332 protein-coding genes, 2 tRNA genes, 7 pseudogenes and 1 riboswitch (1 of these 342 running past the window's edge) are annotated in these 361820 nt (G+C 65.5%); of the genes and pseudogenes, 212 read left to right on the plus strand and 129 right to left on the minus strand.

Annotated elements, in window-relative coordinates:
* The 10 genes from FAZ69_RS11115 to FAZ69_RS11160 form a co-directional block, all read left to right on the plus strand.
* Positions 1-1227, plus strand: the 3' portion of a protein-coding gene (locus FAZ69_RS11115) for a multicopper oxidase family protein (RefSeq protein WP_136894268.1). 429 nt of this gene lie to the left of the window's left edge; 1227 of the gene's 1656 nt are visible here — the last part of the coding sequence; its start codon lies off the left edge, out of view; its stop codon occupies positions 1225-1227.
* A 17-nt stretch (positions 1228-1244) separates the two neighbouring features.
* A complete protein-coding gene (locus tag FAZ69_RS11120) occupies positions 1245-9725 on the plus strand; it encodes an Ig-like domain-containing protein (protein WP_136894270.1) in 8481 nt (2826 codons plus the stop codon).
* On the plus strand, positions 9722-10216 hold the full coding sequence (locus FAZ69_RS11125; RefSeq protein ID WP_136894272.1) for a hypothetical protein: 495 nt from the start codon (positions 9722-9724) through the stop codon (positions 10214-10216). Before FAZ69_RS11120 ends, FAZ69_RS11125 begins: the two co-directional genes overlap by 4 nt.
* A gap of 63 nt (positions 10217-10279) precedes the next feature.
* Complete coding sequence (locus FAZ69_RS11130; protein WP_136894274.1) at positions 10280-11098, plus strand: LolA-like protein; 819 nt, start codon at positions 10280-10282, stop codon at positions 11096-11098.
* 27 nt (positions 11099-11125) lie between these two features.
* The gene (locus FAZ69_RS11135) at positions 11126-11962 is read left to right on the plus strand and encodes a LolA-like protein (RefSeq protein WP_136894276.1); all 837 of its coding nucleotides are present in this window, start codon (positions 11126-11128) and stop codon (positions 11960-11962) included.
* On the plus strand, positions 11959-13662 hold the full coding sequence (locus FAZ69_RS11140; protein ID WP_136894277.1) for a c-type cytochrome: 1704 nt from the start codon (positions 11959-11961) through the stop codon (positions 13660-13662). The genes FAZ69_RS11135 and FAZ69_RS11140 overlap by 4 nt, the downstream gene beginning before the upstream one ends.
* Positions 13663-14379: 717 nt before the next feature.
* Complete coding sequence (locus tag FAZ69_RS11145; protein ID WP_136894279.1) at positions 14380-15768, plus strand: cytochrome C; 1389 nt, start codon at positions 14380-14382, stop codon at positions 15766-15768.
* A gap of 156 nt (positions 15769-15924) precedes the next feature.
* The gene (locus FAZ69_RS11150; RefSeq protein WP_136894281.1) at positions 15925-16596 is read left to right on the plus strand and encodes a c-type cytochrome; all 672 of its coding nucleotides are present in this window, start codon (positions 15925-15927) and stop codon (positions 16594-16596) included.
* Between the two features lie 152 nt (positions 16597-16748).
* Positions 16749-17972 carry a c-type cytochrome biogenesis protein CcsB gene (gene ccsB, locus FAZ69_RS11155; protein ID WP_136894283.1) on the plus strand — a complete coding sequence of 408 codons (1224 nt, stop codon included), beginning with the start codon at positions 16749-16751 and terminating at the stop codon, positions 17970-17972.
* Positions 17973-18107: 135 nt separating this feature from the next.
* Positions 18108-18617 (plus strand): DUF1269 domain-containing protein, encoded by a 510-nt coding sequence (locus FAZ69_RS11160; RefSeq protein WP_136894285.1) that lies wholly within the window; start codon positions 18108-18110, stop codon positions 18615-18617.
* 121 nt (positions 18618-18738) lie between these two features.
* On the opposite strand, the gene FAZ69_RS11165 is transcribed toward FAZ69_RS11160, so the two are convergent.
* Positions 18739-19371, minus strand: a complete 633-nt coding sequence (locus tag FAZ69_RS11165; RefSeq protein WP_136894287.1) for a lytic transglycosylase domain-containing protein — start codon at positions 19369-19371, stop codon at positions 18739-18741.
* 354 nt (positions 19372-19725) lie between these two features.
* On the opposite strand from FAZ69_RS11165, the gene FAZ69_RS33230 reads away from it, so the two are divergent.
* Positions 19726-19866 carry a hypothetical protein gene (locus tag FAZ69_RS33230; RefSeq protein WP_169708607.1) on the plus strand — a complete coding sequence of 47 codons (141 nt, stop codon included), beginning with the start codon at positions 19726-19728 and terminating at the stop codon, positions 19864-19866.
* A 58-nt stretch (positions 19867-19924) separates the two neighbouring features.
* Positions 19925-20710: a response regulator gene (locus FAZ69_RS11170; protein WP_240702187.1), complete on the plus strand. Its 786-nt coding sequence runs from the start codon at positions 19925-19927 to the stop codon at positions 20708-20710.
* A gap of 15 nt (positions 20711-20725) precedes the next feature.
* Here FAZ69_RS11170 and FAZ69_RS11175 read toward each other — a convergent pair whose 3' ends face one another.
* Positions 20726-21859: a sensor histidine kinase gene (locus FAZ69_RS11175; RefSeq protein ID WP_136894289.1), complete on the minus strand. Its 1134-nt coding sequence runs from the start codon at positions 21857-21859 to the stop codon at positions 20726-20728.
* Between the two features lie 261 nt (positions 21860-22120).
* On the opposite strand from FAZ69_RS11175, the gene FAZ69_RS11180 reads away from it, so the two are divergent.
* From FAZ69_RS11180 to FAZ69_RS11240, 13 genes are all read left to right on the plus strand, one after another.
* Positions 22121-22801 (plus strand): SCO family protein, encoded by a 681-nt coding sequence (locus tag FAZ69_RS11180; RefSeq protein WP_136894291.1) that lies wholly within the window; start codon positions 22121-22123, stop codon positions 22799-22801.
* Between the two features lie 30 nt (positions 22802-22831).
* Positions 22832-23506, plus strand: a complete 675-nt coding sequence (locus FAZ69_RS11185; protein WP_136894293.1) for a response regulator — start codon at positions 22832-22834, stop codon at positions 23504-23506.
* A 183-nt stretch (positions 23507-23689) separates the two neighbouring features.
* Positions 23690-24139: a type II secretion system major pseudopilin GspG gene (gene gspG / locus FAZ69_RS11190; protein ID WP_136894944.1), complete on the plus strand. Its 450-nt coding sequence runs from the start codon at positions 23690-23692 to the stop codon at positions 24137-24139.
* Between the two features lie 55 nt (positions 24140-24194).
* Positions 24195-25397: a type II secretion system F family protein gene (locus FAZ69_RS11195; protein WP_136894294.1), complete on the plus strand. Its 1203-nt coding sequence runs from the start codon at positions 24195-24197 to the stop codon at positions 25395-25397.
* A gap of 18 nt (positions 25398-25415) precedes the next feature.
* Positions 25416-27137: a GspE/PulE family protein gene (locus FAZ69_RS11200; RefSeq protein ID WP_136894296.1), complete on the plus strand. Its 1722-nt coding sequence runs from the start codon at positions 25416-25418 to the stop codon at positions 27135-27137.
* Positions 27118-28008, plus strand: a complete 891-nt coding sequence (locus FAZ69_RS11205; protein ID WP_136894298.1) for a hypothetical protein — start codon at positions 27118-27120, stop codon at positions 28006-28008. Before FAZ69_RS11200 ends, FAZ69_RS11205 begins: the two co-directional genes overlap by 20 nt.
* A complete protein-coding gene (locus FAZ69_RS11210; protein ID WP_136894300.1) occupies positions 28005-28535 on the plus strand; it encodes a hypothetical protein in 531 nt (176 codons plus the stop codon). The genes FAZ69_RS11205 and FAZ69_RS11210 overlap by 4 nt, the downstream gene beginning before the upstream one ends.
* Entirely contained in the window at positions 28532-29098 is a 567-nt protein-coding gene (locus FAZ69_RS11215) for a hypothetical protein (RefSeq protein WP_136894302.1), read from the plus strand. The genes FAZ69_RS11210 and FAZ69_RS11215 overlap by 4 nt, the downstream gene beginning before the upstream one ends.
* On the plus strand, positions 29095-29697 hold the full coding sequence (locus tag FAZ69_RS11220) for a hypothetical protein (protein ID WP_136894304.1): 603 nt from the start codon (positions 29095-29097) through the stop codon (positions 29695-29697). The genes FAZ69_RS11215 and FAZ69_RS11220 overlap by 4 nt, the downstream gene beginning before the upstream one ends.
* On the plus strand, positions 29698-31995 hold the full coding sequence (locus tag FAZ69_RS11225; RefSeq protein ID WP_136894306.1) for a type IV pilus secretin PilQ: 2298 nt from the start codon (positions 29698-29700) through the stop codon (positions 31993-31995).
* Between the two features lie 15 nt (positions 31996-32010).
* The gene (locus tag FAZ69_RS11230) at positions 32011-32541 is read left to right on the plus strand and encodes a type II secretion system protein (RefSeq protein ID WP_136894308.1); all 531 of its coding nucleotides are present in this window, start codon (positions 32011-32013) and stop codon (positions 32539-32541) included.
* A 9-nt stretch (positions 32542-32550) separates the two neighbouring features.
* The gene (locus FAZ69_RS11235) at positions 32551-32940 is read left to right on the plus strand and encodes a type IV pilin protein (protein WP_136894310.1); all 390 of its coding nucleotides are present in this window, start codon (positions 32551-32553) and stop codon (positions 32938-32940) included.
* Positions 32937-33569 carry a type II secretion system GspH family protein gene (locus FAZ69_RS11240; protein ID WP_240702188.1) on the plus strand — a complete coding sequence of 211 codons (633 nt, stop codon included), beginning with the start codon at positions 32937-32939 and terminating at the stop codon, positions 33567-33569. Before FAZ69_RS11235 ends, FAZ69_RS11240 begins: the two co-directional genes overlap by 4 nt.
* 44 nt (positions 33570-33613) lie before the next feature.
* Here FAZ69_RS11240 and FAZ69_RS11245 read toward each other — a convergent pair whose 3' ends face one another.
* Positions 33614-34138, minus strand: a complete 525-nt coding sequence (locus FAZ69_RS11245; protein ID WP_136894311.1) for a hypothetical protein — start codon at positions 34136-34138, stop codon at positions 33614-33616.
* Between the two features lie 152 nt (positions 34139-34290).
* Between FAZ69_RS11245 and FAZ69_RS11250 the strand changes: the two genes are divergently transcribed.
* Positions 34291-35553 carry an EAL and HDOD domain-containing protein gene (locus FAZ69_RS11250; protein ID WP_136894312.1) on the plus strand — a complete coding sequence of 421 codons (1263 nt, stop codon included), beginning with the start codon at positions 34291-34293 and terminating at the stop codon, positions 35551-35553.
* 38 nt (positions 35554-35591) lie between these two features.
* On the opposite strand, the gene FAZ69_RS11255 is transcribed toward FAZ69_RS11250, so the two are convergent.
* The 3 genes from FAZ69_RS11255 to FAZ69_RS11265 all read right to left on the minus strand — a co-directional run bounded on the left by FAZ69_RS11255 (position 35592) and on the right by FAZ69_RS11265 (position 37812).
* Positions 35592-36869 carry an RNA polymerase sigma factor gene (locus FAZ69_RS11255; protein WP_136894948.1) on the minus strand — a complete coding sequence of 426 codons (1278 nt, stop codon included), beginning with the start codon at positions 36867-36869 and terminating at the stop codon, positions 35592-35594.
* 16 nt (positions 36870-36885) lie between these two features.
* The gene (locus FAZ69_RS11260; protein WP_136894314.1) at positions 36886-37305 is read right to left on the minus strand and encodes a YciI family protein; all 420 of its coding nucleotides are present in this window, start codon (positions 37303-37305) and stop codon (positions 36886-36888) included.
* Positions 37306-37458: 153 nt separating this feature from the next.
* Positions 37459-37812 carry a YciI family protein gene (locus FAZ69_RS11265; RefSeq protein ID WP_136894316.1) on the minus strand — a complete coding sequence of 118 codons (354 nt, stop codon included), beginning with the start codon at positions 37810-37812 and terminating at the stop codon, positions 37459-37461.
* A 274-nt stretch (positions 37813-38086) separates the two neighbouring features.
* Here FAZ69_RS11265 and FAZ69_RS33235 point away from each other — a divergent pair, with 274 nt between their 5' ends.
* The 4 genes from FAZ69_RS33235 to FAZ69_RS11280 are packed head-to-tail and all read left to right on the plus strand — an operon-like array spanning position 38087 to position 39945.
* Positions 38087-38263, plus strand: a complete 177-nt coding sequence (locus tag FAZ69_RS33235) for a hypothetical protein (protein ID WP_169708609.1) — start codon at positions 38087-38089, stop codon at positions 38261-38263.
* Between the two features lie 15 nt (positions 38264-38278).
* Positions 38279-38476 carry a DUF6726 family protein gene (locus FAZ69_RS11270; RefSeq protein WP_136894319.1) on the plus strand — a complete coding sequence of 66 codons (198 nt, stop codon included), beginning with the start codon at positions 38279-38281 and terminating at the stop codon, positions 38474-38476.
* A gap of 4 nt (positions 38477-38480) precedes the next feature.
* Positions 38481-39215: a hypothetical protein gene (locus FAZ69_RS11275; RefSeq protein ID WP_136894320.1), complete on the plus strand. Its 735-nt coding sequence runs from the start codon at positions 38481-38483 to the stop codon at positions 39213-39215.
* Between the two features lie 52 nt (positions 39216-39267).
* Positions 39268-39945: a flagellar basal body L-ring protein FlgH gene (locus tag FAZ69_RS11280; protein WP_136894323.1), complete on the plus strand. Its 678-nt coding sequence runs from the start codon at positions 39268-39270 to the stop codon at positions 39943-39945.
* A 90-nt stretch (positions 39946-40035) separates the two neighbouring features.
* On the opposite strand, the gene FAZ69_RS11285 is transcribed toward FAZ69_RS11280, so the two are convergent.
* From FAZ69_RS11285 to FAZ69_RS11295, 3 genes are all read right to left on the minus strand, one after another.
* Complete coding sequence (locus tag FAZ69_RS11285; RefSeq protein WP_136894325.1) at positions 40036-40815, minus strand: response regulator; 780 nt, start codon at positions 40813-40815, stop codon at positions 40036-40038.
* A 102-nt stretch (positions 40816-40917) separates the two neighbouring features.
* Positions 40918-41535, minus strand: coding sequence for a hypothetical protein (locus FAZ69_RS11290; RefSeq protein ID WP_240702189.1), 618 nt, complete (start codon positions 41533-41535; stop codon positions 40918-40920).
* Between the two features lie 46 nt (positions 41536-41581).
* Positions 41582-42076 carry a hypothetical protein gene (locus tag FAZ69_RS11295; protein WP_136894327.1) on the minus strand — a complete coding sequence of 165 codons (495 nt, stop codon included), beginning with the start codon at positions 42074-42076 and terminating at the stop codon, positions 41582-41584.
* A 286-nt stretch (positions 42077-42362) separates the two neighbouring features.
* Here FAZ69_RS11295 and FAZ69_RS11300 point away from each other — a divergent pair, with 286 nt between their 5' ends.
* From FAZ69_RS11300 to FAZ69_RS11305, 3 genes are all read left to right on the plus strand, one after another.
* The gene (locus FAZ69_RS11300) at positions 42363-42764 is read left to right on the plus strand and encodes a hypothetical protein (protein ID WP_136894329.1); all 402 of its coding nucleotides are present in this window, start codon (positions 42363-42365) and stop codon (positions 42762-42764) included.
* A 167-nt stretch (positions 42765-42931) separates the two neighbouring features.
* Positions 42932-43066 carry a hypothetical protein gene (locus FAZ69_RS34195; protein ID WP_255451527.1) on the plus strand — a complete coding sequence of 45 codons (135 nt, stop codon included), beginning with the start codon at positions 42932-42934 and terminating at the stop codon, positions 43064-43066.
* 133 nt (positions 43067-43199) lie between these two features.
* Positions 43200-44747 (plus strand): tetratricopeptide repeat protein, encoded by a 1548-nt coding sequence (locus FAZ69_RS11305; RefSeq protein ID WP_136894331.1) that lies wholly within the window; start codon positions 43200-43202, stop codon positions 44745-44747.
* Between the two features lie 55 nt (positions 44748-44802).
* Here the strand turns inward: FAZ69_RS11305 and FAZ69_RS11310 are convergent, their stop codons facing one another.
* The 6 genes from FAZ69_RS11310 to argS form a co-directional block, all read right to left on the minus strand.
* Positions 44803-46416, minus strand: coding sequence for an ABC transporter substrate-binding protein (locus FAZ69_RS11310; protein ID WP_136894333.1), 1614 nt, complete (start codon positions 46414-46416; stop codon positions 44803-44805).
* Positions 46417-46664: 248 nt separating this feature from the next.
* Positions 46665-47486 carry a helical backbone metal receptor gene (locus FAZ69_RS11315; RefSeq protein WP_136894334.1) on the minus strand — a complete coding sequence of 274 codons (822 nt, stop codon included), beginning with the start codon at positions 47484-47486 and terminating at the stop codon, positions 46665-46667.
* Between the two features lie 4 nt (positions 47487-47490).
* Positions 47491-48276 (minus strand): SDR family oxidoreductase, encoded by a 786-nt coding sequence (locus FAZ69_RS11320; RefSeq protein ID WP_136894336.1) that lies wholly within the window; start codon positions 48274-48276, stop codon positions 47491-47493.
* Between the two features lie 19 nt (positions 48277-48295).
* A complete protein-coding gene (locus tag FAZ69_RS11325) occupies positions 48296-48934 on the minus strand; it encodes a thiol:disulfide interchange protein DsbA/DsbL (RefSeq protein ID WP_136894338.1) in 639 nt (212 codons plus the stop codon).
* A gap of 154 nt (positions 48935-49088) precedes the next feature.
* Positions 49089-49922, minus strand: coding sequence for an SPOR domain-containing protein (locus FAZ69_RS11330; RefSeq protein ID WP_169708610.1), 834 nt, complete (start codon positions 49920-49922; stop codon positions 49089-49091).
* A 61-nt stretch (positions 49923-49983) separates the two neighbouring features.
* Positions 49984-51768: an arginine--tRNA ligase gene (gene argS, locus FAZ69_RS11335; protein ID WP_136894342.1), complete on the minus strand. Its 1785-nt coding sequence runs from the start codon at positions 51766-51768 to the stop codon at positions 49984-49986.
* A 338-nt stretch (positions 51769-52106) separates the two neighbouring features.
* On the opposite strand from argS, the gene FAZ69_RS11340 reads away from it, so the two are divergent.
* Positions 52107-52433, plus strand: coding sequence for a DUF1840 domain-containing protein (locus FAZ69_RS11340; protein ID WP_136894344.1), 327 nt, complete (start codon positions 52107-52109; stop codon positions 52431-52433).
* 169 nt (positions 52434-52602) lie between these two features.
* Here the strand turns inward: FAZ69_RS11340 and FAZ69_RS11345 are convergent, their stop codons facing one another.
* From FAZ69_RS11345 to FAZ69_RS11370, 6 genes are all read right to left on the minus strand, one after another.
* Positions 52603-52806: an acid-shock protein gene (locus FAZ69_RS11345; protein WP_136894346.1), complete on the minus strand. Its 204-nt coding sequence runs from the start codon at positions 52804-52806 to the stop codon at positions 52603-52605.
* A gap of 201 nt (positions 52807-53007) precedes the next feature.
* Complete coding sequence (gene metH / locus FAZ69_RS11350) at positions 53008-55743, minus strand: methionine synthase (protein ID WP_255451531.1); 2736 nt, start codon at positions 55741-55743, stop codon at positions 53008-53010.
* Between the two features lie 52 nt (positions 55744-55795).
* The gene (locus tag FAZ69_RS11355) at positions 55796-56872 is read right to left on the minus strand and encodes a homocysteine S-methyltransferase family protein (protein WP_136894350.1); all 1077 of its coding nucleotides are present in this window, start codon (positions 56870-56872) and stop codon (positions 55796-55798) included.
* Between the two features lie 208 nt (positions 56873-57080).
* The gene (locus tag FAZ69_RS11360) at positions 57081-57338 is read right to left on the minus strand and encodes a BTH_I0359 family protein (RefSeq protein WP_136894352.1); all 258 of its coding nucleotides are present in this window, start codon (positions 57336-57338) and stop codon (positions 57081-57083) included.
* Between the two features lie 228 nt (positions 57339-57566).
* The gene (locus FAZ69_RS11365) at positions 57567-58754 is read right to left on the minus strand and encodes a DUF3108 domain-containing protein (protein WP_136894354.1); all 1188 of its coding nucleotides are present in this window, start codon (positions 58752-58754) and stop codon (positions 57567-57569) included.
* Positions 58755-58955: 201 nt separating this feature from the next.
* On the minus strand, positions 58956-59846 hold the full coding sequence (locus FAZ69_RS11370) for an IclR family transcriptional regulator (RefSeq protein ID WP_439654761.1): 891 nt from the start codon (positions 59844-59846) through the stop codon (positions 58956-58958).
* A gap of 84 nt (positions 59847-59930) precedes the next feature.
* On the opposite strand from FAZ69_RS11370, the gene FAZ69_RS11375 reads away from it, so the two are divergent.
* The 7 genes from FAZ69_RS11375 (at position 59931) to rfaE2 (ending at position 67360) form a co-directional block, all read left to right on the plus strand.
* Entirely contained in the window at positions 59931-60923 is a 993-nt protein-coding gene (locus tag FAZ69_RS11375) for a fumarylacetoacetate hydrolase family protein (RefSeq protein WP_136894358.1), read from the plus strand.
* A 191-nt stretch (positions 60924-61114) separates the two neighbouring features.
* Entirely contained in the window at positions 61115-62296 is a 1182-nt protein-coding gene (locus tag FAZ69_RS11380; RefSeq protein WP_136894360.1) for an ABC transporter substrate-binding protein, read from the plus strand.
* A gap of 182 nt (positions 62297-62478) precedes the next feature.
* Complete coding sequence (locus tag FAZ69_RS11385; RefSeq protein ID WP_136894362.1) at positions 62479-63306, plus strand: enoyl-CoA hydratase/isomerase family protein; 828 nt, start codon at positions 62479-62481, stop codon at positions 63304-63306.
* Between the two features lie 61 nt (positions 63307-63367).
* Positions 63368-64186, plus strand: coding sequence for a PhaM family polyhydroxyalkanoate granule multifunctional regulatory protein (locus FAZ69_RS11390; RefSeq protein ID WP_136894364.1), 819 nt, complete (start codon positions 63368-63370; stop codon positions 64184-64186).
* Between the two features lie 58 nt (positions 64187-64244).
* Complete coding sequence (locus FAZ69_RS11395) at positions 64245-65486, plus strand: patatin-like phospholipase family protein (protein ID WP_136894366.1); 1242 nt, start codon at positions 64245-64247, stop codon at positions 65484-65486.
* A 414-nt stretch (positions 65487-65900) separates the two neighbouring features.
* Positions 65901-66776, plus strand: coding sequence for a ferritin family protein (locus FAZ69_RS11400; RefSeq protein WP_136894368.1), 876 nt, complete (start codon positions 65901-65903; stop codon positions 66774-66776).
* A 98-nt stretch (positions 66777-66874) separates the two neighbouring features.
* Complete coding sequence (rfaE2, locus tag FAZ69_RS11405) at positions 66875-67360, plus strand: D-glycero-beta-D-manno-heptose 1-phosphate adenylyltransferase (RefSeq protein ID WP_136894370.1); 486 nt, start codon at positions 66875-66877, stop codon at positions 67358-67360.
* A gap of 68 nt (positions 67361-67428) precedes the next feature.
* Here rfaE2 and FAZ69_RS11410 read toward each other — a convergent pair whose 3' ends face one another.
* From FAZ69_RS11410 to FAZ69_RS11420, 3 genes are read right to left on the minus strand one after another with little or no spacing between them, the layout of a single operon-like run.
* Positions 67429-67668, minus strand: a complete 240-nt coding sequence (locus FAZ69_RS11410) for a hypothetical protein (protein WP_136894372.1) — start codon at positions 67666-67668, stop codon at positions 67429-67431.
* 46 nt (positions 67669-67714) lie between these two features.
* A complete protein-coding gene (locus tag FAZ69_RS11415) occupies positions 67715-68557 on the minus strand; it encodes a type III pantothenate kinase (protein WP_136894374.1) in 843 nt (280 codons plus the stop codon).
* The gene (locus FAZ69_RS11420; protein ID WP_136894376.1) at positions 68558-69469 is read right to left on the minus strand and encodes a biotin--[acetyl-CoA-carboxylase] ligase; all 912 of its coding nucleotides are present in this window, start codon (positions 69467-69469) and stop codon (positions 68558-68560) included. It abuts the gene before it with no gap.
* Between the two features lie 96 nt (positions 69470-69565).
* Here FAZ69_RS11420 and FAZ69_RS11425 point away from each other — a divergent pair, with 96 nt between their 5' ends.
* The 9 genes from FAZ69_RS11425 to FAZ69_RS11465 all read left to right on the plus strand — a co-directional run bounded on the left by FAZ69_RS11425 (position 69566) and on the right by FAZ69_RS11465 (position 77280).
* Complete coding sequence (locus FAZ69_RS11425; protein WP_136894378.1) at positions 69566-70699, plus strand: MlaE family ABC transporter permease; 1134 nt, start codon at positions 69566-69568, stop codon at positions 70697-70699.
* Positions 70696-71574 (plus strand): ABC transporter ATP-binding protein, encoded by an 879-nt coding sequence (locus FAZ69_RS11430; protein ID WP_136894380.1) that lies wholly within the window; start codon positions 70696-70698, stop codon positions 71572-71574. The genes FAZ69_RS11425 and FAZ69_RS11430 overlap by 4 nt, the downstream gene beginning before the upstream one ends.
* Before the next feature lie 102 nt (positions 71575-71676).
* The gene (locus tag FAZ69_RS11435; protein ID WP_136894382.1) at positions 71677-72639 is read left to right on the plus strand and encodes an MlaD family protein; all 963 of its coding nucleotides are present in this window, start codon (positions 71677-71679) and stop codon (positions 72637-72639) included.
* Positions 72640-72673: 34 nt separating this feature from the next.
* Complete coding sequence (locus FAZ69_RS11440; RefSeq protein ID WP_136894385.1) at positions 72674-73315, plus strand: ABC-type transport auxiliary lipoprotein family protein; 642 nt, start codon at positions 72674-72676, stop codon at positions 73313-73315.
* Positions 73316-73456: 141 nt separating this feature from the next.
* On the plus strand, positions 73457-73780 hold the full coding sequence (locus tag FAZ69_RS11445; protein ID WP_136894387.1) for a (2Fe-2S) ferredoxin domain-containing protein: 324 nt from the start codon (positions 73457-73459) through the stop codon (positions 73778-73780).
* 42 nt (positions 73781-73822) lie between these two features.
* Positions 73823-74467, plus strand: a complete 645-nt coding sequence (locus FAZ69_RS11450) for an alpha/beta hydrolase (protein WP_136894389.1) — start codon at positions 73823-73825, stop codon at positions 74465-74467.
* 332 nt (positions 74468-74799) lie between these two features.
* Positions 74800-76026: a D-alanyl-D-alanine carboxypeptidase family protein gene (locus tag FAZ69_RS11455; RefSeq protein ID WP_136894391.1), complete on the plus strand. Its 1227-nt coding sequence runs from the start codon at positions 74800-74802 to the stop codon at positions 76024-76026.
* A gap of 14 nt (positions 76027-76040) precedes the next feature.
* Entirely contained in the window at positions 76041-76940 is a 900-nt protein-coding gene (locus FAZ69_RS11460) for a D-amino acid aminotransferase (RefSeq protein ID WP_136894393.1), read from the plus strand.
* 70 nt (positions 76941-77010) lie between these two features.
* Positions 77011-77280, plus strand: coding sequence for a DUF493 family protein (locus tag FAZ69_RS11465; protein ID WP_136894395.1), 270 nt, complete (start codon positions 77011-77013; stop codon positions 77278-77280).
* Between the two features lie 22 nt (positions 77281-77302).
* Here the strand turns inward: FAZ69_RS11465 and FAZ69_RS11470 are convergent, their stop codons facing one another.
* Positions 77303-78262, minus strand: coding sequence for a transcriptional regulator GcvA (locus FAZ69_RS11470; protein ID WP_136894396.1), 960 nt, complete (start codon positions 78260-78262; stop codon positions 77303-77305).
* A gap of 101 nt (positions 78263-78363) precedes the next feature.
* On the opposite strand from FAZ69_RS11470, the gene FAZ69_RS11475 reads away from it, so the two are divergent.
* The 3 genes and pseudogenes from FAZ69_RS11475 (at position 78364) to lipA (ending at position 80588) form a co-directional block, all read left to right on the plus strand.
* Positions 78364-78690, plus strand: a complete 327-nt coding sequence (locus tag FAZ69_RS11475) for a DUF2917 domain-containing protein (protein ID WP_136894398.1) — start codon at positions 78364-78366, stop codon at positions 78688-78690.
* A 73-nt stretch (positions 78691-78763) separates the two neighbouring features.
* Positions 78764-79483: pseudogene (gene lipB / locus FAZ69_RS11480) on the plus strand (lipoyl(octanoyl) transferase LipB); the annotation flags it as partial.
* Between the two features lie 109 nt (positions 79484-79592).
* On the plus strand, positions 79593-80588 hold the full coding sequence (lipA, locus tag FAZ69_RS11485) for a lipoyl synthase (protein ID WP_136894402.1): 996 nt from the start codon (positions 79593-79595) through the stop codon (positions 80586-80588).
* A 107-nt stretch (positions 80589-80695) separates the two neighbouring features.
* Here the strand turns inward: lipA and FAZ69_RS11490 are convergent, their stop codons facing one another.
* Positions 80696-82522: a methyl-accepting chemotaxis protein gene (locus tag FAZ69_RS11490; RefSeq protein WP_136894404.1), complete on the minus strand. Its 1827-nt coding sequence runs from the start codon at positions 82520-82522 to the stop codon at positions 80696-80698.
* Positions 82523-82755: 233 nt separating this feature from the next.
* On the opposite strand from FAZ69_RS11490, the gene tauA reads away from it, so the two are divergent.
* The 6 genes from tauA to FAZ69_RS11520 all read left to right on the plus strand — a co-directional run bounded on the left by tauA (position 82756) and on the right by FAZ69_RS11520 (position 90660).
* Positions 82756-83772, plus strand: coding sequence for a taurine ABC transporter substrate-binding protein (tauA, locus tag FAZ69_RS11495; RefSeq protein ID WP_136894406.1), 1017 nt, complete (start codon positions 82756-82758; stop codon positions 83770-83772).
* 50 nt (positions 83773-83822) lie between these two features.
* Positions 83823-84620 carry a taurine ABC transporter ATP-binding protein gene (locus FAZ69_RS11500; protein ID WP_136894408.1) on the plus strand — a complete coding sequence of 266 codons (798 nt, stop codon included), beginning with the start codon at positions 83823-83825 and terminating at the stop codon, positions 84618-84620.
* Positions 84617-85498 carry an ABC transporter permease subunit gene (locus FAZ69_RS11505; protein ID WP_136894411.1) on the plus strand — a complete coding sequence of 294 codons (882 nt, stop codon included), beginning with the start codon at positions 84617-84619 and terminating at the stop codon, positions 85496-85498. The genes FAZ69_RS11500 and FAZ69_RS11505 overlap by 4 nt, the downstream gene beginning before the upstream one ends.
* 383 nt (positions 85499-85881) lie before the next feature.
* Entirely contained in the window at positions 85882-87162 is a 1281-nt protein-coding gene (locus FAZ69_RS11510; RefSeq protein WP_136894413.1) for a dicarboxylate/amino acid:cation symporter, read from the plus strand.
* An 80-nt stretch (positions 87163-87242) separates the two neighbouring features.
* Positions 87243-89213, plus strand: a complete 1971-nt coding sequence (locus FAZ69_RS11515) for a sensor histidine kinase (protein ID WP_136894415.1) — start codon at positions 87243-87245, stop codon at positions 89211-89213.
* A 40-nt stretch (positions 89214-89253) separates the two neighbouring features.
* Complete coding sequence (locus FAZ69_RS11520; RefSeq protein WP_136894952.1) at positions 89254-90660, plus strand: sigma-54-dependent transcriptional regulator; 1407 nt, start codon at positions 89254-89256, stop codon at positions 90658-90660.
* Between the two features lie 113 nt (positions 90661-90773).
* On the opposite strand, the gene FAZ69_RS11525 is transcribed toward FAZ69_RS11520, so the two are convergent.
* Both FAZ69_RS11525 and FAZ69_RS11530 read right to left on the minus strand, forming a co-directional pair.
* Positions 90774-91301, minus strand: a complete 528-nt coding sequence (locus FAZ69_RS11525; RefSeq protein ID WP_136894417.1) for a peroxiredoxin family protein — start codon at positions 91299-91301, stop codon at positions 90774-90776.
* 231 nt (positions 91302-91532) lie between these two features.
* The gene (locus tag FAZ69_RS11530) at positions 91533-91982 is read right to left on the minus strand and encodes a hypothetical protein (RefSeq protein WP_136894419.1); all 450 of its coding nucleotides are present in this window, start codon (positions 91980-91982) and stop codon (positions 91533-91535) included.
* Between the two features lie 277 nt (positions 91983-92259).
* Between FAZ69_RS11530 and FAZ69_RS11535 the strand changes: the two genes are divergently transcribed.
* Positions 92260-92862, plus strand: coding sequence for a hypothetical protein (locus tag FAZ69_RS11535; RefSeq protein WP_439654762.1), 603 nt, complete (start codon positions 92260-92262; stop codon positions 92860-92862).
* Positions 92863-93220: 358 nt separating this feature from the next.
* Here FAZ69_RS11535 and FAZ69_RS11540 read toward each other — a convergent pair whose 3' ends face one another.
* Positions 93221-94774 (minus strand): YifB family Mg chelatase-like AAA ATPase, encoded by a 1554-nt coding sequence (locus FAZ69_RS11540; protein ID WP_136894421.1) that lies wholly within the window; start codon positions 94772-94774, stop codon positions 93221-93223.
* A 98-nt stretch (positions 94775-94872) separates the two neighbouring features.
* Positions 94873-95127, minus strand: coding sequence for an accessory factor UbiK family protein (locus FAZ69_RS11545; protein ID WP_136894423.1), 255 nt, complete (start codon positions 95125-95127; stop codon positions 94873-94875).
* A 419-nt stretch (positions 95128-95546) separates the two neighbouring features.
* Between FAZ69_RS11545 and FAZ69_RS11550 the strand changes: the two genes are divergently transcribed.
* The 7 genes from FAZ69_RS11550 to ptsP (FAZ69_RS11580) all read left to right on the plus strand — a co-directional run bounded on the left by FAZ69_RS11550 (position 95547) and on the right by ptsP (FAZ69_RS11580) (position 103198).
* Positions 95547-95885, plus strand: coding sequence for a P-II family nitrogen regulator (locus FAZ69_RS11550; protein WP_136894425.1), 339 nt, complete (start codon positions 95547-95549; stop codon positions 95883-95885).
* Between the two features lie 30 nt (positions 95886-95915).
* Entirely contained in the window at positions 95916-97421 is a 1506-nt protein-coding gene (locus FAZ69_RS11555; protein ID WP_136894427.1) for an ammonium transporter, read from the plus strand.
* A gap of 272 nt (positions 97422-97693) precedes the next feature.
* On the plus strand, positions 97694-98983 hold the full coding sequence (gshA, locus tag FAZ69_RS11560) for a glutamate--cysteine ligase (RefSeq protein WP_136894429.1): 1290 nt from the start codon (positions 97694-97696) through the stop codon (positions 98981-98983).
* Between the two features lie 93 nt (positions 98984-99076).
* The gene (gene gshB / locus FAZ69_RS11565; protein WP_136894431.1) at positions 99077-100033 is read left to right on the plus strand and encodes a glutathione synthase; all 957 of its coding nucleotides are present in this window, start codon (positions 99077-99079) and stop codon (positions 100031-100033) included.
* A gap of 313 nt (positions 100034-100346) precedes the next feature.
* Positions 100347-100865, plus strand: a complete 519-nt coding sequence (locus tag FAZ69_RS11570; protein WP_136894433.1) for a PTS sugar transporter subunit IIA — start codon at positions 100347-100349, stop codon at positions 100863-100865.
* Positions 100866-100914: 49 nt separating this feature from the next.
* Positions 100915-101184: an HPr family phosphocarrier protein gene (locus FAZ69_RS11575; RefSeq protein WP_136894435.1), complete on the plus strand. Its 270-nt coding sequence runs from the start codon at positions 100915-100917 to the stop codon at positions 101182-101184.
* A 256-nt stretch (positions 101185-101440) separates the two neighbouring features.
* Complete coding sequence (gene ptsP, locus FAZ69_RS11580) at positions 101441-103198, plus strand: phosphoenolpyruvate--protein phosphotransferase (protein ID WP_136894437.1); 1758 nt, start codon at positions 101441-101443, stop codon at positions 103196-103198.
* Between the two features lie 96 nt (positions 103199-103294).
* Here ptsP (FAZ69_RS11580) and FAZ69_RS11585 read toward each other — a convergent pair whose 3' ends face one another.
* From FAZ69_RS11585 to gpmA, 3 genes are all read right to left on the minus strand, one after another.
* Entirely contained in the window at positions 103295-104053 is a 759-nt protein-coding gene (locus tag FAZ69_RS11585) for a HesA/MoeB/ThiF family protein (RefSeq protein ID WP_136894439.1), read from the minus strand.
* Positions 104054-104195: 142 nt separating this feature from the next.
* Positions 104196-105773 carry a S41 family peptidase gene (locus FAZ69_RS11590; protein ID WP_136894441.1) on the minus strand — a complete coding sequence of 526 codons (1578 nt, stop codon included), beginning with the start codon at positions 105771-105773 and terminating at the stop codon, positions 104196-104198.
* Positions 105774-106064: 291 nt separating this feature from the next.
* Complete coding sequence (gene gpmA / locus FAZ69_RS11595) at positions 106065-106811, minus strand: 2,3-diphosphoglycerate-dependent phosphoglycerate mutase (protein WP_136894443.1); 747 nt, start codon at positions 106809-106811, stop codon at positions 106065-106067.
* A 146-nt stretch (positions 106812-106957) separates the two neighbouring features.
* Here gpmA and FAZ69_RS11600 point away from each other — a divergent pair, with 146 nt between their 5' ends.
* The 5 genes from FAZ69_RS11600 to FAZ69_RS11620 all read left to right on the plus strand — a co-directional run bounded on the left by FAZ69_RS11600 (position 106958) and on the right by FAZ69_RS11620 (position 109993).
* Entirely contained in the window at positions 106958-107383 is a 426-nt protein-coding gene (locus FAZ69_RS11600; RefSeq protein WP_136894445.1) for a rhodanese-like domain-containing protein, read from the plus strand.
* Positions 107380-107640 carry a glutaredoxin 3 gene (gene grxC / locus FAZ69_RS11605; protein WP_136894447.1) on the plus strand — a complete coding sequence of 87 codons (261 nt, stop codon included), beginning with the start codon at positions 107380-107382 and terminating at the stop codon, positions 107638-107640. The genes FAZ69_RS11600 and grxC overlap by 4 nt, the downstream gene beginning before the upstream one ends.
* A 223-nt stretch (positions 107641-107863) precedes the next feature.
* The gene (secB, locus tag FAZ69_RS11610; protein WP_136894449.1) at positions 107864-108340 is read left to right on the plus strand and encodes a protein-export chaperone SecB; all 477 of its coding nucleotides are present in this window, start codon (positions 107864-107866) and stop codon (positions 108338-108340) included.
* A gap of 21 nt (positions 108341-108361) precedes the next feature.
* Positions 108362-109360, plus strand: a complete 999-nt coding sequence (locus tag FAZ69_RS11615; protein ID WP_136894452.1) for an NAD(P)H-dependent glycerol-3-phosphate dehydrogenase — start codon at positions 108362-108364, stop codon at positions 109358-109360.
* Between the two features lie 105 nt (positions 109361-109465).
* Complete coding sequence (locus tag FAZ69_RS11620; RefSeq protein ID WP_136894454.1) at positions 109466-109993, plus strand: O-acetyl-ADP-ribose deacetylase; 528 nt, start codon at positions 109466-109468, stop codon at positions 109991-109993.
* On the opposite strand, the gene trmL is transcribed toward FAZ69_RS11620, so the two are convergent.
* Both trmL and FAZ69_RS11630 read right to left on the minus strand, forming a co-directional pair.
* On the minus strand, positions 109994-110464 hold the full coding sequence (trmL, locus tag FAZ69_RS11625; protein ID WP_136894456.1) for a tRNA (uridine(34)/cytosine(34)/5-carboxymethylaminomethyluridine(34)-2'-O)-methyltransferase TrmL: 471 nt from the start codon (positions 110462-110464) through the stop codon (positions 109994-109996).
* Positions 110465-110482: 18 nt separating this feature from the next.
* Entirely contained in the window at positions 110483-111298 is an 816-nt protein-coding gene (locus tag FAZ69_RS11630; protein ID WP_136894458.1) for a ComF family protein, read from the minus strand.
* Between the two features lie 82 nt (positions 111299-111380).
* Here FAZ69_RS11630 and FAZ69_RS11635 point away from each other — a divergent pair, with 82 nt between their 5' ends.
* The 8 genes and pseudogenes from FAZ69_RS11635 to FAZ69_RS11665 all read left to right on the plus strand — a co-directional run bounded on the left by FAZ69_RS11635 (position 111381) and on the right by FAZ69_RS11665 (position 118198).
* On the plus strand, positions 111381-112358 hold the full coding sequence (locus FAZ69_RS11635; RefSeq protein WP_136894460.1) for a methyltransferase domain-containing protein: 978 nt from the start codon (positions 111381-111383) through the stop codon (positions 112356-112358).
* A gap of 234 nt (positions 112359-112592) precedes the next feature.
* A complete protein-coding gene (locus FAZ69_RS11640) occupies positions 112593-113072 on the plus strand; it encodes a DUF2244 domain-containing protein (protein WP_136894462.1) in 480 nt (159 codons plus the stop codon).
* Positions 113073-113155: 83 nt separating this feature from the next.
* A pseudogene (coxB, locus tag FAZ69_RS11645) lies at positions 113156-114421 on the plus strand (cytochrome c oxidase subunit II); the annotation flags it as partial.
* 59 nt (positions 114422-114480) lie between these two features.
* Complete coding sequence (gene ctaD / locus FAZ69_RS11650; protein ID WP_136894466.1) at positions 114481-116097, plus strand: cytochrome c oxidase subunit I; 1617 nt, start codon at positions 114481-114483, stop codon at positions 116095-116097.
* A 93-nt stretch (positions 116098-116190) separates the two neighbouring features.
* Positions 116191-116325 carry a cytochrome oxidase small assembly protein gene (locus tag FAZ69_RS33845; RefSeq protein WP_240702191.1) on the plus strand — a complete coding sequence of 45 codons (135 nt, stop codon included), beginning with the start codon at positions 116191-116193 and terminating at the stop codon, positions 116323-116325.
* 43 nt (positions 116326-116368) lie between these two features.
* Positions 116369-117001: a cytochrome c oxidase assembly protein gene (locus FAZ69_RS11655; protein WP_136894468.1), complete on the plus strand. Its 633-nt coding sequence runs from the start codon at positions 116369-116371 to the stop codon at positions 116999-117001.
* Complete coding sequence (locus FAZ69_RS11660; RefSeq protein ID WP_136894470.1) at positions 116998-117207, plus strand: DUF2970 domain-containing protein; 210 nt, start codon at positions 116998-117000, stop codon at positions 117205-117207. The genes FAZ69_RS11655 and FAZ69_RS11660 overlap by 4 nt, the downstream gene beginning before the upstream one ends.
* 133 nt (positions 117208-117340) lie before the next feature.
* A complete protein-coding gene (locus FAZ69_RS11665; protein WP_136894472.1) occupies positions 117341-118198 on the plus strand; it encodes a cytochrome c oxidase subunit 3 in 858 nt (285 codons plus the stop codon).
* A 162-nt stretch (positions 118199-118360) separates the two neighbouring features.
* Here FAZ69_RS11665 and FAZ69_RS11670 read toward each other — a convergent pair whose 3' ends face one another.
* Entirely contained in the window at positions 118361-118573 is a 213-nt protein-coding gene (locus tag FAZ69_RS11670; RefSeq protein WP_136894474.1) for a twin transmembrane helix small protein, read from the minus strand.
* Positions 118574-118660: 87 nt separating this feature from the next.
* On the opposite strand from FAZ69_RS11670, the gene FAZ69_RS11675 reads away from it, so the two are divergent.
* The 7 genes from FAZ69_RS11675 (at position 118661) to FAZ69_RS11705 (ending at position 125971) form a co-directional block, all read left to right on the plus strand.
* Positions 118661-119422 (plus strand): SURF1 family protein, encoded by a 762-nt coding sequence (locus FAZ69_RS11675; RefSeq protein ID WP_136894476.1) that lies wholly within the window; start codon positions 118661-118663, stop codon positions 119420-119422.
* A gap of 67 nt (positions 119423-119489) precedes the next feature.
* Positions 119490-120143 (plus strand): SCO family protein, encoded by a 654-nt coding sequence (locus FAZ69_RS11680; RefSeq protein WP_136894956.1) that lies wholly within the window; start codon positions 119490-119492, stop codon positions 120141-120143.
* A gap of 49 nt (positions 120144-120192) precedes the next feature.
* On the plus strand, positions 120193-121314 hold the full coding sequence (locus tag FAZ69_RS11685) for a COX15/CtaA family protein (protein WP_136894478.1): 1122 nt from the start codon (positions 120193-120195) through the stop codon (positions 121312-121314).
* 5 nt (positions 121315-121319) lie between these two features.
* The gene (cyoE, locus tag FAZ69_RS11690; RefSeq protein ID WP_136894480.1) at positions 121320-122222 is read left to right on the plus strand and encodes a heme o synthase; all 903 of its coding nucleotides are present in this window, start codon (positions 121320-121322) and stop codon (positions 122220-122222) included.
* Between the two features lie 7 nt (positions 122223-122229).
* Entirely contained in the window at positions 122230-122844 is a 615-nt protein-coding gene (locus FAZ69_RS11695; protein WP_136894482.1) for an SCO family protein, read from the plus strand.
* A gap of 233 nt (positions 122845-123077) precedes the next feature.
* The gene (locus FAZ69_RS11700) at positions 123078-124913 is read left to right on the plus strand and encodes a methyl-accepting chemotaxis protein (protein ID WP_136894484.1); all 1836 of its coding nucleotides are present in this window, start codon (positions 123078-123080) and stop codon (positions 124911-124913) included.
* 245 nt (positions 124914-125158) lie between these two features.
* The gene (locus tag FAZ69_RS11705) at positions 125159-125971 is read left to right on the plus strand and encodes a MetQ/NlpA family ABC transporter substrate-binding protein (protein WP_136894486.1); all 813 of its coding nucleotides are present in this window, start codon (positions 125159-125161) and stop codon (positions 125969-125971) included.
* A 119-nt stretch (positions 125972-126090) separates the two neighbouring features.
* Here FAZ69_RS11705 and FAZ69_RS11710 read toward each other — a convergent pair whose 3' ends face one another.
* Entirely contained in the window at positions 126091-127020 is a 930-nt protein-coding gene (locus FAZ69_RS11710; protein WP_136894488.1) for a bifunctional helix-turn-helix transcriptional regulator/GNAT family N-acetyltransferase, read from the minus strand.
* Between the two features lie 531 nt (positions 127021-127551).
* Here FAZ69_RS11710 and nagA point away from each other — a divergent pair.
* The 4 genes from nagA (at position 127552) to nagE (ending at position 134211) form a co-directional block, all read left to right on the plus strand.
* Positions 127552-128655, plus strand: a complete 1104-nt coding sequence (nagA, locus tag FAZ69_RS11715; protein ID WP_136894490.1) for an N-acetylglucosamine-6-phosphate deacetylase — start codon at positions 127552-127554, stop codon at positions 128653-128655.
* On the plus strand, positions 128648-129655 hold the full coding sequence (locus FAZ69_RS11720) for an SIS domain-containing protein (RefSeq protein ID WP_136894958.1): 1008 nt from the start codon (positions 128648-128650) through the stop codon (positions 129653-129655). The genes nagA and FAZ69_RS11720 overlap by 8 nt, the downstream gene beginning before the upstream one ends.
* A 13-nt stretch (positions 129656-129668) precedes the next feature.
* On the plus strand, positions 129669-132254 hold the full coding sequence (ptsP, locus tag FAZ69_RS11725) for a phosphoenolpyruvate--protein phosphotransferase (RefSeq protein ID WP_136894492.1): 2586 nt from the start codon (positions 129669-129671) through the stop codon (positions 132252-132254).
* Positions 132255-132429: 175 nt separating this feature from the next.
* Complete coding sequence (gene nagE / locus FAZ69_RS11730) at positions 132430-134211, plus strand: N-acetylglucosamine-specific PTS transporter subunit IIBC (RefSeq protein ID WP_136894493.1); 1782 nt, start codon at positions 132430-132432, stop codon at positions 134209-134211.
* 286 nt (positions 134212-134497) lie between these two features.
* Here the strand turns inward: nagE and cydX are convergent, their stop codons facing one another.
* The 5 genes from cydX to rpoH form a co-directional block, all read right to left on the minus strand.
* Complete coding sequence (gene cydX, locus FAZ69_RS11735; protein WP_136894495.1) at positions 134498-134614, minus strand: cytochrome bd-I oxidase subunit CydX; 117 nt, start codon at positions 134612-134614, stop codon at positions 134498-134500.
* Between the two features lie 98 nt (positions 134615-134712).
* Positions 134713-135849 (minus strand): cytochrome d ubiquinol oxidase subunit II, encoded by a 1137-nt coding sequence (cydB, locus tag FAZ69_RS11740; protein WP_136894497.1) that lies wholly within the window; start codon positions 135847-135849, stop codon positions 134713-134715.
* A 61-nt stretch (positions 135850-135910) separates the two neighbouring features.
* The gene (locus tag FAZ69_RS11745) at positions 135911-137506 is read right to left on the minus strand and encodes a cytochrome ubiquinol oxidase subunit I (protein ID WP_136894499.1); all 1596 of its coding nucleotides are present in this window, start codon (positions 137504-137506) and stop codon (positions 135911-135913) included.
* Complete coding sequence (gene cydP, locus FAZ69_RS11750) at positions 137493-137774, minus strand: cytochrome oxidase putative small subunit CydP (RefSeq protein ID WP_136894501.1); 282 nt, start codon at positions 137772-137774, stop codon at positions 137493-137495. The genes FAZ69_RS11745 and cydP overlap by 14 nt, the downstream gene beginning before the upstream one ends.
* A gap of 430 nt (positions 137775-138204) precedes the next feature.
* Positions 138205-139140 (minus strand): RNA polymerase sigma factor RpoH, encoded by a 936-nt coding sequence (gene rpoH / locus FAZ69_RS11755; protein ID WP_136894503.1) that lies wholly within the window; start codon positions 139138-139140, stop codon positions 138205-138207.
* A gap of 365 nt (positions 139141-139505) precedes the next feature.
* Between rpoH and FAZ69_RS11760 the strand changes: the two genes are divergently transcribed.
* Complete coding sequence (locus FAZ69_RS11760) at positions 139506-140069, plus strand: acyloxyacyl hydrolase (RefSeq protein ID WP_136894505.1); 564 nt, start codon at positions 139506-139508, stop codon at positions 140067-140069.
* A 45-nt stretch (positions 140070-140114) separates the two neighbouring features.
* Positions 140115-140498 (plus strand): nuclear transport factor 2 family protein, encoded by a 384-nt coding sequence (locus FAZ69_RS11765; protein WP_136894507.1) that lies wholly within the window; start codon positions 140115-140117, stop codon positions 140496-140498.
* A gap of 182 nt (positions 140499-140680) precedes the next feature.
* Here FAZ69_RS11765 and leuA read toward each other — a convergent pair whose 3' ends face one another.
* Both leuA and ybiB read right to left on the minus strand, forming a co-directional pair.
* Positions 140681-142336, minus strand: coding sequence for a 2-isopropylmalate synthase (leuA, locus tag FAZ69_RS11770; RefSeq protein ID WP_136894509.1), 1656 nt, complete (start codon positions 142334-142336; stop codon positions 140681-140683).
* Positions 142337-142727: 391 nt separating this feature from the next.
* Positions 142728-143699, minus strand: a complete 972-nt coding sequence (ybiB, locus tag FAZ69_RS11775) for a DNA-binding protein YbiB (protein ID WP_136894511.1) — start codon at positions 143697-143699, stop codon at positions 142728-142730.
* Positions 143700-143985: 286 nt separating this feature from the next.
* Here ybiB and FAZ69_RS11780 point away from each other — a divergent pair, with 286 nt between their 5' ends.
* Together FAZ69_RS11780 and maiA are read left to right on the plus strand one after the other, a co-directional pair.
* On the plus strand, positions 143986-144696 hold the full coding sequence (locus FAZ69_RS11780) for a fumarylacetoacetate hydrolase family protein (protein WP_136894513.1): 711 nt from the start codon (positions 143986-143988) through the stop codon (positions 144694-144696).
* Positions 144697-144811: 115 nt separating this feature from the next.
* Positions 144812-145456: a maleylacetoacetate isomerase gene (maiA, locus tag FAZ69_RS11785; RefSeq protein ID WP_136894515.1), complete on the plus strand. Its 645-nt coding sequence runs from the start codon at positions 144812-144814 to the stop codon at positions 145454-145456.
* Positions 145457-145565: 109 nt separating this feature from the next.
* Here maiA and ftsY read toward each other — a convergent pair whose 3' ends face one another.
* Positions 145566-146711, minus strand: coding sequence for a signal recognition particle-docking protein FtsY (gene ftsY, locus FAZ69_RS11790; RefSeq protein WP_136894517.1), 1146 nt, complete (start codon positions 146709-146711; stop codon positions 145566-145568).
* Positions 146712-146963: 252 nt separating this feature from the next.
* Here ftsY and rsmD point away from each other — a divergent pair, with 252 nt between their 5' ends.
* From rsmD to FAZ69_RS11805, 3 genes are all read left to right on the plus strand, one after another.
* The gene (rsmD, locus tag FAZ69_RS11795) at positions 146964-147578 is read left to right on the plus strand and encodes a 16S rRNA (guanine(966)-N(2))-methyltransferase RsmD (RefSeq protein ID WP_136894519.1); all 615 of its coding nucleotides are present in this window, start codon (positions 146964-146966) and stop codon (positions 147576-147578) included.
* Positions 147579-147704: 126 nt separating this feature from the next.
* Positions 147705-148211 (plus strand): pantetheine-phosphate adenylyltransferase, encoded by a 507-nt coding sequence (gene coaD, locus FAZ69_RS11800; protein WP_136894521.1) that lies wholly within the window; start codon positions 147705-147707, stop codon positions 148209-148211.
* An 82-nt stretch (positions 148212-148293) separates the two neighbouring features.
* Positions 148294-148551 (plus strand): YfhL family 4Fe-4S dicluster ferredoxin, encoded by a 258-nt coding sequence (locus FAZ69_RS11805; RefSeq protein ID WP_136894523.1) that lies wholly within the window; start codon positions 148294-148296, stop codon positions 148549-148551.
* A gap of 99 nt (positions 148552-148650) precedes the next feature.
* Here the strand turns inward: FAZ69_RS11805 and hisC are convergent, their stop codons facing one another.
* From hisC to FAZ69_RS11850, 8 genes are all read right to left on the minus strand, one after another.
* Complete coding sequence (hisC, locus tag FAZ69_RS11810; RefSeq protein WP_136894525.1) at positions 148651-149718, minus strand: histidinol-phosphate transaminase; 1068 nt, start codon at positions 149716-149718, stop codon at positions 148651-148653.
* A gap of 59 nt (positions 149719-149777) precedes the next feature.
* Positions 149778-150380, minus strand: a complete 603-nt coding sequence (gene pth / locus FAZ69_RS11815) for an aminoacyl-tRNA hydrolase (RefSeq protein WP_136894527.1) — start codon at positions 150378-150380, stop codon at positions 149778-149780.
* A 130-nt stretch (positions 150381-150510) separates the two neighbouring features.
* Positions 150511-151128: a 50S ribosomal protein L25/general stress protein Ctc gene (locus tag FAZ69_RS11825; RefSeq protein ID WP_136894529.1), complete on the minus strand. Its 618-nt coding sequence runs from the start codon at positions 151126-151128 to the stop codon at positions 150511-150513.
* A 172-nt stretch (positions 151129-151300) separates the two neighbouring features.
* A complete protein-coding gene (locus tag FAZ69_RS11830; protein WP_136894962.1) occupies positions 151301-152257 on the minus strand; it encodes a ribose-phosphate pyrophosphokinase in 957 nt (318 codons plus the stop codon).
* A gap of 42 nt (positions 152258-152299) precedes the next feature.
* A tRNA-Gln gene (locus FAZ69_RS11835) sits at positions 152300-152376 on the minus strand.
* Positions 152377-152428: 52 nt separating this feature from the next.
* Entirely contained in the window at positions 152429-153310 is an 882-nt protein-coding gene (gene ispE, locus FAZ69_RS11840; RefSeq protein ID WP_136894531.1) for a 4-(cytidine 5'-diphospho)-2-C-methyl-D-erythritol kinase, read from the minus strand.
* 89 nt (positions 153311-153399) lie between these two features.
* Positions 153400-154032, minus strand: coding sequence for a lipoprotein insertase outer membrane protein LolB (lolB, locus tag FAZ69_RS11845; protein ID WP_136894533.1), 633 nt, complete (start codon positions 154030-154032; stop codon positions 153400-153402).
* On the minus strand, positions 154032-155891 hold the full coding sequence (locus tag FAZ69_RS11850; protein WP_136894535.1) for a tetratricopeptide repeat protein: 1860 nt from the start codon (positions 155889-155891) through the stop codon (positions 154032-154034). The genes lolB and FAZ69_RS11850 overlap by 1 nt, the downstream gene beginning before the upstream one ends.
* 87 nt (positions 155892-155978) lie before the next feature.
* On the opposite strand from FAZ69_RS11850, the gene mutM reads away from it, so the two are divergent.
* Together mutM and mutY are read left to right on the plus strand one after the other, a co-directional pair.
* Positions 155979-156809, plus strand: coding sequence for a bifunctional DNA-formamidopyrimidine glycosylase/DNA-(apurinic or apyrimidinic site) lyase (mutM, locus tag FAZ69_RS11855; RefSeq protein WP_136894537.1), 831 nt, complete (start codon positions 155979-155981; stop codon positions 156807-156809).
* A 23-nt stretch (positions 156810-156832) separates the two neighbouring features.
* Positions 156833-157933, plus strand: coding sequence for an A/G-specific adenine glycosylase (gene mutY, locus FAZ69_RS11860; protein ID WP_136894539.1), 1101 nt, complete (start codon positions 156833-156835; stop codon positions 157931-157933).
* Between the two features lie 32 nt (positions 157934-157965).
* Here mutY and FAZ69_RS11865 read toward each other — a convergent pair whose 3' ends face one another.
* The 11 genes from FAZ69_RS11865 to kdsD form a co-directional block, all read right to left on the minus strand.
* Positions 157966-158601 (minus strand): LON peptidase substrate-binding domain-containing protein, encoded by a 636-nt coding sequence (locus tag FAZ69_RS11865; protein WP_136894541.1) that lies wholly within the window; start codon positions 158599-158601, stop codon positions 157966-157968.
* A gap of 37 nt (positions 158602-158638) precedes the next feature.
* Entirely contained in the window at positions 158639-159532 is an 894-nt protein-coding gene (gene rapZ, locus FAZ69_RS11870; RefSeq protein WP_136894543.1) for an RNase adapter RapZ, read from the minus strand.
* A gap of 140 nt (positions 159533-159672) precedes the next feature.
* On the minus strand, positions 159673-160641 hold the full coding sequence (gene hprK, locus FAZ69_RS11875) for an HPr(Ser) kinase/phosphatase (protein WP_136894545.1): 969 nt from the start codon (positions 160639-160641) through the stop codon (positions 159673-159675).
* 111 nt (positions 160642-160752) lie between these two features.
* Positions 160753-161265, minus strand: a complete 513-nt coding sequence (ptsN, locus tag FAZ69_RS11880) for a PTS IIA-like nitrogen regulatory protein PtsN (RefSeq protein ID WP_136894547.1) — start codon at positions 161263-161265, stop codon at positions 160753-160755.
* Between the two features lie 234 nt (positions 161266-161499).
* Positions 161500-161859 carry a ribosome hibernation-promoting factor, HPF/YfiA family gene (hpf, locus tag FAZ69_RS11885; RefSeq protein WP_136894549.1) on the minus strand — a complete coding sequence of 120 codons (360 nt, stop codon included), beginning with the start codon at positions 161857-161859 and terminating at the stop codon, positions 161500-161502.
* A gap of 169 nt (positions 161860-162028) precedes the next feature.
* A complete protein-coding gene (locus FAZ69_RS11890) occupies positions 162029-163540 on the minus strand; it encodes an RNA polymerase factor sigma-54 (RefSeq protein WP_136894964.1) in 1512 nt (503 codons plus the stop codon).
* Positions 163541-163730: 190 nt separating this feature from the next.
* Positions 163731-164528, minus strand: a complete 798-nt coding sequence (gene lptB / locus FAZ69_RS11895; RefSeq protein WP_136894966.1) for an LPS export ABC transporter ATP-binding protein — start codon at positions 164526-164528, stop codon at positions 163731-163733.
* A gap of 5 nt (positions 164529-164533) precedes the next feature.
* Positions 164534-165214: a lipopolysaccharide transport periplasmic protein LptA gene (gene lptA / locus FAZ69_RS11900; RefSeq protein ID WP_136894551.1), complete on the minus strand. Its 681-nt coding sequence runs from the start codon at positions 165212-165214 to the stop codon at positions 164534-164536.
* Between the two features lie 29 nt (positions 165215-165243).
* Positions 165244-165840 (minus strand): LPS export ABC transporter periplasmic protein LptC, encoded by a 597-nt coding sequence (lptC, locus tag FAZ69_RS11905; RefSeq protein WP_136894553.1) that lies wholly within the window; start codon positions 165838-165840, stop codon positions 165244-165246.
* Positions 165837-166382, minus strand: a complete 546-nt coding sequence (locus tag FAZ69_RS11910) for a KdsC family phosphatase (protein ID WP_136894555.1) — start codon at positions 166380-166382, stop codon at positions 165837-165839. The genes lptC and FAZ69_RS11910 overlap by 4 nt, the downstream gene beginning before the upstream one ends.
* Before the next feature lies 1 nt (position 166383).
* Positions 166384-167367, minus strand: coding sequence for an arabinose 5-phosphate isomerase KdsD (gene kdsD / locus FAZ69_RS11915; RefSeq protein WP_136894557.1), 984 nt, complete (start codon positions 167365-167367; stop codon positions 166384-166386).
* Positions 167368-167504: 137 nt separating this feature from the next.
* Between kdsD and FAZ69_RS11920 the strand changes: the two genes are divergently transcribed.
* The 5 genes from FAZ69_RS11920 to purU all read left to right on the plus strand — a co-directional run bounded on the left by FAZ69_RS11920 (position 167505) and on the right by purU (position 172666).
* A complete protein-coding gene (locus FAZ69_RS11920; RefSeq protein ID WP_136894968.1) occupies positions 167505-169502 on the plus strand; it encodes a monovalent cation:proton antiporter family protein in 1998 nt (665 codons plus the stop codon).
* 124 nt (positions 169503-169626) lie between these two features.
* Positions 169627-170193, plus strand: coding sequence for an adenine phosphoribosyltransferase (locus tag FAZ69_RS11925; protein ID WP_136894559.1), 567 nt, complete (start codon positions 169627-169629; stop codon positions 170191-170193).
* A 35-nt stretch (positions 170194-170228) separates the two neighbouring features.
* Positions 170229-170843 (plus strand): LysE family translocator, encoded by a 615-nt coding sequence (locus FAZ69_RS11930; protein WP_136894561.1) that lies wholly within the window; start codon positions 170229-170231, stop codon positions 170841-170843.
* 17 nt (positions 170844-170860) lie between these two features.
* Complete coding sequence (locus tag FAZ69_RS11935; protein WP_136894563.1) at positions 170861-171706, plus strand: NUDIX hydrolase; 846 nt, start codon at positions 170861-170863, stop codon at positions 171704-171706.
* 90 nt (positions 171707-171796) lie between these two features.
* Complete coding sequence (gene purU, locus FAZ69_RS11940; RefSeq protein WP_136894565.1) at positions 171797-172666, plus strand: formyltetrahydrofolate deformylase; 870 nt, start codon at positions 171797-171799, stop codon at positions 172664-172666.
* An 87-nt stretch (positions 172667-172753) separates the two neighbouring features.
* On the opposite strand, the gene FAZ69_RS11945 is transcribed toward purU, so the two are convergent.
* Both FAZ69_RS11945 and uvrA read right to left on the minus strand, forming a co-directional pair.
* Complete coding sequence (locus FAZ69_RS11945) at positions 172754-173839, minus strand: AI-2E family transporter (protein WP_136894567.1); 1086 nt, start codon at positions 173837-173839, stop codon at positions 172754-172756.
* 59 nt (positions 173840-173898) lie between these two features.
* On the minus strand, positions 173899-176760 hold the full coding sequence (uvrA, locus tag FAZ69_RS11950; protein WP_136894569.1) for an excinuclease ABC subunit UvrA: 2862 nt from the start codon (positions 176758-176760) through the stop codon (positions 173899-173901).
* A 124-nt stretch (positions 176761-176884) separates the two neighbouring features.
* Here uvrA and FAZ69_RS11955 point away from each other — a divergent pair, with 124 nt between their 5' ends.
* From FAZ69_RS11955 to FAZ69_RS12005, 11 genes are all read left to right on the plus strand, one after another.
* Entirely contained in the window at positions 176885-178072 is a 1188-nt protein-coding gene (locus tag FAZ69_RS11955) for an MFS transporter (protein WP_136894571.1), read from the plus strand.
* Positions 178073-178185: 113 nt separating this feature from the next.
* Entirely contained in the window at positions 178186-178707 is a 522-nt protein-coding gene (locus FAZ69_RS11960) for a single-stranded DNA-binding protein (protein WP_136894573.1), read from the plus strand.
* Positions 178708-178900: 193 nt separating this feature from the next.
* Positions 178901-179479, plus strand: a complete 579-nt coding sequence (locus FAZ69_RS11965) for a transglycosylase SLT domain-containing protein (RefSeq protein WP_136894575.1) — start codon at positions 178901-178903, stop codon at positions 179477-179479.
* A gap of 201 nt (positions 179480-179680) precedes the next feature.
* Positions 179681-180319, plus strand: a complete 639-nt coding sequence (locus FAZ69_RS11970; RefSeq protein ID WP_240702192.1) for a response regulator — start codon at positions 179681-179683, stop codon at positions 180317-180319.
* Positions 180320-180481: 162 nt separating this feature from the next.
* The gene (locus FAZ69_RS11975; RefSeq protein ID WP_136894577.1) at positions 180482-181162 is read left to right on the plus strand and encodes a response regulator; all 681 of its coding nucleotides are present in this window, start codon (positions 180482-180484) and stop codon (positions 181160-181162) included.
* A 129-nt stretch (positions 181163-181291) separates the two neighbouring features.
* Positions 181292-181936, plus strand: coding sequence for a response regulator (locus tag FAZ69_RS11980; protein ID WP_136894579.1), 645 nt, complete (start codon positions 181292-181294; stop codon positions 181934-181936).
* Positions 181937-182121: 185 nt separating this feature from the next.
* Positions 182122-182874 (plus strand): aquaporin Z, encoded by a 753-nt coding sequence (gene aqpZ / locus FAZ69_RS11985; RefSeq protein WP_136894581.1) that lies wholly within the window; start codon positions 182122-182124, stop codon positions 182872-182874.
* A gap of 121 nt (positions 182875-182995) precedes the next feature.
* On the plus strand, positions 182996-187336 hold the full coding sequence (locus FAZ69_RS11990) for an ATP-binding protein (protein WP_136894583.1): 4341 nt from the start codon (positions 182996-182998) through the stop codon (positions 187334-187336).
* A gap of 133 nt (positions 187337-187469) precedes the next feature.
* Complete coding sequence (locus tag FAZ69_RS11995; RefSeq protein WP_136894585.1) at positions 187470-187862, plus strand: surface-adhesin E family protein; 393 nt, start codon at positions 187470-187472, stop codon at positions 187860-187862.
* A gap of 261 nt (positions 187863-188123) precedes the next feature.
* Positions 188124-188558 (plus strand): CHRD domain-containing protein, encoded by a 435-nt coding sequence (locus FAZ69_RS12000; RefSeq protein ID WP_136894587.1) that lies wholly within the window; start codon positions 188124-188126, stop codon positions 188556-188558.
* A 156-nt stretch (positions 188559-188714) separates the two neighbouring features.
* Positions 188715-189677, plus strand: coding sequence for an alpha/beta hydrolase (locus FAZ69_RS12005; protein WP_136894589.1), 963 nt, complete (start codon positions 188715-188717; stop codon positions 189675-189677).
* Here FAZ69_RS12005 and FAZ69_RS12010 read toward each other — a convergent pair.
* Positions 189647-190492, minus strand: a complete 846-nt coding sequence (locus tag FAZ69_RS12010; RefSeq protein WP_136894591.1) for an EcsC family protein — start codon at positions 190490-190492, stop codon at positions 189647-189649. The genes FAZ69_RS12005 and FAZ69_RS12010 overlap by 31 nt on opposite strands.
* A gap of 132 nt (positions 190493-190624) precedes the next feature.
* Here FAZ69_RS12010 and FAZ69_RS12015 point away from each other — a divergent pair, with 132 nt between their 5' ends.
* Both FAZ69_RS12015 and FAZ69_RS12020 read left to right on the plus strand, forming a co-directional pair.
* On the plus strand, positions 190625-192220 hold the full coding sequence (locus tag FAZ69_RS12015; RefSeq protein ID WP_136894593.1) for an MDR family MFS transporter: 1596 nt from the start codon (positions 190625-190627) through the stop codon (positions 192218-192220).
* Positions 192221-192270: 50 nt separating this feature from the next.
* On the plus strand, positions 192271-192729 hold the full coding sequence (locus FAZ69_RS12020; RefSeq protein WP_136894595.1) for a MarR family winged helix-turn-helix transcriptional regulator: 459 nt from the start codon (positions 192271-192273) through the stop codon (positions 192727-192729).
* 20 nt (positions 192730-192749) lie between these two features.
* On the opposite strand, the gene FAZ69_RS12025 is transcribed toward FAZ69_RS12020, so the two are convergent.
* Positions 192750-194027 carry an amino acid deaminase gene (locus FAZ69_RS12025; protein ID WP_136894972.1) on the minus strand — a complete coding sequence of 426 codons (1278 nt, stop codon included), beginning with the start codon at positions 194025-194027 and terminating at the stop codon, positions 192750-192752.
* 120 nt (positions 194028-194147) lie between these two features.
* Between FAZ69_RS12025 and FAZ69_RS12030 the strand changes: the two genes are divergently transcribed.
* The 4 genes from FAZ69_RS12030 (at position 194148) to FAZ69_RS12045 (ending at position 198034) form a co-directional block, all read left to right on the plus strand.
* On the plus strand, positions 194148-195044 hold the full coding sequence (locus FAZ69_RS12030) for a MurR/RpiR family transcriptional regulator (protein ID WP_136894597.1): 897 nt from the start codon (positions 194148-194150) through the stop codon (positions 195042-195044).
* 3 nt (positions 195045-195047) lie between these two features.
* Positions 195048-196529 carry an N-acyl-D-amino-acid deacylase family protein gene (locus FAZ69_RS12035; protein WP_136894599.1) on the plus strand — a complete coding sequence of 494 codons (1482 nt, stop codon included), beginning with the start codon at positions 195048-195050 and terminating at the stop codon, positions 196527-196529.
* 101 nt (positions 196530-196630) lie between these two features.
* Positions 196631-197023, plus strand: a complete 393-nt coding sequence (locus FAZ69_RS12040) for a RidA family protein (RefSeq protein WP_136894601.1) — start codon at positions 196631-196633, stop codon at positions 197021-197023.
* Positions 197024-197143: 120 nt separating this feature from the next.
* A complete protein-coding gene (locus FAZ69_RS12045; protein WP_169708612.1) occupies positions 197144-198034 on the plus strand; it encodes an LAPAL motif-containing putative phage structural protein in 891 nt (296 codons plus the stop codon).
* Between the two features lie 47 nt (positions 198035-198081).
* On the opposite strand, the gene queF is transcribed toward FAZ69_RS12045, so the two are convergent.
* From queF to ilvA, 3 genes are read right to left on the minus strand one after another with little or no spacing between them, the layout of a single operon-like run.
* Positions 198082-198909 (minus strand): NADPH-dependent 7-cyano-7-deazaguanine reductase QueF, encoded by an 828-nt coding sequence (gene queF / locus FAZ69_RS12050; RefSeq protein WP_136894603.1) that lies wholly within the window; start codon positions 198907-198909, stop codon positions 198082-198084.
* Positions 198906-199811, minus strand: coding sequence for a 5'-nucleotidase (locus FAZ69_RS12055; protein WP_136894605.1), 906 nt, complete (start codon positions 199809-199811; stop codon positions 198906-198908). Before FAZ69_RS12055 ends, queF begins: the two co-directional genes overlap by 4 nt.
* Positions 199812-199829: 18 nt before the next feature.
* Positions 199830-201368, minus strand: a complete 1539-nt coding sequence (ilvA, locus tag FAZ69_RS12060) for a threonine ammonia-lyase, biosynthetic (protein ID WP_439654766.1) — start codon at positions 201366-201368, stop codon at positions 199830-199832.
* Positions 201369-201898: 530 nt separating this feature from the next.
* On the opposite strand from ilvA, the gene FAZ69_RS12065 reads away from it, so the two are divergent.
* From FAZ69_RS12065 to FAZ69_RS12150, 19 genes and pseudogenes are all read left to right on the plus strand, one after another.
* On the plus strand, positions 201899-205948 hold the full coding sequence (locus tag FAZ69_RS12065; protein WP_136894609.1) for a DUF3683 domain-containing protein: 4050 nt from the start codon (positions 201899-201901) through the stop codon (positions 205946-205948).
* A gap of 37 nt (positions 205949-205985) precedes the next feature.
* Positions 205986-206414, plus strand: coding sequence for an HIT family protein (locus tag FAZ69_RS12070; protein WP_136894611.1), 429 nt, complete (start codon positions 205986-205988; stop codon positions 206412-206414).
* Between the two features lie 69 nt (positions 206415-206483).
* Entirely contained in the window at positions 206484-206897 is a 414-nt protein-coding gene (locus tag FAZ69_RS12075) for a gamma-butyrobetaine hydroxylase family protein (protein ID WP_136894615.1), read from the plus strand.
* Positions 206898-206967: 70 nt separating this feature from the next.
* Complete coding sequence (gene ubiE / locus FAZ69_RS12080) at positions 206968-207699, plus strand: bifunctional demethylmenaquinone methyltransferase/2-methoxy-6-polyprenyl-1,4-benzoquinol methylase UbiE (protein ID WP_136894617.1); 732 nt, start codon at positions 206968-206970, stop codon at positions 207697-207699.
* Positions 207700-207735: 36 nt separating this feature from the next.
* The gene (locus tag FAZ69_RS12085; protein WP_136894619.1) at positions 207736-208746 is read left to right on the plus strand and encodes a Tim44 domain-containing protein; all 1011 of its coding nucleotides are present in this window, start codon (positions 207736-207738) and stop codon (positions 208744-208746) included.
* A 108-nt stretch (positions 208747-208854) separates the two neighbouring features.
* On the plus strand, positions 208855-209502 hold the full coding sequence (locus FAZ69_RS12090) for a ubiquinone biosynthesis accessory factor UbiJ (RefSeq protein ID WP_136894621.1): 648 nt from the start codon (positions 208855-208857) through the stop codon (positions 209500-209502).
* A 15-nt stretch (positions 209503-209517) separates the two neighbouring features.
* A complete protein-coding gene (gene ubiB, locus FAZ69_RS12095) occupies positions 209518-211095 on the plus strand; it encodes a ubiquinone biosynthesis regulatory protein kinase UbiB (protein ID WP_136894623.1) in 1578 nt (525 codons plus the stop codon).
* 36 nt (positions 211096-211131) lie between these two features.
* Positions 211132-211776, plus strand: coding sequence for a class I SAM-dependent methyltransferase (locus FAZ69_RS12100; RefSeq protein WP_136894625.1), 645 nt, complete (start codon positions 211132-211134; stop codon positions 211774-211776).
* Positions 211777-211935: 159 nt separating this feature from the next.
* Entirely contained in the window at positions 211936-212304 is a 369-nt protein-coding gene (locus FAZ69_RS12105; RefSeq protein WP_136894627.1) for an FmdB family zinc ribbon protein, read from the plus strand.
* A 103-nt stretch (positions 212305-212407) separates the two neighbouring features.
* Positions 212408-213058 (plus strand): DUF502 domain-containing protein, encoded by a 651-nt coding sequence (locus FAZ69_RS12110; RefSeq protein ID WP_136894628.1) that lies wholly within the window; start codon positions 212408-212410, stop codon positions 213056-213058.
* A 61-nt stretch (positions 213059-213119) separates the two neighbouring features.
* Complete coding sequence (aspS, locus tag FAZ69_RS12115) at positions 213120-214922, plus strand: aspartate--tRNA ligase (RefSeq protein WP_136894630.1); 1803 nt, start codon at positions 213120-213122, stop codon at positions 214920-214922.
* Between the two features lie 207 nt (positions 214923-215129).
* A complete protein-coding gene (gene nudB, locus FAZ69_RS12120) occupies positions 215130-215606 on the plus strand; it encodes a dihydroneopterin triphosphate diphosphatase (protein WP_136894632.1) in 477 nt (158 codons plus the stop codon).
* Positions 215603-216200, plus strand: a pseudogene (locus tag FAZ69_RS34555) (phospholipase D-like domain-containing protein); the annotation flags it as partial. The gene nudB and the pseudogene FAZ69_RS34555, both read left to right, overlap by 4 nt.
* A 101-nt stretch (positions 216201-216301) precedes the next feature.
* Positions 216302-216898 (plus strand): annotated as a pseudogene (locus FAZ69_RS34560) (phospholipase D-like domain-containing protein); the annotation flags it as partial.
* A gap of 250 nt (positions 216899-217148) precedes the next feature.
* Positions 217149-217748: a TetR/AcrR family transcriptional regulator gene (locus FAZ69_RS12130; protein ID WP_136894636.1), complete on the plus strand. Its 600-nt coding sequence runs from the start codon at positions 217149-217151 to the stop codon at positions 217746-217748.
* A 55-nt stretch (positions 217749-217803) separates the two neighbouring features.
* On the plus strand, positions 217804-219591 hold the full coding sequence (locus FAZ69_RS12135; protein ID WP_136894638.1) for an acyl-CoA dehydrogenase C-terminal domain-containing protein: 1788 nt from the start codon (positions 217804-217806) through the stop codon (positions 219589-219591).
* 130 nt (positions 219592-219721) lie between these two features.
* Positions 219722-222154: a 3-hydroxyacyl-CoA dehydrogenase/enoyl-CoA hydratase family protein gene (locus FAZ69_RS12140; RefSeq protein WP_136894640.1), complete on the plus strand. Its 2433-nt coding sequence runs from the start codon at positions 219722-219724 to the stop codon at positions 222152-222154.
* Positions 222155-222188: 34 nt separating this feature from the next.
* On the plus strand, positions 222189-223388 hold the full coding sequence (locus FAZ69_RS12145) for an acetyl-CoA C-acyltransferase (protein ID WP_136894642.1): 1200 nt from the start codon (positions 222189-222191) through the stop codon (positions 223386-223388).
* A gap of 739 nt (positions 223389-224127) precedes the next feature.
* On the plus strand, positions 224128-224892 hold the full coding sequence (locus tag FAZ69_RS12150) for an enoyl-CoA hydratase (RefSeq protein WP_136894644.1): 765 nt from the start codon (positions 224128-224130) through the stop codon (positions 224890-224892).
* Positions 224893-224916: 24 nt separating this feature from the next.
* Here FAZ69_RS12150 and fdhD read toward each other — a convergent pair whose 3' ends face one another.
* A complete protein-coding gene (fdhD, locus tag FAZ69_RS12155) occupies positions 224917-225738 on the minus strand; it encodes a formate dehydrogenase accessory sulfurtransferase FdhD (RefSeq protein ID WP_136894646.1) in 822 nt (273 codons plus the stop codon).
* Between the two features lie 202 nt (positions 225739-225940).
* Between fdhD and FAZ69_RS12160 the strand changes: the two genes are divergently transcribed.
* Positions 225941-226417, plus strand: coding sequence for a nitrate reductase associated protein (locus FAZ69_RS12160; protein WP_136894648.1), 477 nt, complete (start codon positions 225941-225943; stop codon positions 226415-226417).
* A gap of 97 nt (positions 226418-226514) precedes the next feature.
* Here the strand turns inward: FAZ69_RS12160 and FAZ69_RS33240 are convergent, their stop codons facing one another.
* Positions 226515-226652 (minus strand): hypothetical protein, encoded by a 138-nt coding sequence (locus tag FAZ69_RS33240; protein WP_169708613.1) that lies wholly within the window; start codon positions 226650-226652, stop codon positions 226515-226517.
* Here FAZ69_RS33240 and FAZ69_RS12165 point away from each other — a divergent pair.
* Positions 226651-229767 carry a sensor domain-containing protein gene (locus FAZ69_RS12165; RefSeq protein WP_136894650.1) on the plus strand — a complete coding sequence of 1039 codons (3117 nt, stop codon included), beginning with the start codon at positions 226651-226653 and terminating at the stop codon, positions 229765-229767. The genes FAZ69_RS33240 and FAZ69_RS12165 overlap by 2 nt on opposite strands.
* A gap of 82 nt (positions 229768-229849) precedes the next feature.
* Here FAZ69_RS12165 and FAZ69_RS12170 read toward each other — a convergent pair whose 3' ends face one another.
* Positions 229850-230245 carry an acyl-CoA thioesterase gene (locus tag FAZ69_RS12170; RefSeq protein ID WP_136894652.1) on the minus strand — a complete coding sequence of 132 codons (396 nt, stop codon included), beginning with the start codon at positions 230243-230245 and terminating at the stop codon, positions 229850-229852.
* Positions 230246-230384: 139 nt separating this feature from the next.
* Here FAZ69_RS12170 and FAZ69_RS12175 point away from each other — a divergent pair, with 139 nt between their 5' ends.
* The gene (locus tag FAZ69_RS12175; protein ID WP_136894654.1) at positions 230385-232283 is read left to right on the plus strand and encodes an ABCB family ABC transporter ATP-binding protein/permease; all 1899 of its coding nucleotides are present in this window, start codon (positions 230385-230387) and stop codon (positions 232281-232283) included.
* 7 nt (positions 232284-232290) lie between these two features.
* Here FAZ69_RS12175 and murU read toward each other — a convergent pair whose 3' ends face one another.
* Together murU and FAZ69_RS12185 are read right to left on the minus strand one after the other, a co-directional pair.
* Entirely contained in the window at positions 232291-233013 is a 723-nt protein-coding gene (murU, locus tag FAZ69_RS12180) for an N-acetylmuramate alpha-1-phosphate uridylyltransferase MurU (RefSeq protein WP_136894656.1), read from the minus strand.
* Positions 233014-233016: 3 nt separating this feature from the next.
* Positions 233017-234051: an aminoglycoside phosphotransferase family protein gene (locus tag FAZ69_RS12185; RefSeq protein ID WP_136894657.1), complete on the minus strand. Its 1035-nt coding sequence runs from the start codon at positions 234049-234051 to the stop codon at positions 233017-233019.
* A gap of 332 nt (positions 234052-234383) precedes the next feature.
* Between FAZ69_RS12185 and FAZ69_RS12195 the strand changes: the two genes are divergently transcribed.
* The 4 genes from FAZ69_RS12195 (at position 234384) to rsmA (ending at position 240081) form a co-directional block, all read left to right on the plus strand.
* A complete protein-coding gene (locus FAZ69_RS12195) occupies positions 234384-236741 on the plus strand; it encodes an LPS-assembly protein LptD (RefSeq protein WP_136894661.1) in 2358 nt (785 codons plus the stop codon).
* Between the two features lie 63 nt (positions 236742-236804).
* Entirely contained in the window at positions 236805-238187 is a 1383-nt protein-coding gene (locus FAZ69_RS12200) for a peptidylprolyl isomerase (protein WP_240702193.1), read from the plus strand.
* Positions 238188-238191: 4 nt separating this feature from the next.
* A complete protein-coding gene (gene pdxA / locus FAZ69_RS12205; protein ID WP_136894664.1) occupies positions 238192-239187 on the plus strand; it encodes a 4-hydroxythreonine-4-phosphate dehydrogenase PdxA in 996 nt (331 codons plus the stop codon).
* 72 nt (positions 239188-239259) lie between these two features.
* Positions 239260-240081: a 16S rRNA (adenine(1518)-N(6)/adenine(1519)-N(6))-dimethyltransferase RsmA gene (gene rsmA / locus FAZ69_RS12210; RefSeq protein WP_136894666.1), complete on the plus strand. Its 822-nt coding sequence runs from the start codon at positions 239260-239262 to the stop codon at positions 240079-240081.
* 13 nt (positions 240082-240094) lie between these two features.
* On the opposite strand, the gene FAZ69_RS12215 is transcribed toward rsmA, so the two are convergent.
* Entirely contained in the window at positions 240095-241027 is a 933-nt protein-coding gene (locus FAZ69_RS12215) for a DMT family transporter (RefSeq protein ID WP_136894668.1), read from the minus strand.
* A gap of 158 nt (positions 241028-241185) precedes the next feature.
* Here FAZ69_RS12215 and gloA point away from each other — a divergent pair, with 158 nt between their 5' ends.
* Positions 241186-241572, plus strand: a complete 387-nt coding sequence (gene gloA, locus FAZ69_RS12220) for a lactoylglutathione lyase (RefSeq protein ID WP_136894670.1) — start codon at positions 241186-241188, stop codon at positions 241570-241572.
* Between the two features lie 21 nt (positions 241573-241593).
* Here gloA and FAZ69_RS12225 read toward each other — a convergent pair whose 3' ends face one another.
* From FAZ69_RS12225 to FAZ69_RS12255, 7 genes are all read right to left on the minus strand, one after another.
* A complete protein-coding gene (locus tag FAZ69_RS12225) occupies positions 241594-242460 on the minus strand; it encodes a M48 family metallopeptidase (protein ID WP_136894672.1) in 867 nt (288 codons plus the stop codon).
* A 45-nt stretch (positions 242461-242505) separates the two neighbouring features.
* The gene (locus tag FAZ69_RS12230) at positions 242506-243264 is read right to left on the minus strand and encodes a lysophospholipid acyltransferase family protein (protein ID WP_136894674.1); all 759 of its coding nucleotides are present in this window, start codon (positions 243262-243264) and stop codon (positions 242506-242508) included.
* A gap of 39 nt (positions 243265-243303) precedes the next feature.
* Positions 243304-243867: a D-glycero-beta-D-manno-heptose 1,7-bisphosphate 7-phosphatase gene (gene gmhB / locus FAZ69_RS12235; RefSeq protein WP_136894676.1), complete on the minus strand. Its 564-nt coding sequence runs from the start codon at positions 243865-243867 to the stop codon at positions 243304-243306.
* Positions 243868-243877: 10 nt separating this feature from the next.
* A complete protein-coding gene (gene glyS / locus FAZ69_RS12240) occupies positions 243878-246052 on the minus strand; it encodes a glycine--tRNA ligase subunit beta (protein WP_136894678.1) in 2175 nt (724 codons plus the stop codon).
* Positions 246053-246067: 15 nt separating this feature from the next.
* Positions 246068-247075, minus strand: coding sequence for a glycine--tRNA ligase subunit alpha (gene glyQ / locus FAZ69_RS12245; protein ID WP_136894680.1), 1008 nt, complete (start codon positions 247073-247075; stop codon positions 246068-246070).
* A 173-nt stretch (positions 247076-247248) separates the two neighbouring features.
* Complete coding sequence (gene lnt, locus FAZ69_RS12250) at positions 247249-248979, minus strand: apolipoprotein N-acyltransferase (RefSeq protein ID WP_136894682.1); 1731 nt, start codon at positions 248977-248979, stop codon at positions 247249-247251.
* A 28-nt stretch (positions 248980-249007) separates the two neighbouring features.
* Positions 249008-249901 (minus strand): CorC family transporter, encoded by an 894-nt coding sequence (locus tag FAZ69_RS12255; RefSeq protein ID WP_136894684.1) that lies wholly within the window; start codon positions 249899-249901, stop codon positions 249008-249010.
* Positions 249902-250122: 221 nt separating this feature from the next.
* Here FAZ69_RS12255 and FAZ69_RS12260 point away from each other — a divergent pair, with 221 nt between their 5' ends.
* On the plus strand, positions 250123-250731 hold the full coding sequence (locus FAZ69_RS12260; protein ID WP_136894686.1) for a DUF4337 domain-containing protein: 609 nt from the start codon (positions 250123-250125) through the stop codon (positions 250729-250731).
* Positions 250732-250773: 42 nt separating this feature from the next.
* Here FAZ69_RS12260 and FAZ69_RS12265 read toward each other — a convergent pair whose 3' ends face one another.
* The 5 genes from FAZ69_RS12265 to FAZ69_RS12285 form a co-directional block, all read right to left on the minus strand.
* On the minus strand, positions 250774-251430 hold the full coding sequence (locus tag FAZ69_RS12265) for a gamma-glutamylcyclotransferase (RefSeq protein WP_240702194.1): 657 nt from the start codon (positions 251428-251430) through the stop codon (positions 250774-250776).
* Between the two features lie 34 nt (positions 251431-251464).
* Positions 251465-251938: an rRNA maturation RNase YbeY gene (ybeY, locus tag FAZ69_RS12270; RefSeq protein WP_136894690.1), complete on the minus strand. Its 474-nt coding sequence runs from the start codon at positions 251936-251938 to the stop codon at positions 251465-251467.
* Positions 251939-251975: 37 nt separating this feature from the next.
* Complete coding sequence (locus FAZ69_RS12275; RefSeq protein ID WP_136894692.1) at positions 251976-253046, minus strand: PhoH family protein; 1071 nt, start codon at positions 253044-253046, stop codon at positions 251976-251978.
* Positions 253047-253079: 33 nt separating this feature from the next.
* Positions 253080-254450 carry a tRNA (N6-isopentenyl adenosine(37)-C2)-methylthiotransferase MiaB gene (gene miaB / locus FAZ69_RS12280; protein ID WP_136894694.1) on the minus strand — a complete coding sequence of 457 codons (1371 nt, stop codon included), beginning with the start codon at positions 254448-254450 and terminating at the stop codon, positions 253080-253082.
* A 105-nt stretch (positions 254451-254555) separates the two neighbouring features.
* Positions 254556-255524 (minus strand): LysR family transcriptional regulator, encoded by a 969-nt coding sequence (locus tag FAZ69_RS12285; protein ID WP_136894695.1) that lies wholly within the window; start codon positions 255522-255524, stop codon positions 254556-254558.
* A 120-nt stretch (positions 255525-255644) separates the two neighbouring features.
* On the opposite strand from FAZ69_RS12285, the gene FAZ69_RS12290 reads away from it, so the two are divergent.
* From FAZ69_RS12290 to ribB, 3 genes are all read left to right on the plus strand, one after another.
* Positions 255645-256817 carry an MFS transporter gene (locus FAZ69_RS12290; protein ID WP_136894697.1) on the plus strand — a complete coding sequence of 391 codons (1173 nt, stop codon included), beginning with the start codon at positions 255645-255647 and terminating at the stop codon, positions 256815-256817.
* Positions 256818-256985: 168 nt separating this feature from the next.
* Positions 256986-257654, plus strand: coding sequence for a helix-turn-helix domain-containing protein (locus FAZ69_RS12295; protein WP_136894699.1), 669 nt, complete (start codon positions 256986-256988; stop codon positions 257652-257654).
* A 100-nt stretch (positions 257655-257754) separates the two neighbouring features.
* Positions 257755-257933: riboswitch (FMN riboswitch) on the plus strand.
* A 122-nt stretch (positions 257934-258055) separates the two neighbouring features.
* On the plus strand, positions 258056-258769 hold the full coding sequence (ribB, locus tag FAZ69_RS12300) for a 3,4-dihydroxy-2-butanone-4-phosphate synthase (protein WP_136894701.1): 714 nt from the start codon (positions 258056-258058) through the stop codon (positions 258767-258769).
* 51 nt (positions 258770-258820) lie between these two features.
* Here the strand turns inward: ribB and FAZ69_RS12305 are convergent, their stop codons facing one another.
* From FAZ69_RS12305 to glpD, 4 genes are all read right to left on the minus strand, one after another.
* Positions 258821-259507: an HAD family hydrolase gene (locus FAZ69_RS12305; RefSeq protein WP_136894703.1), complete on the minus strand. Its 687-nt coding sequence runs from the start codon at positions 259505-259507 to the stop codon at positions 258821-258823.
* Between the two features lie 158 nt (positions 259508-259665).
* Positions 259666-260373: an MIP/aquaporin family protein gene (locus tag FAZ69_RS12310; protein WP_136894705.1), complete on the minus strand. Its 708-nt coding sequence runs from the start codon at positions 260371-260373 to the stop codon at positions 259666-259668.
* Positions 260374-260495: 122 nt separating this feature from the next.
* Positions 260496-261995 (minus strand): glycerol kinase GlpK, encoded by a 1500-nt coding sequence (glpK, locus tag FAZ69_RS12315; protein WP_136894707.1) that lies wholly within the window; start codon positions 261993-261995, stop codon positions 260496-260498.
* A 152-nt stretch (positions 261996-262147) separates the two neighbouring features.
* Positions 262148-263731, minus strand: coding sequence for a glycerol-3-phosphate dehydrogenase (gene glpD, locus FAZ69_RS12320; RefSeq protein WP_136894709.1), 1584 nt, complete (start codon positions 263729-263731; stop codon positions 262148-262150).
* A gap of 166 nt (positions 263732-263897) precedes the next feature.
* Here glpD and FAZ69_RS12325 point away from each other — a divergent pair, with 166 nt between their 5' ends.
* Positions 263898-264269 (plus strand): hypothetical protein, encoded by a 372-nt coding sequence (locus tag FAZ69_RS12325; RefSeq protein WP_136894711.1) that lies wholly within the window; start codon positions 263898-263900, stop codon positions 264267-264269.
* A 164-nt stretch (positions 264270-264433) separates the two neighbouring features.
* On the opposite strand, the gene FAZ69_RS12330 is transcribed toward FAZ69_RS12325, so the two are convergent.
* Together FAZ69_RS12330 and FAZ69_RS12335 are read right to left on the minus strand one after the other, a co-directional pair.
* Positions 264434-264631, minus strand: coding sequence for a hypothetical protein (locus FAZ69_RS12330; RefSeq protein WP_169708614.1), 198 nt, complete (start codon positions 264629-264631; stop codon positions 264434-264436).
* 393 nt (positions 264632-265024) lie between these two features.
* Positions 265025-265804: a DeoR/GlpR family DNA-binding transcription regulator gene (locus tag FAZ69_RS12335; RefSeq protein ID WP_169708615.1), complete on the minus strand. Its 780-nt coding sequence runs from the start codon at positions 265802-265804 to the stop codon at positions 265025-265027.
* Positions 265805-266048: 244 nt separating this feature from the next.
* On the opposite strand from FAZ69_RS12335, the gene FAZ69_RS12340 reads away from it, so the two are divergent.
* The 3 genes from FAZ69_RS12340 to FAZ69_RS12350 all read left to right on the plus strand — a co-directional run bounded on the left by FAZ69_RS12340 (position 266049) and on the right by FAZ69_RS12350 (position 269405).
* A complete protein-coding gene (locus FAZ69_RS12340; protein ID WP_136894713.1) occupies positions 266049-267689 on the plus strand; it encodes a gamma-glutamyltransferase family protein in 1641 nt (546 codons plus the stop codon).
* A 251-nt stretch (positions 267690-267940) separates the two neighbouring features.
* Entirely contained in the window at positions 267941-268768 is an 828-nt protein-coding gene (locus FAZ69_RS12345; protein ID WP_136894715.1) for a ferritin-like domain-containing protein, read from the plus strand.
* A 106-nt stretch (positions 268769-268874) separates the two neighbouring features.
* Positions 268875-269405 (plus strand): hypothetical protein, encoded by a 531-nt coding sequence (locus FAZ69_RS12350; protein ID WP_136894717.1) that lies wholly within the window; start codon positions 268875-268877, stop codon positions 269403-269405.
* A 20-nt stretch (positions 269406-269425) separates the two neighbouring features.
* Here FAZ69_RS12350 and FAZ69_RS12355 read toward each other — a convergent pair whose 3' ends face one another.
* The 5 genes from FAZ69_RS12355 to FAZ69_RS12375 all read right to left on the minus strand — a co-directional run bounded on the left by FAZ69_RS12355 (position 269426) and on the right by FAZ69_RS12375 (position 274575).
* Positions 269426-271054: a DEAD/DEAH box helicase gene (locus tag FAZ69_RS12355; protein ID WP_136894719.1), complete on the minus strand. Its 1629-nt coding sequence runs from the start codon at positions 271052-271054 to the stop codon at positions 269426-269428.
* Between the two features lie 193 nt (positions 271055-271247).
* Positions 271248-271868: a PAQR family membrane homeostasis protein TrhA gene (trhA, locus tag FAZ69_RS12360; protein ID WP_136894721.1), complete on the minus strand. Its 621-nt coding sequence runs from the start codon at positions 271866-271868 to the stop codon at positions 271248-271250.
* 140 nt (positions 271869-272008) lie between these two features.
* On the minus strand, positions 272009-273307 hold the full coding sequence (locus tag FAZ69_RS12365; RefSeq protein ID WP_136894723.1) for a c-type cytochrome: 1299 nt from the start codon (positions 273305-273307) through the stop codon (positions 272009-272011).
* Between the two features lie 21 nt (positions 273308-273328).
* Positions 273329-274063: a c-type cytochrome gene (locus FAZ69_RS12370; protein WP_136894725.1), complete on the minus strand. Its 735-nt coding sequence runs from the start codon at positions 274061-274063 to the stop codon at positions 273329-273331.
* A 245-nt stretch (positions 274064-274308) separates the two neighbouring features.
* A complete protein-coding gene (locus FAZ69_RS12375) occupies positions 274309-274575 on the minus strand; it encodes a BufA1 family periplasmic bufferin-type metallophore (protein ID WP_136894727.1) in 267 nt (88 codons plus the stop codon).
* 419 nt (positions 274576-274994) lie between these two features.
* Here FAZ69_RS12375 and FAZ69_RS12380 point away from each other — a divergent pair, with 419 nt between their 5' ends.
* Positions 274995-275927, plus strand: a complete 933-nt coding sequence (locus tag FAZ69_RS12380; protein WP_136894729.1) for a CopD family protein — start codon at positions 274995-274997, stop codon at positions 275925-275927.
* Positions 275928-275985: 58 nt separating this feature from the next.
* Here FAZ69_RS12380 and FAZ69_RS12385 read toward each other — a convergent pair whose 3' ends face one another.
* Together FAZ69_RS12385 and dgoD are read right to left on the minus strand one after the other, a co-directional pair.
* The gene (locus tag FAZ69_RS12385) at positions 275986-276288 is read right to left on the minus strand and encodes a hypothetical protein (protein ID WP_136894731.1); all 303 of its coding nucleotides are present in this window, start codon (positions 276286-276288) and stop codon (positions 275986-275988) included.
* 211 nt (positions 276289-276499) lie between these two features.
* Entirely contained in the window at positions 276500-277648 is a 1149-nt protein-coding gene (dgoD, locus tag FAZ69_RS12390; protein ID WP_136894733.1) for a galactonate dehydratase, read from the minus strand.
* Positions 277649-277822: 174 nt separating this feature from the next.
* Between dgoD and FAZ69_RS12395 the strand changes: the two genes are divergently transcribed.
* From FAZ69_RS12395 to FAZ69_RS12460, 14 genes are all read left to right on the plus strand, one after another.
* On the plus strand, positions 277823-278503 hold the full coding sequence (locus FAZ69_RS12395) for a FadR/GntR family transcriptional regulator (RefSeq protein ID WP_240702207.1): 681 nt from the start codon (positions 277823-277825) through the stop codon (positions 278501-278503).
* A gap of 88 nt (positions 278504-278591) precedes the next feature.
* Entirely contained in the window at positions 278592-279188 is a 597-nt protein-coding gene (locus FAZ69_RS12400) for a class I SAM-dependent methyltransferase (protein ID WP_136894736.1), read from the plus strand.
* A gap of 174 nt (positions 279189-279362) precedes the next feature.
* The gene (locus FAZ69_RS12405) at positions 279363-279584 is read left to right on the plus strand and encodes a hypothetical protein (RefSeq protein WP_136894738.1); all 222 of its coding nucleotides are present in this window, start codon (positions 279363-279365) and stop codon (positions 279582-279584) included.
* Between the two features lie 478 nt (positions 279585-280062).
* The gene (locus tag FAZ69_RS12410) at positions 280063-282225 is read left to right on the plus strand and encodes a TonB-dependent siderophore receptor (RefSeq protein ID WP_240702195.1); all 2163 of its coding nucleotides are present in this window, start codon (positions 280063-280065) and stop codon (positions 282223-282225) included.
* Positions 282226-282367: 142 nt separating this feature from the next.
* The gene (locus FAZ69_RS12415) at positions 282368-283438 is read left to right on the plus strand and encodes a TauD/TfdA family dioxygenase (RefSeq protein WP_169708616.1); all 1071 of its coding nucleotides are present in this window, start codon (positions 282368-282370) and stop codon (positions 283436-283438) included.
* A 22-nt stretch (positions 283439-283460) separates the two neighbouring features.
* Complete coding sequence (locus FAZ69_RS12420; protein WP_136894744.1) at positions 283461-284489, plus strand: ornithine cyclodeaminase family protein; 1029 nt, start codon at positions 283461-283463, stop codon at positions 284487-284489.
* Complete coding sequence (locus FAZ69_RS12425) at positions 284483-285868, plus strand: alanine racemase (protein ID WP_136894746.1); 1386 nt, start codon at positions 284483-284485, stop codon at positions 285866-285868. Before FAZ69_RS12420 ends, FAZ69_RS12425 begins: the two co-directional genes overlap by 7 nt.
* A gap of 2 nt (positions 285869-285870) precedes the next feature.
* On the plus strand, positions 285871-286908 hold the full coding sequence (locus FAZ69_RS12430) for a cysteine synthase family protein (RefSeq protein ID WP_240702196.1): 1038 nt from the start codon (positions 285871-285873) through the stop codon (positions 286906-286908).
* A complete protein-coding gene (locus FAZ69_RS12435; RefSeq protein WP_136894748.1) occupies positions 286905-288281 on the plus strand; it encodes an MATE family efflux transporter in 1377 nt (458 codons plus the stop codon). The genes FAZ69_RS12430 and FAZ69_RS12435 overlap by 4 nt, the downstream gene beginning before the upstream one ends.
* On the plus strand, positions 288278-289366 hold the full coding sequence (locus tag FAZ69_RS12440; RefSeq protein ID WP_240702197.1) for a FecCD family ABC transporter permease: 1089 nt from the start codon (positions 288278-288280) through the stop codon (positions 289364-289366). Before FAZ69_RS12435 ends, FAZ69_RS12440 begins: the two co-directional genes overlap by 4 nt.
* Positions 289363-290430 carry a FecCD family ABC transporter permease gene (locus tag FAZ69_RS12445; protein ID WP_136894750.1) on the plus strand — a complete coding sequence of 356 codons (1068 nt, stop codon included), beginning with the start codon at positions 289363-289365 and terminating at the stop codon, positions 290428-290430. Before FAZ69_RS12440 ends, FAZ69_RS12445 begins: the two co-directional genes overlap by 4 nt.
* Positions 290427-291332, plus strand: coding sequence for an ABC transporter ATP-binding protein (locus tag FAZ69_RS12450; RefSeq protein WP_136894752.1), 906 nt, complete (start codon positions 290427-290429; stop codon positions 291330-291332). Before FAZ69_RS12445 ends, FAZ69_RS12450 begins: the two co-directional genes overlap by 4 nt.
* Positions 291325-292305 carry an ABC transporter substrate-binding protein gene (locus tag FAZ69_RS12455; RefSeq protein WP_136894754.1) on the plus strand — a complete coding sequence of 327 codons (981 nt, stop codon included), beginning with the start codon at positions 291325-291327 and terminating at the stop codon, positions 292303-292305. Before FAZ69_RS12450 ends, FAZ69_RS12455 begins: the two co-directional genes overlap by 8 nt.
* A gap of 35 nt (positions 292306-292340) precedes the next feature.
* Positions 292341-292748 (plus strand): ParB N-terminal domain-containing protein, encoded by a 408-nt coding sequence (locus FAZ69_RS12460; protein WP_136894756.1) that lies wholly within the window; start codon positions 292341-292343, stop codon positions 292746-292748.
* A 70-nt stretch (positions 292749-292818) separates the two neighbouring features.
* Here FAZ69_RS12460 and FAZ69_RS12465 read toward each other — a convergent pair whose 3' ends face one another.
* Positions 292819-293346, minus strand: coding sequence for an Lrp/AsnC family transcriptional regulator (locus tag FAZ69_RS12465; protein ID WP_136894758.1), 528 nt, complete (start codon positions 293344-293346; stop codon positions 292819-292821).
* A 152-nt stretch (positions 293347-293498) separates the two neighbouring features.
* On the opposite strand from FAZ69_RS12465, the gene mdeB reads away from it, so the two are divergent.
* The 6 genes from mdeB (at position 293499) to FAZ69_RS12500 (ending at position 300102) form a co-directional block, all read left to right on the plus strand.
* Entirely contained in the window at positions 293499-296219 is a 2721-nt protein-coding gene (gene mdeB, locus FAZ69_RS12470) for an alpha-ketoglutarate dehydrogenase (RefSeq protein ID WP_136894760.1), read from the plus strand.
* Positions 296220-296656: 437 nt separating this feature from the next.
* Positions 296657-297958, plus strand: coding sequence for a hypothetical protein (locus FAZ69_RS12475; protein WP_136894762.1), 1302 nt, complete (start codon positions 296657-296659; stop codon positions 297956-297958).
* A gap of 3 nt (positions 297959-297961) precedes the next feature.
* On the plus strand, positions 297962-298297 hold the full coding sequence (locus tag FAZ69_RS12480) for a DUF2384 domain-containing protein (RefSeq protein ID WP_136894764.1): 336 nt from the start codon (positions 297962-297964) through the stop codon (positions 298295-298297).
* Positions 298298-298311: 14 nt separating this feature from the next.
* Positions 298312-298854, plus strand: coding sequence for an RES family NAD+ phosphorylase (locus FAZ69_RS12485; protein ID WP_136894766.1), 543 nt, complete (start codon positions 298312-298314; stop codon positions 298852-298854).
* Between the two features lie 149 nt (positions 298855-299003).
* Positions 299004-299222, plus strand: a complete 219-nt coding sequence (locus FAZ69_RS12490; protein WP_136894768.1) for a hypothetical protein — start codon at positions 299004-299006, stop codon at positions 299220-299222.
* Positions 299223-299505: 283 nt separating this feature from the next.
* Positions 299506-300102, plus strand: a complete 597-nt coding sequence (locus FAZ69_RS12500; protein WP_136894770.1) for a hypothetical protein — start codon at positions 299506-299508, stop codon at positions 300100-300102.
* 375 nt (positions 300103-300477) lie between these two features.
* Here the strand turns inward: FAZ69_RS12500 and FAZ69_RS12505 are convergent, their stop codons facing one another.
* From FAZ69_RS12505 to FAZ69_RS12530, 5 genes are all read right to left on the minus strand, one after another.
* Positions 300478-301170, minus strand: a complete 693-nt coding sequence (locus tag FAZ69_RS12505) for a hypothetical protein (RefSeq protein WP_136894772.1) — start codon at positions 301168-301170, stop codon at positions 300478-300480.
* A 305-nt stretch (positions 301171-301475) separates the two neighbouring features.
* Positions 301476-301552 (minus strand) — tRNA-Met (locus FAZ69_RS12515).
* 82 nt (positions 301553-301634) lie between these two features.
* Positions 301635-303293: an MFS transporter gene (locus FAZ69_RS12520; RefSeq protein ID WP_136894774.1), complete on the minus strand. Its 1659-nt coding sequence runs from the start codon at positions 303291-303293 to the stop codon at positions 301635-301637.
* A gap of 227 nt (positions 303294-303520) precedes the next feature.
* A complete protein-coding gene (locus FAZ69_RS12525; RefSeq protein ID WP_136894776.1) occupies positions 303521-305161 on the minus strand; it encodes a sensor histidine kinase in 1641 nt (546 codons plus the stop codon).
* A 9-nt stretch (positions 305162-305170) separates the two neighbouring features.
* Complete coding sequence (locus FAZ69_RS12530; protein ID WP_240702198.1) at positions 305171-305908, minus strand: response regulator transcription factor; 738 nt, start codon at positions 305906-305908, stop codon at positions 305171-305173.
* Positions 305909-306160: 252 nt separating this feature from the next.
* Here FAZ69_RS12530 and recA point away from each other — a divergent pair, with 252 nt between their 5' ends.
* The 8 genes from recA to FAZ69_RS12570 all read left to right on the plus strand — a co-directional run bounded on the left by recA (position 306161) and on the right by FAZ69_RS12570 (position 314561).
* A complete protein-coding gene (gene recA / locus FAZ69_RS12535; RefSeq protein WP_136894778.1) occupies positions 306161-307234 on the plus strand; it encodes a recombinase RecA in 1074 nt (357 codons plus the stop codon).
* Between the two features lie 10 nt (positions 307235-307244).
* On the plus strand, positions 307245-308009 hold the full coding sequence (gene recX / locus FAZ69_RS12540; protein WP_439654767.1) for a recombination regulator RecX: 765 nt from the start codon (positions 307245-307247) through the stop codon (positions 308007-308009).
* Between the two features lie 136 nt (positions 308010-308145).
* On the plus strand, positions 308146-308823 hold the full coding sequence (locus FAZ69_RS12545) for a DUF2889 domain-containing protein (RefSeq protein ID WP_136894781.1): 678 nt from the start codon (positions 308146-308148) through the stop codon (positions 308821-308823).
* Between the two features lie 34 nt (positions 308824-308857).
* On the plus strand, positions 308858-310039 hold the full coding sequence (sucC, locus tag FAZ69_RS12550) for an ADP-forming succinate--CoA ligase subunit beta (RefSeq protein ID WP_369407742.1): 1182 nt from the start codon (positions 308858-308860) through the stop codon (positions 310037-310039).
* A 27-nt stretch (positions 310040-310066) separates the two neighbouring features.
* A complete protein-coding gene (sucD, locus tag FAZ69_RS12555; RefSeq protein ID WP_136894786.1) occupies positions 310067-310948 on the plus strand; it encodes a succinate--CoA ligase subunit alpha in 882 nt (293 codons plus the stop codon).
* A gap of 204 nt (positions 310949-311152) precedes the next feature.
* The gene (locus tag FAZ69_RS12560) at positions 311153-311890 is read left to right on the plus strand and encodes a TerC family protein (protein WP_136894788.1); all 738 of its coding nucleotides are present in this window, start codon (positions 311153-311155) and stop codon (positions 311888-311890) included.
* A gap of 112 nt (positions 311891-312002) precedes the next feature.
* Entirely contained in the window at positions 312003-312620 is a 618-nt protein-coding gene (locus FAZ69_RS12565) for a pilin (protein WP_136894790.1), read from the plus strand.
* A gap of 153 nt (positions 312621-312773) precedes the next feature.
* The gene (locus tag FAZ69_RS12570; protein ID WP_136894792.1) at positions 312774-314561 is read left to right on the plus strand and encodes a Wzy polymerase domain-containing protein; all 1788 of its coding nucleotides are present in this window, start codon (positions 312774-312776) and stop codon (positions 314559-314561) included.
* Positions 314562-314681: 120 nt separating this feature from the next.
* Here the strand turns inward: FAZ69_RS12570 and FAZ69_RS12575 are convergent, their stop codons facing one another.
* Both FAZ69_RS12575 and FAZ69_RS12580 read right to left on the minus strand, forming a co-directional pair.
* Positions 314682-316073: a cytochrome c peroxidase gene (locus FAZ69_RS12575; protein ID WP_136894794.1), complete on the minus strand. Its 1392-nt coding sequence runs from the start codon at positions 316071-316073 to the stop codon at positions 314682-314684.
* A 257-nt stretch (positions 316074-316330) separates the two neighbouring features.
* Positions 316331-316600 (minus strand): hypothetical protein, encoded by a 270-nt coding sequence (locus FAZ69_RS12580; protein ID WP_136894796.1) that lies wholly within the window; start codon positions 316598-316600, stop codon positions 316331-316333.
* 275 nt (positions 316601-316875) lie between these two features.
* Between FAZ69_RS12580 and FAZ69_RS12585 the strand changes: the two genes are divergently transcribed.
* A complete protein-coding gene (locus FAZ69_RS12585; protein ID WP_136894798.1) occupies positions 316876-317178 on the plus strand; it encodes a hypothetical protein in 303 nt (100 codons plus the stop codon).
* 167 nt (positions 317179-317345) lie between these two features.
* On the opposite strand, the pseudogene moaC (FAZ69_RS34450) reads toward FAZ69_RS12585, so the two are convergent.
* Positions 317346-317456: pseudogene (moaC, locus tag FAZ69_RS34450) on the minus strand (cyclic pyranopterin monophosphate synthase MoaC); the annotation flags it as partial.
* Between the two features lie 388 nt (positions 317457-317844).
* On the opposite strand from moaC (FAZ69_RS34450), the gene FAZ69_RS12595 reads away from it, so the two are divergent.
* The 4 genes from FAZ69_RS12595 (at position 317845) to FAZ69_RS12610 (ending at position 320978) form a co-directional block, all read left to right on the plus strand.
* On the plus strand, positions 317845-318657 hold the full coding sequence (locus tag FAZ69_RS12595; protein ID WP_136894800.1) for a lysozyme inhibitor LprI family protein: 813 nt from the start codon (positions 317845-317847) through the stop codon (positions 318655-318657).
* 111 nt (positions 318658-318768) lie between these two features.
* The gene (locus FAZ69_RS12600; protein WP_136894802.1) at positions 318769-319257 is read left to right on the plus strand and encodes a YbjN domain-containing protein; all 489 of its coding nucleotides are present in this window, start codon (positions 318769-318771) and stop codon (positions 319255-319257) included.
* A gap of 89 nt (positions 319258-319346) precedes the next feature.
* Positions 319347-320225, plus strand: a complete 879-nt coding sequence (locus FAZ69_RS12605) for a hypothetical protein (RefSeq protein WP_136894804.1) — start codon at positions 319347-319349, stop codon at positions 320223-320225.
* A 12-nt stretch (positions 320226-320237) separates the two neighbouring features.
* Entirely contained in the window at positions 320238-320978 is a 741-nt protein-coding gene (locus FAZ69_RS12610; RefSeq protein ID WP_136894806.1) for a hypothetical protein, read from the plus strand.
* 3 nt (positions 320979-320981) lie between these two features.
* Here FAZ69_RS12610 and FAZ69_RS12615 read toward each other — a convergent pair whose 3' ends face one another.
* From FAZ69_RS12615 to FAZ69_RS12655, 9 genes and pseudogenes are all read right to left on the minus strand, one after another.
* Positions 320982-321584 (minus strand): DUF1780 domain-containing protein, encoded by a 603-nt coding sequence (locus tag FAZ69_RS12615; RefSeq protein WP_136894808.1) that lies wholly within the window; start codon positions 321582-321584, stop codon positions 320982-320984.
* Between the two features lie 108 nt (positions 321585-321692).
* Positions 321693-322675 (minus strand): annotated as a pseudogene (locus tag FAZ69_RS12620) (tyrosine-type recombinase/integrase).
* A gap of 140 nt (positions 322676-322815) precedes the next feature.
* Positions 322816-323295 (minus strand): cyclic pyranopterin monophosphate synthase MoaC, encoded by a 480-nt coding sequence (moaC, locus tag FAZ69_RS12625; RefSeq protein ID WP_136894809.1) that lies wholly within the window; start codon positions 323293-323295, stop codon positions 322816-322818.
* Positions 323296-323451: 156 nt separating this feature from the next.
* A complete protein-coding gene (locus tag FAZ69_RS12630) occupies positions 323452-324048 on the minus strand; it encodes a DUF2946 family protein (protein WP_136894811.1) in 597 nt (198 codons plus the stop codon).
* Positions 324041-325093, minus strand: a complete 1053-nt coding sequence (locus tag FAZ69_RS12635; RefSeq protein WP_136894813.1) for a YheT family hydrolase — start codon at positions 325091-325093, stop codon at positions 324041-324043. Before FAZ69_RS12635 ends, FAZ69_RS12630 begins: the two co-directional genes overlap by 8 nt.
* 48 nt (positions 325094-325141) lie before the next feature.
* Positions 325142-325594 (minus strand): nuclear transport factor 2 family protein, encoded by a 453-nt coding sequence (locus FAZ69_RS12640; protein WP_136894815.1) that lies wholly within the window; start codon positions 325592-325594, stop codon positions 325142-325144.
* 198 nt (positions 325595-325792) lie between these two features.
* Positions 325793-326827: a lipopolysaccharide heptosyltransferase II gene (gene waaF, locus FAZ69_RS12645; RefSeq protein ID WP_136894817.1), complete on the minus strand. Its 1035-nt coding sequence runs from the start codon at positions 326825-326827 to the stop codon at positions 325793-325795.
* 209 nt (positions 326828-327036) lie between these two features.
* Complete coding sequence (locus tag FAZ69_RS12650) at positions 327037-327231, minus strand: zinc-finger domain-containing protein (protein ID WP_136894819.1); 195 nt, start codon at positions 327229-327231, stop codon at positions 327037-327039.
* 61 nt (positions 327232-327292) lie between these two features.
* Positions 327293-328213, minus strand: a complete 921-nt coding sequence (locus FAZ69_RS12655; protein ID WP_136894821.1) for a branched-chain amino acid transaminase — start codon at positions 328211-328213, stop codon at positions 327293-327295.
* 200 nt (positions 328214-328413) lie between these two features.
* On the opposite strand from FAZ69_RS12655, the gene FAZ69_RS12660 reads away from it, so the two are divergent.
* The 9 genes from FAZ69_RS12660 (at position 328414) to FAZ69_RS12700 (ending at position 337935) form a co-directional block, all read left to right on the plus strand.
* Complete coding sequence (locus FAZ69_RS12660) at positions 328414-329196, plus strand: AzlC family ABC transporter permease (RefSeq protein WP_136894823.1); 783 nt, start codon at positions 328414-328416, stop codon at positions 329194-329196.
* Positions 329193-329513 carry an AzlD domain-containing protein gene (locus FAZ69_RS12665; RefSeq protein ID WP_136894825.1) on the plus strand — a complete coding sequence of 107 codons (321 nt, stop codon included), beginning with the start codon at positions 329193-329195 and terminating at the stop codon, positions 329511-329513. Before FAZ69_RS12660 ends, FAZ69_RS12665 begins: the two co-directional genes overlap by 4 nt.
* Positions 329514-329723: 210 nt before the next feature.
* Positions 329724-330917: a phosphoglycerate kinase gene (locus FAZ69_RS12670; protein WP_136894827.1), complete on the plus strand. Its 1194-nt coding sequence runs from the start codon at positions 329724-329726 to the stop codon at positions 330915-330917.
* Between the two features lie 351 nt (positions 330918-331268).
* Entirely contained in the window at positions 331269-332768 is a 1500-nt protein-coding gene (gene pyk / locus FAZ69_RS12675; RefSeq protein ID WP_439654768.1) for a pyruvate kinase, read from the plus strand.
* 187 nt (positions 332769-332955) lie between these two features.
* Positions 332956-334020 (plus strand): class II fructose-bisphosphate aldolase, encoded by a 1065-nt coding sequence (gene fba / locus FAZ69_RS12680; RefSeq protein ID WP_136894831.1) that lies wholly within the window; start codon positions 332956-332958, stop codon positions 334018-334020.
* Between the two features lie 195 nt (positions 334021-334215).
* Positions 334216-335106: a phosphoribosylaminoimidazolesuccinocarboxamide synthase gene (locus FAZ69_RS12685; RefSeq protein WP_136894833.1), complete on the plus strand. Its 891-nt coding sequence runs from the start codon at positions 334216-334218 to the stop codon at positions 335104-335106.
* Between the two features lie 17 nt (positions 335107-335123).
* Positions 335124-335645 carry a 5-(carboxyamino)imidazole ribonucleotide mutase gene (gene purE, locus FAZ69_RS12690; RefSeq protein ID WP_136894835.1) on the plus strand — a complete coding sequence of 174 codons (522 nt, stop codon included), beginning with the start codon at positions 335124-335126 and terminating at the stop codon, positions 335643-335645.
* Between the two features lie 12 nt (positions 335646-335657).
* Positions 335658-336878 (plus strand): 5-(carboxyamino)imidazole ribonucleotide synthase, encoded by a 1221-nt coding sequence (locus tag FAZ69_RS12695; RefSeq protein ID WP_136894837.1) that lies wholly within the window; start codon positions 335658-335660, stop codon positions 336876-336878.
* 16 nt (positions 336879-336894) lie between these two features.
* Positions 336895-337935 (plus strand): L-threonylcarbamoyladenylate synthase, encoded by a 1041-nt coding sequence (locus FAZ69_RS12700; RefSeq protein WP_136894839.1) that lies wholly within the window; start codon positions 336895-336897, stop codon positions 337933-337935.
* A gap of 199 nt (positions 337936-338134) precedes the next feature.
* Here FAZ69_RS12700 and FAZ69_RS12705 read toward each other — a convergent pair whose 3' ends face one another.
* The 3 genes and pseudogenes from FAZ69_RS12705 to dacB form a co-directional block, all read right to left on the minus strand.
* A complete protein-coding gene (locus FAZ69_RS12705) occupies positions 338135-339334 on the minus strand; it encodes an SGNH/GDSL hydrolase family protein (RefSeq protein ID WP_136894841.1) in 1200 nt (399 codons plus the stop codon).
* A gap of 173 nt (positions 339335-339507) precedes the next feature.
* Positions 339508-339871: pseudogene (locus tag FAZ69_RS12710) on the minus strand (sterol desaturase family protein); the annotation flags it as partial.
* Between the two features lie 275 nt (positions 339872-340146).
* Positions 340147-341754 carry a D-alanyl-D-alanine carboxypeptidase/D-alanyl-D-alanine endopeptidase gene (gene dacB, locus FAZ69_RS12715; protein ID WP_136894843.1) on the minus strand — a complete coding sequence of 536 codons (1608 nt, stop codon included), beginning with the start codon at positions 341752-341754 and terminating at the stop codon, positions 340147-340149.
* A 189-nt stretch (positions 341755-341943) separates the two neighbouring features.
* Between dacB and FAZ69_RS12720 the strand changes: the two genes are divergently transcribed.
* From FAZ69_RS12720 to FAZ69_RS12745, 6 genes are all read left to right on the plus strand, one after another.
* Positions 341944-342606, plus strand: a complete 663-nt coding sequence (locus FAZ69_RS12720) for a response regulator (RefSeq protein WP_136894845.1) — start codon at positions 341944-341946, stop codon at positions 342604-342606.
* Between the two features lie 13 nt (positions 342607-342619).
* On the plus strand, positions 342620-343918 hold the full coding sequence (locus FAZ69_RS12725) for an ATP-binding protein (RefSeq protein WP_136894847.1): 1299 nt from the start codon (positions 342620-342622) through the stop codon (positions 343916-343918).
* Positions 343919-344060: 142 nt separating this feature from the next.
* Positions 344061-345554, plus strand: a complete 1494-nt coding sequence (locus FAZ69_RS12730; RefSeq protein WP_136894849.1) for a DegQ family serine endoprotease — start codon at positions 344061-344063, stop codon at positions 345552-345554.
* Positions 345555-345699: 145 nt separating this feature from the next.
* A complete protein-coding gene (locus tag FAZ69_RS12735; RefSeq protein WP_136894851.1) occupies positions 345700-346188 on the plus strand; it encodes a carboxypeptidase regulatory-like domain-containing protein in 489 nt (162 codons plus the stop codon).
* A 204-nt stretch (positions 346189-346392) separates the two neighbouring features.
* A complete protein-coding gene (locus FAZ69_RS12740; protein ID WP_136894853.1) occupies positions 346393-346752 on the plus strand; it encodes a DUF427 domain-containing protein in 360 nt (119 codons plus the stop codon).
* Positions 346753-346785: 33 nt separating this feature from the next.
* Positions 346786-347532, plus strand: a complete 747-nt coding sequence (locus tag FAZ69_RS12745; RefSeq protein ID WP_136894855.1) for an SRPBCC family protein — start codon at positions 346786-346788, stop codon at positions 347530-347532.
* 37 nt (positions 347533-347569) lie between these two features.
* On the opposite strand, the gene FAZ69_RS12750 is transcribed toward FAZ69_RS12745, so the two are convergent.
* A complete protein-coding gene (locus FAZ69_RS12750; RefSeq protein WP_136894857.1) occupies positions 347570-348556 on the minus strand; it encodes a GlxA family transcriptional regulator in 987 nt (328 codons plus the stop codon).
* 153 nt (positions 348557-348709) lie between these two features.
* Here FAZ69_RS12750 and FAZ69_RS12755 point away from each other — a divergent pair, with 153 nt between their 5' ends.
* On the plus strand, positions 348710-349372 hold the full coding sequence (locus tag FAZ69_RS12755) for a cysteine hydrolase family protein (RefSeq protein WP_136894859.1): 663 nt from the start codon (positions 348710-348712) through the stop codon (positions 349370-349372).
* Here the strand turns inward: FAZ69_RS12755 and FAZ69_RS12760 are convergent.
* Complete coding sequence (locus tag FAZ69_RS12760) at positions 349369-350013, minus strand: TetR family transcriptional regulator (RefSeq protein WP_136894861.1); 645 nt, start codon at positions 350011-350013, stop codon at positions 349369-349371. The two genes, FAZ69_RS12755 and FAZ69_RS12760, sit on opposite strands and share 4 nt — an antisense overlap.
* 409 nt (positions 350014-350422) lie before the next feature.
* On the opposite strand from FAZ69_RS12760, the gene FAZ69_RS12765 reads away from it, so the two are divergent.
* From FAZ69_RS12765 to FAZ69_RS12775, 3 genes are all read left to right on the plus strand, one after another.
* Positions 350423-351637, plus strand: a complete 1215-nt coding sequence (locus FAZ69_RS12765) for an efflux RND transporter periplasmic adaptor subunit (RefSeq protein WP_136894863.1) — start codon at positions 350423-350425, stop codon at positions 351635-351637.
* A 15-nt stretch (positions 351638-351652) separates the two neighbouring features.
* The gene (locus FAZ69_RS12770) at positions 351653-354856 is read left to right on the plus strand and encodes an efflux RND transporter permease subunit (RefSeq protein WP_136894865.1); all 3204 of its coding nucleotides are present in this window, start codon (positions 351653-351655) and stop codon (positions 354854-354856) included.
* 85 nt (positions 354857-354941) lie between these two features.
* Positions 354942-356471: an efflux transporter outer membrane subunit gene (locus tag FAZ69_RS12775; protein ID WP_136894986.1), complete on the plus strand. Its 1530-nt coding sequence runs from the start codon at positions 354942-354944 to the stop codon at positions 356469-356471.
* Positions 356472-356581: 110 nt separating this feature from the next.
* Here FAZ69_RS12775 and FAZ69_RS12780 read toward each other — a convergent pair whose 3' ends face one another.
* From FAZ69_RS12780 to FAZ69_RS12795, 4 genes are all read right to left on the minus strand, one after another.
* Entirely contained in the window at positions 356582-357016 is a 435-nt protein-coding gene (locus FAZ69_RS12780) for a hypothetical protein (RefSeq protein ID WP_136894866.1), read from the minus strand.
* Positions 357013-357528 (minus strand): lysozyme, encoded by a 516-nt coding sequence (locus FAZ69_RS12785; RefSeq protein WP_136894868.1) that lies wholly within the window; start codon positions 357526-357528, stop codon positions 357013-357015. The genes FAZ69_RS12780 and FAZ69_RS12785 overlap by 4 nt, the downstream gene beginning before the upstream one ends.
* Before the next feature lies 1 nt (position 357529).
* On the minus strand, positions 357530-358012 hold the full coding sequence (locus FAZ69_RS12790; RefSeq protein ID WP_136894870.1) for an Hcp family type VI secretion system effector: 483 nt from the start codon (positions 358010-358012) through the stop codon (positions 357530-357532).
* Between the two features lie 268 nt (positions 358013-358280).
* Positions 358281-359699, minus strand: coding sequence for a nucleobase:cation symporter-2 family protein (locus FAZ69_RS12795; RefSeq protein ID WP_169708620.1), 1419 nt, complete (start codon positions 359697-359699; stop codon positions 358281-358283).
* 407 nt (positions 359700-360106) lie between these two features.
* Here FAZ69_RS12795 and FAZ69_RS12800 point away from each other — a divergent pair, with 407 nt between their 5' ends.
* Both FAZ69_RS12800 and FAZ69_RS12805 read left to right on the plus strand, forming a co-directional pair.
* Positions 360107-361531 (plus strand): xylulokinase, encoded by a 1425-nt coding sequence (locus FAZ69_RS12800; protein ID WP_136894872.1) that lies wholly within the window; start codon positions 360107-360109, stop codon positions 361529-361531.
* An 87-nt stretch (positions 361532-361618) separates the two neighbouring features.
* On the plus strand, positions 361619-361820 hold a 202-nt coding region (locus FAZ69_RS12805), incomplete at its 3' end, for an alcohol dehydrogenase catalytic domain-containing protein (RefSeq protein WP_169708621.1).

A 361820-nucleotide genomic window follows, 5' to 3' on the forward strand; every position in this document is an offset into this window, starting at 1 on the left:
ACCTGCACCGCATCCGCCAGCAATGGCGTGCCGGGACTGCTGGTGCAGGAGGCGCCGCACGGCGGGACGGTCACGTACACGTTCGTCGCATCGACGCCGGGCACGCACACGTACTACAGCGGCACGCAGGGCGATCTGCAGATCGAGATGGGGCTCTACGGCGCGATCATCGTGCTGCCGAATACGTCGGTCAACACGGCGGGCTGCATGGCGCTCCCGGATTCGGGCCGGCCCTTCGGCCAGCACGATTTCCGCAACGCGCCGGCGGCCTTCGACAACAGCGCGGCCTGTTACGATCGTGAGTATCTATTTCAGTTTTCCGAAATGGATCCGCGCATCCATCAGCAGGCGGAGCAACAGGTCGGGGCGAATACGTCGTGCACGAAGCCGAACGGCTGCATGACCGTCGAGACCGAGCCTTATCACCCGGCGTATTTCATGGTCAACGGCCGCTCGATGCCGGACGACATGGATCCGAACTACGCGCCGCAGTACCCGCACCAGCCGTATAACGGCAACCCGCACATGCATCCCGGCGAACTGGTGCTGTTGCGGATCATCGGCACGGGCCGCTGGCAGCATCCGTTCCACGAGCACGGCAATCACGTGCGTGTGCTCGCGCGCGACGGCAACTTGCTGCTGAGCCCGGTGGACCCGGCGAACCCGGCGAAGCCGCAGTTGCCGGCCGGTCCGCTGCTGTTCACGACGACCACGACGCCGGGCCTCACGATGGACGGGATCTTCTACTGGACCGGCAGGGGCTTGAACTGGGACGTCTACGCACACTACCCGGGCGACGGCAGCGTCTGCGTCCCGGATGCGAACGGCTACTACACGACGGCCTCGAATCCTCCGGCCCCGCGCAATGCGCCGAACTACTACGAGTGGTGCCAGGACCACGGCAAGGCGCTCGAGAAGGCGCCGTTCGGCAAGGTCGCCAGTGGCGGACCGGTCACGCTGCCGGATTCGCACGTCCTGACGAACGGCTCCTGGTATGGCGGCAGTCCGTATCTCGGACCGGATGCGACGACGCGAGCCACGTCCCCGACGGGAACGTCGCCGCCGACCAGCACGAACCTGAACCCGGCGGCAACCGAAGCAGGCTTCGCGTTCATGTGGCACTCGCATAACGAGCGCGAGATTACGACGAACAACATCTTCCCTGGCGGAATGATGATGATGATGCTCGTCGATCCCCCGGTATTTCCGATCGACGAATCCAATTAGAGGTGGGGAGAAACGCGATGAGATCCACCAAGCTCACAGCGACGTTCCTTGGTCTGTTCAAGGCGGGGGTCGCAGCATCCATGTTGCTGACGGCCGGCGAGGCATGTTTTGCTCAGGCGGTCGTCAATCTGACGGCGAAGGCCTCCACGGCGATGTTGCCGGACGGACAGTCCGTGCCGATGTGGGGCTACACCTGCACGCCGGCTGCCGTCGCGACGGTGCCGGCCGCGAACGCCACCTGTGCGGCGGCGAATCCGGGGGCCGGCGCGAACTGGTCGCCGGTGGTGATTACCGCGCCGGCGGGGCAGCTGCAGATCAACCTGACGAACAACCTGCCGGCCCCGGTGCCGACTTCGCTCGTCATCGTGGGGCAGCTGGGTGGTGGGCTGGGGAGCGCGCCGACGACCGTGGCGAGTCCGCCGCACCCGACGCAAACCGCCACGACCTGGCCGATTGTCTCGTCTTCCACGGCCACCGGGACGGCGTACTCGTCGCCGCCCGCGGCATTCACGCCGCCCGCGCAAGGGCCGCGCATCCAGTCGTTCGGGACCGAGGTGGCGCCGAGCACCGATCCGACGTCGCATACGACGCTCACCTGGCCGAACCTCAAGCCCGGCACCTATCTGCTCGAGTCGGGCACGCACCCGTCGATCCAGGGGCCGATGGGTCTCTACGGCGTGCTGGTCGTGAAGAGCCCGAGCGTGCCCAGCTCGACCTGCGCGTCGACGAATCAGGCCTATCCGGGTACGGCAACCTGCTATGACGCCGACGTGCCGCTCGTGATGGGCGAGATCGATCCCGTGCAGAACGCGGCGGTCGCCGCGGCCGTCGCGACCAAAGGCTTCAGCGAAACCGCGGCGTGGTCGGGTCAGCCGGGCGGGTGTGGCAATTCGAAGTCCCTATCGTTCGGCACCTGCTATCCGCCGGTGGTGAACTACGATCCGCGCTATTACCTGATCAACGGCGTCGCCTTCGATCGCACGAACCCGAACGCGTCGGCATTCCCGCCGAGCGCGAACGTGCCGGCGTCGACCGGACAGGTCCTCGTGCGCCTCGTGAACGCCGGCCTGCGCATGCATATTCCCGCGGTGGTCGGCGCGCAAACGGGCAATCCGTCGGTTCCCGGGTTCTCGCTCGTCGCCGAGGACGGCAACGCGCTGCCCGGCAACCCGCGCATCCAGAACTCCGTGTTCATGGCCGCCGGCAAGACGTACGACGTGATGGTGAACGCGCCGGCCGCCGGGGCTTTGCCCGTGTACGACCGCCAGCTGAGCCTGTCGACCAACAACCAGCGCGACGGCGGGATGCAAGGCTACATCGCGGTCAACAATGCACAGCCGTCGGCGACCGCCGGCATCGGCGAAACGCCGACGGCCGCGGGCGCGAACTACTACTTCGTGCCGGGCACGACCTTGACCGTGTCGGACCCGGCCAAGGGCGTGATCGCGAACACCTCGGGCGTATACGGCGTGAAGGTCCAGACGAACCCTGCCAACGGCACGCTCACGCTGAACACGGACGGCACGTTCACGTATCTGTCGAGCAGCGGGACGAACGACAGCTTCGTCTATCAGTCGACGAACGGCGCTCCGCCGGTGACCGCGACGGTGACGCTGACCGCGTGCACGACGAGCAACAAATGCCTGTCGACGCCGACCGCGGGTAGTGCCAGCTTCGCGAGCAACATTGCGTCGCGCGTGCAGATCGGCGCGCCCGGCGTGCTCGCGAGCGCCAACGATCCTGCCGGGCTGCCGCTCACTGCGCAAATCGTTGCGTCGAGCGCGGCGAACGGGACCGTGACGCTGAATCCGGACGGCTCGTTCACCGCGTCGCCGGCGACTCCGCCGCTCGCCACGAGCGGTCAGGCTGCGCAGTCGATGACGTTCCAGTACACCGTCACCAATACGCAGAACCAGACGAGCAAGCCCGGCACCGTGACCGTGACCTTCAATCCCGGCAGCGGCCTCCAGATCAACGTGATGGATGCGCCGAGCATGGCGCCGGACGCCACGGCGCCCAACAAGAACGTTCAGCTCACCGACTATCGCTGGATCATCGAGGAAGACCGCACGATGCAGATCGATGTGGCCTGCCAGGTGAACTCGGCGACGTCGCGGCCGGCGACCTGCCCGCCGCTGCCGGTCCCGACGCTCGGCACGAACTTCCATACGAGCTACATGCCGGTGGTCGCCTCGGGCTGCGTGGGGGTCGTCGCGTGCGAATCCGGGCAGACCGTGTACGACCCGGCGACCAACTCGCACCTGCCGACCGTCTGCGACGTCGGCAACGGCGCGTGCCGCACGGGTACGAACGTGTCGCAACAGGCTCCGGTCGATCCGAAGTACGTGGCGCTCGATCCGACCAAGCACTACTACATCTCGATCCTGCCAGGCGACGCCGGCAACACGTTCTCGAACGGCGGCGGCAATGCGCCCAGCGGCGCGAATCGCCAGTTCAGCATCGCGCTCGACTGCCCGTCGGGTCCGAGCGGCAAGGATTTCGCGCCGGGCACCGGCTTGTGCGGGCACACGATGGGCGGCGCGCCGATCACGCCCGCGCAGATCGCGGCCGCGCAGGCAGGACAGACCGCTGCCGGACAAGCGGGGCAGGTCAACGTGCTGCTGACGGAAACGCCGTATCCGACCGCGAAGCTCTCGGTGTTCGTCTTCGAGGACGATGCGCCGCTCAACGGCGAAGTGGATGTCAGCGGCGGATCCGACGGTTTCGGCACGGCGCGCGAGCCCGGCCTCGGCGGCTTCGAGATCAAGCTCTGGGACGATGCCGGCGGCACGGGCGATGCGACCGGGCAGATGACCTACGACATGTTCAACATGCCGCTGTCGAATTCGCTGCAGGGAACCATCGACCCGATCTCGGGGCTCAATGCCTGCCCGATCTCGGCGTCGACCGACGGCCTGATCGGCATGATTCCGACCTGCCCGAAATACGAGTCGGACGGCAAGACGCTGTCGCCGCTCGTCGGTCAGGCCGTGATTGCCAACCTGATGCCGGGCCGGTACGGCGTGGTCGCGACGCCGGCAGCCGACAGAATCGGACGTGGGGAGGAATGGCTGCAGACCAACACGCTCGACGGCGAGAAGGGCCACGATGCGTTCATCAAGGCCGGCGGGCCGGCGTACTTCCAGGAATTCGGACCGGCGGGCTATCACGTTTCGATCGGCTTCGCGAATCCGGCGATCATCAATGCGCGCAGGACCAATGCCAGCAAGACGGGGCTGTGCGACACGGGTCCGTGCGCGAACTCGGTCAAGGGCCACGTGACGAACCTGCACTACAGCCGTCCGCCCAACGAGAACCTGTATAGCAGCGGGACGCGCGATTCGCTGGCCTTCACGCAATGCTACGTGAGCGTCGGCGACCCGGACGGAGAGGATTACGGCTTTACCAAGTGCGACAACAAGGGCAACTTCGAAATCGACGGCCTGCCCAGCGGCACGACGCGCATCACGATCTTCGATCAATGGAACGACCAGATCGTCGATGGGCTCGCGAAGGCGGTCCAGCTTCCGGATGCCAAGGGAAACACGATGGTCGACGTCGGAGAGATTTCGGTGCTCCAGTGGCAGACGAATCTCTATACGCGGACCTTCATCGACCTTCACGGTGACGGCGTCTCGCATCCGGACGACCCGGGCATCGCGCTGGCGTCGGTCAACATGCGGTTCCGCGACGGGAGCTACTCGAACTTCAACGCCACGGACGGGAACGGCTATGCGCCGTACAACGAAGTGTTCCCGCTGTTCAACTGGTATGTGGTGGACGACGACATGACGCGCTTCAAGCCGACCGGCACGCACGTGGTCTATGACGCGGGCGGCCCGGTCGACGGCACCGGCGCGCCGGGCAGCGGGAATTCGACCATTGCCAAGTACTTCGCCAACACGGCCGAAACCGTGCCGCTTCCTTCGAACCTGCAGGTGCCGGGTGCGCGGTATTGCGCGGATGCGGACTGCACGTCGACGGGCAGCGGTTCGACCGGCAGAGTCGACCCGCCCTGGGTGACTTCGGAGGCGTGGCAGGGCTTTTCCGGTCAGAACTCGTTCATCGAATTCGGCAAGACGCCGTTTGCGACGGGCGAGAACGGCGGGATCCGCGGCGAGGTCATCTACGCATCGACGCGGCCGTTCGACGACCCGACGCTGCTCATCCATACGAAGTGGACGCCTGACGTGCCGAACGTCACGGTGAACCTGTATCAGGAAGGCACGGCCATGGACGGCACCACGAACCTGACGCTCGTGGACACGACCAAGACGTCGAGCTGGGACGACTGGGCGCAGGGCTTCCGTGCCGACGGCGCGACGCCGAACATGAACTGTCCGGGACAGGATCCGAACGACCCGTACTTCTTCACGCTGAAGAACAGCACGAACTGGCTCGATCCGACGCATCGTCAGCTGCCTGCGAACGCCCAGTTCAAGTGCTACGACGGCATGCACTCGTTCAACCAGATCCAGCCCGCGCCTTACGACGGGATGTACAAGTTCCCGAGCGTGACGGCGACGGATACGAGCGGCAAGCCGGTCGCGTCGAACTGCACGATCTGCGTCGGGAAGAATCCCGTCGACGGCACGCCGATGCTGCCCCCCGGCAAGTACGTGGTCGAGATCATCGTGCCGCCGGGCTACGAGCTGGTGAAGGAGGAGGACAAGAACATCCTGATCGGCGACAACTACATCGCGCCCGTGACGCAGCAGTTCGGCGGGATCGGCAACGTCTTCATCATTCCCGACCAGGCTGCGGTGAACTCGAGCTACAACGCGAACAACGCGCAGAACATGACCACGGACCTCGGCTCCTCGCCGCACGCCGAAGGCGACACCGGCAGCGTCGAGCGGTTCTGGCCGTGCGCCGGCGAACTGCGCATCGTGCCGGACTACATGAGCATCTTCCCCGGATCGAAGGAGGTCGCACCGTTCGCGGGCGCGTCGCGCCATCTGTGCGACCGCAAGGAGGTGCAGCTCACGGACCAGGATTCGGTGCTCGCGAAGTTCTGGATCTACAGCTCGACGCACGTCGCCGCGCACTACACGGGCTTCATGCTCGACGACTTCTCGTCGGAGTTCGATCCGTATTCGCCGCAATTCGGCGAGAAGTTCGCGGTGCCGAACGTGCCGGTTTCGTTCAAGGATTACACCGGCAACGAAATCTCGCGCACGTATTCGGATCAATGGGGCATCTACAACGGGCTGACTTTCTCGACATGGCAGGTCAATCCTCCGAACCCGACCGGCTATGCGCCGACGATGATGGTCGCGTGCATGAACGACCCGGGTCCGATTCCCGATCCGAAGAACCCCGGCAAGACGATGAACGATCCACTTTACAACCCGGCGTATAGCCAGTTCTGTTACGAGATTCCGTTCATGCCTGGACAGACGCAATACATGGACACGCCGGTGGTGCCGGTGCAGGCATTCGCCGACGGGTACAACCAGCCCGACTGCGCGTATCCGGACGCGACGCCCGCGATCTCGAGCGTGACCGGCGATGCGATCGGCACGGGTGCGGGCCCGTGGGTCAGCGCGCCCGGCAAGCAGCTGACGATCAACGCGCTCGGCGACCAGCAGGTCTCGAACAACGCGTACACGGGACCGAGCCAGAGCACGGCGCCGTTCAACCAGAAGTTCATTACGCGCCACTATGGCTTCGGCGCTCAGCAGGGAACGGGATCGGTGACGATCGCGGGCGTCAATGCGCACGTCGTGTCCTGGAGCGACCAGAAGATCGTCGTCACCGCGCCCGACCTGAGCATCCCGACGCTGCCGTCGCTGACGGTGCCCTCGACCTGCACGATCAAGCAGATGGGCGCACCCGCGACGCAGTGCGGCGAGCTCGTGATCACGTCCGGCAACGGCAAGCGGTCGATCGACACGGTCACCGTCACGATCGGCGGCAATCCGCCGGCCTACGTGAATGGCGAGAACGGCGCGAACAACGCGATCCAGAGCGCGATCGACAACGCGAAGGCGGGCGACCTGATCGTCGTCGGGCCGGGAATGTACACCGAAATGCTGGTGATGTGGAAGCCGGTCCGGCTGCAAGGCGTCGGCGCGCCGTCGGTGACGGTCAACGCGAACACGCATCCGTCGGGCAAGCTCGATCCGTGGCGCAGGCTGGTTTCGTGCCTGTTCGGCACTTCGCTGGACGGCGGAGCAGTTTCGCCCACTTACGACCCGACGAAGCCGATCTCGCCGACCAACAACCCGTACGATCCGTCCGGCACCTATCAGTGCCCGGCGACGATGCTGGGTCACGCGGATCCGATACCGTTCGAGCCGACTGTCGGTTGGGACAGCAACCAGAACGGCAACCTCGGCGAATTGCTGATGGAGCCCTCGCTGCTGGGCGCGTATGAAGGCGCGGGCATTACGGTTCTCGCCAAGGGCGTGCAGCCGAGCACGAACTGCACCGCGAACGGCGTCTGCACGCTGCTCACCAACAAGGATTGCACGACGGACCCGAACAACCCGAACTACAGCAACTTCCTGTGCAATCCGTCGCGCGTCGACGGGATCACGTTCACCAACAGCTCGCAAGGCGGCGGTGGAGTCTTCCTGCACGGCTGGAACCATTACACGGAGGTGTCGAACAACCGGGTGACGGGTAACGCCGGCACGCTCACGGGCGGCATCACGGTCGGCCAGGTGGAGGTTCCGGACGGGACCATCGCCGCGGACGGCGTGACGCAGCTGCCGTTCCTGTACAACACGTACGTCAACATCCATAACAACGCGGTCACGGCCAACGCGTCGTATGGCGACGAAATCAATTCGACCACGCCAGCGTCGTCCGGCGGCGTGACCTTCTGCTCGGGCGCCGACTACTACCGCTTCAACTACAACTGGGTGTGCGGCAACTTCAGCGGCGGCGACGGCGGAGGCGTCGCGCACTTCGGGTTCAGCTACAACGGCGACCTGTCGCACAACGTGGTGTTGTTCAACCAGAGCAATAACCCGACGCTGCCGACGTACGGCGGCGGCATCATCGCCCAGGGGGTGCCTCCTGACGGCACGTACTGCGAGAACTCGACTGTCGACGTCGATTGCGCGCCTCAGCTTTCCGACGGCGTCGGCCCGGATCTCGTGATCGACGGCAACCTGATCATCGGCAACACCGCGGAAAGCGGGAAGGGCGGCGGTCTGCGGCTGCAGAACGTCAACGGCACGGACGTGCAGCGCAACCTCACCAACCCGGAGAAGTGGTATCAGGTTCGCGTGATCAACAACATCATCGCGGACAACGTGGCCGGCTGGTCGGGCGGCGGCGTGTCGCTGCAGGATGCGGTGCGGGTGAAGTTCATCAACAACACGGTGATCGCGAACGATGCGACGGCTTCCGCAGGCGTGCTGTTCAATACGCCGGCGGCTTCGCAGTCGAACGTCCTGCCGCCGGGATGCACGAGCAGCCCGAACAGCGCGGAAACGACGTGCACCGGCTACATCGCGACCTCGACGAATCAGCCGGCCGGCTTGGAGACTGCGACCCATTCGCAGAACCTCATGAACGCGTTCACGCCGCCTGCGAACTTCCACGGGCAAATCACGTGTCCGGTGGGCGAGCCGAACTGCATGAAGTTCTCGAACCCGGTGCTGACCAACAACGTGTTCTGGCAAAACCGCTCGTTCTACATCTCGGTGAGTTCGCAGCCGAATCCGAACATACCCGGCGTGCAGAACGCGGTGACGTTGAACCCGGACCTGAACCAGAAGGGGCACCCGACTGGCTTCTGCGCGACGGGCGGCCAGAATCCGCCGGTCTACTGGGACATCGGCGCGTACGGCGACACCGGGCCTGCCAGTCCGCAAGCGGGGATGAAGATGAACCCGACGCACTCGATCATGACCAGCACCACGGGCTATAGCGCGACCAACCTCGCGGCGAACCCGCGGACGGTCGGCCAGTACTGCAACGGCTCGCGCGTGCCGCCGGAAGCCGGCGGAAACGGCTTTGCCGTGCCGCCCGGAATCGCCGATGCGGTCATCCCGAACCCGCTGTTCGGCCTGCTGCCGACGGCGACCCCCGACGAAGGCAACCAGTGGATCAACATGTCGTACGGACCGCTGTCGCTGTTCAACGCGGCGCTTGCGTCAGGCCAGCCTGGCTACAACGTGATGATGGGCAACTACTCGATCACGAGCGGGTCGCCGGCGATCGGCGCGGCCACGGGGAACGGTGCGCCGAATCACGACATCTTCGGCACGCCGCGGCCGCAAGCCAGAGGATTCGACATCGGCGCGGTCCAGTTCGTGCAGCCCGGCTTGCCCGGTTTGTTCGGCAGCGCTCAGATCGACCCGCTCGCGTTGGGGAGCCAGCCGTCCGGTCTCGCCGGCCTCCTTCCGCAGAACCTCCGCGGATTCGCGGGCTTGCTCGGTGGCGGGGCGCAGTTGCCGGCAGGCGTGCTGTTGCAGGCCCCGGTGCAGACGCCGAACCCGGCACCGGTGACGCCCGCGCCGATCACGGGGGCGCTGCCATGAAACGTTCGACGTCTCGTACAGCATCGGCGCTGCTGCTCGCGGGCAGTGCCTGCCTCGTCGCGGTCCGGCCTCAGCCGGCCGCGGCCGGGCAGGCCGCGCCGGCCGCTCAGGCTCACTCGCCGTACCAGCCCGTGAGCCTGCCGCGGCACGCGAAGGCCTATTACCAGTCGGCGAAAGGCATCAGCGACCTGCACGTGCGCAGCACCGCGTCGGGCAACCTGATTCGCTTCAGCTACCGGGTGACCGATCCGCAGCGGGCGCGACCGCTCGCCGACACGAAGGCGCCCGCGTATCTGTACGGGCAATCCAGCCACGCGGTGCTCGTGATTCCGGTGATGGACCAGATCGGCGCGCTGCGGCAGACCGGTCACCTGGAGGCGGGACAGGAGTACTGGATGGTGTTTTCCAACAAGGGCGAGCCGATCAAGCGCGGCGAACGGGTCAGCATCCAGATCGATTCGCTCCATATCGACGGGCTGGTGGTCGAGTAATCGCTCACTGGCGCATCCGGCCGCACGTTGGCGACAGGCGGCCTTTCAACGGGGAGTCAAGTCATGAACCGGTTTCTTTTCAAGTCGATTGCGGCGGCCTGCGCCGCCGCCTTTCTGGCGTGCGGCCAGACCGCGTTCGCGGCATCGGCGGCGGGGAATGCTCAAGCGCCGTCGGCATCGCATCTGAGCGCGGCGCAGATCGTCGAGCGCAATGTCGCGGCCCGCGGGGGGCTGCAGGCGTGGCGAGCGGTCTCGTCGATGAAGATGACGGGAGAGCTCGATGCAGGCGGCACGAAGAATGTCAGGCTGCCGTTCACGCTGACGCTGAAGCGTCCGCACAAGAGCCGGCTCGAGATTCAATTCGAGCAGCAGACTGCGCTGCAGGTGTACGACGGCTCGCAAGGCTGGACCGTCAGGCCGTACCTCGGACGCAATGAAGTCGACCCGTATACGCCGGCGCAGCTCAAGTCCGCCGCGGCGTCGGCCGAGCTCGACGGCCCGCTGATCGACTACGCGAACAAGGGCACGACGGTCCAGGCGCTCGGCACCGAGATGGTGGAAGGACACCGCGCGTACGTGCTGAAGCTGACGGCGAAGGATGGCTCGGAGCGCCGCCTATGGGTCGATGCGTCGAGCTTTCTCGAACTGAAAATCGACGGCGAGCAGCGCGTGCTCGACGGCAGGACGCACAGCGTCGCCGTCTTCTATCGCGATTACAAGAAGGAGAACGGCCTTGTCATCCCGCATACGCTCGAGACCGTCGTGAGCGGCGTCAAGCCGACGCGCAAGATTGCGATCGATCACGTCGCGGTGAACGAGCCGGCCGACGATGCGATGTTCGGCAAGCCGCCGCTCAGCATCGCCAAGGTGACGAGCCACTAGCCGGACATTCGTGTGGGGGCGAAGGCCATGGAACGAATCCGATCGTGGGTGCTCGCCGGCTGCGTGATGGCGGCCTTGTGCGCGTGCCAGCAACTACCGGGGCAGAGTCTGAGCGCGGACCAGATCATCGAGAAGAACACCGCGGCGAGGGGCGGGCTCGACGCATGGCGCAAGATCCAGACGATGGTCTGGTCCGGCCATGTGGATAGTGCGAACGCCCCTGTGCGGGATATGCCGTTCATCCTCGCGATGAAACGCCCGAACAAGACGCGCTTCGAGATCACCGTGTTCAACCAGAAGGCGCTGCGCGTATTCGACGGCCACGAAGGCTGGAGGCTGGGCGGGAGCGGGGCGGGCAGCCCGAGCCTGCGGCCGTACTCGGGGGACGAGCTGACGTCCGCGCGCGACGAGCAGGTGATCGACGGGCCGCTGATCGACCATGAGGCAAAGGGCGTCGGCGTGACGCTGGACGGCGTCGAACAGGTGGGCGGACACGACGCCTACCGGCTCACGCTCAAGCTGCCTTCCGGCGCGATCCGCCATGTGTGGATCGACGGTCGAACGTTTCTGGACGTGAAGTACGACCGCGAGGTGCATGGGCCGCGCGGCCCGGTCACCGTGGAGGTGATCTATAGCGACTACAAGAGCATCGACGGACTGCAGATACCGCTCAAGATCGAAAGCGGTGCGGCGGCGTCGCCGAAGAAGGACACGCTGATCATCGAGAAGGTGTCGCTGAATCCGCCGCTCGACGATGCGATCTTCGCCAGGCCCGCATCGCCGGGGCGGCGCCGTTCGGTTGCGATCGATGCCGATGCGTTCCCGGCGCAGCCGGCCGCAAGCCCGCCGACGCCACAGCCATGAACGCCAACCGGGAGCGGCTGCGAGCCCTCGCGGGAGCACGCTCGCCTGCGGCACGCATGTTCGTGCGGTGCATGCTGCTGGCCGCGCTGATCGTGCCTGCCGGCGAGGCGAGCTGCGGGGAGGGGAGCGCGGGGGCGTCCGTCACGCCGGCGGACGCGGGCGCGGCGATCTACCAGCGCGGCATCCTGGGTTCGGGCGAACCGCTCGTGGCGGTGCATGAAGGCGGCGTGCGCCTGCAAGGCGCCGGCGCCGCGTGCATCAATTGCCATCGGCACAGCGGTCTGGGCTCGAAGGAAGGCAATAGCACCATCCCGCCGATCACGTGGCGCTACCTGGTCCATCCACGCGCGCAAACCGCCGAGGATCTCGACATACCCTACGTTCCCGGCATGCACACCGATCGCGAACCGTACACGGAGGAAACACTCGCGCGAGCCGTGCGCGAAGGAGTCAACTCCGAAGGCCAGCCGCTCAGCAGCCTGATGCCGCAGTACGCGCTCAACGATGCCGATATGACCGCGCTGATCGGCTATCTGCAGCGCCTCGATCAGCGCAAGCCGTCGGGCGTGACGGACACGGTGCTGCATTTCGCGACGATCATCACGCCGGATGCGGACCCGGTGAAGCGGGCCGGCATGCTCGACGTTCTGCAGCACTACTTCGCGGACAAGAATGCGTTTCCGCTCGGCGCGACCCCGCCGCTGCGCTCGACGCGAAAGATGATGTTCATGGTCAATCGCCGCTGGGAACTGCATGTGTGGGAACTCAAGGGGGCGCCCGACACATGGCATGAGCAGCTGAGGCAGTATCTGGCGCGGCAGCCGGTGCTGGCCGTGGTGTCGGGACTGGGCGGCAGGAACTGGGCGCCCGTGCACGATTTCTGTGAAGAGGAGGCCGTGCCGTGTCTCTTTCCGAACGTCGAGGTTCCGGTCGAAACGGATCACGATTTCTATTCGGTGTACTTCTCGAAGGGCGTGTTGCTCGAGTCGGATCTGATCGCGAAGCGCATTCTCGACGAAGCCGGTGCGAGGACGGCGCCGAAAGCGGTGAAAAGGGTCTGGCAGGTCTATCGCACGGGCGACAACGGCGAGCGGGGCGCACAGGCGCTCGCTGCCGCGCTGAAAGGGCATGGCATCGCGGTGTCGAATCATGCGCTCGCACCCGGTGACGGCATCGCTCACGTATTGCATCGGATGCCGCGCGAGGATGTGCTCGTGCTGTGGCTGCGTGCGCCCGACATCGCGGCGCTCGGCCATGCGCCGCCGGCTTCGGACACGGTCTTCATGTCGGGGCTCCTCGGCGGGCTCGACAACACGCCGTTGCCGGCGAGCTGGCGCGGCGTCACGCGAATCGCCTATCCGTTCGACTTGCCAGAGGGGCGGCGCGTGCGCGTCGACTATGCGTTCGGCTGGTTCACGATCCGGCAGATTCCGATGGTCGCGCCGCAGGTCCAGGCGGACACGTATCTCGCGTGCGGCCTGCTCGCCGAAACGCTCAGCCACCTGGTCGACGCATTCGTGCGCGAATACCTCGTCGAGCGCATTCAGGACATGCTCGAACGCCGCATCCTGACCGGCTACTATCCGCGCCTGACGCTGGCGCCCGGGCAGCGCTTCGCGTCGAAGGGCGGCTATATCGTCCGGTTCGCCGGGCCGGATCGCATGAAGCTCGTTGCCGACGGGGACTGGATTGTCCCTTGAGGCTTTTAGCATTCGGCTTTCGTGGAACTTGTTTTCGCGGCGGTCCGTATAGTCCGTCCCTCCCCGGGACCGGGGTCACTTTGGTCTTGCCCAAAGTAACCAAAGGCGTGTCCTAGGCGGACGGCCTGGCCCGGAAGCACTCAGTCCTGTTGGCGGTAGCGGTCTGAGGGCTACCGTTGTCGCCCGCCGTTCGTCCCGTTAGCAAGAGGCACGGAATGACGCTGCGCCGAAACAAAAAGAAGGCGTCGATTTGGCGGCGCCCTATGGCGCAGATGACAAGCCTCTTCGGCCTTTCCTAACCGCTGACACTGATTTGATTCGTATGGGCTTGATTCCGTGCCGCGTGCTGACGGGACGTACGGCGCGCGGTAACAGGCGCCCACAGAACGCTATCCCCTATAGCACTGAGTGCCTCCGGGCCAGGCCGTCTGCCTAAGACACGCCTTTGGTTACTTTGGGCAAGACCAAAGTGACCCCGGTCCCGGGGAGGGACGGACTATACGGACCGGCGCGAAAACAGGTTTTACGAAAACCAGAAAAGCCAGAAAAGCCAGAAAAGCCAGAACGACCGGTGTAGAGATCGGGTAGAGATCAGACCGCGATAAGAGGGGAGTGCCCCATGCCGGTTCCGATCGGCCCTCTACACAATGAAGTCATCGCGCGACGTTCGAATGTCGCGTCGCAAAGTGGCGGCATACGGCGTAAGGGGAAACAGCCATGACAAACATCCTTGTCGGCCATGGCAAACGTCATGACTGGCTTCGTCGCGGCTGGACGGTCGCGCTAGCGACGCTGGCATTGCTGCAGGTGTCGGTCGCGCAGGCGCTGCCGATCTTCGCGCGGCAGACCGGACAAAGCTGCGTGGCGTGTCACGCGGGCGGGCAATTCCCGGAACTCACGCCGTATGGGCGGATGTTCAAGCTGAACGGCTATACGCTCGGTGAACGCACGGTTCCGATCGCCGCGATGGCGATCGGCGATCTGAGCAAGACGAGGTTCAACAGCGACGCCAACGGCAATCCCATCAATACCAAGGATGGCCTTCCGATGTTCGACTTTGCGAGCATCTTCCTCGCCGGAAAGATTACCGACAAGATCGGCGGCTTCGCGCAGTTCACCTACATCAACTACGATCACCAGGACCCCGACGGCCGATGGAAAGGCCACTGGACGTCGGACAATACCGACTTCCGCTTCGTCGACCGGATCATGACCGACGCGAACGATCTCATCGTGGGCGCGACGGTGCACAACAATCCGACCGTGCAGGACGTCTTCAACACCGCGCCGGCATGGGGCTACCCGTACATTTCGTCGACGATCAGCCCGGTTGCCAAGATCCCGAACCTGCCGCTCATCGAAGGCGGGAGCCTCGCGACGCAGGCCGTCGGCACGGGCGCCTACCTGTACTGGAACAAGCTGGTGTACGCGGAGCTGACCGCATACAGTACGGCCGACGGCATCTGGTCGTTCCTGAGCCACGGGAATACGGAGGGGAATCCGGTCCACCCGCAGATCTATCTGCGCGGCTACAACCCGTATGCACGCGTCGCCTTGACGCACGACTGGGGACCTCATAGCGTGATGGTTGGCGCGTTCGGGTTCAACGTCAATCTCTATCCGAACGACTCGAGCAATTTTCCGATCTTCGGCACGGGGGCGACGCGCTATCGCGATTACGGCCTCGACGCGCAGTACGAGTACCTGCTGGAACCGCACACGATCACCGCGCAAGCGCGCTATGTGCGGGAAAACATCCATGATCCGAACAATTTCGTGCTGGGCGACAACACAGACGCGGATCTCAACTCACTACGCCTGAAGGCGTCGTACGTGTACCAGAACAAGTACGGCGTCAGCTTCTCGTTCTTCAATACGACGGGCACTCCGGACAGCGTGCACTACTCGGCCAGCGCGAACTTCCATCCGAATACCCAGGGCTGGATGCCCGAAATATTCTGGATGCCGGACCAGCGCGTTCGCGTCGGCATCCAGTACACGTTCTTCACCAAGTTCCTCGGCGCGTCGACCAACTACGACGGCAACGGGCGCAACGCGAGGGACAACGACACGCTGTTTCTTTATCTATGGGTCGCCTCATGGTGACGTCCCGTCGGGCGTTTCCCGTTCGCCTGGGAGGCTGGAACACGCGTAACGGGAGGCTGTCGCGCATATCGCGTCGCGTGTCGATGCGAATGCGCACCGTCGCCGGACGGAATCGATTCAGGGTGTGGAAAAAATTGCGGCAAGGAGGTTCGTGACATGAACAAAGTGGCCCATATCGTCTCGCTTGCGATGTTGCTGGCCGGGTCGGCTTGTCACGACCTGGAGCGGTCGCGGCAAGTCGACAACCCGGCCGTGTCGGGCAAGACCATCGCGTTGCAGGTGTGCTCGAACTGCCATGGCGCGACCGGCGTTTCGGTGTCGCCGACGTTTCCGAAGCTGGCCGGACAGCGCAAGGAGTACCTCGTCGATCAACTGACGGACTTCAAGAATCACGCGCGTTCCGATCCGAATGCGAAGCGGTTCATGTGGGGCTTCACGCATCTGACCGATGCGCAGATCGACGAGCTCGCAACGTATTTTTCAAGTCAGCAAGTGGTCCTCGGCGACCCCGACGATCTCGCGCTCATCAACGCGGGCAAGGCGATTTTCATGTCGGGCCTGCCGGACAAGGGCGTCGCGGCGTGCATCGGGTGTCACGGCCAGCATGGCGAGGGGTTGAGCCAGTTTCCTCGCCTCGCCGGTCAGCATGCGGACTACGTGATGAAGCAGCTCGAGGTCTTCCGCGAAACCGACTCACGGCCCCGCGGTGCGGTCATGAAGGCAGTGTGCGCGAACATGTCGGAGCAGGACATGCGCGCCGTCGCGGCATACGTTGAAGCGTTTCCGCAGGAGGCCGAGGCATCGGCCAGCCCGCCGGTCGATCAATGACCAGGCGGCAATGACCGGGCGCGGCCTGCCGCATGTGCCGCAGGCCGCGCGGGCGGACCGGCGCAGGCGACGATCTTTCGGTGTTCCGTCTCCCCCGGGGCGGGGCACTGTTTTTTATTCCGGCCGTACGCGGTTCCATCTCGGTGAAGATCATGAAAGTCATTCAATCCTCTCATGACGGCGCGGCGCCTGCGGTCAGGCCACTGCATCGGCGACGGGCCGCGCCGCGCGCGGATCGCGTATGCGCACCGGACGACGAGCGCCCGTTCCCGCTGCGTCTCGACGCATTCGACTGGCTGTTCGCGCTCGCGATGGTCGCCGGTGCGGGGTTTGCGCTGTCGCGCTACCACGGCTTCATGAACTACTACGACAAGCTGGTGCTGGTGTGCTCGGTGCCCGCGTTCGTGGTGCTCGGATGGCGCTGGAAGCCGGCGCGCCTGCTGATTGCGGGCATCGCGGTGCTGTCGCTGTTCGCGATCCAGATCTATCAAGGCGATCTGTCGCGCGCCGATTCGGCCTTCTTCCTGAAGTATTTCCTCTCGAGCCAGTCGGCCATTCTCTGGATGAGCGCGCTGTTCGTGCTCGCCACGCTGTTCTACTGGATCGGCACGCTGTCGCGTTCGCCGTCGGGCGGCGCGATCGGCTCCAAGCTCACCTGGGCGGCGGTGCTGATGGGCTTCACGGGCCTGATGGTGCGCTGGTACGAGTCTTACCTGATCGGCGCGGACGTCGGGCATATCCCCATCTCGAACCTCTACGAAGTGTTCGTGCTGTTCAGCCTCATCACGGCGCTCTTCTATCTGTACTACGAGCAGCACTACAACACGCGCGCGCTCGGCGCATTCGTGCTGCTGATCATCAGCGCGGCGGTCGGCTTCCTGATGTGGTATTCGATCTCGCGCGACGCGCAGCAGATCCAGCCGCTCGTGCCGGCGCTGCAAAGCTGGTGGATGAAGATCCACGTGCCGGCGAACTTCATCGGCTACGGCAGCTTCGCGCTGTCGGCGATGGTCGGGGTGGCGTACCTGATGAAGGAGCGGGGCGTGCTGGCGGATCGCCTGCCCGGGCTCGACGTGCTCGACGACGTGATGTACAAGTCGATCGCGGTCGGCTTCGCCTTCTTCACGATCGCGACGATTCTCGGCGCGCTGTGGGCGGCCGAGGCCTGGGGCGGCTACTGGAGCTGGGACCCGAAGGAGACCTGGGCGCTGATCGTCTGGCTGAACTACGCAGCGTGGCTGCACATGCGCCTGATGAAGGGGCTGCGCGGCGCGGTCGCCGCGTGGTGGGCGCTGACGGGGTTGCTGGTGACGACCTTCGCGTTCCTCGGCGTCAACATGTTCCTGTCCGGGCTGCACAGCTACGGGAAACTTTGAGGCGAACGCATGGTTATCTACCGTTTTCTACCCATGCACTTCGGCGAGTGTTCCTACTTCAAGCGGGTTGCGCGCTGGAGAAGAATGTCATCAACGACATCGATGCATTCCTGACGCACGGTAGGGGTGGTAGCCATGAGACGCGTATATTTTCTGTTGCCGACGCCGCAATGCGCGCAGTCGATCGTGACCGAGCTTCTGTTGCAACGAATCGAGTGGCGGCATATCCATGTCGTGGCGAACCACAACGTTGTGCTCGATGGCTTGCCGGCGGCGACGCTTGCGCAGCGGAGCGATCTGCTTCCGTCACTTGCTCGAGGCACGGCGGTCGGTTGCGCGACCGGGATGCTGATGGGGCTGATCGCGCTGGTCTTTCCGCCGGAAGGCCTGCCGATCGCCGGCGGCGCCGTCGTGACGATCACGTTGTCCGGCGCCGGCATGGGCGCGTGGGCGGCGTCGATGATCGGCGTCGACGTGCCGAATACGCGCTTGAAGCGTTTCGAAGAAGGGATCGGACGCGGCGAGCTGCTGATGATGATCGATATTCCGAAGGACCGCGTCCACGAGATCGAGGACCTGATCAAGCTTCACCATGCGGAGGCGCACCTCGAAGGGGAGGATCCGACCATTCCCGCATTTCCTTGAGCCGTCAGACGGCCGGAACGGATCGTTACGCGTTGCCGAGCGTCACCTCTTCGTGACGCGCGGCAACGCTTTCGTGCGCGGCGTCCGCCGCGTCGCGACGCGTGGTGGACAGGGTGAATCGTCAACTCGCAGCGAGGAGCTGCTTGTAACGCGCCAGGACGCGCGGGACGTACTGGCGCGTCTGCGGAAACGACGGAATGCGATAGCCGGCGCGAATCACGGCGTTTTCACCGGCGTTATACGCGGCAAGCGTCAGCTCGACGTTCTCCTTGAACAGGTCGAGAAGGAATCGCAGATACTGCGCGCCGGCCAGCACGTTGTCGCGTGGATTGAGCATGTCTCCGCGCGAAAAGCGCCGCGCGGTGTCAGGCATCAACTGCATGAGTCCGAGCGCGCCTTTGTCCGACACCGCCTTCGGGTTGTATCCCGATTCGACGTCGATCACCGCGCGAAGGAGTTCAGGCCGAACGCGAAACGCGCGGCTCGCTTCGTCGATCACGTCCGCGAACGAGGACAGCATGGTGTCGCCGGCCGCCGTCGAAGCGGTGCGCTTCGTGCCGGCCCCGGCGGGCGCATCGCCTGCGACGATCACTTTCAAGCCGGCCTTGCCGGGCTCGTTCGTCAGGACGATTACGCCATTGCTCGCAACTGTGCCGAATATTTGCGCGCTCGCGACGCACGGCCACGCCGAGCCAAGCCCCACGCATGCGGCAACGATTGCGTTTCCCAATCGGGATGAAGGGCGTTGGTGCATCTTCCAGGTCTCCTGCACCTGGATTGTTGTCGATGAGAAATCGGATCGGCAATGGGGCACCCCCCTACACTTTGACGCGCGAAACGTCCGCTTCGACGTGGTGTCCAAAAACGTTACATTCGTTGCGGGCCGTAATGGGCTGTAAACGATATGGATTCGCGATGCGCGCGACGCGTCGTTGGTTTCTTCTAATTATGGCGTCGCCGCAGCCAAATCATTTCCATCCCTCCTGAAAGAAGGGAAGTATTCCCGCTATCCGTAGTCGCACTGACGCACCGGGGAAGGCCACCCCGATTCAATTCTGAAACATTCCGGACGGACCCGGTCGATTCCGGGCGGTCGTGCCGAGCCCACATGCTGGACGCTGTTGGCTTTCGGGGCAGTGGCGCGAACCTTGCAGAAGCGAACCGCATAGCAGTCGGTTGTCTGGAAATTGAATTTATTAATCTGGACTGGGAAAACACCCAGCGAGAGTTTCCGGAACTGCGGAAATGACGTATCCACACGGAACGCATCGCCGCGACCGGGGGGTTGGCAACCGGGAGTGGAAGTCGTGAATACCAAATATCGCGTTGTAATTGCGGAGGACCATGATCTGCTCAGAAATGGTCTGCGGTCGATGCTGTGCGCGCAAGGGGATTACGAGGTCGTCGGCGAAGCGAAGGATGGCAAGGAGGCGTGTCACCATGCGATGACGCTCACCCCCGATCTGATGCTGATGGATCTGTCGATGCGCGGCATGAACGGCATCGATGCGAGCGCAACGATCAAGCGGCGATCGCCGAACGTGCGGATCGTTGCGCTCACGGTTCATCAAAGCGAGGAGTATGTGCGGGAAGCGCTGCGTGCGGGCGTCGACGGCTACGTGCTCAAGGACGTCTCGTTCGACGAGCTCCTGCTCGCGATGCGAACGGTCATGCAGGGGAAGAAGCATCTGAGCGCAGACGTGTACGGGTACATGGTCGACTCGTTCGTGACCGGCCGCGAAATGCCTGCGCCGAGGAAGGCCTGGGACATCCTGACGGCTCGCGAGCGCAGCGTGTTGAAGCTGATTGCCGAAGGGCGCACCAACAGGCAGGTGGGTCAATACCTGAATCTGAGCCCGAAGACGATCGAGAAATATCGTGCGAGCATGATGCACAAGCTCCATATCGCGAACCTGACGGAGCTGGTGCTCGTCGCGATGAACATGGGCCTGTTGACCACGCTCGCGGCGAAATGCGCGGAGCCGAATGCGGACGCCGTGCCCACGCACTCGGTCAACAACGGCGATCAGGCGGTAACCGCCGGCGTGCGTGCGCAATTGCACGAATATCCGCTCGGCGAGGCGAAGGGCTGAGAGCGGTCGCGCGCGTCAGAGCGACCAGGTTGCCGAGACGAGCGTGCCCGCCGTGGCCGACGACTGGATCGAAAACGTGCCGCCATGCGACTCGACGCGGTGCTGCATGCCGATCAGGCCGAGCCCGGTCGTGTGCGCGTCTTCCGTCGTGAGCGGGCGGTTCTCGTAGCCGATGCCGTTGTCCTGGATCGTCAGCAGCAGGCCGTCCGCGCCGTGTCGCAAGCCGAGCCGGATTTCGGTGGCCTGCGCATGCTTGACGACGTTGTTGAACGCCTCCTGCGCGACCCTGAACATGTCCGCCTTCAGATGCTCCGGCACGTCGTCGTCGTCGACGTCGCAATTGAACTCGACCGACAGCGTATCCATGTCGCGCTCGATGCGCCGGCACAGCGAAGCCAATGCCGCGGGCAGGCCGAGCTTGTCGAGCATCGGCGGCCGCAGTTCACCGCATATCTGCCGCACGTCGCCGATCGTTTCGCGGATTCGGAAAACGGTTGCATCGAGCAGATTCGCCGCTTCGTCGATCTCGCCGCGACGAATGCGCATGAGTGCGTCCTCGTTCATCAGCTTGATGAGCGTCAATGCCTGGCCGAGACCATCGTGCAGTTCCGCGGCAAGCCGATGACGCTCCTTCTGCTGACCCATCATCAGGTAGGTCTGGCACGTGCGCTCGCTCGCGTCGAGCGCCTCGGCCGCGTCGCGCGGTCCGGGCTCGAAGACCAGCGGTTCTTCGAACAGCGTCAGCAATAGGCTGACGCCCGTTTGCCTGGCGGGAAGCGATTGCTGATGCAGCACGAGCTGCGCGGGATGCCCCGTCCGCCCGCTGAGCATCGCGCTGAACGAATGAAGCTGACTGGCGGCGCTTCTGGACAATTCGTCTGCCAACTCTGCGTGAGCGTCGTCGGGCGCCATGTCGGTGAGATGCTTGCCGACGAGATCGGCGCTCGAATATCCCAACAGCGCCGCGGCACTGCGATTCGCCGATACGAAGGTTCCGTCGAGTGTGAGGACGGCAAGTGCTGCTCCGCGCGCATCGGTGACGATGCCGGCGCCGCGATCGCTCGGATGGACCGCGCCGCGCAGCTTGCGCATCGCATCGATCAGATCGATCAGCCTTATCTGCGGCCCTCCTGGCTGGCGTTCAATCATGGGAGCCCCCGATGCGTGGTCTTCAGGAAACCGTAAGGTCGCTGCCATTTTAGGCCGCGATCAACGCACGCCGCAACCGGGGGAGTGCGGGGTCGTAGTGTGGGGACTTCCCCGCAGCACACTGCGGGTATCCCATCGAGCGGACATACCCTACCGGCCTTTGGGGGGCGTCATCCGATGACGCTCGCGGACAAATTCAAGACACTGCAAGTGCGAGGCGCAGAGACCGTCGCGGCTTCGCTTGTCGCCAGGGAGACCGATATGAAAGGGATTGCCAAATCGACGATGGGTGCATTCGTGCTCGCGGGAGCCGCGCTGGCGACGACTGCCGTGTGGTGCGCGCCTGTCGAAAGCGCCACCGAGAGCGCTACCGGGAACGCCACGGAGAACGCCACCGAGAACGCCACCAAAGACGCCGACATGCACATGCATCACCATGTCATGCCGGGCACGACGCACTCGATGGTCGAGTACACGCTGCCGCCGGTCGAACTCGTGCGGGACGACGGCAAGACGGTGTCGCTGGTCAGTGAGGTGGACGACGGCCGGCCGGTGATCCTGACATTCATCTACACCACCTGCACGACCATCTGCCCGATGATCAGCCAGACGCTCGAGCGGCTGCAAAGCGAGCTGGGCCCGGACCGCGACAAGGTGCACATCGTGTCGATCTCGATCGATCCGGAAGAGGACACGCCCGCACGGCTCAAAGCCTACGCGGCGAAGTTCGAACCCGGTCCCGAGTGGCAGCACTACACCGGCACGGTCGAGGCGAGCATCGCAGCGCAGCGCGCGTTCAATGCCTATCGCGGCGACAAGATGAATCACACGCCGGTGACGTTCCTGCGTGCCGCGCCCGGCAAGCCGTGGATGCGCATCGACGGCTTCGCGACGCCGTCGGAGCTGCTCGCCGCTTATCACGACGTCGTCGTTTCCAACTAGACGCAAGACCTCCGGCAAGGAGCGGCGAAATTGGACAAGAAGTATCGCGTACTGATCGTCGAGGACCAGCATCTGTTGCGCATGGGCCTTTGCCGCATGGTTTCCGAGCTGGACGACTACTGCATCGCCGGAGAGGCGAGCGGTGGGATCGATGCCTGCCGCCTCGCCGCACAGACGCTGCCCGACCTGGTCCTGATGGATCTGTCGATGCCGGGCGGCAGCGGCTTCGAGGCGATCACAGCAATCAAGCGCGGTGCGCCGCATACGCGGATCATCGTCCTCACCGTTCACCGCAGCGAAGACCACGTGAGGGAGTCGTTCGCCTCCGGTGCGGACGGATACGTGGTCAAGGACTCGTCGTTCGCCGACCTGGTCCGCGAGATGCGTTTCGTGATGCAGGGCAAGTGCGTGGTCGGTCTCGACGCGTACCGGGCCCGCGCGGGCCTGCGCGGGCTGCGCGAGGAGAGCGCGCACAAGGCGCGGCTATGGAATGCGCTGACGAGCCGCGAACGTACGGTGCTGCGTCTCGTCGTCGAAGGGCACACGAGCCGGCAGGTCGGCGAGTGCCTGAAGCTCAGCCCGAAAACGATTGAAAAGCATCGCGCGAACCTGATGCGCAAGCTCGGCATCAACAATCTGACCGGCCTCGTGCACTTCGCGATCGACATCGGCGTGCTCGCGCTGAGCGACAACGACCGTGTGTGAAAACCCTCCATAAACGGACCGCGCAACTGGGGGGGCTTTACCCATGTCAATGGACGGCGCTCCCTACTTCCGGCTCGTATCGACCTGAACAAGAATGCATTCAAGGGCTTCAGCGGCGCTGAAGCGGTAGGTCGACAGAAGGAGGGGGCCGTGCGCGACGAATCGTCCTCGATCCAGCCCGGCATGCCGGGACATCCGCGGTGTTGTGCCGGGCTCGTTTCCCGCGCGCGCGCAAGCCGCGGCTTCACGTTGCTCGAGCTGCTCGTCGTGATGGTCATCATCGGGCTGCTGGCGGGTCTCGTCGCGCCTCGGTATTTCGATCAGGTCGGCAAGTCGAACGTGAAGATCGCGCGTGCGCAGATCGTGTCGCTCGGCCAGGCGCTCGATCAATACCGGCTCGATGTCGGTGCCTATCCGACGAGCGAAGAAGGTCTGGATGCACTCGTGAACAAGCCGCAGAACGAGCCGCACTGGAGCGGCCCCTACCTGCAGAAGGCGGTTCCCGTGGATCCGTGGGACCGTCCGTATCAGTATCGCTCGCCGGGCGAGCACGGCGACTACGACCTCTATACCCTCGGCAAGGACGGTCGCGGCGGCGGCACCGGCGAGAACGTGACGATCTCGTCGTGGTAGGGACGTGTGGCGCGGCGGCCGCGCCTGGGGTGAGTGGTCTGCAAGGAGAGTCGACGTGAAGTTCATGCTGCGTGTCTTCGATACGAATGGCTCGGTCCAGACGCTTTGCATCGACAGCGATTCGTCGGCGACTGCGGCAGCGCTCGCGCGCTCGCGCGGCCTTCGCGTCGTGTCGGTGACCGCGGACGCCCGGCGGCAGCGGCGCGGCGCGAGCCGGATCGGGATGCCGGGCGCGCGGTTCAACGTCGAGCTTTTCGCGCGCGAGCTCGCGGCGCTGCTCGATGCGGGCGTGGGCGTCGTCGACGCGCTGCGCACGCTCGGCGGCAACGAGCGGCGCGAAGCCTCCGCGCAGGTGTATCGCGATCTGCTGCGGCAACTGGAAGAGGGGCAGTCGCTGTCCGCGGCGCTCGAGCACGCGAGCCACATCTTTCCGCCGGTGCTGGTGGCGTGCGTGAAAGCGAGCGAGCAGACCGGCGGTCTCGCCGATAGCCTGACCCGCTACTCGCGCAATAGCGCGACGCTCCACGAGCTGCGCGGGCGCGTGGTGTCGGCGGCGATCTATCCGACGGTCCTGCTGTTCGTCGGCGCGGCCGTCGTGCTGTTCCTGCTCGGTTTCGTCGTGCCGAGGTTCGCGACGCTCCTCGAACACAGCGGACGCGAACTGCCGCTGATGTCGCGAATGCTGATGGCGTGGGGCGGCATGGTGCACGCGCACGGCGGCGAGCTGTGCATCGGCCTCGCGGTGCTGGCCGTGTCGACCGGCATCGCGTTGCGCCGTCCGGCGCTGCGGATCTGGATCGCCGATCGCCTGCTGGCATTGCCCGGCATCGGACAACACTTCCGCGTGTTCCGCCAGTCGCAGTTCTATCGCACGGCCGCGATGCTGGTCGATGGCGGCATTCCGGCCGTTCGCGCATTCGATCTCGCACGCGGCCTGGTCGGCGGCGCGGACCGCATCGCGCTCGCGAGCGCGCTGCAGCAGGTGCGCAACGGCGCGCGGATCTCCGATGCGTTCCAGCAGGCCGGACTTGCGAATGCGATTGCATATCGCTTGCTGACGGTCGCCGAGAAGACCGGCGGTCTGGGGCCCGTGCTCGATCGGATCGCCGCGTTCCAGGAAGCACAGGTGTCGCGCACGATCGACCTGATCTCGCGGCTGATCGAGCCCGCGATGATGATCGTGATCGGCGTGGTGATCGGCGGAATCGTCGTGCTGATGTACATGCCGATCTTCGAAATCGCGTCGAGCATTCAGTAAACCGTCTTGGGGAAGCGCGTGGATACCGTCACCACAACACCGGAAAACCTCCCCGACGCGCGCGCCGAACTTCGCGACGTCCTGCGCGCGCTCGGCGAGCGGCACGGTTCCGGCATTCGCGCGCTCGAGGAGCTGATGGCGCAGACGTCGCTCGGTGCGGACGAGATGCGCTCGCAGCTCGCCGCGCAATTCCGGATGAAGCCGATCGGGATGCGCGAGCTGAACCGGCTCGAACCGGATTTCGACGTGGTGTCGTTCGTCGAGGCCACGACGCGCCTGTGCGTGTGTTTTCGCGATCCCGACGGCGGCAACGCGCTGCTGTTCGCGATCGCCGATCCACTCGATGCACGCACGCGCGGCTGGGTCGAGCATCGGATGCGTTCGCGGCCCACGGTGCCGTACGGCTGGGCGCTTGCGAGCGCAGGGGACCTCAACGCCTACCTGACCGTGCGCGAGAAGGACGTCCGCGCGATGGACTCGCTCGCGTTCGACGATCCGATCCAGAGCACGGCCGATCCTGCGTCGCTCGCGCTGACGCTGCAGGGCATCAGCAGTGACGACAGTCCGGTGGTGCGGCTGCTCAATTCGACGATCTACGATGCGCTCAAGATGCTCGCGAGCGACATCCATCTCGAATGCCGGGCGAACGGGTTGATGATCAAGTGCCGTGTCGACGGCGTGCTCGCCGTGGTGGGCCGCGTCGAAGGGCGTGACGTCGCGGACCAGGTGCTGTCGCGCGTGAAGGTGATCTCCGAGCTCGATATCGCGGAGCGCCGCGTGCCGCAGGACGGGCGCTTCAAGGCGCTTTACGCGGGGCGCGAGATCGATTTCCGCGTGTCGATCATGCCGAACCAGTTCGGCGAGGACGCGGTGCTGCGGATTCTCGACCGCTATCAGCTTTCTCAGGCCGCGGGCGGCCTGACGCTCGAGGCGCTGGGATTCCAGCCGGGCGATACGCGCTTCATGCGCTCGATCGCGTCGATGCCGTACGGGATGCTGCTCGTGACGGGTCCGACCGGCAGCGGCAAGACCACGACGCTTTACGCGATTCTCACCGAAATCAACAACGGCCTGGAGAAGATCGTGACGATCGAGGATCCGGTCGAGTATCAACTGGGCGAAATCCTGCAGATTCCGGTCAACGAAGCGAAGGGCCTGACGTTTGCGCGCGGACTGCGGTCGATTCTGCGGCACGACCCGGACAAGATCATGGTCGGCGAGATCCGCGATCCGGAAACCGCACAGATCGCCGTACAGGCCGCGCTGACCGGTCACCAGGTGTTCACGACCGTCCACGCGAACAACGTGTTCGACGTGATCGGCCGCTTCACGAACATGGAGGTCGATCCCTACAGCTTCGTTTCCGCGCTCAACGGCGTGGTCGCGCAACGGCTGCTGCGTCAGTGCTGCACGGATTGCCTGATCGAGGACAAGGTCGACGCGGATGCGCTCGTCCGCTCGGGCATCGACCCGGACACGGCCGGCAGCTATCTGTTTCGCCGCGGCGCCGGCTGTGCGACGTGCCGCGGCAGCGGATATCGCGGACGGCGTGCGATCGCGGAGGCGTTGCGCATGAACGACGAGCTGAGGCAGCTGCTGTCGGAGCGCGCGCCGCTCGGGCACATCAAGGAGGCGGCGATGCGCTATGGGATGAAGACGCTGCGCTCGGCGGCGATCGAGCTGGTCCGGCGCGGCGAGACGACACTCGAGGAGATCAATCGTGTCACGATGGTCGAATAGCCCGGTTGCGATCGGAGTCGGTGCGAGCGAGATCGTCGTCGGGATCCGCGCGCCCGCGCTGTGGCGTCCGCGCAAGCACTTGCCCGCCGCCGATCCGGTCAGCGTCGCCATTCCCGCTGAGCAGTTCGGCACCGAGCCGGGCGTGCTCGATGCGCTGCGCGCCGCGCTTGCCGCCACGCCCGGCGCCGATGCCGCCGAAGCGCAAGAGAGGGGGAGGACGCCGTCGAAGCGCAGCGCGCACATCGTGCTCGGCGATTTCTGGTGCAACCACGCGATATTGCGCGGCGACTTCCGCACGCTGCGCATGCGCGAACTCGAAGAGATCGCGCTTGCCCATTTCTCGGACATGTACGGGATCGCCGGCGAATCGCTGGCCGTGCGCTATTGCGTGCAGCATGGCGGCCGCGCGCTCTTTGCGAGCGCGATGTCGCGCACGCTGTGTCAAGGCATGCATGACGTGAGCGCATCCGGCGATGTCCGCATCCGCAGCTTGAGACTGTGTCTTCCGGAGATGCTGAATCGCATTGCGCCGGAGACCGACGGCGATGCGCTGCTGCTGTTCGTCGCCGACGAGTTGATGCAGGCGGTCATGATCGAGGGCAGCGGCTGGGCTGCTTACGACGCGCAGCGCCTCTTTCCCGGCGATGCAGGCGACGCGTCGCGGCTTGCCGAATTCGCCGAGCATCTGTTCGAACGTTCGGCGACGCGCTCGGGCGTCAAGCGCGAGGACTGCAAGATCTATCTGTACGGGATCGACACCGACCCCGCGCCGTTCGAAGCGCGTTTCGCGGCCGCGATACGTCCGGTAGGGCCGGCGCAGCCGGCGATCGACGGTTCGCCCGCGCATCGGTTGATGGAGTATGCGCAATGATGCAGATCCCCGATATCGACTTCTGCCGGCGCCGTGTTCGCACCGAGACGAGCGGCATGATCCTGCTGTGCGCCGCCGCGCTGCTGCTGATCGCATGCGGCGGGCGGCTGTGGCATGCATACGCGGAGAACGATCGCGCGCAGGCGCAAGCGGAGGCCGTCCAGCATCGGACGCTCGCGCAGCGGCACGCCGTGAAGCCGCCGCCGACCCCGGCCGCCAGGCTCGCGGAAAAGCAGAGCCAGTCGATCCTGCGCGAACTGACCGTGCCGTGGCAGGACCTCTTTTCGATCGTCGAGGACTATCCGGACCATGACGTCGCGCTGATCGGCATCGACCAGAACCCGGCACAGGGCCAGATTCGCATCACGGCCGAAGCGAAGAATCTCGACGAGATGATCGCGTACCTGAAGTATTTGCAGTCGAGCGTGCTGCTGCGCGAAGCGGTGCTCAACGCTCACCTCGTCGAGAACAACGTGCCGGGAAAACCGGTGCGTTTCCTGATCACGGCCGTCTGGAGGAAGTCATGAAAGCGGATCGGCTACGGGACCTGCTGCTCACGCTGAGATTCGAGTTGCAGCGCTCGTTCGGTCTGCCGGGACTCGTCGGCATGCTGATGATCGGCGCGGCGGCAATCATGGTTGCCACGATCTCCAGCGTGGAATCCGATACCCGCGCGATGCAGGATCCCGCGGGGCTCTTGCGGGCGATGCGCAGCCACCGTCCGGTCGACGAGCGCAGCGCGGCGGCGGACGCGGTGGCGCTCGAGGCGTTGCCCGACCTGTTCCCGCGCTTCTCGCAAAGCGCCGACGACATCGCGTCGATCTTCGCGCGGGCGCGCGACAGCAATCTGACGCTCGGGTCGGCCGAGTACGCGGTGACGACCGAATCGGGCGCGCGCTTCGCGCGCTATCAGGTGATGCTGCCCGTCAAGGATCAGTACGGCGCAATCCGGCATTTTCTCGCGTCGGTGCTCAACAGCGTGCCGAACGCGGCGCTGCAGGAGATCCACGTCGAGCGTCCCGCAGTGGGCAGCAACATCCTCGACGCGCGCGTGCGATTCGAGCTCATCTATCGGAGCGCCCAGCCATGAATGCCGCCGCCATCAAACTTGCTCCGCTCAGGCGCGTCGCGCTGGCGTTGTGTTGCATCGTCGTCGCCGGTGTCGGGTATCGCATGCTGATTGCGGCGACACGGGAGCCGGCGCCGGTCGCGGCGTTCGACGGCCTGCATCGCGACAGCGCGCGTGCGAAGCCGGCCGCCGCGCATCGCGCGCTGCCGTCGCAGGCGGTCGCGCACGCTGCGCCTGCGTCGGCCAGCACGGCAGCAGCGGCGACGCCGCGCGCGAGGCTCGCAGCGTTGCGCGCGCCGGTGTCCGTCGAAGCGGCGAACGATCCGTTCACCGCGTCGTCATGGCTGCCGCCGCCGCCCGTCGAGCCGCCGCCGCCCGAAAAGCGTGCGGCTCCGCCAGCGGCGCCTCCGGTGCCTTTCGCCTACGTCGGCGAACTGGACGCCAAGGCGGAGAAGCCGCAGGTGTTTCTCAGCAACGGCGATCAGTTGCTGATCGTTTCGCCGGGCGACGTGATCGATAGCCAATATCGTGTCGAGTCCGTTTCGGAGTCGGACGTGGTGCTCACCTATCTGCCGCTGAACCAGATGCAGGTGGTATCCATTCCAAGGGAAGGAAAGTAGATGAAAACCTCACGCACACGGGGTGCGCGCCGCAACGGGGATAGCGGCCCATCGACACGCCTCTCGCCTGTCATCCCGTTCGATCCCTGCCGCCCGCCGGCAAGCCGGATCACGACGAAACGCGCGCTGGCGATCGCCGCGGCGGTGCTCGCGTGCGGCGGCTGCGCGCACGTGCCGAACCTTCACGACGATCCGACCAATGCGCAGGTGAAGATCGACGCGATGCACGACCGCGACGCCCAAGTCAACCAGCTCCTCGATAGCGCCGACAAGCTTCGTCAGGACAACCAGTTCGACGACGCGGCCCGATCCGTCTACATGGCGACCGAGCTCGATCCGGCCAGCGAGCGCGCACGCAGGATCGGCGCGATGATCGAGCAGGACCGCAAGCATCTGGCGATCCTGCAGGAAGCCGATCGAATGATGAAGCGCGGCTCGTATGCGCAGGCGGCCGATCGCGTGCACCGCGTGCTGGTCGAGGACCCGGCCAATGCGATGGCGTTGCGGATGCAGAAGGAGCTCGACGAAAAGCGCCGCCTGCAGCACACGGAACGGGACGACAAGCTCGCCGCCTCGTCGATCATGCGCACGCCGGTGTCGCTGCAGTTCCGCGACGCGAACGTGCGGATGGTGTTCGAAGCGCTGTCGCGCACGTCGGGACTGAACGTCATTTTCGACCGGGACGTGCGCGCCGACCTGAAGACGACGATCTTCGTGCAGAATGCGTCGCTGCAGGACACGGTCGACATGATCCTGATGCAGAACCAGCTCGACAAGAAGCAGATGAACGCGAACACGCTGTTCATCTACCCGGCGACCCCCGCGAAGGAGCTCGAATACCAGGAGCTCAAGGTGCGCACGTTCCAGTTGTCGAACGTCGACGCGAAGCAGGTCCAGTCGCTGCTGAAGAGCCTGCTGAAAGTGAAGGAAGTCGTGATCGACGAGCGCGCGAACACCGTGACCATCCGCGGCACGCCGGACACCATCAAGGTTGCCGAAGAAATGATCGCCGCGCAGGACCTGCCGGAGCCGGAAGTGATGCTCGAAGTCCAGGTGCTGGAGGTGTCGCACGAGCGGATGACGCAGCTCGGCATCGACTGGCCCAACTCGTTCACGGTGTCGACGCCGAGCACGGCCGATACGTGGGGCGCGCTGCACCATTTGCCGGTCAATGCGCTGAATGTCAGCAACCTGTCCGCGACCGCGGACTTCAAGCTCACGGATACCGATGCGAACCTGCTCGCGAGCCCGCGCATCCGCACCCGCAACAAGGAGAAGGCGCGCATCATGATCGGCGACAAGGTGCCGGTGATTTCGAGCTCGAGCACGCCGAGCACGAGCGGCCCGTCGTTCACGCAGATGATCCAGTACCTCGACGTCGGCATCAAGCTCGAGGTGGAGCCGCAGGTCTATCGCGACGGCGACGTCGGCATCAAGCTGAATCTCGAGGTCAGCAACATCACCAATACGATCTCGAGCAGCAATTCGCAGGGCCTGAGCTCGCTCGCCTATCAGATCGGCACGCGCAGCGCGTCGACGAACCTGCGCCTGCGAGACGGCGAAACACAGATCCTCGGCGGGCTGATCTCGGACCAGGACCGCCAGAACGCGAACAAGGTGCCGGGCCTCGGACAGTTGCCGCTGCTCGGCCGCCTGTTCTCGGATCACGGAGGCGACCACACGAAGACCGAGATCGTGCTGCAGATCACGCCGCACATCGTTCGTCCGCAGATCGCGGCGGATGCGGATACGCAGGAAGTGTGGTCAGGCACCGACGTCAACGTGCACGCCGACCAGCTGCGGCTCGATCCGGTGGCGCTGAACGCGGAAGCTCCCGGAGCACCGGCCGAGGCCGCGACGCCCAAGGTGAAACCGGTTCCCGGCCTCGTGGGCGGCGGCACGACGGGCGGCGGCGCGTCGCCAGCATTGGGCGCGGCGGCGAGCCGCGCGCAGCCGTCGCCGGAGAACGGCGCGTTCGGGCAGATGCCCGCCGCGCCTCGCACGACGCCGCCGCCTGAACCGTACGGCGGGCGTTTCTCGAGACAGCAGCCGGCGCTGCCCGCACCCGCAGAGGGGGCGGCGCCGGCCCAGGGTGCGGCGCCCGCGGGCGGCGCGCCGCAGGCGGCGGAACAGACAGGCAACGAAGCGCAGCCGGGCCTGGGCGCCACCGCGCCGCCGCAGCCGGCCGCGCCGGCCGAGGCGCCGGCTGCGGCCGCACCGCCGCCCGCTACGCTCCAGATGCCCGCGGGCGACATCCCGAGCGAAAACCCGCTGCACTCGATTCAGAACGGGTACTGAAACGTGGCTGCCAGGATGAACACGATGCGTATCGGCGGCACAGGCCGGCTCGGTCAGCGTGGTTTCACGCTGATCGAGATGGTGATCACGCTTGCGCTCGTGGGCATACTCGCGCTCGCGATCATGCCGTTTTCCGAACTGATCGTGCAGCGTCAGAAGGAGCAGGAGCTGAGCGCCGCGTTGCGCGAGATCCGCATCGCGCTCGACGCGTACAAGGACGCGAGCGATGCGGGGCAGATCGAAAAGGAGGCGGAGGCGTCCGGCTATCCGCCGTCGCTGACCGTGCTCGTGACGGGCGTGAAGAACGCCAGGGATCCCAAGGGCGGCCTGTTGATGTTCCTGCGCCGCGTGCCGCGCGATCCGTTCTTCGCGGGCGACCCGGATACGCCTGCCGAGGAGACCTGGAACGCGCGGGCGTACGGCACGCCGCCGGAACAGGCGGCCGGCGGGTCGTCCTGGAGCGGGGACGTCGGCAAGGACGTGTTCGACGTGTCGTCGAAATCCGATCGCGTCGGCATCAATGGCATTCCGTACAAACAATGGTGACGGTGCATCATGAAAACCGCTCGCATGCGCAGGTTTCGCGGATTCACGCTGATCGAACTCGTGGTCGTGATGGCCATCATCGGCCTGCTTTTGTCGCTGGCGGTGCCGCGTTACATGCACAGCATCGAACGCGGGAAGGAGCAGGTCCGGCAGCAGAACGTCGCGGTGATGCGCAACGCGATCGATCAATATTACGGCGACAACGGTCAGTATCCCGAGACGCTCGACGAACTGGTCGCGAAGCATTACTTGCGCGCGGTCCCGCTCGATCCGGTGAACGGCGACGACAAATGGGCGGTGATCGCCTCGCCTGACGAGAGCAAGCCGGGCGTCTACGACGTGGCGCCGGCGAGCAGTCCGCAGGGTGCGCCGCCGAACCGGGCGGGAGCGGCCAGATGAGCCATCCCGATTGCGCGGCGTGCGGCGTCGTGCACGCGAACGCGCGCGCGATGCGGCGCCGCTCGCGTGCGAAGCGCCAGAGCGGGCTCGTCCTGCTGGCGCTGTTGATCGCGCTGATGCTGATGTCGATCGCGCTGGCCGGCGCGCTGGACGTCTGGTCGCTGCAACGGCGGCGCGAGGAGGAAAAGCAACTGCTGTTCGCCGGCGACCAGTACCGGCGGGCGATCGTGCGGTACTACGGCCTGGCTCGCGCCTATCCGGAATCCGTCGACGATCTGCTGGACGACACCCGCTTTCCCAAGCCGATGCATCATTTGCGTCGCGTGTATCCGGATCCGCTTACCGGACAAAACGATTGGATCTCCCTTTGGCTGGGCGATCGTTTTTATGGCGTCTACAGCAGTTCGGATCAGGCCACCGTCAAGCGCGCGGGATTTCCGCGGCAATACGCGGATTTCGAGGGAGAGGAGACATACGGGAAGTGGAAGTTCATTTACCTGGCGCCTGGCCTGAGCGTTCCGGCCAGCGATGCGGCGCCGGCCGCGCTCGATAAGCCGGCCAGCGCTCCGAACCTGTCCGGGTTCGCGGGCGGGTATCTCCCGGGGCAACTGTCGTCCGGCTTGCGTTGACGTGTTATTGCTTGCGGCGCTTTGAATGAGACGCTCAGCGCACCTCAAGCAAGGATCGAAATCAGCCCCCCCACCGTCAACACCGCCCCCAGCCATTTCCCCGCGCTATAAAACCCATCCGAGTCATGCGCCTGCTGATTCGGATGTTCGAGCCCGAGCGTGCCGTAGACGAACGACTTGATGGGCGACGCCGAGTCGCCGGTATTGCTGGCGTCGGCGTTGCCGCTCGCGCTGTCGGGCCTGTCCCCGCCGTTGGAATCGGCGCTGGTGTTCGTGCTCGTATTGGCGTTGGAGCCCGGATCGCTGCCGGCGCCGGTGTTCGCGCCGCCGGACTGGGCCGTGGCCGCCGCGCCCGCCACCGCATCGGCCGACGCCGCCGCCACCCCCTTCGGCGACAAGCTCACGCGCGTGCTCTCGGTCGGTGCTGGCGTATCGGCGGGCTGCTGCTGCGCGATCCGAACGCCGGTGCCGCGATCCGCCGCCGCCGGCTGGGCGGCGTTGCCCTTCGCGCCCCCGGCGGTGTGATCCAGCGCAGGGTAGTATGCAGTGCTCGCGTTGTTGATCTGCATGCCGGCTCCTTTCGGTTTCGTGACGTCGAGTGACAATTTTCATCGGCCAGGTAGTCGAGCATATAACGCCGTAAGGCTCAGCAAGGACTTTTTGCTCAAGGGATCGTGCACCTTATCCGTAATCGTGTCAGGACATTCTCACCCCGAGCACCATGAACGACCCCGCAGCGTTGTCTTTGATCGCCCTGACCTCCTATCTCGGCCGTCAGCCCATCCTGAATCGACAAGGATCGCTTGTCGCCTACGAGCTGCTGTTCCGCTCGCTCTCGGAGAAGGAGGTGCGCGACGTCGATCCGACGCGCGCAACCGCCGACGTCGTGATCGGCGCGCTCTGCGAGCAGGGCGTCGATCGCGCGCTTGGCGGCCACGTCGGGTTCGTCAATGCCGGGCGCGACTGGCTGATGAGCGACATGCTCAATGTCCTGCCGCCCAGGCAGTTCGTGATCGAGATCCTCGAGACGGTCGAGTTCGACGAGCGTCTGGCCGAGCGCGTCGGCGCGCTGAAGGAGGCCGGCTATCGCTTTGCGGTCGACGACGTCGGCGAAGACACGCAATGGCGCGGCGGCGTTTTCGAGGACGCGGACTTCATCAAGGTCGACGTGCAGCTCTGGGAGCCGAACGCGCTCGTGCGTTTCGTGACGGCGATGCACTGCGCGGGCAAGCGCGTCGTCGCGGAGAAGGTCGAGACGCCCGCGCAGTACTTCACGACTTTCCAGGCGGGCTGCGACTACTTCCAGGGCTTCTATTTCGCGCATCCGCAGGTGCTCGCCACGCGCAAGATTCCGCCGCAGCGGCAAAGTCTCGTGAAGCTGATGATGATGCTGAACATGGAGCCGTCGCTCGCGGACCTCGAAGAGGAGGTCAAGCGCAATCCGACGCTCACGATGCACTTGCTGCGCTTCGTGAACTCGGCGTCGCTCGGGAGGACGACCCCCATCGCTTCGGTGCGCGAGGCGATCGCCATCGTCGGCATGTCGTGGCTCAACCGCTGGGCGCTGCTCACGCTCTATGCGGACGGCGGCACGACCTCGCGTGCGTCGAACGCGCTCGTGCAACTGGTCGGCACGCGGGCGCGCTTCATGGAGCTCGCGGCCAAGCGCATGCGTCCGGGCGACGACGATTTCTCGGACGCGGCGTTCATGACGGGCATGTTCTCGCTGCTGCACTTCGTGCTCGAGCGCAGCGTGGCCGATCTCGCCGACGAGCTGCACGTCGCGCAGCCGGTGGCCGAGGCGCTGCAGGGAGGCCCGGGCGAGCTGCAGGCATTGCTGCGTTGCGCGCAGGCGATCGAGACGCCCGAGGACGAAGCCGAGCTCGCGCATGCCTGCGGCGAGCTGGCGCCGCTCAATCCGGCATTGGTGCGGCTGCTCTTTGCCGCCGCCGGGAACTGGATGGCGGAGTACGCGGCGTTCTAGGGCCTGTTATTAGTGTGAACAGGCCCTGGGCGCCGCGGCTACTTACTCGCCGCCTGCCGCGCCCGCGCGAGCAGCAGCTCGCGCTCTCTCGTATTGCGCGTCATCGCGGCGGCGCGCTCGAACTCGGCTCGGGCCTCGCCGGTCCGTCCGAGCTTCGCGAGCAGGTCGCCGCGCACGCTCGGCAGCCAGTGATAGTTCGCGAGCGTCGGCTCGGCGGTGAGCGCATCGACGACTTCGAGCCCTGCCTCGGGACCGAACGCCATGCCGAGCGCGACGGCCCGGTTCAGCTCGACGACGGGCGACGGGCTGATCTGCGCGAGCGCGTCGTAGAGCGCGACGATCTGCACCCAATCGGTTTCCTCGGCGCTGCGGGCGCGCGCGTGGCAGGCCGCGAGCGCCGCTTGCAATGCGTATGGCCCGAGCGCTCCGCCGAGCGTGCGCGCGCGTTCGAGCGCGGCGAGCCCGCGGCGGATCAGCAGCCAGTCCCAGCGCGAGCGGTCCTGGTCGGCGAGCAGCACGGGCTGGCCGTTGGCGTCGACGCGCGCATGCGTGCGCGACGCCTGGATCTCCATCAGCGCAACGAGGCCATGCACTTCGCTCTCGCCGGGCGTGAGCCCGGCGAGGATGCGGCCGACGCGCAGCGCCTCGTCGCAGAGCGCGGGGCGCATCCAGTCGTCGCCGGCGGTGGCCGCGTAGCCTTCGTTGAAGACCAGGTAGATCACCTCGAGCACCGACGCGAGCCGCGCCGCACGCGCGTCTTTCTGCGGCACCTCGAACGGCACGCCCGCCGCGCGCAGCGTGCGCTTCGCGCGCACGATCCGCTGCGCGATGGTCGGCTCGGGCACCAGGAACGCGCGTGCGATCTCGTCCGTCGTCAGGCCGCCGATGAGGCGCAGCGTGAGCGCCACGCGCGCATCGGTCGAAAGCACCGGGTGGCAGGCGGTGAAGATGAGCCGCAGCAGGTCGTCACCGATGTCGTCGGCGCGCGCCGCGTCGAGCGAGTCGACGAAGTCGGGCACGATGTGCGTCTCGAGCGCGTCGAGCTCGCGGCCGAGCTCTTCATGCTTGCGCGCATGCAGCGCGTCGAGCCGCAGCTTGTCGAGCGCGCGGTTCTTGGCCGTCGACATCAGCCAGGCGCCCGGGTTGTCCGGCACGCCTTCTTGCGGCCAATGCTCGAGCGCGGCGACGAACGCGTCCTGCGCGATCTCTTCGGCGAGGCCCACGTCGCGCACCACGCGCGCCACGTGCGCGATCACGCGCGACGATTCGATCCGCCAGACCGCTTCGATCGCTTTTTGCGTCGACGCCAGCGTCACGGTGAACTCCGGTGCGTCATGCGTCGCGGCGCGACGCTTCGAGATCGCGGAAGCGCTCGACCGCATCGTTCGGCTCGAAGTCTTCGAGCTCGAAGAGCTGCCGCACCTCGATCTCGCCATCGGCCATCTCGCCGAACGGCGCCGGGAAGCGCCGCGTCCATTCCAGCGCTTCTTCGCGCGAGCGCACCTGGATCAGCGTATAGCCGGCGATCAGCTCCTTCGTTTCGGTGAACGGGCCGTCGACGACGGTGCGCTTGCCGCCCGAATAGCGGATGCGCCAGCCCTTCGAGCTCGGCTGCAGGCCCGTGGCGTCGAGCAGCACGCCGGCCTTGGCCAGTTCCTCGTGATAGGCCGCCATCGCGGCGATCAGCGATTCTTCCGGCATCGCGCCGGATTCGCTCGTCGGCGTGGCCTTCACCATGATCATGAATCGCATTGCAGTTCTCCTTTGAATAAAAGCGGGTGAGAAGGGCGGGATCGCGCTTCTGCCTGTACGACGAACCATGCGCGCGCGGATCGACATTTGCGCATGCGAGTCAGGGTAAACCCCTGTGTCGTGCGCAGCCCGCGCGGGCCTCGCCCCATCCCTTCATTCGTAGCAAGGCGCGACCTTGCGGACTTCGATGGTGCACCACTTCGCGGCCGGGCATTCCGCCGCGATCGCGATGGCTTCGTCGAGGCTCTTGCAGTCGAGCAGGAAAAAGCCGCCGACCATCTCCTTGGCCTCGGCGAACGGCCCATCGACGAGCCGGGGCTCGCCGCCGCGCACCTGCACGCGCACGGCTTTGTCGGTCGACGCGAGCGATTCGACCGCGCGCAGCACGCCGCGCGCCTTGAGGCTTTCCGCGAAACGCACCATCGCGTCGTAGGCGGCGCGCCCGTCTTCGAGAGGGCGTTGGGCGCGCTGGTCTGCGGGCTCGACGATCAGCAGCAAGTAGGACATGACGTCTCCGGTCGGGTGGGCGGCGGCACCTTACGCCAGGCGCCGGCGGAACCGTCTCAGGATAGTGCACGAGCGCGGCCTCTGCCATCGGCCTGCGCCGCGTGCCGTTCGCGGCGCGCATCGCGCGGTTTCCGCCGCTTGCGGAAAGACTTCGTGCATTCCGGTAACACCTCGTAAGAGCTGTCGAAAAGCGCTCGTTTCTTGCGCCATCGTGCGCGTGCGCGCGGCGGGATCATTCATTCTGTCCCAACCGCAATCCCAAGCGAGAGCTCCGATGAACATCAACGGCAACATCAGCCCGGCTACCGAAGCGACCACCACGCACAACTGGCCCAAGCCGCCGGGGCAGCGCAACAGCACCGACACGCTTCCCGCGCTGCCCGCAACGACGCCGGCACAGCCCGCCGCGCCGGGCGGCCTGATCGGCAACAACATCAACACGACCGCGTAAGCGCCGGGAGCCGTAGTGCGCAATTCCAAACTCATCAGGCGCTCCTTGCGCGCGGCCGCGTGGCTCGCGCTCGGCGTCACGCTTTCGCAACTCGCTGGCTGCGGGTTGCTCGCTTTTCCGTGCCGGCTGACCTCGGCGGTGGTGGATATCGTGCCCGGCGTCGGTCATGCCGCGGCGACACCGTTCGACGCCTGCGCCAAGGCAATCGATTAAGACAATGAAGATCACTCCGTCCGCTTGTGCATTGGCCGTCGCTTGCGTCGTCTTCACAAGCGTTGCGACGGATCTGCGCGCCGATCCCGCGCCGGCGGCGCATCGCGCGCGGCACGCCGTGAAGGCGAAGGCTTCGGGCGCCGGCGCGGCGGCCAAGCCCGCGGCCGCCGACGAGCCCTTCAGCTTCCGCGGCATCGTGCTCGGCGAGACGCTCGACGCGTTCCGCTCCCTCGAGGCCGCGCGCGCGATTCCCGCCGGCAGCGTCGCGATCTGCGAGACGGACACGGTGGCCGCCGCCCTCGGCATGCGTTTCAAGACCGCCGACAGCCTGACGATCGCGTGCCGCTGGGGGCACCAGGAGCACGACGCCTGGCAGGCGTCGCAGGCGGTGGTCGACGGCGTGCCTGCGATCGATCACGTGCTGCGCTTCGCGAGCCCGGACGGGCAGGGTCCGCTGCGGCTCTACGAGATGTCGTTCGTGATCGACGAGGCGACGGGCAGCGATCTTCTGAACGCGCTGGACAAGAAATACGGCAAGGCGCGCCTCGACGCCGGCATGGAGCGAACCGCGAGCAGCGCGACGCCGGTCTATGTCTGGGAGAACGCGGTGAGCTCGATCACGCTGTGCTTCCTGCCGGGCACGCGCAGCGCCACGCTGACCTATCTGCTCAAGCACGCCGACGCGCAGGTGAGGTCGGTCGAGCGGCAATGGCAGACGAGCTCCGCCGATACCGGCTGACGCGCGCTGCTCTCTCCCATCCCCGTCTATCGCTTTTGGCGCGAGGGAAAACATGATCACTTCACGCGCGGCCGTCAGGGCCGCACTGGCTGCCGCAACGGCAAGCCTCGCCGCGTGCTCCAGCCCGCAGCAGTCGATCGTCGAAACGCCGATGTATCCGCCGCTGCAAAGCGCGCCGCTCAACGTCAACACGGAGGGCTCGATCTACCAGACGAGCACCGCGCTGCTGATGTACGAGACGCCGCGCGCGCAGCATATCGGCGACGTGCTCACGATCCAGCTCTCGGAGAGCTACACGGACAGCGACGTGACCGATGCCGCCGCGAACCGATCGAGCGACATCACCGCCGATGCCGCGGACAAGTCGACGAAAGCGGCCTCGTCGCTCGCGAAGCTCTTCAACATCGGCTCGGCGTCGACGGAATTCAAGGGCCACGGCAACATCTCGAACACGAGCGGCATGACCGGCGAGCTGGCCGTCACGGTGATCGGCACGCTGCCGTCGGGCAACCTGCTGGTCTCGGGCGAGAAGGTGATCGCGACGCGCGGGCAGCACGAGCGGATGCGGCTGTCGGGCGTCGTCAATCCCAAGGACATCGGCATCAACAACTACGTCCCTTCGAGCAAGGTCGCGAATGCGCGCATCGAGCAGGCGGGCGTCGGCATGCTGAACGATGCGACGACGTTGGGCTGGCTGCAGCATATGTTTCTCAGCGTGCTGACGTACTAGGGCCTGTTATTAGTGTGAACAGGCCCCAACCAGTGCGAGGGAGGCCGGGCAGCGAGGCGAGCGGCGCATGCCGCGCCGCCTTATTTCTTTTCAGTGCGCCTGCGCCGTTTGCACTGTCTGCACCGTCTGCACAGATTGCTCTTGCATGAACCGCTCGGCCGCGCCGAGCTCGCCGTGCGGCACGAAGATATAGCCTTGGCCCCACACGGTCTGCACGTAGCGCGGCTCGGAAGGGTCGTTCTCCAGGAGCCGCCGCAGACGCCAGATCGACACGTCGAGGCTGCGGTCGCGATAGCTGACGCCGTGCCCGCGCAGCTTCTCGTTGAGCTGCGCGCGCGTCAAGACCGTCATCGCGTTCTTGACGAAGATCTTGAGCGTGGCGAATTCGCCCGAGCGCAGCGTGATGCGCTCGCCGTCGCGGCTCAGCTCGCGCGACGAGAAATTCACCTCGAAGCGCCCGAAGCGGTACGGCGGCAGGTTCTCCGGCGCGCCCGGCACGATCGCGCCGTGGCGGCGCAGCACGTTGCGGATGCGCGCGAGCAGCTCGCGCGGATCGAACGGCTTGGCGACGTAGTCGTCCGCGCCGAGCTCGAGGCCGACCACGCGGTCGATCACGTCGGCGCGCGCGGTCAGCAGGATCACGGGGATGTCGTCGCCCGCCACGCGCAATTCCTTGAGCGCGGTGATGCCATCCTTCTCCGGCATCATGATGTCGAGTATGACGAGCGTGGGACGCTCGATCTGCAGACGGCGCTTCAAGCCCTTGCCGCTGTGCAGGACGGACACGGCATAGCCCTGCGACTGCAGGAACTCGCGCACCAGATCGCGCACTACGGGGTCGTCTTCTACGATCAGGATATGGTGTGTCATGCCATCAATTCTAAAAGTCGTAAATTTGATCCGTATTGCCGGAGTCTTGCGGTTTCTTTCCGCGCACCGGCACGGCCGCCGCGAATGCGCGTGCTGCCAGCCTCAATTGCTCGTCGAGCTCTTCGCGAACAGGCTCAAATCGTGCGACGGTTGTTCGGCCACCATCCGGTCGATCAGCCCGCGCAGCTTCGTCGACGAGCTCGAGAAGCGGTCGCTGTTCAGGCCTTGCGTCTCGTAGCGCGCGGACACGGCGATCCGGCCGTTCTGAATCAGCGTCAGATCGATCTCCGAGAGGTAGGCCGTGGACGCGTCGCTGAATGACGGGCGGCCGTAGTCGATCGCCGCGCTGTAGACGAGCCGCGCCTCGCAGCCGGGCGGCGAGGCGCCCGGGTTGTAGACGTCCGAGCGCACGCCGCGGCGGGAGAGTGCGAGCTGCAGCGACGGCACGAAGTCGCCGACCGACACGTTCTGGTTCCATTCGATGCAGACATGGCGCAGCGCCACCGGATCGCCGTTGACGAACGTCGGCGACGAGTAGTGCGACGAGACGGCGAACCCCGCCTGGACCACGGAGCCTGCGGCGTCGACGGCGGTGATCAGCGTCCATGCGCAGCCGTTGAGCGCGAGCGCCGCGGCGGCGGCGCAGGCGAGCCGCAGGCCGCACGCGAGCGGACGCTGCGTGCGCTTCGTGCGCGGAGCCGAGCCGCGAAGCAATCTCATGCGCGTTGGCGTTCGCATGCGAGGGGTGTCCGGCGGGGGCCGCGTGTCAGCGCGTCACGCGCAGGCGCAGCTCGTCCTGCCCGACCACGCTCGCGGTGACGTTCACGCGCCGGTCGGCGGCCTTGACGATGAAGTGCTGGCGCGTCGGCGTGTTGACGTCGTGCACGACGTTCGGCAGGCAGGCGGCGACGTCGGCGCCCAGTTCCTCGAGCGGATCGTTGACGAAGCCGTCGGCCTTCCAGTGCGCGTGCCAGCGGCAATCGAGCACGTGGGCGCTCGTGTGGCAGTCGTCGGCTGCGTCGACGCCCGGCAGCTTCGCGGCGGGCTCCGAACGCAGGTGCGCATAGTCGGACGACGCGACGATCGTCTTCAGCGCGGGGCAGATATCGGGCGGCTCGGCCGTTTCGCCCGCATGCGCCGCCGTGAAGGCGAACGCGGCGGCCGCGCACGCGGCGGCGGCGCGGGCGAGCTGGGAGATCTGGACAAGGTGAAATTGCGCCAGGCGCCTGGCGGCGTGGCGTGCGCGCGGATCGATTGGCATGTGCGGCATCCGGTAGTGGAAAGTGGGGCTGCGTGCCGGCTTTTCGCAAGCTGGCACCATCATCCTGATTCACGTCCGGCGGTTTCAATGGGGCAAACAAGGCGTCCGGTTCGCAATTGCTCACCGACTCTTTGGGTTGCTTACCGATTATTTCCCTGTGGGGATTGGCGGCCGCCGCGTGTAAGACGTCGTGAGAACCCGGTGGTCGCCTGACGCGCGCGCAAGCGCTATCGTCTGTCGCCATTGGCGCGTTTGCGCCGGCTGCCATCGACGAAAGGACCCCGCCATGAAAAAGCTTTTCCTCACCGCATCGACGATCGCCGTCCTGGCGACGTCCGCTTCGCTCGCTCTCGCAGAGGACCTGCCCGGCATGCCGCCGCCAGGTGGCGAGCACGCCGTGCTGCGGTACGACGCGAGCGCCGCGCCGCTGACGTTTCCGCGCTCCATGGTCATCAACGACCTCGAGCAATTGCATCGCCTCTATGCGATCACGGGACGCGAAGACGACATCGTCGGCGTTTATCACGACGTGCTGAAGGAGACGCAGGATCCGGCGATCCGCAACTACGTGTACGACTCGCTGGCTCGCGTCCAGTTGAAGCCCGCGCACGCCGACGACGCGATCGCTACGCTGCGCGCGAGCCTTACCGAGGACCTGTCCACGGTGAACAAGCGCTCGAAGAATTGAGCGCGCGGGAGCGGGCTGGCCATCGAGGCGGCTTGTCTTCCGGCATAAAGTCAGGATCCCATATCTGATCGAGAAAGTGTTGGTGAGGCGTGCCTCTGCGGACATTTCTCAAGCGGCCCCGATGGGTGCCGTTAGAGCAGGCATCTCACTACCTGACGGGGAACATCATGTACAAGATCCTGATCGTTGTCGCGCTCGCGCTGGGCTTGCAGGGTTGCGCGACGAACGCGGAGACCTTCGCGGCGGGGGCGGCCATCGGCGGACTGGCCATCGCCGGCGCGCAGAGCCTGTGGCATAAGTAAGCCGGCGCCGCCCGAGGCGGCCCCGGGCACTTCCGATAAACTTCGCTCAGTCGTGCGCGCATGCGCACACCGGCCCGCAGCACGACGCCGTGCAACGCGAGCCGCGTTCAACCCGACTGATAGCGATTCGCCGATGAGCCTGTCGATCGCCGCCAAACTCGAAGCGGCACAACAACACTTTCACGCCGGCCGTCTCGACGAGGCGGCGCAACTGCTGCGCGAGGCCGCCGACGCCGATCCAGCCAACGGCGACGCACTCGAAGGCCTCGCCTACATCGCCGCCAGCCAGCGCGACGCCGCGCTTGCGGCCGACTACTTCGATCGCGCGCTCGCGCACCTGCCCGCGAGCGCCGAGCGCTTGCGCGACGCGGGCACGGCCAATCAGGCGGCGGGGCGGCATGCGCGTGCCGTCGAGCTGCTCGAGTCCTGCCTGCAGTTCACGCCGCGCGATCTGCCGACGCTCAACGCTGCCGCGATGTCGCTCTCCGAGCTAGGCGCGCACGAGCGCGCGCTGCAGATGCTCGTGCGCGCCCGCGAGGTGAATCCGGGCCTGTGGCAAGTCCACTACAACATGGGCCGGGCGCTCGGCCTGCTCGGGCGCTACGACGACGAGATGGCCGCCTATCGCCGCGCGATCGAGCTGAAGCCCGATTGCGTCGCGGCGTATGTGAACCTTGGCGTCGCGCTGCGCGACCTGCACCGTTTCGATGAGGCGCTGCGTGTGTTCAGGAAGGCCGTGCAGCTTGATCCGAACGATGCCGGCGCCCGCACGAACCGGGCGCAGACGAACCTGCTGCTCGGCCAGTTCGAGCATGGCTGGCGTGAATACGAGTGGCGCTGGCGCGACGGCAGTCAGCGGCACGATTTCGGCGAGCGCGTGTGGCTCGGCGATGCGCCGCTCGCCGGCAAGACCTTGCTGCTGCACAGCGAGCAGGGCTTCGGCGATACGCTGCAATTCGTCCGCTATATCGATCGATTCGCGGGGCAGGGCGCGCGCATCGTGCTGCGCGTGCAGGATGCGCTGTTGCCGCTCCTCTCGGATTTTCCGGGCGTGGACCGCGTCATCGGCGAGAGGGACGGCGTTCCGCCGTTCGACTACCACTGCCCGCTGTTGGGCCTGCCGCATGCGCTGAAGGCGCACACGGCGCCGATTCCGGCCGCGATACCGTACCTGCACGCCGATCCGGCGCGCCGCGCGCAGTGGCGGGAGCGGCTCGCCGGCGAGCGCGGGCCTCGCATCGGCGTGGCGTGGAGCGGCAGCACGACCCACGTGAACGATCGCAATCGTTCGATGCGTCTTCTACAGTGGACGCCGCTTTTCGACGCCGCGGCGAGCTTCGTGTCGCTAGTGAAGGATGTGCGCGAGGCGGATCGCGAAACGTTGCGTCAGTCGAGTGCGGTGAGGGACGTTTCGGCTTCGCTCGAGACGTTTGCCGACACCGCTGCGTTGATCGCCGAACTCGATCTGGTGATTTGCGTCGACACGGCGGTCGCGCATCTGGCCGGGGCGCTGGGCAAGCCGGTGTGGATCCTGCTGCCGTACACGCCGGATTGGCGCTGGCAGTTGGGACGCGCCGACAGCCCGTGGTATCCGGGCGCGCGGCTGTTCCGTCAATCCGTGCGCGGCGATTGGGCGCCGGTGATCGCGCAGGTGCGCGCCGCGCTCGACGCTCCGAGGTAAATCGCAAGTCCCGTCGAGCCTGCCATATCACGGGCCCGGCGGGACTTGCGTAGCCTTACTGCACCGCTACGGCCGTAAAGTTCTGCCGCCCAAACGGGCTCACCTGATACCCGCTCACATTGGTGCGCGTGATCGCCGCCGCGGTTGGGTAGCCGAGCGGAATCCACAGCGCCTGGTCGTGGATGATCTGCTGCGCGTCCTCATACGACTTCACGCGCTTCCCTTGATCGGGCGTCGCCTTGCCGTCGGCAATCAGCTTGTCGAGCTGCGCGTCGCAATAGCGCGCGAAGTTGATCCCCGACTTCACCGCATTGCAGCTGAAAAGCGGCGACAGGTAGTTGTCCGGGTCGCCGTTGTCGCCCGCCCAGCCCATGAAGAGCAGGTCGTGCTGGCCCAGCTTCGCCTGCTTGATCAGCTCTCCCCATTCCACCACCTTCACCTCGGCCTTCACCCCGATCTTCGCGAGATCCGCCTGCAGCAGCTCCGCGCCCGCCTTCGGGCTCGGGTTCAGCACGCTGCCGTTCGGGCGCACCCAGATCGTCGTCGCGAAGCCGTTCGGGTAGCCTGCGTCGGCGAGCAGCTTCTTCGCCTTGGCCGGGTCGTACGGATACGCGGCAATCGACTTGGCGTAGCTCCACGTGTTCGGCGGATACGGGTTGTTCGCGGGCAGCGCGGTGTTGTCGAACACGACCTTCAGGTAGGTGCTGCGGTCGAACGCGAGGTTCAGCGCCTGGCGCACCTTCGGGTTGTCGAGCGGCTTCTTCTGCGTGTTCAGCGCGACGAACGCAGTCATGAAGGCGGGTGTCGTCACGATCTTCAGCGACTTGTCGTTCTTCGCGTCGGCGACGTCCTGGGGCTTGGGCGACAGCGCGATCTGGCATTCGCCCGCCTTCACCTTCTGCTCGCGCACGGCCGGGTCCGGCGTGATCGCGTAGATCAGCCGGTCGATCTTCGGCTTGGCGCTCCAGTACGCGGGGTTCGCGTCGTAGCGGATGATCGCGTCCTTCGTGTAGCTCTTGAGCACGAACGGGCCCGTGCCGATGGGCTTGGCGTTCAGGTCGGCCTGCTGGCCGGCCTTGAGCAGCTGATCGGCGTACTCGGCCGAGTAGATCGACGCGAAGCCCATCGTCAGGATCGGCACGAAGGTCGCGTTCGGTTCGTTGAGCACGAACTTCACGGTGTTGTCGTCGACTTTCACGACCGACTTGATCAGCTTCGCAAGCCCCATCGACTGCGCATGCGGAAAGCCGCCCGGGCCCGCGATCTTGTGCCACGGGTTGCTGTCGTCGAGCATGCGGCTGAAGGTGAAGACGACGTCGTCGGCGTTGAAGGGGCGCGTCGGCTTGAAGTAGTCGGTGGTCTGGAACTGCACGTTCGGGCGCAGGTGGAACGTGTAGATCAGGCCATCGGCGCTCGCGTCCCAGCTCGCGGCGAGCGCGGGCACCACTTTTTTCTGCTGCTCGTCGTAGGCGACGAGCGCGTTGAAGATCACATCGGCCGACGCGTTGGTCGTGACGAGCGAGTTGTACTGGACGACGTCGAAGCCGTCCGGGCTGGCTTCCGTGCAGACGGTGAGCGGCTTGGCGAGCACTGTGAGCGGCGATGTGGCAAGCGCTGCGCCGAGCGTGGCGGCAAGCAGTGCGGGGCGCAGTTTGAAGCTGAAGCGCATGTGATCTCCCATGGCAAGCGTGGTGACGCGGTTCGTTGAAATTCTGATTTGGTGTGCCGTCCAAACCCGGGTAGCCGGGTGCCCGAACGAGCGATGCGGCATGCTGGCCGCCTTATTCTGATCTGTTTTGAGCCGCGGCGCATGGCTTGCGGTGCGGATCGGCTTCGTGCCGGGGCACTTTATCGAAAGCGCGTAGCAAGGCCAACAAAACAATCGGAATATCGTTATGCGGCCGGGCCGGTAGCGCGTCAGCCCGCGGCGCGCGCCAGCCGCATCAGATAGTCGATCCCGGCGATGGCCCGCGATCCGTACCACGACACCATTTCCCCGTCGATCAACTGCACCGTCTTGCCGGAAAGACTCGCATCGGCGGCCAGCGCGTCGCGGTGCGCGGCGGTGAAGCGATACGGCTCGCTCGACAGCAGCACGCGCTCCACGTTCGCGAGCCACGGCGCGTCGAAATCGAACGGCGGGTAGCGCGCCGCGCCGGCGGAGCCGCCGCGCACCGCGGGCCAGGTGTGCCAGTTGACGAGCCTGAGCATCGCCGAGATGTAGGTGTCGCGCGCGACCGTCATCCACGGCTCGCGCCAGATCACGTAAAGCACGCGCTGCTCGGGCCAGGCCTCCACGGCGAGCGCGCGCAGCTTCGCTTCGAGCGAGCCGGCAAGGCGCGCGGCGGCGTCCTGGCGATCGAAGATCGCGCCGAGGAGCGCATAGAGCGCTAGGTTGTCGCGCGGCACGAGCGGATGGGTGACGACGATATCAGGCACGAATGCGCGCAATTTCTCGACCGTGGGCGCTTCGTTTTCGTCGATGTTGACGATCGCGTGCGTCGGCTTCAGCGCGCGGACAGCATCGATTTTCACCGCTTTCGTGCCGCCGACCTTGGGCACGGCGCGCACGTGCTCGCGCGGATGAATGCAGAACCCGGTGCGTCCGACGATCTGCCGCTCGAGCCCGAGCGCGAACAGCAGCTCGGTGATGCTCGGCACGAGCGACACGATCCGTGCGTTCGCGCCTGCTGGGGCGTGTGCGACTCCGGCGGCATCGACGGCAGGCGCAGCACGCATCGCGCTACTCCGTGGCCTTGGCGTCCGAGGCGCGCGGCTTGCGCGGCGCCTTTTCGAACGCGAAGTCGTAGAGCCAGCGCGGCAGCACGTGCAGCAGCATCGCGACCACGCGCATCGGCCACGGAAAGACGGCGAAGCGCGTCTTGCGCGCGATCGCATCGGCGGTCTTCTCGGCGAAGCGGCCGGCGTCCATCAGGAACGGCATCGGATACGGATTGTGCGCGGTCATCGGCGTGCGGATATAGCCGGGCGCGATCGTGACGACCGCCACGCCGTGCGGACGCATCTCGACGCGCAGCGACTCGAGATACTTGAGCGCCGCCGCCTTCGACGCGCTGTACGCGCCCGACCCGGGCAGCCCGCGCACGCCCGCGACGCTCGCGATGCCGACGAGCGTGCCGCGCCGCGCGACGCGCAGCGCTTGAGCGAACGGCTCGAACGTGGCGACCGTGCCGAAGTAGTTGACGTCCATCACTTCGCGGAACGCGTCGAGGTCGCCGTGCCCGGTGACGGCGCCCTTGCTGATCCCCGCATTGGCGATCACGACGTCGGGCAAGCCATGCCGGGCGATGAACTGTGCGGCCGCGTCGGCGAGCGCCGCGGCGTCGCGCACGTCGGCGGGATAGATCGAAATGGAATGCTGGGGGAAGCGTTGCGCGAATTCGGCGAGCAAGTCGCCGCGCCGCGCAACCAAGCCGAGAATCGCGCCGCGCCGCGCATATTCGGCGGCGAGCGCGAGACCGATGCCGCTCGAGGCGCCGGTGATGAAAACCTTCAGGGGCGGATTCATGCCGGCGGCCTCGGGGCGACTACATCTTCTTCGCGCGGACTTGCGAGACGAGATAGTCAAGCACCTGGATCGTGCCGGGCAGGCTGTTGGTTTCGGCCGGGCCGGTCTCGTACTTGCCCTGGACGGCGATCGTCGGGACGCCGTCGATCTTGTAGTCGGTGAGCAGTTGCTGGTCGCGCTTCAACGCGCTCTCGGTCGAGAACGAGTTATAGGCGGCGAGGAACTTCTGCGTGTCGACGCCCTTCGTCGCGAGGAACTTGGCTTGGTCCTGCGGCGTCAGCAGGTAGTTCTTGTTGACGTGGATTTCCTTGAACACGTCGGGCGTCAACTGCTGCGCGAGGCCGAGCGAATCGAGCGCGTAATAGAGCTTCGAGTGGGGGATGAAGTCGTCGCGGAAGGCTACCGGTATGCGCTTGAAGACGACGTCGGGGGCCTGCTTCTTGACCCACGCTTCGAGGTAAGGGTCGAATTCGTTGCAGTGCGGGCAGCCGTACCAGAAGAACTCGGTGACTTCGATCTTGCCTGCCGGCACGCTGACCGGCTGGGCCGCGGCGAGCTTCGTGTAATCCTTGCCGACGACCGGCGCGGAGGGCGACGCCTGCACGACGCCGGCGGCAAGGCCCAGGGAAAGGAAAAGGATACTGATCAGTTTTTTCATGTCGGTCCGTAAATGCGAGTGATCGTGAACTGCCGAATGCCTGTCGCGCCCGGTCGGCGGCCAAGGCAGCCAGATTTGGCTCCAGGCGGCTGTCAAGGTCAGACTTGCGCCGCGCGCCATTGGTTCAGCGGCGCGCGGCGGGCAAGCCTTCGGGTTACTGCTTCGTGAAACGGATGACGGCGGTATCGACGCCGGCATCGGAGAGCCGCTGGCGGGCCGAATTCATGTCCTCGAATTTCGAGAACGGCCCGATGCGGACGCGGAAATACGTGATGCCGCCGGCGTCGCGCTGCGACACCTTCGACTCGAACCCCTGGAACGCGAGGCGCGCGCGCTGCTGCTCGGCGTCCGCCTCGGTCTTGTAGGCGCCCACTTGCAGGAAGTAGCCGGTGTTCGCATCGTTGTTCGCGGTGGCCGTGGCGGGCGAAGCGGGCTTTGTGCCCGGCGCCGTCGGCCCTGCGCCTTGTGGCGCGGCGGGCGGGGTGGCGCGCGCGGTGGCGGCCGGCGCGTTGGGTGCGCTCGTCGCCTGCGGCTTCTTCGCCTGCGCCGTGGCGTTGCTGCCGCCCGTGGACGGTTGCGGCGCGACGGCGACGCCGTTGTTCGCCGGCGGCACCTGGATGATCTCCGGCTCCTGGAGCATGCCCGACGATTGCGTCTGGTTGCTCGACTGGCCCGGCGCGGTATTGGGCGGCGCGGGCTGGGTGGCCTGCGGCACCGGCTGGCCCGGCGACTTGCCCTGCAGCGCGCGGTTCGGATCGTATTGGGCTCCGCTGGCCGCGCCGGTATCGGAAGCGGGCGGGGCGACCTTCGCGACGAACGGCGTCGGCGCGCGCGTGATGTAGAGCGCGACGACCACCGCAATCGCGAGACCGACGATCAGGCCCAGCACAATGCCGAGAAACGTGCCCCCGGACTGCTTCGACTGCTTTGACGTGCTGCGGCTTGACGAACTGCGGCTGGGTTTTGCCATCGTATGAATCACCTGCAAAAAGAAATCGGGACGACCGCCGATTATAGCGACGGTCCATCACGGAGTATGGCGAGGGAGATCACATCTTGGCGGGCGCGGACACGCCGATTGTCGCAAGACCGTTCGCCAGCACCTGACGCGTGGCGGCGAGCAGCGCGAGGCGCGCGAAACGCTCGGCCGCAGCGTCGACGAGAACGCGCTCGGCATTGTAGAACGAGTGAAACTCGCCCGCGAGGTCGCGCAGGTAGAACGCGATCGCGTGCGGCGCGAGCTCGGCGGCCGCGTGCGTGAGGGTGTCCGGATATTCGGCGAGCTTCTGCATCAGCGCCATGGCGCGCTCGCTCGTGAGCGGCGACACGTCGATTTTTGGCAGCGCGGCTTCGTCGTCGCCGTAGCGCGACTTCGCCTCGGCGAGCACCGAGCAGATCCGCGCATGCGCGTACTGCACGTAGTACACGGGGTTCTCGTCGTTCTGCTTCAAGGCGAGGTCGATGTCGAACACGAACTCGGTGTCGGCTTTGCGCGAGATCAAGAAGAAGCGCACGGCGTCGCGGCCGCGTGTGATCGTCGCTTCGTCGATCAGGTCGGGCGTCGTCTCCGTGCCCGGCGCGGTGCCGCCCGACCATTCGATCAGGTCGCGCACCGTCACATAGCTGCCCGCGCGCTTGCTGATTTTCACTTCCTGGCCGTCGCGCATCACGGTGACCATCTTGTGCAGCACGTAGTCGGGATAGCCCTTCGGAATGCCGATGCCGACCGCCTGCAGGCCCGCGCGCACGCGCGCGATCGTGCCGTGGTGGTCCGAGCCCTGGATGTTGATGACCTTGGTGAAGCCGCGCTCCCACTTCGTCACGTGGTAGGCGACGTCCGGCAGGAAGTACGTGTAGCTGCCGTCGGACTTGCGCATCACGCGGTCCTTGTCGTCGCCGTCGTCGGTGGTGCGCAGCCAAAGCGCGCCGTCCTGCTCGAAGGTCTTGCCGGAGGCGATCAGCGACTCCACCGTTTTCTCGACGCGGCCTTCCGTGTACAGCGACGATTCGAGGTAGTACCGGTCGAAGCGCACGCCGAGTGCTTGCAGGTCCATGTCCTGCTCGCGGCGCAGGTAGGCGACCGCGAACTGGCGGATCGCGTCGAGGTTCTCGGGGTCGCGCGCGCCGGTGACCGGCTCGCCGTCCTTCGCGGAGACCGTTTCGCCGTTCAGGTAGTCGCGCGCGATGTCGGCGATGTAGTCGCCGTTGTAGGCGGCCTCGGGCCAGTCGGCGTCGCCGGGCTTCAGGCCCCGGGCGCGCGCCTGCGTCGACACGGCCAGGTTGCCGATCTGCACGCCGGCGTCGTTGTAGTAGAACTCGCGGTGGACGTCGCAGCCCTGGGTTTCAATCACGTTGGCGAGCGAATCGCCGAGCACGGCCTGGCGGCCGTGGCCGAGATGCAGCGGCCCGGTCGGGTTCGCCGACACGAACTCGAGCAGCACGTGCTTGCCGGCGTCGCGCGTGGAGCGGCCGAACGTGCTCCCCTCGGCGAACACGGCGCCGACCACCGCCTGCTTCGCGGCGGACGTGAGACGCAGGTTGATGAAGCCGGGGCCGGCGATCTCGGCCGCGTCGATCACGTCTTTCGCGCCCGGTTGCGCGAGGAGCGCCTCGACGATCCGCTGCGCGAGCTGGCGTGGATTGGTCTGCAGCGGCTTGGCGAGCTGCATCGCGACGTTGCAGGCGACGTCGCCGTGGGCGGCCGCTTTCGGGCGCTCGAGGGTGATCGCGGGAGCGGCGAACGCGGCCTCCGTGGCGCCCTGCGATTGGGTGGCGACCTGCTTCACGCTGTCGGCGAGCAGGGTTTCGAGAGTGTGTTTATGAGCGGGCAGCATGCTGGTCAGTTTGAGTCGAGTGAGGAGGCCCGGCTGGACGGGCCTGGGTGCGGCGGAGCCGGACTGGGCGGTTTTTCCACCGCACGATGAGCCGGCGCCATGTCTTGTCGAGCGCTGAATCCGGGCGTCGAACCCGGCGTCCTGGAATACCGGCCCACGGCTGCGGGCGGTCGCGCGCTTTTTTCGAGCTAGGCAGATTTTAGCAGGTGCTAATATGTCCAAATAGCGCCGCGGCCGAACCTTTCGGTACCCGCGCGCGCCCGGCCCGGAGCGTGTCGAGGAGGCTTCGGCGGGCCGGTTTCAGTCAAATCGATCAAAAGCAAAAAGGGGAGTCGATCATGTTGGTTACCTTCAAGTGCCATGCCGCACCGGATGTGGTGATGCTCGAGAATCTGGCGCAGTACCTCGTCGGCATCGTCGGCAAGCAACTGGGCAAGCGCGGGGTGATTACGCACGACGAAATGGACGTGGCCATCTCGAAGCTCGAAGCGGCTATCGTTACCGACAAGAAGGACCGCGCCGAGCACGAAGGCCATTATCACGAGGGCGAGGACGGCCACGAGCATCACGAATTGCCGATCGGCCTCGCGCAACGTTCGTTCCCGTTCCTCGACATGCTGCGCGCGGCGAAGAAGGAAAACGTAGACGTGCTGTGGGGAGTCTGACGCGGCCCGCGGCCATTGGGCGGATGGATTGAGTGGCCGCCTTGGGCGGTTGCCCGAGCCTTGTCCGATCGGCCATCGAATGAGAGGAGCCCGCTTGAAGCGGGCTCTTTCGTTTTCGAGGCCAGGCCGTGCCGGCGCACTTTCGCGTTCCGGCGCCTCGACCGGCCTGTTACTGGCTGGCGCCTGCCGGTGCAGCCGTCTCCGAGCTGGCGCCCTTTGTCTTCTTCGCCTTTTTCGGCTTCTTGTGATGCTCTTCCTTCGGGGCCGAGTAGGAGTTCGTTGCGCTCGCCTCGGACGCGCCGCCCTGAGCCCAAACGACCGACGATCCTCCCACCAGCGACAGCGCAACGCACAGCAACGTCAGCTTCTTCATACGATTTTCTCCGCAACGATTGAAGGACAGGCCGGACGGCGCCGATCGACGCGGCGCTCCCGGCTTCAGGTGCTACCGCGCATTAGTGTAGAAAGCTGAAAAAAAGCTCGCCGAAAATCTTCGTAATAACAAAACCTGGGCGTTGACGCATAGCCACGGGTTTTTTGGCGGGCTTGCGGTGCGGGTGGCGCGTCGCGCTCGTCAGAGCAACGGCGCGAGCGCCCGCTCAGCGTCGGCCGCGCTGAGCGACATCCGCTGTGCGAAGTCTTCGAGCTGGTCGCGGCCGATCTTGCCCACCGAGAAATACGTGCTGTCCGGATGCGCGAGGTAAAAACCCGACACGCTCGCCGCCGGCAGCATCGCGAGCGACTCGGTCACGCTCATGCCGATCTCATCCGCTTGCAGCACGGTGAACATGTCGCGCTTCACGAGATGGTCCGGGCAGGCGGGGTAGCCCGGCGCCGGGCGGATGCCGGCGTACTTTTCGGCGATCAGCGCGTCGTTGTCGAGCGTTTCGGCGGCGGCGTAGCCCCACAGGTCGCGCCGCACGCGCGCGTGCAGCGCTTCGGCGAACGCCTCGGCGAAGCGGTCGGCGAGCGCCTTCAGCATGATCGCGCTGTAGTCGTCGTGGTCCGCCTCGAACTGCTTTTCCTTCACATCGACACCGATGCCGGCCGTCACCGCGAACATGCCGATGTAGTCGGCGACGCCCGATTCCTTCGGCGCGATGAAGTCGGCGAGCGACCGGTTCGGCCGCATCACGCCGTCCACCACCGGACGCACGCTTTGCTGGCGCAGGTTGCGCCACGTGAGCGCAACCTGGGAGCGAGTCTCGTCGGTGTAGATCTCGATGTCGTCGCCGTTGACCGTGTTGGCCGGCAGGAGCGCGATCACGCCGTTCGCCGTGAGCCAGCGGCCCTGGATCAGCCGCGCGAGCATCGACTTCGCGTCGGAGAACACACGCCGCGCCGATTCGCCGACGATCTCGTCGTTGAGGATCGCCGGGTAGGGGCCGGCGAGATCCCAGGTCTGGAAGAACGGGCCCCAGTCGATGTAGTTCGCGAGCTCGTTCAAGTCGTAGTTCTTGAACACGCGGCGGCCGGTGAACTTCGGCTTCACCGGCTGGTAGTTCGCCCAATCGATCTTGGTCTTGTTCGCGCGCGCCTCGGCAAGCGTGACCATCGGCTGCGCCTTCTTGTTCGCGTGCTGGTCGCGGATGCGGTTGTAATCGGCCGCGAGCTCTTCGAGGTACTTGGCCGCGCCCTGGTCCGACAGCAGGCTCGACGCGACCGACACCGAGCGCGACGCATCCGGCACGTACACCACCGGGCCTTCGTAGTTCGGCGCGATCTTGACGGCCGTATGCACGCGCGAGGTCGTCGCGCCGCCGATCAAAAGCGGAATCTTCTTGACGCGGAAGTAGTCATCGCGCTGCATTTCGGCGGCGACGTAGGCCATCTCCTCGAGGCTCGGCGTGATGAGGCCCGACAAGCCGATGATGTCCGCGCCTTCGACCTTCGCCTTCGCGAGGATCTCGTTGCACGGCACCATCACGCCCATGTTGACCACTTCGAAGTTGTTGCACTGGAGCACCACCGACACGATGTTCTTGCCGATGTCGTGCACGTCGCCCTTCACGGTGGCGATGACGATCTTGCCCTTCGCGCGCACGTCGCCGCCCGCCGCGGCGAGCTGCTTTTTCTCTTCCTCGATGAACGGGATCAGGTGCGCGACCGCCTGCTTCATCACGCGCGCCGATTTCACCACTTGCGGCAGGAACATCTTGCCCTGCCCGAACAGGTCGCCGACGATGTTCATGCCGTCCATCAGCGGGCCTTCGATCACGTTGATCGGCCGGCCGCCTTCGGCTGCGATCTTCGCACGCGCCTCCTCGGTATCGTCGACGATGAAGTTCGTGATGCCGTGCACGAGCGCATGCGCGAGGCGCTTCTCGACCGGCTGGTTGCGCCACTCGAGGTTTTCTTCTTTCTTCGCGGCGCCGGTCTTGAACTTGTCGGCGATTTCGAGCAGACGGTCGGTCGCATCGTCGCGGCGGTTCAGGATCACATCCTCGACGCGCTCGCGCAGCTCGGGATCGAGCTCCGCGTACACGCCGAGCTGCCCCGCGTTGACGATGCCCATGTCCATCCCCGCCTGGATCGCGTGGTAGAGGAACACGGTGTGGATCGCTTCGCGCACCGGGTCGTTGCCGCGAAACGAGAACGACACGTTCGACACGCCGCCGCTCACCTTCGCGTACGGCAGGTTCTGCTTGATCCAGCGCGTCGCTTCGATGAAGTCGACCGCGTAGTTGTTGTGCTCTTCGATGCCGGTCGCGACCGCGAAGATGTTCGGATCGAAGACGATGTCCTCGGGCGGGAAGCCCACTTCGTTCACGAGGAAGTCGTACGAGCGCTTGCAGATTTCGGTCTTGCGCGCGAACGTGTCGGCCTGGCCGTGCTCGTCGAACGCCATCACGACGGCCGCCGCGCCGTAGCGGCGGATCAGCCGCGCATGATGCCGAAACGCCTCTTCGCCTTCCTTGAGCGAGATCGAGTTGACGATCGCCTTGCCCTGCACGCACTTCAGGCCCGCTTCGATCACCTCCCATTTCGACGAGTCGATCATGATCGGCACGCGCGCGATGTCCGGCTCCGACGCGATCAGGTTCATGAAGCGCACCATCGCCGCCTTCGAGTCGAGCATCGCCTCGTCCATGTTGACGTCGATGACCTGCGCGCCGTTCTCGACCTGCTGGCGCGCGACGGCGAGCGCCTCGTCGAACTGGCCGTTGAGGATCATCCGCGCAAACGCCTTCGAGCCGGTCACGTTCGTGCGTTCGCCGACGTTGATGAAGAGCGTTCCGGAAGTGACGTTGAACGGCTCGAGGCCGGACAGGCGCATCGTGTGATCGGTCATGGCGAGGGCGTGGTCAATGAGTTTCGTGTGGCGCCGGGCGGTACGGGTTCGGCTTCGGTTGGTGAGCGGCTCAGGCGGTGCGGCTGGCGTCGGCCGCGTCGCGATACTGGCTCGGCCACTTGCGCGGCTTCACTTCGGCGAGCGCCTTGGCGATCGCGGCGATGTGGTCCGGCGTCGTGCCGCAGCAGCCGCCCGCCACGTTCACGAGGCCCGCCTGCGCGAATTCCTTCAGCAAGCCGGAGGTGACGCCGGGCGTTTCGTCGAAGCCGGTGTCGCTCATCGGGTTCGGCAGACCTGCGTTCGGGTAGCACGATACGTACGCGTCGCACAGCTTCGACAGCTCCGCGATGTACGGCCGCATCAGCGCGGCGCCGAGCGCGCAGTTCAGGCCGAAGGTGAGCGGCTTCGCGTGACGCAGCGAGTTCCAGAACGCCTCGACCGTCTGCCCGGAGAGGATGCGCCCCGACGCGTCGGTGACGGTGCCCGAGATCATGATCGGCAGGCATTCGCCCGTGTCCTCGAAAAGCTCGTCCAGCGCAAAGAGCGCGGCCTTGGCGTTGAGCGTGTCGAAGATCGTCTCGACGAGGAACAGGTCGGCGCCGCCGTCGAGCAGCGCCTTCGCCTGTTCGTAGTACGCCGCGCGCAATTCGTCGAAGGTGACGTTGCGCGCGCCGGGATCGTTGACGTCGGGCGAGATGCTCGCGGTCTTCGGCGTCGGGCCGATCGCGCCCGCGACGAAGCGCGGCTTGGTCGGCGTCGTGTACTTGTCGCAGGCTGCGCGCGCGAGCTTCGCCGATTCGACGTTCATCTCCGCCGCGAGCGAACCCATTCCGTAGTCGTCTTGAGCGACGGTCGTCGCGCCGAAGGTGTTGGTCTCGATGATGTCGGCGCCTGCCGCGAGATATTGCTCGTGGATCTCGCTGATGATCTGCGGCTGCGTGAGCGACAGCAGCTCGTTGTTGCCCTTGATGTCGCGCCGATAGTCCTTGAAGCGCTCGCCGCGATAGCGGGCTTCGTCGAGCTTGTAGCGCTGGATCATCGTGCCCATCGCGCCGTCGAGAATCAGGATGCGCGATTCGAGCAGCGCGGGCAGCGCCGCGCCGCGCGTGTAGCGCGCCGCAGCGGCGGTGGAGGCAGGCTGGTTCATGTCAGGCGACGGCTCGCGCCGGCAGATTCGAGAAGACTGCCATTGTAACGGTTGCCGCATGGGGCGGCTGGCGCGGGAGCTTCGGCGCCCGGCTGCGCCGTGCGCCATCCCGAAAAGAAAACCCCGAACGGCTGCGAACGGGGTTTCGGGTGCGGCCGCCATGCTAGGCCGCGTGGTTGGAGGCGTCGCGATACTTGCGCGACGTAACTCAGTGAAGCACCACGGGTTGATTCATCAGGCTGTCGAACTGCCCCAGAAACTCGTCGACTTCATCGAGCGACGGCTCTTCCTCGATCAAACGCTGGACATGCTCGCGAAAGCGAGTCGCCATCGCGCCGTCGATGAAAATTTCCCGCTGGGTGTTCTTGTCGACGATCTCGTAGCCGCCCGCCTTCATGGCGAGATGGTTGTCCTGCGGCGGAAATTCGACGACGCAGTAGTTTGGGCTGTTGTAGATCATTTGCATGGCGACACTCCTTATTCCTGTTGGCTCCTGGCCTTTCTGCCGCCTACATGGAGCGGATAGTGTGGAATTTCAAGGGGTGGGCCCGGCGTGACTTCGCGAGTCTTGCAATTTTTTCCGGGCCTGCAGGTTAGACCGAGGTGATGCGAAACGTTCGTGCCGTGCGCCAAAAGAGCTCGAACCACGTTTTTCGCTTGCCTTGCAAGGCGGCGGGAGTAGGTGGGCGTGCGCTCAAGGTTTCTCGTGAGTGAATTCCACCGGGCTGTTCGCCGAGTTTTCCGGGCCGACTGTACTGTTCGCATCTTCCGTGCCCTGCACATCTTGCGCGTCGGCGGTTCCAGGCTCCGCGAGCTTGCCGCGCCACAGCAGCTCGAACTGCGTGCCGTTCGGCTCCGTCTGCAGGATGCGCACCGGCAGCCAGCCGAGCGACGGCGCGAGCCACACGTCGATGCGCCGCTTGTCGCCGTCGCTGCGCGGCAGGCGCATGAAGTGGCGCGCCGTCACGAAGCCGCCGCGCGTGCGGACCGTTTCGTCTCCGATCGTCTCGATCGGCCAGACCTGTCCGCTGTCGTTGTCCGCCACGTAGAACTGGCGGGTGACGCCGGGGCGGTAGGTGTCCGGGTCGCCGCGCACGAGGCTCGCCAACTGCATCACGACGCTGAAGCGGTCCTGCGCGGCGTCGGGAAGCGCCAGCGTGGCCGGGGTCCGCGTGAACGCGATCTGCTTCGTTGCGTGGTTGAAGATCGTCACGTCTTCGGGACGGCGGCCGCGTTTCTCGATGTACTGCTCGGGCGCGAGACCGAACGCGTCGATGCGCCCGTGGCTCGAGTACGAGAACGTGCCGACGAAGGGCAGCGGCACCGCCACCACCATCTCGTAAGTCTGGCCGTCGCTCGACCAGTGGATCGTGCCCGGCTGGTTCTGCACGCCGTTGTAGAACGTGTCGTAGTTCAACTCGCCCGAGGGCGGCACCGAGAACTTGGCGCCGGCGCTGCGTTCGGCGGCTTGCGCGTTGCCCGCGTGAGCGTCGCTGGCGGCGGGGGCGTTCGCCGCGGCGGCGCCGGAGGCGGGCACTGCCGCTGCCGTGGTTTGGGCTGGTTTCGGCGCCGCGTCGGGACGGATCGCGCTCAGCACATGCTCGGCCGCCGCGTGCGGCTTGCTCGCGCGGGTGGCGGGCGCCGGGCGCTGCGCCTCGCTTGCCGGCTTGCGCTCGATGCGCTGCGGCGTGAGGAGCGCGACTTGGACGGGCGCGCGCGTAGTGCTATCGGGCGCGAGCGTGTCGCGATGGCGCTCGAACCACTCCCCGGCGACCCAGTGCAACGCCAGGACCGCGACGAGCACCGCGGCCCAGCGCCAGCCGCGCGGCTCGCGCGCTCGGGGCAGGGTGACGGGATCGTGCTTGGCGAGAGTGGACGACATGAAGACCGGCAGTTTCTACTGAGGAATCGATTGAAGCGTGGGTTCGGTTGCGTGGCGCGCGGGTGCTTCGATCGGGGAAGGACCGCGAACGGTTTCGACTTCACGCCTGGCGACGATGTTCCGCGCAAAACCCGGACCCGGACAAGGCGCCGGAGCAGGCCGCGGCTGTTGCCGTTCAAGATCGCGGCAAGATCGCGCCGCCTACCTCGGCGTTCGACTATACCCGAGTTCGTAAGACAGCTTTTTCGCGCATGCGCGTAGCTCAACCCCGATCTCGCCTTCCCAGCGGATATCGAAGACACCCTCGTGCCCGAGCGCGATGAGCCCCAGCGCAAGCTCACCCGCGGCATCGAAGACGGGTACGCAGAACGCGTGGATCGTCGGCAGCAGCATGCCTTCGACGCGCACCCCTTCCTGCGCGCGCACCTCGGCCAGCACGCGTTCGACCTCCTCGGCCGTGCGCGGGCCGCTGCTGTACGCCGAGCGCCGCGAATCGGCGAGCTCGCGGTCGATCAGCGCCTGGGTCTTGCCGCGCGGCAGATAGGCGGCGAACAGCAGCCCGGTTGCGGAGCCGAGCAGCGGCATCACGTCGCCGAGCTTCAGCGACGCCTTGGCCGGATGGCTCGATTCCGCCCAATGGACGACGGTCGGCCCCTGGTTGCCCCAGACCGCGATGCCGAGTGTCTGGTCGAGCCGGTCGCGCAGCTCGCCGAGCGCGAGGCGCGCGAGCTTGACGCCGTCGACGCGCGCGAGCCGCGCAAGCCCCATCTGCAAGGCGAAGCCGCCCAGCTCATAGCGCCCCGACACCGGATCCTGCGCGACCACGCCGAGCCGCTGGAAGCTCACGAGATACCGGTGCGCTTTTGCCGGGCTCATCCCGGCACGCTGGGCGAGGTCGCGCAGCATCATCGCGCGCGGCTCGCTCGTGAGCACGTCGAGCAGGCGGAAGCCGACTTCGATCGATTGAATGCCGGAGCGGACTTTTTCTTCGGCAGTATCGTCGGCGGATTCGATGAGATCGTCGTCTGCGGGGTCTGCGGACGATTGCGCGGAAAAGGGTTCGGCGGTGCCGGAACGGGCGGATGCGGACATGAGCGAGGCGCGCGGGCTCGAAAGTGGATTCACCATCGTAAAATAGATTCCCTCCATCGTCACTACAACCGCCCGAATCCTCCTATGAAACTTGCCACGCTGAAGGACGGCTCGCGCGACGGCCAGCTGATCGTCGTGTCCCGCGACCTGCGCACCGCCGCCGTTGCCGACGCGATCGCGCCGACGCTGCAGCGCGCGCTCGACGACTGGCCGTTCTACGCGCCGCAGCTGCGCGAGCTCTACGATGCGCTGAACCAGGGCCGCGCGCGCCACACGTTCGCGTTCGACGGCAAGGACTGCATGGCGCCGCTGCCGCGCGCGTTCCAGTGGGCCGACGGCTCGGCGTACGTGAACCACGTCGAGCTCGTGCGGCGCGCGCGCGGCGCCGAGATGCCGCCCGAGTTCTGGACCGACCCGCTCATGTACCAGGGCGGCAGCGACGATTTTCTGGGGCCGAAGGACGACATCGTCTGCGCGTCCGAGGCGTTCGGCATCGATTTCGAGGCGGAGGTGGCGGTGATCACCGCCGACGTGCCGATGGGCGCGACGCCCGAGCAGGCGTTAAAGGGCGTGCGTTTGCTGATGCTCGCCAACGACGTGTCGCTGCGCAACCTGATTCCGGCCGAGCTCGCGAAGGGCTTCGGCTTTTTCCAGAGCAAGCCGGCGACGTCTTTCTCGCCCGTCGCCGTGACGCCCGACGAGCTTGGCGAATCTTGGCGCGAAGGCCGCGTGCACCGGCCGATGATCGTCCACTGGAACGACAGGAAGGTCGGCCAGCCCGACGCGGGCGTCGACATGGTGTTCCATTTCGGCCAGCTGATCGCGCACGCGGCGAAGACGCGCAATGTGCGGGCCGGTTCGATCGTCGGCTCGGGCACCGTCTCGAACAAGGACGCGAAGCGCGGCTATTGCTGCATCGCCGAGAAGCGCTGCCTCGAGACGATCGAGCACGGCGCGCCGCAGACCGAGTTCATGAAGTACGGCGATACCGTGAAGATCGAAATATTCGACGAGGCGGGCAAGTCGATCTTCGGCTCGATCGAGCAATCGGTGGCGCCGCTCGAAGGCGAGCGCTAAAGCGGCGCGCTCGCCGTTGACCGCGCGCCGCCGCCGATGCAGCGGCCGTGCCGGTCGGCGGCGAATCGCACTGCGCGCCGGGTTTCGCCCGATGCCGCCTCGGGCGCGCTTGGCTACACTTGGGTGCCCTTCGCGGTTCCGCGCTTTTCCAAGACGTTCCACGCGATAACAACGATGAAACGGAGACTGGGATGCCGCGATTTCCCTCGGTTGTGCTTCGTCTTTCACGCTTGAGCATTCGATCCGCGCCCGCAGCCGCGGCGCTCGTTCCCACGCTCGCGCTCGCCCAGGTCAAGATCGGCCTGGTGCTGTCGCTGACGGGCCCGGCCGCATCGCTCGGCATTCCCGCGCGCGACACCGCCCTGATGCTGCCGCGCGAGATCGCCGGCCAAAAGGTCGAATACATCGTGCTCGACGATGCCTCCGACACGACTCAGGCCGTGCAGGACACCCAGAAGCTGATCGCCGAGCAGCACGTCGACGCGATCATCGGCTCGTCGACGACCCCCAACACGCTCGCGATGCTCGACACCGTCGCCGCCGGCGAAACGCCTGCGATCTCGCTCGCGTCGTCGGCGAAGATCATCGAGCCTGTCGATGCGAAGCGCCACTGGATGTTCAAGACCCCGCAGACCGACGCGATGATGGCCTCGGCGATCGCCGAGCACGCGGGCAACCACGGCGTGAAGACGATCGCCTACATCGGGCAGGCTGACGCGCTCGGCGAGACCTTCTACGCCGAAGTCGCGAAGTTCGCGCAGCTGCATCACATCGAGATCGTCGCGAACGAGCGCTTCAACCGCACCGATCCGAGCGTCACGGGGCAGGTGCTCAAGATCATGGCGGCGAAGCCCGATGCAGTGGTGGTCGGGGCGGCCGGGACGCCTGCGGCGCTGCCGCCGAAGACGCTCGTCGAGCGCGGCTACAAGGGCCGGATCTATCACAATCACGGCGTCGGCAATAACGACTTCCTGCGCGTCTGCGGCGCCGACTGCAACGGCACGTTTCTGCCCGCGAGCCCGGTGCTGGTCGCCGCGCAATTGCCAGCCGACCATCCGGCCAGGCGCGTTGCGCTCGCCTATATCGCGCGCTTCGAAGCGCAGCACGGCGCGGGCAGCGTGTCGGCGTTCGGCGCCTATGCGTGGGACGCCGGGATGCTGCTCGCCGACGCGGTTCCCGTGGCGCTCAAGCAGGCGGCGCCCGGCACGCCGGCGTTCCGCCAGGCGCTGCGCGACGCGCTCGAAGCGACGCATGGGCTTGCCGATACGAACGGTGTCGTCAACATGAGCGCGACCGATCATCTCGGGCTCGATCAGCGCGCCCGCGTGATGGTGGAGATCGTCAACGGGAAATGGGTTTACCAGGCGCGCTGAGTGTCACGCGCGCCGCAACCGCATCGACATTCGAATACCGCCTACCATGGATTCATCGACCGCTGTGGGCCTGGAGTAAGCGCTGAAGCGCTAACTCCAGGCAACCACAGCATGGGATGGCAGTAGGCGCTGAAGCGCCAACTCCCATCGACACCGGTCGCAGCGACCGGAAGGACACGCCCATGAACGACCTCGCTTTCTACGCGCGCTACAAGTCGTTGCGCTTGCGGCGCCATCCGCACGGCATCCTCGAAATCGTGATGAGCGGCGAGGGCGCCAACAAGAGCAACCTCGCCACCGCCGACGAGCAGATGCACCGCGAGCTCGCCGACATCTGGCGCGACATCGACCGCGATCCCGAGACGCGCGTCGCGGTGATCCGCGGCGAGGGCAAGGGCTTCTCGGCGGGCGGCGACCTCAATCTCGTCGAGCAGATGGCGACGCACTTCGACGTGCGTGCGCGCGTCTGGCGCGAGGCGCGCGACCTCGTCTACAACGTGATCAACTGCGGCAAGCCGATCGTCTCGGCGATGCACGGGCCGGCGGTGGGCGCGGGGCTCGTCGCGGGGCTGCTCGCCGACATCTCGATCGCGGCGAAGAGCGCGCGCATCATCGACGGACATACGCGCCTGGGCGTCGCGGCCGGCGACCACGCCGCGATCGTCTGGCCGCTCCTGTGCGGGATGGCGAAGGCGAAGTACTACCTGATGCTGTGCGAGCCGGTGAGCGGCGAGGAGGCGGAGCGCATCGGCCTCGTCTCGCTCGCCGTCGACGACAACGACCTGCTGCCGAAGGCATTCGAAGTCGCGACCCGGCTCGCGAATGGCTCGCAGACGGCGATCCGCTGGACCAAGTACGCGCTGAACAACTGGCTGCGCATGGCGGGGCCGTCGTTCGATACGTCGCTCGCGCTCGAATTCATGGGCTTCTCCGGGCCGGACGTGCACGAGGGCGTGCAGTCTCTGCGCGAGCGGCGCGCGCCGGACTTTCCGGGCGGCGATCCGTTCTGAGGCGCGGCTCGCAAGGTATGATCGATCGAACGGTTCAGATTGAGTCCATGGGAGATAGCCAATGACCGACACCACCGGCGCCATGCCGCCCTTTCCCGGCTTCCCGGGTTTCCCGCCCGCCGAGATGCTCGACAAGATGTGGGACATGATGCGTCTCACCCCCTTCGGCTCGGCGTTCCCTGGCATGCAGGCGGGCAGCGCGCCCGGGTTCTCCGCTGTGTCCGACATGATGGCGCCGCTCATGAGCGTCGAAGAGCTCGACAAGCGCATCACGGACATGCGCGCGGTCGAGCAGTGGCTCAAGCTCAACCTGAACATGCTGCAATCGGCCATCCAGGCGCTCGAGGTGCAGCGCGCGACGCTCGCGACGCTGCGCGCGTTCGGCTCGTTCGCGCAGGCGTCGATGGCGCAGGCGGCTCAGGGGGCGGCGTCCGCGTCGAAGGCGGCGGCTGAGTCCGGCGCCGAGGCGGCGTCGTGGGCGCGGCCGGCTGCGGCGGATGCGGCTTCGAACGCCCAGGCCGAGGCGTCCGCGAGCAGCGCGGCCCAGGCGAACGAGGAGCCCGCAGCGGCCAATGCGCCGAATGCTGCGCCGTTCGATCCGTCCGGCTGGTGGAATCTCCTGCAATCGCAGTTCAACCAGCTCGCGCAGTTCGCGATGGCTCAGCCTGGTGCGGCGCCGGGCGCCGAGCATGCGGAGTCCTCGGACGTCGCCGAGTTCGCCAAGGAAGCCGAGGAGGAAGCGCGCGCTGCCGCAAAGGCCGCCGCCAAGACGGCGGACGAACCCGGCAAGCCGGCGCCCGCGGCCAAGCGGCCGGCGGCCAAACGCGCCGCGGCCAAGTCCGCCTCCAAGGCGGCGGGCGCGCCGCACGACGAGAAGTAGGCGCCAGGCGCTTGCCCATGATGCGCACCGGCGCTGCCTTTTCATTGCGCTTGGCGTCGTGCGGCTCGCGCTCGTCCTGATGGGCGGCGGCGCGCGCGCCGCCTATCAAGCCGGCGCGCTCAAGGCGCTGGCCGAAATCGCCGGCGCCGTCGATCCGGCGCGCCGCGCGAACCCGTTCACCATTATCTGCGGCACGTCGGCGGGGGCGATCAACGCGACCTCGATCGCCAGTCATGCCGACGATTTCATGGACGGCGCGGAACGGCTGACCGAATTCTGGTCGACCATCCGCGCGCGCCAGGTGTATCGGACCGATTGGCCGGGCGTCGCCGCCGCGGGCGCGCGCTGGCTCGCCGCGATGAGCTTCGGCTGGGCCGTGCGCCGTTCGCCGCGCGCGCTCTTCGACAACGCGCCGCTCGCGCATCTGCTGCACGGCGCGCTCAGCCTCCATCGCATCGAGCAGATGCTCGACACGCGCGCGCTGCACGCGCTCTCGATTACCGCGCTCAGCTATTCGAGCGGCCGGCACCTGACCTTCTATCAGGCCGGCGAGCCGATCCAGGCGTGGCGGCGCGCGCAGCGCACGGCGCGCATGGTCGCGCTCGATGCGTCGCATCTGCTGGCATCGTCGGCGATTCCGTACCTGTTTCCGGCCGTGCCGCTCGAAGTCGACGGGCAGACCGAGTACTTCGGCGACGGTTCGATCCGTCAGATCGCGCCGCTTTCGCCCGCGATCCACTTCGGCGCGGACCGCATCGTCGTGCTCGGCGCAGCGGCGCCGCGTCCTGAGGTGCCGGCGGCATCGGGGCTCGCGAGCGGCTACCCGTCGCTCGCGCAGATCGGCCAGCAGGTGCTGGCGAGCGTCTTTCTCGACTCGATCGGCGCCGATATCGAGCGCATCGAGCACATCAACGGCATGCTCCGGCATCTGCCGCACCACGTGGAGCCGGAAAGCGGCTGGCGCCACGTCGACGTGCTCGCGATCGCGCCCTCCGAGCGGATCGAGCTGATCGCGGCGCGGCATCTGAAGCGATTGCCGCTGACGGTGCGTGGCCTGTTGGGGGCGGTCGGCGGCAACCGGGCGGCGGGCGCGGCGTTTGCGAGCTATCTGCTGTTCGAGGCGGAATTCGCGAGCGAGCTGATCGAGCTCGGCTACCGGGACACGCTCGCCAGCCGGGAGCGGCTCTCGGAGTGGATCGACGCGGCGCATTCGGCGGGTGGAAATGACCGCGCGGCGGGTGGAAACGGCGGCGTGGCGGGCGCGAGGCCGGTTGGCGGCAAGGGCCGGAGCGAGCACTGACTTGAGCGCCTGAAGGCAGGCGGCGTAAGGCTGAGCGCCTTTTGGAGCAGGGCCGGCGTGCTATGATTGCAACAGCTCTTGGCCCGTTGGCGTGAATTGAACCCAACCACTTCCGGCAGCCGCTTGCGCCGCCGGTCAACGGTCGCCGCACGGCTCCCACAAGTACGCAGCCGGCAACCCAAAGGCTGGCGCTATCACAACTACAAGGCATTCCTCATCGCGATTTGGCCCGCCTGCAGGAAGTGTTCGCTTCTTGCAACGGGGCAAAGAGCCGCAGGGGCTTCTACGGACAATCATCCGTCCGGCGACTCGATTACCGCGTAAAATTGAAATCTTGGCTGCGATGGCGAGCGATTTGCCACGTTTGCCGCAACAGTTAAGAACAGACGCAATGTGCAGAACAGGGGTGGGACGATGAACACCATGCTTTATCCGGAACTTTACAGATCGCTCGAATCCGTCCGATGGGACATGGAGAAGGACATTCCCTGGGACAAGTTCGACGCGTCGCTCCTGACCGACGAGCAGGCGCAGACCATCAAGATGAACGCGATCACCGAGTGGTCCGCGCTGCCCGCGACGGAAATGTTCCTGCGCGACAATCATCACGACAGCGATTTTTCCGCGTTCATGAGCGTGTGGTTCTTCGAGGAGCAGAAGCATTCGCTCGTGCTGATGGAGTACCTGCGCCGTTTCAAGCCGGAACTCGTGCCCACCGAGGCCGAGCTGCACGCAGTCCGCTTCGAGTTCGATCCCGCCCCGCCGCTCGAGACGCTGATGCTGCACTTCTGCGGCGAGATCCGCCTCAATCACTGGTATCGCCGCGCCGCCGAGTGGCACACCGAGCCGGTCATCAAGCACATCTACGAAACGATCTCGCGCGACGAGGCGCGCCATGGCGGCGCGTATCTGCGCTACATGAAGAAGGCGATGGGCAATTTCGGCGACGTCGCGCGCGCGGCGTTCGCGAAGATCGGCGTGCTGATGGCGTCGGCGCGCCGCACCGAAAAGCCGCTGCACCCGACCAACCTGCACGTGAACCAGGCGCTGTTCCCGCGCGATACGATCCAGTCGCGCCTGCCCGATCCCGAATGGCTCGAGCGCTGGCTCGACGAGCAAATCCGCTTCGACGACGGCTGGGAGAAGAAGGTGGTCGAGCGTATTCTGCACAACCTGTCGTTGCTGTTCGAGCGCACGTTCACGACGGCGCAGGAGTTGAACCGCTATCGCAAGGAAGTCGCGGCGCGCCTGCAGGCCGACCAAGGTTCGGCGCAGCAGCAGCCGGCCTGACGTTTCAAGGTGAAAAGCCCGCCGGTTCGATCCGGCGGGCTTTTTTTCTGCGCGCTGCCTGGCTTTGCGGCGCTTCTCCCTCTCCCTCCGGACCCGCCATGGCCGCCAGTTTCGAACGCAAGCTCATTACCCGTGAGGCGCTCGCCGCGCTCCGCCCCACGCTCGCGGGCCCCGTCGTCTTCACCAACGGCGTCTTCGACATCCTGCATCGCGGGCACGTCACCTATCTCGCGGACGCCAGGGCGCTCGGGGCGAGCCTCATCGTCGGCGTGAACAGCGACGCGTCGGTGCGCATGCTGGGCAAAGGCGACGATCGCCCGATCAACCGCGAAGACGACCGCATGGCGCTGCTGGCGGCGCTGGAGAGCGTCGATTGGGTGGTGCGCTTCGACGAGAAGACGCCCGTCGAGCTGATCGAGGCGGTGCGCCCGGACATTCTCGTGAAGGGCGGCGACTACGACATGGATGCGCTGCCGGAATCCGCGCTCGTGCGCGGCTGGGGCGGCAAGGCTCTGGCGATTCCGTTCGAGCACGAGCGCTCGACGACAGCGTTGCTCAAGAAAGTGCGGGCGTTCGGCGCTTAGCGCCGTGCTGATTTGGCAGTCGGCGAACCGGGGCCGCGAACGACGCCTCGGCCTGGCGCTCGACGCCGCTACTGCGTCAACGTCGACGCCTGGACCGGCGCCACGGGCGCTGGGCCGCCGACCACGGGCTGATCGGCGGCATCGGCGGCTGAGATCGGTTTGACCGTCAGCCAGTCGGGATGAAGCTGCCGGTTCAGGTGACTCGGCTCGCGCTCGCCCGATGCCGGCAGCACGCCGAACAAGCCGCTCGCGAGTGCGAACGCGAGCAGGTTGGCGAGAAAGAGAATGGCGACCAGCCAGCGCAACATCGTGGGGCTCTCCGTCAAATAAGTGGGACTTGCATCGGCCGGCGCGTCATGCGCGAGGCGGCTCGGTGCGGGTTTGCGCATGGTCCGCATTGTCGCTTGCCGCCGCGATCAGCGCGAGCCCCGACAGCACGAGCCCATCGTGCCGCGTGTGCGGCACGGCCAGCGCCGGCGCGATTTCGTCCGCCGCGCCGCCGCCCAGCACGAGCCGCACCGGCGCGCCCCAGGCGCCGCTCAATTCGCGCCATGCGCGCTCGATCAACCCCGTCTGCGCGAGCAGGCACCCCGCCGACAACGCGCTCGGCGTATCGGTCGCGAACCAGTCGCGCTCGCGCTTGCCGCCGATCAGGCTCTTCGCCGAGGCGGCCGTGAGCGTCGGCAATTGCGCCGTGTGCTCGCCAAGCGAATGCATCATCAGCGACCAGCCCGGCGCGATCAGGCCGCCCGTGAAGAGGCCGTCGGCGCGTAGTGCTTCGAGCGTGGTCGCGGTGCCGAGCGTCGCGATCAGCAGGTGCTCCCCCGGAAACGCCGCATGCGCGCCGATCATCCCCGCCCAGCGGTCGCTGCCGAGACGCTCGGGTTGCGGATAGCTGTTCGTCACGCCGCATTGCTGTCTGGCTGCGCGGATGGTCGTGCGCGGCAGTTGCGGCCAATGCCGGTCGAGGAGCGTCGCGATGCGCTCGGCGACTGCGTCGCCGGCGACGTTCGAGATCCAGGCGCCCCGGGGCGTGGGCAGCGACAGCCACGCGGGCTCGCCGGCCAAAGCCGCTTCGGACGAAGCCGGTGCGTGCGAAAAGGCGCCGCTTTGCAGCAGCGCGCCGTTTGCATCGGCCAAGGCCCATTTGACCCGGCTGTTGCCCGCATCGATCAGCAGGAACGGTGCGCCGCTCATCTACATGCGCTCCGCGAGGCGCAGCGACACGTCGCCGGTCGCGATCGGCCGCACGCCTTGCGAGGTTTCGAGCAGCAGCTGGCCCAGCGCGTCGACACCGAGCGCGACGCCGCGCGCCACTTCGGCGCCTTGCTCGAGCAGCACCACCTCGCGGCCTGCATACGCGTGATGCGCGGACCAGCGCGCCGCGAACGGCGCGAATCCGTCTGATGAAAACAGCGTGAGCGCGCCGGCGAGCGCATTCAGCACCGCGACGAAGGTATCGGTGAGATTGGCGTCCGGCAGCGCCTCGGAGAGTGCTGCGGGCTGCGTTGCGCGCGCTTGCGCGGCGACGCCGGCCTGCTGCGCGCCGACCTGCTCGGCCAGCGCCCGGGCGCCGTGCACGTTGATGCCCGCGCCGATCACGACAGCGCTGGCTTCAGGCGTGCTCCATGCCGTTTCGATCAGGATGCCGGCCAGCTTGCCGCCGTCGAGCAAAACGTCGTTCGGCCATTTCAGCGCGACCTGCGCGCCGTCGGCAAGCGGCAGCGTTCGCAGGCCTTCGACGAGCGCCGTGCCGGCCGCGAGACTCAACCCCGCAAGCCCTTCGAGCGGCCGCGGCAGCACGCAGCCGAGCGAGAGCATCAGCGCGTTGCCTGGCTCGCCGAACCACGTGCGTCCCTGGCGTCCGCGTCCGGCGCTCTGGCGGTAGGCGACGCGCACGGCGGGCATGGCGAGCGCCCCCGGGTCGCGCGAACGGCCCTTGAACGCCGTCATCAGGTCGGCGTTGGTCGAGCCGGTTTCGTCGACGATCTCGATCGTCCAGCGGCGCACCGCGGGCGTGAAGCGCTCCCTGGCGCGAACCGGGTCGATGCGCCAGGCGTCGCCCGCAGGCCCGCTGCCATCGACAGAAAAGGAAGAATTGTTATTCATGAGGCGTATTGTAGCGAGAGGGGTCCGTCCCGACGGTCCTAGACCGGAGGCTTCGCTACAATGGCCGCTGTCCTTTTTCGCGTCGATTCCCGATCCTTGAACTTCGATACTCCCCCCGGCCTGCGAATCGAGGCCGCCGGTGCAGGCAAGGTCATCCGGCTGTCCGGGCAGTGGACAGCGCTGGCGCTCGCGCGCGACCGCGACCGCCGCACCGGCGCGATGGCGCGCCTGCGCGCGCAGCGCGATCCGCAACACGGCCAATGGGACCTGTCGGCGATCGAGCGCATGGATCACGTCGGCGGACAGGCGCTCTGGCGCGTCTGGGGCCGCAAGCTGCCCGAGCGGATCGAGCTCACCGACACGCAGCGCGACATCTTCGAGCGCATCGCGCTGCTCGACAGCCAGCGCGAGGAGGCCGAGCCCGTCGAGCGCATCGATCCGGTCACGCGCCTGGGCCTCTCGATCTTCTCGTTCTTCGATCACCTGCAGGGCGGCGTCGCGATGTTCGGCCGCGTCGTGCTCGATCTGATCTCGGTGGCGAAGAAGCCCAAGACCATGCCGTGGACCGAGATCTCGGCGAACGTCTACAGCACCGGCGCGCAGGCGCTGCCGATCACCGCGCTCGTCGCGTTCCTGATCGGCATCGTGCTGTCGTATCTGTCGGCGCAGCAGCTGCGCCTGTTCGGCGCGAACCAGTACATCGTCAACATCCTCGGGCTGTCGGTGATCCGCGAGCTGGGGCCGGTGCTGTCGGCGATTCTCGTGGCCGGGCGCTCGGGCTCGGCGATCACCGCGCAGATCGGCGTGATGCGCGTGACCGAAGAGCTCGACGCGATGCGCGTGATGGGCATCCCGCACGGCCTGCGCATCATCCTGCCGCGCGTGATGGCGCTCGGCGTGTCGATGCCGCTGCTCGTCATGTGGACCAATATCGTCGCGCTCCTGGGCGGCGCGCTCGCCGCCAAGCTCGTGCTCGGCATCGACATGTGGTATTTCGCCCGCGCGCTGCCGGGCGTGGTGCCGATCGCGAATCTGTGGATCGGCCTCGGCAAGGGCGTCGCGTTCGGCATGCTGATCGCGATCGCCGCGTGCCATTTCGGCTTCCGGATCAAGGCGAATTCGCAGAGCCTGGGCGAAGGCACGACGACCTCGGTCGTCTCGTCGATCACGATCGTGATCCTCGCCGACGCCGTGTTCGCGATCCTCTTTCAGAACGTGGGGCTCGGATGACCGCGCCGCTCGCACCGGCTGTGCGCAACCAGCCGCCGCCCGAGATCGCCGAGCCGGTGATCGAGGTGCGCGACCTGACCAAGCGCTACGGCCGCAACGTGATTCACGAGAACCTGAACTTCGATGTGAGGCGCGGTGAGATCGTGTCGATCGTCGGCGGCTCGGGGTCGGGCAAGACGACGCTCGTGCGGCAGATCCTCGGCCTCGAGCGGCCGACCTCGGGCACGATCAGGGTGTTCGGCGAGGACACCGCGAAGATCGACCCCGAGTCCGCGCACATCATGCGCAGCCGCTCCGGCATGCTGTTCCAGCAAGGCGCGCTGTTCTCGTCGCTGTCGGTGTTCGATAACATCGCGCAGCCGATCCGCGAGCTCGGCCGCGTGCCCGCCGGGCTTCTGCGCGACATCGTGATGCTCAAGCTCGAGATGGTCGGCCTGCCGTGCAAGCACGCGTCGAAGATGCCGGCGGCGCTCTCGGGCGGGATGGTGAAGCGCGTCGGCATTGCGCGCGCGCTTGCGCTCGAGCCGGAGCTGCTGTTCCTCGACGAGCCGACGGCCGGGCTCGATCCGCGCGCGTCCGACGAATTCGTCGAGCTGATCGCGACGCTGCATCGCGCGCTGGGCCTCACTGTCGTGATGGTGACGCACGATCTCGACACGATGGTCGCGCTCTCGACGCGCGTCGCCGTGATCGCCGACCGCAAGGTGCTGGTGGCCGCGCCGGTGGAGGAGGCGGCCAACGTCGATCATCCGTTCATCAAGGAATATTTTCTCGGACTGCGCGGCCGGCGGGCGCTGCAGGCGCTGCCGCCGGAGCGGCGCGCGAAGCTGCCGCCGGCCGCGCTCGAGCCCGCGTCGGCCGAGGTGCCGCTGTGACCGGCGCGATGGCGAATCGACAGCCGGACAAGCCGTAACCGCAACTGGGCAGGCAAGCGGGGCAAGAAAGCCACCGCCGCCTGCAAGGGAAGGAACCCGCGAATGGAAAACAAATCACATGCGTTCTGGGCTGGGCTCTTCACGATCGGATTGGCGATCGCGATTGCGCTCACCGTGTTCTGGTTCAACGTCGACCGCTCGGTGCGTATCCCGTACGACCTGATCGCGCGCACCAACGTGACGGGGCTGTTCACCGACGCCGCCGTGCGCTATCGCGGGCTCGACGTCGGCAAGGTGCAGTCGATCCATTTCGATCGGCAGCACCCCGGGCAGATCGTGATCCGGATCCTCGTCGACAAGACCGCGCCGATCACGCACTCCACGTATGGCAGCCTCGGCTTCCAGGGCGTGACGGGCATCGCGTTCGTGCAGCTCGAGGATACCGGGCGCAATCTGACGCCGTTCCCGTCGTCGGCGAAGCAGGTCGCGCAGATCCCGATGCGCCCGGGCCTGCTCGACCAGCTGCAGGAGCGCGGCGACGTGCTGATGCGCGAGCTCGAAAGCGTCGCCAAGCATGCCGACAACATGATGTCCGACGACATGCGCGACCAATTGAAGGCGACGCTCGCGAGCCTGCAAGGGGCGGCCGACAACGTGTCGGTGATCGCCAAGCAGGCGTCGCCCGCGATGTCGAAGCTGCCGGGCACGCTCGATCAGCTGAGCAGCACGCTCGCCTCGACCAATGCGCTGATCTCGCACGTGAACGGCCAGAACGGGCCGCTCGTGACGAACCTGAACAAGATCGGCGATGCGGCCGATCGCGCGAGCGCGGCGCTCACGACGATGAACGCGTCGCTGCAGGACACGGCCTCGCGCGTGAACTACGAGACGCTGCCGCGCGTGGACGCGCTGACCTCCGAGGTCGGCAGCGCCGTGCGCTCGGTGGATCGCGCGGCGGACCTGTTCAGCACGAGCCCGAGGAGCGTGCTGTTCGGCGCGCCCGCCCCGACGCCCGGCCCCGGCGAGCCAGGTTTCAACTGGCCGCAGTCCGCTGCCTCGCATTGAACGAATTTGAGCATCCAAGTCAGGAACCTTGCCAATGTCACGCCCGACTGACCGCCCCTTTTCTTTCCACCCGCCGCTTGCGGGCGCGTTCGCGGCGCTCCTGCTCGCGCTTGGCGTGCTCGCCGGCTGCACGCTGGGGACGCCTGCCGCCGTCGCCGACATCCGCTACGATCTCGGCCCCGCGGCCCCGGCCGCGTCGCCCGGGCCGCTCCCGCCGTACAAGGTGCTCGACGTCAGCGCGCCGCAGGTGCTCAACAGCGACGGCGTCATCTATCGCCTGAGCTACGCCGACAACCAGCGCACCGCGACCTACGCGAACAGCCACTGGACGATGCCGCCCGCGCAGCTGCTCACGCAGCGTCTGCGCGCGGCGCTGTCGTCGCACGGCACGGTGCTCACGGGCGGCGACGGCGTGCATGCGCCGGTGCTGAAGGTGGATCTCGAGCAGTTCGAGCAGGTCTTCGACGGCCAGTCGGAAAGCCACGGCGCGCTTACCGCACGCGCGACGTTGATGCTCGACGGCAAGGTGCTCGGCCAGCAGACGTTCATCGCGCGCGCGCCCGCCAGCACGGCCGATGCCGCCGGCGGCGCGCGTGCGCTCGCGGCGGCGAGCGACGACTTCGTCTCGCAGCTCGTCGCGTGGCTCGGCATGACGCCGGTCGTCGCGCAGCAATGACGGGTGGGGGCGGAGGCCCGGCCCTGGTGCGCAGCGACCGTTCGCCGCGCTCGCTATAATCGCCCCGGCTGGCCTCGATGTCTCGACGATGCATCGAGGCCATGCGCATGGCCTCATCGACGTCCTCACCTTTCCGACACCATGGATTCCTTTTACAAATACCACGTGTTCTTTTGCCTGAACCAGCGCGAGCCGGGCGCCGAGCGGCCGAGCTGCGCGAACTGCAATGCGCAGGCGATGCAGGAGCATGCGAAGAAGCGCGTGAAGCAGCTGGGCCTCGCCGGTCCCGGGCAGGTCCGCATCAACAAGGCGGGCTGCCTCGATCGTTGCGAGGAAGGGCCGACCATCGTCGTGTATCCCGAGGGCACCTGGTACACCTACGTCGACGAAACCGACATCGACGAGATCGTCGAGTCGCATCTCGCCAACGGCAAGGTCGTCGAGCGCCTGAAGATCGACCGGTGATCCGCTGATCGGCTCCTCTCGATTCACCCGCCGCGCAACGCAATGAACATCCATACGCAGAAATTCCTGATCGACGGGCCCGTCGGCAAGATCGAAGTCGCGCTCGACGTCCCCGACGCCATGCGCGAGGCGGGCGCTGCGCCGCGCGGCATCGCGCTCGTCGCGCATCCGCATCCGCTCTTCGGCGGCTCGATGGACAACAAGGTCGCACAGACGCTCGCGCGCACGCTCGTGCAGCTCAACTACGTGACCTACCGCTCGAACTTCCGCGGCGTCGGCCAGACCGAAGGCGCGCACGACAACGGCCACGGCGAGCGCGACGATCTGCTCGCCGTCCTCGATTACATGCGCGCGCAGCCGGGGCAGGCCGATCTGCCGCTCGTGCTCGCGGGCTTTTCGTTCGGCACGTTCGTGCTTTCGCACGTCGCGAAGGCGCTCGCGGACGCGGGCAAGGAGATCGAGCGGATGGTGTTCGTCGGCACCGCGGCGAGCCGCTGGGAAGTCGCGACGGTGCCCGAGAACACGCTCGTGATCCACGGCGAGACCGACGACACCGTACCGATCGCCTCCGTCTACGATTGGGCGCGGCCGCAGGAGCTGCCCATCGTCGTGATTCCGGGCGCGGAGCATTTTCTCCATCGCAAGCTGCACATCCTGAAGCGCGTCGTCCTCGATGCGTGGCACTGATGCTCATGAACGCGCGGACCGGTTTGCATTTTCACGCACACAGGTCCGCATAAAACGCAAAATCGCCACAGCGCGGCGCGTATAATGGGCGCAATTTTTTGCGCGAGTGCCGCCGCTTGATTTGACCCTGAGTGCGTGCCGAACGGGCTTTTCCTCGAGATGCGTCGCGAGCGGCGCAGTGCGTAGTCCGGGCGCGAACCGATCGCGCCGCCGGAAGTCCAACGGCTCGCCGCTTAAGTCCCTCTCAGCGGTGAAGAAGCGCTCGTGACCGGCTCTTCCAAAACGGCGCACGCGCTTCGCGTGCATTGCTCACTACCGCCCGAATCGATCCTATGCGTTTTTCCTCCTCCGGCCTCTCGTCCGCCGCTCCGTCTTTCATTCCGCAATCCGTCAGCCGTGCCGTCTCTCTCGGCCTCCTGCTGCCCGCTACGCTCGCGGCCAGCACCGCGTTCGCGCAGGTGCCGCCGCCGGGCGTGAATGCGCGCTCTTGGGTGCTCGTCGATGCGACCAGCAATCAGGTGCTCGCCTCGGGCAATCCCGATGAGCGCGTCGAGCCGGCCTCGCTCACGAAGCTGATGACGGCCTATATCGTCTTCGAAGCGCTGCAGACGAAAAAGATCTCGATGGACCAGGTCGTGACGCCGAGCGAAGCCGTGCGCCGCGTCGGCACCGACGAGTCGCGCATGTTCATCGAAGCGAACAAGCCGGTGACGGTGCACGACCTCGTCTACGGGATGATCATCCAGTCGGGCAACGATGCGGCGATCGCGCTCGCGGAGCTCGTCGGCGGCAGCGAGGCGCAGTTCGTCAGCATGATGAACACCGAGGCGCAGCGCCTCGGCATGAAGGGCACGCACTTCGCCGACGTGAACGGCATGCCCGACGCGAACCACTACACGACGGCAGGCGACCTCGCGACGCTCTCGACGCACCTGATCCGCGACTTCCCCGACTACTACAACATCTTCTCGGTCAAGGAATTCACGTACAACAAGATCAAGCAGCCGAACCGCAATCGCCTGCTGTGGATCGACCCGACCGTCGACGGCCTGAAGACGGGCCACACGCAAGCCGCCGGCTACTGCCTGATCGCGACGGCCAAGCGTCCGCTGCCGGGCTCTCCCGATGCGACGCGCCGCCTCGTGACCGTGATGATGGGCGAGCAGAAGGAGCACGACCGCGTGCAGGACAGCATGAAGATGCTGAACTACGGCTACAGCGCCTACGACATCGTGCACCTCTACAAGGCCAACCAGGTCGTGCAGACGCCGCGCGTCTACAAGGGCGCCGCCGATACGGTGCAGGTCGGCGTGAAGGGCGACCAGTACATCACGCTGCCGCGCGGCATGGGCGACAAGGTCAAGCCGCAGGTCACGCTCAACGAGCCGCTCATCGCGCCGGTCGCGAACGGCCAGCAGGTCGGCACCGTGCAGCTCGTCGCCGACGGCAAGTCGCTCGCGCAATTCCCGGTCGTCGCGCTCCAGGCGGTGCCGCAGGCGGGCGTGTTCGGCCGCATCTGGGATTCGCTGCTCTTGATGATCAACAAGAAGAAGTCGTAAAGCCTTTCAGGATCATGACGGAACAGACGCTGGACCTCGTCGTTTATCTGAACGGTGAACTGGTGCCGTTATCCGAGGCGAGCATTCCGGTGCTCGACCGCGGCTTCATCTTCGGCGACGGCATTTACGAAGTCGTGCCGCTCTATGCGGGCGAGCACGGCCTTACGCCGTTTCGTTTCAAGGAGCACCTCGCGCGCTTGTCGCGCAGCCTCGCCAAGGTCGGCATCGAGAATCCGTTCGACGACGACGGCTGGCGTGCACTGCTCGCGCGCGTGGTCGAGGCGAATGCCGGCGAGGGCGCCCATGCGGGCGGCCATTGGCTTGCCTATATTCAAGTCACGCGCGGCGTCGCCAAGCGCGGCCACGCGTTTCCGGCAGACATCCGGCCGACGGTGCTCATGATGCTCAACCCGCTGCGCCTGCCTGACGACGCAGTGCGCGAGCGCGGCGTGCGCTGCGTGAGCGCGGAGGACCGGCGCTGGCTTCATTGCGACATCAAGTCGGTGTCGCTGCTCGGCAACGTGCTGATGGCCGAGCATGCGGCGAAGAACGATGCCTTCGAGACGATCCAGTTCCGCGACGGGATGCTGACCGAGGCGTCGTCGGCGAACGTATGGGTGGTGAAGGGCGGCGAGCTCGTTGCGCCGCTGCGCGATCACAAGATCCTCGAAGGCATCCGCTACGGGCTGATCGAGGAGCTGGCGCGCGAATGCGGCATCCGTTTCAGCGCGCGCGACGTGCCCGAAGCGGAGCTGCGCGCGGCCGACGAGATCCTGATCAGCTCGGCGACCAAGGAAGTGCTGCCCGTGACCGACCTCGATGGCGCGCCCGTCGGCAGCGGCAAGCCGGGCCCGGTGTACGCGGCCCTGTATTCAGCGTATCAGCGCGCGAAGGCGCGCGAGGCGCGGATCTGAATGAAGTGCAGGGGCCTGTTATTTCCGTAAATAGGCCCTATATAGGCTGCTTGCCTGCACGGAGAGAAAGATGAGCCCGGTCAACGAATCCCTGTTCGAGTTTCCTTGCGACTTCCCCATCAAGGTGATGGGGAAGTCGCACCCCGATTTCGCCGACACGATCGCGGCGGTGATCCGCCAGTTCGATAGCGGGTTCGATGCCGCGCGCATCGAGACGCGGCCGTCCTCGGGCGGCAACTACATCGGCCTGACCGTGACAGTGCGGGCGCTGAGCCGCGAGCATCTCGACGATATCTATCGGGCGCTGACCGGGCATCCGATGGTCAAGGTGGTGTTGTAAGAAGAGGCGGCGATGGCGGCGGCTACTGCCCCGCCGTCCTCAGCACCTCCGCCGCCCCATCCCTTCCCGCCGCGCAGGCGCGGCCATAGAGCGCCTGAAACCGCTCGACCTCCTCGAAAATCCAGTCCCGGAACGCCCGCACGCGCACGGTTTCCAGCAACCGAGGCGGGCAGACGAAGTAGTAGGCCCAGGGGCTCGGACCGTCGATATCGAACAAGCGCACGAGCCGCCCCGAGGCGATCTCGTGCATCGCGATCGAGCGCCGCACGAGCCCGATGCCCTGGCCGTCGATCGCCGCCTGCAGCAGGTTCGACGAATCCTGGTACAGCACGCCGCGCTTGGGCTCCGAGGCGCTCATGAGCCCCGCCGCGTGAAACCACGGGCGCCATAGCTCGTCGTCCGAGCGCAGCAGCGGGTACTGCGGCAGGTCGGCCGGCGTCTGCGGCAAGCGTCCGCCATTGAGCGTCGGCGAGCACACCGGAAAGAACACCTCGTCGAGCAGCGGCTCGACGTGCAGTCCTTCATATTTGCCGAAGCCGAAGCGGATGGCCGCGTCGACGTCGTCGCGCGCGAAATCGGCCAGCCCGTTGGTCGACAGCAATTCGAGGTCGATTTCTGGGTACTGCTCGATGAAGCGCCCGATGCGAGGCGTCACCCAGCGCGCCGCGAACGACGTCAGGATCGACACCACGAGCCGCCGCTCGCGGTCGCCGGCGCGCACCGCGCGCGTCGCCTCGGCGAGCGCCATCAGCGCCGCGCGCACCTCCTTCGCATAGCGGCCGCCGGCTTCCGTGAGCCGCACGCGCTTGCCGTCGCGTTCGAAAAGGGCGATGTTGAGCTCGGCTTCGAGCGCGCGGATCTGATGGCTGACGGCGCCGTGCGTGACGAACATTTCGTCGGCCGCACGCGAAAAGCTTTCGTGGCGCGCGGCCGCCTCGAACGCCTTGAGTGCGTTGAGCGCGGGAAGTTGTCGAAGGTCCATTGCTAATTTTTCTCACAACGACGTGAAAATTGATCGTTTTGGGTAATCCCTTGATGCATCTACGATTCTAGTCACGAAGCAGCTACCTGACGGAGTCGATCATGCAAGAAATTTCCTCAAGCATCACGTTCGAAATCCAGCCCGGCGAGACGGTGCCGATGATGGTCACGAAGAGCACCCGGCTCACGGTGCAGGGTACGGCGATGTGGGTGACGCGCAGCAACGATACCGAGGACTATTGGCTGGAGCCCGGCGATTGCCTGCGGCTGCGCCGCGGCGAGCGGCTCTGGCTCAGCGCCGAGGGCGGCCGGCCGGCAACCGTCGCGTTCTGGGTCGCGCCGCGGCGGCAGGACGGATGGCTCGACTCGCTGGCGAGAGTCGGCGAGCGGCTCGGGCTGCGCATGAGGTCCGGCTGGCGGACGGTCTGATGCGGCTGCCGGCGAATTCGGCTGATGATTGGGGCCGGCGGGGCGCGCGCGATTTCGGTAAACTACTGCGATCATGTGTGCCACGCCGGTTTCCCTGCTTTCCAGTTCCTCCGCTTCCGAAGCGCCGCCCATCCTCCTGCGCTGGCGCGGAACCGAATCCTACGAAACGAGCTTCGACGCGATGCGCGCGTTCACCGACGCACGCGCTGCCGACACCCCCGACGAGATTTGGCTCGTCGAGCATCCCCCCGTCTTCACGTTGGGCCAGGCCGGTGACCCGGCACACCTGCTCGCAGCCGATCCCGCCATCCCGCTCGTCAAGGTCGACCGCGGCGGCCAGATCACCTACCACGGCCCGGGCCAGGTCGTCGCCTATCTGCTGCTGGACTTGCGCCGCCGCAAGCTGATGGTGCGCGAGCTGGTCGCGAAGATCGAGGAGGCCGTGATCGAAACCCTCGCGGCGTATAATCTCGCGGGCGCTCGCAAGGCGGGCGCGCCCGGCATCTACGTGGCCCCGGGGCCGCATGCCGGGACGCACGAGGGGGCGAAGATCGCGGCGCTCGGCCTCAAGATCCGCAACGGCTGCAGCTATCACGGCGTGAGCCTGAACGTGGAGATGGATTTGCAGCCGTTCCTCGCGATCAATCCCTGTGGCTACGCGGGACTCGAAACGGTCGACATGGCGACGCTTGGCGTCGCCGCCGGCTGGGACGACGTGGCCAGTACCCTCGCGGCCCGCCTTGCCGCCAACCTCGACGGCGCTCCCGCGCACCGCGCTCAAGAAAGCGCCGGGCCGCCCCAAGATTTCTTGACCCCCCTCGGGGGGCCTGGCGCGCAGCGCCAGGTCTGGGGGCTCTCTCAACCGCAGGCCGGCACTGCCGCCGTCCGAATGGATCAATCGAATGACTGACGTTACCGCGAACCCCGCCGACTCCGCCTCCGACGCCGCGCCGGCTGCCTACGACGCCACCGCCAAGCAAAAGGCGCAGGCCAAGACGGCGCGCATTCCGATCAAGATCGTCCCGATCGAAAGGCTGAAGAAGCCCGAGTGGATTCGCGTGAAAGCCGCGACCGGCAGCTCGCGCTTCTCCGAGATCAAGCAGATCCTGCGCGAGCACAACCTGCACACGGTGTGCGAAGAGGCGAGCTGCCCGAACATCGGCGAGTGCTTCGGCAAGGGCACGGCGACCTTCATGATCATGGGCGACAAGTGCACGCGCCGCTGCCCGTTCTGCGACGTCGGCCACGGCCGTCCCGATCCGCTCGACGAAAACGAGCCGGCCAATCTCGCGCGCACGATCGCGGCGCTCAAGCTCAAGTACGTGGTGATCACGAGCGTCGACCGCGACGATTTGCGCGACGGCGGCGCGGGCCACTTCGTCGAATGCATTCGCCAAGTGCGCGAGCAGTCGCCCGAGACGCGCATCGAGATCCTCACGCCGGACTTCCGCGGCCGCCTCGACCGCGCGCTGACGATCCTGAACGCCGCGCCGCCCGACGTGATGAACCACAATCTCGAAACGGTGCCGCGTCTCTACAAGGAAGCGCGCCCGGGCTCGGACTACGCGCATTCGCTGAAGCTCCTGAAGGACTTCAAGGCGCTGCATCCCGATGTCGCGACGAAGTCGGGCCTGATGGTGGGTCTCGGCGAGACCGAGGAAGAGATCCTGCAAGTGATGCGCGATTTGCGTGCGCACGACGTCGACATGCTGACGATTGGCCAGTACCTGCAGCCGTCCGAGCATCACCTGCCGGTGCGCGCGTACGTGCATCCCGACACGTTCAAAATGTACGAGGAAGAGGCCTACAAGATGGGCTTCACGCATGCGGCGGTCGGCGCGATGGTGCGTTCGAGCTATCACGCCGATCTGCAGGCGCACGGAGCGGGCGTGGTGTAAAGCGCCGCAGCACCGTAGAAATAGAATCGGGCGGCTCAGGCCGCCCGATTCTTTTGGCGCGCACGAGATGACGTGCGCGGATCACGTCCCTTCTTGCTTGCCGGTCCTCAAAGGGCCGCCATCGAGCCGCTCTTCGCGAGCTTGAACGCGCCGACGCTTTGCGCGAGCGTTGCCGCCTGCTCGCGCAGCTGGCTCGCCGCGGCGGCCGATTGCTCGACGAGCGCAGCGTTTTGCTGCGTCACGTTGTCGAGCTGCGAGAGCGCCTGGTTCACCTGCCCGAGCCCCGTGCTCTGCTCGGAGGTCGCGACGCTGATCTCGCCGATCACGCTCGCGATGCTGCGCACGCCGTCGACGATCTCGTTCATCGTCGTGCCGGCCGTCTGCACGAGCCCCGAACCCGCTTCGATCTTCTCCACCGACGAGTTGATCAGCTCCTTGATCTCCTTGGCTGCCTGGGCGCTGCGCTGCGCGAGCGCGCGCACTTCGCCGGCGACGACCGCGAAGCCGCGGCCGTGCTCGCTCGCGCGCGCCGCTTCGACGGCTGCGTTGAGCGCGAGGATGTTGGTCTGGAACGCGATGCCGTCGATCACGCCGATGATGTTCGCGATCTGCGCCGAGGCCTGCGTGATCTCGTTCATCGTCGCGACGACCTCGGTCACCACGGCGCCGCCGCGCATCGCCACCGTCGAGGCCGATTCGGCGAGCCGGCTCACCTGATTGGCGGAGTCGGCCGAGTTGCGTGCGGTGCCGGCGATCTCCTCGAGCGCCGCCGCCGTTTCCTGCAGGCTCGACGCCGCGTGTTCGGTGCGGCTCGACAGGTCCTGGTTGCCTTGCGCGATCTCGGCGCTGGCGACGTTCACCGATTCGCTGATCGTGCGGATCTGCAGCAGCAGGTCGCTGATCTTTTCGGCGAACAGGTTGAACGCGCGCGCGATCTGCGCGGCTTCGTCGTCGCCCGTCGCGGGCAGGCGGCGCGTGAGGTCGCCGCTGCCCGAGCTCACGTCGGCGAGCGCGTCGCGCACCTGCAGCACGCGCCGGAACGCGGCGTTCGTCAGCGCGCCGACGAGCGCCGCCGCGATCAGCGCGACCACGACGATCGCGATCAGCGTCGTGGTCGCCACTGCGCGCATGCCGGCGGTCACTTCGGACTTGTCGAGCGCGAGCACGAAGCGCCAGTCGGTGCCGGCGATCGGCTGCGCCTGCAACAGCTTCGTCGCGCCGTCGACCGCGACCGGGATCGGCGCGGTGGCGTTCGCGAGCGAGCCGAGCGCATCGCTCGTCAGGTCGGGCGAGAGGTCCGTCGCCGGCTTCATGACCTGCTCGCTCTTGGGCGCGACGAGCAGCTTCCCGCTCTGGTCGACGAGGAAGGCGAAGCTCGACGGCGTCGGGTGCGCGGAAGTGACGACCGAGCTCACCCCGTCGAGGAACACGCTCGCCGCGATCACGCCCTTGAGCGCGCCGTCGCGCATGATGGGCACCGCGAACGAGATGGCGTACTTGCCGGTCGAGGCGTCGGCGAACGGCTTGGTCACGGTCAGATGGCCGGCCTCGACGGCCTGCTTGTACCAAGGTCGCGCCGTGGGGTCGTAGCCGGGCGGCAGCGTCGTGCCGAAGGTGAACGCGGTCTTGTCGGGCAGGCCGAGCGTCGTCACCGTGAAATCGCCGGACTTGGCGAGCAGCGTGAGCTCCGTGCTCGGGTCGCCTTGCCCGATGACGATCGTGTCGGCCAGCGCCTGCGCGATGCGCGCCTTGCCGGCGATCCATTCCTCGATCGCGAGCGCGTGGCCGGTCGAGACGGCTTTCAGGTTTTCGTCGATCGTCTGCTCGTTGTCCTGCTTCACGACGTAGTAGACGAGACCCCCGGTTACCGCGAGCGCGGTGACGACGATAGCGACACAGGTCGCCAGAATCCGCGTGCGAATCGATGAAAACATTGAGCTGTCCGTTTTGAGTGATGTGACGGGTGGGTGCCGGGTCTGCCGGGAGAATTCACCCATGGGTTATCGGCACGAGAGGATGGGGACTTTAAGTGCGCCTCGGCCCGGAAATGGAAAGGATTGCCGGTTCTTCGTGAATAGCAATCGACAATTCGTTAGAACGGCGCGCGCCCAAAATCCCTATAGTCGGAAGCCTTCCAGACAACAACGTCCATCGACGGGGCTTTCGCATGAAACGATCCTTACGCACTCTTGCCGCGGCGCTCGTTGCGCTGTCCACGCTGGTTGCATCCGGCGCTCGCGCCGACACGCGCGAAGTCGTGATCGCCTATCAGGACATGGTCGTGCCGTGGCGCTACGCGCAGGCGACCGGTGAAGTCGAGAAGGCCACCGGGTACAAAGTCACCTATCGCAAGCTCGCGAGCGGCGCCGACGTCGTGCGCGCGCTCGCGTCCGGCTCGGTGCAGCTCGGCGAGGCCGGCTCGAGCCCGATCGCGGCGGGGCTTTCGCAGGGCGTCGACATTTCGCTCTTCTGGATTCTCGACAACATCAACGACGCCGAGGCGCTCGTCGCCCGCGACGGCTCCGGCGTGACGAGCGTCGCCGGCTTGAAGGGGCGCAAGATCGGCGTGCCGTACGTGTCGACGTCGCACTTTCACACGCTCGTCGCGCTGCAGAGCGCGGGCGTGAATCCGTCCGACGTGAAGATCGTCAACCTGCGGCCCGCCGACGTCGCGGCGGCCTGGGATCGCGGCGACATCGACGCGACTTACATCTGGGACCCGGTGCTCGCGAAAGTGAAGAAAAACGGCCGCGTGCTGATCACGTCGGGCGAGATCGCGAAAGCGACGGGCAAGGCGACGTTCGACGGCTTCGCCGTCGATCGCAAGTTCGCGCGCGAGAACCCCGAGTTCGTCGCGCGTTTCGTGAAGATCATGGCGGCCGCCGACGCGAGCTATCGCGATCACAAGGCGGCCTGGAACGCGGGTTCGCCGCAGGCCGCGGCCGTGGCGCAGGAGTCGGGCGCGAACGCCGAGGACGTGCCCGCGAGCCTCGCGCTCTACGCGTTTCCGACGCTCTCCGAGCAGGCGTCGCCGGCATGGCTCGGCGGCGGCGCGCAATCGGGGGCGGCGAAGTCGCTGGCGGCGACGGCGGCGTTCCTGAAGACGCAGGGCACGATTCAGAACGTGCTGCCCGATTACGCAACGGGCGTCGATCCGCAGTTCGTGCAACGGGCTTTGCGCTGAGCCCGCGCAGTCGATATGAGATTCGGACTTCGACATACCCGGGTGCCGGGATGAGCGTCATCGAGATTCGACAGCTTGGCGTGGCGTACGAGGGAGCGCGGGGCCGCGCGCGCAGCGTGGCGCTTGCCGGCGTGAACCTGCGCATCGAGGCGGGCGAATTCGTCGTGGCGCTCGGCGCTTCGGGATGCGGCAAGACCACGCTGCTCAACTGCATCGCCGGTTTCATCCGGCCGACCGAAGGCGAGGTGCGCATGAACGGGCAGGAAGTCGCCGGCCCGGGCGCCGAGCGCGGCGTCGTGTTTCAGAAGTACGCGCTGATGCCGTGGCTCGACGTGCTCGGCAACGTCGCACTCGGCTTGCGCTTCAAGGGCGTTGGCAAGCGCGAGCGCGAGCGCGTCGCGCGCGAAACGCTCGCGCTCGTCGGGCTCGAGCGGCACGCGCATGCGCGGGTCTACGAGCTGTCGGGCGGGATGCAGCAGCGGGTGGGCATCGCACGCGCGCTGGCGAGCGATCCGCAGGTGCTGCTGATGGACGAGCCGATGGGCGCGCTCGATGCGATGACGCGCGAGTCGATGCAGGAGCTCGTGCTCGACGTCTGGGGCCAGACGCGCAAGACGGCGTTCTTCATTACGCACAGCGTCGAGGAGGCGCTGTTTCTCGCGACGCGCCTCGTGGTGATGTCGCCGAGCCCGGGCCGCATCGCCGAGACCTTCGAGCTGCCGTTTGCGAGGCGCTTTCTGGAGACGCGCGATGCGCGCGCGGTGAAGTCGTCGCCGGATTTCATCGCGTGGCGCGAGCGGCTGGTGGCGCTGCTGCATCGCCGGGTAGAGGACGGGGTCGCGGCATGAGCAGCCAGGAATCGTTGGCCGAAGCGTCCGTGGGCGGGGCGAGAAGCGATGCGGTGCCGCGTCGGCGCCTGAGGCATGCGACGCGCTCGCAGACCTATCGGCTGCCCGGCGAGGGATCGACGGCCGCCTTGAGCGCGGCATCGGTCGCCTTCCTGATTGCGCTCTGGTGGCTCGCGACGCATCTGCACTGGATCGCGCCGCTTTTTTTGCCGTCGCCCGAATCTGTCTGGAGCGCATTCGCCGACGCATGGCGCGGCCGGATCCAAGGCGGGCTGCCGCTGCCCGAGCATCTCGCGTGGAGTGCGCTGCGCGTGTTCGGCGCATTTTTCCTCGCGGCGCTGACGGCCGTGCCGGCCGGCATCCTGATGGGCGTGAGCCGCGTCGCGCGCGGCCTGCTCGATCCGCCGCTCGAGTTCTACCGGCCGCTGCCGCCGCTCGCCTACCTGCCGCTCGTCGTGATCTGGTTCGGCATCGACGAAACCGCGAAGCTCGTCGTGATCTACCTCGCGTGCTTCGCGCCGATCGCGATGGCGGCCCGCGCGGGCGTGAAGAGCGCCAGCGTCGAGCAGATCAACGCTGCGTATTCGCTTGGCGGCACGTTCTTCCAGGTCGTGCGCTTCGTGGTGCTGCCGGCCGCCTTGCCCGAGATCCTGACCGGCTTGCGCATCGCCGTCGGCTTCGGCTGGACGACGCTCGTCGCGGCCGAAATGGTGGCCGCCACGGCTGGGCTCGGGCAGATGGTGCTCAATGCATCGAGCTTTCTGCGCACGGATGTCGTGGTGATGGGCATCGTGCTGATCGGCGCGATCGCGTGGCTCTTCGATCTGGCGATGCGCGCGCTGGAGCGGCGGCTCGTGCCGTGGAAGGGGCGGGGGTAGGCGAGACGCCCGCTTCGCCCGCCAGGCCGAGGCGGAATCCGGAATGCCGGACGCCCGCCTGTCCGGTTTTCCGGAATGCTGGAAATCCGCGTCGCACTTGCTCTCAAAAAATCCTTAAAAATCAAGACGCCGGCTCGGATCATGCGGCTGGCATCGACCTTGCAATCAAAGCGCCCGTGGCCGCAAAGGCCCGCCTACCTACTAAAGCAAGGAGACAGCCGATGATCGATTCCCTCGCCACTCAGCCCCGCAAGTCCTGAACCCGTCGCGTCACCGCGAAACGTCGCGCCTTCGCCCGGCGGCCGGCCTTTGCCGTTCGCGCCGCGCGGGGGATCGTACAGGCCCCACGGCCCATCGGCCGGCCCACTCAGTCTGGAACCACCGTGAAGAAACCGTTCTATAAAGTCCTCTATGTCCAGGTGATCGCAGCGATCATCGTCGGCATCGTCTTCGGCCACTACTCGCCCGATCTCGCGGTCGACATGAAGCCGCTCGGCGACGCCTTCATCAAGCTCATCAAGATGGTGATCGGCCCGATCATTTTCTGCACGGTCGTGACCGGCATCGCCGGCATGCAGGACATGAAGAAGGTCGGCCGCGTCGGCGGCAAGGCGCTGCTCTACTTCGAAGTCGTCTCGACGTTCGCGCTCTTGCTCGGCCTTATCGCCACGCACGTGCTCAAGCCCGGTGTCGGCTTCAACGTCGACGTCGCCACGCTCAACGGCAAGGAAGTGGCGAGCTACGCCGCGAAGGCGCACGGCCAGACCACGGTCGACTTCCTGATGCACATCATTCCGAACACGATCGTCGACGCGTTCGCGCAAGGCGAGATCCTGCAGATCCTGCTCGTCGCGATGCTGATGGGCAGCGTGCTCGCGCAGCTCGGCGAGCGCGGCAAGGTCGTCACCGACTTCATCGAAAGCATCTCGCACGTGTTCTTCGGCGTGGTGCGCATCATCACGAAGCTCGCGCCGATCGGCGCGTTCGGCGCGATGGCGTTCACCATCGGCAAGTACGGCGTGGGCTCGCTGCTGCCGCTGCTCAAGTTGATCGGCACGTTCTACCTGACCTCGGTCGTGTTCGTGGTCGTCGTGCTCGGCATCATCGCGCGCATGGTCGGCTTCAACATCTTCCGCTTCGTCAGCTACATCAAGGAAGAACTGCTGATCGTGCTCGGCACGAGCTCGTCGGAAGCCGCGCTGCCGCAGCTGATGGAAAAGCTCGAGAAGCTCGGCTGCTCGCGCTCGGTCGTGGGCCTCGTCGTGCCGACCGGCTACTCGTTCAACCTCGACGGCACCAACATCTACATGACGATGGCGGTGCTCTTCATCGCGCAGGCGACCAACACCGATCTCACGCTCACGCAGCAGCTGACGCTGCTCGTCGTGACGATGATCACCTCGAAGGGCGCGAGCGGCGTCACGGGCGCGGGCTTCATCACGCTGGCCGCGACGCTCGCCGTGGTGCCGACGATTCCGCTCTCGGGCATGGTGCTGATCCTCGGCATCGACCGCTTCATGAGCGAATGCCGCGCGCTGACGAACATCGTCGGCAACGGCGTGGCGACGGTGGTGGTCTCGGCGTGGGAGAAGGAGCTCGACCGCGCCCAGCTCGCGCGCGCCTTGCGCCGTGAGGTGGCCGTCGACGAGAAGGCCGCAGTCTGATCGACGCTTGGGCCGGACGGCGGCGCGCGATGCGCTGCCGTCCCGCATTGAATCGGTTGCGCCTGGTGCGGGACGAATAGATGAACGCGACAGGCGAACACTGGGGCGACGAGCCGAGCGGCGCGGCACGTTATGCCAAAATAGTCGATCCCTATCGACTGGAATCCGCCACCGTGACGCGCCGCCTGATCGTCGTCCTCGCGCTTCTCGCGATGCTCGCGGCCGCCTGCGCGCTGACCTGGAACGTCACCTGGCAGCGCGGAGCGGCGGAACTGCGGCGCAACGCGGCGGTGCGCGCCGACCGCACGACCAACGCGCTCAAGAGCACGCTCGAGCGCTACGAATCGCTGCCCTACCTGCTCGCGGCGCATCCGCTCGTGCAGGACGTGCTCGCGAATCCCACGCCGGACGGCGTGGCGCGCGCGAACCGCTATCTGCAAGACGTGAACCGCCACGCGCGCGCCACGCAAACCTACATCATCGGCGCCGACGGCTTGTGCGTCGCGGCCAGCAACTGGGGGCAGCCGGACAGCTTCGTCGGCGTCGAATACCGCTTCCGCCCTTACTTCGTCGACGCCGTGAAAGGCGGCGTCGGCCGCTTCTTCGGGATCGGCACGATCTCGCACGATCCTGGCTATTTCATTTCGCAGCCTGTCTACCGCGACGGCAAGATCGTCGGCGTCGCGGTCGTCAAGCTCAATCTCGAATGGTTTCCCGGCACCGACGCCTTCGAGCCGCTCGTCGTCACCGACGACCACGGCGTGATCTTCCTGTCGTCGGTGCCCGCCTGGAAATACCACACCGTGCGGCCGTTGCCGGGGCCGGTGGCGACGTCGATCTTCGAGACTCGCCAGTACGCGCAGCAGACCATCGCGCCGCTGCCGATGACGGTCGAGGGGCAGCTCGAAGACGACGCGCGGATCGTGCGGATCGGCGGCGGGCGGCTTGCGCCGCGCTATCTCGCGACGCGCCGCTCGGTCGGCGTGCCGGACTGGCATCTGATCACGATGGCGTCGGTCGATTCCGTCGATACGGACGCGCGCAATGCGACCGTCGTCACCGGCTTCGGCTTCGTGTCGCTGTGCCTGCTCGGTTTCTATTGGCGGATGCGCCGCGCGCGCGTGCGCGAGGTGATGAGGAGCCGCGCGCTGCTGCAGAAGGCGTATGCGGAGCTCAATCAGCGCGTGGCCGAGCGGACGGCCGATTTGTCGGCGGCGAACGAGCAGCTGCAGAAGGAGGTCGGCGAGCGCACGCGCGCCGAGCAGGAGTTGCGCGCGGCTCACGACGAGCTCGTCCAGGCGAGCAAGCTCGCCGCGCTCGGTCAGATGGCGGCGGGCATCACGCACGAGCTGAACCAGCCGCTCGCGGCGCTGCGCGGCTTTTCGGACAACACGCGGGTGCTGCTCGAACGTGGCGACCAGGCGGCCGCCCGCGAGAATCTCGAAGCGATCGCGGCGCTCACCGAGCGCATGGGCAAGATCACGAACCAATTGAAGCTGTTCGTCGGGCGGGCGCGGCCGCGCAACGAGCGAGCGCCGGTGGCGCGTGCCTTGCGCAATGCGCTGCAGTTGCTGCAGAAGCGCCTGCAGGGCGTCGCGCTGGAGGTCTCCTTGGCGGAGGTGGACACGGGCGCCGAGCGCTCCGTTCCGTTCGACGTGAACGCCGAGCACCCGGAGCTCGTCGCGCGTTGCGACGACCTGCGTCTCGAGCAAGTGCTCATCAATCTGCTCGGCAACGCCCTCGATGCGGTGGCGGGGATGGCCGAACCGCGCGTCGCCGTCGACATCGAAGCGAGCGGCCCGGCGCTTGTCGTCACCGTGCGCGACAACGGCCCGGGCATCGCCGCCGACGCGCTCCCGCGCCTCTTCGAACCGTTCTTCACGACGAAGGAAATGGGGCAGGGGCTTGGTCTGGGTCTCGCGATCTCATCGTCGATCGCGCGCGATTGCGGCGGCTCGCTCACGGCGCGCAACGCCCCCGAAGGGGGGGCGGTCTTCGTCTTGACGCTGCGCCGGGTGCGCACGCATAGTCCGGACACGCTTCCTTCGTGATCCCGTGAATTCCACCCTCTCAAGCAACCCGCGACAAGCGATGGCGAACGGCCTGCAAGTTATCTATATCGAGGACGACGAACTGGTGCGCCGCGCCAGCGTGCAAAGCCTGCAACTGGCCGGCTTCGAGGTGAGCGGCTACGCGTCGGCGGAAGCGGCGCTGCGGGCGATCGGCTCCGCTGCGGCGTCCGGCTCGATCGACGGCGACTTCCCGGGCGTCATCGTCAGCGACATCCGCCTGCCGGGCGCAAGCGGCCTCGAATTGCTCGCGCAGTGCCGCGAGCGCGCGCCGGACGTGCCGGTGATCCTCGTCACCGGCCACGGCGACATCTCGATGGCCGTCCAGGCGATGCGCGACGGCGCGTACGACTTCATCGAGAAGCCGTTTGCGTCCGAACGCCTGATCGAGACCGTGCGCCGCGCGCTCGAGCGCCGCATGCTCGTGCTCGAAAACCTCGCGCTGCGGCGCGAACTGGCCGGCCAGAACGCGGTCGCGCCGCACATCATCGGCCGCAGCCCGGCGATCGAGCAGGTGCGGCGCCTGATCGCGAACGTCGCGCCGACCGATGCTTCCGTGCTCATCAACGGCGATACGGGCGCGGGGAAGGAGTTGATCGCACGCAGCCTGCACGAAATGTCGCCGCGCCGCGCGAAACCGTTCATCGCGGTCAATTGCGGCGCGCTGCCGGAGCCGATGTTCGAGTCGGAGATGTTCGGCTACGAGCCTGGCGCGTTTACGGGTGCGGCAAAACGCCGCATCGGCAAGCTCGAGCATGCCTCGGGCGGCACGCTGTTCCTCGACGAAATCGAAAGCATGCCGCTCTCGCTCCAGGTGAAGCTGCTGCGCGTGCTGCAGGACGGCGTGCTCGAACGGCTCGGTTCGAACCAGCCGATCCGCGTGAATTGCCGCGTGATCGCCGCAGCCAAGGGCGATATGGCCGAGCACGTCGCGGCGGGCATCTTTCGGCAAGACCTGCTCTACCGGCTGAACGTCGTGACGATCGCGCTGCCGCCGCTCAACGAGCGCCGCGAAGACATCGTGCCGCTCTTCGAGCACTTCCTGCTCGATGCCGCGGTGCGCTACGGGCGTCCGGCGCCGATCCTGACGGACGGGCAACGCGCGGCGCTTGTGCGGCGCGACTGGCCCGGCAATGTGCGCGAGCTGAGGAACGCCGCGGACCGCTTCGTGCTAGGCATCGCCGACGGCTTGGGCGACGCGGCGCACGGGGCGGCGTCAGACGCCGCGCCAGCGAGGTCGCTCAAGGAGCAGGTCGAGCAATTCGAGCGGGCGGCGATCGCCCAGGCGCTGGAGCAGGCGGGCGGCTCCGTCGCCACGGCAGCTGACCGCTTGCAGCTCGGCAAGGCGACGCTCTACGAGAAGATCAAGCGGTACGGCCTTTCGGAGCGTAGCGAAGGCGGCAAGGATGTCGAGAAGGATGGGAACTGAGGAGGGGAGGCCGGCGCAAGCCTGTTATTAGCGTGAACAGGCCCTAGAGGAAGCTGGCCGGAAACGAAACGGGCGCGCCGCGGCACGCCCGTTATGGTGAGTCTGCCGCAGGGTCAGGTGCTCAGCGCCTCGGTCAGCAGTTGATCGAGCTCCGCGAACTGCGGCTCCCCGACATAGCGCTTCAGGATCTTGCCGTTCTTGTCGATGACGAACGTCGTCGGCGTCAGCTGGACGTTGCCGAACTGCTTGGCGGCGCTGCCGTCATCCATGGCGATCTTGAACGGCAGCTGGCGCGTTTGCGCATAGTTCACCACGTACATCGGCGCGTCGTAGTTCATCGCCACCGCCACGAATTCGAGGCCCTTGCCCTTGAAACGGTTGTATGTGTCGACCATCTGCGGCATTTCCTTCATGCAGGTCTCGCAACTCGTCGCCCAGAAGTTGACGAGATAGACCTTGCCCTTGAGATCGGCCGTCGAGATCTTCTGCCCGGACAGTAGGGTGAACGTGGCGTCGGGCGCCTGTTGCTGGCCGCCGAAGGCGAAATAACCGGCGACGGCGATGGCCGCGGCCACGATCGCCATCGCGATATAGCGGACGGGACTGGCGCGGCGGGGCGTGGAAGCGGGAGTCTGACTCATGGATCGAACCTCGGGGGCGCAAAAGCGCGGCAAACTGGCGCGTATTGTACCGTCGCGCCGCCGATCCCGCATGGGTGGCGGCGCTGCCGGGGCGCTGAACTTCGATATGAGCGGCGGCCGACCCGGACGCCGCTCATCGTTATCAACAATCGCTATTTTTGTGCTTCATCCTCTTGCCGCCGGTGCTCCGGCGACCTTTCGCGCCGTTTCCGCGCTCCGCGCCGACTGCGCTCAATCCCAGTGCTTCTCGTGATGCTTGTGATGCTTGTACGACGACCGGCTGTAGTCATGCCCGCGTTCGTCCGCGTACGAATTGTTGCGGGAGACATTGCCGCCCAACGCGGCTCCGGCGCCTCCGCCGAGCGCCGCGCCGACGAGGCCGCCGGTGGTGCCGCCCATGGCGTTGCCGGCCGCAGTGCCGGCGCCGCCGCCGAGCGCGCCGCCGATGATGGCGCCCGTGCGTTCGCGCCTGTTCGAGGTGACGGCGCCACCCGCGCCGCCGCCCACAGCGCCGCCGATCACCGCGCCGGTGCTGCCGCCGACCGCGTTGCCGACCGCTGCGCCGGCCACGCCGCCCAGCGCGCCGCCGAGGGCGTTGTTCAAGTCGCCCGCCACTGCTGACAACGGCACGGCAACTGTAATGGCGGCGATGGTCGCGAGTCCCGCAATCTTTTTAAGCATTTGGTTTCCCCTGTGGTTTTGAGATAGCGGGCGCCAGTCTAGCAAGTGGGGGTGAAAGTGGTCTGTAAAAATGTGTTAGAGGTCTGACGTGTCTGTTACAGCGCCACGGGGGCGGCTGTCGGCTCGACGAGGTCGGGTGCGACGCCTTTGCGCCGGATCGTCCCGTAAGATATGGCCCCGTCAATTCCGCTTTTTCGAGCTATCTCGGTTTTCGCGTCTCATGTCCCGTTCAGCCCTGAGTGTTTTTGCTTCGTTGGGCCTGGCCACGCGCCGGGTTGTGCGTTCTTCTGTCCATTTCGTCACGGGTTCTTCCGCGAGCGCTGCCTGCCGCGCGGGCGCCCTTGGCGACATTCTGCGCACGGCGGCCGGCGTCGCCGTCCTGGGCTGCACGCTCGCCGCGTGCTCGCCCGACTACGATTGGCGCACGGTCACGAACAACGCCGACGGCTATACGATTGACCTGCCGGCAAAACCGATGTCCGACGAGCGCGACGTCGACATCGGCGGCAGGCCGATGAAGATGAAGATGCAGTCGGCGCATGCCGAGGGGGCCGTGTTCGCTGTCGGCACGGTGATCCTGCCGGACGACGACCCGCAATTGCGGCAATCGGTGCTCGACTATCTGCGCACGGGGCTGGCGCGCAATCTGGGCGCGGCTCCCGATGCGCGCGCGACGCAGGTGCCGCTGGCGGCCGGCGGCGACGTGCCGGGCGTGGAGATGAGCGTCAGCGGAGACGCCGGCGAAAAGCGCGAGCACAAGACGATCGAGGTGCGGCTCGTTGCCCGGGGGCGGCACGTCTACCAGGCGACGATCATCGCCGACAAAGCGCTGCCCCAGGAGCAGGTCGACCAGTTCTTCCAATCGTTCAAGCTCTACTGATCTGCGGGCCATCCGACGGACGAAACGGGCGCCTAAGATCGCGCCTCAAAGTGAAAGTTCCTTCATAGGATATGTCGCTAATTGCCGGATTTTGCGACGGTTTTTCGTCTATCCACAGCTGTTGTGGATAACTTTGTTGAAAACTCCGCCGTGGTGGCCCCAGATCCCCGTCCTGCGGGCCTTTGCTTAAATTGCCCTGAATCTCGGCAACGCGAAAAAGCCAATTAAATCAATGGGCTGTCTCGGACCTTTCGGGCAATGCCTTCAAACAGGTATTTGAGGCGGTCATGCTTGGAATTGTGCATAAGTCAAGTCTTGACAGGCGGAATTTGCTGACATCCCAGCCGTCGCTCAAGGCTTATGCCGGAGAGAAAACGCGCCGGTATTGCACGGCCTCGGCTATCTGCGCGGCGTTCGGCGTCTCGTTTCCAGCGAGGTCGGCAATCGAGCGCACCACTTTCAGCACGCGGTAGTAAGCGCGCGCCGACCAGCCAAAGCGCTCCCCCGCCTCGCGCAACAGCGCCTCGCCCGCGGCGTCCGGGCGGCAGACTTCGTCCACCTCGCGTCCGCTCAGCTCGCGGTTCATCTTTCTCTGCCGGGCGAGCTGACGCTCGCGCGCTGCCGCGACCCGCGCCGCGATCGACGCACTCGATTCCCCAGCCGCCGCCGAGCGCGCCGCGAGCTCCGCAGGCGTCAGAGCAGGGATTTCGATCTGGATGTCGATCCGATCCAGCAGTGGGCCCGACAGCTTGCGCAGATAGCGCGCGGCATTCTCCGGCGTGCAGCGGCAGCGGCCATTCGGGTCACCCCGCCAGCCGCATGGGCACGGATTCATCGCGGCGATCAATTGACAGGCTGCGGGAAAATCCGCCTGCAGCCCGGCTCGAGAGATGGAGATGCGGCCCGCTTCCAGCGGCTCGCGCAGCGTCTCGAGCACGTGGCGATCAAATTCGGGGAGTTCGTCCAGAAACAGCACGCCGAGATGAGCAAGGGTGATCTCGCCCGGCTGCGGCGGGTTGCGCCCGCCGACCAGGGCCGCCGCGCTCGACGAATGATGAGGCGCACGAAACGGCCGCCGCCGCCATTGGGCGGGCGAGAACCCGAGCATGCTCGCCGACAGCAGCGCGGCGGAGGTGAGCGCTTCGTCGTCGCTCATCGGCGGCAACAGGCTTGGCAGGCGCGCGGCGAGCATCGACTTGCCGGCGCCGGGCGGCCCAACCATCAGCACGTGATGGCCGCCGGCCGCGGCGACTTCCAGCGCCCTTCGCGCGCCGCCCTGGCCGATCACGTCGGCCATGTCGGGTTGTGCGGCGGGTGGTGCGCCATCCATCGCGAGGACTGCGACCGGCCGCAGCCGCCCGTCTTCGGCGCCGGCCAGGTGCGCGCAGAGCGAGGGCAGATCCGCTGCGCCGTAGACGTCGACGCCCGGCACGAGCGCCGCTTCGCGCGCGCTGTCGATCGGCAAATAGAGTTCCGGCGTCCGTGCGGGGGCACCTTGGGGATCGCGGCGCCCATTCCCGCGCGCCGTGCCGGAAGCCATCGCGAACGCGCCGCGCATCGGCCGCAGTGCGCCGGTCAGCGACAGCTCGCCGGCGAACTCGCGATGCGCGAGCGCTTCGGACGGGATCTGGCCGCTGGCGGCGAGGATGCCGAGCGCAATCGGCAAGTCGAAGCGGCCGGATTCCTTGGGAAGGTCGGCGGGCGCCAGGTTGACGGTGATGCGCCGCACGGGGAAATCGAAACCACAGTTCTGCAGCGCGGCGCGCACGCGTTCGCGGCTTTCGCGGACTTCGAGATCAGGCAGGCCGACGATCGAAAACGACGGCAGCCCGTTGGCGAGATGGACTTCTACGGTGACTTCAGGCGCACGGCCGGCAGCCGGCGCGCGCGAGCGCACCACGGCAAGCGACATGTTGTTCTCCCTGCTCGAGCGGCGTGCCCTTGCGGGCGCCGCCTCTCCATTGCTACGACTTCACGGCTCGCTTGCCGAAGAGGCTCGACGGACGACGATCAGGAGTCTTGCGAGGACGACAGCTTCTGCTCGAGCTCGGCGACGCGCCGCTCGAGCTCTTCGAGCCGCGCGCGGGTGCGTACGAGCACCTGCGTCTGCGTATCGAACTCCTCGCGCGTGACCAGATCGAGCTTCGAAAAGCCTTGTGAGAGCATGGCTTTCACGTTGTGCTCGACATCCTTGGCCGGCGAGTTCTTGAGCAGCTCGCTCATGCGGGCCTGAAAGTCGTTAAAGACGTCGTTCGGTTGCTTCATAGGTTCCCCTTGGGTGCACGAAAAATGTGCATCTGTCGTTCCCGCTGCGCATTCGATGCACGAATGATCGAATTTGGTGCGTAGCGGGCTTCCGTTGCCACGCGCGTGAGCGCGTTTGGTGCGGGCTTCGGCGTGTCAGGTGTCTGAACACTCTAGCAACGATCCCGACACCTCGCCAGCGCATCGGCCCGGCGTTAGCTATAAGGCCGATGCCGCGTTCCTCCGCCCCGATTTGCGCGCTTGTCCTGGGACAACGCGTCACATGGCACGCGAGTTGCTGTTGTAGGCCGGCACTCGCTGGCGCGCATTGTAGCGGCGCCACGCGAATCGGCGTAGCCGGCCGGTACGGCTGCGACCGATGCACAAGGCATCCGCAGGGGTTACGCAATAAAGGTTACGCACACTAAAGCGAGGAATCTATGAAGCTCATTACCGCAATCATCAAGCCGTTCAAGCTCGATGAGGCGCGCGAAGCCTTGTCGGCCATCGGCGTCTCGGGCATCACGGTGACCGAGGTCAAGGGTTTCGGTCGTCAGAAAGGGCACACCGAGCTGTATCGCGGGGCCGAGTATGTGGTCGATTTCCTGCCGAAAGTGAAGATCGAGGCCGCCGTTACCGACGACCTCGTCGAGCAGGCGATCGAAGCGCTCGAGCGCGCGGCGCGCACCGGAAAGATCGGCGACGGCAAGATCTTCGTCACGCCGATCGAGCAAGTGATTCGCATCCGCACCGGGGAGACCGGCGCGGACGCCCTGTAAATAATTAGACAGCGACAGAGGAAACGAAAGATGCGCAAATTGATGATGTCCTTGCTGATGGCCGGGTCGCTCCTGGCCGGCGGCGTCGGTGCAGCCCTGGCGGACGACGCGTCCGCACCCGCCGCCGCTTCGGCGCCCGCAGCCTCGGCACCGGCCGCTTCGGACACGAGCGCCAGCGCCGCCGCCCCGGCATCGGCGCCTGCCGCGGAAGCTTCGGCCGCACCGGCCGCGAGCGCCGCCGCCGCGCCTGATGCATCGGCCGCTTCGGCCGCCGCCGCACCCGCCGCGCCGACCGCGCCGTTCTCGCTCGATTCGTCGAAGATCAACTCGGGCGACACCGCGTGGATGCTGACCTCCACCGCGCTCGTGCTGTTCATGACGATCCCGGGCCTCGCGCTCTTCTACGGCGGCATGGTCCGCAAGAAGAACGTGCTCGCGACCGTCATGCAGAGCTTCGCGATCACCTGTGTCGTGACGGTGGTCTGGACGGTGATCGGCTACAGCCTCGCGTTCACGCCGGGCAACTCGTTCATCGGCGGCTTCTCGCGCATCTTCCTCGCGGGGATGAACTACATCCACGGCGACAAGGCGACCACGCTGACCGTGAGCCACCTCGCGCCGACCATCCCGGAGACGGTCTACTTCGTCTACCAGATGACGTTCGCGATCATCACGCCGGCGCTGATCACCGGTGCATTCGCCGACCGCATGAAGTTCTCGTCGATGCTGGTGTTCATGACGCTGTGGTCGATCATCGTCTACTCGCCGATCGCGCACATGGTGTGGGAACCGACCGGCTGGCTGGCTACCGCGGGCATCCTCGACTTCGCAGGCGGCACGGTCGTGCACATCAACGCCGGTATCGCAGGCCTCGTGTGCTGCCTGGTGCTCGGCAAGCGCGTCGGCTACGGCAAGGAAGCGATGGCGCCGCACAACCTCGTGCTGACGCTGATGGGCGCGGCCATGCTGTGGGTGGGCTGGTTCGGCTTCAACGCCGGTTCCGCCGTGGTGGCGGACGGCCGTGCGGGCTTCGCGATGCTGACGACGCAAGTCGCGACCGCCATCGCAGCGCTCGCCTGGATGTTCGCGGAGTGGATTGCCAAGGGCAAGCCGTCGGCGCTGGGCATCGCATCGGGCGCCGTGGCCGGTCTCGTGGCGATCACGCCGGCTTCGGGCTTCGTCGGCGTGACGGGCGCGATCGTGATCGGCATCGCAGCCGGCGTGATCTGCTTCTGGTCGGCAACGTGGTTGAAGGGCAAGCTCGGCTATGACGATTCGCTCGACGCGTTCGGCGTGCACGGCATCGGCGGTATCGTCGGCGCGATCCTGACCGGCGTGTTCGCGGTGAAGGACATCGGCGGCGCGGACGGCAGCATCGTCCTGCAGGCGAAGGGCGTGCTGACGACGGTGATCTACAGCGGCGTGCTGAGCTTCATCCTGCTGAAGGTGATCGATATGGTGATGGGCCTGCGCGTGGCCGAAGAAGAAGAGCGCGAAGGCCTCGACGTGGTGCTGCACGGCGAGCACGTCGAATAAGTCTGGTATCGCAGCGACGAATATTGGAGAGTTAAGCGCAGCGACTTTGGCCCGCCTTCACGGCGGGCTTTTTTATGCCGACCCGAGTTGGCGCTTCAGCGCTTACTCGGGTCCCATGCAAAGCCGCCTGGGCGGCCAGCCGTGATTTGACCTTGCCGGCAATCGGGTCTATAGCAAAATCGGATCCGGACGCCGCTTGCGAATGGAGAAAGCATCCCCAAATCAGCGGGGTATTTGCTCTACAATCTTTCTTCTCCATCTGCGAGTGATCAATGGTTCCGCACCTAGTTACGGCGTTAAACGGCCCTCTGCTTGACCTCGAGCGGAAGATCCTCGACGCCACGCCCGCCATCGAGCGCTGGTTCCGCCTCGAATGGCAGGAGCATACGCCGCCGTTCTATTGTTCGGTGGATCTGCGCAACGCGGGCTTCAAGCTCGCGCCGGTCGACACGAACCTTTTTCCCGGCGGATTCAATAACTTGCCGCTGGAAGTGCTGCCGCTCGCGGTGCAGGCGGCGATGGCCTCGATCGAAAAGATCTGCCCCGACGCGAAGAATCTGCTGATCATCCCCGAGCGCCACACGCGCAACGCGTTTTATCTGGAGAATGTCGCGCGGCTCGCGACCATCATGCGCCAGGCCGGGCTGAACGTGCGCTTCGGCACGCTCGACGAAAGCATCCAGGGCCCGGTGACGATCGCGCTCGCCGACGGCCAGAAGATCGTGCTGGAGCCGCTCGAGCGCACGCCGCGGCGTCTCGGCCTCAAGAACTTCGATCCGTGCTCGATTCTCCTGAACAACGATTTGTCGGCGGGCATCCCGCCCGTGCTCGAGAACCTGCACGAGCAGTATCTGCTGCCGCCCCTGCACGCCGGCTGGGCGGTGCGCCGCAAGTCGACGCATTTCTCCTGCTACGACGACGTCGCGAAGAAGTTCGCGAAGATGGTCGAGATCGACCCGTGGATGGTGAATCCCTACTTCGCGCATGTCGAAGGCGTCGACTTCCCGGCGCGTACCGGTGAGGAGGCGCTGGCCGACGCGATCGACGGCGTGCTCAAGAAAATCGCCCGCAAGTACCGCGAGTACGGCATCAGCGAGCGGCCGTACGTCGTCATCAAGTCCGATGCCGGCACCGACGGGCGCGGCGTGATGACGGTGCACGACGCAGCCGAGGTCGCGAGCCTCACGAAGCGCGAGCGCGAGCGGATGACCGTGACCAAGGATGGTCTCGAAGTGCACGACGTGATCGTGCAGGAGGGCGTCTACACGTTCGAGCGCGTCGGCGACGAAGTGGCCGAGCCGGTCGTCTACATGATCGATCGCTATGTGGTGGGCGGCTTCTATCGCGTGCACGGCAGCCGCGAGCGCGACCAGAACCTGAACGCGCCGGGCATGCACTTCGTGCCGCTCGGCTTCGAGCACACCGCGCTCCCGGACGCGCACGCGAAGCCGGGCGCAGCGCCGCCGAACCGCTTCTACATGTATGGCGTGGTGGCTCGCCTGGGCCTGCTCGCGGCTTCGGTGGAGCTCGAGAAGACCGATCCCGAAGCGATCCAGGTCTGACGCCGGGCCGCCGCCGGGGACGGCTGCTGCCGCCCGGCCTCCCGGGCGCCAATGACGAACAAGACAAAGCCCGCACCGGGCATCAGGGACTCCATGGACATTCTTTTTATCGCCGACCCGCTCGATCGCTTCAAGATTTACAAGGATTCGACCTACGCGATGATGGCCGAGGCAGCGCGCCGCGGCCACGCGATCTACGCGTGCGAGCCGCAGCATCTGGCCTGGACCGGCAGCGCGGTCGAAGCGGCCGTGCGGCGCGTGACGCTCGTCGGCGATGGCGCGGATCTCCATCGTCATCCGTGGTACGAGGCCGCCCCGCACGAGACGCGCATGCTGCCGTCGTTCGGCGCGGCGCTGATGCGCAAGGATCCGCCGTTCGACATGGAGTACGTGACGTCGACGTGGCTGCTGGAACTGGCGGAACGCGCCGGCGCCCGCATCTTCAACAAGCCGCAGGCGATTCGCGACCACTCGGAAAAACTCGCGATCGGCGAGTTCGCGCAATTCGTCGCGCCTACGCTGGTGACGCGCGACGCCGCGCGCCTGCGTGCGTTTCACGCCGAGCACGGCGACGTGATCCTGAAGCCGCTCGACGGCATGGGCGGCATGGGCGTGTTCCGCGTGAAGGCCGACGGCATGAACCTCGGCTCGATCGTCGAGATGCTGAGCCACGACGGCGCGCGCTCGGTGATGGCGCAGAAGTTCATCCCCGAGATCAAGGCGGGCGACAAGCGGATTCTGCTGATCGGCGGCGAGCCGGTGCCGTACTCCCTCGCTCGCATTCCGCAAGGCAACGAGGTGCGCGGCAACCTGGCCGCCGGCGGCGTCGGCGTTGCGCAGCCGCTCACGGCGCGCGACCGCGAGATCGCCGAAACGCTCGCTCCGGTGCTGGCCGCGCGCGGTCTGCTGCTCGTCGGGCTCGACGCGATCGGCGATTGGCTGACGGAAGTGAACGTCACGAGCCCGACTTGCTTCCGCGAAATCATGGACCAGACCGGCTTCGACGTCGCCGCGATGTTCATCGGCGCGCTTGAGCGCGCCGCAGGCTGACGTCGGGACGACGCAAGCGGCCCGTAGGCGATTGGCATGGTGCACCGCCAAAAAGCGCGAAAATGGCCTGATACAATGCCCGCTCTTTCAGAAAGGACGACCGGCCCCGTGATGGCCGGCGCGTCCGGCGAGCGGACCTCGAGCCGGGCGCCGCGCCTGATCCGGAACCGATCCGGCAGGCTGCGCCCGGCGACCGGCGCCACAGCCCCAATGGCGGCCGGCCGTTCGCTCGGACCAGCATGGCGGGGCATGTGCCGGGCGCGGGCCGTCATCCGGTCTCGCGACCCGAGCCGCTTTTCGTTGCAAGGCTGACATGGCAGGCATTTTGATCATTGCGCACGCTCCGTTCGCCACCGCGCTACGCGAGTGCATCGCTCACATTTACGGCGGGCTTCCTGCGCGCATCGGCGCGATCGACGTGATGCCCGACTGCGATCCCACTCAGGTCATCGATTTCGCGCAGTCCGAGCTGGACCGCTTGCGCGAAGAGAACGGCGCGCTCGTCTTGACCGACATGTTCGGCGCGACGCCAGCGAACATCGCGAGCCGGCTCGCGTCGCTGCCGTCGGTGCGCGTGCTGGCGGGCGTGAACCTGCCGATGCTCGTGCGCGCCGTCTGCTACCGCGCGACGCCGCTCGACACGCTCGTCGCCAAGGCGCTCGATGGCGCGGCCAAGGGCGTGCAGGCGATCGGACCGGCAACGCCGCCCGCGGCGACCGGCGCGGATGACGGCTGCCTGCCCGCGACGGCGACGGGAACCGCCCCATGCGCCTCGACGGCCGGGATTACCGGCTGCGCCTCGGCGCCCAATCCCAACCCGGCCGGCTCCTGACCGAACGGCCATTCCTCAGACCCTATTCCTATTCGCGCCTCGGAACATCATGCTGCAACAAGAAACAACTATCGTGAACAAACTGGGCCTGCACGCACGCGCATCGGCCAAGCTGACCCAGCTCGCCGGCAACTTTCAGTCGGAAATCTGGATGAGCCGCAACGGCCGGCGCATCAACGCCAAGAGCATCATGGGCGTCATGATGCTGGCGGCGGGGATCGGCAGCACCGTGGTGATCGAGACCGAAGGGCCCGACGAAACGGACGCAATGCAGGCGCTGCTGAAGCTGATCGCGGACAAGTTCGGCGAAGGTCAGTGAGCGACAATGGCCACTGAGATCTCGGTCACCATACGAGCGCCGCGGTCATCCGCGGCGTTCTTTTTTGGCGAATGAAAATCGATGTGGCAGTGCGCCGGCTGGGCATCCGGCGTATCCGCGCAAGCCGCCGTAACCGCGGAAGATGCTGCGGCGCACGCAGTCAGGCATCGAGTGCGGAATTTATAATCGGTGTCTAGGGTCACAAACCCATTGCGGCGGCTTTTCGCGGCATCACACACAACTAGAGGAGGTGCGCGTGTCATTCACGCTGCATGGAATTCCCGTGTCACGCGGCATCGCCATCGGGCGAGCCTATCTGATTGCGCCGGCCGCGCTCGACGTCGACCATTACCTGATCGAGCATCCGCAGATCGAAGGCGAGCTTGAGCGTTTCCGCGCGGCTTTGAAGGCCGTGCACAACGAGCTCGAACTGCTGCGCGAGGATCTCGCCGCCGATGCGCCGAGCGAAGTCGGCGCCTTCATCAGCGTCCATACGATGATCCTGAACGACGCCATGCTCGTCCAGGAAACGATGGATCTCGTGCGCACGCGCCGCTACAACGTCGAGTGGGCGCTGACCGAGCAGCTCGAGCGCCTGTCCCGCCATTTCGACGACATCGAAGACGAGTACCTGCGCGAGCGCAAGGCCGATATCCACCAGGTGGTCGAGCGCGTGCTGAAGGCGCTGGCGGGCGCGCCGTCGGCGGCCGCGCTGCTCAGCAACGGCGTGCATCCGCATGCGAGCGACGAAATGATCGTGGTCGCGCACGACATCTCGCCCGCCGACATGATGCAGTTCAAGACGCAAACGTTTCAGGGTTTCGTCACCGATCTCGGCGGGCGCACCTCGCATACGGCGATCGTCGCGCGCAGCCTCGGCATTCCGGCCGCGGTGGGCGTGCAGCAGGCGAGCACGCTGATCCGCCAGGACGATCTGATCATCGTCGACGGCGACCAGGGCATCGTGATCGTCGATCCGGCGCCGATCGTGCTCGAGGAGTACACGTACCGGCAAAGCGAGAAGGCGCTCGAGCAGCGCAAGCTGCAGCGCCTCAAGTTCACGCCGACGCAGACCTTGTGCGGCACCAAGATCGACCTTTGCGCGAACATCGAGCTGCCCGACGACGCACAGGCGGCGGTCGAGTCGGGGGCGGTCGGCGTCGGCCTGTTCCGCACCGAGTTCCTGTTCATGAATCATCGCGACCGGCTGCCGGAAGAGGAGGAGCAGTTCGCCGCGTACAAGCGGGCCGTCGAGCTGATGAACGGCCTGCCGGTGACGATCCGCACCATCGACGTCGGCGCCGACAAGCCGCTCGATTCGATCGGCAGCGAAGGCTACGAAACGGCGCCCAATCCGGCGCTGGGGCTGCGGGCGATCCGCTGGAGCCTGTCCGAGCCGCACATGTTCCTCACGCAATTGCGGGCGATCCTGCGGGCGTCGGCGTTCGGGCAGGTGAAGATCCTGGTCCCGATGCTCGCGCATGCGCAGGAGATCGACCAGACGCTAGATTTGATCCGCGAGGCCAAGCGCCAGCTCGACGACGCCGGCTTGCCGTACGACCCGAACGTGCGCATCGGCGCGATGATCGAAATTCCCGCCGCGGCGATCGCGCTGCCGCTTTTTCTCAAGCGGCTCGATTTCCTGTCGATCGGCACGAACGACCTGATCCAGTACACGCTTGCGATCGACCGCGCCGACAACTCGGTTGCGCATCTCTACGATCCGCTGCATCCGGCGGTGCTGCACCTGATCGCGTTCACGTTGCGCGAGGCGAAGCGCGCGGGTGTGCCGGTGTCGATCTGCGGGGAGATGGCGGGTGATCCGCAGCTCACGCGCCTCTTGCTCGGCATGGGCCTCACCGAGTTCTCGATGCATCCGAGCCAGCTGCTCGTCGTGAAGCAGGAGATCCTGCGCTCGCATTTGAAGACCCTGGAGAAGCCTGTCGCGGACGTGCTGGCGTCGTTTGAGCCGGAGGAGGTGCAAGCGGCGCTCAAGCGCGTGACAGAGGCTTGAGCACTGGGTGCGGCCTCGCCGGACGATAAAGGGCGGCGGTTCTTCGAACCCGCCGCCCTTTGCATTTTCAGCAACTCAGGACCGGACCGCCGCGCCTCAATGCGCGTGCGCGTCGGCGCAGACCGGACAGTCCGGTTGGCGCGCGATCTTCATCGTGTTCCATTCCATCCGCAGCGAATCGAGCATCATCAGCCGGCCAGTCAGCGTCGTTCCGATGCCTCCGATCACGCGCAGCGCCTCGGCCGCTTGCATCGCGCCGATGATGCCCACCGTCGGCGCGAACACGCCCATCGTCGCGCAGGCGACTTCCTCGAACGGCTGATCCTCGGGAAACACGCACGCGTAGCACGGCGAAGCGTCGTTGCGGAAATCGAAGGTGCTGATCTGGCCGTCGAAACGCAGCGCCGCGCCCGACACGAGCGGCACGCGATGCGTGACACACGCGCGATTGATCGCGTGGCGGGTGGCGAAGTTGTCGGTGCAGTCGAGCACGACGGTCGCGCGTGGCACGGCCTCATCGAGCCACGCGTCGTCGACGCGTTCGGCGACCGCGTGCACGGTCACGCCTGGATTGAGCTGCGCGATCGCATCGCGTCCCGAGTCGACCTTCTTGCGCCCGATCGAGGCGGTGACATGCAGGATTTGCCGCTGCAGGTTCGTGAGATCGACGGTGTCGGCATCGACGAGCGTCAGCGTGCCGACGCCAGAGGCCGCCAGATACATCGCCGCTGGCGAACCCAGTCCGCCCGCGCCGATCACGATCGCATGCGCGTCGAGAAAGCGCTGCTGGGCCTCGATGCCGATTTCGTCGACGAGGATGTGGCGGGAGTAGCGAAGGAGCTGATCGTCGTTCATTGGGCGCGTCATTGTGCGCGGGGCACGCGGACAAGGCCGGGAATGCGTGCTGCGCGAAAGGTCGTTGTCTTTATTCTAGTCGCGCGGGAGGCGGTGTCTTCGCAGCGGCGAGGCTGCGAAGACACACGAGCTTGAGCGGGCGTTACTTGCTCTGCGAAGCAGCAGGCTGAGGCGCGGAGGCCGGCGCCGAGTCCGAGCCCGGCGTCACCGGCAACGCCGGTTTCACCGCGACCGGCGCCGAAGCCGAACGCTCCGGCTTGTTCTCGGCGAGCTGGCGCTCGACGATCGACTTCGATTCGACCACGGCCTTGCCTTCGAGCTTGTTCAGTGCCTGCTGGAGCATGAAGTCGTCCGTCGAGCCGAACTCGACCGGCTTGCGGTCGCGGTCCTTCTGGCGCTGCTCCGGCGTCTTCTTGTCGTTCTGCTCCTCGAGCTGCTGCAGTTGCTGCAGCCGGCGCTGCTCACGCTCTTCCTCTTCCTTCTTCTCGTTCGGATCCTGCAGGTTCGCGAGGTGGTTCGAGTAGTCGACTTCGCGCGTCACGAGCGCGTCGTCCGGATCGCCGTCGGCGTATTGGTCGACGGCGATGTCGGGACGGATGCCCTTGTTCTGGATCGAACGGCCGGTCGGCGTGTAGTAGTAGGCGGTCGTCAGGCGCAGCGCCGTGTCGGCCGTCAGCGGGCGCACGGTTTGCACCGAGCCCTTGCCGAACGTCGTCTTGCCCATGATCAGCGCGCGATGCTGATCCTGCAGCGCGCCCGAGACGATCTCCGACGCCGACGCCGAATAGGCGTTGGTCAGCACGATCATCGGCACGGTCCTGAAGATCGGCGGCAGGCCCTTCAACGGGTCCGAATCGAACGACGGCAGACGGTAGTTATCGTACGTATCGCGGTAGACCTCCTTCGAATCGGGGATCTGGCCATTGGTCGACACGACGACCGAATCCGGCGGCAAGAACGCGCCCGCGACGCCGACCGCGCTTTGCAGCAGGCCGCCGCCGTTGTTGCGCAGGTCGATGACGAGGCCCTTCAGGCCTGGCTGCTGACGCGCGATGTCTTGCATTCTGGCGGCCAGATCCGGCACCGTGCGCTCCTGGAAGCTCGTGATGCGGATGTAGGCGTAGCCCGGCGCGAGGATCTTCATCTTCACGCTCTGGACCTTGATGATCGCGCGCGTCACCGTGATCGGGAACGTGCGGTCGTCGCTCTTGCGGAAGATGGTCAGCGTGACCTTCGTGCCCGGGTCGCCGCGCATCTGCTTGACCGCCTGGTCGAGCGTCATGCCGCGCACAGGCTTGTCGTTGATGCGGGTGATGAGGTCGCCCGGACGGATGCCCGCGCGGAAGGCCGGCGTGTCTTCGATCGGCGAGATGACCTTGATCAGGCCGTCTTCCTGCGAAATCTCGATGCCGAGGCCGGCGAAGCGCCCCTTGGTCTGCTCCTGAAGCTCTTCGTAGTCGGTTTTGTCGAGATACGACGAGTGCGGGTCGAGGCTCGACACCATGCCCTTGATCGCCGCAGTGAGGAGCTTCTTGTCGTCGACCGGTTCGACGTAATCGTGCTTGATCTGCCCGAACACCTCGGCGAAGAGGCGCAGCTGGTCGAGCGGCAGCGGGGCTGAGACGGCCTGCTGGGCGGAGGCCGACAGTTGCAGCGTCGCGAAAACGCCGGTAGCCAGGCCCGCGGCAATCAGGCCGATGTTCTTGAGTTTCGTTCGCATAGAGTCTGTTGCGGTCGGGAGCGTGTGGGTGCGCCTGTAGCGGAGTCGAGCAAGTATAACTGCAAGCCTTGCGTGCGGTGGATTCGAGACGGTAATCGCCGTTCGACAGCGAACGCTCGAGCAGGTTCGCCGGCCTGCGCGGCACGCAGCAATCCGGCGTTTCGGGCGGTGAATATTGTGTGGCGCGAATGAGCCGGGACTGGGTGCCGAGCGAAGGCGCCGGCAAGCACCGCGCCGCTTCGGAGCGGCACGGCGGCCGATTGGCCACGGTGCCGCCCCGAAGGCGGATTGTCAGCCCGCCTTGCCTTGCTTCGCGACGGCGGCCTGTGCCTTGGCGATCGCTTCGGGGTCCCCCAGGTATTCGTGGCGGATCGGCTTGAGGTCGGCGTCGAGCTCGTAGACGAGCGGCACGCCGTTCGGAATGTTCAGGCCAACGATTTCCTCGTCCGAGATGCCGTCGAGGTACTTGATCAGCGCGCGCAGCGAGTTGCCGTGCGCGGCGATCACCACCTTCTTTCCCGCCTTGATGGCCGGCGCGATCGATTCGTTCCAGATCGGCAGTACGCGCGCGACGGTGTCCTTCAGGCATTCGGTGAGCGGCAGCTCCTCGCGCGACACCTTTGCGTAGCGCGGGTCGGCGTAGGAGGTGCGCTCGTCGCTCGGGTCGAGCGCGGGCGGCGGCGTGTCGTAGCTGCGCCGCCAGACCAGGACCTGCTCGTCTCCGTATTTCGCGGCGGTTTCCGCCTTGTTCAGGCCGGAGAGCGCGCCGTAATGGCGCTCGTTCAGGCGCCACGAGTGGACGACCGGCAGATACATCAGGTCCATCTGGTCCTGCACGTGCCAGAGCGTGCGGATTGCGCGCTTGAGCACCGACGTGTAGGCGATGTCGAACGTAAAGCCCGCTTCCTTGAGGAGGCGGCCTGCCTGCTGCGCTTCGCGGTTGCCTTGTTCGGTGAGGTCGACGTCGACCCAGCCGGTGAATCGGTTTTCCTTGTTCCACGTCGATTCGCCGTGGCGGATGAGGACGAGCTTGTGCATGAGAGATGCCGGTCGGTAGTGAGGAAGCCGCTTGAGTGCGATGGGCTGAGGCGGCCGTCGAGCGGGCCGTCGCCATCGGGTCAAACGGTTATTTTATAATGGCGGGATTGTCATTTTCGATTTCTCTTTTTCCGGCGGATTCTTTCGTGAAGTTTTTCACCGATTACACGAACCTTGTATTGATCGCGATCCTCCTCATATCGGGAGGGTTGCTGTTGTGGCCGACCATTGCCCGGCGCGGCCGCGGAGGGTTGTCCGCCGCGGAGGCGACGCAGTTGATCAACCGGCGCAACGCCGTGGTCGTCGACCTGCGGCCCGCCGCCGATTACGCGGCCGGCCACCTGCCGCAGGCCCGTCAGGTTGAGTTCGCGGAGCTTCAAGCGAAAATTGGCCAGATCGCCAAGAATAAGGGTACGCCGGTGTTGCTCGTCTGCCAGACCGGTCAGCAGTCGCACAAGGCGGTGCGGATTGCCGAAGAGGCGGGCTACACCGAGGTCCATGTGCTGCAAGGCGGCGTCAACGCTTGGCAGCAGGCCGGCATGCCGGTCGTCAAGCAAGGAGTTGCGAAGTGAACAACGTCGTCATGTACAGCACGCAGGTGTGCCCGTATTGCCAGATGGCCGAGCGTCTTTTAAAGTCGCGCGGCGTTCAGCACGTCGAAAAAGTGCTGATCGACAAGGACCCTGCGCGGCGCGAGGAGATGATGACGCGCACCGGCCGCCGCACCGTGCCGCAAGTGTTCATCGGCGATACGCATGTCGGCGGCTACGACGATCTGTCCGCGCTCGATCGCGCGGGCGGTTTGCTGCCGCTGCTCGAGGCGGCCTGAGGCGGCTGTCGTGCTCGGGGTGGGCCTCGGTTTTTAAGGGCCGCGCCGCCGCGGTCGCCTTTGTCACTTTGTCAGCTATGTAGCGGCCCCTGCTGTATCCGCGCGCGCCCGGTGTCCGGGCGTCAAGCGAAGCGTGCAGGGCGCGCGTTCCGCCGGGCGACCGGAATACACACTTAGTGGACGGATTGCGTCCGGCCACATCGAATCTATCTAGGGAGTCACCATGTCGGACCAGAACAACCAGCCGTTTTTCAACATTCAGCGCATCTACCTGAAGGATCTGTCGCTCGAGCAGCCGAACTCGCCGGCGATCTTCCTCGAGCAGGAGATGCCGTCGGTCGAAGTGGAAGTCGACGTCAAGGCCGAGCGCCTCGCTGAAAGCGTGTTTGAAATCCTGGTCACCGGCACCGTCACGGCCAAGGTCTCCGAGAAGATCGCGTTCCTGATCGAAGCCAAGCAAGCGGGCATCTTCGACATCCGCAACATTCCGGCCGAGCAGATCGATCCGCTCGTCGGCATCGCGTGCCCGACGATCCTGTTCCCGTACCTGCGCTCGAACATCGCCGATGCGATCACCCGCGCGGGCTTCCCGCCGATCCATCTGGCCGAGATCAACTTCCAGGCGCTCTACGAGCAGCGTCTCGCGCAGATCAATGCTGGCCAGTCGGGCAACGCGCAGAACGGCGCGACGCAGCACTAAGGCTTGCGAGCGGTGCCGGGTATGAAGGTCGCCGTTTTCGGCGCGGGTGCATGGGGCACCGCACTGGCCGGCCATCTGGCCACCCATGACGATGCGGTGCTGTGGGCGCGCGACAGCTCGCTCGTCGCCGAACTCTCCTCCACGCACGAAAACACGCACTACCTGCGCGGCGTCGCGCTGCCGGACGCGCTTCGCTATGAGGCCGATCTGGGCGTGGCGCTCGCTCATGCGGCAGGCGATGACGCGCTGTGCGTCGTCGCCACGCCAGTCGCGGGCTTGCGTGCGCTGTGCCGCGCCATGCGCGATGCGCAGCAAGTACCCGCGCATATCGTCTGGGTCTGCAAGGGCTTCGAAGCCGATACGCAGTTGCTCCCGCATCAGGTGATCGCTGCCGAGCTGGCCGGTCATCCGAGCAACGGTGTGCTCTCCGGGCCGAGCTTCGCGCGCGAAGTCAGCCTTGGCCTGCCGGTCGCGTTGACCGTGGCGAGCGCGTCGCAAGCGTGCCGCGAGCGGACGCTGGCGGCGTTCCATCACGGGGCCATGCGGATTTACACCGGCGACGACGTCGTCGGCGTCGAAGTCGGCGGCGCGGTGAAGAACGTGCTGGCGATCGCCACCGGTATTGCCGACGGGCTCGGGCTTGGGCTCAACGCGCGCGCGGCTCTCATCACACGGGGTCTCGCCGAAATGTCGCGCCTTGGCGTGACGCTCGGTGGCCGGGCCGAAACGTTCACCGGGCTGACCGGGCTCGGCGATCTGATCCTGACCGCGACGGGGGATCTGTCGCGCAATCGCACCGTCGGTTTGCAGCTCGCCGACGGGCGCACGCTCGACGATATCCTCGCCGCTCTCGGCCATGTCGCGGAAGGCGTACGCTGCGCGCAAGCCGTGCTCGCGATCGCGCGCGCGCACGCGATCGAGATGCCGATTACGCAAGCTGTCTGCGCTGTGTTGTTCGACGGTGTGGCGCCGCGCGATGCCGTCAGCGCGTTGCTGCGGCGGGATGCGCGCGCGGAGTGAGCGCGCCGGGCCGTCCGTCGAAGTCTCGGTCGGCGAATCGATGAAAACTTCGCCGTGACCGCGTGGGCGCACAATGATGCGACGTCGAGGTTCACGGAGGCCGCCATGCTCACCATCGGTCAATGCACGCTCGAGGCACAGGCCGTCGACATCACTACGCTCGCGGTCGACGCGATCGTCAATGCGGCGAATACGTCGCTGCTGGGCGGTGGCGGCGTCGATGGCGCGATTCACCGGGCCGCGGGGCCGGGCCTGTTGCGCGAGTGCGAAACGCTCGGCGGCTGCGCGACTGGCGACGCAAAAATCACGCGTGGCCATGACTTGCGCGCCAAGCACGTGATTCACGCGGTGGGGCCGGTATGGGGCGGAGGCGGGCGTGGTGAAGCGGGAAAGCTTGCGTCCTGCTATCGGCGCTCCCTCGAACTCGCGCGCGACGCCCGTTGCGGGAGCATCGCGTTTCCTGCCATCAGCTGCGGCGTCTATCGCTTTCCTGCTGAAGAGGCCGTGCGGATCGCGGTCGGCACGGTCATCGAAACCTTGCCTTCTGTTGCGTCGATCGAGCGGGTCGTCTTCGCTTGCTTCGGCGCCGACATGCTCGCACTCTACGAAGCCGAGCTGGCGCGCCGGCCTTGACTAGGCGCCGCCTTCGAAGCCCGCCTGACGCCAGGCCTCGAACACCACGACCGCCACCGTATTCGACAGATTCAGGCTGCGATTGCCCGGCCGCATCGGCAGCCTCACGCGCTGCTCGCTCGGAAAGCGGTCGAGCACGGCAGCCGGCAGGCCGCGCGTTTCCGCGCCGAATACGAACCAGTCGCCAGGCAGGAATGCGTGGTCGTGAAAGCGTCCCGAGCCGCGTGTCGTGAAAGCGAACATGCGCGTCGGATCGGGGGCTTCGGCCGCGACGAGCGCGTCCCAATCGCGATGCACCTGCATCCGCGCATATTCGTGATAGTCGAGGCCGGCGCGGCGCATCTTCGCATCGTCGAGCGGGAAGCCAAGCGGTTCGATCAGATGCAGGCGCGCGCCCGTGTTCGCGCACAGCCGGATGACGTTGCCGGTGTTCGGCGGAATTTCGGGTTCGACGAGAACGACGTTGAACATGATTCGATCAATGCAAGGCTAGTTTTTCGGGGTGCGCAGCGCAACGAAGTTCGTCACGCGCCGCGCGCCGGCTGCCTTCAGCGTACGCGCGAGCGCTTCGAGCGTCGCGCCGGAGGTCATCACGTCGTCGACGATTGCCACGTGCAGGCCGCGCACCGGCTTTTCGACTCGGAACGCCGTGCCGACGTTGTGCCGCCGCGCCTCGAGGTCGAGCCGCGATTGCGGCGCCGTATAGGCGGTGCGCTCGACCAGCGTCGCATCGGCCGGAACGCGCAGTGCACGCCCAAGCGGCTTCGCGATTTGCCACGCCTGGTTGAAGCCGCGCTCGACCAGCCGGCGGCTCGCGAGCGGCACGGGCGCGATCACGTCGGGCCACTCGCCGGGGGCGAGCCGGTCGTCGGCGAGTTGCGCGAGACGGGCCGCGAACTCGCGTCCGAGCGCAAGGCGCGCGCGAAACTTGAGACCGAGCGCGAGGCTGTCGAGCGGCGCGCGATAGTCCGCAAGCGCCAGCGTCGCGTCGAACGGCGGACGCGAGCTTGCGCAATCGCTGCACCGATAGCACGCTGCTCCTTTCGGCTCCCGTCTGCGGCCCAGCGACGACAAAGGCAGCGCGCAAGCCACGCACCGCAGACGCGCTTCGTTCCAATAGGCTTCGTCGCAGCCGGCGCAAATCGTCCGCTGCGACAAATTGCCACACAAGACGCATAGATTGGGCAGGACGACCTGCGCGAGCCGGCCGGCGAGCGCTGGCGCTCCTGCAACCCATGCGCGAGCGGCCTTTTCGAGATAACGTCCGGGCCGCGACGCACATGCCGTTAACAACTGCGATTTCATCGCGCGCCTCACGCCGGACCTCCTCCGCTGAAGGGATCGGAGCGAGCGAGTATACTTCGGGCTCTTCGCCAGTTCGACCGCCATGTCCCCAACTCCCGCAAAGTCTAGCCGTCCGGCCTACGATGCCCGGCGCTTGCGGCAGATTTTCGACCGCCGCGCCACCGGGTTCGGCGACGTCGCGTTTCTGCCGCGCGAGATCGCGCAGCGCATGCGCGAGCGTCTCGACTACATCAAGGTGAGCCCGGCGAACGTGCTCGATGCGGGCTGCGGCGCTGGCGACGACCTTCCGGTCCTGCGCGAACGCTTTCCCGAGGCGCCGGTTTTCGGCGCCGATCTGTCGCGCGCCATGCTCATGCGCGCCAAGAGCAACGACGCCGCCGACACGAGCTGGCGCCGTTTCCTGCCCGCTACTCTCGGCAAGGCGCTCGGCGCGCGCGGCCCGCGTCTCGCGCAGGCCGATTTCTCCGCGCTGCCGTTTGCGGCGGGCGCATTCGATCTCATCTGGTCCAATCTCTCGCTGCACTGGCATTCGCGTCCCGATCTCGTGTTTCCCGAGTGGCAGCGCGTGCTGAAGGTGAATGGCCTTTTGATGTTCAGCACGCTCGGCCCCGACACGCTGCGCGAGTTGCGCGGCGCCTACGCGGAGGTCGAGGCAGCGCACGGTGTGGCGACCCGTCCGCATGTGATCGACTTCGTCGATATGCACGACCTGGGCGACATGCTTGTCGAAAGCGGTTTCGAGATACCGGTCATGGATCAGGAGACGCTCACGATCACCTACCGCTCGCCCGAGTCGCTGCTCGCCGATGTGCGTCGCTGGGGCGCCTACCCCTTCGAGCGCGCCGCGGACGGCGACCGGCGCGGCCAAGCCTCGGCGCGGCGCCTTCACGCGGCGCTGCTGGCGGCGCTGGAAGCCAGGCGGCGCGCCGATGGCACCATTGCGCTCACCTTCGAGGTGATCTACGGCCACGCATGGAAGGCGGTGCCGCGCACGACGCCCGAAGGTCACGGAATCGTGCGTCTCGAGGACATCGGAAGGGGGCGGCCAAGGAATCTTTGACGTGGTAAAGATGGCATCCCTTATGTCTGAAATTACCGCTTCAAACAGCATCAAAAATCTGTGTCAAAAGCGCGCAAAGGCTTGTCGTGCCTGGGTTGTCGGCCGATAGTCCTTTGCTTGTGGATGCCATTGAACGCGCCTATAATGCGTCAGTTTGTCGCCCGGCGGTCCCCATAAAACGGCGCGGCAAGCCCGATGCGCGGCGCGCGAGACAGCCCTCGCGGGGAGGCAGCGATGAACGCAGCAGATCTGCCGATGGATGCGGAAGAGCCGGTCCTCAATGATTGGCTGATGAAGCGCAACTGCTCGGTATCGCCGCGTCAGTTCGTCTGCTTTTATGCATCGCTTGCGCTGTTCTCGTTGGCGATCGCGTTGTTGCTGGTGTTTCGCGGCGCCTGGCTGGTGTTGCCGTTTACCGGGATCGAGTTGCTGGTGGTGGGGGCGGCGTTTGTCGTACATGCGCGCCATGCGGTCGATTACGAGCGGATCCTGCTTTTTCCGAACCGGCTCGTCGTCGAGCAAATGAGCGCCGAGCAGCTGACGCAGTTCGAGTTCAACCCGCGTTGGGTGCGAGTCGAGCCGGGGGAATCGCTGCGCGACCCGATCAAGCTCGTGTCGCGCGGGCAGACTGTCATGATCGGGCAGCATCTCGCGCAATACCGGCGCAAGCAGTTTGCGAGCGAATTGCGCATGTCGCTGATGCGCTGCGGTTAGATGCCATGCGGCGCGTTCCGTTCCCGCCTGTACGGGGCAGCGGCCGGAGCGCGGGCGCCAGCATGCGGGAGGCGAGGGTTTGAATGGAAATTTTGGGTAAGGAAGCTATGAAAACAATCAAGCGAGCCCTCATGGGCGTGCTGGCGTGCAGCGGGCTGCTCAGCGCCCACGCCGCCTTGGCGGTCGGCGACAGTCCCGGCGGTCCGGCCGTCAACGAGATCAATCTCCAGCCGCCCGTGACGAAGATCGCTGAGGAGCTTTATCACCTCCACACGTTCATGCTGATCCTCTGTACGGTGATCTTCATCGGCGTGTTCGGCGTGATGTTCTATTCGATGTTTGCGCACCGCAAGTCGAAGGGGCACAAAGCCGCGAATTTCCACGAAAGCACTACCGTCGAAATCATCTGGACGATCGTGCCGTTCATCATCGTCGTCCTGATGGCGCTGCCGGCCACGAAGACCGTGGTCGCGATGAAGGACACGTCCAACGCCGATGTCACGATCAAGGTGACCGGCTACCAGTGGAAGTGGGGCTACGACTACGTGAAGGGCCCGGGCGAGGGCATCAGCTTCCTGTCGACCCTTACGACGCCGCGCAGCGAAGTCGACGGCTCGGCGCCGAAGACCGATACCTATCTGCAGGAAGTCGACAACCCGCTCGTGGTGCCCGTCGACAAGAAGATCCGCATCATCACCACCGCCAACGACGTCGTGCACTCGTGGTACGTGCCCGCGTTCGGCGTGAAGCAGGACGCGATCCCCGGCTTCGTGCGCGACACGTGGTTCAAGGCCGAGAAGGTCGGCACCTACCGCGGCTTCTGCACGGAGCTGTGCGGCAAGGAGCACGCGTTCATGCCGGTCGTGGTCGAAGTGCTGTCGGCCGACGACTACGCGAAGTGGGTCGACGACCAGAAGAAGAAAATGGCCGCCGCCTCCGACGATCCGAACAAGACCTACACGCTCGCCGAGCTGATGGCGCGCGGCCAGCAGGTCTACACGTCGAACTGCGCGGTCTGCCACCAGCCGACCGGCAAGGGCGCGGGCGCATTCCCGGCGCTCGACGGCAGCAAGATCGCCAACGGCCCGATCGCCGAGCACGTGGGCCTCGTGCTGCACGGCAAGAACGCGATGCCGTCGTGGGCGCCGACGCTGAACGACGTCGAGATCGCGTCGGTCATCACCTTCGAGCGCAACTCGTGGGGCAACCACACGGGCGATATTCTCCAGCCGCGTCAGGTCGTCGACGCCCGCAACGGCAAGCTGCCGGAGGGCGGCGACCACCTGACTGGCGCAACCGCGGCAAGCGGCGCAGAGGCGGCTTCGGCCGCGGCGCCGGCGTCCGGTGCTTAACGTGTCGCTGTGTTCATCACAGTCGAGTGCTGCAGTATTCGCTTTAGGAGATTCTCATGTCGTCTAGCATCGGACACGATGTAGCCGCGGGCCACCAGCATGTGCATGGCGATCATGCGCATGAAACGCCGCACGGCTGGCGCCGGTGGCTTTTCGCCACCAACCACAAGGACATCGGTACGCTGTACCTGATCTTCTCGTTCGTCATGTTCCTGTCCGGGGGCGTGATGGCGCTGATGATCCGTGCCGAGCTGTTCGAGCCGGGTCTGCAGATCATGCGTCCCGAGTTCTTCAACCAGCTGACCACCATGCACGGCCTCATCATGGTGTTCGGCGCGATCATGCCGGCGTTCGTCGGCTTCGCGAACTGGATGATTCCGCTGCAGATCGGCGCCTCCGACATGGCGTTTGCGCGGATGAACAACTTCAGCTTCTGGCTGTTGCCGGTCGCGGCCGTGCTGCTCGTCGGCTCGTTCTTCGCGCCGGGCGGCGCGACGGCCGCGGGCTGGACGCTCTACGCGCCGCTGTCCACCCAGATGGGCCCGGGCATGGACTTCGCGATCTTCGCGGTCCACTTGATGGGCGCCTCGTCGATCATGGGCGGCATCAACATCGTCGTGACGATCCTGAACCTGCGCGCACCCGGCCTCACGCTGATGAAGATGCCGATGTTCGTGTGGACGTGGCTCATCACCGCCTACCTGCTGATCGCCGTGATGCCGGTGCTCGCCGGCGCGATCACGATGGTGCTGTTCGACCGCCACTTCGGCACGTCGTTCTTCAACGCGGCGGGCGGCGGCGACCCGGTCATGTACCAGCACATCTTCTGGTTCTTCGGGCACCCCGAGGTGTACATCATGATCTTGCCGGCGTTCGGGATCGTGTCGCAGGTGATCCCGGCGTTCTCGCGCAAGCCGCTGTTCGGCTATAGCTCGATGGTGTACGCGACGGCGTCGATCGCGATCCTGTCGTTCATGGTCTGGGCGCACCACATGTTCGCGACCGGCATGCCGGTGACGGGCCAGTTGTTCTTCATGTACGCGACGATGCTGATCGCCGTGCCGACGGGCGTGAAGGTCTTCAACTGGGTCGCGACGATGTGGCGCGGCTCGCTCTCCTTCGAAACCCCGATGCTGTTCGCGGTCGGCTTCCTGATCGTGTTCACGTTCGGCGGCCTGTCGGGCCTGATGCTGGCGATGGCGCCGCTCGACATTCAGTACCACGGCACTTACTTCGTGGTGGCGCACTTCCACTACGTGCTGGTGGCGGGGTCGCTCTTCGCGCTGTTCTCCGGGTGGTACTACTGGGCGCCGAAGTGGACGGGCTGGATGTACAACGAGACGCGCGGCAAGATCCACTTCTGGGGCTCGATGATCTTCTTCAACCTCGCGTTCCTGCCGATGCACTTCGTGGGGCTCGCAGGCATGCCGCGTCGTTACGCTGACTATCCGGCGCAGTTCACCGACTGGAACCAGGTCATCACGATCGGCGCGTTTGGCTTCGGTCTGACCCAGGTCTACTTCCTGTTCGCGGTGGTGCTGCCGGCCTACCGTGGCGGCGGCGAGCTCGAGAAGGCCAGCGACAAGCCATGGGATGGCGCGACGGGCCTCGAGTGGACCGTGCCGAGCCCGGCTCCGTTCCACACGTTCGAAAACCCGCCGACGGTCGAATAACCGGCTGTCGAGTGTGGCGTTTCCGGTCCCGGCGAGAGCCGGGCCGGAAGCCCGCGAAGCGCTTACGCAAGAGCCCAGCAACCAGAATTCAGCATGACCCGGAATCCACAAGAAAGGCGTACCCCCGAGCAGATTCGGGCCAGCAGCGTCCGGCTAGGTTTGATCCTGCTGGCCATCGCCGCCGTTTTTTTTGTGGGTATCTTCATCAAGCAGTGTTATTTCGCCTGATCCGCTTGCCGGTTCAGTTTTGCAGGTTCGTTGAGGTAGTTCGATGTCGACGCAACGGCGGCCAGAGGCCGATCGATCCTTTAACCGCTCGATGCGGCTCAAGCTTGTGGTCGTCGCGTTCCTGATGTTCGGCTTCGGCTTTGCGCTGATCCCGATGTATCGCGCGATCTGCCAGGTGACCGGCATCAACAACCTGGTGCAGCGCGACGCCACGGCGCGTGAGGCGAAGAACACGCAGGTGGACATGTCGCGCACGATCTCGATCGAATTCGACGCGAACGCGCGCGGCCCGCTGGGCTTCAAGCCGGAGCAGTCGAACATCGACGTGCACCCTGGCGAAGTCACCACGGTGATGTACCGCGTGACGAACGAGCAGGGCCGGACGGTGCATGCGCAAGCGATTCCGAGCTACGCGCCGATGCAGGCGACCGAGTACTTCAAGAAGATTGAATGTTTTTGCTTTACGCAGCAGACGCTCGCTGCGCATGAGACGAAGCGGATGCCGGTGGTGTTTGTCGTCGATCCGAAGTTGCCGAAGGAGGTGAAGACGATCACGCTGTCGTACACCTTCTTCGAATTGAACACGCCGGCGCCTGCGACGCGCGGGACGGCGGGAGACGCGGCGAACGCGCCGGCCAATCCCGCTGGAGCAGGTACGCGGCAGGAGGGGGCATGAGCAGCAGCGGTAGCGGCAACAAGAGCAGCTTCGTCAAGACGATGAAGGCGGTGATGTGGTCGTTTTTCGGCGTGCGCAAGCGCCGCGACCTGGAGGCAGACGCGACGCAGCTCAATCCGGTGCACGTGATCATCGCCGCGCTGCTGGGGGCTGCGATCTTCATTGGCGTGCTGATCCTGGTCGTGCATGCGGTGGTGGGCAAGTAAAGCGCGTGTTGAGAAAGGGCGTGCTTCGTTGAAAGCGCGGTCCTGAAGCAAGAGAGAGCGGTGCGGTATCGACGCGCCGCCGAAGATACAGCCGGGGAAACCGGAACAACTGGACTGAAGTGGAGAATCAAGAATGAGCGGTCAAAACGAGAGCCCGTACTACTTCGTGCCGCATCCGTCGCGGCACCCGATTAGCGCGGCCGTGGGCCTTCTGGTCATGCTCGGATCGGTCGCGCTGTGGATCAACGAGGAATCGTGGGCGCCCTTCACGGCGCTGCTCGGCTTGTTGTGGCTCCTCTACACGCTCTGGCACTGGTTCGGCGATGCGATCGCCGAGTCCGAGGGCGGCATGTACGGCAAGCGTGTCGACGTGTCCTACCGCTGGAGCATGAGCTGGTTCATCTTCTCCGAAGTCATGTTCTTCGGCGCGTTCTTCGGCGCGCTGTTCTATGCCCGCGAAATCGCGCTGAACCAATTGGGCAGCCTCGACTACAAGCTGATCTGGCCGGACTTCTCCGCGGTGTGGCCGAACAACGGTCCGGCGGCGCTCGTCGGCCATTTCAAGTCGATGACGCCGTGGCCGGTGCCGACGCTGAACACGGCGCTGCTGCTGTCGTCGGGCGCGACGCTGACCATCTCGCACCACGCGCTGCGCGACAACCACCGCAACAAGGCGATCGCGTGGCTCGCCGCCACCGTCGTGCTGGGCGTCTGCTTCCTGTTCATGCAGGGCTTCGAGTACTTCCACGCGTACAACGAGCTGAACCTGACGCTGGCTTCGGGCGTGTACGGCTCGACGTTCTTCCTGCTAACCGGTTTCCACGGCTTCCACGTGTTCCTCGGCGGCACGATGCTGACGGTGGTGATGGTGCGGATGATCCGCGGCCATTTCACGGCGGAACATCATTTCGCGTTCGAAGGCGCGGCTTGGTACTGGCACTTCGTTGACGTCGTGTGGCTGGGTCTGTACGTCGTGGTCTACTGGCTGTAACGGAATTGAGGCCCGCTGCCTCCGGGCTGCGGGCCGCAGCGCTTCGCGCTTAGCGGCGAAGCGCTCTGTGCAGGAAATGATGCAATACCCGCACGCCGCCCTAGACCTCGTCCGGGCGGCGTTTTTACTTGGGACGTGCGGGTCGTTTCAAGCGCGTGCCGCTCAGCGGCCGAGCGGCACGTTCGAATACTGAATCCAGCCCATCCAGTGGGCGAGCCACAGCAAAACGAACAGCGAGATCGAGAGGCCGACACGGGTCGCGAGCGACCAGACCATCCGCTTGGTTTTGCCTTGGTCGTGCATCATGAAGTAGAGCGCCGAGACCAGGCTGGCGATGATCAGGACGAAGGCGATGACGACGAGAACGTGAAACATGGAACCTGTTGACACTCAAGAGCACGAAGGGATGACTGAGATTATCGCATCGCGCGTTCCCGGCCGGGCAATCACTGGATGCGCAGCATGAAGATTCGAGTGTTCCCCGCGCTGCTGATCCTGGTCGTCATGGCCGTGACGATACGGCTGGGTTTCTGGCAGCGCGATCGCGCCCACCAGAAGGAGGCGCTCGAAGCGAGCATCACGCGCTATGAAAGCGCTCCGGCTCGGAATGTCACCGCTGCGCCTGTCGCGCTGAAAGCGATCGAATACCATCGCGTGCGCGCGGTCGGTCGGTTCGTGCCGGAGCTCGCGGTCTATCTCGACAATCGTCCGTATAACGACCAGCCGGGCTTTTACGTGGTGATGCCGTTTAAACTGTCCGATGGCGGCTATGTGCTCGTCAACCGGGGCTGGCTGCCGCGCGATTTCAACGACCGCACGGCGATCGAGCCCTACGCGACGCCGCCGGGCGAGGTCGAGATAGAAGGCATTGCGCGCGCGGATGCATCGCGCGCGTTCGAGCTGGGGCAGGGAGGCTCCGCGCCGCATCAGAAGATCCGGCAGAACCTCGACGTGAAGGCGTACGCCGCCGAAACCGGCCTGTCGCTGCAGCCGTTCGTGATTCAGCAGACGAACGGCGACGGCGACAAGCTCGTGCGCGATTGGCCCGCGCCGACGCTCGGCGTCGAAACCAACTACGGCTACATGCTCCAATGGTGGGGCATGGCCGCAGCGGCGCTGGGCTTCGGCCTGTATGCCGCGCGTCGCGCGGCCAAGAAAGAGCAGGCGGCGAATGCGGAGGCAGCGTCGTCCGGCGGACAATCCGGCCGCGCGCAACCCCGCTAGCCGTATCCGCAAGGCCAAGGCGGCGCGGCGCCTGGACACCGCGCATCATTTGAAGAGGTCCAACGTTTTGTCGACGCAATCTCCCCGTTCGCCGCGCGCCGAATCGAGCGCACGTCCCGCTGCTCAAGGCGCGCCGCGCGGTTCGTGGCACCGCGGCCGCTGGATGCTGCTGCTGCTCGCGGCGGTGTGCGCGGCGCCCATCGTGGTGTCGTACCTGACGTACTACGTCATCAAGCCGGCTGGCGGCAAGACCAACTACGGCGCGCTGATCGATCCGCAACGGCCGATTCCCGATGCGCTCGCCGTCACCGACGAGAACGGCAAGACCGTGCCGCTCGCCTCGCTGCGGGGCAAATGGCTGATGGTCACCGTCGATCACAGCGCTTGCGACGACGCCTGCGCGACCAAGCTGTACTTCATGCGCCAGGTGCGCGCGACGCAAGGTGCCGAGCGCGAGCGCGTGTTGACCGTCTGGCTGCGCACCGATGCGGGTGCGGTGCCCGACGCGATCGCGCGCGCGTACCCGGATACGCGCAAATTCGCCGCCGATCCCGCGGCGATCGCGGCTTGGCTGCCCGCCGACGCTGGCACGTCGGACGCCGACCACATCTACCTTGTCGACCCGAACGGCAACCTGATGATGCTGTTCCCGAAGAACCCGGACCCGAGCAAGATCAAGAGTGATGTAACCAGGCTCTTGAAATGGTCGAGCATCGGCTGACCAATGGTATGGTTCGCGTGCCCGATTTATCGCGAGAAGAGATTTTGAGATGTTTGTACTGCAGATCGGCCTGATCGGCTTGTGCATCGCGTTGCTGCCGCTCTCCTACGTGTGGGTGAAGGCGGACGACAGCAAATTCCGCAAGCTCGTGTGGGTCACGACCTTCCTGACGCTCGACCTGGTGATGTTCGGCGGCTTCACGCGCCTCACCGACTCCGGGCTAGGCTGCCCCGACTGGCCCGGCTGCTACGGCACGTCGTCGCCGTTCATCGCGCATGCGCAGATCGCGGCCGCCCATGCCGCGATGCCGACCGGCCCGGTCAGCATGACAAAGGCCTGGATCGAGATGATCCATCGCTACTTCGCGACGGCGATCGGCGTGCTGATCATCGCGCAGACGCTGATCGCCTGGGTCGCGCGCGTCAAGCGGCGTCCTCTGCGCGTGTCGCCGTGGTGGCCGACGTCGCTATTGCTCCTGATCTGCGTGCAAGGCGCGTTCGGCGCGTGGACCGTGACGATGAAGCTCCAGCCGGTGATCGTCACGACGCACCTGCTGCTCGGCCTGGCCTTGCTCGGCGCGCTCGGCTGGCTGGCCGCGCGCCAGACGCCGGTTCCTGCCTACGAGCCCGAAGCCGCGCGATTCCGGGCCGCGGCGCTGGCGGGCCTGATTCTCCTGATCGCGCAGATCGCGCTCGGCGGCTGGGTCAGCACCAACTACGCGGTGCTCGCCTGCACCGATTTCCCGACTTGCAACGGCCAGTGGATTCCGCCGATGGACTTCGCGCACGGCTTCCACCTCTGGCGCGCACTCGGCATGACGAGCGACGGCGACGTCATCACGCAGGACGCGCTCGTCGCGATCCACTGGACGCACCGCACTTTCGCGGTCATCGTCGTCGCGTACCTGGCGTGGCTCGCGCTGAAGCTGCGGCGCTTCGAGTCGCTGCGGCGGCCCGCGAACGGTGTGCTGCTCGTGGTCGCGATCCAGTTCGTCACGGGCCTGTCGAACATCGTGCTGCAATGGCCGCTGCCGATCGCGGTCGCCCACAACGGGGGCGCCGCGGTCCTGCTGCTGCTCGCTGTTATGCTAAACTTTCGAACCGCTTATAGCCGTCCCGGCCGCGCTGTGGTGTCTGACAAACCCGCTGCACGCGATGCCGCGCCAGCGTGACCCTCATGGACAGCACACTCTCCCAATCCCCCGGCTCCCGGATCTCCCAATACCTCGCACTCACGAAGCCGCGCGTGACGCAGCTGGCCGTTTTCTGTGCGGTGATCGGCATGTTCCTGTCGACGCCGGGCATGGTGCCGTGGAAGGTGCTGATCGGGGGCACCGCGGGCATCTGGCTGCTGGCGGGCGCTGCGTTCGCAATCAACTGCCTCGTCGAGCAGAAGGTCGATGCGCTGATGCGCCGCACCGCATGGCGCCCGTCCGCGCGCGGCGAGATCACGACGGTGCAGATCCTGCTCTTCTCGGCGGTATTGGGCGGCCTCGGCATGTGGACGCTCTACACGTTCACCAACGCGCTGACGATGTGGCTCACGCTCGCCACCTTCGTCGGCTACGCGGTGATCTACACGCTGCTGCTTAAGCCCGCGACGCCGCAGAACATCGTGATCGGCGGCGCGTCGGGTGCGATGCCGCCGGCGCTCGGCTGGGCCGCTGTCACCGGCCACGTGCCCGGCGACGCCTGGATTCTCGTTCTGATCATCTTCGTCTGGACGCCGCCGCATTTCTGGTCGCTCGCGCTTTACCGCCGCAAGGACTACGAAAACGCCGGCCTGCCGATGCTGCCGAACACGCACGGCGAGCAATTCACGCGGCTGCACATCTTCCTCTACTCGGTGATCCTGCTGGCGGTCTCGCTGATGCCGTTCATCTCGGGCATGAGCGGCGTTTTCTACCTGGCGTCGGCGGTGCTGCTCGGCGCCGTGTTCCTCGCGTACGCGTGGAAGATTTACCGGGAATATTCCGACGCGCTCGCGCGTAAAACCTTCCGCTACTCGATCGTTTACCTGTCGCTGCTCTTCGCGGCGCTCCTGGTCGACCATTACGCGCGCGCCCTGATCGGCGCCTGAGATCCCGATGCTGACGAACACAGTCGCGCGCATGGCGCGCATCGCGGTGGCCCTTTGCGCGCTCGGCGGCGCGCTCCTGCTGTCCGCATGCGGCAAGGACCAGCCAGCGTTCCAGAATCTCGACATCACCGGCAATACCCAGTTCGGCAGCGATTTCTCGCTGCCCGATACGAGCGGCAAGGTGCATACGCTCGCCGACTACAAGGGCAAGGCCGTTGTGCTGTTCTTCGGCTATACGCATTGCCCGGATGTCTGTCCGACGACGATGGCCGAGCTGTCGCAGGCGATGCAGCAGCTCGGCCCCGATGCGCAACGCGTGCAGGTGCTGTTCGTGACGGTCGATCCGGCGCGCGATACGCCCGCCTTGCTGGCGCAGTACGTGCCGGCGTTCAACCCGTCGTTCGTCGGCCTGCGTCCCGCCGACGACGCGCAGCTCGCCAAGGTCGCCAAGGATTTCCGCGTGTATTACGCGAAGGTGCCGGGCAAGACGCCCGACAGCTACACGATGGATCACACTGCGGCCAGCTACGTCTTCGATACCACCGGCAAGCTGCGTCTTTTCGTGCGCGACGGCCAGGGCGTCACGCCCTGGGTCCACGACCTCAAATTACTGCTTGGCTAAGAGCAGCACACTTCCCTATAGCGGCGCGAGCCGCGTCGCCTTGAACTCCGTCACCCCATAGCGGGCCAGCCGTCCAGCACGGGCCTCGATATGTGCCATTCGTCTGACCAGCGTTGACCCCGACCGCTGGTTTCAGGCCTCAAGCTGCCGCTCATCCGTGCCGTTATGCATGACGCAACTCAATGCGCCGCAAGGTTGCATGACGAGTGGGACAACCCTACGGAAGGCACGCAATGAACACGATGACTCTGAACCGCAAGCTGTGGCTCGCCGTTCTCCTCGTCTGGCTGGGCTTGCTGGGCGTCGGCCTGTGGAGCGCGATCGAAACGCGCAACACCATGCTCGACGACCGCAAAGCGGCGCTAGCGGGGCTTGGCGACGCGGCACAAGGCGTCGTGAAAAGCTATTACGCGCTTTCGCAGTCGGGCAAGATGAGCGAGGCCGACGCGCAGCGCGAAGCGCTCGCCCGTCTGGCGGCGATGCGCTACAGCGGCGACGGCGGCTATGTGTTCGTGTCGGATTCGCGGCCTGTGGTGCTGATGCATCCGACCCAGTCCGATCTCGTCGGCAAGAACATGGGCGACTTCAAGGACCCCGACGGCAAGCTCGTGTTTGCATCGATCCTCGATGCCACCAAGGCGACCGGGCATGGCTTCGCGCAATACCAGGGGCGCCTGCTGCACAGTCAGGAGAGAGCCCCCAAGATCACCTATGCCACGCGTTTCGAGCCCTGGGACTGGACGATCGCGACCGGCGTGTTCATCAAGGATATCGACGCCGCTTACTACGCCATGCTGCTCATCCATCTCGGCGTGGTGTTCGCGATCGGCATTGTGATCACGCTGGCGATGCTCCAGATCATCCGCAGCGTGCGCAAGAGCCTGGGCGGCGAGCCGGAGCAGGCGGCCGAGCTGGCGGCGGGCATCGCCGAGGGCGACCTGACGCACGCCGTGGTGCTGCGCACCGACGACTCCGCGAGCATGATGGCCGCCATGCATCGCATGCAGACGCGCCTCGCGCGGACCATCGGCGAGATCCGCCAGTCGTCGGAATCGATCGCGTCGGCGACTCAGCAGATCGCCTCGGGCAACGGCGACCTGTCGCAGCGCACCGAGCAGCAGGCGGCGTCGCTCCAGGAGACGGCGGCGAGCATGGAAGAGCTCACCGCCACGGTCAAGCAGAACGCCGACAACGCGCGCCAGGCGAGCGGCCTCGCGAACAACGCGTCGGAGATCGCCACGAAGGGCAACGAGGTGGTCCATCGTGTGATCGGCACGATGGGTGAAATCAACGATAGTTCGCAGAAGATCGCCGACATTATCGGCGTGATCGAAGGGATCGCGTTCCAGACCAACATTCTTGCGCTGAACGCTGCGGTCGAGGCGGCGCGCGCCGGCGAGGAAGGGCGCGGCTTCGCGGTCGTGGCCGGCGAGGTGCGCAATCTCGCGCAGCGGTCGGCTGGGGCGGCCAAGGAGATCAAGGCGCTGATCGGCGATTCGGTCGAGCGCGTGAACAACGGCACCGCGCTGGTCAGTCAGGCGGGCACGACGATGGCTGAAATTCTGCAGGCCGTGCGGCGCGTGACGGACATCATGGGCGAGATTGCAGCGGCGTCCGAAGAGCAGGCGAGCGGGATCACGCAGGTGGGGCGCGCGGTGACGCAGATGGATGAGGTGACGCAGCAGAACGCGGCGCTCGTCGAGCAGGCTGCGGCGGCGGCGGCCTCGCTGCAGGATCAGGCGGCGCGGCTGCGGGATTCGATCGCTGCGTTCCGTGTGAGCGAGTCCGGCCAGGTGACGGCGAAGCCGGCTGCCGTTGCCACGCCGCGCCCGGCAGTGAAGCCGGCGGCATCGGCAGGGGCGAAACAGGCATCGGCCGGCGCGCCTGCTCGGGCGTCGCGTGCCGAGGCGGCGCGCAAGCCGGCGCCAGCAGCCGGCCACAGCGGGCCAAAGGGCGCATCCGCGCCGGCCGCGGCGGCGCCGCCGGCTTCAACTTCCGCGCCCGCAGCGACACCGTCGATCCGTCGCGAGCCCGTCACGGCCTCCGACGACGATTGGACGACTTTCTGATCCCGCTCGCTTGTCATCTTCGACGCACGGCGCCAGAAAAATCCACACCATTCGAATCAGGGACCAGATGACGGCATGGCGTCATCTGGTGCATCGCGCGCTCGCGCTTGGTGCATATCAATATGCCATTAGGGTATTTCCTATAAGCTCGGCGATATGACACCATTGCGTCCCCTGACCGTGGGGAGCGCTTCAGAGCCGCCCCCGCGTCGAATCCTCCGCCTTAGCAAGAAAGCGAGTACCCCATGCAGCGTAGAACCCTTCTGAAAGCCCTTTCCACCGTCGCCGCCGCTGCGGCCCTCATGACCAGCGCCGGCGCACACGCCGACGACAAGGTCATCAAGGTCGGCACGATCAGCGGCCCGGATGCGCAGATCTGGTCGGTCGTGACCAAGGTGGCCAAGCGCGAAGGGCTCGAGGTGAAGGTCGTCGAGTTCAACGACTACGTGCAGCCGAACGCGGCGCTCGACGCAGGCGACCTCGACGCCAACAGCTTCCAGCATCAGCCTTATCTCGACAGCCAGGTGAAGCAGCGCGGCTACAAGATCGTCAGCGCCGGCCTCACCTATATTTCGCCGCTCGGCATCTACTCGAAGAAGCTGAAGTCCGTGAATGATCTGCAGCCGGGCGCGAAGGTCGCCGTGCCGAACGATCCGTCGAACGAGAACCGCGCGCTGCTGTTGTTGCAAACGCAAGGCCTCATCAAGCTGAAGGCCGGTGCGGGCGCGAGCGGCAACAACGCGACGACGCTCGATATCGCCGAGAACTCGAAGAAGATCAAGCTCGTCGAGCTGGACGCCGCGCAGTTGCCGCGCGCGCTCGGCGATGTCGACGCCGCCGCGATCAACACCAACTACGCGCTCGCCGCCGGCATGCAGCCCACCAAGGACGCGATCGCGCTCGAGGACATCCATAGCCCGTACGCGAACCTGATCGCCGTGCGCGCGCAGGACAAGGACAAGCCGTGGGTCAAGAAGCTGGTTGCGGCGTACCAGTCGGAGGACGTGCGTCAGTTCATCAAGACGCAGTTCAAGGGTTCGGTCGTGCCGTCGTTCTGATGATCGAGCCGCGCCCTCGTCGCGCAGATGCGGCCAGGGCTCGAGCTCAACGCTCCGCAAAAAGGCGTCCCGGGCAAGCCGGGACGCCTTTTTTGTGGCCGTCTGTCAGGCAGTGTCCGCTACAGCCGGCACTCCCAGGTCTGCGTGACGAGATTGCGGCCGAAGCGCCGCTCGGGCGATTCGGCCACGCATGCAAAGCCCGCCCTCTCGAAGAGCCGCCGCGCGCCGTTCAGGACGCCGTTGGTCGATAGAGCGAGCCTCGAATAGCCGGCCTGGCGCGCGAAGTGCAGCGCTTCATCGACGAGCTGGGTGCCGATCCCCAGCCGCCGCGCCTCGGGCTCGACAAAGAGTAGGCGCAACTGTGCGATCGCCTCCGACTGGGCGGCGACGAATGCGGCGCCGACGATCGCTCGCGCGCGTGACGCAATCCAGCAGATCTCGCGCTGCGGATTGTGCTGCCGCGCGAAGTCGGCGACCTCCTGCGCCACGAACGCCTCGAATGCCGGGTCCGCACCGTACGCGAGGCCGAACAGCTGCGCCTGCCGGTGCACGATCCATCCGTAGTCGCCCGCGGCGGGCAGGCGCAGCGTGACGATGCTGCTCACGTGCGAGTCGCCGCCGATCAACTGTTCGATTGCCTGCATCGCTGCGATCAATTGCTCCTGCCTCGCGTCGCTCAAGCGGTCGAGCACCGCGCAGACCTCTCTCACGGCAGCCGCGTCGAGCGGTTCATAGGCGGCGTGGCCGTTCTCCGTCAGCGTAAGCAGCGACTGGCGGGCGTCGGCGTCGGACTGGCGGCGCGTGATCAGCCCGTGGCGCTCGAAGCTCGTCAGCAGGCGGCTCAGGTAGCCGCTGTCGAGCCCGAGGTTGCGCGCGACTTCAGATGCCGTCGACGCCGTCCCGCGCGTCAGCTCGCGCAGCACCCGCACTTCGGTCAACGAGAATGGGGTGTTCTGCAGGCTTTCGTGCAGCACCCCGATGTGCTTCGTATAGAAGCGGTTGAAATGGCGGACGGCCTCCGCGCGTTTGAGCAGGGTCGAGTCTGTCAAAGAGCGCACTCCCCGAGGATCTCTCAGAATATTAATGAACTAAGTAGCTCTATTAGATCGGAGATCGACCCTCAATGACAAATGGGTCATGTTTCGAATGCGTACGGAAGTGGTGCTAAACAGGTATCGAATATTGGGATATTTCCCGGCAAGCGTGCATACCACTGGAGCTCATTCCGCATCGAAACCGGGGGCGGATACGGGTAAATCCCGATCCGGAAAAACCCTTTGAATCAAGCCGGTAGGTGCGTTGTGAGGCGCGCCGGCAAAGGCTTCGCGGCAGTTTGTCCGGAGCCTGGGCTGGTAAATTGACTGGTACTATTATGGTTATATAATGGGCTCCGACGCGGTAGTCCAAGCAAGCCCATCCAATCCACTGGATTCACGAATATTTCGTCTCCGCTCGCCTAACCTGATGGATGGCATGCGCGATATTTGCGACGCGTTGCCTTCCCCCGGCTTCCGGCGAACTGCGCGCCATGCCGAACGCTTGCTGGCTCTAACCCGCACTACGCCTCATCAGAGAATGTCATGCTGACTGGAAACATACTGACCCCCGACGGCTGGATCCACGGCACGCTCGAATTCGAAAGCGGGCGTATCAAGGCGCTCGACGGCGCGCGTGTCGATCCGTCGACCAACGATGCGCCGTACATCCTGCCTGGCTTTATCGACCTGCACGTCCACGGCGGCGGCGGCTCCGACGTGATGGAAGGCGGCGATGCGATCGAAACGATCGCCCGCACCCATGCGCGCTACGGCACGACGAGCCTGCTCGCGACCACCATGACCGCGCCGCGCGACGAGCTGATGAGCGTCGTCGCCGCGCTCGGCGAAGTCACGCGGCAGCGTACGCAGGGCGGCGCGCGCGTGCTCGGCGTCCATCTCGAGGGGCCGTACATCAATCCCGGCAAGCTCGGCGCTCAGCCGGACGCGGCGGTGTCGGCCGTGCTCGACGAAGTGCTGAAGTACCTGTCGATCGCGCCGATCCGCGTGGTCACGCTCGCGCCCGAGATCGCCGGGCACCTCGACATCATCTCGGAGATGGCCGCGCGCGGCGTGCGCGTGCAGCTCGGCCACTCGCTCGCGACCTACGACGACGCGGTCGCTGCCATGAAGCGCGGCGCCTGCGGCTTCACGCACTTGTTCAACGCGATGTCGCCGATGCATCACCGCAATCCGGGCCTCGTCGGCGCGGCCCTCGCGCATGCCGAGTTCGCCGAGATCATCCCCGATCTGCTGCACGTCCATCCGGGTGCGATCCGCGCCGCGCTGCGCGCGATCCCGCGCCTTTATGTCGTCACCGACAGCACTTCGGCCACCGGCATGCCCGACGGCGAATACCGTCTCGGCAGCCAGCATGTGACGAAGTGCCTCGGCGGCGTGCGCCTCGCCGACGGCACGCTTGCCGGCAGCACGCTGACGATGGATCAGGCGCTGCGCAATCTCGTGTCGCTCGGCCTGCCGATCGCCGACGTATCGAACCGCATGTCGCGCCACGCCGCCGACTATCTCGGCATCGAGGACCGCGGCCGCATCGCACGCGGCGCGTGGGCGGACCTCGTCGTGTTCGATCGCGAGCTCGCGCTGACCGCAACCTATGTCGAAGGAGAATCGATTGTCGAATATGCTTAACGAGGCGTTGGCCTGTCCCGAGGCGGTCGCCGCGCAGTTAGCCGACACCTCGCGCGTCGAGGCGCTCGCGCAGACGCTTGCCGCCGAGCCGCGCCACGTTGCGCTGACGGTCGCGCGCGGCAGCTCGGACCACGCCGCGAGCTATTTCGCGAGCCTCGTGATGAGCCGCATCGGCGTGCCGGTGGCGTCGCTGCCGATGTCGGTCGCGACGCTCCAGCAAGCGCCGCTGCGCGTGCAAGGCCAGTTGGCGCTCGCGTTTTCGCAGTCGGGCAAGAGCCCGGACCTCGTCGGGACGATGACCGCGCTGCGTCAGGCGGGCGCGCTGACTGTCGCCGCGGTGAACGCTCCGGTCTCGCCGCTCGCGGACGCCTGCGAATGGCATCTGCCTCTGTTAGCCGGTCCCGAGCTCTCCGTCGCCGCGACGAAAAGCTATGTCGCGATGCTGTCGCTGTCCGCGCAGCTCGTCGCGTTCTGGCAGCGCGATCCGGAGTTGCTCGATGCGTTGCGCTCGCTGCCCGATACCCTGCGCCACGCGGGCGCGCTCGACTGGTCGACCGCTGTCGGCGAACTGCGCGATATCGAGCGGATGATCGTGATCGGCCGCGGGCTCGGTCTTGCGATCGCGCAAGAGGCCGCGCTGAAGCTCAAGGAGACCTCCGGCATCCAGGCCGAGGCGTTTTCGAGCGCCGAGGTGCGCCACGGTCCGATGGAGCTGATCGACCGCGACTACCCGCTCTTCGTGTTTGCGCCGCGCGGTCCGGAGCAGGCGGGACTCGTCCAGCTCGCGCGCGACATGCGCGCACGCGGCGCGCGCGTGCTGCTCGCCGCGCCCTCCGATGTGCCCGAGGCGACCTTGCCGCTCGTGTCCGCGAACCACGCGGCGCTCGATCCGGTCGCCGCGATTCTGTCGTTCTACGTGATGGCCGCCGGCCTTGCCGCCGCTCGCGGGCGCAATCCCGATGCGCCGCGCCATCTGAACAAAGTCACCGAAACCCACTGAAGCGAGAAGCCGGATGGAACGTGTCGAGGAGTCCCGTTTGATGAGCCATTCCCAAGACCAGATCGTCTTGCTGGCGCCGCTGACCGGTCCGGTCGTGCCGCTTGCGGACGTGCCGGACCCGGTGTTCTCGGGCGGCATGTTCGGCGACGGGATCGGGATCGATCCGCTCGAAGGCAAGCTCGTCGCGCCCTGCGACGGTGTGGTCATGCATCTCGCCCGCACCGGCCACGCGGCGACCATCGCGACGCGCGAGGGTGCCGAGGTGCTGCTGCACATCGGCATCGATACGGTCGAGCTGAACGGCAAGGGCTTCTCGCCGATGGTCGAGCAAGGCGCGCAGGTGCGCGCCGGCGACGTGCTGATCGAGTTCGACCAGGACCTCATCGCGCAATCGGCGCATAGCCTCGTGTCGGTGGTGGCAATCGCGAATTCGGACAAGTTCGATGTCGTCGAGCGCGCGGGCAGCGGGCTCGCGAAGGCGGGCGAGACCCGGCTGCTCGTGCTGCGCGCGAAGGCCGGAGTCGAGACGCATGCCATCGACGCCGCCTCGATCGTCCAAGACGAAGCGCGCCGTCAGATCACGCTCTCGCAGGCTGGCGGCCTGCATGCACGGCCGGCGGCGCGGGCGCGCGAAGCGGCACGCGGGCTCGATGCACGCGTCGAGGTGCGCTATGACGGCAAGCGCGCGCTGATCGAGAGCGTCGTCGGCTTGCTCGGCCTCGGCGCCGGAGAGGGCGCGACGGTCGAGATCCTCGCCGTCGGTCCGCAAGCCGTGCAGGCGCTCGATGCGGTCGCGCGCGAGCTGCTGCGCGAGGTGCATGGCGAACTCGAAGAGAAGCCGGCGCGCGCGGGTTCGCCTGCGCCGGTCCAGGCCGTGCGCCAGACGGGCGCGCCTCTGGACCCGAACACGCTGGCGGGCGTATGCGCCGCACCCGGCATCGCGGTCGGCAAGCTCGTGCGCTGGGACGACGCCGAGCTGGCGCCGCCCGAAGCCGCGAGCGGCACGCCGGCGTCGGAAAGCCGCCTGCTCGACAAGGCGCTCGCCACCGTCGACGCGGAATTGAACACGACAGTGCGCGATGCGTCGCAACGCGGCGCGGTCGGCGAAGCGGGCATCTTCGCCGTGCACCGCGTGCTGCTCGAAGACCCGACGCTCGTCGACGCCGCGCGCGACCTCATCAGCCTCGGCAAGAGCGCGGGCTTCGCGTGGCGTGAAGCGATCCGTGCGCAGATCGCGCTTCTCATGAAAGTCGAGGACATGCTGCTCGCCGAGCGTGCGGCCGATCTGCGCGACATCGAAAAGCGCGTGCTGCGCGCGCTCGGCTACTCGAGCACGACGGTGCGCACGCTGCCCGATGAAACGGTGCTGGCCGCGCAGGAATTCACGCCGTCGGATCTCTCTTCGCTGGGCCGCACGCGCGTGACGGCGCTCTTGATGGCGGGTGGCGGCGCGACCTCGCATGCGGCGATCATCGCGCGGCAGATCGGGATTCCGGCGCTGGTCGCGATCGGCGATGCGCTGCATGCGGTGCCCGAAGGCACGCAGGTGGTCGTCGATGCGAGCGCAGGGCGCCTCGAATACGCGCCGACCGAGCTCGACATCGAGCGTGCGCGCCACGAGCGCCAGCGCCTGGCCGGCGTGCGCGAAGCGAACCGCCGCACCTCGCAGGAAGCTGCCGTGACGTGCGATGGCCGCGCGATCGAAGTCGCCGCCAACATCGCGACGCTCGACGATGCGAAGACCGCCGTCGAAAACGGCGCTGACGCCGTCGGCCTGCTGCGCACCGAGTTGCTCTTCATCCACCGTCAGGCGGCCCCGACCGTCGACGAGCATCGCCAAAGCTATCAGTCGATCGTCGATGCGCTCGCCGGGCGCACGGCGATCATCCGCACGCTCGACGTCGGCGCGGACAAGGAAGTCGACTACCTGACGCTGCCGCCCGAGCCGAACCCGGCGCTCGGCCTGCGCGGCATCCGCCTCGCGCAAGTCCGCCCCGATCTGCTCGACGATCAGCTGCGCGGCCTCATCGCGGTCCAGCCGCATGGCGCCGTGCGCATCCTGCTGCCGATGGTGACCGATTCGGGCGAACTCGTGCGGCTGAGAAAGCGCATCGGCGAGCTCGCGCGCACCGCCGGCCGAACCGATCCGATCGAGGTGGGCGTGATGATCGAAGTGCCGTCGGCAGCGCTGCTCGCCGACCAGCTCGCGCAGCATGCGGACTTCCTCTCGATCGGCACCAACGACCTCACGCAATACACGCTCGCGATGGACCGCTGCCAGCCCGATCTCGCCGCCCAGGCGGACGGCCTGCACCCGGCGGTCCTGCGCCTTGTCGACGCCGCGGTGAAGGGCGCGGCGAAGCACGGCAAGTGGGTCGGCGTGTGCGGTGCGCTCGCGGGCGATCCGCTCGCGGTGCCGCTGCTCGTCGGCCTCGGCGTGACCGAATTGTCGGTGGACCCGGTCTCCGTGCCGGGCATCAAGGCGCGTGTGCGCCGTCTCGATTATCAACTGTGCCGCCAGCGCGCCCAGGATGCCCTGGCGCTCGACTCGGCACAGGCGGTAAGAGCAGCAAGCCGCGAAATCTGGCCGCTCGACTGAGCGTTTCCTGAACCGGGCGCGCATCGCGCCGTGCTCCCCAAGGCCGTGAGAAGCCTTGGGGCAGGGCCGGTGTTTGCCCGCGATCGGGGTTGGTCCGGCCGGAAATCGCACGATCCAAGTAGAGCAGACGACTCAACGATTCAACGACGAGACCCACATAGGATTGGAGGAATCAATGGACGCGAATCCATTTTTGAAAGTGCAGCGCCTAGGGCGCGCGCTGATGCTGCCGATTGCGGTGCTGCCGGTCGCAGGCATTCTGCTGCGGCTCGGCCAGTCTGACGTTTTGAACATCAAGATGATCGCGGATGCGGGTGGCGCGATCTTCGACAATCTGCCATTGCTGTTCGCAATCGGCGTGGCGGTGGGTTTCGCGAAGGACAACAACGGCGTGGCGGCGCTGGCGGGGGCGATCGGCTACCTCGTCGAAATCGCGGTGATGAAGGACATCAACGACAAGCTCAACATGGGCGTGCTGTCGGGGATCATCGCGGGCGTCGTCGCGGGGATGCTCTACAACAAGTACAAAGACATCAAATTGCCCGACTATCTCGCCTTTTTCGGCGGGAAACGCTTCGTGCCGATCGTCACGGGGCTCGTCTGCGTCGTGCTCGGCATCGTGTTCGGCTACGTCTGGCAGCCCGTGCAGGCAGCGATCGACTCGGCCGGCCACTGGCTCACCACGGCGGGCGCGATCGGCGTGTTCGTGTTCGGCGTGCTGAACCGGCTGTTGCTCGTCACGGGGCTGCACCACATCCTCAACTCGCTCGCGTGGTTCGTGTTCGGCACGTTCACGCCGGCGGGCGGCGGCGCGGCGGTGACGGGCGACCTGCATCGCTTCTTCGCGGGCGACCCGGCCGCGGGCGGCTTCATGACGGGCTTCTTCCCGATCATGATGTTCGGCCTGCCGGCGGCCTGTCTCGCGATGCTGCATGAAGCGCCGAAGGAGCGCCGTGCGATGGTTGGCGGCCTGTTGTTCTCGATGGCGCTGACGTCGTTCCTGACCGGCGTGACCGAGCCGATCGAATTCAGCTTCATGTTCCTCGCGCCGGTGCTCTACGCGATTCACGCGGTGCTGACGGGGCTGTCGCTCGCGATCTGCTGGGTGCTCGGCGTTCACCTCGGCTTCACGTTCTCGGCCGGCGCGATCGACTATGTGCTGAACTACGGCCTGTCGACCAAGGGCTGGCTCGCGATTCCGATCGGGTTGGCCTATGCGGTCGCCTACTACGGCCTGTTCCGCTTCTTCATTCGCAAGTTCAACATGGCGACGCCGGGCCGCGAGCCGGCCGCGGCCGAAGCGCAGGCCGAGTCGTTCGCGTCGGGCGGCTTTGTCGCGCCGTCCGCCAGCGCGGCCGTGCCGCGCGCCCAGCGCTATATCGCGGCGCTCGGCGGCGCCGCGAACCTGACGCTCGTCGATGCCTGCACGACGCGTCTGCGCCTGACGGTGGCGGATTCGGCCAAGGTGTCGGAGGCCGATCTGAAGACGATCGGCGCGCGCGGCGTGCTCAAGCGTGGTGCGGGCGCGGTGCAGGTGATCATCGGACCGGAAGCGGACATCATCGCCGACGAGATTCGCACGGCGCTCGCAAGCGGCGACGCGGGAGCGGCTGCGACCTCCGCGGGTGGCGCCAAGGCGGCGGCGACCGCTGCAGCGGTAGCGCCTGTGGCAGCGTCAGAAGCGGGCCCGCTCGATCCGGAGCCGGCGCGCTGGCTCGCCGTGTTCGGCGGCGGCACCAACGTCGTATCGCTCGACGCCGTGGCGGCGACTCGTCTGCGAGTCGTGGTGCGCGATCCGTCGGCGGTGGATCGTCCGCGCCTCGCGTCGCTCGACGTCGCTTGGGTGTCGGCGGAGACGTTCCACATCGTCTGCGGCCAGGCGGCCAAGCGCTATGAGGAGCAACTGTCGGCGCGCTTGCCGTCGGCGGGCGGCGGCGCAGCGCCTCAGCCGGCATGATGTGATCCGCCCCAGGCGCCAAGAGGCGGCGGGGCGGTGAAAAGAGGCGTTCTGCGTGGCGGCTGCCGGGCGGAACGCCTTGATATCGATGATTATCCGGCGCAGCGCGATTAACGAAATCGCCGCATTATGGGATTTATCGAATCGCAATGAATTTCGATCGCTGAATTAATTTGCCTGATTGTTTCAGGCTCGCCGTCAAAAATTTTGATAAGTAAGTAAAGAGGCCCTCGCATTTAACGAGGGTCTTTTTATTGGTAAGACCATTTCAACGCCTTGCCATCGTTCATTTCGTTTTGCGCTTGGCCGTGTCGGATTCGTACTCCGACTCGAGCCACATCACGTTGATGACGCCGAACGCGAGCGCGACGCCGATGCCGAGAATCCAGCTGAAGTACCACATGGTCGACTCCTGTGTCGGCCAGAGTTAGCGCTTTAGCGCTTACTCTGGCCCCATCTGATCCTGGCGCGCGCGCAGCAACCGGGCTGCGCGCCGCCGCTTCAATACATCGAGTGCTTGTTCTGCTCGAGCGCCTGATGCGTGACCTTGCCGCGCATCACGCGATACGCCCAGCCGGTGTAGAGCAGCACGATCGGCAGGAACACGATCACCGCGCCGAGCATGATCTCCAGCGTCAGGCGGCTCGAAGTGGAATCCCACACCGTGAGGCTGCTCTTCGGATCGAGCGACGACGGCATGATGAACGGGAACATCGAGAAGCCCGCGGTCAGGATCACGCCGACAATCATCAGCCCGGTCGAGACAAACGCGGTCTTCTCGTGCCGCGAGCCGGCCAGCAAGAGCGCCAGCAGGCCACCCAGGATGCCGGCGACAGGCGCCGCGATCATCCATGGGTAGAGCGTGTAGTTCGCGAGCCACATGCCTGCGCCGGCTTCGGCGTTCTTGAGCAGCGGGTTCGCGACGGCGTCGAGCGGTGCCGGGTTCGTGATCAGATAGCCGCCGATCACCGTCGCCACCAGCATGCCCGCGATCACGAAGCACACGACCGCCGCGAGCGACGCGATGCGCAACGCGATGGACGCCCGGCGCGCGATCGCGCCGTCGGTCTTCATCTTGACGAACGCCGCGCCGTGCGCCGCCAGCATCGCGACGGAGACGAGCCCGCACAGCACCGCGAACGGATTGAGCAGCGCGAAGAAGCCGCCGTGATAGGTGACGCGCAACTCGCTGTCGAACGAGAACGGCACGCCTTCGAGCAGGTTGCCGAACGCGACGCCGAACACGAGCGCCGGCACGAAACCGCCAACGAAGAGCGCCCAGTCCCACGCGTTGCGCCAGCGCGGATCGGCGCGCTTGCTGCGGTAGTCGAAGCCGACCGGCCGGAAGAACAGTGTGAACAGCACGAGCAGCATCGCGAAGTAGAAGCCCGAGAACGACGCCGCATAGACGAGCGGCCAGGCGGCGAACATCGCTCCGCCCGCGGTGATGAGCCACACCTGGTTGCCTTCCCAGGTCGCGCCGACCGTGTTCACGACAATGCGGCGCTCCTCGTCGGTCTTGCCGATGAAGGGCAGCAGTATCGCGGCGCCCATGTCGAAACCGTCGGTGAGCGCGAAGCCGATCAGCAGCACGCCGATCAACACCCACCAGATGAGCTTGAGGGTTGCGTAATCCATGATGATTCTTTCCCTTGGTTAGAGTCGCGGGTTCGCGTGTTCCTTCAGTCGAGGATCTGCGTCAGGCCGTCGTGCGGCCCGACAGCGCGGCGCGCTCCTGTTCGCTCAACTCATGGTGGTAGCGGCCCGTATGCAACGACGACGGACCAAGGCGCGCGTACTTGAACATCAGCGTAATCTCGATGACGAAGAGCGCCGTGTAGAACACCACGAAGCCGGCGATGCTCAGGTACAGGTCCGAAGCGGAAAGGCTCGATGCGGAGAGATGGGTTGGCAGGATGCCCGCGATCGTCCACGGCTGGCGGCCGAGCTCGGCAACAATCCAGCCGAATTCCGCGGCGACCCAGGGCAGCGGAATCGCCCACACGGCCCAGCGCAGGAACCAGCGGCGGTTCGGCTGCAGGAGCGTGCGCCGCGCGCAGAACCAGAACGCCATGAGGAACGTCCCGAGGAGCAGGACGCCGAGGCAGACCATCAAGCGGAACGAGAAGAACACCGGCGCGACCGGCGGAATCGTCGCTTTCGCCGCTTCCTGGATCTGGCCCGGCGTGGCGTCCATCACCTTCGGCGTGAACTGCTTGAGCATCAGGCCGAAACCGAGATCGTCCTTGTACTTGTCGAAGGTGGCTCGCGTGGCGTCGCTCGTGTCGCCTTCCTTGATCTTCTGCAGCGCGCCGTACGCGATCATGCCGTTCTTGATGCGGCCTTCGTTCTCCGCGATCAGGTCCTTGAGCCCCATCACCTGCTCGTCGATCGAACGCGTCGCGATGATTCCGAGCGCGTAGGGGATGCGGATGGCGTAGTCAGTGCGCTGCGCTTCCTGGTTCGGGATGCCGATCAGCGTGAACGGCGCGGGTGCGGGCGCCGTCTCCCATTCGGATTCGATCGCAGCCAGCTTGACCTTCTGCACTTCGCCCGTGTTGTAGCCGGATTCGTCGCCGAGCACGATCACGCAGAGCGTCGAGGCGAGGCCGAAGCCCGCGGCGATCGCGAACGAGCGCAGCGCGAACTGCGTGTCGCGCCTCTTGAGCAGGTACCACGACGAGATGCCGAGCACGAACATCGACGCTGTCACATAGCCCGCCGACACCGTGTGCACGAACTTCACCTGCGCGACCGGATTGAAGACGACCTGGAACAGGCTCGTCAGCTCCATGCGCATCGTTTCGTAGTTGAATTCGGCGCCGACCGGATTGTTCATCCAGCCGTTGGCGACGAGAATCCACAGCGCCGACAGGTTGGAGCCGAGCGCGACGAGGAACGTGACGATCAAGTGCTGAACCCGCGACAGCCGGTTCCATCCGAAGAAGAACAGGCCGACGAAGGTCGATTCGAGGAAGAAGGCCATCAGCCCTTCGACGGCGAGCGGCACGCCGAAGATGTCGCCCACGTAATGCGAGTAGTACGACCAGTTCGTGCCGAACTGGAACTCGAGCGTGAGGCCGGTGACCACGCCCATCGCGAAGTTGATCCCGAAGAGCTTGCCCCAGAACTGGGTCATGTCCTTGTAGACCTGCTTGCCGGTCATCACGTAGACCGCTTCCATGATGACGAGCAGCCACGACAGGCCGAGCGTCAACGGCACGAACAGAAAGTGATACAGCGCCGTGACGGCGAACTGCAGCCGCGAGAGGTCGACGACTTCACTGCTGAGCATGTTGGGCTCCTTGGGACGATTGGGGCGCCGGCACGGCGAGCAGCGCCCGTGCGACTTCGGCGGGAGGCATGGACATCCCTTCCGCCTGCGGGTGGTTGAAGAAAGCGTATTTGAGCGCGATCAGGAGCACGAACTTGATCGCCAGTACGACGGCGATGTCGCGTGCGAGCGTCGGGCCATGCACCCAGGTGGAGATACGCGCCTTGATGCCACGACGCCCCGGAGGCCCTTTAGGCGGCGTATTTTTCTTGACGAAGGTGGTGGTCATGATTGTTTGGGGACGATGTTGCACTGCCTTTGCAATCGAAATTGCCAAATGCCGCTCGCAATTATTTAAACCGCGCAAGATATGTTTACTGACAGATACGGCTAAACCGTTAGGAATATTACGATAGGCGGAGGATAACCCTTAAGACGTGGATGCGACAAACCGTCGCGACACTTTCGGAGTTATTGCTGTTTTTTCGATAACGTTGTCGCAGCGCAATGACTCGTTTGGTCCAACGCTTGGAAAGCGGGGCTTTGCATGGGATCCGGGTAAGGCTCTGCATGGGGCCGGAGTAAGTGCTGAAGCACTAACTCCAGCCGACACGCTAAAGCGCTAACTCGGGTCGACACGAAAAAGAGCCCGCCGTCTTTCGAGGGCGGGCTCTCTATCGTCCGGTAATGCACCTGTTCAGGCGCAGGGCGGCAGCTTCTTATGAATACGCAGTCAGTGCGGTGCGCATCTTTTTCATCGCGCTCGCTTCGATCTGACGAATGCGCTCGGCCGACACGCCAAATTCGTCCGCGAGCTCGTGCAGCGTCGAGCCGCCCGAACCGTCGTCCTCGACGTTCAGCCAGCGTGCCTCGATGATGCGGCGGCTGCGGGCGTCGAGCGAGTCGAGCGCCTGGGCGATGCCATCGGTCTGCAGCTTGTCGCGGTGACGCGACGCGAGCACGGACGTCGGCTCATTGTGCGAGTCGGCGAGATAGGCGATCGGCGCGAACGATTCCTCGCCGTCGTCGACTTGGCCTTCGAGCGCGATGTCGCCGCCTGAGAGGCGCGTTTCCATCTCCGTCACTTCCTCGCGCTTCACATTCAGCTCTTTGGCGAGGCCGTCGATTTCTTCCGGCGTGAGCGACTGCAGGCCCTGCTTGTGGCTGCGCAGGTTGAAGAACAGCTTGCGCTGAGCCTTGGTCGTGGCGACTTTCACCATGCGCCAGTTGCGCAGAATGTACTCGTGGATCTCGGCCTTGATCCAGTGAATGGCGTACGAGACGAGGCGCACATTCTGTTCGGGATCGAAGCGCTTTACCGCCTTCATGAGCCCGATGTTGCCTTCCTGGATCAGGTCGGCGTGCGGCAGGCCGTAGCCGAGGTAGTTGCGGGCGATCGACACGACGAGCCGCAGATGCGACAAGACTAGCTTGCGCGCGGACTCGAGGTTGTTCTGCTCGCGGAATTCGGTGGCGAACTGACGTTCTTCCGCGGCGCTCAGCATCGGAATCCGGTTGACGGCCTGGATATAGGCGTCGATGTTGCCGAGCTGGCCGGGCAGCATCGAGGATTGTGCGAGCGTCAGCGCACCTGCCGACGCGGCCTTAGCGGGCGCCGGGCTCAGTGCGTTCGGAAGGGTCATGGCATTGCTCACGGACGAAACTCCTTTGGAATCAGACAAATGCTTACTCAGAAAAGACTCCACGCTGGATGTTAGCACTCCAGGTCACCGAGTGCTAATACTTAGATGGAGTAGGGGTTCTGGAGTTCCTATCAAAATTCGAAATCTGATAGCTGATGTTACACCGGATTGCGGCGATCGGTGCACCGGGCAAATTGGGGAGGCATGGGCCGGCAGTTGGCAAAGGCTGCTGACTTTTTCGACATCGAAAGGAAGTAATTTCCTAAAATGACGCAATTTTGAAATTTCCTTTAACATAAGATCGATTTCCATTGGAAACCGTCGCCGCGGCAACCGTCGGCACGAATGTTCGACTGATTAATTAGTTGGAGTATTCGATGAACAATAAAAAGCCTTGGCGGAGCGGATGGGCTCTCAAGGGGACACTGCTTCTGGCCCTTGGCGGCGTGGGAGCCTCGGCGTCGGCCGACCAGTTCGGCGTGCAGGTCGGCGGCGGAATCGCCGACCACGACGTGAAAAAAGCCGACCTCGGATTTGTCTGGGATCCGAACCTCACCTGGTGGTACATCGGCGGTTTCCACTTCACGGTGGTCGGCGAAGCGCATCTTGCCTATTGGCACGCGTCCAACGCCAACATCCATAGCAACATCTACGAAGTGGGGGCCACGCCGGTGTTCCGCTTCATCAAGGATTCCGGTGCGATCCGGCCGTTCTTCGAAGCGGGTGTCGGCGTTCGGCTCCTCTCGCACCCGACCATCTCGAGCACCTATACGCTCTCCACCGCGTTCCAGTTCGCCGACATGGTCGGCATCGGAGCGCAGTTCGGCAGCCGCCAGCAGTATGTGACCGGGTTCCGCTTCCAGCATCTGTCGAACGCTGATATCAAACGGCCAAATCCTGGTATAAATTTCAGCCAGCTATATCTGCAATACAACTTCTGACGAGCGTGGCCGCGGTGCGGCGCCTCGATGTATGGGAGCTGAGCGATGGCGGCAAAAGTGATCGAGGCGATTCGCGTGCTGGAGCGCGACCGGTTTCGCGCGATGGTCGATGGCAATGGTCAGATACTCGAAGAGTTGCTCTCCGAGAATGTGAGCTTCGTTCATACGAACGGCAAGCGCGAGACGAAGCAGCAGTTCATCGACGCCATCACGGCGGGCCGCCGCCGCTATCGGCAAATCGAGATCCAATCGCAGGACATCGTGCTCATCGGGCGCGAGACGTGCGTCGTGACGGGGCGCGTCCTGATCGAAATGGAGGCGAACAACGGCGCGCTGCTGTTTCCGATTGCCTACACGTCGATCCAGACGCAGCAGGACGGGCAGTGGCGGCTCGTCGCGTGGCAGGCGACGCGGTGCGCTGTCGAGTAGCTCGGGGTGTGCGCTCGCTCGGAAAGCGGTCTTCTGGACCGCGTTGCTTTTTGGATCGCTATTGCTGCATGGGGCGTGTTGCGCGTCCCTGATCCGTTACCCGCCCGCCGGCATGTTGCGCCGGCGGGCAGATCGCACCGCCTGCCGCCTGTATTGCCTGGAACCACCTGATTGCCGTGTGACTACGCCGCGGCCCGCTCGTTGCCGGCGCTCCAGTCGGCGCGATTCACCGCGCTAATGACGGCGTCTACTACCGCAATCGTCGCGTCTTCGTGCACGCCGACGCCGTAGCGCAGCGTCTGCTGGCCGACGCGGCACCCGACGAACACTGCCGTGCGCCCATCCTCCGCCCGCGCGCTCTCGAACGACGACACCTCCACGGACTGGCCCGCAGCCCCTGTGAACGCGCTCGCGATGGCATGGGCGCGCGCTTCACCGTCTACGTTTCCTGCGCCAGGGGCCGCGCTCGCGACCTCGCGGTGCTGCCAATGCACCGCCGTCGTGCCAACGCGCGCAGCCGGGCCGCGCGTTTCGAAATATTCGCGCGCGAAGAGGGTGCAGATCGCCTCGCCCGTCACCTCTTCGCCGGACTGATCGGCGATCTCCTGCACCGCATGGCTGAACTCGATCTGCACGCGGCGCGGCGGCGTGAAGCCCAAGCCGCGCTCGAGCAAGTAGGTCGAGCCGCCCTTGCCCGACTGGCTGTTCACGCGAATCACCGCGTCATAGCTGCGGCCGAGATCGGCGGGGTCGATCGGGAGATAGGGCACTTCCCAGATCGCGTCGCTTTTTTGCTGCGCGAAGCCTTTGCGGATGGCGTCCTGATGCGAGCCCGAGAATGCCGTGAAGACGAGGTCGCCCGCATACGGGTGACGCGGATGGACCGGAATCTGGTTGCAGCGCTCGACGACGCGGCGCACGGCGTCGATGTCCGAGAAGTCGAGGCCCGGGTCGATGCCCTGCGTGTAGAGATTCATCGCGAGCGTGACGAGGTCGACGTTGCCGGTGCGCTCGCCGTTGCCGAACAGGCACCCCTCGATGCGATCCGCGCCCGCGAGCAGCGCGAGCTCGGCGGCGGCTACGGCTGTGCCGCGATCGTTGTGCGGATGCACCGACAGCACGATGCTGTCGCGATAGCCGAGGTTGCGGTCCATCCATTCGATTTGGTCGGCGAACACGTTTGGCGTCGCGGCTTCGACGGTCGCCGGGAGGTTGACGATCATCTTGTGATCGCGCGTGGGCCGCCAGACTTGCGCGACGGCGTCGCAGACTTCGCGCGCGAACGGCAGCTCGGTCATGCTGAACGTCTCGGGCGAGTACTGGTAGGTCCAATGGGTGCCGGGGCGCTTTGCCGCGTGCTCCTTGATGAGCCGCGTGCCTTCGACGGCGAGCGCCTTGACTTCGTCCTTCGATGCGTCGAACACGATGCGCCGGAACGACGGGCAAATCGCGTTGTAGAGGTGGACGATCGCGCGCGGCACGCCTTCGAGCGCCTCGAACGTGCGCGCGATCAGGTCCGCGCGCGACTGGACGAGCACTTCGATCGTGACGTCCTCGGGAATGCGGTTTTCCTCGATCAGCTTGCGCACGAAATCGAAGTCGGTCTGCGATGCGGAGGGGAACCCAACCTCGATTTCCTTAAAGCCAATCGCGACGAGCATCTCGAAGAATTCGAGCTTCTGCGCGATGGTCATCGGTTCGATCAGGGATTGATTGCCGTCGCGCAAATCGGTGCTCATCCAGATGGGCGCGCGCTCGATCGTTCGGCTTGGCCATTTTCGGCCGGTCAAACGCACAGACGGGAACGGACGGTATTTTTCGGCAGGGTTGCGGAGCATTGTGAGCCTCGTTCATCAGGTCGTCTGCGGGAGGCGGAGGGCCGGCGGCTGGCCGACTCTGCCGGTGCATCGCAACAAGGTTGCGTAGCGGCGGCTCTCGCGAATCGTCCGAACGGTATTCGGCCGAATGCTGACGACTACAGGTTGTAAAGGGACTGCGTTTGGGGTGAAACGGAAACCGCGGAGAAACTGCTGGGAGGACCGCGCAGGAGGTGCGCGGCGCTACGCCTTGCTTACGCTAGACGTAGCGATAGCGACCGCGCTAGGCGGCCGGAAGTAATTCGGAGGGAGTTCGGGAAGGAACACATGAAGCGCACTTTATGTCAGCGTGCTGCAGTGTGTCAACCGTTTGATTCGTCTCGAAAAAATCTCCGGTCGAATCGGGGCCTGTTCAGATTGGGCGTTTCGAGATGCCGGTGATCACCTCGATCTGCTTGGCGACGGCTGCCGGAACCGGCGTTTCGCTGCGCAGCACTGATTCGATCCAGGCCGCCGTCGTCGCGGCATCGCGCGCTTCGGGCAGGTCGACGACAGGGGCGTCGGGCGACGATCGCTCAGGGGCGACGAGCACTTCGCAAACGCTATCGTGCAGCCAGTCGATCTGCACCTGGCGGCGCGTGTCGGCGACTGCTTCACCTTCCGTGCCGCGCGCGAGCAGTGCGCCGCCCGCGGCTGCGTCCGGGTGGTCGCTGAACAGCTTCGTCAGGCTTTCGCGATACGGCGGATGCGTGTAGTTCACGAGCCGCAGGCCCGCTGGTGCGAAGGGCTGGAGGATCTTGACGAGTGTGTGAGTCGAATTGCGAACGCCCATGATCTGCCGCAGCGCGAGCAAACGAGAGAGCTTCGGCGCGAGCGTGCCGATCGGCGCAAACGCGATGCGGCGGCGGGCGAGCGCGCCTTCGATTTCGCCGTGCGAGCGGGCGGGCTCGATGCCGAGCTGCGCGAAGATCTCGGCGCTCGTCACGCGCCCAGGGTCGGCGGTGATGCCGTGTACGAGCACCGGCACGCCCTCGCGCGCGAGAAGGAGCGCGAGCAGCGGCACGAGGTTTGGCTGTTTGCGCGCGCCGTTGTAGCTCGGGATCGAGACCGCGCAATGCGCGCTGTCGTTCACGTGCACCGGATCGAACGACGCATGCGCGGCGGCCAGCATCGCGGCCAGCTCGTCGGCGGTCTCGCCCTTCACGCGATAGGCGAGCAGGATCGCGCCGAGCTCGAGATCGTTCACGCGGCCATCGAGCATCGCGCTATAGAGCGCAAACGTATCTTCGGCGGACAGCGCCCGGGCTCCGTTCGGTCCGCGGCCTATTTCCTTGATGAAGCGGGCGCACGGGAATGGGGAGGAGGCGAGAGCGGTGTCGTTCATGGGTTGAGAGGCGGTGGGCGCGGCCGAAGTGGTGCATGTGATCGACCGCAGCGTTTTGGCATTGTGCGGGAAGTCCATTGAGTACCGCATTTGACCGGATCGCGCAAGCTTCGGGCAGCGTGGGGCTGCGGTGGCCGAGATGATATCCGTCGGTCCAAGGGCGTGCCGGGAGGCCTGGTCGGGCACGAGCAACGCGCGGGTGGCGTTGCGCTATACACTTGCTCTTTCGCCGTAATGGTTCGTGCGGCAGTCATCGATTGAAAAAAGAGCAAAGACGGAGAACAGGATGAGCAGCTACGTGTTCGAGCCCGCGCCGATCGTCGCGGTGCCTATTGCCGGGTCGGCCGGGTCCGGCAATCGGTTCCCGGTGCGCCGCATCTACTGTGTCGGCCGCAACTACGAGGCGCACGCGCGCGAGATGGGACACGATCCCGATCGCGAACCGCCATTCTTCTTCGGCAAGCCGGCCGATGCAGTGCTGTATGTCGCGCCCGGCGCGACCGGCGAGTTTCCGTATCCGCCGCGATCGAAGAACGTCCACTACGAGATGGAGCTCGTCGCGGCGATCGGCAAGGCGGGCAGGGATATCCCCGTCGAGCGGGCGCTCGAGCACGTCTACGGCTATGCGCTCGGTATCGACATGACGCGCCGCGACCTGCAGGCCGAAGCGAAAAAGCTCGGACGCCCGTGGGATACCGCGAAGGGGTTTGATCATTCGGCGCCGCTCGGTCCGATTCATCCGGTGTCGAAGGTCGGGCACATCGATCGTGGCGCGATATGGCTCACCGTCAACGGCGAGGAGAAGCAGCGCTCCGATGTGTCGCAGCTCATCTGGTCGACGGCGGAGACGGTTGCGTATCTGTCGACGCTGTTCGAGCTGAAATCTGGCGACCTGATTTTCACGGGGACGCCTGAAGGTGTCGGGCCGGTCATCAAGGGTGACTTGATGAAGGGCGGGATCGACGGTCTTGATGACTTCAGCGTACGCGTCGTCTGAGCGCGCGATTATTCGCTTAGGGCCTGGAGTAAGCGCTGAAGCGCTAACTCCAGCCAACCTCAGCATGGGACCGCAGTAAGCGCTAAAGCGCTAACTGCGGTCGACAGGAGACTCGATGAAGCTATACAGCTATTTCCGCAGCTCGGCGTCGTATCGCGTGCGCATTGCGCTGAATCTGAAGAACCTGCCGTATGAGTATGTGCCGATCCATCTCTTGCGTTCGGGCGGCGAGCAATTGACGCCCGAGTATCGGCAGCTGAATCCGGATGCGCTTGTGCCGACGCTCGTCGATGGCGATGCCGTGCTCCAGCAGTCGCTCGCGATCGTCGAATATCTCGATGAGACACATCCGAACCCGCCGCTCTTGCCGCGCTCGCCGATCGATCGCGCATACGTGCGCGGGCTTGCGCTGCAGATTGCGTGCGAGATTCATCCGATCAACAACCTGCGCGTACTGAAGTATCTGAAGCACGGGCTCAAGGTCGAAGAAGAGGCGAAGAACGCGTGGTACCGGCATTGGATCGAAGCCGGCTTCGGCACGCTCGAAGGGCGGCTCGCGAGCGATGCGCGTACTGGTGCGTTCTGCTTCGGCGATGCGCCGACGCTCGCCGACGTGTGCCTTGTGCCGCAGGTATTCAACGCACAGCGCTTCAATATCGATACGCAGCGCTATCCGACGATCCAGCGCATCTACGATCACGCGATGCAGTTCGACGCGTTCAAGCGTGCCTCGCCAGGGCAGCAGCCGGACGCGGAGTAAGGCGTTTTCAGGCTCGTCGCCGCCAGGTAACGCCACGTTTCGCGGCGGCATGAAAAAAGGCCAGTTCGCGCAGAACTGGCCTTTGTCGTTTCCGGCGGAGCGCCGGCTATCAGCCGAGCATCGCGTCCGTGAACTCTTCGGCGTTGAACGGCTGCAAGTCCTCGACCTTCTCGCCCACGCCGATGAAGTACACCGGCACCGGCCGCTGACGCGCGATCGCGGCGAGGATGCCGCCCTTCGCGGTGCCGTCGAGCTTCGTCACGATGAGGCCGGTCAGCTGGAGTGCGTCGTCGAACGCCTTCACTTGGGAGAGTGCGTTCTGGCCGGTGTTGGCGTCGATGACGAGCAGCACTTCATGCGGCGCGCCGTCGAGCGCCTTGCCGATCACGCGCTTCACCTTGCGCAGCTCTTCCATCAGATGCAACTGGGTCGGCAGGCGGCCGGCCGTGTCGGCCATCAGCACGTCGATCTTGCGCGCGCGCGCCGCGCTCACCGCATCGAAGATCACCGCTGCCGGATCGCCGCTTTCCTGTGCGACGACCGTTACGTTGTTGCGCTCGCCCCAGATCGCGAGCTGCTCGCGCGCGGCGGCGCGGAACGTGTCGCCGGCGGCGAGCAGCACCGACTGGTCGAAACGCTGCAAATGCTTGGCGAGCTTGCCGATGCTCGTGGTCTTGCCCGCGCCGTTGACGCCCGCGATCATCATCACGAGTGGCTGCGCGCTGCCGAGCATCAGCGATTTTTCGAGCGGCTTCAGCAGGTCGACGAGCAGGGTGCGCAACGCGGCCTTCACCTGCATCGGATCGGTGAGACGATCGGCGCGGACCTTTTCGCGCAACGCCCCGAGCAGATGCTCGGTCGCCTCGACGCCCGCGTCCGACATCAGGAGCGCGGTTTCCAGTTCTTCATAAAGGTCTTCGTCGATCTTCGTGCCGACGAAGATGCCGGTCAGCCCCGCGCTCGTTTTCGACAAGCCCGACTTCAGGCGGTCGATCCAGGACTTCTTGGCGGCAGGCTCGGGGGCAGGCGGCGGAACGATTTCGACGGTCTCGAGCACCGTTTCGGCTTCGATCTCGGATAGATCGTGCAGGTCGTCGCCGGACGCAGTCTCGCCCGGCGGCTCGGATGTCGCGCGGCTCGATGGCGCAGCCGGAGCGTCGGCCTGCTCGGCGACGGCTTCCCGGGTGTCTTGAGATTCGTCCTGCGCGGTTTCGGGTGCTTTCGAACCCTTGAATCGTTTGAAGAAGCTGAACATGATCGGTGGTGGTGAGTGCGCTTGAGCCAGGCGGGCGCCGGGCAGCGAGCGGCGACGCGCGGTCGCGAACTGCCGGATGAGGCTCGAAGCTCGCTATTTTATCAGGGGGTGCTTTGCGGTGGCGGGGCGAGAAGAGGGGCATGCAGCGGGACCGCCCCGGCAACGCTCGGGCGACGCTGTGGTAACGTTGACTGTCTTGTCCGCACCCGGCGTTTGCGCCGCGTGGAAACTCCCTCTCCAATCAGAATCTGCATGTCCCGTTCTTCCCCTTCTCGCGCGGCGGCCGTGACGTCCGGCCGCGGCAAACCGCACACGATCCGCATCATCGGCGGCGACTGGAAACGCACCCCGCTGCCCGTGCTCGATCTCGACGGCCTGCGGCCGACACCCGATCGTGTGCGCGAGACGCTCTTCAACTGGCTCGGCCAGCGTCTCGACGGCCATCATTGCCTCGATTTGTTCGCGGGCAGCGGGGCGCTCGGCTTCGAAGCGGCGTCGCGCGGCGCGGCGCGTGTCGTCATGGTCGAGCGCAATGCTCGCGCGGCGCAACAGTTGCGCGCCAACCAATCGCGCCTGCGCGCGCAATCGATCGAGATCGCCGAAGCGGACGCGCTGCGTCTTGCGGCCAGCCTCGCGCCGGGCTCATTCGACGTGGTTTTCCTAGACCCGCCGTTCGGCGACGACATACTTGGCCGCGCGATCGAGCTGGCCGCGCCGCTCGTCAGCGAGAATGGCTTTCTGTACGTCGAATCGGGCTCGCCGCTCGAGCTGGGCGAAATGGCCGCGCTCACTGGCTGGGCGCTCCTGCGCCACGGCAAGGCAGGGGCGGTCCATTATCATTTGCTGCAGCGCCAAAATGATGAATAATGCGCGTTCCAAAAGAGGCGCGGGGCGGCCATCTGCGGGGCGATTTCCCGCTACTTGCGCCAGCGCGGGCGGCGGCACGCCTTCGCGAGCCCGCACCCCAATTTGCATGATGAGAGGAGATGCTCAATGGTAGTCGCCGTGTACCCGGGTACGTTCGACCCCTTGACTCGCGGTCACGAGGACCTCGTGCGGCGCGCGTCGAGCATATTCGACACGCTGGTCGTCGGCGTCGCCGACAGCCGCGCCAAGAAGCCGTTTTTTTCGCTCCAGGAGCGTCTCGACATTGCGCGCGAAGTGCTGGGCCACTATCCGAACGTGCAGGTAATGAGCTTCAAGGGGCTCTTGAAGGATTTCGTGCGCAGCAATAACGCGCGCGTGATCGTGCGGGGGCTGCGCGCGGTGTCGGACTTCGAGTACGAGTTCCAGATGGCCGGGATGAACCGCTACCTGCTGCCCGACGTGGAGACGATGTTCATGACGCCGTCCGATCAGTACCAGTTCATTTCGGGTACGATCGTGCGCGAAATCGCACAGTTGGGCGGCGATGTCAGCAAGTTCGTGTTTCCGTCGGTCGAGAAATGGCTGAAGGACAAGGTTGCCGAAATGGCGACGCCGTCCGCCGCGCAGCCCTGAGCGTAGCCATAGCCGGCCTGCGGGCTTTGGCGGAAAATGGGCGAAAATCTGGTGTGGCCCGGTGTGTTTTAGTGAGTGAAGTATGGCCTTGATGATTACCGACGAGTGCATCAATTGCGACGTCTGCGAGCCCGAATGCCCGAACGACGCAATTTCGATGGGCCCGGAAATCTATGTGATCGACCCCAACAAGTGCACCGAATGCGTCGGCCATTTCGATGAGCCGCAATGTCAGCAGGTGTGTCCCGTCGAGTGCATTCCGCGCGACCCGCAGCATGCCGAGACGCCCGGGCAATTGATGGCGAAGTATCACGCGCTGCAGGCGGCGAAGGGCGGGTAGTTCAACACGCAGTGCAGTCCGTGCCTTGGCGGCACAGGCGGGTTGAACGGCACGCACGCGATTTCGCGCGTTGCGTGCCGCTGATTCAGCATGGTGGATTTATCCGACGTACACGCGCAGCGCTTCGAGAAGCGCTGCGCATTCGGCATCGGTGCCGATCGAAATGCGCAAGTACGCGTCGATTCGCGGCAGCTTGAAATGCCGCACGATGATTTCCTTCTCACGCAGTTGCGCGGCCAGTCGCCCGGCGTCATGCGCCGGGTGCGACACGAACACGAAGTTTGCCGCCGACGGCACGACGACGAAGCCCAGCTCCCTCAATCCCGCCGACAAACGCTCCCGGCTCGCGATCACTTGCGCGCAGCTTGCGCGGAACCACGCGTCATCCTCGTAAGCGGCCTGCGCCGCGGCTTGTGCGAGCCGATCGAGCGGGTACGAATTGAAGCTGTCCTTCACGCGGTTCAGCGCGTCGATCAGCGTGGCGTTTCCGAACGCGAAGCCTACCCGCATGCCCGCGAGCGAACGCGATTTCGACGTGGTATGCACGACGAGCAGGTTGGGGTACTTCGCGATCAGCGACACCGCGGACTGCGCGCCGAAATCGACATACGCCTCGTCGACGACCACCACCGACTCCGTATTGCCCGCCACCAGCCGTTCGATGTCCGCGAGCGGCAACGCGTGCCCGGTCGGCGCGTTTGGATTCGCGATCAGCAGGCCGCCGTTCGGCGCGAAGTAGTCGTCGACGCGAATCGCAAACGCATCGTCGACAGGCACGGCCCGGTAGGCGACGTCGTAAAGACGCGCGTACGTCGGATAGAAGCTGTACGTGATATCGGGGAAGAGAATCGGCTTGTCGTGCTTGAGCAGAGCCAGGAAGACATGTGCGAGAACCTCGTCCGAGCCGTTTCCGGCAAACACCTGGTCGGCAGAGATGCCGTGATGTGCGGCCACCGTTTCGCGCAGCTTGCGCGCGGTCGGATCGGGATAGCGGCGCAGCGATTCGCCGTTGTCGCCGAGTTCACTCCGGATCGCCTCGACGACGCGCGGCGACGGCGGGCAGGGGCTCTCGTTGGTGTTCAGCTTGACCGGGTGTGCGAGCACGGGCTGCTCGCCGGGCACGTAGGGGGTGAGTTGCTGAACGATGTCGCTCCAGTAGCGGCTCAAGCGTGGCTCCTTTATTTACCGTTGCGAGGTACGGACTTCAATCGTTGGCTTGCCGCTCGTCAGGCATTGCGATGCAGCTGCATCATCGCGCGCTCGAGTTCGCCTTTGACGACGTGCGGCATGACGGCGAGCGAGCGTTCGATCGCGGCGTCGATCACGTCCTGTTCTTCCTTGCGTGGAGGCTTCAGCACGAAGTTCGCGACATCCGGCTTCGCGCCGGCGCGTGCCGCTTCGGGAATCAAGTCGCGGGGGTGGCCGATGCCGATCCGCAGCCGCCAGTATTGCTGTGACGAAAGGTGAGCGGAAATGTCCTTGAGCCCGTTGTGTCCGCCGCTGCCGCCACCGAGCTTCAACTTCACCGCGCCCGGCGGCAGATCGAGCTCGTCATGCGCGACGATGATCTCGTCGGGCAGGATCTTGAAGAAATGCGCCAGGGCGACGACCGACTGGCCCGAGCGGTTCATATACGTCTGCGGCTCCAGCAGATGCACCTCTTCGCCATGCAGCCGCGCCTTCGCATAGAAACCGTGAAAACGCCGCTCGTCGCGCAGCGTCGCGCCTGCTTCGCGCGCCAGTTGATCAACGAGCCAGAAGCCGGCGTTGTGGCGCGTCGCGGTGTATTCGGCGCCCGGATTGCCGAGCCCGACGATCAGCTTGATCATGGTTCTTCTGTGGCGGCCACGAAGCCGCTCGATGCGGTAAAGCCGAAAAAAAACCCGCCGGGCAAGCCGCGGCGGGTCACGTCGACCGTTTCGTTGAAACGGATCGAGAGGATACCGATTGTGTCAGCGCTTATGCAGCGGGCTTTTCGCCTTCGGCAGCAGCTTCGCCTTCTGCTGCGACAGCGCCAGCCGGGATCGCCGCGGATGCGATCACCGGGTTTTCGCTTTCGACGTGAGCAACCAGCGACACGCCCTTCGGCAGCGTGATGTCCTTGGCATGCAGCGACTGGCCGGCTTCGATCTTCGCCAGGTCGAGCTCGACGAATTCCGGCAGGTCGGCCGGCAGGCACTCGATTTCGACTTCGTTCACGACGTGGGCGATGATTGCGCCGCCGGTCTTCACGGCCGGGTTGGTTTCCTGGTTCATGAAGTGAACCGGGACCTTCGTGTGCAGTTTCTTGTTCGAGTCGACACGCTGGAAGTCCACGTGCAGCACGAGCTGGCGGAACGGATGGTATTGCACGTCACGCAGCAGAACCTGCTGCGACTTGCCGGCCACTTCCAGGTCGAGGATCGACGAGTGGAACGCTTCCTTCTTCAGGGCGTGCCACAGTGCGTTGTGATCGAGTTCGATCAGTTGCGGCTCGGCGCCGACGCCATACACGATCCCCGGGGTCTTGCCGGAAATACGCAGGCGGCGGCTCGCACCCGTACCTTGCAGATTGCGCTCGAAAGCGACGACTTTCATGTTTTTCTCCATACACTGCCCGCGACCAGGCAGTAAAAACGAAGGGCCTGCACGCTCATCGCGCTGGCCCTGGATTGCGGCCTGAACCGACATTGGCTCAGGCCGATTGTGCTGACGGCATTGCATCAGGCAACGCCGCCGGCGAATACTTAAATTCGACGCTACTTTTGCTTCAAGCTTCGGCAAACAGCGACATCACCGAATCGCCGCGGCGAATCCGCGAGAACGTTTCGGCAAGCAGCCCCGCGCACGACAGAGAGCGGATCTTCGCGCAGGCGCGCGCTTCGTCACTGAGCGGAATCGTATCGGTGACGACGAGCTCGTCGAGCGCCGAACCGGCGATGCGCTCGCCTGCGCCACCCGACAGCACCGGATGCGTCGCATATGCGAATACCTGCTTCGCGCCACGCTCCTTCAGCACTTGCGCTGCCTTGCAGAGCGTACCGGCGGTGTCGACCATATCGTCCATGATCACGCAGGTGCGGCCTTCGACTTCACCGATGATGTTCATCACCTCGGCGACATTCGCCTTCGGGCGGCGCTTGTCAATGATCGCGAGATCGCAGTTCAGCTGCTTCGCGAGCGCCCGGGCGCGCACCACGCCGCCGACGTCCGGCGATACGACGAGCAGATCTTCATAGTTCTGCTTGCGCAGGTCGCCGAGGAGAACGGGCGTTGCGTAGATGTTGTCGACGGGAATGTCGAAGAAGCCTTGAATCTGGTCGGCGTGCAGATCCATCGTTATGATCCGCTCGACGCCGGCAATCTCCAGCATGTTCGCGACGACCTTCGCCGAAATCGCGACGCGCGCCGAACGCGGACGGCGATCCTGGCGCGCATAGCCGAAGTAGGGGATGGCAGCGGTGATCCGGCCTGCGGATGCGCGCTTGAGCGCATCGACCATGATCATCAACTCCATCAGGTTGTCATTCGTCGGCGCGCACGTGGATTGGAGGACGAAGACGTCCTTGCCGCGCACGTTTTCCTGAATCTCGACTTGGATCTCGCCGTCCGAGAAACGGCTGACCATCGCTTTGCCGAGGGGAATGCCGAGGATTTTGACGACTTCCTGAGCGAGCGCGGGATTCGCGTTGCCAGTAAAAACCATCAGGCCGTCATGGCTGCTCATCATGCACCTGCTTCAACGGGAGGCGGGAAATGCGAGAAATTTTGGCAGGGGAGGAAGGACTCGAACCCTCGCATGCCGGAATCAAAATCCGGTGCCTTAACCAACTTGGCGACTCCCCTACACTAACTTTGAGCTTCACCGGGTGTGTAGGACATCCCGATGATGCGAAACCTATGTAGCGAAAGCGAAGAGTGGATGGGTGTCCAGACTTGCTGTCACTGCGCTCGCCCAATCCTGAGGCAGTTTGGCCTGTGCGGCCTCTGCTTCGCCGATGGTTCGAAACGCTGCGAAAACGCTAGATCCGGAACCGGTCATCCGCGCGGGAGCGACGTTGGAAAACCATTCGAGCACCCGGGCAACTTCCGCGTATTTCCCCACGACAACTTGCTGCATGTCATTTCGGCCGAAACCGTCTGGCCAATTTTCGCTGCAACTATGTTGTGCAAGAAAGTCCGTAATTGTGAGGGCTTTTGAATCTCTTGTCAACGATTTATCGGAAAAAATCGCCGCAGTCGGAACATGCACCCTCGGCGTCACCACAAGGAAGCAACGCGGCGGCAATTGTACAGCCTGAAGCGCTTCTCCGACACCCTCCGCGAACGCATTTTTTCCAAAGACGAAGAACGGGACGTCCGCGCCCAGCTGCAGCGCGAGTCCTTGCAGCACGCTGCGCGGCAAATCGAGCTTCCAGAGCCGGTTCAGCGCGAGCAGCGTCGTCGCCGCGTCGGAGCTGCCGCCGCCGAGGCCCGCGCCCATCGGCAGGCGCTTGTCGATCTCGATGTCGACGCCCGCGCCGGTGCCCGTCTCCGCTTTGAGGAGCGCGGCCGCGCGCACGACGAGATCGCTTTCTTCGGGCACGCCCGGAACGTCGGTCTTGCGGTGAATGCGCCCGTCGTGGCGCAAGGTGAAGTGCAGGCGGTCACCCCAGTCGAGCAGTTGGAAGACCGTCTGCAAGGCGTGATAGCCGTCGGGCCGGCGGCCGGTGATGTGCAGGAAAAGATTGAGCTTCGCCGGAGCCAAGCAATCCCGCAGGGACTGGTTCGTTTCGATCATGCGCTATACGGAAAAAGCGGCCGGAAAGGCCTTGGAATCAAGCAGCGGTTTGCATTGAAATGCCATGACGCGCGAGGCCGGGCTCGCGCTCATTGGTCGAGCACGAGCTTGATGTCGAGCGGCGGGTCCTGCCGCGACAGATTCACGCGTTTGACGCCCGTGGCGGGCGCATCGGCGTACGCGAGATAGTTGATCGTCCAGCCGTCCTGGTCGATCTCCTTCAAGCGCGTTTCCTGCTGCGGATCGGGCACGGTCGCCGCCCGCGACGTGGGGGCCGGTGACGGCTGCAGCCAATAGCGCAACCCTTCGACCGGCAACGCGAATCCCAACGCGTTCTGCATCAGCGTGGTGACGTTGTCGGCAGTGAGCGGCTGGCGGTTCGGCAGCTCGAGCGTCGCCGAGGCAGGCGACGACGTGACGATCGCAAGCGTCTGTCCAAGCGGGTTGAGCAACTGCAGCGTTACGGTGTCGCCGTGCTCTTGCCAATCGAAATTACCGTAGGCGTTGCGCTGCTTGCCGTATTGGTCGACGTATTGAATCGCGAAGCGGCCGTGGTACGCGCGGGTAGTCTGCGTCGAGAGCTCGGTGGCCGCGTTGGACATCGACGGCCCGCGCACCGGCGTGACCGAGCAGCCTGCGAGCGCAACGGCCGCAGCCGACGCCAGCGCGAACGCCGCGCCGCGCCAGCTCGCAGCGGTGCCGAGGGTAAAGCGTGGAGCCATCAGAGATCGTTCACCTGGAGGCGCTTGAGCGTTTTGACGAGCGTGTCGTTGTCGGGCTCGAGCTTGCGGGCGTCGCGCCACGCGGCGCGCGCTTGTTCCTGCTCACCGGTTTTCCACAGTACTTCGCCGAGGTGCGCGCCGATCTCCGCGTTCGGCTGCAGGGTGTACGCCTTGCGCAGCAGCTTCGTGGCATCGGCGGTTTCGCCCATGCGGTACTTGACCCAGCCGAGGCTGTCCATGATGAAGGCGTCGTTCGGTGCAAGCGCCGAGGCTTTTTCAATCAGCTTGTCGGCTTCCTGCAAGCGCTGGTTGCGATCGGCGAGCGAATAGCCGAGCGCGTTGTATGCCTGCGGGTTGTCCGGCTGGGCGCGGATCAGCTGGCGCAGCTGCGTCTCCATCAGGTCATAGTGGCCGTTCTTTTCGGCTGCCATCGCGTAGTCGTACAGGATGTCCGGATCGTCGGGGAAGGCCTGCGCGGCTTGCTGCAGGCGCGCCTCGGCTTCCTGGTAGCGCTTGGCATCGAACAAGATCGCGGCGTCGGTGCGGACGATGACCGCTTGATCGTGCGGGTCCGATGTCTGAAGGCCTGCGAGCAGCTTGCGCGCATCGTCCGTCTTGCCTTGCTTCGTGAGCAGTTGAGCGCGCGTGATCTGGGCTGGCATGTACTGCTGGCTCGTACGCGGGATCTTGTCGAGCCATTGGCTCGCGGCCGCGTCGTTCTTCTGCTCGAGCGACAGTTGCGCCAGGTAGATGTATGCCTGGCCGGCATCCGCGCCGGCCGTTTTCTCCGCGAGCTGCGCGTATTGCGACAGATACTTTTGAGCGTCGTCGTATTTCTTCTGCTGGACCTTGATGAGACCGAGCGCCATTAGCGGGGTCAGGTCTTTCGGGTTGTCGGCGCGCATGATTTCGAATTGCTTTTGCGCGTCGTCAAGGCGATCGCTTGCGAGATACAGCTGCGCAAGCGCCAGCCGTGCATCGTGCGATTTGGGATTCTGCTGGACGTATTTCTCGAACGAGGCAATCCCTTCGTTGCGCTCCTGCGGCCCCATTTGCGCAAGCGTAAGCGCAGCCGGCAGATAGTCGGGCTTGAGCTTGAGCGCCTGCTCGAGCGAGACGCGTGCGCCGGGCTGGTCGTCGGCGACGAGTTGCTGGCGGCCGATAGCGAGTTGCGCTTCCGGGCGGTCGAGATCGTTTTTCAACAAGTCCTGCAGCACATGCAGGCCGCCGACCCGGTTCGGTCCGCGCGAGATCAGCACTTGCAGCGCGAGAAGCGCGGTGCCGCGGTTGTCCGCCGGCACTTTCGCGAGTTCGCGCGCGAGCAGCGGGGCAGCGTCGTCGGGTTTGCCGGACAGCACGAGCAAGGAGGCGTCGAGCTGCGCCGCGCGCTCCGAGCTCGGCGCGTACTGCTGCCACAGTTGCGCGGCGGCGAGCGCGTCGGACGGGCTCTGCGCCGTCAGCGCGATCTCGGCGGCGCGCTGCGCCATGCGCGGATCGTGCGTGTCGCGAGCAAGCGCGAGGTATGTCTGATACGCGGGCGCCGGCTGGTCGCGCTGCAACGCGATCTCAGCGGCCAGCACCTGGAAGACGATCTGGCTCGTCAGCGGAACGTCAGGCAGATCCTTTTTTTCGTCGGCCGACGCCGGCGCGAACATGTCCGGCGCGGAGACCGAGTTGTCGTCCGAACTGGACGACGGGTCTTGCGCGTAGGCGGGATGCACGGCGAGCGCCCAGGCTGCGAGGACTGCCGCGCCGAGCAGGCGGCGGACCGGCAGCGCGCGCTTCCTGGCGGCAGGCGCTGCGGGCTGGATAGAAGCGGTGGCCGGGCGCTTCGAAAACAGCTTCAAGGACAAGATCATGGAAATCCGTTCAATGTTTCGGTCGATTGTAACGCGCTCGCTACAATACACGCACAATCAACGATGCAAGTTACACACCAGTTAGACATGCCCGAATTGCCCGAAGTTGAAGTCACCCGGCGTGGGATCGAGCCATATGTCGCCGGGCGCCGTGTCGAGCGCGTCGACGTGCGGACCCGCGCGTTGCGCTGGCCGGTTCCCGCGGACTTCGCGAGCACGCTCGGCAAGAAGCGGGTCCGCAAGGTCGAGCGGCGCGGCAAATATCTTTTGTTCGAGATAGAAGACGGCTGGTTTATCGTCCATCTCGGCATGACGGGCACGCTGCGCGTGCTGCCGCATACCGCCGAGCCGCCTGCGCCTGCCAAGCACGATCACATCGACTGGATTTTCGACGAATTCATTCTCCGCTTCCGTGATCCACGCCGCTTTGGCGCGGTGCTTTGGCATCCGCGCGATGCCGGTGACGTGCTCGATCATCCGCTGCTCGCGACGCTCGGCGTCGAGCCGTTTGCGCCCGAATTCACCGGGGCGCTCATGCATCGACGCACGCGTGGCCGAAAGGTTTCCGTCAAGCAGGCGCTGCTCGCCGGCGACATCGTGGTCGGCGTGGGCAATATCTACGCTTCCGAGAGCCTGTTTCGCGCCGGCATCCGGCCGACGACGCCTGCCGGACGCGTCTCGCTCGCGCGCTACGACCTGCTTGCCACGGCGGTGCGCGCGACGCTCGCTGCCGCGATCGACAAGGGCGGCAGCACGCTGCGCGACTTCGTCGGCAGCAACGGCGAGAGCGGCTATTTCCAGCTTGACTACTTCGTCTATGATCGCGCAGGACTGCCTTGCCGCGTATGCGGCACGCCGATCAAGCAGATCGTGCAAGGGCAGCGCTCCACGTATTTTTGTCCCCATTGCCAGCGTTGAGGCCGTTGCCGGCCCGATTCCTCATGTCCGCTCCCAGCGCTTTACCCGCTTCGCCCCTTCAATCCGAGTTCGCCGCACGGCTGATCGCATGGCAGCGCGAGCATGGGCGTCACGATCTGCCGTGGCAGAACACGCGCGATCCGTATCGGATCTGGCTGTCGGAAATCATGCTGCAGCAGACGCAGGTCACGACGGTGATTCCGTACTACACGCGCTTTCTCGAGCGCTTTCCCGACGTTGCCGCGCTGGCCGCCGCGCCGCTCGACGACGTGATGGCGTTGTGGGCCGGCCTTGGCTACTACTCGCGCGCGCGCAATCTCCATCGCTGCTCGCAAGCGGTCGTGGAGCAGCACGGAGGGGCGTTTCCGTCGACGGTCGATGCGCTCGCAGAGCTGCCCGGGATCGGGCGTTCGACGGCGGCGGCGATTGCGTCGTTTGCGTTCGGCGCGCGGGCGACGATCCTCGACGGTAACGTGAAGCGTGTGCTGGCGCGCGTGTTCGGCGTCGAAGGGTTCCCCGGCGAGAAGCGCATCGAGAACGCCATGTGGACGCTGGCCGAATCGCTTTTTCCCAAAGACGGCGGCGACGACGACATCAGTGCCTACACGCAGGGGCTGATGGACCTGGGCGCCACGCTATGTGGACGCGGGCGTCCCGAATGCGCGCGTTGCCCGTTTGCGTCCGATTGCGTCGCGAACGTGACCGGCAGGCAGCGGGAGCTGCCGGCGGCGCGTCCGAAAAAGGCCGTGCCGACGCGCCGCACGTGGATGCTCGTGCTGCTCGACGGCGCTTCGGTGCTGCTCGAAAAGCGCCCGCCTGCCGGAATCTGGGGAGGGTTGTGGAGCTTGCCGGAAGCCGGGGACGAGGCAGCGCTCGAGAAGCGCGCCCGCGCTTTCGGCGGTGCGCGCGAACTGGAGCATCTGGCGCCATTCACGCATACGTTCACCCACTTCAAGCTGGAGATCGAGCCGCGCGTAGCCGATGTCGATGCCGGCCGGCCGGGGGCGCGCCTGGAAGCGGGTGACAGCGAGACCGAGTGGGTGCCGCTCGCCGACCTCGACGCCTACGGCCTGCCCGCGCCGGTACGCAAGCTGCTGGATTCGCTGCGGGGCTCGCTGCTCTAGCTTCGCGCGGGAACGCTGCGCGCCGGCAGGATCTACAGCAGCTGATGCTGCTGCATGTAGTGGTGGACGATGTCGATGCGCGCGCCGGCGTCGCCGAGCTCCATCAGTTTTTGGCGCGCGCGCAGCGGGATCTGCAGCACTTCCGACAAGCGGTTCGACACCCATGCCGGATCGTCGAAACGAAACGGCTCGGCAAACGGCAGGCTTTGCGGGTCACGCTCGCGGATCGTGTCGATGATTCGCTCGAGCACTTCCGCGCAGGCGCCGAACTTCGCCAGCGCGTCGGTGCCCTCGAGCGGGATGTCGTCGGGGAGCCGCTCGGCCATGCCGACGAGCAGGCCGCTCGCCTCCACGCGATGCGACAGCAGCCGGAAACGCCGCGTGCCGCGCGCGCGGATCAGCAGCATGCCGAAGTTGTCGACGTCGCATTGCTCGATTTCGGCAAGGCAGCCGACCGTCTCGGGCACTGCCGGATCGTCCGGCTGCGCAACCTCCGCGCCGCTCTTGAGCAGGCAGACGCCGAACGGCGCTTGCTCGCGCAGGCAATCGCGTGCCATGTCCAGGTAACGCGCTTCGAAAATCTTGAGGGGCAGGAGCCCATCGGGGAACAGCACCGTATGCAGCGGAAAGAGCGGCAAATCGGCAAGCAAGGCAAGTGTAGAGGACATGGCGCAACGCTAGGAAAGTGCCGCGCGATGCGGCGAGTTAGGCCACCAGGCGTGATGACTCGCCGACGTCGATCGGCGCGTCGCGATGCCGCACTATCACGTTTGCCTCGTTCGCGAGACGCGCGGCAAGCGTCTCGGCGATGAACACGGAGCGATGCTGCCCACCCGTGCAGCCGATCGCGACGGTCAGGTAACTGCGGTTGTCGTCTCGAAAGTGCGGCAGCCACTTCAGCAGGAACGCTTGAATGTCGTCGATCATCTCGTGCACCACCGGCAGCGCATCGAGAAAATCGATGACCGGCTGGTCGAGCCCGGTAAGGTGGCGCAGCTCGTGGTCGTAGTATGGATTCGGCAGCGTGCGCACGTCGAAGACGAAGTCGGCGTCGAGCGGCACGCCGCGCTTGAAGCCGAACGATTCGAACATCAGCATCAGGCCCGCATGCTCCTGCTCGATGAAGCGCTTGACCCAGGCGCGCAGGACGTTTGCGCGCAGATTGCTGGTGTCGATCTGATGGCCGAACTCGGCGAGATCGGCGACGAGCTCGCGCTCGCGCTCGATTGCTTCCTCGAGCGAGGTCATCAGGCCCACGTCGGCGTCGTGCGCGGGCGAGCCGGACAGCGGATGGCGCCGGCGGGTTTCGGAAAAACGCTGGATCAGCGCCTGCGTGCTCGCGTTCAGGAACAGCACGCGCACGTCGTGCTCGCTCGACAGATTGCGGATGATCGCGGGCATGTCGCCGAGCGAGGCGCTCGAGCGGGCGTCGATCGCAACCGCGAGGCGCTCGTGACCGTCGCTCGACAGGTATTCGGCGAGCGCGGGCAGGAACCGCGGCGGCAGATTGTCCACGCAGTAGTAGCCGGAATCCGCGAGTGCGTTCAGCGCAACAGACTTGCCGGAGCCGGAGATGCCGGTGATCAGAACAATGCGCATGGGGAAAAATCCGTTCGTTTCATCATAGCACCTGACCCAGGGCCTGTTCACGCGAATCGCAGGCCTGGGAGCGTCCCGTGCCGGGAGGCTCCCAGGCTACCGCGCCCCGATGACAGCCTTGTTGATCGCCGCGCCTGGCGTCACATCAGCTTGCCGGGGAACTGGCTTTCCGGGTCCTGCATCGCGAGGCGCTGGCGGTCCATGAAGTCGCGCAACGTATCGATGCCGCGCAACTGCAGGATCGTGTTGCGTACCGCTGCCTCGACCAGAACCGCCAGGTTGCGGCCCGCCGCCACCTGGATCGTGACCTTGCTGATCGGCAGGCCAAGCACGTCGACCGTCTGGCTTTCGAGCGGCAGGCGCTGGAATTCGCCGTCAGGGCGGCGCACGAGCTGGACGATCAGTTTGAGCTTCATTTTCCGGCGCACCGCGGTTTCACCGAAGATCGTCTTGATGTCGAGGAGGCCCAGTCCGCGGACTTCGAGCAGGTTTTGCAGGAGCGGCGGGCAGCGTCCTTCGACGAAATCCGGGCCGAGCCGCACGAAATCGACGGCGTCGTCCGCCACGAGGCCATGCCCGCGGCTGATCAGTTCGAGGCCGAGCTCGCTCTTGCCGAGACCGGAATCGCCCGTGAGCAGCACGCCCATGCCGAGGATGTCGAGGAATACGCCGTGCAGCGTCGCGCGCGGCGCGAGGATGCGCGACATGTAGAGCCGCAGGTTGTCGATGACCGCGGCTGCCGAGATCGGCGTGGTGAAGAGCGGCGTCGACGAACGCGTGCAGCGCAGGACCAGCTCCGGCGGCGCGGCAATGCCGCCCGCGACGACCAGAAACGGCGGCTCGAGCGCGATCAGCTCGGCCATGTGACGCGAGCGGTCTTCCTCTGTCTGGCGCTGGTAGTAGTTGATCTCGGCGTCGCCGAGCACTTGAATCCGGTTCGGGTGAATCAGGTTCAAGTGGCCGACGAGGTCGGAACTGGCGGTCGCCGTGGCGACGGTTTCGGCCGAAAAGCCGCGGTCCCAGCCTTCATGCCCCGTCAGCCAGCTCAGCTTGAGCATGGAGGCGTTGTCGTCGAAGATGCTTTGGGCGTTGATGCTGGACGTGTCCATGAGTCTATGACTCCAAGTTACCTGGCCTCACAAGAAAACGCAGGGTGGTTCCGGTCGCGCCCGCTCGTGCACCGCGCCTGCCGGCGCAATGCGGATTGCCCAGTTATGCCCTCAAGGGTGCCATTGGGTGAGCAGCCGATGCAACTCTGCGGCGCTGGGCTCCGAATGCAGGCGTTCGCGCACTTCGCGGTCGGAGAGCAGTTGCGCGATTTCCGAGAGGATTTCCAGATGCTGCTGCGTGGCCTGTTCCGGCACGAGCAGGAAGATCAGGAGCGAGACTGGCTGGCCGTCCGGCGATTCGAAGGGGATCGGCTGATCGAGTCGCACGAAGGCGGCGAGCGGTTGCTTCAGCCCCTTGATGCGGCCGTGCGGAATCGCGACGCCTTCGCCGAGCCCTGTCGAACCGAGGCGCTCGCGCGCAAACAGATTGTCGGTGACGGTGCTGCGAGCGATCCCGTTTTGATTTTCGAAAATCAGGCCCGCTTGCTCGAATACGCGCTTCTTGCTGGTAACGGATAGGCCGACGACGACGTTTTCGAGGGGAAGGAATTTGGCTAAACGATTCATGTTGGCAGGCGGACGCGTGGCCTGAATTGTCCTCGCGGCAACTGGATGATTGTCCATTTTCGCAGTGCTCACAGAGAGATGCGCGCGAGACTGGATTGTTCCGTACGTCTGGCGACCCCGATAATAACCGGGACATTATAGAACAGCGCAAGCATCGATGGTGCAGCGCGCCATCCCCCGCCGCGCGGTGTCGTATTGCCGCCGCAGCGCCCATGTCGAGTGGCCATGGGACGAAAAAACCGCCCGTTCTGTGGGCGGTTTTTCAGGGGTGAGAAAGACCTCTAGATTTCGCTATTGCGGAGGCAGTTCGATATGTGAAGCCTCGGGGTGATGCTTGATCGCTTGGTGCTGGTGTTCTTGGAGCCGATCCTTGTGCCGGATCACTTGCCGGTCGAGCTTGTCGACCATCAGGTCGATCGCGGCGTAGAGATCGCCGTCGGCACTTTCGATGAAGATGTCTTTGCCCTTCAGATGGAGATTGATTTCAACCTTTTGACGCTTTTCCTTTTCCTTATGATTGTCGACCGAGAGGACCACATTGCCATCGATCACCTGATCGAAATGTCTTAGCACCTTGTCCAATTTGGTGATCACGTATTCACGCAACGCTGGCGTGACTTCGAGATGGTGTCCACTGATCTTCAGATTCATAGTGCTCTCCAAGCGAATGGCCGCCTGACACCCATTGGTGCGGCAGTACCGGTCGCAGGCACCCCGCTCGAATCATCACCCCGTGATTGACGAGCGGCGGGTCGTATCGGCCGGCCCTCTCCGCCAACAGCATCGCGGCCGGAAAATGCCCGCTGCAAAATGCAGCGAGCTACAGAGACTTGCGCAAATTCACTGCGGGAATCTTGAGGGCTTCGCGGTATTTGGCGACTGTGCGACGTGCGACCACGAATCCTTGTTCCCCCAGCAGTTCGGCTATGCGGCTGTCTGAAAGAGGAGATTTGGTGTCTTCAGCTCCTATCAGTTGCTTGATGAGTGCGCGAATGGCCGTGGATGAGGCCGCACCCCCAGTGTCGGTCGAAACGTGAGATCCAAAGAAGTACTTAAATTCAAGCGTCCCAAACGGGGTAAGCATGTACTTCCCAGTCGTTACACGCGAGACCGTCGACTCGTGTAGACCCAGCGTATCAGCAATTTCCCGCAAAACCAAGGGGCGCATCGCAATTTCGCCGTGCGTAAAAAAGTTCTTTTGACGCTCCACAATGGCTTGCGCGACCCTGAGAATGGTCTCGAATCGCTGCTGGATATTTTTGATCAGCCAGCGCGCTTCCTGAAGCTGCTGGCGCAGCGAACCGCTGCCCGGATCGCCCCGGCTGTTGCGCAGGATGTTCGCATACAGGTGGTTGATCCGCAGGCGCGGCACCACTTCTGGGTTCAACTCGGCCTGCCAGCCTTGCGACGTGCGCCGCACCATGATGTCCGGCACGACGTAGTCGGCTTCGGCCTTGCCGTAGGCGGCGCCGGGGAACGGCTCGAGCGAGCGGATCAGCGTGTGGGCGTCGCGCAGCTCGTCGTCGTCGGTCTTCAGTTGCTTGCGCAGGCGTGTGAAATCGCGGGCCGCGAGCAGCTCCAGGTGATGGACGACGATTTCGAGCGCGAGCGTGCGCGTCGGCGACGCGTCGAGCCGCAGCAGTTGCAGCTTCAGGCATTCGGACGCCGAGCGGGCGCCGACGCCGGCTGGGTCGAAGCTGTGCAGCAGGGCCAGGGCGGCGTTCAACTCGTCGAGATCGACTTCGAGTTCGCCGGGCAGGTCGGCCATCACTTCTTCGAGCGACGCGGTCAGGTAGCCGTCGTCGTCGAGCGATTCGATCAGGAACGTCACCAGCGCGCGGTCGCGCTGGCCCGCCTGCGTGACGCGCAACTGCGCCATCAGGTGGTCGCGCAGCGTCGTCGTCGATTCGTGGATTTGCAGCGGCGGGAGGTCGTCGTCGTCCGAGGCGGTGCCGGAGCGGCCGTAGTCGTCGAGATTCCATTGGCTGGCGTCCGAGCCCGAATCCGACGCCAGGCCGTTGTATTCGTCGACGCCTTGCGGCTCGCCGCCGCTGTCATGGTTCTCGGCCGAGCCTGACCCAGCCGGCGCGCCGGACATCGGCTCGGGGCTGCTCGTGTTCGGCGTCTGCGCGATGACGGAGCCGTCAGCCGCGACGCGCAGCGGGCTCGCGATCCATTCGTCTTCGCTTTCGAGCAGCGGATTCTGCGCGACCGCCATTGCGACCTCTTGCTGCAGTTCAAGCGTAGACAGCTGCAGCAGCCGGATCGACTGCTGCAGCTGCGGCGTCAGCGCGAGATGCTGAGATAGGCGGAGTTGGAGGCTGGCTTTCATGGCAAGTTGAATTTCATTGTAGAGAGTTTGCCACGCGAGCGAAACCTCGCGCCGCCCGGAAAAAAGCGTATCGACAGTTTTGGATCGGAAGGGCGGGGCGGGCGTCCCCGTAAAAATTGCTGATTGCGCGGCAGGCCCGGGCGCGGAGGCCGGCCGGCGCGGCGGTGCGCGGTTTTGCACCGCGCGCCGTTTACATCCGGAAGTGCTCGCCGAGATAGACGCGGCGTACGCTTTCGTTTTCGATGATGTCGCTTGGCGCGCCGGCGGCCAGCACGGTGCCGTCGCTGATGATGTAGGCGTGGTCGCAAATGCCGAGCGTCTCGCGCACGTTGTGGTCTGTGATGAGCACGCCGATATTGCGCTGCTTCAGGAATTTGACGATCTTCTGGATTTCCAGCACCGCGATCGGGTCGACGCCCGCGAACGGCTCGTCGAGCAGAATGAAGCTCGGGTTCGTCGCGAGTGCGCGCGCGATTTCGACGCGGCGGCGCTCGCCGCCCGACAGCGACAGCGCAGGATTCTCGCGCAGGTGCGCGATCTGCAGTTCGTCGAGCAGCGCTTCGGTGCGCTCGGTGATCAGCGCTTTCGACAGGCGCTTGCCTTGATCGTCGACCTGCAACTCGAGCACCGCGCGGATGTTTTCCTCGACGGTGAGCTTGCGGAACACCGACGCTTCCTGCGGCAGATACGACAGGCCGAGCGACGCGCGCTTGTGGATCGGCAGCAGGCTGATCGAGTTGCCGTCGAGGACGATTTCGCCGGCGTCGAGCGGCACGAGGCCGACGATCATATAGAACGAGGTCGTCTTGCCCGCGCCGTTCGGCCCGAGCAGACCGACGACCTCGCCGCTTTTCACGTCGAGCGACACGTCCTTGACGACCGTGCGCGACCCGTACCGTTTTTTCAGGCTGCGCACCACCAGCGAGCTCGTCGTGCCCGCGGGCTTGCGGTTGGGCAGCGTGTGCGCCGTGGCGGCGGGGGTAGACAGGGTGTTCACTGCGGCTGGGTTCCTTGGATCTGGGACGACGGCGCGAGCGTGGCCGAGGCGCCCGTCAGCGGCGCGGGGCCGCCCGACTTAGGCGAGAGCATCGCCCGCACGCGGCCCGACGGGTTGCCGGGGCCGGCTACGTCCTTGCCGGCTTTCGCAGTATAGAAGTCGTTCTGGCCGTCATAGGTGATGACGCTGCCGTGGACTTCGTCAATCAGCGTCGAGAGGCCCTGCAGGCGGCGCACCGTCGCGTTGGTGGTGAGCGTCGTCAGATCCTGCTTGCCGTCGTAGTTGATGCGCACTGCCGTGCCTTCGATGTACTCGTCGACACCGTCGCGCTTCTGGCGGAAGTACGAGAGGTTCGTGCCTGCCGAGGTGCCGACGGCGTACTGGTAGCCCTGCGGGTCCTGGGTGACTTCGACGCGGTCGGCGCGGATCACGATCGTGCCCTTGGTCGCGACGACGTGCCCCGTGAAGATGTTGATCTGCTTCAGATCGTCGTAAGTCATGTTATCCGCTTCGATATTGAGCGGTTTGTCGCGATCGGCGCGTTCGGCGTGGGCGATCGGCGCCACGCCGGCAAAGGACAGCGCGGCGAGCGCTGCCGTCAGCCCAGCGCGCACCGCGCGGCGCGCGATCGATGCGCGCGCGCGGCTGAAATTAAAGCGAAAGAACGTTTCGTTCATGCGGTCACGCTAGGAATGGAGGGCCCGGGCTATTTGGACGAGCCGCCGCCGGCATCCGAAGCGGCAATTGCGCCGCGGACATTGCCGAAGAGCTGCATCACCCGGGTGACGTTGTTGTAGTGCATGCCGTTTGCCGTCGCCACGGAAAGGCCGCGCCGAAGTTTAACCGGCTTTTCTGTCTCGATCACGTCGTCGTTGACGAGCACCCGGAAATGCGACGAATCCGCCTGCATCTCGGGATCGCCACTGCCGGGCGCGCGCAGGATGCGGGCGTTGTCGTACAGGTCGACGATCGAGGCGTCGCCGTTGACCGTGCCGCGCAGGCCGGTGGCTGTCACGATCGGCTTGCCGGGCTGAAACGCGCGGATGGCCGGCATCGTGAGATCGCTGTTTTCGTCGTCTTCATAGTGGACCATTTTGGTGGCCGTCAGACGGTACTGCGTCGTGCCGGTCTGGTCCAGCTCGGAGACCGAGAAGTTGTCGGCGAAATAGTCGGGCGAATGGGTCTTCGGCTTTTCGGCCTGGTTGGGCGGCGTTTGCGTGGCCTCCAGCAGCCAGTACGTCACGCCGGCCAGCAAGGCCATCGCGACGAGGGCGATCAGCGATGACAGGCGTGATGCGTTCATCCGTGCGAGGCTCCGCAGGCGGTGGCGAGCAGCGTGTCATAGCGATTTTGCGCGCGCAGGATCGTCTCGCAGAGCTCGCGCGCGGCGCCGTTGCCGCCGCGCGCCTGGGAGACCCAGTGCGCGCGCGAGACGACCTCGGGGTGCGCGTTGGCCGGCGCCGCGGCGAAGCCGCACTGGAGCATCACCGCGAGATCCGGCCAGTCGTCGCCCATGTAGCCGCATTCCTCGGGCGCGAGGCCAGTGGCTTTCAGGAGGTCCGAGAACGCTGTGCGCTTGTCCTCCACGCCTTGATACAGGTGGTTGATGCGGATTTCCTGCGCACGCACCTGCACGATGCCCGACTTGCGGCCGGTGATGATCGCCGTGGCAATGCCCGCTTCGCGCAAGAGCTTCAGGCCGTGGCCGTCGAGCGAGTTGAACGACTTCATCGTGTCGCCCTCGGCCGTGAACATCAGGCCGCCGTCGGTGAGCACGCCGTCCACGTCGAAAATCATCAGCTTGACGCGGCTCGCGCGTTCGGTGACGGTCAGGGCTGCGTTCATCTCAAATCACCTTCTTCGAAAACAGGTCGTGCATGTTGAGCGCGCCGATCAGCTTGCCCGCTTCGTCGACGACGAGCATCTGGTTGATCCGGTGGCGCTCCATCAGTTCCACGGCTTCCACGGCGAGGTGGTCGGCGCCGATCGTGCGCGGCGCGTGCGTCATGACGTCGGCGATCGGCAACTCGCGGAAGTCGCCCGTGCGCTCGAGCACGCGGCGCAGGTCGCCGTCGGTGAAGATGCCCTCGACGCGGTCGTGCTCGTCGACGATCGCCGTCATCCCCATGCGCTTCGCGGTCAGCTGGAACAGCGCATCGCGCACCGTTGCGCTGGTGAGCACCTTCGGCAACTGGTCGCCCGTGCGCATGACGTCGCGCACGTAGGTGAGCAGGCGCCGGCCGAGCGCGCCGCCCGGGTGCGAGCGCGCGAAATCGTCGGCGCCGAAGCCGCGCGCGTCGAGCACGGCGACCGCGAGCGCGTCGCCGAGCGCGAGCGCCGCGGTGGTGCTGGCCGTCGGCGCGAGATTCAGCGAACACGCCTCCTTCGCGACGCCCGCGTTCAGGTGCACGTCGGCCAGTTTCGCGAGGCTCGATTCGGGGCGCCCGGTGATCGCGATCAGCTTGGAGCCGAGGCGCTTCAGGAGCGGCAAGATCGAGACCAGCTCTTCCGATTCGCCCGAATTGGACATCGCGATGAAGACGTCGTCGGCCGTGACCATGCCGAGGTCGCCGTGGCTCGCCTCGGCCGGATGCACGAAGAACGCGGGCGTGCCGGTGCTTGCCAGCGTAGCGGCGAGTTTTCGGGCGATGTGGCCGGATTTGCCGATGCCTGATACGACGACGCGTCCGCGGCAGCTCAGGAGGAAATCGACTGCGCTGACGAAACCGTCGTCGAGTTGATTGCGAAGCCCGCGCACGGCGTCAGCTTCGATGTCGAGCACGTCCCGGGCGAGCGCCAGCGCCCGGTCGCCATTGATTTTCGCTATCATTCGCGGAGTATAGCAAAGGCGTTTGTTCGCCGCGCCAGGCCCCTGTGCCTGCCTGCTGCCCCCCAGCCCCATCATCCCGGAAGCGCCGTCCCTGTGCGCTGCGGGTTCCGCTGACGAACGAGGACGCTTAGCCCGTGGTGATTTCACCGCTCGAGATGACGCTGTTTCTGCTGCTCGCTTCGGTGGCGGGCGTCGTCCTATTTCGTTTCCTCAACTTACCGCCGATGCTCGGCTATCTGACCGTGGGCATCCTCGTCGGTCCGCACGCGCTCGGCATCGCACCGGATTCGGACCGGGCGCAGCATCTCGCCGAGTTCGGCGTCGTGTTCCTGATGTTCTCGATCGGGCTCGAGTTCTCGCTTTCCAAGCTGCGCTCGATGCGCCGCCTCGTGTTCGGGCTCGGCCTGCTGCAGGTGATCGCCACCGTGGCGATCGCCGTCATGCTAGGGCTGATCTTCGAGCGCTGGGTGCACGTCACGTGGCAGGGCAGCGTCGCGCTCGGCGGCGCGCTCGCGATGTCGTCGACGGCGATCGTCAGCAAGATGCTCGCCGAGCGCCTCGAGATCGAGACAGAGCACGGCCGCAACATTTTTGGCGTGCTGCTGTTCCAGGATCTGGCGGTGGTGCCGCTGTTGATCATCATCGCCGCGCTCGGCGGCGACTCGAAGAACCTCGCGACGACGCTCGGGCTCGCGGCGCTGAAGATCGTCGTCGCGCTGTCGCTGCTTTTGTTCGTCGGGCAGAAGTTCATGACGCGCTGGTTCAACGTCGTGGCCCGGCGGCGCTCGCAGGAGCTGTTCGTGCTGAACCTGCTGCTTGTCACGCTGGGCGCCGCGTTCATCACCGACAAGTTTGGTTTGTCGCTGGCGCTCGGCGCGTTCATCGCCGGCATGCTGATCGCGGAGACGCCGTACCGCCATCAGGTCGAGGAGGACATCAAGCCGTTTCGCGACGTGCTGCTCGGGCTCTTCTTCGTCACCACGGGCATGCTGCTCAATCCGCGCGTGCTCATCGCGCATCCGTTCGTCGTGCTGGCGTTCCTGGTCGGGCCGATCCTGCTGAAGGCCTTGATGATCACGGGGCTCGCGCGCGTGTTCGGGGCGACGCCGGGCGTGGCGATGCGCACCGGCATCGGCCTCGCGCAGGCCGGCGAGTTCGGCTTCGTGCTCCTGAACCTGATTCTCGACAAGCATCTCGTCGACGCGACGCTCCTGCAGGCGATTCTCGCGTCGATGCTGCTGTCGATGCTGGCCGCGCCGTTCCTGATCCAGAACGCCGATCGCATCGTGCTGCGGCTGTCGTCGACGGAGTGGATGATGCAGTCGCTGCAGATGACGCGCATCGCGACGCAGAGCCTGAAGCAAAGCGGCCACGTGATCATCTGCGGCTACGGCCGCGCCGGGCAGAACCTCGCGCGCATGCTGGAGCACGAGGGCCTGTCGTATGTCGCGCTCGATCTCGACCCCGACCGCGTGAGCGCCGCGGCCACCGCCGGCGAATCGGTCGTGTTCGGCGATGCGGGGCGGCGCGAGTCGCTGCTTGCGGCCGGCATTCACCGGGCCGCCGCGATCGCGATCACCTATGCGAACACGCCTTCGGCGCTGCGCGTGTTGCACAACATCCACGAGCTCGAACCGACGCTGCCCGTCATCGTGCGCACCGTCGACGACGCCGATCTCGAGAAGCTCCTCGCCGCCGGCGCGACCGAGGTGATTCCCGAGATCGTCGAGGGCAGCCTGATGCTCGCGTCGCACACGCTCGTCTTGGTGGGCGTGCCGATGCGGCGCGTCGTGCGGCGTGTGGAGGAAATGCGCGACGAGCGCTACAGCTTGTTGCGCGGCTATTTCCACGGCGCCGACGACCTCGGCGACGAGGACGGCCACGAGCAGGTGCGGCTACAATCTGTGCCGGTCGACGAGAATTCGGACGCCGTCGGGCGCTCGCTCGAAGAGCTCGGCCTGGCGGGCATGGGCGTCGAGGTGACGGCGATCCGCAGGCACGGCATTCGCGGCGTCGAGCCGGGGCCTGAGACCAAGCTGCGCGCGGCCGATATCGTCGTGCTGCGCGGGCTGCCGGAGGCGCTGGCGATCGCCGAGGAGCGCATTTTGCGGCATCGCCGCGCGTCCGCGGCTTGATAACGCCTGACGGGGCTTGAAGGAGCCTTCCTCGTCGACTGGAGTCCTGCCGGTCCAGCCGGCTTTTTTCGATTTTTCCAGGCCCTCGCTAGGCGAATAAAGGCCGCTTTTTCCGGAGACACCCATGTCCAACGCACGCACAGGTGCGTCGATCGACGCGGCCGAATTCATCAAGAGCCAGATACGCACGGTGCCCGATTGGCCACAGGCCGGTGTGCAGTTTCGCGACATCACGCCACTCCTGCAGCGGCCCAAGACGCTGCGCATGCTGACCGACCTGCTGGTCGAGCGCTACGTCGAGGCGAAGCTCGACTACGTCGCCGGGCTCGATGCGCGCGGCTTCATCATCGCGCCGATCATCGCTTATGAGCTGAACGTCGGCTTCATTCCGATCCGCAAGATCGGCAAGCTGCCGTTCCGGACAGTGTCGGAATCGTATGAACTCGAGTACGGCAGCGCGACCGTCGAGATCCACGAGGACGCTTGCCGCGCCGGCGACCGCGTCGTCATCGTCGACGACCTGATCGCGACCGGCGGCACCATGATGGCCGGCAAGAAGCTGCTCGAGCGGCTCGGCGCGACCGTCGTCGAAGGCGCGGCGATCATCGATTTGCCGGACCTCGGCGGCTCGAAGCTGCTGCGCGAGAACGGCCTGCCGCTTTACACGATCACCGAATTCTCGGGACATTGATTTCCCGTTCTCGCCCATCAAGGAGCACTTGAGCGATGCCCAACTTCCTGCTGTTTCTCGCCACCTCGATCGCCATCACGATGGCCCCCGGTCCCGACAATCTCCAGGTGCTCGCGCGCGGCATCTCGCAGGGGCGGGCCGCGGGCCTCGTCGCCGCGCTCGGGTTCGCCGCCGGCATCACGTTCCACACGACGCTCGCCGCGTTCGGCGTGGCTGCGCTCTTGCGCTCGTCGCCAGTTGCGTTTCAGGTGGTGAAGCTCGCGGGCGCGGCGTATCTGGTCTGGATCGGCATCAAGGCGCTCAGGAGCCAGGGGCTCGCGACCGCGCACGAGCGTCCGCGGCAGGCGCTCTCCGTCGTGTTCCGGCAGAGCGTGATCGGCAACATGATGAACCCGAAGGTCACGCTGTTCTTCGTCGTGTTCCTGCCGCAGTTCGTCGATCCGCACGGCGCGCAGAGCGTGATGGCGCAGATGCTCGAGCTGGGCGTGCTGTTCATGCTGCAGACCGTTGTCGTGTTCTCGGCGTTCGGCGTGTGCGCCGGCATGATCGGCAACTGGCTCAAACGCCGGCCGCGCATTGGCGTGTGGCTCGACCGGCTCGCGGGCGCGACGTTCATCGCGCTGGGCCTGCGCATTGCGTTGCGCGACTGATCGGGAGCCTTCGTCTCATGACTTTGTCTTGCATCGCCGCCGCGCGCCGCTTCGATGCGCGAGCGCATCGGCCGTTCTGGATCGATGAGCAGCGGGTCGGCTGGATTCGCGAGACCGACGTGCCAATGCTTGCGCGCTGGCCCGACGTCTTCGAGATCGACGCCACGCGCGTCGCGCTCAGTCCCCGCTTCGACGGCAGCGTCGATCAGCGCTCTGCCGCGCTCGGCGCGGTGATCGGCGCGCTCGCGGCCGACGGCCGGATTCCCGGCTGGCGCGACGAAACCTACGCGATCCGCAACGCCTTCGACGACGCCCCGCTCGCCTATATCGAGCGCGCCGCGTCGCGCTTCTTCGGCACGATGACGTACGCGGTGCACCTGAACGGCGTCGTAAAATACGCGGATCGTGCGCCACGGATGTGGATCGCGCGCCGCAGCGACACCAAGGCGACCGATCCGGGCATGCTCGACAACGTCGTCGCCGGCGGCATCGGCTGGGGCTTCGGCATCGGCGCGACGATCGTCAAGGAGTGCTGGGAAGAGGCGGGCATTCCCGAGGAGATTGCATCGAAGGCCGTGGCGGGCCGCACCGTCCACGTGCTGCAGTCGATTCCCGAAGGGACGCAAGCGGAGCAGATCTTCGTCTACGACCTGCCGCTGCCCGACGATTTCGTCCCGCACAACCAGGACGGCGAGGTGGGCGAGCATCGGCTCGCGGGCATCGACGAAGTCGCGGGTTGGATCGAAGACGATGCCATGACCGTCGACGCCAGTCTCGCGACGCTCGATTGCCTGTTGCGCCACCATTGGATCGACGCAGAGGCCTGCGCGGGCATCGACGCACTGTTCGCGCCGCCGGCCTGAGCGCAGGAAGCGCCTGGCGCGCCGCGCCAAAGCAAGCGTCGATCGAAAACCGATTACATACCAAGCGTTCAAGTAGGGAGTTCCAGGGTCATGTCGACCGAACACAGCTTTATTCTGAAACTGTCGTGCCCCGACCGGCCCGGCATCGTTCACGCGGTCTCGGGCTTTTTGTTCGAGCGCGGCAGCAACATCCTCGATTCCGCGCAGTTCGGCGACAGCCGCACGGGCGAGTTCTTCATGCGCGTGCATTTCCAGCAGGTCGGCGGCGACCCGGGCCTTGACGCGCTGCGTGACGCGTTCGCGGCGCTCGCCGAGCGCTTCGCGATGCGCTGGGAGTTGCATGACGCCTCACTGAAGCCGCGCGTGGTGATCATGGTGTCGAAGATCGGCCATTGCCTGAACGACTTGCTGTTCCGCTACCGCACTGGCCAACTGCCGATCGAGATCTCCGCGATCGTCTCGAACCACCAGGACTTCTACCAGCTCGCGGCGAGCTACAACATTCCGTTCCATCACTTCCCGCTGACGGCGTCGACGCCGGCCGCCAAGGCCGCGCAGGAAGCGCGCGTGCTCGAAGTGATCGATCAGCATGAGACCGATCTCGTCGTGCTCGCGCGCTACATGCAGATCCTGTCGCCGCAGCTGTGCGAGAAGCTCGCGGGCCGCGCGATCAACATCCATCACTCGTTTCTGCCGAGCTTCAAGGGCGCGAAACCCTATTACCAGGCGTTCGACCGCGGCGTGAAGCTGATCGGCGCGACGGCTCACTACGTGACGACCGATCTCGACGAAGGCCCGATCATCGAGCAGGAAGTGGAGCGCGTGGATCACAGCATGACGCCGGATCAGCTGACGGCGATCGGGCGCGACGTCGAGTGCGTGACGCTTGCGCGCGCCGTGAAGTGGCATGTGGAGCACCGGATCGTGCTGAACGGGACGAAGACGGTGGTGTTTCGCTGATCGAGCGCCATGGCGTTTTCGCTCCGCTCATGAAAAAGCCCGCAATCGCGGGCTTTTCCGTTATCCGGCGATCAAACGCGATCGCATTCAAATCAACCGCAAATAAATCAGCTCCCGCTTGATATACGCATAGAAAATCGGCGCCGCGATCACCCCTGGCAAACCGAACGCCGCCTCCATCACCAGCATGGCCAGCAGCAATTCCCATGCGCGCGCCTCGATCTGTCCGCCGACGATGCGGGCGTTCAGGAAGTACTCGAGCTTGTGGATGACGATCAGGAACATGAGCGAGCCGACCGCCGTCGGAAAGCTCACCGACAGCGACACCGCGACGATCAGCGTGTTCGAGATCAGGTTGCCGATCACCGGCAGCAGGCCCGTGATGAACGTCACGAGCACGAGCGTTTTCGACAGTGGCAGCCGCTCGTGAAACGCCGGCAGCGCGACGAGCAGGTAGAGCGCGGTGAACACGGCATTGATCGCCGAGATCTTGACCTGTGCGAACACGATGCGGCGGAACGCGTCGGCGAAGCGCGCGACGCGCGCGGCGAAGGCGGTGGAAAGCGGTAGACGCTGTGCGTGGCGCTGAACGGTGATCGCAACCATCGCGCCGATGATCATGCCGAACAGTGCATGCCCGAAGCCGCGCGCGACGGTCTTGCCGCTCTGCGAGAGCTGCCCCATGTGCGAGTGCATTAGCGTGGCGGCCCTCTCCTTCATCTGCGCGGCGTCAACGGGCAGCGCCGAGGCGATCCATTGCGGCGTGCGCCCGCGAGCCTGGTCGACCATCTGCATGACCTGGTCGAGCAGGTTCTGGATGTTGGGCACCGTATTCTCGAAGTGCTCGATGAGGCCGATCGTCAGCCCCGCGAGCGCGCCGACCACGACCGTCGACAGCAGCACCACGGCGAGCCAGCGCGCGCCCTGGCTCGACGTGTGCCGCTCGATGGCTGGCGCGATCATATGCACGAGCTGAAAGACGAGCATGCCCGCGAGCAAGGCGACGAGCAGCTTCAACTCCAGCACGGCCCACATGCCGACGAGCATCAGCGCGTAGCTGCCGATTTCCACCGCCGACAGCTTCGGCAGGCTCATATCGCTCGTCAGTCGCACGGGGCGAGGTTGCAGGTCCCGCACCTGCGTATTTTCCGATGCCTCGTTGCGCTTAGCCATGACTCATTCCCGTCTCCGACCCAATTCCCGACTTCCGGTATCCAGCTTGGTGTGCCCGCTCAGCGGCGCCTGAGCAGCTCCCCGAGGTATCTCCCGGTGAAGCTCGCTTTTGACTTGGAAACCTGCTCCGGCGTGCCTTGCGCGATGATCTGGCCGCCGCCCGCTCCGCCTTCCGGACCGAGGTCGATCACCCAGTCGGCGGTTTTGATCACGTCGAGATTATGCTCGATGATGACGACCGTATTGCCCTGGTCGCGCAGCCGGTGGATCACTTCGAGCAACAGCGCGATGTCGTGGAAGTGCAGGCCGGTCGTCGGCTCGTCGAGGATATACAGGGTGCGGCCGGTGTCGCGCTTCGAGAGTTCGAGCGAGAGCTTCACGCGCTGGGCTTCGCCGCCGGAGAGCGTCGTCGCCGACTGTCCGAGCCGGATGTAGCCGAGGCCCACGTCGAGCAGCGTCTTCAGCTTGCGCGCCACCACGGGCACCACCTTGAAAAACTCGTACGCGTGCTCGACCGTCATGTCGAGCACTTCACTGATGTTCTTGCCCTTGTACTGGACTTCCAGCGTTTCGCGGTTGTAGCGCTTGCCGTGGCAGACGTCGCACGGAACGTAGACGTCCGGCAGGAAGTGCATCTCGACCTTGAGCACGCCGTCGCCCTGGCACGATTCGCAGCGGCCTCCCTTCACGTTGAACGAGAAGCGGCCTGGATCGTAGCCGCGCTCCTTGGCGGCCGGCACGCCCGCGAACAGTTCGCGGATCGGCGTGAAGACGCCCGTGTAGGTGGCCGGATTCGAGCGCGGCGTGCGGCCGATCGGCGATTGGTCGACGTTGATGACCTTGTCGAAGTGCTCGAGGCCTTCGATCGCCTCGTACGGCGCGGGCTCGGTCGACGAGCCGTACAGGTGGTGCGCGACGGCTTGGTAGAGCGTGTCGTTGATAAGCGTCGACTTGCCCGAGCCGGACACGCCGGTCACGCAGGTCAGGAGGCCCACCGGCAGGTCGAGCGTGACGCGCTTCAGGTTGTTGCCATGCGCCTCGACGATGCGCAGGCGCCGCTCGTCCGGCTCCTTGCGTTCGTCCGGATACTCGATGGTGCGCGTGCCGGCGAGATACTGGCCCGTCATCGATGCGGCATCCGCCTGGACTTCCTCGGGCGTGCCCTCGGCGATGATCATCCCGCCGTGCTCGCCCGCGCCCGGCCCCATGTCGACGACGTAGTCGGCCATGCGGATCATGTCCTCGTCGTGCTCGACGACGATCACCGAGTTGCCGAGATCGCGCAGGTGCTTGAGCGTCGAGATCAGGCGGTCGTTGTCGCGCTGGTGCAGGCCGATCGACGGCTCGTCGAGCACGTACATCACGCCCGTGAGGCCCGAGCCGATCTGCGAGGCGAGCCGGATGCGCTGCGCCTCGCCGCCCGAGAGCGTCTCCGCGCTGCGCTCGAGCGAGAGGTAGTCGAGCCCGACGTTGTTGAGGAACATCAGCCGCGCGACGATCTCCTTGATGACCTTGTCGGCGATGTCGCGCTTGGCGCCGTCGAGGCGCAGCGTCTGGAAGTAGCCGAGCGCGTCGCGCAGCGGCCAGCCGCTCACTTCGTAGATCGCGCGCGCGTCGCCGTTCGCGCCGAGGCGCACGAAGCGCGCCTCGCGGCGCAGGCGCGTGCCTTCGCACGACGGGCACGCCTGATTGTTCTGGTACTTCGCGAGCTCCTCGCGGACCGCGGCCGAATCGGTCTCGCGGTAGCGGCGCTCGAGGTTCGGGATGATCCCTTCGAACACGTGCTCGCGGATCGAGGTGCGGCCGCGCTCGTTGATGTAGGAGAACGGGATGGTTTCCTTGCCCGAGCCGAACAGCAGCAGCTTCTTGATCTTCTCCGGCAGGTCTTCGAACGCGGTGTCGATGTCGAACTCGTAGAACGCCGCGAGGCTTTGCAGCATCTGGAAGTAGAACTGGTTGCGCCGGTCCCAGCCCTTCACGGCGCCGGCCGCGAGCGACAGCGACGGATGCGCCACGACGCGCTTCGGATCGAAGAACGTGATCTGGCCGAGCCCGTCGCAATCGGGGCAGGCGCCCATCGGATTGTTGAACGAGAAGAGGCGCGGCTCGAGCTCCTGCAGCGAGTACGAGCAGATCGGGCAGGCGAACTTCGAGCTGAACAGGTGCTCCTTCTCCGTCTCCATCTCGAGCGCGATCGCGCGGCCGTCCGCGAGGCGCAGCGCGGTTTCGAACGATTCCGCGAGGCGCTGCTTCATGTCGGGGCGCACCTTCAGGCGGTCGACGACGACGTCGATCGTGTGCTTGTCGTTCTTCTTGAGCTTCGGGAGCGATTCGACTTCGTAGATCTTCGCCTCGCCTTCGTTCGCCGTGCCGCCGCCCGAGCGGACGCGAAAGCGCACGAAGCCCTGCGCCTGCATGTCCTCGAAGAGCTCGGTGTGCTCGCCCTTGCGGTTCGCCACCGCGGGCGCGAGGATCATCAGCTTGGTTTCCTCGGGCAGCGCGAGCGCGGCGTCGACCATCTGCGAGACGCTTTGCGCCTCGAGCGGAATCCCGTGATCGGGGCAAAACGGCGTGCCGACGCGCGCGTACAGGAGGCGCAGGTAGTCGTGGATCTCGGTGACGGTGCCGACCGTCGAGCGCGGGTTGTGCGAGGTCGCCTTCTGCTCGATCGAAATCGCCGGCGACAGGCCTTCGATCAGATCGACGTCGGGCTTCTCCATCAGCTGGAGAAACTGCCGGGCGTAGGCCGACAGGCTCTCGACGTAGCGGCGCTGCCCTTCTGCGTAGAGCGTGTCGAACGCGAGCGACGATTTGCCCGATCCGGACAGGCCGGTGATCACGATGAGCTTGTGACGCGGCAGGTCGAGATTGACGTTTTTCAGGTTGTGGGTACGAGCGCCACGGATGCGAATCTGTTCCATGAAACCTGGGCGGGGAAGGGGGCCAAACCTGCTACTATAACGACTTTTCCAGACCGCCGTTACGGCGACCTTACACCGCGCGGCAGGCGCGAGCGGGCGCCGATTTCCGGGCCCATCGCCGCCGATGTCCAATCCTTCCGCCACTTCCTCGCGCATGAGCGCGCCCGAGATGCGCGCGACCGTTTCGCTCGCCGGGATCTTCGCGCTGCGCATGCTTGGCCTGTTCATGATCATGCCGGTGTTTTCGATCTACGCGAAAACGATCCCCGGCGGCGACAACGTCTTCCTGGTCGGCCTCGCGCTCGGCGCCTACGGCGTCACGCAGTCAATGCTCTACATCTTCTACGGCTGGGCCTCCGACAAGATCGGCCGCAAGCCCGTGATCGCCACGGGGCTCCTCGTCTTCGCGATCGGCAGCTTCGTCGCCGCGCTCGCGCACGACATGACGTGGATCATCGTCGGGCGCGTGATCCAGGGGATGGGGGCGGTATCGTCGGCGGTCATTGCGTTCATCGCCGACCTCACCGCCGAGGAGCACCGCACGAAGGCGATGGCGATGGTGGGCGGCAGCATCGGGGTGTCGTTCGCCGTGGCGATCGTCGGCGCGCCGATCGTGTTTCAGTGGCTCGGCATGAGCGGGCTGTTCTCGCTCGTCGGCGTGTTCTCGCTGCTGGCGATCGGCGTCGTGCTGTGGATCGTCCCCGATGCGCCGAAGCCCGTGCACGTGCGCGCGCCGTTCGCCGAGGTGCTGCACAACGTCGAGCTGCTGCGCCTGAATTTTGGCGTGCTCGTGCTGCACGCCACGCAGACCGCGCTCTTTCTCGTCGTGCCGCGCATTCTCGAAGCGGGCGGCCTGCCGGTCGCGTCGCACTGGAAGGTCTACTTGCCCGTGATGGGGCTGTCGTTCGTGATGATGGTGCCGGCCATCATCGCCGCCGAGAAGCGCGGCAAGATGAAGCCGGTGCTGCTCGGCGCCGTCGCGCTTATCCTGATCGGCCAATTGTTGCTGGGCGCTGCGCCGCATACTATTTTGACTGTCGCGGCGATCCTCTTCGTCTACTTCCTCGGATTCAACATTCTCGAGGCGTCGCAGCCTTCGCTCGTGTCGAAGCTTGCGCCGGGCCAGCGCAAGGGCGCGGCTGCGGGCGTCTACAACACGACGCAGTCGATCGGCCTTGCGCTCGGCGGCGTAGCCGGCGGCTGGCTGTTGAAGGTGGACGGCCAGAGCGCGGTGTTCTTCGCCTGCTCGGGCCTCGTATTTGCGTGGCTTATAATCGCCGCCAGCATGAAGCAGCCGCCGCGCAAGGCTTGAGCGAGCGCTCGGCTCGCTGGCGCGTTTGCTGCGCCGCATGAAAGCTATGCATGGGACCGGACTACACGCTAAAGCGTTAGCTCCGGTCGACACGGAATCAACTGGAGAAACACATGGCATCCGTCAACAAGGTCATTCTCGTCGGCAATCTCGGCGCCGATCCTGAAGTGCGTTATCTGCCGAGCGGGGACGCCGTCGCGAACATCCGCCTGGCAACCACTGATCGCTACAAGGACAAGGCGTCCGGCGAGTTCAAGGAAATGACCGAGTGGCACCGCGTGGCGTTCTTCGGCCGCTTGGCCGAAATCGTGAACGAATACTTGAAGAAGGGCTCGGCCGTGTACATCGAAGGCCGCATTCGCACGCGCAAGTACCAGGGCCAGGACGGCCAGGACCGCTATTCGACGGAAATCGTCGCGGACCAGATGCAGATGCTCGGCGGCCGCGGCGGTGCGGGCGGCGGCGGTGGCGGCGATGACGGCGGCTACAGCCGCGGCGAGCCGTCCGAGCGCGGCGGCGGCCGGACGGCTGGCGGCGGCGCGCGTGGAGCTAGTGGCGGCGGCGGTGGTTCGAGCCGCCCGAGCGCGCCGGCCGGCGGCGGGTTCGATGAGATGGACGACGATATTCCGTTTTAAGATCGGATGCCGCCCTGACGGACGGTGCCCCTCGATGGACAAGAAGCCCGCAAATGCGGGCTTTTTTCCGCCCTTTCGGACCGATCGCCAAAGAACGCACGGTGTCGTCCCGTCGCGCGACATGCCGCCCCTCGTCAGGGAGACCCCTCGCCAAGAGTCGCTATAATGCGGCACCCATTCCCATTTATCAGACATGAGCCGACTTCTCTGCGTATTGGTCGTTTCGCTGGGCTTGATGCAGTGCGCCGTTGCACAGGATCGGGCGCAGGCGGACGGCTTCGCAAGCGATGCGTCGGCCATGGCGAGCGCGCCGGATGCCGCGAGTGCATCGACGGTGCCGCAAATCCGTGCGATCTCGGACCTGCTCACGCAGAAGTTCGGTCTCGCGCGCGCCAAGGCGGAACAGATCTCGGCGGCGGTGATGTCGTCGGCATCGAAATATTCGCTGCCGCCCGCGCTGGTGCTCGCGATCATCTCGATCGAATCGCGCTTCAAGGAAAAAGCCAAGGGCCTGCACGGCGCGACCGGGCTCATGCAGGTGGTGCCGGCGGCCCACAAGCAGCTCGTGAAGCATCTCGACCTGACCGCGCCTGAAGACAACATCGAGGCAGGGTCGGCGATTCTGCACGGCTACATCCAGTCGACACAGGGCGACGTTGCTGCGGCGCTGAAGAACTACGGCGGTTCGAAGGCCTATGCCCAGAAGGTCAGCCTGCGCGCCAAGGATTTTCAACTCGACACTGCAGCGAGCGATCCAGCCGGGTCGCGCTAGCGTAACGCCTTCGCTCTCGACTCGCTCGTCATGCTTGGCAATTGCCAAATGCATACGTTGCGTCGTGCCGATTCAGAAGCGTCCTATTTTCTGCGATACCGCTCCGTGGTCATATTCACGAATTGCGGCTGATACTGCCGCACGCCAGTGGCATGCATTATTCATAACGCATGCACGCACACATCTCCTGAGAGATTTATCGTGAGTATTCGAGTCATCCTTGCCGACGATCATCCTTTTGTACTGCTTGGAATCAAAGCGGCTCTCGAAAAGGAAGAGGAGATCGACGTCGTCGGCTCGGCTCGTTCACCGGGCGCGTTGCTCGAGCTGCTCCGCTCCACTCGGTGCGAGGTGGTCGTCACGGATCTGACGATGCCGGACCCCGATGGCGCTGTCGATGATGGCTTGCAACTCGTGCGGGGCATCCGCCGCGAATGGCCGCTGCTCGGCATCGTCGTGCTGACCAGTCTCACCAATGGCGCCATCCTGCGCGCCATCGTTACGGATCCGGCAATCGGCGTCGTCAACAAAATGGAGTCAATGGACGAGGTGATCGTCGCTGTGCGCCTCGCGGCCCAGGGCAAAGCGCATGTCGGGGAGAGAATTGCCGGCGCGCTGGCCGAAGCGGGGGCCGGCGCGTTCGAGTCTGCCCGTCTCTCGCCGCGCGAGTCGGAAGTCGTGCGATTGTTCGCCCACGGCCTAACGATCAACGAAATTGCGCATAAGCTCGATCGCGACGTTCGCACCGTCAGCCGCCAGAAGCGCGACGCCATGGTGAAGCTCGGCGTGCATAACGATCCGGGCCTTTATGCGTTTGCTCAAGCGCACGGATTGGTTTGATTGGTATCAAAATTCCAGCGGTTAGTTCAGGAATACCCTGCAGGATGATAGGTGTTTTAAGAGCAATCCTATATCGGAATGCTAATCAATGTACGATGCTATAAAGATTGCCAAATGACTTGAGAATATTCTCTGGTATCGGGGCGCGGTAGGGGGAAATAGATGGCAGATGTCGACACCGTGGTGCCGATTAAAACGATCATTGCAGATGATCACCCATTGGTGCTGCTGGCGATCGAAAATCTCGTGGCTTCGCTGCCTGACATGCAGATTGTCGGCCGTGCGATCGATTCAACCGGGCTTTTCGAGGAGCTGGCTCGCATCGAATGCGATGTCGTCGTGACGGATCTTTTCATGCCGGGTGGGGCGCAAGGCGATGGCCTTGAAATCATTCAGCTTTTCAAGGAGCGCTATCCTGAAATCGCGCTCGTCGTACTGACGATGTCGATGGATGTCGACGTGCTGCGAAGCGCCATATCGTTGGGCGCCGACGCCATTCTCAGCAAGCGCGATCGCATCGACCTGATGCACGTTGCTGTCGTCACTGCGCTCGCACGTGAGTTTTATCTCGGTCCGACAATCCGGACACTGCTTGCAGATGCGAAGCGTGCGCAACGGCTGGAGCGCGTGCGCCAGCTTTTGTCGAAGCGCGAACTCGAAGTATTTACTCACTATGCATCGGGGCTCGGCATCGCCGAAATCGCACGGCAAACTGGGCGAAGCGTGAAAACCATCAGTGCGCAGAAGTGCACGGCCATGAAGAAACTGGAGCTTGAAAGCGATGTCGACTTGTATCGCTTCGCCATCGAGCATGGTCTCATCGCCGGATGGCGTTCTTCGTAGCGCGAGGTAACGCGGTATCGGTGCAGGCGTTTCGCAGCCGAGGAGGATCGGCAGCAGCCAGTGACGTAATGTTTTGCGCTCCGCTGGGGGTAAGCAAAGGCGGGTGCGACTAGTGAGAACGAAAACAAGATGACGAACCCTATTCGAATCATCGTTGCCGACGACCATCCGAGCGTTTGTCTTGGAGTGGTCAGTCTCCTGTCGGCCGTGCCCAGCTTCGCCGTCGTCGGACAAGCCTCGGATGCGCAGATGCTGGCCGAGTGCCTGGACGCCCATCCTTGCGACGTCGTCGTCACCGATATCGGCATGCCGGGCCTCAACGGCGAGAGCAACGCCATCTCGCTGCTGCGCAGGATCTTGAGGGACAGTCCGCGTCCGCACGTCGTCGTCCTGACGATGATCAACCACCTTCAAATGCTGACTGGCCTGTTGCAGCTTGGGGTGTCCGCCATTATCGACAAGCGCGACGCAGCTGACTCGCTCGTCGCGGCAATCGAGGCGATCGGCACTGGGCGGCCATATCTGTCCGGGCATGTGGCGGAAATGGTCAGAACCGCTGATGAATTTCCGGCGTCCCGGGCAGGTGTGCTGAGCCGCCGTGAATGGGAGGTCTTTCAGCTCTATGCAAAAGGCATGGCGATCCATCAGATCGCCAAGAGCCTGGGGCGCAGCGGCAAGACGATCAGCACTCAAAAACGCAGCACCATGCGCAAGCTCGGGCTCGATACGGAAGCGCAACTGGTCGAATACGCCCGTCAGATCGGACTTACCTAGTCCTGCCCCAATACTTTAGGAATCGTCTGATTAGATTTTCAACGGCTTCGTTCGACACTAGCCGTTGGCGCATGAATCGGTACGCGCCGCCCAGATGCGGAACTCCGCATCTGGACTGCGCAGCGATCGAATGCGCCGAGATCGACGTTGGGTGGCCCCCACGGCGCAACGGCGATGGAGGTGAGATGTCGAATCTAAGAAGACGGCTGTTGGCCGAAGCCGCGGGGTCGGCGTGGGTGGTGTTGATCGGCTGCGGCAGCATGGTGCTTTCCGCCAATTTCGGCGCCCAAGGGTTGGGGCTCCTGGGCGTTTCGCTTGCCTTCGGTCTCGGTTTCACATCAATGGCCTATGCCATCTGGCCCATTTCGGGCGCGCACATGAACCCCGCGGTGACAGTCGGGTTTGCGGTCGCGCAGCGGTTTTCGATTCGCGAGCTGGTGCCATATCTTGCCGCGCAAGTCGTCGGAGCGGCGCTGGGCGCGTGGCTCCTTGCCTATATCGCGGGTGGGCGGCCGGGCTTCGAGCTCGCTGCCGCCGAGTTCGGCGCGAACGGGTACGGCGACCATTCCCCTTTCGACTACCGCCTCCACGCGGCTGCGGCGCTCGAGTTCGCGATGTCGTTCGCACTCGTCATGGTCCATCTGCTCGTGTCGGGCTTGCGGGTATCGCGCGTCATCGCACCGCCGGCGGTCGGTGCCTGCATTACGTTGATCTATCTGGTTTCGCTGCCGGTCACCAACGGTTCGGCCAATCCCGCCCGTTCGACGGGCCCGGCGCTGCTGGTCGGCGGCTGGGCGCTCGATCAGCTGTGGATGTTCTGGGCGGCGCCGATGGCCGCGGCCATTCTCGCCGGCCTGCTGTATCCGCTCTTTCAAGGCAACCCGCGCGAGCGCGAGACCGGCGCGCTGGACCAGCGGCAGCGCCCGGCGGTCCAGTAAGCATGGCCGGATCAATACTGTGACGTTCTTCATCGATCGACTCATCGCGGGCCGGCGACTCTACCTTCTTTGTACGTTCGCTCTTGCGCCTTGGCTTTCGGGACTCGGTGGATCCGACGCCATGGCGGCCGACCGGCCAGTGTCACCCGCGCCGGTCAGCGCAGCCGTTGCACAGCATCCGGTCACCGAAAAGCTGACGCTCGGCATGCTCGCCGGCGGATGGGCGCCATTCGACCAGTTGGTGAACGGCAAGCCCGCAGGACTGAGCATCGACTATCTTCGCCTGACACTGTCGGGCCAAGTCTCGCTGGAAGTGAAGACTTTCCCAGACATGCCGGCGGTGCTGAAGGCGGCGTGCGACGGCACGGTCGACATCGTGCCGAGCGTGGCGCGCACGCCGGAGCGTGAGCAGTGCCTTACCTTCACCGCGCCGTATTTCCACGGCGCGACGGCTGTCGTGACGCGCGCAAGCGAGAGCGCGGTATTTGATGCGACGCGCTTGCGCTCGGCGCGAATCGCGGTGGAACAGGGGTTTTCGCTCGAACGGCAACTGAGCGAGCGCTATCCGCGCGCGCAGCGGGTGGTGCGGCAGGACACCTTTGCCGCGCTGCAAGCAGTCGCGGATGGCGACGCCGACGCCTACTTCGGCTTTGCGCCGGCGATTCGGCAGCAGCTTGCCGCCGGCCGCTTCAACACGCTGCACGTCGCCTTCGAAGAAACGAGCCGGATGGACGACCTGCGCTTTGCGATGTCGCGCGACAACAAGGCGTTGCGCAACCGGATCGATGCCGCGCTTGCCCGTCTGCGCCCGGTCGACGAGGGCGCGATCCGCGCACGCTGGATCGGCGCGACGATCGACGCTCGCGACGGCGACCCCGGAGAGGGCCTGGAGCTCAGCGAGCGCGAGCGAGCCTATTTGCGAGCGCTGCCCGTGATCACGATCGGTTTCGACGCGTCCTGGGCGCCGTTCAGCTACGTCGACCAGGCCGGGCGCCCGAGCGGCATCGCTTCCGACTATCTCGACTATCTGAGCCGTACGCTCGGCGTGTCGTTTCGGCGCTCGCCGGATGCCGGCTGGGCTGCCGCGCTCGAGTCGTTCCAGCGTGGCAGCGTCGCGCTGCTCGCGACCGCGACCGCCGGCGATCCACGCCTGCCCGGCGCGCAAATCACCGATGCGTACGAAAGCTACCCGATCGTGATCGCCGCACGCCGTGATGAACCTCCGGCCCAGAGCCTTGCCGATTTCGCGCATCGCCGCATCGTCGTGACCGGGCATCTGGCCGATCCGGCGCGGTTCTCGCGCGCCGTGCCGCAAGCGGCCGTGATCGTGGCGCCCACCGTCGAAGCCGCGCTGCGCAAGGTCGCCGAAGGCGAGGCCGATGCGTTCGTCGACAACGTCGCCACCATCGACGCCGCGATCCAGGACCAGTACGCGGGTGTCCTGAAGATCGTCGGCGCGGTCGGCGAGACCGACCCGATCGCTTTTGCGCTCGGCCCGGACCTCAAGCCGCTGGCGGGGCTGATCGGCCGCGCGCTGCGCGCCATGCCCCAGGCCGAGAAGCTGCGCATCCGCCAGAAGTGGCAGGGCGGCGCCGCGCAGGAGCACGCTGCCAGGATCACATCGCTGCGGCTGTTGCCGCTTTTGATCGGCGTCGCCGTCGCGCTGTTCGTGACGCTGCGCGCGTATGTGCTGCTGCAACGCGAGGTGCGCCGGCGCGAGGACACCGAACGGCAGCTCGAATCGCAATTGAATTTCCAGCAGACGATGATGGAGATGGTGCCGTATCCGCTCGTCGCGAAGGATCACGAGAACCGCTATATCGCCGTCAACCGCGCGTTCGAGCTGACGCTCGGCGTACGGCGCGAAGACGTGCTCGGCCGCACCGGCGCCGAAGCGCGTGCCTGGGGGCGTCAGCATAGCGAAACGCTCGATCGCCTCACGGCCGAGACTTTGCGCATGGGCGCGCTGCGCAGCATCGAGCTCGATTTCACGAATCGTGCAGGCGATTTGCGGCACGGCCTGTTCTGGGTCGGCGCGTGCGCCGGCATCGACGGCGGCGGGCCCGGCGTCATCTGCACGATGGTCGACATCACTGAGATACGCCGCGCGGAGCGCCGTGCGCGCGAAACCGAGCGGCGCCTGTTCGACGTCACCCGCTCGCTGCCCGCCGTCGTGTTTCAGTTGCGGCGCGACCCAAACGGCGTGTACTCGCTGCCCTACGTCGGCGGCGACACGCTGCACCTGCTGGGTAACGACGACACCGCGCTGTTCGAGGACGGCGCGTTCACGCTCATTTCCGAGGAAGACCGCGCGCAGGTGCGGGATGAGCTCGAGCGCTCCGCGGTGACGGGCGAGCCGATTCTCGTCGAATTCCGCCGCCGCGGCGAGGGGGCGGCGCGCTGGGTGCGAGCCGAGCTCGTGCCGCGCCGAGAGGCGAACGGCAGCGTCGTGTGGAGCGGCTATTGGGCCGATGCGAGCGTCGAGCGCGCCCGCACGGACGAGCTGGCGCACGCGCGCGACCTTGCCCAGGCCGCGTCGAAGGCGAAGGACGACTTCCTCGCGATGATGAGCCATGAGATCCGCACGCCGATGAACGGCGTGCTGGGGCTCGTCGAAGTGCTCGAAACGACGCAGCTCGATGTCGACCAGCAGCAGATGCTCGGCATGATCCACGACTCGGCGGGCGCGCTGCTGCAGATTCTCGACGACCTGCTCGACTATTCGAAGATCGAGGCCGGCGCGCTCACGATCGCGGCCGAGCCGATCGACATGCGCGAGCTCGTCGACGGCGCCGTCGGCCTGCTCGCCGGGCGCGCGCACGAGAAGGGCCTGCGCATGCGCGTCGACGTCGAGCCGGAAGTCGCGGCGACGCTGCGCGGCGACAGCGTGCGGCTGCGACAGATCCTCTTCAACCTGCTCAGCAACGCGATCAAGTTCACGCTGACGGGCGAGGTGTCGGTGCACGTGGCCGTCGTCACGCAGACGGAGGAGGGGCAGAGCATCGACATGTCGGTGGAGGACACCGGCATCGGCATCGCCCCGGAAGTGCAGGCGCGCCTGTTCGCCCCCTTCGTGCAGGCGGAGTCGTCGACGACCCGGCGCTTCGGCGGCACCGGTCTCGGCCTCGCGATCTGCCGCCGGCTCATCGACTTGATGGGCGGCACGCTCTCGCTGAACAGCACGCCCGGCGCCGGGACCAAGATGAGGATGCGCCTCGTGATGCCGGTCGAGCAGCAAAACTATGCGGCGGGGCGTCTGCGCGGCAAGCGGGGGATCGTCGCCATCGACGATTTCCGCGTGGCGCGCGCGCTCGTGCACTTCGGGCAGGCGCTCGGCATGGACTTGCGCCGCATCTCGCCGGGCAGCGCGGATCTCGACGACCCGGCCAAGACGGCCGACGTCGACCTGATCTTCGTGCGCGACGACTTCGATGTGCAAAGGCTCGGACGCAGCAAGCCGCGCATCATCCACGTGACGGAGAAGAAAAAGCCGACGGGCTACCGCGTGCTCGAGAACGACATCCGCGTGAGCGTCAACCCGATCTCGTGGCACGGGTTGAGCGCCGCTTGCGTGGCTGCGCTCTCCGACACCGCGCAGCCGGCGGCGAAGGGGAGTCCTCTCGACGATCGCAACGCGCCGCCCGATCGCGACAGCGCCATCGCGAACGGCCGTCTCGTGCTGGTGGCCGAGGACCATCCCGTGAACCAGGAGCTGATCCGGCATCAGCTCGAGCTGCTCGGTTTTGCCTGCGACGTGGTGGAAGATGGAGCCGAGGCGCTGTCGGCGCTCGAGCACCGCCATTACGGCTTCCTGATCACCGATTGCCATATGCCGAACGTCTCGGGCTACGAACTGGCCAAGCAGGTGCGTGCACGGGAGAGCCGGCTCTGCGACGGCATCCGCTTGCCGATCCTGGGCGTCACGGCGAGCACGGCTCCGGAGGAGCTGCGCCTGTGCCGCGAAGCCGGCATGGACGACTGCCTCGTCAAGCCGACGCGCCTCGCCACGCTGCGCGATCACCTGGACCGCTGGTTCGGCCCGGATGCCGATCGCCACGGCGGCGCGGCGGAAGCCCAGGCGTCCTTGGTACCGCAAACACCCGCGGACGGCGCCGGCGCGTTCGGCCCGGACGACCTCGCCTACATGCGGCAGTTGTGGGGCAACGAATCGACGGTCAAGGCGCTGCTGGACTCCTTCGTCGCATCGTTGCGCGATGACTTGCGCAAGCTGCCGGCGCTGTTCGAAAGCGGCGATCTGGCGAAGCTGCGGCATTGGCACCATCGTGTGGCGGGCGCCACGAGCGTGCTGCGCTACCAGCCGCTGCTCGACGTGCTCGATGTGTATCGCCGCGACATGGCGGCGCAATCGCGCGACGAGCTTTGCGCGGCAGGCTACCGTCTCATCGAGACCTGCTCGGTGATCCTGGATCGCATCGAGGAGCAGGCGTCGCGTCTTGCCTAATTAGCGGCGGGGCCGCAGCGCACGCTTGTAGCCGCGGAATCTCACGCGGACGGCCTCTGCTACACTCGGATGCATAAGGCATAAAAAAGAACACATCGACTTGGCTGGGCGTTTTCGACTACAGGAACTAGAAATGAAATTGCTCCGTCGATTGTTGATGGTTTTGCCGGCGCTCGCGGCGATAGGCTATGCGCAGGCCACCAAATGGACCAACCTGTCGAGCGCGAGCGATCTTGTCTACGCGATCGATACCGACAGCATCGCGAAAAATCCTCAGGGCTACATCGAATATCTGGCGAAAACGGTCTGGACGACGCCGTCGCCGCTGCCCGGCTCGACAGCGCCGGTGGCGGTGTCGGTCACGCGCTATCAGATCGATTGCGGCAACAAGCAGTGGCGCGCGCTCGATACGCACTATCAGGCGGCGGACGGCTCGTCCGCGGGCATATATTCTCCAGCGCCTGCCGATTGGGCGGCGATCTCGCCCGGAACCGTCGTCGATTCGATGTTTCAGAAAGTCTGCTGACGCAGCCGCGTCAAACATTGGAGACTGCCTTCCATGAAGGAGTCGTTTCTCGCACGAACAAGTGTAGTCAAACGGAGTGAACGGATTGAGCCCGAAATGGGCAATTGTCCGTTCGACGAGGTGAGTCAATTCCGCCATTTGCACTAGGATGGAGTTTCGCCGGGCGACGTTCGCCGGGCGACGTTCGCCGGGCGACGCTCGCCGCTCCCCGCGCGATGCTTTCCTGGGTTGCACCGGCAGCTTCTACGTTCTGGAGAGAACATGATTTCAATTCGTAAGCTGAATGTGGCCGTGCTGTTGTGGGCAGTCGCGATCGGCGCGGCCTATGCCGATACGGTCGCGCTCAAGGCGGATCTCGAGCCGTCGAGCGAAGTGCCGCCGAAGACGAGCCACGGCCATGGCGCGCTCAATGCGACGTTCGATACGTCGACCAAGACGCTGAAGTGGAACATCACGTACGAAGGGCTTTCGGGGCCGGCTGCCGCTGCGCATTTCCACGGGCCGGCGCCGGTCGGCCAGAACGCGGGCATCCAGGTGCCGATCGCGAAGGATGCGCTGTCGAGCCCTATCGGCGGCTCCGCGACGCTCACCGACTCGCAGGTCAACGACCTGATGAGCGGGAAGTGGTACTTCAACATCCATACCGCGCAGAATCCGAGCGGCGAGATTCGCGGGCAGGTCCTGCCGGCGAACTGAGCGGAATCGAGCCGAGCGTGGCGTGCCTTCGCGGCAGTGCGGAGACAAGCGGCGCTTGCAGCCGACGCCTGAAGCCGATTTGGGTGCGCGCGCCCATAGCCGCGCTGGCAATTGCCCTTACCATGAAGCATCAAACGAATAAGAGAGGGCGTCGTAATGAGTTGGCAGAGCGCATTGGCATGCTGGTTTTTGCGCCGTCAGTTCCGGCCGCACACGCTGAATCCGGATATCAGCGTCAAAGAAGCCCGCGAGAACGCAGATAAACGGCTGTGGACGCCGAAGCCGCCGCGCGGCTGGCGGCTTGTCGAGCGCTACCGGGCGAGCGACGCGCCGTTGCGCGGCGAATGGCTCGAGCCGGCGGCCGGCGTCATGGGTTCGACGCCGATGCGCACCGTCTTCTACGTCCACGGCGGCGGCTATTACTTCTGCTCCCCGCAGACTCACCGTTCCCTGACGTTCGCGCTGGCCGCGCGCTGCGGGGCGTGCATGTTTTCGCTCGATTATCGTCTTGCGCCCGAAGATCCGTTTCCGGCCGCGCTCGATGACGCGCTGGCGGCGTACCGCCAGCTTCTCGCCAACGGCACGCCGCCCGATTCGATCGTGATGGCCGGCGATTCCGCAGGTGGTGGCCTTGCGCTCGCCGCGCTGATCGCGCTGCGCGACGCGGGCGATCCCTTGCCGGCCGGCGCGCTGCTGTTCTCGCCGTGGACCGATCTCGCCGCGACAGGCGTCACGCTCGTCACCAACGACGGCCGCGACCCTATGTTCCACGGCGTGGCAATCGGCCGGGCGGCGAAGCTCTACCTCGCCGATACGCCGGCGACCCATCCGTACGCGTCGCCGCTCTACGCCGACTACTCGGGATTGCCGCCGCTGTTCATGCAGGCGGGCAGCACGGAGGTGCTGCTCGACGACACGCTGCGCGTGGCCGAAAAGGCGCGCGAGGCCGGCGTATCCGTCGAGCTCGAGGTCTGGCCGGACATGCCTCACGTCTGGCAGCTCTATGCGCCGTTCGTGCCGGAGGCGAGGAAGGCGCTCGACCGCGCGGCCGCTTTCGCGCGCCGCGTCGCGAGCGAGCGTGCCGCCGCTTACGCTTCGAGCGACACGTCGATGGTTTGATATGCGGCCTGCACGGCCTTCTGGCCGTAGCGGCGCTCGAGCCTGCGCACCGTGAAATGGCCGTGTGCCATCTGCTGGAAATGGTCGATGAAGACCGTGTTGACCAGCGCGCCGAGCACGGCCCCGATCGCTGGAATCGATTTTGCCGCGACCTGCTCGCTGACCTGCACCGAGAAACGCGCGGCGATCGCGTTCACTAGCCGCACGAGCGCCGTCGAGCCGTGCGACGCGAAGCCCTTGGACGCGATCTCCGAGCTCGCTTTCGACACCTGCTGCGCGAGCGCGCCGCGCACGATGAAGTAGCCGAACTCGGGGTCCTCTCCGGCGCTGCCCGGCAACGGCCGCCGGCCCATGCCGAGGACGGCGAGGCACTGCAGCTGGGCGTCGATCGCGGACAGGTCCTCGCCTTCGCTGCGAGCGATATCGCAGATCGAGCGGAACATCAGCGTCGTCGTGACCGGCAGCTCGACGGGCAGCGACAGAAAGCCGAACGCGCCGCCCGCGGCGCCCGTGGTCGCAACCGCGAGCTTATGCAGCAGGTTGCTGGGTTTGTCGGGGGCGGCGCCGGCCGCATCGCCCTTGCCGAGCGTGCGCAGCGCGATCTGCAAGCATTTGCGCAGCGCGAGCTGGGTCGCATCGGCGATCTTCTCGTTGGCGACGGCGGGCAGCTTCGAAATGAGCTTTTCGACCGGCGAACCGACGACGCCGGCCAGCTTCATCGTCAGCGACGGGCTCTCCAGCCGTGTCTTGGCGTGGCGCAGTGCTTTCAGGTCGTCGGCGGACAGGGCGGTGGTGGCGAGCGGCATCGGCTCCATGGGCTTCCTTTGATCTGACGTAACAACGAGGGGCGAAACGCAGCCTTGCGGCGCCTCTCCGTCGGACAAGGGATTATGCGCCGTGCTATGATTTTGCATCGTTTGACTCGTCAACTGTTGCGCTAGCAAAAAATGGCCGTTCATACCGCAGCCCACCATTCGAGCGGGCAGGTGCTTCCGTTCCGGGAATCGCTGCTCGCGATGCTCGGCATTTCTTTCGTGACGATGCTCGTCGCGCTCGATCAAACCGTCGTCGGCACGGCATTGCCGACCATCGTCGCCGAACTCAAGGGATTCGAGCTGTATGCCTGGGTCGCGACGTCGTACCTGCTCACTTCCGTGATCACCGTGCCGATCTTCGGGCGGCTCGGCGACTACTACGGGCGCAAGCCGTTCGTGATCGCGTCGATCGTGGTGTTCACGGGCGCGTCGGTGCTGTGCGGGATGGCCAACGACATGCTGTTCCTCGTGTTGGCGCGCGGCCTGCAGGGGATCGGCGGCGGGATGCTCGTCGGCACCGCCTTCGCCTGCATTCCCGATCTCTTTCCCGATTCCGTCGTGCGCTTGCGCTGGCAGGTGATGATGAGCTCGGCGTTCGGCATCGCCAATGCGGTCGGGCCGTCGCTCGGCGGCTTTCTCACCCAGTATTACGGCTGGCGCTCGGTTTTCTACGTCAACCTGCCGGTTGGCCTGCTGTCGCTCTACTTCGTCTGGCGCTACCTGCCGCATCTGCGCCATATCGAGCACCGCGGCAAGATGCGGCTCGACTGGCCCGGCGCGCTCCTGATCGCCGTGGCGCTCGGCTGCCTGCAGCTCTTCGTCGAGCTGCTGCCGAAGCACGGCGTCACCCCGGCTGCGGCGGCGCTGCTGGTGGCGAGCGCGGTGTCGGGCTGGGCGCTGTGGAAATGGGAGCAGCGCTTCGAGCAGGCGATCCTGCCCGTCGACATGTTCCGCAACCGTGCGCTTGCCGCGCTCTTCACGCTCGCCGTGCTCGGCGGCGTCTCGATGTTTTCGCTGCTGTTCTACGCGCCGCTCCTGTTCCAGGGCGGGTTCGGCCTGTCGCCGAAGGACGCGGGCCTCGTCATCACGCCGCTCGTCGTGTTCATCACGATCGGCAGCATTGTGAACGGGCGCATCGTCACGCGCATCCGCAATCCGAACGCGATGCTGTACGTCGGTTTCGCGCTGCTCGCGCTGTCGTGCCTGGGCGCCGTGATCGCGACGCGCAGCATGCCGCGCCCGCTTTTGATGACGTTCATGGTGCTGGGCGGCGTCGGGCTCGGCTTCGTGATGCCGAACCTCACCGTGTTCGCGCAGCAGACGGCGGGCCGCGAGCATCTCGGCATCGCGACGGCGCTGCTGCAGTCGCTGCGCATGATCGGCGGGATGATCGGCACGGCGCTGACCGGCACGCTCGTCACGCACATGTACAAGAGCGGCGTGCGCGATGCGCTCTCGGCAGATGGCGCCGGGCATTGGTTCGAGCAGATGAGCGACCCGCAGATCCTCATCAATCGCGATGCGCAAAGCACGCTGATCGGCCAGCTCGCGCATGCAGGGCATAATGGCGCCGCGCTGCTCGAGGCGGCGCGCGAGGCGCTCGTCGGGGCGATCCACGTCGGGCTTGCACTGGCGGCGGTCGTGGCCGCGGTGGCGGTCTGGCAATCGCGGCGTGTGCCGCACGTGAAGATCAAGCGCGCGATCGAGCCGGTCGTCCACGCCGACTGACGCCCTCGCCGTTCACCAACACGCTTTCGTTTCTAGATTCGGGTTACAGCATGGAAGAGCAGGATCGCGTCGCCATTGTTCAGCAGTTCGGCCGGACTTACCGGGTCTTCATGTCCGCGTTCGAGGCGCACGTCGGGCATCCGTTGCCGCGCTGGCGCATCCTGCGCGAGCTGCACGACCAGGCAGGGGAGTCGTCGCAGAAGCGGCTCGTCGAACGCCTGCGCGTCGATCCGGGCGCGCTCACGCGGCAATTGAAGGCGCTCGAGGCGCTGGGCTGGATCGAGCGCAACACCGATGCGCGCGACAACCGCATCACCAACGTGAAGCTCACCGCCGACGGCCTTGCCGCCATCGAGTCGAGCCTGCCGCGGCGCAATGCGTTCCTGCACGACACGATGTCGGCGCTGCCGGACGACGTGCTGTCCGCGCTCGGCAGCGCGCTGAGGATGCTCGAGGTACGCATCGGCGAAGTGGGCGCACCGATGCCGGAGGAAATCGTCGAGCGCTGAATGCGCCTTCGGTTTCAGAATCAGAAGAACGTTTCGATCACTTCAGTCACGCGATACTCGGGATCGACGACCAGCACCTGGCGCCACTTGTCGAACGTGAGGCACGGATGCGAGATGTCGAACGCGATCATGTCGCCGACCTTGAGATCGGCCCCCGGCGGGATCCGCAGGTAGGCGTGCTGATCCATCATCCCGAACACTTCCCATCCCTCGTCCGCGCCGATGTTGCGCGGCTTGTCCGTGCCGGGGCGATAGTGGCGCGCCGGTTCCGGCAGGCCCGCATCGAACGCCGAATCGCGCTTGCCCATGCCGATGATCGCCCGGTCCGGCTCGGGAATCGACTGCACGTACGCCCATAGCTGCAGCGCCGGCAGGAGCCCTTCGCCCATTTTCCTGGCGATCGGGTTGCGCGCGAAGATGTCCGTTTGCGCTTTCTTGTAGATGCCGACGTCGTGCGTCAGGTAGCAGCCTGGGCGCAGCACGACTTCGATCTGGCCGGCGGCCTGCGCCTGCGCGAACTCCTCCGCGACCACGTCGTACCAGGCCGAGCCCGCGCCCGACAGGATCGCCGGCGTGCGCGCGAAGCGGCCGGCGCTCGCGAGCTCGCGCGTCGTCGCCACCGCGTCGCGCAGGAACTCGCGCACTTCCTGTTCTTCCTTCAGCACGCCTTCGTAGAGTTCGATGCCCGCCAGCTTCAGCGCAGCCGGATGGCGCGCGATCGCATCGAGCACCGCCTGGCGCTGTGCTGCGTCGCGCACGCCGGTGCGCCCACCGGGCACGCCGAGCTCGATCAGCACTTGCAGCGTCTTGCCGACCGAGCCGAAAAATTCGCCGAGTTGCTCGACGCCTTCAGCCGAATCGACAAGACAGAAGAACTCGAACTCCGGATCGGTGAGCAACTCGGCGATCATCGCCATGTTGTGCTTGCCGACCAGCTGGTTCGCCATCAGCACGCGCTGCACGCCGCCGAGATAGGCCGCCCGCACCTGATGCGCGGTGGCGAGCGTGATGCCCCAGGCGCCGGTGTCGAGCTGGCGGCGAAAGAGCTGCGGCGCCATCGTCGTCTTGCCGTGCGGCGCGAGCTTGACGCCGTACTCGGCGACGAACGCCTGCATCCATTTGAGGTTGTGCTCGATCCGGTCCGCGTACAGCACGGCCGCGGGCAGGCTGACATCCTCGTTCAGCAGATTCCACTCGAGGCGCGCTGCTTCGTCGAGTTGCACGCTTGCGCTAGGCAACATGCCGAGGCCCTTGCCATAGGGATCGATCGTCGCAGTCTGATAGTTTGTAACTTTCAGCATCTACTGCCTCATCGTTCGGTTAAATGGTATTGAAAGTTGACTTTGCCATGGTACAGAAAGTACGATCGGTCCGGAAATGTTATTTAGTACCAGGCGCCATGGGAGTAGTGCGAACGGATGAACTCGGCTAGCGAACCGCTCACTTTCGATATCGTCGCACGCATCGCCGAATGCGCGCCCGAGCTGCGCTCGGCGGAGCGCAAGGTGGCGGCGCGTATTCTCGACGACCTGACCGGCGCATCGCGCGCGAGCATCGGCGAACTCGCGAAGGACGCCGGCGTCAGCGTCGCGACCGTCACGCGCTTTGCGAAAACCGTGGGATGCAGCGACGTGCGCGAGCTGAAGCTGCGGCTCGCGCAAGCCGCGGCGGTCGGGCAGCGTTTCTTGAAGTCCACCTCTGCAGGCTCCGGCGACACCCCCGAGCCGCTCGCCACCCGCGTGTTCGACGACGTGCAGACCGCGCTCGCGCACAATCACCAGCTATTGCGCCAGGCCCCGATCACGGAGGCCGCCGCTGCGCTCTCCGCCGCCAAGATGATCCACGTGTTCGGCATGGGCGGCGGCTCGACGGCGCTCGCCGACGAAATGCGCTTCCGCCTCGTGCGCCTCGGCCGTCCGGCGGCGACCTATCAGGACGGCCTGCTGCAGCGAATGGTGGCCAGCACGCTGTCGAGCGAGTGCGTCGTGATCGCCTTGTCGACGACGGGACGCGTGCCCGAGATGGTCGAGAACTGCCGCATTGCGCAGCGCTACGGCGCGACGCTCGTCGCGATCACTGCGCCTGCGTCGCCGCTCGCGAAGCTCGCCGACTGGCTGATCCCGATCGTCGCGTTCGAAACAGACTTCATCTACAAGCCGTCGTCGTCGCGCTACGCGATGATGATGGCGCTCGACGTCCTCGTCACCGAGCTCGCGCTCGCGCAGGGCGACGAGAGCCGCGAACTGCTGCGCCGCATGAAGCACGCGCTCGACGCGCATCGCGGCGGCGGCGAACGCCAACCGCTAGGAGACTGACTCATGCACTCGCATCCGGAAGCTGCCGATACGCTGATCGTTGGCGCGCAACTCTACGACGGCACGGGCGCGCCGCCTGTCGAGCGCGACGTCGCGCTGCGCGGCGGCAAGATCGCGGCGATCGGCAACCTGTCGAACTGGCTCGCCGAGGAGGTCGTCGAGGCGAACGGGCATGCGCTTGCACCCGGTTTCATCGACGTCCACACGCACGACGACACCCACGTGATCCGCGCGCCGCAGATGCTGCCGAAGATCTCGCAAGGCGTGACGACGGTTATCGTCGGCAACTGCGGGATCAGCGCGTCGCCGGTTACGTTGAAGGGCGATCCGCCCGATCCGATGAACCTGCTCGGTGAGCGCGACGCGTTCCGCTATCCGACCTTCGCCGCCTATGTCGACGCGGTGAACGCGGCGCGGCCGGCCGTCAACGTCGCGGCGCTGATCGGGCACACGGCGCTGCGCAACAACCAGATGGACCGGCTCGATAGGGCCGCGAGCGCGGCCGAGATCGAAGCGATGTGCGCGCAGCTCGAGGAAGCGCTCGCGCACGGCGCGCTCGGGCTCAGCTCGGGGCTCGCGTACGGCTCGGCCTTGGCCGCGCCGACGGAGGAAGTGATGGCGCTCGCCGAGCCGCTCGCGGCGGCGGGCGCGCTCTACACGACGCACATGCGCACCGAGTTCGACGCGATCCTCGACGCGATGGACGAGGCGTACCGCGTCGGCCGCCACGCGCGCGTGCCCGTGGTGATCTCGCACCTGAAGTGCGCGGGGCCGTCGAACTGGGGGCGCAGCACCGAAGTGCTCGCGTCGCTCGAAGGCGCGCGGCGCATGCAGCCGGTCGGCTGCGACTGCTATCCCTACAATCGCAGCTCGTCGACGCTCGATCTCAAGCAGGTGACGGGCGAGATCGATATCACGATCACGTGGTCGACGCCGCATCCCGAGATGGCGGGCAAGCTCGTGAAGGACATCGCAGCCGTTTGGGGCGTGACGCAGCGCGAGGCCGCCGAGCGCCTGCAGCCGGCGGGAGCGGTCTATCACAACATGTCGGAAGAGGACGTGCGGCGCATCCTGTCGCACCCGGCGACGATGGTCGGCTCCGACGGCCTGCCGAACGATCCGCTGCCGCATCCGCGCTTGTGGGGCGCGTTCCCGCGTGTGCTCGGCCACTACGCGCGCGACGCGCATTTGATCCTGCTCGAGGAGGCTGTGCGCAAGATGACGGGGCTGTCTGCGCGGCGCTTCGGGCTTGCGCAGCGCGGCGAGATCCACGTCGGCTACCACGCCGATCTCGTCCTGTTCGATCCGGCGCGCGTGCGCGATGCCGCCACCTTCGACAACCCGCAGCAGCCCGCGGACGGCATCGAGGCGGTCTGGGTGAACGGCGTGCTGTCGTACCGCGACGGGCAGCCGACAGGCGAGCGTGCCGGCCACTTCGTCGCGCGCGGCGCGCGGTCGTTGGGCGATGCGCACGGGGCGTTCTGATTCCGATCGGCGTCGATCGACGCCGCAGGCGAAACCAGTCAACAGTGAAGGTGCGGGCCGGCACGGCGCGCGCCGCAACCCACGAGAAGGAGTGAAAGGCGATGAAGCGTTATGGAGTTGGCGATGCCAAGGGTACCGGCGGTCAGGTGATGCCGTTTGCGCGGGCGGTTGAGGCGGATGGCTGGCTGTACGTGTCGGGCCAGACGCCGATGGTCAACGGCGAGGTGGTCGAGGGCGGCATCGTCACGCAATCGAAGCAGGCGATCGAGAACGTGATCGCGATCCTCGAGGAAGCGGGCTACGGCCCGGAGCATGTCGTGCGCTGCGGCGTGTGGCTCGACGATGCGCGCGATTTCGCGTCGTTCAACAAGGTGTTTTTGTCGTACTTCGGCGCGAATCCGCCGGCACGCGCGTGTGTGCAGTCGAGCATGGTGATCGACTGCAAGGTGGAAGTGGATTGCGTTGCGTACAAGGCGCCGGCGGGGAAGGCGTGACGCCGTTTGCAGTTTAAGATAACGAACTGACCTCCGACTTTGCCTTCGGCGGTCAGTTCGGTAAAAAAGATCGGTGCGTGATATGCGGCGGACGGGCCGGGGAAACCGCATAATGCTGATATGAACAATCACGAACACTTCAACGTCGTTTATGACGGCCCCGCTCTGGCCGAACACCGCATGGATGTTCGCGATCTGGCGCCTGCGCTTGTCGCGATCTCGGACCTGTTCGCAGCGGCGAACAAGGAGTTAAATGGCGACTCCGCGGACGTCCGAGTGGAAGTGAAAGAGAGCTTCAAGGCCGGATCGTTCCACCTCGATCTGATTTTTGTTCAGAACCTGCTCACGCAACTGCGCGACATGTTTGCCGGTGCGAACGCATCTGCAATTTCGAATGCCTATACGATCCTTGGAATGTTGGGGCTGATTGGAGGCGGCGGGCTTATTCACCTTGCGCGAAAGTTGCAAGGTCGACGTCCGCATCGTATCGAGCAGACGGGGGAGGTTTCCAAGGTTTGGATTACCGAAGCCGAAACGATCGAGATCGACGAGCGAGTCGTTCGGCTATGGCGCAATAAAACGATCCGAACGAGTCTTCATAAAACGCTCTCACCTCTGGAGCGTGACGGCATCATGAATTTCGGCATCCTTCGTAACGACAAAGTGGAGCTCGTTGTCGAGGCCGATGAACTGGCGTCGTTTGCCGTCTTCGACAATGATGGTGAGGTGGTCTCCGATTCGACGTCCCGAAAGGTTCTGTTGCTCGAGTCGGTCGTGTTCAAGGATGGCAATAAGTGGCGGGTTCACGATGGTCAGTACCCGTTCTTCGCCGCCCTTGACGACGAGGCGTTTCTTGCCAAAGTCGATGCTGGCGAACGATTCGGCAAGGGGGATGTGCTCATCGTCGAGCTTCGGCAGATTCAGACGATCGCCGACGGTACGCTGAAGACAGAGTACCGGATCAGCAAGGTCCGCGAGCATCGCGCGCCGCTACAGCACTCGCTGCTTTAGGCCATAACAACGGGCCCAGCTCGTGGACGAGACTGCTAGGTCTAACCCTATTGCCGTGCGAGCCGCGCGTTATCCGGCATCGGCAGGTTATAGCTGGTGCGGAACGGATTGATGTCGAGCCCGCCACGCCGCGTATAGCGCGCGTAGACCGCGAGCTTCACCGGCTGGCATTCGCGCATGATGTCGACGAAGATCCGCTCGACACATTGCTCGTGAAAGCCCGTATGGCTGCGATACGAAATGATGTAGCGCAAGAGCCCTGCATGGTCGATCTGCGGACCGACGTAGTGGACCTGCACGCTGCCCCAGTCGGGCTGCCCCGTCACCGGGCAGTTCGACTTCAGCAGGTTCGAAAACAGCGTCTCCTCCACCGGCGCTTCATTGAGCGCCGCCTTCAGCAACGAAGGATCGGGGTGATAGACATCGGCGTCGAGATCGAGCCTGTCGAGCGACAGCCCCTCGAACTCCTCGAGCTTCAACTTCGCGAACTCCGCCGACGGCGTCGCCAGACGCACCGACACGCTTGCCCCCGCCGCCGCCGACACATCGCGCTTGAGCATGTCGCGCAGCGCATCGAGCGACTCGACTTGCGTCTGCGCGAACGAGCCCAGATACAGCTTGAACGACTTCGACTCGACGATGTTCGGCGAATCGGCCGGGATATAGAACGTCGCGATCGCGATCTGCGGCTTGCCGCGCGGGTTCAGCCACGACAGCTCGTAGGCGTTCCAGATGTCGGTGCCGAAGAATGGCAATTGCGCGCCGATGCCGATTTCCTCGCGCGCCTTGCTGCGGGGGATCGGGAAGAGCAGCGTCGGGTCGTACTGCTCGCTGTACGTCGTGGTCTTGCCGAGAGGGGAGTGTTCGGGTGTCATGATGCGTTCACGATGCCGCTCACCACGTGGCCGGTCGCCGTGACGACGCGCGCCGACTCGCAATGGCGGATTTGATCGTCGAAGAAGAAGTCGGGCTCGAACTCGCGCAGGAACGCGCCTTTGTCGAGTCCGCCGAGGAACATCGCTTCGTCGATTTCGATGTTCCAGGCCATCAGGGTGCGGATCGCACGCTCGTGCGCCGGCGCCGAGCGCGCGGTGACCAAAGCCGTGCGGATGCGCGGCTTCACGCCGCCGTCCGCGAGCTTTTGAAGCTTGTGGAGCGCTTGGAGCAGCGGTTTCAAGGGACCGTCGGCGAGCGGCAGGTCCTTGTTGTCGAGCTCGTGGCTGACGAACGCGCGGATGCCCTGCGCCTGGAAGACGCGCTCGGCCTCGTCGGAGAACAGCACGGCGTCGCCGTCGAAGGCGATGCGGATCTCGTCGGGATAGGTGCTCGCCATGCGCGCCGATTCGGGCAACACGCGCGCCGCCGCAAAGCCTGATGCGAGCGCATCGCGCACGTCGTCCTGATTCGCGGACAAAAACAGCGACGCGTTCAGCGCCTGCAGATACCCGAACGGCGCGCGCCCGCGCGTGAACACGCCGCGCTCGATCGCGAGCCCATGCTCGGCGCACGAGCGGAATGCGCGCAGGCCGCTGATCGGATCACTGCGCGAGAGCAGCACGACTTCGACGCGGTGATGCGCTCCCGCATTGAGCGCGAGCAGCTTGCGGATCAGCGCGAATGCAACGCCTGGCTTGGCAGCGACGTTCAGGCGCGAGCGCTGCAGCGCTTCGTAGGCCTTCAGGTCGCCCTGCTCGAAGACTCGGTTCTCCTCCTCGAAGTCGAACAATGCCCGCGACGAGATCGCCACGACCAGCTTGTCATCGAGCGAGAAAGCCATGCGCGCGCTCCAGCCCGGTCAAGCGAGGAACAGCCGGTAGACCGGGTTCTTGCTCTCGTCCCAGTACGGATAGCCGAGCGTCGACAGGAACTGCTGGAACTCGGCGTCTTCCGCGGCCGGCACCTGGATGCCGACGAGAATCGAGCTGTAGTCCGCGCCCTGGTTGCGGTAGTGGAACAGGCTGATGTTCCAGTTCGGCGCCATCGACGACAGGAACTTCATCAGCGCGCCCGGCCGCTCCGGAAACTCGAAGCGGAACAGGCGCTCGTCGTGCGCGAGCGGCGAGTGGCCCCCGACCATGTAGCGGATGTGCTGTTTCGAGAGCTCGTCATGGGTCAGGTCGACGGTGGCGAAGCCGTGCGCCTCGAAGTTTTTCGCAATCACGTCGGACTCGCCGCGGCTCTTGATCTGCACGCCGACGAAGATATGCGCGGATTTTGCATCGGCGATCCGGTAGTTGAACTCGGTGACATTGCGAGCGCCGACGAGCTCGCAAAAGCGCTTGAAGCTGCCGCGCTCTTCGGGGATCGTCACGGCGAACACCGCTTCGCGCGCCTCGCCGACCTCGGCCCGTTCGGCGACGAAGCGCATGCGGTCGAAGTTCATGTTCGCGCCGGAGGTGACCGCGATCAGCGTTTCGTTCTCGATGCCGTCGCGCTCCGCGTATTGCTTCGCGCCTGCCACCGAGAGCGCGCCGGACGGCTCGAGGACGCTGCGCGTGTCGAGGAAGACGTCCTTGATCGCCGCACAGAGGGCATCGGTGTTGACCGTCAGCACTTCGTCGAGGTATTCGCGGCACAGGCGGAACGTCTCCTCGCCGACGAGCTTGACCGCGGTGCCGTCGGCGAAGAGGCCCACTTCGGCGAGCGTCACGCGTTCGCCGGCCTTGATCGACTGCGCCATCGCGCACGAATCCTCGGCTTGCACGCCGATGACCTTGATCTCCGGGCGCACCGATTTCACATAGGCGGCGACGCCCGCCGCCAGCCCGCCGCCGCCGATCGGCACGAAGATCGCGTGGATCGGGGCTTGGTGCTGGCTCAGGATCTCCATCGCGGCCGTGCCCTGGCCGGCGATCACGTACGGGTCGTCGAACGGGTGCACGAAGGTCAGGCCGCGCTCTTCCTGGAGCTTCACGGCGTGCGCGTAGGCGTCGCTATACGATTCGCCCGCCTGCACCACCTCGACGGTCGGGCCGCCGTGGGCGCGCACGGCATCGACCTTGACCTGGGGCGTCGTCACCGGCACCACGATCACCGCTTTCACGCCCATCTTCGCCGCCGAGTACGCCACGCCTTGCGCGTGGTTGCCCGCCGAGGCCGTAATCACGCCGCGCGCGAGCGCATCGGCCGGAATATGCGCCATCTTGTTGTAGGCGCCGCGCAGCTTGAACGAGAAGACGGGCTGATTGTCTTCGCGCTTCAGGTAGACACGGTTCTTCAACCGGGCGGACAGGTTGCGGGCGGGTTCGAGCTCGGTTTCGCGGGCGACGTCGTAGACGCGCGCCGTGAGGATTTTCTTCAGGTAATCGTGAGAAGCCATGGGATGACGCGCGATGCGCTCGGCAGTACGTAAAAAGGCAGGGAAAAGATGAATGATAGCGCTATCGGCTTCGATTCCTCCGATACGGGCCGATGAATTCGGGCCGGTACGGGCATTTTGCCAACCGTCCGTTCGGTAAATTTTCATGCGGAAACTTTGCCCGCCAACGCGCGTTTCGGTCGCGTGAACATCGGTTTCGGCAGATTTCGAGCATCTACGCGTATTGAGATCATGGGGTAGAATTCCGTTTTGAAACAAGGATCGGAAGATGCACTGGCAGCCACGGACCGCCCATTTGATGCCGACTTCGCGCGACGCCTGTCCCGCGGCGCAGCGGCACGTCCGTCACGCACGATCGTGTAGCTGCATCTGATTTGCGAAGGCCCGCGCGCTCGCGCCTTGTCGTGTCTTGCAGTTCGGCATTGCGCGCTTGAGCAGCGGTTTGCGCTTCGCCCCAGAGAAGAATCCCTAGAATTGCGCCCCATGCGCATGCCGGCCGAGTGCTCGTCAACGAGCGGGCCGCCGGCACATAGAGTCGTCCGACCATGAACGCACCTCAAGTTTTCGATCCGAACGGCGCCGCCGCCGCCCTGGCTGCCGATCCCGAACCGCGCTTGCGCGAAATTCCCTACAACTACACGTCGTTCTCCGACCGCGAAATCGTCATCCGTCTCTTGGGCGACGATGCCTGGGCCGTGCTCGACGAGCTGCGCGCCGAACGCCGCACCGGCCGCTCGGCGCGGATGCTGTACGAAGTGCTGGGCGACATCTGGGTCGTGCGCCGCAATCCCTACCTGCAGGACGACCTGCTCGACAATCCGAAGCGCCGCGCGCTCCTGATCGAAGCGCTCGACCACCGCCTGAACGAAATCGAGAAGCGGCGCCGCGCCGATTTGTCGGAGCATCGCGAGGATGCCGGCAGCGTGGAGCGCGCCGCGCGCGTCGAGACGCTCGTGATCGCCGCGCGCCGCGCGGTCGAGGAATTCGCCGCCGAATTCGACAAGAGCGCCGAGCTGCGCCGCCGCGCCACCAGGGTGCTGGGCCGCTGCACGCAGAAGGACAACATCCGCTTCGACGGCCTCTCGCGCGTCTCCCACGTGACTGACGCAACCGACTGGCGCGTCGAATACCCGTTCGTCGTGCTGACGCCCGATACCGAAGCCGAGATCGCCGGCCTCATCAAGGCCTGCTTCGAGCTCGGCCTCACGGTGATTCCGCGCGGCGGCGGCACGGGCTACACGGGCGGTGCGGTGCCGCTCACGCCGTTCTCGGCCGTCATCAACACCGAGAAGCTGGAGCAGCTGGGCGCGATCGAGCTGACCGAGCTGCCGGGCGTCGCGCGCAAGGTGCCGACGATCTTCTCGGGCGCGGGCGTCGTCACGCGCCGCGTGACCGAGGCGGCCGAAGCGGCGGGCTATGTGTTCGCGGTCGATCCGACTTCCCTCGACGCTTCCTGCATCGGCGGCAACGTCGCGATGAACGCGGGCGGCAAGAAGGCCGTGCTGTGGGGCACGGCGCTCGACAATCTCGCCTGGTGGCGGATGGTCGACCCGCAAGGCAACTGGCTCGAAGTCACGCGCCTCGAGCACAACCTCGGCAAGATCCACGACATCGCGGTCGCTCGCTTCGAGCTGAAGTGGTTCGACGGCGAGTACGCGCCGGGCGAAAAGCTCTTGCGCACCGAGACGCTCGACATCGAAGGCAAGCGCTTCCGCAAGGAAGGCCTCGGCAAGGACGTCACCGATAAATTTCTCGCCGGCCTGCCCGGCGTGCAGAAGGAAGGCTGCGACGGGCTCATCACGTCCGCGCGCTGGGTGCTGCACAAGATGCCCGCGCATACGCGCACCGTCTGCCTCGAGTTCTTCGGCCAGGCGCGCGAGGCGATCCCGAGCATCGTCGAGATCAAGGACTACCTGTTCGAGACGTCGAAGCAGGGCGGCGCGATTCTCGCGGGCCTCGAGCACCTCGACGAGCGCTACCTGCGCGCGGTCGGCTACGCGACGAAGAGCAAGCGCAACGCGTTCCCGAAGATGGTGCTGATCGGCGATATCGTCGGCGATGATGCCGATGCGGTCGCCACGGCCACCTCCGAAGTCGTCCGGATGGCAAACGGCAAGAGCGGCGAGGGCTTCGTCGCGGTGAGCGCCGAAGCGCGCAAGCGCTTCTGGCTCGACCGCAGCCGCACGGCCGCCATCGCCAAGCACACTAACGCGTTCAAGATCAACGAAGACGTCGTGATCCCGCTCAACCGGATGGGCGAGTACACCGACGGCATCGAGCGGATCAACATCGAGCTGTCGATCAAGAACAAGCTGCAGCTTGTCGGCGCGCTCGAAGCGTTCTTCAAGGGCGGCAAGCTGCCGCTCGGCAAGAGCGACGACGCCAACGAGATCCCGAGCGCCGAGCTGCTCGAAGACCGCGTGCAGCACGCCCTCGAGCTGCTGCAGCGCGTGCGCGTGCGCTGGGAGTTCCTGCGCGATCACCTCGACATGCCGCTCGCCGAAGCTCAGCACCATCTGCTGCAGCTCGGCTACGAAGCGCTCGCGGAGAAGTTCGCGGACCGCGTCGACATCCAGCCCGGCGCGCGCGTGTTCGACGTGACGCAGGACCGCACGGTGCGCGTGTCGTGGAAGCAGGAGATTCGCGCCGAGCTGCGGCAGATCTTCAACGGCGGCGAGTTCAAGCCGATCCTCGACGAAGCGCAGGCCGTGCACAAGCAGGTGCTGCGCGGCCGCGTGTTCGTCGCGCTGCACATGCACGCGGGCGACGGCAACGTCCACACGAACATTCCGGTCAACTCCGACAACTACGAGATGCTGCAGGACGCGCACAAGGCCGTCGCGCGCATCATGACGCTCGCGCGCTCGCTCGACGGCGTGATTTCCGGCGAGCACGGCATCGGCATCACGAAGCTCGAGTTCCTGACCGACGCCGAGATCGGCGAATTCCGCGAGTACAAGAAGCGCGTCGATCCGGAAGGGCGTTTCAACAAGGGCAAGCTGCTGGAAGGCGCCGACCTGCGCAACGCCTACACGCCGAGCTTCGGCCTGATGGGCTACGAGTCGCTGATCATGCAGCAGTCCGACATCGGCGCGATTTCCGATTCCGTGAAGGACTGCCTGCGCTGCGGCAAGTGCAAGCCCGTGTGCGCGACCCACGTGCCGCGCGCGAACCTGCTGTACAGCCCGCGCAACAAGATTCTCGCGACGTCGCTCCTGATCGAAGCCTTCCTGTACGAAGAGCAGACGCGCCGCGGCGTGTCGATCAAGCACTGGGACGAGTTCAACGACGTGGCCGACCATTGCACGGTTTGCCACAAGTGCGCGACGCCGTGCCCGGTGAAAATCGACTTCGGCGACGTGACGATGAACATGCGCAACCTGTTGCGCAAGATGGGCAAGAAGAAGTTCAACGCGGGCTCGGCCGCGGGCATGTTCTTCCTGAACGCGACCAATCCGCAGACGATCAACGTCGCGCGCGCCGCGATGATGGGCTTCGGCTACAAGGCGCAGCGCCTCGCCAACGACATGCTGAAGAAGGTCGCGAAAAAGCAGACCGCGCACCCGCCCGCGACGACCGGCAAGCCGCCCGTGGTCGAGCAGGTGATCCACTTCGTCAACAAGAAGATGCCGGGCAACCTGCCGAAGAAGACTGCGCGCGCGCTGCTCGACATCGAGGACAACAAGATCGTGCCGATCATCCGCAACCCGAAGACGACGACCGTCGATTCGGAAGCGGTGTTCTACTTCCCGGGCTGCGGCTCCGAGCGCCTGTTCTCGCAGGTCGGGCTCGCGACGCAGGCGATGCTTTGGGAAGCGGGCGTGCAGACGGTGCTGCCGCCGGGCTACCTGTGCTGCGGCTACCCGCAGCGCGGCGCGGGCCAGTACGACAAGGCCGAGAAGATCGTCACCGACAACCGCGTGCTGTTCCACCGCGTCGCAAACACGCTGAACTATCTCGACATCAAGACTGTGGTGGTGTCGTGCGGCACTTGCTACGACCAGCTGGCGGGCTACGAATTCGAGAAGATCTTCCCGGGCTGCCGGATCATCGACATCCACGAGTTCCTGCTGGAGAAGGGCATCAAGCTCGACGGCGTGAAGGGCACGCGCTACATGTACCACGACCCGTGCCACACGCCGATCAAGACCATCGACCCGGTGAAGCTCGTCAATGAGCTGATGGGCTCGGAGAAGGACGGCTACAAGATCGAAAAGAGCGAGCGTTGCTGTGGCGAATCGGGCACGCTCGCGGTCACGCGCCCGGACATCTCGACGCAGGTGCGCTTCCGCAAGGAAGAGGAGATCAGGAAGGGGGCGGCCAAGCTGCGTAGCATCCCGGTTGTGGCGGGCGGCGCGCAGCCGAACGGCGCAAGCAACGGCTTGGCCCCTGCAGCCAATGGCGCGGCGCCGGACGTCAAGATCCTGACGAGCTGCCCGTCGTGCCTGCAGGGGCTGTCGCGCTACAACGAGGATGCGAACGTCGAAGCCGACTACATCGTCGTCGAAATCGCGCGCCACGTGCTCGGGGAAGACTGGATGGCCGACTATGTGCAGCGCGCGAACAATGGCGGGATCGAACGAGTGCTGGTCTAATACCGGCACCAAACGTACCTACCGCTAGAGGCCGACGATGGAATGCGTATTCTGCCGTGAAGAGGGCGGCGCCGTGCTGTGGCAGGACGACGTGCTGCGCGTCGTCCTCGCCGACGAACATGATTACCCGGGCTTTTGCCGGGTTATCTGGAACCAGCACGTCGCCGAGTTTTCCGATCTCGACGATGCGGGCCGCGACCGCGTGATGCGCGCGGTCAACGCGGTCGAGCGCGCAATGCGGCGCGTGATGCAGCCGGTCAAGGTGAACCTCGCGAGCCTCGGCAACCAGGTGCCGCACGTGCACTGGCACGTCATCCCGCGCTTCACCAACGACGCCCATTTCCCGCTGCCCGTCTGGGCGCCGCGCCAGCGCACGGTCTCGGAGGCGCTGCTGTCGCAGCGGCGCGCCCAGGCCACGCTGCTCGCCGAGGCGGTGCGCCACGAAATCGAACGCGCCTTTGCTTGATGATGGCCGCAGCGGTGCTCATGCGCCGCCGCGGCTGTCTGTATCTATCGATTGCCAGACGAGGTTGCGATGCCCGGACTGACCCCAGCCACGCCGGTGCCGACCGGCGTCGTCGTGCACGCCAAATCGCGCGTGCTCGAACTTCAATACGCGAACGGCGAGACTTACCGGGTGTCGTTCGAGTTGCTGCGCGTTTATTCGCCGTCGGCCGAGGTGCGCGGCCACGGGCCGGGGCAGGAGACGCTGCAGACCGGCAAGCGCGACGTGTCGATCGTGGCGATCGAAGGCGTCGGCAACTACGCGCTGCAGCCGACCTTCTCCGACGGCCACTCGACCGGCATCTATTCCTGGGACCTGCTGTACGACCTCGCGACCCGGCAGGATGAACTCTGGCGCGAGTATCTCGACAAACTGGAAGCGGCGGGCGTCGACCGCGACGCCCCGATGGCCGCATCCGACACCCCGCACGGCCATCGTCACTGATACGATCGCGGCTGCTTGCCGCCAAAATCGTGCGGCGCAACAATTTCAGAATACACAGAGGACGAGCGCGATGACCAAGACCCACTTCGGCTTTCAGGCAGTCGACGAACAAGACAAGGCGAAAAAGGTTGCCGGCGTGTTCCACTCGGTGGCGAGCAACTACGACTTGATGAACGACCTGATGTCGGGCGGGCTGCACCGCGTGTGGAAGGCGTTCACGATCGCGCAGGCGAACGTGCGGCCCGGCTTCAAGGTGCTCGATATCGCGGGCGGCACGGGCGACCTGTCGATGGCGTTCGCGAAGCAGGCGGGCCCGGCGGGCGAGGTCTGGCACACGGACATCAACGAATCGATGCTGCGTGTGGGCCGCGACCGCCTGCTCGACAAAGGCGTCATCACGCCGGCGCTGCTTTGCGACGCCGAAAAAATTCCCTTTCCGGACAACTACTTCGATGTGGTGACGGTGGCGTTCGGCCTGCGCAACATGACGCACAAGGACGCCGCGCTCGCCGAGATGCGGCGCGTGCTGAAGCCGGCCGGGCGCTTGCTGGTGCTGGAATTCTCGAAGGTGTGGGATCCGCTGAAGAAAGCCTACGACGTCTATTCGTTCAGGGTGTTGCCGTGGCTCGGCGACAAGTTCGCGAAGGACGCCGAGAGCTATCGCTATCTGGCGGAATCGATCCGGATGCATCCGGACCAGGAAACTTTGAAGACGATGATGGAACAAGTCGGCCTTGATGCCGTCAAATATTACAATTTGTCAGCTGGCGTGGTAGCCTTGCACGTCGCGACAAAGTATTAGTGTTCCCAACTCATTGTCTTTCAAAGGATTTTATCCATGACCGCTTCGCTTTCCGTGTCTTCCAAAAAGCTTTCAGCTTCGCTGGCAAGGCGAATCGGACGGGCCGCTGTGGTCGGTTTGATCGTCGTCGGCACGTTCGCTGCGCTTGATGCCGAAGCGAAACGCATGGGCGGAGGCCGCAGCGTCGGCCGCCAATCACAGACGGTCCAGCAGCGTTCCGCATCACCCGCCCAGCAGCCGATGCAGCAGCAATCGACGCAGCCGTCGCAATTGCAGCGTCCCGCAACAGCCCAGCCGGCGCCGGCTGCCGCGGCGTCCAACCGTTCGCGCTGGCTGGGGCCGATCGCCGGCCTGGCCGCGGGCCTCGGCATCGCGGCGCTCCTGTCGCACTTCGGGCTCGGCGAGGCGTTCGCCGGCGCGATGGCCAATTTCATCGTGATCGCGCTGATCGCGATGGCCGCGATCTGGCTGATCCGCAAGTTCATGTCGCGCCGCCGTCAGAACGAGCCGGCATACGGCGGGGCAGGCGCCACTTCGATGAACGCGGGCGGCATGGGTTCGGGCTACCCGCAGGAGCCGCGGTATGCGCAGCCGGCAGCGGCCGGGGCATTCGGTTCCTCGTCGGCAGGTTTCGGTGCGGCGCCGGAAGTGAGCGCGGCGCCGTCGGTTCCGGCTGGCTTCGATACGGAAGCGTTCCTGCGTAGCGCGAAGGTCAATTTCGTGCGCCTGCAGGCCGCTTGGGACGAAGGCAATCTTGCCGACATCCGCGAGTTCACTACGCCGGAAATGTTCGCCGAATTGAAGATCGATATCGACGGGCGCGGCGCCGAGCGCAACCAGACCGACGTCGTGCAGCTGGATGCGCAGCTGATCGAGGTCGTCGACCGCGGCAGCGAGTACTTCGCGAGCGTGCGCTTCAGCGGCTTGATCCGCGAAACGGCGGCGGCTGCTGCCGAGCCGTTCGCCGAAGTTTGGAACCTGTCGAGGGCGTCGCGTGCGGGAGAAGGCTGGTTGCTGGCGGGTATCCAGCAGCTGACCGCGCACTGAAGCCGCGTCTCGTAGGCCGTTCGGTCTAGACAGGCCGATGGCGAACGGACGTTACAATAGGAACCCGCGCGGGCCGTCGCCCGCGCGGGTTTTTTCATCCCGCTCCCGATGACCCTCGCCGCCAAGCCTTTTTCCTCCGCTGTCAATCACCTGCTCGCTCGCGAATCGTGGGCCCGCGAGCGCCTCGCTCCTTATGCCGGCAAGACTGCCCGGCTTGCTTGTCCGCCTGTCGTCATGGTGCTGCTCGTGCAGCCTGATGGCTATCTGACGGCCGTCGAGGAGAGCGAAGCGCAGCAATGCGACGTCTCCATCTCGGTGCCGGCCGATGCGCTGGCGGCCTTTGTGCAAGGTGGGCAGGCCGCGGTGATGAAGCACGTGAGGATCGAAGGCGACGCCGAGTTCGCGACGCAGATCGCGAAGCTCGCCGAGCATTTGCGCTGGGAGCCGGAGGAGGATCTCGCGAAGCTGATCGGCGATGCGCCGGCTTACCGCGTCGCTACGCTGGTTCGCAGCGCAGGCGAACGTGCGATGCGGGCCGGGCGCAATCTGCGCGATTCCGTTGCCGAGTATCTGCTCGACGAGAATCCGCAGCTCGTGCGCCGCACGGCGCTCACCGACTTCAACGCCGAGCTGGCGCGCGCGCGCGACGCGCTCGCACGCGTCGAGAAGCGGGTCGAGCGCATCGAGCAAAAGGCAGAAGCCCGCATGAGCGCCAGCGCGCCGGGCGGCAGCGCCACGTCGCGCGGCACGCGCTAGTCACCGGATTCGCCCATGCGTTTTCTGCGTTTCATCAAGATCGTTTTCACCGTCATCCGTTTCGGCCTCGACGAGATGATGCTCGCCCGCATCAACGACCGCCGGGTGCGGCTGCTGCTGCGTGTCGCTACCTTCGGACGGCGTTTCAAGGAGCCGCCCGCGGTGCGGCTGCGTCTCGCGCTCGAAAGCCTGGGCCCGATCTTCGTCAAATTCGGGCAGGTGCTGTCGACTCGCCGCGATCTCCTTTCCCCCGATATCGCCGCCGAGCTCGCGAAGCTCCAGGATCAGGTGCCGCCGTTCGATTCCGCGGTGGCGATCGGCATCATCGAAAAGTCGCTGGGCGCGTCCGTCGACGAGCTGTTCGACGAGTTCGAGCGGGTGCCGGTGGCGAGCGCGTCGATCGCGCAGGTGCACTTCGCCAAGGTGAAGGCCGGGCAGCACGTGGGCAAGGCGGTGGCGGTCAAGGTGCTGCGGCCGAACATGCTGCCCGTGATCGACTCCGATCTCGCGCTCCTGCGCGACATCGCCATCTGGGCCGAGCGCCTGTGGGCCGACGGCAAGCGCCTGAAGCCACGCGAGGTCGTCGCCGAGTTCGACAAATACCTGCACGACGAGCTCGACCTCATGCGCGAGGCAGCCAACGGCAGCCAGCTGCGGCGCAATTTCGCCGGGCTCGACCTGCTGCTCGTGCCGGAAATGTACTGGGAGTTCTGCACGGCCAACGTGCTCGTGATGGAGCGGATGGTGGGCGTGCCGATCAGTCAGGTCGACACGCTGCGCGCGGCTGGCGTCGACATTCCGAAGCTCGCGCGCGAAGGCGTCGAGATCTTCTTCACGCAGGTGTTCCGCGACGGCTTCTTCCACGCCGATATGCACCCCGGCAACATCCAGGTGAGCCTGAGCCGTGAGCATTTCGGGCGCTATATCGCGCTCGATTTCGGGATCATCGGCGCGCTGTCCGACTTCGACAAGAACTACCTCGCGCAGAACTTCCTCGCATTCTTCAAGCGCGACTACCACCGGGTCGCGACGCTGCACCTCGAGTCGGGCTGGGTGCCGTCCACCACGCGCGTCGAGGAGCTCGAAAGCGCGATTCGCGCGGTGTGCGAGCCGTATTTCGATCGCGCGCTGAAGGACATCTCGCTGGGGCAGGTGCTGATGCGGCTCTTTTCGACGTCGCGCCGCTTCAATGTCGAGATCCAGCCGCAGCTCGTGCTGCTGCAAAAGACCATGCTGAACGTCGAGGGGCTCGGCCGCTCGCTCGATCCGGAGCTGGATCTCTGGAAGACGGCCAAGCCCTATCTCGAGCGCTGGATGAACGAGCAGATCGGCTTGCGCGGATGGGTCGAGCGGCTGAAGATCGAAGCGCCGCAGTGGAGCAAGACGCTGCCTCAGTTGCCGCGGCTGATCCATCATGTGCTGTCCGATCGCCACGATTCGTCGCGCGGGGCGAAAGAAGAAGCGATGCGGATGATTCTGCTCGAGCAGAAACGGACGAACCGCCTGCTGCAAGGCCTGCTGGTGTTCGGCATTGCAGTGGGCGTCGGAGCCGTGGTCGCCCGGGTGTGGCTTGCCTTGGCTTATGGGGCGTAGCAGAACAAGCGTAGGCTAGTGAAGGGGAGTGTCTCCATGAGCGATTCGAAAAAACCGTCCGTGCCGGAGAATTTCGATCCGAACGCCCCGATTTTCAGCGCGCGGGACCCGAATGCCGCGGCGTTCTGGGATGAACGCTTCCAGGCGGGTCACAAGCCATGGGACCAGGCCGGCGTGCCCGATGCATTCCGCGCCTTTGCCGCGCGCCACGACAAGCGGCCGGTCCTGATCCCGGGCTGCGGCAGCGCCTATGAAGCGCTGTGGCTTGCGCAGGCGGGCTGGCCCGTGCGGGCGATCGATTTCGCGGAGCGCGCGGTCGCCGAGGCAAAAGCGCAACTCGGCGCTCACGCCGATCTCGTCGAGCAAGCCGATTTCTTCGCCTATGAGCCGCCGTTTGCGCCCGGATGGATCTACGAGCGAGCCTTCCTGTGCGCGTTGCCGGCGTCGCGCCGCCGCGACTACGCCGAGCGCATGGCTGCCTTGCTTGCACCGCAGGCGCTGCTCGCGGGATTTTTCTTCCTCGGAGCCACCCCCAAGGGGCCGCCGTTCGGCATCGAGCGCGATGAGCTCGACGCGTTGCTGGCGCCTCACTTCGAGTTGATCGAGGACGAACCGGTGACCGGCTCGATTCCCGTTTTCGCGGGGCGTGAGCGATGGCTGACCTGGCGCCGCCGGTCGTAGTCGAGGCTTGATTTACGCGGCGCCGGCCTCACCTGCGGACACCGGTCTGTACGCCGCCGCCGTCCCGGAATTCCAGGTGGACAACTGGTTTGCAGCTATAATTCAACGCTTTGCAAACGTCTCGAAGTTTATTTGTCGGGAAAAGCCGGGAAGGGAATCATGCCGATCTATGCCTATCGCTGCGAATCGTGCGGCTTCGAAAAAGACGTGCTCCAGAAGATGAGCGATGCGCCGTTGACGCAGTGCCCGGAGTGCTCGAAAGAGACGTTTCGCAAGCAGGTGACGGCCGCTGGTTTTCAACTGAAAGGCTCCGGCTGGTACGTCACTGATTTCCGCGGCGGCGCGAACGCCTCCAACGGTGCGAAATCCGGCGACGCGGCGAGCGGCGAGCCGGCCAAGGCCGACAGCGGCAAATCCGACGCTGGTTCGAGCGAAAGCGCAAGCTCCGCATCGGCTTCGGCAGCACCGGCGACGAGCACGACCAGCGCCGCCGCTGCGCCGGCTGCGACGAGCAGCACCAGCGCCTAGCCGCACACGGCAACCCAAGGCGCCCGAAGGCGGGCGCCCAACCGGCACTGAATAGGGCTACCCCGCGCCAATCGGCATCCGGCGCGGTTTTCTGGCGGTACACATGAAAAAGACGACGCTCAAATCCGTGTTTCTGACTGGTCTCCTGGTGCTCGTGCCGCTGGCGATCACGTTGTGGGTGCTCGGACTCGTCATTGGCACGATGGACCAGACCCTGCTGCTGCTGCCCGAATCGTGGCAACCGGAGCGGCTGTTGGGCTTTCACCTGCCCGGCATCGGCGCGGTCCTGACGCTGGCGTTCATTTTCATCGTCGGCCTGTTCACGCAGAACTTCATCGGCCAGAAGCTCGTCACGTGGTGGGACGCGGTGCTGCGCCACATTCCGGTGGTCGGCCCGCTCTACACGAGCGTCAAGCAGGTGTCGGACACGCTGCTTTCCAGCAGCGGCAATGCGTTTCGCAAGGCGCTCCTGATCGAGTATCCGCGCCGGGGTTCCTACACGATCGCGTTTCTGACCGGCATTCCCGGCGGTGACGTGGTCAATCACCTGAGGGACGAGCACGTGAGCGTCTACGTGCCGACGACGCCGAACCCCACGTCGGGCTTCTTCCTGATGGTGCCGAAGAGCGAGGTCATCGAGCTCGACATGTCGGTCGACGCGGCGCTGAAGTACATCGTCTCGATGGGCGTCGTGGCGCCGTCCGTGCCCACGGTGGCGCCGCCGGTGCGCCGCCCCGTCGAGCCCCCGCTCTAATGCCGGGCCGCTTGCAAAACGAGCGCGTCCCCTTGATCAAACCAAACGATAGACAAATACCATGTCGATGAGATCTGAATACTGCGGTCTGGTGACCGAACACCTGCTGGGGCAAACCGTGTCGCTGTGCGGCTGGGTGCATCGCCGGCGCGACCACGGCGGCGTCATTTTCATCGACCTTCGCGATCGCGAGGGCCTGGTTCAGGTCGTCTGCGACCCCGATCGCGCCGAGATGTTCAAGGCCGCTGAGGGCGTGCGCAACGAATTCTGCGTCCAGGTGAAGGGCGTCGTGCGCAACCGTCCGGAAGGCACGATCAACACCGGCCTGACAAGCGGCAAGATCGAAGTGCTGTGCCACGAGCTGACGGTGCTGAACGCGTCCGTCACGCCGCCGTTCCAGCTCGACGACGACAACCTCTCCGAAACCACGCGGCTCACGCACCGCGTGCTCGACCTGCGCCGCCCGCAGATGCAGGAGAACCTGCGCCTGCGCTATCGCGTGACGATGGAAGTGCGCAAGTACCTCGACGCGCAAGGCTTCATCGACGTCGAAACGCCGATGCTCACGAAGAGCACGCCGGAAGGCGCGCGCGACTACCTCGTGCCGTCGCGCGTGAACGCGGGCCAATTCTTCGCGCTGCCGCAGTCTCCGCAGCTCTTCAAGCAGCTCCTGATGGTCGCGAACTTCGATCGCTACTACCAGATCGTCAAGTGCTTCCGCGACGAAGACCTGCGGGCCGACCGCCAGCCGGAATTCACGCAGATCGACTGCGAGACCTCGTTCCTCTCCGAGCAGGATATCCGCGACTTGTTCGAGAAGATGATCCGTCACGTCTTCGACGCGACGATCGGCGTGCAGCTCGACGAGAAGTTCCCGGTGATGCAGTACTCGGAAGCGATGGCGCGCTTCGGCTCGGACAAGCCCGACCTGCGCGTGAAGCTCGAGTTCACCGAGCTGACCGACGCGATGAAGGACGTCGACTTCAAGGTGTTCAGCTCGCCGGCCAATACCAAGGACGGCCGCGTCGCGGCGCTGCGCGTGCCGAAGGGCGGCGAGCTGTCGCGCGGCGACATCGATGGCTACACGGAATTCGTGCGCATCTACGGCGCGAAGGGCCTCGCGTGGATCAAGGTCAACGAAGCGGCGAAGGGCCGTGACGGCCTGCAGAGCCCGATCGTGAAGAACCTGCACGACGCGTCGATCGCGGCGATCCTCGAGCGCACGGGCGCTCAAGATGGCGACATCATCTTCTTCGCGGCCGATCGCTCGAAGGTCGTCAACGACAGCCTCGGCGCGCTGCGCCTGAAGATCGGCCATTCGGAGTTCGGCAAGGCGAACGGCCTCGTCCAGCCGGGCTGGAAGCCGCTGTGGGTCGTCGATTTCCCGATGTTCGAGTACGACGAGGAAGACGCGCGCTACGTCGCGGCGCACCATCCGTTCACGAGCCCGAAGGACGAGCACCTCGAGTACCTCGAGACCGACCCGGGCCGCTGCCTCGCGAAGGCGTACGACATGGTGCTCAACGGCTGGGAAATCGGCGGCGGCTCGGTGCGGATCTATCGCGAGGAAGTGCAGAGCAAGGTGTTCCGTGCGCTGAAGATCGGGCCGGAAGAGGCGCGTGCGAAGTTCGGCTTCCTGCTCGACGCGCTGCAGTACGGCGCGCCGCCGCACGGCGGCATCGCGTTCGGTCTCGACCGCATCGTCACGATGATGGCGGGCGCCGATTCGATCCGCGACGTGATCGCCTTCCCGAAGACGCAGCGCGCGCAATGTCTGCTCACGCAGGCGCCGAGCGCGGTCGACGAGCGCCAGCTGCGCGAACTGCACATCCGCCTGCGTCAGCCGGAGCAGGCGAAGGCGTAAGCGGCGCTTGCGCGTGCTTGTTTGGCGGCCGTTTGCCGGACCAGATCCGGGAAGCGGCCGAGCGCGGCCCGCCAGCGGCATGGCGAAGCATCGAAGCAGTACGGAAAAGGCGCGTCACGCGCCTTTTCTGCTTTTTGCGTTACAGTCGCTCCACTGCCTTCTTCGACATCATCGATCGAACCGCGCGCGGTGCGCCGTCCCCGAATCATGCCGAAACCGCTGAAAATTCCCGAATCCGTCCTCGTCGTCATCCATACGCCCGAACTCGACGTGCTGATCATCGAGCGGGCCGACCGCCCCGGATTCTGGCAATCGGTGACCGGCTCGAAGGACCGGCTTGACGAGCCGCTCGTCGAGACCGCGGTGCGCGAAGTCGCCGAGGAGACAGGGATCGCGATCGGCAGCGCACTGGTGCCGCAACGCGCTCTTGTCGACTGGCGCCATCAGATCGACTACGAGATCTATCCGGTCTGGCGCCATCGCTACGCCGAGGGCGTCACGCGCAACACCGAGCACTGGTTCAGCCTTGAAGTGCCGTATCGCGTCGAAGTGGCGCTCGCGCCGCGCGAGCACACGGCGTATCTATGGCTGCCCTGCGAGGAGGCGGCCGCGCGCTGCTTCTCGTGGTCGAACCGCGAGGCAATCCTGCAACTGCCGCGCCGTGTGCGCGGACGTCTCGCATGACGGCTGCCGAAGCCGATACCGATACGCGCCGGCCTTTCGCGCGGCTTCGGCAGACGCTCGCATCGGGGCGGCCCTCGCGGCTGCTCCTCACCGCCGGCAATACGGTGCGTCTTCTGCGCTGCGGCGTGGAGTTCTTTCCGGCGCTGATCGAACGCATCGACGCCGCGCGCGAATCGGTCGCGCTCGAAACCTACATCTTCTGCGACGACGCGGCGGGGCGCCCGGTTTCCGACGCGCTGATGCGCGCGGCGCGGCGCGGCGTCCAAGTCCGCGTGATCACCGACGGCATCGGCACCGACCGCCTGCCCATGTTCAAGGACTGGCCCGCGGCCGGTATTGAGCACCGCATCTTCAACCCGCATCTGTTCGGCCGCTTCGGCTTCTCTCGCACGCATCGCAAGCTGGCCGTCGTCGACGGCCGGTTCGCGTTTTGCGGCGGCATCAACATCGTCGACGACTTCGCGCAGAACGGCGGGCGCCTGCCGCATCCGCGCTGGGATTTCGCGGTCGAGTTGAGCGGTCCGGCCGTCGCCCAGGTCGGCGCGGCGTTCGATCTGCAATGGCAGCGCATCGAGCTCGGCCATCGGCCGCGTCCGCTGCAGGCGCTGGGCTCCGAGGCGCGGGCGTCGTTGCCGGACAATGCGGTCGCTGGCGCCTTGATGGGCCGCTCGGCGCGCGCGCGGCGCCGGTCGCTGGCGGCGGCGCGAGCAGTTCGGGAGCCGAGCGTCGCGCTTCTTGCGCGCGACAACGTCATCAACCGGCGCGCGATCGAAAAGGCCTACCTGGCCGCGATCGGACGGGCGCGCCGCGAGGTGCTGCTCGCCAATCCCTACTTCATGCCGGGGCGTAAGCTGCGCCGCGCGCTCGTGCGGGCGGCGCGGCGGGGCGTCGACGTGCGTATCCTGATCGGGCGCAAGGAGTTCGCCGCGCTCGACTACGCGGTGCCGTATCTCTATCGCACGCTGCTGAGCGCGGGTGCGCGCATCGCCGAGTATGAAAAGACGATGCTGCACGGCAAAGTCGCCGTCGTCGACTCGAATTGGGGTACAGTCGGCTCCTCGAATCTCGACGCGCTGAGCCTCGTCCTGAACAACGAGGCGAACGTGGTGCTCATCAAGCACCGGGAGATCGAGGCGCTGCGCGACGCGATCCTCATGGCCTTCGCCGAAGCCCGTCCGATCGACGCCGCGCACTATGCGGCGCGTCCGCTCGGCGAGCGGCTCTTGAACTGGTTCGCGTATCAGGGCTACCGTACCCTCATGAAGCTGCTGACGGTCGGCGGCTACGACTGAGGCGGCTGCGGCCGATTCGCTGTGCCATGCCAGGCGGTCACCACGCAATCGGCAAAAGGCCCGCTACCTGGGATGTGGCGGCGCCGCAAAAATAGAAGGCTGGCGTGGAGGGCCGCACGCAAGACCCGTGCCGGCAAGACTCGGTTAGACATCGGTGTCTAATAAAGTCCTTGTTTTAGAGATGGTCGCACCCAATAATGGTACGACCGTTCTATTTTCAATTTCGGTCATACAAGAACGGTACAAAGCTATGCGAAAAGGCGAACAGACACGCGCCGCGATTCTCGATGCAGCATTGGACTTGGCAAGCCGCGACGGGCTCGAGGGCCTCACGATCGGCCTGCTCGCCGAGCGCATGCAGATGAGCAAGAGCGGGGTGTTCGCGCATTTCGGGTCGCGCGAGGACTTGCAGGTCGAGGTCGTGCGCGAGTATCACCGCCGTTTCGAGGACGAGGTGTTCTTCCCGAGCTTGCGCGAGCCGCGCGGGTTGCCGCGCCTGCGTGCGATGCTGCGCCGCTGGACCGAGAAGCGCATCCAGGAAGTGACGACCGGATGCATCTACATCAGCGGCGCGGTCGAATATGACGACCGCGGGGACAACCCGGTGCGCGAGCAACTGGTGCTGAGCGTCACGACGTGGCGCGCGGCGCTCCTGAGGGCCATTTCGCAGTCGATGGAAGAAGGGCATCTGCGCCGGGACACCGACCCGAACCTGATGCTCTTCGAAGTCTATAGCTTCACGCTCGGCCTGCATCACGACGCGCGTTTCCTGCATCTGCCGGATGCGGTGCGTCTTACGTGGGCCGCGCTGGAAAAACTGATTGTTTCGTATCAGAGCGAAAGCCGCTAGCGCTCGAACACTTGCGTGGCGGCCGACCTCGTTGCCCCAACCTTTGGAGAGAGTCATGGGACAGTACGCCGCGCCGCTGCGCGACATGCAATTCGTGTTGCACGAGCTGCTCAACGTGGAAGCCGCCGTCAAGGAGATGCCGAAGCACGCGGACCTCGACGCCGACACGATCAACCAGGTGCTCGAAGAAGCCGGCAAGTTCTGCTCCGAAGTGCTGTTCCCGCTGAACCAGAGCGGCGACCAGGAGGGCTGCACGTACGCCGGCGACGGCGTCGTGACGACGCCCAAGGGTTTCAAGGAAGCCTACAAGCAGTACGTCGAAGCGGGCTGGCCCGCGCTCGGCTGCGATCCCGAATACGGCGGGCAGGGCCTGCCGGCGTTCGTGAACAACGCCCTCTATGAAATGCTCAACTCGGCGAACCAGGCCTGGACGATGTACCCGGGCCTCTCGCACGGCGCCTACGAGTGTCTGCATGCACACGGCACGCCCGAGCAGCAGCAGACCTATCTGACGAAGCTCGTCTCCGGCGTGTGGACCGGCACGATGTGCCTGACCGAGCCGCACTGCGGCACCGACCTCGGCATCCTGCGCACCAAGGCCGAGCCGAACGGCGACGGCTCCTACTCGATCACCGGCACCAAGATCTTCATCTCGAGCGGCGAGCACGACCTCGCCGAGAACATCGTCCACCTCGTGCTCGCGCGCCTGCCGGATGCGCCGCCGGGAACCAAGGGCATTTCGCTGTTCATCGTGCCGAAGTTCGTGCCCGACGCTTCGGGCGAGCCGGGCGAGCGCAACGGCATCAAGTGCGGCTCGATCGAGCACAAGATGGGCATTCACGCGAACGCCACCTGCGTGATGAATCTCGATAACGCCAAGGGCTGGCTCGTCGGCGAAGCGAACCGCGGCCTGCAGGCGATGTTCGTGATGATGAACGCGGCGCGTCTCGGTGTCGGGATGCAGAGCCTGGGTCTCACCGAAGTCGCCTATCAGAACTCGCTCACTTACGCGAAAGACCGTCTCCAGATGCGCTCGCTGACGGGCCCGAAGGCGCCCGAGAAAGCGGCCGATCCGATCATCGTCCATCCCGACGTGCGCCGCATGCTGCTCACGCAGAAGGCCTACGCGGAAGGCGCGCGCGCTTTCTCGTACTGGTCGGCGCTGCATATCGACATGGAGCTGTCGCATGCCGACGAAGCAGTGAAGAAAGAAGCCGCCGACCTCGTCGCGCTGCTCACGCCGATCTTGAAGGCGTTCCTCTCCGACAACGCGTTCGAATGCACGAACCACGCGATGCAGATCTACGGCGGCCACGGCTTCATCGCCGAGTGGGGCATGGAGCAATACGTGCGCGACGCGCGCATCAACATGATCTACGAAGGCACGAACGCGGTTCAGTCGCTCGATCTGCTGGGCCGCAAGGTGCTCGGCGACATGGGTGCGAAGATGAAGAAGTTCGGCAAGCTCGTGACCGATTTCATCGACGCCGAAGGCGTGAAGCCGGAGATGCAGGAGTTCGTCAATCCGCTCGCGGACATCGGCGACAAGGTCCAGAAGCTGACGATGGAAATCGGCATGAAGGCGATGCAGAACCCGGACGAAGTCGGCGCGGCGGCCGTGCCGTATCTGCGCACCGTCGGCCATCTGGTGTTCTCGTACTTCTGGGCTCGCATGGCGCGCATCGCGCTCGACAAGGAAGCGTCGGGCGATCCGTTCTACAAGTCGAAGCTCGCGACCGCGCGCTTCTACTTCGCGAAGCTCTTGCCCGAGACGGCATCGACGATCCGGGCCGCGCGCGCCGGCTCGAAGACGCTGATGGAAATCGACGAAGCGCTGTTCTAAACGGCTCTACTCGCGCGCCACGTCGCGTTCGACGTGGCGCGTTACGCTGTCCAGATCTTGCAACTGACGTGCGATTGAGCGCGTGCCGCGAAAGGCGCCGCGCCAAAACGCAAACCCCCGGAGGAAAGACGTGAGCAATCTGATCATTCGCAAGGTCGCCGTGCTCGGCGCCGGCGTGATGGGCGCGCAGATCGCCGCGCACCTGATCAACGCCAAGGTGCCAGTGCTGCTGTTCGACCTGCCCGCCAAGGAAGGTCCGAAGAACGGGATCGCCCTGAAGGCGATCGAGAACCTCAAGAAGCTGTCGCCCGCGCCGTTCGGCGTGAAGGAAGACGCGCAATACATCGAGCCTGCCAACTACGAAGACGATCTCGCCAAGCTCGCCGAGTGCGATCTCGTGATCGAGGCGATCGCCGAGCGGATGGACTGGAAGCACGACCTGTACAAGAATGTATCGCCGCACATCGGCGCGAACGCGATCTTCGCGAGCAACACTTCGGGCCTGTCGATCACGACGCTGTCCGAAGGTTTCGCCGACGAGCTCAAGGCGCGCTTCTGCGGCGTGCACTTCTTCAATCCGCCGCGCTACATGCACCTCGTCGAGCTGATTCCGACGGCGCACACGCGGCCGGAAATCCTCGACCAGCTCGAGACCTTCCTGACGAGCGTCGTCGGCAAGGGCGTCGTGCGCGCGAAGGATACGCCGAACTTCATCGCGAACCGTGTCGGCATTTTCTCGATCCTCGCGGTCGTGGCCGAAGCGGCGAAATTCGGACTGCGCTTCGACGAAGTCGACGACCTGACCGGCGCGCGCCTCGGCCGCGCGAAGTCGGCAACGTTCCGCACCGCCGACGTGGTCGGCCTCGACACGATGGCGCACGTCATCAAGACGATGCAGGACAACCTCGCCGACGATCCTTTTTTCCCCGTCTACGAGACGCCGGCCGTGCTGGCTGGGCTCGTGCAGGCAGGCGCGCTTGGCCAGAAGACGGGTGCCGGCTTCTACAAGAAGGAAGGCAAGACGATCAAAGTGCTCGATCCGAAGACGGGCACCTATGTCGAGAGCGGCGCGAAGGCCGACGAGCTGATCGGCCGCATCCTCAAGCGTCCGCCCGCGGAGCGCCTGAAGCTCCTGCGCGAATCGGAGCACCCGCAGGCGCAGTTCCTGTGGGCGATCTTCCGCGACGTGTTCCACTACATCGGCGTGCATCTCGAATCGATCGCCGACAATGCGCGCGACGTCGACCTCGCGATCCGCTGGGGCTTCGGCTGGAACGAAGGCCCGTTCGAGGGCTGGCAGGCGGCGGGCTGGAAGCAGGTCGCCGAGTGGGTGCGGGAAGACATCGCCGCGGGCAAGGCGCTGTCGAAGGCGCCGCTGCCCTCGTGGGTGCTCGAAGGGCCGGTCGCCGAGCAGGGCGGCGTGCATACGAATGAAGGCTCGTGGTCGCCTGCTTCGAAGACGTTTGCGCCGCGCTCGACGCTCTCCGTCTACGGCAAGCAGGTGTTCCGCGCACCGATCATCGGCGAGACCGTCGATCCGAAGCGCTATGGCAAGACGCTGTTCGAGACGGATGCCGTGCGCGCGTGGGTCGATGACCGCGCGGGCGAGGACGACGTCGTCATCGTCTCGTTCAAGAGCAAGATGAACACGATGGGCCCGAGCGTGATCGACGGCCTCGTGCAGGCGATCGAGCTGGCCGAGAAGAGCTACAAGGGCGTTGTCGTGTGGCAGCCGACTTCGCTCAAGCTCGGCACGCCGGGCGGCCCGTTCTCGGCGGGCGCGAATCTCGAAGAGGCAATGCCCGCCTTCATGATGGGCGGCGCCAAGGGCATCGAGCCGTTCGTCAAGAAGTTCCAGCAAGGGATGCTGCGCGTGAAGTACGCGAGCGTGCCGGTCGTTTCGGCCGTGTCGGGCATCGCGCTCGGCGGCGGCTGCGAGCTCGTGCTGCATAGCGCGAAGCGCGTCGCGCACGTCGAGAGCTATATCGGGCTCGTGGAGGTGGGCGTCGGCCTCGTGCCGGCCGGCGGCGGCCTCAAGGAAGCCGCCGTGCGCGCCGCCGAAGCCGCGGGCGCGGTCGGCCTGACGAGCGAGATCCTCAAGTTCGTCGTGAAGTCGTTCGAGAACGCCGCGATGGCGAAGGTCTCGGGCTCCGCGCTCGAAGCGCGTTCGATGGGCTACCTGAAGGCGTCCGACACCATCGTCTTCAACGTGTTCGAGCTGCTCGACACGGCGAAGAAGGAAGCGCGTGCGCTGTCCGCCGCGGGCTATCGTCCGCCGCTCTCCGCGACGCAGATTCCGGTCGCGGGCCGCTCGGGGATTTCGACCATCAAGGCGCAGCTCGTCAACATGCGCGACGGCGGCTTCATCAGCGCGCACGATTTCCTGATCGCGAGCCGCATCGCGGAAGCCGTCTGCGGCGGGGATGTCGAAGCGGGCAGCCTCGTCGACGAAGAATGGCTGTTGGCGCTCGAGCGCCGCGCGTTCGTCGATCTGCTCGGCACGCAGAAGACGCAGGAACGGATCATGGGCATGCTGCAAACCGGCAAGCCGGTGCGCAACTGATCGAGTGCGTTTGGCGAGAATTTAGGAGCTACACATGAGCAAACAATTGCAAGACGCATATATCGTCGCCGCCAGCCGCACGCCGATCGGCAAGGCGCCGCGCGGCGCGTTCAAGAACACGCGCCCCGATGAACTGCTGGTCCACGCGATCAAGTCCGCCGTGGCGCAGGTGCCGGGGCTCGATACGAAGGTGATCGAAGACGCAATCGTCGGCTGTGCGATTCCCGAAGCCGAGCAAGGCCTCAACGTCGCGCGCATCGGCGCGCTGCTCGCGGGCCTGCCGCAATCGGTCGGCGGCGTGACCGTCAACCGCTTCTGCGCGTCGGGTGTGACCGCGCTCGCGATGGCCGCCGACCGCATTCGCGTCGGCGAGGCCGAGGCGATGATCGCGGGCGGCTGCGAATCGATGAGCATGGTGCCGATGATGGGCAACAAGCCGTCGATGTCGCCGCACATCTTCGATCGCAATGAGGACGTCGGCATTGCCTACGGCATGGGCCTGACGGCCGAGAAGGTCGCCGAGCGCTGGAAGGTGAGCCGCGAGGCGCAGGACCAGTTCTCGCTCGAATCGCACCGCAAGGCGATCGCCGCGCAGCAGTCGGGCGAGTTCAAGGACGAGATCGCGCCGTACACGCTCGCCGAGCGCTTCCCGGATCTCGCGACGGGCGAGGTCGCGGTGAAGACGCGCGAAATCCTGCTCGACGAAGGTCCGCGCGCCGATACGTCGCTCGAAGGCCTCGCGAAATTGCGTGCGGTGTTCGCGGCGAAGGGCTCGGTCACGGCCGGCAACAGCTCGCAGACCTCCGATGGCGCGGGCGCGCTGATCGTCGTGTCGGAAAAGATCCTCAAGCAGTTCAACCTGACCCCGCTCGCGCGCTTCGTGAGCTTCGCGGTGCGCGGCGTGCCGCCCGAGATCATGGGTATCGGTCCCAAGGAGGCGATTCCGGCCGCGCTCAAGGCCGCGGGCCTGAAGCAGGACGACCTCGACTGGATCGAGCTCAACGAGGCGTTCGCGGCGCAGTCGCTCGCGGTGATCCAGGACCTCGGGCTCGACCCGGCCAAGGTCAATCCGCTCGGCGGCGCGATCGCGCTCGGCCACCCGCTCGGCGCGACGGGCGCGATCCGCGCGGCGACGGTCGTGCATGGCCTGCGCCGCCGCAACCTGAAGTACGGGATGGTGACGATGTGCGTCGGCACCGGCATGGGCGCGGCGGGCATCATCGAGCGCTTGTAGTGGTTTTGCCTGCGGTGGTTCGCATCGCCGTTCGTGGGCATCCGCGATAGCGCCTCGTGGCGCGGGCGTTGCCCCTGTGCGGGGCGGCAGTCACTTTCTTTGCCGCCGCAAAGAAAGTAACCAAAGAAAGCGGGCTCACACCGCCAGTGCTTGACGTTTACCCACGGGCTCTCAACGTCCCCGTGTTTCGCACGGCTGTGTGTGCTGGCTGATGTGTGTTGCCAGCGCACCTGGGTTAATGCCTCACCTGCGTCAAGCACCCGTACAGCGGCGAAAGGAGCCGGACGTCTTGGCGCCCACGTGCGGCAAACAATGTGTAGGTTGCCGTACCGTAAGGGGCTGCGCCTCACAGTAGAGGCGCATCGCGAAGCGAAGGTGCCCCGAGCGCCGCGAATGCCTACACATAGTTTGTCTCATGGGGGAGTGCAGGCCTTGACGCAGGAGCATGAAGTGGGTGAGGCCTCCAATCAGCGCGTTGGCAACGAACATGGATCAGCACGCTGCCGCGCGAAGCATGGGGACGTTGAGAGCCTGTGAGTAAACGTCAAGCACTGGCGGTGTGAGCCCGCTTTCTTTGGTTACTTTCTTTGCGGCGGCAAAGAAAGTGACTGCCGCCCCGCACAGGGGCAACGCCCGCGCCACGAGGCGCTATCGCGGATGCCCACGAACGGCGATGCGAACCACCGCTTCGCGGACGCCCGCTACACCGCGAAACAAGCTTCGAAGGAGAAGACACGCAATGGACATCTTGATCGAACACACCGAAGGCGTCATGGCGATTGCCTTCAACCGGCCGGACAAGAAGAACGCGATCACCGCCGCGATGTACCAGACGATGGCGGACGCGCTCGCCGCCGCGCAGGACGATCACCAGGTGCGCGCGGTTCTGATCCGCGGCAGCGTGGGCATCTTCAGCGCGGGCAACGATCTGGAGGACTTCATGAAGGCGCCGCCGAAGGGCGAGGACGCGCCAGTGTTCCAGTTCCTGCGCCGCATCAGCGGCTTCGGCAAGCCCGTGGTCGCCTCGGTGGCGGGCGCGGCGATCGGCATCGGCACGACGCTGCTCTTGCATTGCGACCTCGTCTACGCAGCCGAAACGGCGACCTTCTCACTGCCGTTCGCGCAACTCGGGCTGTGCCCGGAAGCGGCGTCGAGCCTCTTGCTGCCGCGCATCGCGGGCTACCAGCTGGCCGCGGAAAAGCTGCTGCTCGGTGAAGCGTTCGATGCGAAGGAGGCGCAGCGCATGGGGATCGTCAACCGCGTGCTGAGCGCGGCGGAAGTCGATGCCTTCGCCCTCGCGCAGGCGGCGAAGCTCGCCGCGCTGCCCGCATCGTCGCTGCGCGTGACGAAGTCGCTGATGAAGCATGCGCACGAACGCGAGATCGCCGTGCAGATGACCGATGAGGCCGTGCACTTCGGCAAGATGCTGCTCGCGCCGGAAGCGCGCGAGGCGTTCAAGGCGTTCTTCGAAAAGCGCAAGCCGGACTTCAAGCAGTTCGACTGAAGCCCGTAGGGCAGGCGCCCAAGGTCACTGGGTGTCGTAATCGACGTAACTGGTCTCGCGGCAGAAACTCACGAGGCGCACACCCGCCTGCCGCGCGATCGCGATCGCCAGCGACGACGGCGCCGAGATCGTCGCCACCATCGGAATGTTCACGCGCGCCGCCTTGCGCACCAGCTCGTAGCTCGCGCGGCTCGACAGGAACACGAAGCCGTCGGTAGTGTCGGTGCGGTCGAGCACGAGCTGGCCGATGAGCTTGTCGAGCGCGTTGTGGCGTCCGACGTCCTCGAACGCGTGCCGGATCGCACCTTGCGCGTCGCACCAGGCGGCCGCGTGCAGGCCGCCCGTCAGCCGCGTGAGCGCCTGGCGGGCGGGCAGCTCGCGGGCGGCCCGCGCGATGGCATCCGGCGCGAGGCGCGCAAGGAAGCCGGTATCGGGCACGCGCTCCGGCGTGAGATCGAGCAAGTCGATGCTCTCGATGCCGCACACGCCGCAGCCGGTGCGTCCGGCGAGCGCGCGGCGCTTGTCTTTCAGCGCGGCGAACGCCTGCTGCACGACGGTCAGTTGCACTTCCGCATGCGGGATCTCGCCCGGATGCTGCGTGACCTCGATGTCCTTGATGTCGCTGCCGCGCTCGACGATCCCCTCCGAGACTGCAAACCCGACCGCGAACGCTTCGAGATCGCGCGGCGTCGCCATCATGACGGCGTGGGAAATGCCGTTGAAGACGAGCGCGACGGGCCACTCCTGGCCGATCTGGTCGGTGACGGATTCGATCTTGCCGGCCCGGTGCCGGCGCACGTTTTGCTCGACGACGCCGGGTTGCTCGGCGGATTCCAATGGGTCCAAGTTCACTCCTCGCGGCGCGGCGTCCAGCCGCCGGCTGGCTTCGCCCGTTGCGTGTCCGATAAGGTTCTAAAATACCCCAAGCAGGCAACGCGCGCCGCGTGCCGTCTATGAGCGCCCCCAAACCTGTCGCTACGCGTCAGGCCCCCCGAGGGGGGCAAGAAGACTTGGGGCGGCCCGGCGTCTTCTTGAAGGAAAAATCGCCATGGGACTGCATGACAAGCCACTGCTCTTCGATTTCGAAGTGATTTCCTCCGAAAATCTCACCTTCATGCCGATGTCGGTGCGCTTCAATCTCGACCGCTTCGGCCTGCGCATTTCGCTCGCGCAATGGCAGATGCTGCCGCTCGAGGACCGCGCGCTGCTCGCGCGTTTCCCAGTCGAAGAGGATGCGGCGATCGAGCCGAACTTCGATCACGCGCTCTTCGAAATGATGCGCACCCATGCCAACGTCGAGCCCGACTGGTTTTCGCCCGACGGCGAGCCGGCCTGGCGCAATACCCAGGTCGTGCCGGAAGGCGTGATCCATCAGAGCGGCATCGCCAGTCTGAGCGCGCCGACGCCGGAAAAATGGGCGCAGCTCGATCCGTTCAAGCGGTACGTGCTGACGAAGCTGTCGAGGAAGCCCGGGGGCAACCACGATTTCATTCCCGCGATGAAGGAGTTCGGGCTCGCGCCGTAGCGCCTGCCTTTCGCGCATCGCCCTTCCAGCCGCGCGTGAGCCGTTCACTCGGTCACACGCGGCGAATTTTTATCCGACTTTCTCTTTTCAGCACCCTTCAATCTTTGCCGGACTCTGCCGATATCCATGAGTTGGCGCGCAAAGAGCCCGTATTCGTCCGATGAAATGCGAGTGCGGGCAAGCCCAGAACGATAGCCGCGCCTGCCTCCCAGAACGAACGGCGTTCGTAATTCATGACCTTTTCCTTCTCGAAGCGGCTGCTGATCAATTTGGCAGTCGTCGCCGCGGCAGTCGGCGCGAATGCGTTTGTCGCTTACACGCAGATCCGCAGTCAGCGCGCGGCCGACGAGCGCACGATGCGCTCGATGAGCGTCAAGCACGATCTCGAGGCCTATCGCGCGACGCTCGGCGAAGGGCTCGTGGCGCTCGGCAACTTCGAATCGTCGGGCGTGCTGGTGCCCGACGGCTGGCGCGACAGCGCGCGCACCGCACGCCTCACGGAGCTTGCGGCGTCGCTGCGGTCCCAGCTGGCGGGCGATGCCGACACCCGCCAGCCGCTCGATTGGCTGCTTGCGAGCGGGCAGAGCTTCGAGCGCGACGCGCAGGCGGTGCTCGCCGATGCCGCGACGCTGCCGGAGGCGGCCGCGCGCGCCTGGGCGGCGTCCGCCTACACACGGCTCGGCTCGGAGCTCAACAGTGTCGATACCGCGCTCGCCTTGCTGCGCCAGCGCGAGGACGAAGCGCTCGATGCGTCGCTCGCCGATTCCGCGCGCTCCACACGGCGCGCGACCTGGGTGCTGATCTTCACGATGATCGTGGGCAGCGGCCTCCTGATCTACACCTTCGGCATGCGCGAGAGCGCGGCGCGCGCCAAGATCCGCGTCGCGCGCGCGATGCGCCGCAGCGACGAGCGGTTTCGCGAGCTGTTCGACGCGCATCCGGTGCCGATGTGGATCTACGACCGCGAGACATTGCGCTTTCTCGCGATCAACGCGGCGGCGGTCAGGCATTACGGCTATAGCGAAGAAGACTTCCTGGCGATGACGATCCGCGACATCCGTCCGGCCGACGAGCTCCCGCGCCTCGAATCCTATCTGGCGCGCAGCCACGCGTCGCCGCAGCGCGGCCGCGTGAGCGCGGGCGTGTGGCGGCACGTGCGCCGCGACGGGACGCTCCTCGCCGCCGACATTTCGCGCCACGCGCTCACCTTCGTGGGGCGGCCGGCGATGTTCGTCCTCGCCGACGACGTGACCGACCAGATCAACGCCGAAGCGGAGGCGCAGCGCTCGACGCAGATGCTCGAGACGGTGATCGACAACATCCCGCAGCGCATTTCGTGGAAGGACCGCGAGCTGCGCTACCTGGGCTGCAACATGACGTTCGCGCGCGACGCCGGGCTCGTGTACACCGAGCAGTTGATCGGCAAGAGCGACTTCGACTTGCCGTGGAAGGCGCTGGCCGGCGCGCTCTCCCGCGCCGACGAGGAGGTGATCGAGACCGGCGTGCCGAAGATGAACCTGGAGTTCGAGCTGTTGATCGACGGCGCGCATCGCGCGGCGGTGATGAGCAAGATCCCGCTCACCAACGCCGACGGCGAGGTGATGGGCGTGCTCAGCTCGTACACCGACGTCACCGACCGCAAGCGCTCCGATCTCGCGCTGCGTCTGCAGAGCCGCGCGCTCGACGCGAGCGTCAACGCCATCCTGATCACCGGCCCGTCCGAGCGCGGCCACCTGATCGAATACGTGAACCCGGCGTTCAAGCGCATCACGGGCTACGACCCGGCGGACGTGATCGGCCAGGACTGCCGCTTCCTGCAGCGCGACGACCGCGACCAGGAAGGCCTCATCGCGATCCGCGAAGGCCTCGCGGCGAACCGCGAGGTGAGCGCCGTGCTGCGCAACTACCGCAAGGACGGCGCGCTGTTCTGGAATCAGCTCTTCATCGCTCCGGTGCCGAACGCCGACGGCGAGACGACGCACCACATCGGCGTGATCAACGAGGTGACCGACCTGATCCGCTACCAGGAGCAGCTCGAATACCAGGCGAACTACGATGGCCTGACGCGCCTGCCGAACCGCAACCTGCTGCGCGAGCGGCTGCAGCAGGCGCTCTCGACGGCGCAGCGGCGCGACAAGCGCGTGGCCGTGGTGTTCATCGATCTCGACGGCTTCAAGAACGTCAACGACAGCCTGGGCCACAGCGTCGGCGACCGGCTGCTGGCGGTGGTGGCCGAGCGCCTCGCGAGGAGCGCGCGGGCGAGCGACACCGTCGCGCGCCACGGCGGCGACGAGTTCGTGACGGTGCTGACCGACGTCAACGACGAGCAATCGCTGATCGCCTGGATGGAGCGCGTGCGCGCGGCGATCTCCGAGCCGGTGCCGCTCGACGGCACCGAGCTCTACGTCGGCTGCAGCATGGGCGCGAGCCTCTTCCCGCAGGACGGCGAGGACGCCGAGACGCTGATGAAGAAGGCCGACCTCGCCATGTATCGCGCGAAGGATATGGGCCGCAACACGTTCCAGTTCTATCAGCCGGAGATGAACACGAGCGTCGGCGCGCGCCTGAGCCTCGAGCGGCGCTTGCGGCGCGCCCTGCGCGACGATGAGTTCCTGCTCCACTACCAGCCGCAGGTCGACATCGCGACGGGCAGAATCGTGGGCATGGAGGCGCTCGTGCGCTGGCTCGACCCCGAGGCGGGGCTCGTCCCGCCTTCCGCCTTCATTCCGGTCGCGGAGGAGAGCGGCCTGATCGGGCCGTTGTCGGAATGGGTGCTGCGCGAGGCCTGCCGGCAGAACAAGGCGTGGCAGGATGCCGGGCTGCCCCCGGCGCGCGTGTCGGTGAACCTGTCGGCGCGGCAGTTCCAGCAGCGCGACATCGCCAAGCTCGTGATGTCGGTGCTCGAGGAGACGGGCCTCGCGCCCGAGTATCTCGAACTCGAGCTGACCGAGAGCACGATCATGCGCAACGCCGAGGAGGCCGTCGTGATGCTCAACGAGCTGCACGCGCTCGGCATCAGCATCGCGATCGACGACTTCGGCACCGGCTACTCGAGCCTCGGCTATCTGAAGCGCTTCCCGGTCGACCGGCTGAAGATCGACCGCTCGTTCGTGTCGGACATCGGCGCATCGGACGACGACGAGACGATCACCTCGGCCATCATCGCGCTTGCGCATTCACTGGAGCTGCAGGTGATCGCGGAAGGCGTCGAGACCTCGTTGCAGCTCGATTTCCTCCGGGAGCGCTCGTGCCACGAGATGCAGGGCTTCTTCTTCGCGAAGCCGCTGCCGCGCGACGCGATTCCGGGCTTGCTGCGGCAAGGGATGGCGCTGGCCGAGCCAATGGCCTGAGGCGGCAGGAAAGTGAGGACGAAGGGAGCGGGCGAAGGCGGCGCGCAGCGCCTACGGGGCGCGCCGCCTGGAAAACGCAGGCTCAGGCGAAATCGGGCAGCTTGCGCGGACGGCGGTCGAGGTCGGTCGCGACGTAGGTGAGCTCGGCTTCGGTGACCTTCACGGTCTCGTCGGCGAGGCTCATGCGCTGCGCGAACACCTCGACCGACACCGTCACTGACGTATTGCCCGTCTTCACGATCTCGGCGTAGAAGCTCAGCAGGTCGCCGACGAACACCGGCTGCTTGAAGACGAACGAGTTGACCGCGACGGTTGCGACGCGGCCGTTGGCGCGCCGGCTCGCCGGAATCGAGCCGGCGATGTCGACTTGCGCCATGATCCAGCCGCCGAACACATCGCCATGGACGTTCGCGTCCGAAGGCTGCGGCACGACGCGCAGCGCGCACGGTTTTTGCGGAAGCACGGGGGTGGAGGTCATCTTGGTATCCGTAAATAAAAAGCCGCGGAAAGCGGCGCCAGTCGGCTTCTGAGACAATACGTAGCAGAGCGTGGAAATTGTACGGGAAACCATGCATTCCGACGTTCCAACGTTTTCATCCCGCCGCTTTCTTCGCCCCATGCGCCGCTACGCCGCCCCGACCGAACCCGCACCCGTCTCGACCGGGCCGCGCAACGACTGGCAGACGATCGTCTCGCTGATGCCGTATCTCGCCACCTACAAATGGCGCGTCGTGCTGGCGCTCACTTGCCTGATCGGCGCGAAGGTCGCGAACCTCGGCGTGCCGATCGTGATGAAGCGCATCGTCGACGGTCTCGTGCCGGTGCAGCACCTCACCGCGCTCGGCCGCGCGCAGCACGAGCCGGCGATCGTGCTGGCGGGCGGCATCGGCCTCCTGGTGGTCGCCTATGCGCTCGTGCGGCTGTCGACGTCGATGTTCAACGAGCTGCGCGAAATCCTCTTCGCGAAGGTGACCGAGAGCGCGGTGCGCCAGCTCGCGCTGAAGGTGTTCCGCCACCTGCATTCGCTCTCGCTGCGCTTTCACCTCGACCGGCAGACGGGCGGCATGTCGCGCGACATCGAGCGCGGCACGCGCGGCATCCAGCAGCTCATTTCGTATTCGCTCTACAGCATCCTGCCGACGCTCGTCGAAGTCGGCCTCGTGCTCGGCTTCTTCGTCGTCAAGTACGACGCGTGGTATGCGCTCATCACGGGTATCGCGCTCGCCGCGTACATCGTGTTCACGATCAAGGTCACCGAGTGGCGCACGCATTTCCGGCGCACCATGAACGAGCTCGATTCGCGCGCGAACTCGCGGGCGATCGACTCGCTGCTCAACTACGAGACGGTCAAGTACTTCGGCAACGAGGAGTGGGAAGCGCGGCGCTACGACGAGAACCTGAAGCGCTATCGCGCGGCGGCGATCAAGTCGCAGAACTCGCTGTCGTTCCTGAACTTCGGACAGCAGGCGATCATCGGCTGCGGGCTCGTGTTCATCCTGTGGCGCGCGACGCAAGGCGTGATGGCGGGGCGCTTGACGCTCGGCGACCTCGTGCTCATCAACACGTTCATGCTGCAGCTCTATATTCCGCTGAATTTTCTCGGCGTCGTCTACCGCGAGCTCAAGCAGAGCCTGACCGACATGGACCGCATGTTCACCCTGCTCGGCGCGGCGCGCGAAGTGCCGGACGCGCCCGGCGCGCCGGCGCTCGCGGTGACGGGCGGCGAGGTGCGCTTCGAGCACGTGGGCTTCGCCTACGAGGCCGAGCGGCAGATTCTCTTCGACGTGAGCTTCACCATTCCCGCGGGCACGACGACGGCGGTGGTCGGGCACAGCGGCTCCGGCAAGTCGACGCTCGCGCGGCTCCTGTTCCGCTTCTACGATCTCGACCGCGCGACGGGCGGGGCGATCACGATCGACGGCCAGGACATCCGCGACGTGACGCAGGAAACGCTGCGCGCGTCGATCGGGATCGTGCCGCAGGATACGGTGCTCTTCAACGATTCGATCTACTACAACATCGCCTACGGCAGGCCGGCGGCCACCCGCGACGAAGTGATCGCGGCGGCGCGCGCGGCGCACATCCACGATTTCATCGAGGGCTTGCCGAAGGGCTATGACACGCCGGTGGGCGAGCGCGGCTTGAAGCTGTCGGGCGGGGAGAAGCAGCGCGTCGCGATCGCGCGGACGATCTTGAAGAACCCGCCGATCCTGCTGTTCGACGAGGCGACGTCGGCGCTCGATTCGCGCTCCGAGCGCGCGATCCAGCACGAGCTCGACCAGATCGCGCGCGAGCGCACCACGCTCGTCATCGCGCACCGGCTGTCGACGGTCGTGCACGCCCAGCAGATCATCGTGATGGACCGCGGCAGGATCGTCGAGCGCGGCACGCATGCCGAGCTGCTGCGCGCGGGCGGGCTGTTCGCGCAGATGTGGGCGCTGCAGCAGCAGAAGGCGGCGTCGCAGAGCGAGGCGTCGTCGGACGAGCGCGCCACCCTGGGGGGCAATGGAGCGTGAGACGGGGTTATGGCCGGGCGCGCGAGCGCAGCGCCTCGTCCAGCGTCCTGAGTTGCGCAGGCGTGCCGACGTTCTCCCAGATCCCCTCATAAAGCTCGCCGCTCACGCGCTGCGCGCCGATCGCCTCGCGATAGTAGGGCGTCAGCGGCCGCCGCGTGCCGGGCGGCAGGTCGCGGAACATCCGCGTGTCGTAGAGCGCGATGCTGCCGAACGTGTGGCGCGGTGAACCGTCGAGCGAGACTTTGCCGTCGGCCAGCGCGAAATCCCCGGCCGGGTGAAACGCGGGGTTCGGCACCATCACGAGATGCATGCCGGGCTCGGCCGCCGACGCCATCCGCAACGCATGCTCGCGCAAGCGTGCATAGTCGAATTCGCAGTACACGTCGCCGGCCACCCCGAGGAAGACTTGCGCCGCGCCCGCGTCTTCGAGCAGCGGCAGCGCCTGCGCGATCCCGCCCGCGGTTTCGAGCGCCTCGCCTTCGGCCGAGTACGCGAGGCGCACGCCCCAGCGCGAGCCGTCGCCGAGCGCGCTTTCGAACTGCTCCCCGAGCCACGCGTGGTTGATCACGATGGTCTCGAAGCCGGCGGCTGCCAGGCGCTCGATCTGCCAGACGATCAGCGATTTGCCGCCCGCTTCCAGGAGCGGCTTCGGACAGATGTCGGTGAGCGGGCGCATCCGTTCGCCGCGCCCCGCTGCGAAGATCATCGCTTTGGTCAAGAGGTGCGTCATCGTTCAGAACGTGTAGCCGACTTCCGCTCCGCGGCCCTCGAGCTCGTCGAGCAGCTTCGCGAATGCCGCGAGCGGGCGGTAGCGCTCGCTGGCCTTGCGCGCGTACTGGATGAAGCGCGGCAGGTCGGCGAGGTAATGCGGCTTGCCGTCGCGATAGTTGATGCGGGCGAACAGGCCGAGCACCTTGATGTGCCGCTGCAGGCCCATCCATTCGAGCTGACGGTAGAACTCGCCGAAGTCGGCATCGACGGGCAGCCCCGCTTTCTTCGCGCGCTCCCAGTAATAGGCGAAGCAGTCGAGCTCGAATTCCTCGTCCCAGCTGATGAACGCGTCGCGCAGGAGCGAGGCGACGTCGTAGGTGATCGGGCCGTAGACCGCGTCCTGGAAGTCGAGCACGCCGGGGTTCGGCTCGGCGACCATCAGGTTGCGCGGCATGAAATCGCGCAGCATGTAGACCTGCGGCTGAGCGCGCGCGCTCGCGATCAGGAGCGCAAACGTGCGATCCAGGACCTCGCGCTGGCGTTCGTCGAGCGTGCGGCCGAGGTGGCGGCCGACGAACCACTCCGGCATCAGCTCCATCTCGCGGCGCAGAAAGGCCTCGTCGAACTGCGGCAGCACGCCCTCGCGCGACGCGAGCTGCCAGCGGATCAGCGCATCGAGCGCCTCGCGCATCAGCGGCCGCGCGCCCGCCGTGTCGTTGGGATCGAGCGTGGCGATATACGACTGCGTGCCGAGATCGGTCACGAGCATGAAACCTTGATCGAGATCGCACTCCAGCACGCGCGGCACGTGCACGCCCGCGGCGTCGAGCATGCGCGCGACATCAACGAATTCGCGGCATTTTTCGGGCGGCGGCGCATCGACCGCGATCAGCGTCGCGCCGTGCGCGCCCGCGCTTTTCAGCCGGAAATAGCGGCGAAAGCTGGCGTCGGCGGAGGCGGGGGCAAGCGAGGTGACGTCGAGGAGGTGGCGTTGTTCGAGCGAGGCGAGCCAGTTGGTAAGCAGTTCGCGGCGGGAATCGGCAGGAATCGGCGTCATAAAATGGGGGAGCAAAACATCTTGCCATATAATACCCCACGACTTTTTTGACGCACCCGTGCTCGGCCTTGGCACGGTTCTCACGATTTCAGTTCGACCGCCCGCTGTATCGCCCGATCGACAAATTCTCTTTCGTGCGCACTCAGACCGCCGCGTCCGCGCCGCGCGGGCGGCTCTTCGTGTGACCGTGCAATGCTTGGCTGCCGGGCCGATTCGCCAAACAATACATGCCGCCAAGACAGCCTTTCCCAACGACGAATCCCACGAGGAAATCGCCGGGCCGCCCCAAGATTTCCTCGCCCCCTCGGGGGGCCTGGCGCGAAGCGCCAGGTATGGGGGCGCTGTTGAGCGACGCGCCGCCGCGCAAACGGCGGCTCGTCGCGGCGTTGATCGCCGTGCCGGGCCTGCTGCCGTCAATATCGAACGCCCAGCTCTCGGGCGCTGCCGCGCAAGCGCAACAGATCGACGCGCCGTGGGGCCTGCGGCTCGCCCCGCAACTCGAGGAGCACCCGCTGAAGGAAGGCGACAAGCCTGCCATCTTCGTGCTCGGCGACCACGCGAGCGGCACCGCCGACCAGGACCTGGCGGCCAAGGGCTCGGCCGAGATTCGCCGCAACGTGACGGTGATGAAGGCGGACGCGCTGCACTACGACGAAGACACCGACATGGCCGACGCCTACGGCACGGTGCGCATCATCAACAACGGCGTGTCGTTCGTGGGGCCCGAGGCGCACATGAAGGTGGAGGCGAGCCAGGGCTACATGCCGGCGCCGAAGTACCACTTCAACCTCACGGGCGGATCGGGCAGCGCCCAGCACGTGCAACTGCTCGACAGCGAGCGTTCGATTTTCCAGAAAGCCACCTACACGGCGTGCCAGTGCGAGAACCCGGCGTGGTACATCAAGGGCAGCGAGTTCGAGTTCGATACGGGCGCCGATGAAGGCGTCGCGCACAACGCCGTGGTGTTCTTCCAGGGCGTGCCGATTTTCGCGAGCCCGTGGCTGTCGTTTCCGCTGTCCGACGCGCGGCGCAGCGGGCTTTTGCCGCCGACCTGGACGACGAGCGGGACCAGCGGCTTCGAGCTGTCGGTGCCTTACTACTTCAACATCGCGCCGAACCGGGACCTGCTGCTGACCCCGACGATCATCACGAAGCGCGGGCTGGAAACGGAGGCGCAGTTCCGTTATTTGTCGCCGACGTACTCCGGTTCGATCACGGGCGTCTTCCTGCCCGATGATGCGATCACGAAGACAAACCGCTACTCGATTTCGATTCAGCACAACCAGAACTTCGGTGGCGGGTTTGGCGGGTACATCTACTACAACCGCGTTTCGGACAACACGTTCCCCGAGGACCTGGGTTCGTCGACGGCCCAGATCGTCAACGGGACGCAGCTGCTGTACCAGCAGGAAGCCGGGCTGACCTACGGCAACGGCCCGTGGTCCGTGCTGACGCGCGTGCAGGACTGGCAGACACTGTATCCGTCCACCGCGCCGTACTCGCGGGAGCCGGAGCTCAACGTCAAGTACCAGAAGTACAACGTCGGCGGTTTCGACTACGGGGCGACGGCCGACTACACGCGCTTCTCGATCACTACAGCGAACACGACCCAGGGCGATCGCTTCACCTTCGATCCGTACCTGTCGTATTCGCTGGTCGGCCCCGGCTACTTCGTGACGCCGAAGGTGCAGTGGCACTTCGCGTCCTATCAGCTGAGCACGATCGGCCTGAGCCAGACGGGGCAGGCGGCGCCAGCCGGGCAGCCGAAGAATTTCACCGAGCAGATCCCGACGCTCTCATTCGATTCGGGGTTGATCTTCGAGCGCTCGGTGCGGCTCTTCGGCAACGACTACATCCAGACGCTCGAGCCGCGCCTGTACTACGTCTATACCCCATACCGCAACCAGGATTTCGCGCCGCTCTTCGACACGGCGGAAGCGGACTTCGGGCTCGCGGAAATCTTCACGCCCAACACGTTCGTTGGCGGCGACCGCGTCGCGGATGCGAACAAAATCACCGCGGCGTTGACGACGCGTTTCATCAACCCGGCCACCGGCGACGAGCGCTCGCGCTTCGTCCTCGCGCAGCAATACTATTTCACCGACCAGCGCGTCACGCTGTTGCCGGGCCAAACGTCGACGCAGGCGACGCACTCGGACCTGATCGCGGGCGCCTCGATCAAGCTCGGCAGCGTTTTGTCGACGGAAAGCGCCGTCAAATATAATGCCGACGAGCACCAGCTCCGGCAGGCCGTCGCAGGTTTTGCCTACAGCCCGGCGGCGGGCAAGGTGCTCAATTTCGCGTACAGGTATACGCGCGCGGACACCACGCTCAATTTCACGCCGGTCCGGCAGCTCACGATTTCCGCGCAGTGGCCGCTGACGCACCGCTTCTATGGCGTGGCGCGCCTCAACTACGATCTGGCCGGGCATTCGCTAGTCGATAGCCTGGTCGGGTTGCAGTACGATGCGGACTGCTGGGTGCTGGGGGTTGGCGTCCAGCGCTACGCGAACGGTGTGAGCTCGAGCGGTATCCCGACCCAGGGGACGAAATATCTGGTGCAGCTCACGCTCAAGGGCTTGTCCAACGTCGACAACGGCTTGGTCCAGTCCTTCCGCGCGGCGGTGCCCGGGTACACGCCGTTGCCTTCGCCGCCGCCGCCCGAGGCGCGGTTTACCGACTATGAATAAGCAGGGCGACCTGTCGACGAACGGGCGGGGGACAAACCCGGGCCCGATATCTTTGGAGTAGCTGTGGCAATCATGAAGAAGCTTCGTTTGGCAACGCTCGCGGCCAGTCTCGCCGCCGCGGCCACCCTTTTGCCCGTGGCGAGCGCATCCGCTCAAGCAATGGGCTCGCCGAGCGGCCAGACGGCGGATTCCGTCGCGGCGGTCGTCAATAACGACGTCATTACGCAGCGCGAGCTGGACGAGCGGGTCGGTCTGATCACGCGGCGCCTGCAGCAGCAGAACGCGCCGGTGCCGCCGCTCCAGCAGTTGCGCGTCCAGGTGCTGAACCAGATGGTGCTCGAGCGCATCCAGCTGGAAAAAGCGAAGGAAGACGGCATCCAGGTCGGCGATGCGCAGGTGCAGACGACGCTGCAGCGGCTCGCGCAGGCGAACAACATGCAGCTCGAGATGTACCGCGCGCGTCTGGAGGCGGAAGGCGTGCCCTGGTCCGTGTTCACGCGCGACGCGCGCACCGAGCTGACGCTTTCGAAGCTGCGCGAGAAGGAAGTCGACAGCAAGATCACGGTGTCGGACGCCGAAGTCGCGAACTACATCGCGAGCCAGCGCGGGCCGGCTGCGAAGGTGCAGCTCGACCTGCGCATGGAGCACATCCTCGTCAAGGTGCCGGACAACGCCCAGCAAGCCGACCTCGCCGCCGCGCAGACGAAGGCGCAGGCGATCCTGCAGCAGGCCATGGCTTCCGGCGCCAAGTTCGAATCGCTCGCAAAAGACAATTCGCAGGCCGCCGACGCCAAGAACGGCGGCGATCTCGGCTTCCTGCCGCCGTCGAAGCTGCCGGCCGATTTCGCCAGCGCCGCCTCGCAGCTGCGTCCCGGCCAGGTGAATCCCGAGTTGATCCGCACGAGCGACGGCTTCGAAATCGTGAAGCTCGTCGACCGCCGCGCCGGCCAGGGCGGCAATGCCGCCGACGCTCCGAAGCTCGTGCAGACGCACGTGCGCCATATCCTGCTGCGCGTCGGCGACGGCATGTCCGAGCAGGACGCACGCCAGAAGCTGCTCGACATCCGCCAGCAGGTCCTCGCCGGCGGCGATTTCGCGAAGTTCGCGCGCTCCTACTCGCAGGACGGCTCGGCGTCGCAAGGCGGCGACCTCGGCTGGATCAGTCCGGGCGAGACCGTGCCCGACTTCGAGCGCGCCATGAACAACTTGAAGGACCGCGAGGTCAGCGAGCCGGTGCGCAGCGAATACGGCTATCACCTGATCCAGGTGCTGGAGCGCCGCGAAGCGGAAGGGTCGGTCGCGCAGCAGATGGACCTTGCCCGCCAGGCGATCGGCCAGCGCAAGGCCGAGCAGGCCTACGCCGACTGGCTGCGGGAGCTGCGCGATTCCGCCTATGTGCAGTACAAGGGCGATCTCGCCGGCCTGCAGCAGCAACAACAGCAATGACGCGATGACCGCCGCCCGCGCGCCCCTGCAAATTGCGATCACGACGGGTGAGCCCGCCGGGGTCGGTCCCGAGCTGACGGCGCAGGCGCTCGCGGCTGCGGCGGCGCATTGGCCCGATGCGCAATTCACCGTGCTCGGCGACGCGGGGCTCCTCGCGGAGCGCGCCAAGGCGGTTGGCGTCGATTGGGCGGTGCTGACCGGCGGCGCTCGCGTGCGCGTCGCGCATCGGCCGCTCGCGGCGGCGGCTCAGGCCGGCAAGCTCGACGCGGCCAACGGCCGCTACGTGCTCGGGCTGCTCGACGACGCGATCGACGGCGCCGAGGCCGGCACCTACGACGCGATCGTGACGGCGCCGCTGCAAAAAAGCACGATCAACGATGCCGGCGTGCCGTTCACGGGCCACACCGAATATCTCGCCGAACGCACGCGCACGCCGCGCGTCGTGATGATGCTGGCGGGCACCGGCGCGCGGCCGCTGCGGGTCGCGCTCGCGACGACCCATCTGCCGCTCAAGGACGTTCCGGCCGCGCTGACGATCGACGGCCTGCTGGAGACGCTCGCGATCATCGACCACGACTTGCGGCGCGACTTCGGCTTGCCCGTGCCGCGCATCCTCGTGACCGGGCTGAACCCGCACGCAGGCGAAAACGGCTATCTGGGCCGCGAGGAGATCGACGTGATTTCCCCCGCGCTCAAGCTGGCCGCCGAACGCGGCATCGACGCGCGCGGCCCTTATCCTGCCGATACGCTGTTCCAGCCGCGTTACCTCGAAGAAGCCGACTGCGTGCTCGCGATGTTCCACGACCAGGGCTTGCCGGTCCTCAAGTACGCGACGTTCGGCGAAGGCGTCAACATCACGCTGGGGCTGCCGATCATCCGCACCTCGGTCGACCATGGCACCGCGCTCGATCTCGCGGGCACGGGCCGCGCGGATGCGGGCAGCCTGGTTGCCGCGATTGACGCGGCGGTGTCGATGGCGCGCAACCGGCGCGGCGTGTGAGCGGCGTTCGAGCTGGGTTCACCCCTCGCGTTCAACTCTTTTCTTCCTTCGCTTCTCGTTTTCTCGATTTCGATGTCCACTAGCAGACAGCACCAAGGCCATTTCGCGCGCAAACGGTTCGGCCAGAACTTCCTGGTCGACCTGGGCGTGATCGACTCGATCGTTGCGGCGATTCGTCCGCAGCGCGGCGAACGGATGGTCGAGATCGGGCCGGGCCTGGGCGCGCTCACCGAGCCGCTGATCGAGCGGCTCGCGACGCCCGAGGCGCCGCTGCATGCGGTGGAGCTGGACCGCGACCTGATCGGGCGCTTGCAAAAGAAATTCGGTGGCTTGCTCGAGCTGCACGCGGGCGACGCGCTCGCATTCGACTTCGCCTCGCTCGCAGCGCCCGGCGACAAGCCGACGCTGCGCATCGTCGGCAATCTGCCGTACAACATTTCGAGCCCGCTGCTGTTTCACCTGACCACGTTCGCGCCGGTCGTGATCGACCAGCACTTCATGCTGCAGAACGAGGTCGTCGAACGGATGGTGGCCGAGCCGGGCAGCAAGGAGTTCAGCCGGCTGTCGGTGATGCTCCAGTATCGCTACGTGATCGACAAGCTCATCGACGTCCCGCCCGAATCGTTCCAGCCGCCGCCCAAAGTGGATTCGGCGATCGTGCGCATGATTCCGTATGCGCCGCACGAGCTCGCGCCGGTCGATCAGGCCGTGCTCGGCGAGGTGGTGACGGCGGCGTTTTCGCAGCGTCGCAAGATGCTGCGCAATACGTTGTCCGCCTATCGCGACACGGTCGATTTCGACGCGCTTGGCTTCGACTTGGCGCGGCGCGCGGAGGACGTACCTGTCGACGAGTACGTGCGCGTCGCGCAGGTCGTCGCGGCAGGCGCACAGTAGGCGCGCCGCTCGCTCAGGGCTTTTGCCGTGTGGGCGAATTCACCATCAGGATTCCGGCCAGCACGAGTCCTGCGGCGAGCAGGAACCGTACGCTGAACGACTCCCCGAGCAGCAGCACGCCGAAGCTCACGCCGAACAGCGGCGTGAGAAACGAGAACACGGAAAGCCGCGACGCCATGTAGCGCTTGAGCAGCCAGAACCACGTCAGATAGCTGACGAATGCGACGATCACCGCCTGATACGCGAGGCTCGCGACGGCCAGCGGCGTCACACGGTGGACCTGGCCTTCGCCGAGCAGGAACGCCAGCGCCAGCAAGACCACGGCCGAGACGGCCAGCTGGTAGAAGAGCGTCTTGCTCGCGCTCGAATGCGACAGCTTGGTGGCCCGCACGACGACAGTCGTCGCGGCCCAGAGGATGCCGGCCAGCACGCCGAGCGCGTCACCGATCAAGCCCGTCAGCATCGATGAACCCGGTGTCGGCGTGCGCGCAAAACCGTCGGCGAACGCGAGCGCCATGCCAGCAAATGCAGTGCCGATGCCGATCCATTGCGGGCGGCGCATCCGCTCGCCCGCCACGAACGCATGGAGCCCGAGCGCGGTGAAGCACGGCGCGGTGTACAGGAACACTGCCATGCGCGACGCGCTTGTCAACGTGAGGCCGATGAAGATGCAGATGAATTCGCCCGCGAACAGCACGCCGGCGAGCAGCCCTGCGCCGAGCGTGCCGTCGTCGCGAAAGAGGGGCGTGCGCTGCGAGCGCGCCCAGGCCCACACGAGCACGGTCGCGATCGCCGATCTCACGCCGGCCTGAAACATCGGCGCCAGCGCGGCGTTCGTGCTCTTGATGGCGACTTGCTGGAATCCCCAGATCGCGCACAGCACGATCATCAGCATGACGGCGAAACTGTCGAGCGGACGGCGCGTGGAGAGGGCGGCAGTGTTCATCGAATGATTGCGGTAGTGGGGCTGGCGCGCGGGACCCGTACGATAGCAAACCGATGCTTGTCCTGCCAAAGACCGGTTGGTATCGGGGTTGCGCTGCGGGCGTCGCAGCGCCTTTCTTGATACATTCGCTTTTTTGACGAACCGAATCGGAGTGCAAGATGCGCTTGCTTCACACGATGCTGCGGGTCGGCGACATGGATCGCTCGATCGCTTTTTATACCGGGCTGCTGGGCATGAAACTGCTGCGCCGCACCGACTATCCGGAAGGCAAATTCACGCTGGCATTCGTCGGCTATACGGAGGAGAGCGAGGGTGCGGTGCTGGAGTTGACCCACAACTGGGGCACCAGCTCGTACGAAATCGGCACGGCGTACGGCCACATTGCGATCGAAGTCGACGATGCGTACGTGGCCTGCGAAAAGATCAAGGCACAGGGCGGCACTGTGGTGCGCGAAGCGGGGCCGATGAAGCACGGCACGACGGTGATCGCCTTCGTCACCGATCCCGACGGCTACAAGATCGAGTTCATCCAGAAGAAGCACTGAACTCGATCGGAGCGGACCGCGTCACAGCGCGGGCAGCAGCTCCGGCGGATGATGCTTGAGCGTATGCCGCGCTTCGCGGAACTCGGGGAAGATCGACTCGACCGTCTGCCAGAAGCGCGGACCGTGGTTCATCTCGCGCAAGTGCGCGAGCTCGTGCGCGACGACATAATCGACGATCGACAGCGGAAAATGAATCAGGCGCCAGTTGAGGCGGATCTTCCCGTCGCTCGAGCAGCTGCCCCAGCGCGTCGCCGCCGACGATAGCGCGTACGCCCTGAAATTCACCCCGAGCTTTTCCGCGTAGATCGCGAGTCGCTCGCCGAACAGGCGCTTCGCCTCGCTTTGCAGCCAGCCCTGCACACGGTCCTTGATCTGCTGCTCCTCGGCATGCGCGGGCAGCGCGAGCGCGAGCGACGCGAGCTCCGCATCGAACGCGAGCGTACCGTGCGGCGACGCGAGCGTGAGGCGCACGGGCTTGCCCAGATACGGAATCTGCGCGCCTTCCTTCCAGTCGATGCGCGGCAGCGCGCGCTGCTCGACGCGCGTCTGCCACTCCGCGAGCTTCGCAAAGATCCAGCGTTCCTTGTCGGCGATCGCGACCTCGATATCGGCCAGCGTGACCCATCGCGGCGCGGTGATCGACAGGCCGCTGCCGTCGATCGAGAAGCCGATCGTGCGTCGCGAGGACCGCTTGAGCCGGTATTCGAGCGTGCGTCCGCTGATCGTCAGGCGGCGCAGCCGTGAACCGTCGGGTGCTGGCGGAGCCGATGGCGATGCGGGTTTCGTGGGCGGGGAGGGCGCGTCGGCGGCCGGCTCCCCGAAGAGCGGCAGGTCGAGTTGCCGGCTGTCGAGCGCCGCGGCGGGTCGCGGCGTGGAGGGCTTGTGCATCGATTTTGCTTCGCGCTAAAGCACGCCGCGAACGGCGCGGGCGCGTCAGATTCGGGCGGTGGCGGCCGCCTGGGCCGAGTCACGGTAGGCGGCTGGATCGATGCGCCGCATTTCCGTTTCGATCCACGTTTCGACGCGCGTGTTGACTTCGTCGGGCGTGAGCCCCGTTGTCTCGATCGGCTTGCCGATCGACACCGTGACTATACCCGGATATTTGATGAACGAGTTGCGCGGCCATACGTGTCCGGCATTGTGCGCGATCGGCACGACAGGCGCGCCCGTCTCGATTGCAAAACGCGGGCCACCCGTCTTGTACTTGCCTTGCTTGCCGACCGGAATGCGCGTGCCTTCGGGAAACATGATGACCCACGCGCCTTCGTCCATGCGCAGCCGTCCCTGCTTGATCATCGATGCGAAGGCGTACTTGCCTTCCTTGCGGTTGATGTGGACCATCTTCAGCATGCCGAGCGCCCAGCCGAAGAACGGCACGTACAGCAGCTCGCGCTTGAAGACGTAGCAGAGCGGCCGCGGCATCAGAGCCGGAAACGCGAGCGTCTCCCATGCCGACTGATGCTTCGACAGGATCACGGCGGGACCATCAGGCAGGTTCTCGAGCCCTTCGACGCGATAGCGGATGCCGTTCAAGTGCCGGGTCACCGCGAGCGTGGTGCGGCACCAGCCCACCGCCATCCAGTAGCGGCGATCGGCGCGCAGGAACGGGAACGCGATGAAGCACGCGGTCGCGTAGGGAACGGTGTAGACGATGAAATAGATGAAGAGCAGCAGTGAGCGGAGAAAGCGCATCGGTATGGCGAATCGGGGATGATGACGCGCTTGGCCGCGTCAGTCGTGTTCTTCGGAGAGGAAATCGAGTGCGAAGGCCTTCAGGTCGTTGTGGACCTTCGTGCCCTCCGGCAGGCCGCCCGCGGCGAGCGTTTCCTTGCCCTTGCCGGTCAGCACCAGATGCGTCGGGAAGCCGAGCGCCGCGCCTGCCTGCAGGTCGCGCAGCGAATCGCCGACCACGGGCGTCGTGGCCGGCTCGATGTCGAAGCGCTCGGCGATCATCTTCAGCATGCCGGGCTTGGGCTTGCGGCACTCGCACTGGTCGTCGGCGGTGTGGGGGCAGAAGAACACCGCGTCGATGCGCCCGCCCGCCGACGCGACGGCCTTCTGCATCTTCACGTGCATCGCATTGAGCGCAGCCATGTCGAACAGGCCGCGCCCGATGCCCGACTGGTTCGTCGCGACCGCGACGCGGTAGCCGTGCTGGTTCAGGCGCGCGATCGCCTCCAGGCTGCCGGGAATCGCGACCCATTCGTCCGGCGATTTGATGAACGCGTCCGAATCGACGTTGATCACACCGTCGCGATCGAGAATCACCAGCTTCTTGGTTGAGCTCATGGGCATCGCTTGCGCCTCAGGCCGCGAGTTTGGAGATGTCGGCGACGCAGTTCATCTGCGAATGCAGCGCGCCGAGCAAGGCCAGACGGTTCGCGCGCAACGCCGGGTCTTCCGCGTTGACCATCACGTCGTTGAAGAACGTGTCGACGGGATCGCGCAGGGCGGCGAGCGCCGACAATGCGCGCGTATAGTCGCGCCGCGCGAGTTGCGATTGGACGTCCGGTCCGACCTTGTTGAGTTGGACGTTCAAAGCTTTTTCCGCTTCCTCGACCAAAAGCGCCAGTTGAATCTGGCGGCTCATGTTGCTTGGAGCCTTCAACGTGTTGCCAACGGTGTTGCCCGTTTCCGCTTCCGACTTCTTCAGGATATTCGAAATCCGCTTGTTCGCCGCGGCGAGCGCGCTCGCTTCGGGCAGCGACGCGAATTCGCGCACCGCATCGAGGCGTGCGACGACGTCGTCGAGGCGCGTCGGATTCAGGCTCAGCACCGCGTCGATTTCGCTCGCCGCGTAGCCGCGCTCGCGCAAGAGGCCGCGCAGGCGGTCCATGAAGAACGCGTAGAGGGCGTCGACCGGATCGCTGACTTGCGACTCGCCCGCGAAGCGCGCGTAGGCGACGCGCAGCAGCGCAACGATGTCGATCGGCAATTGCTTCTCGACGAGGATGCGCAGCACGCCGAGCGCATGGCGGCGCAGCGCGAACGGGTCTTTCTCGCCGGTCGGCTGCAGGCCGATGCCCCAGATGCCGACGAGCGTTTCGAGCTTGTCGGCGAGCGCGGCGACGGTGCCGGTCGGCGTCGACGGCAAGGCGTCGCCCGAGAAGCGCGGCTGGTAGTGCTCGGCGCAGGCGAGCGCGACTTCCTCGTGTTCGCCGTCGTGGCGCGCGTAGTAGGTGCCCATCGTGCCTTGCAGCTCGGGGAACTCGCCGACCATGTCGGTCAGCAAGTCGGCCTTTGCTATGTGCGCCGCGCGCGCAGCCAGCTCGGGATCGGCATAAAACGATGGCGACAGTATCGGGGTGAGCCAAGACGACGCGATCTCGCGCGCCAGCGCTTCGACGCGCTCGACGCGCTGCAGCGCCGAGCCGAGCTTGTTGTGATAGACGACGTTCGCGAGCAGCGGCACGCGCGCCGCGAGCGTCTTCTTCTTGTCCTGCTCGAAGAAGAACTTCGCATCGGCGAGACGCGGACGCACGACGCGCTCGTTGCCTTCGACGATGTCGCCGGGCGTGGCGGTCTCGATGTTCGAGACGATCAGGAAGCGCGAGCGCAGCTTGCCGGACTTGTCGGTGAGCGCGAAATACTTCTGGTTGGTCTGCATCGTGAGGATCAGGCATTCCTGCGGCACTTGCAGGAACTCGTCCTCGAAACGGCACGCGTAGACGACCGGCCATTCGACGAGCGACGTCACTTCGTCGAGCAGCGCGTCGGGCATCACGACCTCTTCGCCGTCGGCTTGCGCGAGCAACTGCTCGCGGATCGTCTGCTTGCGCTCGGCGAAGCTGGCGATCACGCGGCCCTTGGTGCGCAGCGTCGCGGCGTACTGGTCGGCGTGCAGCATCGCGACGAGGCCTTCCGACAGGAAGCGGTGGCCGAGCGTCGTATCGCCGGCGTCGATGCCGAAGGCGGTGACGGGCACGACCTTCTCGCCGTGCAGCACGGTCAGGCGCTGCACCGGACGCACGAACTGCACGTTGGCGCCGTCCGGGCGCTGGTAGGTCATGACCTTCGGGATCGGCAGCTTGTTGATCGAGGTGGCTTCGTCGAGCGCGGCCTGCAAGCCGTCGGCGAGCGTTGCGCCGGGTGCCGCGTAGCGCAGGAAGAAGGCATCGGCCTTGCCGTCGGACGCGCGTTCGAGATCGCTCACCGCGACATCGGGGAAACCGAGCGCTGCGAGCTTCTTCGCGAGCGGCGCGGTGGGCTGGCCGTTGGCGTCGAGCGCGACCGAGACGGGCAGCACCTTCTCCCGCACTTGCTTCTCGGGCGCGACGTCGCGCACGTTCTTGACGACGACGCCAAGACGGCGCGGCGTCGCGAAGTGTTCATACGACGGCTCTCCGTCGATCAGGTCGCGCGCGGCGAGCCGTTCGACGAAGCTCGTGGCAAAGGCTTCGCCAAGGCGCGCGAGGGCCTTCGGCGGCAACTCCTCGGTCAGCAGTTCGACGAGCAGGGTGGCTTGATGGGCTTGAGTCATTTTTGGGTAGTTTCGTCAATCCTGGTCGATCTTGCGCTCGACTTTGAGCGGCGGCGCCCACGCGGGCATCGCGGCGTCCTGTGCGTCGGTGGTGAGGCCCGGTACGCCGTGCACGGGGTTGCCGAGCATCGGGAAGCCGAGCTTTTCGCGCGAATCGTAGTAGGCCTGCGCGACGAGGCGCGACAGCGCGCGAATGCGGCCGATGTAGGCCGCGCGCTCGGTGACCGAGATCGCGCCTCGCGCGTCGAGCAGGTTGAACGTGTGGGCGGCTTTCAGCACGAGCTCATAGGCGGGCAGCGCGAGCGACGATTCGATCATCCGCTTCGCTTCCGATTCGTAGCTCGCGAACTGCGAGAACAGCAGCTCGACGTTCGCGTATTCGAAGTTGTAGGTCGACTGCTCGACTTCGTTCTGGTGATAGACGTCGCCGTAGGTGAGGCGGCGCAGCTCGTTGCCGTTCGGGCCGGCTTCTTCCCATTCGGTCCAGACGAGGTCGTAGACGTTCTCGACTTTCTGCAGATACATCGCGAGGCGCTCGAGACCGTAGGTGATCTCGCCGAGCACCGGCTTGCAATCGAGGCCGCCGACTTGCTGGAAGTAGGTGAACTGCGTCACTTCCATGCCGTTCAGCCAGACTTCCCAGCCGAGGCCCCAGGCGCCGAGCGTCGGGTTCTCCCAGTCGTCCTCGACGAAGCGCACGTCGTTCTGCTTCAGGTCGAAGCCGAGCGCTTCGAGCGAGCCGAGATAGAGGTCGAGGATGTTTTCGGGCGCGGGCTTCAGCACCACCTGGTACTGGTAGTAGTGCTGCAGGCGGTTCGGGTTGTCGCCGTAGCGGCCGTCCTTGGGGCGGCGCGACGGCTGCACGTAGGCGGCGCGCCATGGCTCGGGGCCGACCGCGCGCAGGAACGTATGCACGTGCGATGTGCCGGCGCCGACTTCCATGTCGATCGGCTGGAGCAGCGCGCAACCCTGTTGGTCCCAATAGGATTGCAGCGTCAGGATGATTTGCTGAAACGTGAGCATGTAGTGCCTTCAGGCAGGAGACGGCGTGAGGAGCGGCCGCCGGGCCGAGCGTGGAGCGCAAGGCTCGGCGGACTCGCGCGATTGGGCGCGGCTCGGTGCTAAAACGTCGAATTTTACCGGATTGATGCCCGCTTGCCGATTTTTGCGGGTGCTTGGCGGGTGCAATGCCGGGCTCAGGTGCGCGTGCCGCCGTTCTTGTCGCCGTTTTGGCGCTTTCTGAGTTTTCCGTTCGTCCGCGCCGGCGAGAACGCAAACCCGAACGCAAGCAGGATCAGCGACACCGCCAGCACCGTATTGTTGCCGCTCGTCACATACGGTGTGTTGCCCGCCGTGCCCTGAACCGTCACGTCGAGCGAGCCCGTCGTGAATACCGGCAGACGGCCGATCACCTTGCCGTGCGCGTCGATGGCGGCAGTCGCGCCGGTGTTGGTTGCGCGCAGCATCGGGCGGCCGGTTTCGAGCGAGCGCATCCGCGCGATCTGCAGATGCTGGTCGAGCGCGATCGTGTTGCCGAACCACGCGAGATTCGTCGAGTTGACGAGCACGCCCGCCGGCACGGCGTTCTCGCGCAGCGAGCGGGCGATCTCCTCGCCGAAGATGTCCTCGTAGCAGATGTCGGCGTCGACGGGCTGGTTGTGGACCATGAACGGTTTTTGCACCGGCGCGCCGCGCGCGAAATCGCCGAGCGGGATCTTCATCAGGTCGACGAACCAGCGGAAGCCCCAGGGCACGAACTCCCCGAAGGGCACGAGATGGTGCTTGTCGTAGCGGTACAGCTCGCGCGAGTTGGGCGTGACGCCGTAGAGGCTGTTCGTGTAGTCGACGAGCCGGCCCTCGGGCGTGACCGTGCCGCCGATCGCGCCGAACAGGAGCGACGTGCCGGTGGAATCGGAGAACTGGCGCACCGCGCGGGCGAAGTCTTCCGGCACCTGCTGCACGAGCACCGGGATCGCCGTCTCGGGAGTGATGGTCAGGTCGGCGGGCTTCTCGGTGATCATGCGCTGGTACATCGTGATCGCGGCCGAGATGCCCACCGGATCGAACTTCATCTCCTGCTTCACGTTGCCTTGCAGAAGGCGCACTTTCAGCGGCGCGTTGGCGGGCAGCGTCCAGGTGACGAGCGGGAGCAGCAGGCCGCTCGCGACGACTGCCGCCGCCACGGCGGCAGGCAGGATCGCGCGCGCCGGATGGCGCCATCCGGGCGCTGCCGCCGACCCGGAAGCCTCCGGCGCGCGGCGCAGTTGCGCGATCGCCAGCACGGCCTGCACGATCAGCGCCGCGACGAGCGCGAGCACCCAGCCGACCCCGTACACGCCCGCCACGGGAGCGAAGCCCGCGAGCGGCCCGTCGACTTGCGCATAGCCGCTCGCGAGCCATGGAAAGCCGGTGAACACCGTGCCGCGCAGCCATTCGCCGAGCGCCCAGGCGCTCGCGAAGGCGAACGCGCCGTGCCAGGTCGGCGAGAACGGCAGGTCGGGCGCGTTGGCGGTTTTCGCGTGCCCCGCGCAGAACGACCAGAGCCCGGCGGCGAGAGCCGGATAGAGCGCGAGATAGAGCGAGAACAGCACGAGCGCCGCACTCGCGAGCGGCGCGGCCATGCCGCCGTAATCGTGCATGCTGACGTAGAGCCACCAGACGCCGGTCACGAAGTTGCCGAAGCCGAATGCGCCGCCCGTCAGCGCGGCGCTCTTCCAGCCCGTGGTGCGTGTGAGCCACGCGTAGAGGAACACGAAGATGGCGATTTCGAGCCAGCCGCCGCGCGGCGTCGGCGCGAACGAAAGCGTGTTGACGGCGCCCGCCGCGAGCGCGGCGAGGTAATGCCACCGCGGCAGCGCGCGGCCGCCCGAGTCTGCGGCGGCGGGCGTCACGCCGGGGCGCAGACGGGAAGTAATCGGTTCGGCCATGGGTTCGCGGATGTGCCCGGTCGGGCGCTTACGTCTCCACGTGCTGCGCTTCGCGCTCGCGCTGGCCGGCGAGCGGATCGCGCCGCACGAGCAGCATGTGGACCTGGCGCGCGTCGCCGCGCAGGATCTCGAAGATCAGGTCGTCGATGCGGACTTTCTCGCCCCGGTGCGGCACGCGCCCGAAATGATGCGTGACGAGCCCGCCGATCGTATCGACCTCTTCGTCCGAATAGTGCGTGCCGAATGTGTCGTTGAATTGTTCGATCTCGGTGAGCGCGCGAACGCGGTAGCGGCCGTCGGGCGAGGCGATGATGTTGCCGCTTTCCTCGTCGAAATCGTATTCGTCCTCGATGTCGCCGACGATTTGCTCGAGCACGTCCTCGATCGTGATGAGGCCCGCGACGCCGCCGTATTCGTCGACGACGATCGCGATGTGGTTGCGGTTCACGCGGAAGTCGTGCAGCAGCACGTTCAGGCGCTTCGACTCGGGGATGAACACCGCGGGGCGCAGCATGCCGCGCACGTCGAATTCCTCTTCGGCGTAGTAGCGCAGCAGGTCTTTCGCGAGCAGCACGCCGATCACGTTGTCGCGGTTGCCTTCGTAGACCGGATAGCGCGAGTGCGCCTTTTCCAGCACGAAGGGAATGAATTCGTCGGGACTTTGCTCGATGTTGATCGCGTCCATCTGGGCGCGCGGGACCATGATGTCGCGCGCGCAGAGCTCGGAGACCTGGAACACGCCTTCGATCATCGACAGCGAATCGGCGTCGATCAGGTTGCGTTCGTGCGCGTCTTGAAGGATTTCGAGCAGCTCGGCCCGCGAATCGGGCTCGGGCGATATGAAGTCGGTCAGGCGCTCTAGCAGGGAGCGCTTTTCTTGCGGTTTGCCAGTGTGTCGTCGACTGGGATAGGAGTCGTTCATGGTGATGCGCGCGGCGGCGCCGGGCGCGTTGTTGCAGAGCGGTTAAGGATACACCAGGCGTGTTGCGCGTCCGTGTCGGCGGGGCCGCATGAGGCGATGGGCTGTTACAGGCCGGCGGGCCGCGGCAGCTGCCATTTGCAAACGGTTCCTGATAAAGTCCGGCGGCGGGGCGGCAGCACGCCGCTTTGCTCTCCATCCTAACTTATCTGCGCGAAGAAAGTATGTCGGAAGAATTTGAAGTGCGTGGCCCGCACGACGAGGCCCTGGAGCATCCCGGCCACGCCGGGCACGCGGGACCGGAAGGGCACGGCGCGCCGCCGGACTCGTTCGCCGGCCGCATCGCGGTGATGACCGCCGTACTGGCGACGATCGGCGCAATTTTTTCCTACCAGGGCGGCTCGACCGAGGGACTTGCCCTTTTCTACAAGAACGAAGCGGCGATCCGCAAGACCGAGGCGGCGAATCAGTGGAGCTACTACCAGGCGAAGGGCGAGAAGGAGAATCTCGCCGAGCTGGGGGCGGCGCTGACTGCAAGCGATCCGAAAGCGCACGCGAAATTCTCGGCCGATGTCGAGAAGTACGTGCAGCAGAAGCAGGACATCATGGCGAAGGCGCAGGCGCTGGAGAAGTCGGTCGAAGAGGCGGACAAGATGAGCGAGGAGCAGCTGCATCGCCATCACCGCTGGGCGCAGGCGACCACGCTCACGCAGATCGCCATCTCGCTCGCCGCGATCACGCTGCTCACGCGCCGCCGATGGCTGCAGGTGGCGGCTTACGGCGTGGCCGGGGTCGGTGCGCTGGTGGGTGTGGCGGCGTTTTTGGGCCTTTGAGCGGCGCGTTTCCCCGCGTTCCTTCGCGTTGGCTTCCGCGCCTTACCGGCAGCGCTTGAGCAACGCCTCGAGCGCGCGGTCCGGCATGCCGCTGTCGCGCAGCGCCTCGACCGTGCGGCTCACGTAGTCGAGCGTGGTGCCATAGCGGCCGCGCGCGCACCCGAGCACCGTCTTGACGATCGCATCCGGCAGCTTGCCGGTGTAGGTGGCCGCGTCGCGCCGCATCACGAACGAGAGCGCCGTGACGCGCTGCCCGTCGGCGAGCGAGCACGGCAGCCACGACGGGCGGTACGAGCCCATCGCCATTTCGCGCCGCCAGAGCGCTTCGAGATGCGGCATCGCGCCCGCGCCGGCCAGCCGAAAGGCGATGCCGCTGCACGAGCCGCCGCGATCGAGCGCGAGCACGAGGCCTGGCTGCTCCGGCGTGCCGCGATTGACGCGGGACCACAGGTAGAGGCCGCGGTGATAGCCGTGCACGCGTGCGCGCACGGCTTCGAGGGTCGGCAGCCCGGGGTTCCAGATCAGTGAGCCATAGCCGAAGAGCCAGAGGTCGCTCTGGCCGTCCCAGCCTTGCAGCGCGCCGGCAAGCGACGCCGCCATTTCCTCGTCCGTCAGATACTGGGCGACACCGAGGCTGGGCGGGTAGCCGGGGCACGCAAGGACGTCGGGGGCGTCAGGGGCGAAGTGGGAGTCGGTCACGGGATGCGGCGGGCTTCGGTCGAGGTTCCGGCGATTATCGGCCTTCGTCCCGGTACGGGTCGGGAAAGCCCAGCGTCCCGAGGATTTCGGTTTCGAGCGCTTCCATTTCCTGCGCTTCCTCATCCTCTTCGTGGTCGTAGCCCTGCGCGTGCAGCGTGCCGTGCACGACCAGGTGCGCGTAGTGCGCCTCGAGCGGCTTGCCCTGCTCGGCGGCTTCCTTCTCGATCACGGGGCAGCAGAGGATCAGGTCGCCCGCGACAGGATCGTCCTCGGTCTCGGCGTAGGCGAACGTCAGCACGTTGGTCGCGTAGTCCTTGCCGCGATAGGTGCGATTGAGCGTGCGGCCTTCGTCCGCGTCGACGAAGCGCACGGTCAGCTCGCCGTCGGCGAAAAGCGCCGCCTTGATCCAGCTCGCGACCGTCGCGCGCGGCAACAGCGCCTTGTGCTCCGGATAGGCTTTCGCCGCCGGGAATTGCAGGTTGAGCGTCAGTTTGGGCGCGCGGGTCATGCGGGGGTCGTTGGTGTGGGTATCGATGGCATGGAGATCAGCGCGCGTCGGGCTGGCGATGCGCTTCGTCGTCCTTGTGCGAATGCGCGTCGTAGGCTTCGACGATGCGCGCCACGAGCGGATGCCGCACGACGTCCGCGCTCGTGAAGCGCGTGAGCGCGATGCCGCGCACGTCAGCCAGCACCTGCTGCGCCTCGATGAGCCCGCTCTTGTGGCCGCGCGGCAGGTCGATCTGCGTCGTGTCGCCGGTGACGACCGCTTTCGAGCCGAAGCCGATGCGCGTCAGGAACATCTTCATCTGCTCGGGCGTGGTGTTCTGCGCCTCGTCGAGGATGATGAAGGCGTGATTGAGCGTGCGGCCGCGCATGTACGCGAGCGGCGCGATCTCGATCATCTGGCGCTCGAACATCTTCGCGGTCTTGTCGAAGCCGAGCAGGTCGTAGAGCGCGTCGTAGAGCGGACGCAGGTACGGGTCGACCTTCTGCGCGAGGTCGCCAGGCAGGAAGCCCAGGCGCTCGCCCGCTTCGACGGCCGGACGCGTGAGCACGATGCGCTTGACCTGGTCGCGCTCGAGCGCGTCAACGGCGCAGGCGACTGCGAGATAGGTCTTGCCCGTGCCCGCAGGCCCGACGCCGAACGTCACGTCGTGCGAGACGATCTGCTTCAAGTACTCGCGCTGCGCGGGCGTGCGGCCGCGCAGGTCGGCGCGGCGCGTGTAGAGCTTCGGCCCGAGCTCTTCGAGGTTCTCTTCGTCGAGCAGGCCCGCCGGCTCGTCGAACGGATGGTCGGGATCGCCGCGAAAGCGCACGTCGATCTCGGCACCGCCGTTCGGGCCCTTGTTGCCGGGGTGGCGCGCTTCGACGAGCGCGAGCTGGATGTCGTCGACTGACAGCGGCTCGCGCGCGCGGTTGTAGAAGTTTTCGAGGGCGCCTAGCGCGAGCTTCGCGCCGCGCCCGCGGATCGCGATCCGGTGGCCGCGCCGCTGCAGCGTGACGTCGAGCGCTTGCTCGATCTGCCGCAGGTTTTCGTCGAGCGGGCCGCAGAGGTTGGCGAGGCGCGCGTTGTCTTCGTGCGGCGCGGTGAATTCCAGGGGCTGGGCGACTTTCAAGGCGAAGGTTCGATCCTTAACTGAGCGGATGCGTTAATGCGTCGATGCGGACGTTTCCGGCGTGAGCACGAGCTCGCCGCGCAGCGAGTGCGGGTAGGCGTGCACGATCTTCACGTCGATCATCTGGCCGATCAGCCGCTCGTGCGACGCCACGGGCGCCGGGAAATTCACGACGCGGTTGTTCGCGGTGCGCCCGGCGAGCTCGTTCGGGTCCTTGCGCGCGGGCCGCTCGACGAGGATGCGTTCCACGTTGCCGACCATCGCTTCGCTGATCCGGTTCACGTTGGCGTCGATCGTCGCTTGCAGGTGCTGCAGGCGGCGCAGCTTCACTTCGCGCGGCGTGTCGTCGTGCAGGTTCGCGGCGGGCGTGCCGGGGCGCGGGCTGTAGATGAACGAGAAGCTCGTGTCGTAGCTCATCTCGTGGACGAGCGCCATGGTCTTCTCGAAGTCCTCTTCCGTCTCGCCGGGGAAGCCGACGATGATGTCGGTCGACAGCGACAGGTCCGGGCGGATCGCGCGCAGCTTGCGGATCACCGATTTGTACTCGAGCACCGTGTAGCCGCGCTTCATCGCCATCAGGACGCGGTCGGAGCCGTGCTGCACGGGCAGGTGCAGGTGCGAGACGAGCTTCGGCACCTTCGCGTAGGTGTCGATCAGGCGCTGCGTGAATTCCTTCGGATGGGACGTGGTGTAGCGGATCCGCTCGATGCCGGGGATCTCGGCGACGTATTCGATCAGCGTCGCGAAATCGGCGATCTCGGTGGCGCCCAACGTCAGCGCGCCGCGGTAGGCGTTCACGTTCTGGCCGAGCAGCGTGACTTCGCGCACGCCCTGGTCGGCGAGGCCGGCGATCTCGGTGAGCACGTCGTCGAGCGGGCGCGACACTTCCTCGCCGCGCGTGTACGGCACGACGCAGTAGCTGCAGTACTTGCTGCACCCTTCCATGATCGACACGTACGCGCTCGGCCCTTCGACGCGCGCGGGCGGCAGGTGGTCGAACTTCTCGATTTCGGGAAACGAGATATCGACCTGCGGACGGCCGCTCGCGCGGCGCGCGTCGATCATCTGCGGCAGGCGGTGCAGCGTCTGCGGGCCGAACACGAGGTCGACATAGGGCGCGCGCGCGACGATCGACGCGCCTTCCTGGCTCGCGACGCAACCGCCCACGCCGATCAGCAGGTTCGGGTTCGCTTCCTTCAGTTCGCGCACGCGGCCGAGGTCGGAGAACACTTTTTCCTGGGCTTTTTCCCGCACCGAGCAGGTATTGAAGAGGATGACGTCCGCGTCTTCCGGGGAGTCGGTCTTGATGAGGCCTTCGGCAGCGCCGAGCACGTCGACCATCTTGTCGGAGTCGTACTCGTTCATCTGGCAGCCGAAGGTCTTTACATAAACTTTCTTGGTCATTGAGGTTCGCCGTTCGCAGTGGTTGACCTGGGGGCGTCCGTCGTCAGTGGGGTTGATCGGAAATAGGGCGCAAATCCGCGTCGCCTAGCCCACTATTATAGCCTTTCAGGCTTTGCGGGCCCGGGCGCGGGGCTTGGGGCCGAGGCGGTTCAGCAGTGCCTCGAGCGCGCGCTCCTCGCGCGCGAAGCGCTCGCGCAGGAACTCCAGCAGCGCCGTCACGCGCGGCGGCTGGTAGCGGTTGCGGTGGTAGAACGCGTGCAGCGGCTGATCCCCCGTGTAGCGCCAGTCAGGCAGCACGATCTTCAGGCGCCCGGCACACAGGTCCGCATCGACGTCCCACATCGATTTCAACGAGATGCCGTGGCCGGCGAGCGTCCAGATGCGCGCGACGGCGCCGTCGTTCGTCTCGCGCGAGGTGTCGAGCGGCGCCGTGTAGTGCTCGATCTCGGCGCCGCGCGCGAAGGTCCATTCGTTGAGCGGCCCGGAGGCGATCGTCAGGACGATGCAGGGAAAGCGCGCGAGGCCGGCCGGCGTCTCCGGCGCGCCGTGGCGCGCGAGGAAATCCGGCGAGGCGACCAGAATGCGCCGGTTGGCGGCGATCGGCCGGGCGACGAGCGAGCTGTCCTCGCGCGGGCCGCCGAAGCGAATCGCCAGGTCGATGTCGTCCTGCAGCAGGTTCGACACCGAATCGGAGAGCGTCAGCGCGAACGTGACCTCGGGGTAGCTCGCGTTGAATTCGTCTAGCCAGCCCATCAGCAGGTTGCGGCCGAAGTCCGAGGTCGTCGACACCCGGATCTTGCCGCGAACCACGTTGCGTCCGGCGTGCAGCGCCGCCTGGCCGTCGTCGAGCGCCTGCAGTGCCTGCTGGCAGTGGTTCAGGTAGAGGCGGCCTTCCTCGGTGAGGCGCAGCTGGCGCGTCGTGCGCTCGAAGAGCCGCGTGGCGAGCGCCGCTTCCAGCTTGGCAAGGCGCGCGCTCGCCGCCGCGGGCGTGAGGCCGAGCTTGCGGCCCGCCGCCGAGATGCCGCCGTGCTGTGCGGCTTCCACGAAAAGCCTGATATCGCCGAGCCGGTCCATGCGCGATCCGATTGTTCGATTCTGTTTGAAAATGATTTAAATGCTACGCCAATTATCAAACGGCGCAGCCCTCGGGAAAATTCGTCCTTGTCCCAATCCGCTCCCGAGGAGCCTTCCACCATGCCTATTCCGCTGCTTGCGCTCGCGATGAGCGCGTTCGCGATCGGCACGACCGAGTTCGTCATCATGGGCATCCTGCCCGACGTCGCGCGTGACCTCTCCGTATCGATTCCCTCCGCCGGCATGCTCGTCTCCGGCTATGCGCTCGGCGTCGCCGCCGGCGCGCCGCTGCTGGCCGCCGTCACGAGCAAGCTGCCGCGCAAGCTCGCGCTGCTGATGCTGATGGCGATCTTCATCGTCGGCAACGTGCTCTGCGCCGTTTCGCCCGGCTACACCGTGCTGATGGTGGCGCGCGTCGTCACCTCGTTTGCTCACGGCTCGTTCTTCGGCATCGGCGCTGTGGTCGCAGCCTCGCTCGTGCCGCAGGAGAAGCGCGCCAGCGCGATCGCGATGATGTTCACCGGGCTCACGCTCGCGAACGTGCTCGGCGTGCCGTTCGGCACCTTGATCGGGCAGGAGTTCGGCTGGCGCTCGACGTTCTGGGTCGTGAGCGCGATCGGCGTGGTCTCGCTCGCGAGCGTCGCCGCGCTGGTGCCTGCCCGTCATGACGCGGGACCCGCCGGGCTCGGCCACGAAGTGCGCGTGCTGAAGGAGCCGCAGGTGTGGCTCGCGCTCGCGATGACCGTCCTCGGCTTCGGCGGCGTGTTCGTCGTGTTCACCTATATCGCGCCGATCCTCGAGCAGCTGAGCGGTTTCTCGCCGCGCGCGGTGACGCTGGTGCTCGTGCTGTTCGGCGTGGGGCTGACCGTCGGCAACACGCTCGGCGGCAAGCTCGCGGATCGCGCGCTGATGCCGTCGCTGATGGGCATTCTGGCGGTGCTCGCGATGGTGATGCTCGTGTTCGCGAAGACGAGCCATTCGCCGCTGCTGTCGGCAGCGACGGTGTTCGTCTGGGGGATCGCCGCGTTCGCGACGGTGCCGCCGCTGCAGATGCGCGTCGTCGAGAAGGCGAAGCATGCGCCGAACCTCGCTTCCACGCTGAACATCGGCGCGTTCAACCTCGGCAACGCGGCCGGCGCATGGCTGGGCGGGCTCGTGCTGACGCACGGTCACGGGCTCGACGCGCTGCCGCTTGCCGCTGCGGGCGTGGCCGGCGCCGCCCTGATTCTCACGTGGTTTGCGGCGCGGCTCGACGCGCCGGTCGTCAAGCGGATCGCCGAGCGGGTTTCGTGATCGCGCGGGCGCAACCGCCTCTTGCGCGGCAGCGGGAGCGGCGCCCGATGCCGCGCCCAGTGATAACAGTGTGACGATTTCTTCGTTTGAGCGCCGCTACCCCGATGCTAGTCTTGCCTCCATTCTGAGTTTGCCCGCCGCGCCGCGGCGGCCACGGAGGCAGCCGCCATGCATTCCCCGTTAGCCCTGGTCCGCGAACCGGCCGATGCCGCGCCTCGTTCGAGCGAATCCTTCGAGGCGCTCGAGCACGTCGTCGGTGTGAACCTCTCGCGGCTGCGCGCCGAGCGGCAGCTTTCGCTCGATGCGCTGGCCCGGGCGTCGGGCGTGTCGCGGGCCATGCTCGCGCAGATCGAATCGGCGCGCAGCATTCCATCCATCAAGGTGCTCTGCAAGATCGCGGCGGCGCTGAAGGTGTCGGTGGCCGCGTTTTTGCGGCGTCATGCAGTCAACGGCTTCGAGCACCTGCCGGCCGAGCAGGCGCGGCGCGTCGTCAGCTCCAATGGACGTTTTTCCTCGCGGGCGCTCTATCCCGATGCCGAGCCGGCCGGCGCCGAGTTCCACGAATTGCGGATCGCGCCGCTGCACACCGAGCCCGGCACGCCGCGCGCACCAGGGACCACGATCAATCTCGTCGTCAGCGACGGCACGCTCGAGCTCAGCCTGCACGACCGGCGGCAATTGCTCGCGACCGGCGACGCGATCGTCTTCGACGCCGACCAGCCGCACACGCTGCGCAATCCCGGCGACAAGGAAGCGCGCGCATATCAGGTGACGGTCAACGCGGAAACGCCGCCGCGCTGGGAGGTTCCGCGCGACGGCGCACGCGAGGCGCTCTAGAGGAAAGGCTTCGACGGATTTCCCGCTGTTCGCTCCGCGACGTCCTGCAAGCCGCGCGGGGCTGTTGTATGCTCTAGCCCGCCGGTCGAACCGGCAATCAGTGCGTCTTCAGGGCGGGGTGAAATTCCCCACCGGCGGTATGCCGGCGATCAGCCGGCGAGCCCGCGAGCGCCCGCACTCGTCATGGCGTGATTCCGTCGCGCCGCCGGCGGTGCGGGGTCAGCAGATCTGGTGCGATGCCAGGGCCGACGGTCACAGTCCGGATGGAAGAAGATGTGCAGATGGTCACGTCCGTTTCGCTCGCGGCGTGCGGCTCACGCTGCGCGGCGCGAGCGTCGTTGTGTCTGTTTGCAATGCCCTGAAACGTTTTTCGCCCATGCTCATTGCGAGGAGCGTTTCACATGTCTCAAGCTGTCTCTACCTCTGCCGTCTCCACGGCATTCGCCGAACTTCCGCTGCTGGCCACCGAAGCCATTCCGCCGCGCATCGACGCCGCTCTCAAGGCGCTGCGCGAAGGCCGCGCCGTCGTGCTGCAGGACGACCATGACCGCGAGAACGAAGCCGACCTGATCGTCGCCGCAGAGCGGCTGACGGTCGAAACGATGGCGCTTTTGATCCGCGAATGCAGCGGCATCGTGTGCCTGTGCTTGCCCGACGACAAGATCCGCGCTCTCGAATTGCCGCCGATGGTCGCGCAAAACGAGAGCCGCAACGGCACGGCGTTCACGGTCTCGATCGAAGCGCGTCACGGCGTGAGCACGGGCGTCTCGGCGGCCGACCGCCTGACGACGATCCGCGCGGCGATTGCCGACGACGCCAAGCCTGCCGACATCGTGCGCCCGGGTCACGTGTTCCCGTTGCGCGCGCAGCCGGGTGGCGTGCTGGCGCGCCGCGGACACACCGAGGGCACGATCGATCTGGCGATTCTCGCGGGACTGAAGCCTGCTGGCGTGTTGTGCGAGCTGATGAATCCGGACGGCACGATGACGCGCGGCGCGGACGTCGAGCGTTTCGCGGCGAAACACGGCCTGCCGATGCTGACGATCGCCGAGCTGGTGGAGTTTCGTGAGGCGTTGGCGGCAGCGGCGAGCGAGTGCGTCGCCGATGCGGCTTGATGGTGGCGTGACGGCGGTGTGATGTGACGGCCGGCCTCGGCCCGGCCGTCACTACGACTGCACGTCCCCGAACTCCCCGCGCACGCCGGCCGCGACGAGCGCCGGCAACTGCTCCATCCGCTCGATGATGCGGGTCACGCCGAGACTGCGCAGCACCTCGGCGTAGCCGTCGGGAATATGGCTCGCGCCGACGAACGCGATGGTCTTCATGCCCGCCGCGCGTGCCGCGTTCAGGCCGGAAATACTGTCTTCGACGACCACGCAGCGTGCCGGCTCGACGCCCAGTTGCTGCGCGGCATGCAGATACACATCGGGAAACGGCTTGGGCCGCGCGACCTGTTCGGCGCTGAACACGCGCGGCCCGAAGATCTCGGTGAGCCCGGCCCGCTTCACCGACGCGGTGACGCGTGCAAGACGGCTGTTCGACACCACGGCGGCGGGCAGCGTCACGCGCTGCAGGGCATCGCGCACGCCGGCGATCGGGCCGAGCGACTTCGCGAGCTCGGCCTCGATATGGCGATCGATCGTGTCGAGAAAATCGACGGGCATCGTGATGCCGAACTGCGTTTCGAGCCCGGCGAGAAAGCGCGAGGTCTGCTGACCGAAGGCCGTCTTGGCGGCGGCTTCGAAATCGAGGCCGGGAAACGTGGCCGAGAGCGTTTCCACGAGCACGCGATCGGCGATGACTTCGCTGTCGACGAGCACGCCGTCGCAGTCGCAGATGAGATGGTCGAGCATGGGAGAAAGGCGAGAGTGCGCAGCAGACGTTCGAATCGACGAAGCCCGCGAGGTCTTCGACCACGCGGGCATGCGCCGGAAAGCATCATGATACGTGCATTGCCGCTGCGCCAAAACTCCGTGGGTGCGATTTCGCCGCCCTAGGCATTACCGGCGCTTCAATGCACGTGAGCGTAGAACAGCGCCGCCATCGCGCCGCCCGCGAGCGGCCCGGCGACCGGAATCCACGAATAGCGCCAGTCGCTGTCGCGCTTGCCGGGAATCGGCAGGATCGCGTGCATCAGGCGCGGCGCGAAGTCGCGAGCGGGGCTCATCGCGTAGCCCGTTGGCCCGCCGAGCGAAATGCCGATGCCGAGCACGAGCAGGCCGACCGGCAGCGCGTCGAGCGAGCCGAGGCCCACTTGCGGCGAGGCCAGATACAGCACGCCGAGAATCAGCACGAACGTACAGATCATTTCAGTCAGCACGTTGTGCGGCGCGCTGCGGATGGCCGGCGCGGTGCAGAAGCAGGCGAGCTTGACGTCGGCGTCTTCGGTGTTCGAGAAGTGCTGCCGGTACGCAAGCCAGACGACGAAGGCGCCGAACATGCCGCCGAGCATCTGCGCGGCGATGTAGCCGCCGACCTTGCTCCACGCGAACTTGCCGGCGAGCGCCAGCGCGATCGTCACGACCGGATTCAGGTGCGCGCCGCTGAACGAGGCCGTCATGTAGACCGCGACGAACACCGCCATCGCCCAGCCCCAGACGATGACGATCAGATCCGCACCCTTGCCTTTGGTGCGCGCGAGCAGGACGTTGGCAACGGCCCCGTTGCCTAGCAGGACCAGCACGGCCGTGCCGATGAATTCCGCGATGTAAGGTGACATTGATTTGCTCTCCAAATTATTTTTCTTGCGAGCCCGGCGAGGCCGGGATTGCTTGCTGTGTCGTATGGGGGCGGCCCGATGCCCTGCTCGGGCCGCCCACCGGTCAGGCGGAATCCCTGCGCTCAGTCGGCGTCGGCCCAGGCCTTCGCTGCAGTGACCGCCCGGTGCCAGCCCGCGAGGCTTTGCGCGACGTCGCGCGGCCCCATCGCCGGCGAGAAGCGCTTGTCGAGCTGCCACTGGCTTTGCAGCTCGCCGACGTCCTTCCAGTAGCCCACCGCGAGACCGGCGAGATACGCCGCGCCGAGCGCCGTCGTCTCGCTGACTTGCGGACGCACCGCATCGACGCCGAGGATGTCGGCCTGGAACTGCATCAGGAGATTGTTCGCGCAAGCGCCGCCGTCCACACGCAGCTCGCCCACGCGAATGCCCGAGTCGGCTTCCATCGCCTTCAACACGTCGACCGACTGGTACGCGATCGAGTCGAGCGCCGCGCGCGCGATGTGCGCGTTGGTCGTGCCGCGCGTCACGCCGAACATCGTGCCGCGGGCGCGCGCGTTCCAGTGCGGCGCGCCGAGGCCGGCGAACGCGGGCACGAGGTAGACGCCGTCGCTGTGCGCGACGCTGGCCGCGAGCGTCTCGACTTCTGGCGCGCTGCGGATGATGCCGAGCCCGTCGCGCAGCCACTGCACCACGGCGCCTGCGATGAAGATGCTGCCTTCGAGCGCGTAATTGACCTGGTCGCCGATCTTCCACGCGAGCGTCGTGATCAGGTTGTTCTTCGACTCGATCGGCTTGTCGCCGGTGTTCATCATCAGGAAGCAGCCCGTGCCGTAGGTGTTCTTCACCATGCCGGACTTCGTGCACATCTGGCCGAAGAGGGCTGCGTGCTGATCGCCCGCGATGCCGCCGATCGGAATCTTCGTCGCGAACACGGTGGTCACGGTCGGGCCGTAGATCTCCGACGAGCCGCGCACCTCCGGCAGCATGCTGCGCGGAATGTCGAGCGCTTCGAGCAGCTCGTCGTCCCACTTGAGCGTGTGAATGTTGAAGAGCATCGTGCGCGACGCGTTGGTCACGTCGGTGACGTGCAGGCCGTGCTTCGTGAGGTTCCAGACGATCCAGCTGTCGACCGTGCCGAACGCGAGGCGTCCTTGCTTCGCTTTTTCGCGCGCGCCTTCGACGTTGTCGAGAATCCAGCGAATCTTGGTCGCGGAGAAATACGCGTCGATCGGCAGACCCGTCTTCGCGCGCACTTTCTCTTCGAGGCCCTGCGCCTTCAGCTGATCGCAGAACTCGGCCGTGCGGCGGTCCTGCCAGACGATCGCGTTGTAGACGGGCTGGCCGGTCTCGCGATCCCAGACGATCGTCGTCTCGCGCTGGTTGGTGATGCCGATCGAGGCGATCGACGAGCTGTTCATGCCCGCGTGCGTGACGCATTCCGCGGCGACGCCGGCCTGGGTCGACCAGATCTCCCACGGGTCGTGCTCGACCCAGCCCGGCTGCGGATAGATCTGGCCGAATTCCTTCTGGGCGACGGAGACCACGTTGCCTTGCCGGTCGAACAGCATGGCGCGGGAGCTGGTGGTGCCTTGGTCGAGCGCTAGGATGTACTGATCCTGCATTGTCTCTTCTCCATGTGTAGTCGATTCGCCTCTGCTTTTTCGCGGGGCGATGAGGGTGCAGCGTTTTGTAAAGGGACTGCGAGAGTGCTTGGTGCTGATGCGTTGCAAGGCTGCGATGGCGGCAATAGCCGCTCAAGGCATGGCAGCGATGTTCAATTCGCCATCCGCGACTCGGCGCGAGGCGTCGACGGCGTGACGGGTGCGGCGGGCGAGCGCGCGAACCATTGGTCGATGTCGGCGCGCACGGTGTCGAGCGCGCCGGGCGGCAGATGCAGGCCGAGCTTCGAGCGCCGCCACAAGACGTCGTCCGCGCTCTTCGCCCATTCGTAATCGCGCAGATAGCGCAGTTCGCTTTCGTACAGGTCTGGCGCGAACGCCCGGCCGAGATCGGCCAACGACTTCGCCGTGCCGACGACGCGCGCCGCACGCGTGCCGTAGGCGCGCGCGTAGCGGCGCGCGAGCTCGGCCGGCAGCCACGGGTATTGCGCCGCGAAGCTCGCGGCGAACGGCTCGAATTTGGCGTGCGGGATGTCGCCGCCGGGCAGCGGCGCGCCGGCAGTCCATGCGCCCGCATCGACGCTGAGCGCGCCCGCGAGCATGTCGACCGCTTCTTCCGCGAGCTTGCGGAACGTCGTGATCTTGCCGCCGAACACGGACAGGAGCGGCGCGTGATCGGGCTTCGCGTCGAGCTCGAGCTTGTAGTCGCGCGTGACGGCGGACGGATTGTCGGCGCCTTCCTCCTCGAGCAGCGGCCGCACGCCCGAGTACGTCCAGCAGACGTCCTGCGGCGAGATCTTGCGCTTGAAGTAGTGGTTGATCGATTCGCAGAGATAGCGCGTTTCGTCCTCGGTGATCGCGACTTGCGCGGGGTCGCCGCGATACTCGACGTCGGTCGTGCCGATCAGCGTGTAGTCGTGCTCGTAGGGGATCGCAAAGATGATCCGCTTGTCGGGATTCTGGAAGATGTAGGCGTGATCGTGCTCGAACAGGCGCCGCGTGACGATGTGGCTGCCCTTGACGAGCCGCACGCTGTGCTGCGCTTCCCGGCCGAGCGCGCCGGAAAGCAGTTGGCCGACCCACGGCCCCGCCGCGTTGGCGATCGCGCCGGCGCGCACGTCGATGAGCCGGGCGTCGCTACGCTTGCCGTCGTCCTTGCTCTGCAGCTGCGCGTGCCATTCGCCGCCGGCGCGCACGGCTTTCGCGAGCTTCGTGCGCGTCATGACCACGGCGCCGCGCTCGGCTGCGTCGAGCGCGTTCAGCACGACGAGGCGGGCGTCGTCGACCCAGCCGTCCGAATAGACGAAGCCGCGCTGGATCGAATCGACGAGTGGCGCGCCGGCCGGATGGCGGCGCATGTCGATGCCGCGCGAGCCTGGCAGCAGCTCGCGCTTGGCGAGGTGGTCATAGAGGAAGAGCCCGGCGCGGATCAGCCACGCGGGACGCAGGTTCGGCATGTGCGGCATCACGAAGCGCAGCGGCCACATGATGTGCGGCGCGGCGCGCAGCAGCGTCTCGCGCTCCTGCAGCGCCTTGCGGACGAGCCCGAACTCCTTGTACTCGAGGTAGCGCAGCCCGCCGTGAATGAGCTTCGTGCTCGACGACGAGGTATGCGAGGCGAGGTCGTCCTGCTCGACGAGCAGCACCGACAGGCCGCGCCCGGCGGCGTCGCGCGCGATGCCCGCGCCGTTGATCCCGCCGCCTACGACGAGCAGATCGTATCTCGTGCCTTGCGTCACTGACTCTGTCCTTTAAGTTCCAGGTTCGTCGATTGAAAATGAGACGAACCAAAAATGTTCGTTTGCGAAATTTAGCGAACGAAATCGAAAAAGTAAAGTTCGATTTCTGGGATTGGAACACCAGATGTGACCGCGCGCTATCATGAAAAGAAATTGCGAGGTGAACATGCGTGGACTGTTGATGATCGGCGCAGCGGCGGTGCTGGCCGGCTGCGTGGGGACGCCGAGCCTCAACGGCGGGTTTGGCGCGCCATCGCTCGCCGCGCTGCAGGAACTGTGCGGCGCGCAGCCGGTGAACTACGGGGACGATGCGCAACCGGTCTATTCGGCGCTCTTCGACGCGTACGTGGCGAGCCGCCACGGTGCGATTTCGAAACCGGATTTCTGCTCGTTCCAGACTTCGATCGCGCTGCGCCATGCGGCGCTTGGCGCCGGCGGCGCCGAAGCGCGTGGACAGTGGGCGACTTTCTTCAATGAGCAGCGCGCCAAGGCGCTGAGCTGGCGCGCGGCTGTCGATCCGACCTTGCGGGCTGGCTGAGACAAGCTATAGGCAGGAGCCAACGCCAAAAGGCAAACGCGATTCGCATGTGCGCGAACCGGTTCGCCGACGGGAACGAGCTAGAGAAACAACGGTTGCGTTCGTGAACGCACTACGCGCGGCCTTTCAACTTCGGGCCGCGCCGTAACCAGGACTGACAAAATCTAGGAAAAACGCCGGATCGCCTTGAGCGCCGTATCGCCGTGCTCGGTGACGCGCCATTGCTGGCGGCCCGAAGCCACGTTCTCGAGCTGCACGAGCTGACGTTCGAGCAATGCGTCGAGTTCTTCGCGGTCCATGTCGACCTGGTTGGGAGCATCTTTTACGAGCAATAGCGTGGCAAATTCGTGCGGGCTCAGCATCGTTCTCTCCATGGCAACCATAACTGTCAAGGAACCGGCTGCTGCGGGCGGCAACCGGTGCGCTCTAACCTTTTGGGTTGGTGCGGCAAACACTGTCACCAGCGGCGCTCGCGTGTCGAGCGTCGGGGAACTGGAGTGTAGTCAAGTGCGCGTTCTTCTCCAAACGCTGGCCCGAAAATTTTCCATTTGACAATTGGTCGTCCCCGAGGCGGTTCGGCCGGGGCGGCAAATCCTTGATTTCACGCGAAGTTCTGCGTGCGGTGCAGCACGCTGAGAGGGCGCTTCCGGCCGTTTGGGAAAGGACTTTGGCTAAAACGCGCTTAGCGCCTGGCCCGGTTTCGCGCGAGGTGTGTGCCGGGAGCGGGAGGCGAAGCGGAAGGTGCTAAGAAGGTGCTATGCGGCGACGAATACTTGCGTGCCGGCCTTCGCGATCGTCTCTTCCATTTCGGGCGGCGTGGGGGCATCGGTGAAGAGCGCGTCGATCTGGTTCAGGTGGCCTTGGCGCACGAGCGCCGGGCGGCCGAACTTCGAGTGGTCGGCGGCCAGGTAGACGGTGCGTGCGTGCTCGATGATCGCCTCGGCGACGCGCACCTCGCGCGTGTCGAAATCGCGCAGCGTGCCGTCGGTTTCGATGCTCGACGTGCCGATGATCGCGAAGTCGACCTTGAACTGCCGGATGAAATCGATCGCGAGCTCGCCGACGATGCCCTTGTCCCACGGACGCACGATGCCGCCCGTCACGAGCACCTCGCAGTCGGGGTAGCCGCTCATCATGTTCGCCACGTTCAGATTGTTCGTGATGACGTGCAGGCCGCGATGTCGGTTGAGCGCGCGCGCCACTTCCTCGGTCGTCGTGCCGAGGTTGATGAAAAGCGACGCCTGGTCGGGAATGTGAGTGGCCACTAGCGTGGCGATGCGCCGTTTTTCGTCGTGGAACATCCGCTGGCGCGCGGCGTAGGAGACGTTCTCCGAGCTCGTCGGCAGGCTCGCGCCGCCGTGGTAGCGGCGCAGCAGGTTCATGTCCGCGAGCCAGTTGACGTCGCGCCGGATCGTCTGCGGCGTCACGTCGAAATGGGCGGCGAGATCGTCGACGGTGACGAAGCCGTCACGCTGCACCCATTCGAGCAATTCCTGTTGACGCGCGTTGAGGGTCAGGCGTGGGTCTCGGGTCATGGCTGGCGGATGGGCGGCGCTCGGCTCGCGGCGGTTGGAGTGAGCGTATTGTAAAACCAGCGGCGCCCGGCTCAGGCGGCAGCGGCGATGGATTCTTGCAATCGGGGCCATAGTCATCGCGCCGGCCGCGGGCGCCGTTCGCAAGGTTCGCCGGGTTCGCAGCGCGATCCGCGACGGATATTCATAATCTGAATCCTCAGTCAGTCAGCCTGAGTCGCAGCCGTCATCACCGAGAGACCCCGACATGACCCGCTTCAACTGGCAAAACCCGTATCCCACGCAGCGCCTGCCTGTCTTCGCGCGCAATATCGTCTCGACCTCGCACCCGCTCGCCGCGCAGGCTGGCCTGCGCATGCTCTGGAAAGGCGGGAACGCCGTCGATGCGGCGCTGGCCGCCGCCGCTGCGATCACTGTCGTCGAGCCGGTGTCGTGCGGCTTGGGTGGCGATGCGTTCGCACTCGTCTGGGACGGGGCGAAGCTGCATGGGCTGAACGCGTCGGGCGTCGCACCGGCCGCCTGGAACGTCGAGTATTTCAAGCGCAAATACGGCCAGTCACATGATGGCCTTGCGAAGCAGCCCAAGCGCGGCTGGGATGCCGTGACGGTCCCAGGGGTGATCGCCGGCTGGGAGGCGCTGCACGCCAGATTCGGCTCGCTGCCGTTCGCCGATCTGATGGCGCCGGCGATCGAGATCGCCGAGCGCGGCCATGCGCTTGCGAGCATCGTCGCGTACAAGTGGGCGGCGGCCGTGCCCGAGTTGAAGGACCAGCCGGGCTTTGCCGCAGCTTTCATGCCGCGCGGCCGCGCGCCGGAAGTGAGCGAGCTCGTGCGCTTTCCGGGCCATGCAAAGACGCTCACCCGTCTCGCCAAGGAAGGCCCGCGCGCCTTCTACGAAGGCGAGATCGCCGAGCGGATCGCGGCCTTCTCGCGCGAGGGCGGAGGCGCGCTCACGCTCGACGACCTGCGCAACTACCGCGCCGAGTGGGTCGAGCCGATCGGCAAGGACTACCGCGGCTACACGGTCCACGAGATTCCGCCGAACGGGCAGGGGATCGCCGCGCTGATCGCGCTCGGCATCCTCGAGCAGTTCGATGTGGGCGCGATGCCTATCGACGGCATTGAATCGCAGCATCTGCAGATCGAAGCGATGAAGCTCGCGTTCGCCGATGTCTACCGCTACGTTGCCGACCCGCGCGCGGTGGAGGTCACCCCCGGGCAGATGCTCGACGACGCCTACCTCGCTTCGCGCGCCAAGCTGATCGATCCGCGGCGCGCCACGCACTTCGGCTTCGGCATGCCGCGCGCGGGCGGCACGATCTACCTGTCCGCCGCCGACGAGCGCGGCATGATGGTGAGCTTCATTCAGTCGAACTACATGGGCTTCGGCTCGGGCATCGTCGTGCCCGATACCGGTATTGCATTGCAGAACCGCGGCTGCGGCTTTTCGATGGACCCGGCTTCGCCCAATGTCGTCGAAGGCGGCAAGCGGCCGTTTCACACGATCATTCCGGCGTTCCTGACGCAGCGCGTCGACGGCAAGCAGGAAGCGGTGATGAGCTTCGGCGTGATGGGCGGCGACATGCAGCCGCAGGGGCATCTGCAGACGATCGTGCGCATGCTCGACTACGGCCAGCAGCCGCAGGCCGCGTGCGACGCGCCGCGCTGGAAGGTCAACCGCGACTTCACGATCGACATCGAGTCGACGCTCGATGCGAACACTGCGCGTGCGCTTGAAGCGCGCGGCCATACGATTCAGTCCGTCGACGACCCGTACATGGATTTCGGCTCAGGCCAATTCATCTGGAAGCTCGATCGCGACGATCCCGAGCGCGGCTATGTCGCGGCCAGCGACAGCCGCCGCGATGGCTTGGCAGCAGGCTTTTGAGCAGCGTTGTTTTGTGTAATGAATCAGCCGTAATCCGCAATCGAGAAAGCTGTCCAACTTTGTCGTAGCAGCCGTGGAACCGGGAGGCATGCGGCATGGTCTGTGCTACTTGTCGGCAAGTTCGCGAGAGTCGGACTAAGATGCCGGATATAAGGCTTAACAAATTCAATTGCGCTGTATTCGACGCGGATTCGGCAACGTGAATGCGCGGGCTTCGCGAAGGAAGGAATACGGCTTTGGGAGCGCTACGTATGCACACTGACTCCAACCATGTGATGCCTTGGCGTATCGAGGACATCGATCTCACCCGGATCGATCGTCAGCGAGCCGCGGCGAACGAGGACCTCTTGCTGCTGCTATGCGCGGCCTCGTTCATCGAAAGCGGCTCCGATCTCTACACGAGCAACCTCACCACCTTCTTCAACGGCGACCCGGAAGTGTCGGCCTGGCTCAACCGCGAATGGGAGCCCGAGGAACTGCAGCACGGCCGGGCGTTGAAGGCCTATATCCACTACGTGTGGCCGGAATTCGACTGGGACACGGCATTCAGGAGCTTCTTCGACGAGTATTCGAAGACCTGCTCGGTCGAGCAGTTCGAGAAAAGCCGCGCGCTCGAGATGGTCGCGCGCTGTGTGGTCGAGACGGGTACTGCGACGTTGTACCGCGCCATCAACGAGTGCTCCGACGAGCCCGTGCTCAAGGAGATCACCGACAACATCCGTACGGATGAAGTCCGGCACTACAAGCATTTTTTCAAATACTTCAAGAAGTACAACGAGACCGAGGGCAACGGCCGGCTCGCGGTGCTCGGCGCGCTGATGCGCCGGGTCATGGAGATCAAGAACGAGGATTCGGAGATTGCGTTGCGGCATGTGTTCGCGATCCGCTATCCCGAGCGCGTCAACGATTCGATCTACAACCGCGAGCGCGCGGCGCGCATCAGTGCACTTGTGCGGCGCAATCTGTCGGCGGATATGTGCATCAAGATGCTGCTCAAGCCGCTCGAATTGCCCGCGAAGATCCAGCCGAGCGTTCACTATCCGCTCGCGAAGATTACGCAGCATGTCTTCTTTCGTTAGGGTCTATGCCCGTAATGCACATCAACGCTTTGTGCTACAACGAAATGGCCCGCGCAACGCGGGCCATTTTCATTTGCAGGAAATACGCTGATCAGCGAGGCATGCCATGTCCGACTCCACTTCTCGCGGGACTGCGCTTCTGCAGAGCGCCTTCGACGAATGGCCGCCCGAGTTGCGCGCGCTGTTCGACGGCACGGTGCTTGCCGCCAAAGCGGGCTTTACGGCGTCGCTGGTGACGATCGATATGAACGGCCATGCGCGCACGTCGCTCTTGAGCGCAGGCGAGCTGTATGCGCCGGACTCGCGTACGCTGTGCTTCGCGCTTTGGCCGGACTCGCGCGCGGCGCGCGCACTGCACGATCGCGGGCAGGCCGTGCTGACCTTCGTGCATGACGACGCGTTCTATCAAGTGCAGCTCGACGTGCAGCCGTTGACGGACGACGATAGCGCCGCGCCCGGGTCGCTCGCGTTTTTCGCGGGCTCGATCGACACCGGCGAGTCGCAGAGCGTCCGCTATGCGCGTTTGACGAACGGCATTACGTTCGAATTGGAAGAGGGACGGGACGCGGTGCTCGATCGATGGGAACGGCAGATCGAGCACCTGAGGCAGGCTGCTAGCGGCGCAGCGGGCCGCTAGCGGTCAAATGGCGGGTGATTTCAGCGGTCGCGCTCGCCGTTGCGTGCGGGACGTTGCTGGCGTGAACCGTCCTTGCGCGGAGCCCCGCCGAGCAGCGCGCCGGGATTGCCCGGCCGCTTGTTGCGGTTGCCGGCGTGGCCGCCGTTCGCAGCGGCGTTGTCGTGCTTCGCCGTATGCGCTTCGCCGCGGGCCGATTGATTGCGCGCGTTGCTATTCGATGCAGGCTTCGAGTCTGCATTGTTGCGCGCGGGCGCGCGGCGTGTGTCTTGCCGTGGCTGCGCCGCGGCTGCCGGTTTCGTCGACGTTGCCTGAGCCGGACGAGCTTGGCGTGTGCGGGCTTCGCCGCCACCTTCGCGCCGTGGGGCGGATTGCTTACGTTGCTCCGTCTTTGCCGCAACAGGGGCAATGCTTTCGCGGCGCGCGCCTTGCCCTTGTCCCTGGCCTTGCCGCGGCTGACGCCCGCCGCCGCCTTGCCCGCGCCGCTGAATCGGCTCGGGCTTCGCATTCGGATCGGGGTCGAAGCCCGGGATCACTTCCTGCGGCACGCTGCGCTTGATCAGCTTCTCGATATCCTTGAGCAGCTGCAACTCATCGACGCACACGAGCGACACCGCTTCGCCGCTCGCGCCCGCGCGCCCCGTGCGGCCGATGCGGTGCACGTAGTCCTCGGGCACGTTCGGCAGGTCGTAGTTGACGACATGCGGCAGTTGATCGATATCGATGCCGCGCGCGGCGATGTCGGTGGCGACGAGCACTTGCAGCGTGTTGTTCTTGAACTCGGCGAGCGCGCGCGTACGCGCCGACTGGCTCTTGTTGCCGTGGATCGCGAGCGCGCTGATGCCGTCCTTCGTGAGCTGCTCGGCAAGCCGGTTCGCACCGTGCTTGGTGCGTGTGAAGACGAGCACCTGGAACCAGTTGTGCTGGCGGATCAGATGCGTGAGCAGCTCGCGCTTGCGGTCGCGATCGACGGGATAGATCTTCTGCGCGACCGTCTCCGCCGTCGTGTTGCGTCGCGCGACTTCGATCAGCGCCGGCGAATCGAGCAGGCTGTCGGCGAGCGCCTTGATCTCGTCGGAGAACGTCGCCGAGAACAGCAGGTTCTGGCGCTTCGGCGGCAGCTTCGCGAGCACGCGCTTGATGTCGTGGATGAAGCCCATGTCGAGCATGCGGTCGGCTTCGTCGAGCACGAGGATGTCGAGCTGCGACAAGTCGATCGTCTTTTGCTGCATGTGATCGAGCAGGCGCCCCGGCGTCGCGACGACGATATCGACACCGCGCTTCAACGCATCGATTTGCGGATTGATGCCGACGCCGCCGAACATCACCGTCGACTTCAGCTTCAGGTACTTGCCGTAAGCGCGCACGCTTTCCTCGACTTGCGCCGCGAGCTCGCGCGTCGGCGTGAGGATCAGCGCGCGCACGGCGCGCTTCGCCGGGTTCGCGCCGGCTTGCATCGTGGTCAGGCGCTGCAGGATCGGCAGCGTGAAGCCGGCGGTCTTGCCGGTGCCGGTCTGCGCGCCGGCGAGCAGGTCGCCGCCGTCGAGCACGGCGGGGATCGCCTGTTTCTGGATCGGGGTGGGGGACGTGTAGCCGAGTTCGTGAACGGCTCGCACCAACGGTTCGGACAAGCCGAGAGAGTCAAAAGACATAGTGTTTCTTCTTGCAATTCGGGTATGACGGCCGTCATTTCACGGGAGCCCTCGGGCGCGAACGGGAAACGGCCGGGTAAATCAATCGGCGGCACGGATGCATGCCGCATGGCATGCAGGTGCATTCAAGACACGGCGTCGCGCGTTAAGTTGCATTCGCAAGCTAGCGCGTTGCCGTCGGTTATCGGATGCGTCATGCGACATACGCCGCGACGCTGACGAATTGACACAGGCTGCCGGCCAGCACGAACAGATGCCAGATGCCGTGGCCGTGTCGAATGCGCTCGTCGTTGATGAAGAAATAGATGCCGACGCTGTAGATGATTCCGCCCGCGACGAGCCATGCGAGGCCCGCGGGCGGCAGCGCCTCGACGAGCGGACGGAAGGCCACGAGCGCAAGCCATCCCATCAGCACGTAGAGCACCATCGATACGCTGCGGGTGCGGCGCCCGAGCGTGAGTTCCTGCACGATGCCGACTGCCGCCAGCCCCCAGCTCACGCCGAACAGCGACCAGCCCCACGGCCCGCGCAGCGTGACGAGCGTGAAGGGCGTATAGCTGCCGGCGATCAGCAGGTAGATCGCCGAATGATCGCATTTCTGCAGGATCGCCTTGACACGCGGATGGCGGATGCTGTGATAGAGCGTCGAGATCGTGTACAGCACGAACAGCATCGCGCCGTAGACGCTGAAGCTCACCACCTTGTACGCATCGCCGTCGAGCGCGCCCATCGTGACGAGCGTCGCCAGTCCCGCCACCGCCAGCACGGCGCCGACCAGGTGACTGATGCTGTTGAAACGCTCACCGACATGCACGGCACAACCTCCAGAATGCTTTCATGCGCTTGTGGCGCACAGGCGGGCGGAACGGTCCGGTAAAACCGCCAGTCCAGAAAATGCGAAAGGCGCAGCCGCGGTTTCCCGCTGGCCGCGCCCGGATTTGCGTCAGGCCGCGCTTAGTCGAGCGGCGCCGAACGCAGGTCGCTCACTTGTTGCGGTGACACCGCAGTGCCGTGGTTGCCCCACGACTTCCGGATGTACGTCACGACGGCCGCGACTTCCTGATTCGACAGCGATTGCGCGAACGGCGGCATGCCATGCGGATGCGGATTGCCTTCCGTGCTCGGCGGGTAGCCGCCGTTCAGCACCATGCGGATCGGATTGACCGCAGACGGCATCTGAATCGACTGGTTGTTCGCGAGAGGCGGGAACGCCGGCGGGAAGCCCATGCCGCTTTCCGCGTGGCACTTCGCACACTGACTGGTATAGATCTTCTGGCCCTGCTCCAACAGTGCGCTGCCGAACTGTTCGGACGTCTCCAGCTGCATCGTTTCCGGTGCTTCCTTCTTCTGCGGGATCGTCTTCAGGTACGTGGACATCGCCTTGATGTCGTCGTCCGACATGTACTGCAGGCTGTTGTGGACGACTTCCGCCATCGGGCCGAACACCGCGCCGCGCCGCGACGCGCCGGTCTTCAGGAGATCGGTGATGTCCTTCAGGTCCCAGTCGCCGAGCCCGGCTTCCTTGTTCGACGTCAGCGACGGCGCATACCAGTTCTGCAGCGGGATCAGGCCGCCGGCGAAGGCCGCCGAGTTGACCGGGCCGCCCATCGCGTTGATCGAGGTGTGGCACATGCCGCAGTGGCCGAGGCCTTCGACGAGGTACGCGCCGCGGTTCCATTCGACCGACTTGGTCGGATCCGGTTTGAAGTCGCCTTCGCGGAAGAACAGCGTGCGCCAGCCGAGCAGCAGGTTGCGGTTGTTGAACGGGAACTTGAGTTCTTGCGCGCGGCTCGGCAGCGAGACCGGCGGGACCGAGCGCAGGTACGCGTAGATTGCGTCGGAATCGGCACGCGTGACCTTCGTGTAGCTCGCGAACGGGAACGCCGGGTAGAGCAGGCTGCCGTCCTTCGAGCGGCCCGTGTGCAGCGCGCGATAGAAGTCGTCCGAGGACCACTTGCCGATGCCGAATTGGTCGTCGGGCGTGATGTTCGGCGTGTACAGCGTGCCGAACGGCGTCAGCATCGGCAGGCCGCCGGCGAAGGTCTGGCCGCCGCGCACCGTGTGGCACGCGATACAGTCGCCGGCGCGGGCGAGGTACTCGCCGCGCTTGATCAGGGCGGCCTGGTCTTGCGGCGTGGCCGCCACGGCCGTGCCGTTGTGCAGGTTGTCGCCGCCCGACCACAAGACGGGAACGAGCGCGGCCGCCGCCACGACGATGACAGCCGAGAGAGCGAACAGGGACTTGCGTTTCATTTGAATGTCTCTCCTCGCGCCTTATTGCGGTTCGCTGCCGCAGGCAAGCGGGGTCTTCAACGAGCGGGCCGGAGCCGGCACGGGGTTTTGCGGGGCCGGCTGGGTGGCGAGCCACGAAGCGACGGCGTTGACGTCGTCGTCGGTCAGGCGGATGGCGACCGCATGCATGCAATCCGGCTCGATCGCGTGGCGCGAGCCCGAGCGCCATGCGCCGAGCTGGGCGCTGATGTAATCGGAATGCAGGCCGACGAGGCCCGGAATCGCCGGCTGCATGCCGGTCAGCTGCGAGCCATGGCAGGCCGCGCAGGCCGGCACGTTCTTCGACGGGATGCCTTGCAGGACGATGTCCTTGCCATGCTCGAGCGTGGCCGCCGAGACCGTCGGCTTGGCCGGCGCCGGATACGGCGGGCGTTGCTGGGAGAAGTACGTCGCGATCTGGTGGAGGTAGTCGTCCGAAAGGTACGTCACCAGATAGTTCATCGGCGGGTACTTGCGGCGCGCTTCGCGGAAATTGACGAGCTGGTTGTACAGGTAGTCGGCCGGCTTGCCCGCCAGACGCGGGAAGTAGTCATTGTCGGTGCCCTGCCCGTGCGTGCCGTGGCATGCGGTGCAGCCCTGCACTCGCGATTCCATCGTGTCGACCGGGGGATTGGGTTGAGTCTGCGCTTTCGCAGCGCTATAGACGCCAGCTGTGCCGATCAGCAAAAGGGCGATCAGCGGGCGGAAAATGCGTCTTGAAGACACGCGTAACTCCATGTTTTTCGGGGACCTGACCGGGCTTCGATCGGCTCGGTGGAATGAGACAGCCGGGCGCTGCGACGCAGCATTCTATCATCGATGGATAATGCAGGCTATTTGCCTACACCGAATGAGTTCCTGTGCGCACGTCCCTGCGGCGATATGTCGCGCGACGATTCTTCCCGGGTGTGGAGCCCGCCAGGTGTGGAGCCCGATGTGGCTCGGGCGGGTTGGGCCAGCGGGGGAGCCGGCCGCGTCGGCTGCTATTCCGTGAACTTGCCGCCGAGCTTCTGGCAGGTGCCCTTCAGCATGGTCTTGAAGTCGGCCGGGTCGTTGTCTTTCGTGGCTTGTCCGGAGCAGCTGTGCGCGTCGGTGCCGCAGTCGTTCTGGCCAGCCTTCGAGACGCCGAAGCACTCGACTTTCACTTTCGACTGGTCGACCTCGTCGGCGTGAGCGGCGAGCGGCGCGGCGCACGTGACGGCGGCAAGCGCCGCGGCGAACAGGGCGCGGCGCGATACGGTCTGGTTCATGGGCGTTTCCTATTGGATGCGAAGCGGCCGGAGTAAGCACGCGCCGGCCGGTTCGGATTGGGCGACAAAGCGCTTCATTGTGCAGCAGGGATGCGTGTTCGCCAATGGCGGGCCCGCTGGAACGGGCGGTCCGGCAGGGCGTTCGAAGCGGCGATGCAAAACCGGTTGAACCGTCGCAAACGATGAGCATCGAAGCGTACACTCTCGCCTGCGCGAGCGAGCCGGCCGTGCCGTGAGACGCGTGTCTTCGCCTCATGCGTTTCGCTTGCCGTCTTTGTCCTCTTCCTTTCTCCTTTCGATTGCCAGCCAATGAAGTCTTTCGATCCATTCGATCCCTTGCTCAGTGCGTCGCAAGCCTCGGTTGCGAATCTCGATGCATTCCCGGACATTGCGCCGCCCCAAGCGAAACGGGTCGTCCGATGAGGCTCGACGGGTTGTGGATCGGCCAGGTCGCGATGGCCGCGCTGACGAACGTCGCGTTCGCATTCGCCATCGGCTCGGCGCTGCTCGATGCGTGGCTCGCGAAAGAAGGCGCCCGCGCGCTCGTCGCGCCGTCGCACCCGGCATGGTTGCGCGCGCAACGATCGCTGATCGCTGCCGCCATCGTGCTCGTGCTGGCCGATGTCGGCTGGCTCGTCTATCAGGCCGCGTCGATGAGCGGCTCGGGCTTGCTCGACGCGCTCGGCGTGGTGCCTACCGTGATCGCGCAGACGCATGTCGGCCGCGCGTGGTGCGTGGCGTTCGGCGGCGCGGCGCTGCTCTTGATCGCCGCGCTGCTCGGGCGTTTCGGCGCGCTGGGCCATGCCTTGTTCTGGCTTGCGGTCATCGTCGCAGCGGCAGGCAAGGCGTCGATCGGGCATGCCGCTGACGCGGGCACGTGGTCGGCGGCTGCCGGCATCCAAACGCTGCATGTTCTTGCGACGGGCGTCTGGGGCGGCCTCGTGATCGCGGGTGGATTCGGCGTGCTGCCGGCGCTCGATTCGTCGATCGCGCGCGGCGTGCTGATTCGCGTCGCAGGGCAGGTGTCGAAGGTTTCACTCGTCGCGCTCGGGTTCGTCGTGGTGACCGGCGCGCTCAATGCGGAGCGTGGGCTGGGCGGCGCGCTGGCGCCGCTTCAGTCGAGCGAGTGGGGGCACGTGCTGATGCTCAAGGCCGCGCTCGTCGCGCTGGCGGTCGTGCTGGGCGGCATGAACCGCATGTCGGCGCTGCCGCGCTTGCGCCGCACTGCATCCACGGTGGATGCGCACACGTTCAACAACGTGCTGCATCTCGAGGCGCTGGTGATGATCGGCGTGTTCATCGCGGCAGCGGCCTTGGCGCATAGCGCGCCGGGTTACCTCGCGGCGGGGTGAGGCGCGCTGCGTTCTTGACACGGCGGCAGCGCTGCCGCCGATGTCTCATTTCTGAGACTCATTCGTAGCCGAGCTTGTGGCTCACGACAGGCGCAAAGAACAGCGCGATAGCACAGCCCGCAACCTTGCCCTCGAGCTCAGCCGAGGCCGCGTGCATCTGATAGGTCTGCGCGAGCAGTTCGAAGAGCTGTGGCGCGCAGTAGAGAATCGCCGCGCCGAGGCAGCATTTCTCGATCGCCGAGATGCGCCAGCCGCGCCCGTAACCCAAGACCGCCGCGATCACGCGCATGGCGCCGAAGATCATGAGTGCGCCCACTGCCGCTTGCTCGCGGATCAGATAGTCCGGCAGGAATTCGCCCATTTGCCGCTCCCCGTCGATCGTTTCGACGGGATGCTGCAAGGAGCGGGCCAATCGTGATGCGAGCCGTGCGGGCCAGCGCGCAAGCCTTGTGAGGCAGGCCTGGCGCGATGCCGCGCGCGATCGGCTCGCGAGCCGATCGCGGCGGATCCGCCCAAAACGTCGCATAACTGAGACACCGCTCACGTGACGCGGGCGGTCCATCACACCTCGCTCACCACTCCGCGACGCTGCCGTCCGCATGGCGCCACACCGGGTTGCGCCAGCGGTGGCCGGTCTTGGCCATCTCGCGCACCTTCTCCTCGTCGACCTCGATGCCGAGCCCGGGCCCCTGCGGAATCGACACGAACCCTTCCTCGTACTTGAAGACTTCGGGATTCTTGATGTAGTCGAGCAGGTCGTTGCCCTTGTTGTAGTGGATGCCGAGGCTCTGCTCCTGGATGAACGCGTTGTAGCTGACCGCGTCGATCTGCAGACAGGTCGCGAGCGCGATCGGGCCGAGCGGGCAGTGCAGCGCGACGGCGACGTCGTAGGCCTCCGCCATCGACGCGATCTTGCGGCACTCGGTGATGCCGCCCGCGTGCGAGGCGTCCGGCTGGATGATGTCGACGTAGCCGCCCGCGAGAATGTGCTTGAAGTCCCAGCGCGAGTAGAGCCGTTCGCCGAGCGCGATCGGCGTGCTCGTCTGGTTGACGATGTCGCGCAGCGCCTCGACGTTTTCCGAGAGCACAGGCTCCTCGATGAACATCAGCTTGTACGGATCGAGCTCCTTCGCGAGCACCTTCGCCATCGGCTTGTGGACGCGCCCGTGGAAGTCGACGCCGATTCCCGCATGCGGCCCGATCGCTTCGCGCACGGCGGCGACGTTGGCGATCACTTTCTCGACCTTGTCGAAGGTGTCGATGATCTGCAGCTCCTCGGAGCCGTTCATCTTGACTGCGGTGAAGCCGCGCTCGACGACCGCGCGCGCGTTGTTCGCGACGTCGCTCGGACGGTCGCCGCCGATCCACGAATACACCTTGATGCGATCGCGCACCTGGCCGCCGAGCAGCGCATGCACGGGCACGCCGTGGTGCTTGCCCAAGATGTCCCAGAGCGCCTGGTCGACGCCGGCGATCGCGCTCATCGAGATCGGGCCGCCGCGGTAGAAGCCCGCGCGGTACATGACCTGCCAGTGGTCTTCGATGAGGAGCGGGTCCCGGCCGATCAAGTAGTCGGCGAGCTCGTGGACGGCGGCCTCGACCGTATGCGCGCGTCCCTCGACGACCGGCTCGCCCCAGCCGACCACGCCCTCGTCCGTCTCGATCTTGAGAAAGAGCCAGCGCGGCGGAACGATGAAAGTCTCGAGCTTGGTGATTTTCATTGGCGGGTGTCTCCGAAAGGGGGGGCGTCAGGATGCGAAAGCGCCATCCTACCGCAAATGCGGCATTTAGTGCTATTAATAGTATTATTCATCGCGGGGCGTTCGAGATCGCGCGGGGAAGACGCTGCGCGATGCGTGATAATCGCGGTCCCGGAGTTTTCTCGAGAGGAGACCATCATCCAGCACGATCTGCACGGGCGCGTCGCCCATCTGCTCGCCACGGCGATCCTGCGCGGCGACTACGCGCCCGAAACGACGCTGCCGCGCGAAGCCGAACTGATGGAATCGTTCGGCGTGAGCCGCACCGTGCTTCGTGAGGCGCTGCGCACGCTGACGTCGAAGGGGCTGGTCGAATCGCGTCCGAAGGTCGGCACGCGGGTGCGGCCGCGTGCGGCGTGGAACCTGCTCGATGCCGACCTGCTCGACTGGTACTCGCGCGTCGCTCCGCCGATGGCCTTCGCGCTGAAGCTGCAGGAGATGCGCGAGATGATCGAGCCCTACGCGGCCGGGCTCGCCGCGCGCGCGCATACCGGCGAGACGCTGCGGCTCGTCGAGGACGCGCATGCGGCGATGGCGGCGGCGCAGAACGTCGACGAATGGGTACGCGCGGATCTGCGCTTTCACCTGAGCGTGCTCAACGCATGCTGTAACGAGCTGCTGCTGCCGCTCGGCGCGCTGATCGAGCGCACGCTCGAAGCGCAGTTGCGGCTCAATGCGAAGCGTGCCGATGTGTTCAACGCGTCGCTGGCCGAGCATACCGCGGTGTTCGGCGCGATCAAGGCGCGCGACGCGCAGGCCGCGCACCGCGCGATGGCCGAGCTGCTGGGAACGACGCGAGGGCGAATCGAAAGCTGACCCCCGAGGGCGCGTGGCCGCGAGCTCTTGACCACAATGGATCGAGTTCATCGATAATCCGCCTGGACGCCTCACTGGGAGCCCGACGATGGACAAGACGACGCTCGCAGCCTACGACCAGGCTGCCCCAGCCTTTGCCGACGACTGGAGCAGCCAGCCCGCGCCGGACGACATGTACCAGTTGCTCGCCCGCCATTTCAAGCCGGGGCCGACGGCCGACGTCGGCTGCGGCGCCGGACGCGATGTCGCCTGGCTGGCGGCGAACGGGTTCGATGCACGGGGCTACGACGCCTCGGAGGGGCTGCTGCGCGAGGCCAGGGCGCGACATCCGCAACTGCGCTTCGACGTCGCCCGCTTACCGGAGCTGGCGGGCATGGTCCCGGGCGCGTTCGAAAACGTACTGTGCGAGACCGTCGTCATGCATCTCGATCCGGACACTATCGGCGCGGCAACGCGGCGTCTCCTGGAGATTCTGAGGCCGGGCGGCGCTTTGTATCTGAGCTGGCGAGTAACCGGCGGCGAATCGGAGCGAGACAAGCACGGACGCCTCTACTCGGCATTCGACGCAAGCCGCGTGACGCGCGAGCTCGGCGCGGGCGATGCGGTGCTGCACGATCGGGAGGAAGTGAGCGCGTCGTCGGGCAAGCGCATTCATCGCCTCGTCGTGAGGAAGGCGGATGCTTGAGCCCGCGTTTGCGTGCGGCGCGCGCCGTTTCGTTTTACCTGTGGGGGTCCGGAGCGTACGCTGGGCAACTGCGCGGTCTTGGCGGATGGTGCGACGATGCATGCAAACTCGAGCGGACCGCGAATCGCAACAACGATTGAACCACGAGCGCTGGCGCGCAATAGGACGCAGAAGATGGACTCTCAACCCATAAAACCCGAAACGGCGCAAGCGCCGGCAAAGAAAAAGGGTCCGTCGAAGCGGACGCTGAACGTACTTTCGTTCCTCGTTGGAATCGTGACGTTCGCGATCGGCGTCGCGTGGCTGATCTATGCCGAGCTGCCGATCTTCGCGATTCCGCTTGTCGTTTGCGTGCCGGTGATCGCGGCGGTGGCGTTCCGCAATTGCTGGGACTAGCCTGACCCCGCGCCAGCGCCTGCCGCTCGCCCCCAAAATCGCTCGACCTGCACGACAACCGGCTCGGGCGTAGACCATCTGTCAGCACATCGCGGACAGAATGATCGTCGCCTGCCGCTCTAACGCGGATTTTTCTGTGTCAGCAGGGCGTCCCTGACGACTCGGACTCATTCATATCTTAAAAAGATGTTGACAGATTTTTACAATTGATAATAATTCTCATTTCCGATCTGCTGGACACATGATTCACTCCATTGGCGGAATCGGGCGGTTGGGCCGGTTCGATTGCGTTTGCGCCGCAGCAGGGTTCACACGCGGATTTCCCATGCGTCTCGCCGGAGCGCTGAAGCAGCGAAATCACTCGGGGTAGCGACATATAACAAAGATGGAAACTGGAATGCGATATCAACTTAGTACTGCAAATCGAGCGAGCCGCGCTGGTGTATCGCCGAATCCTTCGAATCTGCGCAGAAGCACGGTGCTGATCGCGTGCATGCTCGCGTGTTCGTCGCTGAATGCCTATGGGCAGGAGGCCGCCGGCAATGCCGACGATTCCGCGAACGCCGGCAAACAGCCGGGCGCATCCAGTGGCGCTGCAGCCGGCAGCGCGGCCGTGGCGCAGCAATCGGGAGCGGACGGTGCCGGGAGCGCATTGGGGGCGATCGTCGTGCAAGCCTCGCGTCCGTCGCTCTACTCCGAGCCGGATGTCAACGTCGGCGCGCTGGGTTCGAAGGACCCGAAGGATCTGCCGATGTCCGTGACGTCCTATTCGGCCGAACTGATCGAGGCGCAGCGCGCGCGCACGCTGATGGACGTGCTCAAGAACGATCCCTCAGTGCAGAACACAGCAGTGGGCGGCGCCATGGACAACATCAGCATTCGCGGCTTTCCCGTCGACTGGACCAATACGATGCGGCGCGACGGCATGCCGGTGGCTCCGTACTACGATCTCGGCCTCGAGAACATCGAGCGCATCGACGTGCTCAAGGGGCCGTCGGGCTTCCTGTACGGCGTCAACTCGCCGGGCGGCACGGTCGACTACGTCATCAAGCGTCCTACCGCGGAGCGCTTCACGAGCGTCACGAGCGAGGTGCGCAGCTACGACGGCTACTACGGCGCGGTCGACACCGGCGGGCCGATCGGCGACGGCCGCTTCGGCTATCGCTTCAACGTGGCCGGCGAGAAGGTCGGCAACTTCACGCACGCCGGCGACCTCACGCGCACCTTCGTGAGCGGCGCGATCGACTGGGCGATCACGCCTCGCGCGCTGCTGCGCTTCGACTTCGACTACCAGGACAAGAAGCTCGCCGCGCAGCCCGTGATCGGCCTGCAGCCGGACGGTTCGCTGCCGCCGTATTTCGATCCGCGCACGCTGCTCGGCCAGCCGTGGCTGCAATACCGCACCAGCACCTACAACCTGGGCGGCCGCTTCGACTACAAGTTCAACGACCGCTGGAGCTTCACGACGCAAGTCGCGCAGTCCTACAACAACCGCGACGCCGCGTTTCCCGACGTCTACTCGGTGGCCGGCAATGGCGACATCCTGAGCGGCGACATCTACCTCTCGCCGGATCAGAGCTTCCGGGTGCTGTCGACGAATACCTTCGTGACCGGCAAGTTCGACACCGGGTTTCTCTCGCACCAGCTCGTGACGGGCGTGTCCACGCGCAACTACGAGGCGCACCAGGGCGGCTTCGCGGTTTTGCCGATCACCGTCGGCAACATCTTCAATCCGGTCTATTCGTCCCAGCCGGCGATCTCGTATCCGGCGAAAACCACGGACAAGAACTTTCAGCCGAGCGTGTTCGTCAGCGACCTGATCGACATCGGTTCGCACTGGAGCGTGATGCTCGGCGTGCGGCACGTCTGGTATCGCGACGATTCATATCCGCCCGCCAGCGCGGCGACGCATTACCAGACGAGCGTCAACGTGCCTTCGGCCGGGCTGATCTTCAAGCCGCTGCAGTCCGTGTCGACCTACGTCAGCTATGCCGAGGGCATCGAGCAGGGCGGCGTGGCGGCGTTCAACACGGCCAATGCCGGCCAGAATCTGCCGCCGGTCAAGAGCAAGCAGTACGAGGCGGGCGTGAAGGCCGATGTCGGCAACAACTTGAGCATCGACGCGGCGCTGTTCCGGATCGAGAAGACGCTTCAGTACGTGAATGCCGAGAACGTCTATGTGCAGGCCGGCAAAGAGCGCCATACCGGCGTCGAACTCACGGCGAACGGGCGGGTGACGCGCGATTTGTCCATCGTCGCGGGCGCCGCGTATCTGGACACCGTGCAGCAAAACACCGGCGACGCCACGACCGAAGGCAAGCGCGCCGCGAACGTGCCGCGCTTCCAGGCGAGCGCCTTCCTCGACTACCGGATCGCGCCGATCCATGGGCTCAGCGTCAACACCGGGGTGTACTACGTCGGCAGCCGTCCGCTGAATGCGCAGAACAGCGTGACGCTGCCGGGCTACGTGCGCTTCGACGCCGGGGCGGCCTACCAGATGCAGATCGGCGGGCACTCGACGGTGTTCCGCGCCGGCGTGCAGAACCTGACCGACAAGCGCTACTGGGCCGCCGCGAACTACAACTCGGTGTGGCCGGGCCAGCCGAGGACGTTCTTCCTGTCGGCGCAGGTCGACATGTAGGCGCCGCGAGAGCGCCATCCACGACGGCCATCGCAGACGCGACATCGAGCGCGCCGGCCGCGTCCCCACGAAAACAGGCTTTACCGAGGGCAATCGGCCACGCCGCCGGCGTGGTCAAGCCAGTTTTCACATGAGGGAACGTATGAATCTTGCTCAAGGCTATGAACCGGGCGGCGTGCAGTCGATCTCGAAGTCGCTTGCGATCTACGAGATGAACGACGACGAAATCGCGGGCCTCGCGCGCACCGCGCAGGCGTTGCTCGCGCAGCATGACAGCGTGGAGAACGTGCGCTTTGCGGCCGACTGCACGCTCGCCTCGCAGGAGCTGCCGCGCTCGCTGCGCGCGTTGGCGCAGCGCTACCGGCAGCTCGAGCTGCCGTGCAGCGTGCTGATGCTGCGGGGCATGCCGGTCGACGACGCGCGCATCGGCCCGTCGCCGTCGCATTGGGACGCGCCCTGGCGCAGCCCGCCGTCGCTCTTCGAAGAGGCGATGCAGTGCCTGACGACGTCGCTGCTCGGTGACATGTTCGGCTGGCGCACCCAGGAGAACGGCCGCTTTCTGCGCCACATCGTGCCGATCGAGAAGGACCACGCGGAGCAGCTGGGCGGCGGCAGCAGCGTGACGCTCGTCTGGCACAACGAGGAGGCCTTTCATGAGCATCGCGCGGATTTCCTGTCGATCCTCTGCTACCGGAACGAGGAGCGCGCCGAGACGATCTTCTGCGGCGTCGACGAAATCGACATTCCCGACGACATGTGGCGCGTGCTGAGCGCGCCGCGCTTCACGATCCTGCCCGACAAGTCGCACCTGCCCGAGCAGAACGTCAGCGCGCAATGGCGGCTCGACGATCACGTGTTCGCGCAGATTCGCCGCATGTACGAAAGCCCGCAGCCGGTGCCCGCGCTGCGCGGCATGCGCGCGAAGCCCTGGCTGCGCGTCGACGAGGCGTTCATGAGCGCGCTGCCTGGCGACGCCGAGGCCGAGGCGGCGCTGCGCTGGCTGATCGACGCCTGCTATGCGCACCAGACGAGCGTGGTCATGCAGCCCGGCGACATGGTCTGGATCGACAACAAGCGCGCGGTGCATGGACGCACCGTCTATAGCCCGAACTACGGTCCGCGCCAGCGCTGGCTGCGGCGCGTGAACGTCCACGTCAACCTGCGCGAGACGCTGCCGTTCCGGCAGACGGCGTCCACGCGCGAGATCCTGTGAGGCAGCGATGAATGCAAATGCAATGACTTTCGCCACCGCCGCCGGCTCCGAAACGGGTGCGCCGGCTGATCCGCTGAGCACATCGCGGCTTCTCGTGCTCGGCAAGCGCGTGTTCGACGAGATCGACTACGACCCGGCAATGGTGCTCGACGCAGTCGAGCGCGCCTACCTCGCGCTCGGCAACGGCGAATCCGACAACCCGCGCAAGCTGATGAGCCAGCCGCCGGAGAAGCATTCGGTGGCCTACTCGATGCTCGGCCGCGACGGCGGCCGGCGCACGGTCGGTTTCAAGACCTCGTACAAGCACGATCCGACGCACGATCGCGGGCTGCAGAAGTACTACACGACCCTGCTGCTGTTCGACGACGTCACCGGCCTGCCGGTCGCGCTGATGGACGGCAGCCTTGTCGGCGCGCTGCGCACGCCGGCCGTCTCGGCGCTGATCGCGCGCGCCGCCGCGCCGCATGCGCGCACCGCGCTCATCGTCGGCACCGGCACGCAGGGCCGCATGGCCGCGCCGATGCTGCTCGCCGCGCTGCCGGACATCGAGCGCGTCATCGTGCACGGGCATCACGACGAGGGGATCCTGGCCGTGCGCCAGACCTTGAAGCGCTTTCATCCGCAGCGCGACATCGAGGTGTCGTCCGATCTCGAAGCGTCGGCGCGGCAGGCCGACATCGTGCTCGGCGTGGCCGGCGCCGGCGCGCCGGAGGCCGTTCGGCACGCGTCGCTCAAGCCCGGCGCGCTCGCGCTGCTGGTGGGCTACGGCATCCATGCCGATGCGCTCTGGCATGCCGACTACCGGATCGCGACGAGCGAAGCGCAGATGCGGGTGACGGGCACGGATCTCGCCGACGCGCGCGGTGAGTTCGCGCCGATCGATGCCGAGCTGCCCGACATCCTGCTCGGCCGCAAGCCGGCGCGGCGCTCGCCCGAGCAGATCGTGTTCGCCTACAACAGCGGCATGGTCGTGACCGACATCGCGCTCGGCCGCTTGCTGGCCGAGCAGGCGCGTGCGAAAGGGCTGGGCGAGGAGGTTTCGCTATGGTGAACGACTTTCCGCGGCTGCCGGCGCTCTGGCAGCCGGCGCTGCGCGGCTTCGTCGACGGTCATGCTGGGCTGATCCGCGAGCTCGCGCACGGCTTCGATGCGCCGCTGCATTTCGTGTTTCCCGAGCGTTTCGCCGGCAACGTCGCCGCGTTTCAGCGCGTGCTCGACGCGCGCGGCATCGCGGGCCGGATCTTCTACGCGAAGAAGGCGAACAAGGCGCGGTGCTTCGTGCGCGTTTGCGGCGACGCCGGCATCGGCGTCGATGTGGCGAGCGCGGGCGAGTTCGCCGCAGCGCTGGCGGCGGGCGTGCGCGGCGCGGATGTCGGCGTGTCCGGCCCCGCGAAGGCGGACGAGCTGCTGCGGCTGTCGGTGCTGCATGACGCGCTCCTTGCGATCGACAGCGCCGACGAGCTCGCGCGGCTCGCCGCGCTGGCGCGCAGCCGGAAACGCACGGCGCGCGTGCTGCTGCGCATGCTGCCGGCCGGTCAGGCCGGCAGCCGCTTCGGCTTGAGCGGTGAAGCGCTCGGCGCCGCGCTGGCCTTCTGCGCCGAGCACCGCGCGCATTTGCGGCTCGAAGGCTTTTCGTTCCACTTGTCGGGCTACAGCGCGCAAGCGCGCTGTAGCCAGGCGGGACTCGCGGTGCGGGCCTGCGCGACGGCGCGCTCGCTCGGGCTTGCGCCGCACACGATCGATATCGGCGGCGGGTTTGCGATGTCGTACGCGGGCGAGAACGACTGGGGCGCCTTTCTCGCCGCGCACCGGCCGCACGACTATCACGCGCACAAGACCTTCGAGGGCTTTTATCCGTACCACCAGACGCCCTCCGGCCCGGCGATGCTCGACGCGATCCTCGGAGGCGTGCCGGACGGCGAGACGCAGCCGCTCGCCGATCTGCTGAACGCGCAGCAATTGCAGCTGATGCTGGAGCCCGGGCGCGCGCTGCTCGACCAGGCTGGCTTCACCGTGTTCACGGTGCAGGGCGTGAAGGACGCGGCGGACGCGAAGGACCCAGACGGCTACGGCATCGTGACGGCCAACGGCACGAGCTTCAGCGTGTCCGAGCAATGGTTCGGCAGCGAATTCCTGCCCGATCCCGAGCTGCTGCCCGCTGCGCGCGATTCGCGGAGTGCGCCGTATCGCGCCTGCGTCGGCGGCGCGAGCTGCCTCGACTCGGACATGCTGACCTGGCGCAAGGTCGCATTCCCGCAGCGCCCCGAGGCGGGCGACCTGCTGCTCTATCCGAACACGGCCGGCTATCAGATGGACTCGAACGAGTCGCCTTTCCACGAGCTGCCGCTGCCTCCAAAGATTGCCGTGACGCTCGACGGCGCGCGCCCGAGCTGGCGTGTAGACCGCTTTCCCCCTTTTCCAGGAGCCTGACGATGAACATGCGTTTCATGGGTGAACAACCGATGATCGCGCATCCCGCGATCGTCTCGAAGGTGTCGGATTTGATCGGCCGCACACCGCTCTTCGAACTGATCCGCGGCGCCAACGGCGCACGCATCGTGCTCAAGCTCGAATCGACCAATCCGACCGGCAGCGCGAAGATCCGCATGGCCCGGCAGATGTTGGACGAAGCCGAGCAGGACGGCAGCCTGAGACCGGCCGGGCGCGTGATCGAGTCGACCTCGGGCAACACCGGCATGGGCCTCGCGCTCCTCGCGGCGGAGCGGGGCTACCGGTTCACGGCCGTGGTCGACCGCCACGCCTCCAAGGACAAGCTGCGCGCCATGCAGGCGTTCGGCGCGGAGCTCGTCTACGTGAGCGAAGGCGACGCGCTCGCGACCGCCGACCGAGAGGCGCTGGCGGAACGCATGGCCGCTCACGATCCGGACAGCATCTGGACTGAGCAGCACAACAATCCCGCGAACGGCAACGGCTACCGCGAGCTCGCGCGCGAGCTGCGCGCCGCGCTCGGCGAGCGGATCGACTATCTGTACGGCTCGGTCGGCACCGGCGGCTCGTTGTTCGGCACGGCGCGGGAGCTGCGCGCGTGCGGTCCGGCGCCGCGCGTGGTGGGCGTCGAGCCGGTCGGCTCGATTGCGTTCGGCGGCGAGGGCGGGCCGTATCACCAGTCCGGCACCGGCACGCCGCCCGGCGCGGAAATTGGCGCGCTGGTCGACTATGCGCTGCTCGACGAGGGCCTCAAGGTATCGGATGCGGCCGCGTTCAACACCGTGCGCTATCTCGCGCGCAAGAAGGCGCTGCTCGTCGGCGGCTCGGCGGGCGGCGTGATCTGGCACGCGCTGAAGGCCTTCGAGACGCTGCCGTCCGGCGCGACGCTCGTCGTGCTGGTCTGCGACGGCGGCGAGAAATATCTCGACACCGTGTTCAACGACGACTGGATGCGAGAGCACGGCCTGCTCGACGACTCCGTCGCCTGCGAGCTCGATCCCATCTTCGCCGCCGCAGCATGAAGCCGCGCCGACAGTTCCAGGCCGATGCCGCGCGCATCGGCGCGCTCGCCGGACCGCTCATCCTCACCCAGCTCGCGCAGGTCGCGCTCACCACCACGGACATCGTGATGATGGGGATGCTCGGCCCGCGCGAGATCGCGGCCGGCGGGCTCGCGCTGACGCTCTTCAACCAGCTGCGCACGATGGGCACGGGGCTCGTGACCGGCACGGGCAATCTGATCGCGTATGCGAACGGACAGCACGACGGCTCGCAGCTCGAGCGCCTCGTGCGGGCGAGCTTCGCGCTGTCGACGCTGGCTGGGCTCGTCTTCGCGCTGCTCATGCTGCTGGTCGAGAAGCCGCTCGTGTGGCTCGGCCAGGACCCCGCCGTGGCGCGGCAGACGGCGTTCTACCTGGCCGCCGCCGCGCCCGGCATGCTGCCGTGCCTGTGGTTCCAATCGCTGCGGCAGTACACGGTCGGGCTGCGCCAGCCGGGACCGCTGCTCGCGATCACACTGGTTTCGATCGCGGTCAACGCCGCGCTCGACTATGCGCTGATGTTCGGCCGGTTCGGCCTGCCCGAGCTCGGCCTGATGGGCATCGCGTGCGCGACGAGCGGCGTGTACCTGCTGTCGTTCCTGGCGTTCCTGCTGATCGCCTCGCGCCGGCCGGGGCTTGCCGGACATCTGTCGCTCGCGGCGTGGCGCGCCGATGCCCAGGCGCTTGCGCGCGTCTGGAAGATGGGGCTGCCGATCGCGGCGACCTATGGCTCCGAAGCGGCATTTTTCACCGTGCTCACGCTCGTGATCGGCACGCTCGGCACCGACGCGCTCGCGGCGCAGACGATCGTCAATCAGGTCATCTACATCGTGTTCATGGTCTCGGTCGGGCTCTCGCATGCGGCATCGATCAGCATCAGCCACGCGTGCGCCCAGCAGGACTATCGCGGCGCGCGGCGGCTCGGCTACACGGGCCTCGCGCTCGGCGTCGGCGCGATGCTGTTCGTCGCGCTGCCGTATCTCGTTGCGCCCGCGCAGGTGCTCGCGCCGTTCCTCGACCGCGCCGCCGCGGCGAACGCCGAAGTGCTGCGGCTCGCGACCGGTCTGCTCACGATCGCCGCGCTGCTGCAAATCTTCGATTGCAGCCAGAACATCGGCGTCGGCATCCTGCGCGGTCTCGGGGACGTGACGAGCTCGTTTCGGATCTCGATTGTGGGCTACTGGGCGATCGGCCTGCCGGTTGCGTGGGCGGGCGGCGTCATGCTCGGCTACGGCATCTACGGCGTCTGGGCCGGTCTCGCGATCGGCCTCGCCGCCACCGCGACGCTGCTCTTGCGCAAGTTCGAAGACCGGCTGGGCGCACTCGCCAAAAAGGCGCTGGCGGGGCAGTCATGATGCGGCGTCGTTTCGAGCGGCGGCGAGCGGGGCGCAGCAGGCCGGCGGCGGAGGTCCGGCGAGCGGCATTGCCGCAGACGGTTGCGGCTCGCCGCTCGGCGCGGTTCGTCTGCATGACCGTGCTCGCGTTGCTCGCCGCATTGGCGGCCGTCGCCCTCGCGAGTCTCTGCACGGGCAATCTCGCGCTCAGTCCCGCCGCCGCGCTGCATGCGCTCTTCGGCGGGGACGATACGCCCGCCGGCGTGATCGTCCATGCCTTGCGGCTGCCGCGCCTCGTCGCGGCGATGCTGGCCGGTGCGAGCCTCGCCGTTGCCGGTTCGCTGATGCAGGGCATTACGCGCAACCCGCTCGCCGATCCGACGCTCACCGGCGTCGTGAGCGGCGCCGCGCTCGCGGTCGTCGCCGCTAGCGTGCTCGCGCCCTCGGTGCCGGCCGCCGCGCTGCCGTTCGCCGCGCTCGGCGGCGGCGCCGGCGCGGCGGCGCTCACCTTCGCGCTGGCATGGCGCACGCGGCTGTCGCCCGTGCGGCTGTCGCTCGCCGGGACCACCGTTGCCGCGCTGGGCAGCGCGGGCATCGTCTCGTTGATGATCGCGGCCGGGCCGCAGGCCGGCCCGCTGTTCTATTGGCTGGCGGGCGGGCTCGCAGGCGTCGGCTGGCCGCAGGTCGCGGCCGTGGCGCCATGGACCGTGGCCGGGCTCGGCGCGGCTTTCGCCTGCGCCCGCGTGCTCGACACACTTGCGCTCGGGGACGACGCAGCCTCGGGCGTTGGTCTGGACCTGCTGCGCTGGCGCCTGATCCTGGGCGGCACCGCGGTGGCGCTGTCGGCGTCCGTGGTCGCCATGGCCGGGCCGGTCGGCTTCGTCGGGCTGTGCGTGCCGCATCTGATGCGGCTCGCGCTGGGCGGCGGGCAGCGGCGCATGCTCGCCGTGGGCGCGCTGGCCGGCGCATTGCTCGTGGCTGCTGCGGATCTCGTCGCGCGGACGATCGCCGCGCCGCGCGAGCTGCCGATGGGCTTCCTGACCGCGCTCGCGGCGACACCGCTTTTGATCGCGATGATCCGCCGCGATACAGGAGTGCCGGCATGACGGGCGGCCCGGACCTTGCAGCCCGGCCCTCCCGCGCTGCCGGCGCGCCGCTGCGCGCGCTCGGCGCCGGCCTCGGATGGACGGGCGCGCTCGCGGTCACGGTCGTGCTCGCCGTGTCGTTCGGCGCGGCGCACTTTCCGCTCGCGGCGGCCGTGGAGGCGCTGGTCCACCGCGGCGCGGCCCGCGACGCCGCTTTCGTTCTCTGGGAGCTGCGCATGCCGCGCGTGCTGCTGGCGCTGATGATCGGCGCCCAGCTCGCGGCGAGCGGCATGGTTCTGCAGGCCGCGCTGCGCAATCCGCTCGCGGAGCCGGGCGTGATCGGGGTGTCGTCCGGTGCGACGCTCGGCATCATGGTGCTGCTCCTCGTCGCGAATTTTGCGGGCTCGTTCGACAGCAGCAGGCTCGAGGCCTACGACGCGACGTGGATGCCGCTCGCCGCGCAGTTGGGCGGCGTCGGCGCGGCGCTCGCTGTCCATGCGCTCGCGTGGCGCAACGGCACGGCGCCCCTGCGGCTGGTCCTGATGGGCGTCGCCGTCAGCGCGGCGCTCTACGCCGTCGCGATGACGATCCTCGCCGGCTGGGGCTCGAGCCGCATCGAGGTGCTGCTCACGTGGCTGTCCGGCAACCTGTACGCGCGCGGCTGGCGGCATGTGGCGGTGCTCGCGCCGTGGACCGCCGCGGCGCTCGCGTTGCTGCCCGCAATCCTGCCGAGGGTGCAGGTGCTCGCGCTCGGCGACGACGCGGCGGCGAGCGTCGGGCTCGACGTCGAACGCTGGCGCTTCGCGGCGATCGCCTACGCGGGCTTCGCCGCCGCGAGCGCAGTGGCTATCGCGGGCCCGGTCGCGTTCGTCGGCTTGATTGCGCCGCACCTCGGGCGGTTGGCGGCCGGCGGGCCGCTCGCGCGCCAGGCGCCGGCCGTGCTGCTCGCAGGCGCGCTCATCACGGCGCTCGCTGACCTGGCCGGGCGCGTGGCGATCGCGCCAGCGGAGATTCCGGTGGGCGCCGTCACCGCGCTCCTCGGCGCGCCGCTCTTCCTCTATCTGCTTTCCCGTTCTCCCCGATGACACTCGTTGCCCGCGACATTTCGCTTTCCCATGGTTCGCGCCGCATCGTCGACGGCCTGTCGGCGACGATCGAGCCCGGCCGCATCACCGTGTTGCTCGGCCCGAACGGCTGCGGCAAGAGCACGCTGCTGCGCGCGCTGGCCGGCCTGCTGGCGCCGCGCGAGGGCGCGGCGCTCCTCGACGGCATGCCGCTGCAGAACTGGCCGCGCAAGCAGCTCGCGCGCCGTATTGCATTCCTGGCGCAGACGCAGGACGTTCCCGACGGGCTGTCGGTGCTCGATCTCGTGCGGCACGGACGCTTCGCGCACCGGGCGATGCTGCGCGGCGAAACGCGGGCCGATCGCGAGGCCGTCGAATGGGCGATCGACACCGTGGGCCTTGCCGCTTTGCGCGATCGTCCACTCGCGGCGCTGTCGGGGGGCGAGCGGCAGCGCGTGTGGATCGCGCTGGCGCTCGCGCAGAAGGCGGACCTGCTGCTGCTCGACGAACCGACCACCTATCTCGACCTCGGGCACCAGCTCGAAGTCATGGCGATGCTGCGGCGGCTCAACGCGGAGCTGGGCCTGACGCTCGTGATGTCGCTGCACGACTTGAACCAGGCGATGCGCTATGCCGACCGCGCGCTCGTGATGCGCGACGGACGGCTGATCGCCGACGGTCCTCCCGTCGGCGTGCTGACGCCGGAGTTCGTGTCGCGCGTGTTCCATGTGCGCAGTGAACGGCTGCACGGGGCGAGCGACGGGTTTCCCGTCTGCCATCCGCTTGGCTGCGCCGTGCAGCCGCCGGCGGCTTGGGGTGCGGCGGGCGTTTCAGCGGAGGGGACCCCGGCGGCCGAGATGCCGGGCGCGGCGTGGACGGCCGGCCACGTCGTGCCGTTCATCGGACGGGCATCCCATGATTGATCCAAAGCGCCGGGCGCTGGCGCTCGGCTTGCCGGTGTCGGTTGCGTCAGCGCTGGCGTGGCCCAGTCGCGCTTGTGCGCAAACGGTCTACAGCATCGTCGACGACCGCGGCACGAAACTGACATTCCGCGCCGCGCCGGTCAGGCTCGCGACGGTCTCTTACTTCGGCGCCGACACCGCGCTCGCGCTCGGCGTGCAGCCGATCGCATCGACCTTTCTCGCGCCCGGCCGGCGCCCTGCGTATCTGCTCGACAAGATGAATGGCGTGATCGATCTCGGCCAGCGTGCGAGCCCGAGTCTCGAGCTGCTGGCGAGCTCGCAAGCCGACCTGATCATCGCGATCCGGCGCTATACGGAAGCGAACGCGCAACAGCTCCAGCGGATCGCGCCCTATCTCGCGCTCGACCTCGAAACCGGGCAGGACAGCGACCGCAGCATCGCGCTCGTCGGCGCCGCGCTCGGGCGCTCGCAAGCCGCGGCAGGCCTGAACCGGCATTTTGCCGACGTGCTCGAGCAATACCGGTCGCGCGTGCGCTCGCGCCGCGCGCCGCGCTACCTGTTCGTCTGGGGGGCGGGCACCGCGCCCTGGGCCTTCTACGACGAGAACATGACGTGCTCGCTGCTGAACGCGCTGGGCGGCGTGAACGTGGCCGGGGGCAATCCGCGGCCTGCCCAGCGCGACAACACCGCGTTCCAGATGAGCCTCGAGGCGCTGCTGCTCGCCCAGCCGGACACGATTTTCGTCTACGACGACGGATCGTCGCGCGCCTTCGAGACGAATCCGGTATGGCGGCACATGTCGGCGGCGCGCGGCGCGCGCGTCGTCCGGGTGGGCGATCACTGGATCGAGTCGTTCGGCCCGATCGCGCGCCACGCCGTGCTGGCCGAGGCCGCCGCGCACCTGCATCCGGACCTGTTCGCGCGGCCTGACCTGCGCGCGATCGCGTCCTCCTACCTGAACCGTCCCGGCTGACTTGCCTCGCTTCGCCGACATCAAAGGAGATCGCCATGCATCACGACAACTGGCCCATCGTGCTGATCGCCACCAGCCGCATCTTGCCGAACGAAGAGCACGAGGAGACACGCGTGCTCGAAGTCCTGAAGAGCATCGAGCGCAGCGGACGGTGGACCGCGCCGATCGTGCTGGAGCGCGCGAGCCTCGCCGTCATGGACGGACATCACCGGCTTGCAGCCGCGCGGCGCCTGTCGCTGCCGCGCGTGCCATGCCTGCTGCTCGACTACGCGCAGGTCGGCGTGGTGGCGCGCCGGCCCGGCTATCGCGTCGACGGCGAGCAGATCGTCGCGCGCTCGCGAGAGGGCATGCTGTATCCGCCGAAGACGACGCGGCATATCTTTCCGCAGGCGTTGCCGGCGTGCAGCATCGAGCTGGAGGCGTTGGTTGTTTCAGGAAGCTAGGGGGCAGGCTTGTGTGGGCTACAGAGCGGCTTGCGGCGGAATGTACCGGCAGGCCGTCGACGGCGGCCGGTCACTCCCAGTCCGCGGAGGGTTCCTCCAGATCGACGAGCGTGAGTCCCGACGCCGGCAGCGGCAGCGCGGTCTTGTAGCGCACCTGTTTCAGCGCGAAGCTCGAGCGGATGTTCGATACGCCCGGGATCGTCGTCAGCCGGTCGATGATGAAGCGTTCGAGCGTGCGCATGTCCGGCATCACCACCCGCAACAGATAGTCGGCGTCGCCCGACATCAGGTAGCACTCCATCACCTCGGGCCGTTGCGAGATCGCCGCTTCGAAGCGCCGCAGCGCGTCCTCGACCTGCTTTTCCAAGCTCACCTGGATGAACACGTTGATCCGCAAGCCGAGCGGCTCGGGATCGAGCAGCGTGACCTGTTGCTTGAAGAGGCCAAGCTTTTCCAGCGCACGCACGCGATTGAAGCAGGGCGTCGGGGAAAGGTTGACGGCTTTGGCCAGCTCCGCGTTCGTGATCCGCGCGTTCTGCTGAAGCTGGTTCAGGATGCCGATGTCGATGCGGTCAAGCCGCCTGGCGCTGGAGGTCATAGTGTAAATATTCCGGAAATTTGGTGATGATCAGAATATTTACACTATCAAAGCGCGAATTTCCAATGAAATCAGAGGCACATTTTGTGGGCGGGCCGGTAGCATGACTTCCATTGATGCACGCGCCGGAGACAGCGTGCGGGAGACAAGCGATGACGGACTTATCGAGCGGTATCGAGCAGACCAAACGCCTTGAAACGACGAACGTCGACCCCGATCCTGGGGAAACGTCCGAATGGCTCGACGCGCTGGACGGCGTCGTTGCCCACGTCGGCAAGGCGCGCGCGCAATATCTGCTCGACCGCCTCGCCGAGCATGCACGCGCGAACGGGCTCGCGTCGGCGCGCATGCCGGTCACGCGCTACCTGAACACGATCCCGCTCGCCGAGCAGCCGCACTATCCTGGCGACCTCGACATCGAGGAGCGGCTGTCGGCCGCGCTGCGCTGGAACGCGCTCGCGATGGTCGTGCGCGCGAACCGCGCGTATGGCGAGCTGGGCGGCCATATCGCCAGCTACGCATCGGCGTCGGACCTGTTCGAGGTCGGCTTCAATCACTTCTTCCGCGCCGCTACGCCGGGCGGCGGCGACGGCGCGGGCGGCGATCTCGTCTATTTCCAGCCGCATTCGTCACCGGGTGTCTATGCGCGCGCGTATCTCGAAGGCTTTCTCACCGACGATCACCTGCGGCACTACCGGCGCGAGATTGCCGGCCCCGGGCTGTGTTCGTATCCGCATCCGTGGCTGATGCCGGATTTCTGGCAGTTCCCGACCGGCTCGATGGGCATTGGCCCGATCAACGCGATCTACCAGGCGCGTTTCATGCGCTACTTGCAGAATCGCGGCCTTGCGCGAACCGCAGGCCGGACGGTTTGGGGCTTCTTCGGCGACGGCGAAATGGACGAGCCGGAATCGCTCGGCGCGCTCTCGCTCGCCGCGCGGGAAGGACTCGACAATCTCGTGTTCGTCATCAACTGCAACCTGCAGCGGCTCGATGGCCCGGTGCGAGGCAACGGCCGCGTGATCGACGAGCTCGAAGCGCAGTTCTCAGGCGCCGGCTGGAACGTGATCAAGGTGCTGTGGGGGTCCGACTGGGACCCGCTGTTCGCGCGCGACCACGCCGGCGCGCTTGCGCGCGCGTTTGCCGAGACCGTCGACGGCCAGTTTCAGACGTTCTCCGCGAACGACGGCGCGTACAACCGCGAGCGCTTCTTCAGTCAGGATCCGACGCTGGCCGCGCTCGCTGCTCAGCTCACCGACACCGAGATCGACCGCCTGCGCCGCGGCGGCCACGACGCGCGCAAGCTGCACGCCGCTTACGCGCGCGCGCTCGGGCATCGGGGTCAGCCGACCGTGATCCTCGCGAAGACGATGAAGGGCTTCGGGATGGGCGCGGCGGGCCAGGGCCGGATGACGACCCATCAGCAGAAGAAGCTCGACGTCGACGATTTGAAAGCGTTCCGCGACCGCTTCCGGCTGCCGCTGTCGGACGACGATGTCGAGCAGCTCACGTTTTACAAACCTGCGGAAGACAGCCCGGAAATGCGTTACCTGCATGCACGCCGGGCTGCCCTGGGAGGCTATCTGCCCAGAAGGCGGAGAGCGGCGTCGAAAGGGCTGACCGTCCCTTCGATGCCGGCCTGGGGAGCGTTCGCGCTGGACGCGGCCGGCCGCGAAATGTCGACGACGATGGTGCTCGTGCGCATGCTCACGGCGCTGCTGAAGGACGGTGAGATCGGCCCGCGCGTCGTGCCGATCGTCGCCGATGAGGCGCGCACGTTCGGCATGGCCAATATGTTCCGGCAGGTCGGGATTTACTCGCCGCTCGGACAGCGCTACGAGCCGGAAGACCTCGGCTCGATGCTCTACTACCGCGAGGACACGCGCGGCCAGATCCTCGAGGAAGGGATTTCGGAAGCGGGCGCGATTTCGTCGTGGATCGCCGCGGCGACGGCCTACAGCGTGCACGATCTGCCGATGCTGCCGTTCTACATCTACTACTCGATGTTCGGCTTCCAGCGCATCGGTGACCTGATCTGGGCGGCGGCGGACCAGCGCTCGCGTGGTTTTCTCGTCGGCGCGACGTCGGGGCGCACGACGCTCGGCGGGGAAGGATTGCAGCATCAGGACGGCAGCAGCCATCTTGCTGCGTCGACGATTCCGAACTGCCGCGCGTACGATCCGGCGTTCGCGTATGAAGTCGCGACGATCGTCGATGCGGGGATGCGCGAGATGGTCGAAGCGCAGCGCGACGTGTTCTATTACGTGACGGTGATGAACGAGAGCTATGCGCAGCCGTCGATGCCTGCGGGCGATCGGGAGGCGCTGCGCGAGGGGATTTTGAAGGGGATGTATGCGTTGTCGCCGGAAATGCGGACTTCCGCGCGCGTGCAGTTGCTTGGCTCGGGGGCGATTCTCGGTGAAGCGATCGCCGCGCAGCGGATGCTGAAGGAAGACTGGGGTGTCGACGCGGCGGTGTGGAGCGTGACGAGCTTCAGCGAACTGCAGCGCGACGGTATGGAGGCCGAACGGCAATCGCGGCTCGGCGATGCGGATGTGATGCCGTATGTGAGCGCCGCGCTCGGGGCGGCGCGCGGGCCTGTGATCGCCGCGACCGACTATGTGCGCGCAGTGCCGGAGCTGATCCGCGCATACGTGCCGCGCCGCTATGTGACGCTCGGGACCGATGGCTTCGGGCGTAGCGATACGCGGCAGGCGTTGCGGACGTTTTTCGAAGTCGATCGCGCGAGCATTGTGATCGCGGCGTTGAAGGCGTTGGCCGATGAGGAGGAGGTCGAGGCGGACATCGTGCGCGAGGCGCGCGAGCGTTATGGGAAGGCGGCGGAGCCAGGTGCCGCGCCCTGGCAATGCTGAGCTGAACTGCAAGAGGCGGGGTAACCCGTGCATCGGGCGGATGGCTCACCAAGTGAGCTCACCGCGCGCACAAAGCGAAAGGCCCGCGCTCCTAGGAGCAGCGGGCCTCGCGTCTAATTTGGTGGCGAATCACGGGCGTACCCGCCAAGTCGCTCTCAACCCCTGTCTACAAGGGCCTGTCAGGTCGGATGGCTGACAGGTGTCACGGTTTTTCCGTAACACCTACAGTATCACGTTCACCACCCGAATGCGGCCTCCATGCCCAGCCGCCTGTCGTTCTCGGTTGTGGTGCCGCCATTCTTGGCCGCGCGAACCTAGGAGCAGCAGCGTAGTGTGGCCCCAATTATTAACAAAATGTCGTTGAAAATGTCAATTTATTGCGCAATGAAAAAGTATTGACTAATATAGGCTAATACCGCAATTGTTGAGAGGTTCCCATGTCTGTGGCTCCGTTCCCCCGTTTGGTCAAACCGGCTTCGCAGCCGCTCGGCTTGTATTTTCGTGCCGGTCAGAACGACCATGCGCCGCTCAGCCAACTGCTGGCCCAAGGTCAAAGGTCTTACTACGGGGTTGTGGTTGAGGCCAAGCGAGCTGAGCGTCACCGCGAATTGCTGAAAGAGGCGGAAAGAGGACGACTGGAGTGCATACTCGATCCGTGTACTCAGGCTTCAGCCACAATCGGAGGCTTTTCGGAGAAGCTTGGAGCTTTGCCTTGGGGAGTGGGGCGCCCCCATGCCGTTGATGACTTTCAAGGTGCTTCAAGAATTGAATTGATGTCAAGGCTCGCGGATTTCGCAGTCGAACATGGCTTCAGTCAGGTGTTAGCTCCGACGCACTACGTCAGGGGTGTCGAAGACCCGTGGTTTAGTGCCGACATTTCCGCGCTTTCCGATTTGAGGGGGGCCTTGGACAGGGCTGGTGGTAGAACGATTGAAATTAACTACTCTTTATGTTTGCCCTATGCGACGTTTAGGGACGAGGCGTTGCGTGCACAACTGGTTCATGAACTGGAGGGTGCGCCAGTGCAGTCCCTCTGGTTACGTGTTGATGGGTGTGGTGCGGACAGCACGCCAACGGCGGTGAAGAATTATGTCGCAGCTTGTGGTGACTTCAACGAACTCGGCCTGCCGATTGTAGCGGATCAAGTTGGCGGTCTTCCTGGCTTATCGCTGCTGGCGTTTTCTGCAGTCGGTGGACTTTCGACAGGCTTGGCGGCCGGCGAGCGATTCAACGCGAGTCATTGGCACCGCCCTCGATTGGGCAAGGCGTACATGAAACACGCGGGAGTGTACATTCCTGCACTGGATCTGCTTCTTGATCGAAAGGATGCCGAAGCACTGTTTGAGCGGAATCCTCGAATAAAAGGGCTTTTCGGTTGTAGGGATCACGACTGCTGTTTGCGCGGCATCACCGACATGTTGCAGACACCGGCTCGACACTTTGCAATTCAACGTATCAAGCAGGTGGCTGAGCTTAGTCAGTATGTGGAGTCGCTACGGCCCCAAGTTTTCCTGGATCGGTTCGTTCGTCCCACAACCGATTACGCCCTCCAAATGTCGAAAGCAACGGGATTGAATGAATCGCTCCAGAAGCGTTTGGCCGCACATAGGCAACGCCTCGATGCGCTTCGCATAACATTGGGGAAAATTATCGAATCAGGTGACCTGGCAGTTCATGCGCAGATTCCCAAGACACGCATGATGCGGGAAGCCACTTATTCAAATCATCGGACGAGGTAAATCATGACTGCTATTGCGCGCAAACTAGACATCATCACCGAAAAGGGCGGTATGCGTTTCATTGATGTTGCCAATCTGCTGGGAACGCGCCCAGAAACGGTTTCGCGCTGGAATCAAGGTAAGGCGTTTCCTCACCCCGGTACCGAAAAGCTGTTGCTTGAGCTTGAATGGATAATCGAGCAACTGGCAGATCTGTACGAACCTCAAGAGGCTCGGTTATGGTTGTTTTCTAGGCAAAAACTATTGAATGGTGCCGTTCCGGCTGATCTGATAGCGTCTGGTCATTCGGAGGACGTTTTGGCGATGATCTCAAAGTTACGTGAAGGCGTCTATCTCTGAGTGCGAGGCGACTCTTGATCCGCGAATCAGCGTTAATCGACTATCTCTCATGCTGCCAGGTGGAGACGTTTTCGGGTGTTGTATATCGAGCGACACGCATGGGCCTAGATCCAACAACACCCTCCACCGCAGGCGGTCGCTGGATGCCTCGTGAGGGCATGGCGGTTCTTTACACCAGCTTCGAACGCGAAGGTGCTCTGGCGGAGATGAGTTTCCACCTTGGTATGTTAACGCCGGTGCCAAGCAAGCCTATCTCAATACATACGCTACAGGTTACCTCCAAGCGATTGATTCGACTGCAAAGGACGGATTTTGCGGGGGTAGGAATCGACGCTTCGCGATTTGGAGAACTCGACTATCGACGAACCGAAGTCGTGGGCGACGCCATAGGTTTTTTGGAGTTTGACGCTATGCGCGTCCCTTCGGCACGCTGGGAGTGCGACAACCTAGTGTTGCTTGCCGACAATCAAGATATCAGTGTTGCGCCGACGGTTGTTAACACAGAGCAGGTAGACTGGCTTGAATGGGCAAAAGCAAATGGTTTTGTCGCCAACTAGTTGACCAATTGGGGCCGTGAGCTCTTGGCCAGCATGCGGCGCTGTATGCCAGATTTTCATTGAAGCCTTGCCTCAGGTTTGCGCGTGGCCTTAGACGGGTGGTCATTGACTGCACGCGCCGGACGAAACCGCTCGAATGGAGATCAATCATGGCAGGAAAGTCGTTTTCCAAAGGTCTGGACGATCGCATGCGTGATCAAGATGGTGAGATTCGTAAAAAGCGCAGTGATACGAAGGTCGAGACATTGCGTAAGACCTACGGCCCTGATTTTGCGAAGGGTTATCGATCGGATGCAGAACTCGGAACAGTGCTGAAGAAGGAGGGTGTTGATACCCTCTATCAACTCATTAAGAAAAAGAGGTCGTGATTACGAACCGTTCGCTTCGAGACATGCGCAAAGCGCGCACTTGCTGCGTCGCCTCTAGCCGAGCTAATTCTTGGCATTAAGTGAGGCGGCCTTAGGCGAGTCGTCTGTCGCACCACGTCTCACTTCAGACCGTTGCCAAGCTTGGTTGCGTCGTTAGGTGAGCTATATCTCAAAGATTGAGCGTGGCGAGCAGTATGTAGATGTGCTGGAGTCCGTAGAATGGTGCGAGGCATGTGGAACACCACCATCCAGAGCTATTAATGAAATATAAGGAAAATATATAGTGCAGAGAAATGAATTTAAGAATCCTCACGTACTCTGGCATTTTGATAGAGTGAGGGAGGCAACAAACAATATGATGTTCATGTTTGCTACAACAGCGGAAAATGAGGACAAGCGAAGAGCGTTCGATGAGTCCATCAGAACCGCAATGGGTTGGCCTCCGCACGTTAAAAATTTCTACGAATATAGGATGATGTTCGGAGGGATTTATGAGCGGCTATTTCAATTTTGCGTAATTTCCTTGTGTTCTGATGTTGAAGTTTTTTTTAAGGAAACCTTCGATAAATACAATTATAATAAAGGAAAGGGAAGTGGATTTTTTCAAAGGCTGGATGATGTTATTAGTGAGTTAACGGCTGCAGGGTTCGATTTCTCGTCTATTCAAGGTTCGATAGATAAGCTTCGACTCGCATTTCAGATTCGTCATATTGGGATTCATAATATGGGAGTTGTGGATCAAGGTTTCGTTGATAAAACAGGCGAGGGTGCAGTTGGGAGTATGTATCCAATTGACCAAGATAGTTATCGGAAGATGTTCGATTCCTACACAGTTTTCCTCAAATATTTGGACGACAAACTTCCGAATCTCCCCGCGTGATGTAAAAAAGCCACCGGATTAAGGCGGATTTTTACTGCCACTTGACAATAAATCAAATTATCTTATGGTAATAGCACCGCTTTGTCCTCCGAAAAGAGAAATTTAATCATAACCAATTCGAATAAAATGTCGGCGTCGAATGCAATTAAATTGCTCTGGCAATGAAAAGGCAGGGCAATTTTTTTATGCGTCGATTGATTTCCGCGATTCGAAAAATTGTTAATGCTCGATCCATAGCGCAGGTAAAAATAGTCTGGTTGTGACCAAAATAGTAGCAACGGATAACTGGAAAAGGCGAAAGAGCGACACTATACGTAGGTGAGCGCATCACGTTCACCACCAGACGGAAGTCCGCGCTTTCGCCAAACGGTCCTGCTACTTGGATGACTCTAGGCAATACTTGAGCAGGCTAATCACGCGATCTTGTCTTTGCGTCATTGCAAAGGCCGCTGTGCTGAGGATGTAAAAGGCCAGGATCAGAAAAATCAGCGCATTCGCCCATGACTGCATGGCCGGAAGCTTTGTGAGACTAATCGAGAGGGTGCCCAGACCAGCCAGCGCGGGGAAGAAGCCGATTTTCTCGATTGAACCCACCAGTATGCTGCAACGCTTCTCGAATGCAATTCGCTCCCCTTCATAGTAGGTAAGGACATATCGAATGGCTGCAGCTTCGCAGGTTGCTAGTTGTTCGACATATTGGAGATTAAAGGTGACCGAGGATTCGACTAAGTGAAAGAATTGAGAAAATGGCGTCTTAAAAAGTCGATAGAAAAACGGGATGGAGAGTGCAATGACAACAACGGCAAGTGCTATTCCCAATATTTGAGACAGTGTTATGGTTGCGAAAGCCGTGTTTGCTAATGGTATGTCATGGAGGAAATAGGAAAGGCCAGCGAGAATAATAGCCACCGAGAAGCCTATAAGCTGATGCGTAAGCAGCCACTTGCTAAAGTTTTCTAGTATTTTCTCGTACTTGGTGAGCTGACGTTCCGGTCGCTTTTCCGTGGTCGCCTTTTTGATAATACCGAAGACTTTGTCGATTTGCTGTTGTGAAAGTGTATTAAACATTCCGTGTAATCCCCGAGTTAAAAGTCGCCATGTCGGCGTAATTGCGGATTTTGTGTGGTTTTATCCAGATCTGCTGCAATAAATGATCGGCAGCGCGAGACCGGTGAGGCAACCTGAGGCAATCCTTGGTACCAAGGGAACGTCGGGTGTCGAGTTCGCCTTGACAAATGCGCAGATAGTAGACCCTGTGACGGGACTTGAGGAGGCGTGGAAGCTTGTGCAAGTCGGCACCTGTGACACCGACCGTGACACCAGAAGTAAAAAGCCCTTGAACTTCATTAGAAGATTCAAGGGCTTAGTGCAACTGGTGGCGAATCAGGGATTCGAACCCCGGACCTGCGGATTATGATTCCGTCGCTCTAACCGGCTGAGCTAATTCGCCAAAGAAGCAAAATTATGATGACGCAAAGGCGGCCTGTCAACCCCTTCCCCGAAGTTTTTCAGCCAGCCGCCCCCACACCCCCTCAATCCCGCGCATAAATATTCGAGTCCTTGGTCTCCTTGACGAACAGCATCCCGATCACGAACGTGCCCAGCGCGATGATGATCGGATACCAGAGCCCCGAGTAGATATCGCCCCGCGCCGCCACGATCGCGAACGCCGTCGCCGGCAGGAAGCCGCCGAACCAGCCGTTGCCGATGTGATACGGCAGCGACATCGACGTATAGCGGATCCGCGTCGGGAACATCTCCACGAGCATCGCCGCGATCGGCCCGTACACCATCGTCACCAGGATCACGAGGATCGTCAGGATCACCACCGTCATCGGCCAGTTCAGCTGCGACGGATCGGCCTTCGCCGGGTAGCCCGCGCCCTTGAGCGTCGTCGAGAGGGTCTTGTCGAACGCCTTGCCCTTGTCCTTCGCGTCGGCTGCCTTGCCGTCGTAGGTGTCGATCACGGTGTCGCCGACCTTGATCTGCGCGAGTGACCCCGCCGGCGCCGCCACGTTCGTGTAGTTGAGGCCGGCCTTCGACAGCGCGCTCTTGGCGATGTCGCACGAGCTCGTGAACTTCGCCGTGCCCACCGGGTTGAACTGGAACGAGCACTCGTCGGGGTTGGCGACGACGACGATCGGTGACTTCTGCGTCGCGGCTTCGAGCGCCGGGTTGGCGAAGTGCGTGAGCGCCTTGAAGAGCGGGAAGTACACGAGCGCGGCGATCAGGCAGCCGGCCATGATGATCGGCTTGCGGCCAATGCGGTCCGACAGCGAGCCGAAGAACACGAAGAACGGCGTGCCGATCAGAAGTGCAATCGCGATCAGGATGTTGGCGCTGGCGCCGTCCACCTTCAGCGTCTGCGTCAGGAAGAAGAGCGCGTAGAACTGGCCCGTGTACCAGACGACGGCTTGCCCCGCCGTCAGGCCGACGAGCGCCAGGATCACGATCTTCAGGTTCTTCCACTGGCCGAACGCCTCGGTCAGCGGCGCCTTGGAGGTCTTGCCTTCCGACTTGATGCGCAGGAACGCGGGCGATTCATTGAGCTGCAGCCGGATCCAGACCGACACCGCCAGCAGGATCAGCGACGCGACGAACGGCACGCGCCATCCCCATGAGCCGAACGCTTCTTCGCCAATGGCGGTGCGCACGCCGAGAATCACGAGCAGCGACAGGAACAGGCCGAGTGTTGCCGTCGTCTGGATCCATGACGTGTAGTAGCCGCGCCGGTTGGCCGGGGCGTGCTCGGCGACGTAGGTCGCGGCGCCGCCGTACTCGCCGCCGAGCGCGAGGCCCTGCAGCAGGCGCATCGCGATGAAGATCACCGGCGACGCGAAGCCGATCGCCGCATAGCCGGGCAGGAAGCCGACGATGAACGTCGACAGACCCATGATGACGATCGTGATGAGGAACGTGTACTTGCGGCCGACGAGGTCGCCGAGCCGTCCGAAGACGATCGCGCCGAACGGCCGCACCGCGAAGCCGGCGGCGAAGCCGAGCAGGGTGAAGATGAACGCCGCGGTCGGGTTGACGCCGGAGAAGAAGCTCTTGCTGATGTAGATGGCCAGCGAGCCGGCCAGATAGAAGTCGTACCACTCGAAAACAGTGCCGAGCGACGAAGCGAAGATCACCCGCTTTTCGTCGCCTGTCATCGGCGCGTGGGAAATCTGTCCGCCAACGGTAGCCATATGTCGTCTCCAATTTTGATATACGCGCGAGGAGCGCTGGGTAAGGTGTTCCCCCGGACGATTATTGGATCGGAAACTTACGGCGTACTGACGCGAAATCTCAAAATAGGGTCCGTTGGATTGCAGGGCTGTTTGTGCTCATTTTCATTCAACGCCATCTAACTCACTGGCTAAATTTCTCATGTAGGCTTTTCGATCGATCCGGCGGCAAGCGAAAACCGGCCCGCTCAGGGTAAATCCTGAATCGGCTCCAAGGTCCTCAAGCTGACACGCACGAGCGTCCCGGCCAGGCGCGGCTCGGCTTGGTAGACGTTGTCGTCGATCGCGAGCGTGCCGCCGTGCATCGTCGCGATTTCGCGGACGATCGCGAGTCCCAGCCCGCTGCCGTCGCCTTCGCGGCCGAGGATCCGGTAGAAGCGCTCGAGCACGCGGGTGCGCTCGGACGGCGGGATGCCGGGGCCGGTGTCCTCGACTTCGAAGTGCACTTGCTGGTTCGGCGGGTCCACGCGAACGCGAACCGTGATGCGGCCGCCCGCGGGCGTGTAGCGGATCGCGTTGTCGATCAGGTTCGACAGCATCTCGCGCAGCATGACCGCGTTGCCGTCGACCATGACCGGCTCCTCCAGCCCCTCGTAGCCGAGGTCCATCTGCTTGGCGAGCGCGGGCTGCACCCAGTCGCGCACGGCAAGCCGCGCAAGCTCCGAGACTTCGACCGGCGCGAACGCCTGCCCCGACATCCGGTTCTCGGCGCGCGCGAGCGCGAGGAGCTGCGTGACGAGCCGGGCTGCGTGCTCGGAGCTTGTCGCGATCTGTTCGAGCGAGCGGCGCACCTCCGCCGACACCTCCTGCCGCAGCGCCAGCTCCGCCTGCGTGCGCAGGCCGGCGAGCGGCGTCTTCATCTGATGCGCGGCGTCCGCGATGAAGCGCTTTTGCAGCTCCATGTTCTGCGCGAGACGCTCGAGCAAGTCGTTGAACGACGTGACGAGCGGCTCGATCTCGGGCGGCGCGCGCCGCGCCTCGAGCGGCGAGAGGTCGTCGAGCCGCCGCGCGCGCAGGTTCGATTGCAGGGCCGTGAGCGGCGCGAGCCCGCGCGACAGCCCGAACCAGACGAGCACGATCGCAAGCGGCAGGATCACGAACTGCGGGAGGATCACGCCTTTGATGATGTCGTTGGCGAGCCCGCTGCGCTTGTCGAGCGTCTCGGCGACCTGCACGAGCACGGGTGCGCCGCAGGCCGTTTTGGCGGGGCGGGCCGGGGCGTCCTCGCAGGCGGGCAGGGCGCCGGCCGCGTGCGGAAACTCGACGGTCGTATAGGCGACGCGGATGTCGTTGCCGTGGAGCATGTCGTCGCGGAACTCGACGATGCCGGGCTGCGGGCGGTCGTCTTCGTGCGGCAGCGGCAGGTCGGCATCGCCGCCGACCAGCTCGCCGCGTGTGCCGAGCACCTGATAGAAGACTTTGTCGACGTTGTCGGCGGAGAGGAAGTCGCGCGTCGACGCCGGCAGCGACAGCTCGGCCACGCCGTTGACCGGCTGGATCTGGCGGGCGAGCACGTAGACGTCGGTTTCGAGCGCGCGGTCGAACGGGCCGTTGGCGATCGTCTTGGCGACGAGGTAGGTGACGGCGATGCTCATCGGCCAGAGCAGTAAAAGCGGGGCGAGCATCCAGTCGAGAATCTCGCCGAACAGCGAGCGCGGGCGGGCCTCTACGGCGGCTTCGGCTTCGTCGGGCGGGGCGAACGGGTTGGCGTAAGCCGAGTCGCGGATCTCGTCGGGGTCCGGTGCATGCGCGGGGAGCGCGCCCGGCGGCGCGTGCGCGGCGGGTTCCCGGGAGGCCGCGGTGCGCTCCGCGGAAGCTGGCGAGGCCATGTGCCGTCTCTACTTGGACGAATGATTCGCCGGCGACTTGGCCAAGCCGTTCGATGCGGCGGCGGAATCCACAGGCGAGGGCGCGGCCTTCTCCAGGCAATACCCGAGGCCGCGCACGGTCACGATGCGCACGCCGCTCGGCTCGATTTTCTTGCGCAGGCGGTGCACATAGACTTCGATCGCGTTGTTGCTGACTTCCTCGCCCCATTCGCACAGATGGTCGACGAGCTGCTCCTTCGACACGAGCCGGCCGATCCGCTGCAGCAGCACTTCGAGCAGGCCGAGCTCGCGCGCGGAGAGATCGATCACCTGGTCGTTCACGGATGCGATGCGGCCCACCTGGTCGAACGTCAGCGAGCCGTGGCGCACGAGCGCCGGGCCGCCGCCGGCGCCGCGCCGCGTGAGCGCACGCACGCGCGCTTCGAGCTCGTTCAAGTCGAACGGCTTGGCCATATAGTCGTCGGCGCCGAGGTCGAGGCCTTTCACGCGCTCCTCGACGCTGTCGGCGGCGGTGAGGATCAGCACGGGCAGGTTCGAATTGCGCGCGCGCAGCCGCCGCAGCACTTCGAGGCCGGACAGGCGCGGCAGGCCGAGATCGAGGATCAGAAGATCGAAGGCTTGCACCGAGAGGGCGGCATCGGCTTCGGCGCCGCCCTTCACGTGGTCGACGGCATAGCCCGATTGGCGGAGTGATCGAACGAGACCGTCCGCGAGTATGCTGTCATCTTCGGCAATAAGAATTCGCATGATGCGCCGCTGCCTTGCTGGCACCGCGCGGCAGCGCGGTTTCGCCCGGCGCGCGGCGGTCTCCGAATATCGTGTGTGGTTTTGAATGCCCGGCTGCGAGTGTAGCGATGCGCTGCGGCGCATGGAAACGGGCTTGCAAAGACCACTGTTTTTTTATACAGTGTCTGCGTTTCGTGCGCGGGGCTTGGCGGACGTCCGCTCAAGGCTCGCGCACCCGCCTCAGACGCCGTTCATCATAGCAAAGGACGATTCATGGAAGAAAGCAAGAAAGGCTCGGCTGGACTGACTGCAGAGAAGAGCAAGGCACTCGCCGCGGCGCTCGCGCAGATCGAAAAGCAGTTCGGCAAAGGGTCGGTCATGCGGCTCGGCGACGGCGAGGTGGCCGAAGATATTCAAGTGGTGTCGACAGGCTCGCTCGGCCTCGATATCGCGCTCGGCGTCGGCGGCCTGCCGCGCGGCCGCGTGGTCGAGATCTACGGGCCGGAATCGTCGGGCAAGACCACGCTGACGCTGCAGGTCATCGCCGAAATGCAGAAGCTCGGCGGTACGGCAGCGTTCATCGATGCGGAACACGCGCTCGATATCCAATACGCAGGCAAGCTCGGCGTGAACGTGTCGGATCTGCTGGTCTCGCAGCCCGATACGGGCGAGCAGGCGCTCGAAATCGCCGATGCGCTGGTGCGTTCGGGCTCGATCGACATGATCGTGATCGACTCGGTCGCGGCGCTTGTGCCGAAGGCCGAAATCGAAGGCGAAATGGGCGATTCTCTGCCGGGTCTGCAAGCGCGCCTGATGTCGCAGGCGCTGCGCAAGCTGACCGGCACGATCAAGCGCACGAACTGCCTCGTCATCTTCATCAACCAGATCCGCATGAAGATCGGCGTGATGTTCGGCAACCCGGAAACCACCACGGGCGGTAACGCGCTGAAGTTCTACGCGTCGGTGCGCCTCGATATCCGCCGCATCGGCTCGATCAAGAAGAACGACGAAGTGATCGGCAACGAAACGCGCGTGAAGGTCGTCAAGAACAAGGTGTCGCCGCCGTTCCGCGAAGCGATTTTCGACATCCTGTACGGTGAAGGCATTTCGCGTCAGGGCGAAATCATCGATCTCGGCGTGCAAGCGAAGATCGTCGACAAGGCGGGCGCGTGGTACAGCTATAGCGGCGAGCGCATCGGCCAAGGCAAGGACAACGCACGCGAATTCCTGCGTGAGAATCCCGACATCGCGCGCGAGATCGAAAACCGTATCCGCGAATCGCTCGGCGTGAATGCGATGCCGGCGAGCGCTTCGGAAGACGCCGAAGTCGCGGGCGAAGAGGAGTAAGCATCGCGTGATGCGCAAGGGGCGGGCGGCGTCGAATGCGGAGGGCGGTGGAGCAGGGCGCGAAGCGAATGATGCGCCCGGCTCGTCGCAGCCCTTCGATTCCTCCGACCCTCTCGATCCCTTCGATCCGTCGGAACCTTTCGAAGCACACGATCTGGCGGATCGTCGCCGCAAGTCCGTTAGCGCAGCGGCTGGTTCGGGCTCGGCGAACGCCGAGCCCTCATCGAGCGGCACAGGCGAAACCACCTATACCCGTTCTCGCCGGACGCCTGCCGACTCATCCTCATCGGATCAAACCCCGGGGCGCTCCAAGAAACCCGCCCGTTCGCTGAAGGCCCGCGCGATCGACTATCTGTCGCGCCGCGAATATAGCCGCGTTGAACTCTCGCGCAAGCTGACCCCGTTCCTCGATGAGGCCAACGATGAAGGCGCCCTCGAAGCCCTGCTCGATTCACTCGAACGCGAAGGCTGGCTATCCGATTCCCGTTTTGCCGAAAACCTCGTCAATCGCCGTGCGGCGCGCATGGGTGCGAGCCGGATCGTGGGCGAACTGAAGCGCCATTCCGTAGGCGATGCATTGATCGAAGAAGTCGGCGCGCAGCTTCGCGAAACGGAGTTCTCACGCGCACAAGCCGTCTGGTCCAAGAAGTTCGGCCAACTTCCCGAGACCCCGGCCGAGCGCGCCAAGCAGGCGCGTTTTCTCGCGATGCGTGGTTTTTCCAGCGCGACGATTGCCAAAATCCTCAAAGGCGGCGACGACTGGGAGGGCGTCTAACGGCGACGAATAGCGGTTGCAACCGGCGTGACTGTCCGGAGCCGCCACGGTTTCGCCTTGGGCGGACCGCCGGTCTATCTCAAATACTCGGTATGCTAAAATCGCCGGGTTTTCCCATTCAGCCGTCTCCTCTCGCATGCCGCTTTCCCCGCCTGTGCCCCGCAAGTTGCGTCACCGTCGCGCAATTCGTGCGGAAGCGTTCGAGCGCGAGGATGGCTTATGGGATATCGACGCCTGCCTGACCGACCATAAGCCGCGCGACGTGGCGCTTGCGTCGGGTGTCCGGCCCAACGGCCTGCCGATCCATGAACTCTGGCTGCGCATCACCATCGACCGCAAACTCAACGTCGTCGACGCCGAAGCGTCGTCCGACTGGGTGCCCTATCCCGGTCATTGCGAAGCCGCCAATCCCGCCTACCGCGCCCTTATCGGGCTCAACCTGCGCCAGAACTTTCGCCGCGAAGCGAACCGCCTGTTGGGCGGCGTCGCGGGATGCACGCACCTCACCGAGTTGTGCGCCATCCTGCCGACCGCTGCGATCCAGGCCTTCGCGGGCGAGGTCTGGAACACGCGCGGCGATGCTCCGGATGCGGATGGGGCCAAACGTGATCCCGGCGGCGGCAACGACGAAAAGCCGCCGTTTCAGCTCGGTCGCTGCCAAGCCCTGCGCTTCGACGGCGAACCGGTGCGTGAGTTTTATCCCCGCTGGTACGGCTATGCGCCGGGGGCAGCGGAACGCGAGGAGGCGCCGCCGGCTGCCGGCAACGGCAAAGACGGCCCAAAGATAAAAGCCGAGGCGGCAGCCTCGGAATAAATCGGCATCAAAGAAGTTCAATCCAACTCTCAGACTGAAGGAATCACGCATGAAGATTCACGAGTACCAGGGTAAGGAAATCCTGCGGAAATTCGGGGTCGCGGTACCGCGCGGCACGCCGGTGTTCTCGGTGGAAGATGCGGTCAAGGCCGCTGAAGAGCTGGGCGGCCCGGTGTGGGTCGTCAAGGCTCAGATCCATGCGGGCGGCCGCGGCAAGGGCGGCGGCGTGAAGGTGGCGAAGTCGCTGGACCAGGTGCGCGAATACGCGAACCAGATCCTCGGCATGCAGCTCGTCACGCACCAGACCGGCCCGGAAGGCCAAAAGGTGAATCGTCTGCTGATCGAAGAAGGCGCCGACATCAAGAAGGAGCTCTATGTCGGCCTCGTGATTGATCGCGTGTCGCAGAAGGTCGTCGTGATGGCCTCGAGCGAAGGCGGGATGGACATCGAAGAAGTTGCCGCGAAGACGCCCGAAGCGATCCACAAGGTGGCGGTCGATCCGTCGAAGGGTCTGCTGGATTCGGACGCCGACGACCTCGCGAAGAAGATCGGCGTGCCCGATGCGTCGATCGCGCAAGCGCGTGCGATCCTGCAAGGCCTCTACAAGGCCACCTGGGAAACGGATGCATCGCTCGCCGAAATCAACCCGCTGATCCTGACGGGCGACGGCAAGGTGATCGCGCTCGACGCCAAGTTCAACTTCGATTCGAACGCGCTGTTCCGTCATCCGGAAATCGTCGCGTACCGCGATCTGGACGAAGAAGATCCGGCTGAAGTCGAAGCGTCGAAATTCGACCTCGCGTACATCTCGCTCGACGGCAACATCGGCTGTCTCGTGAACGGCGCAGGCCTCGCGATGGCGACGATGGACACCATCAAGCTGTTCGGCGGCGAGCCGGCGAACTTCCTCGACGTCGGCGGCGGCGCGACGACCGAGAAGGTCACCGAAGCGTTCAAGCTGATGCTGAAGAACCCGGACCTGAAGGCGATCCTCGTGAACATCTTCGGCGGCATCATGCGCTGCGACGTGATCGCGGAAGGCGTGATCGCTGGTTCGAAGGCGGTGAACCTGGGCGTCCCGCTCGTCGTGCGCATGAAGGGCACCAACGAAGACCTGGGCAAGAAGATGCTCGCCGAGTCCGGCCTGCCGATCATCTCGGCGGACAGCATGGAAGAAGCGGCGCAGAAGGTCGTCGCGGCTGCTGCAGGCAAGTAAGCGCGCTCAACGAACAGAGGTCAATACATGTCGATTCTGATCAACAAAGACACCAAGGTCATCACGCAGGGCATCACCGGCAAGACCGGCCAGTTCCACACGCGCGCATGCCGCGAATACGCGAACGGCCGCGAAGCGTACGTCGCGGGCGTGAACCCGAAGAAGGCCGGCGAGGATTTCGAGGGCATTCCGATCTACGCGAGCGTCAAGGAAGCGAAGGCTGAAACGGGCGCGACCGTGTCGGTCATCTACGTGCCGCCGGCAGGCGCCGCTGCGGCGATCTGGGAAGCGGTGGAAGCCGATCTCGATCTCGCGATCTGCATCACCGAAGGCATCCCCGTTCGCGACATGATCGAAGTGCGCGACCGCATGCGCCGCGAAAACCGCAAGACGCTGCTGCTCGGACCGAACTGCCCGGGCACGATCACGCCGGATGAGCTGAAGATCGGCATCATGCCGGGCCACATCCACCGCAAGGGCCGCATCGGCGTCGTGTCGCGCTCAGGCACGCTGACGTATGAAGCCGTTGCGCAGCTCACGGCGCTGGGCCTCGGCCAGTCGTCGGCAGTCGGCATCGGCGGCGATCCGATCAACGGCCTGAAGCACATCGACGTGATGAAGATGTTCAACGACGATCCGGACACGGACGCCGTCATCATGATCGGCGAAATCGGCGGCCCGGACGAAGCGAACGCGGCGTACTGGATCAAGGACAATATGAAGAAGCCGGTGGTCGGCTTCATCGCGGGCGTCACGGCGCCTCCGGGCAAGCGCATGGGCCACGCCGGCGCGCTGATCTCGGGCGGTGCCGATACGGCCGACGCGAAGCTCGAAATCATGGATGGCTGCGGCATCAAGGTGACGCGCAACCCGTCGGAAATGGGCCGCCTGCTGAAGTCGATTCTGTAAGCGACGTCAGTCCTGACGTACGTTCCAAGCAGAAAACGCCGGTTCGCCGGCGTTTTTTGTTATTCTTGCGAAACCCTTTCGTAAGACGGCGGATCTGAAGCGAGGGAGCAATGATTGCTTCCTCGCTTTTTTATGTCGACCGGAGTCAGCACTTATTCCGGTCCCATGCAAAGCCGCCCGTGCCCGGCCTTTTACTCTTTCCCCATGCTCGAATTCTTCGCAACGCTCCATTGGGGCGCGGTCCTGCAAATCGTCGTCATCGACATCCTGCTTGGCGGCGATAACGCAGTCGTAATCGCGCTCGCCTGCCGCAATCTCCCGCAAGCCCAGCGTGTGCGCGGCGTGCTGTGGGGCACGGCGGGGGCGATCGTGCTGCGGGTCGCGCTGATTTCGTTTGCGGTCGTGCTGCTCGATGTGCCTTTGCTGAAGTTCGCGGGCGGCCTGCTGCTGCTGTGGATCGGCGTGCGCCTGATGGCGCCCGCGCACGACGTCCACGAAAACATCAAGCCGGCCGACAAGCTGATCTCGGCGATCAAGACGATCGTCGTCGCCGATGCGGTGATGAGCCTCGACAACGTGATCGCCATCGCCGGCGCCGCCGAAGCGGCCGATCCGCAGCATCGGATCGCGCTCGTGATCTTCGGCCTCATCCTCAGCATTCCGCTGATCGTCTGGGGCAGCACGCTGGTGCTCAAGCTGCTCGACCGTTTCCCGATCATCGTGACGCTGGGGGCGGCGCTGCTCGGCTGGATCGCCGGCGGCCTCATCATCAACGATCCCGCCGGCGATCGCTGGCCGTTGCTCGATACGCCCGCCGCCGAATACGGCGCGCACATCGCGGGCGCGGTGTTCGTGGTCATCGTCGGTTATTGCATGAAGCGGCGAGCCGTGCGGCGCGGCGAGGCCGGGGCGTCCGGCTCGGACTCCTCCGGCGCGCACTGACGCGGCGCGACGCTGGCCATCCGGCCGAGTGCCGGGCATAGCACCCGCTGGCTACGATGAAGACGTCTGTCCGGTTTTCGGGCAGGCGTTTTTTCATTCAGGGAGCCTGCCGATGTTCGTTTCTCCACTCTTCCAGTTTTCGCGCCGCTCCGGCGGCGCGCCGCAACGCTCCGAGGTTCGCGAGCCGGTGAGCGCTCGCGCGATTCGCGCGTACCGCAAGTCGGGTTTCACGCTGATCGAATTGATGATCGTGCTCGCGATCGTCGGGGTCATCGCGGCGTATGCGATACCGGCGTATCAGGACTATCTGGCGCGCAGCCGCGTAGGCGAGGGCCTGGCGCTGGCGTCGTCTGCGCGGCTCGCGGTCGCCGAGAATGCGGCGAGCGGCAATGCGCTCGGCGCCGGATACTCGGCCCCGCCCGCCACGCGCAATGTGTCGTCGGTGAAAATCGACGACGACACGGGTCAGATCACGGTGAGCTATACGGCGCGAGTCGCGCCGGACGGCTCCAGCACGCTCGTGCTCGTGCCGTCGGTACCCGACAACGCCGATACGCCGACGGCGCGCGTCGCCTTGTCGAGCGGCGTGACGCTCGCCGGTTCGGTCACGTGGGAATGCTTCGCGGGCGGCAAGAGCGCGTCCTCGCTGCCCGCACCGGGGGCTGGGCCGAGGCCGTCCGAAGCACCGACGCTGCCTTCGAATCTGGCGCCGCCCGAGTGCCGCGCGTGACGGCTGCGGGGTAGGCGCGGGCCAGGACAGAGGCTTACCGGATAGCGCCATCGCAACACATGGGGCACGAATTCGCGCATATTCCCTCCGTCCGGCGCACATTGAAAGGATTTTTTTGTATAGTGCGCCGGTTGCTGACGCCTCCGGTTCCTCATGCCCTCCCCATTTGCACGTTATTTGTCGCTGGTTTTGCTGGCTTTCGCGTTGATTCTTCCTTACGCGGTCACCAACCATACCTATCCGATTCCGACGTTCTATTCGGAATTCACGGCGCTCGCGCTGTACCTGATGGTCGGCGCCGCCGTGTTGCTGGTCGTGAAGAGCGTGCGGCCGCGCATGACCTACGCCTCGCCGCTCGTCGCGCTCGTGCCGCTGGCTTTCGGTCTCGTGCTCGTTGCGCAGACTTTCCTGCTGCCGGTCGCACAGCCGTCGATGAACTGGCTCGGCGCCGGCTTCCTGCTCGCCGCCTTCATGGCCGCGCACTCGGGCTATGGGCTGGCCCGCGCGAACCTGTCCGAGGATGCGCTGTGCTGGGCCGCGGGCGCACTGATCGTCGGCGCGTTTTTCGCCGTGTTCTGCCAAGCCGTGCAGCTCTTTCACGCGGAGGTCCGCTTCTCGCCGTTCGTCGTGGCGTACAACATCACCGTCGATCGCCGTCCGTTCGGCAACATGGCGCAGGCCAACCACCTCGCCACGGCCATCGCGTTCGGCATGGCCGGCGCGATGTTCCTCGCGCAGACGCGGCGGCTGAACGTGCTCGCATGGGCGGTTGCGTCGTTGATCTGCGCGGTCGGGCAGGCGCTGACCGTGTCGCGCGGGCCGTGGCTGCAGACCGCGGTGGTCGTCGTGGCCGGTTTCTGGATGGCCGCGGCGGAAGCGCGGCGGCACGGCGGCGCACGGCGCAATACGCGCGAATGGCTGATCCCGTTCGGGCTCGTCGTGATCTTTGTCGCGGTGAACGTCGCGGTGCGCTGGGCCAACGTGCGCTACAACCTCGGCCTCGCCGTATCGGCCGCGGACCGCTTCAAGGACCAAGGCCAGATCGCGCCGCGCATCGCGCTCTGGAAATACGGCCTGGCGATGTTCAAGGAGCATCCGCTGTTGGGCGTGGGCTGGGGCGAGTTCCCGCGCTTTCAATTTGCGTTGGCGAAGGCGCTGGGCGGCGTCGAGATCGCGAACAACTCGCACGACATCTTCATCGACCTGCTTGCGAAGTCGGGGCTGGCCGGCCTCGGTATCCTGCTGATCGGGCTCGTGGCGTGGCTCGTCCGGATGGTGCTCGCGCCGCAGTGTGCGCCGCGCGTCTTCGGCCTCGCGCTGATCGGTGTGCTGCTGATGCATGCGCTCGTCGAATATCCGCAGCAGTACATGTTCTTCCTGCTGCCGGCGATGTTCATCTTCGGGCTGCTCGAGACCAGGCCGCTGCGCTTCGTATCGGGCGGCTTGTCGTTCGGAATTCAGGTGGTGCTCGTCATGGGCGGCCTGGCGGCGCTGTATCCGGTCTATCGCGACTACGCGCGCGCGGAAGTGCTGTACTACGGTGCGCATCCGGCCGACGAGTACCGCGCCGATCCGTCGTTCCTGTTCGGCGCCTGGGGTGAATATGGGATGGCCACGCTGCTGCCGATCGATTCGAACGATCTGCCGATGAAGCTCGCGATGCACAAGCAGGCGATCGCACTGCTGCCGGGGGAGACGGTGCTGCGCCGCTACGCCGTGCTTCAGGCGCTCGACGGGCAGCCGGGGGCGGCTTTCGATACGGTGGCGCGGTTGAAGATCTTCGCGGAGGAACTGCACGACTGGCCGTCGCAACTCGCTTCGCTCTACGCGCTGTGCGACGAGCAGCAGGCAGTGCTGGTCGGCTTCAAAGCCGAGCTGGTGAAGAAGTACGGCGTGCCGCCGAAGGACGCCAACCAGGACGATGACGATAGCGACGATTGATCGTATCGCCGCAACTGTTTTAGTGAAGCGCCGGTGCAAGCACGCCGCCGGCGCGATCCCCTCAATCGCGCAGAACGGGCCGGGGGCGGCCCCGGCCGGTCCTTGCGCTCGACAACTACGTTATTGCGACGCCACCGGCACGTAGGCGCCGGTCAGCGTCTTGAGGAACGCGACGATGTCGTCGACGTCCTGACTCGGCAGCCTCTTTCCGACTTGGTCCTTCAACATGATGCGCACCGCCTCATGGAGATCGTCGACGCTTCCGTCGTGGAAATACGGCTGCGTCAGTTCGACGTTGCGCAGCGTCGGCGTCTTGAAGCGCCGGCGGTCCTGTTCATCGTGCGTGACGTTGAACCGGCCTTGGTCGGCTTCGGTGAGCGGGCCGCCGCGTTGCCCGAAGTAGTCGCCCTTCAAGCCCATCAATTCGAACGATTGCCCGCCGAAATTGCTGCCGACGTGACACGTGAAGCACCGGTTCGCCTTGAATAGCTGATAGCCGCGCACTTCCTGGTTCGTGAGCGCGGTCTTCTCGCCCTTGAGGTAGGCGTCGAAGCGGCTTGGTGTGATGAGCGTCTTTTCGAACTCGGCGATGGCATCGGTGATGGTGTCGCCGGAATAGCCGCTCGGGTACACCTGCCTGAATGCCTTGGTGAAAGCGGGGTCCGCATCGAGCTTGGCGATGATCTCGTCCCACGATTCCGATGCCATCTCCTTCGGGTTGAGCGGCGGGCCGCCGGCCTGGTCCTGCAGCGTGGCTGCGCGGCCGTCCCAGAACTGCACGTGATTCAGCACGGCGTTGAAAATGGTTGGCGCATTGATCGGCCCGATCTGGCCGCCGACGCCAATCGACGACTTGCGCCCGTCCACGCCGCCGTGCGAAAGCATATGGCAGCTCGCGCAGGACACCGTGTTGTCCTTCGAAAGACGCGGATCGTTGAAGAGCTGCTGGCCGAGGGCGACCTTGCGAGCATCGACCGGCAAGGGCTTGGGCAGCGGCTGCACCGGTTCGTCGCGAAATTCCGGTGCGGTTTCGGCCGTGGCGTAATAAGCCCGACGCTGTGAGGCGATCCAGTCCTGTAGCAGTTTGCGCTCGGTTTCATCGAGGGCCGACGCCCAATGCACCACGCGAAAACGCAGCGGCGGCATGGCGTTGTCCTTGAGCACACTTTCCAGCTTGGCGAGATCGACCTGAGACGGAGGCGTGCCGTCTTGCAAATCCGCGAACAAGGCATCGAGCCGGAAATGCTTCTGTCCTGTCTCGACATCGTAGGCGGAGAGCTGCTTGATGCCGGGCAGCTGCGAATAGGCCGGCAACGTGTAGCTGCTCGAGTGGCAGTAGTAGCAGGCTTTCTCGTTGAGCAGGTTGCGGATCTGCAGGCCTTCGGCCGAAGCCGCCGTCACGGATGCCGCTTGTTCCGCGTAGCGCATGTCGTGACGGTATGTGTATCCGGCCAGCCCCAGATAGCCGATGAGCGCTATGCCGCATAGAGACACGACTATTCTTTTATTCATATTGCATTCCTAAATATTGTGGTCGAGATGTTAGAGGTATTTCGGAGGGCTGGCGGGTGCTTAGGACGAGTCTTGACGAAGGTGACGCTTCGAGACGGCTCGAAAGCGGCCCTCCAGTCGCTCATTTCGCTCGAAGTTCTAGCCTATCGCGTGCACTTGCGTGCCGTCAAAAAGGTGAATTATTTTGAGATGTAATGGCGATAGCCGACGCGGCATGTAGATTGAAAACAGAAAGCGCCTTTTTATTGTTGATCTGGTTATTTATTGTCAAATTCGTTTTGTGTTTTTGCTGGGCGTGCAGACGTGCCTTTTGCTCGTCCGGATAAGGCGAGCTGGAATCTAATTGTTAATGATGCTTCGCACGGCAGGCCGATTCGGTGTTTTCTAATTCTTTCGTAAAAAAAGCCAATCGCCGTGCTCTGCATTGCTTCGATGGGCGTCCCGTGAAATTTTGAAAGGGCGTTCATTGGCTCGCATGCTTGCATTTGTCGCGACTCATATTCGCCGCGGCTGCGGTGAATTGTCACCGACAATCGATATCTCTTTAATGGGCGGTAAAAATGGATGATCGACTATATTGAATTGTGCGTGATGGCGATACATTGGCGACATGCTGCAGGTGCTCAGTGATGCTTGATAGGAATTGAATATCGTCGAGACGATTTTTAAAAGATCGTGAGGCCTGTGGGCCGCAAGGTGAGAATAAAAATTACCTGTCGATATCTTTATAAAATAAATTCCGTGGTTGGGGCGGATTAAATTCCCAGCAATTTGTCAAACTTAATGAATGGGGAGAAATCTCATGCGTGAATTGACTCTGGTTGAAATGCAAGCTGCTTCGGGTGGCGTGGCAAAGAATGCGGTGGACTCTTTCGGCGGCGGCATTCTCGGCGGCATCGTTGGTTCCGCTCTCGGCGCGCTCGCTGGCGGCAAAGTTGCCGCGAAGGCGGGTGGCTGGATCGCTGGCGCCATCGCCGCCGCTGTTGGGGCTATTGCTGGCGGCATTTACGGTGCTGCGGTTGGCGTAGTTGGCGGTGCTTATGTCGGTACCGACGACGTCGTTAGCATCGGGCAAAAGGTTCTTGGCGATATCTTGGCGAACTGATTCAGCAGCCTAGCTGGCGCGTTCATGAGCGCATAGTTGCGCTCATGAGCAACAGCCGACGCTCGGCATAGGGTGTCGGCTGTTCCCATATATGTCAAACCAAGTGATACGTCATTCGAGCTCCAGAGGCCGTCTGCGCGAGGCATCTTGTGTCGAACCGCCGCTAATTACGGCGCCACCCAATCCCCCGACTTCCCCCCGTGTTTTTCCAGCACTTTCACCTCAGTGATCGTCATGCCGCGATCGACGGCTTTGCACATTCTGGTTTCCGTGCGTAGCCTTGTGCTGGCGGTCATACAAATCAAAGACTTACTGTCACCGAAGCGTTCGATCCTGTCCAAATCGGTTAATGAACTTGGACAGCGTTTGGACAAGACTTGGACGACAATTCGTGACCATCCGCCGGACGTAAGTTTACGCGATCAACTCCATCCTTGGACATACTCCGACGCGGGGGTGATGCGCTGCACCGGCACTATGTCAGTCTCGATGCCGGCGATGTTGCCCGTCCGATGGAAGAGATTCAGGCGGCGTCGCGCTCGTCGGTCATGTCCTTCACGTAGAATTGACCATTCCGTTCGGACGTAAGGTCGAGATGCAACTGCTAAAAGACATCGTGACGTTGTTGCGTTGCTGGCCTTCGGCGCATACACCGAACGGCTATACATGGACATCGCGATCTGCGTTGGATTCGGATTCGTCTTCCTGTTCTTGGCTCCGAAAGCATGGCAGGTAGGGTTTCTCGCTCGCAATGCGGGGCAGCCCGACATCATCATTGCCAGTAGCGCGGGTGAGTTGGCGAAGCAACGCTTCTTCTACGAATATGGTGCGCGAGTCTTCTTGACTGGTGGGCTGTTCGTTGTTCTTTTGACGGGTCTATATTTCCTTGTGCCCCTTGACCGCATCGTGTTCGGACCGGGGACTCAGGTCGCCGCGTCGTCGGAAGCGAAGTCGTCGTCGGCAAGTGGTACAGCGGACGCACAAGCAGCCGCTAGTTCGGCGTCCAGCGATGAAGCAGCAAAGGCCGCCGCCGATGGTCAGTCGGCGGGTAGTGATGTAGCGACTTCGACTGCCCCGGTAAAGGCGTCGTCCGACAACGCAACGCAAACGGCGCAGCAACCGGTGGAACCGGAGAAGGCAGTCAACGCATCGCTCGCATCATCGGCACCGACAGCCAGTGCAGTACAGCAGTCGGTAACTAAACAAGACGCAATCGGCGCGGCGGACGTTCATGCCAGCTTTGACTGCGCTAAGGCGTCTTCGCCAATCGAACATCTGATCTGTTCGACGCCACAAACCGCTGATGCAGACCTGCGCCTTGCGTCGGCGTACTCAGCCGCCCGCGCCAAGTCGAGTGACCCGGCTGCCCTGAAGGCGGATCAACGGGGCTGGATGAAGAGCGGGCGTGACGCCTGTCCCGACGCGGCGTGTCTGCTGAAAGTAACCGAAGCCCGGATTCAGAAGCTCGCGGCCATGTAGTTTGCGTGGTTAGCGACGTATGCAGAGAACCAGTAACCGCCGTTCATCGGCGGTTTTTCTTGTGGGGTCACGGTAAGACAGCCGGTCCTTGCTTCCTATCTGGAGAGCCTATTGACGAAAACCTTCACTGAAACCGACATCACTATCGAAACCCTTGACGCCCATCTGCGCGACAGCGGCTTGGTCCCGTACAACGTACAGCCCGACTGCATCCGACTTCGCAGTGAGAATGGCATCGGCTTTCGCGTTTCTCTCGACACGGACCGGAAGTTCGTCCGGTTTGCTACGTACCTTCCCCTGAATCGGCAAGCGCCAATCGAACAGAAGCATGAACTGGCGCGACGGCTGAACGACGAAATTTTTCTTCCGGTCTTCACCATCGATCAGGACGACGACTTGATCGTCACGTACTCGATGCCGTTCACTGGCGGACTGATCGCCGAAACCTTCGTGTCCATCGTCAATCGGTTTGCTTCGCTGCTGGAATTCGTTGTCGAAACGTACAACCGCGACGGCTTGATCGACTTCGGTGCGCCGCAAACGGTGCCCGCCGTGGCCGACGCTGGATCAGCACGGACCAGCGGCGAACTGCTGCATTGATCTCACGATGGCTCGGGTGCATGGCCGGTGCGTCTGGCTTTGAGATGTCGGTGTAAGATCGATGCGCCGTGCCTTCCCGTAGGAAATATATGGAACTTCACCAAGTCGTGCTATGCCGGGCGTTGTATGCTGAAGCGGAGACGTATCTTTCCCGCAATGACGGTGTTCATCTCGGACTTGCGGTCTCGATTGCACAAGATGCGGTGGAGCTTTTTCTACGCGCGGTGATGAAGGACCGGCCAGTTCCGGGGCAAAAAATCCCGGACGAGTTCATCAAATGTATGGACTACATTGATGCGGCAGCGAATCAAGACGAGAACAAACATGTTCCGTTTCGGGCGAAGCTGATCGAACTGAACAAGGCACGCGTGAACTTCAAGCACTATGGACTAGTTCCCGATAAGGGTGATTCGCGCCGGTTGTTGGGGTACGTCCAAGACTTCTTTGATGTTGCGGCAGAACGCTTCTTCGATGTTCGGTTTTCCGATGTGTCTGTTTCCGATCTAGTGAAATCAAAGGCGGTGCGGGATCGTCTAAAGCAAGCCGAGCGCAGTCTACGGGAAGAAGAACTGGAGAGTGCGTTCGGGAATAGCGCGGAAGCGGTTGACGTGGCGATGGGGGAGTTGGTCGCTTTGCTAAGTAGGCGGTGGAATCGCTGGCCGCCATCATCTTCCATGAGATACGATGATGCGGCGATGCGTTTGGTCCGCGATCTCGAAGGTTATGTTGATGGCAAGGCATCCAGAAGCGAACGCATGGCAATAATGCTGGCCTTGGCGGTCAATATCAACGACCTTGTTCGATTCGAATCGATTGTTCCCATCGTGCGCCGGATGGTTGCAGGAAACTACGTTTGGGAACGTATGCAGGATGCATCGGGTTTGATGATCTCCGACGCGGAGTTTGCGGTAAATTTCGCCACCAAGTTTGCGTTGGCGATCCAAGCACGGATGCCGCACTCTGAATAGAATCGGTGAGACGTGAATTCGACCAAAGCCCAACGTAGAAAGCACGCCGAGTCGTTTTATTTCGAGCGTGCTCAGGGATTGCTGACCTGTTGGCCGCGTGGGACCGTGGATGCAACGGGTGAAGAACCGGACATCCTTGTTGACGGGCCGGCAGGAAAGTACGGCGTTGAAGTAACCGAACTGCTACGCAGTGACGTGCGTGCGGTTGAAGAAACTCGCAGGTTGATTTGCGAAAAGGCGCAGAAGCTGTTCCTGCGAAGGATCAATGCGGACTGCCTTGACGTGAAGGTGGTCTTTCGGGAACACGCCGCCGTGAGTCCGAAAGCCAAAGATGCCGCAGCAAGTAACCTTGCTGCAATAGTCGGTTCCCGGATCGCTTCGATACCTTCAGGTGTGGAGTCGACCAGACTGGAATGCGGGACGGACTTTGAGTCGGATTTGTTTACTTCCGTCTGGCTGCACAATCATCCGATTTGTCCACGCTCTCGGTGGCAGCCTGTGGGTGCATGGTGGGTTCCGGTGGCATCGCCAGCCGATATACAAGCCACGATTGACAGAAAAGAATGCAAGGTTGCGGCGTACAGGAACCGCGTCGAAGATGTCTGGCTGTTAATCGTATTGCAGGGATTCAGCGGGTCGGCGGCGTGGTCAGTACACGATTCGGTGTTCGCGCATCACTTCTGCACATCGTTCGACGGCGTGGTCTTGCTGGACTATGCGATGAACAAGGCCCATTTGCTTGCGTCTTGCTGACCATCAAGGGCGATGACAAATACGGCCTACGGCTTGCTTAAGGAAGTCGGGTGCGTCCGGTCGGGCGTAAAGGCAACAACTGCGCCGTCCCATTAGAAATGAAATCGAGCGCCATCCGATAGCGGTCAGCGCGGACGTGTCCGGGAAGGGCTGTTCCGCAACATACATGACATCATGCAGGTTGACATACAGCAGTAAGTCGGTCCGTTTCTTAAAGTCATTCGAGTACTTATCAAGGCTTGCCGCTTCTTTGAGACAGAGATCGTATATCTCGCCAACGCTGCTGTCCTTCGGGGTAAATTCTTTCAGAAGGTCTTGGGCCTTGGAGATACCGCGCACGCGCGCTAACTCTTGTTTATATTCGTCATGGCGTCGCCGACCCGTGTCCAAAATTTCCTTGATTTCGAAGCGGGCATCGCGAAAGGCTACGTCGGGCGGGTCAGTTTCGATGCTCTGAATTTCGCCCTGTACCGGAGTCAACCCTAGATTCAGCGCGAATTCTGTGGCGACCCAGCGTTCGCGTTCCTGCTTATTGTGCGATGCAAAGTAGGCCGCCGAAGCGGCAAGGTCTTCGATACGCTGGTCGATCAGTTCCTGTTCGGTCATGTGGCTCCCGTCACCCGGATCATCGTGTCCCCTAGCGGCAGCACCTAGTGTATCCGAAGCGGAAAGCTGACCATCAGATCCGGCTGCGGGTCGGGGACAGCCTGTCAATCAGCCTAGCTTCCGTGCCAACTCGGAAGCGGACGGATGGTAGTACCGCTTCAACATCGCCAAGCTGCGGTGGCCCGAGACAGCGGCTAGTTCGATGACATTCGGCAGCTTCTGCGCCAGTCGTGTAATCGCCGTATGTCGAAGGTCGTGCCAATAAGGTCCTTGATGCCCGCACGTTTGCAGGCCTTCCTGAACGCCGCGTGCAGTGTGTTGCCCTTGACCGGGATGACCTTGCCGTCGATGGAGCGTGGAAGGGCGTCCAAGATGGCGACAGCCTTCTTGGACAGCGGGACGGTTCGCGCTGTCCCGTTCTTGGTGATCGGCAAATACGCAGTTTGGGCTTCGAGATTGATGTTCGACCATCGTAGTTCAACAAGTTCACCGCGTCGCATAGCCGTCTCTAAACTCAGGATGGTTGCCGGAAGCAGCCACACGTTGATGCGACCAGTCGGAACCATTGCCGCAAGAAGGCCCGCTTCTTCGTCGGTCGTGAGTACACGGTCTCGACCCTGCGGTGAAGGCGGCTTGCGAACCAGTGCGACAGGGTTCGCGACATTGATGTCCCATTCACGACGGGCATGGTTGATGATCGCCGACAGGTACGCCAGTTCCCGAATCACCGTGGCTGACTTCACCTTTTCCAACCGTTCGTCCCGATACGCGGCAACTGCCTTCGGGGTCAACGCTGCCATGCTGAGTTTCGCCAGTCTGGTGCGGCACGTCGCCCGAAGTCGCGGTATTTCATCCGATGCCCCTTTTCGCGTCGGCATCACGTCAGCGATGTAACGTTCGATGATGTCTTCGAGCGTGTTCGCTTCCGCTGCACTCCGACTGACGAAACTACCCCGATCCATCTCTGTTTCGATAGATCGCGCCCATCGTTCTGCGTCGGCGCGGACGTTGAACGACTTGGTTTCAGCGGGGTATCCCGCACGGCACACACGTGCTTGCCACCTGTTACCCCTTTTTCGTATCGATGCCATTTCCTGTCTCCAACTTGGACAGAATTTGGACAAGATCGACCTTTCGTATGCCAGAAGTCAGATTCGTAGTGATTTCGTCAGGCAGTGGCGATGCAGCGATATTCGGCTCAGCGTCGAATTAAGACTTACAAAACAACGCCTTAACTCTGCGCCACCCAATCCCCCGACTTCCCGCCGTGCTTCTCCAGCACCTTCACATCGGTGATCGTCATGCCGCGATCCACCGCCTTGCACATGTCGTAGACGGTCAATAGGCCCACTTGCACAGCCGTTAGTGCCTCCATTTCCACGCCAGTCCGCCCCAGCGTCTCAACCTGCGCCGTGCAGGACACACCCGGTAGCGCTTCGTCGAGCGCGAAATCTACGGTCACGCGCGTCAGCGCGAGCGGATGGCACAGCGGAATCAGATCCGCTGTGCGCTTCGCTCCTTGGATCGCCGCAATGCGCGCGATGCCGAGCACGTCGCCCTTCTTGGCGTTGCCGCCACGGATCAACTCGAGCGTTTCGGGCAGCATGCGGATCGAGCCGCGCGCCACGGCGATGCGTTTCGTTTCCTGCTTGCCGCCGACATCGACCATATGGGCCTGTCCGGCGGCATCGAAATGGGTGAGTTCTGGCATCTCGGTCTCCTGTCGATCAGAGTTGGTGCTTCAGCGCTTACTCCGGCCCCATGCAGAGCCCTACTCTGATCCCATGCAACGCTTCAGAGGGCGCCTATCATAGCAGCGGCGATGTCCGGCGCAGGCCGCCGGATTCTGCCCGCGATCGGCCCGCGCCTAGCCAGCGGCCCGGCCTGCCGACGCCGCCGCCGGACTCGCAACAAACCCAAACCTTGCCGCCACCTCCGCGCGCCGCACCGCCTGCAGCGGCAGATCGATATCCGCACGCCAGTGAAACAGCCCGCCGAGCCCATCGTCGGCGAGCGTCGAAACGTCGGCGAACAGATCGAGGTCGTGGTCGTGCAACGCGGCGACGCGCACCGGCTCCGACGCATCGGCGAACAGGATGCCGCCTTCATCGTCGACGAACGCCATCGCGGGCTCGAACGCGCCGCCATTCTGATCGGTCAGCGTCAGTGCGCCGCCGCCAGCCTCATCCCGCGCCAGCCGCACGATCCACGGCGTATAGGCCAATTCGACGTACACGCGCTGTGGCCCGTTCTGGAAGAACCACTGGCCGCGCTCGTCGCACTCGTAGTTGCGGCAGATGAAGCCGATGAGCGCCGCATGGTGGATCGGCGTGCCGCTCGCGCCGGCCGCCTGTGCCGCTTCGTCTCGCATGCGCCAGTCTCCTCGGCGGTCGAGCAGCAGCCAGCCGGTGCAATGCGGGACGTTCGGCCATTTGGCGAGCGCCTGTTTGACGATTTCATCCATGGTTGGCGAAGGGCGTGAGGAACGAAAAGACGCGGCGCGACAGCCAGTCGGTCCGGCCCGGGAAGGGCCCGGTCATGAAGCCGACGTGACCGCCCGCCGCGGGCTGGTCGAGCTCGATTGCGTCCGACACCTCTGCGCGCGACGGCAGCGCCGTGCTCGGCAGGAACGGATCGTTGCGCGCGTTGAGGACCAGCGTCGGCACCACGACGTGCGGCAAGAGCGGCCGAGTCGTGGCGGATGTCCAGTAGTCGTCGGTGTCGCGAAAGCCGTGCAGCGGCGCGGTGACGACGTTGTCGTACTCGTACATCGTGCGGCATGCGAGCACCGCGTCGCGTTCGAACAGGCCCGGATACTGATCGAGCTTCAGGAGCGCCTTGTGCTTGAGCGTTTTCAGGAAGCTCTTCGTGTAGACCATCGCGAAGCCTTGCGCCAGCGCGCGGCCGCCCGCGTGGACGTCGAGCGGCGCGGAAATGGCCGCGGCTGCGGCGACGAACGCGGCGTCCTCGCGCCGCTCGCCGAGCCAGCGCAGCAGCACGTTGCCGCCGAGCGACACGCCCGCGACGGCGATCGGCCCCTGATGCACGCCGCGCAGGCGCCGCAGGACCCAGTCGACTTCGTTGCTGTCGGCGAGGTGGTAGAAGCGCGGCAGCAGGTTGAGCGGCCCGCTGCAGCTGCGAAAGTGGGGCACGACGCCGTGCCAGCCTCGCGCGCGGGCGGCCGACATCAGCGTGCGCGCGTAATGCGAGTCGGAGTTGCCTTCGAGGCCGTGGAACAGCACGAAGAGCGGCGCATCAGCGGCGGGGGCAGCCGATGCGCGAGCGCGGTAATCGAGCCAGTCGAGATCGATGAAGTCGCCGTCGGGCGTATCCCAGCGCTCGCGCCGGTAGTCGACGGCGGGACGACGCGCGAACAGCGCCGGGACGATGGTTTGAGCGTGGCTCGTCGGGAGCCAGAGCGGCGGGCTGTAGAGCATGTCGACCAGCGCGTCCCCGGCCTTCCTGGCCGCCGCCGGCATCGACGCCGAGTTCTTGTGCGCCGTACTCATGCCACTCCCCCACAAACCCAATCTCTACCCATCAAGCGCAAGGCGCGCTCAGTGCAGCGGCCCCTGTCCGTGCCGCAGCTTCGCGGCAAAGTGCGTGGCCGTATCGTCCGGCATCGGGCTCGCGTGAATGTGCGCGATGCGCCATTCGCCGCGCTCGTGGACCATCACGTACGTCGTAAACACCATCAGCGGCGTGTCGAGCGGATCGGCCGGCTGGTGCGCTTCGGCGATCGCATAGACCACGGTGCCGAGGCTGTCGTAGACGCGAATGTCGAGCGGCTCGATCGAGGCCGGCAACGCGCCCGCTTCCAATTGCGCCGCGAGCCCCGCGCGAATGTTCTCGAGCCCGTGCCAGTGCGAGCCGTCCGCGCAGATGTAGCTCGCGAAATCCTCGTCGATCCACAGGCTCATGATGCTGTCGATGCTGCCGTCGGTGACGGCCTGGTAGAACGCGTTGAGAGAATCGGCTGCGGCTTCGAAGAGGCGGGCAAAACGTGGCATGGCTCGTTGGTCTCTTGGGCGCGAAGGCGCGCCGTTTCGGGCTGCGGCCGCTGCGGCGGCCGCGGGAAAAACGCTAAGCTGCGCGCCCAACAAGGCGCACGCATGACGCGAATCGGCGTTCACGTTCAATCTCCCGGCAGCCGCTACCCGACGTTCCTTGAACGAATGAAGGCACAAACGATTCAAGGCTTCCGTGCGTCAGCGCTCGCTGAGCAGCATCCCGCGCAGGTCGCCGAAGACCTGCTCCGCGGAGAGCTCCCGCAGGCAGTTCAGATGGCCGAGCGGGCACTCGCGCTGGAAACAGGGGCTACATTCGAGATGGAGCCATTGTACCTTCGCGAGCTCGGACAATGGCGGCGTGTGGCGCGGATCGGTCGAGCCGTAGACGGCCACGAGCGGGCGCCGCAAGGCGGCTGCGACGTGCATCAGGCCGGAATCGTTGGTGACGACGGCGCTTGCGCGCGAGATCAGCGCGCAGGCCTCGCCGAGCGACGTCTGTCCGCACAGGTTGCGCACGTTCGGCGCGCGTTCGGTGATCTGCTGGGCGATCGGGCTGTCCTTGCCCGAGCCGAGCGCGACGATCTGCGTGTACGGGAACGATTGGCCGACGATCTGCGCGAGCGATGCGAAATGCTCGGGCGGCCAGCGCTTTGCGTTGCCGTACTCCGCGCCGGGGCAGAACACGACGAGCGGCACGCGCGTGTCGAGATTGAAGCGCGCCGATGCGCGAGACGCTTCGTTCAGGTCCGACTCGAGCCGCGGCATCGGCAGGCTTTCCTGCAGGTTCGGCACCTTGGCGCCGGGCGCGTAGGCGAGCGCGGCGTAGTGGCCGCTCATCGGCGGGCGTTCGTCCTTGCGCGGATTCGCGTGGCGCACGTTCAAGAGGCCGTAGCGGTTTTCGCCGGTATAGCCGATGCGCAGCGCAATGCCGGCGAGCCAGGGGATCAGCGCAGATTTCAGCGAGTTCGGCAGCACGTAGGCGGCGTCGTAGCCGACCTCGCGCAGGTCGCTCGCCAGTTGCCAGCGGCGCAGCAGCTGTAGCTTGCCGTGGGCGAGATCGGTCGCGTAGACATCGTGGATTTCCGGCATCCGCTCGAGCACGGGCGCGACCCAGCCGGGCGCGACCGCATCGATGGCGATGCGAGGATGGAGCTTCTTCAGCAGCGCAAACAGCGGTTGCGCCATCAATGCGTCACCGATCCAGTTCGGTGCGATAACCAGCGCGCGACGCATCCGTGTGAATTCCGATGTCGTGTGAAAACGCGGCGCGCGGGGCGCGTCGCGTTCGGGTTGAGAGTGTGCCCCCAGACCTGACGCTGTGCGTCAGGCCCCCCGAGGGGACTTCCTGCGGGGCGGAAAACTTGGGGCGGCCCGGCGTTTTCTCGTGGGAGAGGGGCCGCGAGGCGGCCGGTTGGTGCGTGGCGCTCGCGCGCCACGCCGGCTCAGTGGCCCTTGATGACCTCGCCGTCGCGCAGTTTGTAGCGCGTGCTGCAGTACGGGCAGCGCGCTTCGCCGTGCGTCACGTCGATGAAGACGCGCGGATGCGTCATCTTGCGGTCCATATGCGGATTCGGGCAGAACGCGGGCAGATCCTTGGCGGTCAGCTCGACCAGCGGCATTTCCTTGAGTTCGCTCATGAGGACAAATTCTCGTTGTATGCGTGTGCGCGCGGCCCGAGAAGAGCGGGCCGCGCCGGAATCAGATTTTGGTCAGCCAGTGCGCGTACTTCGGGTTCTTGCCGGCGACCACGTCGAAGAACGCCGATTGCAGCTTCTCCGTGACGGGGCCGCGCGCGCCGCTGCCGATCGTGCGGTTGTCGAGCTCGCGGATCGGCGTGACTTCGGCGGCGGTGCCGGTGAAGAACGCTTCGTCGGCCGTATAGACTTCGTCGCGCGTGATGCGCTTTTCGATCACTTCGATGCCGGCGTCCTTAGCGAGCATGATGACGGTGTCGCGCGTGATGCCGTCGAGGCACGACGACAGGTCGGGCGTGTACAGCTTGCCGTTGTTCACGAGGAAGAAGTTTTCGCCCGAGCCTTCCGAGACGTAGCCGTCGACGTCGAGCAGCAGCGCTTCGTCGTAGCCGTCGGCGGTGGCTTCCTGGTTGGCGAGGATCGAGTTCACGTACCAGCCGGACGCCTTCGCGCGCACCATCGACACGTTCACGTGATGGCGCGTGAACGACGAGGTCTTGACGCGGATGCCCTTGGCGAGGCCGTCTTCGCCGAGATAGGCGCCCCACGGCCAGGCGGCGATGGCGACGTGGATCGTGTTGCCCTTGGCGGACACGCCGAGCTTTTCCGAGCCGACCCAGATGATGGGGCGCAGGTAGCAGGATTCGAGCTTGTTCTCGCGCACGACTTCACGCTGGGCGCCTTCGATCGTCTCACGGTCGAACGGCACGTCCATCTGGAAGATCTTGGCGGAGTTGAACAGGCGCTTGGTGTGCTCCTTGAGGCGGAAGATGGCCGTGCCGCTGTCCGTCTGGTAAGCGCGCACGCCTTCGAAGACGCCCATGCCGTAGTGCAGGGTATGGGTCAGGACGTGGATCTTGGCGTCGCGCCAGTCGATCAGCTTGCCGTCCATCCAGATCTTGCCGTCGCGATCGGCCATTGACATACGTTTTCTCCTAACGGTGAGGGCGCTCGAAGCGATCAGGCGCACATTTTAGCGTCTTTTGCGCCGGGACCGGGCGATTGGCCGCCACGCCGTCTTATAATTTGCGGCTTGCTCCGGCCGCCACGGCCGGCCTGGCTCAAGCCTGCCGGAACGCGGCCCGGCCCGATTTCGCTCTCACGCTGTCCCCGTACCGCCACGCCATGCTCGCCCGCCTGTCCGACACCGATCGCACCGCCTTCAAGAAGGGCTTCCGCACGTTTTCGCCGACCATCATGGCGATCTTCTCGTGGGGTCTCGTCACCGGCATCGCAATGAGCAAATCGGTGCTGTCGGTGCCGCAGGCGCTCGGCATGTCGCTGCTCGTCTACGCCGGCTCGTCGCAGCTCGCCGTGCTGCCGCTCCTCGCCGCCAAGCTGCCGGTCTGGACCGTGCTCCTGACCGCCGCGATGGTGAACATGCGCTTCGTCATCTTCAGCGCGGGGCTCGCGCCGCACTTCTCCTATCTGTCCCTGCCGCGGCGCCTGCTGCTCGGCTACTTCAACGGCGACCTGATCTACCTGCTGTTCCAGAAAAAGGGTTTTGCGACCGGCTACGTGCCGGGCAAGGAAGCCTATTTCTGGGGGATGGCGGTGACGAGCTGGCTCGCCTGGCAGGTGTCGTCGGTGATCGGCATCCTGCTCGCGAGCCTCTTTCCCGACAACTGGGGCCTGAGCCTCGCCGGGACGCTCGCGCTGGTCCCGATCATGGTCACCGCGATCGTCAGCCGCTCGACGCTCGTCGCGGTGAGCATCGCGGGCATCGTCGCGTTGCTCGCCGACGCGCTGCCATACAAGCTCGCGCTGCCGCTCGCCGTGCTCGCGGCGCTCGCGGCCGGCAGCGCGGCCGACCTCGTCGCCGAGCGCGCCGACCTGAAGCGCATCCGCGCCGAGGGTGGCGCCGGCAGTCACAACCCCGATCGCAACCGCGCGGAAGGCCCCCGATGACGACGCAAATCTGGCTTGCCATCTTCGGGATGCTTGTCGTGACCGCCGTGACGCGCGCGCTGTTCCTGATCGGCGGCGAGCGCACGGTGCTGCCCGAGCGCGTGCAGCGCGCGCTGCGCTGCGCGCCGGCGGCCGCGCTCGTCGCGGTGGTGGTGCCGGACGTGCTGATGACGCAGCAGGGCGTGTCGTTCGGCCTGTCGAACCACGCGCTGTACGGCACGCTGGCCGGGCTCGCGTGGTTTTTGTGGCGGCGCAGCATGGTGCAGACGATCGTCGTCGGCATGCTGGTTTTCACCGCGCTGCGCTTCCTGGTCTAGCGCAACGGCCGTCGAGCGGCCGGCGGGCATCGGCTGCGATGCTGCGGCGCGACATCGCCGGCTTCCGCCAAATACGTGACATTCGCCTCCCGACGGGTCAGTCCGGCATGGGGATCGGCTAAAATGCTCGCTTTCCGTAGCGGTGCGCCCGAAGCGCCGCGGCGCGCCGCACGCAATCGCCTTCCAATCAACCCGCATCTATCGATTCCCATGAGCCAAGTACTGCGTCTCTCCGATTTGATCGCCGAAGGCAAGCTGTCCGGCAAACGCGTGTTTATCCGCGCCGACCTCAACGTCCCGCAGGACGACGACGGCAACATCACCGAAGACACCCGCATCCGCGCCTCGGTGCCGGCCATCAAGGCCGCGCTCGATGCCGGCGCCGCCGTGATGGTCACCTCGCACCTCGGCCGCCCGACCGAAGGCGAGTTCAAGCCGGAAGATTCGCTCGCGCCGGTCGCGAAGCGCCTCGCCGAGCTGCTCGGCCGCGACGTGCCGCTCGTCGCGGAGTGGGTCGAGAACGGCGTGAACGTCGCGCCGGGCGCGGTCGTGCTGCTCGAGAACTGCCGCGTCAACAAGGGCGAGAAGAAGAATTCCGACGAGCTGGCGCAGAAGATGGCCACGCTCTGCGACATCTACGCCAACGACGCGTTCGGCACCGCGCACCGCGCCGAGGCGACCACGCACGGCATCGCCAAGTACGCGCCCGTCGCCTGCGCCGGCCCGCTGCTCGCGGCCGAGCTCGACGCGCTGGGCCGCGCGCTCGGCAACCCGAAGCGCCCGCTCGTGGCGATCGTCGCGGGCTCGAAGGTGTCGACCAAGCTCACGATCCTGAAGTCGCTGGCCGAGAAGGTCGATCAGCTGATCGTCGGCGGCGGCATCGCCAATACGTTCATGCTCGCGGCGGGCCTCAAGATCGGCAAGTCGCTCGCCGAAACCGATCTCGTCGACGAAGCGAAGGCGATCATCGAAGCGGCCCGCGCGCGCGGCGCCTCGGTGCCGATCCCGACCGACGTCGTCACCGCGAAGCAGTTCTCCGCGACGGCCGCGGCCGTGACCAAGCCGGTCGGCCAGATCGAGGACGACGACATGATTCTCGACATCGGACCGGAAACCGCCAAGGCGCTCGCCACGCAGCTCGGCAGCGCCGGCACGATCGTCTGGAACGGCCCGGTCGGCGTGTTCGAGTTCGATCAGTTCGGCAACGGCACGAAGACGCTCGCCGAGGCGATCGCGAAGTCGCCGGCGTTCTCGATCGCCGGCGGCGGCGACACGCTGGCCGCGATCGCCAAGTACGGCATCCACGACAAGGTCAGCTATATCTCGACGGGCGGCGGCGCCTTCCTCGAATTCCTCGAGGGCAAGAAGCTGCCCGCGGTCGAAGTGCTCGAATCGCGGGCCTGAAATGAAACAGCCCCCACGCGCTCTGTGTTCGCTGTCGACCGGAGTTGGCGCTTTAGCGCTTACTCCGGTCCCATGCGAAGCTCCCCCCAAGGGGGCTGTCAGTACGCTTGGGGCGGCCCGGCGAGTACTGACATGACGGCGCGCGTTCCTTCCGGCAAGCCGGCCAAGGCGAAATCCGGCGCGCGTGCCGCGCCAGTAGCAACAACCGATTCAACCACCACCCCGGCTGGCAGTCCGGCAACCGCGCAAGCGCCGGCGCCTTCCGCAGTAGCAGCAGCTTCTCCCATTCTGACCGACCAAACGACGCCGGCTCGAACCGGCGCATTGCAGACCGAGGCGTCAGCCGCGGCACTGCCTTCGCATCCGACTCGCAGCGTTGTCAATCCCAGCGATTCCACTCAGACGAGGAGACTCATGCATCGCGCCACCAAGATTGTCGCCACCATCGGTCCGGCATCCAGCTCGCCGGAAATCCTGCTCCAGATGATTCAAGCCGGGGCCGACGTGGTGCGGCTCAACTTCTCGCACGGCACCGCCGACGACCACCGCCAGCGCGCGGAGTTCGTGCGCGAGGCCGCGCGCATCGCGGGCCGCGAGGTCGGCATCATGGCGGACTTGCAAGGGCCGAAGATCCGCGTCGGCAAGTTCGAGAACGGCAAGACCATGCTCGTGCCGGGCAACCCGTTCATCCTCGACGCCGCCTGCGAGCTCGGCAACGACGAGCGTGTCGGCCTCGACTACAAGGACCTGCCGCGCGACCTGAGGGCCGATGACGTGCTGCTGCTGAACGACGGCCTGATCGTGCTGACGGTCACGCGCGTGATTGGCCAGGAGATCCACACGGTCGTGAAGGTGGGCGGCGAGCTGTCGAACAACAAGGGCATCAACCGCCAGGGCGGCGGCCTGACCGCGCCGGCGCTGACCGCGAAGGACATGGAGGACATCAAGACGGCGATGTCGATCGGCGTCGAGTTCATCGCGGTGTCGTTCCCGAAGAACGCGACCGACATGGAAATGGCGCGCCAGCTCGCGAACATCGCGGGCGCGCCGTACGGCATCAAGCCGAAGATGATCGCGAAGATCGAGCGCGCCGAGGCGATTCCGGTGCTGCAAGGCATTCTCGACGCCTCCGACGGCATCATGGTCGCGCGCGGCGACCTTGCCGTGGAAGTCGGCAACGCGGCGGTGCCCGCGCTGCAGAAGCGCATGATCCGCATGGCGCGCGATTCGAACAAGTTCGTGATCACGGCGACGCAGATGATGGAATCGATGATCCACGCACCGGTGCCGACGCGCGCCGAAGTGTCGGACGTCGCCAACGCGGTGCTCGACGGCACCGATGCGGTGATGCTGTCGGCCGAATCGGCGGCGGGCAAGTATCCGGTGCAGACGATCGAGACGATGGCCGCGATCTGCGTCGAAGCGGAGAAGTCGGAGCACGTCGAGCTCGACAAGGATTTCCTCGATCGCACCTTCACGCGCATCGACCAGTCGATCGCGATGGGCGCGCTATTCACCGCCTACCACCTCGGTGCGAAGGCGATCGTGGCGCTGACCGAGTCGGGCTCGACCGCGCTCTGGATGTCGCGCCACTGGACCCATGTGCCGATCTTCGCGCTCACGCCGCGCATCAACAGCCAGCGAGCGATGGCGCTCTACCGCAACGTGACGCCGTTGCCCGTCGAGTCGAACAACGACCGCGACGTGGCGCTGCAGCGCGCGCTCGAAGTGGTGGTGTCGAAGGGCTATGCGTCGCGCGGCGACATGGTCGTGCTGACCGTCGGCGAGCCGATGGGGCAGGCGGGCGGGACGAATACGCTGAAGATCGTGCGGGTCGGCGAGGCCTTGTGATCCGTGCTCGAGCGCCGCACTGAAAGGTGCAGGAACGAAGTTTGCGAAGCCGGTCACGAGCCGGCGTTCGCAAACGCGCCGGGATGCGGTGCGCTTCGCGATAAAATTGCGCCTATTCGCCGCACCGGCGCCGAATCTCCGGGCGCCGCCAAGCAAAAAGAATTCGTTCAATCCAAGGAGTACAAGCATGCCTCTCGTATCAATGCGTCAACTGCTGGATCACGCAGCCGAACACGGCTACGGGCTGCCCGCGTTCAACGTGAACAACCTGGAGCAGGTGCAGGCGATCATGGCCGCGGCCGACCAGGTCGGCGCGCCCGTCATCATGCAGGCGTCGGCCGGCGCGCGGAAGTACGCGGGCGAGCCGTTCCTGCGCCACCTGATCGAAGCGGCGATCGAGTCGTATCCGCACATCCCGGTCGTGATGCACCAGGACCACGGCCAGTCGCCGGCCGTATGCATGGCGGCGATCCGCAGCGGTTTCACGAGCGTGATGATGGACGGCTCGCTCGAGGCGGACGGCAAGTCGGTCGCATCGTACGAGTACAACGTCGACGTGTCGCGCAAAGTCGTCGAGATGGCGCATTCGATCGGCGTGACGGTCGAGGCTGAGCTGGGCGTTCTCGGTTCGCTCGAGACGATGAAGGGCGACAAGGAAGACGGCCACGGCGCAGAAGGCACGATGACGCGCGAGCAGCTGCTGACCGACGTCGAGCAGGCCGCCGACTTCGTGCGCCTGACTCAATGCGATGCGCTGGCGATCGCGATCGGCACCTCGCACGGCGCGTACAAGTTCACGAAGAAGCCGACCGGGGACATCCTCGCGATCGACCGCATCAAGGAAATCCACGCGCGCATTCCGAATACGCACCTGGTGATGCACGGTTCGTCGTCGGTGCCGCAGGAGCTGCTCGCGGAAATCCGCGAATTCGGTGGCGACATGAAGGAAACCTACGGCGTGCCCGTCGAGGAAATTCAGGAAGGGATCAAGCACGGCGTGCGCAAGGTCAACATCGACACCGACCTGCGCCTCGCGATCACCGGCGCGATCCGCCGCTACCTGGCGGAAAACCCGGGCAAGTTCGATCCGCGCGACTACCTGAAGCCGGCGCGCGAAGCGGCCAAGAAGATCTGCGTCGACCGCTATCTGGCGTTCGGCTGCGAAGGCCAGGCCGGCAAGATCAAGCCGCTGCCGCTCGACAAGATCGCGGAGAAGTACAAGTCGGGCGAGCTCGCGCAGGTTGTGCGCTAAGCCCGGCAGACTGCTCGCGCCGCTCGGGTCCTCCTAGGCCGGGCGGCCGAGTTGTCGATCCATCGCCGTTCCCGCATCATCTGGGGAACGGCGTTTGGCTTTTTGTTCAGGACATGTTTTTCGCCCCGTTTTGCCCAGTTTTGGTTCGGATTTAGTTCGTTTTTCACCCCATTTCACCTCACACGGCTCACGACGATGTCTACCCTCTACGAATCCACGCTCCGCTCGCTGCCTCTGCTCGGCCGCGGCAAGGTCCGCGACAACTACGCCGTTGGCAACGATCGCCTGCTGATCGTCACGACCGACCGCCTGTCCGCGTTCGACGTCATCATGGGCGAGCCGATTCCCGCCAAGGGCCGCGTGCTGAACCAGATGGCGAACTTCTGGTTCGACAAGTTGAAGCACATTGTCCCGAACCACCTGACGGGCGTCGCGCCCGAGACGGTCGTCGCGGCCGATGAAGTGGAGCAGGTGAAGGGCCGCGCCGTGGTCGTGAAGCGCCTCGAGCCGATCCTCGTCGAAGCCGTGGTGCGCGGCTACCTGGCCGGCAGCGGCTGGAAGGACTATCAGGCGACGGGCGCCGTCTGCGGCGTGCAGTTGCCGCCGGGCCTGCAGAACGCGCAGAAGCTCCCCGAGCCGATCTTCACGCCGGCCGCCAAGGCCGAGATGGGCCATCACGACGAAAACATCACCTACGACGAGATGGAGCGCCGCATCGGCACCGAGCTGTCGGCGACGATCCGCGACATCTCGATCAAGCTTTACAAGGAAGCAGCCGAGTACGCGGCGACGCGCGGCATCATCATCGCCGACACGAAGTTCGAGTTCGGCCTCGACAACCACGGCGAGCTCTACCTGATGGACGAGGCGCTGACCGCCGATTCGTCGCGCTTCTGGCCCGCGGACCAGTACCAGGTCGGCACCAACCCGCCGTCGTTCGACAAGCAGTTCGTGCGCGACTGGCTGGAGACGCAGGACTGGAAGAAGGAGCCGCCCGCGCCTAAGCTGCCCGGCGAGGTGGTCGCGAAAACGAGCGAGAAGTACCAGGAAGCGCTCGAGCGTCTCACTGGGCAAAAGCTCGCCTGACAAAGGAAATCCCCACAATGACCGAAGCAGTCCAGACAGCCCACACGCATAGTGCGCCGCTCGTCGGCGTCCTGATGGGTTCCAGTTCCGATTGGGACGTGATGAAGCACGCGGTAGCGATCCTGCAGGAGTTCGGCGTGCCCTACGAGGCGAAGGTCGTCTCCGCGCACCGGATGCCGGACGAGATGTTCGACTACGCCGAGCGCGCGCGCGAGCGCGGCCTGCGCGCGATCATCGCGGGCGCGGGCGGCGCGGCGCACCTGCCGGGCATGCTGGCCGCGAAGACGACGGTGCCGGTGCTCGGCGTGCCGGTCGCGAGCAAGTACCTGAAGGGCGTCGATTCGCTGCATTCGATCGTGCAGATGCCCAAGGGCGTTCCGGTGGCGACGTTCGCGATCGGCGAGGCCGGCGCGGCGAATGCGGCGCTGTTTGCGGTGTCGCTGTTGAGTACTACGTCGACGGACTATGCGAACCGGCTGGCGGCGTTCCGCGTGCGGCAGAACGAGGCCGCGCATGCGATGGTGCTGCCCGAGCTTTGATCTTTTATTGACATGACTTCAGACTACACCCCGGTTTCTCCGATCCTGCCTGGCGCCTGGCTCGGCATGGTCGGCGGCGGCCAGCTCGGCCGCATGTTCTGCTTTGCTGCGCAGGCGATGGGTTATCGCGTCGCGGTTCTCGATCCCGATGCGAGCAGCCCGGCCGGCGCGGTGGCGGACAAGCACCTGTGCGCCGCCTACACCGACGAGGCTGCGCTCACCGAGCTCGCGCGCCTATGCGCAGCGGTTTCGACCGAATTCGAGAACGTGCCGTCGGCGAGCCTCGATTTCCTCGCGCGCGCGACGTTTGTCAGCCCCGCCGGACGCTGCGTCGCAGTCGCGCAGGACCGGATCGCCGAGAAGCGCTTCATCGCGGGATCGGGCGTGCCTGTGGCTCCGCATGTTGCGATCGAGTCGTCCGATGCGCTCGCGGCGATCAACGATGCGCAGCTCGAGGCCGTGCTGCCCGGCATCTTGAAGACCGCACGGCTCGGCTACGACGGCAAGGGCCAGGTGAGCGTGCGCAACGCCGAGGAGGTGCGCGAGGCGCATGCGTCGCTGGGAGGCGTGGCTTGCGTGCTCGAAAAGCGTCTGCCGCTCAAATTCGAAGTGTCGGCGCTGATCGCGCGCGGCGTCAACGGCGCATCGGCCGTGTTTCCGCTCGCGCAGAACACGCACCGCCACGGCGTGCTCGCGCATACGATCGTTCCCGCGCCCGATGCGGGCCCCGCGCTTGTCAAGCAGGCGCAGCAGGCGGCGCTGCGCATCGCCGACGCGCTCGGCTACGTCGGCGTGCTGTGCGTCGAATTCTTCGTGTTGGAGGATGGCTCGCTCGTCGCGAACGAGATGGCGCCGCGTCCGCACAACTCCGGGCATTACACCGTCGATGCGTGCGCGGCGAGCCAGTTCGAGCAGCAGGTGCGTGCGATGACCGCGATGCCGCTCGGCGATACGCGACAGCATTCGCCTGCGGTCATGCTCAACATCCTCGGCGACGTCTGGTTCCGGGAAGGGCCGAAGGGCGCAACGGGGGCTGCGTCGAAGCCCATTCCCGTCACGCCGCCGTGGCATGAAGTCGCCGCGATGCCGGCCGCGCGCCTGCACTTGTACGGCAAGGAGGATGCGCGTCCGGGCCGCAAGATGGGGCACGTGAACTTCACCGCCGCGACGCTCGACGAAGCGCGCACGGCCGCGCGCGATTGCGCGCGCCTGCTGCATATTCCGCTCGGCTGACGCCGGCTGCCGATCGATGTCCAAGCATCCGAATCTTCCTGTCGCGCCCGAGGCGATGCGCGAGCAGATCGAGCACGCGGCGGCGCTGCTCGACGCGGGCGAGCTCGTCGCCTTTCCGACCGAGACGGTGTACGGCCTCGGCGGCGACGCGGAGAACCCGGAAGCCGTCGCGCGCATTTACGCGGCCAAGGGGCGTCCGGCGAATCATCCGGTGATCGTCCACCTGGCGCCGCATGGCGATCCGAACTACTGGGTCGAGTATTTGCCGGCCGACGCGCAAAAGTTGATCGACGCGTTCTGGCCCGGGCCGCTCACGCTGATCCTGAAGCGCGCCGCGCACATTCCCGCGGCGGTGAGCGGCGGGCAGGATTCGGTCGGGCTGCGCTGTCCGTCGCATCCGGTCGCGCAGGCGCTGCTCGGCGCATTCAGCGCGCTGCGCGGGGGGCATGGGGGCGTAGCGGCGCCGTCTGCGAACCGTTTCGGCCACGTGAGTCCGACCACGGCTCAGCACGTGCGCGATGAATTCGGCGTGGCGATTCACGTGCTCGACGGCGGCTCGTCGGATGTCGGGATCGAGTCGACGATCCTCGATTTGTCGCGCGGTTTTCCGGCGCTGCTGCGCCCGGGGCGCGTGACGCCGCAGGATCTGGCCGACGTGCTGGGCGTCGCGCCCCGTTTGCCCGACGGCAGCGATGCGACTGCGCCGCGCGCGTCGGGGACGCTCAAGGCGCACTACGCACCGCGCACGCCGCTGGCGTTGCTGCCGTTCGAAGCGCTGGAGCCGATCCTGGCGGCGGCGCGCGACGCCGGCGAGCGCGTGGCGCTCGTCGCGCGCCAATCGCGCGCCGGTGGCTGGGCGGGCGCCGAGGGCGTGCATTTCGTTGCAGCGCCAGAAGATCCGCATGCGTACGCGCGCGAGCTGTACGGGTTGCTGCGGGCGCTGGATCGCGCCGAGGTCGCGCGCATTCTGATCGAAAAGCTGCCCGATACGATCGAGTGGATCGCGGTCAACGACCGGCTCGGCCGCGCTGCGGCGGCGTTCGGAGCGCAGGATTGAGTGGAGCTTCGGACGCGGCTGCTCGCCAGCGTTTGAAGTACTGAACGCAGAAACGCAGAAACGGCCCGAGCGCGACACAGTGCGTGCCGCTTGCGGCGCACTTGGGAGCATCCACGAAAAAACGCCCGGCTTGAGTCCAAGCCGGGCGTTTCGCTTTGCCGTCCCCGATGCCCTCCCGGACGGCCAATTCAGCCAAGCCTCACTTCCCGAGGCCCGCGGCCGCGATCTTCCCCTCGACGAACGACGCGAAGAGCGAATGCAGCTTCGTGGTCGGGTGGATCGAGTCGGCGAACATATAGGTCTGGTCCGCGCCCGAGACCGTCAGCGTTTGCGGGGAGCAGAACAGCGACGAGCCAAATGCCGCGCCGAACTGGGCGGCGGTCTCTCCGCTCGAGAGCACGCTCGGGTTGGCGGTGGCGTATGCGGTGGCGTTCGCCTCCATCTGCGTCAGGTTGCACGCCGTGCCGGTGTTGGACACCTGGAAGCCGAGCGAGCTGTAGTTCGGCAGGACCGTTCCGTCGAGCCACGTGAAGGCATCGGCATAGATCACCGACGACGAGAGCCCGGCGCTTTGCAGACCGGCCACCAGCATGGCGTTGTAGACCCCGGTGATGCCCGTCAGCAGCGCGGCGCCGCTCGTTCCCTCGGAGAGGCCGAGCGGCGTAGTGCCGATGTCCGGCACATTGACGAGCACGACGTGGGTCGCGCCGGCGGCGAGGATCCGGCCAACCTGGGTGACGAGCGCTGTTGCCGTCGTGGCCAGCGCCTTTTCGGTCTCCGTGGTGACTGCGACGGTCTGGCTGGTGTACGTGCCGTTCGTCAAGCCGGTGGTGACGGCGGTTCCGATCGCCGTTGCGTTTTCCAGGATGTCGTTCGCGCCGCCGTTGATCAGCACGAGCTGGCCTGAGTTGAAGCTGCCGTGCGCGTTCAGGTAATTGGTCACCTGGTCCACGACCGGCACCGTCGTCGCCGCTGCGTTGTTCGCTGCCCAGCCTTCGCCTTCCTCCGCGCTGACGCGTGAGCCGCCTTGCCCGTAGCCGAGACCGCCGTTGGACGTGAGCGCCAAGCCGAAGCCGCCGAGATAGGCCGGTGTAATCGTGCCGCCATAGTAGTTGGCGACGTCCTGCACCCAGATCTGGCCCGGGTTGGTCGTGAACTTGCCGCCGCCGAAGTCGGGGAGGATGACCTCTGAATACGTGCCGACATCCGACAGGCTGTCGCCGAACGACACGACCTGCAGCGACACGCCGCCCGCCGGCGTGCTGCTGTTGCTGGTCGTCGACGAATTGCTGCCGCCCCCGCCGCCGCATGCCGCCAGAAGCGCGAACGCGGCGCAGGCAATGGCCGATTGTGCGACGCGCAGCAGGCGTTTGGGCTGAGTCTTATTGGTGTGTTTCATCTATCTCGTCTCCTCGAATGTGCGGCTTGGCCGTGTTTTGCAGCGAACGCCCGCCGCTTTATGGCGCGCGGCGTAGCGGTCGCTTGCTGAAGTTGTCATGTGTTCTTCGATACGGGAAAGGCTTCCGATCCTCCTGTTTCCCGTCCCGCTGCGGCAACGCGAGCAGCATGGAACGCCGTCGACAGGTTCAACTGCTCGGACGAGTGATGGACGACATGCGCGGCCCACGGCCACCGCGCGCGATGGCTGCAGCGATGGAAGACGTAGTGGAGCAGGTCCTGGGCGACGAACAGGACCACGAACGATATCCATCCCGCATCCCAGGTGATCAGCCGGAAGTGCTCGTAGACGTAGGTGTAGACGGGGATGACGGCGAGCCACGCGAGCTTGTCGGCGGCTTGATGCTGATGCATCAGCGCGAGCGACGCGTTGCAGAGCGTGCGGGTGCGAGCGCCGCAGGTGCCACGCCTCCCGCCCGATGCATGCGAGAAAGACGGGCGCCATGGCGAGCAGGAGCAATTCGGCGTCGAATTGCATAGGCGTCTGTCTCCTATCTCGAGGCTGGTCTTATTTGCAGCGTGAACGCTGTCGTCTAGTGCCGATATGCGCGTAGGGCGGTTGTATGCTGTGCCGCTTCCGCGCCTCGGACATTGCCCGACAGCCTACACGCTCGCGCCACGCGCCGCGCCATTCTTCGTAGAAGGATTATTCGATGCCGGGACCGCCCGGCAAGGGAGATGAGGGTCTCTCCCTGCTCCGGCGGCCGGGAGAGCTACAGATGGAGGAGGCAGGAAGACGCGTCGGCCCGGCGCTCAGTGCAGCCCCTTGTAGACCCACTCGAGCAGCGCGTCGTGCGCCTCTCGCGCGGCTTCCGCGTGCGGGTCGTTGATGATGCTGACGACGACGTAGCTCTGGCCGTCCGCCCCGGCTACGTAGCCGGCGATCGCGCGCACGTCGCGCAGCGTGCCGGTCTTGATGTGGGCGTTGCCGAGCACGGGAGCGGTTTTCAGGCGGTTGCGCATGGTGCCGTCGACGCCCGCCACGGGCAGCGATCCGACGAACACCTGCGCGACGGGGCTCGCGTTCGCCTGTTGCAGCAAGTCGGCGAGCGAGAGTGCGGAGACGTGCTCTTCGCGCGACAGCCCGGAGCCGTTTTCGAGCGTGAGCTCCGGGATCGGCAACCCGTTCGCGTGCAGGAAAGCGCGGATCACATCCGCCGATTTCTCGGGCGTCGCGGGCGGTTTTTCCTTGACGGCGCCGATCGTCAGGAACAGGTTGCGCGCCATCACGTTGTTGCTGAACTTGTTGATGTCGCGAACGATGTCGGACAGCACCGGGCCTTGGTGCGTGGCGACGAGATGTGCCGTGACGGGCACCGGGCCTTCGCGCGTCGTGCCGTTGAAAGTGCCGCCCGTCTGCTGCCAGAGCGCGAGGAAGCCGCCCGCGAAGAACTGCGAGTGATCGAGCACGGCGAGGTTGATCGAGCGCATGCCGCAGCGCACCGGGTAATCGCCCGAGAACAACGCGGCGACCGTGCCGTTCGCTTCCGGCGTGACGGTCGGCGTCGCCGCGGTTTCGCCGCCGACGCACGCGCCGCGCGTCGCATGCAGCTCGTTGTCGATTTGCAGCTGCGACAGCGCGGGCAGCACGTCGATCGCGACGGTGCCGTCGGGCGAGGGCGTCAGCGTGAACGTCAGCGACTTGAAGGCGTAAAGAAGCGGATCGGGGCCGACGTTGTAGGGGGCGGTGGTGTCGTCGTCGAACGGCGGGAGGTCGCGCGTCGACGGATCGAAGAAGCGCTTGTCGAGCACCAGCGCGCCGTCGATGCCCGTGATCCCGGCCTTGTGAATCCGGTCGACGAGATCGATCAGCTCTTCCGGCACGAGCTTCGGGTCGCCGGTGCCCTGGATGTAGAGGCTGCCGTGCAGCACGCCGCGCTCGTCGAGCGTGCCGTCCGCGTAGGCGGTGGTGCGCCAGCGATAGTCCGGCCCGAGGATCGAAAGGCCCGCGTAAGTGGTGACGAGCTTCATCGTCGAGGCGGGCATCATCGGCTTGCCGGCGTTCACCGCGAGGACCGGCGTGCGGTCGCCGATCTTCTCGACGACCACGCTCACCGACGTGAGCGGCACATGCGCGCGCTCGAGTCCTTTCATCACCGGAGCGGGCAGGACGGTCGAGACGCTGACGGCCGGATGACGCGCCTTCTTGCGCGCCTCGGCCGGTGTGGCGAACGCGAGCGCGGCGCAGGCAAGAAGCGCGACGGCGGTGCGTGCGAGCGTTCCGGCGCCATGAAAACGATTCGATCGCGGCTGATCGGCGTGCAAAGGGGGCGACGGCAAGGATGACGAAAGCGAAGCGGGGTGCAGCGCGCGCCTCGGCAGCATGCGGCGCGAGACGGAGGAAAATAATGCGTTCGTCATGGACAGCGGGTTCGGTGATTCGAGACGATCGCGGCAGCGACGGCAAACGCCGCGCCAGCCAGGCCGTGCCAAAAGCGCTCATTGTAGAGACATGCCGCCGCGCTGCGGAAAAAAGCACGCGCGGCGCGTGGCGTCGGCGAGACGCTAAAATGCGCTCGTGACTCACCTTTGCAGCGGGATGTAAAAGCGATGCGCATATTGTTAGTCGAAGACGACCAGATGATTGCCGAAGGCGTGCGCAAGGCGCTGCGCGGCGAGGGCTTCGCGGTCGATTGGGTGCAGGACGGCGAAGCCGCGCTGACCGCCGCCACGGGCGAGTCCTACGATCTCATCCTGCTCGACCTGGGCCTGCCCAAGCGCGATGGCCTCGACGTGCTGCGCTCCCTGCGCGCGCGCGGCCATGCGTGCCCGGTGCTGATCGTCACCGCGCGCGACGCCGTCGCTGACCGCGTCAAAGGCCTCGACGCCGGCGCCGACGACTACCTCGTCAAGCCCTTCGATCTCGACGAGCTCGGCGCGCGGATGCGCGCGCTGATCCGCCGCCAGTCGGGGCGCAGCGAATCGGTGATGCGGCACGGCGCGCTGACGCTCGATCCCGCCTCACACCAGGTGACGCTCGACGGTGCGCCGGTCGCGCTGTCCGCGCGCGAATTCGCGCTGCTCGAAGCGCTGCTCGCGCGCCCGGGCGCGGTGCTCTCGAAGAGCCAGCTCGAAGACAAGATGTACGGCTGGGGCGAGGAGATCGGCAGCAATACGGTCGAGGTCTATATCCACGCGCTGCGCAAGAAGCTCGGCGCCGACCTGATCCGCAACGTGCGCGGTCTCGGCTACATGATTGCCAAGGAAGCGTAGGCCCGCCCGATCTATGAGTTCGATTCGCCGTCAATTGCTGTTCTGGCTCGTCGCGATCGTCGTCGCGGGCGTCTCGCTCGCGGGCTGGCTGATCTACCGGCAGGCGCTCGCCGAAGCCAACGAGCTGTTCGACTACCAGCTGCAGGAGATCGCCGCGGCGCTGCCGTCGGAACCTTTCGCGCAGATTCTCGGCGCGCATTCCGATGCCGACGAGGGCGTCGTGATCCAGATCTGGAATCGCAACGGCGCGCTGATGTACTACTCGCATCCGCGCGCGCCGCTCGCGCCGCGCGCCGAGCTCGGCTTCTCGACCGAGCGCACCGAGCGCGGCGAGTGGCGCGTGTATGGTGCGATCGTCGGCGACAACGTCGTGCAGCTGGCGCAGCCGCTGTCCGTGCGCAACCGGCTCGCCGCGAACGTCGCGCTGCGCACGCTGTGGCCGCTGATCGTGGTGCTGCCGTTCCTCGGTCTTGCCGTTTGGGGGATCGTCGGACGCGGGCTCGCGCCGCTCGCGCGCGTGACGCGCGCGCTGGAGACGCGCCGTCCCGAGGCGCTCGAGCCGCTGCCGGACGAGCGTCTGCCGCTCGAAGTGAAGCCGCTCGTGCGCGCGCTGAACGGGCTGCTCGAGCGCTTGTCGGCCGCGCTCGACACGCAGAAGGCCTTCGTCGCCGATGCGGCGCACGAGCTGCGCACGCCGCTCGCGGCCGTGCAGATCCAGTCGCAATTGGTTGCGCGCGCACACGACGACGCCACGCGCCGCGAAGCGCTCGCCGATCTGCAGGCGGGCGTGACGCGTGCAACGCGTCTTGCCGAGCAGTTGCTCGCATTGGCGCGGGCCGAGCCGGACAGCGCGGCGGGGAGACGCATGCTGGACCTGCGCGCGCTTCTGGCCGAATGCGTCGCGGCTCACGCGCCGCTTGCCGGGCGGCGCGGGATCGATCTCGGCGTCGAGGAGGTGCAGTCGGCCAGCGTGACCGCCGACGCCGAAGCGCTGCGCGTGATGTTCGGCAACCTGCTCGACAACGCCGTCAAGTACACGCCCGAGGGCGGCCGCATCGACGTATCGCTCGCGCTCGATGACGACGGCCGTCCGTGCGTGAGCATCGCCGACAGCGGCCCCGGCATCCCCGCGGAAGAACGCGAGCGCGTGTTCGACCGCTTCTATCGCGACACCTCCGCGCGAGCGCGCACCGACGTGTCGGGCAGCGGCCTCGGGCTCGCGATCGTCAAGCGCATCGCGGTCCAGCACGGCGTCGAGATCGAGCTCGGCGACGCGGCGCTCGGCGGCCTGCGCGTCAGCGTGCGGTTCTAGCCTGGCCGTCCGGCGGGCGTTTTGCTGCGCGTTTTGCTGCGCGTTTCGCGGCATTTTGCCGGTATCGGCGTCGAATTCCGTCGTTAAGACTCCTTTAAGGCTGCGTACTTACTCTGCGTTCGTCACCCAGGAGGTTTGCTCGATGAATACCAAAACTCTGTCTCGCGGCGCCATTGCCATCGCTGTCGCCGTCGCGCTGTCCGCGGGTTACGTCGCGGGCACCCGCCATACCGATCCCCAGATCATCCCGTCGGCCCAGGCCGCGGCCCTGATGCCCGCCGAAGCCGCCGCGAAGACCGGCATCCCCGATTTTTCGGGCCTGGTCGAAACCTATGGTCCGGCCGTCGTGAACATCAGCGCCAAGCACGTCGTGAAGCAGGTCTCGCAGCGTCAGTCGATGCAGCAGCTGCCGATCGATCCGAGCGACCCGTTCTACCAGTTCTTCCGCCACTTTTACGGCCAGTTCCCGGGACAGGGCGGCGGTGACGACGGCGGCAGCCAGGGCGACCAGCCGAGCGCGAGCCTCGGCTCGGGCTTCATCATCAGCCCGGACGGCTACATCCTGACCAACGCGCACGTCGTCGACGGCGCGAACGTCGTCACCGTCAAGCTGACCGACAAGCGCGAGTACCGCGCGAAGGTCGTCGGCGCTGACAAGCAATCGGACGTCGCGGTGCTGAAGATCAGCGCCGCCAATCTGCCGACCGTGAAGATCGGCGATCCGAGCCAGAGCAAGGTCGGCCAGTGGGTTGTCGCGATCGGCTCGCCGTACGGCTTCGACAACACGGTCACCTCGGGCATCATCAGCGCGAAGTCGCGCTCGCTGCCGGAAGAGAACTACACGCCGTTCATCCAGACCGACGTGCCGGTGAACCCGGGCAATTCGGGCGGTCCGCTCTTCAACCTGCAGGGCGAGGTGATCGGCATCAACTCGATGATCTACTCGCAGACGGGCGGCTTCCAGGGGCTGTCGTTCGCGATCCCGATCAATGAGGCGATGAAGGTCAAGGACGACCTCGTCAAGACGGGCCACGTGAGCCGCGGGCGTCTCGGCGTCGCGGTGCAGGGCCTGAACCAGACGCTCGCCGATTCGTTCGGGCTCGGCAAGCCCAACGGCGCGCTCGTGAGCTCGGTCGATCCGGGCGGCCCGGCTGCCAAGGCGGGCTTGCAGGCGGGCGACGTCATCCTCGCGGTGAACGGCACACAGATCAGCGACTCGACCGATCTGCCGTCGATGATCGCGGGCATCAAGCCGGGCAGCAAGGCCGACCTTCAGGTCTGGCGCGACAAGGCCAAGAAGGACATCGCCGTGACGATCGGCGCGCTCACCGACGCGAAGGCCGCGTCCAACGACACGCAGGCGCAGGAGCAAGGGCGCCTCGGCGTGGCGGTGCGGCCGCTCACGCCGCAGGAGAAGAGCGGCGCGTCGCTGTCGCATGGCCTGCTCGTACAGCAGTCGTCGGGGCCCGCGGCGAGCGCGGGCATCCAGCCGGGCGACGTGATTCTCGCGGTCAACGGCCGTCCGGTGTCGAGCCCCGACCAGCTGCGCGACATGATCGCGAAGGCCGGCAACAGCATCGCGCTCCTGATCCAGCGCGACAGCGCGCAGATTTTCGTGCCGGTCGATCTGGGCTGACACGCTCGCGCAGCATCTCAGGTTGTCGTTCAAAAGGCGCCGCACCGTCCTAACATGGACGGTGCGGCGTTTTCATTTCTTCAGTCTGCGCCGGGCCTGCAAATTGCTCGTTTTTCATGGCCACTCATGGCGGAAAGGAGCAGCGATGAACACGCCAAGCAACAAGCGGGCGGCGCTCGCGGCGGTGGCCGCGACGCTCGCACTCGGTGCGGCGGGCGGCGCGCTCGCGCAGTCGAGCGCAGTGGGCGGCACGACGACCGACAACACCAGCGCCGGCAACGCGAACGGCGGCGGCCTGCCGCAGATCCAGCAGCAGGGCGACGTGTCGTTCGTGTCGGGCGGCGTAGGCAGCGACGAGTCGTCGGCGCTCAAGCGGGCCCAGCACGACTGGCCGCTCGCGCTGCGCTTCACCGGGCCCGGGACCGAATACCTGGCCGACGTGCACGTGCGCATCGTCAACGCGCATGACGGCGAGGTGCTCAACGCGGAATCGCGCGGCCCGTACATGCTCGTCAGGCTGCGCCCTGGCCGCTACACTGTCCACGCGGCCTACAACGGCAAAGATCAGATGAAAGCCGTGACGGTCTCGGGCAGCGGAAGCACCAAGGCCGATTTCTACTGGAATTCCCAATAGGAATAGGGACTTTCCAGTAAGGATCGCAGGGCCGCACAAGCGACACGAGTTTCGCCGATAATGAAAGCCACGGACGCCGTGGCTTTTTTATGCGCCGCAAAAAGCCGCCGGCTACGCAACGGCACGCCAAAGATACGCCTTTGATCGCCCGAGCAGCGGTACATCGGCGGCAGAGCCGCGCAATAGGTGGATCAGGGGAATGCAATGACGAATGTCGCCGAGCATCGCATCGAGATCGTGCCGAACCGCCACCGGGTGCGGGTGATCCAGTATGGCGTCACGATTGCCGACACCGTGCGCGGGCTCACGCTCAGCGAGACCGGCCTTCCCGACGTCGTCTATTTTCCGCGCGAGGACGTCAACATGACGCGGCTCATGCGCTCCGACCATACTTCGTACTGTCCCTATAAAGGGCACGCGTCGTATTTCCATTTGCAAACCGAGGACGGCACCGTCGAGAACGCTGTATGGAGCTATGAGGATCCGCTCGATACGACCGCCGCCATCAAAGGGTATCTGGCGTTTTATGCATCGCGAGTCGATCGCATCGATCAGACCTCCTGATCCCGAGACCGCGCGTTCACAGGGGAATTCGCCATGGAATTGAACGACGCGTTACGCATTCCGCTGGCGCCGTCTGCGGTCTGGGAGGCGCTGCAGGATCTCGCGCTCTTGCGTGCGAGTCTCGAAAACTGCGAATCGTTCTCGCGCCTCACCGGGGGCGAATACGCGTTGACGCTGACCGTGCCGCTCGGCCCGCTCAGGGCGCGCTACGACGTGCGCGCGCACGTTGCGGGCCAGAACGAGGCGGCTGCCGACGCGCCGCATCGCACGCTCAACTTCAAGGCCCGCGCGGTCGGCGTCGGCGCGCTGCGCGGACAGATCGACGTCGCGTTGCGCGCGGACCCGGACAGCGGCGCGCAAGCGGAGCCGGCGACGCGCATCGACTACTCCGTCTGGGCGACGCTCACCGGGCCGCTCGCCGAACTGCCGCCGCGCCAGATCGAAAACGCGATGCACGAGTTGGCCGACGACTTCTTCACGGAATTTTGCGCGGTCGTGCAGGCCAAGCACGGGCAGGGGCCAAACCGAGCACGCGTCGAGCACGGCCGGCGCCAGCACGTCTTCCTGCGGCCGATCAATCTGGCCGGCATCGCGCGGCGTGCCCATCTGCATGGCGTCGACGGCACGCTGACGGGCCGCGCCGCCGGCACGCTGGTCGGCACGCGCGGGGCGCATGGGCTCAATCGCGGACATGAGCCGCATGCTGTGCCTGCCTGGGCGTGGGCGGCGATGATCTTTTTCGTCGCGGTGCTGCTCTACGCATCGCACTGGTTCGGCTGACGCACCGTCCGTTCCATTCCACTCCATTCCTTCCGGCTCAGACGCCGCGAAACTCCCGCCGGTAGGCGGACGGCGACGTCTTGAACACGTCGGCGAAATGCTGGCGCATCGAGACCGCCGAGCCGAATCCCGCCGCGTCTGCGATCGCGTCGACCGATTGCTCCGTCATCTCCAGCAGCTGCTGCGCGCGGGCGAGACGCGTCGCGAGCAGCCACGCGCCGACGGTCGTGCCGGTCGCCTGCCGGAAGCGCCGCGTGAAGTTGCGCCGGCTCATCAGGGCGCGCCCGGCAAGGGAGTCGAGCGTGTGCGGCTCGCGCGGATGGGCGCGGACCCAGTCGAGCAGTTCGGCGAGCCGGCCGTCGCGCGCATCGGCGGCGATCGGCTGCTCGATGAACTGGGCTTGAGAGCCCTGCCGATGCGGCGGCACGACGAGCCGCCGCGCCGTGTAGCTCGCCGCCCGCGCGCCGTAGAGTTTGCGCAGCACGTGCAGGCAGCAGTCGATGCCCGCCGCGGTGCCGGCCGAGGTCAGGATGTTGCCGTCGTCGACATAGAGCACGCCCGCATCGAGCTTGACCTTCGGGTAGCGGCGCGCGAACGCGTCGGCCCAGGCCCAGTGGGTCGTGGCGGGGCGGCCTTCGAGCAGGCCCGCGGCCGCCAGCACGAACGCGCCGAGGCATAGCCCGACGAGCTGCGCGCCACGCGCGTGCGCGGCGCGCAAGGCGTCGAGGAGGGCGGCGGGCGGCGTTTCGCCGGTGTCGCGCCAGCTGGGCACGACGACGATGTCGGCGTCCGCGATCACGTCGAAGCCGAGGGGCGCGGCGATCGTGAAGCCGGCGGTCGTCGCGAGCGCCCCGGCCCGCTCGGCGCAGACGCGCAGCTCGAAGGGCGGCACCCCGCCGGCGCCGCGATCCTCGCCGAACACGAGGCACGGCACCGACAAATGGAATGGGCTGATGCCGTCGAATGCGACGACGGCGACGATGCGTGCGCCGGGCTCGGCGGCTGATGTCGCGGCAGACGGCATGGGCGGTCTCTTGATTTGGATTGGCCCGATTCTAGCGAAGATTGTCATTCGGGCCGCTATCTGCGAGAGCTGCAAGGGCGAAGAATGGCTCCCGTCGCTGCTTCGGCGAATCGCTCGAAATCCGACAGCCCATTGCCAACAAGGAGCCGCAACATGTCCCACGCAACGCCCCGCCGTGCGCTGATCGTCATCGATGTGCAAAACGAATACGTGACGGGCGGCCTGCCGATCGAATACCCCGGCGTCCAGGTCTCGCTCGCCAACATCGGCCGCGCCATGGATGCGGCGCGGGCGTCGTCGGTACCGGTCGTGGTCGTGCAGAACTTCGCGCCCGCCGACGCTCCTATCTTCGCGCGCGGCACGGAGGGGGCGGAATTGCACCCGGTCGTCGCGTCGCGCCCGCACGATCACTACGTCGAAAAGTCGCTGCCGAGCGCGTTCGCCGGCACCGACCTGGCCGACTGGCTGGCGGCCAACCAGATCGACACGCTGACCGTTGCCGGCTACATGACGCACAACTGCGACGCGTCGACGATCTTTCATGCATTGCACGCAGGCTACGCGGTGGAGTTTCTCGCGGACGCGACGGGGTCCGTGCCTTATGAGAACGCCGCCGGCTGCGCAAGCGCCGAGGAGATTCATCGCGTGTTCAGCGTCGTCATGCAGTCGCGCTTCGCGGCGGTGCTCACGACCGGCGAGTGGGGGGCGGCGCTCGGGTCGGGCGCCCGGCCGGACAAGGGCTCGATCTACGCGTCGAACCGGAAGGCGCGCGAGCGGCGTGCGCAGCAGAGCGCCGCAGCTTCGACGCCCGCCTAATCCGCCGCCGGCCCGCGCAACGCAGGGCTGTAGCGCAGCATGTCGAAGCAGGCGTCGACGAGCTGCTCGGAATGAGTCGCGATATCGACCTTGTCGGGCAGGATGAGCATGTCGCGCAAGAAGCCGCCGACGACCGCGTGCAGGATCGTCGCGGCTTTCTGCGTATCGAGGTCGGCGGGCAACTGCCCCTTCGACACGGCGTTCTTCAACCCGCCTTCGATTTTCTGCAGGCCTTCGCGCATGCTCGTCTGATGGCGCGCCATGACCGGGCCCATGTCTTCGACGAACTCGCACTTCAGAAACAAGATGTCGAACACGCGGCGCTGCTGCGGGTCGGTGGCCGTTCTGCGCAGGCACAAGGTGACGATCTCCTTGAGCCTGCCGAGCGGGTTGGCTTCCTGCGGGTCGAGCGAGGCGGCGCCGAGCTCGTCGAGCGGGAGCAGCACGCGATCGAACATTTCCGTGAACAGGTCGCCCTTGTTGGCGAAGTGCCAATAGATGGCGCCGCGCGTGACGCCGGCATGCTGGGCGATATCGCCGAGGGACGTGCGCGACACGCCTTTCTCGAAGAACACTTGCTCGGCGGCGTCGAGGATCCGATTGCGCGTCTCCTGGGCTTCTTCCTTGGTTCGTCTGACCATTGATATCGAGTGGCGCTTTGCGGGGCGGAACCGGCGGCGCATGAACAGGCCGCACGGATTTTACTATGTGGAACAGTCTGTGAGCAGATTCTGCTCTTTGCCGCTGTCTCGAAATGCATCACGACTTTTACGTACATTCGTGATTGTATATATAATCTACCCCGGCGATTGAATGACCTAGTGTAATCACGGGTAATATCCGTCACTGTTGCCTGCCCCAAGCTAGGCGCCGCGAGTGTTCTTGCTGCGGCGCCATGCGGCGTTTACCTGGTCGGCGCGTCTTGCCGACAGCTGTTCCGACCGCATCCGGGCTTTCAATCCAGCGTCTCACGACGTATTTGTGCTGCGCGTTTTGCGGGGGCAGAAACGCGAGCACTCATTTTTCTCAGTCATTGACAGAGGTTGCTCCATGCGCGTCGAACGGGTTCCATACCGCTTAATCAGTGTCGCGACGGCTGCCGTATTCCTTGCAGCATGCGGACAAAAACAATCGGCACCGCCGCAGCAAACGCCGGAAGTCGGCGTGGTCACCATTCAACAATCCTCCGTGCCGGTCGTCACTGAATTGCCGGGCCGCACCAACGCCTTCCTCGTGGCGCAAGTGCGCGCGCGGGTCGACGGCATCGTGCTGTCGCGCGACTTCACCGAAGGCAGCGAAGTGAAGGCCGGCCAGCGCCTGTACAAGATCGATCCGGCGCCGTACATCGCCTCGCTCAACAACGCAAAGGCCACGCTCGCGAGGGCCGAGGCCAACCTCGTCTCCACCACCGCGCAGGCCAATCGCTACAAGGTGCTGGTGGCTGCCAACGCAGTCAGCAAGCAGGACTACGACAACGCCGTCGCCTCGCAAGGCCAGGCCGCGGCAGATGTCGCCGCGGGCAAGGCGCAGGTCCAGACCGCGCAGATCAACCTCGGCTATACCGACGTCATCTCGCCGATCACCGGCCGCACCGGCGTGTCGCAGGTCACGCCGGGCGCGTACGTGCAGGCGAGCCAGGCGACGCTGATGGACACGATCCAGCAACTGGACCCCGTCTATGTCGACCTGACGCAATCGAGCCTCGACGGCCTCAAGCTGCGCCGCGACGTGCAGGAAGGCCGCGTGAAGACGAGCGGCCCGAGCGCGGCGAAGGTCTCGCTGATCCTCGAGGACGGCCGCACCTATTCGGAGCCCGGCAAGCTGCAGTTCTCCGACGTCACCGTCGACCAGACGACCGGCTCGGTCACGATCCGTGCGATTTTCCCGAACCCGAACCGGGTGCTCCTGCCGGGCATGTTCGTGCGCGCGCGCATCGAAGAAGGCGTCAACGACCGTGCGATGCTCGTGCCGCAGATCGGCGTCTCGCACAACCAGAAGGGCGACGCGATTGCGCTCGTCGTGGGTCCGGACAACAAGGTGGCGCCGCACACGCTCGTCACGACCGGCATGAACGGCCCGAACTGGGTCGTCGAAAGCGGCGTGCAGCCGGGCGACCGCGTGATCGTGCAGGGCACCGAGAAGGTCCGCCCGGGCATGGAAGTGAAGGCGGTGCCGGCCCAGCTGGCGGAAAGCCCCGCATCCGGCGCGGCAGCCGGCCAAGCCCCCGCGGCGAGCGGCGCGAAAGCGGCATCGGGCGCGCAATAACAGGGAGCCTGCTTCATGGCAAAGTTCTTTATCGATCGCCCGATTTTTGCCTGGGTGATCGCGATTATCTTGATGCTTGCGGGTGTCGCGTCGATCTTCAATCTGCCGATCGCGCAGTACCCGACCATCGCGCCGCCGTCGATCCAGATCAGCGCAAGCTATCCGGGCGCGTCCGCGAAGACGGTGGAAGACACGGTCACGCAGGTGATCGAGCAGCAGATGAGCGGTCTCGACCACTTGCTGTACCTGTCGTCCACCTCTGACGACTCCGGTGCCGCGACCATCACGCTGACGTTCGCCGCCGGCACGAATCCGGACATCGCGCAGGTGCAGGTGCAGAACAAGCTGTCGCTCGCGACGCCGCTCCTGCCGCAGGTCGTGCAGCAGCTCGGCACCACGGTGACGAAGTCGAGCAGCAGCTTCCTGCTCGTGCTCGCCTTCAACTCCGAGGACGGCAGCATGGACCGCTACGACCTCGCGAATTACGTGGCGTCGAACGTCAAGGACCCGATCAGCCGTATCGACGGCGTCGGCACCGTGACGCTGTTCGGCACGCAGTACGCGATGCGGATCTGGCTCGACGCGAACAAGCTGAACAACTATGGCTTGACGCCCGTCGACGTGACGAGCGCGATCTCGGCGCAGAACGTCCAGGTGGCGGGCGGCCAGATCGGTGGCACGCCGGCCAAGCCGGGCCAGTTGGTCCAGGCGACCATCACCGAGGCGACGCTGCTGCGCACGCCCGAACAGTTCGGCAACATCCTGCTGAAGGTCAACCAGGACGGCTCGCAGGTGCGCTTGAAGGACGTCTCGCGCATCGCCCTCGGCGGCGAATCGTACAACACCGAGACGAAGTACAACGGCCAGTGGACCGCCGGTCTCGGCATCCAGCTCGCGACGGGCGCAAACGCGCTGCAGACGGCGAAGAACGTGAAGGCGAAGATCGACGAGCTGTCGAAGTACTTCCCGCACGGTCTCGTCGTGAAGTATCCGTATGACACGACGCCGTTCGTGCGCCTGTCGATCGAGGAGGTGGTCAAGACGCTGCTCGAAGGCATCGTGCTCGTGTTCCTCGTGATGTACCTGTTCCTGCAGAACCTGCGCGCGACGCTGATTCCGACGATCGCGGTGCCGGTGGTGCTGTTGGGCACGTTCGCGATCATGGAGCTCGTGGGCTTTTCGATCAACACGCTGTCGATGTTCGGCCTCGTGCTCGCGATCGGCCTCTTGGTGGACGACGCGATCGTGGTCGTGGAGAACGTCGAGCGGGTGATGGCGGAGGAGGGCTTGTCGCCGAAGGAAGCGACCAAGAAGGCGATGGGCCAGATCACCGGCGCGCTCGTCGGCGTGGCGCTCGTACTGTCGGCGGTGTTCGTGCCGGTGGCGTTCTCGGGCGGCTCGGTCGGCGCCATCTATCGGCAGTTCTCGCTGACCATCGTGTCGGCGATGGTGCTGTCGGTGCTCGTGGCGTTGATTTTGACGCCGGCATTGTGCGCGACGATCCTCAAGCCGATTCCGCAAGGCCATCACGAAGAGAAGAAGGGCTTCTTCGGCTGGTTCAACCGCACGTTCGATAAGAGCCGCGACAAGTATCACTCGGGCGTCTATCACGTGATCAAGCGCTCGGGCCGCTGGCTCATCATCTATCTCGCGGTGATCGCGGCGGTGGGCCTCCTGTTCGTGAAGCTGCCGAAGTCGTTCCTGCCCGATGAAGACCAGGGCCTCATGTTCGTTCTCGTGCAGACGCCGTCGGGTTCGACGATGGAGACCACGGGCAAGACCCTCGCCAACATCTCGGATTACGTGCTGACGAAGGAAAAGGATCTCGTCGAATCGGCGTTCACGGTGAACGGCTTCAGCTTCGCGGGCCGCGGCCAGAATTCCGGTCTCGTGTTCATCAAGCTGAAGGACTTCAAGCAGCGTCAGCACGCGGACCAGAAGGTGCAGGCGATCATCCAGCGGATGTTCATGCACTACGCGGGCTACAAGGACGCACTGGTGATCCCGTTCAATCCGCCGTCGATTCCCGAGCTCGGCACGGCGTCGGGCTTCGACTTCGAGCTGACCGATAACGGGGGGCTCGGGCACGAGGCGCTGATGGCCGCGCGCAATCAGCTGCTCGGCATGGCCTCGAAAGACCCGACGCTCGCGCTCGTGCGTCCGAACGGCCTGAACGACACGGCGCAGTACAAGGTCGACATCGACCGCGAGAAGGCTCAGGCATTGGGCGTCTCGGCATCGGCGATCGACCAGACGTTCTCGATCGCCTGGGCGTCGCAGTACGTGAACAACTTCCTCGACGTCGACAACCGGATCAAGAAGGTCTACGTGCAGTCCGACGCGCCGTTCCGGATGAACCCGGAGGACCTGGAGATCTGGTACGTGCGCAACGGCTCCGGCGGGATGGTGCCGTTCAGCGCGTTTGCGACCGGCAAGTGGACCTACGGCTCGCCGAAGCTCGAGCGCTACAACGGCGTGTCGGCGGTCGAAATCCAGGGTGCGGCCGCGCAAGGCAAGAGTACCGGCCAGGCGATGGCCGCGATGCAGGCGATTGCGGCGAAGCTGCCGCCGGGCATCGGCTACTCGTGGACCGGCTTGTCGTTCCAGGAAATCCAGTCCGGCTCGCAGGCGCCGATCCTCTACGCGATCTCGATCCTCGTCGTGTTCCTGTGTCTCGCGGCGCTCTATGAGAGCTGGTCGATTCCGTTCTCGGTGATCATGGTCGTGCCGCTCGGCGTGATCGGCGCGCTCCTGGCCGCCACGCTGCGCGGGCTGGAGAACGACGTGTTCTTCCAGGTGGGCCTGTTGACCACGGTGGGTCTGTCCGCGAAGAACGCGATTCTGATCGTCGAGTTCGCACGGGAGCTTCAGCAGGGCGAAAAGATGGGGCCGGTGGAGGCCGCGCTCGAAGCGTCGCGCCTGCGGTTGCGGCCGATTCTGATGACGTCGATGGCGTTCATTCTCGGCGTGCTGCCGCTCGCGATCAGCAACGGCGCGGGTTCGGCGAGCCAGCACGCGATCGGCACGGGCGTGATCGGCGGGATGCTGACGGCGACCTTCTTCGCGATTTTCATGATCCCGATGTTCTTCGTCGTGATCCGCTCGAAGTTCGCGGGCGAGACGGAAGACGTGGACGAAGCGATGAAGCTCTCGGACTCGCTGCACAAGGACGAGCACGGCAACGGTTCGGCCAATGGTTCGGACAAGGAAGGACACTGAGATGAAACAACCCCCACGCTCACTTCGTGAGCTGCCCCCCGAGGGGGCGTCCCAGTACGCTTGGGGCGGCCCGGCGCGTACTGGGCTGCGAAAACTGTCTTTGATTGCCATCGCAGCCGGGGTCCTTGCCGCCGGCTGCACGATGGAGCCGCGGTACCATCGGCCGGACGCGCCGGTGCCGGCGTCGTTCCCGACCGGCGGCGTCTACCAGACGCAGCCGGCCGCGGGCGCCGAGCGCTCGGCGAACGGCGCCGCTGCCGTCGATATCGGCTGGCGCGAGTTCTTCGCCGATGCGCGTCTGCAGGAGATCATCGCGATCGCTTTGAAGAACAACCGCGACCTGCGCGTGTCGGTGCTGAACGTCGAGGCGTCGCAGGCGCAGTACCGGATCACGCGCGCGCAGCTGTTCCCGACGGTCGATGCCGTGGGCAGCAAGAGCGTCTCGCGCACGCCAAAGGACTTGTCGCTCTTCGGCCAGACGATCTCGCAGACCTACAACGTGGGCCTGCAGACGTCGTGGGAGATCGACTTCTGGGGGCGTATCCGCAGCCTGAAGGACCAGGCGCTCGCCAAATACCTGTCGACGGCGCAGGCGCGCAAGGCGGCGGAGATCTCGCTCGTCTCGCAAGTCGCCGACCAGTATCTGACGATGCTCTCGTTCGACGACCTGCTGAGGATCACGCAGCAGACGCTGAAGACCGCGCAGGATTCGTACAACCTGACCAAGCTGCAGTTCGACAACGGCACCGGCTCGGAACTCGCTCTGCGTCAGGCGCAAACGGTGGTCGAGCAGGCGCAGGCGAACATGCAGGCGCAGGCGCGCTCGCGCGCGCAGGCCGAGAATGCGCTGGTGCTGCTGCTCGGCGAGCCGCTGCCGGCAGACCTAGCGCCGGGCCTGCCGCTCGACGGCCAGGGCATCCTGACCGACATCCCCGAGGGTTTGCCGTCGGACCTGCTTACGCGCCGTCCCGACATCATGGAGGCGGAGCAAAACCTGCTCGCGGCCAACGCGAACATCGGCGCCGCGCGCGCAGCGTTCTTCCCGAAGATCTCGCTGACCGCTTCGGCGGGCACCGAGAGCGCGACGCTCGGCGGGCTCTTCAAGCCGGGCTCGGCTGCTTGGAGCTTCGCGCCGACGATCACGCTGCCGATCTTCGAAGGCGGCAGCAACCTGGCCAACCTCGATCTCGCGAACATCCAGAAGAAGATCGAGATCGCGCAGTACGAAAAGGCGATTCAATCGGCGTTCCGCGAGGTCGCCGACGGGCTCGCCGCGCGCGGCACCTACGATCAGCAGATCGCGGCGCTCGAGCGCGACGTGTTCGCGGAGCAGCGTGCGCTGGAGCTGTCGGATCTGCGCTATCACAACGGCGTCGACAGCTATCTGGCGGTGCTGACGGCGCAGACCAATCTCTACTCGGCGCAGCAGTCGCTGATCAACGCGCGGGTGAACCGGCTCACGAGCCTCGTGGACCTGTACGTCGCGCTGGGCGGCGGCTGGATCGAGCATACCGGCGATACGCCGCGTCCGGCCGATGCGCCGGCGGACTATGGCTCGGGTGCATCGGCTACGCCGGCTGCGGCTGTGCCGGCGTCGTCGGCGAAGGCGGGATGAGGTTGCGAGCTTCGTTGGCTTGCTGTTGAACAAAACGCCACGGGAGACCGTGGCGTTTTGTTTGGGGTGTTCCCCATTTTGGTTGGAAATGACGCCGTGTTCCATTAGGACTACGGTTTGATGCGGATGGCCTCATAAAAAACACCAAGTTTCTCGAAAATCAATCTATTTCTCCCGTCTAGCGCGAAAATGGAGATGTCAAATATATTCGAGCACTCAATTGTTGCAATAGTGACTCGCTCAGGAAGTCTTAGATCGTCAGGGTCTGTGCGATAACCATTGTAAAAGAAATCAAACATATCCTCTTCGGTGAAATGTAACCTTGGGGAAAGGCAGGTGTCTCGGCCGACTTCTATTTTTGATTTTCCAAAAATCAGGCGCTTCCCTATTAAATAATTTATCTGCTTTTCCGACATTCCGAACGATGAGGAGTAACCGGCCACAGACTTTACACGCCATGCTCCAGATAGAATGTCATGGCCGGATGCCATTAAGGTCGTGCTCGCAAATAATGCGCATACGGAAAGAATGATTTTGAACTTCATTTTTTTTCGAGGCGAAAGGGCACGCTCTCCTCCGTTCGCCTGGAAACTAGTCCTTTTAGATGGACTAATTCCCCATTTTGACGTGAACTGGTACGGCTTGAGATTACGTCGGCGGCAGCTACAAATTCTCCCGCATTTAGCCGCTCAAACACTGCTATCGCTCCCGTGGGCCCGGTATTGTAGACAAAGCTTACCAAGGCATCGAACTGCTCCTGATTGAGTTCCTGCGTCACATTCCGTCTGATTGCGTTTTCAGCATCGCGGATGCGTGAATTCAGCGACGCATCCGCCATTTCTTTCGTCACCGTGATCGCCAATTCCTCTTCCGTGCATACGCCACGATGCACCAACGTTCCATAGCCATAGGTGCAGTGGCCTTTATTCTTGCCGCCGTCGTTGTAATATTCGAGCCGTAGTCGCTCACGAGAAGCAAGCCGCAGCCGTCCCGCCGCACTCATCGACAACTTGGCGTTGAGATTCTCTTTCTTGGTAGCAGTAGCCGCTCGTGCCATATCATTGCTCTTTGTTCGCTTTGATATCGAACGAAGCGGTCACCGTGCCGCCGCTGCCGCCTTGGGCATTCTGAATCAGATATTCCTGCTTCACTTTCGAAAACGACAAGCCAACCTGTTCTCGAATACGCTCGTCGCCTTGGGTACTTACCGGATGCACCAAGGTAACGATCACGTCATTCATCGTGATCTTCATGTATTCAAGCGGATTGCCACCCGCTTTGCGAGTCGTCAGCACCACATCGCTAATGTGCTTGCCAGTCAGGCAATATTTCATCAGATTAGGGCTGGCGCGATCGGCGTAGTGCTCGAAATACAAATCGGAAATCGTCGCTTTGCCGGCGCCGCCACCACTTCCTGAATGCATATCGGAAGCCTGCTTGATTTGCCACTCCCAATGAACGACATCGATTTCATTCATATGGTTCGAATCGTTCGATTCACCATCGATTCCAGTGATCTTGATGAACATGTCTTGTGCCATAACTGCCTCCCTAGAATAATAGAAATTATTTGCTCTGCACCCAATCATGAAGGTGACCACAAGCCGTGTTGGAACTTGTCAAAGCTGAACAATTCTAGTAACTACGGATGCCTAAGGATTGCGACACGCTGACGCATCAAAAAGATTGTTGTGATTCTTCACGAAGTCGACACGTGCCCAAGGAAAATGCCACGGAAGTCCCTGGCATTTTCCTTGGGCGATGGGGTGCGGTGCGTTCTGCGCGCGTCAGCGCGCACCGCCAGCCCACTCAATGCGCATCCGCGATCCTCCGCTCGAGCTCATGGCCGCCTGCGGAAGTCGCGTCGGCCGGATGCCGTTCGAGATCGCGCCCGGCCCGACGGATGTCCTTCTTCGCTTCCTTCTCGCCCTTCACGCCGTTGAAGATGAGGTTCAGCACGACCGCCGACGTCGACGCGAGCAGGATGCCGCTGTGCAGAACCGGCGACAGCGCGCTCGGCAATTGCTGAAAGAAGTGCGGCGACACCACCGGCACGAGACCCAGCCCGACGCTCACGGCCACGATGAACAGGTTGTTGTGGTTCTTCACGAAGTCGACGCGCGAGAGCACCTTGATGCCGTTGGCGGCGACCATGCCGAACATCACGATGCCCGCGCCGCCGAGCACGAACGCCGGCACCGACGCCACCACCTGCGCCATCTTCGGGAACAGGCCGAGCAGCACGAGAATCACGCCGCCGGTTGCGCAGACGAACCGGCTCTTCACGCCGGTCACGCCGATCAAGCCGACGTTCTGCGAGAACGACGTATGCGGGAACGAATTGAAGATGCCGCCGATCAGCGTGCCGAGGCCGTCGACGCGCAGGCCGCGCACGAGCGTCTCGCGATCCACGGGACGCTCGACCATGTCGCCGACCGCGAGGAACATGCCCGTCGATTCGATGAACGTGACGAACATCACGGTGACCATCGTCGCGATCGCGAGCGGGTCGAAGTGCGGCAGGCCGAAGTGGAACGGCATCACGAAGCCGACCCACGGCGCGCTCGTCACGCCGCTGGTGTTGACGTGGCCGGTGGCGAACGCGATCAGGAAGCCAGCGACGATCCCGAGCAGCACCGAGATATTGGCGATGAAGCCGTGGCCGAACTTGTTGATCAACAGAATCAGCGTGAGCACGGCGAGCGACAGGCCGATATAGAGCGGATTGCCGTACTCGGGGCTGCCGACGCCGCCCGCGGCCCAGTTGATGCCGACTTCCATCAGCGAGAGCCCGATGACCGCGATCACCGTGCCGACCACGACCGGCGGGAAAAACCGCAGCAGTTTGCCGATCATCGGCGCGAGCCCGATGCCGATGACGCCGGCGGCGATCGTCGAGCCGAAGATGTCGAGGATGCCCAGATGCGGATTGGCGCCGATCGCGACCATCGGTCCGACGGCCGCGAACGTGCAGCCCATGATGACCGGCAGGCGGATGCCGAAGATCCACAGACCGAGCGTCTGGATCAGCGTGGCGATGCCGCAGGAGAACAAGTCGGCGCTGATGAGGAAGGCGATCTGGTCTTTCGGCAGATTGAGCGCGCCGCCGACGATCAGCGGCACCGCGACCGCGCCCGCGTACATCACCAGCACGTGTTGAATGCCGAGGGTGAGCAGCTGGCCGAAGGGCAGCCGTTCGTCGACCGGATGGACCGTATTCGATTGCATGTGTCTCGCTCCAATATCTCGTTTTTGGGTGCCTCCAAGGTATGCGGAACGAAAAGCGGCAACAAGAGCGCTGGAGGCTATTCCGTGCTTTCCGGAAGCGATATGCGCCGCATGCGAAAAAACATATATGCCGCGTGACGTGCGCCGCTTCGTGCCGATGAAGCCCCGCAGGGCGCGCATCGGCCCGATGCGGCCGATGGGCCGGCGGATCGTGGCGTACGGCCGTTGCTATGGTGTGTATTTCGTTTCGCGCATAGTTGCGTTTTTGCATAGCCGTGCGTGCGAGTGGGTAAACCCGTGGCCAGCGCCGTTTCCAGCGGGCGCGAAAGAATCGCGCATGCGCTGCGGGCGGAAGGAAGCTGCGCGGTTATCATCGATGGCGATTCCACTCGATCACAATTTCGACCATGCGTTTTCTCGGCATCGACATTGGCACTGGCTCCCTGAAACTGGCGACCATCGACGGAGACGGCCGCGAGTGCGCGGTCGCGAGCGCCGCCTACGCGGTAGAGACGCCGCAGCCGGGCTGGGCGCAGATCCATGTCGAAGCGTGGTGGCGCGCGCTTGTCGATGCGGCGGCGCGCTTGCCTGCCGAAGAGCGCGACGCGGTTCGCGCGATCGGCTTTTCGGGGCAGATGCACAGTGTCGTTCTGACCGCCGATGACGGCAGCGCGGTGCGGCCCGCGCTGCTCTGGCCCGATACGCGTGCGGCCGGTTTGCTCGATGCATGGCCCGAGCCGCAGCCGAATCCCGTCGCACCGGGCATGGCAGGACCGCTCTTGCGCTGGATCGTGCGCAACGAACCTCAGTCGATGGCGGCTACGCGCTGGGCGCTGCAGCCGAAGGACTGGGTGCGCGCCGCGCTGGGCGGCGTCGTCGCGACCGATCCGTCCGATGCGTGCGCGACCGCGCTAGCCGATGCGTCGGGCGCCTGGGACCGCAGGCAGATCGACGCGCTCGGCCTGCCGCAGGAATGGTTCGCGCCGCTTTCGCCGTCGTATGCGGCGGGCGGCACGCTGTCCGCCGAGGCGGCGCGCGCGCTGGGACTGCGCGAAGGCGTCGTGCTCGCGACGGGCGCGGGCGATACGCCCTGCGCCGCGCTCGGCAGCGGCCTCGCGCACGACGGCGACGCGCTTCTGACCACCGGCACCGGCGGCCAGATCGTCGTCCTCGCGACGCAGGCGCCGCAGGCCGCGCGCGGCCTGCACGCGTACCGCGCGGCGACCGACCATTGGTATCGGATGGCGGCGATGCAGAACGTCGGCGTCGCGCTCGAGGCGGTGCGCGGCTGGCTCTCGTATGCGTCGTGGGCCGATGCATATCAGGATGCGTTCGCCGCACAGCCGTCGGCGACGCTCACGTTCCTGCCCTACCTGACCGGCGAGCGTTCGCCGTGGATGAACCCGGCGGCGCGCGGCGGCTGGCTCGGTCTCGCGCTCAACGATTCGCGCGCGACGATGATGCGCGCCGCGTTCGAAGGCGTCGCGTTTTCGTTGCGCGCGGGGCTCGATGCGATTCGCGCGAGCGGGGCGCCCGTGCGGTCGCTGCGGCTCGCGGGCGGCGGCTCCGTCGATGCGCGCTGGCGGCAGTTGCTCGCGAATGCGCTGGACGCCGAGCTGCATGCGGTCGACTGCCCGAACGCTGCCGCGCGCGGCGCAGCAATGCTCGGAGCGCTCGCAATCGGCCATTGGCACGCGGCGGATCTTGCGGCGCTCACGCCTGCGGCGACGCTCGTCGCCAGTCCGCAGCGCGACGATGCGCTCGCCGCTCGCCATGCACGTTTTATCGATTTGTATCGGCGTACCGAAAGTTGGTTTCCGGGATCCGATTGAGCTAATAAACTGGCGCGGCCGGCGCGCGCTTGCAGCGTTGCGTGGCGCCGAAGGCAGACGAACTCAAAGCACGAAGGAGCAATCACGATGAAGACGAAAGCCGCTATCGCATGGAAGGCAGGCGCACCGCTGACGATCGAGGAAGTCGATCTGGAAGGTCCGCGCGCGGGCGAAGTGCTGATCGAGGTGAAAGCGACAGGCATCTGCCACACCGACTACTACACGCTTTCGGGCGCGGACCCGGAAGGGATTTTCCCGGCGATCCTCGGGCATGAAGGCGCGGGCGTGG

Origin of the sequence: Trinickia terrae, from assembly GCF_005144415.1 — a bacterium.
GTDB lineage: Bacteria > Pseudomonadota > Gammaproteobacteria > Burkholderiales > Burkholderiaceae > Trinickia_A > Trinickia_A terrae.

Coding starts and splice junctions, on each gene's coding strand:
- FAZ69_RS11120 (WP_136894270.1), top strand. CDS start 1,245: ATGAGATCCACCAAGCTCACAGCGACGTTCCTTGGTCTGTTCAAGGCG.
- FAZ69_RS11125 (WP_136894272.1), top strand. CDS start 9,722: ATGAAACGTTCGACGTCTCGTACAGCATCGGCGCTGCTGCTCGCGGGC.
- FAZ69_RS11130 (WP_136894274.1), top strand. CDS start 10,280: ATGAACCGGTTTCTTTTCAAGTCGATTGCGGCGGCCTGCGCCGCCGCC.
- FAZ69_RS11135 (WP_136894276.1), top strand. CDS start 11,126: ATGGAACGAATCCGATCGTGGGTGCTCGCCGGCTGCGTGATGGCGGCC.
- FAZ69_RS11140 (WP_136894277.1), top strand. CDS start 11,959: ATGAACGCCAACCGGGAGCGGCTGCGAGCCCTCGCGGGAGCACGCTCG.
- FAZ69_RS11145 (WP_136894279.1), top strand. CDS start 14,380: ATGACAAACATCCTTGTCGGCCATGGCAAACGTCATGACTGGCTTCGT.
- FAZ69_RS11150 (WP_136894281.1), top strand. CDS start 15,925: ATGAACAAAGTGGCCCATATCGTCTCGCTTGCGATGTTGCTGGCCGGG.
- ccsB (WP_136894283.1), top strand. CDS start 16,749: ATGAAAGTCATTCAATCCTCTCATGACGGCGCGGCGCCTGCGGTCAGG.
- FAZ69_RS11160 (WP_136894285.1), top strand. CDS start 18,108: ATGAGACGCGTATATTTTCTGTTGCCGACGCCGCAATGCGCGCAGTCG.
- FAZ69_RS11165 (WP_136894287.1), bottom strand. CDS start 19,371: ATGCACCAACGCCCTTCATCCCGATTGGGAAACGCAATCGTTGCCGCA.
- FAZ69_RS33230 (WP_169708607.1), top strand. CDS start 19,726: ATGCTGGACGCTGTTGGCTTTCGGGGCAGTGGCGCGAACCTTGCAGAA.
- FAZ69_RS11175 (WP_136894289.1), bottom strand. CDS start 21,859: ATGATTGAACGCCAGCCAGGAGGGCCGCAGATAAGGCTGATCGATCTG.
- FAZ69_RS11180 (WP_136894291.1), top strand. CDS start 22,121: ATGAAAGGGATTGCCAAATCGACGATGGGTGCATTCGTGCTCGCGGGA.
- gspG (WP_136894944.1), top strand. CDS start 23,690: ATGCCGGGACATCCGCGGTGTTGTGCCGGGCTCGTTTCCCGCGCGCGC.
- FAZ69_RS11210 (WP_136894300.1), top strand. CDS start 28,005: ATGATGCAGATCCCCGATATCGACTTCTGCCGGCGCCGTGTTCGCACC.
- FAZ69_RS11215 (WP_136894302.1), top strand. CDS start 28,532: ATGAAAGCGGATCGGCTACGGGACCTGCTGCTCACGCTGAGATTCGAG.
- FAZ69_RS11220 (WP_136894304.1), top strand. CDS start 29,095: ATGAATGCCGCCGCCATCAAACTTGCTCCGCTCAGGCGCGTCGCGCTG.
- FAZ69_RS11225 (WP_136894306.1), top strand. CDS start 29,698: ATGAAAACCTCACGCACACGGGGTGCGCGCCGCAACGGGGATAGCGGC.
- FAZ69_RS11230 (WP_136894308.1), top strand. CDS start 32,011: ATGAACACGATGCGTATCGGCGGCACAGGCCGGCTCGGTCAGCGTGGT.
- FAZ69_RS11235 (WP_136894310.1), top strand. CDS start 32,551: ATGAAAACCGCTCGCATGCGCAGGTTTCGCGGATTCACGCTGATCGAA.
- FAZ69_RS11240 (WP_240702188.1), top strand. CDS start 32,937: ATGAGCCATCCCGATTGCGCGGCGTGCGGCGTCGTGCACGCGAACGCG.
- FAZ69_RS11245 (WP_136894311.1), bottom strand. CDS start 34,138: ATGCAGATCAACAACGCGAGCACTGCATACTACCCTGCGCTGGATCAC.
- FAZ69_RS11250 (WP_136894312.1), top strand. CDS start 34,291: ATGAACGACCCCGCAGCGTTGTCTTTGATCGCCCTGACCTCCTATCTC.
- FAZ69_RS11260 (WP_136894314.1), bottom strand. CDS start 37,305: ATGCGATTCATGATCATGGTGAAGGCCACGCCGACGAGCGAATCCGGC.
- FAZ69_RS11265 (WP_136894316.1), bottom strand. CDS start 37,812: ATGTCCTACTTGCTGCTGATCGTCGAGCCCGCAGACCAGCGCGCCCAA.
- FAZ69_RS33235 (WP_169708609.1), top strand. CDS start 38,087: ATGAACATCAACGGCAACATCAGCCCGGCTACCGAAGCGACCACCACG.
- FAZ69_RS11275 (WP_136894320.1), top strand. CDS start 38,481: ATGAAGATCACTCCGTCCGCTTGTGCATTGGCCGTCGCTTGCGTCGTC.
- FAZ69_RS11280 (WP_136894323.1), top strand. CDS start 39,268: ATGATCACTTCACGCGCGGCCGTCAGGGCCGCACTGGCTGCCGCAACG.
- FAZ69_RS11285 (WP_136894325.1), bottom strand. CDS start 40,815: ATGACACACCATATCCTGATCGTAGAAGACGACCCCGTAGTGCGCGAT.
- FAZ69_RS11290 (WP_240702189.1), bottom strand. CDS start 41,535: ATGAGATTGCTTCGCGGCTCGGCTCCGCGCACGAAGCGCACGCAGCGT.
- FAZ69_RS11295 (WP_136894327.1), bottom strand. CDS start 42,076: ATGCCAATCGATCCGCGCGCACGCCACGCCGCCAGGCGCCTGGCGCAA.
- FAZ69_RS11300 (WP_136894329.1), top strand. CDS start 42,363: ATGAAAAAGCTTTTCCTCACCGCATCGACGATCGCCGTCCTGGCGACG.
- FAZ69_RS34195 (WP_255451527.1), top strand. CDS start 42,932: ATGTACAAGATCCTGATCGTTGTCGCGCTCGCGCTGGGCTTGCAGGGT.
- FAZ69_RS11305 (WP_136894331.1), top strand. CDS start 43,200: ATGAGCCTGTCGATCGCCGCCAAACTCGAAGCGGCACAACAACACTTT.
- FAZ69_RS11310 (WP_136894333.1), bottom strand. CDS start 46,416: ATGCGCTTCAGCTTCAAACTGCGCCCCGCACTGCTTGCCGCCACGCTC.
- FAZ69_RS11315 (WP_136894334.1), bottom strand. CDS start 47,486: ATGCGTGCTGCGCCTGCCGTCGATGCCGCCGGAGTCGCACACGCCCCA.
- FAZ69_RS11320 (WP_136894336.1), bottom strand. CDS start 48,276: ATGAATCCGCCCCTGAAGGTTTTCATCACCGGCGCCTCGAGCGGCATC.
- FAZ69_RS11325 (WP_136894338.1), bottom strand. CDS start 48,934: ATGAAAAAACTGATCAGTATCCTTTTCCTTTCCCTGGGCCTTGCCGCC.
- argS (WP_136894342.1), bottom strand. CDS start 51,768: ATGCTGCCCGCTCATAAACACACTCTCGAAACCCTGCTCGCCGACAGC.
- FAZ69_RS11340 (WP_136894344.1), top strand. CDS start 52,107: ATGTTGGTTACCTTCAAGTGCCATGCCGCACCGGATGTGGTGATGCTC.
- FAZ69_RS11345 (WP_136894346.1), bottom strand. CDS start 52,806: ATGAAGAAGCTGACGTTGCTGTGCGTTGCGCTGTCGCTGGTGGGAGGA.
- FAZ69_RS11355 (WP_136894350.1), bottom strand. CDS start 56,872: ATGAACCAGCCTGCCTCCACCGCCGCTGCGGCGCGCTACACGCGCGGC.
- FAZ69_RS11360 (WP_136894352.1), bottom strand. CDS start 57,338: ATGCAAATGATCTACAACAGCCCAAACTACTGCGTCGTCGAATTTCCG.
- FAZ69_RS11365 (WP_136894354.1), bottom strand. CDS start 58,754: ATGTCGTCCACTCTCGCCAAGCACGATCCCGTCACCCTGCCCCGAGCG.
- FAZ69_RS11370 (WP_439654761.1), bottom strand. CDS start 59,846: ATGTCCGCATCCGCCCGTTCCGGCACCGCCGAACCCTTTTCCGCGCAA.
- FAZ69_RS11375 (WP_136894358.1), top strand. CDS start 59,931: ATGAAACTTGCCACGCTGAAGGACGGCTCGCGCGACGGCCAGCTGATC.
- FAZ69_RS11380 (WP_136894360.1), top strand. CDS start 61,115: ATGCCGCGATTTCCCTCGGTTGTGCTTCGTCTTTCACGCTTGAGCATT.
- FAZ69_RS11385 (WP_136894362.1), top strand. CDS start 62,479: ATGAACGACCTCGCTTTCTACGCGCGCTACAAGTCGTTGCGCTTGCGG.
- FAZ69_RS11390 (WP_136894364.1), top strand. CDS start 63,368: ATGACCGACACCACCGGCGCCATGCCGCCCTTTCCCGGCTTCCCGGGT.
- FAZ69_RS11400 (WP_136894368.1), top strand. CDS start 65,901: ATGAACACCATGCTTTATCCGGAACTTTACAGATCGCTCGAATCCGTC.
- rfaE2 (WP_136894370.1), top strand. CDS start 66,875: ATGGCCGCCAGTTTCGAACGCAAGCTCATTACCCGTGAGGCGCTCGCC.
- FAZ69_RS11410 (WP_136894372.1), bottom strand. CDS start 67,668: ATGTTGCGCTGGCTGGTCGCCATTCTCTTTCTCGCCAACCTGCTCGCG.
- FAZ69_RS11415 (WP_136894374.1), bottom strand. CDS start 68,557: ATGAGCGGCGCACCGTTCCTGCTGATCGATGCGGGCAACAGCCGGGTC.
- FAZ69_RS11420 (WP_136894376.1), bottom strand. CDS start 69,469: ATGAATAACAATTCTTCCTTTTCTGTCGATGGCAGCGGGCCTGCGGGC.
- FAZ69_RS11430 (WP_136894380.1), top strand. CDS start 70,696: ATGACCGCGCCGCTCGCACCGGCTGTGCGCAACCAGCCGCCGCCCGAG.
- FAZ69_RS11435 (WP_136894382.1), top strand. CDS start 71,677: ATGGAAAACAAATCACATGCGTTCTGGGCTGGGCTCTTCACGATCGGA.
- FAZ69_RS11440 (WP_136894385.1), top strand. CDS start 72,674: ATGTCACGCCCGACTGACCGCCCCTTTTCTTTCCACCCGCCGCTTGCG.
- FAZ69_RS11445 (WP_136894387.1), top strand. CDS start 73,457: ATGGATTCCTTTTACAAATACCACGTGTTCTTTTGCCTGAACCAGCGC.
- FAZ69_RS11450 (WP_136894389.1), top strand. CDS start 73,823: ATGAACATCCATACGCAGAAATTCCTGATCGACGGGCCCGTCGGCAAG.
- FAZ69_RS11455 (WP_136894391.1), top strand. CDS start 74,800: ATGCGTTTTTCCTCCTCCGGCCTCTCGTCCGCCGCTCCGTCTTTCATT.
- FAZ69_RS11460 (WP_136894393.1), top strand. CDS start 76,041: ATGACGGAACAGACGCTGGACCTCGTCGTTTATCTGAACGGTGAACTG.
- FAZ69_RS11465 (WP_136894395.1), top strand. CDS start 77,011: ATGAGCCCGGTCAACGAATCCCTGTTCGAGTTTCCTTGCGACTTCCCC.
- FAZ69_RS11470 (WP_136894396.1), bottom strand. CDS start 78,262: ATGGACCTTCGACAACTTCCCGCGCTCAACGCACTCAAGGCGTTCGAG.
- FAZ69_RS11475 (WP_136894398.1), top strand. CDS start 78,364: ATGCAAGAAATTTCCTCAAGCATCACGTTCGAAATCCAGCCCGGCGAG.
- lipA (WP_136894402.1), top strand. CDS start 79,593: ATGACTGACGTTACCGCGAACCCCGCCGACTCCGCCTCCGACGCCGCG.
- FAZ69_RS11490 (WP_136894404.1), bottom strand. CDS start 82,522: ATGTTTTCATCGATTCGCACGCGGATTCTGGCGACCTGTGTCGCTATC.
- tauA (WP_136894406.1), top strand. CDS start 82,756: ATGAAACGATCCTTACGCACTCTTGCCGCGGCGCTCGTTGCGCTGTCC.
- FAZ69_RS11500 (WP_136894408.1), top strand. CDS start 83,823: ATGAGCGTCATCGAGATTCGACAGCTTGGCGTGGCGTACGAGGGAGCG.
- FAZ69_RS11505 (WP_136894411.1), top strand. CDS start 84,617: ATGAGCAGCCAGGAATCGTTGGCCGAAGCGTCCGTGGGCGGGGCGAGA.
- FAZ69_RS11515 (WP_136894415.1), top strand. CDS start 87,243: ATGAACGCGACAGGCGAACACTGGGGCGACGAGCCGAGCGGCGCGGCA.
- FAZ69_RS11520 (WP_136894952.1), top strand. CDS start 89,254: ATGGCGAACGGCCTGCAAGTTATCTATATCGAGGACGACGAACTGGTG.
- FAZ69_RS11525 (WP_136894417.1), bottom strand. CDS start 91,301: ATGAGTCAGACTCCCGCTTCCACGCCCCGCCGCGCCAGTCCCGTCCGC.
- FAZ69_RS11530 (WP_136894419.1), bottom strand. CDS start 91,982: ATGCTTAAAAAGATTGCGGGACTCGCGACCATCGCCGCCATTACAGTT.
- FAZ69_RS11540 (WP_136894421.1), bottom strand. CDS start 94,774: ATGTCGCTTGCCGTGGTGCGCTCGCGCGCGCCGGCTGCCGGCCGTGCG.
- FAZ69_RS11545 (WP_136894423.1), bottom strand. CDS start 95,127: ATGAAGCAACCGAACGACGTCTTTAACGACTTTCAGGCCCGCATGAGC.
- FAZ69_RS11550 (WP_136894425.1), top strand. CDS start 95,547: ATGAAGCTCATTACCGCAATCATCAAGCCGTTCAAGCTCGATGAGGCG.
- FAZ69_RS11555 (WP_136894427.1), top strand. CDS start 95,916: ATGCGCAAATTGATGATGTCCTTGCTGATGGCCGGGTCGCTCCTGGCC.
- gshA (WP_136894429.1), top strand. CDS start 97,694: ATGGTTCCGCACCTAGTTACGGCGTTAAACGGCCCTCTGCTTGACCTC.
- gshB (WP_136894431.1), top strand. CDS start 99,077: ATGGACATTCTTTTTATCGCCGACCCGCTCGATCGCTTCAAGATTTAC.
- FAZ69_RS11570 (WP_136894433.1), top strand. CDS start 100,347: ATGGCAGGCATTTTGATCATTGCGCACGCTCCGTTCGCCACCGCGCTA.
- FAZ69_RS11575 (WP_136894435.1), top strand. CDS start 100,915: ATGCTGCAACAAGAAACAACTATCGTGAACAAACTGGGCCTGCACGCA.
- FAZ69_RS11585 (WP_136894439.1), bottom strand. CDS start 104,053: ATGAACGACGATCAGCTCCTTCGCTACTCCCGCCACATCCTCGTCGAC.
- FAZ69_RS11590 (WP_136894441.1), bottom strand. CDS start 105,773: ATGCGAACGAAACTCAAGAACATCGGCCTGATTGCCGCGGGCCTGGCT.
- gpmA (WP_136894443.1), bottom strand. CDS start 106,811: ATGCACAAGCTCGTCCTCATCCGCCACGGCGAATCGACGTGGAACAAG.
- secB (WP_136894449.1), top strand. CDS start 107,864: ATGTCGGACCAGAACAACCAGCCGTTTTTCAACATTCAGCGCATCTAC.
- FAZ69_RS11615 (WP_136894452.1), top strand. CDS start 108,362: ATGAAGGTCGCCGTTTTCGGCGCGGGTGCATGGGGCACCGCACTGGCC.
- FAZ69_RS11620 (WP_136894454.1), top strand. CDS start 109,466: ATGCTCACCATCGGTCAATGCACGCTCGAGGCACAGGCCGTCGACATC.
- trmL (WP_136894456.1), bottom strand. CDS start 110,464: ATGTTCAACGTCGTTCTCGTCGAACCCGAAATTCCGCCGAACACCGGC.
- FAZ69_RS11630 (WP_136894458.1), bottom strand. CDS start 111,298: ATGAAATCGCAGTTGTTAACGGCATGTGCGTCGCGGCCCGGACGTTAT.
- FAZ69_RS11635 (WP_136894460.1), top strand. CDS start 111,381: ATGTCCCCAACTCCCGCAAAGTCTAGCCGTCCGGCCTACGATGCCCGG.
- FAZ69_RS11640 (WP_136894462.1), top strand. CDS start 112,593: ATGAACGCAGCAGATCTGCCGATGGATGCGGAAGAGCCGGTCCTCAAT.
- ctaD (WP_136894466.1), top strand. CDS start 114,481: ATGTCGTCTAGCATCGGACACGATGTAGCCGCGGGCCACCAGCATGTG.
- FAZ69_RS33845 (WP_240702191.1), top strand. CDS start 116,191: ATGACCCGGAATCCACAAGAAAGGCGTACCCCCGAGCAGATTCGGGCC.
- FAZ69_RS11655 (WP_136894468.1), top strand. CDS start 116,369: ATGTCGACGCAACGGCGGCCAGAGGCCGATCGATCCTTTAACCGCTCG.
- FAZ69_RS11660 (WP_136894470.1), top strand. CDS start 116,998: ATGAGCAGCAGCGGTAGCGGCAACAAGAGCAGCTTCGTCAAGACGATG.
- FAZ69_RS11665 (WP_136894472.1), top strand. CDS start 117,341: ATGAGCGGTCAAAACGAGAGCCCGTACTACTTCGTGCCGCATCCGTCG.
- FAZ69_RS11670 (WP_136894474.1), bottom strand. CDS start 118,573: ATGTTTCACGTTCTCGTCGTCATCGCCTTCGTCCTGATCATCGCCAGC.
- FAZ69_RS11675 (WP_136894476.1), top strand. CDS start 118,661: ATGAAGATTCGAGTGTTCCCCGCGCTGCTGATCCTGGTCGTCATGGCC.
- FAZ69_RS11685 (WP_136894478.1), top strand. CDS start 120,193: ATGTTTGTACTGCAGATCGGCCTGATCGGCTTGTGCATCGCGTTGCTG.
- cyoE (WP_136894480.1), top strand. CDS start 121,320: ATGGACAGCACACTCTCCCAATCCCCCGGCTCCCGGATCTCCCAATAC.
- FAZ69_RS11695 (WP_136894482.1), top strand. CDS start 122,230: ATGCTGACGAACACAGTCGCGCGCATGGCGCGCATCGCGGTGGCCCTT.
- FAZ69_RS11700 (WP_136894484.1), top strand. CDS start 123,078: ATGAACACGATGACTCTGAACCGCAAGCTGTGGCTCGCCGTTCTCCTC.
- FAZ69_RS11705 (WP_136894486.1), top strand. CDS start 125,159: ATGCAGCGTAGAACCCTTCTGAAAGCCCTTTCCACCGTCGCCGCCGCT.
- nagA (WP_136894490.1), top strand. CDS start 127,552: ATGCTGACTGGAAACATACTGACCCCCGACGGCTGGATCCACGGCACG.
- FAZ69_RS11720 (WP_136894958.1), top strand. CDS start 128,648: ATGCTTAACGAGGCGTTGGCCTGTCCCGAGGCGGTCGCCGCGCAGTTA.
- ptsP (WP_136894492.1), top strand. CDS start 129,669: ATGGAACGTGTCGAGGAGTCCCGTTTGATGAGCCATTCCCAAGACCAG.
- nagE (WP_136894493.1), top strand. CDS start 132,430: ATGGACGCGAATCCATTTTTGAAAGTGCAGCGCCTAGGGCGCGCGCTG.
- cydX (WP_136894495.1), bottom strand. CDS start 134,614: ATGTGGTACTTCAGCTGGATTCTCGGCATCGGCGTCGCGCTCGCGTTC.
- cydB (WP_136894497.1), bottom strand. CDS start 135,849: ATGGATTACGCAACCCTCAAGCTCATCTGGTGGGTGTTGATCGGCGTG.
- FAZ69_RS11745 (WP_136894499.1), bottom strand. CDS start 137,506: ATGCTCAGCAGTGAAGTCGTCGACCTCTCGCGGCTGCAGTTCGCCGTC.
- cydP (WP_136894501.1), bottom strand. CDS start 137,774: ATGACCACCACCTTCGTCAAGAAAAATACGCCGCCTAAAGGGCCTCCG.
- FAZ69_RS11760 (WP_136894505.1), top strand. CDS start 139,506: ATGAACAATAAAAAGCCTTGGCGGAGCGGATGGGCTCTCAAGGGGACA.
- FAZ69_RS11765 (WP_136894507.1), top strand. CDS start 140,115: ATGGCGGCAAAAGTGATCGAGGCGATTCGCGTGCTGGAGCGCGACCGG.
- leuA (WP_136894509.1), bottom strand. CDS start 142,336: ATGCTCCGCAACCCTGCCGAAAAATACCGTCCGTTCCCGTCTGTGCGT.
- ybiB (WP_136894511.1), bottom strand. CDS start 143,699: ATGAACGACACCGCTCTCGCCTCCTCCCCATTCCCGTGCGCCCGCTTC.
- FAZ69_RS11780 (WP_136894513.1), top strand. CDS start 143,986: ATGAGCAGCTACGTGTTCGAGCCCGCGCCGATCGTCGCGGTGCCTATT.
- maiA (WP_136894515.1), top strand. CDS start 144,812: ATGAAGCTATACAGCTATTTCCGCAGCTCGGCGTCGTATCGCGTGCGC.
- ftsY (WP_136894517.1), bottom strand. CDS start 146,711: ATGTTCAGCTTCTTCAAACGATTCAAGGGTTCGAAAGCACCCGAAACC.
- rsmD (WP_136894519.1), top strand. CDS start 146,964: ATGTCCCGTTCTTCCCCTTCTCGCGCGGCGGCCGTGACGTCCGGCCGC.
- coaD (WP_136894521.1), top strand. CDS start 147,705: ATGGTAGTCGCCGTGTACCCGGGTACGTTCGACCCCTTGACTCGCGGT.
- FAZ69_RS11805 (WP_136894523.1), top strand. CDS start 148,294: ATGGCCTTGATGATTACCGACGAGTGCATCAATTGCGACGTCTGCGAG.
- pth (WP_136894527.1), bottom strand. CDS start 150,380: ATGATCAAGCTGATCGTCGGGCTCGGCAATCCGGGCGCCGAATACACC.
- FAZ69_RS11825 (WP_136894529.1), bottom strand. CDS start 151,128: ATGAAAGTCGTCGCTTTCGAGCGCAATCTGCAAGGTACGGGTGCGAGC.
- FAZ69_RS11830 (WP_136894962.1), bottom strand. CDS start 152,257: ATGAGCAGCCATGACGGCCTGATGGTTTTTACTGGCAACGCGAATCCC.
- ispE (WP_136894531.1), bottom strand. CDS start 153,310: ATGATCGAAACGAACCAGTCCCTGCGGGATTGCTTGGCTCCGGCGAAG.
- lolB (WP_136894533.1), bottom strand. CDS start 154,032: ATGGCTCCACGCTTTACCCTCGGCACCGCTGCGAGCTGGCGCGGCGCG.
- FAZ69_RS11850 (WP_136894535.1), bottom strand. CDS start 155,891: ATGATCTTGTCCTTGAAGCTGTTTTCGAAGCGCCCGGCCACCGCTTCT.
- mutM (WP_136894537.1), top strand. CDS start 155,979: ATGCCCGAATTGCCCGAAGTTGAAGTCACCCGGCGTGGGATCGAGCCA.
- mutY (WP_136894539.1), top strand. CDS start 156,833: ATGTCCGCTCCCAGCGCTTTACCCGCTTCGCCCCTTCAATCCGAGTTC.
- FAZ69_RS11865 (WP_136894541.1), bottom strand. CDS start 158,601: ATGTCCTCTACACTTGCCTTGCTTGCCGATTTGCCGCTCTTTCCGCTG.
- rapZ (WP_136894543.1), bottom strand. CDS start 159,532: ATGCGCATTGTTCTGATCACCGGCATCTCCGGCTCCGGCAAGTCTGTT.
- hprK (WP_136894545.1), bottom strand. CDS start 160,641: ATGGACACGTCCAGCATCAACGCCCAAAGCATCTTCGACGACAACGCC.
- ptsN (WP_136894547.1), bottom strand. CDS start 161,265: ATGGACAATCATCCAGTTGCCGCGAGGACAATTCAGGCCACGCGTCCG.
- hpf (WP_136894549.1), bottom strand. CDS start 161,859: ATGAATCTGAAGATCAGTGGACACCATCTCGAAGTCACGCCAGCGTTG.
- FAZ69_RS11890 (WP_136894964.1), bottom strand. CDS start 163,540: ATGAAAGCCAGCCTCCAACTCCGCCTATCTCAGCATCTCGCGCTGACG.
- lptA (WP_136894551.1), bottom strand. CDS start 165,214: ATGAACGAAACGTTCTTTCGCTTTAATTTCAGCCGCGCGCGCGCATCG.
- lptC (WP_136894553.1), bottom strand. CDS start 165,840: ATGAACGCATCACGCCTGTCATCGCTGATCGCCCTCGTCGCGATGGCC.
- FAZ69_RS11910 (WP_136894555.1), bottom strand. CDS start 166,382: ATGAACGCAGCCCTGACCGTCACCGAACGCGCGAGCCGCGTCAAGCTG.
- kdsD (WP_136894557.1), bottom strand. CDS start 167,367: ATGATAGCGAAAATCAATGGCGACCGGGCGCTGGCGCTCGCCCGGGAC.
- FAZ69_RS11925 (WP_136894559.1), top strand. CDS start 169,627: ATGTCCAACGCACGCACAGGTGCGTCGATCGACGCGGCCGAATTCATC.
- FAZ69_RS11930 (WP_136894561.1), top strand. CDS start 170,229: ATGCCCAACTTCCTGCTGTTTCTCGCCACCTCGATCGCCATCACGATG.
- FAZ69_RS11935 (WP_136894563.1), top strand. CDS start 170,861: ATGACTTTGTCTTGCATCGCCGCCGCGCGCCGCTTCGATGCGCGAGCG.
- purU (WP_136894565.1), top strand. CDS start 171,797: ATGTCGACCGAACACAGCTTTATTCTGAAACTGTCGTGCCCCGACCGG.
- FAZ69_RS11945 (WP_136894567.1), bottom strand. CDS start 173,839: ATGGCTAAGCGCAACGAGGCATCGGAAAATACGCAGGTGCGGGACCTG.
- uvrA (WP_136894569.1), bottom strand. CDS start 176,760: ATGGAACAGATTCGCATCCGTGGCGCTCGTACCCACAACCTGAAAAAC.
- FAZ69_RS11955 (WP_136894571.1), top strand. CDS start 176,885: ATGTCCAATCCTTCCGCCACTTCCTCGCGCATGAGCGCGCCCGAGATG.
- FAZ69_RS11960 (WP_136894573.1), top strand. CDS start 178,186: ATGGCATCCGTCAACAAGGTCATTCTCGTCGGCAATCTCGGCGCCGAT.
- FAZ69_RS11965 (WP_136894575.1), top strand. CDS start 178,901: ATGAGCCGACTTCTCTGCGTATTGGTCGTTTCGCTGGGCTTGATGCAG.
- FAZ69_RS11975 (WP_136894577.1), top strand. CDS start 180,482: ATGGCAGATGTCGACACCGTGGTGCCGATTAAAACGATCATTGCAGAT.
- FAZ69_RS11980 (WP_136894579.1), top strand. CDS start 181,292: ATGACGAACCCTATTCGAATCATCGTTGCCGACGACCATCCGAGCGTT.
- aqpZ (WP_136894581.1), top strand. CDS start 182,122: ATGTCGAATCTAAGAAGACGGCTGTTGGCCGAAGCCGCGGGGTCGGCG.
- FAZ69_RS11990 (WP_136894583.1), top strand. CDS start 182,996: ATGGCGGCCGACCGGCCAGTGTCACCCGCGCCGGTCAGCGCAGCCGTT.
- FAZ69_RS11995 (WP_136894585.1), top strand. CDS start 187,470: ATGAAATTGCTCCGTCGATTGTTGATGGTTTTGCCGGCGCTCGCGGCG.
- FAZ69_RS12000 (WP_136894587.1), top strand. CDS start 188,124: ATGATTTCAATTCGTAAGCTGAATGTGGCCGTGCTGTTGTGGGCAGTC.
- FAZ69_RS12005 (WP_136894589.1), top strand. CDS start 188,715: ATGAGTTGGCAGAGCGCATTGGCATGCTGGTTTTTGCGCCGTCAGTTC.
- FAZ69_RS12010 (WP_136894591.1), bottom strand. CDS start 190,492: ATGGAGCCGATGCCGCTCGCCACCACCGCCCTGTCCGCCGACGACCTG.
- FAZ69_RS12015 (WP_136894593.1), top strand. CDS start 190,625: ATGGCCGTTCATACCGCAGCCCACCATTCGAGCGGGCAGGTGCTTCCG.
- FAZ69_RS12020 (WP_136894595.1), top strand. CDS start 192,271: ATGGAAGAGCAGGATCGCGTCGCCATTGTTCAGCAGTTCGGCCGGACT.
- FAZ69_RS12030 (WP_136894597.1), top strand. CDS start 194,148: ATGAACTCGGCTAGCGAACCGCTCACTTTCGATATCGTCGCACGCATC.
- FAZ69_RS12035 (WP_136894599.1), top strand. CDS start 195,048: ATGCACTCGCATCCGGAAGCTGCCGATACGCTGATCGTTGGCGCGCAA.
- FAZ69_RS12040 (WP_136894601.1), top strand. CDS start 196,631: ATGAAGCGTTATGGAGTTGGCGATGCCAAGGGTACCGGCGGTCAGGTG.
- FAZ69_RS12045 (WP_169708612.1), top strand. CDS start 197,144: ATGAACAATCACGAACACTTCAACGTCGTTTATGACGGCCCCGCTCTG.
- queF (WP_136894603.1), bottom strand. CDS start 198,909: ATGACACCCGAACACTCCCCTCTCGGCAAGACCACGACGTACAGCGAG.
- FAZ69_RS12055 (WP_136894605.1), bottom strand. CDS start 199,811: ATGGCTTTCTCGCTCGATGACAAGCTGGTCGTGGCGATCTCGTCGCGG.
- FAZ69_RS12065 (WP_136894609.1), top strand. CDS start 201,899: ATGAACGCACCTCAAGTTTTCGATCCGAACGGCGCCGCCGCCGCCCTG.
- FAZ69_RS12070 (WP_136894611.1), top strand. CDS start 205,986: ATGGAATGCGTATTCTGCCGTGAAGAGGGCGGCGCCGTGCTGTGGCAG.
- FAZ69_RS12075 (WP_136894615.1), top strand. CDS start 206,484: ATGCCCGGACTGACCCCAGCCACGCCGGTGCCGACCGGCGTCGTCGTG.
- ubiE (WP_136894617.1), top strand. CDS start 206,968: ATGACCAAGACCCACTTCGGCTTTCAGGCAGTCGACGAACAAGACAAG.
- FAZ69_RS12085 (WP_136894619.1), top strand. CDS start 207,736: ATGACCGCTTCGCTTTCCGTGTCTTCCAAAAAGCTTTCAGCTTCGCTG.
- FAZ69_RS12090 (WP_136894621.1), top strand. CDS start 208,855: ATGACCCTCGCCGCCAAGCCTTTTTCCTCCGCTGTCAATCACCTGCTC.
- ubiB (WP_136894623.1), top strand. CDS start 209,518: ATGCGTTTTCTGCGTTTCATCAAGATCGTTTTCACCGTCATCCGTTTC.
- FAZ69_RS12100 (WP_136894625.1), top strand. CDS start 211,132: ATGAGCGATTCGAAAAAACCGTCCGTGCCGGAGAATTTCGATCCGAAC.
- FAZ69_RS12105 (WP_136894627.1), top strand. CDS start 211,936: ATGCCGATCTATGCCTATCGCTGCGAATCGTGCGGCTTCGAAAAAGAC.
- FAZ69_RS12110 (WP_136894628.1), top strand. CDS start 212,408: ATGAAAAAGACGACGCTCAAATCCGTGTTTCTGACTGGTCTCCTGGTG.
- aspS (WP_136894630.1), top strand. CDS start 213,120: ATGTCGATGAGATCTGAATACTGCGGTCTGGTGACCGAACACCTGCTG.
- nudB (WP_136894632.1), top strand. CDS start 215,130: ATGCCGAAACCGCTGAAAATTCCCGAATCCGTCCTCGTCGTCATCCAT.
- FAZ69_RS12130 (WP_136894636.1), top strand. CDS start 217,149: ATGCGAAAAGGCGAACAGACACGCGCCGCGATTCTCGATGCAGCATTG.
- FAZ69_RS12135 (WP_136894638.1), top strand. CDS start 217,804: ATGGGACAGTACGCCGCGCCGCTGCGCGACATGCAATTCGTGTTGCAC.
- FAZ69_RS12145 (WP_136894642.1), top strand. CDS start 222,189: ATGAGCAAACAATTGCAAGACGCATATATCGTCGCCGCCAGCCGCACG.
- FAZ69_RS12150 (WP_136894644.1), top strand. CDS start 224,128: ATGGACATCTTGATCGAACACACCGAAGGCGTCATGGCGATTGCCTTC.
- FAZ69_RS12160 (WP_136894648.1), top strand. CDS start 225,941: ATGGGACTGCATGACAAGCCACTGCTCTTCGATTTCGAAGTGATTTCC.
- FAZ69_RS12165 (WP_136894650.1), top strand. CDS start 226,651: ATGACCTTTTCCTTCTCGAAGCGGCTGCTGATCAATTTGGCAGTCGTC.
- FAZ69_RS33240 (WP_169708613.1), bottom strand. CDS start 226,652: ATGAATTACGAACGCCGTTCGTTCTGGGAGGCAGGCGCGGCTATCGTT.
- FAZ69_RS12170 (WP_136894652.1), bottom strand. CDS start 230,245: ATGACCTCCACCCCCGTGCTTCCGCAAAAACCGTGCGCGCTGCGCGTC.
- FAZ69_RS12175 (WP_136894654.1), top strand. CDS start 230,385: ATGCGCCGCTACGCCGCCCCGACCGAACCCGCACCCGTCTCGACCGGG.
- murU (WP_136894656.1), bottom strand. CDS start 233,013: ATGACGCACCTCTTGACCAAAGCGATGATCTTCGCAGCGGGGCGCGGC.
- FAZ69_RS12185 (WP_136894657.1), bottom strand. CDS start 234,051: ATGACGCCGATTCCTGCCGATTCCCGCCGCGAACTGCTTACCAACTGG.
- FAZ69_RS12195 (WP_136894661.1), top strand. CDS start 234,384: ATGGGGGCGCTGTTGAGCGACGCGCCGCCGCGCAAACGGCGGCTCGTC.
- pdxA (WP_136894664.1), top strand. CDS start 238,192: ATGACCGCCGCCCGCGCGCCCCTGCAAATTGCGATCACGACGGGTGAG.
- rsmA (WP_136894666.1), top strand. CDS start 239,260: ATGTCCACTAGCAGACAGCACCAAGGCCATTTCGCGCGCAAACGGTTC.
- FAZ69_RS12215 (WP_136894668.1), bottom strand. CDS start 241,027: ATGAACACTGCCGCCCTCTCCACGCGCCGTCCGCTCGACAGTTTCGCC.
- gloA (WP_136894670.1), top strand. CDS start 241,186: ATGCGCTTGCTTCACACGATGCTGCGGGTCGGCGACATGGATCGCTCG.
- FAZ69_RS12225 (WP_136894672.1), bottom strand. CDS start 242,460: ATGCACAAGCCCTCCACGCCGCGACCCGCCGCGGCGCTCGACAGCCGG.
- FAZ69_RS12230 (WP_136894674.1), bottom strand. CDS start 243,264: ATGCGCTTTCTCCGCTCACTGCTGCTCTTCATCTATTTCATCGTCTAC.
- gmhB (WP_136894676.1), bottom strand. CDS start 243,867: ATGCCCATGAGCTCAACCAAGAAGCTGGTGATTCTCGATCGCGACGGT.
- glyS (WP_136894678.1), bottom strand. CDS start 246,052: ATGACTCAAGCCCATCAAGCCACCCTGCTCGTCGAACTGCTGACCGAG.
- glyQ (WP_136894680.1), bottom strand. CDS start 247,075: ATGCTCACGTTTCAGCAAATCATCCTGACGCTGCAATCCTATTGGGAC.
- lnt (WP_136894682.1), bottom strand. CDS start 248,979: ATGGCCGAACCGATTACTTCCCGTCTGCGCCCCGGCGTGACGCCCGCC.
- FAZ69_RS12255 (WP_136894684.1), bottom strand. CDS start 249,901: ATGAACGACTCCTATCCCAGTCGACGACACACTGGCAAACCGCAAGAA.
- FAZ69_RS12260 (WP_136894686.1), top strand. CDS start 250,123: ATGTCGGAAGAATTTGAAGTGCGTGGCCCGCACGACGAGGCCCTGGAG.
- ybeY (WP_136894690.1), bottom strand. CDS start 251,938: ATGACCCGCGCGCCCAAACTGACGCTCAACCTGCAATTCCCGGCGGCG.
- miaB (WP_136894694.1), bottom strand. CDS start 254,450: ATGACCAAGAAAGTTTATGTAAAGACCTTCGGCTGCCAGATGAACGAG.
- FAZ69_RS12285 (WP_136894695.1), bottom strand. CDS start 255,524: ATGGACCGGCTCGGCGATATCAGGCTTTTCGTGGAAGCCGCACAGCAC.
- FAZ69_RS12290 (WP_136894697.1), top strand. CDS start 255,645: ATGCCTATTCCGCTGCTTGCGCTCGCGATGAGCGCGTTCGCGATCGGC.
- FAZ69_RS12295 (WP_136894699.1), top strand. CDS start 256,986: ATGCATTCCCCGTTAGCCCTGGTCCGCGAACCGGCCGATGCCGCGCCT.
- ribB (WP_136894701.1), top strand. CDS start 258,056: ATGTCTCAAGCTGTCTCTACCTCTGCCGTCTCCACGGCATTCGCCGAA.
- FAZ69_RS12305 (WP_136894703.1), bottom strand. CDS start 259,507: ATGCTCGACCATCTCATCTGCGACTGCGACGGCGTGCTCGTCGACAGC.
- FAZ69_RS12310 (WP_136894705.1), bottom strand. CDS start 260,373: ATGTCACCTTACATCGCGGAATTCATCGGCACGGCCGTGCTGGTCCTG.
- glpK (WP_136894707.1), bottom strand. CDS start 261,995: ATGCAGGATCAGTACATCCTAGCGCTCGACCAAGGCACCACCAGCTCC.
- FAZ69_RS12325 (WP_136894711.1), top strand. CDS start 263,898: ATGCGTGGACTGTTGATGATCGGCGCAGCGGCGGTGCTGGCCGGCTGC.
- FAZ69_RS12330 (WP_169708614.1), bottom strand. CDS start 264,631: ATGCTGAGCCCGCACGAATTTGCCACGCTATTGCTCGTAAAAGATGCT.
- FAZ69_RS12335 (WP_169708615.1), bottom strand. CDS start 265,804: ATGACCCGAGACCCACGCCTGACCCTCAACGCGCGTCAACAGGAATTG.
- FAZ69_RS12340 (WP_136894713.1), top strand. CDS start 266,049: ATGACCCGCTTCAACTGGCAAAACCCGTATCCCACGCAGCGCCTGCCT.
- FAZ69_RS12345 (WP_136894715.1), top strand. CDS start 267,941: ATGCACACTGACTCCAACCATGTGATGCCTTGGCGTATCGAGGACATC.
- FAZ69_RS12350 (WP_136894717.1), top strand. CDS start 268,875: ATGTCCGACTCCACTTCTCGCGGGACTGCGCTTCTGCAGAGCGCCTTC.
- FAZ69_RS12355 (WP_136894719.1), bottom strand. CDS start 271,054: ATGTCTTTTGACTCTCTCGGCTTGTCCGAACCGTTGGTGCGAGCCGTT.
- FAZ69_RS12365 (WP_136894723.1), bottom strand. CDS start 273,307: ATGAAACGCAAGTCCCTGTTCGCTCTCTCGGCTGTCATCGTCGTGGCG.
- FAZ69_RS12370 (WP_136894725.1), bottom strand. CDS start 274,063: ATGGAGTTACGCGTGTCTTCAAGACGCATTTTCCGCCCGCTGATCGCC.
- FAZ69_RS12375 (WP_136894727.1), bottom strand. CDS start 274,575: ATGAACCAGACCGTATCGCGCCGCGCCCTGTTCGCCGCGGCGCTTGCC.
- FAZ69_RS12380 (WP_136894729.1), top strand. CDS start 274,995: ATGAGGCTCGACGGGTTGTGGATCGGCCAGGTCGCGATGGCCGCGCTG.
- FAZ69_RS12385 (WP_136894731.1), bottom strand. CDS start 276,288: ATGGGCGAATTCCTGCCGGACTATCTGATCCGCGAGCAAGCGGCAGTG.
- dgoD (WP_136894733.1), bottom strand. CDS start 277,648: ATGAAAATCACCAAGCTCGAGACTTTCATCGTTCCGCCGCGCTGGCTC.
- FAZ69_RS12400 (WP_136894736.1), top strand. CDS start 278,592: ATGGACAAGACGACGCTCGCAGCCTACGACCAGGCTGCCCCAGCCTTT.
- FAZ69_RS12405 (WP_136894738.1), top strand. CDS start 279,363: ATGGACTCTCAACCCATAAAACCCGAAACGGCGCAAGCGCCGGCAAAG.
- FAZ69_RS12415 (WP_169708616.1), top strand. CDS start 282,368: ATGAATCTTGCTCAAGGCTATGAACCGGGCGGCGTGCAGTCGATCTCG.
- FAZ69_RS12420 (WP_136894744.1), top strand. CDS start 283,461: ATGACTTTCGCCACCGCCGCCGGCTCCGAAACGGGTGCGCCGGCTGAT.
- FAZ69_RS12425 (WP_136894746.1), top strand. CDS start 284,483: ATGGTGAACGACTTTCCGCGGCTGCCGGCGCTCTGGCAGCCGGCGCTG.
- FAZ69_RS12430 (WP_240702196.1), top strand. CDS start 285,871: ATGAACATGCGTTTCATGGGTGAACAACCGATGATCGCGCATCCCGCG.
- FAZ69_RS12435 (WP_136894748.1), top strand. CDS start 286,905: ATGAAGCCGCGCCGACAGTTCCAGGCCGATGCCGCGCGCATCGGCGCG.
- FAZ69_RS12440 (WP_240702197.1), top strand. CDS start 288,278: ATGATGCGGCGTCGTTTCGAGCGGCGGCGAGCGGGGCGCAGCAGGCCG.
- FAZ69_RS12445 (WP_136894750.1), top strand. CDS start 289,363: ATGACGGGCGGCCCGGACCTTGCAGCCCGGCCCTCCCGCGCTGCCGGC.
- FAZ69_RS12450 (WP_136894752.1), top strand. CDS start 290,427: ATGACACTCGTTGCCCGCGACATTTCGCTTTCCCATGGTTCGCGCCGC.
- FAZ69_RS12455 (WP_136894754.1), top strand. CDS start 291,325: ATGATTGATCCAAAGCGCCGGGCGCTGGCGCTCGGCTTGCCGGTGTCG.
- FAZ69_RS12460 (WP_136894756.1), top strand. CDS start 292,341: ATGCATCACGACAACTGGCCCATCGTGCTGATCGCCACCAGCCGCATC.
- FAZ69_RS12465 (WP_136894758.1), bottom strand. CDS start 293,346: ATGACCTCCAGCGCCAGGCGGCTTGACCGCATCGACATCGGCATCCTG.
- mdeB (WP_136894760.1), top strand. CDS start 293,499: ATGACGGACTTATCGAGCGGTATCGAGCAGACCAAACGCCTTGAAACG.
- FAZ69_RS12475 (WP_136894762.1), top strand. CDS start 296,657: ATGTCTGTGGCTCCGTTCCCCCGTTTGGTCAAACCGGCTTCGCAGCCG.
- FAZ69_RS12480 (WP_136894764.1), top strand. CDS start 297,962: ATGACTGCTATTGCGCGCAAACTAGACATCATCACCGAAAAGGGCGGT.
- FAZ69_RS12490 (WP_136894768.1), top strand. CDS start 299,004: ATGGCAGGAAAGTCGTTTTCCAAAGGTCTGGACGATCGCATGCGTGAT.
- FAZ69_RS12505 (WP_136894772.1), bottom strand. CDS start 301,170: ATGTTTAATACACTTTCACAACAGCAAATCGACAAAGTCTTCGGTATT.
- FAZ69_RS12520 (WP_136894774.1), bottom strand. CDS start 303,293: ATGGCTACCGTTGGCGGACAGATTTCCCACGCGCCGATGACAGGCGAC.
- FAZ69_RS12525 (WP_136894776.1), bottom strand. CDS start 305,161: ATGGCCTCGCCAGCTTCCGCGGAGCGCACCGCGGCCTCCCGGGAACCC.
- FAZ69_RS12530 (WP_240702198.1), bottom strand. CDS start 305,908: ATGCGAATTCTTATTGCCGAAGATGACAGCATACTCGCGGACGGTCTC.
- recA (WP_136894778.1), top strand. CDS start 306,161: ATGGAAGAAAGCAAGAAAGGCTCGGCTGGACTGACTGCAGAGAAGAGC.
- recX (WP_439654767.1), top strand. CDS start 307,245: ATGCGCAAGGGGCGGGCGGCGTCGAATGCGGAGGGCGGTGGAGCAGGG.
- FAZ69_RS12545 (WP_136894781.1), top strand. CDS start 308,146: ATGCCGCTTTCCCCGCCTGTGCCCCGCAAGTTGCGTCACCGTCGCGCA.
- sucD (WP_136894786.1), top strand. CDS start 310,067: ATGTCGATTCTGATCAACAAAGACACCAAGGTCATCACGCAGGGCATC.
- FAZ69_RS12560 (WP_136894788.1), top strand. CDS start 311,153: ATGCTCGAATTCTTCGCAACGCTCCATTGGGGCGCGGTCCTGCAAATC.
- FAZ69_RS12565 (WP_136894790.1), top strand. CDS start 312,003: ATGTTCGTTTCTCCACTCTTCCAGTTTTCGCGCCGCTCCGGCGGCGCG.
- FAZ69_RS12570 (WP_136894792.1), top strand. CDS start 312,774: ATGCCCTCCCCATTTGCACGTTATTTGTCGCTGGTTTTGCTGGCTTTC.
- FAZ69_RS12575 (WP_136894794.1), bottom strand. CDS start 316,073: ATGAATAAAAGAATAGTCGTGTCTCTATGCGGCATAGCGCTCATCGGC.
- FAZ69_RS12585 (WP_136894798.1), top strand. CDS start 316,876: ATGCGTGAATTGACTCTGGTTGAAATGCAAGCTGCTTCGGGTGGCGTG.
- FAZ69_RS12595 (WP_136894800.1), top strand. CDS start 317,845: ATGGACATCGCGATCTGCGTTGGATTCGGATTCGTCTTCCTGTTCTTG.
- FAZ69_RS12605 (WP_136894804.1), top strand. CDS start 319,347: ATGGAACTTCACCAAGTCGTGCTATGCCGGGCGTTGTATGCTGAAGCG.
- FAZ69_RS12615 (WP_136894808.1), bottom strand. CDS start 321,584: ATGACCGAACAGGAACTGATCGACCAGCGTATCGAAGACCTTGCCGCT.
- moaC (WP_136894809.1), bottom strand. CDS start 323,295: ATGCCAGAACTCACCCATTTCGATGCCGCCGGACAGGCCCATATGGTC.
- FAZ69_RS12630 (WP_136894811.1), bottom strand. CDS start 324,048: ATGGATGAAATCGTCAAACAGGCGCTCGCCAAATGGCCGAACGTCCCG.
- FAZ69_RS12635 (WP_136894813.1), bottom strand. CDS start 325,093: ATGAGTACGGCGCACAAGAACTCGGCGTCGATGCCGGCGGCGGCCAGG.
- FAZ69_RS12640 (WP_136894815.1), bottom strand. CDS start 325,594: ATGCCACGTTTTGCCCGCCTCTTCGAAGCCGCAGCCGATTCTCTCAAC.
- waaF (WP_136894817.1), bottom strand. CDS start 326,827: ATGCGTCGCGCGCTGGTTATCGCACCGAACTGGATCGGTGACGCATTG.
- FAZ69_RS12650 (WP_136894819.1), bottom strand. CDS start 327,231: ATGAGCGAACTCAAGGAAATGCCGCTGGTCGAGCTGACCGCCAAGGAT.
- FAZ69_RS12655 (WP_136894821.1), bottom strand. CDS start 328,213: ATGTCAATGGCCGATCGCGACGGCAAGATCTGGATGGACGGCAAGCTG.
- FAZ69_RS12660 (WP_136894823.1), top strand. CDS start 328,414: ATGCTCGCCCGCCTGTCCGACACCGATCGCACCGCCTTCAAGAAGGGC.
- FAZ69_RS12665 (WP_136894825.1), top strand. CDS start 329,193: ATGACGACGCAAATCTGGCTTGCCATCTTCGGGATGCTTGTCGTGACC.
- FAZ69_RS12670 (WP_136894827.1), top strand. CDS start 329,724: ATGAGCCAAGTACTGCGTCTCTCCGATTTGATCGCCGAAGGCAAGCTG.
- fba (WP_136894831.1), top strand. CDS start 332,956: ATGCCTCTCGTATCAATGCGTCAACTGCTGGATCACGCAGCCGAACAC.
- FAZ69_RS12685 (WP_136894833.1), top strand. CDS start 334,216: ATGTCTACCCTCTACGAATCCACGCTCCGCTCGCTGCCTCTGCTCGGC.
- purE (WP_136894835.1), top strand. CDS start 335,124: ATGACCGAAGCAGTCCAGACAGCCCACACGCATAGTGCGCCGCTCGTC.
- FAZ69_RS12695 (WP_136894837.1), top strand. CDS start 335,658: ATGACTTCAGACTACACCCCGGTTTCTCCGATCCTGCCTGGCGCCTGG.
- FAZ69_RS12700 (WP_136894839.1), top strand. CDS start 336,895: ATGTCCAAGCATCCGAATCTTCCTGTCGCGCCCGAGGCGATGCGCGAG.
- FAZ69_RS12705 (WP_136894841.1), bottom strand. CDS start 339,334: ATGAAACACACCAATAAGACTCAGCCCAAACGCCTGCTGCGCGTCGCA.
- dacB (WP_136894843.1), bottom strand. CDS start 341,754: ATGACGAACGCATTATTTTCCTCCGTCTCGCGCCGCATGCTGCCGAGG.
- FAZ69_RS12720 (WP_136894845.1), top strand. CDS start 341,944: ATGCGCATATTGTTAGTCGAAGACGACCAGATGATTGCCGAAGGCGTG.
- FAZ69_RS12725 (WP_136894847.1), top strand. CDS start 342,620: ATGAGTTCGATTCGCCGTCAATTGCTGTTCTGGCTCGTCGCGATCGTC.
- FAZ69_RS12730 (WP_136894849.1), top strand. CDS start 344,061: ATGAATACCAAAACTCTGTCTCGCGGCGCCATTGCCATCGCTGTCGCC.
- FAZ69_RS12735 (WP_136894851.1), top strand. CDS start 345,700: ATGAACACGCCAAGCAACAAGCGGGCGGCGCTCGCGGCGGTGGCCGCG.
- FAZ69_RS12740 (WP_136894853.1), top strand. CDS start 346,393: ATGACGAATGTCGCCGAGCATCGCATCGAGATCGTGCCGAACCGCCAC.
- FAZ69_RS12745 (WP_136894855.1), top strand. CDS start 346,786: ATGGAATTGAACGACGCGTTACGCATTCCGCTGGCGCCGTCTGCGGTC.
- FAZ69_RS12750 (WP_136894857.1), bottom strand. CDS start 348,556: ATGCCGTCTGCCGCGACATCAGCCGCCGAGCCCGGCGCACGCATCGTC.
- FAZ69_RS12755 (WP_136894859.1), top strand. CDS start 348,710: ATGTCCCACGCAACGCCCCGCCGTGCGCTGATCGTCATCGATGTGCAA.
- FAZ69_RS12760 (WP_136894861.1), bottom strand. CDS start 350,013: ATGGTCAGACGAACCAAGGAAGAAGCCCAGGAGACGCGCAATCGGATC.
- FAZ69_RS12765 (WP_136894863.1), top strand. CDS start 350,423: ATGCGCGTCGAACGGGTTCCATACCGCTTAATCAGTGTCGCGACGGCT.
- FAZ69_RS12770 (WP_136894865.1), top strand. CDS start 351,653: ATGGCAAAGTTCTTTATCGATCGCCCGATTTTTGCCTGGGTGATCGCG.
- FAZ69_RS12780 (WP_136894866.1), bottom strand. CDS start 357,016: ATGAAGTTCAAAATCATTCTTTCCGTATGCGCATTATTTGCGAGCACG.
- FAZ69_RS12785 (WP_136894868.1), bottom strand. CDS start 357,528: ATGGCACGAGCGGCTACTGCTACCAAGAAAGAGAATCTCAACGCCAAG.
- FAZ69_RS12790 (WP_136894870.1), bottom strand. CDS start 358,012: ATGGCACAAGACATGTTCATCAAGATCACTGGAATCGATGGTGAATCG.
- FAZ69_RS12795 (WP_169708620.1), bottom strand. CDS start 359,699: ATGCAATCGAATACGGTCCATCCGGTCGACGAACGGCTGCCCTTCGGC.
- FAZ69_RS12800 (WP_136894872.1), top strand. CDS start 360,107: ATGCGTTTTCTCGGCATCGACATTGGCACTGGCTCCCTGAAACTGGCG.